Here is a 459,359-nt window from a genome sequence, read left to right as displayed (position 1 = left end):
CGGCCGGCCCCGTGCAGGCCGCGAACCCGCAGACGATGTCCGTCTCGGCCCAGAGCCAGTACCCGGAGCAGGCCGCGCAGTTCATCGACTACTTCATGTCCCCCGACAACCAGGCCGCGCTCGCCCAGGGCGACTGGCTGATCCCGACCTCGGCCCCGGCGCGCGACGTCGTCGCCCAGCAGACCAGCGACGTGCCGGTCTGGCAGCCGATCCTCAAGACCGGTGAAGACCTCACGGGTGCGCCGTTCCAGAAGGCGACCAACTACCCGCAGTGGAAGGACCAGTACGCCACGCCGGGCCTCCAGCAGTACTTCTCGAACTCCATCGGCATCGACGAGCTCAAGAAGCAGCTGACCGACGGGTGGAACTCGATCTCGTGACGATCATGAAGGAGACGCAGATGGATCTGCTCGAGGACAAGGCGACCGGCGCCCTGGCCGGCGCCGCCGTGGGCGACGCGCTGGGAGGAGCCGCCGAGGGCAACACGCCCGAGGCCATCCAGCAGCGCTACGGCGGGTTCATCGAGGGGATCGTGCCGCCGTTCCTCGCCGACTGGAAGAACGCCCGCCCGATCGCGCCGTACCACAAGGGCGACGGTCACATCACGGATGACACCCTGATGACGACGGCGCTGGTCTCGGTCTACGACACGGTGCGCGACCACCTCGACGCCTTCGACATCGCGAACCATCTCGTCCCCCTGCTGATCGGAGAGCGGCGGTGGATCCCGGAGCTGGAGACCGAGACGATCCTCCTGCACCGCATCTTCCTGGCCGAGAAGTGGCTGGTGGCCCGGCTGCACTACGGCCACATCGATCCGCGCGAGGCGGGGGTCGGCAACATCGTGAACTGCGGGGCGACCATGTACATGGCGCCCGTGGGCATCGCGAACGCCGGCTCCCCGCAGACCGCGTACGACGAGGCGATCTCGGTCGCCGGCGCGCACCAGTCGAGCTACGGCCGCGAGGCCGCGGGGGTCTACGCGGCCTGCGTCGCCGAGGCCATGCGGCCCGGCGCCACCGTCGACTCGGTGGTGGACGTCGCCCTCGCGTTCGCGAAGGACGGCACGAAGGATGCGATCGACGCGGTCGTGCAGGCCGCGTCGGGGCTGGACGGCTGGCGGTCGTCGCTCGGCGTGCTCCGCGCCGCGGTCGAGCCGTTCGACACCGTGGGGCCGGACTACCGGGCCCCGGCGCGCGACGCCCGCATCCCGTCGCGGACCAAGTCGATCGAGGAGCTGCCGATCGCCCTCGGGATGCTCGTCTCGACCCGCGGCGACTACTCGGAGACCGTGCTCGGCGCGGTGAACTACGGGCGCGACTCGGACTCGATCGCCGTCATGGGCGGCTCGATCGCCGGCGCGCTCGGCGGGAGCGCCGTGGTGCCGAGCGGCTGGGTCGACGAGATCAGCGAGGCCAGCCGGCTCGACATCACGGCCGCCGGCCCGGTCATGGCGGCCGTCTCGCGAGACGTCTGGGCCAAGGACCGCGCCCGCTTCGACCAGCGGGCGGCCCTGTTCGCCCCGGTCGGGCAGGACGCGGCGCAGCGTGTGGCGGAGGGATCGTTCTGACATGCTCCGCCTGAGCTGGACCCAGCCCGAAGACCTCGTACCGCACGGCCTGCGTGCCGCGCGGCTGGACGGGATCGACGTCGACGACCTCGAAGGGGAGTGGGTCGCCGCGGGCGGCTCGCTCCTCGGCCCGGTCAGCGGCGCCACCCCCGCCCCCGCGCCCGAGGAGCTGCGGGCGCTCGGCCGCACCGTGCTGCACCGGCTCGACGAGCGTGCCGTGCCGGACGCACTCCGGCTGGCCGAGCCGGACGACTTCGAGGAGATCCTCGCGGCCGCACCCGGGGTGCCTCCGCGCCCGGCGGACGGCGCATCGAGCGCACTGGCTGACCGCATCCACGGGGCCTGGCTCGGCCGTGCGGCGGGCTGCCTGCTCGGCAAGCCGGTCGAGAAGATCCCCCGGGAGGGCATCCGCGCGATCGCCCAGGACACCGGCAACTGGCCGATCGCCGGCTACTTCACCGAGATCGGTCTCGACCCCGCGATCGCGGCGCGCTACCCCTGGAACCGGCGCAGCCGCCCGACGAGCCTGGTCGAGAACATCGACGGGATGCCGGAGGACGACGACCTCAACTTCCCGCTGATCGCGCTCGACCTGCTCGAGCGGCTGGGCTCCGGCTTCGGCACCGACGACGTGGCGCAGTCGTGGCTGGCGAACCTGCCCGGCGGCCGGGTCTTCACCGCCGAGCGGATCGCCTACCGCAACCTCCTCGACGGCTACGAGCCCGAGGTGGCCGGCGCGGTGGGCAACCCGTTCCGCGACTGGATCGGCGCGATGATCCGCACCGACGTCTACGGCTGGGCGAACCCGGGAGATCCCGTCGAAGCCGCGCGGCTCGCGCACGTCGACGGCCGGCTCACCCACGGCCGCAACGGCCTCTACGGCGCTCTCTTCGCGGCGGCCGCGAGCTCGGCCGCCGTCACAGCCGCCGGCGTCGACGACGTGGTCGCCGCCGGTCTCTCCGTGGTGCCGACCGGATCGCGGTTCGCCGCCGCGATCGCGCTCGGGGCCGACCTGGGCGCGGGCTCCCTCTCGTCGGAGGACGCGCTCGACCGCATCTACCAGGAATACGGCCACCTGCACTGGGTGCACGTGCTGAACAACGCCGCGGTGCTGGCCTTCGCCCTGGTGCGGGGCGCGGGCGACTACCAGGCCACCATCACGACCGCGGTCGCGGGCGGCTGGGACACCGACTCGGTGGGCGCGACCGCGGGCTCGATCGCCGGGGGACTCCTCGGCGCCGCGAACCTGCCGGCCCGCTGGATCGACCCGCTGCACAACCGGCTCGCCTCCAGCGTGCCCGGCTTCGACGGGATCGGCTTCGACGAGCTCGCCCGGCGCACCGTGGCGGTGGTGCGGCCGGTGGCTGCGGACGGCCTGGCCGTCGGGGGGTCTCAGGCATGAACGACCGCCACCGCGATCCGGTCATCGACACCACCGCCGTCGCCGACACCACCGTCGACATCCACTCCACCGTCGACATCGACGAGGCGAACACCAACAACCTCGACCCGCTCGTGCCGCGGCCGATCGATCTGCCGACCGAGCTCCCGCTCGACGGCACGCTCGATCCCGCCGTCGGCGACATCGCGAAGGTCTTCGCCGCCCCGGCCGACCCGCGCGACTGGCCCGCCTGGCGGGCGGCGCTCGCCGCCTGGCGCGCCGACGCGCAGAGCCGGCTCGACTACCACGGCACGATCTACGACCGGGCCGACACGGCCTGGACCAGCGCGTGCTCCAGCGTGGCCCTGGTCTGGCTCTGGGACGAGCGGCTGTTCGACCGCGCGGCCGGGCGCTTCGACGTCGACGCGTTTCTCGCGCGCACGGCCGATCACGGCGGCTTCGACGGGATCGTGCTCTGGCACGCCTATCCGGTGATCGGCATCGACGACCGCAACCAGTTCGACTTCTACCGCGACGTGCCCGGCATCGCCGAGCTGGTCGCCGCCTTCCGCGATCGCGGCATCCGCGTCTTCATCGACTACAACCCGTGGGACACGGGGACCAGACGCGCCTCGCACGACGACGCCGGCGAACTGGCGCTGATCGTCGCCGAGCTGGGGGTCGACGGGGTCTTCCTCGACACGATGAAGGAGGGCGACTCCCGGCTCGTGCACACGCTGCTGGATGCCGAGCCGCCGCAGGTGCTGGAGGGCGAGTCCCGGGTGCCGAACCAGCGCATCCAGGATCACCAGCTGAGCTGGGCGCAGTGGTTCGCCGACTCCAAGGCACCGGGGGTGATGCGGGCGCACTGGTTCGAGCGTCGGCACATGATGCACTCGACGCGGCGCTGGAACCGCGACCACAGCGACGAACTGCAGTCGGCGTTCATGAACGGCACCGGGATGCTGGTCTGGGACACGGTCTTCGGCGTCTGGGTCGGCTGGAATGCGCACGATCGGGCGACGCTCCGACGGGTGCTGCGGGTGCAGCGCATCTTCAGCCGCCTGTTCTCGCATGGCGGCTGGACGCCGCTGGCCGATGCCTCGGCGGGGGCCGTCTCGGCCGGGGTGTACAGCTCGCGCTTCGAGGGGGTGGGGCCGGATGCCGGGCTCGCCCTGTGGACGATCGTGAACCGCGGCGACGCGGATCATCGGGGTGCGGTGCTCGAGCCGTTCCGGGACGCGGGGAGCGACACTGCGGCGTCGGTAGCAGGGATGGCAGCGGTGTCGGCGCCGGCCCCGTCGTCTTCCGCGGCGGTGGCGTGGACCTACGTCGATCTCGGCACCGGTCGCGTGCTGGGTGTGGAACCCGGATCGATCGAGGTGCCCGCGCGGAGCGTCACGGCGATCCTGGCGGTGGCCGACTCGCGGATGCGGGCCGAGGGTCGCGCCGGAGCGGGCACCGGAGCTGGAGCGGGTGCCGGAAATGGAGCCGGTGCCGGAGAAGGTGCCGGAGCCGATGCTCTCGCGGCAACGCTGTCCGAGGCCGTGCCCGGGCTCGCCGCCCTGCTCGAGGCCGCCGCAGCCGACACCGTGCCGGCGGACTCCGCCTTCCCCGAGCGGATCGCCGAGCGGGTGCCGGTCGTGCCGAGCGGCCCGGCCGCGGAGTCCGCGCCGGCGACCGTCCGGAACGCCCCGCGCGTCCGGGTCGAGGCGGGGGAGCGCACGATGCCGTTCCGCTACCGCCGTCGGGAGACCGGCAGCTATCAGGGCGCCCCCTACGTCGAGGAGTGGAAGCCGCTCGCGCCGCGCCTGCACGATCCCCGCGAGGAGTCGCTGCGCGTGACGCTCGGTCGGGTCGACGTCGCCGCGACCGAGGTCACGACCGCCGAGTTCCTGGCATTCGTCGAGGCCACCGGGTACGAGCCGGCCTGCGGCAACCGGTTCCTGGTCGGGGCGACCGACCCCGTGCATCCGGTGACCGGGGTCGATCTCGACGACGCCCGCGCCTACGCCCGGTGGGCCGGCGCCCGCCTGCCCTCCGAGTTCGAGTGGCAGGCCGCGGCCGCGCAGCCGGGGTTCCGGCGCGCACAGCCGCTGGTCTGGAACTGGACCGAGAGCGAGCACAGCGACGGCGTCACGCGCTTCGCGATGCTGAAGGGCGGCAGCGACCACGTGTCGCGCGGCTCGGAGTGGTACACCGACGGCGGGCCGCGGGAGCCGGAGTTCTCGCTGAAGTTCGTGCTGCCGGGCCTCGGGCTCGACCGCTCGCCGAGCATCGGGTTCCGGCTGGCGTGGGATGCGGCCGCCGAGCCGAGCGCGGGGACGGGCACAGACGCAGACACAGCCGCAAGCACCGGTACCGGCACCGGCACCGAGGAGGCGAACTGATGGAGCAGGATCACGCGACCGCGGGCCGCGCGCCGCTGGACGGCATCCGGGTGCTCGACGTGTCGACCCTGTTCGCCGGGCCCCTCGCGGCGACCTTCCTCGGCGACTTCGGCGCCGACGTGATCAAGGTCGAGCATCCCCGGAAGCCGGATGCCGCCCGCGGACACGGCCCCTCGAAGGACGGCGTGAACCTCTGGTGGAAGACGCTCGGCCGCAACAAGCGCACCGTGACCATCGACCTGGGCAGCCCCGAGGGCGCCGCCCTGCTGCTGCAGCTCGTGGCCACCGCCGACGTGCTGATCGAGAACTTCCGTCCCGGCACGCTCGAGCGCTGGGGCCTCGGGCCCGAGGCGCTGCACGCCGCGAATCCCGCGCTGGTGATCGCCCGGGTGACCGCCTTCGGCCAGATCGGGCCCTACTCCCACCGCCCGGGCTTCGGCAGCCTCGCCGAGGCGATGAGCGGCTTCGCGGCGCTCACCGGTCAGCCCGACGGGCCGCCGACGCTGCCGCCGTTCGGCCTCGCCGACGGGATCGCCGCGCTCGCGACCGCGTACGCCGTGATGGTGGGGCTCCGTGCGGTGACGACCGGCGGCGGCGGTCAGGTGGTCGACATGGCGATCATCGAGCCCATCCTGATGCTGCTCGGTGGTCAGATCACCGCCTACGACCAGCTCGGCACGGTGCAGGCGCGCAGCGGCAACCGCTCGGTGAACAACGCCCCGCGGAACGTCTATCGCACCGGCTCGGGCGACTGGGTCGCGGTCTCGACCAGCTCGCAGTCGATCGCCGAGCGCGTGATGCGCCTGGTCGGGCGGGAGGACGTCGTGAGCGAGCCGTGGTTCGCCTCGGGCCACCTGCGCGCCCAGCACGCCGACCTGCTCGACGACGCCGTCGGCGGGTGGATCGGCGCACGCTCGACCGGGGAGGTCGTCCAGGCCTTCGAGGCGGCGCAGGCGGCGATCTCGCCGGTCTACGACGTGCGGGGCGTGCTCGCTGATCCGCAGTACCAGGCGATCCACACCGTGACGACCGTCGACGACGAGGAGCTCGGGCCGGTCAGGATGCAGAACGTGCTGTTCCGGCTCTCGGACACCCCGGGGTCCATCCGCTGGGCCGGTCGACGGCACGGCGCGGACAGCGCCGAGGTGCTCGCCTCGATCGGCGTCACCCCCGAGCAGCTTGCCGCGCTCCGCGAGAGCGGGATCGTATGAACACGCTCGCGGCTCGCGCCGTCGTCACGGCCCTCTACGTGCCCGGCGACCGCCCCGACCGCTTCGCCAAGGCGGTCGCGACCGGCGCCCAGATGATCATCCTCGACCTCGAGGATGCGGTGGCTGCGGCGTCGAAACCGGCGGCCCGGGATGCGGTGGTGGCCTGGTTGAGCGCGGATGCTGCGGATGCCGCTGATGGTCCCGTCGTGCAGGTGCGCGTCAACGAGGGCGAGGAGGCCGACCTCCGGGCGCTCGCCGCCGTCCCGCCCGGGCGCTTCGAGCTGCGCCTGCCGAAGGTGGAGTCGGCCGCCGACGTCGATCGCGCCGTGCGCGCGCTGTCCGGGGTGCCGGTCACCGCCCTGATCGAGTCCGCGCTCGGCGTCGAGCGGGCGTTCGAGATCGCGAGCCACCCGGCGGTCACCCGGCTGGGGCTCGGAGAGTCGGACCTCGCCAGCGAACTCGGCACCCGGTCGGCGACCGTGGTCGACCACGTGCGCGTCCGCATCCTGCTCGCGTCGAAGGCGGCCGGGCTGCCGGCCCCGCTGCTCTCGGCCTACCCCGGCATCGGCGACGAGGAGGGGCTGCGCGCCGACACCGTGCGCGGCCGCGACCTCGGCTGGTTCGGGCGGGCCGCCATCCACCCCGCCCAGCTCGCGGTCATCGCCGAGGTCTTCGCGCCCCGGGACGACGAGATCGCCTGGGCGCGGGCGGTGCTCGCGGCGCTCGACGCCTCGGCCGGGGCGGTCACCCGCCTGCCCGGCGGCGAGATGGTCGACGAGGCCATGCGCGGCCGCGCCGAATCGATCCTCCGGCGGGCCTCCTCGGCCTGAGCCCTCTGCACCACGAGACACGAACCACGAACCACGAACCACGAACCTGGGCCCTCTGCACCACGAATCACGAACCTGGGCCCTCTGCACCACGAACCACGAAGGAGACCACGATGACGTGGACGACCAAGTCCCTCCTCGCCGCGCTCGGCGCCGCGGCGCTCGCGGCGGCGGCCCTGCTTCCGGCGGGAGCCGCCTCGGCCACGGCGGCGGGGCCAGCCACGGCGGGCTCCGGTCCCGCTGCGGCGACCGCGGCCGCTGCGACGACTACGGCCGCTCCCGCTGTCGCGACCGCGGGTGCCGCGCCCGCTGCGGCGGCCGTCGCGGCCGGCACCCTCGTGCCCGGCTCGGCGCCGAGCCCGGCCATCGGCGCGCCGATCGACTTCACGGCCTACCTCCCCGCCGGGTACGACCCCGCGGCCGCCACCCGCTACCCGAGCGTGTACCTGCTGCACGGTCGCGGTGACTCGCAGTCGGCCTGGCAGCAGGTCGCGCCGGCGCTGGACGAGATGATCGCCGACGGCACCATCCCGCCGGTCGTGGCGATCATGCCGGATGCGCCCTGGAGCGCCCGAGGCGGCTACTACGTCGATTCGCAGTACACCGGTGACGATCCCGGAACCACGCCCGGCGTGGCGGTGGAGACCGGGTTCACCACCGACCTGGTGCAGTACGTCGACCAGAACTACCGCACGGTCGACGACCGCTCCGCCCGGGTGGTCGGCGGCTACTCGATGGGCGGAGCCGGGGCCCTGCGCTTCGCGCTCGCGCACCAGGAGCTCTTCTCCTCCGCGCTGGTGCTGAGCCCCGCCGTCTACGTGCCGAGCACCCCGGTCGACTCCTCGACCCGTGAGTTCGGGGCCTACGGCGTAGGCGACGCTCTCTACGACGAGGCGCGCTACCAGGCGCTCAACTACCCGGCGGCGCTCGCGGCCTTCGACCCGGCGCTGCCCGTGCACCTGTTCATCGCGGTCGGTGACGACGAGTACGTGAACCCCGATCCGGCCGACACCGTCCACGATCTCGACTACGAGGCGGCCACCCTCTACAACAGGGCGAAGCGGGTGCCCGGCATCACGGCCGAGTTCCGCACCTACGACGGCGGCCACGACTGGGGTGTGTGGGAGCGCGGCTTCCGCGAGGGGATGGCCGACATCGCCGGCTACCTGGCCACCGAGCCGCCGGCGCCCTTCGACGGGGTGCAGACCGGATCGGCCGCCGACGACTTCGCGGGCGGCGTGCTGGGCCGGGCCGACGGCGGAGTGGTGCAGGCGATCGACGCGGGAGGGGCACTGCCGGGCCAGGTGGGCGCCGGCGGCTCCGACATCGTCGTGCAGAGCCGGGCCGCCGACGGCACCGTGTCGTGGACGACCCCGATCGCGACGCCGCTGAACGAGCGGGCCTACGGGGTCGTCGACGGCGGCGACGGAGCGGTCATCGTCGCGGGCTACCAGCGGCGCGATCACTCCGGCGCGCAGAACGACGACCTCCTCGCGGTGAAGCTCGCCGCCGACGGCTCCGTGCTCTGGACCGCGGCGGCGGGCGATCCGGCCGCGGCCGATCGGGCCTACGGCGTGGCCTCCGACGGTGCGGGCGGTGCCTATCTCGCCGGCTACAGCTCGGGCAGCGCGGCGGGCACCCCGTCGGCCGGCGACAAGGATGCGCTGGTCGCCCACGTGGGCTCCGACGGCGCGGTCGACTGGGTCACCCAGTTCGGCAGCCCAGGGGAGGACAAGGCCTTCAGCGTCTCGGTCGCCCCCGACGGCACGGTCTACGCGGGCGGGACCGCGGCGGGTGCGATGCCGCAGGCGACCTCGGTCGGTGGCTACGACGGCTGGGTCGCGGCGCTCGCACCCACCGGAGAGCTGCGCTGGCTGCAGCAGGTCGGCTCGACGTCCGGCGACCAGGTCTCGGCCGTGGCCGCGACCGACGACGGGGTCGTCGCGGCCGGGTACACGGGCGGCACCCTGGCCGGTGCCGGTGCCGGTGCCGGTGCCGGTGCCGCGACCTCGGCGGGCGGCGTCGACCTGCTCGTCGCCTCCTTCGCCGCCGACGGCGCACCGCGCTCGCTCGGGCAGGCCGGCAGTGCGGGCGACGACCGCGCATCCGCTCTCGTGCCCACCGGTGACGGGATGCTCGTGGCCGGGTTCACCGACGGCGCGCTCGGCACCCCGGCGGGCGGGGTCGACGTCGTCACGGCGCGGACCGGTGCGGACGGCGTGCTGGATCCCGCGAGCTACGCGCAGTTCGGCAGCCCGCAGCGCGACGGGGCGGACGAGTACGACGAGGGCAACCTCTTCGCCTCGGCGGGCGTGCCGGCGACGGCGGAGGCCGCGGGTTCGGTCTGGATCCAGGGTGCGACCTACGGAGCGGTCGACGGTGCGACGAACGCGGGCGGCTCGGACGTCTTCCTGCGGGCGGTGCCGGTGGCGGCGCTCGGGGGAGGCACCGAGCCGGTCGACGGGGGCGGTGACGGATCGGGCGCCGGCGCGGGGGCCGGTTCCGGAGGGGGTGCGGGCGCAGGTGCCGGCGCGAGCGACGGCGGGGCGACGGATTCGTCCCCGGCGGCGGGTGCCTCGGGCGCGCTGGGCCTCACCGGCCTGGACGCGACCCGCGCGGCCGCGCTCGCCCTGCTCGTGCTGCTCGGCGGCACGGCGGCCGCCCTCTGGTCGCGACGTCGCCGGGCCGGTCTGGCGCAGCCCTAGGTCGTGCCTGCACGAACGGGCTGAGGATCGCACTCACACGTGCACAGAGCGCTCATGGGCGCGATCGTCAGCCCGTTCGGACGGCGCCGCCCTAGAAGTGGCGGAAGCGGTCCGGCGCCAGGTCCCACGGATCCTTGCCGAGCAGCTCGGCCACGGCGCGGAAGACGCACGACTCGATCGCGAGGCGCCGATGCACCTCGTCGTCCTGGTGCAGTCGCGACATCCGCTCGATGGGGAGCCGGAACATGATGACCCGGTTCTTCGACACCGCCCAGCGGTCGACGTGGTCGGGCGAGCCGACGCCGGCCTGCGGCATGGTCGCGACCTCGAAGCTCACGGTCGCCAGCTCGTTCGGCCAGACGCTCCGCAGATACTCGGCGGTGGAGGCGACCGTCTGGTCGAACAGGTCGATCCGGGAGCGGAGGAACGGCAGATGCGGGCCCGCCACCGACGAGCGCAGGTCGCGACCGTGACGGTTGCGGGTGCGTGCCCGGATGGCCGCGGATCGCGGCGCCCGGCGGGATCGTGCCATGGCTCCAGTCTACGGCGGGTCGCCGGCGACACGGCCGCCCGCCATCGGCCCGGGGCCGCCGGCCGCGAGTACCGTAGAAGGAATGACGACCAGGGAATGCTCACGGCCCTCGTGCCGCGGTGAGGCCAGCGTGACGCTGACGTACGACTACGCCGATTCGCTGATCGTCGTCGGCCCGCTCAGCCCGGTCGCGGATCCGCACAGCTACGACCTGTGCGCGCGCCACATCGAGCGGCTCTCCGCCCCGCAGGGCTGGCAGGTCATGCGGCACGCCTACATCGAGCAGTAGGCCGAGCGGCCGACGCTCAGCGGCCGGCGGTCAGCGGCCGGCGGTCAGCGGTCCGCCAGTCAGGTCAGGTCAGGTCAGGTCAGGTCACGGCTCAGCGGTCCGGGAACCCGTTCGGCAGGCCCTTCAGGATGGGGTCGACCCGTGACAGGCGCTCCCGCTCCAGCACGAGCGCCCGGTACTCGCGGTCGCGCCGGACGGCGGCGACCGCCACCAGGAACGGGTACGGATGCACGTTCGGCAGCGGAGAGACGTACGGCGCCGTCTCGCGCGCCAGCTCCTCGGCCAGTCGCGCCGCGGTCGCCGGGTTCATCTTGGCGGCCTGGGTCAGGTACTGCGTCACCCGTCGTGAGAGCCGGTCGGGGAGCTTCGCCACGTCGGCGACCTCGGCCCATCCGGTGAGCTCGGGCGGAACGCCGATCGTGAACGGCACGGGCTGCGCGACGCGCTCGTGCTGGCTGTAGGTGCCCGCGAGGAGGTCGCCCAGCCGCTTCGAGCGCGAGTTCAGCAGCGCGACGATGAAGGCCAGGCCGCCCAAGGTGAGGTAGATCTCGACGACACCGGTGAGTCCGCGGATGACGGCGTGCCGAAGCGAGGCCGCCCCGCCGTCGTCGCGCACGATCCGCGACCCGATCGCGAGTTTTCCGAGCGACCGGCCGCGGAGCGCGACCTCGAGCGAGATCGGCACGACCACCAGCCAGAGCACCAGGAGGGCCGTGAACAGCGCTTGCGTGGCCGCGGGATCGATGGCCGAGTCCTGCACCACGGCGGAGAACGCGAGCACCGAGAGCAGGTAGCCGCCGATCGAGACGATGAAGTCGATCGCACCGCCGGCGGAGCGGAGCAGGACGCTCGCCGGCCTCACGTCGAGGGCGACCGCCTCGCCGCTGATCAGTTCGCCGTCGTCGACCACGGCGCCGGATCCTCCCGCGAACGGCTGCGTCATGAATATCATCTAAGCAGATGGATATCGACGCCTACTCCGCAGCCCACCGAGACGAGTGGGACAGACTCGACGAACTCGGCCGCCGCCGGTCGTTCACCGGGCGCGAGGCCGACGAGTTGATCGAGCGCTACCAATCCGGTTCGACGCAGCTCTCGGCCATGAAGACGGTGGCCGGTTCGACCGGTCAGGGCGACCGGTTGTCGGTCGCGCTGTCGCGAGCCCGCCTGCGGTTCACCGGCACCGGCACGAACGTGCTCAGGCAGCTCCCGGCGTTCTTCGCCCTGCAGCTGCCGGCGGCGCTCTACCGTCTCCGCTGGCTCACCCTCGCGGTGGCCGTCGCCACGGTGCTGATCTCGGCGCTCTACGCGATCTGGATCCTGCAGGATCCGGCGGTCATCGCCGCGATGGGGTCGGATGCCGACCTCAAGAAGTTCGCCGACGAGGACTTCGTGAACTACTACTCCGAGAACCCGGCCGCCTCCTTCGCCGGGCAGGTCTGGACCAACAACGCCTGGATCGCGGCCCAGTGCGTCGCCTTCGGCGTGCTCGGCATCTACGTGCCGGTCGTCATCCTGCAGAACGCGCAGAACCTCGGCGTCAGCACGGCGATCATGTTCCAGTACGGCCAGGGCGACAAGTTCTTCCTCTACATCCTGCCGCACGGCCTGCTCGAGCTCACCGCGATCTTCGTGGCCGCCGCCGCGGGTCTGCGCATCTTCTGGGCCTGGGTTGCCCCCGGCGCCCTGACCCGGGGCCGCTCGCTCGCCGAGAACGGTCGCTCGCTCTTCACGGTGGCCATCGGGCTGGTCTTCGTGCTCTTCGTCTCGGGCATCGTCGAGGGCTTCGTGACACCGAGCCCCCTGCCCGCCTGGGCGAAGATCGCGATCGGCGCGCTGGTACTCGCCGCGTTCCTGTTCTACATGCTCGTGATCGGGCGCCGGGCGGCTCGCGCCGGCGAGACCGGCGACCTGGCCGAGTTCGACGCGGGCGCCACGCAGCTCGTCGCGGGCTGATCCGGCAGATCGCGCGCGCCGAGCCTGACGTCTGACCGGGTCGGAGCCGGCAGGGTCAGAGCCGCCCGGCGGCCTTCAGTGCGATGTACCGGTCGGCGAGGGCGGGCGGCAGGTCGGCCGGAGGCCCGGTGACCACGTCGGCGCCGAACTGCTTGAGCACCGCGGTGACCCGCGCCACGTCCAGCAGGGCGCGCTCGGCCGCGGCGGCCCGGTAGACCTCCTCGCGGTCCGAGCGCTGGTGCACCCCCGCGAGAACGTCGGGATCGGTCACCGAGCTCACGACGACCATGTGGTTGCGCGCCAGCTGCGGCACCACGGCCATCAGCTCGCGCGAGATCCCGGGGGCGTCGATCGCGGTGGCGAGCACGACGAGCGAGCGCTGCGTGGTCACCTGGCGCACCAGGCCGGGCACTGCGGTCCAGTCCATCTCGATCAGCTCGGGTTCGACGGGCGCCATCACGTCGACCATCCGCGAGAGCAGTTCGGGCCCGGAGGCGCCGTGCACCCGTCCGCGCAGCCGCCGGTCGTAGAGCAGCAGGTCGACCCGGTCGCCCGCCCGCGTGGCGAGCGCGGCCAGCAGCAGGGCGCTCTCGAAGGCGGTGTCGATCCGGGGCTCGTCGTCGATGCGGGCCGCCTGGGTGCGTCCGGTGTCGACGACGATCACCACCCGTCGATCCCGCTCCGGGCGCCAGGTGCGCACCATCACGTCGGTGTGGCGAGCCGTCGCCCGCCAGTCGATCGACCGCACGTCGTCTCCGCGCACGTACTCGCGCAGGCTGTCGAACTCGGTGCCCTGACCGCGGATCATCACGCTTGCGCGGCCGTCGAGCTCGCGCAGCCGGGCCAGTCGTGAGGGCAGGTGCTTCCGCGCGTTGAACGGGGGCAGCACCCGGATGCGCCCCGGCGCGCGCAGGGTCGCCTGGCGGGCGGCCAGCCCGAGCGGGCCGAAGGACCGCACCGTCACCTGCTCGCTGCGTCGTTCGCCCCGCCGGAACGGGGTCAGGCCGATCGTGACCGCCCGGCGCTCGCCCGCCGGAACGGTCAGCGGCGACCGGGTCGTGCTCGCACCCGCCGAGGGCTGCCAGGCGTCGCGGACGACGGCGCGCAGGGTGCGCCGGCCCGTGTTCGTGACGAAGAGGGTGCTCGGGACGGTCTCGCCGAGCCGCACCCGCGAGGGGAGCGTGCGCGCCAGGGCGAGACGGCGCGGTGACCCGGCCGCGACGAGGTCGACCACCAGCAGCACCAGCACGAGCAGCAGCCACCCGCCGAGGGCGGGGAGCGCCCGGTCGTAGAGCTCGCCGATGAGCACCACCGGCACGATGCCGAGGGCGACCAGCGCGACGAACCGACCGGAGACCGTCATCAGATCGGCACCCGCACCTGGGTCAGGATCGACCGGAGGATCGAGTCGACCGACACTCCCTCGAGCTCGGCCTCGGGGCGCAGCTGGATGCGGTGGCGCAGCACCGGGAGCACCATCGCCTGGACGTGGTCGGGCGTGACCCCCGGGTAGCCGTTCAGCCAGGCCCAGGCCTTCGAAGCGGCGAGCAGCGCGGTGCTGCCTCGAGGGCTCACCCCGAGCTTGACCGAGGGGCTCTGCCGGGTGGCGCGGGCGAGGTCGACGATGTACGCGAGCACGTCGGGCGACGCCTGCACGCCGACGACCGCCTGCTGCGCCAGCCGCAGCTCCGCGGCGCCGAGCACGGGGGAGACGCCGGCGGTCACCAGGTCGCGCGGGTTAAAGCCGTCGGCGTGGCGCTGCAGCACCGCGACCTCGACGTCGCGCTCGGGCAGGTCGAGCACCAGCTTGACCAGGAAGCGGTCGAGCTGGGCCTCGGGGAGCGTGTAGGTGCCCTCGTACTCGACCGGGTTCTGGGTCGCGGCGACGAGGAAGGGATCGGGGAGCGGACGGGTGACGCCGTCGGCCGAGACCTGCCGCTCCTCCATCGCCTCCAGGAGCGAGGACTGCGTCTTGGGCGGCGTGCGGTTGATCTCGTCGGCCAGCAGGATGTTCGTGAACACCGGACCCTCACGGAACGAGAACTCGCCCTGCTTGGCGTCGTAGACCAGGGAGCCCGTGACGTCGCCCGGCATCAGGTCGGGGGTGAACTGCACGCGCTTGGTGTCCAGGCTCAGGGCCTGGCTGAGCGAGCGGACCAGGAGGGTCTTCGCCACCCCGGGGACACCCTCGAGCAGCACGTGCCCGCGGGCGAGCAGCGCGATGATCAGGCCGGTGACGGCGCCGTCCTGGCCGACGACCGCCTTGCCCACCTCGGCGCGCACCCGGCCGAGCGCGTGGCGCAGGTCGTCGGCGGTCGGCTGGTTCTGATCGGTCATGCGGGGTTCCTTACTCGTGCGGGCGTGGTGCGGGCTGGCGCCGGGCGGCGCGGTGGTCTCGGTCAGGGTCTCCGGCTGCGCTCCACCTGCTGCTCGAGCAGCAAGAGGCGATCGGAGAGGGCGAGGAGCTCGGCCTCGTTCTGCGGCACGGCGCCGACCAGGGTGTCGTGGACCTGGTCGACCGGGAGCCCGGTGAGCGAGGAGATCGTACGGCTCACCTCGAGGACGGTGGCGTGCCGGGGCAGGCCGAGCGCACCGGTCAGACGGGCGATCGTACCGATGCGGAGAGCATCCAGCGCCCGGCCGTAGGCGCTCTGGCGAGCGTAGAGCCGGGCCCGGCCCTCCATGGTCTCGCTCGCGCGCACGGTGACCGGCAGGTTCTCGACGACGACCGGGCCGAAGCGCCGGCCGCGCCAGACGCCGGCGGCCACGACCGTGACGAGCAGCAGCAGGATGACCGGGGTCACCCAACCGGGCGTCAGATCGCCGAGGGTCGGCACCGGTGACCCGTCGGCGGTCAGGTCGGCGCCGGTGGGCAGGTACCAGACCAGCGTGGGGTTCGCGCCCAGCACGCCGAGGGCGAGGGCGGCGTTGCCGCTCCGGGTGATCGCGTCGTTGGTCAGCGAGTCGCCCGCGCCGTAGGCGGTGACGGATCGGCCGGAGCCGGAGCCGGAGCCGGAGCCGGCGCCAGCGTCTGCGCCCGCGCTCGTGACGACGGCGAACGAGTCGCCGTAGGAGGGGAAGCACTCGGAGACCGTCGCGCCCGGGTCGGTCGAGACGACGCGGTAGGTCGACGTGGGCTGCGAGATGCTGCCGGCGCGGACGGCCGCGGGCAGGTCGCAGTCGGCCGCGACCGTGTCGACCGTCTCGGCGGCGCCCGCGGTGGCGATCTCGGGCGCGAAGGCGTCGAGTTCGGAGGTACCCGGCTCGAGCAGAACCACGTCGGTGTCGAGGGCGGCCAGGTCGGCCCGGCGCTCGTCGTCGAGGTAGCCGTAGGGGTCGCCGAACAGCAGGGTCGCCCGGCGACCGGACGAGTCCGCGGACTGCACCTTCTCCTGGGCCTGGTCGAGGGAGTCGGCGCGCACGACGTCGACGCCCTGCTGGCGGAGCACCTCGGCGAGAGCCCGGCTGCCCGAGGGGCCGGCGTTGTCGATCGAGTACCGCCCGGTGTCGGGCACCGAGGAGGCGGTGAGTCCGATGCTGACGACGGCGAACAGCGATGCCACCACGGCGATGACGATCCAGAACACCCAGCGCCGCGCGCTGGTGCGGAACCGCGGGGTGTCGACGGTCGCCTCCGGCTCGTCGCGGCTCGGAGCGTCGACGATCGGGGCGTTGAGGCCGGTCGCGCTCACGAGATCAGCTCGCCGGGCAGGTGGTCGAGCGCCACCGGTCGCGAGGCTTGGAGGTGGCGGTCGAGCGCCGCGATCCGGTCGTAGTCGCCTCGAGCAGCGCTCTGGCCGAGGTAGCGGACGCCGTCGAACAGGCGCGCGCAGCCCGAGAGCTCGGCCGATGCGTCCGGGAAGGCGACCCCGGCGCGGTGGGCGAAGTCGACCGCGGTCGTGCCCGGCGCGGTCAGCACGATCGTGCGCTCGGTCAGCTGACGGGCGAGGGCTCGGAACGCCTCCTCGACCGCGAGGTCGAAGTCGCCTTCCGCCGCCGCGCGCTGGGCGGAGGCCCGGAGCTCGGCGGCGCTGCGGGAGTCGTCGGCGCCGAACAGCGCGCCGGTGGCCACCCGGCTGCGTCGGTTCACCCGGGGGCGGCCGAAGACGATGAACGCCACCACGATCAGCGCCACGATCACGATCACCACGACCAGCGGAACGAGCCCGCTGAGGCCGGAACCGTCAGGCACCCGCAGGGAGTCGAGCCAGTCGCTGAAGCCCTGGGAGAGCCGGTCGAACCAGGTCGGTCTGGCCGCCTGATACGGCGGCTTGCCCAACTCGTCGACCAGCCAGTCGCGGGCCTGGTCGGCGCCGGGCTCGACCGGCACCTCGGCCACGAGCGCGCCGACGGCGGAGAACAGGGTCATCGGCCGACCTCAGCCCTGCGGGCCGTAGGCGGGCGGCGGCGGGTACCCGGCCGGCGCGTAGGCGGTCTGAGGCTGCGCCGCCGCCGCGGGGCGGGGCAGGTACGGGTCAGGCCACTCGTCCGAGCCGTCCTGACGCTGCTCGACGAACCGCGCGAGCTCGATGTCGAGACCTTCCTTGCGCATCCTCAGGTCGATGTAGACCACCGCGACCGTGGCGGCCTGGATCGCCGAGGTCAGCGCGCTGATCACCACGGAGAAGGCGAGGAAGAGCACGTAGAAGACGATCAGCGCCACGATGCCCGACCCGGTGCCGTTCGGGTCGACGAGCGTGATCAGGATCGGGGCGATGAAGGAGAACGGAGCGGTGATGATCTGGGTCGCGAAGTAGCAGATGACGGCGACGAGGACGATCACGCCGAAGGTGCGCCAGTAGTTGCCCTGCGTCAGCTGCCATGAGCGACGGATGGCCGCACCGACCCCGACCCGCTCGAGCACGATGACACTGGGCACCAGCGAGAGCTTGATGCCCAGCCAGAAGGCGAGCACCAGCAGACCGAGCCCGAGCAGGAACCCGAGGATGAGCCCGAGGGCGAGGAAGCCGGTGCCGAGCGACGCGAGCAGGACGATCACCAGCACGAGGAGGCCGATCCCCACCACGGCGGCGGCGAACAGGATTGCCAACCAGCCGGCCAGCGGCAGGATGCGGCGGAACGCCGCCTTCCACAGCTCGCCGAGCCGACGCTTCTCACCGAGGGTCGCCCGCGCCACCTCGAGCACGAGCACCCCCTGCAGCAGAGCGCTGCCGAAGAGCGAGAGCACGAGGGGGATGACGAGCGAGAGCACGAAGACGAGGACGTTGCCGGATCCGATCGTCTCCGAGTCGCTCGTGCCCTCGGCCGATGACGCGCGGCCGACGATCCAGACGACGGCCGCGCCGACGAAGAGCACGGTGATCAGCGTGACGGCCAGCTGCACGATCAGGCTGCTGCCGAAGGTCGGTCTCGGGTTGCGGCGCACGACCTGGAACGACGCGCCCAGCAGGGTGCCGAAGCCGAGGGGCCGCAGCGGGATCAGGCCGGGCTTGGGCGGGGGCGCCCACTGGCCCGGCGCCGCGGCCGGCCCGACCGCGTACTGCCACGACGGCTGCTGGCCGGGTGCCCCGTACTGCGGCGCCCCGTACTGCGGAACGCCGTATTGCGGCGCGCTGTACTGGGGTGCGGATGGGGGAGCGTACTGCGGGGCGGGCGGGGGTGCGTACTGGCCGTACTGAGGAGCGGGCGGCGGGGCGTACTGCCCGTACTGAGGAGCCGGCGGGGGCGCGTACTGCCCGTACTGCGGGGTCGGCGGCGGGGCGTACTGCCCGTACTGAGGAGTCTGGGCAGGAGCAGGAGCAGGAGCAGGAGCTGGTGCAGGAGCGGGTGCCGGCGCATCCTGCCACCGCGGCGGCTCGCCCGCATCCTGCCGCGGAGTCACCGCACCCGTGCTCGCCCCCGTGCCTTCCGACCCGGGCGCCGCCCAGTTGCCGTCATCGCTCATCGCCGCCACCGCTCATCGATCTCGCTCATCGGTCGTCCCGGCTACCGCGCCGGTGGGACCCACCCCGTCCCACGTCTCCATGCTTTCATACTCGCTCCGAGTTTTCTCGGCATGTGTAGTGAGCCGTCCCGGCGCTCGCCTGTGGAGGAGCGGGCCTCGACTACTGTGGTCGCCATGGACCCTCGCATTCTCGTTGTCGACGACGACACGGCCCTTGCGGAGATGATCGGCATCGTCCTGCGTGCCGAAGGATTCGACCCGACCTTCTGCGCCGACGGCGGCGAGGCCCTCGAGGCCTTCCGTGCGGCGAAGCCCGATCTCGTGCTGCTCGACCTGATGCTCCCGGGGCTCGACGGCATCGAGGTCTGCGGTCTCATCCGCGCCGAGTCGGGCACCCCGATCATCATGCTGACCGCGCGCACCGACACCTCCGACGTCGTGAAGGGATTGGAGTCCGGCGCCGACGACTACGTCGTGAAGCCGTTCAATCCCAAGGAGCTGGTGGCGCGCATCCGCACCCGCCTGCGCCCGGCGCCGGAGAGCACCCCCGACCTCCTGCAGATCGGCGACCTGCAGCTCGACGTCGCCGGCCACGAGGTCAAGCGCGGCGACGACCGCATCAACCTCACCCCGCTCGAGTTCGACCTCCTGCTCGCCCTCGCCACCAAGCCCCAGCAGGTCTTCACGCGCGAGATGCTGCTGGAGCAGGTCTGGGGCTACCACTACAAAGCCGACACCCGGCTGGTCAACGTGCACGTGCAGCGCCTCCGCGCCAAGGTCGAGGAGGATCCCGACAACCCGAAGATCGTCATGACGGTCCGCGGCGTGGGCTATCGCGCCGGCGCCCCGTCATGATGCCGGCCGGATGACGCGCCAGACCCGGCTGGGCCCGGCCGTCCTCCGCGGCTGGCGAAGCTGGCCGAGACAGATCGCGCGCCTGTGGCGGCGGTCGCTGCAGTTCCGCACCATCGTGGTCACGGTGACACTCTCGGCCATCGCCGTCGTCGTCACCGGAACCTACATGTCGATCAGCATCGGCAACGACCTGTTCCAGTCGCGCCTGCAGCAGGTGCTCGTCGAGTCCAAGAACGCCGCGACCGCGGCGCAGACGATCTTCGACTCCTCGGACGCCTCGGGCGAGGCCTCGACGATCTCGCTGCTGAACTCGGCCAAGTCGGCGATCATCGCCTCCTCCTCCAGCCGGTCGATCGCGCTCTACGCGACCCCGGGGCAGGCGGCCGGGTCGACCACCGTGCTCTCCTTCGCCAGCCCTGAGCTCGCGAACTCCGCCGTGATCACCCAGCAGTTGCAGGATGCGGTGGCCGCCAACCCCGACGGCGTGCAGCAGTACTGGCAGTCGGTGCAGCTGCCCGACGAGCAGGGCGGCATGGATCCCGGGATCGTCGTCGGCTCGCCGCTGACCATCCCCGGGGCCGGAGCCTTCGAGCTCTACATCGGCTACAACCTCGCCGAGGCCGAGCAGACGCTCGTCTTCGTGCAGCAGACGCTGTGGCTGGGCGGGCTCGCGCTGGTCATCCTGATCGGCCTGGTCGCCTGGCTGATCGTCAGGATCGTGGTGCAGCCGATCCGGATGGCGGCCGACACCAGCGAGAAGCTCGCCGCCGGCCAGCTCGAGGTGCGCATCCCGGAGCGCGGTGAGGACGTGATCTCCACCCTCGCCCGTTCCTTCAACGGGATGGCCGACAGCATGCAGTCCCAGATCACCCAGCTGGCCGAGCTCTCCCTCGTGCAGCAGCGCTTCGTCTCGGACGTCTCGCACGAGCTGCGCACCCCGCTCACCACCATCCGTCTCGCCGGCGACCTGCTCTACGACCAGCGCGAGAGCTTCCCGCCCGCCACCGGCCGCACCGCCGAGCTGCTGCACACCCAGACCCAGCGCTTCGAGTCGCTGCTGGCCGACCTGCTCGAGATCAGCCGCTTCGACGCCGGGTCGGCCGAGCTCAACACCGAGCCCACCAGCCTGGTGCGTCTGGCCGAGGATGCGATCGACCAGATGGAACCCCTCGCCGAGCAGGCGGGCTCGCCGCTGCGGCTGGTGGCGCCCGGCGGCTACTTCGAGGCCGAGGTCGACGCCCGCCGCATCCGCCGCATCGTGCGCAACCTGCTCGGCAACGCCATCGAGCACGGCGAGGGCAAGCCGATCGTGATCAGCGTCGACAGCGACCAGGAGGCGCTCGCCCTCTCGGTGCGCGACTACGGCAGCGGCATGACGGAGGCCGAGGCCGAGCGCGTCTTCGACCGGTTCTGGCGCGCCGATCCGTCACGGAAGCGCACCATCGGCGGCACGGGGCTGGGGCTCGCGATCTCGCTGGAGGACGCCACGCTGCACGGCGGTGCGCTCGAGGTCTGGTCCCGGCCCGGCGCGGGCAGCTGCTTCCGGCTCACCCTGCCGCGTGTGCGCGGCCTCGCCGCCACGGGGTCGCCCCTGCCGCTCGAACCGGCCGACGCCTTCGGCGAGGCGGCGGCGGTCGCCGAGCTCCGCCCGCCCACGCATCCGGTGCCCGCCCAGAAGGGCACGAACCCCCGGGAGGCCGATCGTGGCTGAATCGACATCCGCTACCCGGCGGCGGGGTCTCCGCGGCGCCGCGGTCGCGCTCGCGGCCGTGCTCCTGGTTGCGCTCGCCGCCTGCAGCGGCATCCCGCGCACCGGCTCGGTCGAGGCGGGCAACGCGATCGGCACCGACGACCAGATCGACGTCATCTTCCTGGCGGCCGACCCCGTGCCCGGCGCGACGCAGCAGGAGATCCTCAACGGGTTCATCCTGGCCGCGAAGAGCCCGCAGGACGACTACGCCATCGCCCGGCGCTACCTGACGCGCGACGCCGCGGCGACCTGGAAGCCGAACGAGTCGACCACCGTCGACACGGGCAGCCGCTCGATCTCGGCCGTCGGCGACACCCGGCTGCAGATGAGCGTCACCCCGGTGGCGAGCGTCGACTCCAACGGCTCGTACACCGAGAGCACCTCGAGCGCTCCGGCGCCGCTCACCTTCGACTTCACGCAGGACGACGGGGAGTGGCGGATCAACGCCCTGGCCAACGGCATCGTGATCGAGGACCTCTTCTTCGACCAGGTCTTCAGCTCCCACGCCCTCTACTTCTACGACCCCAGCTACACCTATCTCGTGCCCGACCTGCGCTGGTTCCCCACCTCCGCCTCGGTGGGCACCCGGATCGTGCGCGCCCTGCTCGCGGGCCCCTCGAGCTGGCTCGGCGGGGGAGCGGTGGTGACCGCCTTCCCCGAGGGCACGCAGACCTCCTCGGTCGTCACGACCGGCGGGCAGACGCAGGTCGAGCTCTCCAGCAACATCCTCCAGGCCGACGCCAACGACCTGCAGCGGATGAACTACCAGCTCAACGCGAGTCTCAGCGACCTCGCCTCCGCCTCCCGGGTGGCGATCTCGGTCGACCAGAACGTCGTCCCCATCCCGGGTTCCGACGTGCCCGAACCGATCGTGGCCCCACGGGTCGACGCCCAGCCGCTGGTGCTCCGCGACGGCGCGTTCGGCTACCTCTCGGGCGCCGGCGTCACCCCCATTCCCGGGGTGAGCGACCAGGTGCAGGATCTGGTGCCCCAGGCGGTCGGCTACTCCAAGACCTCCGGAACGGCGGCCGTCAAGGCCGCGAGCGGCGCCGTCTACGCCGTGCGCCTCGCGGGCGCGCAGGCCGTGCCGACCCTGCTCGACCAGCGCATCGACCTGATCGCGCCCGCCGTCGATCCGTTCGGCTACGTCTGGTCGGTGCCGGCCGACCAGCCCACCGCGCTCACGGCGACCGGAGCGAACGGCACGGCGATCTCCGTGCCGACCACCTGGGACGGCGCCTCGGCGATCACCTCGCTCGAGGTCTCCCGCGACGGCACCCGGGCGCTGGCCTACCTCACCAGCGGCGGGCTGCCGAAGCTCGTGGTCTCCGCGGTGATCCGCGACCCGAACGGCGTGCCCCGGGGGCTCGGCGAACCGATCGCGCTCTCCACCTCGGCCGGCACCCCGGTCGCGGCCACCTGGGTCGACCAGCTGACCGTGGCGTCGCTCGCCGTGCTGCCCTCGGGCGAGACGCGGGCGAGCGCGCAGAAGCTCGGCGGCCGGAGCACCACCCTCGGGGCGCCCCCCGCGGGCGTCGCGATGGCCGGGGGGAACGACCTCGAGGGCCTCCGGGTGCTGTCGGCCTCGGGCGACCTCCTCCAGCAGCGGGGGAGCGCGTGGCAGGCCGTGACCCCGGGGATCGGCGAGCTCGCCACCCAGAACTGACGGATCAGGACCCACTCTGCGGCGGTTCCTCCACAGCCGCGCCCGACGCGGCGGTCATCCACCGATCCCGGCGCTGCGGCCCGCCGGAGCCGGGCCGCCGCCAGCATTGCGGGCATGACCAGCACTCCTCTCTCTGATCCGCCGACCGCCATCCGCGCCGAGTCCGGCCTCCGCCCTCGGCCCGGCTTCTGCCCGTGGTCCGGCATCCGCCCCTGGTCTGGCCTCCGGCAGCCGTCCGACGTGCTGCGACATCCCTGGCTCGTCGACGCGGCCGCGCTCGTCTCCCCCGTGGGATGCGCCGGCTGCGGCCGACCCGACCGCGGGGTCTGCGACCGCTGCCGCGACGAGCTCCGCCCTCGGCTCGACCGGGTGACGGTTCCGGGTCTGGGGGTGCCGGTCCTCGTCGCGCTCGACTACGGCGGGGTGCCGGCGCGCCTCCTCCGTGCCCTGAAAGACGGCGGGCGAACGGATGCGGTGGGCCCGCTCGCCCCGGCCATGCGCGCGCTGCTGGCCGGTCTCCCGGCCGCGGTGCGGGTGGTGACCATGCCCTCCGTCCCGTCCGCCGTCCGCCGACGCGGGTACCGTCCGGTCGACCTCCTGGTCCGCGCGGCCGCCCAGCCCCTGTCGCGGCGGCCCGGTCTCGCGTTCACCCGCGAGGTGGCCGACCAGGCGGGGCTCGGCGTCGACGAGCGGCGGGCCAACCTGCGGGGCGCGATGCGCGCATCCCGAGCTGTCGCGGGCCGCCCTGTCGTGCTGGTCGACGACGTGCTCACGACCGGATCCACCCTGATCGAGGCCCAGCGCGCACTCGTCGCCGCGGGTTGTCCAGTGGTCGCCGCGGCGTGTCTGGCCTACACAGTGAAACGAAAGGTGTCCGGCAGGTAATTGGGTGGTGACTCGTGGGGGTGCCCGTACTACCGTGGGTGGGACAAGGCGCGAACGGTCCCGGCTTGTCGGTACCGCCGCCATCACAACGGCTAGGAGGTCTCCATGGAAATCAATGTCACTGGAAGAAACCTAGGGATCACGGATCGCTTTCGCGAGTACGCGAGCGAGAAGGCGGAGAAGGTCGCCCATCTGTCCGAGAAGGCACTCGCCCTCGAGGTCAAGGTCTACCGGCACAATTCCGCCAACGGCACGCAGAGCGGAGACGACCGGGTCGAACTGACCCTCATCGGGCCCGGCCCGATCGTACGGGCCGAGAGCGCTGCGTCGGACAAGTACGCCGCTTTCGATCTCGCCCTCGCCAAACTCCTGCAGCGCGTGCGCCGTGCGAAGGACCGCAAGAAGGTGCACCGGGGTCAGCACCGCCCGGTCTCGCTGCACGAGGCCGCCACCGGCGGCTTCAGCCTGGTCGACGTCGAGCCCGCGAGCCCTGACCTGGTCGAGCCGCGCCTCCGCAGCGCAACCAAGGCAGCCGGTTCGACCGGCACGACGGATGCCTCCGGCGAGGTCGACGCGAACGACGCCGACGAGGAGTACTGCCCCGTGGTCATCCGCAAGAAGGTCTTCGGCGCGGTGCCGATGACGGTCGACGACGCGCTGTACCACATGGAGCTCGTCGGCCACGACTTCTACCTCTTCATCGACTCGGAGTCGAACCGGCCGAGCGTGGTCTACCGCCGGAAGGGCTGGGACTACGGCGTCATCGGCCTCGACGAGAACGCGGCGGCCTTCGCCGAGCTGGAATCCGAGACCGTCGGTCAGGCGGCCGGGTAGCACCGGCGGGGGACAGCGGGGGCTCGGAGCTCTCCCACTGCGGTCGCAGTGCATCCGCCGCCGACGCCCAGGTGTGAGCAACTAGTATGGCTTACGCTTGCGCGGAGCGCGCAGCACCGAATGCAGTGGGAGAGACTCCGTGGCCTCAGTCCTTGAAAAGGTCCTTCGCGTCGGCGAGGGCCGAACCCTTCGCAAACTCCAGAACTACGCGAAGGCCATCAATGCGCTGGAAGAAGACTTCCAGGCGCTGTCCGACGAGGAGCTCAAAGACGAGACTCCGCGACTGAGGGAGCGCTTCGAGGCCGGCGAGAGCCTGGACCACCTGCTCCCCGAGGCCTTCGCCGCGGTGCGCGAGGCCGCGAGCCGCACCCTGGGCCTCCGGCACTTCGACGTGCAGCTGATGGGTGGAGCGGCGCTCCACCTCGGCAACATCGCCGAGATGAAGACCGGTGAGGGCAAGACCCTGGTCGCTACCACCGCCGCCTACCTCAACGCGATCACCGGCAAGGGCGTCCATGTCATCACGGTGAACGACTACCTCGCCGGGTACCAGAGCGAGCTGATGGGCCGCGTGTTCCGCGCCCTGGGCATGACCACGGGCGTCATCCTCGCCGGGCAGACGCCGGCCGAGCGCCGGGTGCAGTACGAGGCCGACATCACCTACGGCACGAACAACGAGTTCGGCTTCGACTACCTCCGCGACAACATGGCCTGGCAGGCGTCGGACATGGTGCAGCGCGGCCACCACTTCGCCATCGTCGACGAGGTCGACTCCATCCTGATCGACGAGGCGCGCACGCCGCTGATCATCTCCGGGCCCGCCTCGGGCGAGGCCAACCGCTGGTTCAACGAGTTCGCGCAGATCGCGACCAAGCTCGTGGCCGACGAGGACTACGAGGTCGACGAGAAGAAGCGCACCGTCGGCGTGCTCGAGCCCGGCATCGAGAAGGTCGAGGACTACCTCGGCATCGACAACCTCTACGAGTCGGCGAACACCCCGCTCATCTCGTTCCTGAACAACGCCATCAAGGCGAAGGCCCTGTTCAAGAAAGACAAGGACTACGTCGTGCTGAACGGCGAGGTGCTGATCGTCGACGAGCACACCGGGCGCATCCTGGCCGGCCGTCGCTACAACGAGGGCATCCACCAGGCGATCGAGGCCAAGGAGGGCGTAGCGGTCAAGGCCGAGAACCAGACCCTCGCGACCGTCACCCTGCAGAACTACTTCCGCCTCTACGACAAGCTCTCGGGCATGACCGGTACCGCCGAGACCGAGGCGGCCGAGTTCATGAGCACCTACAAGCTCGGCGTCGTCGCCATCCCGACGAACCGTCCGATGCAGCGCATCGATCAGTCCGACCTGGTCTACAAGAACGAGCAGTCCAAGTTCGACCAGGTGGTCGAGGACATCGTCGAGCGCCACGAGAAGGGCCAGCCCGTTCTGGTGGGCACCACGAGCGTCGAGAAGAGCGAGTACCTCTCGCGCCTCCTCGCCAAGCGCGGTGTGCGTCACGAGGTGCTGAACGCCAAGAACCACGCCCGTGAGGCCGCGATCGTCGCCCAGGCCGGCCGGTACGGCTCGGTCACGGTCGCGACGAACATGGCCGGTCGTGGAACGGACATCATGCTCGGCGGCAACGCGGAGTTCCTCGCCGTCGCCGAGATGAACGCCCGCGGCCTCAGCCCGGTCGAGACCCCGGACGAGTACGAGGCGGCCTGGGACGAGGTGTTCGCCTCGGTGAAGGCCGACGTCGACAAGGAGGCGGAGCGGGTCATCGAGGCCGGCGGACTCTACGTCCTCGGCACCGAGCGCCACGAGTCGCGCCGCATCGACAACCAGCTCCGCGGCCGGAGCGGTCGTCAGGGCGACCCGGGCGAGAGCCGGTTCTACCTCTCGCTCACCGACGACCTGATGCGCCTGTTCAACGCCGGCGCGGCCGAGAGCCTGATGGGCCGTTCGGGTGTGCCGGACGACCTGGCCATCGAGTCGAAGGTCGTCTCGCGGGCCATCCGCAGCGCCCAGTCGCAGGTCGAGAGCCGTAACGCCGAGATCCGCAAGAACGTGCTGAAGTACGACGACGTCCTCAACCGCCAGCGCGAGGCCATCTACAGCGACCGCCGCCACATCCTGGAGGGCGACAACCTGCAGGACCGCGCGCAGCGCTTCCTGGAGGACGTGGTCGAGGAGATCATCTCCGAGCACGCCGCCGCCGGCAACGGCGACGACTGGGACTTCGACGCCCTCTGGACCGAGTTGAAGACGCTCTACCCGATCTCGATCTCGGTCGACGAGGTCATCGCCGAGGCCGGCAGCAAGGGCCGCGTCAACCGCGAGTTCGTCACCCGCGAGGTGCTGTCCGACGCCAAGCTCGCCTACCAGCGACGCGAGGAGACCCTGGGCGAGGCCGCCATGCGCGAGCTCGAGCGCCGCGTGGTGCTCTCGGTGATCGACCGCCGCTGGCGCGACCACCTCTACGAGATGGACTACCTGAAGGACGGCATCGGCCTGCGCGCGATGGCGCAGCGCGACCCGCTGGTCGAGTACCAGCGCGAGGGTTTCGCCCTGTTCCAGTCGATGATGGGTCAGATCCGCGAGGAGACCGTCGGCTTCCTGTTCAACCTCGAGGTCGAGGTCAACGCCTCGCCGACCGAGGTGGGCGCTCCGAAGGTCGAGGCCAAGGGTCTCGGGCAGACGGCCGCTCCGGCCGAGAAGCTGAGCTTCTCCGCTCCGAGCGACTCGGGCGGAGTCGAGGTGCGCAACCAGCGCGGCCAGATCGAGCAGGCCGAGACGGCCCGCGCCCAGCAGGCCGAGGAGAAGTCGGTGCCCGTCGCCAGCGCGTTCTCGCGGGGCGGCGCCAGCGCCGGCAGCGCGTCGGGTTCGGGTGCGTCGTCGCAGGGCGGCCAGTCGTCGCAGGCGCGCTCCGGTGCGGCCTCGGGTGGCCAGAAGAGTGCGGGCGGCCAGAAGAGCTCCGGTGGCCAGGCCGGTGGTGGCCAGACCAGTGGTGGCCAGAACTCGGGTGGCCAGAAGTCCGGCGGCCAGAGCTCCGGTGGCCAGAACTCCGGTTCGAGCAACCGTGCCCAGCGACGCTCGCAGGGCAAGAAGAAGCGCTGACCCAGCAGGTCGCGACGATCGCCCCGATCCGGTTCAGAACCGGGTCGGGGCGATCTGCGTCACAGCACGTGGATCGCGCTGGCGCGCCAGCGCGCGCCTAAGAGCTCGAGTCGGATCGCCACGGCGCGTGACCGGGCACGGCCGTGCACGATGACGACGGCCTCGACCACACCCTCCCGCGGTTCGCAGAGCACCGTGCTGCCCATCGTGAAGGTGGGGCGCGACGGCGAGTCGCCCCGCACGTGCCGCGCACGGCGGGAGAGCACCACCCGCTTCGTGAGGTGCGCGTAGACGTCGGACGACAGCCACCGGGCGATCTGGTCGAGCTCGCGGGTGCCGGCCAGGATCTCGACCACGCAGCGCGCCAGGCTCTCCGCCAGCGGCCGCGGATCCGGCTTCTCCCGCGCCTCGGGCCGCGTCGGCTCAGGCCGCATCGGTTCCGGCCGCACCGGATCCGGCCGCATCGGTTCCGGCCGCATCGGTTCCGGCCGGACGGGCGCCGGCAGGGCGCCCTGGGTGGGTCGGACGGCGAACGTGGTCGAGGTCGCGGTCAACGGGGCTCCTTCGGTGCTGGGTGAGCCCGCGCCGCGGCGCCGCTCTCGTGCATTAAGTAAGCATTGCTCAGCAATGTGTCGAGGGCTGTTACTCAACCAGTGTCGGAAATCCTTGTCCAGGAGCGTTTGTGCCCTGTGGAATTCGCCCGAGGCGCCGAGCGCACTAGGTGGAAATTGCTCATAACACCCCGCGACCGGATGCTGGTCAACTGTTCTCACACAACAACACGAGTTTCCGACCGGGGTGCCCGTTCCCCCGACCTACCGCAACCCCGGTCGGAAGGTAACGGCCCCCGTGATCGGTTCGTAGGGAAACGCGATCACGGGGGCCAGTCATGTCCCCGACCATGACCTCGTCGTGTTCCGCCCCGGTCGCCCGATCCATGTCCCCTCACACCAGAACCGCAGATCGACTCCCCGTAGGCTAGAACCCGTGTCAACTCTCAGTGATCTCGTCACCGCACACGGCAGCTCGAACGAGGCCGACGTCGAGTGGCTGCACCTGCTGGTCAGCGACTGCCAGCTCCTCGCCGACCTCGCCTTCGCCGACATCGTGCTCTGGGTGCCCACCCTCGATGACACCTTCGTCGCCGTGGCGCACTCGCGGCCGTCGAGCTCGGCGACGCTGTTCTACCGCGACTTCGTGGGCCAGACCATCAAGCCCGAGTGGCGCAAGCAGGTCACCGACGCCTTCGAGAGCGCCAAGATCGTCGACACCGCCGCCCCCGACTGGTACGAGGAGACCCCGACCCGCGTGCGCGCGGTCCCGGTGCTCCGGCGCCTGTCGATCTCCGAGCAGACCACGACCGAGCGCCCGATCGCGGTGATCACCCGGCACACCAACCTGAGCGAGGCGCGCACTCCGAGCCGCCAGGAGCTGACGTTCAACGAGTGCGCCAACGACCTCTTCGCGATGATCGCGGCCGGCGACTTCCCCGACCTGGGGGCGCCGACGGGTCCGCGCCGGGGCGCACCCCGTGCATCCGACGGTCTGATCAGGCTCGACGTCGACGGCGTCGTCACCTTCGCGAGCCCGAACGGCCTCTCGGCCTTCAACCGCATGGGCTTCCTGGGCGAGCTCGAGGGCCAGTCGCTGGCCGAGGTCACCACCGGGCTCCTCGCGGGCCGGCTGGTCGTCGACGAGTCGCTCCCGCTCGTGGTCACCGGCCGTGCTCCGTGGCGCACCGACATCGAGGCCAAGGGCGTGACCGTGTCGCTCCGCGCGATCCCGCTGCGCACGCGCGGCCACCGCTTCGGCGCCATCGTGCTCAGTCGCGACGTGACCGAGCTGCGGCACCAGGAGCGCGAGCTGATCACGAAGGATGCGACGATCCGCGAGATCCACCATCGCGTCAAGAACAACCTGCAGACCGTCGCCTCGCTGCTGCGCATCCAGGCCCGCCGCACCCATTCCGACGAGGCGCGGGATGCGTTGACCCAGGCGATGCGCCGAGTGGCCGCGATCGCGGTGGTGCACGATACCCTGTCCGAGGGCTTGAACCAGCGCGTCGACTTCGACACCGTGTTCGATCGGGTGCTCCTACTGGTCGCCGAGGTCGCCTCGGCGCACAACACGACCGTGCACCCGAAATCGACCGGCAGCTTCGGCGTGCTCCCGAGCGAGTACGCGACGCCGCTCGCCCTGGCGCTCACCGAGCTCGTCACCAACGCGGTGGAGCACGGCCTGGCCGGTCAGGAGGGCGAGGTCGAGATCGCGGCGACGCGGTCGGAGGAGACCCTGACGGTCGAGGTGCGCGACAGCGGCACCGGGTTGCCCGAGGGCAAGGTCGGTTCGGGGCTGGGCACGCAGATCGTGCGCACCCTGATCCAGGGCGAGCTCGGCGGCACGATCGACTGGCACACCATGGTGGGCAGCGGAACGGTCGTGACGATCGAGATCCCGTTCCGCTGGCTCAAGAAGCCCTGAGCCGGCCCGTCACGGGCGGGGCCGCGGGCGCCGAGCCATCACGCGTGCGCTCCGGAAACACCACGAAGCCCCGACCGTCGGCCGAGGCCGGCGAATCGGGGCTTCCGTGGTGTGACGGGGTGCGGTGCGTCGAGGTCCGGTGCGTAGAACTTCGAGCGCTCCGGTCAGAGCTCCCGGGTCAGGAGGCGCGGCGCGCGCGGGCGGCGCGGCGCTTCAGGGCCCGACGCTCGTCTTCGCTGAGACCGCCCCAGACTCCCGAGTCCTGCCCGGTCTCGAGGGCGTACTGGAGGCAGACCTCCGTGACGGAGCATCGAGCGCAGACCGCCTTCGCTTTGTCGATCTGGTCGACAGCGGGTCCGGTGTTTCCTACGGGGAAGAAAAGTTCCGGGTCAGCGGTCAGGCAGGCGGCTTTGTCGCGCCAATCCATAGCGGGAGCTCCTTATGTAGCCAGGGTGCTTCGGTCGAATGACCTAAGGGATTCGGGTGAGATGGTCAATGGCACGGTGGACGCTGCAATCAGAGGAGATTGCACCCGCTCACGTCACTGTGAGCAACATTGACCTCAGATATGTTTGCATACTGGTAAATGCAAATCAAGGGTTTTCTACGGAGTACGGGCGTGATGGACGAGGCGAACGCAGGGCGAACATCCGGTGAATCCGACGCGAACGGCGGGCCCCGGCGGGGTCGTCGACCCGTGCTCCTCATCCTCCTCGCCCTGATCGTGGGCCTCGAGGCGGTCGTGATGATCGGCGTGACGATCTGGCTCCTGCTGGAGGTCGTGACCGGTCAGCAGACCTCGATCGAGACGGCCCTCGGCATCCTCGTGCTCTCCGCGGTCGCGGCGCTGTTCCTGTCGTTCGTCGCCATCCACACCCTGCGCGCCCGGCCCTGGACCAGGGCGGCGACCCTGGTCTGGCAGCTGCTGCAGATCGTCATCGCCTTCGCGTGCTTCCAGGGCCTGGTCGAGGATGCACGGGTCGGCTGGTACCTGCTGGTGCCCGCCGTGCTCGCCCTCGTCCTGCTCTTCTCGCCACCCGTCGTGGCCGCCACCCGCCGCGACTAGCGACGAGCGGCGACCGGCGACGAGCGGCCCGCGACGATCGGCGACGACCGACTACGCGTCGATCTTCAGCTTCTTGCGCAGCGAGGCGACGTGGCCGGTGGCCTTGACGTTGTAGAGCGCCAGGCTCACCACGCCCTCCTCGTCGATCACGAAGGTCGAGCGCAGCACGCCCGTGACGGTCTTGCCGTAGAGCGACTTCTCGCCCCAGGCGCCGTAGAGGTGGTGCACCGCCGCATCCGGGTCCGACAGCAGGGTGAAGTTGAGGCCCTGGTCGTCGATGAAGCCCTTGAGCTTGGCGGGCTGGTCGCGCGAGACGCCGAGCACGGTGTACCCGGCGCTCTTGAGGGAGTTCAAGTTGTCGCGGAAGTCGCAGGCCTCCTTGGTGCACCCGGGCGTGCCCGCCTCCGGGTAGAAGTAGAGGATGACCCGCCGGCCGCGGTAGTCCTCGAGCGAACGGGACACGCCGTCCTCGTCGAGGAGGGTGAACCCGGGCGCCGGCTGGCCGGCTTCGATGCGAACGCTGGTGTCGGTCATGACTCCAGTATTTCGCATCCGGAGCGGCATCCGCTCCGGTAGCCGCACCGGCATCAGCGCCGTCGGCCGGGAACGGAAAACGGCCCGGACACGAGTCCGGGCCGTTCTCATGGTGCACCCCCTGGGACTTGAACCCAGAACCCACTGATTAAGAGTCAGTTGCTCTGCCGATTGAGCTAGAGGTGCGTGGCTCTTGGCGAGCCAGTCGTCAACATTAGCATGCCTTTTCAGGGTGTGCGAACCGGGTCGATCACGTCCTCCGGATCGCCGTCCTTCGTGAGCCGAACGGTCGCCACGACCGTGATCACAGCACCCAGGGCGGTGAACAGGAAGGCGACCAGCGCACCCCATTCGACCAGGCTCGCGACCGGGCCGTGCTCGTCGAGCTCGCCGGTCTCGCTCAGCTGCACGGCCGCGAATATCCCGCCGACGAGCAGGTCGAGCGCGAACAGGGCCGCCCCGATCAGGTAGGCGAGACGGAGCAGCAGCACGAGGCGGGCCGTTCTAGCATTCACGGCTCCACGATACGGGTACGCACGCCTCGGGGGAGGCACTACGTATCGCTTCGTCGGCCACTACGTAACCCGGCCCGAACGCCCGACTGCGGGGCGAAAACGTGAGTAGAACCTACTCAGGGCACGGCATCCGGTGGCAGCGGATGCGGTGCCGAACCGCAGTCGCCGACGACCCACCCGCCTGTCGGCGCCGAGAGAAAGCACCCGTGCAATGACATCCCGCAGACAACCACCCGTCCTCCCCGGCGGCCAGAGGCTCCACGGCCGCGACCGGCAGTTCAAGCAGGTGCTCGCCTGTCTGTCCCGGCGCGACCCGGCACCCCTCGTCGTCGTCACCGGCCGCCCCGGCGTCGGTCGATCGGCCTTCGTGGAGGCCCTGGCCGCCGCTCTGGAGCCCGAACGCCGCCTCCTCGTCGTCCGGGGCCGTGCCGACCTCACCGGCGTGCCCCTGGGGGCGCTCGCGCCCGTGCTCGCCGTCCTGCCCGTACCGGAATCCGACGGCTCGCCGATCGTCGAGTTCCACCGCTCGGTCAACGACCCGGGTCTGGTGCTGATCGTCGACGATGCGCACCTGCTCGACTCGGCGAGTCTCTGTGTGCTCGAGCAGGTCGTCGACGCGAGGGTGGCCACCGTCGTGCTCTCCCGCAGCACCGGTTCCGAGACCGCGCCGCTCGGCGCCTCCGGGCGGGTGCCGAGCGTGGTCGTCGAGCTCGCCCCGCTGCCGGCACCGGATGCGCACACGCTGATCAAAGACCGGCTCGGTCCGAGCGTCGGTCCGGTCGCCGCGGAGGAGATGGTCCGGCTCTCAGCCGGCAGCACCCGCACCCTGTCCGAGCTCGTCGACGCGGCCGTCGGCGCGACCGACCTCTGCGACGACTCGGCCGGCTGGCGCGAGCGCTGGCCCTACCTGTCGAACGGGGTGATCGCCTCGCTCCCGGCCGACCCGCTCGACGCCGACCCGCTCGTCGTCGACCTGCTGGCCGTCCTCGCGGTGGCGGGAGACCTCCCGGTCGAGCAGGCGGGCACCTCGGGCGTCTCCGAGCGCGGCACGCAGCGCGCCGAGACCCTCGGGTTCGTGACCACCCGCGCGCACGACGGGCGCATCTGGGTGTCGCTCGCGCATCCGCTCTACGCCGCCGTCGTGCTCTCGACCGTCTCGGGGCTCTGGCGGGCGAGCTTCTGCGCCGCCGGCGCCGACATGCTCGACGGCTACCCGGAGCACCGGGTGCGGCGCGCGCTGCTCCAGCTGGCGGCCGGGCAGCCCGTGCCGCCCGCGCTCCTGGTCGAGCTCGCCCGCCGCGAGCTGAGCGAGCAGCGCTACACCACGGCGATCCGCCTGGGCGAGCACGCCGTGGCCGGGGGAGGGAAGGACGCGGTCCTCCGCTCGGCGGGCGAGTACGTGCAGGCGCAGGCGCTCTCGCAGATCGGGCGCATCCGCGAGGCCTCCGAGCACTTCGACGCGGCCTGGCGGGCCGCCGAGACGCTGCCCGACGACGACCTGGATGCGGCGTTCCTCGTCGCGCTCACCCAGGCCGAGGGCAACCACCTCGCGTTCCGCATGCTGCGGCCCGACCTCGCCGTGAGCCGCGTCGAACCGGTGCTCGAGCGGCTCCGGGAGGCGCAGCACCGGGCCCGGGTCGAGTCCGACCTCGCCCGGTGGCGGCTGATGGCGGGTCAGGGCCTCACGACCGACCTGGAGGCCTTCTCCGAGCTCGGCCCGGTGCAGACCCCGGGCGACTTGAACCTGCTCATCATGACCGCGACGCTGCACACGATGGGCGGCAATCTCGTGCTGGCCGGCGAGGCCGTCGAACGCGGGCTCGCCGAGTGCGACCGGTTCCGCGACGTGCTGCCGAACGCCCGCGACCTGCTGCAGCTCTCCGAGGTGCTGGTGCTCTCGTTCACGGGCCGGTTCACCCAGGCACGGGCCGCCGCTCGCGCGAACCTCGCCGAGGCCGAGGAGACCAACCCGAGCGCCCGGGGCGTCTGGCGGTTCGCGCTGGCGATGATCGAACTCCACACGGGATCGCCCTCCCGTGCCTGGACACTGATCTCCGAGGGCCGGCGCGACCTGGTCTGGCGCGACATCGCCGGGCTCCTCCCCACGGCCGACGCGCTCTCCGCCGCGATCGCCGCCCGCACGGGCCGGTTCGCGATCGCGCGCAGCTGGCTCGACCAGCTGACCCCGGCCGAGGTACGCGACCCCAAGGTCGAGCTGTACGCCTCGCTCGCCCGCGCCTGGGTCTCGGCCGCCACCGGCCGGCCCGGGTACGCCATCCGCAGCCTCGGTCCGGCACTGCACGCGGCAGTGGAGGGCGGCCAGCGCTACCTGGCCGCGCTGGTCGCCTACGAGGCGATCCGGATCGAGCCCGTGGTCGGAGCGACCGTCGTTCTGCCCCACCTGATCGCGGCGAAGAACGCCTTCCCGATCTGCGAGTCGCACGCCCGCACGATCATCGCCCGCGGCGACGTGCTGCCGGTCGCGAAACAGCTGGCCGAGGCCGGCCTGCTCGGGCCCGCCATCGACGCGGCGCGCTGGGCCGCCGAGACGGCGGGGACCGATCTCGCCCGCGCCTCCCTCGCGCACCGGCTCGCGGATTCGTGGACGGTGCGCACCGGGGTCGCGATGTCCCACCGGCGGCGGCAGTCGCATCCGCGGGTCACCCCGCTGACCGATCGCGAGTGGCAGCTCGCCTCCGGCGCCGCCTCGCACCGCACGAGCGCGGAGCTCGCCGCCGAGTTCGGCATCTCGGTGCGGACGGTCGACAACCACCTGGCGCGGATCTACAAGAAGCTCGGGATCGCCGGGCGGCGCGAGCTGAGCGCCGAGCTCAGCGAGCTGCGTCTCGACGGGCCGTTCGAGGGCTGGCCCTCGGAGCGGACCAGGTAGTCAGGAATAGGTAGAAATTACTCATCACGCTCGAGGTGCCGGAGGGCGGAGACTTGCGGTGGCGCACAGCCGGGTCATCCGGTTCGCGCCCTCGCGGGCACGGCGAGAGATCTCCGTGCACAGGGTCTGGTTCACTCGTCAGTCCAGACGACCCGAGGGCGTTCGGTGATCCACGACCAGAGGCGGCCTTCGGGTGGTCGCCTCTGGTCGTTCCGGCCTCGGTCGACGGGCGAGTCGGGTGCGGGGATCGGACGCGGCTGTGAGGGCACCGGCCGGGCGTGTGCGGTGCAGTTCGAGCGCACTACTGTGAAGGACATGACGCAACGGGTCGACACTCTTCTCATCTTCGGTGCGAGCGGAGACCTCACCGCCCGCCTCCTGCTCCCCGGGCTGGCCCAGCTCCTCACCAACCAGCCGGAGCGGCGCCTGACGCTGATCGGCGCGGGCGGCACGGAGTGGACCGATCAGGAATGGCGCGACGTCGTGACCACCTCGTTCGCCGAGGTGAAGGCCGAGGGCGCGGCGATCGACGACCTCCTCGCGAGCACCCGCTACGTGAAGTCCGACGTCACCGACCCCGCCGAGCTCACGAAGCTGCTCGGCATGGCCGAGGGCACCCCCGCGATCTACTTCGCGCTGCCGCCCGCCGTCGCCGCGAAGGTCGTCGTGGCCCTCCAGTCGGTCGACTTCCCTTCCGGCTTGACGCTCGCCCTCGAGAAGCCCTTCGGGATGGATGTCGCCAGTGCCGAAGCGCTGAACGCCGAGCTGGCGAAGCTCGTCCCCGAGAACCAGGTGCACCGCGTCGACCACTTCCTCGGCCGGTCGACCGTCTTCAACTTCCTCGGCCTCCGCTTCGCGAACAGCATCTTCGAGCCGCTCTGGAACGGCGAGCACATCTCCCGCGTCGACATCGTCTACGACGAGATGCTGGGGCTGGAGGGCCGGGCCGGCTACTACGACAAGGCCGGCGCGCTCGTCGACATGATCCAGAGCCACCTGCTGCAGGTCATGGCCGTGCTCGCGATGGAGCCGCCCGCGACGCTCGGCTCCGACGACCTGCGCGACGGCAAGGAGCTGGTGCTGCGGGCGACCCACCTCTGGGGCGACGACCCGACCACCTCGAGTCGTCGGGCGCGCTACACGGCCGGCGCCATCGACGGCCGTTCGATGCCCAGCTACAGCGACGAGGAGGGCGTCGACCCGGCGCGCGAGACCGAGACCCTCGCCGAGGTGACGCTGGAGATCGCCAACTGGCGCTGGAAGGGCGTGCCCTTCACCCTGCGGTCGGGCAAGGCGCTCGGTTCTCGTCGCCGTGAGAGCGTGGTGACCTTCACACCCGCCCGTCAGGTGCCCGTGGGGCTGACCGGTGCGAACACCCCGTCGGTGCTGCGCATCTACCTCGCGCCGGATGCGATGTCGCTCGAGATCGACATCAACGGCCCCGGCGACCCCTACGAGCTCGAGCGGGTGAGTCTGGACGCGACGTTCGGCGACGGCCAGCTGCTGGCCTACCGCGAGGTGCTGGCCGGCATCCTGGACGGCGATCCGACGCTCAGCGTGCGCGGCGACTCGGCCGTGGAGGGCTGGCGCATCCTCGCCCCGGTGATCGAGGCCTGGAAGGCCGGCGACGTGCCGCTGGACGAGTATCCCGCGGGCAGCGCGGGACCGGAGCACTGGGCTCCGATCGGCTGACTCAGTTCGCGACGGTCCAGTCGGCCTCGGCGGACTTCTTCGCGGCCGCCTCGGCCACCTCGCGGTGGTGGGCGACCAGCGAGCGGAGCGCGTCGTCCTCGAGCGGCTCCGAAGCGACCGCGGGGAGAGCGGCCGACGTGCCGGCGGCGGACGTGGCGGCCGCGACCGCTGAGGCGGCGATGGGCACGGCGGCCACAGCGGCGGCCGGGACCCGCGGCGCGAGCGGCGACGCGAAGCGCTCGACCGGCGCCAGCGTCGCGCGGGCGGCCGGAGCGAGCGAGGCGCGCTGCGGCAGCGGCGTGAGCGAGGATCGGCCGGTCTTCGCGGCCGGGGCGGCGATCGTCGCCGCGGCGCCGAGGTTCTCGCGCACCGTGATGCCGTGCTCGGCGAGGTTCGCGACGATGTCGCGGGCGACCGAACGGGCCAGAGCGGTGTGGAAGATGTCGTCCGTGTCCGAGACCTTCCGGCGCGTGATCGCGAACGAGCCCAGCGGCCCGAAGTTCTCCATCAGGGTCTGGTTGACGAGCTCGTAGAGACGTTCAGGGCTCACCGTGCTCTCCCGTTGAGCCTTCGCGCGTCGTCTCCAGCCGATCATCGCAACGTCCTTCCGGTCACCCTCGTGAGAACAGTGTGCGGGCTGGGATTCCCGGGGCCCAATCGACACGCCGCAGCGACATCCCCAATGGGCTGATTAGGCTGGAAATTCGTCAGCCGCGGCTCCGACCGTCCCCGCGACCACCCGGAAAGGCACCCGATGCTCATCGAACACAGCTGGATCGCCTTCGCGATCGCCGCCGCCTCGGCGCTCGTGATCGCCGTCGCCCTGACCGCGATCATCGCGCTCACGCTCCGCCTCGCCGCACGTCGCCAGGGCTGGGCCAAGTCGCTCATCCGGCGGGCGCGCATCCCGTTCCGATTGTTCCTGCTGGTGGTGCTGCTCTGGATCGCGACCGACCTCACCATCCCGATCGGCGACGGGCAGCCGGTGATCGACCAGCTGTTCCTGATCGCGACGATCGCCCTGGGTGCGTGGCTGGTCTGCGCCCTCGCCCTGGTGCTCGAGGACGGCGCGCTGAACCGCTACACGATCGACCGCCCCGACAACCGGATCGCGCGCCGGGTGCGCACCCAGGTGCTGATCCTCAGGCGGCTGGCGATGGCCGTGGTGATCGTGCTCGCGCTCGGCGCCATCCTGCTCACATTCCCCGGCGCCCAGGCGGTGGGCACCAGCGTGCTGGCCTCGGCCGGAGTGGTGTCGATCGTCGCGGGGCTCGCGGCGCAATCGACCCTCGCGAACGTCTTCGCCGGGATGCAGATCGCCTTCAGCGACGCCGTGCGGGTCGACGACGTGGTGATCGTCGAAGGGGAGTGGGGGCGGATCGAGGAGATCACGCTCACCTACGTCGTCGTGCACATCTGGGACGACCGGCGGATGGTGCTGCCGAGCACCTACTTCACCTCGAAGCCGTTCCAGAACTGGACCAGGCGCAACTCCGAGCTCCTCGGCTCGGTCGAGTTCGACCTCGACTGGCGGGTCACCCCCGCCGAGATGCGCACCGAGCTCGACCGCATCCTGGCCCGCACCGAGCTGTGGGACCAGCGGGTCGCCGTGCTCCAGGTGACGGATGCGACCGGCGGCTACGTGCGCATCCGCATCCTGGTCACCGCGATCGACGCCCCGACGCTGTTCGACCTGCGCTGCTACGTGCGCGAGGAGATGATCGCGTGGCTCTACCGCCAGAGCCCGCAGTCGATCCCGCGCACCCGCGTGAACGTGATCGAGCCCGAGGAGGACGTCTCGCACCGGGCGACGGCGGGCGACCCGGATGCGGGCGGCCTGTTCCACGGCGGACGCGGCGCGGAGGGTCGGGCCAGCCTGTTCACCGGGCCCATCCAGACCGCGGGGCTCACGGCCGAGGAGCGCGACGGGCGGCGCTGACCCGGGTCAGTCGCCGAGCTCCCGCGCATCCTCGTCCTGCTGCAGGACACTGCCGATCGCCAGGGCCACCGTGATGCCCCAGCTCACCCACATCAGGATCAGACGCCAGTCGCGCGGCCCCCTCCTGGTGGTCTGGATCACGCCGAAGGCGCCGATGACCGAGCTGATGATGCTGGTGTTGAGGATGTACTTGCGCACGTCTTTCCCGTCTCTTCACGTCGTTGGGTCCAAGCTACCCCGGGCGATGCGGAGGTGCCGCTGGTAGTTTGGGGGCAATGCCCTCCAACGACAGTTCTCCCGCACCCTTGGCCGGCGAGTTCGACTTCGTGGTCGTCTCGAACCGGCTCCCCGTCGACCGCATCACCGACGAGCACGGGGAGCCCTCCTTCCGCACCTCGCCCGGCGGTCTGGTCACCGCCCTCGAGCCGGTCATGCGCGAGGCCGACGGGGCCTGGATCGGCTGGACCGGGTCGGCCGACGACCACACCGAGCCCTTCGAGCACGACGGCATCCACCTGCTGCCGGTCACTCTCGACGACGGCGACATCGAGCTCTACTACGAGGGCTTCTCGAACGACACCCTCTGGCCGCTCTACCACGACGTGATCGCGCCCCCGGCGTACCACCGGGAGTGGTGGGAGCGGTACGTCATCGTCAACCAGCGCTTCGCGGACCGCGCGGCCGAGGTCACCGCCGAGGGCGGCACCGTCTGGGTGCAGGACTACCAGCTGCAGCTCGTGCCGAAGATGCTCCGCGAGAAGCGGCCGGACCTCACGATCGGCTTCTTCAACCACATTCCGTTCCCGGCATACGGCATCTACTCGCAGCTGCCGTGGCGCACCCAGATCATCCAGGGGCTGCTCGGGGCCGACGTTATCGGCTTCCAGCGCACCGCCGACGCGGGCAACTTCTCGCGCGCCGTGCGCCGCCTGCTCGGCTACCAGGCCAAGGGCACCGTGATCGACGTGCCGGTCGAGGACGAGGCGGGCGTGGCCAGCGCCAAGCACCGCATCTCCAGCGTCGGCCGGGCCGGCGGCGACACGCTCGTGCGAACCGTCGTGGCCAAGGCCTTCCCGATCTCGATCGACGCGGCCCGCTATGAAGAGCTGGCGCGCCGCCCCGACATCCAGGCCAGGGCGACGGAGATCCGAGAGGGTCTGGGCAACCCGAAGGTCGTCATGCTCGGAGTCGACCGGCTCGACTACACCAAGGGCATCGGTCACCGCCTCAAGGCCTTCGGCGAACTGCTCGCCGACCAGGCGATCGAGGTGGAGGACGTGACGCTGGTGCAGGTTGCGAGCCCCAGCCGCGAGCGGGTGCAGACCTACCAGACCCTGCGCGACGAGATCGAGCTGACCGTGGGCCGGATCAACGGCGACTACTCCACGATCAGCCACACGGCGATCAGCTACCTCCACCACGGCTACCCCCGCGAGGAGATGGTGGCGCTGTATCTCGCGGCCGACATCATGCTCGTCACCGCCCTCCGCGACGGGATGAACCTGGTCGCGAAGGAGTACGTCGCCTCGCGCTTCGACAACGACGGCGTGCTGGTGCTGAGCGAGTTCGCCGGCGCCTCGGACGAGCTGCGCACGGCCCTCCGGGTCAACCCCCACGACATCGAGGGCCTCAAGGAGGCCATGCTGCAGGCCACGACCATGACCAAGGCCGAGCGCTCGCGGCGGATGCGCGCGATGCGCAAGCGCGTGCAGGAGAACGACGTGGCGCGCTGGTCGTCCTCCTTCCTGACCGCCCTCGCCACACCCTCGCACGACCTGGCGCTGCCCAAGGCGAACCTCCGGCAGCAGACCCGGTCCGAGGCGCGGAGCGACGAGCGCACCGAGGAGCGCGAGATCGAGGAGACCCGATGACCGCCCTCCCGCCCGACCTCGACGCGGCTATTCGACGTCTGGCCGAGACGCCCGAGCTGCTGGTCGCCCTCGACTTCGACGGCACCCTGGCGCCCGAGGTCGACCGGCCAGACGACGCCCGGGCCCTGCCCGAGGCCCGGGATGCGGTGCTCCGTCTCCTGGACCTGCCCGCCACCCACGTCGCCTTCATCTCCGGCCGGGCGATGGACAGCCTCCGCCACGTGAGCCAGTTGCCCGAGACGGCGCTGCTCGTCGGGTCGCACGGGGTCGAGGTGCGGGTCGACGGCCGCACCGACACCCGGCTGGACGACGCCGAGCAGGCGCGCCGGGACGAACTGGGCCGCACCCTCGAGGAGATCACCGACGGCATCGAGGGCGCCTGGATCGAGGAGAAGCCCGCCGGCTTCGCTCTGCACACCCGGCTGGCCGACGACGCGGGCACCGCCTCCGCGACCGAGCGGGCCCTGACCGAGACCGATCCCGAGGGCAACGGCCTCACCGTCCGTCGCGGCAAGAACGTGATCGAGTTCTCGGTGCGCGACACCACCAAGGGCGAGGCCGTTTCCCGGTTGCGGGACGAGACCGGGGCGACCGCGGTGCTGTTCGCCGGCGACGACGTCACCGACGAGGACGGCTTCGCCGCCCTCGGCCCCGGCGACCTCGGCCTGAAGAGCGGATCCGGCACGACGAAGGCCTCCCACCGCGTCGGCGGACCGCACGAGGTCGCCGCCGTCCTCGCCGCGCTCGCCGAGGTGCGCGGGGCTCTAAACTCGTAACATGCCCGAAATTGACATCAAGCCGCGCAGCCGCACGGTCACCGACGGAATCGAAGCCCTCACCTCGCGCGGCATGCTCCGTGGCGTCGGAATGGGCGACGGCGACTGGGAGAAGCCCCAGATCGGCATCGCGAGCTCGTGGAACGAGATCACCCCCTGCAACCTCTCGCTCGAGCGCCTCGCCCGCGCCTCGAAGGAGGGCGTGCACGCCGGTGGCGGCTACCCGCTGCAGTTCGGCACCATCTCCGTCTCGGACGGCATCTCGATGGGCCACGAGGGCATGCACTTCTCCCTGGTCTCGCGCGAGGTCATCGCCGACTCGGTCGAGACCGTCATGATGGCCGAGCGCCTCGACGGCTCGGTGCTGCTGGCCGGCTGCGACAAGTCGCTGCCCGGGATGCTGATGGCCGCGGCCCGACTCGACCTCGCCTCGGTCTTCCTCTACGCCGGCTCCATCGCCCCGGGCTGGGTCAAGCTCTCCGACGGCACGGAGAAGGACATCACGATCATCGACTCCTTCGAGGCGGTCGGTGCCGTGCGCGCCGGGCGCATGTCGATGGAGGACGCGCACCGCATCGAGTGCGCCTTCGCCCCCGGCGAGGGCTCCTGCGGCGGCATGTACACGGCCAACACCATGGCCAGCGCCGCCGAGGCGATGGGCATGAGCCTGCCGGGCTCGGCCTCGCCCGCCGCGGCCGACCGCCGCCGCGACTACTTCGCGCACCGCTCCGGCGAGGCCGTGGTCGAGATGCTGCGCCTGGGTCTCACGGCCCGCGACATCATCACCAAGAAGTCGCTCGAGAACGCGATCGCCGTCGGCATGGCCTTCGGCGGTTCGACCAACCTCGTGCTGCACCTTCTGGCCATCGCGAACGAGGCCGAGGTCGAGCTGACCCTGGCCGACTTCAACAAGGTGGGCGACAAGGTGCCGCACATCGGCGACCTGAAGCCCTTCGGCCGCTTCGTCATGAACGACGTCGACCGCCACGGCGGCGTGCCCGCCGTGATGAAGGCGCTGCTCGACGAAGGTCTGCTGCACGGCGACGCGATGACCGTCACCGGCAAGACCGTCGAGGAGAACCTCGCCGAGATGGACATCGCGCCGCTGGACGGCGAGGTGCTGCGCCCGCTGTCCAACCCCATCCACAAGTCGGGCGGGCTCACGATCCTGCAGGGCTCGATGGCGCCGGAGGGGGCGGTCGTCAAGTCGGCCGGCTTCGACGCCGACGTGTTCGAGGGCCCGGCCAAGGTCTTCGAGCGCGAGCGCGAGGCGATGGATGCGCTGACCGAGGGTCGCATCGAGGCCGGCGACGTCGTCGTCATCCGCTACGAGGGCCCCAAGGGCGGCCCCGGCATGCGCGAGATGCTCGCCATCACCGCCGCCATCAAGGGCGCAGGCCTCGGCAAAGATGTACTACTCTTGACGGACGGACGATTCTCAGGCGGCACAACCGGCCTGTGCATCGGCCACATAGCACCCGAAGCGGTGGACGCTGGTCCCATCGCCTTCGTGCGCGATGGTGATCTAATACGGGTCGATATCGCAGCTCGCTCGCTCGACCTACTGGTGGAGCCCGAAGAGCTTGCAGCTCGCCGAGACGGCTGGGCTCCGCTTCCTCCGCGCTATACCCGTGGCGTTCTCGCGAAGTACTCCAAGCTCGTGCACTCCGCTGCGGAGGGCGCGATCACCGGGTAGCTCCGCGCATCCATCAACCGTGCTTTTCTGACTGAGGAATCACCATGACCACGGACGCTTTCCCCGTGCCGACCAAGAAGACTCCGACCTCATCGACCACCGCGGCCGCCCCGGCGGCTGACGGGCCCCTCATGCTCACCGGGTCCGGCGCGGTGCTCCGCACCCTGAAGCTCCTCGGCGTCAAAGACGTCTTCGGGCTGCCGGGCGGGGCGATCATCCCGTTCTACGACGAGCTGATGGTGCAGGACGACATCCGCCACATCCTCGTGCGCCACGAGCAGGGCGCCGGCCACGCGGCCGAGGGCTACGCGACCGCGGCCGGGACAGTGGGTGTCGCGATCGCGACCAGCGGCCCCGGTGCCACGAACCTGGTCACCGCGATCGCGGACGCCTACATGGACTCGGTGCCGCTCCTGGCGATCACCGGCCAGGTGTTCTCGCACCTGATGGGCACGGACGCCTTCCAGGAGGCCGACATCGTCGGCATCACGATGCCGATCACCAAGCACTCCTTCCTCGTCAAGCGCGCGGAGGACGTTCCGGCCACGCTCGCCGCGGCCTACCAGATCGCGTCCACGGGCCGCCCCGGCCCCGTGCTCGTCGACATCACGAAGGATGCGCAGCAGAACCTCGCCGAGTTCGTCTGGCCGCCGAAGATCGACCTGCCCGGCTACCGGCCCATCACCAAGGCGCACGGCAAGCAGATCCAGGCCGCCGCGCAGCTGCTCGTCGAGGCCAAGAAGCCGGTGCTCTACGTCGGTGGCGGCGTGATCCGTGCCGAGGCGACCGCCGAGCTGCTCGCCCTGGCCGAGGCCACGGGCGTGCCCGTCGTCACGACGCTGATGGCCCGCGGCGCGTTCCCGGACTCCCACCAGCAGAACCTCGGCATGCCCGGGATGCACGGCACGGTCCCCGCCGTGCTCGCCCTGCAGGAGAGCGACCTGCTCATCTCGCTGGGCGCCCGGTTCGACGACCGGGTCACCGGCAAGGCCAGCGACTTCGCGCCGCACGCCAAGGTCGTGCACGTCGACGTCGACCCGGCCGAGATCTCCAAGATCCGGATCGCGGACGTGCCGATCGTGGGCGACGCGAAAGACGTGATCGCCGACCTGATCACCGCGTTCGCCGACGTCTCCGGCGGCACGCCGCTCGACCTCGGCGACTGGTGGACCTACCTCGACGGGCTCCGCGAGGAGTTCCCGCTCGGCTACACCGAGCCGAGCGACGGCCTCCTCGCCCCGCAGTACGTGATCAAGCGGATCGGCGAGCTGACCGGGCCCGAGGGCGTCTATGCCGCCGGCGTGGGGCAGCACCAGATGTGGGCGGCCCAGTTCATCAAGTACGAGCGGCCCAACTCCTGGCTCAACTCCGGCGGCGCCGGCACGATGGGCTACGCGGTGCCCGCGGCCATGGGCGCGAAGGTCGCCCAGCCCGACCGTGTGGTGTGGGCGATCGACGGCGACGGCTGCTTCCAGATGACCAACCAGGAACTGGCCACCTGCACGATCAACGACATCCCGATCAAGGTCGCGATCATCAACAACTCCTCGCTCGGCATGGTGCGCCAGTGGCAGACGCTGTTCTACGACGGCCGCCACTCGTTCACCGACCTGAACACCGGGCACGAGACGCGGATGGTGCCCGACTTCGTGAAGATGGCCGACGCGTACGGCGCGCTGGGCATCCGGGTCACCAAGCCCGAAGAGGTCGACGCGGCCATCAAGCTCGCGCTCGAGACCAACGACCGCCCGGTCGTCATCGACTTCATCGTGTCGGCCGACGCGATGGTGTGGCCGATGGTCGCGCAGGGCACGTCGAACAGCGAGATCCAGTACGCCAAGAAGCTCGCACCCGAGTGGGAAGAGGAGTAGACCATGAGCACCCACGTTCTGAGCCTGCTCGTCGAGGACAAGCCGGGTCTGCTGACCCGCGTCGCCGGCCTGTTCGCCCGCCGCGGCTTCAACATCGAGTCGCTCGCGGTCGGCAAGTCCGAGATCGACGGCCTCTCCCGCATCACCGTCGTCGTCGACGTCGAGGATCTGCCGCTGGAGCAGGTGACCAAGCAGCTCAACAAGCTGATCAACGTCATCAAGATCGTCGAGCTCGACCCGGCGCAGGCCGTGCAGCGCGAACACCTGCTGATCAAGGTCAGGGTCGACAACACCACCCGCTCGCAGGTGCTCGAGGCCGTCACGCTCTTCCGTGCCCGCGTCGTCGACGTCTCGAGCGACGCGCTCGTCATCGAGGTCACCGGCGACTCCGGCAAGACCCAGGCGTTCCTCCGGGTGCTCGAGCCCTACGGCATCAAGGAGCTCGCCCAGTCGGGCCTGCTCGCGATCGGCCGCGGCGGCAAGAGCATCACCGAGCGCGTCTTCAAGAACTGACCAGTACGACTTCCCACGTTTCACACGTTCCAACCAAGGAGAGAAAACAAGTGACCGAGATCTTCTACGACCAGGACGCCGACCTGGCCCTCATCCAGTCCAAGAAGGTGGCCGTCATCGGCTACGGCTCGCAGGGCCACGCCCACGCGCTGAACCTCCGCGACTCCGGCGTCGAGGTCGTCGTCGCGCTCAAGGAGGGCTCGAAGTCGATCGCCAAGGCCGAGGAGGCGGGCTTCTCCGTGCTCTCCGTCGCCGAGGCCACCGCGTGGGCCGACGTCGTCGTCATCCTCGCGCCGGACCAGCACCAGCGGGGCATCTACGCCCAGGACATCCAGCCCAACCTCTCCGCGGGCAAGGCGCTGCTGTTCGGCCACGGCTTCAACATCCGCTTCGGCTACATCGAGGCGCCCGAGGGCGTCGACGTGATCATGGTCGCCCCCAAGGGCCCGGGTCACACCGTGCGCCGCGAGTACGAGGCCGGCCGTGGCGTGCCCGTGATCGTCGCTGTCGAGAAGGACGCGACCGGTTCGGCGTGGGACCTCGCCTGGAGCTACGCCAAGGGCATCGGCGGCCTCCGCGCCGGCGGCATCAAGACCACCTTCACCGAGGAGACCGAGACCGACCTGTTCGGTGAGCAGGCCGTTCTCTGCGGCGGTGTCTCGCAGCTGGTGCAGTACGGTTTCGAGACCCTGACCGAGGCCGGCTACCAGCCGCAGATCGCCTACTTCGAGGTGCTGCACGAGCTCAAGCTGATCGTCGACCTGATGTGGGAGGGCGGCATCGCCAAGCAGCGCTGGTCGGTCTCCGACACGGCCGAGTACGGCGACTACGTCTCGGGCCCGCGCGTGATCGACCCGCACGTGAAGGAGAACATGCAGGCCGTGCTCGCCGACATCCAGTCCGGCGCGTTCGCGAAGCGCTTCATCGACGACCAGGACGCCGGAGCCCCCGAGTTCCTCGCCCTGCGCGAGAAGGGTGCCGCGCACCCGATCGAGGCCACGGGCAAGGAGCTGCGGGCGCTGTTCGCCTGGAAGCAGCAGGACGCGGACTACACCGACGGCAGCGCTGCGCGCTGACCTCGGTCGCTGACCTCAGGCGCTGACCTCGGCGTGCGCGGTCACGAAGGGCCCCGGAACTTCAGTTCCGGGGCCCTTCGTCGTCGGGGCCGGGTCAGGCCGTACGGATGAAGTTGGTGAGGATGCCGGCGTTCGTGAGCGCTGTGCCGATCGCGGTGTCGAGCTCGAGGAAGGTGGCGCTCGACCGGCTGACCCCGATGGCGCCGCCCATCATCCCGGTGCCGGACTCGCGGAAGAAGCGGGCCACGAGCGAGCCGTCCTCGGCCGAGAAGAACTGCATCCGGTAGACCAGGCGCTGCCGGGAGCCGGCCAGCCCGCCGAAGAGCACGGTCATCGCCTGGCTGCCGCGGGCGACCTCCCAGTTGCCGGCGGCATCGGGGGTCACCTCGAAGCCCTGACCATTGAGAGCGGTGGTGATGACCGCTTTGGCGGCCGCGGGATCTCCGGAGAGGAAGTAGTCGACACTGGGCATGCGCCGAGCCTACTGCCGACCGCGCGGCGGGCTGTGCCGGCAGTAGGGTGAAAACATGAGTGACCGCCGCGACGACGACGATGCCCTGGGTTGGGCCGGCGACGACGACCCCACCCTGAGCCCCGAAGGGCTGCCGGGTCGGGAGGCGGAGGTCGCCCCCGCCCGCCCCACGGTGCTCGACGAGGCCGAGGATGCGGAGGACCGGGCGGTCGAGCGCGAGCTCGCCGACGCCGAGGCCGCCGGTGCCCAGCTCAGCTCCGCGGCACTGATCGCCCTCGGCGTGCTGGGAGGCATCTACCTGCTCTACACGATCGGCTGGATCGTCAGCTTCAGCCGCTACCAGACCCCGATCACGGTGGACTTCTCGGTGGTCACCTACCGCATCGCGCAGAGCCTCGCCGTCGCGGCCTCACCGCTCTGGTTCGTCAGCACGCTGCTGCTGACCCAGCGGCGGAACGCGCGGTACCGCTTCCTCTGGCTCGTCATCGGCGTGCTCGTGCTGGTGCCCTGGCCCTTCCTGATGGGATTCTGACGTGACCGACGTTTCGAGCGCGGGACGCGCATCCACCGGTCGGGACGGCACGCCCGCCAAGCGCGGCTTCTCGACCTTCGGCCGCTCGGGCTGGGCCGTCGCGGTGATCTTCGCGTTCCTGTACGCGTACCACCTGTGGGGCGGCATCGCGAACCTGGTCGGAGTCGTCTCGACCTTCCAGAGCTTTGGGGTCGAGATGGGCGGGAGCGTCTGGGCGCTCGTCATCGCCTACGCGGCCGTGCCGATCGTCGTCTACGCCGCCGCGCTGCTGGTCGGCCGCACCCTCCGCACCGGGGAGCGCGCCGTGGTGTTCGCGGTGGGGTTCGCCGTGGTCTCGGTCATCTCGCTCGGCATCCTCGCGATCGCCTGAGCGGCCGCGCTGGCGGTCGCGCTGGGCGCGGCGGCGCGGACGGCTCGCCGAGGTCCGGGTCCTGCGGGCCGAGGGGCGTCAGAGGAACGCGACGAGCAGCACCAGCGCCGCCAGCACGACCTGCCCGACGAGCCGCGGCCAGAACGGGATCGCCAGGGCCCCGAACTTCTCCCGGCGCCCCGCGGCGTAGGCGTTCGCTGGGAAGACGCAGGCCAGGAACACGACAAGCGCGACCCCGGCGGCGATCCGCGTCGGCGGGAACAGCAGCCCCAGCCCACCCGCGATCTCGCACACCCCGGTGATGTAGACCAGGGTCAGCGGGGTCACCCGGCCGTCCGGCCGCAGCCACGGCGGGATCATCGCCGCCATGGTGCGCGCCGAGCGGGGCACGAAGTGATTCACGCCCATCCCGATGAACGCGACGGCGATCAGGATGCGGAGGATCGTGATGACGACATCGAGCGTCACAGAGCCGGTAGCGGAGTCCATCCCCTCATTCTCGCTGCACTACAGTTGAGAAGTTCCCCCGCCGAAGAACCGAAGGACCCGTCTCGTGTCGAAGCCGGTCGTGCTGATCGCCGAAGAACTCTCTCCCGCCACCGTCGACGCCCTCGGGCCCGACTTCGACGTGCGCTCCGTCGACGGCACCGACCGGCCGGCGCTGCTGGCCGCGCTCGCCGACGCGAACGCGATCCTCGTCCGCTCCGCGACCAAGGTCGACGCCGAGGCGATCGCGGCGGCCCCCGCGCTGCAGGTCGTCGCCCGGGCCGGAGTCGGCCTCGACAACGTCGACATCAAGGCGGCCACCACTGCCGGGGTGATGGTGGTCAACGCGCCCACCTCGAACATCGTCTCGGCCGCCGAACTCACCGTCGGCCACATCCTGAGCCTCGCCCGCCACATCCCCGCCGCCCACGCCGCCCTGGCGCAGGGCCAGTGGAAGCGGTCGGCCTACACCGGCGTCGAGCTGTTCGAGAAGACGGTCGGCATCATCGGCCTCGGCCGCATCGGCGCCCTGATCACCGCGCGCCTGCAGGCCTTCGGCGTCAACGTGATCGCCTACGACCCCTACGTCACCGGCGCCCGCGCCCAGCAGCTCGGCGTCACCCTGGTGACCCTCGACGAGCTGCTCGAGCAGAGCGACTTCATCACCATCCACATGCCGAAGACGCCCGAGACCACGGGCATGATCTCGGACGAGCAGTTGGCGAAGATGAAGCCCACAGCGTTCATCGTCAACGTCGCCCGCGGCGGCCTGATCGACGAGGATGCGCTCTACCGCGCCCTGACCGCCGGCACCATCGCCGGTGCCGGGCTCGACGTCTTCGTCTCCGAGCCGCCGAAGGAGTCGCCGCTGCTGGCGCTCCCGAACGTGATCGTCACCCCGCACCTCGGCGCCTCGACCGACGAGGCGCAGGAGAAGGCCGGCGTCTCGGTCGCCAAGTCGGTGCGGCTCGCGCTGTCGGGCGAACTGGTTCCGGATGCGGTCAACGTCGCCGGCGGGGTCATCGACCCCTACGTGCGCCCCGGCATCCCGCTGATCGAGAAGCTGGGCCAGGTCTTCTCCGGCCTCGCCGAGAGCCCGCTCACCAGCATCGACGTTGTGGTCAAGGGTGAGCTCGCCGACTACGACGTGAGCGTGCTGAAGCTCGCCGCGCTCAAGGGCGTCTTCACGAACGTCGTCAGCGAGAGCGTCTCCTACGTCAACGCGCCCCTGCTCGCCGAGCAGCGCGGGGTCACCGTGCGACTGATCACCGACCCCGTGTCGGAGGAGTACCGCAACGTCATCACCCTGAGTGGCGCGCTGAGCGACGGCTCGCAGATCTCGGTCTCCGGCACGCTCACCGGCACCAAGCAGATCGAGAAGATCGTCGAGATCAACGGCTACGACGTCGAGGTGCCGATCGCCGAGCACCTCATCGTCATGCTCTACACCGACCGGCCCGGCATCGTCGCGGTCTACGGCAAGGAGTTCGGCGACGCCTCGGTCAACATCGCGGGCATGCAGATCGCCCGCCACGAGGCTGGCGGCAAGGCGCTCAGCGTGCTGATCGTGGACTCGCCGGTGCCCGACGGGCTGCTGGAGAAGGTGCGCACGACGATCGAGGCCGACGTGATGCGAGAGATCGACATCACGGCCTGAGGCTCGAGTCATCGAGCCGGTCTCCCAGGACAGTAATCTGGGGGCATGGCTCGAACGATTGAACTGGCACTCATTCCCGGGGACGGGATCGGACCCGAGGTCGTCGCCGAGGCGGTGAAGGTGCTGGATGCCGTCACCCCGGCCGACGTGGAGTTCGTGAAGACGACGTTCTCGCTCGGGGCGGGCCGGTACCTCGAGACCGGCGAGGTGCTCACCGACGAGGATCTGGCGGCGATCGCCGCGAACGACGTCATCCTGCTCGGCGCCGTCGGGGGAGTGCCGGGCGACCCGCGGCTGAAGGACGCCAACATCGAGCGCGGGCTGCTGCTCAAGCTGCGCTTCTCGCTCGACCACTACGTCAACCTCCGCCCGACCGTGATCTACCCGGGCGTCCCGTCGCCCTTGGCCGAGCACGGTGAGGTCGACTTCGTCGTCGTCCGCGAGGGCACCGAGGGGCCCTACGTCGGCAACGGCGGGGCCATCCGCGTCGGCACGCCGCACGAGGTCGCCAATGAGGTGTCGGTGAACACCGCCTACGGCGTCGAGCGGGTCGTGCGCGATGCCTTCGCCCGGGCCGCCGCCCGCCGGGGCAAGCTCACCCTCGTGCACAAGACCAACGTGCTCACCTTCGCCGGCGGACTCTGGAAGCGGATCGTCGACGAGGTGGGGGCCACCTTCCCAGAAGTGGCCGTCGATTACCTCCACGTCGACGCCGCGACCATCTTCCTGGTCACCGACCCTGCTAGATTCGATGTCATCGTCACGGACAACCTCTTCGGCGACATCCTCACCGACCTCGCCGGCGCGATCAGCGGCGGAATCGGATTGGCGGCCTCGGGCAACATCAACCCCGACGGCACGTATCCCTCGATGTTCGAACCGGTCCACGGATCCGCACCCGACATCGCAGGTCAGAACAAGGCCGATCCCACGGCGGCGATCCTCTCGGTCGCCCTGCTCCTGGACCACCTGGGGCTCGCCGACCCGGCCCGTTCCGTTCGCGACGCCGTCGTCGCCGACATCGCGACGCGTGCCGGCCGCAGCCGGACCACGAGCGAGATCGGCGACGCGATCGCCCAGGCCGTCGCCCGCGCGGCGGCCGGCCCCGCATCCCCTTCAGCACTCTGACGGAAGACAGATCATGACCATCGCAGACAGCACCACCTTCCCGCTCCAGTTCGAGCTCACCCCGACCCAGGATGCGCGTGCCGAGGCCGAGCGCGAGGTCATCCTCGCCGACCCCGGGTTCGGCAAGCACTTCACCGACCACATGGTCCGGATCGACTGGAGCGTCGAGGAGGGCTGGCACGATGCCACCGTCATCCCCTACGGCCCGCTGATGCTCGACCCCTCGGCCGCCGTGCTGCACTACGCCCAGGAGATCTTCGAGGGCCTGAAGGCCTACCGGCACGCCGACGGCGAGATCTACACCTTCCGCCCCGAGAAGAACGCGGAACGCCTGCAGCGGTCGGCCCGCCGCCTCGCGCTGCCCGAGCTCAGCACCGAGGACTTCGTGGAGTCGATCCGGCAGATCGTCGGCGTCGACGCCGGCTGGGTGCCGAGCGCCCCCGAGACGAGCCTGTACCTGCGCCCCTTCATGATCGCCAACGAGTCCTTCCTCGGTGTGCGGCCGGCGCAGAAGGTCAGCTACTACGTGATCGCGAGCCCGGCCGGGGCGTACTTCCCGGGCGGGGTGGCGCCGGTGTCGATCTGGCTCTCGACCGAGTACTCCCGGGCCGGCCGCGGCGGCACCGGTGCGGCCAAGTGCGGCGGCAACTACGCCGCCTCGCTGCTGCCCCAGCAGGAGGCCTACGAGAACGGCTGCGCGCAAGTGCTCTTCCTCGACGGCGAGACCGGCGAGCACATCGACGAGCTCGGGGGGATGAACGTGTTCTTCGTGCACCAGGGCGGCACCATCGTCACGCCCCGGCTCACCGGCACCATCCTCGAGGGCATCACCCGCGACAGCATCATCCAGCTGGCGAAGGACCGCGGGCTCCGCGTGGAGGAGCGGGACGTCTCCGTGGCGGAGTGGCGCGACGGCGTCGAGTCCGGTGAGATCACCGAGGTCTTCGCCTGCGGCACCGCCGCCGTGATCACCCCGATCTCGACGCTCAAGTCGCCGGACTTCACCATCGGCGACGAGAACGCGCCGGCCGGGGAGCTGACCATGTCGATCCGCCAGGAGCTCACCGACATCCAGTACGGTCGCATCCCGGACCGGCACGGGTGGCTCACCAAGCTGAGCTGAGTTTGTTTTTTGCCGCGCCGGTCCCTGCCCGGCGCGGGCGACATGTTCGCGTGCCGTCGCGGATTGCGGCCTTCGGTCGTGATCCGCGGCGACGCGCTCACCTTGGGTCGGGTGGGAGCGGCCTGTCGCCTTCGGTTGGGCCCGCTGTGCAGCGCTCAAGCGCCGCCGCCGTAGGGTGGGGGTATGAAGATCGCACGGTTCAGTCATCGGGGGGCCATCAATTTCGGGATCGTGGACGAGGACGCGCTCGTCGTGCTCAACGGCGACCCGATGTTCGCCGGGTTCGACACGACGGGGGAGCGCGTGCCGCTCGACGAGGCCACCCTGCTGGCCCCGGTCATCCCGCGCTCGAAGGTGGTCTGCGTCGGCAAGAACTACGCCGACCACGCCGCCGAGATGGGCGGCGAGGCCCCGGCCGAGCCGCTGCTGTTCCTGAAGCCCAACACCTCGGTCATCGGCCCCGGCGACCGGATCGTGCGACCGCCCCAGTCGAACCGTGTCGACTTCGAGGGAGAGCTCGCCGTCGTGATCGGATCCGTCGCCAAGAACGTGGCCGCGGCCGACGCCGCGGGCGTGGTCTTCGGCTACACGATCGCCAACGACGTGACCGCCCGCGACCTGCAGAAGACCGACGGCCAGTGGACCCGGGCCAAGGGCTTCGACACCTTCTGCCCGCTCGGTCCGGTGATCGAGACCGAGTTCGACCTCGGCGCCGGCACCGTGGAGACTCGGCTGAACGGCGTGCTCAAGCAGAGCGCTCCGCTGACCGACATGATCCACTCGGTGCCCGAGATCATCGCCAACGCCTCGGCCGTGTTCACCCTGCTGCCGGGAGACGTCATCCTCACCGGCACGCCGGCCGGGATCGAGCCGATGGAATCGGGCGACACCGTCGAGATCGAGATCGCCGGTATCGGCGTGCTCGCCAACCCCTTCGTCTGAGCTGAGCTGAGCTGACCTGACCTGACCTGACCTGACCTGAGCTGACCTGATCTTCAGTTCTTCGAGGTGACCTCGGCTGCGAACTCCAGGGCGTCGAGCGCGCCCGCGATCGAGTCGATCTGCTCGGGGCTCAGCTCGTCGAAGAGCGTGAGCACGCGCTCCGCGCGCTCGGCGCGGGCCCGCAGGATCGCCTCGGCCCCCGCCGGGGTCGCGGAGACGAAGAACGAGCGCCCGTCGTCCGGATCGGCCGAGCGCACGACGAGCCCCTTGGCCTCCAGATCGGCGAGCAGTCGCGTGATCGTCGGGGCGGCGACGCGCTCGGCCCTCGCCAGGTCGCCGGGCCGGATCGGGCCGTTGCGCACGATCGTCGACAGGGCCGAGACCTGACCCGGGGTCAGCTCGCTGGTAGCGCGGATGCTGCGGTTGAGGCGGCCGAGCGACAGCGCCAGTCGCGCGGCGATCTCGGCACGGTCGGTGCGAGGGTCTGAGGTCATCGGGACAGGCTTTCGGTACCGGGGGCGGCGGACACGGTCGAGTCTGGCACATCGGCTAACTTCTTGTAGAGAATGAACGATCTACGGCAGGATCGTCGGGTGACCTCCGGCGACCCGACGCGTGCGTGGCGCGGCTTCGAGCGGGGTGAGCGCGCCTACCGCCGCATCGTGGTCGCGCTCTTCGCCGCCGGCTTCGCCACCTTCGCGCAGATCTTCGACGCGCAGGCCGTGCTCCCGGCGCTCCGGAACGACCTCGGCATCCCGGCGGCGACCGCGGCGCTCACCGTCTCGGCCACCACCGTGGGTCTGGCCGTCTCGGTGCTGCCCTGGTCATCCCTCGCCGACCGGATCGGCCGCACCACCGCGATGAAGCTCTCGCTGCTCGCGGCCACGGCGCTCTCGCTCGCGGTGCCGCTGATGCCGAGCTTCGAGGCGGTGCTGGTGACCCGGGGGCTGGTGGGGCTCGCCCTCGGCGCCGTGCCCGCGGTCGCGGTCGCCTACCTCGCCGAGGAGCTCCACGGCGCCTGGGTCGGGGTGGCCGCCGGCACCTACGTCGCCGGCAACACGATCGGCGGCATCGCGGGCCGCCTGGTCGCCGGCCCGCTCTCCGAGGTCGTGGGCTGGCGGACCGGTCTGCTCGCGGTGTCGGTGCTCGGCGCCGTGGCCGCCACCGTGTTCTGGCTGCTGGTGCCCGAGCCGCGTGGCTTCGTGCGGGAGCGGGTCGCGACGCAGCCGCTGTCGTTCCGCATCCTGTTCTCGCTGCGCGATCCCGTGCTGGTGGCGCTGTACGGCCTGGGCTTCCTGCTCATGGGCGCCTTCTCGGTCGTCTACAACTACCTCGGATTCCACCTCACCGGGGCGCCGTTCGGGGTGCCCGAGACGCTGGTGAGCCTGCTGTTCCTGGCCTACCTCGCCGGCACCGTGGCGAGTCGGGTCTCCGGCGGTCTGGGCGGCCGGATCGGGTACCTGCGGGTGATCCTCGGCGGGATCGGGGTGATGCTGCTCGGCGTGCTGCTGATGTTCAGCGACTCGCTCGTCGTGGTGGTGATCGGGCTGGTGGTGTTCACGGTCGGCTGCTTCAGCGCGCATCCGGTCGCCAGCGGACTCAGCGGCCGCTGGGCGCAGCTGGGCCGAGCCCAGTCGACGGCGCTCTACCAGCTCTCCTGGCTCGGCGGCACCGCCTTCTTCGGCTGGGCCGTGGGCGTGGTCTACGACCGGCTCGGCTGGCCGGCGACGCTTGCGACCGTGATCGGGATGTGCGTGGTGGCGGCCGTGATCGCCGCCGTCGGGCTCGGGTTGCTCCGCACCCGTAGACCGGTTCCGCCCGGCTGACCAGAATGGAGACATGACCGTGCGTGAATTCGAGATCCTGATCGAGGCCCCCGCCGAGCGGGTCTGGCAGTCGCTGACCTCCCCGGAGTACACGCGCGAGTGGTGGTTCGCCAACACGGTCGAGTCGACCTGGGAGGTCGGCGCGCCCATCCGGTACCTGGGCGAGGACGGCCTGCCCGACATCGTGGGGGAGGTGCTGGTGCACCGGCCCCCGCACCACCTGGCGACGACCTTCCAGCCGGTGTGGTCGAAGGAGGTCGAGCAGCACGACGGCACCCGGGTCGACTGGCGGCTCGAGCGGGTCGACGACGTGGCCGACGACGAGAGCACCCTCGTGCGCCTGACCCACACCGGGGTGGTCGCCGGCAGCATTCTCGACCGGGAGACGGACCCGGGGTGGGAGTATCTGCTCGAGAGCCTGAAGAAGTCCGTGGAGCGCGAGAAGTCCGTCGAGCGAGAGAAGTCCGTGGAGCGCGAGAAGTCCGTGGAGCGCTGAGCCGGGTCTGGTCTTTCGCGGCTGCGATGTGTACGCTGTTCACATTGAACTCGGGGCCGAGGGGAATACAGTGGCCGGTTCCGCGTTCACTCTCTCCGTACCCGTGCACGTCCGATAACCCCGGCCGCCGATCGACGACAGGATTCCCCCCATGACCGACGCCACCACCGAGCGACGCAACAAGCTCGTCATCAATCTGCTCCTCGTCTCGGCGTTCGTCGTCATCCTGAACGAGACGATCATGGGTGTCGCGATCCCGCACCTGGTCACCGACCTCGGCATCACCGAGGTCGCCGCCCAGTGGCTGTCGACCGCGTTCATGCTGACCATGGCGGTCGTGATCCCGGTCACCGGCTTCTTGCTGCAGCGGTTCAACACCCGCCCGATCTTCATCGCGGCCATGTCGCTGTTCAGCCTCGGCACCCTGATCGCGGCCTCCGCACCCGGGTTCGAGATGCTGCTGATCGGCCGCGTCGTGCAGGCCAGCGGCACGGCGATCATGATGCCGCTGCTCATGACCACGGTGATGACGCTCGTGCCGCCGGCGGTCCGCGGCCGCACGATGGGCAACATCTCGATCGTGATCTCCGTCGCCCCGGCGATCGGCCCGACCATCTCCGGCGTGATCCTCAGCACCCTCTCGTGGCGCTGGATGTTCATCCTGGTGCTGCCGATCGCGCTCGGCGCCCTGCTGCTCGGCATCATGCGGGTGAAGAACGTGACCACCCCGCGCGAGGTGCCGATCGACGTCGTGTCGATCATCCTGTCGGCGTTCGGTTTCGGCGGGCTCGTCTTCGGGCTGTCGAACCTCGGTGCCGCGGCCACGTGGATGACCGCGGGTCTGCCGCTCGTCGTCGGCGTCGTCGCCCTGGCCGTGTTCGTGCTGCGCCAGATGCGGCTCCAGCGCCGCGACCGTGCCCTGCTCGATCTTCGGACCTTCACGTCCGGCACCTTCACGGTCACGATCCTGCTGATGGCGGTGAGCATGCTGTCGCTGTTCGGCACGATCATCGTGCTGCCGTTCTACCTGCAGGACGTGTTGCAGCTCGACTCCCTCTCGACCGGTCTGCTGCTGCTGCCGGGCGGGATCGTGATGGGCGTGCTCGCGCCCTTCGTCGGGCGGTTCTACGACAAGCACGGGCCGCGCGTGCTCGTGGTGCCCGGTTCGATCATCGTGAGCGGTGTGCTCTGGGGCCTGACGATGGTCACCGAGACCACGTCGGTCTGGTTCGTGCTGGGGGCGCACGTGGCGCTGAGCGTCGGCCTGGCGCTGCTGTTCACCCCGCTGTTCACGGCCGGCCTCGGGTCGCTGAAGCCCAAGCTCTACTCACACGGCTCGGCCGTCGTCGGCACCGTGCAGCAGCTGGCCGGCGCCTCGGGCACCGCGCTGTTCATCGCGGTCATGGCCGGGGTGTCGGCGACCCAGCAGCAGGCGGGCGTCGCCGAGGTGACGGCCACGGCCGCCGGCGTCCAGGCCGCGTTCCTGTGCGGCGCATTCATCTCGCTCGCCGGGGTGGTCGCGGCGTTCTTCGTCAAGCGGCCCAAGGAGGGCTCGGTCGACGAGGGCGAGCTGCAGGAGGCCGGCGGCGAGGGCGGCGCGGTCGAGGGCATCCCCGTCCACTAGAGCGGCAGTTGCGCGCCCCGCGGCCGGTTCAGCCGGCGTTCGCGGCGTCGATCTGGGCCATGTGGAGCTCGGCCCAGTCCCGCAGGGCGGCGATCGGCTCAGTGAGTGAAAAGCCCAGAGCCGTCAGTCGGTAGTGCACCCGCGGCGGGGTGGTCGTCTCGACCCGCCGGGCGACGAGCGTGTCGCGCTCGAGGCTGCGCAACGTCTGCGCGAGCATCTTCTGCGAGACGCCGGGCATCCGCCGCTTCAGCTCGGCGAATCTCACCTCGCCCGGATACTCGTCGCCGAGCACCTTCACGGCCATCGACACCCACTTGCCGCCGATCCGGTCGAGCAGCTTCCGGGTCGGGCAGTCGGGGCTGAAGAGATCCCCGCGGTGTTCGGCGGGCCCCGTGGGCACCGTCAGGTGACCAGGTGTGTCGAAAGTGCCGTCTTCCGCCGTCATCGCACGCTCCTTATCGTTGGCTGGTCACCAATGGTAACCACCGAGGAGCATCGTGGACGCACCGATCTTGAACGCACCGGACCTGAACGCACCGACCCTGAGCGCGCAGGCCCTGAACCCTCAGGCCCTGTACCTGAACACCGTCACCGCCAACGGCACGACGTTGAACGTCGCGAGCGGGGGCGAGGGCCCCGCCGTGCTCCTGATGCACGGCTTCCCCCATACCTGGCGGGTGTGGAGCCCGATCCTCGACGGGCTCTGCGCGGGGCACCGGGTGATCGCCCCCGACCTCCGCGGTCTGGGAGACAGCGCCCGTGCCGCGGACGGGTACGACGCCCTCAACCTCGCCCGCGACATGCAGGGTGTGCTCGAGGCGTTCGGTGAGACGTCGGCCGTCGTGATCGCTCTGGACGCGGGGGCGCCGCCGGGCTTCCTCCTCGGGCTGGAGCATCCGGAGCTCGTGGATGGTCTCGTATTGATCGAGTCGACCATCGGGCGCCTTCCCGGCGCGGAGGAGTTCTTCCGCGCCGGACCCCCGTGGTGGTTCGGATTCCACGCCGTGCCGGGCCTCGCGGAGTCGGTGCTCATGGGGAACGAAGGGGCGTACATCGACTTCTTCCTCCGCATCGGAACCGCGGACGGGACGGGCATCGACGCCGACATCCGGGACGCGTTCGTCGCGGCCTACCGGAGACCCGACTCCCTCCGCTGCGCCTTCGAGTACTACCGGGCGATGCCCACCAGCGCTCAGCAGATCGAGGAGGCGGTGCGGCGTCGTCGGCTCACGGTTCCCACCTTGGCGGTCGGCGGAGCCGTGGTCGGCGAGGCCACCGCCCGGCAGCTCGGCCCGATCGCCGACGATCTCACGAGCCGGGTCATCGCGGGCAGCGGGCACATCGTGCCTCTGGATGCGCCCGAGGAGCTGGCCGGCCTCCTGCATCGCTTCCTCGACGGGCTCGATGGAAAAGCGGGTCAGGCGGCTCGGGCTATCAGGCCTCGGGCGTAGTTCGCGCGGTTCTGCAGTTCGTAGAGCTGGGCGGCCGGGTTGTAGCCGACGGGTTCGGCCGACTGGTAGGTGAAGGCGCCGTTCACCACGGTGATCTGCATGAAGCCCGAGACCCGGTTCTCGCGGGCCAGCAGGAACAGCAGGCTGAACAGGAAGATCACGAAGAAGCCGACGATCGTGCAGACCACCGCCCAGGTGGGCGTGACCCGGTCGACCCGGGACTGGTCGGCGATGTAGACCTGGGTGCCGGCCAGGGGCACGGTGCCCTGCGGGGTGATCAGCCAGTGCTCGGTCATCGTGATGTCGCCGAAGCGGACGAGCGGCTGTTCGGTGGCCGGCGGGCCGGACTGTTCCAATGACATGACGGTCGATCTCCCCGGGTGACGCGCGGCACTGCGGTCGCAGCACCCACTCGACCCTATCGGGGAGCTCAGGTGACGGGCGAGAGCAGCACGGCCAGCCCGGCGACCGTGACGCCGCTGAGGTTCAGCACGATGCCGACCCGGATGCTGAACACCTTCTGCGCGTAGGCCTGGTCGAGCTCGAAGCCGAGCACCGGGCAGCCGGCCCAGACGAGCAGGGCGAGCCCGAAGCCCGCGACGACCGCGCCCACCCAGAAGGCGATCGCGAACGGGAAGGGCAGTTCGAACGGACGCCAGCCGGACGCGATCAGCGGTCCGAGGGCGAGGGCGGGGGCGATCATCGCCGACGCCGTCCAGATGGTGCCGGAACGCATGATCCGCTGCACCTCGACGGCGCGGGTGGTCACCTGATCGGCAGTAGTGGTCGCGAAGTCAGTCACGATTCCCAGTTCTACTCCCCGTGGTGGCCGGGAGCAATGCCGATCGTTGATTTAGATCAAGCAGTTTTCGCAGCCCCACCTCACTGGTACGAGATGAAGTCCGGCACCGGGCCCACCTGGGTCATCGTCTCCTGCGGAGTCAGCATCGGTGCGTCCTCGTCGTAGAAGTTCTTCCACCCCCACGCGATGCCGGCCGGGGCGCCCTCGTGCAGGGCGTTCCAGGTGGCCTGCTTGTCGGGCTGGGCGCCCTGCCCGTCGACGTGGATGAGGTACTCCAGCTCCGGTCGCGACAGATCCAGCGACGCCCGGTCGCCCACCATCGAGGTGCGGAACTGGTGCAGCACGAACATCTTCGGCGGCAGCGCCTTCTCCTGCACCAGGTCGGCGAGCCAGGTCGCCACGGACTCGACCTCGGCGCGGCCGACCGTGCCGATCTGCTCCAGCGGCACCTGATCGGGACCGAGCCGCCACTCGGGATCGAGGGCGAGCCCGACCCCTGGGTACTCGAGCAGCTTCTGGTACAGCTTCGCCTGGGTGAGGAAGTCGGTGCGCCCCGGCTGCAGGTCGAGCACGACCGCGACCCCCGCGGCCGCGGCGGCCTGCACGTAGGGCTCCAGCGCCGAGACGTCGCGCTCGTTGGAGTAGTCGCCGTCGTCACCGGCGTCTCCTGCTGCCACGGTCGCGATGATCTCGAGCGTCGGCACGACCGGTCGGTCGGAGTAGGGCTCGTACGAGCCCGCGAGCTGCTGGGCGCGCGCGATGGTCGCGTCGACGCCCTGCTCGCCGAGCACGCCGAGGACCGGCGCATCCGGCGTGCCGTAGATGGCGACGTAGCGGTGGTCTTCGAAGAGGCCGAGCCCACCGCCGGGCACCTCGGCACCCGAGCGGGCGACCTGCACGATCCAGTCGGCGGAGGCCGGGGAGGGCACCCCGGCGGCGAAGCCCTGGCCGAGGAGGAGGACGTGCGGGGCGTCGGAGGAGCGGAGCCCGTCGAGGAGTTCGGGGGAGTCGAGCAGGCGCGCCGGCACGGTGGGCATCGTGGTGACCTCGACGCCGGCGGCGCGCGCGGTCGCCACGGGAGCCGTGGCCGCGCCGTCCGGCGCTGCTCCGTCGGCCAGGGCGACCGTGTCGGTCAGCGCGGGCGCGGGCTCGGGCCGGTCGGCGTCGGTGAGCGAGGCCTCATCGGCGAGGGCCACGACCCGGATGCCGGGGTCGAGCGGGTCGAGGGTAGCCGTGCCGGCGAGGAGAACCGTACGCACACCGAGCCGGCCGAGTTCGTCGGTGACGGTCGACCAGGATGCCGAAGCCGCCTCCGGGGCGAGCAGGAGGGGCACGTGCAGGCGCTCGCTCGCCTGTGCGCCCGCGTCGCGGGCGGCGTCGTCGCCCTCCGGCGCGACGACCACGAGCGGGGAGGAACCGAACAGCGTCGCGCTCGCCTGGACGGCGGCGGAGACGGGGTCGGCGGCGGCGAGGACCGTGGTGGCGTCGGCCGGGGATGTGGTCACCACGCGCGCGTCACCGGCATCCGCCCCCGGGCTCGGAGACGCGCCGCCCATCGCGACGCACGAGCTGAGCAGCAGGCTCGCGGCGAGTGCGGTGGTCACGGTCAGGGCCCGGGTCGATCGCGTTCTCGTCATCACGTCGAGGCTACGCGAGCCCTCGGACATCGCAAGTGTCGGCGGGGCGGCCTAGTTTGGACGGAGAGCGGAACGACGGGTGCCGCGCCGAGCACTGGGGCACCGAGCACTGCGGCGAACGAGCACCACGACGAGCACGACGAGCCCGACGAACACGCGACCACGACGAGCACGACGACGAGAGAAGAGGATCTCCATGCAGCTCGACCTCAGCGGCAAGACGGCCCTGGTCACCGGATCGACCTCGGGGATCGGCCTCGCGATCGCCCACGGCCTCGCCGAGGCCGGCGCCACGGTGGTCGTCAACGGCCGCTCGGCCGACCGGGTGGCCGACGCGGTGTCGGGGCTGCGTGACGCGCATCCCTCGGTCTCGGTCGTCGGGATCGACGCCGACGTCACGACCGCGCCCGGGGTCGAGCGGCTGCTCGCCGAGCTCCCCGCGGTCGACGTGCTGGTGAACAACCTCGGCATCTTCGGCGCGGTGCCGGCCCTCGAGATCACCGACGAGGAGTGGCGCCGCTACTTCGACACCAACGTGCTCGCGGCGGCCCGCCTGATCCGCAGCTATCTGCCCGGGATGATCGAGGCCGGCTGGGGGCGCGTGATCGACATCGCGAGCGACTCGGCGGTCGTGATCCCGGCCGAGATGATCCACTACGGGATGTCGAAGACCGCGCTGCTGGCCGTCTCGCGCGGGTTCGCCAAGGCCGCGGCCGGCACAGGGGTGACCGTCAACTCGGTGATTGCCGGGCCGACCCACACCGGCGGGGTCGAGGACTTCGTCTACGAGCTCGTCGACCGCTCGCTGCCCTGGGACGAGGCGCAGCGGGAGTTCATGCGGCTGCACCGGCCGCAGTCGCTGCTTCAGCGGCTGATCGAACCCGAGGAGATCGCGAACATGGTGGTCTACCTCGCCTCGCCGTTGGCCTCGGCGACCACGGGCGGGGCGCTGCGGGTCGACGGCGGGTACGTCGACTCGATCCTGCCTTGAGGCGGGGGCCTGCCGGAGGGGAGCGCCGCAGGCCGCAGCTGCTGCCAGACTGAGGGCATGACGGATCCCGCGCCCCGGTCGGGCGGACGCGGCCCGGTGGTGATCGCGGCCGTCTCCCTGCTCGCGGCCACCCTGTTCTGGGCCGGCAACTACGTCGTCGGCGCCGCCGCCGTGGCGGCCCTCGACCCGATCAGCCTGGTCTTCCTGCGGTGGGCCTTCGCCGCGATCCCGCTGCTCGCCGTCGCCCAGCTGGTCGAGCGACCGCGCTGGCGGGAGGTGCTGCGGGCCTGGCCATGGCTGGTGGCCCTGGCCGTCACCGGACTGCTCGGCTACACGCTGCTGCTGTACACGGCGCTGCAGTTCACCGATCCGTTCAACGCCTCGCTGATCAACGCCTTCAACCCGGCGCTGATCACCATCGCGGCCGTGCTCTTCCTGCACGAACGGCTGCGGGCCTCGGCGGTCGTGGGGATCGTGCTGGCGCTCGTCGGCGTGCTCATCATCCTCAGTCGCGGGTCGGTCGAGACGCTGCTGGGCGGCGGCTTCGGGATCGGCGACGTCTTCATGGTCGGCGCCATCCTGGCCTGGACCGCCTACACGGTGCTCGGCCGGCGCGCGCCGCGCCTGCCGGCCATCACGTCGACCGCGGTGCAGGCCGTGATCGCGACCGTCGTGCTCGCCCCGGTGGCGCTGCTCGTCGGCGGGCCGGCGCTGCCCACCGCGCCCGGGACCTGGTGGGCGCTGGCGTTCATCGTCGTCTTCCCGTCGGTGCTGTCGTACCTGCTCTGGAACCGGGCTCTCGGCGTCATCCCGCCGGCCCGGGCCGGGGTGTTCCTCAACCTGATCACGGTCTTCACGGCGCTGCTCACGCTGCTGGCGGGCCAGCCGTTCACGCCCGCGCAGCTGATCGGCGGTGTCATCGTGCTCGGCGGGGTGGCGCTGGCGAACGCCCACGCCTTCCGCCGCCGGCGACCGGTCGTGCCGGATGCGGGGGTCGCGCCGGACCGGCCGGGCCAGCCGGGCTAGCCGGGCTAGCCGCACGAGCCTGGCCGGCCGGGCCAGCCGGGCCAGCCGAGGGCGGCGGGCCGGTCGGGCGCGCCGCCTGACCCGGATGGCCGTTAGGGTCGAGCCATGGGGGAACGGGACCGGATGACCGACGGCGAGCCGCATCCGGACGGACAGCGCCGCGAGCCCGCCTGGGAACTGCCGCTCGCCTGGCTGCGGGAGGAGAAGTTCTGGCGCGACATCCTGACCCGCGTGCTGGCCGGCGTGCTGACCGCGGCGATCATCTACCTCGGCGCGCTGCTGCTCGGGTACCTCCACACGCCGGAGCTCGGCGCGACGGTGATGCTGGCGCTCGGGATCGCGGGCGCGGTGCTGCTGCTGGCGATCGCCGGTGCGGTGCTGCGCTCGGTGCTGCGGAGACCGGCCGGCATGCCCGTGGCCGCGGGCCGGATCGTCGCGATCGTCGTGCTCGGCCTCGCCGCGGTCGCCCTGGTCGTGGGCGTCGTCTCGGACGTGCTGGGGCGCTGAGGAGGGGCGGCCCGCCGCGGAACGCCCGCCCCGCTCCGTGGGGAGTCGGGACGGGCGCTCGGTGCGGAACGACCGGAGGGTCAGCCCAGCGGACCGTACAGCGCGGGCGTGGTGCGCGCGTGCGTGGCCTGCTCGAAGGCGTAGCCGAGACCGATGATCGTGCTCTCCGCGTAGTCACGGCCCAGGAACTCGAGGTTGACCCCGCCCCCGGTGACCGTGTTGTCGGCGGCGATCGCCTGACCCATCGGCACGGTGATCGCGGGCATCCCGGTGTTCGGGCTCAGCCGCATGTTCGTGCTGTAGGTGCCGTAGGGCGTGCCCGACGGGTAGATCAGGGCATCCAGGTCCTGGGTGTCCATCATCTGCGTCACGTACGCCTTGCCGGCGGCGAGCTGCGTGGTGTGCGAGCCGGTCGGGCCCGCCCACGCCTGGTACGCATCCTCGGTCACCGCGTTGCGCTGGTTGTAGATCGAGGTGCGCGAGGTGACGAAGTTGCCCGAGGCGATGATGTCGCCGAGCGTGCGCGGCACGACGTTCGCCGAGAGGTGGTTCGCGATGTAGGTGTTCAGGTCGTGCTTGAACTCGTTCGTCGAACCGCTGCCCTCGCCGAGCACCTTGTTGAACGGGTCGGTCGAGGCGGTCGGCACCGTGATCGGCACGACGGTCGCGCCCTGCGCCTCGAGCGTCGCGACGGCCTGGTTGAACAGCCGCACGGTCGTGGCGTTCGTGCTGACCATCGACGTGACGTAGCCGATCCGCTTGCCCGCGAGGGCGTTCGGGTCGAGGGCCGCGGTGTAGGAGTCCGGCACCTTGCCGGTCTGCGCCGCGGTCGCCGGGTCGGCCGGGTCGACACCGGTCACGGCGTCGAGCGCGATCGCGGCGTCGGTGACGTCACGGGCGATCGGGCCGCCGGTGTCCTGCGACAGGGCGAGCGGGATGATCCCGTCGCGGCTGGTCAGGCCGACGGTGGGGCGGATGCCGACGAGCTGGTTGTAGGTCGACGGGACGCGGATCGAGCCGCCCGTGTCGGTTCCGAACCCGATGCCGGCGAGGTTCGCCGAGATGGCGGCGCCGGTTCCACCGCTGGAGCCACCCGCGGTCTTGGTCGTGTTGTACGGGCTCGCGACCAGGTTGGTCAGCTGCTTGCCGTTCGCGTCGAGCCCGAGGAACGAGGTGTACTCCGACGCGAAGCCGTAGGCGAACTCGTCGAGGCTGGCCTTGGCCAGGATGACGGCGCCCGCGTCGCGGAGCCCCGTGACCATCGCCGCATCCGTCGTCGGCTGGTTGGCGTTCCAGCACGCGCAGCCACCGGTGGTGGGCATGTCGGTGGTGTCGTAGTTGTCCTTCAACGCGATCGGTACGCCCAGCAGCAGGCTGGTCATGCCCGAGCTCGCGCGCTCCGCGTCGGCGGCCGCGGCCGCCTGGAGCGCGGCGGCGTTCGTCGAGATGATCGAGTTGAGCGGCCGGCCGCCCTGGCCGGTGTCGACCACGGTCTTGTCGTAGGCGGCGATGCGGTCCAGGTACTCCTGGGTCAGCTCGACCGAGGTGATCACGCCGGCGTTCATCGCGGCCTGCATGTCGATCGCCGAGGCCTCGACGAGCTGGAACGGGCCGTCGTCGTAGACCATGCGGCCGGAGACGGCGGCGAGGTCGGCGACCGTGATGACGCCGTCCGCATCCGCATCGGCCGCCGCGACCGTGCTCCAGTCGGCCACGGCCGAGGTGTCGCCGAGGTGCGCCGAGACGACGTCGAGGTCGGCGGTCGTCACCTGGCGGTCGCCGGTGACGTCGAGCTCGGTGTAGAACGGCGCCAGCAGCGGCGCGGAGGCGGCGGGAGCGGCCGCGGCCGGAGCCGTGGTCGTCTCGGCCGCACCGGCCGGCGCGGCGACGAGCGTGCCGATGGCGAGCGTGGAGATGAGGCAGGTGGCGGCGGCCGCCGCCGTACGAGCGCGTCGTGGGTTCACGGATCGGTTCCTCGGGCTGGAAGGGGTGGGGGAGAAGGGGTTCATCGCGGGCTCGCAGCCCGGCGCCGGAGCACCACGACCAGGCCGGCGGCGACGGCCGCCACGGCGAACAGCACGAGGCCGCCGATGCCGAAGCCCGTGAGGGCGAGGGCCCCGCTGTCCGACGACGACGCGACCGCGGCCGGCGTCGAGGTGGCCGTCGGGTCGCCGGCGGGCGCCGGGGATGCGGTGGGGGTCGCCGTGGGCTCGGTGGTCGGCGGAGTCGTCGGGGGCACCGTCGGCGCCGCGGCGATGTCGACCGCGACGGCCGGGGTCACGGGCAGCGCGGTGCCGGCACCGGAGGCGTCGACGAGGGTCACCCGCGCCGTGACGGTCGCGTCGCCGGCGGCGAGCGTGGTCAGCTTCACGGATGCGGCCAGGTCGCCCGAGAGGGCGGGCGAGGTGCCGAGTCGCGTCTGCAGCAGGGTCACCGAGCCGTCGCCGGGGGCGGCCGAGAGGTAGCCGCCGGCCGGGCCGGTCTCGGTGTCGGGCTCGTACGCCAGGAGGGCCGGGTCGAAGTCGAGCTCGATCTGGTAGGCGAACACGTCGGCGGTGCCGGGGAGATCGATCATCACGTCGACGGGCGAGCCGACGGTGACGGCCGGGGTCACCTCGAGGTCGACGGGCACCGGCGCCGGGGCGGCTGCGGCGGCCTGGGCGCCGAGGACGGAGAGGCCGAGGGCGATTCCGCCGGCCAGGGCGGCCGCTCGGATCCGCCTGAGGCGGGTCGGGGTTTCATGCATCAGGACGTCGTCCCACTTTCACTGGTCGGGAACGGGGCTCCGGCAGGTGCGCCGGCGCTCGGAACGCAGGAGAACGCGGCGCGACGGAACACCCCGCCGGAGCCGGGTGGAGAACGTCGGTGAAGGGAGCTCACCGCGGAGCGAACCAGGAGCGAACCGCTCGTGGATGGTGCAGGGAACCCCACGCTAACGACGTCGGGGCACCCGGCGGTTTCGCGGATATTTCGACCGTGTTAACGACACGCCGAAGCGCCATTGACAACGTTGACACATCAGTGTTTGCTTGGCCGCTGTCTGCTCAATGTCGATCGGAGAATCAGTGAAGAAACCGCGCAGCCGGCGTATCCGGCCCCTCAGGGAGATCCTCGCGGCGGCCACCGTCGCGTCGGTCACCGCCGCTCTCGCCGTCACCGGCGGAGCGGGCGTCGCCGTCGCGGCGGGCAACCCGCTCACGGACGATCCGGCTCGGTACGTCGACCCGTTCGTCGGCAGTTCGAACGCCGGCAACACCTATCCCGGGGCGGTCGCCCCGTTCGGGATGCTCGGCTGGAGCCCCGATCAGAGTGTCGTCTCGAACGACGGAACGCTCCGCAGCGCCTCGCCGAGCGGGTACGAGCACGACCGCGACGTCATCCGCGGATTCGGACTGACCCACGTCTCGGGCGCCGGCTGCGCCGGGCTCTCCGGCGACATCCCGTTCATGCCGGTCAGCGGGGCTGTCCAGACCTCGCCCTCGGCCGCCGACGCGGCGGCGAACCCGTACCAGAGCACCTTCTCGCACGACGACGAGGAGGCCTCGCCCGGGTCATACCACGTGGCGCTGGACTCCGGCGTCGACGTCGACCTCGCGGCGACCACCCGCACCGGCTCCGGCCGCTTCACCTACCCCGCAGGGGCCCCGGCGTCGATGCTCGTCCGCACCTCGGACTCGCTCGTCGGCTCGAGCGACGCCGACGTGCACGTCGACGCCGCCACCCGCACGATCTCCGGCTCGGTCACGAGCGGCAACTTCTGCGGCGGCTTCGTCGGCGACGGCATCCTGCAGCGGAGCTACTACACGGTCTACTTCACCGTGCAGTTCGACAAGGACTTCTCGACGGTCGGCACCTGGCAGGACGGCGAGCTGCGCCCGCAGACCACCGACGCCGAGGGCGGCACCACCTACCCCGGCGGCTACCCGCCGGCGGGCAAGGGGTCGGGCGCCTACGTCAGCTTCGACACCTCGACCGGCAGCGCCGTGAACGCGCGCGTCGGCATCTCCTACGTCAGCCTCGACAATGCCGAGCAGAACCTGGCGGCCGAGAACCCGGCCGGCACCACCCTCGAGCAGGTGAAGGCGGCCACGAAGGCCGACTGGAACACCGAGCTCAACCGCATCCAGACCGGCGGCGGAACGGATGCCGAGCGCACGACGTTCTACACCGCGCTCTACCACGCGCTGCTGCACCCGAACGTGACCAGTGACGTCAACGGCCAGTACACCGGCTTCGACCTGGCGACCCACACGGTGCCCGCCGGACAAGACGCGCAGTACGCGACCTTCTCGGGCTGGGACGTCTACCGTTCCCAGGTGCAGCTGGTCACCCTGCTGGATGCCAAGCGCGGCAGCGACATCGCCGCATCGCTGCTCAACCAGGCGAACCAGAACGGCGGCGAGTGGGATCGCTGGACGCACAACTCCGGCGGGACGCACGTGATGGTCGGCGACCCGTCGGCCGCGGCCCTCGCGGGGATCGTGGCCTTCGGCGGTGACGACTTCGACGTGGCGAGTGCCTACCAGTCGCTCAAGACCGCGGCCACCGTGCCGACCGAGAACGACCTGTCGCGCGACGGCTGGAACATCGCCGTCATCGGCCAGCGTCCGTCGCTGGACCAGTTCCTCGAGCACGGCTACTACCCCGAAGGCTGCAACGCCTGGGGCTGCCCGAACGAGACGCTCGAGATGGCGGCGGCCGACTACGGTCTCGCCAGCCTCGCCCAGCACCTCGGCAACAGCGCCGACTACGACCAGTTCGTGACGCGCTCGCAGTCGTGGCAGAACCAGTTCAACCTGAGCGCGACCCCCGGTGGCGGCTTCATCCAGGGCCGCAACGCCGACGGATCGTGGACGACCGGGTTCGACCCGGCATCCAGCAACGGCTTCGTGGAAGGCACCAGCGCCCAGTACACCTGGATGGTGCAGCATGACCCGGCCGGGCTGTTCCAGGCGATGGGCGGTGCGGATGCGGCGAGCGACCGCCTGGATGGGTTCTTCCACGAGATCGGTGACGAGAACGGCAACGGCGTCCCCGGCGAGTGGACGCTGGCGGGTGGGTCGTGGGACACGAACCTGCACTCCAACGTCGACAACGAGCCCTCGATCGGCGCTCCCTGGCTCTACAACTACGCCGGGAAGCCGTGGAAGACGCAGGAGACGGTGCGCGCCACCATCCAGCAGCTCTGGCTCGACACCAAGGACGGCGAGCCCAACGGGCCCGACGGCATCCCGGGCAACGACGACCTCGGCGAGATGTCGTCGTGGCTGGTGTTCTCGGCGATGGGGATGTACCCGGAGAACCCCTCGCGTTCGGAGCTCACGGTGGCGGCCCCGCTGTTCACCGACGTCGTGGTCCACCGCGCGAGCGGCGAGACCCTGACGATCTCGGCTCCGGAGGCGAGCATCGGAAACCAGTACATCCAGTCGATGTCGGTGAACGGCACGGCGCAGACGGCGACCTACCTCGACGCCGACGCCATCTCAGCTGACACCACGGTGGAGTACCGGCTCGGCAGCACCCCGAACCAGCAGTGGGGCACGGCGGCGGCGGATGCTCCGCCCTCGGTCCGCGACGGCGAGCAGCCGGTGCTGGCGAGCGTCGACCCCTCGGCCGACACGGTCCGGGGCGGCACCACCGACCCGGTGAGCCTCCGCGCGCAGCGCTTCGGCGACTCGGCGGCGGCCGCGAGCTACTCGATCGAGCCGACCCCGGGGCTCACCCCGGATGCGGCGACGGGCACGTTCTCGTTCGACGCGGACGGCACCGCGGTGCTGCCGGTGGTGTTCCGGGCCTCGGCCGACCTCGCTGCGGGCACGCAGCAGGTGCGCGTGCACTTCACCGCCGACGGGAAGGCCCTGCCGGACGGCACGCTCAACGTCGCGGTGCGGGAGCAGGGCACCCCGGTGATCGACACGAGCTTCGAGGACGGGCAGGCGCGCCCGACCCCGAACACGGTGATCGACAGCCAGGGCTTCAGCGAGTACTGCTGCGGCATCGGCGGCCCGGAGACCAAGCCGCACCAGGAGAAGGCGCACACGGGTGGCTACTCGATCGTCTACTCCGGTCGCGCCTCCGACGCCGACGCGAGCGCGACCACGCAGCTGCTGGACGTCGACGCGATCCGCGCCCAGGCGGGTTCGACCCTCAGCTACGCGGTCTACCCGCAGGCCGAGACGACGGCGATCGCCGGGCTGGTGCAGGATGCCAGCCAGTTCGTGGCCGTCGACCTGCTGTTCAGCGACGGCACGCGGTTGAGCGACAGCGGGGTGGTGACCTCGAACGGCAAGTCGCTCGACCCGATCCAGCAGGGCCAGGTGCTCACGACGGATGCCTGGAACGACGTCTCCGTCGTGCTGCCCGACTCGGTCGACGGCAAGACCATCGACCAGGTCGTGCTGCACTTCTCGACCGGGGCCGTGCACGATACGACCGGCGACAACGGCTACCTGCGCGGCTGGGTCGACGACCTGCGGCTCACGCAGCAGTTCGAGCCGCTCGCCGTGACCCCGGCCACCGGCGTCACGGCCACCGCCGGCGTCGCGTTCGACGCCGTGCTGGCCTCGTTCACGGGTGGGGCGGGGGCTTCGGCCTCGGACTACTCGGCGAGCGTGCAGTGGGGTGACGGGACGGCTGCGAGCGATGCCGTCGTCGGTGCGGGGGCTGCGGGTGCCGGTGCTGGGGCTCGGGCCGCGGTCGCCGGCTACTCGGTGAGCGCCGGGCACACCTACGCCCAGGCCGGCCGCTTCGACGCGGTCGTGACGGTGACGGATGCGGACGGCGTGCAGCAGAGCGCGACCGTCTCGATCCAGGTCGCCGCGGCGCCGGACGGAGGGAACCCGGGAGACGGCTCGGGGACCGGTCCCGGCACGGGAACGGGCCCGGGAACGGGCACCGGCTCCGGATCGGGTGACGGCACGGGCAGCGGAACGGGCGCAGGCTCGGGCGGCGGAACGGGCGCAGGTTCGGGCGGTGCGGGTTCGGGGTCGGGCTCCGGCTCGACCGGCGCGAGCAGCTCGAACGGGCCTCTCGCGCTGACCGGCAGCCAGGCGTTCCTCGGAGCGTCGGTCGCGGCCGTGCTCCTCATGGCGGGACTCGGCGCGCTCATCGTGGTGCGGCGTCGTCGCCGGGCGCACGGGGCGGACTGACCCGGAAACGACCGACGGCGGCCATCCTCACGGGTGGCCGCCGTCGGCGCGTTCAGGGGAGCGGGAGCTCAGCCGGCGAAGGTGTCGCAGGAGCCGGCGCCGGACTGCAGCCCGGTCTCGAACCACTGCTGGCGCTGCTCGCTCGACCCGTGGGTCCAGGTCTCCGGGTTCACCTGCTGGCCGCTCTGCTGCTGGATGCGGTCGTCGCCGATCACCGACGCCGCGTTCAGGGCATCCGCGATCTGCTCGCTCGTCAACGGTTCGAGGAAGGTGACGCCGTTCTCGTCCTTCACCGTCGAGGCGGCTCCCGCCCAGGCGCCGGCGTAGCAGTCGGCCTGCAGCTCGGTCCGCACCGAGTCGGAGTCGGCGCCGGTTCCGCTCCGATCGGTCGTCTCGTTCAACCCCGCGAGCTGCTGGATGTGGTGCCCCCACTCGTGGGCGACCACGTAGAGCTGGGAGAGGCTCCCGCCGCTCGCGCCGAAGCGGGTGCGCAGCTCGTCGAAGAAAGAGGTGTCGACGTAGACCGTCTCGTCGGGCGGGCAGTAGAAGGGGCCGGTCGCGCTCGAGGCCTGCCCGCATCCGGTGTTCGTCGACTGGTCGAACAGCACGAAGTCGCCGGGGCTGCGGTAGGACACCCCGAGGGCGGGGGCCTCGCCGGCCCAGTAGGCGTCGAGCGAGGTTGCGGCGCCGACCATCAGGCAGTCGGTCTCGGCGTTGGCGGCGGCGCCCGTCGAGCACCGGTCGAGCGACTCCTCCTCGGTGCTCTGACTCTGGCCCCCGCCGGTCTGACCCGCGAGCCCGGTGAGGTCGACGCCGAGCAGCTGCGACAGCACGAACAGGCCCACCACGACGAGCGCGCCGCCTCCGCCGCCGATCAGGGCCCCGCGCTTGCGCCGCGACACCTTCGAGGGGTCGAGCTTCGAACTGTCGTTGAAGGTCATGCTCCGACGGTACTGCGAACTGGGAACTTCACCACAGGTCGAGCCGAACGGGCCGGATGGGCGTGAGATGGACAGCGGTGGCCGCGAACGTCGGCCGCCTCGCAGTCAGAGAGAAGGTCGCCATGCCCAAGCCCACCACCGTCCTCACCGTCGCGGCCGTCGGCGTCACCGCCTACGTGCTCGGCTCGAAGGCCGGCCGCTCGCGCTACCGCGAGATCAGCGGGGTCGCGAAGAAGTTCTGGGACGACCCGGCGCTCGCCAAGGCCCGCAAGCGCGCCTACAAGGGCGCGGAGAAGAAGGCGAAGAAGCTCGCGAAGCAGTTCGGCTAGGCCGGCGGCGGCGGCCGTCCGGCCGCGCCGCCTGCTCAGTCGCCCGACTCGGCGGCGAAGCGGGAGGCGATCGCTTCCCTGCCGTGTCCTCCGGCCAGGAGCAGTCTGAGCAGGATGCGGGACTTCAGCCCGTCGAGCGATCCCGCCGGGATCAGGCCGGCCGCCAGAAGGTCCTGCTCCGAGCCCGGGAAGTCGCCCGTGGCGCGGTAGAGCTCGCCGGCGCCGGTGCGCGACGCGAAGACGACCGGTAGTCGATCGGCCAGGTCGCGGAGCACCGGCATCGAGGCCGCGGAGACATGACCGGCGCCGAACACCTCCACCACCAGGCCTGCGGTGCCCTCGGCGACGCGGGCGATCCCGTCCGGGTCGTCGTCGAGCGAGAGCCGCGCGATCGCGACCCGGGGAAGCGTCGGCGCGGAGCCGTCCGTTCGACTCGACGGCCGGAGTGCGGCCGGACGGCGGCGTCGTACCACCGGGATGCGGACCCTGTCCTCGACCAGCCAGCCCACCGGGCCGATCCCCTCGGAGGCGAACGCCGCGACCGAGGAGCTGTGCGCCTTCCGCGCGAACCGGGCCAGGTGGATCTCGTCGTTCATGACGACCAGCACGCCCTGCTCCCGGGCCTCGGGATGCGCGGCGACCCGCAGCGCGGCGAGCAGGTTCGCCGGGCCGTCGGCTCCGGGGAGACCGGCGTTCCTCATCGCCCCGGTGACCACCAGCGGAACGCCGTGCGGCCAGAGCAGGTCCAGGGCGAACGCCACCTCTTCGAGGGAGTCCGTCCCGAGGGTCACGACGACCCCCGTCGCGCCCGCGTCGACCGCCGCCCCCGCCGCCTGCACGAGTTCGATCACGTCGTCGAGACCGAGGCTCGCCGAGGCGACCTGACGGAAGGTGACCGCGTCGACCGCGAGGCCCGCGCGGGCACCGAGGTCGCCGACGACGTCCGCGGCATCCATCGTCATGCTCGCGTTGCGCCCGGCCGCATCGACCGGGGCGGCGATCGTGCCGCCCAGGGCGAAGAGGGCGAGCCGTGCCGGCAGGGCCCGGCCGGTCACCCGGTGAACTCCCGGTCGAAGGGGAACGCCTTGTCGGTCTCGAACGGGTACCGCGCGCGGAAGTCGCGGCTGAGGTTCTCGCAGGTGTCGAAGCTCACACCCTCGAACGAGGACATGTGCTCGATCAGGCGCTCGAGCATCAGCAGCACCTGCGGCCGGCCCGAGACGTCGGGATGCAGGCAGATGGGGAACGTGGCGTAGTCGTACTCCCGGTAGACCCAGTCGAACTGGTCGCGCCACAGCTCCTCGATCTGGCGCGGGTTGGCGAACCCGTAGCTGTTGGGGCTCGACTTGACGAACATCATCGGGGGCAGGTCGTCGAGGTACCAGTTGAAGGCGAGGCTGACGAGGGGGATCTCGGTTCCGCGCTCGAGCGGCTTCATCCACTCCGCGGCCGTCTTGGTGTAGTCGATCTTGGTCCAGCTGTCGCCCGTGCGGGCGTAGAAGGGCTGGAAGTCGTGCAGCACCTGCGTGCGGTCGTACTCGAAGCCGTTCTGGAGCAGCAGGTCGGCGGTGATCGTCGTCATCTCGCCCCAGGGCGCGATGTACCCGGTGGGCTTCCGCCCCCACACCCCCTCGATCAGCTCGATCGACTTCGCCAGCACGTCCTGCTCCTGCTGGGCCGACATGTCGCGGGGGTTCTCGTGCGAGTAGCCGTGGGCTCCGATCTCGTGGCCGGAGGCGACCGCCAGCTCGATGCTCTTCGGGAAGGTCTCGATCGAGTGGCCCGGGGCGAAGAAGGTCGACTTGATGCCGTAGCGGTCGAACAGCCGGATCAGGCGTGGCAGACCGACCTCGCCGGCGAACAGGCCGCGCTGGATGTCCTGCAGGCTGTCCTCACCGCCGTAGGAGCCGAGCCAGCCGGAGACCGCGTCGACGTCCACGCCGAAGCTCACTTTGATGTCTTTCACTTTCCTACCTCCAACGGGAATGGGTGGACCGGGTACGGCGGGGATGCCGGGACGTTCAGGGGCGGCGCTCGTCAGGGAAGGTCATGGCGTCCATGAGCGCCTCCTGGCTCGAACGCACGTGCTCGCGCATCACGCGCTCGGCCGTGTTGGCGTCCTTGGCCAGGATGATCTCGAGCACGCGATGGTGCTCGGCGTCGCTCTCGATCAGCCGCCCCGGCTTCGAGAGCGAGGTCTGCACCAGCCGCGTGTACGCCAGCTGGTTCATCATCATCCGGTAGTGCTGCGCGAGCTTGTCGTTGTCGGCGCCCCGGATGATCAGGTCGTGGAACTCGTGCACGAGAGCGGCGTAGCCGTCGACGTCTCCGCGCGCGACCGCTTCGTCGGCGAGGGTCACATTGCGCTTCAGGGCGTCGAGCTCGGGCACCGCGCCCCGCAGGGCGAGCAGCCGGGCGGCCGACCCCTCGAGGAGCTGCTTGAGGTGGAAGAGCTCGTTGATCTCCCGGCGCGACGGCGTGGTCACGAAGGTGCCCACGCGGGGACGGATGACGACGAGGCCCTCGGTCTGGAGCTGCTTCAAGGCCTCGCGCACCGGCGTGCGGCTGACCTTGAAGTCCTCGGCCAGCGCGACCTCCGAAAGGGCGGACCCGGATTCGAGGGCGCCCTCGATGATCAGCGCTCGGACCCGGTCGGCCACGCGGCTTTGGATGCTCGGGGTGCGCCCGACGGCTTCATGCATGGTACCGAACCTAGATATCGCGCCCCTACAGTGTCAAGACCATCGGTGATGCATGCAAGTAACGATCTGAAAACCGCGATATTTCGGGATTGTTTCCGCTCCCTGGGGGCGAAAAGACCGTCTTGACACGTCACACGGGCAACTTCATAATCGTCTGTACCATGCAACAGCTTTCCGATCCTGACTCCCTCTGGCCCCTCCGCCACAGTGTCTCGACGCCCTCAATCGCCTACCGGGTGCGCGAGGGCGGCGAGCAGATCGTGGTGCTCCTGCACGGCGTGGGCAGCTCGGCGTCGACCTGGAGCCGCCTCGCCCCGCTGCTGGACCCGGGCTTCACCCTGGTGATGCCGGACTACCGGGGGCACGGCTCCTCCGAGGCGCCGCGACCGCCCTACTCGGCCGACGACTTCGTCGACGATCTGTTCCGGCTCCTCGACGAGCTCGGCATCGCCGAGTTCCACCTGCTGGGCTTCTCGATCGGCGCGATCGTCGCGCAGGCCGCCGCCCTCGCCGACCCGGCGCGCGTGCTCTCCCTGGTGCTGCTCAATTCCATCGCGGGCCGCACCGAAGCCGAGCGCGTACGGGCGTTGCAGCGTCTGGAGCACATCCGCCGCACCGATCCGGCCGAGGTCGCAGCGGCCAGCGTCGACCGCTGGTTCACCTCCGGCTTCGCCGCGGAGAACCCGGAGGCCGTCGGCGCCGAGGTCGAGATCGTGGCGTCCAACCGGAGCGAGCCCTACGCCGCGGCGTACGAGGTGCTCGCCACCACAGACCTGATCGAGGAGGTGGGCGCGATCAGCCGGCCCGTCCTGCTCGTGACGGGGGAGAACGACCGTGGCTCGACGCCCCGGATGTCCGAGGCGATCCAGGCCCGCATCCCCGGCTCCGAGCTCGTCGTGGTCCCCGGACTCAAGCACTACCTGCACATCGAGGCCCCCGAGCTGATCGCGGACCTCGTCAACGGCTTCCTCAGGAGCCAGGCGGCTCCGAATCACCCCTGAGCCGCGCACCACCCGACACGCACCGACAACCCGACCAACACACACCAAGGAGATCCAGCACATGCGACGCAAAGCAATCCTCGCGGCGGCGGCCCTCGCCACCGCCTCCGTGCTCGGCCTGGCGGCCTGCAGCAGCGGCTCGTCCACGACCGGCGGCGACTCGACCGCTTCGGCATCCGACGTCACCATCGCGGCGCCCCTCAGCGGCCAGCTCGGCGACAAGAGCTTCATGGACTCCGCCAACGCGGGGCTGCAGAAGGCGGCCGACGAACTCGGCGTCAAGGTCAAGGTCATCGAGGCCGGCGCCGACGACGCCCCCGCCTGGGAGCGCAACCTCACCGAGGCCTCGGCCAGCGGCGACAACTCCCTGATCGTCACCGGAGGCACCGTCATCGCCTCGACGCTCGAGAAGGTCGCGGCCCAGTTCCCCGACCAGAAGTACCTGATCTTCGACTCGCCGAGCGTCGGCTCCAACGTCACGGGCATCAGCTACGCCCAGAACGAAGGGGCCTTCCTGGTCGGTGCGCTCGCCGCCCTGATCACGACGAACCCGGGCGAGTTCCCCCGCGCCACCGGCAGCGGGAAGATCGGCGTCGCCGGGGGAATGGACATCCCGGTCATCCAGGACTTCATCACCGGCTTCACCCAGGGCGCGAAGGCGGTCGACCCCGCGATCCAGGTGGACGTCCGCTTCATCAACGACTTCGCCAGCGCACAGAAGGGCTATGACATCGCCATGGCCCAGTACAACGACGGGGCCGATGTCGTCTACCAGGTGGCCGGAGCCGCCGGGTTGGGCGTCCTCCAGGCCGGCGCCGACAGCGGCCGCTACGCGATCGGCACCGACTCGGACCAGAACGACCTCCACCCGGACTCCACCCCGGCGAGCGCGATCAAGTCGGTCGACAACACCGTGTTCGACGCGATCAAGTCGTTCACCGCGGGCGATCTGCAGATGGGCACCACGATCGCGGGCAACATCAGCAACGACGGTGTCGGCATCGCCTTCAACGACGCGCTCGTGCCCGACAGCATCCAGAAGCAGGTCGACGACCTCCGCCAGCAGGTGATCGACGGCACGATCACCGTCGACTCCGCCCTCTAGCCGGCCCAGGCACCCGCTCCGTTCCCACCAGGAAGGCCCGATATCCATGGAAACGCCACTGCTCGCGATGAAGGGGATCGTCAAGACCTTCGGCCCGATGACGGCCGTGGACCACGTCGACCTCGAGATCCACGCCGGGCGCATCCATGCTCTTCTGGGTGAGAACGGAGCGGGGAAGTCCACGCTCATGAACTGCCTGTTCGGGCTGCTGCACCCGGACGCCGGCACGATCGAGATCGACGGGACTGCGGTCGACGTGTCGTCGCCCCGCCGCGCGCTCGAGCTCGGGATCGGCATGGTGCACCAGCACTTCAAGCTGGTGCCCTCGCTCACCGTCGCCCAGAACGTCGCACTGGGGCGCGAACCCCATCGCGGCCCGTTCGTCGACTCCGCCGCGGCGGTGCGCGAGGTCGAGCGGCTCTCCGCCGAGTACGGCCTGGACGTGCGGCCCAACGACCGGGTGCGCTCGCTCTCGGTGGGCGCGCAGCAGCGGGTCGAGATCCTCCGGGCGCTCGCGCAGGACGTGCGGATCCTCGTGCTCGACGAGCCCACCGCGGTTCTGACCCCGGCCGAGACCGACCGGTTCTTCGAGGTGGTCGAGGGCTTCGCCGCGCGGGGGCTCGCCGTCATCCTGATCAGCCACCACCTGTCCGAGGTCAGACGGGTGGCCGACGAGGTGACCGTCCTGCGGCAGGGCCGCCGGGTGGCGCACGAGAAGATCACCGACGTGACGAACGCCGACCTCGCGGCCCTGATCATCGGCAAGGAGCAGGACGTCGTCTCCGCCGTCGAACGGGGCACGCCGGGGGAGACCCGGTTGAGCGTCTCCGACCTCGAGGTGCGCGACGCGCGCGGCCTCGAGGTCGTCAAGGGCGTGTCGTTCGAGGTGCGGGCCGGCGAGATCGTCGGCATCCTCGGCATCGCCGGGAACGGGCAGACCGAACTGGTGGAGGCCGTCACCGGGCTCCGGCGCCCGGGTGCCGGCCGCATCGTCGTCAACGGGATCGACACCGCGGGCAAGCATCCCGGTGCGGTCCGAGCCGCGGGACTCGGTCACGTGCCGGAGGACCGGAACGGGCGCGGCCTCGCCGGCTACTGGTCGGTGCAGGACAACATCGCCATCGGCTACCTCGATACCGAGGAGGTCGGGGGCCGGCTGGTCAGCACCGCCCGGATGGCCTCGCTCGCGAAACGCCTGATGGCCGAGTACGACGTCCGGGCCAACTCGCCCCGCCAACTGGCCCGCCGGCTCTCCGGCGGCAACGCCCAGAAGATGGTGCTCGCGCGGGAGCTCTCCAAGAAGCCGAGCATCGTGGTGTGCGCCGAACCGACCCGGGGTCTGGACATCGCCGCGACCGCGGCCGTGCGCTCGCGTCTCGTCGCCCAACGTGATCTCGGGGCCGGGGTGCTGCTGGTCTCCAGCGAGATCGACGAGGTCACCCAGATCGCCGATCGCGTGCTCGTCATCTCCTCCGGCGCGATCGTCGCCGAGTTCTCCGACCACCGACCGACCGAGGCCGAAGTCGGCCGCGCCATGCTGGGAGGCCACGAATGACCGCCCCCGTCACCCAGGAGCCGTCGCGGGAGCCCGAGACGGCGCGCCGCCGCGCGCCCGGCATCCTCCTCGCCTCCGCCCGCCGCGTCGTCCCGCTGGGACTGCGCCAGTCGGTGATCGCCGTGGTCATCGGCATCGCGATCTGCTTCGTCATCATGCTCTTCGTCGCGAGCGAGCCGCTCGTCGCCTTCCAGGCGTTCGTGCTGGGCACCTTCCGGAACCCCTACTCCATCGGGAGCATGCTGGCCATCGCCACCATCCTCGCGACCGCCGCGTTCGCCTCGACCGTGGGCTTCCGGGCCGGAGCCTTCAACATCGGCACCGAGGGCCAGCTCGTGCTCGGCGGGTTGACGGCCGCGGTCGTCGCCCAGCACGTGCCCGGCGGCATCCTGGCCCAGATCGCGGCGCTCGCCGCCGCCTCGGTCGCCGGCGCGCTGTGGATCCTCATCCCCACGATCCTCCGGGTGCGCTGGAAGACCAACGAGATCCTCACCACCCTGATGGCCAACTACATCGCGGTCGACCTCGCGCTGTTCCTGGTGAACAACTACTTCCGCGACCCGACCTCCGGTGCCGTCGAGACGCCGCCGCTGGACAAGTCGGTGTGGCTGCTGCAGATCCTGCCGCCCTCCCAGGCCAACGTCGGGCTCGTGCTCGTCGTGCTGCTGGCGATCGGGTTGTGGATCTGGTTCGACCGCACCCGCTCGGGCAAGCGCGGGGAGGTCTCCGGGCTCCAGCCCGCCTTCGCGGAGTACCTCGGCATCCGCTCGGTGTCGTACCTGCGCAACTCGATGCTGCTCTCCGGCGCGCTCGCCGGTTTCGCGGGCGGTCTCGCGATCCTCGGGATCTCCCACGCCTACATCGACGGGTTCTCGCCGCAGTACGGGTTCCTCGGCATCACCGTCGCCTTGATCGGGCGACTGCGGCCCCTCGGGATCCTGGTCGCCGCCGCGCTCTACGCCTCGCTGATCACCGGCGCGACGGCGATGCAGTCGGTCTCGGACGTGCCGTTCTCGCTCGTCTTCGTGCTGCAGGGCATCCTCATCCTCCTGATCACCAGTCAGCGGATCGGCTCGAAGGGGGGCGCGGCGTGAACGTCATCAGCGACTTCCTCTCACTCGCCTTCAGCAGCACCATCCCGATCATCATCACGGCGATCGGCGGGATGTTCGCCGAGCGGGCCCGCGCCACGAACATCGCGCTCGACGGCACGATGCTCATCTCGTCGCTGGCCGCGATCGCGGTGGGCGCCTCGACCGGGACGCCGTGGCTGGGGCTGCTGGCCGGCATCGTGGCGGGGATGGCGTACGCCGGACTGCTCGCGTTCGCCGCCTTCGTGCTGCGCTGCGACATCCTGATCGCGGGCATCGCTGCGAACCTCCTCGCCACCGGTCTCACCCTGCTGATCGTGCAGAACGTGCTGCAGTCGACGGGCACCTACGCCCCGACCGGGGTGACGCTGCTGCCGCGGATCCCGCTCGGCCCCCTCGCCGACGTGCCGATCCTCGGCCGGGCGTTCGAGAACCAGAGCGTGCTGCTCTACATCGTGATCGCGGGCGTCGTCGCGGGAGCCGTGACGATGAACCGCACCCGTTGGGGCGTGCACGTCAAGGCCGTCGGGGAGTCGGACGAGGCCGCCGAGGCCGCGGGTCTCAAACCCACCCTCATCCGCACCTCGGCGCTGCTGGTCAGCGGTGCGGCCGCGGGGATCGGCGGCAGCTACCTGTCGCTCAGCTCGGTGGCGTCGTTCAACTCCGACCTGACCGGCGGGCTGGGCTTCATCGCCTTCGCCGCCGTCATCTTCGGCCGGGCCACCCCGAGCGGCACGATCATCGCCTCCTCGCTGTTCGGCATCGCGACGGCGCTGAGCATCCAGCTCCAGGGCGCCGGGATCATCGATCAGCAGCTGCTGCACTCGCTGCCCTACGTGGCGACGATCCTGGCGCTCGCCTTCCAGTCCATCCGCCAGTACCGGCTGAACAGGTTCAACGTCTCCGACACCTCGTTCCTGCCCGCGATCATCCCGAGAGGCTGACATGAGCGACCGCACCCCCGTCCTCGTCGACTGCGACACCGGCGTCGACGACGCCATGGCCCTGCTGTACCTGCTCGGCCGTGACGACATCGAGGTCGTCGGCATCACGACCGTGTTCGGCAACAACACCGCGGCGCAGTGCGCCGTGAACACGATCCGTGTGCTCGAACTGGCCGGCCGCGCCGACATCCCCGTCGCGGTGGGGGCCGAGAAGCCGTTGGTCGGGGAGGTGACCTACCTCGCGACGCACGTGCACGGCGCGGACGGGCTCGGCGACTCCGGGCTGCCCCGGGAGATCGGCACCGCCCCCGTCGACGAGTCGGCCGTCGCGCTGATCGACCGGCTGTCGGCCGCGTACGCCGGCGCGCTCCGGATCCTCGCCCTTGCGCCCCTGACGAATCTCGCGCACGCGCTCGACGAGATCCCCGACCTCGTCTCGCGGGTCGTCGACGTCGTCATCATGGGCGGGGCGGTCGACGTCGCCGGCAACCAGTCGCCCGCCGCCGAGGCGAACATCATCCACGACCCCGAGGCGGCGCAGGCCGTGTTGACGGCCGCCTGGCCGACCGTACTCGTGCCGCTCGACGTCACGATGACCGAGGTGGTCACCGAGCAGCACATCAGCCGGCTGCTCGCCGCCGACACCCCGGTCACCCGCTTCGTCGCCGCCACCACCGAGTTCTACTTCAACGACTACGGGATGAGCTCATACGGCCGGCGCTGTTCGCCGTGTCATGACGCGGTCGCCGCCGGGGTGCTCACCGGAGAGGTCGTCCCCTCGGTGTTCCCGCTCCTGGGCGTCGAGGTCGACTGCACGGACGGCCCGGGCCGCGGCGCCACGATCTGCGACACCCGAGGGCGCTGGAAGGGCTTCCCCGACCAGGCGGACGGCAACTGCCGCGTCGCGCTGGTGACCGCCGGCGACTTCCCCGACCTCCTGGTCGCGGCCCTCGAAGGCTTCGGACGGACGCACACCACAACGAGTGAGGAACAGGAATGAGCGAGTACCGCATCCGCAAGTGGGTCAGCCACGTCGAGGAGATCCGTCACGACGGGGGAGAGCCCTCCGGCCCGCCGCTGATCAAGGCGGCCGTCGGCGTCGTGATCGAGAACCCGTTCGCCGGTCAGCGTGTCGACGACCTGTCGGCGCTCACCCTGCCCAGCGCCGAGCTCGGCACAGCCCTCGGCGAGCGCGCCGCCGCGCTGCTCGGCGGCCGGCCGGTCGAGAGCTACGGCAAGGGCGGAATCGCCGGCCTCGACGGCGAGCAGGAGCACCTGGTCGCCTGTGTCACGACGGTCTTCGGCGACGCCTTCCGCGACGCGATCGGCGGGGGCGAGGCGTGGATCTCGTCGACGACGAAGTCGGCGTCGGCGGGGGCGGCGCTCGACGTGCCGCTGGCGCACAAGGATGCGCTCTACGTGCGCTCGCACTACGACTCGGTGACGATCAGCGTTCCGGATGCGCCGAGGCCCGGTGAGCTTTTCGTCGTCGTGGCGGTCGCGACCGGTCCCCGCGTCCACCACCGGGTGGGCGGTCTGGCGGCGGCCGAGATCAGCGGCGGCGGGCTCCGATGAGTGTCGGGTCGACTGCGTCGGGGAGCGCCGAGAGCTTCGCGGTGACCGGTTCGCGCCTCGCCGGCCGGGTCGCGGTCGTGACCGGAGGCGCCTCCGGGATCGGGCGGGCGACGGCGCTGCGGCTGGCCAGGGAGGGAGCCCACGTCGTCGTGAGCGATCTCCACCCCGAACCCCGGGAGGCGCTGCCGGGCCAGCTGCCGACCGCCGAGCTCATCGGCTCCGGTGGCGGCGCCGCGACTTTCCGGCGCGCCGACGTGACGCGATCGGCCGACGTCGAGGCCCTCGTCGACGAGGCGGCCCGGATCACGGGGCGCATCGACGTCGTGGTCAACAACGCCGGCGTCTTCGGCCTCGCTCCGCTCCTCGAGACCAGCGAGGAGCAGTGGGATGCCGACATGGCCCTCAACGTGCGCTCGCAGTTCCTGATGTGCAAAGCGGTGATCGGCCGGATGCGCGAGCAGGAGGCGATCGACGAGGTCCGCGGGCGGATCGTGAACGTCTCCTCGCAGCTCGGCTTCACGGCGCCGCCCGGCGCCGTCACCTATGCCGTGGCCAAGGCGGGGGTCGCCCATCTCACCCGACAGCTCGCCGTCGACTTCGCCGCCGACGGGGTGATCGTGAACGCGGTCGCGCCCGGGCGGATCATGACCGGGACGCATCCGGGGGAGCGGGAGTACCTGGCGACCGGCGAGGTCGACGAGGCGACGGCCTTCTCGCTGAAGCGCACGCCGTTCCCGAGGCTGGGCCGGCCGGAGGACGTGGCGGGGGCCATCCTGTTCCTCGCCTCGGACGACTGCACCTTCGTGAGCGGCCACGTGCTCATGGTCGACGGCGGCTGGACCGCCTATTGAATCTGCGTGCGCGCAGCGGGAAGGGAAGGACGGACATGTTCGGACTGGAAGGAAGGGTCGCGCTCGTCACGGGCGCGGCATCCGGGATCGGCGCGGCGACCGCACGTCGCTTCGCCGAGGCGGGGGCGGACCTCGTGCTCGCCGCCTACGACCCGGACGGCCACGACATCGAGGGCGTCCGCGCCGCGGTCGAGGAGGCGGGCGCGCGGGTCGTCGTGCGCCACGTCGACGTGCGCTCGACCCCCGACGTGGACGGCCTCGTCGCCACGGCGACCGAGGAGTTCGGGCGACTGGACATAGTGGTCGCGAACGCGGCGATCGCCCGCCGGGTGCCCTCGGCCGAGCTCGACGACGCGACCTGGAACGATCTGCTCGACGTCGATCTGGCCGGGGTGTGGCGCACCTTCCGCGCCGCACTCCCGGTGATGCGCGCGGCGGGTTACGGGCGGCTGCTGGCGACCAGCTCGACGGCGGGCTCGATGGAGGCCTGGAGCGAGCACATCCACTACTCGGCGGCGAAGGCCGGCATCCTCGGCATCGTGCACTCGCTCGCGGCCGAGGTCGGCGCGGACGGCATCACGGTCAACGCGATCGCCCCGGGCATCATCGAGACCCCGCAGACCCTCGACGGGGTCAACTCGCTCGGGGCGGCCGGGGTGGCTCAGACGGGCCGCACCCAGCCGGTGCGGCGGGTCGGGTCGCCGGCCGACATCGCGAACGCGTACCACTACCTCGCCAGTGAGGAGGCCGGGTTCGTCACCGGGCAGTGCCTCGTGGTCGACGGTGGGCGGTTGCTGGTCAGGGGCGGGTAGGGGGCGCTGGCTGGCTGGCCAGCTGGCTGGCCGGGCGGAGGCCGGGCGGTCCGGAGGTCTGTTCGCTCGTCGCTCGTCGTGTGCTGCACGGTGTGCGTTGGTCGCTGCACGGGTGGGTCTGCGAGGATGGCGGCTGTGATCAGATGGGCGGCGCTGGTGGGCGCGATCCTCACCGAGGTGGGGGCGACGTTGTCGCTTCGGGCGTCGCTCGAGCATCCGGCCTGGGTGGTCGGCGTGGCCGTCGGGTACCTGGCGGCGTTCGCCCTGCTCGTGGTCGTGCTGCGGCTCGGGATGCCGATCGGGGTCGCCTACGGCATCTGGGGCGCCGGTGGGGTGGTGCTGACGGCGGTCGCCGCGTTCCTCATCTTCGGTGAGCCGTTGACGTGGCTGATGGGGCTCGGGATCGTCGTCGTGGTGGCGGGCGTGCTGCTCGTCGAGATCGGATCGCAGCGGGCGCAGGCTGCGGCTGCCGGTGTGAGCTCCTCGGCAGAGACCGAGGGGGACCCCTCGTGAGCTACCTCTTCCTCGCGGGTGCCATCCTGCTCGAGGTCTCGGGCACGCTGGCGCTGCGGCAATCCGAGGGCTTCCGCAAGAAGGCCTGGATCCCGGTCGTCGCCGTGGCCTACGTCGTCGCCTTCCTCTGTCTGAGCGGCGCGCTCGCCGAGGGGATGCCGGTGGGTGTCGCCTACGGGATCTGGGCCGCGGCCGGGGTCGCGCTGACCGCGGTGGCCGCCCGCATCCTCTTCAAGGAGCCCCTCACCGCCCTCATGGGCCTCGGAGTCGTCCTCATCGCCGGCGGAGTCCTCCTCATAGAACTCGGAGCCCAGCCCGTCTGACCCCACCGGCCCCCGCCCGCTCCACCCACGGTCCGCGACCCGTCACGTGTTGTCGCTTCGTGGCCCGGATAGCGACAACAAGTGACGGGTCGCGGACAGTCGGTGCGGGCGCGGGGGCGGCTCGTTCTCGACGTCTGACGGAAGGCGGGGCGGGGCGCGGCCGTACGCTGGAGGGGTGGCTGACGAACCTCTGGCGCTCGACGGAGCCGGGCTCGACCCGATGAGCGAGCGGGTGTACCTCGACCTCCTGGCGCAAGGGCGCGGCACCGCCGCCCACGCGGCCGAGCGGTTCGGGCTCGGCGTTCCCGCCGCCTCGGCCATCCTCGAGAATCTGCGCGAGCAAGGGCTCGCCTCGCGCCTGGAGGGGCAGGAGCGGGAGTACGCGGCCGTCGACCCCGGCTACTCCCTGCGCGCCATCGCCGACCGGATGGGCGACCAGGTGCAGCGACTGCGCGAGGCCCTGCCCCGCCTGGTCGAGATCTTCGAGCGCGTGCCGCCGACCGGGATCGACCAGACCCAGACGAGCATCCTCACCGACGCGGACGCGGTCGCCGCCTGGTACACCCGCCTGCAGCACCAGGCGCGCACCGAGTTCCTCGCCTTCGACCGGCCGCCCTACGTCTCGGCCTCGCTCGACCCGGTCGAGGCCATCGCGCTCGACCGGGGCGTGCAGTGGCGGGCCATCTACACGATCGAGAGCTTCGACGACGGCACCACCTGGGAGGAGGTCGCCCAGCTGGCCGAGCAGGGCGAACAAGCCCGGATCGCCCCCGAACTGCCGGTCAAGCTGGCCATCGTCGACGGTCGCGACGCGCTCGTCTCGCTCACCCTCGAGCCCGGGCGGATCTCGGCGCTCGTGACCTCATCCGTTCCGCTGATCGATGCGTTGCGCCAGCTGTTCGAGTTCCACTGGGCGCGCTCGCTGCCGCTGGCCGAGGCGCGCAGTCAGGACCTCGCCCGCCCGGACGAGCCGGACCTCTCGGACGAGCCGGACCTCTCGGATGCGGGGGCCGGCTCGGCCAACTCGGCCCGGCGCGAGGCGACGACGCCCCACGCGGCGCGCTTCTCGCCGATCGTGCCCGAGGGGCCGATCGCGGGCGCCGGCCGAACCCGCCTCCCGACGCCCGAGGAGCGCGCCCTGCTCGCCCTGATGGCAGTCGGGATGAAAGACGACGCGATCGCCCGCCAGCTCCAGATCTCGCCCCGCACCCTGCGCCGACGCAGCCAGGAGCTGATGGCCGAGCTCGAGGCGACCACCCGCTTTCAGGCGGGGCTGGAAGCGGGCCGACGGGGCTGGTTGTAAGCCGCAGATTGCCCGCGTGTAACGATCACGTTTCCGACCCTGGCCGGTTGCGGCCGTTGGCCGATCTCGGCCAACACCCCCCGTTCGGGGATCCCCAGAATTGGACGACTGCACGCCGACCATCGACCAAGGGATCTCGTGAACACGCTTCCTCCGGCACCACACCCCTCCGCACGTCGCACTGCGACCGCGCGCCCCCGGCTCCGTCCGCTCCACTCCCGCCTGCTCGCCGCGGCCACCGTCGCCCTGCTCGCCTCCGCGGCCGCGGTCGCCGGGGCCGGAGGTGCCTCCGCCGCCCCGCTCGGCGCTTCGGCGGCGGCGTCGGCCGTCGCCGCATCCGCATCCGCCGGTGCACCCGCCGCGGCAGACGCATCCGCCGCCGCATCCGCCGCCGCGCCGGCATCCGCCACCCCGGACACCGACTACACCGACGGCCGCTACATCGTGACCCTCCGCGACGACGCCGTCGCCGGGTACCGCGGCGGCCTGGCGAAGCTGCCCGCGACCCAGCCCGCGCCTGGCGACGAGCTCGACCTGCAGTCGCGCCGGTCGGTCGACTACACCTCGTACCTCACGAACGAGCAGCAGTCGCTGGCCGACTCGGTCGGCGCCTCGATCACGACCTCGTACACGGTCACCACCAACGGCTTCTCCAGCGCGCTGACCGCCGACCAGGCGGCCACGCTCGCCCGTGATCCGCGCGTCTCGGCCGTCATCCCCGACGAGCTGCTTCATCTGCAGGCCACCTCGTCCACCGACTTCCTCGGCCTCTCCGGCCCGGACGGCGTCTGGCAGCAGACCGGCGGCGTCGACCACGCGGGCGACGGCATCGTCATCGGCGTGATCGACAGCGGGATCGCGCCCGAGAACGCCTCCTTCGCCGGCGACCCCCTCACAACCGCGGCGGGTGCGGCGCCCTACCTGGACGGCGACCGGATCGTCTTCGACAAGGCCGACGGCACAACCTTCCGCGGCGCCTGCGAGACCGGCGAGGGCTTCACGGCGGGCGACTGCTCGACCAAGCTCGTCACCGCGCGCTACTTCGTCGACAGCTACGGCGCGGATTCGATCGGCCGCGACCGCGGTGAGTACCTCTCTCCCCGCGACGGCAGCGGACACGGCTCGCACACCTCCAGCACCGCTGCCGGCGACGCCGGGGTGGATGCGACGGTGGCCGGTCGCGAGTTCGGCGCCATCTCCGGCGTCGTGCCCGGCGCCCGGATCGCGATGTACAAGGCCTGCTGGACCGGCCCGACCGAGGGCGACGACGGCTGCCAGACCGGCGACCTGCTCGCGGCGATCGACGCGGCCGTCGCCGACGGCGTCGACGTGATCAACTTCTCGATCGGCGGCGGAGCGGCCCAGACCACGATCTCCGCCACCGACCAGGCCTTCCTCAACGCCGCCGCGGTCGGCGTGTTCGTCGCCGCCTCGGCCGGCAACGACGGGGCCGACCCGTCCACCGCCGACAACGCCTCGCCCTGGATCACCACGGTCGCCGCCACCACCATCCCCTCCTACGAGGCCACGGTGCGCCTGGGCGACGGCCGGGTCGTGCTCGGCGGCTCGATCACGGTCCCGGCCGACGAGCCGGTCACCGGCCGGCTCGTCGAGGCCGCCGCGGTCGCCGCCGCCGGAGCCGAGGATCCGCAGCTCTGCGGGCCCGGCGCACTCGACCCCGCCAAGACGGCCGGGCTCGTCGTGCTCTGCGACCGCGGGGTCGTCGACCGCGTCGCCAAGTCGGCCGAGGTCGCCCGCGCCGGCGGTATCGGCGTGGTGCTGGTGAACGCCACCCCCAGCTCGATCGACCTCGACACCCACTCGGTGCCGACCGTGCACGTCGACGCCGAGTCGTTCGGTCTGCTCCACGACTACGCCGCGACCACCGGCGCCACGGTCACCCTCCAGGACGGCAACACGGCCGGCCTGCCCTCGCCCGCGACGCCCCAGGTGGCCGGATTCTCCTCGCGCGGTCCGATCCTCGCCGACGGCGGCGACCTGCTGAAGCCGGACATCGCCGCTCCCGGCGTCGCCATCCTCGCCGCCTACGCCAACGCCCCGGGTGAGGCCGGCCGGTACGCGCTGCTCTCCGGCACCTCGATGGCCTCGCCCCACGTGGCCGGACTCGCCGCTCTGTACCTGGGCGAGCATCCGAATGCCACCCCCGACGAGATCAAGTCGGCGATGATGACGACCGCCCACGACACGGTGGATGCTGCCGGCGACGGGGTCAGCGACCCCTTCGCGCAGGGTGCCGGTCAGATCGACCCCACGCGGTACTTCGACCCGGGCCTGCTCTACCTCAACGGTCCGGCCGACTGGTACGGCTACGCCGAATCGGTCACGGGCCTCGACCTGGGCGTCGACACGGTCGACCCCTCGGAGCTCAACCTCGCCTCGATCAGCGTCGGGGGCCTCGCGGGCAGCGAGACCGTCACGCGGACGGTCACCTCGACGCGCGCCGGCTCCTTCACGGCGGCGCCCGTCGACATCCCGGGCGTCGACGTGGTCGTCTCGCCCTCGACGCTGACCTTCGGCGCCGCCGGTGAGACGCAGGACTACACGGTCACCTTCACCCGCACGGATGCGCCGCTCGACGAGTTCGTGACGGGCACGCTCCGGTGGTCGGATGACGCGACCGGGCAGACGGTCACCACGCCGCTCGCGGTGCGCCCGATCTCCCTCTCGGTGCCGCACGAGGTCGCCGGGGAGGGCACCGACGGCTCCGTCGCCATCCCGGTCGCGGTCGGCAGCACCGGCGAGATCCCGCTGACCAAGGCGGGGCTCGCCGAGGGCAGCACGGTCCGCGGGAGCGGTCGCGCCGGTGCGGCGCACGACCGCCACCTCGTGACGGTGCCCGAGGGCACCACCCTGTCGCGCTTCGTGCTGACGAGCGACGATCCGACCGCGGATCTGGACCTGTACCTCTCGCGCTACGACTACCAGACGGGTCTCCCGCTGTCCTCCAGCGCCACCCCGAACGCCGGGGAGACCCTCGACGTGCCGGCGTTGGACCCAGGGGTCTACGTGCTCGACGTGGACTTCTACTCGGGCACCGGCGACCTCGGCTACTCGCTGACCAACTACCAGCTCGGGTCGTCGACGACGGCGGGCTCGCTCACGCTGAACCCCGAGACGCTCCAGACGACCCTCGGGCAGCCGGCCACCGAGGAGGTGTCCTGGTCCGGGCTCGAGCCGGGCGCGACCTACCTCGGCCGCGTCGGCTTCGGCCAGACCGGCCGCAGCACGAACGTCACGGTGACGACCCCGGGCGCTCCCGCGGCCCCGGTGCCGGGCGATCCGTCCCTCCTCATCGACCGCTCGACCACCCGGCCGGGCACCGATGTGGGCTTCCGGGCGAGCGGCATCGTGCCGGGCGATCCCTATCAGATCGCGCTCGACGGCCAGGTGGTGGCGAGCGGCCTCGGCTCGGCCGACGGCACCGCCGACCGCGCGTTCCGGCTGCCTGCCGACATCGCCCTGGGCGACCACCTGGTGACCCTGGTCACCCGGGGCCTCACCGCCCGCGCCACGCTGACCATCGCCTCGATGCTCGTCTTCCAGCAGATCGAGAACGCCCAGTACGACACCGATGGTGCCGCCAGCGTGGCGGTCGAGACCCTGGTCGCCGGAACCGGGACCCTGAAGGTCACGCTCCGCGGATCGACGGGCACGGTGCTCGACGAGATGGTGCCCGTCGACGTCGACCCGACGTTCTCGGCGGACTCCGTGCTCTCGTCGCGGGTCGCGGTCGCACCGGGCGTCTGGACGTCGGATGCGTGGGCGGTCGGCCCCGACGGCTCGCTGAGCCAGCACGTGCAGTACTCCTTCACGATCTTGGCGCACGCGCCGGGCGAGGCGTCGATCACGCAGAACCCGGACGACGCGGACCTCGCCGACCTCGTCTACCTCAATCCCTCCGGCGACTCCGTCGAGCTGACGCTGCGCTACAAGCTCTGCAGCGGCCCGGTCGTGTTCTCGACGGTGCGGACCAACGGCAAGGACGTCGACACGACCTTCGACATGACCGCGGCGACCTCGGTCGAGCTGGTCCGCCCCGACGGGAAGGTGATCGCGGGGTACCTCAACACCGGGCCGGCGCGATGCGCCGCGGAACCGCACATCTCCCAGGACTGGTGGGCGACCTTCCGCGACGTGCCGTCGGCGGCGGAGCCGGGGAAGCCGATCTCGATGACCTTCAGCAATCGGTACGAGGCGTGGAGCGGCGGCTTCACCTTCTCCGCGGGAATCGGGTCGAGCTTCCGCAGCGGTCTGTTCTACACCGAGTCGATCGCGCATCCGGTGGTCACGGAGGTCGGGCCGGTCGTCGAGCGCACGCTGCAGGTGCCGGAGGACGAGCCGATCTGGACCCGGGCCTTCTACGAGGTGCTGACGCCGGACATGCAGCGCACGTCGCACCGCCTGATCTACGCGCAGGCGCTCGAGCTGTCGATGCTGCAGCCGGTCGTCGACCCGGCCGACCCGGGGTCGCCGGCCGACCCCGGAGCGCCGGCGGATCCGGGGACCCCGGGCGCCCCGGGTGGCCCTGGGGCTCCGGGCGCCCCGGGCGGCCCTGGGGCCCCGGGCGGCCCGGGTGACGGCTCGGGCACGGGGGCGGATGCGGCCCACACCGGCGACCTCGCGTCGACCGGCGCGGCCGCCCTCCCCGGCATCGGGATCGCGGTGCTGCTGCTGTCCCTCGGCGGAGCGGTGATCCTGCTCCGACGCAACCGCGCTCGTCGCGCCTGACCCCTCCCTCCCTCCTCCTGTCCGCCATCCGTCACGTGTTGTCGCTTCGGAAGCCCGATAGCGACAACACGTGACGGATCGGCGACAGTCGGAGGCCGGGCGGACGGGGGAGGGACAGAAGGGGCGGGCCCGGGCGGTGCGAGCCGGGGGTGCGGGCGCGTTAGGGTTTTCTCATGTCCAAGGTTCTCAGCAGTCTCCCCGTCGGCGAGCGCGTCGGCATCGCCTTCTCCGGAGGGCTCGACACCTCCTGTGCGGTCGCCTGGATGCGCGAGAAGGGTGCGGTTCCCTGCACCTACACGGCCGACATCGGCCAGTACGACGAGCCCGAGATCGACAAGGTCCCGGCCCGAGCGCACGAGTACGGTGCCGAGGTCGCGCGACTGGTCGACGCGAAGAGCGCTCTGGTCGAGGAGGGGCTGGTGGCCCTGCAGTGCGGCGCCTTCCACATCCGTTCCGGTGGCAAGACCTACTTCAACACCACCCCGCTCGGCCGCGCCGTCACCGGCACCATGCTGGTGCGGGCGATGAAGGAGGACGACGTCGACATCTGGGGCGACGGCTCCACCTACAAGGGCAACGACATCGAGCGGTTCTACCGCTACGGCCTGCTCGCCAACCCGCGCCTGCGCATCTACAAGCCCTGGCTCGACTCCGCGTTCGTGGGCGAGCTGGGCGGCCGCACCGAGATGAGCGAGTGGCTCGTCGCGCGCGGCTTCCCCTACCGCGACTCCACCGAGAAGGCGTACAGCACCGACGCCAACATCTGGGGAGCCACCCACGAGGCCAAGAAGCTCGAGGAGCTCTCCGCCGGGCTCGACCTGATCGAGCCCATCATGGGCGTCGCCGCCTGGCGCGACGACGTCGAGGTGGCGACCGAGGTCGTCTCGGTGCGCTTCGAGGCCGGCCGGCCCGTCGCCCTCAACGGCGTCGAGTACCCGGATGCGGTCGCCCTCGTTCTCGAGGCCAACACGATCGGCGGCCGCCACGGCCTCGGCGTCTCGGACCAGATCGAGAACCGGATCATCGAGGCCAAGAGCCGCGGCATCTACGAGGCCCCCGGCATGGCCCTGCTGCACATCGCCTACGAGCGCCTGCTCAACGCCATCCACAACGAGGACACGGTCGCGAACTACCACACCGAGGGCCGTCGCCTCGGCCGGCTGATGTACGAGGGCCGTTGGCTGGACCCGCAGTCGCTGATGCTGCGCGAGTCCATCCAGCGCTGGGTCGGCTCCGCCGTGACCGGCGAGGTCACCCTGCGCCTGCGCCGCGGCGACGACTACACGATCCTCGACACCACCGGCCCCGCGCTCAGCTACCACCCCGACAAGCTCTCGATGGAGCGCGTCGGCGACGCCGCCTTCGGCCCCCAGGACCGCATCGGCCAGCTCACCATGCGCAACCTCGACATCGCCGACTCCCGCTCGCGGCTCGAGCAGTACGCCGCCGCGGGCATCATCGGCGGCGCGACCGCCGAGCTCGTCGGCGAGCTCGAGGTCGGCGAGGCCAGCGAGATCCTCGACCCCACGGTGTCGCCCACCGCGGCGGCGGATGCGCTGGACCGGGCGACCGACCTGGCCTCGGAGGGTGCGGCGTTCGACGCCGGGACTGACTAGCTGCCGGCAGGGGGTTCGCCATGACGCTGGGTCGGGAGGAGCTGCTCGAGGTGTGTGCGGGGCTGCCCGCCACGACGGATGAACGGCCGTTCGGGCCCGAGACCGCCGTCGCCAAGGTGGTGGGCAAGGTGTTCGCCATCACGCCGCTCGACGGGGACGTCGTGAGCATCACCCTCAAGGCGCAGCCCGCCTTCGGCGAGGCGCTGGTGCGCGACCATCGGTGGATCGCACCCGGCTACCACATGAACAAGCGGCACTGGATCACCGTGAGCCTCACGCCGGACGCCGATCCCGAGCTCGTCCGCGACCTCATCGTGAACTCCTACGATCAGGTCGTCGCCGGCCTGCCGCGCGCCAAGCGGCCCTGAGCAGGGTCGCCCACGCGAGGGGTCTGGGCACTTTTCCAGGCCGGTTCCCTAGGCTGTCGTGACCATGGACGATCCTCCGCATCACAGACCATCGCCCCCTCGTCCGAAGGGGGCTGCCCCGTGTACGAACTGATCATGATCGGTGTGGGCCTCGTGCTCACCGTCGGCACCGGCCTGTTCGTGGCCAGCGAGTTCGCCCTCGTCAACCTCGATCGCAGCGAGCTCGAAGCCCGCCAGGCCCGCGGCGAACGCCGCCTCGGCCCGACGATCGCCGCCCTCCGCATCACCTCCACCCACCTCTCGGGTGCGCAGCTGGGCATCACCCTGACGACCCTGCTCACCGGCTACACCTTCGAGCCCGCGATCTCCTCGCTGCTCGCCGGTCCCCTCACCGGGGTCGGGGTGCCCGCCGCCGTGGTGCCCGGTGTCGGCGCCGTGCTCGGCATCCTGATCGCCACCGTCTTCTCGATGGTGGTCGGCGAGCTCGTGCCGAAGAACTTCGCCCTGGCGCTGCCGCTCGCGACCGCGAAGGTGGTCGTGCCGTTCCAGCGCGCCTTCACCGCGGTGTTCAAGCCCGTGATCGTGCTGTTCAACTCCACCGCCAACGCCCTCATCCGCTCGATGGGCATCGAGCCCAAGGAGGAGCTCTCCGGCGCCCGTTCGCCCGAGGAGCTCAGCTCGCTGGTGCGCCGCTCGGCACTCGAGGGGGTGCTCGACCGGGATCACGCGACCCTGCTCGACCGCACCCTCCGCTTCGCCCGTCGCGACGCCGACGAGGTGATGACCCCGCGGGTCAGGATGACCTCGGTCGCGCCGGACGAGACGGTCGCCGACCTGCTCGCGGTGGCCGAGCGCACCGGGTTCTCGCGGTTCCCGGTGGCGGGCGCATCCGTCGACGACATCGTCGGTGTGGTGCACGTCAAGCAGGCCTTCGCCGTGCCGCTCGAGCGGCGCGAGACCATCGCGGTCGCCGAGCTGATGGTGCGGCCGCTGTTCGTGCCCGAGTCGATGGGCACCGACACGCTGCTCGGGCTGCTGCGTCGCGGCGGCTTCCAGTTCGCGGTCGTCACCGATGAGCACGGCGGCACGGCCGGCGTGGTCACGCTCGAGGATCTGGTGGAGGAGCTCGTCGGCGAGCTCGTCGACGAGCACGACCGCACGCCGACCGAGGTCGAGCGCTCCGGGTCGGCGATCACGTTCGACGCGGGCCTCCGCCCCGACGAGCTGCTGGAGCGCACGGGCCTGCGGGTTCCGCCGGAGGGCGATCACGAGACCGTGGCCGGCTACGTGATCGACGTGCTCGACCGGCTGCCCGTGCCGGGCGACGAGGTGCCGATCGAGGGCGGCACACTGCGCGTGGAGCGGCTCGACGGGCGACGCCTCGCCGTGCTGCGCTTCGTGCCCGCCCCGGCCGAGTCGGCATCCGTCGAGACCGACCCGACCTCCGAGAAGGGAGCCTCCCGATGAGCGACATCGTGCCCGGACTGGTCTGGCTCGTCGTGCTGCTGGTCGTCAACGCCTTCTTCGTCGGCGCCGAGTTCGCCGTGATCTCGGCCCGCCGTTCGCAGATCGAGCCGCGCGCCGAGGCCGGCAGCAAGGCGGCGAAGACCACGCTCTGGGCGATGGAGCACGCGACCCTGATGCTCGCCACCAGCCAGCTCGGCATCACCGTGTGCTCGCTGGTCATCCTGAACGTCTCCGAACCGGCGATCCACCATCTGCTGGAGTACCCGCTCGCCCTCACCCCGCTCAGCCCCGAGCTGATCGGCGGGGTCGCGTTCGTGATCGCGCTGGTGCTCGTCACCTTCCTCCACGTCGTGTTCGGCGAGATGGTGCCGAAGAACCTCAGCTTCTCGGTTCCCGACCGGGCGGCGCTGCTGCTGGCGCCCCCGCTGGTGCTGGTGTCGACGATCGTGCGCCCGGTGATCTGGGCGCTCAACGGCGTCGCCAACCTCGTGCTGCGGGCCTTCGGCGTGCAGCCGAAAGACGAGGCGACGAGCAGCTACACGCTCGAGGAGGTCGCCACGATCGTGGCGCAGTCGACCCGCGAGGGCTCGCTGACGGATGCGTCGGGCACGCTCGGCGCCGCGTTCGAGTTCACCGCGAAGAAGGTCGGCGACGTCGAGGTGCCGCTCGGCGAGCTGGTGCTGCTGCGCCCCGGGGTGACCCCTCGCGACCTGCAGCGCGCGGTGACCGAGCGGGGCTACTCCCGCTACGTGCTCACCGACGGCGCCGGTTCGCCGACCGGGTACCTCCACGTGAAGGACGTGCTCGACCTCACCGGATCGGCCTTCGATCAGGCGGTGCCGGCCGCGCGCATCCGGCAGCTGGACTCGGTGGGCCGCGACGACGACCTCGAGGACGCCCTGGCATCGATGCGCCGGAGCGGCGCCCACGTGGCGCGCACCCTCGACGCGGACGGCGGGGTCTCGGCCGTGCTGTTCCTGGAGGACATCATCGAGGAGCTCGTGGGCGAGGTGACCGACGCGACGAGCGCCCCGCGCGTCTGATCCGCGCGCGCGTGGCCGCCGCGCCTGGCCCGGTGTCGGGCGACGCACGCCTGACCTGGCGCCTGGCCTGGCGCCTGTCCTCGCCTGCCGGTCTGCCTGACCATCGGCTCTGACCTTCGCGCTGTCCCGATGCGGGATGCCCGCGGCCGCGCAAGGCTGAGAGCGACGAAGGAGGGCACGTGAAGATCGCCGTCATCGGGGCATCCGGGAACCTGGGCACCGCGCTGCTGCGCCGGCTCGCGAGGGAGGACGGGTACGAGGTGATCGGAGTGAGCCGCCGCGCCCCGAGGCCCGAGGGGCCCTACTCCGGCGTGGCCTGGCACGAGATCGACGTGGCGGAGACCGACGCGCGGGAGCGCCTCGTGCCCGTTCTCGCCGACGCCGACGCGGTCGTGCATCTCGCCTGGGCGCTGCAGCCGAACCACGACGAACGCGCTCTGTGGCGCACGAACGTGCACGGCACTGCAGCGGTGCTCGGGGCGTCGGCCGACGCCGGGGTGCCCCACGTGCTCGTTGCCTCCTCGGTCGGCGCCTACAGCCCCGGGCCCAAGTCGCGCCGGGTCGACGAGACCTGGCCCACCGGCGGGCTGCCCGCCTCGCACTACTCGCGGCACAAGGCGATCAACGAGCGTGCGCTCGACGACTTCGAGCGCAGGCATCCCGGCACCGTGCTGACCAGGATGCGGCCGGGCCTGGTCTTCCAGGCCGGTGCGGCCTTCGAGATCGCCCGCCTGTTCGCCGGGCCGCTCGTGCCCAAGCGGCTGCTCGGCCGACTCCGGGTGCCGATCGTGCCCCTGCCGACGACGCTGATCTCGCAGGTGGTGCACGCCGATGACGTCGCCGAGGCGTTCACGCTCGCGATCCGCGGGCGCAACGGCGGCTCGTTCAACCTCGCCACCGAACCGGTGGTCACGCCCGAGGTGCTGGCCGGTGCGGTCGGCGGTCGACCGGTGCCGTTCCGCAGGGCGGTCATGCGCGCGCTCATGTGGGCGACCTGGAAGGCGCGCGTGCAGCCCAGCGACCCCGGCTGGCTCGACATCGCGACCAGCGTGCCGGTGATGTCGACCGGGCGGGCGCGGGACGTGCTCGGCTGGGCGCCCTCGGTCTCGGCCGAGAGCGCACTGGCCGAACTGCTCGACGGGCTGGCCCGCGCGCGCACCGTCCCGGAGTCGCCGCCGCTGCACTGACCCGCCACCCGCCCCGTGCGGTGGCGGGCGGAGGGCGGCGGAATCCGGAATGATGGACACATGACGGACTCCGGAGCGTGGGGCGCCGACCGGTTCGCCACGGTCTTCCAGCCCGTGGTGCACCTCGACTCCGGCTCGGTCGTCGCGTACGAAGCCCTCACCCGCGCCTGGGCGGGCGACGAGCCGCTGCCGATCGCGGCGCTGTTCGCCCGGGCGCACCGCGACGGAACCGTCCGCGCGCTCGACGAGCTCTGCGCCCGCCTGGCCACGCGCACCGCCGCCGAGCAGGGGCTCGACGCCGCGCACGCGCTCTTCCTCAACCTCGAGCCGGCGACGCTCGCGACGTCGGACGATCCGGAGATCCTGCGCGGCCCCCGGGTGGTGGTCGAGGTGACCGAGCGGGCGCTGACCCGCGAGCCGGGCGCCCTCATCCGGTCGACCGAACGCCTGCGCGCCGCGGGCCACCGGATCGCGGTCGACGACCTCGGCGCCGAGCCCGCCTCGCTCGCCCTCCTGCCGCTGCTCGAACCCGACGTCATCAAGCTCGACATGGGCCTGATCCGGGGCCGGCCCGATCGCGACGCCGCCCGGATCATGACCGCCGTCGCGGGCTACGCCGAGTCGGGGCGCTCGGTCGTGCTGGCCGAGGGCGTCGAGACCGAACGCCAGCTGGTGACCGCGCGCGCCCTCGGCGCCACGCACGCGCAGGGCTGGCTGTTCGGCCGGCCGGAGGCCGAGCTCGGCGCGCCGGCCGCCGGGATCCCGTTCGCCCGCGAGGCGCCCGAGCCCGCCGGCACCGCGTCGCCGTTCGGCATCGTCGCGGAGCACGCGTCGCTGCGGTTCGCCGACCGCGCGATGCTGGTGCAGCTCAGCCGATTCCTCGAGGAGCGGGCCGCGGAGGGCGGCGACAGCGCCGTGCTGCTCGCGACCTTCCAGGCCGGCGACAACTTGATCCCCTCCACCCGCGCCCGGTACGAGCAGCTGGCCGCCGGCGGCGCCCTGGTGACCGTGTTCACCCAGGGCCCGGCCCCGGTGCTCGCGCCCACCGTCACGCACCGGGACATCCGGCCGGGCGACCCGCTGGCCGAGGAGTGGGACGTGGTGCTCCTCACCGCCGACTACGCGGCCGCGCTGGTCGCCCGCGAGCGCGACCCGGCCCACCACGCCACCGGCGACTACGAGTTCGCGCTCACCACCGACCGGGCGCTGGTCAAGGCCACCGCCGTCGCCCTGCTCACGCGGTAGCCAGGGGTGCTGCACGAACGGGCTGCTGAGACGCGCTATGCGTGCGTATTGCACGCATGAGCACTCTCAGCAGCCCGTTCGGACAGCTCGCGTCCGCCCGTCGTCAGCCGACGTCGGTTCGATTCAGTGCACCGGCACCGCGGCGGCGCCGTCGCCGGTCGGCAGCAGGGCCGACTTCGGACCGCGGATGAACACGGCCGCGACGACCGCGCCGGCCACCATGACGACCGCGGCGGCGAAGAACACGGCCCCGTAGCCCGTGGTGAACGCCGCGAGCTGCGACGGGCCGTCGGTGACCGGCACCCCGGCAACCGCGGAGGCGTAGATCGCGGTGAAGACCGACAGGCCGATCGAGCCGCCGATCTGCATCGCCGAGTTGGCGGTGGCCGAGGCGGCGCCGGCGTCGTGGGGAGCGACTCCCGACAGCGCGAGGTTCTGCAGCGGCACGAACACGAAGGCCATGCCGATGCCCATGAGCACCAGGCCCGGCAGCACCTGCACGAGGTAGTCGCCGTCGGCCGTGATGAAGCTGAGCCAGACCAGCCCGGCCGCGACGATCAGCGGGCCGACGATCATCAGCGGGCGCGGCCCGATCGCGGGCAGCAGCTTCGTGGCCACCGGCGCGACCACCATGATCACCAGGGTGAGCGGGAGGTTCGCGAGCCCGGCCTCGAGCGGCGGCATGCCGAGCACGATCTGCAGGTGGAAGGCGAGGTACAGCGTGGCCCCGATCATCACGCAGCCGGCGATGGCCTGGATGAGGAACGCGCCCCCGCGCACCCGGTCGAGCACCACGCGCAGCGGCAGGAGGGGCTGCGACACCCGGGTCTCGACGAAGACGAACAGCACCAGCAGCCCGGCGCCGAGCGCGAGGAACCCGATGGTGTCCGGCGAGCCCCAGCCGCCCTCGGCGAGGCTGAAGCCGTAGACCAGGGCGCCGAGCCCGAGCGTCACGGTGATCGCGCCGAGTACGTCGTAGCGGTTCTCGCCCTCGGCCTTCGACTCGGTGACCAGGAAGATGCCGCCGACGAAACCGACGATGACGAAGGCGACGTTGACGAGCAGGCACCAGCGCCAGTCGGCGTACTCGGTGAGCACCCCGCCGAGCACGAGACCGACCGCGGCGCCGGCCCCGGCGACCGTGCCGAAGACGGCGAAGGCCGTGTTGCGCTCATGGCCGTGGGTGAAGGTGACGGTGAGCAGCGCGAGGGCCGCCGGCGCGAGCAGGGCGGCGAACAGCCCCTGGAAGCCGCGGGCGATGATCAGCTCCATGCCGTTCTGGGCGAGACCGCCGAAGGCGGAGGCCACCCCGAAGCCGACCATGCCGACCAGGTAGGTGCGCTTCCGGCCCCAGTAGTCGGCGATCCGGCCGCCGAGCAGCAGCAGCGCGCCGAACGCCAGGGCGTAGGCGGTGACGACCCACTGACGCTGGCCGTCGGTCAGGCCGAGCTCCTGCTGTGCCTGGGGGAGGGCGATGTTGACGATGGTGCCGTCGAGCACCACGACGAGCTGCGTCAGGGCGAGCACGACGAGGGCGAGCCAGCGATTGGGCGTGCGGGCAGGGGACATGGGATTCCTCCGGGCTTCGATGCGGATGCGGGATGCCGGAGGTTTCCAGCCTCGGACCGACCGCACCACGACAGCTCGGCTGCCGGCACTCGTCGACCACACCGACCCGAAGGTCGGTCAGGTGTTCGAGTCTACCCGACCGCCCGGAGGTACGCCTCGCGGATGAACGGCTCGAGCTCCTCCTGCCGCCGACGCCAGGCGGGCAGGTGCTCGGCCAGGTACGCGGCCGCCTCGATCCGGAACTCCTCCAGCAGGGCCTTCTCGTCCAGGAGCGTCGATCGCCCGTCCTGCAGCACGAGCAGACCGTCGACCCAGACCTGGTGGATCGACGAGCCGTCCTCGGCCAGCACGAGCTGCCGGGCGGCGTCGTTCAAGGGGGTGAAGGCCGTCGTCCGGGTCAGGTCGAACACGAGCAGGTCGGCGGCGAGGCCCGGGGTCAGGGAGCCCGCTCGATCTGCCCACCCGGCGGCCCGGGCGCCGGCGACCGTGCCGGCGTAGAGCACCTCGTCCACCCGCGGCCAGGTGCGGTAGTCCGGGTCGGTGAGGGTGTGCAGCAGCGCGGTGGTCTTCAGCACCTCGAGCATCCGCAGCGAGTCGTTGCTCGACGCGCCGTCGGTGCCGAGGGCCACCCGCACCCCGGCGTCGTGCAGGGCGCGCCAGCCGAGCACCCCCGACCCCAGCCGCAGGTTCGACAGCGGGTTGTGCACGACGGTGGCGCCGGAGGCGGCCAGCAGCGCGAGGTCGCCCCCGGTCAGCCAGACCCCGTGGGCGGCGGTCAGGTTCTCGCCGAGCACCCCGAGTTCGGCGAGGTGCTCCACGACGGTGCGCCCGGCGTAGCGGGTGCGGGCGAGCGTCTGCTGCAGTCGCGTCTCGAGCAGGTGCGTGTGCAGCACCTCGCCGTGCTCGCGCGCGAGCTCGGCCGTGCGACCGAGGAACCCGTCGGTGACCCGCTGCGGCGCACTCGGCGAGAGGGCGAAGCGGATGCGCGGGAAGCCGGCGGCGAGCTCGCGCGCCCGAGCGGCGAACGCCCGGTACGCGGCTTCGATCTCCTCCGACGGCGGCATCGCCGCCCGGCTCTGCTCGAGCACCGCCGCGGGCAGCACCTCGTCGGCGAAGGCCAGCCGGTCGACCAGCGGCACGTCGACCACGGCCGCGGCGCAGGTCGCGCGGAGCCCGGCGTCGTCGTAGGCCCGCATCACCTCGCCGATCGTCTCGACGGTCGCGAACGGCAGCTCGCCGGTGTCGTCGAGCAGGGTCGTCGCCCCGCCGCGGAGCGACTCGATCGCGGCCACGATCGTCCGCAGCCGCACGAGGCGGGCCGGCAGCGGATCGACGCCGGCCGGGGGATAGCTGAGCAGGGTCCAGATCTCCAGGGGCAGCGGTGCGCTCGTGCCGCGGAGCAGGATCTCCCAGGAGTGCGTGTGGGCGTTCACCAGGCCGGGGGTGATCAGGTAGTCGGTCGCGTCGACGACGGTGACCCCGGCATCCGGGATCGCGGAGCTCGGCGCCACCGCGGGGTCATGCGCTTCGAGCGACACGATCGAGCTGCCGTCGATCAGCAGATCGCCGCGGAACGGGACGGCGCCGTGCGCCGCATCCATCGCGATCACCAGGGCGTTCGTCCAGAGCGTGGCCATCAGGACGCCGAGCCTAGCGGAGCCGCGCGATGCGGTCGGTCAGCTCGGCGTAGAACGGCTCGGCGTCGACGTCGCGGGCGTAGAGCACGTTCTCCGGCAGCCCGGTGATGCCCCACCAGTCGGCGACCAGCATCCCCATGGTCAGTTCGCTGCCGGTCTCGACCCGCGCGTTGATCGAGCGGCACTTGAAGAGCTCGGGGCGAAGCAGATACAGGGGCACGACGGGGCCGTGCAGCGGGGCGCCGTCCCAGCCGTACTTGGCGAGGTCGAAGGCCTCGGAGAAGGTCAGCAGCGCATCCACCACCCGGCCGACCTCGGTGCCCGTCGCCGAGAAGGCGTCCAGGCGCGCCCGGGTGTTGCGCAGGCGGTGGGTCACGTCCAGCGGCAGCATCACGATCGGGATGCCCGAGCCGAGCACGATGGCCGCGGCGTGCGGGTCGACGTAGATGTTGAACTCGGCGGCGGGCGTGATGTTGCCGACCTCGAAGTAGGCGCCGGCCATCATGACGATCTCGGCGATGTGGCCGGCGATGTCGGGGGCCTCGCTGAGGGCGACGGCGATCGTCGTCATGCTCGAGAACTGGGCGACGGTGATCGAGTGCGGGGGAGCGGCGCGGCAGAGCCGGATGATCGCGGCCACCCCGGACTCCTCCTCGGCGGTACCCCGCACCGGCGGGAAGTCGTAGCCGTCGAGCCCGGTCTCGCCGTGCACGTGCGCGGCCGTGACGAGCAGGCGCAGCAGCGGTCGCGGCACGCCCCGGTACACCGGCACGTCGCCCACGCCGGCGAGCTCGAGCACCTTGAAGACGTTCTGCACCGTGTTGTCGAGGCTGGTGTTGCCGGCGCTCGCGACGATCCCGCGCACCCGGAAGTCCTCGGGCGAGGCGAAGATCGCCCAGAGGGCCACCGCCTGCTCCTGGCCGGGGTCGGTGATGCAGATGAGGTCGCGCATGGGGGTGCCTTTCGGGGTGGCCGCGAGGCGGGAGCGCTTGGAGGCCGCTCCCGCCCCGCGGGGTTCGAGGGGGCGCCGGTGGTTCACCGGCGCCCGGGGTGGATCGACTACGGAGCCGAGGGCGTCTCGATCGGGATGTCGCCGGCGATGATCCCGGCCTCGATCGTGTCGAGCTCGCCCGGGAGGGCCGGGTCGACCTTCGATTCGAAGTCGTGGAACGGGCTCATCAGCACGCCGCCGTTGTCGAGGGTGCCGATGTACTCCTCGTTCGTGAAGTCGCCGGCCGCCGCATCCTGGATGACCTGGGAGATCGACTTCGGCATGTCACGGGCGATCGAGGTGAACCAGATGTCGTCGTACTCCGGGTCGCTGACGTACATGTCGGTGTCGACGCCGACCAGCGCGATCGGCTTGGACGACTCGCGGATCGCCTGAGCGGCCCCCTGGTAGATCGGGCCGCCGACCGGCACGATCACGTCGACGCCCTGGTCGAGGATCGACTGCGAGAGCACCTTCGCGGCGTTGATGTCGCTGAAGTTGCCGGTGAACTGACCCTGCTGGGTGTCGGGGTTCCAGCCGATCACCTGCACCGACTTGCCCTTCTGGGCGTTGTAGTACTCGACACCGCGGGCGAAGCCGTCCATGTACAGGGTCACCGGCGGGATCTGCGCCCCGCCGTAGGTGCCGACCTTGCCGCTGGTGCTGTACGAGGCCGAGGCGTAGCCGACCAGGAAGCCGGCCTGACCGGTGTCCCACACCACGCCCTTCACGTTGGGCGCCGAGATGGTGTTGTCGTCGACCATGATGAAGTGCACGTCGGGGTTGGCGGCCGCGGCCTCCTTCGTCGCCGCCGCGAGCAGGTAGCCCATCGTGACGATCGTGGTGCAGCCCTGGTCGACGAGGCTGGCGATGTTCGGGGCGTAGTCGCTCTCGGTCTCGGACTGGACGTCGATGTGCTCGACACCCAGCGTCTCGGCGGCGTCGGTCACGCCCTCGAGTCCGAGCTGGTTGAACGACTGGTCGTCGAAGCCGCCCTGGTCGCTGACGATGCAGGGCAGGAAGTCGCCGGCGGCCGCGGCCGAGCCCGCCGATCCAGATGCGGGGGCGTCGCTGGGCGCGGAGGCGCAGCTGGCGAGGGCGAGCCCGCCGGCGAGGGCGAGCGCGGTGGCGGCGACCAGCCGCCGGGTGCGGGGGAGGGAGGTGTTCATGGTTCTCCTGTCGTAGAAGGAAGTGGTGCGGGTTCGGATGGTGCAGGGATGGTTGTCGGTCGCAGCTTCAGCGCACCCAGGCGTAGATCTCCCAGACGTAGCCGTCCGGGTCGACGAAGTAGGTCGAGCGGGCGCCCCACTCGAAGACCTCCGGTGGTCCGGATGCCGCGAGGCCCCGGGACACCAGCTCGTCGTACAGCGCGTCGACCTGGTCGCCGGTCTCGAGTTCGACGGCGAGCATCAGGTGCCCGCCGCCTCGCCCGAAGCCGTCCTCGGCCGTGATCGGATCGGCGCGGTCGACGAGCGTGATGCCCGCCTCGCCGCCGTCGAAGACGAGCCCGTGCCGGGTGAAGCCGAGCTGCTCCAGGAAGGCGGCCGTGCGCTCGGGATCCGAGACGACGAGCTCGACACCGGTGATCCGCGAGCGACCGCTCCCGGTCGGGGCGAGCACGGTGGCGAACCCGTCGGGGTCCGTCACCACGACCCGTCCGTCCGGACGCGTCCGGGCCGCAGGGACGCGGGCGGCCGCCTCCCGTGCCGCCGGCTCCGGGAGCTCGATGGTCAGCCGGAACGGCAGACCGGGGGCCTCGGGGTAGGCGTCGCCGACGGTCTCGGCGATGCTCGGGCGCAGCCACATCGCCAGTCGGGGCCCGCTGTCGAAGACGAAGTCGGCGAAGCGCACGTTGCGCATCCGTCGTTCGAAGCCGAGCAGCAGACGATAGAAGTCGTCGCTGGCCGCCACGTCGGAATCGACGAGGCAGACGTCATCCAATCTCATGGGTCTCCAAAGGTCGTGACCGGTGCCGGGGGCGCGCCGACGAGACCCTCGCCGAGCGTGCTTGGGCGCGCTCGGGAGCGGTCTGCGCCGGGCGCAGCGTGCGAGCCGCTTCTCAGACGGGGGAGCGGTCGCCCGGTGGGCGCACTCCTCCCCGGAAGCGGGGCGGGGTCACGAGTTGAAGGAGAAGACAGAGGTGTTGTGGTGGCCGCTCTGGCGGCGCAGGCAGAACCACTGGCAGAAGCCCTGTGATTCGTGCGACATCCTCATGACGTCGACACTAGGGCCGGTGTGTGACGGCCGTGTTTCGTGGCCGGAACATCTGGGTTTCGCCGGGCGGAGCATCCCGGGTCAGCGGAACGTGCTCAGTCGTACCAGACCTTGACCTTGCCCACCGTGGCGTAGAGCGCCGACAGGAGGGCGAGGAGCGGCACGAACATGCGCAGGAAGAAGCTGATCGCGGTGAGTTCGAGGAAGTCGCCGAGCGCGAACAGCGCGATCGCGACGATGCCGGCGATCAGCACGTTGCGGAACGGCGTGAGGAAGCCGAGCTGGGCGGTGGCGAAGCCGACCGAGGCGAAGACGATGCCGCTGTCGATCAGGAACGCGCCCCAGAGCGGGTTCGTCATGAACGGCGCGATCACCCAGAGTGCGATGGCGACGAGCCAGAAGAGAACGAAGACGCCGCCCTTCAGCGGCTTCGCCAGCTCTTTGCCGGGCTTCTCGTCAAAGACCACAACCGTCACGTCGCCAGCTCCTTCAGAACGGTGCGTGACGTCGTGCCGGTCACGCGCTTCCACCTAACTCTACCGGTCGGAGCGGGCGCGGCTCGCGTCGATCTCGCCGTGCCGAACGCGGCGGCTCGATCTCGCCGTGCCCGATCCCGCCTAGCCGGCGACCGGTGCCAGCGAGCGGCCCTCCGCCGCCAGGCGGTTCACCCGGGCCATCGCCGCGGCCTCGGTGGAGGAGGCGTCGCCCATGAACGAGCGCACGACCGCCAGCACCCGCCCGGTCGCCCAGATCACGGGGAGGGGGGATCGGCGAAGGCCCAGCATTCGTCGGTACTCCTTCGGCAGCGACGCGACGGCCCCGGCGAACATCACCCGGTAGGCCGGCATCATGCCCTTCGCGAGCGGTGGGCGGCGGATGAAGCGCACGGCCTCCGCGACCCGCTCGTCGCTCTTCAGCACCCCGGCCAGCCGGAACCGGTCCAGCTGCTCCTGGAGCCCGGCGGCGCTCCGCGGCGGATCGGGCACCCCGATCAGGTCGCCCGCGGTCGCCCACTCGTCGACGTAGCGGTCGGCGCCGCCCTCCGGCAACGGGATGCCCCAGCGCAGATGGCTGGCGAGGAAGGCGTCGGTGAAGACCAGGTGCACCCAGCTCAGCAGCTCGGGGTCGCCGGCGCGGTAGGGCACGGTGTCGCCCCGTGCATCCACGTACTCGCCGCGCACCCGGTCGTGGAAGTGCGCCACTCGCCCGGACTCGCGGCGGGCGAGCGTGGTGTCGGCGAAGGTCACCGTGACCAGCCAGCGGATGGTGCCGGTCAGGCGGCCGAGCGGGTCCTCCTTGTAGCGCGACCAGTCGTGCACCCCGGCCATGGCGCCCGGGTGCAGGGTCTGCATCAGCAGTGCCCGGATGCCGGCGACCATGGTCGCCATGTCGCCGTGCACCGCCCAGGAGGCCGAGCCCGGGCCGAAGAAGCCGACGTCGTCGCCGAGCTCGACCGCATCCACCCAGTCCGGTCGCCCGTCGGAGCGGCCGGAGAGCGTCGAGAGCAGGTGCGAGCGCCAGCGGTCGGCGATCGTTCCGGAGGGGCGGGCCATCCCTTCACCGTACGTCCGGCCGAGTTTGCCGCCACACCGCGGCACCGGTTGTCGAGCAGGCTCACAGCCGACAGAGTGGGAGTGCCACTCGTGAAGGGGAACACGCATGACAGATCCAGCTCCCGCGCCCGCCACCGGGACGGGCATCGCCGGCACGGCCGCGATGCAGCTCACCGGCCTGACCAAGCGCTTCGGTCAGAAGGTCGCCGTAGACGCCCTCAGCCTCACGGTGCCGGAGGGCTCGTTCTACGGGCTGGTCGGCCCGAACGGGGCCGGCAAGACGACCACCCTCTCGATGGCCACCGGCCTCCTGCGACCGGATGCGGGCCAGGCCCTCATCCACGGCGTGGACATGTGGCGCGACCCGGTGAAGGCGAAGTCGCTGATCGGCAACCTGGCCGACGGCGTCAAGCTCTTCGACCGCCTGAGCGGGGAGCAGCTCGTCACCTACAACGGCCTGCTCTTCGGCCTCGACCGCGCCGAGGTCGCCGACCGCGTCGCCGACCTTTTGCGACTGCTCGACCTCGAGTCGGCGGCCGGGTCGCTCGTCGTGGACTACTCGGCCGGCATGACCAAGAAGATCGCCCTGGCCTGCGCGCTCGTGCACGCCCCGCGCGTGCTGGTGCTGGATGAACCGTTCGAGTCGGTCGACCCGGTGTCGGCCGCGAACATCCGCGACATCCTCACCGGCTACGTGCAGAACGGCGGCACCGTCATCGTCTCCAGCCACGTGATGGACCTGGTGCAGCGGATGTGCGACCACGTCGCCGTCGTCGCGAACGGCACGGTGCTCGTCGCCGGCACCGTCGACGAGGTGCGCGGCGGATCCACGCTCGAAGACCGCTTCGTCGAACTCGTCGGCGGTCGCACCCACGCAGAGGGGCCGGAATGGTTGCGACGCTCCTGAAGCTGCGGTTCCTGCTGCTGCGCAACTCGCTGAAGCGCAGCACCTGGCAGCTGGTCGCCGTGATCATCGGGGCCCTCTATGGCCTCGGCGCCCTCGGCCTCGCCGTGGCGGCGCTCGTCGCGCTGCGGTTCGCGCCGCCGGAGATCGCGAGCACCGCCGTGATCCTGGCCGGCTCCGCCGTCGTGCTCGGCTGGATCGTCGTGCCGCTCGTCGCGTTCGGCATCGAGCAGTCGGTCGACCCCGCGCGCCTGCGCGTCTTCCCGCTCACGATGACCCAGCTGCTGGTCGGTCTGACGCTGGTGGGCGTGCTGGGCGTCCCCGGCATCGTCACCTCGATCGCCGCGCTCACCACGGTCGTGACCTTCTCGGTCTCGCTTCCTTCCGCCGTCGCGGCGTTCGTCGGCGCGATCCTCGGGGTGCTCACCGCCGTGATCGCCTCGCGGACCGTGTCGGCGCTCAGCACGAGCCTGCAGTCGCGCCGCCGGTTCCGTGAGCTGGGCGGGGTGCTGGTGTTCATCCCGATCCTCCTGATCGGGCCGATCCTGGCCTTCCTGACCCGGGGCGTGGCCGACTCGGCGGATGCACTGCCCGGCCTCGCCCGCGCGCTCAGCTGGTCGCCGCTCGGCGCCGCGTTCTCGCTCGCGCCCGACGTCGCGGCCGGCGACTACGGCCCGGCGGCCCTGAAGCTGCTGATCGCCCTCGCCACGCTGGTGCTGCTCGTGCTGGTCTGGCGGCACTCGCTCGCCGTCAGCCAGGTGAACCCGCCGTCGGCCGCGCGCAAGCAGGCCGCCCGGGGCAAGACCGGACTGTTCGGCGTGCTGCCGGCGACCCCGGCGGGCGCGGTCGCTGCCCGGTCGCTCACCTACTGGCGCCGCGACCCTCGGTACGCCCGTCAGCTGATCATCGTGCCGCTGGTGCCGGTGCTGCTCTGGTTCTACTCGGTGAACAACGACAACCCGGTGCTGCTCAACCTCACCGGCCCGGTGATCGCGTTCTTCCTGGCCGTGTCGATCTACACCGACATCTCCTTCGACGGCACCGCCTTCGCGACCCACCTCGCCGACGGCGTGCGCGGCCGCGACGACCGGCTCGGCCGGGTCGGCGCGCTCGCGATCATCGCGGTGCCGCTGGTGCTCCTCGGCACGGTCGTGCCGATGTTCTGGACCGGGTCGTGGAACCTGCTGCCGCTCTTCCTCGGACTGTCCGCGGCCGCGCTCCTCGGCGGCTTCGCGGTCTCGAGCGTCGCCTCGTCGCGGATCGTGATCCCGGTGCCGCAGGCGGGCGACAACCCGTTCCGCTCGGCGCCGGGGGCGAACTTCACGACCGCGCTCTCGGGCTTCGCCGTCTGGGGGGTGGCGCTGCTGCTCGCGCTTCCCGCGACGATCCTCGCGGTGCTGAGCCTGGTCTTCGCATCCGCTCTGCTCGCCTGGCTGACCCTGGTGGTCGGCGTGGCTCTCGGGGCCGTCTTCCTGATGGTGGGCGTGCGCGTCGGCGGGGCGGAGCTGGATCGGCGCGGGCCCGACCTGCTGATGCGTCTCAAGACGCTGCGCGGGGCCTGAGGCGCGGGGCCTGAGCCGCGGCCAGCGCGGGCCCGCGACCCGAGCAGCGGGGCCTGAGGTCAGAGTCGGGCGAGACGGGCGCGCACGACCAGGAACACGCCGTAGGCGATCAGGCCGATGCCCACGGCGACGAGCACCACCACGCCGAACGGCAGACCGACGAGCGCCTTCAATGCCCCGTCGAGACCCGAGGCCTTCTCCGGGTCGAAGGTGAAGGCGGCGACGACGAAGAGCACGCCCACCACGAACAGCGCGATGCCCTTCGCCACGTACCCCACGGTGCCGAGGATCACGACGGCGCGACCGGCCTGCCCGGCGGGCACCCGGATCTTCTTGCGGAACGAGCGGCGCACGCCGATCACGGCGAAGCCGACCCCGCCGCCGGCGACCGCGAGCCCGAGCACGACGAGGAGGACGACCCCGCCGGGGGTCTCGAGCAGCCGCGCACTGAGCGTCTGGCTGGAGTCGGCGGAGTTCGACGACCCGCCGAGCGCGAAGGTCAGCGCCGTGACGCCCAGGGCGATGTACACGACGGCCTTGCCCGCCTCGGACGCGCGACGGCCCCACTTCTTCTTCGCATCCGAGTCGCTCACCAGCGGCACCTGCACGACCTGCCAGAGGCCGAGCGCGAACAGCCCGATCACCGCGATCCAGAGCACGAAGAGCCCGCCGGGGGTCGAGGACACCTGGCGCAGCGCGCCCGACTGGTCGGCCTCGCCACCCCCGCCGCCGCCGGCCCCCGAGACGGCGACGCCGATGGCGATCCCGCCGATCAGGATGTGCAGGAGGCCGTTGACCGCGTAGCCGCTGCGGGCCAGCACCCGGAACGCCCGGTTGTCGCTGACGTCACGGGCGGCGGACTTGGTGTGGTTCGTCATGCTCCCAGCGTGGCACCCCCGACGCCGAACGGCCCCCTCCGTCAGACGGAGAGGGCCGTTCAGGCGGCCGGCCCGAGGGCCGGCCGCGCGTGGTGCGCCAGGGTGGGGACTAGCGCACCGGCTTCTTGCGGATCGCGAAGGCCACGACGCCGCCCAGCATCATCAGCGCGACGGCGCCGACGGCGAGCGGGGCCGCCTCGGAGCCGGTCTCGGCGAGAGCTCCCGAGTTCGAGACCGGGGCCGAGGCCGGGGTGCTCGGAACCGAGGGCACCACGGCGGCGGGGGTCGCCGGGGTGGTCGTCGTCGGCGGGGTGGGGGTCGGCGTCGGGGTCTCCTCGACGGCCTTCAGGCACTTCTGCACCGAGACGGTGTCCGAGCTGGTCTGCTCGGTCACCAGGTCGGTGACGGTCGCGGTGTACTCGGTGCCCGAGGGGATGTTCTCGAACGTGACGGTGCCCGGAGCGTCCAGGCTCCGGGACTGCACCGCGGAGCCGGTGGCGTCGGCGATGGTCACGTCGAAGCCGTGGTCCTCGTCACCGCCGGCGACCACCGAGATGGTGCCGTTGCCGACACCGGTGACGGGGTCGCAGCTCGTGACCGCGCTCGAGACGGTGACGACCGGCGGCACCGGGGGAGTGGTGGGCGGCGTGGTCGGCGGGGTCGTCGGAGGGGTGGTCGGCGGCACGCACGGGGTCGAGCTGCCCTTCTCGGTCACCGAGTAGCCCTTCGAGCCGTTCGGGTCGTCGGAGGTCTTGATGGTCACGACGTAGTCGTTCGCGACCGTGCGGTCGGCGAAGTCGTAGGTCTTCGAGAACTGGGTGTCGAACGACGTCTTGGGCTGCACCTCCTTGCCGTCGATCGAGACCGTGATCGTGTTGTCCGCGTTCGCGCTGTAGTTCGCGGTCTTCACGGTCAGGGTGTCGCAGGTCGACGACACGGTCGGGGTGTGGGCGGATGCGGGGCTCGCGACGGCGAGACCGAGTCCGGTCGCCGCGAGGGCGGCGACGGCCAGGCCGGTGGCCATCGTGAGTGCTCTTCGGGAGAGCGAGGGTCGGGTGAAACGGTTTTCGGGCATGCCGAAGTTGTCCTCTCGATCAGAGATCGACGCCGCGGGTGACGGCAGTCGGGAGGGCTGCGGGGAATGGCAGCGCTCCGTTCCACATTCGCAGGCCCCGACGTGAACGGATGGGGTCACCCGGGGTTAGATCGAGGGTGACCCGCGGGTGATCCCGAGGCGATGCCCGACCTGGATCGCCTCATCCCGTGATCCGACCCCCAGCTTGCGGTAGATGTGCCGGAGGTGGGTCTTCATCGTATTCGGTGAGATGAAGAGCTCCTGTGAGAGCTCGCGGGTGGTGCGCCCGTCGCCGAGCGCGACCAGGATCTGGTACTCCCGCTCGCTCAACCGCAGCACCGGCTGCACCTGGGACTCGAAGGTGTCCTCGAGCTCCTGCAGCAGGGCGAGCACCGCCGGCGGCTGAGGGCGGCGGGCGGCCGACTCGAGCAGGGGCAGCAGCTGGGCGAGCGGCAGATGCTGGAACGCGCGCCGGATCCCGCTCTCGGCGGCGAGGGCCAGGGCGTAGTCGAAACTGGTCGTGCTGCGCACCGCGTCGCCGAGGGCCGCGCGGGCCAGGGTGTCGATCATCAGCACGTCGATCAGGGTGCCGCGAGCGTGCCCGTCGCCGAGATGGATGCACTCCTGGATCGCGTCGACGGCCTCCTGGTAGTGGCCCTCGCTGATCTCGAGCCAGCCCTGGTAGCGGCCGGCGCAGAACAGGTGCCGCGCATCCGTCGTGCGGCTCTCGACCGGCTCGACGGCGTGCGGGCGGCGCAGCCCGATCTCGATGCCGAGCCGTACACCGTAGGAGAGGGCGTCCAGGAGGTAGGCGTCCTCCCACTTGCGCGAGAGCTGTCTGGCGAGCCTCAGGGGTTCGAGCGCGTCGGTGTAGCGGCGCAGCAACAGCTGCCGCGTCGCGGTGAACACCGCCGTGTAGGCCCGCCACTCGCTGCCGGCCGAGAGCCGTTCCAGCAGCGGGGCCACCTCGCCCGCGGCGTCCAGCCGGCCGCGGTCCAGCAGGGTGAGGGCGTGGGCGTACAGGGCGGGCGCCATCGCGGGAGACTCGGCCAGCGGGATCTCGCTCGGGTCGCTCCCGAGTTCGGTCGCCTCCGCCGCGGCGAGGGCGCGGTCGAACCACAGGTCGGCGCGCTCGGAGTTCTCCGCCATCACCGCCTGAAGACCGGCGAGACCGTAGGCGGCGACCTGCTCGTCGGGGTGCAGCGCGTGCTCGGCCAGCGCGAGGGCGGGGCCGATGGAGGAGTCGGCGGCGTCGAAGCCGGCGCGGTGCCAGGCGACCAGCGACAGCTCGAGCTGGAGGCGCGCATCCATCGCCAGCCGCCACTCGAAGGAGACCTCGTCGGTGAGGGCGACGGCGGTCGCGAGCTCCTCGAGCTCGGCGGCGGCACGGTCGAAGCGGCCGATGCTCCGGTGGTGCTTCGCGAACCCGAAGCGGGTCATCAGCTCGATCTCGGCCGAGTCGCCGGGCGAACGGCCGAGGGCGACGAGGCGCTGCGACTCCTTGAGGAACAGGGCGGCGCCGGCCCGTTCGAGCGCGTCGGCGGAGCCGGACAACGACGTCGCCAGCCCGAGCAGGAGCCAGGCGTCGGCCTGCCAGAGCGCCGGCGGGAGCGCCTGGATGGTGTCGCGGACGCAGCTCGGATCCGACGTGACGAGGGCGGCCCAGTCGTCCCTGACCAGGGTGACCGCGGTCTCGGCGTCGCCCTCGTCGAGCGACTCCCGGACCGTGCGGGCCCAGGCGCGCGCGGGTCGTTCAAGCACGTGAGCCCCCGAATCCCCTACGCCGCATCGATGCGCGTTCTGTTGAATATAGCCCGGCGCGCCCCGCCCCGTAGAATCAGGGGGTCATGAGCGCTGCTTCCTCCTCCCAGACCCATCTCTTCTCCGACGCCTCCGGAGCCGCCGTGCGCGTGCGGTTCTGCCCCTCGCCGACCGGGACCCCGCACGTCGGCCTGGTGCGCACGGCGCTGTTCAACTGGGCCTATGCGCGGCACACCGGCGGCAAACTGGTGTTCCGGATCGAGGACACGGATGCCGCGCGCGACTCCGAGGAGAGCTTCGAGCAGATCGTCGAGGCGCTGACCTGGCTGGGCCTGAACTGGGATGAAGGTGTCGGCGTCGGCGGGCCGCACGCGCCCTACCGGCAGTCCGAGCGCTACGACATCTACCGCGGGGTCATCGACGCGCTGCTGGCCTCGGGTCACGTCTACGAGAGCTTTTCGAACGCCGAGGAGATCGACGCGCGCAACGAGGCCGCGGGGCGGGCGAAGCAGCTCGGCTACGACAACTTCGACCGCACGCTGACCGAGGAGCAGAAGGCGGCGTTCCGCGCCGAGGGCCGGTCGCCCGCCCTCCGGCTCCGGGTGCCGGACACGGATCTCTCCTTCGACGACCTGGTGCGCGGCGAGATCACCTTCCCGGCCGGGTCGTTCACAGACTTCGTGATCGTGCGGCCCAACGGGCATCCGCTCTACACGCTCGTGAACCCGGTCGACGACGCCCTGATGGGCATCACCCACGTGCTGCGCGGCGAAGACCTGCTCTCCTCCACCCCGCGGCAGATCGCGCTCTACCACGCGCTGATCGACATCGGCGTGACCAGCTTCGTGCCGCGCTTCGGGCACCTGCCCTACGTGATGGGCGAGGGCAACAAGAAGCTCTCCAAGCGCGACCCCGAGTCGAACCTCTTCCACCACCGCGACCGCGGCTTCATCCCCGAGGGGCTGGTCAACTACCTGGCGCTGCTCGGCTGGTCGCTCGCCCCCGACCGCGACGTGTTCTCGCTCGAGGAGATGGTGGCGGCCTTCGACGTCGTCGACGTGCTGCCCAACCCGGCGCGCTTCGACCTGAAGAAGGCGGAGTCGATCAACGGCGACCACATCCGCCTGCTCGACGTCTCGGACTTCGCGGGGCGGCTCGTGCCGTACCTCGAGACCGCCGGGGTGGTCACCTCGCCGCTGACGCCAGACCAGGAGGGCGTGCTCGCCGCCGTGGCCCCGCTCGTGCAGACGCGCATGGCCCTGCTCGGTGAGGCGCCCGAGCTGCTCGCGCCCTTCTTCGTCGACGCCGCGGCGATCGCCTACGCTCCGGATGCGCTCGCCTCGCTCCCCGAGAACGCCGGCCTCGTGCTGGCGGCCGCGATCAACGGGCTCGAAGAGGTGCCGCTGTCGGAGTGGAACGCCGAGACCATCCAGGCGGCGCTCGTCTCGGCGCTGATCGAGGGTCTCGCGCTCAAGCCGCGGGTCGCCTACGGGCCGCTGCGCGTGGCCGTCTCCGGCCGCCGGGTCTCGCCGCCGCTGTTCGAGTCGATGGAGATCCTCGGGAAAGAGGAGACGATCGCCCGCCTCGACCGGCTCGTGAACGCGCGATGAGCGGCGGGGCTGCTGCGTCGTCGGGCGATTCGTCCGCCGCCCGCGCGTCCGTTGCTGCCGGAGCTGCCGGCGCATCCGACGCGGACAGCTTCGGCGACGTGGCCGGGGACCGGTACGACGTCGTCATCATCGGCGGCGGACCGGCCGGCCTCTCGACCGGGCTCAACCTCGTGCGTGCGCGGCGGCGCGTGCTCATCCTCGACAGCAACCGCCCGCGGCACTCGGCGACGCTCGTGTCGCACGGGTTCCTCACCCGCGACGGGGTGTCGCCGCTCGAACTGCGCGCGCTCGGGCGGGAGGAGTTCGCGAGGTACCCGACCGCGGAGTTCCACCAGGGGCTCGTCGACTCGGTGACCCGCAACCTGTCGTCGACGGCATCCGGTCCGGAGGGCGCCGACCACTTCACCATCACCTCACGCGGGGTGCGCGGTTCGGCCGACCGGGTGGTGACCGCACCCGTCGTCGTGCTCGCGAACGGACTGGCCGAGACACTGCCGGCGCTGCCGAGCATCCGGGCCTACTACGGCACGAGCCTGCACAGCTGCATCGAGTGCGACGCCTTCGAGAAGAGCGGGCAGCCCCTCGCGCTGATCGGCACCACCGCCGACCTGGCCGAGCGCGCCGTGCTCGTCTCGCAGGTGACCGACGACCTGGTCGTCTTCACGAACGGGTCGGCGGATGCGGTGACCCCCGCCGAGGAGGCGGCGCTCGCCGGCCGCGGCATCGGGGTCGAGCGCCGGCCGATCGCTGACGTGGTGGGCGACCGCTCGGGGCTCACCGGCGTGGTGCTGGAGGACGGCACGACCATCCCGCGCACCGGCGGGTTCGTGCGACCGCTCTGGAGCGTGCCGCTCGGTTTCGCCGAGGGCCTCGGGCTCGAGACCGACGACGAGGGGCACGTCGTGGTCGACGCCCGCGGCGCCAGCTCGGTGCCGGGCGTCTACGCCGTGGGAGACATCACCCCTCCCGGATCGCAGCAGCTGATCGTGGCGGCCGGGGCCGGGGCCCGCACCGCGGCCGCGGTGAACCGTCACCTGCTCGGGCCGCTGCTGTAGGGCGGGTTTCTTGCGTCTGGGTCCCGGTCTCGGTCCCAGGCTTCCGGGCTTAGGGTCGAGTCATGGCGCACGCTGACCTCTTCAACCTCCAAGAGACGATCCAGGGGGCCGGCGGCTGGGGGCTGCTGGTCGTGTGCGCGATCATCTTCGCCGAGACGGGCCTGTTGATCGGGTTCTTCCTGCCCGGCGACACCCTGCTGTTCTTCACCGGTCTGCTCACCTTCACCGGTGCCATCCCGCTGCCGCTGCCGGTGGTCATCCTGGCCGTCTTCGCGGCGGCCTTCCTCGGCGACCAGGTGGGGTTCCTGATCGGCCGTCGGGCCGGGCCCGGCATCTTCGAAAGGCGCGACTCGGGCTTCTTCAGCCGTAAGAACGTCGAACGCACCCAGGGCTTCTTCGAGCGCTTCGGTGGCTGGGCCGTGACGATCGCGCGCTTCGTCGCCGTCGTGCGCACCTTCGCGCCGGTCGCGGCGGGTGTGGGCAAGATGCGGTACTCGCACTTCATCGGGTTCAACGCACTCGGAGCCGCGATCTGGGCGACGCTCATCATCGGGGTCGGCTACGCGCTCGGCAACATCCCCGAGGTGGCGGCCGTGGTAGAGCGTTACATGGAGTGGGTGCTGATCGGGCTCGTGGTCGTCACGGTCGGGTCGGGCGTGATCGCGTACCTGCGGCAGCGGTCGCGGGCGCGCAAGGAGAAGGCGGCGGGCGCCTCGGGGGCATCGGGGTCTTCGGGGCCTTCGGGGGACTGAGTTGGCCGGCTCCCGTCGCACCGCGAGTCAGAGCAGCTTCAGCTTCTTCACGATCGAGTCGACCGCCTCGCGCGGGCCGACGATGCTGATCGCGCACACCCCGAGCTCTTCGGGGGGCGTGTGGGCGAGCTCGGTGAGGTAGTCGTCGTAGACCCGGTTGGTCTGCGCCGAGAGCGGCATGTCGGCGACCCAGACGCCCTCGGCTTCGGCCGCGACCGCTTTGGCGCGCGTGTTCGCGAGGCGCTCGGTCGTGGCGCCCAGCACCGTGCATCCGGCCCAGGCGAGGCCCGGATGCGGGTAGCCGCTGGCGTCGGGACCACCCGGCCCCTGCATCCCCTCGATCGCCTGGCCCGTCGCGGCCGCGATGCAGGCGACGGCGTTGACCATGCGGCCGGGAGGCAGGGCGGTGTCGACGACGATCGCCCACTTGAGGCGGGCCGACCGGGTGGGTTCGCTGGTGACGATCTCGTCGGGTGCGTAGGAGGGGAGGTCGGGCACGGTGCGCTTCTTTCGGTCTTCGAACGGCTGGCGAACTGAATACTACGTACGCATCCGCCTGTTGTACCGTGATTCCGTACTTAATCCTGAGGAGAGTGCCGGATGGCGAAGCTCGACGAACTTGATACGGCGATCCTGCGCGAACTGCAGGCGGATGCACGGCGCACCAACCGCGACATCGCCGCGACCGTCGGGGTCTCGCCGACGACGGCGCTCGACCGCACGCGGTCGCTGCGGGAGCGCGGGGTGATCCGCGGGGCCCTGCTCGAGGTCGACCTGCCCGCGATCGGCCGGCCGGTGCAGGCGATGATCGCCGTGCGCATCCGGCCGCCGTCGCGGCGCAACATCGAGGGCTTCCGCAACTGGGTCAGCGCCCTGCCGGACACCCTCGGCGTCTTCGTCACCTCGGGCAACGAGGACTTCCTGGTGCACGTGGCGGTGCCCGACAACGACAGCCTCTACGCCTTCGTGATCGATCGGCTCACCGAGCGGCCCGAGGTGGCCGACGTGCGCACCTCCGTCGTCTACGAGCACCTGCAGAACCGGGCCATCCGGCCGCTCTGAGCCGCTGTCGGCGCGCCTGCGATCTTGCGCTGCTGCGCTGCTGCGCTGCTGCGCTGCTGCGCTGCTGCGCTGCTGCGCCGGATTTCTCGGGGGTCAGACGGGGTTCTGGATGAGGGTGAGCTGGGTGCCGTCGAGGTCGATCAGGTAGCCGGCGCGCTGGCCCCAGGGCTGAAGGCGCACGGGGTGCAGGCGCGGGTGACCGGTCGTCCGCTCCGGGATGCCGGTGGCGCGGATGGCGGCATAGAGCCCGTCGAGGTCGTCGACCCGGATCGTGGACATGAAGTCGCTCTGCTCAGGGACGAGCTCGGGGTCGAGGAAGAACTCCAGCTGCAGGTCGCCGCGGCGGAGGATCAGCCATCCCTCGTCCCGATGCGCCGGCTCGAAGCCGAACGCGCCGTAGAAGTCGGTCGTGGCGCCGAAGTCCCGCGACGGGAGGTTGGGCACCGCGCGATCGGCCATGCCCCCACGCTACCCACGCAGGCCCCGCCCGTCGACCGGGCGCATCCCCCGCCGGCCCCGGGAAGCAGCGAGGTGACGGGGCAGGTCAGATCGGGGACTGGGGGTCGTACTGGATGCCGCGGCGCACCTCGCGGGCCCGGTCGCGGCCGGCCAGGCGGTCGACGAGGTGGAGAGCCATGTCGATGCCGGCGGAGACGCCGGAGGAGGTGATGAGGTCGCCGTCGTCGACGAAGCGGTCGTCGCCGCGCACTTCGACGGTCGGATCCAGCTCGGCGAGCAGCTCGAGCGACGCCCAGTGCGTGGTCGCGGGGCGGCCCCGCAGCAGACCCGCGGCGGCGTACACCAGGGACCCGGTGCAGACGCTCGCCATCAGCGGCACCGTCTCGCGCTGGGCCCGCACCCAGTCGAGCTCGACCGGGTCGGCCAGGCGCGGGCGTGTGCCCTGGCCGCCCGGGTAGATCAGCACCTCGAGCGGCGGAGCGTCGGCGAGCACCGTGTCGGGCAGCAGTCGCAGCCCCTTCGCGCAGGTGACGGGCGCGGGGTCGGCGGCGAGCATCATGACCTCGTAGCCGTCTTCGGGGTGATTCCTCGTCCAGTAGGCGAGCACCTCCCAGGGGCCCACGGCATCGAGCTCTTCGACGTTCTCGAACAGCAGGATGCCGATCGTCTTCACGCTGGTCATGGGCACCACGGTAGCGGGGGCCACCGACGGCACGCCCGGGGTCGACCGATTTGGGAGAGCGCGCTCGGATGGGCTACAGTGAACAGTCGGTTCGGGCTGAGGCTCGGAGCGGTGGGGTATGGTGTAATTGGCAACACGGCTGATTCTGGTTCAGTTGTTCTTGGTTCGAGTCCAGGTACCCCAGCAAGATCTGGTCCACTTCGGTGGGCCTTTTTTGTTGCGTCTGTGCTTGTTTGTTGCCTCTGTGCCTGCGTTCTTCTGTTTGGCTTTGTGTCTGGGTCGGCCTCTGTGGTGGGGTGCCTGGGGGCGGGTTCGTGGGGAGGTCGGCGGCCGCGGAGCGGGTATTCCGGGCGAGCCGCAGTCCCACGTCCGCTGCGCGGACGTCCGCCAGACCCGATGCCTGCGGCTCGCCCGGAACACCCGCTCCGCGGCCGCCGGCGCTTTGCGCGGCGCGCTGCCGATAGCCGAGGGTGGTGCCGGCGCTGCGCGCGGCACGGTGCCGATAACCGATTGGGTGGTGCCGGCGCTGCGCGCGGCGGGCTTCGGAAGGTCAGGGGTGCGTTAGCGCTTTGGGAGGGGTGGAGGGGGGTGTATCACCGGTGATACAGTGGGGGTATGTCTACGGTCAGCGTGCGGGAGCTTCGGAATCACGGGGGTGAGGTGCTGTCGCGGGTGGCTCGGGGGGAGGAGCTGGTCGTGACGAGCGACGGGACCGCGGTGGCCGTGTTGCGGCCGGTGCGCCGGGCTTCTCCGTCGACCCGGCAGTTGATCGAACGACGGCGGCTGCTGCCGTTCGTGGATGCGGATGTGCTGCGAGCCGACATCGACGAGCTGATCGACCCGTCGCTGTGAGCGGCGTCTCGCGAGGGCTTCTCGACACCTCGACCGTCATCCTGTTGGGGCGGCTCGAGGTCGCCGATGCCCTGCCCGAGGAATTGCTGATCAGCACGGTGACCATCGCCGAGCTCAGTGTGGGCCCGCTCGTCACCGACGACGCGAGTGTGCGGGCGGCGCGACAGGCGCACCTGCAGCAGGCGGAGGCCGACTTCGAGCCGCTGCCGTTCGACGCGGCGTCCGGGCGCGCATTCGGGCAGGTCGCCGCGGCCCTCCGCGGCTCCGGTCGCAAGCCCGCGGCCCGGGCCTACGACGCCCTGATCGCGGCCATCGCGATCGCGAACGGACTCCCGGTCGTGACGGCGAACCCCCGCGACTTCCAGGGCATCCCGGGGCTGTCGGTGATACCGGTCGACGTCCCCGCCTGACCGGAACCGTCTGGGTCGCTGCGGCACGAGACGCCCGTCGACCAGGGCGGCCGAGCACCCTGCTCGGGTCAGGGCGGGGTGAGGCGGAAGGGGGCCTCCTCGGCCGCGGACCGGAGGGCGGTGGTGTCGGTGGCGACGGCTCCGTCGGCACCGAGGGCGATGCGGTGGCCGTCGGGCCAGGTGCAGACGACCCCCGCCAGGCCGCCGTTCTCGACGGAGAGGACAGGGTTGCAGTGGGCGTCGGCGAAGGCGAGCCAGGAGCCGTCGGCCGCCGAGATGCCGTCGCCGAGCTTCTCGGGCTCGGCACGGCCGTCGGGGTCGGCGAGGCCGGCGGGGGCATTCGGGCTGGTCGAGCCGGTGGTGTCGGATGCGGCGGATGCCGGGCCGCCGGCGGAGACGGACGAGGCAGCGGAGTCGGGGTCGGCGGAGGACCCTGCGGCGAACCCCACCGCAGCCGACCCGGCGGCGACCCCCGCCAGGATCAGCGCGCCGACGACGGCCGAGACGGCGGTTCGTCGCGGGCTCGGGGTGCGCCTGGCGAGCCGGGCATCGGGCTGCTCCTGGGGGAGGCTCTGGATGGGTTCGTCGGGGTCGACCGCCGGGAAGGCGGGCAGCACGGATTCGGTGCGTTCGAGCCACCGGGCGGGCGCGGGTTCTCGACCGGTCGGTTCGGCGAACGCGGCGCGGTGGCCGAGCAGCTCGGCAGGCTCGAGTTCTGGGCCGGTCGGTTCGGCGAACGCGGGTCGGCGGTCGAGCAGCTCGGCGCGCTCGCGTTCTCGACCGGCCGGTTCGGTGAACGCGGGGCGGCGGAGCAGCTCGGCGGACTCGGGTTCTCGATCGGCCGGTTCGGCGAACGCGGGGCGGCGGCGGAGCAGCTCGGTGTGCTCGGCGTCCGTCAGGGGTGGCTGACCGGGTCCGTAGGCGCGAGTCCAGAGGTCGTCGTTGTCGCTCTTCGACATGGGATGACGCTACCGCCGGCGCGGGCGCGGTGACGCGATCCGCATCCTGTTTCCAGCATCTTGCTTCTCATAGCCTGCGCGCCTGCTGCTCATCCAGGTCCCGCAGGTCCCGCAGGTCCCGCTGCTCCCGTGAGCGCGGTCCGTCGCCTCCGCGACCAGCACACCATGGCAGAGTGTCGGGGTGGATGACGCGACGGTTCAGGATGGCCCGGCGGTCGCTGTGCGCGCCTACCGTCCGGCCGACGCGGCCGGCACGTTGGCACTGTTCCTGGCTGCGGTGACCGAGACGGCCTCCGCCGACTACACGGCCGAGCAGATCGACGCCTGGGCCGACCGCGAGGGGCGCGACCTCGGTCGGTGGGATGCGGCGATGCGAGCGCGAGGCACCTTCGTCGCCGAGATCGACGGCGAGCTGGCCGGGTTTTCCGACGTCAGCCCGGACGGCTACGTCGACATGATGTTCGTGGCGCCGCGCTTCCTCCGGCGCGGGATCGCGCGGACACTCCTCGCGCACGGCGAGGCACTCGCCCGAGGATACGGAGCGCGTGAACTCTCGGCCGACGTGAGCATCACGGCCCATCCCTTCTTCGAGAGCCAGGGCTTCGTGGTGGTGGCACAGCAGTCGCCGATCCGCCGTGGTGTCGCGCTCACGAACTTCCGAATGCGCAAGCCCCTCACCTGACCGCCGGGTGACGCAGCACGGCGGGAGTCTGCGCTGCTCGTACGCTGGAGGCATGACCGCGCGCATCCGCCCCGTTCGGGCCGACGATCTCGCGGCGCTCGAGCCGCTCGAGAACGACGCCGATCGCCTCCTCGTCGACCTCTTGCATCCTGAGAGCTGGGGTGCTGCGCCGACGGGTGCGGAGCGTGCGGCCCAGCCGGGGTTCCTGCTGGTGGCCGAGGTGGATGAAGCGGGCGGGCCCGGCGGGGTCGTCGTCGGCTTCGTGCACGTTCTCGAGGTCGACGGCTTCGCGCATCTCGAGCAGCTCTCGGTCGCCCCGGCGCACGCGCGGCGGGGGATCGGGCGGGCGCTCGTCGCAGCGGCCATGGGTGAGGCGGCCGGCCGCGGCCATCGCCGCCTGTCGTTGCGCACCTACGCCGAGGTCCCGTGGAACGCGCCGTTCTATCGCACGATGGGCTTCCTCGATGAGGAGCCCGCATCCCCGTTCCATCGCGCGCTCGTCGCCACCGAAGCCGAAGCGGGTCTGGACCGCTACGGGACACGCATCCAGCTCGCCGTCGACCTCGCCGAGCTGCAGGATCGGTCAGGTGACGCGCCGCGAGAGATGCCGGTGCCCGCCCCGACCGAACGCCTCAGTTTCCGCGAGATGGGGGAGGGGGACCTGGATGCGATGGCCGCCTTGCTGGGTGACCCCGTCGTCATGCGCTACTACCCGGCTCCGAAGACGCGCGAGGGGGCGGCAGCATGGATCGCCTGGAACCGCGCCAACTACGACACTCATGGCTACGGCCTCTGGATCGTCGAGACCCACGCGGGCGAGTTCGTCGGCGACTGCGGTCTCACCTGGCAGGAGGTGGGCGGGGCGCCGGCGCTCGAGGTGGGGTATCACGTCAGGGCCGAGCTCCACGGGCGGGGCTACGCCACCGAAGCCGCGATCGCGTGCCGGGAATTCGCCGCCGAGCGCGGTCTCGCCGATTCCCTCGTGGCGATCATCCATCCGCAGAACGGGCCATCGCAGCGGGTGGCGGAAAAGGTGGGGATGACGCGGCTGGCGGATGACGAAGGCGATCCCGCGCGCCGGGTCTACGGTCTGACGCTCAGCGGCTCGGCGGCCGGCGATGGGCTGAGCGGGTCGACGGCGGGCTGATGAGCCGGTCGGCGTCGGGATGAGCCGTCCACGGCGGGCTGACCCAGCCGACGGCGGACTGCGTCGTCGGTGGTGGGTGAGCGGGTCGGCGGACGGCTGAGCCGACAGGCGGTGGGCCGGCCCGGCCTGCTCCCGACTCCGCTCAGCGGAACCGGCGCCGGTAGACCGCGATCGCCAGGGCGTACGCGACGACGAGGATGCCCCCGAGCCACCCCAGCGCCACCCAGATCTCGCCCCCGACCGGCTGCTGGGCGAAGAGGGCGCGCATCGTGTCGACGATCGACGTCACCGGCTGGTGCTCGGCGAACCAGGCGACGGGCGCCGGCATCGAGTCGGTCGGCACGAACGCCGAGCTGACGAACGGCAGGAAGATCAGCGGGTAGCTGAACGCGCTGGCCCCGTCGACGCTCTTCGCCGAGAGTCCGGCGATGACCGCCACCCAGGTCAGGGCGAGGATGAACAGGACGAGGATGCCGGCGACCGCGAGCCACGCCCCCACCGAGGCGCCGCTCCGGAACCCCAGCAGCACCGCCACCCCGGTCACGAGCGCGACCGAGACCAGGTTCGCGGCGAGCGAGGTCAGCACGTGCGCCCACAGCACGCTCGACCGGGCGACCGGCATCGACTGGAAGCGCTCGAAGATGCCGCCCTGCAGGTCGAGGAAGAGCCGGTACGAGGTGTACGCGATCCCCGAGGCGATCGTGACGAGCAGGATGCCGGGGAGCAGGTAGTCGACGTACGACGTGCTCGGCGCGGATCCGGATCCCGTGCCGCCGCCGGTGTCGATCGCGCCGCCCAGCACGAACACGAACAGCAGCATCAGGGCGACCGGGGTGACGGCCGTGGTGAGGATCGTGTCGGGGCTGCGGAGGATGTGACGCAGCGACCGCCCGGTGAGGACACCGGTGTCGCCCAAGGCGTGGGTGGTCATGGCCGGGTTCCTTCCTGGAGGCGGGGCTCGGGTTCGGGGTGGGTCTGGCCGTCGGCCTTCGGCCTGCCGACGAGGGCGAGGAACACGTCCTCGAGCGAGGGCTGCTTCTCGACGTACTCGACCCGGGCGGGCGGCAGCAGCCGCTTGAGCTCGGCCAGCGTGCCGTTCTGGATGATCGTGCCCTCGTGCAGGATCGCGATGCGGTCGGCGAGGTGCTCGGCCTCGTCGAGGTACTGGGTGGTGAGCAGCACGGTCGTGCCGGCGTCGGCCAGGGCGCGCACGGTCTGCCAGACCTCGAGGCGGGCCTCGGGGTCGAGCCCCGTGGTCGGCTCGTCGAGGAAGATCACCGGTGGGTCGCCGATCAGGCTCATCGCGATGTCGAGGCGGCGGCGCATCCCGCCCGAGTAGGTGCCGGCCCGGCGGCGGCCGGCCTCGGTGAGCGCGAACCGCTCGAGCAGCCGGTCGGCCATCGCGGCCGGATGCGGGAGGTGGCGGAGCCGGGCCACGAGCGCCAGGTTCTCCCGCCCGCTGAGCACGTCGTCGACGGCCGCGAACTGACCGGTGAGACTGATCGACTCGCGCACCTCGGCGGGTGACGCGGCGACGTCGAAGCCGTGCACGGCGGCCCGGCCCGCATCCGCTTTCAGGAGGGTCGAGAGGATGCGGATGAGGGTGGTCTTGCCGGCCCCGTTCGAGCCGAGCAGCGCCATGACTGTGCCGGGCTCGACGGTGAGGTCGACGCCCTGCAGCACGTGCACGTCGCCGAAGGACTTGGTGAGGCCCTCGACGCGGACGGCGGGAGCGGTGAGCGTCACGAGTCCTTCTCCTGCGGCTCGGGGTTCGCGGAGTCAGGGTTCGGGTTTGCGGACCCGGGTTTTCCGTTCTCGGGCTTACCGGTCTCGGGCCTCCCGGTCTCGGGCCCCTCGGCCGCGTCGATGGCGTCGACCAGGCGGGCGCGCTCCTTGTCGATCCAGTGCTCGCCGGCGTACGCGGCCGCGAACGACTCGGCGAACTCCACCGGGTCGTCGCCGACGATGTCGCGCACCGAGCGGCCGTCGATCGCCGCCTGCTCCCAGAGGTCGGCGTTGTCGACGATCATCGTCACCATCGTCTCGCCGTCGGTGATGCCGCTGGAGTAGAGGAAGTAGCGGTTGACCGCCTTGGCGGCCTCGCGGTAGGGGGAGTCGAGGGCGTTCGTGCGGGCGATCGCCTGCCGGTACCGCTTCTTCTGCTCGAGCGAGCCGGTGAGGGCTTCGATCCATTTGGTGGCCATGTCAGTTGTCTCTTCCGTGAATCGGGGTGGTGGGGGCAGTGGTGGTTGTGGGATCTGTGGTGGTGGTGGTGGTGAGGTCTGCGGTCGGCGCATCCGTGGTGGTGCCGTTCGTGGTCGGGCGGGTGCGGATTGCGTCGATCCGGTCGGAGAGGAACTCCCAGCTCGACCAGAACTCGGCCAGCTGGTCGCGGCCGGCGGCGTTGAGGGAGTAGACCTTGCGGGGCGGCCCCTTCTCGGACGGCTCTTTCGCGACATCCACGAGACCGCGCTGCTCGATCCGCACCAGCAGGGCGTAGACGGTGCCCTCGACGATGTCGACGAAGCCCTGGTCGCGCAGGCTCGACGTGATCTCGTAGCCGTAGGCGGGGCGCTCATCGAGGCGGGCCAGCACGATGCCTTCGAGCGTGCCCTTCAGCATCTCGGTCATCTGTTTGGCCATGTCGGCTCCTCGCTACTCGGTGTTGCTGACTACTGGTACATGGTAACGCTGAGTAGCGGTACATAGCAAGACCGAATACCGCAGCGTTTCGCGCGGGGCGCGTCGGGTTCGGGATGCGCGGTCTAGGGTCGATTCATGGCCGTCACCGACGAAGAAGTGCCCCGATTCTTCGGCGGCATCCCGTACGGCGTGCGGCCTGAGGGGCTTCTGCGCCTCGACGTGCTGTCCGTGCCGACTCCCGAGAGTGCTCGCGAGGCAGGTCCCGGCCCACGAGGACGGCCGGTCGCGATCTTTCTGCACGGAGGCGGATGGCATGAGGGAGACCGTGGCGCGGCTATGCACCCCTGGCTGGCTCCGCACCTGGCCGCGAGGGGGTTCGTGACGGTCGCGCCCACCTACCGGTTGAGCGGAACGGCGACCTGGCCCGCGCCGCTCGACGACGTCCTGCTCGCGGTGGAATGGGTGCACTCCCACATCGCCGAGTACGGCGGCGACCCCGAGCGGATCGGCCTCTGGGGTTTCTCCGCAGGCGGCCACCTCGCTGCTCTCGCCGCCATGCACCCGGGCTCGCCGGTGCGGGCGGTCGCGATCGCGGCCGCCCCGAGCGACCTCCGCGGCGCACCGGACGATCCTGACAACGAGGTGAACCGGCTGCTCGGGCACCGCGGCACCCCGCGGGAGCTGAGTGGGATCAGCTCGGTCTGCCAAGTGCGGACGACCCCGCCGCCGATGCTCATCGTGCATGGCACGGCGGACGAGATCGTGCCGTTCGCGCAGAGCGAGGCGTTCAGGAACGCGCTGCTCGCTGCGGGCGGCGACGTCGACTGGCACCCCATCGAGGACGGGACGCACGGTTGGGCCGACACCCCTGCTGCTGGCCTGGACGAATCGGTCCCGACATTCGGGTCTCTTGCGGCATCGTTCTTCGAGAGGACGCTGACGGCATGACGGGCGGCACGGTCGCCCGCACGTCCTGGAGGACGGCGCCAGGGGTGGCGTCGGCACGGCGAGAGGAGTTGCGGACATGGTGTCTCCGCAGGCGCTGAGCGAGCACGATCGGCGACTCGTCGCCGCGTGGGCCGCCGACTGCGCCGAGCGGGTGCTGCCCCTGTTCGAGGCGGAGGCTCCGGACGACGACCGCCCGCGCGACGCGATCGCCCGGGCCCGGGCGTTCTCCCGCGGCGAGCTGGATGCGGCGGGCGAGATCCGGCGCCGGTTCGTCGCGAACCGTGCCACCCAGGTGGTGAGCTCGCCCGCGGCCAAGGCCGCCGCGTGGGCCGCCGGTCAGGCCGCCGGCGTCGCGCACATGGGGGCGCACGCGCTCGGCGCGGCCGCCTACGCGGCCAAGGCCGCCGCCCTCGCGTCGCCCGACGGGGCGGAGGCCGCCGGCGTCGCCTCGCCGGACGGGGCGGAGGCAGCCGCCCTTGCGTCGCCACACGGGGCGGAGGCAGCCGCCCTTGCGTCGCCGGAGGGCGGGGGCGGGGGTTCGCCGGGCGAGGTCGAGCTCGCCTGGCAGCTCGCCCACCTCACCGACCCCGTTCGGGCGGCTCTGCGGCAGCTGCCGCTGCTCGGCACGGATCCGTCGGGCCCGCTCGGCTCAGGGCTCCTGGCCTCGGGTGTTCTCGGGGCGAACATCCGCGCCCTGCAGGCGGGCCTCTGAGCCGAAGTCCCGGCCTGTGGCCGGGCACTGCGAAACAACAGTGCCATCCTCGCGTTCTGGGGCCGCGCTCACCCTCGGGCCGGGTGTGGATCCTCAGGCCGGGCGCCTTCGCGCCGACCGCGCACCCTCAGGTCGGGCGCATACTCAGGCCGAGCTAGCACCCTCGGGCCGGGCGCGCATCCTCAGGCCCGGCGCGATGGGGGCCGGTGGCGGGCGATCGTTTCGGCGTCGAGGTCGACCCGGAGGGGAGTGCTCGTCGTGATGTCGAGGTCGACCAGCAGGGCGCGGAGGTAGTAGGGCCCGGGCTCGAGATCCTTCCAGGCGCCGCGGTCGATCTGTACCGGCACGCGCGCGTAGTCGCCGGGGTCGAGCGGCACCGCGCGGCCCTGTCCGAGACTGGCCCAGCCGAACGCGGCCGCCGGCGAGCCCGGGGGAGTGAACACCCCGACGACCAGGAAGCCGTCGCCGTTCGGCCGCCACCGGGTGTCACCGGTGTTGACGATGTCGATGGCGAACTCGCCCGCTGCAGCCGAGGCGGCGCCGGGCTCGGTCAGCAGGGCGGGCCAACGCAGCTCGAGGCCGCGCCCGCGCTCCCGCCGCCCGGGCCGGAGCGGGAGCGGATCGGGATGCACGCGGAACGTCGGTCGCGCCCCGGTCGAGCTCGCTGCGCTGGTCGTGCCTGCCGTGCCGGTCGTGCCGGTGGTGCCCGCTGTGTCGGTCGTGCCGGTGGTGCCCGCTGCGGCGGTCGTGCCCGCGACCTCGGTCGTGCCCGCCGTGCCGCGCGCCTCGGGCAGCTCGAGGTGGGCCACGCGCCAGATGAGCCCGTCATCCGTGGCAGGCGTCCCGATCAACACGCTGCGTTCGCGCTCGTGGAGCACCCGCCAGCCGTCGGCCGGCGGTTCTTCGACCGGGGCCCCGGATTGCGTCCATCCGGGCGTCGGCGCCGCATCCGGCTCGAAGCCGTAGTCGGCCGCCAGCTCGACGAGGAGCCGGCCCGGCCCGCTTACCGCCCCGGCGGCCACCTCGACGTAGCCGATCTGGAAGGTCTTCTCGGGCTGGTCGGAATCCATACTCGACGATCTCACAGTGGTTCCCGCACCGCCTGGTCGACAGGCGAAACCACGACGGGCCTCTTTCGGGAGGTGTGACCACGCTGCCTGCCAGGATCGCAATGCCCTGAGCTGCCCAGAGCAGCCGAGACCCGCCAAGGGCTGCCGAGGCGCGGCCGGATGACTAGGCTGGCGCTCGAACGGCGGGATCGGCGGTGCCGGAACAGGCGCGCTCCCCGCCCGGACGAGAAGGGCGCACCGTGCCGGACGAGCAGAAGCAGAGCCGATTCGAGACCGGGCGCGGGTTCCTCGCCGCCCTCGACCAGAGCGGCGGCAGCTCGCCCAAGGCGCTCGCGCAGTACGGCATCGACGACTCGCAGTACTCGACCGACGCCGAGATGTTCGACCTCATCCATGCCGAGCGGGTGCGCATCATCACCGATCCGGCCTTCACCTCCGAGCGCATCCTCGCCGCGATCCTCTTCGAGGACACCCTCGACCGCGAGATCGAGGGCCGCCCGTCGGCCGGGTATCTCTGGGACGTGAAGGGGATCATCCCCTTCCTCAAGATCGACAAGGGCCTGCTCGACGAGGAGGACGGCGTGCAGCTCATGCGCGACATCCCGGGCCTGGACGACCTGCTGCCGCGCGCGAAGGCCGGCGGCGTGCTCGGCACGAAGGCGCGGTCGGTCATCAAGTCGGCCCATCCCGACGGCATCCGCCGGGTCGTGCGGCAGCAGTTCGACCTGGGGCGGACGGTGCTGGGGCACGGCCTCATCCCGATCCTCGAGCCCGAGATCGACATCCACGCCCCCGACAAGGCCGAGGCCGAGGTGCTGCTGAAGGCGGCCATCCTCGAGCAGCTCGAGACGCTGGCCGAGGGGCAGAAGGTGGGGATCAAGATCTCGCTGCCGTCGGTCGACGACTTCTATCTCGATCTGATCCGGCATCCGAGGGTCACGCGGGTGGTGGCGCTCTCGGGCGGCTACGACCGCGACGAGGCGGATGCGCTGCTCGCGCGGAACCACGGCCTGATCGCGAGCTTCAGCCGGGCTCTGCTCGAGGGCCTGACGGCGCAGCAGAGCGACGCCGACTTCACGGCGTCCCTCGACACCTCGATCGAGTCGATCTACCGGGCGTCGATCGCGCCCTGACCCGCCCGCCCCCGGCTTCAGGATGCGGGTGCGAGCCCCTCGGCGCGGAGCGCGTCGACCAGACGGCGGGCCAGCACCTGGTGCCCGAGCTCGGTGGGGTGGATCCCGTCGGGAGCGATCAGCGTCGGCGTGCCGTCGAGCCACGGGTCGGCCACGGCGCTGATGTAGGGCAGGTCGGCCGTGCGGGCCGCGTCGCCGACCTCGGAGTCGAGGGTCCAGACGTCGGCGGGCACGGAACGCGAGGTCCAGATCGGCCCCACCACGACGATCTCCGCCTCCGGGAGACCGGCGCGGAGTCGGGAGAAGACGTCGGAGGCAGCTGATCCGACCGCCGCGGGATCGGCCCCGAGGTCGTTGCGGGTGCCAGCGATCACGACGACGTCCGGGTGGGCGGCGACGACCGCATCCACTCTCGACCCGTAGGTCAGGTCGGGGGAGGGCTGCACGTAGCCGGTGCCGCCGATCGCGAACGGCTCGTAGACCCAACCGAGCTCGCGGGCGGCGAGGGCGGTGAAGGCATCGCCCGGGCCGTCCGCGCCCTCGCCGGCGGTGTAGGAGTCGCCGAGGAAGGCGGCGACCTTCGCCGAGCCGTCGGGCGCCCTGCCCGGGGCGGGGGTCGTGGTGCCGGACGACGAGCCATCCAGCCCCCCGCTCGGCCCACCGCCCAGCGCGGTCGACGGGCCGACGCTGTACGACGCGGCGGCGAGGGCGATCAGCGCGACGAGCGCGACGCCGACCCCGGCGAGGATGCCCCACGGCGGACCGAGTCGGCGCGACCAGCGTGTTCTCGTCCCGGGCATACGCACGAGCATAGAGGCCCGGTCGTCGCCGAACCTCGGAGGACGTCAGGAGCGGGCCGGGCGCCGGTCAGGAGCCGGCCGGGCGCTGGTCAACAGCCGGTCAGGAGCCGATGAGGTCGGTGGATGCCGGGGCGGCCGGCGGGTTGCGGCGATAGCGGGTTCGACGCGCGCCGGGGAGTGAGCCGCCGAGCGGACCGATGCGGGCCTGCCGGACGGCCGTCCGGCGACCGGACGGGCGGGTGTCGACGGGTGCGGCCGGGCCGGCCGGAACCCGGCTCAGGGTCGCGCCGACCGAAGTGCTGCCTGACCTGTCGGCGGAAGCGGATCCGGCGCCGGCATCGGCGGCACTGCCGGTATCCCCGGCACCACGGGCACCACCGGCACCGCGGGCGCCGCCCGCCGCCCGCCGGATCCCGCCGCCAGCCGTACCCTTCTTCCGTCCCCACCCGAGCACCATGTTGCGGCCCGGGATCTCGACGAATCGCCACAGCATCCAGGCCAGCCCGAGCGCGACGGCGAACGCGAGGAGCATCAGTGAGGCCCCGAGGAGCAGCGGGGCCTGCGGTGCACCGCCCGGCCAGGCCGAGGCGACCACCCCGACGACGAGCAGGTGGATGAGGTAGAAGGCGAACGAGATCTCGCCCAGACGCACGAGGGGTCGCGACGAGAGCACCGTGAAGCGTCCGGAGAGGTCGGCGCGCGCGAGGGCCGCGATCAGCAGGGCGTAGCCGACCACCGTGATGGCGGCGAAACCGTAGGGGTTCATCGGGTAGAACTGCGAGAACGCGTACCCGGCGAGGGCGACGATCGCCGCGGGCAGGAGGCGCGGGCCTCGCCAGGCGCCGCGGCGCATCAGGGCGCCGAGGGTGACGCCGAGCACGAACTCGGGCAGCCGGGCGAGGGGCGAGGCGCTGGAGGCGACGAGGGAAGGCAGCTGCCACCAGAAGGTCGGCAGCGCGAGCACCAGGCCGAGGGCGACGGCGGCGAGCAGCCACAGACCGGCGTTGTTCAGCACCCGCACGTAACGGATGACGAAGGGGAACAGCAGGTAGAAGAAGGCCTCGACGGCCAGCGACCAGCTCACCGGGTTGCCGGCCTGATACCACTCGGCGCTCCAGACGTTGGTGAGCGTCAGGTTGGCCAGGGCGGCGAGCGGATGCGGCGACACGATGCCGGGCAGGATCGTCGCCGCCAGCGCGAGCGCCACCGCGAGGCACACCAGGTGCAGGGGGTAGATGCGGGCCACGCGCCGCTTCCAGAAGCCGGCGATCGAGACGCCCGGGCGGTCGGCCCACGCGAGCACGAAGCCGGAGAGCAGGAAGAACAGCGACACCCCGGTGTAGCCGCCGCCGAAGAGGTAGCTCATCGCTGTGTAGCCGCCGCCGTTGAAGTAGTTGAGGTTGCGCACGTGGTACGCGAACACCACGAAGGCGGCGATCCAGCGCAGGCCGGTGAGCGAGTGGAGGGCGGGCACGCGGGCGGCGTGGTCGATCGACGGCACGAATGAGCCCCCGGCCGAAGCCTGGTCGAGGACGCGCGTCACAGTGACGCGAGCCCCTGATACTCGTCGGCGCACTCGTCGGAGCAGAAGCGGGACGAGCGGGGCGTCTGCGCTCCGCACGCGTTCTCGCATCCATGGCTCCGCAGGCGTGCGACGGTCGGGCGAAGGGATGCCGGAAGGGTGCGGGTGACGATCATCTCGGCGAGAACGGAGATCAGCGGTCGACCGGTGTCCGTCCAGGATTCGCGACTGTCCAGCCTGTCCCCGCGCATCGTCATGCCTGGATCATATCCTAGGTTCGACAAGTGTTGACACGTGTCCAAGCGAGACCGTCAGGCTTGCTAAGCTCCTCCGCGACCGAGGAGAGACGATTCGTGACAGTTGATGCCAGTGCGACGCCGGACGCCGGCTCCGCGACCGAATCGGTGGCCGCGAGTGGTGCCGGACAAGGATATCGCGGTGGACGTCGGCTGACGGCCACCCGGGCGCGCTGGGTGCTGCCGGTCTCGGCCGTCGTCATCGGGCTGGTCGTCATGGCGTTCGCCGCGCAGTCTGACTTCTTCGCCGAGGACTTCCTGTTCGCGAAGTACTTCCAGCAGACGACGTTCGGTCCGGAGACGCTGACGCGTTCCTGGTTCGGCCACCTGCTCCCGGGGTATGTCTTCTCCGACGCCGTCTTCATCAAGATCTTCGGGTTGTCGTGGGCCGCCGCGACCGTCGTGATCGGAGTCATCCACGCGGGAGCGATGGTCGCGGTCGTCCGCTGCCTCGACGCGGTGCTGGGCCGCAACCTGCTCAACATCGTGGCCGGCCTCGCGTTCTCGCTGTCGGTCGGTGTGCTCGCGACGGGCCTGTGGTGGGCGGCGACGCTCAACAACGTCGCGGCGCTCGGGTTCTCGATCGCGGCACTGGGCAGCCTGTCGCGCTGGATCGTCACGCGCCGGCGCCGGTACTTCGTCGGGTTGCTGATCGCCTTCGCCGTGTCGCTCACGTTCACCGAGAAGTCGCTGCTGTTCTCCCTCTACGCGGTTCTGTGGTGCGTGCTGGTCGTCTGGCGGGGTCTTCCGGTCCGCGATCGGCTCTCCCGCCTGATCCGCGCCTGGCCCGCGTGGGCGGGGATCGCCGTCCTGTGCACGATCGAGGTCGGCCTCTTCGTCACCGGCCCGTTCCTGGCCGAGTCCGGTGCGGCACCGAGTGCGGCGACCTCTGTCGTCTTCGTCCTCTCGGCGATCGGGTCGGGGTTCGTCCCGTCGCTGTTCGGTGTCGACCTGTTCATGGTGAAGCCCGAGTGGGGCACGCTGGCCGTCGCCGGCTCGCTCGTCGTCGTCGCCGTGACCGTCGTGGTGACGATCGTACTGCGGCGACGGGTCGCCGGGGTCTGGCTCTTCATCGCGGTCGGGCTGGTGATGAACACCGCGGTGCTGTCTCGGCGGGCCGATCTCATGGGGATGGAGAACGGCCGACTGCTCCGGTACCACCTCGAGGGGACCGCGCTCTTCTGGCTCGGTTTCGGCGTCATCCTCTACTGCGTCCTCACCCGGCCGAGGTCGGGTGAGCCGAGTGCGGGCAGGGGCGGCCGGCTGCTCCGGGGGGCCGCCGGCGGGGTCGTCATCGTCGTCGGGCTCGTCTCCGCGGTGATCTGGGCGCAGTCGGTCGTCGTGAACGTCCAGTCGAGCGCCGGCCCGGTCTCGAGGGCGTATCTGGACCGCTTCGAGGCCACTCTTCCGGATGCCGACGGGGCCTCGCTGATCCCGACGCCCGTTCCTGGCATGATCGTCCAGCCCGAGCTGTATCCCTTCAACATGACCGACTCGGTGCTCCCGTTCGTCTCCCCGGAAGTCACCTTCACCAACGAGCTCGACGGCGCCGCGGTCGTGGAAGCGGACGGCTCGGTCGCACCCGCGCAGTTCCGCCCGACCGAACCGGTGAGCGACGTCGGCACCTGCTCGTCGTCGACCATCGCTGTGCGTGACCTGCCGGCCACCCCGGGCGAATACGCTCGCGTGAACTATCACGGCGCGACGCCGGGTGTTCTGAACGTGGATGCGGGCCGGGCCACCCAGGTCTCCTTCGGTGCCGCCGACGGCAGCCTCGTCATCTACCTGCAGGCGCCGCTCACGGACGGCACGCTGGCCTTCACTCCCGCCGCCGGGTCGATCTGCATCGACTCGGTCGCCGTCGGGCAGGTCGTGCCGGAGGGGGAGTGATTCCGGCCGGGCGCAGAGTCAGGCCGCAGGGAGCGCGGCGGGGTTGTTCGCGAGCAGCCAGATCGTCATCCGCTCGCGCACGAGGCAGCGCAACCGGTACAGCGATTCCGGATCGCCGGCGCTCACGAGCACCCGCACGTGCAGGAAGCCCTTCTCGACACTCGTGACCAGCAGTTCGGCCGAACGGTGGTCCCACAACGGGGTCGCCGCCACGATCTCCGCGAGCTGACCCCGCATCGCCTCGGGATCGCCCTTCCAGGTGAGGTCGAAGTCGATGGAACCCGTCATCGCGGTCGACCGGCGGGTCAGGTTGTCGAAGGAGTGGGTATTGAAGAAGATCTAGGGCAGGATGAGCCGCCGCCCGTCCCAGACCCGCACGACGACGTAGGTGAGGGTGATCTCCTCGACCTGGCCCCAGACGTCGTCGATCACGACGGCGTCATCGACCCGCAGCGCGCCGTTGAAGGCGAGTTGGAGGCCTGCGAACAGGTTGCCGAGGGTCGACTGCGCCGCGAGACCGGCGATGACCGAGACGACCCAGGCCGAGGCCAGCACGCTCGCACCCACGGTCTGCACGGCGGGGAAGGCGAGCATCGCCGAGGCCAGACCGACGATCACGATCACGACCGACAGCAGCCGGCGGAGCACGATCAGTTCGGTGCGGATCCGGAGGTGGAAGTCGTCGGTCTTGTCGAGGTGGCCGAAGCGGTCCGACGCCATCCGCAGCGAGAACGAGACGACGGCCACGGCGAGCCAGGTCGATGCGGCGATCGTCAGGATGCGGAAACCGTGATCGACGGAGGAGATCGCGCCCGCCACCGGGTCGGTGACGTCGGCGGCGACCCAGAGCGCCACGACCGCGAGGAGGCAGCGGTAGGGATACTTCACCCGGCTGCGGAGGATGCCGCCCCAGGCGCGATGACGGGAGGTGGACTCGATCAGGGCGGTGGTGACGACGACCACCAGGGTGGCGGCCGCCAGCCCGATCGCCGGACGCCGAACGACACCCAGGGATTCATCGCCTCACCTCCGAGAGCCGAGACTACGAGGGCCTCGAGGAGTTCGCGCTCGACAGCCGTCTGAAGTCCACTGCGGACAGAGTCGAGCCAGATCCGATGAGCGCTCCCGCCGTAGCCGGCCCACGGGAGATCCCGAAGCTCTGCCTGCGCGAGCGGCTGGCAGGGCGATAGCGTAGCGGCAGCACGATCGGGGGACGGCGGCGATGGCGGGTGCAGGCGGGATGACGAGGGATCCGGGGCGGAGGCGACGGCCGGCGGGCCCGGGGGAGCGGGCGCAACTGGTGCGGCCGGCGATGGTGGAGGGTCGGCAGCGACTGCTGCTCTTCGTGATCGCGGGCGGCCGGCAGGTGCCGTGGCAACGGCTGACGCCGGAGAGCCGGTTCGCCTTCACCCACAGCGGGCACGTCAGCGTGCGTGCGCTCGTCGCGAGTGCCGTCGCACGGGGGTGGCGGGGGTTTCTGATCGCCTTCGTGCCCCTCGTCGTGCTGGCCGCGACCGCCCTGCTCTGGGGGCCGCCGGGGTGGATGACGTGGCTCTGGTGCAGCGCCCTGTGCGCCATCAACGCGGTCTTCCTGGTCGGCGGCCCCATCCTCTGGAACGGCCTCATCACCGCCGGGATCGCGATCGACACGCTCGGATTGGCGCCGGGGGAGAATCGGGCCGTCGCCGACTGGCTGCGCAAGAGCTACGGCAGCCGGGGCTGGCAGGGCTTCTGGATGCTCGTCGGGGCCGCGATCGGCGTCGTCCTGCTCTTCTGCATCAACGCGGCGTCGGAGTTCGCCTTCACCCTCGGCATCGGCGAGTACCTGACGATGGCGGTCACGGCCGGCCTCGCGGTCAACGGACTGTGGATCCTGTGGTGGATCGCCGATCTGATCCCGACCCTCGGCGAACAGCCGAGCCTGCGGCTCGACTGGCACAACCCGGCCCGCACCCCGGCCATTGTCTTCCTCAACCGAGCGCTCTGGAAGGCGAGCACGGCCATCTCGATCGGGATGCTCCTCCTCGCGTTGGCCGTGCAGGGGCAGCCGTCGCCGTTCACCCTCGTCGACGGCATCCCCGCGCAGTGGTACGCGGCCGTGACCGTGCAGTTCATCGCGTTCCTCATCGTCGGCGCGGTCTTCGTGCGCGACGGCTTCTGGGCGCAGTGGAAGGTGTTCCGGCTCGTGCGGGTGCACATCGACAACGGTCGCAGGCCGATCGACGAGAAGTTGGTCGCCTTGACCTCGACGTTCTCGGCCCACGGGCGCCGGAGTCAGAAGGTGCTCTACTACGCCGAGCTCGACCGGCACTTCGACTCGCTCCGCTCCGTCGACCTCAAGCTCGGTTGGGCGCTGACCTGGGCGACGAGTATCGTGGGCGCGCTCATCAGTATGCTCGCCTCAGCCATCAAGCTCACACCGGGCTGAGCGGGCTCGGCGAGAGGGTCTTGCGGTACCAGCGGTCGGAGTGGGGGTCGACCGTGAATGGCTCGACCCGGGTGAAGCCGAGGCGTTCGTAGAGCGCGCAGGCCTCGGCGAGCTCGGCGCGGGTGTCGAGCTGCAGGGTGCGGATGCGGCGGTCGGTGCAGAGCTGCTCGACGGCCCGGATCAAGCGGGAGCCGACTCCCGTGCCGCGGTGGGTGGGGGAGGTGAAGACCTTCGTGAGCTCGGCGGTGGCCGAGGGGGTGGTGAGGAAGCGGGCGCCCGCGCAGCCGACCGGCTCACCGGCGTCGACGGCGACGAGGAGGACGCCGGTCTCGCCGTCGAGATCGTCGTAAGCCTCGTCTTCTAGCGCCTGGTCGACCTCGGCGGGGGTGGCGGGCCGGCCGAACCAGCGGGAGGCGACCTCGGTGAGGTACTCGCGCACGATCCGGTCGGCGTCGGGGGAGCCCGGGCGCACGGCCTCGATCCTGATCACGGGCGGGGCGTCGGGGGAGGTCACGGGGCCGCGGGGGTCGGGCCCGGGTGGGGTGCCGGGGCGACGGCCGAGGGCCCGACGGGCGGTGGCGCGGCGGACGACCGCGGGCCAGGCACGGGCACGGCGTACTTGAAGCCGACGTGCGAGTCGACGAAGCCGAGGCGGCGGTAGAAGCGGTGGGCGTCGGTGCGGGCCGCATCCGAGGTCAGTTGTACGAGCGAGGCGCCGAGCGTGGGGGCGGCGACATCCGTGGTCCAGCGCATCAGGGCGCTGCCGATTCCCGACGAGCGCTCGCTGCTCGAGACGCGGACCGCCTCGACCAGCAGCCGCGTGCTCCCGCGGCGGGCCATGCCCGGGATGAGGGTGAGCTGGAAGGTGCCGACGACCGCTCCACCGTCGAGCGTCGCCACGAGCAGTTCGTTGCCGTCATCGCTCAGGATGCGCGCGAGGGCGGCCGCGTAGGCGGGCTCGTCGTCGCGGCTGGCCACGTCGCCGCGGCCCGCGCTCACGGGGTCGTCGGAGAGCAGCCGCATGATGGCGCCGAGGTCGTCGGAGGTCGCGCGCCGCAGCCCGACGGGCACCCTCGCGTCGAGGGTGACGGGCAGAGCGAGCAGATCGAGCATCCCCTGATCCTCCCACCCCGGCCCACGGGCCCGGAATCGGCGCGGCCGACGCGGGGGTCAGGTGAGGAGGTGGGGTCAGGTGAGGAGGTGGGGGGCCGCCGTGACCGCGCGGAGGGCGCCGTCGCGGTCTTTCACGGCGAGCTTGCGGTAGATCGACCGCACCTGCGTCTTGACGGTGTTCGGCGACACGTGCTCGGCCTGCGCGATCGCCGCGAGGCTCTGGCCCTGCACCAGGTGACGTAGCACGACCCGCTCGCGCTCGCTGAGCTGCACGGCGGTCGCAGCCGTCGCCGCTCCCGGCCCGTTCTCCCCGCTCGCGAGCAGCCCGAGCAGCCGCTCGCCGAGGGCCGCACGGTGCGGCGCGAGGAGCTCCTCGCGCTCGGCCGGAGCGAGCCGCAGCAGGATCACGGCCAACTTCTCCGAGACGATCAGGTCGATCGCATCCGCGAAGTGCGCTCGCGCCTGCTCGGCCTGCCCCAGCATCAGACTCGCCACCGCCACGATCGTGAGCAGCTCGGCGGTGATCCGCGGGCTCCTCAGCGGCTCCGACAGCCCGGGGGTCGCGAGCACGAGCGCCGCCCGCGCGTCGCCGCGCCGCAGCGCGGTCCAGGCGCGCAGCACGCTCGGCGGGTCGGAGATCACGAGCACGCCCGTGTCGTCCAGCTGCCCCAGCGTGCGGTTCGCCGAGACCACGTCGCCGAGCGCCAGCTGCAGCTCGGTGGTCGTCATCGCCGTCAGCCAGCCGTTCAGGCCCGTGGTGCGGTGCCGCTCGGGCTGGGTCGTGAGGGTCGCCCCGACCCGCGCGAGCTGCTGGCGCGCGTGGCCCGAGGCGCGGGCCAGCACCGACTCGACGAAGAGCCGAAGCGCCCAGGTCTCGCGGTCGACCTCGACCGAGGGCGCCGCATCCAGGGCCGCCTGCGCCTCGTCGAAGCAGAGGTCGTTCGTCGCGAGCAGGGCTCGGGCGAGACCGCCGGTGGTCAGCACCGTGTCGGCCTTCACCGTCTCCGGATCCACGGTGTACCCCGCGCGGTCCTGCCGGCTCAGCCACTGCTCCGCGGCCTGACGGTTGCCGCCCAGGGCGTAGTTGAGGGCGAGGCTCCCGGCCGCCTTCGCGGCGATGCGGTGGTTGTCGAAGGTGACGGCCTCGTCGAAGGTGCGCTCGTAGGCCCGGTTCGCGTCGACCAGCTCGCCCGCGAGCTCGAGCGTGAGCGCCCACTGCAGCCGGATGTCCGGCAGCACCGGCCGGATCGCCGCGATCGCGTCGTCGGACACCTCGCCGATGGTCTCGTGGGCCTCGCGCACGAACGCCACCGCATCCGCGTGGTTGCCCTGGAACCGGGCGGTCACGCTGCGGCTGGTCAGATCGGCGAGCACGTCGAGCAGCCCGCCGCGTTCGGCGGTGACGGCGTGCTGGAAGCGGATGGGCCGCGCATCCCCGTTGACCGGGAGGTAGTTGACGTAGGTCTTCGCCGCGGTCAGCCGCGGGTTCTCGGCCAGGACGCCGGCCGGAAGGGCGTTGATCGACTCGACCAGCAGAGCGTGATTGGTTTGGGTGAGCACGCCCCAGTTGCCCTCGATGACCTCGATGACGGTGTCCCACTCCTCAGAGCCGACCGCTCTCCTGAGCCTCACATCCACCGACGATGCCGTCATGACTACCTAGTGTAGAGCAGGGCTCGCACGAAGGAAGGTGCGCCCCGGGGTCTCCGTGGGCGCACCTTCCGGCGCAGCGACACCGGCCGCACGATGGTGCGGCCGGCGATGCGGACTACTTCTGGATGAACGCCAGCAGGTCGGGGTTGATCACGTCGGCGTGCGTGGTGAGCATGCCGTGCGGGTAGCCCTCGTAGATCTTCAGCTCGGAGTTCTGGAGCAGTTCGTGCTGCTTCAGCGACGCATCCTTGTAGGGCACGACCTGGTCGTCGTCGCCCTGCGTGACCAGGACCGGGACGGTGATCGCCTTGAGGTCCTCGGTCTGGTCGGTCTCGGAGAAGGCCGCGATACCGGTGTAGTGGGCGAGCGCGCCGCCCATCATGCCCTGGCGCCACCAGTTGGCGACGACGGGCTCGGAGAGCGTGTTCTCGGGCCGGTTGAAGCCGTAGAAGGGGCCGGACGCGACGGCCTGGTAGAACTCGGCGCGGTTCGCGGCGAGAGCGCTGCGGAAGCCGTCGAAGACCGAGATCGGCGTGCCCTCGGGGTTGGCGTCGGTCTGCACCATGAGCGGCGGCACCGACGAGACCAGGACGGCCTTGGCGACGCGCCCCTGCGGCTGACCGAACTTGGCGACGTAGCGGGCGACCTGGCCGCCACCGGTCGAGTGACCGATGTGGATCGCGTTCTGCAGGTCGAGGTGCTCGACGACGGCCGAGGCGTCGCTGGCGTAGTGGTCCATGTCGTGGCCGTAGCCGACCTGCGACGAGCGGCCGTGGCCGCGGCGGTCGCTGGCGATCACGCGGTAGCCGTGCTCGAGGAAGAAGAGCATCTGGGCGTCCCAGTCGTCCGCCGAGAGGGGCCAGCCGTGGTGGAACATGATGGGCTGGGCGTCCTTGGGGCCCCAGTCCTTGTAGTAGATCTCTACTCCGTCATCCGTTGTCACAAATGCCATGATCAACCTCCGTGTTCATGTCGGACCGAGCGGGACTCGGGCGACTCAAGGGGAATCCCCGCTCCTCGGTGAGGTGCCGGGCTGCTCCCACGGTATCCCCGCGACCCGGGCACTCGGGGGGCATCCCGGGATGTTCCGACAGTTGTTCAGCGCATGTTCGGCAGACGTCCGGTCAGCGCGCCCCACCGGCATCCAGCACGACGTCGGTCTCGGCCAGATCGGCGATGCGATGGATGCGGGCGAGAGGCGACAACACGACCCAGACGACCGTCACCAGGCAGAGCGCCGCGCCGAGTGCCAGGGCGCCGCGGGTGCCCAACCACTCGCCGGCCAGGCCACCGGCGAGAGCTCCGAGCGAGACCGTGCCGTAGGTGACGGTGCGCATCGACGCGTTCACCCGGCCGAGCAGACGCGACGGCGTGCGGAGCTGGCGGATCGTGACAAGGAGCACGCTGGAGACCCCGACCCCGGCGCCGTTCAGCGCCCAGACGCCCGCGAGCGCCGCGATGACCGCGGGTGCTCCCCAGGCGGTGTCGACGAACGGGATCACCAGGAGCGCGCCGCACTCGACGACCGCGCAGGCGACGAGCAGGTGGCCGGCGCGGAATCGGCGGGTGAGGGCCGGGGTCAGTGCGGCGGCGGTGAGGGCCCCGGCGGCGCCGAGTGAGAAGACGAGGCCGATCCGGCCGGCATCGAGGCCGAGTTCACGGATGCCGTGGAGCGTGAACAGCACGACGATCCACTGCGCGAAGGGGTTGTACAGGGCGGAGAATCCCACGTTCGCGAGCAGGTAGCGGTCGTGGAGCACGTGGAGGACTCCCTCGCTCAGGTCGCCGAGGAAGGCGCCGCGAGGGCTGCGGGCGCTGCGGGAGTTGCGGGCGTTGCGTGTGGTGCTCGCGTCGCCTGCCCCACCCGTGCGACCCGCCTCGGGTTCGGGTGCGCGGATGCTCGCCGCCGCGACCCCGGACACCGCGTACCCGACGGCGGTCGCCAGCAGTGCGATCGGGGCGCCGAAGCCCTGCGCCAGCAGGCCAGCGAGGCCGGGGCCGCCGATCTCGGCTCCGGAGGCGGTGGCCTGTAACCGCGAGTTCGCGCTCTCGAGTGCCTTCTGTGGCACCAGGGACGGCACGACGGACTGATAGCAGACCTCGTAGAGCACGGCGAAGGCGCCGAGGCCGGCGACGAGGGCGAGCAGCAGTGGGAGGCTGAGGCCCCCGAGCAGTGCAGCGACGACGACGGCGAGCATCAGCGCCGCCCGCGACCACTGGCTCAGCACGATCAGGCGACGTCGGCGGCGCCGGTCGGCGAGCACGCCCAGCGGCAGCGCGAGGACGAGGAACGGCAGCCACTGCGCCAGCCCGATGAGCCCGAGCTCGGCCGCCGAGGAGCCGAGCACCGTGATCGCGACGAGGGGCACGGCGAGTTCGCGGATCTGCTCTCCCGTCAGCGACGTCGCCTCGGCCAGCCAGAACCGCCGGAAGTCGCTCTGCCAGGAGTCATTAATGTGTGATCGGCGTCTCATGCATTACACAGTGACATGAATCTCTAATGTGCGAAACGCTGAACACCCGTTAAAGTGGAGGGATGAGCGATCGAGACGGTGCCGGTCGGGCACCTGGGCCGGCCTACTCGGCGATCGCCGGGCATCCGGTGCTCGACCTCGTCAACACCGTGGCCTGGCGACTGAGCCCGGCGCGGTGGGACGACCGGCTCGTTGAGTACCGCGATCTGGTCGCCTGGGCGCTGCAGTTCGGTTTCCTGGATGGTGCCGAGGCGGACGTGCTCCGGACTCTGGCCCGTGACCACCCCATCGTGGCGGCGCGGGAGCTGGCGCGGGTGTCCGGCCTCCGCGAGTCCGTCTACGCCGCCGCCTACCCCGCGCGTCCCGGCGGTGAGGGGGAGAGAGTGGCACCGCCGGCGGCCGAGGACTCTTCCGCACCGGACCGGGCCGCTGAGGGTTGGGCCGCCGAGGGGTGGGCCGCCGAGGGTTGGGCCGCCGAGCAGGTGGCAGCCGAGTACGCCGAGGCGATCGGCGCAGGTCGACTGAAGACCGCCGTTCCCTGGTCGTGGCGCTTCGACGTCGACCTGGGCCTGCCCCGCCGTCGTCTCGCGCTCGCGGCCGTCGATTTGCTCGCAAAGATCGACCCGGAGGCGCTGGGCCAGTGCGCCGACGACGAGTGCGGATGGGTCTTCCTCGACACGTCCCCCCGGCACAACCGTCTCTGGTGCGTCTCCTCCGACTGCGGCAACCGCAACCGGGTCCGCCGTTACAACGCCCGCAGCCGCCGGTCCGCCTGAGCCGGCCGATCCGGCCGATCCGGCCGATCGGGCTGACGCCTGGCCCTAGAGCCAGCCGTTCTCCTCCGCCACCCGCGCCGCATCCGCCCGGTTCCGTGCCCCGGTCTTGCCGATCACCGCCGAGAGGTGGTTCCGCACCGTCCCCTCCGACAGGTGCAGGATGCGCGCCAGGTCGGCGATCGACCCGCCGGTGCGAGCGGCCGACAGCACGTCGGTCTCGCGCTCGGTGAGCGGGGAGTCGCCCTGCGCGAGCGACTCCGCGGCGAGTCCCGGGTCGACGACGCGGAACCCGTTCGAGACCCGGCGCACGGCATCCGCGAGCTGGGCCGAGGGGGTGTCCTTGACGACGAACCCCGAGGCCCCCGCCTGCATCGCCCGCACGAGGTAGCCGGGGCGCCCGAAGGTGGTGACGATGAGCACCCGGCACGACGGCAGTGCGGCCCGCAGCTCGGCGGCGGCCGCGATGCCGTCCATCCCGGGCATCTCGATGTCGAGCAGGGCGACCTCGGCGCCGGATTCGCGGGCGGCCGCGACGACCTCGTCACCGCGCCCGACCTCGGCGACGACCTCGATGTCGGCCTCGAGCGACAGCAGTGCAGCGAGGGCGCCGCGTACCAGGGCCTGGTCGTCGGCGATCAGCAGCCGGATCACGGGAGCCTCCTCGCCGGGCCGGGCAACGACACGGTCAGCGCGAACCCGCCGAGCGCGCCCGGCCCCACGCGCATCCGCCCGCCGGCCGACTCGACCCGCTCGCGGAGCCCCCGCAGCCCGGTCGAGGAGATCGAGGCGGCGTCCGGCGGATGCACGGGGCCGACCCCGTCGTCGTCGATCGTCACCGAGGTGGCCGTCAACCGGATGCGGCACCGGCTCGCCCGCGCGTGCCGCACGACGTTCGTGACCCCCTCGCGGATCACCCAGCCCACGAGCTCACGGTGCTCCGCGGGCACGGCGTCGGTGGAGGAGGGCAGCTCGGCGTCGACCCCGGCGGCCTCCAGCGCGCCCCGGGCGGCGACGAGCTCGCCGCTCGCGGTCGTGCCGCGGAACCCCGACACGGTCGCCCGCACGTCGGCGAGGGCGCCGCGGGCGAGGGCTTCGACGTCGCCGATCTCCGAGCGGGCGCGCGCGGGGTCGACGTCCATCAGCCGCGAGGCGAGCTCGCTCTTGACAGCGATCACGGTGAGCGAGTGGCCGAGGATGTCGTGGATGTCCCGGGCGACCCGCCCGCGCTCCCGCTCGGTGGTCACGGCCTCCAGCTCGTCCTGGGTGGCGCGCAGCTCGTTGACGACCGCGATGGTGCGGGCGAAGGCCGCCATCATCAGGGAGATCGACGCGATGATGACCGGGACGATCACGAGGGAGTCCGACCACGGCTCGCTCAGGATGCGCCAGATCAGGGCGACGACCGTCAGGCCGCCGACGATGGCCAGGGTTCGGGCCCACGGGAAGACGCACATGCCGACGATCACCCCGACGTAGGTCCAGAGACCGACGACGTCGGGGCCGAGCCAGGGGAGGAAGGCGAGGGAGAGCAGGAGGACCGCGGCGCAGACGAGCAGGCGGCCCCGCATCCCGAGGGTCCAGGCGAGCGGGGCGGCGGCGAGGAAACAGACGCTGAATACGACCACCAGCGCCAGCCCCGCCACCGCGGCCGCCGGTGACGGAGAGGCGCGGAGGAGGTCCGGGATCATCGTGAAGACCCAGAACAGCGAGATGGCCGCTCCCAGGTACCAGCTGAGCGCCCGGCGGGAGGTCAGGGCCCGGGGGAGCACCGCGGTCGGGTCGGGGCCGGTGCGGGCCGGACGGATCGGCCAGCCCGGGCCGTACCGTCGCGGTTCGTGGATCTTCGTCACGCGCCCACCCTAGATCCCGTCGGCCCGCTGTGGATCCCGCCGGCCTGCTGAGTGCGCGCCCGGCCCCCGCGCATCCGTCGCATCCTCACATCCGCTTGGTGTCGCGGCGGAAGAAGACGACCGTGCCCACCAGGAAGATCGCGAACCAGACCAGAGCGTTGACCAGTGCGACGAGGTCGAAGCCCTCGCCGGTCAGCGGCGCCCGGGCGAGCTCGCTGATGCCGTAGACGGGGGTGAAGGAGGCGATGGTCTGCATGAAGTCGGGCATCCCGCTGACCGGGTAGAACAGGCCGCCGATGAAGGCGAGCAGCACGATGGCGAGGCTGGTGACCTGCGCGGCGTTCTCGCCCGGCACCAGGTAGCCGACCATGAGCCCCAGCGTGGTGAACACGGCGCTCGCGAGCAGCCAGCCGACCAGCCCGGTCGAGATCCACTGCGCGGCCGAGAGCTCGACGCCGCTGAGGGCGCCCGCGATGTAGGTCGCGACGACGGCGACCAGCCCGAGCAGCATCCCGGCGATCATCTTGATGATCACGTTGACCAGCGGGTTCAGCGGCGTGAGGCGCAGCTGGCGGCTCCAGCCCTGCGCCCGTTCGACGGCGACGGATGCGCCGGTCTGGGTCGCCGACATCATCGCGCCGTACATCGCCATCGACACCATGATGAACGCCGCCACCGAGGGGCCGCCGGCGGCGATCGGGGTGTCGGTGAGCGGGGTGTCGCGCAGCGGGTAGCCGATGATCAGGAACATCGTCACCGGGAAGATCAGCGTGAAGATGAGGGTGCGCCGGTTGCGGAGCTTGCGGGCCAGTTCGATCCGCAGATAGGTGAGGGTGAAGCCGCCGAGCGGCGGCACCCGGCGGTCGAGACGGACGGCGTCGACGGTCATGCGGAGACTCCTTCTGAGGTGAGGGCGAGGAAGACGCTCTCGAGGTTCTGGGGGGTGATCTCGACGTCGCGCGCCGCGGTGCGGGTGAGCAGGTGGCGGGCGAGGGCGTCGGAGTCGCTGGTGTGCACGGTCATCCGGTCGCCCTGCACGGAGATCTCCTCGGCGGCGGGGAGGGCCGCGAGGAAGGCGGGGTCGGCGACCGCCTCGGCGGGGAGGGTCGCCTGCACGATGCGGCCGGAGACCAGGTTCTTGATCTCGGAGGTCGCCCCGTCGGCGACGATCGTGCCGCGGCTCATCAGCACGATGCGGTCGGCGTACTCGTCGGCCTCGTCGAGGTAGTGCGTGGCGAACAGCACCGTGCGGCCCCGGTCGGCGTCGGCGCGGATGGCGTTCCAGAACGCGCGGCGCCCCTCGACGTCCATGCCGGTGGTCGGCTCGTCGAGGATGAGGAGGCCGGGGTCCGAGAGCAGGGCCATCGCGAATCGGAGCCGCTGCTGCTGGCCGCCCGAGCAGAGGCCGACCCTGCGGGAGGCGATCTCGGTGATCCCGGCGCGCTCGAGCACCTCGGCGACCGGCCGGGTGTCGGCGAACAGGCTCGCGGTGAGGTCGAGCGTCTCGCGCACGGTCAGGTCTTTCAGCAGGCCGCCGCTCTGCAGCACGGCGGAGACGAGGCCGTGGGCGATGGCCGCCCGCGGGGCCATGCCGAAGACACGCACCTCGCCGGAGTCGGGGGCGGTGAGGCCGAGCAGCATGTCGATCGTCGTCGTCTTGCCGGCACCGTTGGGGCCGAGGAAGGCGACGATCTCGCCGGGGCGGACGGTGAGGTCGACGCCGGTCACGGCGTGCACGTGGCCGAAGCTCTTGACGAGCGCGGTCGCCTCGATGGCTGGGGCGGGAACGAGGGAGGAGGTCATGGCCTCAGCCTGGCAGCGGCCCTCCGGGGGTGCGTCCGAGGAGTGTCACGTTCCGCCCATGACATCCATCATGGGCGTCGGGCCGGCGTCGGGCCGGCCTCGTCGGATGCGCGGGTCGGTCGGCAGGACGGGGTCGTCGGATGCGGGGATCAGTCGGCGGGGCGGATGAGGCAGAACGGGTGGCCGGCCGGGTCGAGGTACACCCGGAAGGTCTCGGGCTCGCCCGAGGTGCCCGCATCCTGCCCGCCCACGCGGGTGGCGCCGATCGCGAGCACGGCCGCCTCGCCCGCGTCGAGGTCGTCGACCTTCACGTCGAGGTGCAACTGCTGCGGAACGGTCTGCCCCGGCCACTCTGGGGCCCGGTAGGCCTCGACGCGCTGGAAGGCCAGCAGCGGCCGGCTGCCGGCGATCGGCGGCACGACCTCGGCCCAGTCGGTGTCGAACTGCACGATCTCGCCGCCGATCAGCTCGGCGTAGAAGCGGGCGAGTGCCCGCGTGTCCGGGCAGTCGAGGACGATGACGTCGAGGGAGCCGATCATGCGCTCACGCTAGCCCGGAGACCCCGGCGAGTCGACCCCTCGACCCGATCGACCCCGCACTCCTGCTCGGGCGGGATGTAGCGGGGGCGGCCGGTCGCGGTCACGGCGCCTCATTCGTGCTCGGGGAGGAGGGGCGTCGACCAGCCGGGGTCGCGGTCGAGGTGCACGGCGCGGGCGACCGAGGCGGCCCCGAAGCGGTCGCGCACGGCGTCGAGCACGGTGTCGAGCCGGGCGCCGTCGTTCCAGTCGATCGGCAGCTCGGGGGTGAGGGTGTCGACGCGCCCCAGCTGCGAGAGCGAGATGCCGATCAGCGTGATCCCGCGCTCGGCGATCTCGGGCTGTGAGGCGGCGAGCAGGTCGCGGGCGACTCCGAGCAGCACCGCGGTGCGATCGGACGGCGACCCCACCGTGCGCGATCGCGTCGCCTTCGCGAAGTCGCCGTACCGCAGCCGCAGCACCACCGTGCGGCAGACCCGGTCGCCGTCGCGCAGGCGCCGGGCCAGCCGGTCGACGATCTGGGTGAGGATGAGGTCGAGCTCGTCGGGCGTACGCGGCCGGCTGCCGAGCGCCCGCTGCGAGCCGATCGACGAGCGTCGCCGTGCGGTGTCGACGGGGCGCGGGTCGCGCAGCCGCGCCAGCGCATGCAGGTGGGCGCCGGTCGCCTTGCCGAGCAGCCGCTCGGCCGTCGCCGACTCGAGCTCGGCGAGCTGCCCCACCGTGGTGATGCCGAGACCGTGCAACTTCTCGGCGGTCACCCGCCCCACTCCCCAGAGCCGCTCGACCGGCAGGGGCAGCAGGAACTCCTGCTCGCGGTCGGGCTCGACCACCAGCAGCCCGTCCGGCTTGCTGACGGCGCTCGCGACCTTGGCCAGGAACTTGGTGCGCGCCACCCCGACCGAGATCGCCAGCCCCACCTCGACCTTGACCCGTTCGCGCAGTCGCACCGCGACCTGCTCCGGGCTCCCGGCGATCCGGCGCAACCCGCCGACCTCGAGGAAGGCCTCGTCGATCGAGAGCCCCTCCACCAGCGGTGTCGTGTCGCGGAAGATGGCGAACACATCCCGGCTGGCGGCCGAGTACGCCTCCATCCGCGGCGGCACCACGACCGCCTCCGGGCAGAGGTCGCGCGCCTGCCGGCCGCCCATCGCCGTGCGGACTCCGCGGGCCTTCGCCTCGTAGCTCGCGGCCAGCACGACGCCGCCGCCGACGATCACCGGGCGGCCGCGCAGGGCGGGCGCATCCCGTTGCTCGACCGAGGCGTAGAACGCGTCGAGGTCGGCGTGCAGCACCGTCGCCTCGCCGCGCATCCGCCCTCCTCCGCCGTGTCATGGATCGTGTCGTCGATCGTGCCGTCGAGCCGGCGCTTCGGTCGTCCTCGGAGCGATCGTCGCACCAGCCGACGACATCCGGCCTGCGACCCCAGGCCCGCGACCCCCGGACGGCGAGCCCTGACCGGCCGGCTCGCGGTCTAGCCGGCGACGGTGGCGACGGCGCCGGCGGGGGCGCCACCGGTGCGGATGCGCACCTCGCGCTCCATCCGCTTCTCGTGCCGTTCGCGGCCCTTGACCGCCTCGAGGTCGCGGTTCTTCGGGGGCGCGTTCGTCACGAGGTCGTCGAGGAGGTGACGCGTCGCCGCCGCGATCTCGTCGATGGCCCGGTCGAAGGCCTCGGCGTTCGCCCGCGACGGATGCGTGGACCCGCTGACCTTGCGCACGAACTGCAGCGCGGCCTCGCGCACCTCGTCGTCGGTCGTGGTGGGTTCGAAGTTGTGGAGCACACGGATGTTCCTGCACATGCCCGCGAGGATACTCCGCGGCCGGTGCGGCCTCCAGCCCCGGATCCCCGCCGATCAGGCGTCGCTGAGCGCCGCCTCGGCCGGCACCGGAGTCGCCGCCGTGTCCGTGTGCAGGTACTTGCCGCCCGCGAGGTACGAGGCGACCGCCCCGATCAACGACATCGCCGCCGCCGCGATGAACACGATCACCAGCCCGGAGTGGAACGGCCCCGAGATCAGCTCGGGGAAGAACGACTGGCCCGTCAGCGCGGCGGAGTCGGCAGCGGGCAGGGCGTCGAGCGCCCCGGTCGGCCCGAGGATCGATTCGATCGGGTTGTAGCCGAGGAAGGCCGCGAACAGGCTCCCCACCGGAGGCGTCGCCGCCACCGGCCCCGCCACGGCGCTCGAGACGCCGTGCGAGGTGAGCCCCGAGAACAGCGCGTTCGGCAGGGTCGTGGCGAGCCCCGCGATCATCAGCGAGAAGAAGATACCGATCGACAGCGAGTTGCCCGCGTTCTGGAAGGTGCCGGTCATGCCCGAGGCCGCACCGCGCTGGGTCGCCGGAACCGAGTTCATGATCGCGGTGCGGTTCGGGGCGGCGAACATGCCCGAGCCGATGCCGTTCAGCAGCGTGATGACCGCGAAGATCCAGTAGTCGAAGTTCACCGGGATCAGCAGCAGCGCGATGAAGCTCGCCGCGACGAGCACGAGCCCGCCGGTCGAGAGCGCTCGGGCGCCGAAGCGATCCGAGAGCGTGCCGGAGATCGGGCCGGAGACCAGGAACCCGACGGTCAGCGGCAGCAGGTAGATGCCGGCCCAGAACGGCGTGCTCTCGTAGGAGTAGCCGTGCAGCGGGAGCCAGATGCCCTGCAGCCAGATGATCAGCATGAACTGCAGGCCGCCGCGCCCGACCGAGGCGAGCAGCCCCGCCACGTTGCCCCAGGCGAAGGTGCGGATGGCGAACAGCCGCACGTTGAACAGCGGGTCCGGGATGCGCAGCTCGAGCAGCACGAACACCACCAGCACCACGACGCCGCCGATGATGGCGCCCAGTACCCACGGGTTCAGCCACCCCGTCGAGCTGTCGCCGTAGGGCTGGATGCCGTAGGTGATGCCCGCGAGCACGGCCACCAGACCGACGGCGAACAGGATGTTGCCCCACCAGTCGATCCGGCCGGCGCTCTTGGCCCCCACCTCGTGCAGCGACTTGTACGACCAGATCGTGCCCAGGATGCCGAAGGGCACGCTGACCAGGAAGATCGCGCGCCAGTCGAGCGCGGCGAGCAGCCCGCCGATGATCAGGCCGAGGAAGGTTCCCGCGATGGCGGCGATCTGGTTGATCCCGATCGCCATGCCCCGATTGTTCGCGGGGAAGGCGTCGGTGAGGATCGCGGTCGAGTTGGCGAAGATCATCGAGCCGCCGACCGCCTGCACCACCCGCCACGCGATCAGCCAGAGGGCGCCCGCGCCGGAGGTGAAGGGGTCGAACACGAGAGCGATGGCGGCGATCGTGAAGATCACGAAGCCGAGGTTGTAGATCTTGACCCGGCCCACCATGTCGCCGAGCCGGCCGAAGGTCATCACCAGCACGGCGGTGACGAGGATGTACCCCATCAGCATCCAGAGCAGGTAGCTGACGTTCCCGGGCTCGAGCGGGTCGAGCTGGATGCCGGTGAAGATCGCGGGGAGCGAGATCAGCACGATCGACCCGTTGATGGTGGCCATCAGCATGCCGAGCGTGGTGTTGCTGAGGGCGATCCACTTGTACCGGGGGTGGTCGCGGTTGAACACGCCCGCCCGCTCCCGCTGCGTCTTCTCCGCCATGATCTCTCCGAGCCCGGATGCGGCCGCGACGGACCGACCGACGACGGTCGCGCGCATCCATCAAGTTAGTTGTAGTTAGCTAACTATAATCCTCGGAGGCGGCCGCGGCACGCATCGCGAGGGCGGCGAAGGCGGAGCGGAGTTCGACCGGCTGCACGTCGGCCAGCGGCGCCGGGAAGCCGCAGAACTCCGCCGCCAGGGCGTCCCACGACCACGACCCGAGACGGATGCGGCAGCGGTCGCCCGCGAGCTCCTCGCCGATGCCGTCACCGAGGTAGGGCGCCAGCGTCGCCAGGGGGAGTCCGACCACCGCCTCGCCCAGGACCGGCCAGGCGGGGGCGTCGTTGCCAGCGCCGCCGCCTGCGCCTGCGCCGGTCGTCCCGGCGTCCGTCGTGCCGGTGTCGTTCGCGCCTCCGGGCGTCATGCCGCGGAACCGCCCGATCAGGTAGCGCGACGGATCGCCGCCCGGCACCTCGCGAGGCTCGAAGCGGCGGCCGGTGTGGCTGCGCGGCGTGATCCGGTCGACCCGGTAGATGCGCCAGTCCTGTCGCTCGGGCGAGTACCCGAGCAGGTACCAGCGGCCGGAGCGGAGCAGCAGATGGTGCGGCTCGACGACCCGCACCGGCGCGGCGGCGCGGCCACGGTCCGCATCTCCGCCGCCGTCGCCGTCGCCCTCACCCGCGGTCGCAGTCGCGGGCGAGGCGTAGTCGAAGCGCAGCTCCTCCCGCGCGCGGACGGCCTCGCCGATCCGCGCGAGCACCGCGGGGTCGGCGTCGCCCGAGGGCCCGCGGACGGCCGTCGCCGCAGCGAGTCCTGCCACCCGGTGGGCCAGTCGCGACGGCAACAGCCGAGTCACCGTCCCGAGCGCCCGCTCCGCCGCCTCCTCCAGGCCCAGCCCCAGGGCGCCCGCCGAGCGCAGGGCGACGGTCAGCGCGATCACCTGCTCGTCGTCGAACAGCAGCGGAGGCAGGGCCGAGCCCGTGCCGAGCCGGTACCCGCCGTCGGGGCCGCGGGTCGCGTCGATCGTGTAGTCGAGCTCCCGCAACCGGTCGATGTCCCGTCTCACCGTGCGCTCACTGACCTCGAGCCGCTCGGCGAGCACCGGTGCGGGCCAGTCGCGGCGCGACTGCAGCAGCGAGAGCAGCGCGAGCAGTCGTCGCGACGTCGAGGGGGAGGAGGCGACGGGCATGCTCCGATCCTCGCAGATGATCCGGACGTTCCCTGTCCGCATCCCCTGGGAGAGTCGGAATTACCACCGCGGCGAAGGTCGCCCGGTGACACGAAGGAGAAGCCATGTCCGCCACCCCCGTCCCCCACCTCAACTTCCACGGCGAGGCCCGCGAGGCCCTCTCGTTCTACGCGGCGGCCTTCGGCGGCGACGCCGTCGTGCGCACCTACGGCGACTTCGGGATGCCCGAGGGGCTCCCCGACACCGCCTCGGTCGTGTTCGGCCAGGTCACCGCACCCGACGGCTTCACGCTGATGGCCTACGACGTGCCGGGCGGCGCCGGTACCCCCGGCAGCCGGGCCGCCGGCTCGACGCGCCGCGAGAACGGCATGACGATCACCGACCAGCCGTTCTTCCTCGCGCTCGGCGCCGCCGACCTCGCCGAGGCCGAGCGCTGGTGGGCCGCCCTCGCCGACGGCGCGAGCGTCGTCGAGCCGCTGGCCGCCTCGGCCTGGTCGGCCGGCTTCGGGATGCTCACCGACCGCTTCGGGGTGACCTGGACGATCTCGGTCACCGAGGCGGCCTGACCGCCCGGGTGGGGCGGCCGAAACCACGGCCGTCCCACCCTCCACCGCATCCGGCCCGCCCGCGCATCCGACCCCGCGGCCGCGCCCGCCCTCCCGCACCCTGACCGCCACCCGGCAACCCGTTGCGCGCCGGCGGCACACCGGGCAGGGTCGAGAGTCCACGGTGAAAGGAACCCCATGGCATCCATCCACACTCCTCCGCTCTCGCGGGCCGGCCGCACGAGCGGGTCCCGCCGATGAGCGCCTCGAGGGGAGTGGCGGTCGTCACCGGCGGTACCGCAGGCCTCGGCCGGGCCATCGCGCGCGCCCTGGCGGGCCGGGGCTGGGACGTCGCGGTGCTCGCCCGCGGGGAGGACGGCCTCGACGCCGTCGTCTCCGAGATCGAGGACTACCAGCGCCGCGGTCTCGGCATCTCGACCGACGTCTCGGACCGCGAGGCCGTCGAGGCGGCGGCGACCCGCATCGAGGCCGAGCTCGGGCCGATCGACCTCTGGGTCAACGACGCCATGGTCGGGGCCTTCGCCGAGTTCCTCGAGACCGATCCGGACGACTTCGAGCGGGCGACCGCCGTCAACTACTTCGGCTTCGTCAACGGCACCCGCGCGGCCCTCAGCCGCATGGTGCCGCGGGAACGCGGGCACGTCATCCAGATCGGCTCCGCACTGGCCCACCGCGGCATCCCGCTCCAGGCCGCCTACTGCGGCGCGAAGCACGCCGTGCAGGGCTTCACCGAGTCGGTGACCACCGAGCTGATCCACCGGAAGAGCCCCGTGCGCATCTCGACGGTCGACATGCCCGCCATGAACACCGTGCAGTTCAATTGGGTCAAGTCCGCCCTGCCCGACCACCCGCGGCCGATGGACGTCATCTTCGAGCCCGAGGTCGCGGCGCGGGTCGTCGCCTACGTGGCGGAGCATCCTCGTCGCCGCACCTGGGTCGGCCTGCCGACGGCCAAGACCGTCATCGGCAACCGCTTCGTCGCCGGGTTCCTCGACTGGTACCTGGCCCGCACCGGGTACGACGGCCAGCAGGCCCCCGACAAGAGCGAGCCGATGCTGCCCGACAACCTCTACGAGCCCGTGCCGGGCGACCAGGGCGCGCGCGGCATCTTCAGCGACTCGGCCAAGACGCGCTCGCTGCAGACCTGGTACCTGCGGCACCGCCGCCCGCTCAACGCCGCGGCGGCCGCCGGCGGGGCCGCGGCCCTCGGAGCGGCGGCCCTGGTGGTCCGCGGCAAGAAGGGCTGATCGGGTGACCGGGCAGGCGGTCGACGTCGCGGTCGTCGGCGCGGGCCCGAACGGGCTCGCCGCGGCGGTCACGATGGCGCGCGCCGGGCTCTCGGTGCGCGTGTACGAGCGCAACCCCACGATCGGCGGCGGCGCCCGCACCGCCGAACTGACGCTGCCCGGGTTCCACCACGACATCTGCTCGGCCGTGCACCCGATGGCCCTGGCCTCCGGCTTCTTCCGCCGGTTCGGGCTGGCCGAGCGGATCGACCTGGTGGTGCCGGAGATCTCCTACGGGCATCCGCTCGACGGCGGCCGCGCCGGGATCGCCTTCCGCGACCTCGAGCGCACGGCCGACCACCTGGGCATCGACGGCCAGGCGTGGCGCGACCTGATGGGTCCGCTCGCCGAGCGGGCCGACCGGGTGGCCCAGTTCGCCGGCTCGCCGCTCCTGCGCATCCCCGCGCATCCGGTCACCGCGGCGCTGTTCGGGCTCCGATCGCTCGAACAGGGGTCGCCGCTGTGGAACCTGCGGTTCCGCGACGAGGTCGCCCCGGCGATGCTGACCGGGGTCGCCGCCCACAGCATCCGCACCATGCCGAGCCTCTCGACGGCCGGTGCCGCCCTCTCGCTCGGCGCCTACGCCCACGGCCGAGGCTGGCCGGTGCCGATCGGCGGCAGCCAGGCGATCGTCGACGCGCTCGCCGCCGACCTCGTCGCCCACGGGGGCGAGATCCAGACGGATGCCGAGATCAGCGACCTCGACCAGGTGCGACCGGCGAAGGCGGTGCTGATGGATGTCGCGCCGAAGAACCTCGTGCGCATCGCCGGCGACCGGCTGCCCGCCCGCTACCGCGCCGCCCTCGGCCGGTTCCGGTACGGCAACGCCGCCTCGAAGGTCGACTTCGCCCTGAGCGGGCCGGTGCCGTGGCAGAACGAGCTGCTGCGGAGCGCCGGCACGGTGCACGTCGGCGGCACGCGCGCCGAGATCGCCGCCGCCGAACGGTCGGTCGCCGCCGGTCGCCACTCCGACGACCCCTACGTGCTCGTCGCTCAGCCCTCGATCGTGGACGGCAGCCGGGCGCCCGAGGGATCGCAGGTGCTCTGGGCCTACACGCACGTGCCGCGCGACTCGGACATCGATCAGACCGAGGCGATCACGCGCCAGCTCGAGCGCTTCGCCCCCGGCTTCCGCGACCTCGTGCTCGCCTCGAGCTCGCGCACCGCGAAAGACCTCGAGAACTACGATCCGAACTACATCGGCGGCGACATCGCCGCGGGGGCCGCGAGCCTCTGGCAGCTCGCCGCGCGCCCGACGCTCTCGCTGAACCCCTGGGCGACGCCGGTCGAGGGCGTCTACCTCTGCTCCTCCTCGACGCCGCCCGGCCCGGGCGTGCACGGCCTGGCCGGCTGGTACGCGGCCCGTCGTGCGCTCGCCGCCGTCTTCGGCATCGACGACCCGCCCGACCTGTCCCCGTCCCTCTCCTAGATCGGAGTCGCCATGTCGACCAACGTCCGCCTGTTCTCCTGCCCGCCGGAGAAGGTCTTCGAAGTCCTCGCCGACGGGTGGCTGTTCCCGGCCTGGGTGGTCGGGGCGTCACGGATGCGCGCGGTCGACGACGCGTGGCCGGCCGTCGGCAGCGAGCTCCACCACTCCTTCGGCGTGTGGCCCGCGGTGATCGACGACAGCACGACGGTGCTCGTCTGGGACCCGCCGCACCGGATGCTGATGCGGCCCGCGGGGTGGCCGCTCGGCGAGGCCGACGTCGACATCCGGGTGAAGCCGCGGGGTGCCGGCTGCGTGGTGCGGATCGACGAGTACGCCGTGAAGGGCCCCGGCACGCTCATCCCCGGTCCGGTGATGGACCTGCCGCTGCACATCCGCAACGTCGAGACGCTCCGGAGGCTGGCCTACCTCGCCGAGGGTCGCTGAGGTGCGCTGAGGTGCGCTGAGGTGCGCTGACAGCAGACTCTAGGCGGGGAGCGCGGTTCAGGGTACCTTCAGAGAGTCGCAGCTGTCTCAGCTGGAGGGAAACGACGCAACGGGGCTCACCATCCGGTCGGATCGATCGGTCGCGCGCCCTCCTGCATTCCCTAGGAGACAGACACGCAATGAGAAAACTGCTCACCCGCTCACTCTCGATTCTGGCGGTCGCGGCACTCGCATCCGCCGGCATCGCCGTCACCGCCGGGGCCGCACAGGCGCTGCCCGCGACGGTGACGTTCGGAACCCAGAACTGCGACATCCCGACCGGGGGCACGTTGATCCCCACCGTCGACGGCGCGGATCTGACCATCAGCAATGCCGCCGACGAGGCCGGCACGGTGCTGAACTACCGGATCGTGCTGAACTTCAGCGACACCTACGAGAACGGCACGGTCCAGTCGGGGCAGAGCGTTCGCCGCACGATCCCGCTGCCGGAGGACTCCGACACCACCATCCAGGTCTTCGACACGTCCGAGGGCGGCGGCCTGATCGGCGGCTCGCTGCAGAGCGTGAACTGCGTGCCGAACTACAGCCCCGCCGCGGTCGCCACGATCGCCGACGCGAGCTGCGTCTTCCCGACCGGCGGCATCATCCCGCCGAGCCCCGGCTTCTCGTTCACCCTGGACAACTCCAAGGGCGTGGGACCGGCCGACTACGAGTTCATCGCCGGCGACACGTCGGTCGAGAGCGGCGTGGTGGCTGCGGGGGAGACCCGGACCAGGGCCTGGTCGTTGAGCGAGGACACCCCGTTGGTGGCCACCATCCGCTCGGTCGACGCCTCGGGGGCACCCGTCACGCTCGCCACCGCCACCGAGGGCGTCAACTGCGTCGCCGACACCCCCGTCATCACCATGCCGATGGAGGGTGCGACGGTGCTGAGCCCCGTGACCATCTCCGGCACCGCGACCGCGGGTGACACCGTGACCATCGCGGTCGGCGACGCCGACGCGCTCGCCGCCGGCGACGCCACCGGTGACGCGGCCCGTCTGCAGGCCGAGGCCGTTCCGACGACCCCCGTGGTCATCGCCGACGGCATCGTCGCGTACAGCGTGGTCGCCGGCGCCGACGGCACCTTCTCGGTGCTGGCCGCGCTCGACCCGGGCCTCCACGGCGCGATCGCCGTCGCCTCGCGCGACGCGAGCGAGGGCGGAGCGGTCCCGGCGAGCGTCTCGGACCCGAGCACGCTGGTGACCTTCACGGTCGCGACCCCCGCCGTGGTGCCGCCGACCACCCCTCCGGCGACCACCCCTCCGGTGACGACTCCGGCCGGCGGCAACCCGGCCGCGATCGTCCCGACCGGCAACCGCGGAGCGCTCGCCCAGACCGGTGCGGCCCCGCTCATCGCGGGCGTCTCGGGTCTGGCGCTGCTCCTGGCCGGTGGCCTCGCGCTGCTGGTGATCCGCCGTCGCCGACTGAGCTGATCGACGGTCGGTCGGTTCGGCAGCCCTGCTGAACCGGCCGGCCGTGTCGGCCGTGTCGGCCGCGACCAATCCGGATGCGCCGTCCCCTCCGAATACCGGGGGTACGGCGCATCCGGTCGCGGCGACGCGATCGTCATGTGACGTGCGGGGGAGCAGGGGCGCCGTGGTCGACATCCCTCACCGTGGTGCACCTGCTCGTCCCCTCGACACAGGGACCGGCCGGACCGGAAGGCGTGGGGCCTTCCGGTCTGGCTGGCGTCCGTCGGGTCGCTGCGCTGCCCGACCGGACCGTTGACTCAGCCCTTGGCGCGCTTCGCGATGTCCTCGCGGATGGCCTCCTCGTCGACGTCGATCTCGCCCACGTCGTCCGGGCCGCCCTCGCCGGGCAGCGTCGTCACCTTCGAGGCGTCGATCTCGGGGTCGTCGAAGTGCGCGGAACCGCCCGGATCCTCCTGCGCCTCCTCCGTCTCGCGCCCGCTTCCGGGGCTGTAGGAGACATCCTTCTCCACCGTGTTCTCGTCGTTACCGCTCTGTATGGCCATGGGCCCGACGCTACGACCTCGCTGCGATCGCGCAACCCCTGGCGGCCCGCTCCCCGGCGAAGCCTCAGCCGAGAATCGCGCGGAGCGTGTCGGCGTTCCGCACCGCGTGCCCTTCGCCGTCGTTGTTGAAGTAGACGTAGACCTCGCGGTCCTGCCCCTCCCACTCGCGGATGCGGTCGCCCCACCAGCGGAGATCGTCGTCGGAGTACGATCCCGCGTACAGGTGCTCGTGGTCGGGCCCGTGCATCCGGAGATAGACGAAGTCGGTGGTGGCGCGGAGCACGCAGGGCAGGCCCGCCCCGCTCATCACGCAGTAGGCGGCGCGGTGGCGTTCGAGGATGTCGAAGACGCGGTCGTCGAGCCAGCTGTCGTGCCGGAACTCGACGGTCACCCGGATGTCGCGGGGGATCCGGGCGAGGAAATGCTCGAGGCGCGCGTCGTCCTCCTCGTCGCGCCGCTCGTCGTCCGGGCGGAGCTGCACCAGCAGCACGGCCCGGTTGCGGCCGAGCGCCTCCCAGGCCTCGGCGATCCGCTCGATCCAGACATCCGGATCGCGCAGGCGCCGCGCGTGGGTGAGCCCCCGCGGCGCCTTCACGGCCATCCGGAAGCCGGCGGGCAGCCGCTCGTGCCACGAGGCGAAGGCGGCCTCACGCGGCCAGTGGTAGAAGCTGCCGTTCAGCTCGACGGTGTCGAAGTGCGCCGTGTAGACGTCCAGGCGCTTCGCCGAGCTCGTGCCGGGCGGGTAGAGCACACCGTTCCAGTGATCGTAGCTCCAGCCCGAGGTCCCGATCCACGCCATGCTCCGATCGTGTCCCGGGTGAACCGGACCCGCAAGCGCTCAGGCGCGGCGGCGACGGCGGGCGAGGACGAGGAGCGCGGCTCCGGCGAACAGGCCGAGGGCGGCCAGCGGCGCGGCCGGGCCGGTGGGCGTGGCTCCGGTGGCCGCCAGCGTCTCGCGGCTCGATCCGGTGGTGCCGCCGGCGTCGGCCGGCACGACCGCGGCCGCGAAGAAGGCGAGGTTCACCCCGGGGGTGGGCGCGGCGTCCGCCGGAGCGATCCCGGCGGCCACCCCTCCCGCGGTGAGCAGCAGCACGGCGGCAGCCGAGATCAGACGGCGACGGTTCATTGTTCTTCCCCAGGACGGGCTATTCGTCCAGTGTAGGGGAGAGGATCAGTCCCGATCGCGGTAGCTGCGCGGGCCGCGCTCCTCCCGCTTGGCAGAGCTGCCGCCGCGGTCGGGACGCAGTTCGATCAGCTTGCCGCTGATCCGCGTGTCCTTCAGCTTGTTCAGGGTCGCGCCCGGGAGGTTCGCGGGCAGCTCGACCAGCGAGAAGTCGGGGCGGATCTGGATCGCCCCGAAGTCCTCGCGGCTGAGCCCGCCCTCGTTCGCGAGCGCGCCGACGATCTGCCGGGGCTCGACGCGCTGGCGTTTGCCGACCGCGATGCGGTAGGTCGTCATCGGGCCGCTGGACGGTCGCGAGCGGCGCTCGGGCCGGTCGCCGCGATCGCCCCGGTCCCCACGGTCGCGGTCAGGCCGGTCGCCGCGGTCGGCGCGGTCGGCGCGGTCGCGCTCGAAGCGGGCCGCGCGCTGCTCACTCTCCGCCGAGAGCAGCAGCGGGGTCTCGCCCTGCGCCACGACGGCGAGGGCTGCGGCCACGTCGGCCTCGGGCACGTCGTGGTGCTCGACGAAGTGCCCGATGATGTCGCGGAACTGCTGGATCTGCTCCGGCTGGGCCAGGGCCGCCGTGATCGCGTCGTCGAAGCGGGTGAGGCGGGTGGCGTTGACGTCGTCGACGCTCGGCAGGCGCATCTCGGTGAGCGGCTGGCGGGTGGCGCGCTCGATGGCGCTGAGCATCCGTCGTTCACGCGGGGTCACGAAGCTGATCGCGTCGCCGGTGCGACCGGCTCGGCCGGTGCGGCCGATGCGGTGCACGTACGACTCGGTGTCGATCGGCAGGTCGAAGTTGACGACGTGGCTGATCCGCTCGACGTCGAGCCCGCGGGCGGCGACATCGGTGGCGACGAGGATGTCGAGCTTGCCCGACTTCAGCTGGTTGACCGTGCGCTCGCGCTGCACCTGCGCGACGTCGCCGTTGATGGCGGCGGCGGCGTAGCCGCGGGCGCGGAGCTTCTCGGCGAGCGTCTCGGTCTCGTTCTTGGTGCGGGTGAACACGATCATGCCCTCGAAGTTCTCGACCTCGAGGATGCGCGTGAGGGCGTCGACCTTCTGCGGGTACGACACCACGAGGTAGCGCTGGGTGATCGTCGCCGAGGTCGTGGTCTTGGTCTTGACCGTGATCTCCTCGGGGTCGTGCAGGTACTTCTGCGAGATGCGGCGGATCTGCGCCGGCATCGTCGCCGAGAACAGCGCGACCTGTTTGTCCTCCGGGGTGTCGGCGAGGATCGTCTCCACGTCCTCCGCGAAGCCCATCTTGAGCATCTCGTCGGCCTCGTCGAGCACGAGGTACTTGAGCTCGGAGAGGTCGAGGGTGCCCTTGTCGAGGTGGTCCATGATGCGGCCGGGCGTGCCGACGACGATGTGCACGCCGCGACGCAGGGCCGACAGCTGCACCCCGTAGCCCTGTCCGCCGTAGACGGGCAGCACGTGCACGCCCTTCAGGTGCGAGGCGTACTTCTCGAAGGCCTCGCAGACCTGCAGCGCGAGCTCGCGGGTCGGCGCGAGCACGAGGGCCTGCGGGGTCTTCTGGGCGAGGTCGAGGCGATCCAGGATCGGCAGTGCGAAGGCGGCGGTCTTGCCGGTGCCGGTCTGGGCGGTGCCGAGCACGTCGCGCCCCTCCAGCAGCGGGGGGATGGTGGCGGCCTGGATGGCGGACGGGGTCTCGTACCCGACGTCCTTCAGGGCCTTGAGGACGCGGTCGTTCAGACCGAGGTCGGCGAAGGTGAGGGTCGGTGCGGACTCCGGCTCGCTCGTGGCGGCGTCGTCGGTGGTGGTTTCGGGGGTGGAGGCCATGCGTCAACGGTAGCGCCCCCGGCGCGCTGCCGTCTCCTACGAGCAGGCGTAGAGGGTGCGGAGGTTGGACGAGAGAGACGCCTCACCGCCCAAGAGGACGACTTTCGTGGCGTGCAGCGAAAGGATGTCGGCGAGGACGTCCTGGGGGACGCAGTAGGTGTTCACGAGGTAGAGCGGGGCGTGGTCCGCGCCCGCATGCACCCCGCCGGTGAGTCCATCGGGGAAGTTCGCTCCCGTAGCCAGGTACACCGTGTCAGATGCCGCGAACGTCGCTCGGTTCAGGACGACCGTGCCGGTGTAGCGGTCCGGCCCCGCGAGCCGGTTCACGGAGACACCGGCACCGAGAGTGGATGCCACCCCCTGTGAAACCGAGGCGGGTCCGCCCACCACCGTCACCGTGGTCGTCCCTTCGGTCGTCAACAGTGCCCGAGTGGCATCGTCGGCGGCGGCTGCCGAGCCGTCCGTGAGCAGCACCGGGGCGCCGTTCGAAGCCGCCGCCGCGCCGGCCGACAGCGCATCCGCGTAGGTCTGGCCGGTCACGAGATACACCGACGGCGTACCCGACGGGAACGCTCGCGTGATGAGGTTGCGCGAGACCTCGTAGCGGTCCGCTCCGCCGACCCGCTGAGTCGGCGCCAGCGTGTTCAGGTCGGCGAGCACCGATTCCGCGATCGTCGCCGGTCCGCCTGCCACGACGATCGAGGACGGGTGGAGCCGGACGATCTCTGCTCGCACCGAATCCGGCAGGTGGTCGGCAAAGGTGAGCAGCAGCGCACCGTGCTCCTTCGCGGCGGCCGGCCCGGCCGCGAGGGCGTCAGGGAAGGTCATGCCGGAGGCGACGTAGACCACGGGCGCACCCGCCGCCGAGTCGGGGAACTGCTTCTGCGAGTTGGCGACCGCCATCTCGTAGCGGTCGGCTCCACCGATCCGGGTCGTCTTGACCCCGGGCATGGTCACCATGCCTGCTGAACCCGCGGTCCACCCGTCCAGGTGGCCCGGAGCCGAGGCTGTCTCCATGAACTGGAGCAGCCGCCCCACGTCCGCGACCGTCGGGGAGTAGGTCCGCGTGCCGTTCGGAGTGAGCTGTATGCCGTCTCGGTACCACGCGGCCGTCAGTGAGGAGGGCTCGGGGTTCCAGGTGATCTGCGAGGCGGTGAGCATCCCCCCGACGACGTCGTCACCGGTGACCTGGATCTGGCCGACGGGCTGGACGGTGGTGACCGCGACGTCCGCACAGCCCAGCACGGCCGGGCCCGCGCCGCTGTTCTGCCCCCAGGGTGACAGCACGGCGCAGACGCGATACGACCCCCACTGGGAGATCGGGATCAGTTCGTCGAAGCCGGCCACGCCGGTCAGCCCGGGGTGCGCGGCTCGGATGTCGGGGCGATCGACGTCGCTCTGCCCGGTGACCGAGGAGCCGATGCCGGTGGTCGGCCCGTTGCCGACATAAAGGATGTTGTAGGTCACGGTCGACGGCTGCGCGCCCTCCGGCAGCCACGAGTCGGAGGTCCACCCCTTCACCCGCAGCGCGAGCCGGCCACCGGACGAGTCGGTCGAGAGTGACTCCAGTTGGCCGGTGAGGTTTTCCGTCGGCACCGTCGCGAAGCTGCAGCCGACGGATCCGGAACCGACGTAGGCGCAGACCGAGTAAAGACCGGACGGTCCGGAGCCGAGGTTCACGCGAAAGCCATGCTTCGGGCCCGCGCCGGGGACGGCGGCGGCGACGTCGGGGCGGTCGTAGGTGGCGTATCCCCATCCGAGGTCGCCCGAGTGCCCGTCCGGATACCGCCCCTTTATCGACATGTACGCGGCCTCGGTCGGGAAGCGGGTGTCGATGGCCCAGCCGACCGCGACCAACCCCTCGCCCCGAATGAAGGTCACGGAGTCGAGTGCCCCGACCACCGTCGGTTCGGCGTGGGCGGCATCCGTCGGGCCCGCGAGCGGGGCCGCGAGGGCCAGGGCCGTCGTGAGTGCGAGCGTGGTGACGGCAGCGAGCAGCCTGCGCATGAATCCCCCGAGATCCGGTCGCGGCTGAGCTACATCGTCAACTGTCGACTCTGCACATTATGCACGAACCAGGAGTCGCGCTGGGATACCCCTCTACGAGCAGGCGTAGAGGTTCTGCACGTCCTGGTTCAGCGAGGCGGGGCCGCCGAGGAGGACGACCTTCGAGGCGTGCAGCGACACGATGTCGGCGAGCACGTCCTGCGGCACGCAGGTGCCGTTCACGAGGTAGAGGGACGCGTGGTCGGCGCCCGCGTGCACTCCACCGGTCAGGCCGTCCGGGAAGTTCAGGCCGGTCGCGAGGTAGACCGTGCCCGCCGACGAGAAGCTCGCGCGGTTCAGCACGACCGTGCCGGTGTAGCGGTCGGGCCCGGAGAGGCGGTTCACGGCGATGCCGGTCCCGAGCGATCCGGCGACACCGGGGGAGACGGATGCGGTGCCGCCGACGACGGTGACCGCGGTCGTGCCGGCCGCGGTGAGCGCGGCCCGGGTGGCGTCGTCGGCGGCGCCCGCCCCACCGTCGGTCAGCAGCACGGGGGCGCCGACCGAGGCGGCCGCGGCACCGGCCGAGAGGGCGTCGGCGTAGTTCGCGCCGGTGACCAGGTAGACGCTCGGGGCACCCTGCGGGAAGGCGTGGGCGATCAGGTTGCGCGAGACGGCGTAGCGGTCGGCGCCGTCGATCCTCGAGGCCGGGGCGAGGGTGGCCAGGTCGGCGAGCACCGCGTCGGAGACGGTCGCCGGGCCGCCGGCGACGACGATGGATGCCGGATGCAGCCGCGTGATCTCGGCGCGCACGGAGTCCGGCAGGTGGTCGGCGAAGGTCAGCAGCAGCGCGCCGTGCTCCTTCGCGGCGGCCGGGCCGGCGGCCAGGGCGTCGGGGAACTTCTCGCCCGAGGCGACGTACACGACGGGCGCGCCCGCCGTCGCGTCCGGGAACTGCGCTTGTGAGTTGGCGACGGCCATCTCGTACCGATCCGCCCCGCCGATCCGCGAGGTGGTGACCCCGGGGATGGTCACGGGCCCGGCATCGATCCTGATGTTCGTCGGGAAGACGCCCTGCTTGGACACGTTCTCGGTGAAGGTGAGGTAGTGACCGACGTCGGCCAGGCCGGGGGAGTAGGTGCGACTGGACGTCACGGCGACGAATCCCGCATCCGGGTCGTACCGGTTCCAGGCGAACTGGTCGGATTCCGGTGTCGGGCTCCAGGTGGGTGCGGTCGCGGTGACCGTACCGCCGACGGTCGCTTGCCCGCTGACGGTCGGCGGACCACCCAGGAAGGCCGGGACGGTGACGTCGAGGCACCCCAGGATGGCCGACGGGTTTCCGCGGAGGTCGGCTGCCGTGGCGCAGACCCGGTGGTCGCCGGGTCCACTGATGTCGAAGGGCTCCTGGAATCCCGCCACGCCGGTGAGGGAAGGATGCGCCGCTCTGACATCGGGACGGTCGGACCGACTGGATCCGGAGCCCGCCACGGCTCCGTTCGACGTACCGACGACGTAGGAGATGTTCGTGCGAGCCTCCCCGTTCGCCTGATAGGAATCCGACGTCCAGCCGCGAAGGATCAGCGCCGTGCCACCGGAGTAGCCCGTGCCGAGCGTCACGGACTCCAACTGCCCGGTCACGGTCTCCGCGGGCATCGTGACGAAGGAGCAGCCGACCGCCTCTGACCACGCGTAGGCGCAGATCGAGTAGAGACCGGCCGGTGGGTAGCCGCCGAGGCTGATGCGGAAACCGTGGGCAGCGCCGGCTCCGGGGACGGCGGCCGCGACGTCGGGGCGGTCGAAGGCGGCGTTGCCCTGACCGAGGTCGCCCGAGTGCCCGTCCGGGTACTGACCCTTGATCGACATGTAGACGGGTGTGGCGGGTGAGAGGGTGTTGACCGCCCAGCCGACCGCGATGAGGCCTTCGCCGGGCACGAAGTTCACGTAGTCGAGCGAGCCGATCATCTGGTGCGTCATGATCGGGTCGGCGTGTGCCGTATCGGCGCTCGCGGCGAGCGGGGCCGCGAGGGCAAGGGCCGTCGTGAGTGCGAGCGTGGTGACGGCAGCGAGCAGCTTGCGCATGAATCCCCCGAGATCCGGTCGCGGTTGAGCTACATCGTCAACTGTCGACTCTGCACATTATGCACGAACCGCCGGGTCAGATGAGGACGTTCTGGCTGCCGTTCGCGAGCGACTCGGAGCGGATGACGGACGACCAGTGGTCGCCGGCCCGCATCCAGTCCTCGACCGGCGCGGCCCCGAGCATCCGCGAGGCCAGCACGTGCTCAACCAGTCGGTGCACGGCCCGGAAGTCGCCCTGCACGTGCAGGGGCATCGTCATCAGCGTCTCGCCGGTGAAACGATGGATGCGGAGGAACCAGCCGCGCTTCTCGCGCGACACCACCGCGACCTCGGCGAGGCGCGGGTCGAAGGTGCTCGACGACGTGCGATCCACCCTGGTACCCCCTCCTCGACCGAGTGCGACATTCCGGTAGTCCGTCGTGTCGGTAGAACGTCAACTAGTTAGAGACACTAGCGACGAGTCACACTACAGAGAAGGGGTAGGGGCGGACCAATCCGCGCATCCGATCAGAAATCGTCGATGTGCAGGTGGTTGCAGGTGTCCTCGAAGTCGACGAAGTTGATGAAGTCGGGCTCGTTGCCGGCCGCGCGACGGCACTGCGACTGGCCGACCCGCGATCCGTTCGGCATCATCGGGTCGAGCACCGAGATCAGGTCGAGCGAGGCCCCGTTGGCGCCGGTGGTGCGCACGCCACCGACCGAGGTGAAGTCGACCGCGTGGCCGCCGCCCTGCCGGTAGTGGGCCGAGGCCGTGCCCGCACCCTCGATCTGGCCGGTGCAGCGGCGGCTGATGTCGCTCACGCCGGCGCTGCCGAAGGCGCGCACGGCGGCCACCATCGCCTGCAGGATGACCGTGTCGATGCCGCAGTTCGCGACCTCCTTGCCCTGGGCGATCCAGGCGATCTCGAAGATGTGGTCGGGGGTCGAGCCGTGGAACTGGCCCGAGGCGACGTAGCCCATGAGCTCCTGGGCCAGGGCCTGCTTGTCCGAGGAGACGGGGCCGACGACCTGGCCGCCCCCGCCGGCAGCGGCGGCAGCCTCGGCGGCTGCAGCAGCGGCGGCGGCTGCGGCCGCCGCGGCTGCAGCAGCGGCGGCGGCGACTCCGGCCTGGTACTGCTCCTCGGTGGTCGCGAGGTTCTGCTGCAGGCTCGTCAGCTGCGCCTGCAGTTCGGCCTGGTGGGCGCTCTGCTCCTGCAGCGCGGCGATCATCGCCTGCTGCGCGGCCGCAGCCTGCTCGAGGGCGGCTTGGGCGGCGTCGGCGAGGCCGGAGAGCTGCTGCTTCGCCACGTCCGCCTGCTCGGCGAGGGATTTGGCTGCATTGCTGTCCTGGTCGGCCTTGGCGTAGACGCCGTTGACCGCCTGGGTCAGCTGACCGGCCGAGCTGAGCTGGGCGAGCAGGTCGTCGGCCTGCTGGGACGAGCTGGTGAGCAGCAGCGAGGTGAGGTCCTGCCCGCCGCTCCGCGCGAACTGCGCGGCGACGAGGGCCGCGCGCTTCTTCGAGGTCTCGGCCTCGGTCGCGGCGCTCGCCGCCTGGGCTGCGAGGGTGTCGGCCTTCTGCTGCCCGGCCGCGAGGGCGGCCTCGGCCGCGTCGTTCTCGTCCGAGCGCTGCGCCACCAGGGCCTGGGCCTCGTCGGCCTTCACCTGCAGGTCGGAGATCAGGTTCTGGATCTTCGCGACCTCGTCCTGCTTCGCCGACTCGCTCGAGCGGGCGGCGAGCACGTCGTCCCAGCTCGGGTAGTCGGCGGCGTGGGCGGCGGGCGCACCGAGCACCGTGGCGCCGACCGTGAGTGAGACGACGAGCAGCGTGCTGGCGGCGGCGTGGAGTCGCGCCGGCAGGTTGCGGGCGGCGCGGCGGGCGGCGCTGCGGCTGGCGCTGGGGGCGGTGCTGCGGGCGGTGCTGCGGGCGACGCTGGGGGCGGCGCTGCGCACGTGTCGGCGGGCCTTCGGGAGCGCGGTGGCGGCGGGGGCGCGGAACGGACGGTTCATGGATCCTCGTGCTTCGGATCACGCCGGGGCGGCGCGAGTCCCGCACCGAATCTAACCGCGCCCCGCGCCCTGTCCCGGAGGACGCGGCGGTGATTCGCGATTGGCTCGCCCGGTCCCTGTCGCTGCTCTGGACGGTGTCGCGGTCGTGGTCGCTGTCGCTGTCGCTCTCCGGGTCGCCGCGGAGGACTCGGCGGTCATCCGCGACTGGCCCGCCCCTGTTAGGGTCGGGCGCATGACGACGCGGGCCGAGCAGCCGAGCCCCGGGCGATTCGGTCCGGCGGCCACGACCGAGGTCGATCCGGCGCGGGTCGGGCCCGTGCGCATCCGCTACAACCCGGTCACCGACGGCAGTGCCGACCCGGGCGAGATCGTCTGGACCTGGGTGCCCTACCAGGAGGCCGACGGTCGGGGCAAGGACAGGCCGGTGCTCGTCGTGGCCCGCGAGGCCGACGGGGGGTCGAACGGCCGGGCGAATCGCCGGGCGTCGGGCGGGCGCGGCACTTCGGGCGGCACGGTGCTCGCCGTGGCGCTCACCTCGAAGCCCCACGACGACAGCTACGACGTGGGTATCGGCAGCGGGCGATGGGATGCGGCCGGCCGCCCCAGCTGGGTGCGGCTCGAGCGGGTCTTCCGCGTGCATCCCGAGGGCATGCGGCGCGAGGCGGTCGCGCTCGACGCCCGCCGGTTCCGGGTGGTCGCCGATCGGCTCGTCGAACGCTTCGGCTGGACCGCGGATGCGCCGGGTCGCGTCCCCGCGGCGGCGGGGCGAGCGGAGGCGGCGCGCACGGGCTCGATGCTCGGCCGGGCGATCCGCCGCCTGTTCGGCCGAGGCTAGAGCGCCTCGAGGGGATTGGCCGCCATGCGCCCCGCGATGCCGCTCGCGACCGCGGCCGCGGCGCTGCTCGACGGCTTCCGCTCCGCTTGCGCGGTCAGGCAGCCGATGAACTCCTCGGCCAGGTCGCCGCGGGGGTAGCGCGCGATGACCTCGCGGCGCAGCTCCTCGGGCCACCACCCGGCGTTGCGACCCGAGATGTCCAGGCCCGTCGCGACGCAGAGCAGGTACCCCTCGGCGTCGGCGGCCGGGTCGACGTCGTCCTCCATGTGCCGCACGATGATCTCGCCGGCGCGGTCGCCGCGCTCGGCGGTCCAGCCCGCGCCGGCGGCGAAGACCCGGGCGACGTGGCCGCCGGCGTGCTCGAAGGCGAGCGTCACGTTGTCGAACTCCGGGGTCAGCCCGATGTCGTGCAGCAGGGCGGCGACGAAGAGCAGCTCGTCGTCGACCGCATAGCCGCGGAGCCGACCCAGCTCGGCCGCCCAGCGGTACGACCGGATGCAGTGGTCGAGCATCGCCCGCGAGTGGTACCGGGTGGCCACCGCGAGGGCGGCGCGGGCGGCCGCCGTGGTGGGGAGCGAGGGATCGAGGTCCATCGCACCATCATCCCCGTCGGCCGGCTCGGCCGGATCCCGAAGAGCTGATGCGTCGGTTTCTCGAGGCGGAATGGCCGGAACCCGACGCTGCGCGCCCGACTCCGAGCGCCAGACTCCGCCCGCCCACCGCCGCCCGCCCACCACCGCGACGACCCGACCCGCCGCCTCGGCGGCTAGCGGCCGGGGTACTGCGGCGTCGGGTTGTTCGCCCGCAGCACCTCGAGGCGGGCGCGGTACTCCACCTCGTCGATGTCGCCCTGGGCGAAGCGCTCGGCCAGCGTGGCCTCGGCACGGCGACCGGCCTGGTCCGCTCCCATCCGGTTCGCCCAGGCGGCACGGCGCCAGCGTCGCCCGACGGTGGCGAACAGCACGGCGATCAGGGCGACCCAGAACAGCGGGATCAGGAGGAACAGCCAGCCCGGACCGCCACCCCAGCCCCAGCCTCCGGGGTGGGCGAGGACGGCCGGCGAGGCGGCGGTGCTGATGGCGGTGACGGCGGTTGCGAACACGATCTGTCCTTACTCTCTCGGGCTCCGGCGGAACCACTGACACCAGCTTCGTCAGCGCCCGCCGCCGGCGAATCCGCCAGTGGGCGGCATCCGTCGTACACCCGGGGGAGCAGCCTCAGGCCGGATCGCGCCCCGGCACGATCAGGCCGGTGCGGTAGGCCGTGATCACGAGCTGCACCCGGTCGCGGGCGCCGAGCTTGGTCATGATCCGCGACACGTGTGTCTTCGAGGTGAGCGGGCTGAGGAACAGGCGCGAGGCGATCTCCTCGTTGGTGAGCCCGGCGCCGACCAGTGCCAGCACCTCGCGCTCGCGCACGGTGAGCACCTCGAGCGCACCCGTGTCCGGCGCGTCGGTCAGGTCGTGCGAGACGCGTTCGAGCAGCCGCCGCGTGACGCCGGGGCTCAGCAGGGCATCGCCGCCGGCGACGACCCGCACCGCGCGGATCAGCTCGACCGGCTCGGTGTCCTTGACCAGGAACCCCGACGCCCCGGCCCGGATCGCGCGGCCCACGTACTCGTCGAGTTCGAAGGTCGTGACGACGACGATGCGGGTGGCCGCGAGCCCGGGGTCGGCGGTGATCCGCTCGGTGGCCCAGAGTCCGTCGCCGTCGGGCATCCGGATGTCCATCAGGATGACGTCGGGATGCTCTGCCCGCACGAGGTCGACGGCCTCGGTGCCGGTCCCGGCCTCGCCGATCACCTCGATGTCGGGTTCGGAGGCGAGCAGTGCCCGGAACCCGCCTCGGATGAGCTGCTGGTCGTCGGCGATCGCGACGCGGATCACGGGTTCTCCTCCCGGTCGGTGCCCGGAGCGTCCCGTGCGGTGCGCGGCTCGACTGGTGCGGTGCCCGGCTCGTCCCGTGCGGAGTCCGGCCCGTCCGGCGACCCCGGCGGCGCGTCCCGCGCGGCACCCGGCGCGTACTGCGCCGCCCGCGGCTCGTTCCGCGCGGTGACCCGGTCATCGCGGTCGGTGCCCGGAGCGTCGCGTGCGGTGCGCGAGGGCAGGGGGATGACGGCACGCACGCGGAACCCGCCGCCGGCGACCGGCCCCGCCTCGAGTCGGCCGCCGAGCAGCTCGGCGCGCTCTCGCATCCCGAGCAGGCCACGCCCGCCGCGCTCCTCGCGATCGTCATGCTCATCCCGCGCCGCAGGAGCGGTGCGCCCGTCGCGGGGGGACGTGCCGTCGCGGCCGGGCGACGACGCGGCGGCACCGTCGTCCACGATCATCGCGGTGACCGCATCCGGCTCGTCGCGGAGCGACACCTCGACGCTGTGCGCGCGGGCGTGCCGCAGCACGTTGGTCAGCGATTCCTGCACGATGCGGTAGAGCGCGAGCTGCACCGGCCGGGGCGTGCGCGCGGCGTCGATCGTATCGGTGAGCGCGACCTGCAGGCCCTGCGCCCGTACCGTGTCGACGAGCGCCGGGAGCCGCGAGAGGTCGGGCTCGGGAACCAGCGGCGCGCCGTCGTCCCCACCCCGACCGGTCTCGGATCCGGGCCCCGACCGCAGGATGCCGAGCACCGAGCGCACCTCGTCGAGCGCCTGCTTCGAGCTGGACTTGATGTTCGCCAGAGCCGTCGCGGCCGCCGCGGGGTCGCTGTCGATCAGGTGCAGCCCGACGCCCGCCTGCACGTTGATCTGACTGAGCGAGTGGGCGAGCACGTCGTGCAGCTCGCGGGCGATCCGCACCCGTTCGGCCTGCGCTTCGCCGGCCCGGCGCAGGGCGATCCGTCGCCGCAGTTCGTCGTACCGGCGGCGACGGGTCCGGATGCTCTCGCCCAGGGCGAGCATCAGCACGAGCGCGAGGGTCACCGCGACGACGAGGGCGGCCGGCCAGTCGACGCCGAGCACGAGGCCGGCGGTGATCGTGGCGACCCAGGCGGCGGCGAGGGAGATCCAGGCCCACACGCGTGCCCCGCGCACGACCGCGCCGACGACGGCGAAGGCCAAGGCGATGTAGGGCGGAGCCGAGTCGCCGGAGACGACGATCACATAGGCGCCCGCGGCGGCCGAGGTCGCCGCAACGACCGGGCCGGGGAACCGGCGGGCGCCGATCAGCAGCAGGGGTCCGGCCAGGGCAAGGGCGACGCGGGCGACGTCGTCGGCGGGCAGGCCGCTGATCCAGCCCGCGAGGTGGCGGGCGCGCCAGACGAACAGCGACGCGGGCACCTGCACCACGAAGGAGATGACGACCGGCAGCCACAGCGCGACCGCTCCCGACACCCGGAACCGCGGCCCCACCCACCCCTCGTCGCTCCCCGCGGTGAGAGGCTCCCCGCGCCCGAACCCGTCCGGCCCGTACCCGTCGGGCTCGCGTTCCGGGCCGCGGCGGTCGCGCGGCGCGCGCCCCCACCCGGCGCTGCCCCCGTCGTGGGCCTGCCCGCCGCCGCTGCCGTCGTATCGATGCCGGTCGCGCCCGGTGGGCCGGTCGTCGCGTCGTTCCCGGTCCAGCCCAGCGCGGTCGTCGGATCCGTCCCGGTCCTGGGCGTCGGTGCGGGGTCGGCGTTCGTCCCGGTCGTGCTCACGGCCGCGGTGGTCGCGTGGCGCACGGCCCCACCCGTCGGCGCGGTCTTCGCGGTTGCTCGCGTTCCACCCGGTCGAGCGCTCGTCGCCGTCGGCCGGGTCGCCGTCGGCCGCGGCCGAGGGAGCATCGCGGTTGCGGGACGACATGGGTCGATGCTAACCGCCACTGCCGCGCGGGCGCGTGCCTCCGTCGGGGCGAACCCGCGTACTCCCGGGGGAGTACACCGCCCGGCTCGCAGTCGTCCATGACGCTGAACGGGTCACGACGACCACGAGCCGGCGCCCGCGGAGATGAGCGCCGCGGAAGTCTCGCTCGCGTAGGCCTGAGCGCGCGGATACAGGCGCCCGCGTGGGTCAGCCCATGCGGACGGTGGCGCCGGGGGTCAGCGCTGCGCGGCGCCCAGGCGGGCACCGAGCTCGGCGGCCTCGGTGAGCGCCGCGGTGAGCTCGGCCTGACCCCGGGGGATCTGGTCGGCGAGGGCCGGCACGTCTTCGGCCAGGGTGAGGCTGGTCTGCAGCACCGCCACGTCCATCCCGAGCGCGCTGCCCAGGATGAGCTTCAGCGGCGGCACCCCGTGGTCCCATCCCTCCGTCGGCGAGCCCTCGTCGTACGACGCACCCCGGCTCGAGACGATCACGGCGGGTCGCCCCGCCATCGGCTGCGTGTCGACGTCGAAGGGCGCGGTGACGGCCGGCACGTGAATGTAGTCGATCCACGCCTTCAGGCTCGACGGCATCGAGTAGTTGTAGAGCGGCGCCCCTACCAGCACCACGTCGGCGGCGAGCAGCTCGGCGATGAGCGATGCCTGCAGCGCCTCGGCGTCGGCCGGGGGATTCGCGTCGGCCGGGCGCAGGCGCGGCGGCCAGTGCAGGGCGGCGTCGGGGAGATGGGGGATCGGATCGCGGTGCAGGTCGCGATGCGTCACCGAGTTGCCCGGGTGAGCGGCGAGCCACGCCTCACTGAAGCGGCGCCCGATCGCCCGTGATCGGGACCGCACGGGATCGGCGGAGGAGTCGAGATGGAGCAAGTTGGCCATGCCGACACGCTACCCCCGACCCCCGACACGGGTCACGCGCGACACCGCCCCGCCGCGCGGCACTCGCCGCACCGGGCCGCCGCGGCCGGCGCACCGCCGCTCGCGCTCAGGGAGCCAGCGCCCGCGCCGCGTCCAGCCCCTGGCGCGTGGCCCGCACGGCGTCGACGCCCGAAGCGTCGAGCGCACCCCCGACCAGCTTGAACCGGATGCCCGCCGCCGTCAGCGCCTCGCTCAGCGGATCGTGCGAGACCTGCCCCGCGCACACCACGACGACGTCGGCCGGGATCAGCTCACGCCGCTCCACCGGCCCCGACTCGCCCTCCTCGAGGATCCGCACCTCGACCCCCTCGGGGGTGATCCGCTCGTAGGCCAGCCCGGAGAGCATCCGCACCCCCGCATCCTTCAGCTCGCCGAGCGCGACCCAGCGCGAGGTCAGGCCCATGCCGGCACCGAACTTGCCGCTGCGACGGAGGATCGTGACGTCGCTGCCCGGTCGAGGCGCGAACGACACGGGATGCCCGGCCCCGGCCGCCGCCTGCGACGCCCTGACCCGCGTGCGCTGGGGCAGCGCATCCGATTCGAGGAAGGTGCTCGGGCCGTCGAGGTCGAAGCGCCGCTCGAACTCGCGGGCGCGCACCGCCGGATCGTGCGAGAGCACCAGGAACTTCGCCAGGTCGACCCCGATCCCGCCGCCGCCGATGATCGCCACCCGACCGGCCGGAACCCCCTCGAGCACCGCCCGCTCGTAGTCGAGCACGTGCGGCAGCTCGGCCCCTGGCAGCTCGGCGGCGCGCGGGCGAACCCCGGTCGCCAGCACGACCCCGTCGAAGGCGGCGAGCTCGGCCGCCTCGGGGGCGTGGCCGAGCTCGATCCGGGCGCCCAGCGCCTCGAGCCGAGACGCGTAGTGGGCGACGGTCAGCGCGTAGTCCTCCTTGGTCGGGATGCGCGCGGCCAGCGTGAACTGGCCGCCGAGTGCCGGGCCCGCCTCGAAGAGGGTGACCGCGTGCCCGCGCTCGGCGAGGTCGGTGGCCGCGACGAGTCCGGCGGGTCCGGCGCCGACGACCGCGTAGCGCGCCGGGGCCGTGGTGAGCGTCAGCGGATAGCGCGTCTCGTTGCCGGCCCGCGGGTTCACCAGGCACGAGACCGGCTGCTTGACGAACGACCGGTCCAGGCACGCCTGGTTGCAGGCGATGCAGGTGTTGACCGCATCCAGACGACCCTCGCGGGAGCGGTCGACGATCGCGGCGTCGGCGAGGAAGGGCCTCGCCAGCGCGACGGCGGTGATCAGCCCGCCGGCGAGCACGTCCTCGACGTCACGGAGGTCGGTGAGGCGGTTGCTCGCGATCACGGGGACCGCCGTCGCCGGATGCGACCGCGGGTCGGCGCCGGCGTCGGCCCCAGACGCAGCACCGGCCCCCGCCGCGGCAGAGGCCCCGCCCGAAGCCCCGGCCGAGCCCCCGCCCTCACCGTGCCCCTCGGGCAGCATAACGGCCTCCGCCACCGCCTCCGCATACCGCAGCCACACCCCGTGCGGCACCGCGGCCTGCACGGTCGGCACGACCGACTCGTGCCACCCGATGCCGACGTTCAGCGCGTCGGCCCCGGCGAGCACCAGCGCGCGCGCCAGCTCGGCGGTCTCGGCGGGCGTCGTCGATCCGGGCACCAGATCGGCGCCCGACATCCGCACGATCACCGGCACGTCCCAGCCGGCGCCCGACCGCACCGCGCGCACCACCTCGACCGCGAAGCGCCGACGGCGGGCGGCGTCGCCACCCCAGCCGTCGTCACGCCGATTGGTGACCGGCGAGCAGAACTGGTTGATCAGATAGCCCTCGCTGGCCATCACCTCGACCGCGTCGAAACCGAGCTCGACGGCGCGCGCGGCGGCGGCGCCGAACTCGCCGATCACCCGGCGGATGCCCTCCTCGTCGAGCTCCACCGGTGTCTGCGCGCCCTTGCTGCGCCAGGGGAGCGGCGAGGGGGCGACCGGATGCAGTTGCCGGCCCGCCGCATCCGTCACCCCGTCGAGGAGGGCGTAGCGACCGGCGTGGAACAGCTGGGCGGCGATGGCCCCGCCCTCGGCGTGCACGGCGGCGACCGCGGCGGCGAACCGCGCGTCGCTCGCCGGGTCGCCGAGCACGCTGAAGTCGTCGGCGCCCGATCCCTCCGGGCTCACGGCGAGCCCGCCCGTGATCACGAGTGCGGCGCCGCCGCGGATCCGCTCGGCGTAGTACGCGCCGAGGGCCGCACCGCCGTCGTCGAGGGTCTCGAGCCCGGTGTGCATGCTGCCCGTGACGACGCGGTGCGGCAGGTCGAGCCCGCCGAGCCGCCAGGGCGTGAAGGTGCGCGCGAGCAGCGGGTCGACCGTGCCCGGCACGCCGATCAGCTCTCCCCGAGCACGGCGGCCCGGAGGTCGCCGGTCGTGTCGGACCAGTAGGGCGGGGCGACGACGGTCAGCCCGCCGTCGACGGTGAGCACCTGGCCTGTGATGTAGCCGGCGCGGTCGGAGAGCAGGAAGTCGGCGGCGTCGGCCATGTCGTCGGCGGTGCCCGGGCGCTGCAGCGGGATCTTGGACAGCACGCTCTCGATCGGAGCCATGCCGGGCACGCGGTTGTAGAAGTAGTCGAGTGAGTCGGTGTCGATCAGGCCGCCGTTCACGGCGTTGACGGTGATCCCGCGCGGACCGTACTCGTTCGCCATGTACTTCACGTAGCTCTCGTTGGCGGCCTTCGCCGACCCCAGAGCGGCGTAGGTCGCGAAGGCGCGCTGTGATCCGTAGCTCGTGACGGCGAGGATGCGGCCGCCACGGCCCATCAGCTCAGCCGCCCGGATCGCGCCGAGCACGAAGGAGCGGGTGTTGGTGGCGTAGCTGCGGTCGAGGTGGTGCACCTTCAGCTGAGACACCGGCTTGAAGGCGCTCGCGGCGGCGTTGGCCACGAAGGCGTCGAGGCGCCCGTACTCGTCGCGCACCCGGTCGAAGAGGCGGTCGATGTCCTCGGGCAGCTCGATGTCGGCCTGTACGGTGATGCCCGAGCCGCCGGCCGCGACGACGTCGGCGAGCGACTCCTCGGCCAGGTCGGCGTTGACCTTGTAGTTGACGACCACCGCGGCGCCCTGGGCGCCCAGCTTCCGGGCCAGCAGCCGGCCGATGCCGCGCGAGGCCCCGGTGATGACGACGACGCGGGGTGCGGTCTCGGCGCTCATGCCTCGGCTCCGTTCAGGGCGGCGGCCGCCTGCTGCAGGATCGCCCGGGCGACCACGGTCTTCTGGATCTCGTTCGTGCCCTCCTCGAAGCGCTGCGCCCGGGCATCCCGGTACACCCGCTCGATCGGGTTGCGGTGCCAGTAGCCCTGACCGCCGTGGATCTGCAGGGCCTTGTCGGTGACCCGCGCGAGCATGTCGACGGCGATCATCTTGGAGGCGCTCGACAACGGCCCCGCATCCGGAGCGCCGTTCTCGAACGCCCGGGCGGCCTCGAGCACGAGGGCCCGCGCGGCGGCGATGTCGGCGTAGTTCTCGGCCAGGTAGCCCTGGATGACGGGTCGCTCGGCGAGCTTCTTGCCGAAGGTCTCGCGCTTCAGCGCGTACTGCACCGCGAGCTCCTGCGCCCGCTCGGCCAGGCCCACGCAGCTCATGGCCACCGAGACCCGACTGGGCAGCAGGAATCCGCCGAGGGCGACCTTGAGGCCGTCTCCCTCCTCGCCCAGGCGGGCCGAGACGGGCACGGGGGTGTCGGTGAAGTGCAGGATCGCGTGGTCGGTGCCGCGCACGCCCATCGTGTCGGAGTCGTCGATGACCTCGGCACCCGGGAGGCCGGTGTTCGGCACGAGGAGGGCGACCGTGCCCTCCTGCCCCGAGGTGCCCTCGAGCCGGGCGAAGAGCAGCCAGTAGTCGCACTTCACCCCGAAGGTGATCAGGTGCTTCTCGCCGGTGAGGTAATACGTGTCGCCCTCGCGGCGCACGGTGGTGCGGAGGTCGGCCCCGGTGCCCGCGGTCGCCTCGGTCAGGGTGAAGGCGACGAGCACCTCACCGGCCACCGACCGCTTGATGATCTCGCGCTGCTCGTCGTTCGCGAACGGCAGCATGGCACGCCAGGTGCCGTTGTTGACGTGGGCGAGCATCCGGATGGAGGCGTGCGAGCGCGAGAACAGCTCGATCAGCTCGAGATAGCGCGAGAAGGGGATGCCGCGGCCGCCGAGCTCGACCGGGGCGGCCAGGCTCATGTAGCCGCAGTCGCGGAGCTCTTCGTAGAGCGCGCGGGGCACGTCGCCCTCGGCCTCGATCCGTTCGGCCCAGACTTCGCCGGGGCCGCGCACCCAGGCCTCGATGTCGGCCTTGACCGCCTGGAAGGCGGCCTCGTCGAAGGCCTGCTCGTTCTGCGTCGTCGCCGTCTCCGTGGTGCTCATGCGGGTGCACTCGCTTTCTCGTCGTCGTCCTGCAGGGTGGCGATGATCCGCTCCCTGAGGACATTCTTCTGGATCTTGCCGACCGGGTTGCGCGGCAGGGCGTCGATCAGCTCGAGCCGCTCCGGCCAGTAGTACTTCGACACGCCGGCCCGACGCAGATGATCCTGCATCGCCGCGAAGCCGAGCGGCGACTCGCCGTCGGCGGTCACCACGTAGGCGCAGGCGCGCTCGCCGAGGCGGGGGTCGGGCATCGCGACCACCGCGACGTCCTTGACCGCCGGATGCGCGAACAGCAGGTTCTCGATCTCGACCACGGGGATCTTCTCCCCGCCGCGGTTGATCACGTCCTTGACGCGACCGGTCACGTGCAGGAAGCCGTCGGCGTCCACGATGCCGAGGTCGCCGGTGCGGTACCAGCCGTCGGGCGTGAACACCTCCGCCGTGAGATCCGGCCGGTCGAGGTAGCCGAGGAAGAGGGTGGGGCTCAGCAGCTCGTAGTGTCCCTCGCGCCCGGCCGGCAGCTCCCGGCCCTCGTCGTCGACGATCCGGATGCGGATGCCGGCGAGCGGGCGCCCGTCGGTTCCCCAGGCGGCGCTCGGCGGGTCGGTCGGCGTCGAGAGCGTGCCGAGGCAGGTCTCGGTGGTGCCGAAGGCCCCGCAGACCGCGGTGTCGAGCACGCGGGTGGCGCGCTCGGCGAGCTCGCGGGGCACAGCGGCTCCGGTGGCGACGAAGATGCGCAGGCTCGCCGGGCGGGGCATCCCCGCCTCGACCGCGTCGACCAGATCCATCAGGAACGGCGTCGCCGCCTGCACGAAGGCCGCGTGCGCCTGACCGAACGCTTGCTCGAGGGCGACGGTCGCGCTCCAGACGGGCTGCACGACGGCGGCGACCCCGAGCCGCCAGCTGAGCAGGAGGCCGTAGAGGAACCCGGTCTGGTGCGCCAGCGGAGACGGGATGTACACGCGGTCGCCGGGCCCGAGGCCCAGGTGCGCCGCCTCGAGCTCGGTGGCCAGCGCGAGCGATCGGTGTGCGTGCTGCACGCCCTTGGGCTCCCCGGTGGTGCCGGAGGTGAAGAGCAGCTGGGCCACGTCGTCGACGTCGGGGCGGCGACGGCGCAGCTCGGCCGCGCGGGCGTCGTCGAGCGTGACGGCCGCGACGGCGGCGTCGTAGTCGAGGGTGGGCCAGGGCGACGGATGCGCCGGTTTCGACTCGGCCTGCGCGCTCGGGGACGCGACCCCGTCGCCCGTGCCCGCCCGCGGCCGCCCGTCGGCATCCGTCGCCCCGACGACCAGCACGTGCTCGACCGCCAGCGGAAGCCCCCGGGCCGCCGCCTCGCGGTCGACACCGGCCAGCTCGTCGGCGTGCCGGCGCCGGCGGAACAGCTCGGGCACGACGAGCACCCGGGCCTTCGACCGGGAGAGCACCATGGCGACCTCGCGCTCGCCGAAGACCGGCATGATCGGGGCGACGACCGCGCCGATCTGCAGCACGCCGAGCGTGACGCTGACGCACTCGGCCCAGTTGGGCAGCTGGAAGGCGACCGACTCGCCGGGGCGCACGCCGAGGTCGAGCAGCACGGCCGAGACGCGGTCGGCCTCGGCCCGCAGCGCCGACCAGCTCAGGGTGCGCGGCCGGTCGCCGACCTCGACCACCGCCGCGTCGTGCGGGTGGTCGCGGGCGAGGTCGTCGACCTCGGCGGTCAGCGCCCTCACGACACCAGGGCCTCGGCGCGGGAGCCCCCGGCGGCGCGGGGACTGTTCGCGGCGCGGGGACTCCCGGCGGCGCGGGCCGAGCCGGCGGGGATGCTCATGTCGAGCCCGATCCTCGTCATCTCCTCCAGGAAGGTGGGGTACGAGATCCGGTACGCCCGCGGATAGGTCAGCTGCGACTCGCCGCGCGCCCGGGTCGCGGCGATCGCGAGCGACATCAGCACTCGGTGGTCGTTGAAGGACGACATCGGGGCGCCTTCAAGCGTCTGCACCCCGGTGATCTCGAGCTCGGGCCCGCGGTCGACGAGTCGGCCGCCGAGCTTGTTGAGCTGCAGCATCGCGCGCACCCGGTCCGACTCCTTGAGGCGGATGTGCGACACCTCGCACAGCGTCGACACCCCGTCGGCGAAGGTCGCCATCGCCGAGAGCACCGGCAGCAGGTCGGGGATGTGCTGGCAGTCCACGTGGTCGAGGGGCGTCAGCCGGATGCCGTCGTGCCGCACCCGCACGAAGCCGGTCTCCGGGTCGTGGCTCATCGGCAGGCCCATCGCCCCCGCCAGGTCGAGGAAGTCGGACTCGGGGTGGTCGGTCTCGGCCGAGGTCGTCGCCCGGAGCCCGCGGAACAGCACGTCGGAGGGGTGGATCGCGGTCGCCGCCAGCCCGAACGCGGCCGAGCCGATGTCGGGCGGGATCGTGTAGTCGGCGGGGGTGGCGGTCTGGCCCGGGCGCACGGTGAAGGTGCGCCAGTCGTCCGAGTGCTCGACGTCGAGGCCGAACAGCGCCATCATCCGCACCGTCAGCTCGACGTAGGGCTGCTCGTTCAGCTCGCCGACGACCTCGATCGTGGTCTCCCGACGGGCGAACGGGGCGAGCAGCAGCAGCCCGGAGAGCCACTGCGACAGCGTGCCGGGGATCGTGACGTGGCCGCCCTCGGGTCGGCCCGGATGCACGGTGATCGGCGGGCGGTCCTCGGTCGCCTCGTAGCGCACGCCCAGCTGACCGAGCGCCTCGAGCAGCGCCTTGATCGGCCGGCGACGGAAGTACTTCATGCCCGTCAGCGTGATCGGGCGGTCGGCGAGCGAGGCGAGCCCGGTCATGAAGTACAGCGTCGTGCCGGAGGAGCCGACGTTCAGCAGGCCCTCGGTCGAGATCGAGCCGTGGTCGACGACGCGTTCGCGGGTGGAGTAGGGGCCGCCGTGCACGACGTAGGTGTCGCCGTCGATCTCGATCCGGGTGCCGAGCGCGCGGAGCACCCCGACGGTCCAGACCACCTGGCGGGTCTCGGACAGTCCGCGGATGACGCTGCGGCCGGGCGCGAGCGAGGCGAGCACGAGAGCGCGGTGGGCGTGGTACTTCGAGACCGGCACGTTCAGTTCACCGGTCAGAGGCTCGGAGGAGCCGTTGACGAACAGTTGCACTACCAGACCTCCAGGAACTCGTCCGGGGCTCCGGACGAGCGGAGTCGCACAGGCATCGAAAGGTTTCCGGGACCATATTGCCACCTGCGCGGGGCGGGATCGGACCCGGAGAGTGGTCTTGGGAGTACCACCGTGGGGCGGGCGGCGCGGATCACCCGGCCTGTGCGTTCCGGGGTCAGAGCACGGTGCGCACGATGGCCTGATCGCTCCCGGCGACCCGGATGTCGACCGCGCGGATCTGGGCCGTCGGGATGCTCGTCGACGCCGACAGGTCGCCGGCCGCGTCGCCGCGGGCCGTCCAGGTCGCCACGGTGGTCTCGCCGCCGCCCTGATCCGTCACGACCAGGTCGTAGGTGACCGGGTCGGCCGAGGGATCCCAACTCTCGCGGTAGCTGCAGTTCCAGTCGAAGCGCGTGCCCCAGCTCGCCTCGGTGACGGTGAGGTCGGCGTCGATCCACCCGGGCTGCACCTGCGTCATGGCGACGGCCTCGGCCTCGATGACGGTCGCGACCGGGGGCGTCGCCGCGGTGCCGATCGTCACCACCGTGATCACGCCGGCGGCCACCAGGAGCGCGCCCGTACCGATCAGGGCGCCGGTGAGCAGCCGTCGGCGGCTCCGGCGACGTGCGGTGCGGGCGAGCTGCTGCACCCGGTCCGGGATGCGGGAGGTCCGTGCGGGGGCGACCGGTACCGCGCCGGGTTCGAGCAGGGTGGCGGCCTCGTCGGCGGTGAGGCGGCCGAGCACCGCGGGGATCCCCGCGAGCTCGGCGACCTCGGCCGTGCAGCGCGGGCACTCGGCGAGGTGGCGTTCGAAGGCGCGGCGCTCGTCGGCGCCGAGCATGCCCATCACGTACGCGGCATCCCAGTCCTGGAAGGCGTCGGTCCGGTCGTTCGACGACCGATCGCTCGGAGAATTCTCGTTCACTGGGTGACCCCCCGTTCCTGCAGGGCGAGGCGGAGCGCCCGGAGTGCGTAGTGCATCCGGGATCGGACCGTGCCGACCGGGACGCCTTCCCGCTCGGCGATCTCGCCGGCGGTGTTGCCGAGATAGTAGGAGCTGACGATCGCAGTGCGGTGCTCCAGTGAGAGCGAGAGAAGCGCGTCCGAGAGCAGCCAGCGATCCAGCACCGCGTCGGTCTGGTCGGAACTCGCACGCTCGGGCACCTCGTCGGTCGCGAACTCGTGGGTGTGGCGGGCGCTGCGGCGGTCGTCGATCACGAGGTTGCGGGTGACGGTGAAGAGCCAGGCGCGCACCTCCTCGTCGTCCTGCTCCAGGATGGCGGGCTTCTTCCAGGCACGGAGGAGCGCCTCCTGCACCACGTCCTGCGACAGGTTCGGATCGCGGGTCAGCCGCAGGGCGTAGCGGAACAGCGCCGGCCCGTGGGCGTCGTGAATCGCCCGCAGCAGCTGGGCCTGATCGTCTGACATCGCACCTCCGTCTAGGACAACGGTAGCGGGGGGCGGAACGTTCAACCGCGGGTGCGGGGTTCTGGTGCGAGTGCGGGGTTCGGGCGCGGCTGGCGGGTGCGGGTGCGGGTGCGGGGCGAGCGCCGCCTCAGCTCACGGCGTGAAGAACACCCCCGCCGCCGCGTCGGCCGAGGACTGCTGCTTCATCAGGTAGTGCTGCTTCTTGCCGGTGGCCGTGTACGGCAGCTCGTCGACGAAGGCGTACCGGCGAGGGCGCTTGAAACGGGCCAGCGCGACGCTGTCCTGGCAGAAGCGGTCGAGCTCGGCGGCGGCGGCCGCCTCGTCCTCCAGCGCGCCTTTCCGGCGGAGCACGTAGGCGACCACGAGCTCGCCCCACTCCGGATCGGGCAGGCTGGTCACGATGCTGTCGGCGACGCCCGGGTGGCCGGCCAGCACCTCCTCGACCTGCACCGGATGCACGTTCTCGCCCCCGGTGATGATCATGTCGTCCTTGCGGCCGACGATCGTCACGATCTCGTCCTCGTCCCAGGTCGCGAGGTCGCCCGGGTACATCCAGCCGTCGCGGAACTTCTTGGCCTGCTCCTCGGGGTTCCCCGCGTAGGCGTAGCCGCTCTTGACGGTGCGCATGATCACCTCGCCCACCTCGCTGCCGTCTTTCGCGACGGTGTCGGTGGGATCGGCGAAGCGGTCGTCGTAGACCTTCACGACGGCCACGTCGTCGTCGAGACAGGCGCGCCCGGCCGCACCCGCCGCATCCGGCAGGTCTTCGGGCCGGAGATAGGTGTTCCAGAACGCCTCGGTCGTTCCGTAGCCGTTCGCGATGCGCTTGGTCAGCGTGGCCTGGTAGCGCAGCGCTGCGGCCCGCTCGAGCGGCGCACCCATGGTGACGATGCCGGAGAGGGAGGAGAGGTCGCGGGGCGAGGCCTCCTGCGTCTCGGCGAGTCGCTCGAGGTTCGTGGGTGCCCCGATCACGTAGGTGAGGCGGTGCTTCTGGATCAGATCGAGCACGAGCCCCGGCTCGAACTGGGGCAGCGTCACGGCCTCGCCGCCGACGTAGAACATCGTGTTGGGCCCGGCACAGTAGTTGCCCCCGCGGTGGAACCACGGAGACATGTTCATCGTGCGGTCGGTCGGGCCGAGCGGGAAGTGCATGATCGCGTCGTGGGCTGAGAGCGTCTCGTTCAGGCTCGTCAGCGGCACCGCCTTCGGCATCCCCGTGGTGCCCGAGGTGTAGAGCCGCGACGTCTCGTCCCACACCGTGCCGTCGGTGGGGGCGCGGAAGCTCGGGGCGCCGTCCACGAGGAGGTCGTCGAAGCGCAGCGCCCCCTCGACCACCGGGTCGGCGCCGTCGGGAGTGCCCACCTCGACGAGCACCGGCGGTCGGAAGTCGCTGAGCTCCAGTGCGGTGGTGACCTCGCCGGCGAGGCTCGCCTCGTAGAAGAAGATCACCGGCCGCGAGGTGCGGAGGATGTGCGCGGTCTCGGCGGGGGCGAGCCGGAAGTTCATCGGCGACGACACCGCCCGGAGGCCCTGGGAGGCGACGTAGAGGAAGGCGAACTCGGGCCGGTTGATCAGCTGGTACCCGACGAGGTCGCCCACTCCGACACCGTGCGCCGCGAGCCCGGCGACGAGCGCTCCGGTGACCTCGCCGAGGTCGCGATAGGTCCAGGAGCGGCCCGTCACCGAGTCGGTCAGGGCCGTGCGGTGGGCGTACCGGTGGATGTTCCGTTCCACCGCCGAGGCCCAGGTGAAGTTGTGCTCGAAGACCTGGCGGAACGCGCTCGGGTCGTAGTCGGTGTTGCCGGCCGTGCCGACCGGGACGTCGTCGGTGATGCTCATGGATATCAGGTATACAACTCCGGCGGCCCCGGACACCACACGCCCACAGCGCGCCGCCTACAGATCGATCGAGTCGCCCGGCGCGAGCGGCACGAACTCGCCGCCGCCCTGTTCGGTGGCCCAGGTGAGCCGGTCGTTGATCATGCCCTTGCCGATCACCGACAGCACCATCTCGTGCGTGGGGAACGCGCGGTGGGGCGCGACCTCGAGCACGAAGTCCATGGCCTCGGCCACCTTCATCCACGGCCCCGACGCCGGCACGGCGAGCGTGTCGACCTCGACGCCCTCGGGCACGGCGAAGGAGTCGCCCGGGTAGTACAGCGTGTCGTTGACCAGCACCCCGACGTTGTCGATCACCGGGATCGAGGAGTGGATGACGGCGTGCCGGCCGCCGAAGAACCGCAGGGTGAACGGGCCGGCCTCGACGGTGTCGCCGGGCGCGACCGTCGTGATCTCGAACTCCGACGCCGCGGCGGCGACACCCTCCGGGCCGAAGATCGGGATGCCGGGGGAGGCCTCGAGGATGCGGTTCAGCTGCTCAGGGGTCCAGTGATCGGGATGCTCGTGGGTGAGCACGATCGCAGCCGCGTTCGCCGCGTCGGTGATCGGCGTCGTGAACGCCCCCGGGTCGACGAAGAGCTTCTTGCCGGAGAGTTCGAGGAGGAGGGCTGCGTGCTCGAATTTGGTGAGTCTCATGGTTCCCGACTCAACACCCGACCGGCGGGTGTGCGCAACGCGGACGCCCAGCCTGTGGAGAGCTGCCGCCGACGCATGCGCTGTGCAGGATGCGACGTGGGGAATAATCGGTCCCGTGACCCCACCCGCCAAACGGATCGTCGTGGCGATCAACCCGAACGCCTCCTTCGGCAAGTCCCGACCGGTCGGTCCGACCGTCGTCGCGGCCCTCAGGTCGTTCGGCCATGACGTCGTGCCGCTCAGCGCCCCGGACTTCGACGGGCTCGTGCGCGTCGCCCGGCAGTCGCTCGACCTGCCCACCGACGCCTTCGTGGTGGTCGGCGGGGACGGCATGGTGAACCTCGGTGTCGATCTGGTCGCCGGCACCGGCGTGCCCCTCGGCATCATCCCGGCCGGCACCGGCAACGACTTCGCGACCGGCATCGGCATCCCGACCGGCGATCCCGAGGCCGCGACGGCGCTGCTCCTCGCCGCGCTCGAACGCGAGCCGCGCCGAATCGACGCCGCCCGGGTCACCGGCGCGGGGCTGGTCGTGCCCGGCGCCGCCGCGGGTGGGGGATCCGAGGGCGATGACGACCCGCAACCGCACCGCTGGTTCGCCGGGGTGCTCTCGGCCGGATTCGACGCCGCCGTCAACGAACGGGCGAACCTGATGCGCCGCCCGCGCGGAGCATCCCGCTACGTCATCGCGCTCGTCGCCGAGCTGCTCACCCTGCGCTCGCGTCGCTACCGCCTCACGATCGACGGGGAGTCCTTCGAGGTCGACTCCTGCCTGCTCTCGGTCGCGAACAACACGACCATCGGGGGCGGGATGAAGATCGCGCCCGACGCCCTGCTCGACGACGGCCTGCTGGACGTGTTCATTGTGAAGCCGGTGTCGCGACTGCGATTCATCCGGCTGTTCCCGAAGGTGTTCTCGGGCACACACGCGGGGCTGGACGTCGTGGAATTCCGGCGCGGGAGGCGGGTCACGGTCTCGTCCGAGGACGTCGTGGGCTACGCCGACGGCGAGCGTTTCGGCTCTCTCCCGCTCACCGTGGAGGTCGTTCCGGGGGCGCTCTCGGTGCTGATTTGAGAAGCCTCCCGGGGTGTGGCATACTCGTTGAGTTGTCAAAACGGCCCCATCGTTTAGCGGCCTAGGACGTCGCCCTCTCACGGCGGTAACGCGGGTTCAAATCCCGCTGGGGTCACAACAGCGAAAGCCTCCGGTCATCCGGAGGCTTTCTGCGTTTCCGGGCGCCTGCTCGGGGTCTCGACGGAGAGTGCTACCCGCTGTCGGGGGTCGGTGCTTGACTTGCGGTATGACAGACAACGACAAGCCCGACCTCAGCGACATCGAGTACCCGGACTACTCCGGGTACCCCGACGGCGAGGGGGTCGTCGGCAACGGCCCCACGACCGACGCGGTGCCCTCCGGGGTCGACCCGACGATCGCCGACGAGCCGGAGGATGCCGGCGAGGCGATCGAGACCGACGAGGAGACCATCGTCGAGAACGACGGCTGAGCCCGTTCTCCTCCGTCGCTCGGTGACCGGCTGAGTCGGCCCTCCTCCGTCGGCACGTGGTCGGCTGAGTCGCCCCTCCTCCGTCGGCCCGTGGTCGGCTGAGCATGCCCCTCTCCGGCGGCCCCAGGTCGGCTCAGGGCATCCGCAGGGCGATTCCACGGGCCCTTCCCAGCGGATCGTTGCCGTGCGTTAACCGGATCGTTGCTCACGCGCCGTACACCCGTCCTTCACCTCGGAGCGGCGCGCGCTTCACACGCGCGCCCGATCGTGGGCCCGATGCGGCTCGCCCGGGCCCGCGTCGAGCGATGCGGGGGAGTGGATGGCCGATACGGCGCGCGTGGTCTTCCTCGCCTTCCGCTCTCCGGCTGACCCGATGAGCCAGGCGTGGACCAGGTTCCGCGAGAGCGTGGCCGCCGCCTCCGATCTGCCCGGGGTGCGCTCGTCCGCCGGGGCCGTCCCGACCGCCGCCTCCGGTGGCTACTCCGAGCAGGCCGCGTCCTCCGTGTCGCTCGGCTCGGGGATGCCGGCGGGAGGGCGCGCGACCGAGAGCGCGCGGGCCACGCGACCGACGGGCCGCTCGACCCCGCCGGGGAGCACGGGCGTCTGGCGCATCCTCGCGACCAACAACCGCGAACTCTGCCGGGCGGCCCACGTCTACCCGAGCTTCGGCCGGGCCCGCGGTCACGTGCTGCGGCTGCGCGAGCAGCTCGACGAGCTCGTCGTGGTGCCGGTGGTCGGGCCGCGACCCGGCAGCCGCGGGTGGTACCTGACGCACAACGGGGTCGTCGTCGTGACCTGCGGGCGCTGGTACGGTTCGACCGCATCCAGCGCCGAGGCGGCGGAGGCCAGTCTCGAGGCGATCCGGAGCGCCGTCATCGCCGACGCGGCCCGCGAGCCGTCGTCGGCGCCCCGATCGGCGCGGGTGCCCGCCGGAGCGGAGCCGGCCGCCTGGTGACGAGCCGGTGGCGCGGGATCGCGGCCATCCGACCGCTGCATGCTCGTGCGGTCAGCTCGCGCGCAGCACTCCGTCGGTGAAGGAGTTGAGCCGTGAGCTCAGCCCCTGGGCGCGCGAGGCGATCACGGCGTTCGGGTCGGGCTGCAGCTCGGAGCGCGGAGGCACGATCCGGATCAGCAGCGAGCACGACAGGTCGGAGCAGATGTAGGTGCCGACGGTGCTGCCGTCCAAGCCCGCCTGACCGGCCTTCGGAGCCGTGAACAGGGTCACCTGCCCGCCCGGCAACGGCGTGCGGCACAGCGTGCACATGGCGGCGATGCCCGGCTTCGTGCGCGAGCCGGCGGCCTTCAGCATGATGCCGACGGGGCGGCCCTCGCGCCAGTAGACGATGTAGCCGCGGTGGATGGCGTGGGCGTCGCGCCAGCCGAGGAACTCGCGATCCTCCCACACGATCTCGTGCAGGCCCGGCAGGGTCATCCGCTCGAGGTCGTGGTCGCTGATGTTCGTGAAGGACCCGAGGATCTCGGACTCGCTGAGTGGCTGCATCCGCTTCAGTTTACCGCGCGGCCGGCCCGCCGGGCCCTCAGGAGTGGAACTGGGGGACGATCAGATAGATGCCGTAGAGCACCGCGGCGGCGCCGATCGCGATGCAGATCCACCCGCCGACCGTGGCCGGCACCGGGCGCTCGGCCGGGGTCGAGCCGAGCGAGAGCAGCCGGAGCCCCAGGGAGTAGAACCCCACCACCGCCACGGCGGCGACGAAGGCCACCACGAACACCACCACGAACGAACCCCAGTCCACGCCGAGGAACGCACCCTCGGCCGACGTCGCCCTGATCATCTCGACTCCTTCTTCGCGGCCGCTGCCGCCTTCTCGGTCCTGTCATCGGAGGCGGCGCCGGCACCGGTCTCGTCGCTGCCGGCCTTGCTGCCGTCGGCGTCGCCGCCGCCCGCCTCGCTGCCGTCGTCCCCGTCGTCGTTCACGTTCTCGTGGGTGACCGGGTGCCGGCGGGCCAGCAGGAACAGCCCGACGCCGGCCGCCAGGGCGAGCACGATCACGATCACGAGGCCCGCCACGCTGGAGGATGCGGCCCAGGCAGCCAGCCCGCCGACCAGTGCGGCGGCGGGGAGGGTGACCAGCCAGCCGGTCGCGATCCTGCCGACGATGCCCCAGTGCACGGTGGCGAGTTTCTTGCCGAGCCCGGCCCCGACCACGGCGCCCGAGGTGACCTGCGTGGTCGACAGCGCGAAGCCCAGGTGCGACGAGATGAGGATGGTCGCGGCTGAGCTGGTCTCGGCGGCGAAGCCCTGCGGGGCGTGGATGTCGGTGATCCGCTTGCCGACCGTGCGCATGATCCGCCAGCCGCCGAGGTAGGTGCCGAGCGCGATCGAGAAGCCGCAGGCCAGGATGACCCAGAACTGCGGGCCGGAACCCGAGTCCTGGTAGCCCGCCGAGATCAGGGTGAGCGTGATCACGCCCATCGTCTTCTGCGCGTCGTTCGTGCCGTGCGCGAGGGAGACGAGCGAGGCCGACACCGTCTGACCGTGCCGGAAGCCCGCATCCGAGCCGCGCGCCTTCGCCTGTCGCGTGATGCGGTAGGCGGCATAGGTCGCGACCAGCGCCACGGCCCCGGCGACGAGGGGGGAGAGGATCGCGGGGATCAGTACGTTGGTCAGCACCACGCCGAAGTTCACGGCGTTGAACCCGGCGCCGATGATGGCGGCGCCGATCAGTCCGCCGAACAGGGCGTGCGTGGAGCTGGAGGGGAGCCCCAGGTACCACGTGGTCAGGTTCCACAGCACGGCGCCGACCAGCCCGGCGAAGATCATGATCGGCGTGATGTCGACGCCGTTCTCGCCCTCGTTGATGATGCCGCCCGAGATGGTCTTGGCGACCTCGGTCGACAGGAACGCCCCGGCCAGGTTGAGCACGGCCGAGATGGTGACGGCGACCCGCGGCTTGAGCGCGCCCGTGGCCACCGAGGTGGCCATGGCGTTCGCGGTGTCGTGGAAGCCGTTGGTGAAGTCGAAGACCAGCGCGACGACGATCACGAGCAGTACGGTGACGATCACATCCATGCCCCCTGCCTACGACCCTCCCGTCCCGCCCGCGCGCCCCCCAACATGAACACCCCCTGAACACCGCCCCAACCCGCCGCCCGCACCACCCGCTTCGCCGGTCGCCCACCCTCCCTCGCCCGTCCGAGCCCAGCACCCACCCCCACCTCGCCGAGAAGTCACTTTTACGTCCAAGACCGGGCATTTGGACGTAAAAATGACTTCTCGGCGGGGGCGGGGCGCCACCCGGCGGCGCGGAGCGCGGCCTCGACCCGTGCCACGCCCGAAGCCGGGCCCGCCCCCGGACCCATGCCGAAGCGGCGCACGCGCACGTGCCGCCAGCCCGACAGGGTGAAGGCCTCGTGACGGGTGAAGTCCTTGTCGTATTGGCGCGCATCCGTTCGATGGTGATCGCCGTCGTACTCCACGATCACGCCCCAGTCCGGGTAGACCATGTCCCCTCGGCCCAGGAACCGCCCCCGCGCGTCGGTGACGTCGACGTTCAGCACGGGCTCGGGGAGTCCTGCATCGACGAGGGCGAGCCGGAGGCGGGTCTCCTGCGCGGACTCCGCCCCATCGCGCACCCGATCGAGCGCCATCCGCAGCACCCGCACGTGGCGCCCGGGATATCGGCGTAGTGCATCCGCCAGCTCGGGGAGTGGCACGAAAGGGCGCTGCTCGATCTCTCCCTCCACCCGCGGCGTCAGGACGAGATGGTCGGCAGCCACGACGAGCTCGACAGGATGGAGGGCGGCAGCCAGCGCCATCCACGTCGAGACGGGGTCGGTGACCGAGTACCCGCGCCGGTCGACGAGCACGGCGTCGGGTGGAGACGTGTGCCCGACAGTCCCCGCGAGCCGGATGCGCGTCCCCGGTCGGCGGGTCGTGACATGCAGCGGATGCTCGCCCTCGAGCCGCCGGGGGAGAGGCACGCCCCACAGGCGCGCGGCCGTGACGTGACTGAACGCATCCTCCGGCCCGAGAAGCAGATTGAGGGCCCTCACCCGCTCCCGGAACGCGAGCTCGTCGTCATCCTGGGCCGAACTGCCCACCCGCACACCCCGGAAGGGCGCCGCCAGGTCTCGGCCACGCAGCCGCTCCCGGCCGACCCCCGCGTCCATCGCCTCGGAGGCGAGGAACGGCGCACCCTCGAACCGGGACGGGAGACTGACGACGCGGGGCATGCCCCAATCCTCACGATCCGTCTGCGCTCGACTCCTCCGTTGCCCGAATCTGTGGATGAATCCCCTCTCCACACCCATCGAGAAGTCACCTTTACGTCCAAGATCGCGGTTTTGGACGTAAAGGTGACTTCTCGGCGAAGTGGGGGTGTGGGTCCCAAGGTGGGTTGGGCGCGAGGGGGGGCCAGGGCGCCCCCGCGCTAGGGGCGGGGGGCGCGCGCCAGCGCGTCGGCCGCCCGCACGAGCGCCAGGTGCGAGAACGCCTGCGGCGTGTTGCCCGCCTGGCGCCCGCCGGCCACGTCGTACTCCTCCGACAGCAGCCCCACGTCGTTCGCGAGCCCCACGAGCCGGTCCATCAGCGTCGTCGCATCCGCCACCCGCCCCGACTTCGCGTACTGCTGCACCAGCCAGAACGAGCACGCCAGGAACGGATGCTCGGTGCCCGCGAGCCCATCGACGCCCGACGAGGTGCGGTAGCGCAGCAGCAGGCCCTCGTGCAGGAGGTCCTGCTCGATGGCTGAGACCGTACCGAGCATCCGCGGGTCGTCGGCCTCGACGAAGCCGATCTGCGACAGCAGCAGCAACGAGGCGTCGACCTCGGAGGTGCCGTAGTACTGCACGAAGGTGTTGCGCGAGGCATCGAAGCCCTGGGTCTCGATCTCCTCGCGGATGCGGTCCCGCAGTTCCGCCCACCGGTCGGCCGGCCCCTCGAGCCCGTACTCGCGCACCGCCTCGACCCCGCAAGCGAAGGCGGCCCAGATCATGGCGCGGGAGTGGGTGAAGTGCTGCTGGGGGCCACGGATCTCCCAGATCCCGTTGTCCGGCCGGTCCCAGTTCTCCTCGAGGAACCCGAGCAGCGCGCGCTGCAGAGGCCAGGAGTAGGCGTCCTCCTCGACCCCGATCCGGCGCGCCTCGCGCAGCGCGATCATCATCTCGCCGAAGATGTCGCCCTGGTACTGCGTCGCCGCACCGTTGCCGACCCGCACGGGCGAGGCGCCGTTGTATCCGGGCAGGCTCGGCACCTCGTACTCGGGCAGGTAGCGCTCGCCCGAGAGCCCGTACATGATCTGGATGTCGGCGGGGTCGCCCGCGATCGCCCGCAGCAGCCAGCGCCGCCAGTGCCCCGCCTCGTCCTCGTAGCCGTAGATCATCAGCGCCGCGAGCGTGAGCGAGGCGTCGCGGATCCAGGTGTAGCGGTAGTCCCAGTTGCGTGAACCCCCGAACTGCTCGGGCAGGCTCGTGGTCGCGGCCGCGACGATGCCGCCCGTGTCCTCGTGCGTCAGCGCGCGCAGCACCAGCAGCGAGCGCTTCACCGCATCGTGGTACGGCCCGGGCGCGGAGCTCTCGCCGGCCCACTCCCGCCACCACGCGGCGGTCGACTCCAGCTGGCGATCCACGTCCAGGGGCTCGGGCGGCCGGTGGTGCGAGGGGAACCAGGTCAGCACGATGTCGACCGTGTCGTTCTCGGCGACCGTGAAGAGCGACTCGTGGTGGTGGTTCGTGGCGCGCAGGGCGGGTCCGCGCACGATCACCGCGTCCGGCCCGGCCACGCCGACGACCGCGTTGCCGCCGTGCTCGGGTGCCTGGCGCATCCACGGCAGGGCGTCGGCGTAGCCGAAGCGCACCGCCAGCTCCTGACGCAGCTCCACCGAGCCGCTGACTCCCCGGATGCGCCGGATCACCTGGGCCCGCCGGTCTCCGTGCGGCATCACGTCGAGCACCTCGACGACGCCGGTCGAGGTCTCCCAGCGGGTGACGAGGATGAACGTGTCGTCGAGGTAGGCCCGCGTCGGCCGTGCATCCTGGTCGGTCGGCGCCACGCGCCACCGCCCGTGCTCCTCGGTGCCGAGGAGCGCGCCGAACATCGAGGCCGAGTCGAACCGCGGCATGCAGAGCCAGTCGATGCTCCCGGTGCGGCCGACCAGCGCCGCGCTGTGACAGTCGCCGATGATCGCGTAGTCCTCGATGGGAAGTGCCATGACCCGATTCTGCCCTGCCGTGCTGAGGATGCGGTGCCGCACCGCGGTCGCGGTGCCGCGTGCGCCGCGCCTGTCGTGCCACCGCGTGAGCCGCCGCCGGCCCCGCGTCGGTTGTGCTGTGATCGCAACGACAGGACAATGGATCGGATGAGGTATCAAGGCACTGTGCTCGGCGTCGTCGCCATGACGTTCGTGTTCGGTGTCTTCGTGGCCACCTCGGTGCCCGCCGCCTCCCTCACCACTCCCGACAACTTCGACGCCGACGTGCAGATCATCGCCGGCGGCTCCCAGTCGTTCGACGCGATCGAGGGCACCGGCCCGACGGTCTCGCGCGACGGCTACACGGTCAACACCCCGACGCCCACTCCGACTCCGACGCCCACCCCGAAGGCGGTCACCGCCGCGAGCCAGGGCGGCTACGGCGGTGCGCAGTGCCAGGCGGGGTCGGATGCGGCGCCCGAGGCGACCGCCTTCTCCTGGCCCTACCCCGACGGCTTCCGGATGAGCGACGGCTTCGGCCCCCGCGCCGAGGGCTTCCACAAGGGCGTCGACATGCTGAACGCCCCCGGGGTGCCCGTGCACGCGATCGCCGACGGAGTGGTCATCGCCGCCTCCGGCGACGGCGGGACCGGAGGCGTCTACCTCTCGATCGCCCACAAGGTCGCGGGCGAGGCCGTCTGCAGCATGTACATGCACTTCCAGACCGACTCGCTCACGGTCGGCGTGGGCGACGGGGTCACGGCCGGGCAGGTCATCGGTCTCACCGGGCGCACCGGCAACGCGACGACCGAGCACACGCACTTCGAGCTCTACGGCGCCGACGGGGTGCGGTACGACCCGATGCCCTTCATGACCGCGCACGCGGGCTGAGCCAGCTGACCCTCGCACGCTAGCCGCATGCACGTGCGCGTGCGGGCCGAGCCGGCTCGCGCATCCGCTCTTTCTGCTACGCGCCTTGACGGCCCCGAAAACGAGATATACCGTGTCTCTCATCGCAGACGCGATATAACGCGTTTCAGGCAGGAGAGCATCGTGGTTATGGAGAAATGGATCGTCGACGGTCCGAAGGTGATCGACCTCGAGCTCGTGCGCTCGGTCAAGATCGGCCTGATCGCCGGCCAGATCGACGTGATCGGTCACGACGAGCCGGGCGCCCGCATCGAGGTGCATTCGGTGACCGGGAAGGATCTGAAGATCTCGATCGACGGCGACCGTCTCGAGATCGACCACCCCCAGCTGCGGTGGGACAACTTCATCGAGGTCTTCAAGTCGTGGCGCGGCAACGCGCGGGTCGACATCAGCATCATGGTGCCGCGCGACGCGGCGCTGAAGTTCGGCGTGATCTCGGCCTCGGCGCTCATCTCGGGCCTGACGACGGATGCACGCATCAGCACCGTCACCGGCGACGTCGTCATCGACTCCGTGGTCGGCGACCTCGACGTCAACAGCGTCAGCGGCGAGATCTCGATCCGCGACCACACCGGGCTCGTCAGCGCGCACACCGTGTCCGGCGACATCGCAGCCTCCGGCGCCATCCGCCGGTTCTCGGCCGACGGCGTCTCGGCCGAGGTCTTCGTCGACAGCACCGGTGTGCCGAGCGACATCGAGAACAACACGGTCTCGGGCGACTTCACCGTGCGCCTCGAGTCGGAGGTGGCGGCCCGCTACAACGTCAACTCGGTCTCGGGCGTGCTGCAGCTCGGCCCGTCGACGATCAAGGGCCTGCGCGGCGGCGGCTACAACGGAACCACCGGACAGCTCGACGGCCAGTGGACCGAGTTCCGGGCCAACTCGGTCTCGGGCGACATCACCGTCGTGTTCCGCGAGCCGGCCGACGTGTCGGCGGGTGCGTCCGACACCGGCGATGGGGCCTCGGCGGGTGCGCCCGACGCCGGCGAGGGGGCACCGGCATGACCCCGGTCTTCGGCCACGGCCACCTGAGGCTGTACCTGCTGAGCCTGCTCGACGAGTCGCCCAAGCACGGCTACGAGCTGATCCAGGCGCTCTCGGAGCGCTTCGGCGGCACCTACAGCCCGAGCGCCGGCACGATCTACCCCCGGCTGGCGAAGCTCGAGGAGGAGGGGCTCGTCACCAAGACCGCCGACGGCCGCAAGACCGTCTACGCGATCACGGATGCGGGGCGCGCCGAGCTCGAGTCGCGCCGCGGCGAGCTCGACGACATCGAGGAGGAGCTGTCGGACTCGGTCCGCCGACTCGCGAACGAGGTGCGTTCGGGCGTCGACCAGGCGATGAAGAGCCTCAAGGCCGATCTGGCGTCGGCGGCTCGGGATGCACGGGGGACGGCGAAATCGTCGGCGAAAGCCGCGAAGGCGGCTGCGGCCGCCGCCGCGTCCGGGGCTTCGGGGGCGGGTGCTGCAGGGTCGGGTGCCTCAGGGCCCGGTGCCGCGGGGGCCGGGGCGGGCGCTGCGGGAGCCGGCCACGCGGACGGCGCGGGCGCATCCGGAACCGGGCCCCGTGCATCCGGAACCGGCTGGAGCCCCACCGACCGGGCGGGCTCCGCCTCGGCGCTGCGGGATGCGGATGCGGCGCTGTCGGAGTTCCGCCAGCAGCTGCGGGTCGACCTGCGGAAGGCCTCGACGGGGGCGGCGGGGCTCGACCCGGCACTCGTCGCGCGGCTGAAGCAGCAGCTGAACGAGCTGCGCGCCGACCTCCGCGAGGAGCTCGGGCGTCACTGACGTGCGCGGGTGGGTGCTTCCACGGCTGTAGCATTGCGGTTGAAGGGGAGTATCCCACCTCGCTGTCATCGTCATCACGGAGTCCGTCTGTCGGGCTCCCGGGGGCGGCGGCGATCATCCGTGCCGATCGGCGCGGTCGGTCGCGGGAGAGACTTTCAGGGCTTCGTGCTGCACGCACGCCATTTCCTGAAGGGTCTCCGTGAACGTCGAACTGCCTCTGGCCTTCGAGATCATCTCGCTCGTCGTGCTCGTGCTCGTGCTGGCCGGGGATCTGATCCTCGCCTTCAAGCGGCCGCATGTGCCCTCGATCAAGGAGGCGACCCTCTGGGTCGTGTTCTACGTGGGCCTCGCGCTGGTGTTCGCGCTGGTGATGCTGCTCGTGGCCGACGGCGAGCACGCGGGCCAGTTCCTGGCCGGCTGGCTGACGGAGTACAGCCTGTCGATCGACAACCTGTTCGTCTTCGTCATCATCATGGCGCGGTTCAACGTGCCCCGGAAATACCAGCAGGAAGCCCTGATGGTGGGCATCATCATCGCGCTGGTGCTGCGCGGCATCTTCATCGTGATCGGCGCCCAGCTGATCGAGTCGCTGAGCTTCATCTTCTACATCTTCGGGGCGTTCCTGCTGTTCACGGCCTGGCGGCAGGCCTTCGGCAACGAGGAGGAGAGCTCCGAGGACAACCGGCTGGTGAAGTTCCTGCGAAAGCGGGTCGCCATCTCGGACGACTACGACGGGGCGAAGGTCCGCACGGTGGTCGCGGGCAAGAAGATCTGGACGCCGATGATCATCGTGTTCATCGCGCTCGGCTCGACCGACCTGCTCTTCGCGCTGGACAGCATCCCGGCCATCTTCGGCATCACGCAGTCGCCGTTCATCGTGTTCACGGCGAACGTCTTCGCCCTGATGGGGCTGCGGCAGCTCTACTTCCTGCTCGGCGGGCTGCTCGACCGGCTGATCTACCTGCACTACGGGATCGCGTTCATCCTCGCGTTCATCGGGGTGAAGCTGGTGCTGCACGCGATGCACGCCAACGAGCTGCCGTTCATCAACGGCGGGCACCCGATCGAGTGGGCGCCGGAGATCGACACCTGGACCAGTCTCGCGGTCATCATCGGCTCGATGGCGGTGGCGACGATCGCCTCGCTCGTGGTGATGCGCCGCCGCGCCGTGCGTGCCGAGGTGCCCGAGCCGAGGCCCTAGCGCGCGCCCCGCTCCCGTCCCTCGCCCCCCGCCCCGCCCGCTTCGCCGAGAAGTCACATTCACGTCCACAACTCGGATCTTGGACGTAAAAGTGACTTCTCGGCGAGGTGGGGTGGGGCTCCCGGGGCGCCGGGAGGGGCGGTGGTACGATCGGGATGTGCTGTTCGGTCGGCTTCTTCTTCGGTGCCGCGACGAGTCCTAGTTCCAGGCCTCCCTCGTCGCGGAGTTTGTCGTTGGCTGACCCCCTACTCTCCGAAGGACACACGTATCCATGAGCGACACCCGCGACACCTCAGCGCCGACCGCCACCCAGGCCGACGGCATCCGCACCGACACGGGGCGCCCCCGCACCCTCGCCGAGAAGGTCTGGGACGACCATCTCGTCGTGAAGGGTGAGAACGGCAGCCCCGACCTCATCTACATCGACCTGCACCTGGTGCACGAGGTCACGAGCCCCCAGGCCTTCGACGGCCTGCGCGCCGAGGGCCGCCCGGTGCGCCGGCTCGACCTGACGATCGCCACCGAAGACCACAACACCCCCACGCTCGCGATCGACAAGCCGATCGCCGACCTGACCAGCCGCACCCAGATCGACACCCTGCGCACCAACGCCAAGGAGTTTGGCGTACGCCTGCACTCCCTGGGCGACGTCGAGCAGGGAATCGTGCACGTCGTCGGCCCGCAGCTGGGCCTGACCATGCCCGGCATCACGGTCGTCTGCGGCGATTCGCACACCTCCACCCACGGCGCGTTCGGCGCGATGGCCTTCGGTATCGGCACGAGCGAGGTCGAGCACGTGCTCGCCACGCAGACCCTGCCGCTCAAGCCCTTCAAGACCATGGCGATCACGGTCGAGGGCACGCTGCGCCCGGGCGTCACGGCGAAGGACATCATCCTCGCCGTCATCGCCAAGATCGGCACCGGCGGCGGCCAGGGCTACGTGCTGGAGTACCGCGGCAGCGCCATCCGCTCGCTCTCCATGGAGGGCCGGATGACGATCTGCAACATGTCGATCGAGGCCGGCGCCCGCGCGGGCATGGTCGCGCCCGACCAGATCACCTTCGACTACCTCGAGGGCCGTCCGCACGCTCCCGTCGGCGACGACTGGGATGCGGCGGTGCAGTACTGGAAGACCCTGCAGACCGACGACGACGCGGTCTTCGACGCCGAGGTCTTCCTCGACGCCGACACCCTCGAACCCTTCGTCACCTGGGGCACCAACCCCGGCCAGGGCGCCTCGCTCAGCGACACCGTGCCCGACCCCTCGACGATCGTCGACCCGAACGAGCGGGCCTCCGCCGAGCGGGCGCTGGAGTACATGGACCTGAAGGCCGGCACCCCGCTGAAGGAGATCCCGGTCGACGCGGTGTTCATGGGCTCCTGCACCAACAGCCGCATCGAAGACCTCCGCGCCTTCGCGAGCGTGATCAAGGGCCAGAAGAAGGCCGACAACGTGCGCGTCATGGTCGTCCCAGGCAGCGCGCGCGTGCGCATCGAGGCCGAGGCCGAGGGCATCGACAAGATCGTCGAGGAGTTCGGCGCCGAGTGGCGCTTCGCGGGCTGCTCGATGTGTCTGGGCATGAACCCCGACCAGCTCGCACCGGGCGAGCGCTGCGCCAGCACCTCCAACCGCAACTTCGAGGGCCGGCAGGGCAAGGGTGGTCGTACGCACCTCGTGTCGCCCTTGGTGGCCGCCGCCACCGCCATCCGGGGCACGCTGAGCAGCGTCTCCGACCTGACGACGGTCGCGGCGCCCCACGCGACCACGACCGAGACCGTGGAGGTCTGAGAACCATGGACAAGATCGACATCATCTCCGGCGTCGCGGTTCCGCTGAAGCGCGCCAACGTCGACACTGACCAGATCATCCCGGCCGTCTACCTCAAGCGCGTCACCAAGACCGGCTTCGAGGACGCGTTGTTCGCCGGCTGGCGCAACGACCCCGATTTCGTGCTCAACCAGCCCGCCTTCCAGAACCCCCGGGTGCTGGTCGCGGGCCCCGACTTCGGCACCGGCTCCAGCCGCGAGCACGCCGTCTGGGCGCTCCGCGACTTCGGCTTCCAGGCGGTCCTCGCGCCGCGGTTCGGCGACATCTTCCGCGGCAACTCCGGCAAGCAGGGCCTGCTCACCGGGCAGGTCTCCGAGCACGAGGTCGAGCAGCTCTGGGCAGCCATCGAGGCGCAGCCCGGGGTGTCGATCACGGTCGACCTGGTCGAGCGAACCGCCGTACTCGGCGACCTCACGGTTCCGTTCCAGATCGACGATTACACTCGGTGGAGGCTGCTCGAAGGTCTCGACGACATCGGGCTGACGCTCCGCGACGAAGCGGCGATCACGGAATTCGAGAGCCGCCGGGAGAGTTGGAGACCTCGAACTCTTCCCGTCAGATAGCGGGGGCCGCCACCACAACCGGCGGTCACGCAAGAGAAATCGTCAAACAGACAGTGCAGGTGAATCAGTGAACAGTCTCGTACAGGATGCGCGGAAGGCAGCCGAGCGGGTCGGGCTCAAGTCCGACACGATCGTCATCAACGGCGGCCGGCCGCTCCGGGGCACGATCGACGTGCGCGGGGCCAAGAACCTCGTCACCAAGGCGATGGTCGCCTCCCTCCTCGGAGACACCACCAGCACCCTGCGGGACGTGCCGGACATCAGCGACGTGCACGTCGTGGCCAGCCTGCTCGAGATCCACGGGGTCAAGATCACCGGCTCCGCCGCGACCGGTGTTCTCCAGCTCGACCCGGCCGACGTGGCCAGCGCGAAGAGCGCCGAGATCGACGCGCTCTCCGGCTCCAGCCGCATCCCGATCCTGTTCTGCGGCCCGCTGCTGCACCGTCTGGGTCACGCCTTCATCCCGGACCTCGGCGGCTGCCGCATCGGCGACCGGCCGATCGACTTCCACCTGGATGCGCTGCGCGCGTTCGGCGCCGTCGTCGACAAGCTGCCCAGCGGCATCAACATCACGGCCCCCAACGGTCTCCGCGGCGCGAACATCGAGCTGCCCTACCCGAGCGTCGGCGCGACCGAGCAGGTGCTGCTCACCGGCGTGCGCGCCCTCGGCACCACCGAGCTGAAGAACGCGGCGATCGAGCCCGAGATCATGGATCTCATCGCCGTGCTGCAGAAGATGGGCGCGATCATCTCGGTCGAGCCGAACCGCACCATCTTCATCGAGGGCGTCGAGAGCCTCAAGGGCTACGACCACCGCGCGCTGTTCGACCGCAACGAGGCCGCCTCCTGGGCCTCGGCCGCGCTCGCGACCGGCGGATCCATCTTCACCACGGGCGCCAAGCAGTCCGAGATGATGACCTTCCTCAACGTCTTCCGCAAGATCGGCGGCGCGTTCGACATCGAGGAGGAGGGCATCCGCTTCTACCACCCCGGTGGCGACCTCAAGCCCGTCGTCATCGAGACCGACGTGCACCCCGGCTTCATGACCGACTGGCAGCAGCCGCTGATCGTCGCGCTGACCCAGGCGCAGGGCACCTCGATCGTGCACGAGACCGTCTACGAGAACCGCTTCGGTTTCACGGATGCGCTGATCAAGATGGGCGCGAACATCGAGGTGCACAAAGACGGCCTGGCCGACCCGAACCGCCGCGTGCCCCGCCGCGCCCTCGAGCAGGCCGCGGTCATCACCGGCCCCACCACCCTGCACGGCGCCGAGCTCGAGGTCCCCGACCTCCGTGGCGGCTTCAGCCACCTGATCGCGGCTTTGGTCGCCAACGGTCGCTCCTCGGTGAGCAACGTCGGGCTGATCGCCCGTGGCTACGGCGACTTCGTCGGCAAGCTGGAGAAGCTGGGCGCCGACTTCTACTTCGCGGAGTAGGAGCGGGCGGGTAGATGGCGGCAGAGACGGTGCCGCGGCCGGTCGCGCCGCGCTCGGAGCGGATCCTCGCGTTCCGCGTGATGGCGTTCATCGCGATCCCGTGGCTCACGCTCGCCGTGAAGCTCCGGATGCACGACACCGGAAACCTGCCGAAGACCGGTCCGTTCGTCCTCAGCCCCAACCACTACAGCAACATCGATCCGTTGATCATGGGCTGGGCGGTGTGGAAGCTGGGGCGGGCGCCCCGGTTCTTGGCCAAGGCCTCGCTGTTCCGCGTGCCGGTGGTGGGCTTCGCCCTGCGCCGGAGCGGCCAGATCCCCGTCGATCGCGCGGGGGCCGGCCGCGGCAACCAGCCGTTCTCGGCGGCCAACGACCTCGTCGAGCACCAGCGCGGCGTGATCGTCTACCCCGAGGGCACGCTCACCCGCGACCCCGACCTGTGGCCGATGCGCGGCAAGACGGGCGCGGTGCGGCTCGCGCTCGAGCACGGGATCCCGCTGATCCCGGCCGCGCACTGGGGCACCCAGGCGCTGCTGCCGCGGTACTCGAACCGGATCAGCGTCTTCCCGCGCAAGACGATCGACATCCGCTTCGGCGAGCCGGTCGATCTCGACGACCTCCGTGGGCTCCCGCTCGATCAGAAGGTGCTCACCGAGGCCACCGCCCGGTTGATGGCCGCCATCACGGCCCTGCTCGAGTCGCTCCGCGGCGAGACGGCACCCGCGGAGCGCTGGAACCCCGCCCAGCACAACCAGACCGAGTTCGGGCGTCTCGAACCGGGCAGCGAGCTGCTGTGAGCAGACCGAACCCGCGCGCCTCAACGCGCGCCGCATCCGTTCGCCCGCGCCCGCGGGTCGCCGTGCTGGGCGCCGGCAGCTGGGGCACGACCTTCTCGAAGGTGCTCGCCGACGGCGGCTCCGACGTCACGATGTGGGCCCGCCGGCCCGAGCTCGCGCGCGAGATCAGCGAGGCCAAGCGCAACAGCGACTACCTGCCGGGCGTCAACCTCCCGCGCACCGTGACGGCGACGCCCGATGTCGGGGCGGCGCTGGCCGACGCACAGTTCGTCTTCGTCTCCGTCCCGAGCCAGTCGCTGCGCGGCAACCTCGAGCAGATCGCCACCCTCATCCCGGACGGCGTGCCCGTGGTGAGCCTGATGAAGGGCGTCGAGAAGAGCACCGGGCTCCGGATGAGCCAGGTGCTCGAGTCGGTGCTCGGCATCGACCCGGCGCGGATCGCGGTGGCCTCGGGCCCGAACCTGGCGCTGGAGATCGCGAAGGAGCAGCCGACGGCGGCCGTCGTCTCCTCGATCGACCTGGAGACCGCCGAGCGGGTCGCGATGATCGCGCGCAACCGGTACTTCCGCTCGTTCGTCAACACCGACGTCATCGGTACCGAGTTCGGCGGAGTGCTGAAGAACCTCATCGCGGTGGCCATCGGCATCGTGGACGGGGTGGGCTACGGCGAGAACACGAAGGCCTCGATCATCACGCGCGGACTCGCCGAGATGACCGATTTCGCGGTGGCCTACGGCGGGCATCCGGAGACCCTCTCGGGGCTCGCCGGACTCGGCGACCTGATCGCCACGAGCGGCTCGCCGCTCTCGCGCAACAACACGGCCGGGCGCCTGCTCGGCCAGGGCTACAGCTTCGCCGACGTGGTGAAGTCGATGCAGCAGACCGCAGAGGGGCTGGCTTCGGTGGCCCCCGTGCTCGAGCTCGCGGCGGCGAAGGGCGTGGACATGCCCATCTGCCGTCAGGTCGCCGAAGTGCTGGCCGGTACGCTCGATCCGAAAGACATAGCACCCCACCTGACCACCGACGACGAGTCGGGACCTCAGGGCGAAAGGACTCTCGATGCCAGGCAAGATCACGGTGGTGGTGCTTTTCGGAGGTCGCTCCAGCGAGCATTCGATCAGCTGCGCCACGGCCGGCGGGGTGCTTGAGGCGATCGACCGGTCGCGCTTCGACGTGATCCCCGTCGGGATCACGCGCGAGGGTGCGTTCGTGCTCGTGGAGGACGACCCCTCCGCGTTCCGTCTCGACCCCACGGCGCTGCCCGAGGTGCGCGACAACGGCACCCGCGTGCTCTGGCCCTCGTCGACGGCGTCGCGCGAACTCCGCGTCGTGCCGGCCGACGGCGGGGCCGCCCGGTCGCTCGGCGAGGTCGACGTGGTGTTCCCGATCCTGCACGGCCCGTTCGGGGAGGACGGCACGGTGCAAGGGCTGCTCGAGCTCGTCGGCCTGCCGTACGTCGGCTCGGGCGTGCTCGCGTCGGCGCTCGGGATGGACAAGCACTTCACCAAGACCGTGCTCGCGGCCGCCGGTATCGCGGTCGCTCCGTGGGTGACCGTGACGGCGCGCGAGTGGTCCTCGAACCCCGAGGCCGTCGAGAAGGCCGCCGCCGCGCTGCCGCTCCCGCTCTTCGTGAAGCCGGCGCGGGCCGGGTCGTCGGTGGGGGTGAGCAAGGTCTCGACCCTCTCCGAGCTCGGTGCGGCGGTCGAGGTGGCCCTTCGCGAAGATTCGCGCGTGCTGATCGAGCAGGGCATCCCGGGCCGCGAGGTCGAGTGCGGTGTGCTCGGCGGGCACGACGGCGGAGCCCCTCGGGTCTCGGTCGCGGGCGAGATCGTGATGACCGGCCGCGAGTTCTACGACTTCGACGCCAAGTACCTCGACGCGCCGGGCGTCGACCTGGTCTGCCCGGCCGCGCTCACCGACGAGGAGCTGGCCGAGATGCAGGCGATCGCCGCCCGGGCCTTCACCGCCATCGACGGGGCGGGGCTCGCGCGGGTCGACTTCTTCCTCACCGCGGACGGGTTCGTGGTCAACGAGATCAACACGATGCCCGGATTCACGCCGATCTCGATGTTCCCCAAGTGCTGGATCGCGACCGGCGTGAGCTACCCCGAGATCATCGACGAGCTCATCGCCCTCGCGCTGGAGGGGTGATGGGGGTCGGTCAGGGGGTGACGGGGGTGCGTGGCCTAGGGCGCGGTGGAGGTCTTGGGCACGATCGTGGTCGTGGTCCTGGTGTCGAGCGTGGTCGCGGTCTTGAGCGTGGTCTCGGTCGCGGCAGCAGCCGCCTCAGCGGCCGGCGTCTCGTGGCGCTGACGCTGGCGGCGTCGGCGACCCTCGCCCTGCTGAGCGGATGCGCCGGCGCGGTCACCCTCGACCCGGCTCCGGCGGCGACCGACCCGACGTGCGCCGACGTCATCGTGCGGCTCCCCGACAGCGTCGCCGACGTCGACCGGCGCGAGACGGATGCGCAGGGCACCGGTGCGTGGGGCGATCCCGCGGCGGTCCTGCTGCGCTGCGGGGTCGAGCCCTACGGCCCGACGACCCTCCCGTGCGACAACGTCAATGGTGTCGACTGGATCCGGGACGACTCGGCCGCCCCGACCTATACCTTCACGACCTTCGGGCGCGTGCCCGCGGTGCAGGTGGTCGTCGACTCCGACGCGGTCTCGGGCACCTCGGCGCTCGTGGATCTCGGCAACGCCGTCGCCGCCATCCCGCAGACCACGGCGTGCCTCGACGCCGACGACGTGCTCGGCACCCCGACGCCGACGCCCGTCGCGGGGGGCTGATGTCCGAGCGCCCGGACGGCCCGGACACGCAGGGCACGCCGACGCCGATCAGCGTCGGAACCGCGGCGGCTGATGGCACTGCTGCGGGGAGCGCACCGCCGGTCCCGACGCTCGGGGGGATCGGCGAGGGCGCCACCCTGCGGCAGATCTTCCCGCGGCTTCCGCACGCCGACGCCGAACTGCTGGGGCCGGGCGACGACGCCGCGGTCGTGCGGGCGCCGGACGGCCGGTTCGTCGTGACGACGGACATGATGATCCACGGGCCCGACTTCCGCTCGGCGTGGTCGACGCCCCACGACCTCGGCTGGAAGGCGGCGATGTCGAACCTCGCCGACGTCGCCGCGATGGGCGCCCGGCCGACCGCGCTCGTCGTCGCGATCGCGGCCCCCCTCGACACACCGGTCGACACCCTGCTCGGCATCGCCGACGGCTTCCGTGACGCCTGCGCCCTGGCGGCTCCCGGATGCGGAGTCGTCGGCGGCGACCTCTCAGTCTCACCGGCCCTCACCCTCGCGGTCACCGCTTTCGGCGATCTGGAGGGGCGCGAGCCCGTGACGCGATCCGGCGCCCGTCCGGGAGACGTGCTGGCGGTCTCCGGGGACCTGGGTCGGGCGGGTGCGGGGCTCTGGCTCCTCTTCCGCGACGGAGTGACGCCGGCCGACCCGGTCGAGCGTCACGACCCGGGGGAGCCGGCAGATCCCGGCGACTCGGCGGAGTCGAGCGACCATTCCGGGGCGGCTGACCGGCGCGACCGTGATGTGGCGGTCGACCGGGGAGCTCCGGGAATGCCGCACGAGCCGGGGGAGCCGGACCGCGCGCGTGCTGCGGCCACGCGGGGCGCGCATCCGGAGCTCGTCGACGCCCAGCTCGCACCGGTGTCGCCGATCGCCTCGGGGATCGTCGCCGCGCTGCGCGGCGCGACCGCCATGCTCGACGTGTCGGACGGGCTCGTGCTCGACGCCCGGCGCATCGCCGAGGCCAGCGGACAGGTGCTGCGTCTGGATCCCGGGGCGATCGATGGTGAGGCCGAGGCGCTTCGCGCGGTGGATCCCGTGGTCGGCGACCGAGCGGCCCGGTTCGTGCTGGCCGGGGGAGAGGACCACGCGCTGCTGGCGACCTTCCCCGCCGGTAGGGCGCTGCCGGCCGGGTTCCGCCCGCTCGGCACCGTGCTCCCGCTCGCCGCGGCGCCGGACGGCCACCCGGACGCCCTCGTCGGCGACCACACCTTCGACTCGCGTGGAGGCTGGGACCCCTACGCCGACTGGGACGGCCACGCCGGCTGACAGTCGGGCGGGCGTGCCGGCGTTAGGAGCGGGTCGACCAGTGCAGGACGGTCTCGCCGTAGGCCTTCGTGCGATCGGCCACGAGCGCGGCCGGATAGTGCGGGGCGGGCGAGCGCGAACTGCGCTCGACCAGCACCGTCGCGTCGGCGGCGAGGTGCGGCACGAGCGCGGCCAGGGTCTCGGCGAGCTCGTCGTCGGGCAGGTCGTACGGCGGATCGAGGAAGACGACGTCGAACCCGGTGGCCGCGTGCACCGGCGCCGAGCGCAGGTAGGCCTGCACCGCCTGCACCACGACCTCGACCCGGGGCCGGGCGGCGCCGCGCGGAACAGCCGCCGTCACGATCGTGGCGTTCTGTCGGGCGATCTTCGCCGCCGCCGCGTTCTTCTCGACCAGCACCGCGGAGGCCGCGCCCCGGCTGATCGCCTCGAGGGCCAGCGCTCCGGAGCCCGCGTAGAGGTCGAGCACGTGCGTCTCCTCGAGACCTCCGCGCGACTCGAGCGCCGAGAAGATCGCCTCGCGCACGCGATCGCTCGTCGGCCTGGTTCCGGCCCGGGGCACGGCGAGGGTGAGCGATCCGGCGAAGCCGGCGATGATGCGGGTCACGCCCGAAACCCTACCGCGCGAGGTCCGGTCCGCCCGGCGGGGGCGGCGTCGGGGGTGCTGCCGTGCCCGGCCGGGGCGGCGTCGGGGGCGCTGCCGCGCGCGATCGGAGCGGCGCCGGGGGTGCTGCCGCGCCCGGCCGGAGCGGCGTCGGTGGCGCCGCCTAGGATGGTCGCATGAGCGGAACCGCGGCCACAGCGCGCCCCGCCGACGCCCTCGACGCGAAGCTCGACGGCATCCTCGGCGGGCGCACGGCCGGTGCGTTCCAGAAGGCCTTCGGCATCCGCACGGTCGCCGACCTGCTGAGCCACTACCCGCGCCGGTACGCCCGACGCGGCGAGCTGACCGCGATCGACATGCTGCCGCTGAACGAGACCGTCACGATCGTGGCCGAGGTCCGCGATGTGCGCGAGCGGCAGATGCGGGCCCGGCGCGGCACCATCCTCGAGGTCTCGATCTCCGACGGCAAGGGCTTCATCTCGCTCACCTTCTTCAACCAGGCCTGGCGGGCCCGCGATCTCCGGCCGGGCGTGCGCGGCATGTTCACCGGCAAGGTCTCCGACTACCGAGGGGCCCTGCAGCTCGCCCACCCCGACTACCAGCTCTTCGACGCCGCAGGCGCCGGGGCCCCGGGTGAGGCCGACGCCGCCGCCGACGGCCTCTCCGCCCTCGACGACTCCGAGGCCCGGCGCTGGGCCGAGATGCCGATCCCGATCTACCCGGCGACCTCCACCCTCGCCAGCTGGCAGATCGCCAACTCGGTCGAGCTCGTCCTCGACGGCCTCCACGACGCCATCCCCGACCCCGTCCCCGACGAGGTGCGCGAGGAGCGCCGGCTGCTCACCGCCCAGCGCGCCTACGAGCTGATCCATCGTCCGCAGAAGGACGCGGACTTCATGCGAGCCCGCGAGACCCTCCGATTCCACGAGGCGCTGATCCTGCAGACCGCGCTGGTCGCCCAGCGGAGCGCCGCGCACGCCGTCAAGACGACCCCGCGCATCTCGAAGCCCGGCGGCTACCTGGAGCGCTTCGACGCCGCGCTGCCGTTCCGGCTCACGGCCGACCAGAGTGTGGTCGGCGGCGAGATCGCCCGCGACCTGGCCGCCGAGGTGCCGATGATGCGGCTGCTGCAGGGCGAGGTCGGTTCGGGCAAGACCCTCGTCGCGGTGCGGGCCATGCTCGCGGTCGCCGACTCCGGCGGCCAGTCGGCCCTGCTCGCCCCGACCGAGGTGCTGGCGGTGCAGCACCTCCGCTCGATCGTGAAGGTGCTCGGCCCCGACCTCGCGGCCGAGCTGATGCCGACGCTGCACACCGGGCAGCTCTCCACCGCCGAGCGCAAGAAGGCGCTGCTGCGGATGGTGTCGGGCCAGGCGAAACTCGTCATCGGCACGCACGCGCTCCTGACCGACACGGTGCAGTTCTACGATCTCGGCCTCGTGGTGGTCGACGAGCAGCACCGCTTCGGCGTCGAGCAGCGCGACACCCTGCGGCAGAAAGGCGCGACCCCGCCGCACCTGCTCGTGATGACGGCGACCCCCATCCCGCGCACCGTCGCGATGACCGTGTTCGGCGACCTCGACGTCTCGACGATCACCCAGCTGCCCGAGGGCCGGCAGGGCATCCAGAGCTTCAGCGTGCCGCTCGCCGAGAAGCCCGGCTGGGCCGGCCGCATCTGGCAGCGCACCGCCGAAGAGCTCGCGCAGGGCCGTCAGGCCTTCGTGGTGTGCCCCGCCATCGATCCCGCCGACGACTCCGGCGACGGGCTCGACGATCCGGACGCGGAGGAGACTCCCGCCGCGAAGGGCGGGGCGAAGAAGTCGGCATCCGCCACGTCGGCACGGTCTGCCCAGGCCGGCCCTTCTGCCCAGTCCGGCCCTTCTGCCCAGTCCGGCCCTTCTGCCCAGTCCGGCCCTTCTGCCCAGCCCGGCCCATCCGCCCAGTCCGGCCCGTCTGCCCAGTCCGGCCCGCCGGCCCCGGCGAAGGCCAACGTCGTCGACACCCTGCGCCACCTGCGTGCCGAGCCGATGCTCGCCGGTCGCCGCATCGAGGCCCTGCACGGGCGCATGCCCAGCGAGGAGAAAGACGCGGTGATGCGCGCCTTCGCCGCCCGCGAGATCGACGTGCTCGTCGCCACCACGGTGATCGAGGTCGGGGTCGACGTGCCCAACGCCTCGACCATGGTCATCCTCGACGCCGACCGCTTCGGGGTCAGCCAGCTGCACCAGCTGCGCGGGCGGGTCGGCCGTGGCGGAGTGCCCGGCATCTGCCTGCTCGTCACCAACGCCGAGGCCGACTCTCTGGCCCGGCAGCGCGTCGACGCCGTCGCCGAGACGCTCGACGGCTTCGCGCTCGCCGAGATCGACCTCGAACTGCGCCGGGAGGGCGACGTGCTCGGCAGCGTGCAATCCGGCGGCCGGTCGTCGCTGAGGCTGCTGCGGGTGGTGAAAGACGCCGACGTGATCCAGGATGCGCGGGGTGTCGCCGTCGAGATCGTGCGCGACGATCCCGGCCTCACCGCGCATCCGGCTCTCGCCGAGGCGCTCGAACGGCGGCTCCGCGAATCCGAGCGGGAGTTCCTCGCCAAGAACTGAGCGCTGGCCCCCGGCCGCGAACCGTACGCGGGCTCGGGCCCTCGGCCGCGAACCGAACGCGGGCTCGGGCCCGAAAACCGACCCCGGCCTTCGCCGTTGCGCAACCCCGCTCCGGAATCCGCTCGGGCCATTGAAATTCCGGCCCCGCAGGCGCACAGTGGAATCCAGCGGAGACGAGGTGGCCATGTTCACGAGATCCAGACTCAGCAGTGCCGAGGGTGCCGAAGCGGGCGCACGGTTGTTCCGACACGACGCGATGCCCGTGCTCTCGGCCGGGCGGCATCGCTCCCCACGCTCGGGCGCCTGCTTCATGGAGTTCGCCTCCTACCTCGCCGGTGAGAAGTGGAGCGACCATCCCGCGTGCACCCACCCCGGCGTCGCCCAGCTCGCGCGGGCGGTCAACGACATGACGACCGACCATGGCCGCGGCCGGCTGGCACCGCTCATCCCCTCGGTCATCGGGCTGAACACCGACGACGAGCGGCTCGAGTTGGTCGTGGCGATCACCGCCGTCTCGGCGGCCCTGCCAGCAGCCCCGCTCGACCGGCAGCACGCACTCGCCGTGGGAGCGCTGGTGTGCCGCGAGGCCCTGCGCGAATCCGGCGGCACGGCCGACCTCGGCATCGATGTCGAGGCCCCGCTCGAGCAAGCTCTCGCGGATGCGCCCGAGGCGGCGCGCTGGGCGACCGCGTTCCTGGAGAAGAACGCCCGCTGGCAGCGGGGCACGATCACCAGCCGGCAGACGCACGCGACGATCGCGCTCGCGGTCGACGGGGTGCGCTCGGCCTGCGCCCCGCATCCGGACGACCGTCTGCACGCCCTGCTCGTCGAGACGATCGCGCTCGCCGAGCGGTTCGTGGCGGCCTCGGACGCGGCCACAGCAGCGACAGCAGCAGCGGCAGCGGCCGAGCCGGCGCAGCGGGAATCGGCGGTCTCGGAAGCCGCACAAGACCCTGCCCCCACCCCTCGTGACATGGTGCGACTTCTGTAACGTGCCCTTAATGCGGCGTTGATAGCCTGGACGGCATGAGCAGTGTCGCCGTGGTTCCCGGTTCCTTCGATCCCATCACCCTGGGTCACATCGACGTCATCGAACGGGCGGCGACGATCTTCGACGAGGTGCACGTGGTCGTGGTGCACAACCCCGACAAGCACGCCCTCATCCCGATCGCCCACCGTGTCGCTCTGATCGAGAGGTCGCTCGAGGAGCGCGGCATCCCGGACGCCCGCATCGTGATCAACTCCTGGAGCGTGGGCCTCCTGGTCGACTACTGCACCGACGTCGGGGCGACGGCGATCGTCAAGGGAATCCGCTCGCAGGTCGACGTGGCCTACGAGACACCGATGGCGATCGTGAACCGCAACCTGGCCGGCGTCGAGACGATCTTCCTGCTGCCGGATCCCGCCCACGCCCACGTCTCGAGCTCGCTCGTGCGCCAGGTGTCGGCGCTCGGCGGAGACGTGGCGCCGTACGTACCGGCGGTGGTGGCAGACTTCTTGAAGCACACCACCGACTGAGCCCCTCGGAGGCACCACCGCATGACGCAGATTCCGATCGGCTACGCGGCGATGCTCGAGCAGTTCGCGCCCCGCGAGGCGGTCGACCTCGCGGTGCACGCCGAGAGCCGGGGGTTCACGGGGGTGATGGCCTCGGACCACTTCCAGCCCTGGGTGCCGCGCCAGGGGCAGTCCTCCTTCGTCTGGAACGTGCTCACCGCCCTCGGCGAACGCACGACCGGCGACTTCGGCCCGGGCGTCACCACGCCGAGCTACCGCTGGCACCCGGCCATGGTCGCCCAGGCCTCGGCGACGACCGCCGCGATGTACCCCGGCCGGCACTGGCTGGGCCTCGGCTCGGGCGAGGCGCTCAACGAGCACGTCATCGGCGGCTACTGGCCCGAGGCGCCCGAGCGCATCAACCGGATGTTCGAGGCCGTCGACATCATCACCAAGCTGTTCAGCGCCTCTCTCGCGGGCAAGGATCTGAAGCACTCCGGCCCGTTCTTCAAGGTCGAGTCGACCCGGCTCTGGACCATGCCCGAGGAGCCGCCGCTCGTTTTCGTCGCGACCGCGGGCCCGGTCACGGCCAAGCGCGCCGGCCGCACCGTCGACGGGCTGATCACCGTGGGCGCGCCGCTGGACAAGATCGCCGGGCTCTTCGCCCGCTTCGCCGACGGAGCCCGCGAGGTGGGCAAGGATCCGAGCCGGATGCCGAAGGTGCTGCAGCTGCACCTGTCCTGGGCGCCGACCGAGGAGGAGGCGATGGCGAACGCGATCACCGAGTGGCCGAACGGCGGCATGCGCTTCCCGAAGGCCGACATCCGGAGCCCGTTCGAGTTCGAACAGATCGCCAAGATGGTGCGCCCCGCCGACTTCGACGGGCGGCTGATGATCTCCAGCGATCCGGATGCGCACCGCGCCTACATCCAGCGCTACGCCGATCTCGGCTTCGACAAGATCTACCTGCACAACGTCGGTCGCAACCAGCGCGAGTGGATCGACGTCTTCGGGCGCGACGTGCTGCCGAAGCTGCACCGGTGACCGGGGTGGATCAGGCGGGCGGAATGGAGCGGGCGAGCGGAGTGGATGCGGTGAGCGGAGTTGACCCGGTGAGCGGGGGCGATCCGGGCGCCGGGCCGGCCGAGCCCGGTCGCGGGATCAGTGAGGTGCGGGTGGTCGCGTTCGGCGGACTGCCCGAGATCGCGCCTGGCGACGACCTCGTCTCCGCCATCGGCGACGCGCTCGAGGGGGCGGGGCTCGTGCCGCTCGACGGCGACGTGCTGGTCGTGACCAGCAAGATCATCTCGAAGGCGGAGGGACGGATCGTCGCCGCGACCGACCGGGAGGACGCCATCACCGCCGAGACCGTCCGGGTCGTGGCCTCGCGAGTGCACCCCGGGGGAGTCACGCGGATCGTCGAGAACCGCCAGGGGATCGTGCAGGCGGCCGCGGGTGTCGACGCCAGCAACACGCCTGACGGGACCGTGCTGCTGCTGCCCGAGGATCCGGACGCCTCGGCCCGGGCGCTTGCATCCGGCCTCCGCGCGCGGTTCGGGGCGCTGCTCGGCGTCATCGTCTCGGACACGCTCGGCCGGCCCTGGCGCGAGGGTCAGATCGATCAGGCGATCGGAGCGGCCGGCGTGCTCGTGCTCGACGACCTGCGGGGCAGCCGCGACAGCTTCGGCCATGAGCTGGTCGTGACCCAGGCGGCGGTCGGCGACGAGCTGGCCTCGGCGGGCGACCTGGTCAAGGGCAAGGCGAGCGGGATGCCGGTCGCGCTCGTGCGCGGCTTCGCGCACGCGGTGGTCGAGTCGCTCGACACCCCCGCGCGGGCGCTGACGCGCACCGGGCCGACGGACATGTTCCGGCTCGGGACGGACGAGGCGCTGGCCGAGGGCCGGGCCGCCGGGTACGCCGAGGGGTACGACGCCGGGTTCGCGGCCGGGTACGCGGCCGGGCTCGCGGCAGCGGCCGCTACCGCTGCCGGGCGGGCGGAGGGCGGTCTCGGGGTGGGCTCACCGTCGGAATGAGAATCGGGGGGTGCGAGTCGAATACGTCGATTGACCCCCCGATTCTCCTTCCGTTCGGACGGCTCTCGGCGGGGAGGCGTGCCGAACGGGCTGCTGAGAGCGCCTATGTGTGCGTATTGCACGCCTGAGCGTTCTCAGCAGCCCGTTCGTGCAGGTCAGACGACGGTTCGGGTCGTACGGCCGTGCTGCTCAGACGACGGTGCGGGTCAGACGACGGTGCGGGTCAGACGACGGTGCGGGTCAGACGAAGGTGCAGGCCAGACGACGGTGCGGCTCAGACGACGGTGCGGCGGAGGATCTCGCGTTCGACGAGGGTCCAGGCGGTCGTCACCAGGAGGTAGATACTCGCCGCGAGCGGCACGAAGGCCGCGAACACCACGGTCAGCAACGGCAGCCAGCTCAGCACCCGGGCGGCGGAGCCGCCGGGCGCGAGTGCGGCGGCCATCGCGGCCGAGGGGTCGGAAGCTGAACCCGCAGCGGGCCGGGAACCGGAGCCCGAGCGGGCGCCGGAACCGGAGCCGGAGCTACCGCGGACGCCGCCCGCGCCCGGCACGGGCGCTGACAGCTGCGCCACCAGCAGGCTCTGCCGACGGGAGACGAGCGCGATGGCCGCGATCAGCACGAGGATGATGCCGCTGACCACGAGCCCCTGCGGATCCGTGCCCGAACCGAGGGCGGTCGTGAAGCTCGTGCCGAGCGGGGCACCGAAGACCGTGCTCGACAGCAGCGCGTTCGGGTGCCCGTTGATCGTGGGCTGGATGAACAGCCCGTAGATCAGGGACAGGATCGGCGCCTGGATGAGCAGCGGCAGGCACCCTGCGAAGGGGGAGGCGTTCTCCTCGGCGTACAGCGCCATCGTCTCCCGCTGCAGCCGCTCGGGGTTCTTGGCGTGCCGGGTTCGCAGCTCGGCCAGACGCGGCGCGAGCTTCCGCCGCATCCGCTGGGCCCGGGCCTGCGAGAGCCCCACGGGGATGAGGACGGTGCGCACGAGCAGGGTGATCAGCACGATCGCCGCGGCGGTCGCGCCCGCTCCGGCGAGGGGCGCCAGAGCGCCGGCGAGAAATTGGACGACGGAATACGCTCCGTCGAGCGCGGCCGCGATCGGGCCGAAGGCATAGATGTTCATGGGACTCCTGACGAGAACGGATGGGGAACCGTTTCGGTCGAACAGGAGTGGGGTGGGCGCGCTCCTAGACGACCGTCAGGAGACGGCCCGGAGCCCTGGGCTGCGGGCGTCCGGGAGCGTCGGGCTTGCTCTGCACGATGGCGGCGGGCAGGTCGACGCGCTCGGCGGGATGCCGCGGTTCGGCGACGCGGAGCAGCCACGCGATGGCCGCCAGCACACCGCGGGCGGCGACGATCGCGACCACGGCGCCGGCGGTCAGCACGGCGGCGGCGAGGACCAGCCCCGGAGCCGCGGCACCCGAGACCGACGGCCAGACGAACCAGACCAGCCCGAGACCCATTACGACCAGCAGGAGCCTCACGACGGCGCTCACCGTCGAGGCGGCACCGGATCGTCGGGTCATACGCCCGACTCTAGCGACCCCGGCCCGGGCGCGCAGGCGCGCTCGCTCTCAGCGAAGGAAAGCTGAGCGTGCCGCCGAGCGGCGCCGGCGTCGGCGAGCCGCGCCGGCGGGAGACGGTCCAGCTGCCCGACCGTGCAGCTGTCCGCCTGGGCGGGTGCGGGGCCTAGGCCGCCTTGGCGTAGTCGCCGCCGGCCGAGCGGCGGACGATCTCGCCGGGGGCGACGGTGGCGTCGTTGTCGACGTGGGCCCCGTCGATCACGACGGCCTTGGCGCCGATGCGGGAGTGGCTCCCGATCTTCGAACCGCGGCCGATGATGGCGGAGGCGCCGATGTGCACGTGCGCTCCGACGACCACGCCGGCGCCCACGGCGGCCGACTCCTCGACCCAGCTGCCCGAGCCGATGCGCACGTTCGGTCCGACCCGCGCGCCCTCTTCGACGTAGCTGGTCGGGTCGATGAACGCACTCGCGTCGACTTCGGCGCCGACAGCCACGTATCCCTTGCCGTTGGGGTGACGGCGGTACTTCACAACCCCTCGTTCGCCTTCGATCTCATGGAATGTTCTGCTCACGAGGGGGACAACAACGGATGCGTCTGCATCATTCCAGAAAAACAGACCGATCGTTCTTTCTGCGATAATCGGGCGCGGTGACTGACTCCCCGCGCTCCTGGACCGTCGTCGTTCCCGTCAAGGGCACGACCGAGGGCAAGTCGCGCCTGCGCCCGGACATCGGCGACGACGACCGTCGGCGGCTGGCCGAGGCCTTCGCTCGGGATGCGGTCACCGCTCTCCGGGGCGCGCGCCGGGTGGCCAGCGTCGTCGTCGTCACCGACCCGGCGTCCGCCATCGCCGGGGTGCTCGCCGGCGACGGCGCCCGGATCGTCGCCGACCCCGGACACGGCCTGAACGCCGCGATCACGGAGGGTCTCCGCGTCGCCGCCGAGACGGCAACCCCCGCCGAGACGGCCGCCCCCGCCGAGACAGCAACCCCCGCCGAGACCTCAACCCCCGCCTACGCCGTCCTCCTCGGCGACCTCCCTTGCCTCACCCCCGACGAGATCGACGCCGCCCTCGAGGCCGCAGCCGAGCATCCGCTCGCCCTCGTGCCCGACTCCGCCGGCACCGGCACGACCCTCCTCACGGCGACCATCCCGGCCCCGCCGGTGCCGCACTTCGGCGCCGGCTCGGCCGCCGCGCACCTGGCCGCGGGCCACCGCATCCTGTCGTTCCCGCCCACCTCGGGCATCCGTCGCGACGTCGACACGGCCGCCGACCTCGACGCGGCCGTCGCCCTCGGCGTCGGCCCGTTCACCCGCGCCGCGCTGGACGCGCTCAGCCCTCGACGAGCGAGTGGGCCGTCGCCTCGTCGATGACGAGGTCGGTCATCACGCCGGCGGCCAGTGCGCCACGGAGCGCGGGCAGCTTGGTGCGCCCCGAGACGACGCAGACCCGGCGCGACACCTTCGACAGCAGTGACAGCGACGGCCCGGAGGACCGCGCGTTCATCGGGATGTCCTCGCTCGAGCCGTCGGCGCGGTAGAACACGGTCGCCACGTCGCCGACGACCCCGGAGCGGCTGAGCTGCTGGAAGTCATCGTCGTCGAGGTAGCCGCCGACGTAGACGTGGGAGGGCACGTCGGCGTAGGCCGAGCCGAGCCCGAACAGAGCGATGTCCATGTGCTTCTGGATCTCGAGCACGCGACGGATGCTGCGCTCGCGCCACAGCACCTCCTTCGTGCGCGGGTCGTCGAAGAACGCCGGCACCGGGAACTGCTGCACGTACGCGCCGAAGGCCGTGCCGAACCGGCTCATGATCTCGCTGGCGTACCCGATGCCCGTCGTGCGGGCGTTGGAGGCGCCGTTCAGCTGCACGATCTGGGAGTTGTGCGTGACTTTCTCCTGAAGATGCCGGGACACCGCGGAGAGGGTCGATCCCCAGGCGATCCCCATCGTCATGTTGGAGTCGAAGAAGGGCCCGAGAATCCGTGCAGCGCTCATCGCGACCCGTTCGAGGCGGTCGACCTCGGCCGTCGAGTCGGGCACGGGGACGACGTGCGCCGTGATGCCGAAACGCTCCCGGATCTGGTCCTGGATCGAGAAGACCCGGCCGGCCGGCGACTTCACCTGGATCTCCACGAGCCCGGTGTCCCGCGCGAATCCGAGCAGTCGTGACACCGAGGAGCGGGAGGTGTGGAGCTCGCTCGCGATGGCCTCCATCGTGAGGTCCTGAAGGTAGTACAGATGGGCGGCCCGGAGCGCGTCGCGCACCTTGTCTCCGCCGGGGGTCTCGGCCATGCTGCGTCGCATCCTCTCGGGCTCGTCGTCGTCGACGTGATCCTACGCCGTGCACATATGTGCATCGAGCTTGATCATATGTGACGAAGGTCGTAGAACTGTAAGTCGTCGAGCGGATCTTCTCAAGGGCGATCCCCGCTCGACCGGATTGCCGCAACGCAACCCTCACGAGAGCACGAAGGCGAGTACACAGTGAGTTCCACCACCAACGACAGCGGTACCAGCAGCATCTCCGCCGAGGTCCGCCCCGACGTCGACTCGATCCGCCAGAACCCCCGAGCGCAGGTGCTCATCGTGGGCGGCGGCATCAACGGTATCGGCACCTTCCGCGACCTCGCCCTGCAGGGCGTCGAGGTCATCCTGGTCGAGCGCAACGACTACGCGAGCGGGGCATCCGCCGCGTCGAGCCACATGATCCACGGTGGCGTGCGCTACCTCGAGAACGGCGAGTTCCGGCTCGTCCGCGAGAGCGTGCAGGAGCGCAACCGCCTCCTCCGCCTCGCGCCCCACTACGTCAAGCCGCTGCCCACCACGATCCCGATCTTCTCGACGTTCTCGGGCATCCTGTCGGCGCCGCTGCGCTTCCTCACCCACAAGCAGGGCAAGGCGAAGGAGCGCGGCGCGCTCCTGATCAAGGTCGGCCTGATGGGCTACGACTCGTTCTCGCGCGACGGCGGCAACGTGCCGCGCCACAAGTTCGTGGGCCGCAAGAAGTCGCTGCAGAAGCTGCCGAAGCTGCGCCCCGACGTGAAGTACACCGCGACGTACTACGACGCGGCCGTCGAGAACCCCGAGCGTCTCGCGCTCGACCTGGTTCAGGATGCGCTGGCCACCGGCCCGCACGCCCGCACCGCCAACTACGTCGAGGCCATCGGCGCGAACGGCGACGCCGTCGTGCTGCGCGACACGCTGAGCGGCGAGACCTTCGAGGTCACCGCCGACGTCGTCGTGAACACCTCCGGCCCCTGGACCGACCTCACCAACGCCGCGCTCGGCGAGCAGACCCACTACATGGGCGGCACCAAGGGCTCGCACATCGTGCTCGACAACAAGGAGCTGTACGACGCCTGCGCCGGTGGAGAGGTGTTCTTCGAGAACAACGACGGCCGCATCGTGCTGATCTACCCGCTGAACGGCCGCGTGCTCGTCGGCACGACCGACCTCGAGGCCGACCCCGCCGAGCCTGCCGTCTGCACCGAGGCCGAGGTCGACTACTTCTTCGAGCTCGTCGACCACGTCTTCCCGACCATCAAGGTCGACCGGCCGCAGATCGTCTACCGCTACTCGGGCATCCGCCCGCTGCCCGGCCACGGCGACACCGCCCCCGGCTTCGTCTCGCGCGACTACCGCATCGAGCAGACCCCGTTCGCGAAGTCGGGCCGCGTCAAGCAGCTCAGCCTCGTCGGCGGCAAGTGGACGACCTTCCGTGCGCTCTCCGAGCACCTCGCCAACGACACCCTCGCGCTCCTCGGCCTCAGCCGCAAGGTGAGCACGGTCGACCTGGCGATCGGCGGCGGCGTCGACTTCCCGCAGGGCGCGACGGCGACCACCACCTGGGTCAAGGCGCACGCCGCCGACCTCGGTGAGGCCCGCACCCGCGTGCTCCTCGGCCGCTACGGCACCAACGCGGCGAAGGTCATCGCCCACATCGTGGCCGCCGAAGACGCGGACAAGCCGCTGGAGACCCTGCCCGGGTACAGCACCGCCGAGATCGACTACCTGATGGGCGAGCACACCGTGCACCTCAGCGACCTCGTGCTGCGCCGCAGCATCATCGCCTTCGTCGGCGGCCTCACCCAGGAGGTCTTCGACGAGCTGAGCACCCTGGCGGCCACGGCCCAGGGGTGGTCGGATGCGCGCCTCGCCACCGAGCGCGCGGATGCGGTTTCGAACCTCCGCTTCTTCCACGGCATCGTGCTGGAAGCGGCGAACACGACGGTGGCTGGCGCCGTCAACTGAGAAGGGCGGCACAGCTGCCGCCCCTGAAGAAAGGTCAACGTGGACAATCTCGGAATCGACTTCGTATCGGAGCTGGTGGGCACCGCCCTCCTCGTGCTCCTGGGTTGCGGTGTGGTGGCTAACGTCGCCCTGATCCGCACCAAGGGCTTCAACGGCGGCACGCTCATGGTCAACATCGGCTGGGGCCTCGCGGTCTTCGCCGGTGTGATCGTGTCGTACGCCTCGGGTGCCCACCTGAACCCGGCCGTCACCCTCGGGCTCGTCGCCAACGGAGCCAAGACCTTCGGGTCGGAGGCGACCGCGGTCGACGTGAACTTCTTGTCGGTGATCGCGTACATCGGGGCTCAGTTGATCGGTGCGATCATCGGTGCGGTGTTCGTGTGGCTGGCGTACAAGCAGCACTTCGACGAGGAGCCGGAGCCGGCGAACAAGCTCGGCGTGTTCTCCACCGGCCCCGCGATCCGGTCCTATGGCTGGAACCTGGTCACCGAGATCATCGGCACCTTCGTGCTGGTGTTCGTCGTGATCGGTTTCGGTGGCGGACGTCAAGGCGACGGCGGACTCGCAGCTCTCGGTGCTCTGCCGGTGGCGCTGCTGGTGATCGGGATCGGCGCCTCGCTCGGTGGCCCGACCGGGTACGCGATCAACCCGGCCCGTGACCTCGGGCCTCGGATCGCTCACGCGATCCTGCCGATCAAGGGCAAGGGCACGTCGGACTGGTCCTACTCCTGGGTTCCGGTCGTCGGCCCGATCATCGGCGGCATCCTCGCCGGGTTCCTCGCGATCCCGCTGCTGCCGATCCTCACGTAGTCAGCTGCCGGGATGCGCGTGCTCCGCGCGCGTATCCCGGGCTGCGCCGGTCCCTGCCCGGCGCAGCGCGACATGTTCGAGTGCGGTCGCTTCGCGGCCGCGCACTCGCCCTGGGTCGTCGAGTACGGCCCGCAGCATTGAATCTCGTTTCACCGTTGAAGCAAGAGCCGCGTCGCGGCTAGACAAAGGAGTTTGAAATGGCTGAACAGAAGTACGTCCTGGCGATCGATCAGGGCACGACCTCGTCGCGCGCGATCATCTTCGACCACGCCGGCACCATCGTGTCGACCGGTCAGAAGGAGCACGAGCAGATCTTCCCCAAGGCGGGCTGGGTCGAGCACAACCCGGTCGAGATCTGGGACAACGTGCGCGAGGTCATCGGACAGGCCCTCTCCAAGGCCGACCTGACCCGTCACGACATCGCCGCGGTCGGCATCACCAACCAGCGCGAGACCGCGGTGGTCTGGAACAAGAACACCGGCAAGCCCGTCTACAACGCCATCGTCTGGCAGGACACTCGCACCCAGCCGATCGTCGACCGCCTCGCGGCCGACAGCGACCTCGGCGTCGAGCGGTTCAAGCAGATCGTGGGCCTCCCGCTCGCGACCTACTTCTCGGGCACCAAGATCGTCTGGATCCTCGAGAACGTCGAGGGCGCCCGCGAGGCCGCCGAGGCCGGTGACCTGCTCTTCGGCACGACCGACTCCTGGGTTCTCTGGAACCTGACCGGCGGCACCGAGGGCGGCGTGCACGCCACCGACGTGACCAACGCCTCCCGCACCCTCTTCATGGACCTCGAGACGCTGGAATGGCGCGACGACATCCTCGAGGCCTTCGGGGTGCCGAAGTCGATGCTCCCCGAGATCAAGTCCTCCTCCGAGGTCTACGGAAACGTCGAGTCGTCCAACCTGCTCCGCGAGGTCCCGGTCGCGGGCATCCTGGGCGACCAGCAGGCGGCGACCTTCGGCCAGGCGGCGTTCGACGCCGGCGAGTCGAAGAACACCTACGGCACCGGAAACTTCCTGATCTTCAACACCGACACCGAGATCGTGCACTCCAAGAACGGGCTGCTCACCACCCTCGGCTACAAGCTGGGCGACCAGCCGGCCCACTACGCGCTCGAGGGCTCGATCGCGGTGACCGGTTCGCTGATCCAGTGGCTGCGTGACAACCTCGGCATCATCTCCTCGGCCCCCGAGGTCGAAGAGCTGGCGAAGACGGTCGACGACAACGGCGGCGCCTACTTCGTGCCGGCGTTCTCGGGCCTGTTCGCGCCGTACTGGCGGTCGGATGCACGTGGTGCGCTGGTGGGACTCACCCGCTACGTCAACAAGGGCCACATCGCCCGCGCCGCCCTCGAGGCGACTGCCTTCCAGACCCGTGAGGTGCTGGATGCGGTCAACGCCGACTCCGGCGTCGACCTCACCGAGCTCAAGGTCGACGGCGGCATGATCGCCAACAACACCCTGATGCAGTTCCAGGCCGACATCCTGGGCGTGCCGGTCGTGCGTCCCGTCGTCGCGGAGACCACCGCGCTCGGTGCGGCCTACGCCGCCGGCCTCGCGGTCGGCTTCTGGGGATCGCTCGACGAGCTCCGTGCCAACTGGCAGGAGGACTCGCGCTGGACGCCCAACATGGACGACGCCGAGCGCGAGCGCCAGCTCCGCAACTGGAAGAAGGCCGTGACGAAGACGCTGGACTGGGTGGACAGCGACACGCAGGAGTAACTCCAGCGCCGGCAGGTGAGGGCTGCTGAACTGGTGTCCCGTTCCGGCAGGTGTGGGCTGCGAGAAGTCCCGCTGTGCTAGCTGCCGGGAGGCGCGTGCTTCGCGCGCGTCTCCCGGGCTGCGCCGGTCCCCGCCCGGCGCAGCGCGACATGTTCGGGTGAGGTCGCTTACGCGGCCTCGCCCTCACCCTGGGTCAACGACAAAGGCCCGCAGCATTCCATCCCGTCCGAAGTCTTGGGACGGAGATGAAAGCTGCGGGCCTTTGTCGATGACCCAGGGTGAGCGCGTCGCCGCGAAGCTCGACCGCAGGCCGCGCTTCGCGACGGCACGCGAACATGTCGCCCGCGCCGGGCAGGGACCGGCGCGGAAAAAAACACAGCCGGAAGTTAAGGCGAAACAGAAGCCGTCAAGCTAAGGCAACACAGTCAAGAGTTTTTTCCCCGTCGCCGCGAAGCCCCGCGACGCGAACTCCCGCGCCACGGCCGCACGCTCGGCCGTGGGACGACCGTAGGTGGTGGTCCGCTGCACGGGGGTGCGGCCGATCTCGCGGATCATCGATTCGAGCTCGTCGACCGTCTTCTCCGAGCCGTTGTCGGCCCCGGCCATCCGGCTGATCGTCTCCTCCATGAGGGTGCCGCCGAGGTCGTCGGCGCCACCCTGCAGCATCTGCTGCGTGCCGCGGTTGCCGAGCTTGACCCACGAGGTCTGCACGTGGTCGATCCGGCCGTGCAGCATCAGCCGTGCGACGGCGTGGATGGCCCGGTTCTCCTGCAGCGTCGGCCCCGGCCGGGCCACCCCGGCGAGGTAGACGGGCGCGTTCATGTGGATGAACGGCAGCAGCACGAATTCGGTGAAGCCGCCGGTCCGATCCTGGATCTGCGCCAGCGTACGCAGGTGCCCCACCCAGTGCGAGGGGTTGTCGACGTGGCCGTACATCATGGTCGACGACGAGCGCAGCCCCACCTCGTGCGCCGTCGTGACGATCTCGATCCAGGCCGCCGCGGGCAGCTTGCCCTTGGTCAGCACCCACCGCACGTCGTCGTCGAGGATCTCCGCCGCCGTCCCCGGGATCGTGTCGAGCCCGGCCTCCTTCGCCGCGAGCAGGAACTCGCGGTACGACAGTCCGGTGCGCGACGCCCCGTTCACGATCTCCATCGGCGAGAACGCGTGCAGGTGGATGTCGGGCTGCCGCGCCTTGACGGTGCGCGCGAGGTCGAAGTAGGCGGTGCCCGGCAGGTCGGGATGGATGCCGCCCTGCATGCAGATCTCGGTCGCGCCGATCGACCAGGCCTCGTCGACGCGGTCGCCGACCTGGTCCATCGACAGCGTGTAGGCATCCGCATCGGTTCGTCGCTGCGCGAAGGCGCAGAACCGGCAGCCGGTGTAACAGACGTTGGTGAAGTTGACGTTGCGGTTGACCACGTAGCCCACCTCGTCGCCGATGGTCGCGCGGCGCACGTCGTCGGCCACCGCGGCCAGGGCCTCGAGGTCGGCTCCGTCGGCGCCGAGCAGGGTGAGGTACTCGCCGTCGCTGAGCCCCGCGGGGTTCTCGGCGGCCTTCGAGAGCGCGGCCCGCACGGCGGGGTCGCCCGCGGCCCGGGTCGCCCGCTGCCGGTCGGACGAGGCGGCGTTCGCCCCGACCTGCTCGCGCAGCTCGGACCAGTCGCCGTAGACGTCCTCGAAGTCGCTGCGGCGGTCGCCGGTGCGGCCGACCGTGTCGATCTCGGTGTGCAGCTCGGTGCGACCCGAGCCCGACGCGGTCCAGTCCGGCTCCTGCCAGGTGATCCCGGCCGGGATGCGCCCCTCGACGGCCAGGCCGTCGGGCCCCGCGAGGGCGCGCACGTGGGGCAGCACCCGCGGGTCGATCCACGGCTCCTCGGCGCGCACGTAGTGTGGATGCGCGGTGAGGCGCTCGCGCAGCGTGAACCCGGCCTCGGCCGTGAGACGCGCCAGGTCGTCGATGTGCGGCCAGGGGCGCTCGGGGTTCACGTGGTCCGGCGTGAGCGGAGAGACGCCGCCCCAGTCGTCGATGCCGGCGCGGACCAGCAGGGCGAGCTGGCGGGCGTCGGTGAGGTTCGGCGGGGCCTGCAGGCGCGTCTTGGGCCCGAGCACCAGGCGCGCGGCCGCGACCGCGGCCACGTACTCCTGGGTCTCGAGGTCGTCGGCGGCCATCATCGCGGTGGCGGGCTTCGCCCGGAAGTTCTGGATGATCACCTCCTGCACGTGACCGTGCCGGCGCGCGGCCGAGCGCAGGGAGAACATCCCGTCGACCCGCTCCTCGTAGTTCTCGCCGATGCCGAGCAGCAGGCCCGTGGTGAAGGGCACGTTCGACCGCCCCGCATCCTCGATCACCCGCAGTCGCAGCACCGGATCCTTGTCCGGCGACCCGAAGTGGGCGTTGCCCTTCTCGGTCCACAGCCGCGAGGAGGTCGTCTCCAGCATCATCCCCATCGAGGGGGCCACGGGCTTCAGGCGCTGGATCTCCTCCCAGGTCATGACGCCGGGGTTGAGGTGGGGGAGCAGCCCCGTCTCCTCCAGCACCCGGATGGCCATCGCGCGGAGGTAGGCGATCGTGGAGTCGTAGCCGTGCGCATCCAGCCACTCCCGCGCGACCGGCCACCGGTCCTCGGGCCGGTCGCCGAGGGTGAACAGCGCCTCCTTGCAGCCGAGCGCCGCACCCTGCCGGGCGATCTCGAGCACCTCGTCCGGCGAGAGGAAGGGCGCCTTGCCGGCCGCGGCGAGCTTGCCGGGGGTCTGCACGAAGGTGCAGTAGTGGCAGCGGTCTCGGCACAGGTGCGTCAGCGGGATGAAGACCTTGCGCGAGTAGGTGATCACGCCGGGTCTGCCGGCGATCTCGAGGCCGGCGTCGCGCACGCGCGAGGCCGCATCCAGCAGCCGTTCGAGGTCGTCGCCCCGGGCGTGAAGCAGGGTCTCGGCCTCGGTGGTGTCGAGGGCGACCCCGGTCTCGGCGCGCTTCAGGGCACGGCGGATGGCGGAGGAGTTCGGCACGAACGACTGCACGACCGGCTGCGGCTCGGTGCGTCGACGGGTCGGGATGGGGAGATCTTCGGGCATGGCTGTCCTCTGACGTGACGGAGACGAAAAAGAAGAACAGGGCCCAAAGCCAGACCCGGAAGCAGAATGGGTCGAGTCTAACCTCCCGCCGCTGTGCCCCCAACGGGAGTGCGCGCGGTGTCGGCGGTCTGTGTCACGATGACCACACCGATACGAATGGGGATTCTCTTGGCACTCACTGCTGTCCGCGGCACCTTCCTGGACTTCATCGACGATCCGTGGAAGCACGTCGGCGACGAGGCCGCCGCCACCCGGTTCCACGTCGACGGGCTGCTCGTCATCGACGGCGGGATCATCGTCGATTTCGGTCCCTACGCCGAGATCGCACCGAAGCATCCGGATGCGGAGATCACCGAGATCGCCGACCGCATCATCCTCCCCGGCTTCATCGACGGCCACATCCACCTCCCGCAGACCCGGGTCCTCGGCGCCTACGGCGAGCAGCTGCTGCCGTGGCTGCAGAAGTGGGTCTTCCCGGAGGAGAGCCGGTACGCGGAGCGCTCCTACGCGGAGGAGGGCACGAAGCACTTCTTCGACAACCTGCTGGCGTCGGGCACGACGACCGCCCAGACCTTCACCACCGGCAACCTCACCTGCAACGAGGTCTTCTTCGAAGAGGCCAGCCGGCGCAACATGCGGATGATCGGCGGCCTCACCGGCATCGACCGCCACGTTCCCGACTACTTCGCCAACACGCCCGAGCAGTTCTACGACGACAGCACGACGCTGATCGAGAAGTGGCACGGCACCGGCCGCAACCTCTACGCGATCACCCCCCGCTTCGCCTTCGGCGCCTCTGACGAGCTGCTGACGGCCTGCCGGCGGCTGAAGGAGGAGCACCCCGACCTGTGGATCAACACCCACATCTCCGAGAACCCCGCCGAGATCCACGGGGTGCTCGCCCTGCACGACGACTGCCACGACTACCTCGGCGTCTACGAGAAGTACGGCCTGGTCGGCCCGAAGTTCACCGGCGGGCACGGCGTGTGGCTCACGAACGACGAGCTGCGCCGCTTCAGCTCGTCGGGGGCCGCGGTCGCATTCTGCCCCTCGTCGAACCTGTACCTGGGCTCGGGGCTGTTCCGCCTGGGCCGGGCGCTCGATCCGGAGCACCGCGTGCTGCTCTCGGTCGGCACCGACATGGGCGGCGGCAACCGGTTCAGCCTGCTCAACTCGCTCGAAGACGGCTACAAGGTCGGGATGCTCAACAACACCATCCTCGACGGCTCGATCGTGCCCAGCGAGCAAGACCTGGCGGAGTCGGAGCGCAACAAGCTCTCGGCCTTCCGCGCCTTCTACCTGCTCACCCGCGGCGGCGCCGAGTCGCTCTACATCGACGACTTCGTCGGCACCTTCGACATCGGCAAGGAGGCCGACTTCGTCGCCCTCGACTACACCGCGGGGCCGCCGGCCGCGCCGTGGCACGCCTCGCTGCTGCTCGAGAAGTCCGGCGGCGAGCTCAACCTCGAGACGGTCTCCGACCTGCTGTTCGGCATCATGATGGTGGCCGACGAGCGGGCCGTCGACCAGACCTGGGTGATGGGCGAGCTCGCCTACCAGAAGGCGTGACCGCGGTGGCCGGCGCATCCGAGTCGGCTCTGGCCGGCGCCTCGTCGACCGGAGACGGGCCCGGCGCGCCCGTCGCGCTCGTCGTGCACCGCCGGCTCGCCGAGGAGAGCTACGACCGCTACGAGCAGTGGCAGCAGAAGGTGGGGGAGCGGATCGCGAACTGGCCCGGGTTCCTCGACCGCCAGGTGATCCGCCCCGACCCGCCGCTGCAGGTCGACTGGGTGGTCGTGCAGCGCTTCCGCGACGTGGATGCGGCGCGCGGCTGGCTGCAGAGCGCCGAGCGGCTGACCCTGATGAGCGAGATCAGGGACGAGTTCATCGGCAACGACGACGTGCACCTGTTCACCGAGGAGACCAAGCACAGCTCGGAGGCGGCGTCGGCGCTGATCTCCAGCCGGGTCGCGCCGGAGGACGAGGCGGCGTTCCTGGACTGGCAGCGCCAGATCTCGGCGGTGGAGTCGCGGTTCGACGGGTTCCTCGGCCACAAGATCGAGCGGCCCGTGCCCGGGGTGCAGGACGACTGGGTCGTGGTGCTGAGCTTCGACACGGACTCGAACCTGACGAAGTGGATCGAGTCGCCCGAGCGCCGCGAGCTGCTGGAGGCCGGGGCCGCCTACAACGACCAGCTCACCATCACGAAGGCGAGCTACGGCTTCGGCTTCTGGACGGGCAACCCGACCACGCAGCCGGACCCGGTGTTCAAGAGCAACCTGATCGTGCTGATGATGTTGTACCCCGTCGTGTTCCTCTGGGGCTACTTCATCGGCGACACGCTGTTGAAGGGGCTGCCGTTCTGGTTGGCGCTGTTCATCGGCAACGTGGTCTCGACGCAGCTGCTCGGCTGGTTCCTGGTGCCGTGGGCGTTCCGCCGCCTGGGCTGGTGGGTCAGGCGCGACCAGCCGATGCGGGTGCACCTCGCGGGCTACGCGATCGTGGTGGCGGTGTACGCGGTGTCCATGGCGCTCTACGCCTGGCTGCTGGCGCTGCGGTGAGTTAGAGCCGCGCGGCGACCAGGGCGTCGGCCGCCAGTTGGGCGCTCGTGTCGGGGTCGTTCATCCAGAGGGGCACCACAGAGGTGCGGATGCCGGCGGCGGCGAGCACCGGGGCGGCGGCCGCATCCGACTCGTCGACGAGCCAGGCGTCGAGCAGGCCACCGCGGCTGCGCGCGCCGTAGTGCTTCGCCACGGCGGCGGCCGTCGTCTCGACGCCGATCGCCGTGAGGCAGGCGTCGGCCATGCCGCGCACGGCGGCCCCGGCGATGATCGGCGAGACGCCGACGATCGGGGCGCGGGCGCCGGCGAGGGCCTGGCGCATCCCGGGCACGCCGAGGATCGTGCCGATCGAGACCACGGGGTTCGAAGGGGCGACGAGGATGACGTCGGCCTGCTCGATCGCGCGCAGCACCGAGGGCGTGGGCTTGGCGGCGTCGACGCCGACCTGGATGAAGCGCTGCGCCGGCACGGTGGCGCGGTACTTGACCCACCACTCCTCGAAGTGCACGATTCGGCGCTTGCCGTCGACCAGGATGTCGACGTGGGTCTCGACCGGCTGGTCGCTCATCGGCAGGAGGCGCACGCCCGGGTTCCACCGTTCGGCGAGCCGCGCGGTCGCCTCGGTCAGTGTGAGGCCGTCGCGCAAGAAGCTCGAGCGCGCGATGTGGGTGCCGAGGTCGAGGTCGCCCAGGGTGAACCAGGGCCAGCCGATGCCATAGGCGGTGAGCTCGGCGCTCACGCGCTCGCTCTCGTCCTTCCGGCCCCAGCCGCGCTCGTCGTCGTTCGCTCCGCCGAGGGTGTACATGATCGAGTCGAGGTCGGGGCAGACCCGCAGCCCGGTGAGCCACATGTCGTCACCGGTGTTGACGACCGCGGTGATCTCGGCGCTCGACCCGCCGTCGCCGTTCGGGTACGCCTTCCGCAGCTGGGTGCGCAGTCCCCGGAGGAACCGTGCACCTCCGACCCCGCCCGCCAGCACCGTAACCTTCACGCCCCCATTCAATCCCATCGGATGCTCACCCGCCGACCGCGGGGACGGGCCCGACGTTCGCCAGGACCAGTTCGGTGATCGCCGGAAGCGCTTCGCCGGGTGCCTCGACCTGCACCCATCCGTCTTCGACGAGCACACTGAGCGTCGTGCCGTCGGCTGAGAGGTAGGCCTGGCCGGGGTAGCCGGTGACGGGTGCGTAGCCGATCTCCGGGTTCTCGGCGTTCGACTGCTCGAAGTACGACGCGCCGCCCGGGAGCACGCTCACCTTGACGCTCGTCGTTCCGCCGTCGAGGTCGGAGGTCCACGCGCAGCCGAAGGCGCTCACCTGCCGCGATGCGCCGAAGGACGACAGGGCGAATTCGCCCCAGTGCGAGTACGACCGGAAGACCCGCATCGGCTCGCCGACGATCTCCGACAGGCTCGGGTCGTCGATCATCTCCTCGCAGCTGTTAGCGCCTCGGAGGGTGGGGCCGGTCGGTTGCCAGAGCGGTCCCGAGGCAGGGAAGGCGGCGACCGCAGCGCGGATGGCGATGAACGGGTCGCGCACGGCGTCGCTTCCGGGTGCCCCGTCCGCCGGCTTCAGGGCCGACAGCTGGATGCTGTAGCCGCCGACCTGGCCGATGTAGCTGCACCAGTTCCCAGGCGTCGGGCAGTACGAGTACACGTCGTCGCCGATGTCGACCTGGGGGGAGTCGATGTAGATGCCCTCGCGGTTGGCCTCGTTGAGGAGATCCTCGGCATCGGTGCTCGGGACGATCAGCAGATCGACGAACGGGCCGCTCGGGCTGTTCTCGGGCGCCGGGCCGACCGACCACCCGCAAGCGAGAGAACCGACGCGGAGGTTCGAGTACGCGACCGGGAACGCAGGATGTCCGCCGGCGGACGGTTGGAGCGCCGTACCCACCATCTGCTCGGCCGTCGACTGGGGCAGCAGCTGGTCGCAGGTGGCCGGCACGCGCACGACCGGGGCCGGCGGGTTCGGCGGCGTCGTGGGCGTCGGTGTGGGTGTCGGGGTGGGGGTGCGGGTCGGCGTGGGCGTCGGGGTGGGCGCCACGGTCGTGACGGCGGGCTCGGGCGGGCCGAACAGCGATCCGCCGGTGAGGGCGATCGCCGCGGTGCCCGAGGCGATGCCGCCGGCCAGCACGGCCAGGGCGACGATCACGGCGGTGCGCCGACGACGGTGCGGCGACGGGGCGGCGGCAGCGGCGGCCCCCCGTCCCTCCGCCTCGACGGTCTCGATCAGGAGCGAGCGGATGGCAGCGCTGCGGGCGGGGTCGAATCGCGGGCGGCCCGCGCCGGCCTGTTCGGGCGACATGGGTTCGGTCATCGTGCACCTCCCGTGGTGGTCGAGGATTCGGTGAGGGGATCGTCGCTCCCGGTGAGAGCGGCCAAGCGCGCCTTGGCGCGGGAGAGGCGGGACTTCACGGTGCCCGCCGGCACGCCGAGGGCAGTGGCGGCCTGGGCCGTGCTGAGTTCTTCGAGCACGCAGAGCGTGATCACGTCCTGATCGTTCTTCGACAGCTGCGCGAACGCGCTCCGCACCCGCTCGTGGCGGCTGCGGCTGTCGAGGCGGTCGCCGACCGCATCCGAGTGATCGCTCTGGTGCTCGGGCGGCGGGATCTTGGCGAGCGCCTCGCGGTGCCGCCGCATCGTGCGCACCAGGTTGCGCACGACGTAGTTCGTCGCCACCAGGAGCCAGCCGATGATCGATCCGTCGACGACGCGCACGTCGGCACGGCGTCTCCAGGCCTCGAGGAACACCAGCGCCGTCACGTCCTCCGCGTCGTGCGGCGTGCGGATCAGCCGCAGCGCCTGCCCGAACACCCGGTCACGATGCGCGTCGAACACGCGCGCGAACGCCTGCGCGTCGCCCCCGATCGCCGAGGCCCAGACCGCGGCCTCGTCGAATTCCCCTGTCTCCATACCCCCTACTGTCCGCTCGCCCCGAATCGGTTCCATCCCTCCATCACGGTCGGGCGGTGGTCCGTTGGAGGGCATCCACGAGCGGGGCGAGTTCGGGGGAGGAGGCGGCCTCGGCGAGTGCCGATTCGAGCACCTCGTCGTGCACCGGCCGGGCCCTGACGAGCAACCGGTGACCCGCCGGGGTGAGCTCGGTGTAGATCCCGCGCCGGTCGTCGTCGCAGAGCACCCGTGTCAGCAGGGCGCGCTCCTCCAGCCGATTCACCAGACGGGTCGTGGCACTGCTGGAGAGGGCAGTGGCACGGGCGAGCTGCTGCATCCTCATGTGCCAGCCGTCCTGCCGGTCGAGTGCGTCGAGAACCGTGTACTCGACGACCGAGAGGCTCGCCGAGCCCGAGAGGGCCTGCTCGAGCCGGCTCTCGATCAGGCCGTGCAGTGCCGCGAGCGTGCGCCAGCCCTGGGCCCTGATCTCGACGGCGTCGTCGGCGATTCCCATGATCGTGACCGGTCCTTCCCTCATTCGAGCCGGTTCGGTACCGACGTCCGACGAATGACGCTTGCGCCGATAGGCGGCGTATGCAACTATCGTGTCCGGCGCGAAATACCCGCGTCCGCAACTACTTTATCCCGCGCACGTCACGAAGAAGGAGCGCCATGCCCATCGGACTCATCGCCCTCGCCATCGGCGGGTTCGGAATCGGGCTGACCGAGTTCGTGATCGCGGGCCTCCTCCCCGAGGTGGCCCGTGACCTCGGCGTCGACGAGGCCGCTGCCGGCTGGCTCATCTCGGGGTACGCGCTCAGCGTCGCGTTCGGCGCGATCGTGCTGACCCTGGCGGTCACCCGCCTGCCGCGCAAGCAGGTCTTGATGGGTCTGCTCGGCCTTTTCATCGTCGGCAACCTGGTCTCGGCCCTCGCACCCGACTACGGGGTGATGCTCCTCGGCCGGATCATCGCGGCGCTCTGCCACGGTGCCTTCTTCGGGATCGGAGCGGTGGTCGCGGCGGGGATGGTGCCGCCGGCGAAGCGCGCCGGTGCGATCGCCGTCATGTTCACCGGTCTCACGCTCGCCAACGTCCTCGGTGTTCCCTTCGGCACGTTCGTCGGCCAGGCCTACGGGTGGCGCGCCACGTTCTGGGCCATCACGGCGATCGGCGTCATCGCCCTGATCGGCATCGCGACGCTGGTGCCCGCTCCCGCGCGAGGGGCCACGGATGCGCCGGCCCCGAGCATCCGCACCGAGCTCAGCGCGTTCCGTTCCGGACAGGTCTGGCTCTCGATCGTGGTGACCGTGCTGGGTTTCGGCGGCATGTTCGGTGCCTTCACCTACATCGCGTACACGCTCACAGGCGTCACGGGCTTCGACAGTGCGCTGGTGCCGTGGCTCCTGGTCGTCTTCGGGGTCGGCACCTTCGTCGGCAACCTCCTCGGCGGCCGACTCGCGGCGATCTCGGTCGACACGACCCTGCTCTGGCTGCTGCTCGGGCTCGCCCTCGTGCTCGCCGGCTTCGCCCTGACCGCCGCGAACCCGATCGCGACCGTGATCGCCCTGGTGCTGATGGGGGCGTTCGGTTTCGGCACGGTGCCGGCGTTGCAGACCCGCGTGATGAGCTTCGCCGAGCACGCGCCGACGCTCGCGTCGAGCGCGAACATCGCGTCGTTCAACGTGGGCAACGCCCTGGGCGCGTGGATCGCGGGGCTCGCCATCTCGGCCGGCCTCGGCTACACCTCACCGCTCTGGGTGGGAGCGGCGATCACCGCGGCTGCGGTGCTCGTGATGCTGGTCGCCGCCCGGGGCGCGCCTCGCGCCGGATCCTGCGTCAACGCCGCATCATCGGAGTCCGCGGAGTCCGCGAAGTCCGCGGAGCCCGCATAGGGCGCGCAGCCTGCTCAGCCCGCCTCCGCCGCCGCCGCGAACGACCCCGCCACCGACCCGAAGTCGCCGGTCACCCGCCCGGCGGTCACCCGCAAGAACCGACCCGAGCCCGGCCGCGCCGCGAACGACGACCCGGCGGCCGCCCGGATGCCGCTGGCCGCGAGCGTGAGCACGGCCGCCTTCTCGTCGGCCACGGGGATCCAGGTGTTGATCCCGTCCGAGGGGGAGTGGGCGAGGCCGTGCGAGGCGAGCGCCTCCGAGAACAGCCGCTGCCGCGCCTGGTAGATCCGCCGGGCGTCGTGCACCGCGTTCACCGAGGGGCTCGCGGTGAGCAGTTCGTAGAGGATCGTCTGCAGCATCCGCGAGGTCCAGCCCGGCCCCAGCAGTCGCCGGGCCACGATCCGGTCGATCAGCGGCTCCGGGCCCCCGAGGGCCGCGATCCGGAGGTCGGGCCCGTGCGACTTGGCGTAGCTGCGGATGTGCAGCACCCGCTGCGGGATCCAGCTGCCGAGGCTGTGGGCGGCCGCGCTGGAGATCTCGCCCGAGTGGTCGTCCTCGATCACGACCGGGTCGCCGATGTGCTCGTGGGCCCGCAGCACCCGCGCGAGTTCACGCATCCGCTCGCTCGTCATCGAGACGCCGGTGGGGTTGTGGGCCCGCGGCTGCAGGATGATCGCGACCGGGTTCGCGCGCAGCGCCGACGCGAGCTGATCGGGTCGCATCCCCTCCGCATCCACGTCGACCGGCACGCGTTCGGCGCCGAGGTGATCGAGCAGGTCGAGGAACGGCGGGAAGGTCGGGTTCTCGACCACGACCCGGTCGCCGAACCGCACCAGGGTCTCCAGCGACCGGGAGATCGCATCCAGAGCCCCGTCGACGATCGTGAGCGACCCGACCGGGTAGGGCCAGCTCGCGCGCAGGTGCAGTTCGAGCTCGGGCAGCACGGGTGAGGAGAGGTAGCTGGCGGTGTCGGCGCGGGTGGGCACCCGGGTGAGCGCGGCCGCGAGGTCGGGCAGCAGATCGGGGTCCGGCGTGCCGGTCGACAGGTCGAGCCGGGCGAGCACGTGCGAGCCGGCCAGCTCGCCGAAGTGCGGCGGCATCCACCTCGTCGAGGCCTGCAGCACGTAGCTGCCCGCGCGGCCACGGGAGACGATCAGCCCCACGCCGGAGAGCGCCTGCCAGGCGTTGCTCACGGTGGCCGGGCTCACGCCCAGGCCTGCCGCCACGTCGCGCACCGTGGGGAGACGGTCGCCGGCGCCGAGGGCGCCCGCCCGGATGAGCCGGGAGACCGCCGCAGCGATGCCTTCCGGAGTGCGGTGTTCGACCGCGTCGACGATCTGTTCGAGCATTCTCGATCCGGTTCCTTGTGGGTTCGGTCAGAGGGCGGTGGTGCTCGGAGCTCTTGACATATTTACTCTCGCGTCACACGCTGAAACACACGAGAAATGTTCAAGCCGAATAATAACAAAACCGGCAGAACACAGTGCAGTCCGTTCGAGAGGAACCACCAATGACGACGATCCGCGCGGCGATCTCCCAGACCACCTGGACGGGGGACAAGGAGTCGATGCTCGACAAGCACGAGCAGTTCATGCGCGATGCGGCGGCCGAGGGCGCCCAGGTCATCTGCTTCCAGGAGCTGTTCTACGGCCCCTACTTCGGCATCACGCAGGACAAGAAGTACTACCGCTACGCCGAGCCGGCCGACGGCCCGATCGTGCAGCGCTTCGCCGCGCTCGCGAAAGAGCTCAACATGGTCACGATCCTCCCGATCTACGAGGAGGAGCAGACCGGCGTCTACTACAACACCGCCGTCGTCGTCGATGCCGACGGCACGATCGTGGGCAAGTACCGCAAGCACCACATCCCGCACCTGGAGAGCTTCTACGAGAAGTTCTACTTCCGCCCCGGCAACCTCGGCTACCCGGTGTTCGACACCGCGGTCGGCAAGGTCGGCGTGCACATCTGCTACGACCGCCACTTCCCCGAGGGCTGGCGCGAGCTGGGCCTGAACGGCGCCCAGATCGTCTTCAACCCCAACGCCTCCAAGCCCGGCCTCTCGAACCGGCTCTGGGAGCTCGAGGGCCCCGCGGCCGCCGGAGCCAACCAGTACTTCGTGCTGGTGCCCAACCGGGTCGGCAAGGAGGACAACGAGTACGGCGACCTGGCCGTGAACTTCTACGGCACCTCCTACGTCGTCGACCCGCGCGGCAACTACGTCGGCGACCTCGGATCCTCCGAGCACGAGGAACTCCTCATCCGCGACCTCGACCTCGACGCCATCCGCGACACCCGCGACGACTGGCAGTTCTACCGCGATCGCCGACCGGACGCCTACGGCGAGATCGTGGCGCCGTAGGGCCGGGGGAGACGCTGATGAAGACGCTCATCACCGGGGGAACGGTCGTCAACGCGACCGGCACCGCGCAGGCCGACGTGCTGATCGACGGCGACACCATCGCGGCGGTGCTCGCCCCGGGGTCGACGTTGCTCGGCTTCGACATCGCCCGCAACGTCGACGAGGTCGTGGATGCGACGGGCAAGTACGTCATCCCCGGCGGCATCGACGCCCACACGCACATGCAGATGCCGTTCGGCGGCACCGAGGCCAGCGACACCTTCGAGACCGGCACCCGCGCCGCCGCCTGGGGAGGCACGACCTCGATCATCGACTTCGTGGTGCAGTACGCCGGGGAGAACATCCTCGACCAGTACGCGCTCTGGCAGGAGAAGGCGGCGGGTCAGTGCGCCGTCGACTACGGCTTCCACCAGATCCTCTCGGACGTGCAGGACTCGAGCCTCACCGCGATGGACGAGCTGATCAACGAGGGCGTCACGAGCTTCAAGCTGTTCATGGCCTACAAGGGCGTGTTCCTCAGCGACGACGGCCAGATCGTCAAGGCGATGCAGAAGGGCTCGCAGAACGGCGCGCTGATGATGATGCACGCCGAGAACGGCTCGGTCATCGACCTGCTGGTGCAGCAGCACCTCGAGCGCGGCGAGACGACGCCGTTCTACCACGGCGTCTCGCGGCCGTGGCAGGCCGAGGAGGAGGCGACCCACCGGGCGATCATGCTCGCGAACCTCACTGGGGCGCCTTTGTACATCGTGCACGTCTCGGCCAAGGAGGCGCTCGCGCAGATCACCCAGGCGCGCGACACCGGCCAGAACGTGTTCGCCGAGACCTGCCCGCAGTACCTCTACCTCTCGCTCGAGGATCAGCTCGGCGCAGTCAGCGAGGAGTGGGGCGACTTCGAGGGGGCCAAGTGGGTCTGCTCGACGCCGCTGCGCTCGAAGCACGAGGGCCACCAGAACCACATGTGGCAGGGCCTGCGCACGAACGACCTGCAGGTCATCTCGACCGACCACTGCCCCTTCTGCATGAAGGGCCAGAAAGACATGGGCATCGGCAACTTCTCGAAGATCCCGAACGGCATCGGCTCGGTCGAGCACCGGATGGACCTGATCTACCAGGGCGTGGTGATGGGCGAGATCTCGCTGCCCCGCTGGGTGGAGCTGACCAGCACGACCCCGGCGAGGATGTTCGGCGTCTACGGCAAGAAGGGCGTCATCCAGCCCGGGGCCGACGGCGACGTGGTGATCTACGACCCGAACGGCCACACCTCCATCGGCGTGGGCAAGACCCACCACATGAACATGGACTACTCGGCCTGGGAGGGATTCGAGGTCGACGGTCACGTCGACACCGTGTTCTCCCGCGGTCGCAAGATCGTCGATTCCGACGAATACCTCGGCAAAAAGGGCGACGGCGCGTACTTCAAGCGCGGCCTCAGCCAGTACCTGATCTGAAGGACAGCACATGGAATTCGGCGCGGTCGTCCAGACCAATCCCCCCGCAGCCCGCACCGTCGGCCTCGCGAAACTGAGCGAGCAGTACGGCTTCGACTACTTCTGGACCTTCGACTCCCACCTACTGTGGCAGGAGCCCTACGTCATCTACAGCCAGATCCTCGCCGAGACCCACAAGATCAAGGTCGGCCCGATGGTCACCAACCCGGCGACCCGCGACTGGACGGTCACGGCCAGCCTGTACGCGACCCTCAACGAGATGTACGGCAACCGCACGGTCTGCGGGATCGGCCGCGGCGACTCCGCGGTGCGCGTCACCAACGGTGCGCCCACCACGTTGAAGGCGCTGCGCGAGTCGATCCACGTCATCCGCGAGCTCGCGAACTCCCGCTCGGTCGAGTACAACGGCGCGACCCTGCAGTTCCCGTGGAGCCACGGTTCCGAGCTCGAGATGTGGGTGGCGGCCTACGGTCCGCTCGCCCTGAAGCTCACCGGTGAGGTCGGCGACGGCTTCATCCTCCAGTGCGGCGACGTCGACATCGCCAAGTGGATGATCGCGACCGTCCGTGCCGCCGCCGAGAACGTGGGCCGCGACCCCGACTCGATCCAGTTCTGCGTCGCCGCGCCGATGTACATCGGCGACGACTGGGAGCACATGCGCGACCAGTGCCGCTGGTTCGGTGGGATGGTCGGCAACCACGTCGCCGACATCGTCGCGAAGTACGGCACCGACGGAGCCGTGCCCCAGGCCCTCACCGACTACATCAAGGACCGCGAGGGCTACGACTACAACGAGCACGGCCGGGCCGGCAACTCGCACACCAGCTTCGTGCCCGACGAGATCGTCGACCGGTTCTGCGTGCTCGGCACCGCCGAGCAGCACATCGAGAAGCTCGAGCAGTTCAAGGCCATCGGCGTCACCCAGTTCGCCGGGTACCTCCAGCACGACAACAAGGAGGAGACCCTCCGGGTGTACGGCGAGACGGTGATGCCGCGGCTGCGCGACCACATCACGGCGAAGGCCTGAGCACGTGAGCGGTATCACCCCGGGTGCACGGGCCTCGGCGCCCAGGCGGCGCGGCAACCCGGTTCTCGGCCGGGTGCTGCTCGGCGCGGCGGGCGTCGTGCTGCTCGTGGTGGTCTGGGAGCTCTACAAGGCCCTCGGTCCCGCATCCGGAGTCGTCATCGGCGACCTGACCGTGCTGCCGCGCACCACCGACATCGCCATGCCCCACGTCTGGGACATGATCGCGACCCTGTTCCAGCTGGCCTCCGGCGGGCGGAAGGGCGACCCGGTCTGGCTCGTCGTGGCCCAGGCCGCGGGCTTCACCCTCGGTGTCGCCGCGGTCGGCTGGATCGTCGGCGTGGTGGTCGGGATGCTGCTGGCCGTGCTGATGCAGCGGTTCCGCACCGCGGAGTCGGCCGTGCTGCCCTGGATCATCCTGAGCCAGACCGTGCCGCTGATCGCGATCGCGCCGCTGGTGCGTCGCTGGGGGTCGCAGATCTCCGTCGGCGACTTCAGCTGGGAGAACTGGATGTCGGTGGCGGTGATCGCCTCCTACCTCGCGTTCTTCCCGGTCTCCATCGGCGCCCTCCGGGGCCTGAACTCGCCCGACGCCAACCACGTCGAGCTGTTCCGCAGCTACGGCGTCGGCTGGTGGCGCACCCTGGTGACCCTGAGGCTCCCGGCCAGCGTGCCGTACCTCCTGCCGGCCCTGCGGCTCGCGGCGGCCAACGCCGTCATCGGCACGGTCGTCGCCGAGGTCTCGATCGGTCTGAAGGGCGGCATCGGCCGGATGATCCTCGAGTACGCCCAGCAGGCGTCGTCAGACCCCGCCCGAACCTGGGCCCCGATCTTCGGGGCCATCGCCGTCGGACTCGTCGCCGCCGGCGCGATCGCCGTGCTCGGAGTGCTGCTCCGCCGTTACCGCAGAGGAGAGGTGCCCGCATGAGCGACACCACCACCGCATCACCCGCCACCCCCTCCACCGTCGTTCCCGCGGTGCTCGTCGAGGGCGTCGACAAGGTCTTCGACACGAAGAAGGGCACGGTCACGGCGCTGGAGCAGATCGACCTGACGGTCGCTCCGGGGGAGTTCGTCTCGCTCATCGGTCCCTCGGGCTGCGGCAAGTCGACGCTCCTGCGCCTGATCGCCGACCTCGACACCCCCACGACGGGCTCGCTCACGGTCTTCGGCAAGACCGCCCGGCAGGCGCGGATCGACCAGGAGTACGGCATCGCGTTCCAGCAGGCCGGCCTCCTGCCCTGGCGAGACGTCAGCGCCAACATCGAACTGCCGCTCGAACTGCACGGCGTCGGCAAGGCCGCTCGTGCGGCGCGCTCGGCCGAACTGCTGGCCCTGGTCGGCCTCTCCGACTTCGCCGACAGCTACCCGGACCAGCTCTCCGGCGGCATGCAGCAGCGGGTCGCGATCGCGCGTTCGCTCGCCGAGAGCCCCCGCCTGCTGCTGATGGACGAGCCCTTCGGGGCCCTGGACGAGATGACCCGCGAGCGGATGCAGACCGAGCTGGTGCGGATCACCGCGGAGACCGGTGCGGCGGTCGTCTTCGTCACCCACTCCATCCCCGAGGCCGTCTACCTCTCCAACCGCGTGGTCGTCATGTCGCCGCGTCCGGGGCGCATCCGGGACATCACCACGGTGTCGCTCGGCAGCGCCGCGGAGCGCACCGAGCAGCTGCGCGAGGACGAGGCCTTCTTCGAGAACGTCAGCATCGTGCGCGAACTGCTGCACGGGGAGGCTCCGGTCGGCATCCGGGGGGTCGAGAACCGATGAGGAGCCAGGCGGGGCGGGCCCGCACCATCCTCGCCCCGGTGCTGCTGGGGCTGGCGGCGCTCGCGCTCTGGCAGGTGCTGGTCGTCGCCCTGGACATCAAGCCCTTCATCGTGCCCGGCCCGCTCGCGATCGGCTCCGAGTTCGGGTCGAACCTCTCCACGGTGCTGCAGGGTGCCGTCGTGACCGGCGGGAACGCCCTCGTCGGGCTCGTCATCGGCGGCATCGGGGGCATCCTCTTCGCGGTCGTCGCGGCACTCGTGCGGGCCGTCGACGGGCTGTCTGCCGGGGTCGTGTCGGCGGTCGCGGTCGTGCCGATCGTGGCCCTCGCCCCGGTGCTCTACGCGATGTACGGGGCGAACGCCGAGACCGCCCGGCAGCTGGTCGCGGCGATCGCCGTGTTCATCCCGGTCTACGTCAACACGCTGCGGGGCCTTCGCCAGGTGCGGCCCGTGCACCGCGACCTGATGCACGCCTACGCGGCCTCGGCCTGGCAGACGACGCGCACGGTCACCATCCCGGGCGCGCTGCCGTTCATCTTCACCGGGCTCCGGATCGCGTCGAGCCTCGCCGTGATCTCGGCGCTGATCGCCGAGTACTTCGGCGGCCCGATCGGCGGGCTCGGCAAGTCGATCACCTCGGCGGCCTCGTCGTCGAACTACAACCTCGCCTGGGCCTACGTGCTCGGCGCCATCCTCGTCGGTCTCGTGTTCTACTGCGTGACCCTCGCCATCGAGACGTTCGTGACCCGGCACCACCGGCCCACGAGCTGACCGACCCGCCCCCGCACCCACGGGCGGACGCATCACCGTCCCAGCACCACCCCGCACGCACCAGAGGAGGAAGCAATGAAACACAGCACTCGCATCATCACGGGCGTCGGCGCCCTCGCCGTCACGGCGCTCGCGCTGGCAGGCTGCTCGAGCGGAGGCACCAGCTCGTCGACCGACAGCGGGTCCGACGGCGACCTGACGCCGGTCAGCCTGCAGCTGCAGTGGTACTCGCAGGCGCAGTTCGCCGGCTACTACGCCGCCGTCTCGCAGGGCTACTACAAAGACGAGGGCCTCGACGTCACCATCCTCGAGGGTGCGGCCGACATCGTCCCGATCGACGTGCTCACCTCCGGCGACGCCGACTTCGCGATCTCCTGGGTGCCGAAGGTGCTCGGCTCGATCGAGCAGGGCGCCGCCGTCACCGACATCGCCCAGATCTTCGAGCGCTCCGGCACCACGCAGATCTCGATGAAGGACGCCGGCATCACCAAGCCCGCCGACCTCAAGGGCAAGACCGTCGGCAGCTGGGGCTACGGCAACGAGTGGGAGCTGTTCGCCGGCATGAACAAGGCCGACGTGCCGCTCGGCGACATCTCGCTGGTGCAGCAGGCGTTCGACATGAACGGGTTCCTGGCCGGTGACATCCAGGCCGCCCAGGCGATGACCTACAACGAGTACGCCCAGGTGCTGGAGACGGTGAACCCCGCGACGGGCGAGCTGTACACGCCGGAGGACCTCAACGTCATCGACTGGAACGACCAGGGCACCGCCATGCTGCAGGATGCGATCTGGGCCGACAGCGACCGGCTCGCGAGCGACTCCGCCTACGCCGACACCGCGGTGAAGTTCATCAAGGCCTCGATCAAGGGCTGGGCCTACGCCCGCGACAACGCCGAGGACGCCGCGAAGATCGTGACGGCCGCGGGCTCGCAGCTCGGTGAGAGCCACCAGCTCTGGATGACCAACGAGGTCAACAAGCTGATCTGGCCCAGCACCTCCGGCGTCGGCATGATCAACCAGGACCAGTGGGACCAGACGGTCTCGATCGCCAAGGGCACGCCCAACGAGACCGGTGCGACCATCATCACCACCGACCCGCCGGAGACCGCGTTCTCGAACGAGTACGTCGAGAAGGCGCTGGCCGAGCTGAAGGACGAAGGGGTCGACGTCATGGGCGCCGACTACAAGCCCATCACGGTCACCCTCAAGGAGAACGGCCAGTAGGTCTCTCCACAACCCGCCGATCCGGGGATGGTTTCCCCTTCCGTCGCCTCTGAGCTCCGCTCAGCCGAAGACGGAAGGGGAAACCATCCCCGGATCGGCCCCCACCAGATCCACCGCAACAAAGGAAGCACCATGAACCTCGACCCCGCCGACCAGCAGCTCGCCCTCGAGCTCGACGCCCACGTCTTCCACTCCTGGTCGGCGCAGGGAGCGCTGAAGCCGATGGTCATCGCCGGCGGGCTCGGCTCCACCGTCTGGGACTTCGAGGGCCACGAGTACCTCGACTTCTCCTCCCAGCTGGTGAACACGAACATCGGCCACCAGCATCCGGCCGTCGTCACGGCGATCAAGGAGCAGGCCGACCTGCTCACCACGGTCGCGCCGGCCCACGCCAACCTCACCCGCGGCCGGGCCGCGGAGCGCATCCTCGACCGCGCCGGCTCGTCGTACAGCAAGGTCTTCTTCACCAACGGCGGTGCGGATGCGAACGAGAACGCGATCCGGATGGCGCGCCTGTACACCGGCCGCGACAAGGTGCTCTCGACCTACCGCTCGTACCACGGCAACACCGGGGCGGCCGTGGTCGCCACGGGCGACTGGCGCCGGATCCCGAATGAGTACTCCCGCGGCCACGCGCACTTCTTCGGGCCGTTCGCCTACCGCTCCGAGTTCTGGTCGACCTCCGTGGAGGAGGAGTGCGAGCGCGCCCTGCACCACCTGCGGCGCGTCATCGTCTCGGAGGGACCGCAGTCGATCGCCGCCATCCTGATCGAGACGGTGCCCGGTACCGCCGGCGTGCTCGTGCCGCCGCCCGGCTACCTCACCGGGGTGAGGGCGCTCGCCGACGAGTTCGGCATCGTGCTGATCTTCGACGAGGTGATGGCCGGCTTCGGCCGCACCGGCGGCTGGTTCGCCTTCCAGTCGCTTACGGAGCAGGAGGGCGGGCTCGTCGAGCCCGACCTGATCACCTTCGCCAAGGGCGTCAACTCCGGCTACGTGCCGGCCGGCGGCGTGATCATCTCGCCGTCGATCGCGGAGACCTTCGACGACGCCGTCTTCCCGGGCGGCCTGACCTACTCCGGGCATCCGCTCGCGATGGCGGCCATCGTCGGCACGCTGGACGCGATGGAGTCCGAGGGCATCGTCGCGAACGCCGAGCGGATCGGCCGCGAGCTGCTGGCGCCGGGGCTCGCCGCCCTGGCCGAGAAGTACGACGTGATCGGCGACGTGCGCGGCCTCGGGGTGTTCTGGGCCCTGGACCTCGTGTCCGATCGGGAGGACCGCACGCCGGTCCCCGCCTCCGTGATCGGCGCGCTGAAGGGCGCCCTGCTCGCGCGAGGGCTGCTGCCGTTCACCGCCGACAACCGGCTGCACGTGGTGCCGCCCTGCATCGTGACGGACGACGAGGTGGAGAAGGCACTCGGGATCTACGACGAGGCGTTCGCGTCGCTGTAGAGCGGTCGCGTCGCTCGCGGCGGGCGATCGCGTCGCTGTAGCGCAGTGGAGGGGTCGCCTGCCGGAGAAGTAGTGTTGCTTCATGGACGTCAGGCGGCTCGAACTGCTGCGCGAGCTCGCCGAACGCGGCAGCATCACCGAGGTGGCGCGCGCGACGCACCGCACGCCCTCCGCGGTCTCGCAGCAGCTGCGCATCCTGGAGCGCGAAGCCGGGCTGCCGCTCACCGAGAAGGCCGGGCGCGGGATCGTGCTGACGGATGCGGGTCGGGCGCTCGCGAGGAGCGCCACCGACGTCGCCGTGGCGATCGAGCACGCCAACGCCCTCTGGGACGAGTTCCGCAACGACCCGACCGGCGAGGTGTCGCTCGCGACCTTCCCGACCGGCGGGCAGATGCTGCTGCCCGGGGTGGTGCGCCGGCTCGAGGAGAACAGCGGGCTGTTCCTGCACTGCTCCGACCGTGACCCGGAGTCGGACGACTTCCCGGCGCTGACCGCCGACTTCGACATCGTGCTGGCCCACTCGGCCTCCTCGGCCGCCACGAACTGGCAGACCTCGGAGATGACGGCCGTGAAGCTGATGACCGAGCCGCTGGACATCGCGCTGCCGCCCGGTCATCCGCTCGTCGGGAAGGAACTGCTCGACCCCGAGGACCTGATCGGCGAGCGGTGGATCGGGGTGCCGTGGGGCTACCCGTTCGAGCGCACGATCGAGGACATCTCGCGCGCCGCCGGCAGCACCATGAACGTCGTGCAGCGCTTCGGCGACACCCGGGTCACGGAGGCCTTCGTCGCCGCGGGACTCGGCATCGCCATCCTGCCCTGCTACACCGCGGGCGGACCGTACCGCAGCGAGATCGTGCTGAAGAACCTGCGCGGGGTCGTCGCCGAGCGGCACATCTTCGCCCTGATGCGCCCCGACCGGGCCGAGCGGCTCGCGGTGCGCACCGTGATCGACGCCCTGCGGGCCGAGGCGGCCGCCGTGGTGGCGGCCAACGAGCACCGCAATCCGCCGACAGCGGACGCGGGCGCCGCACTGACCGGGGCGGCCTGAACCGCGGGTAGAATCTCGCGGTGAGCACATTCAAGAAGACCCCTTTCACGGTCAACGTGCGCGATCTCCTCCACAAGCCCGGCGAGATGCGCGAGCACGAGTTCGACATCCCCTCGCCCGACAAGCTCGGCGAGGGTCTGGTCGCCGTCCCGGCCGGTGAGCCGCTGCACGTCGACGTGCGCCTGGAGTCGGTCCACGAGGGCATCCTGGTCTCCGCCGACATCACCGCGCAGGCCGCCGGAGAGTGCAGCCGATGCCTCCGCGACATCGTCCAGCCTGTCGAAGTCGAATTCCAGGAGCTTTTCGCGTATTCTTCTGGGGAAGCTTTCGATTACGAGGTTCACGACGACCATGTCGATCTCGAACCTCTGATCAGGGATGCGGTGGTGCTGTCACTACCGTTCCAGCCGGTGTGCACGCCGGATTGCCCAGGCCTCGACCCGGTGACGGGCGAGCGACTGGCCGATCACCCGGCAACGCCTGCGCCAGTTGCGATCGACCCGAGATGGTCGGCGCTCGCCGGTCTGGCAGCTTCCGAAGACACGGACACCGACGGCAAGTAAGCCCCGGATGTTCTGGCCGCCGGCCCCTGTGCCTGCACGCACGAGGCCGAACCGAGAGTAGAAGAGAGAAGACAATGGCTGTTCCGAAGCGGAAGATGTCACGTTCCAACACCCACGCGCGTCGTTCGCAGTGGAAGGCCGAGATCCCCACGCTGGTCAAGACCATCGAGAACGGCAAGACCACGTACAGCCTTCCCCACCGCGCCAAGGTGGTCGAGGACTCGGCCGGCACTCCGCTGTTCATGGAGTACAAGGGCCGCAAGGTCGCCGACGTATAACGACTTTACGAAAGGTGCGGCCGGTGTCTTCTGAATTCGAGGAGGACCGGTCGCACCTTTTGGCGACCCTCGAGATCGAACTCGCCCCCGAGCTGGTCGATCTGGCCCTGACGCACCGCTCGTACTCCTACGAGCACGGGGGCGTGCCCACGAACGAGCGCCTCGAGTTCCTCGGCGACTCGATCCTGGGCCAGGCCGTCACGGTCATGCTGTACACGACCTTCACCGACCTCGACGAGGGGGAGCTGGCCAAGCGCCGGGCCTCGCTGGTCTCCACGGTCGCGCTGGCCGAGATCGCCCGCTCCATCGGGCTGGGGGCGTACATCAAGCTCGGGCGGGGTGAAGAGCTGACGGGCGGGCGCGACAAGGCGTCCATCCTCGCCGACACCATGGAGGCCGTGATCGGGGCGACCTACCTCGATCAGGGTCCGGATGTGGCGACGGCCCTGGTGCTGCGCCTGGTCGACCCGCTCGCGAACGACCCGACCCGGTTCGGCGTCTCGATGGACCCGAAGACCTCCCTGCAGGAGCGGGCGGCGGAGCGCGGCTTCGACGCGCCCGTGTACCGGATCGAGGAGAGCGGGCCGGACCACCGGAAGACGTTCGTGGCGACGGTGACGCTGACGCCGGTGTCGGCTTCGGCTTCGGGTTCGTCGTCTGTGGCACCGGTCGCCGCGACCGGCAGCGGGTCGAGCAAGAAGCAGGCCGAGTCGGCTGCGGCGGCGGCGGCCTTCACGCTGCTCGGCGCCTGACGTGCCCGAGCTACCCGAGGTCGAGGTCGTCCGCGCCGGCCTGGCCCCCGCCGTCAGCGGCTCGCTCATCACGGCCGTCGAGGTCTTCGAGCCGCGCTCGCTCAAGCGGCACAGCCCGCTGGAGGGGCCGTTCGAGTCCCTGCTCGAGGGGCGACGCATCCTGGCCGCGGGGCGCCGGGGCAAGTTCCTCTGGTTCCCGCTGTCGTCGGGGGACGGTTCCGGGCCCGGTTCCGGCTCCACTGATGGGGTCGCGCCCGCTCAGGCACTCGTCGCGCACCTGGGGATGAGCGGGCAGGTGCTGCTGCGCACGCCAGGGATCCAGGAGCAGGGGCTGCTCCGCATCCGGCTGCACATCGAGCATCCCTCGCAGGGCGAGTTCTGGGTCAACTTCGTCGACCAGCGCATCTTCGGGTCGATGGCGGTCGACCGGCTGGTGGCGGCGGGGGAGACGGCCGCGGGTGAGGCCGCGGGGACCGCGCCGGATGCCGGGTTCTTCGGCGACACCACGGCCTCGGGCACCGACGCGGAATGGCGCGCACTGGTGCCGAGCCAGGTCGCGCACATCGCGAGGGATCCGCTGGACCCGGCCTTCGACGACGAGGCCTTCCTCGACGCGCTCGCGCGGAAGCGCACGGGCATCAAGCGCGCGATCCTCGACCAGACGCTCATCTCGGGCATCGGCAACATCTACGCCGATGAGTCGCTCTGGGCCGCGCAGCTGCACTACGAGCACCCGAGCCACGAGCTGCCGCGGGCGCGGGCGCAGGAGCTCTTGACCGAGCTGCGGCTGGTGCTGCAGAAGGCGCTGGCCGAGGGCGGAACCAGCTTCGACGCCCAGTACGTGAACGTCAACGGCGCCTCGGGCTACTTCTCGCACAGCCTCAACGTCTACGGCCAGCAGGGCAAACCCTGCCGCCGCTGTGGCACGACCCTCGTGCGCGAGAAGTGGATGAACCGCTCCTCGCACCTCTGCCCTACCTGTCAGATCTAGGCGGCGGCTTCGGCGGGGGTTGGGGCGGTGTGCTTCGTGTGGGCGGCTACGTGGCCCAGGAGGGCCGCCAGGAGGGTCACGGCTGCTGCGAGGGTGACGCCCCAGCCGATGTGGAGGGGGAGCAGCAGGGCTCCGACGCCGGCACCGGCCGCGATCAGGACGATGGCGGCGGCGCGTCGGAACCAGGGCTGACCCTTGCCGCCGGCCAGACGGGAGTCGGCCGCGAAACCGGTGATGGTCGAGGTGACGACGACGGTCGTCACATCCTTCACCGCGATGTGACGCGCGGTCGCGGCCTGCAGCCCCATCGACGCGGCGAGCAGCACGGTGATCACGAGCTCCCACGGCTGCGGCGGCTTACCGCCCAGGATGAACATCGTGATCGCGAGCCCCGCCAGCACGATCCCGACCACCGTGAACAGGCTGGTGGTGCGGGTCGTCCAGCCCGCCTTGACCGGGCGCAGCACCCGGCCGCCCACGACCGCGCCGGCCATGAACGCGAACAGCGCCAGCAGCGGCCCGAGCCACGGCAGGTCGTCGGCGCCCGCCAGCGCCATGCCGAGGATCACGACGTTGCCGGTCATGTTGCCGGCGAAGACCTTGTCCAGGCCCAGGTAACCCACCGCATCCACGACGCCGGTCGAGAAGGTCAGGGCGAGCATGAGCGCGAGGTGGAGGTTGTCGCGCTTCGCGCGGAGTCTGGTGAGCACGGCGGGTCCTGTCGTGGGTCGGGAGGCGCGATCGCACGTTACGCGGGTGTGAAATCCGGTTTCGGTCGTGCAAACACTGCCTTGAACGCTAGCCCGTGCGCGAGCGGGCGTGCAAACGGGCGCTAGCCTCGAAGGACTCCGCGGGAGCCGGACGGAAGGATCGAGGCCGCTCATGTCGATGCTCAGCGCACTTCAACCGGGGGCCGGTGAGATCCGCGCCACGGACTACCTGGCATCCACTCTCGACAACGTGCTCTGGGGGCGGCTGCCGTGCGGGGCCGACCGCGCCGTGCTCGAGATCGACCCGGGCACCGACGTGACGATCGACACGCTCAGCCACGAGGGGCTGCTCGAGGACCAGGGCCGCGACCCGGTCGCGTTCTTCGCCGCCCAGGGCATCGACCGCGACCTGGTGCTGCAGGATGCGATCGCCCTCGCCGCCTCGGACCACCCGCGCACCTCCGCCGACGGGCCGCACGTCGTCACCGGCCCGATCGGCATCCGCGGGGCGATGCCGGGCGACCTGCTCAAGATGACGGTGCTCGAGACCACGCCGCGCGTGCCCTACGGCGTCATCTCGAACCGGCACGGGCGCGGGGCGCTGCCCGGCGAGATGCCCGAGCAGCAGGATGCGGTGAGCGTCTTCGCCGAGCTGCAGCACACCCTCGACGGCGGGCAGGTCGGCACTCTGCCGCTGGTGCCCGGCGGCGAGCGGTCGGTGCGGTTCCCGCTGGCGCCGTTCCTCGGGATCATGGGGGTCGCGGCGGCGGGCGACGAGCGGCCGCACTCCGTTCCGCCAGGCGCGTTCGGCGGCAACATCGACATCAAGCTGCTGACCGTGGGCTCGTCGCTCTACCTGCCGGTGCAGGTTCCGGGAGCGCTCGCCTATGTCGGCGACCCGCACTTCGCGCAGGGAGACGGCGAGGTCGCGCTGACGGCGATGGAGGCGTCGCTGAGAGTGACGGTGCGCTTCGACCTGCTCGCCCAGGAGGAGGCCGAGGCCGAGTTCGGCCGTCTCGCCGGGCCGCTCGCCGAGACCTCCGAGTTCCTGGTGCCGACGGGGCTGGACGAGTCGCTCGACGTCGCCGTGCAGAACTGCGTGCGGGCGGCCCTCGGGCTGCTGCAGGCGCGGTACGGGATGGATCGCGCGCTCGCCTACGCCTACCTGAGCGCCGCGACCGACTTCGACATCTCGCAGGTGGTCGACATCGTGAAGGGCGTGCACGCGAAGGTGCGGGTCGCCGACTTCGCGGGTGTGCCCGCGGGCCGGGCGCGGCACCGCGTGGCGCGGGAGGGTCGGGATGTCTGAGCACGGCGGAGGACTTGAGGACGCGGAGCCGGCGGACGGTACGCAGCACGGCGGCCTGCACGGGGGCCCGCACGGGAGTTCGCACGGCGGCCTGCACGGGAGTTCGCACGGCAGGCACGCTGCGGGGGGTTCCCCGGCGGCCAGCGGGGTCGCGGGGCTCACGACGCTCGAGGGCGTGATGGCCGACGCCGAGCTGACCCGGCTGCTCGAGGCGTTCGAGGCCTACGAGGCCGCCCTCATGGCGAACGACCTCGAGGCGCTTGATGCCGCCTTCGCGGCGGGTCCGGGCACGATGCGGGGCGACGCCGCGGGTCTGCTCGTGGGCCACGATCGGATCAGCGCCTTCCGCGGCCTCCGCGGCGGGCTCCCGCCCCGGCGCATCGTCGAGGTGCACGTGCGGGTGATCGAACCCGGCAGCGCCTTGATCATGTCGGTCAGCGCTCCCGCCAAGGGCGGCCGGGGGCTGCAGACGCAGCTCTGGCAGCAGCGGGAGGGCGTCTGGGTCATCTCCGCGGCGCACGTCGCGGCTCCGGCCCCGGCGATCGATGCCAGGATCTGGCGGGTCGTGGGGGCGCCGCTGGTGCCCGCGCTGGTGCGGGAGCCGGAGCTGGTTCCGGTTCCGGAGCCGGAGCTGGAGCCGATGACGGTGCCCGGCGGGCCGGCGGCACCGGTGTCGGCGGTCGGTGGGCCGGCCACGCCGGTGCCGACGCCTGGCGGGTCGGTGACGCCGGTCCCGGCCACGCTGGAGCCGGCGGCGCTGGAGGGCATGAGCGTGGCCGTCAAAGACCTGTTCGAGGTGGGCGGGTTCGCCGTCGGCGCCGGGATCCCGGCGTTCCTCGCCGAGGCGCCCGTCGCCGCCGCCGACTCGGATGCGGTGCAGGCGTTGCGCGCGGCCGGCGCCGCGGTGCAGGGCATCGCTCAGACCGACGAGTTCGCCTACAGCATCGCCGGCCGCAACGTGCACTACGGCACCCCGCCGAACCCGGCGGTGCCGGGCGCGATCCCGGGCGGTTCGTCGAGCGGGCCGGCCAGCGCCGTCGCCCTGGGACAGGCCACGATCGGATTGGCCACCGACACGGCGGGGTCGATCCGGGTGCCGGCCTCGTACCAGGGACTGTGGGGGATCAGGACGACGCACGGGGCGGTGAGTACGCGGGGCGTGCATCCGCTCGCCGTCTCGTTCGACACCGTGGGGTGGATCACGCGCTCGGCCGCGGTGCTGCGCGCGGCCGCCGTGGCGTCGTTCGCAGGGGCGCCGGGCGAGGGCTGGGAGCCCGTGCCGGATGCGCCGGCCGAGACGGATGCAGCGGCCGAGACGGGTGCGCCTGCTGAGACGGATGCGGCGGCCGAGACGGATGCGCCTGCCGAGACCGATGCGGCGACCGAGACGGATGCGGTCGCGGAGAGCGGTGCGGACGCGGGCGCGGCGGGTGGGGACTCGAGCGCCACGCGTGCGGGCGGGACGGGGTTCGTGGTCGCACCCGAGCTGCTGGCGGGGTGCGACGACGCCGTCAGGGAGGCGTTCGGGGCGCTGATCGACGCGGTGACCGCATCCGGAACCCACGGAACCGTCGACGAGGTCGAGCTCGGCGGGATCGACGAGGTCTTTGCCGCCTTCCGCACGGTGCAGGGCGCCGAGGCGTGGCGGGCCGACGGCGAGTGGGTCGCGGCGCACCCGGGCGTGCTCGCGCCCGACGTCGCCGAGCGGTTCGCGATCGCCTCGGCCGTGACCGCCGACGAGGAGACCGCCGCGCGCGCGGTGCTGGCCGAGGCGCGGGCGCGGTTCGACGCGGTGCTGGCGGGGCGCATCCTGCTGCTGCCCTCCGCATCCTCGGCCGCTCCCCGGCTGGACGCCTCGCCGGAGGCCATCGGCGCCGTGCGGGCGGCGACGCTCCGGATGACCTCGGTCGCCGGGGCGGGCGGGTACCCGGCGGTCTCGGCCCCGCTGCTGACCGTGCCGTCGGACGGCGGGACCGCGCCCGTGGGCCTCTGCCTCGTGGGGGCGCGCGGGACGGATCTGGCGCTGATCGACGTGGCCGCCGAGCTTGCGGAGCGCCTCGGGGCGTGACGCCGGGCGGGCCCCATGGCCGACGATCCGGCGCGACGGCCCGACGGCCTGACGGCCCGACGGCCTGAGAGCCTGACGGCCTGAGAGCCTGACGGCCTGACGGCCTGAGAGCCTGAGAGCCTGACGGCCTGACGGCCTGACGGCTTGACGGCTTGACGGCCCAACGGCCCGACGGCGCGAGCCGCCCCGGAAACACTCCTGAAACGTTCGTTTCGTAGGATGGGGCGCGAGAAACGTCCGTTCCGAGGAGGTCCGTCATTTCCATCCTGCCGATCAACCCGCCACCCCGTCTCCTGATGGGGCCCGGCCCGATCAATGCCGACCCTCGGGTGCTCCGCGCGATGTCGGCGCAACTGGTCGGCCAGTACGACCCGGCGATGACGGCCGCCATGAACGAGACGATGGAGCTCTACCGCACCGTCTTCCGAACCGCGAACGAGCAGACGCTGCTGATCGACGGCACCTCGCGGGCCGGCATCGAGGCCGCGATCGTCTCGATGGTCGCCCCCGGCGACCGGGTGCTCGTGCCGATCTTCGGTCGCTTCGGTCACCTGCTCCGTGAGATCGCCGAGCGCGCCGGCGCGGAGGTGCACGTGATCGAGCGCGAGTGGGGCACGGTCTTCACGGTGGCCGAGATCGCCGCCGCCCTCGACGAGGTGAAGCCCCACCTGCTCGCGGTCGTGCACGGCGACACCAGCACGACCGTCGCACAGCCGCTCGAGGGTCTCGGCGAGCTCTGCGAGAAGCACGGCGTGCTGTTCTACACCGACGTCACCGCCAGCCTCGCGGGCAACGACTTCGACACGGATGCGCTGGGCCTGGACGCGGTGACCGCCGGCCTCCAGAAGTGCCTCGGCGGCCCCTCGGGCTCGGCCCCGGCCACGTTCTCGCCGCGCGCGGTCGAGGTGATCCGCAGCCGCAGCAGCATCGAGGCCGGGATCGCCACGAGCGCCGACGAGATCCGGCCCACGCGCATCCGGTCGAACTACTTCGACCTCGGCATGATCTTCGACTACTGGGGCGAGAAGCGACTGAACCATCACACCGAGGCGACCACGATGCTCTACGGGGCGCGCGAGTGCGCCCGCATCCTGGTCGAGGAGGGGCTCGACGCCGCGGTCGAACGCCACCGCCTGCACGGGGCGGCCATGCTGGCCGGCGTCGAAGGGCTGGGGCTCGAGGTGTTCGGCGACCCGTCGGTGAAGATGAACAACGTCGTGGCCGTGCGCATCCCGGACGGCGTGACCGGCGATGCCGTGCGCGGCGAGCTGCTCGAGGACTTCGGGATCGAGATCGGCACCTCGTTCGGCCCGCTGCACGGCAAGGTCTGGCGGATCGGCACCATGGGCTACAACGCCCGGAAGGACGCGGTGCTCACGACGCTCGCCTCGCTCGAGCAGGTGCTGCGCCGGCACGGCGCCCCCGTCACCGCGGGCGGCGGCGTCGGCGCCGCCTACGACCTCTACCAGGACCAGGGGGCGGGCGCTCTGTGACGGACTCCACGCGCATCCTTCCGCCGGACACCACGGCCGCCGCAGTGCTCGACCGGTGCGACCTGCTCGCCACCTTCTCCTCGCGCGGCGACGGCCTGATCGAACGCGTCAACCTCTCGCCCGAGCACGCCGCGGTCAACGCGCTCGCCGCCGAATGGATGCAGCAGGCGGGCCTCGCGACCTGGCAGGACGCGGCGGGCAACCAGTGCGGCCGACTCGAGGGGGCGACGCCCGGGCTCCCGGCCCTGCTGCTCGGCTCGCACCTGGACACGGTGCCGGCCGCCGGGAAGTACGACGGCATCCTCGGCGTGCTCACCGCGATCGCGGTGGTCGAGCGCATCCGCGACTCGGGTCGCGTGCTGCCGTTCGCGATCGAGGTCGTAGCCTGGGCCGACGAGGAGGGCACCCGCTTCGGGCGCGCCCTGCTCGGCAGCCGCGCCTTCGCGGGCACCTGGGATCCGGCTTGGTGGGGGCTCGAAGATGAGGACGGCGTGAGCCTGCACCAGGCCTTCCTCGACTTCGGGCTCGACCCCGCGAAGATCGCCGACGCCGCCCGGCCCGGCTCGGACTTCGTCGGCTACCTCGAGGCGCACATCGAGCAGGGCCCCTACCTCGAGGACGAGGACAAGGCGCTCGGCATCGTCTCCTCGATCGCCGGCGCCCGGCGCTTCCTGATCACGATCACCGGCAAGGCCGGGCACTCCGGCACCCCCTACGAGCGTCGGCGCGATGCGCTCGCCGGCGCGGCCGAGGCCATCGTGGCGATCGAACGGATCGCGCGGGAGGCCCAGCTGATCGCGACCGTGGGGCACCTCGAGGTGCGGCCGGATGCGGTCAACGTCATCCCGGGCGAGGTCGAGTTCAGTCTCGACCTGCGCGGCGAGTACGACAGCGAGCGCGACCGCGTCTGGGGGGTCGTGCAGGAGATGCTGACCGACGTCTGCCGTCAGCGGCGGCTGAAGTGGACGAGCGTGCAGACGCACTCGGCCCCGGCCGCCGTCTGCAGCGAGCGGATGCGGAAGGTGATCGGCGAGGGCATCCGCTCGACGGGTGACCGGCGGCCGATGTCGTTGTTCTCCAAGGCGGGGCACGACGCGATGGCGGTGGCCGAGATCACCGAGATCGGGATGCTGTTCGTGCGCTGCGCGGGCGGGGTGAGCCACAACCCCGAGGAGCGGGTGACCGAGGCCGACGTGGCGGCGACGATCGACGCGTTCGAGCGGGCGGTGCTGGCGCTGGCGGAGACGTCCCCGTGACGACGGTGCGCGACGGGCAGCGGATCGATCGGCGGATCGACCGCACCTACGGCGAGCTCTCGCCGCAGGAGCAACGGGCCGCCGACTTCATCCTCGACCACCTGAGCGATCTGGCCGTCTACTCGGGCACGGAGCTGGCCCACCGCAGCGGGGTGTCGAAGGCGACGGTGTCGCGGCTGTTCCGGCGGCTCGGGTTCGAGAACGCCCAGGAGGTGCGGGAGCACGCGCGGTCGCTGCGCTCGTCGGGGGTGCCGGTCGGGGGAGCGACGCCCGGCTCGTCGGCCGATCTCGGGGCGCATCTCGTGCGGGAGGTCGAGAATCTACGGCGCTGCTTCGACGCGCTCGGCCCCGAGCGGCTCGAGCAGACCACCGAGCTGCTGCTGCGCAGCCGCAGTGTGACGGTCGTCGGGCTGCGGAACGGCTACCCGCTCGCGGTGCACCTGCGCGAGCAGCTCTCGCAGGCACGCGGCGCCGTGCACCTCGCGCCGCAGCCCGGCCAGACGATCTCCGAGGAGTTCGCCGACCGGGATGCGCGCGATGCGGCCGTGGTGTTCGGCTTCCGCCGGCGCACGGCCGGGTTCGGGGCGATGGTCCAGGCGATCGCCGCCACCGGAACCGCGGTCGTGCTGATCGGTGACGCCTCGGCCCGGCGCTACGCGGAGTTCGCGAGCGTCTGGATCGAATGCCCGATCGACTCGGTCAGCGCCCTCGACAGCTACGCCAGCGCGATGAGCCTGGTGAACCTGCTGGCGAGCAACGTGCTGAGCGCCAGGCCCCGGGAGAGCCGCACGCGGGTGGCCGCGATCAACTCCCTGTACGAGGAGTTGGGGGAGCTGGAGTAGGAAGCGGGCTAGGGGCGGGTGGCGGCGGCCAGCTTGGCGGGGAGGTCGGCCGCGGTCATGCGCACGACGTAGGCCGGCTGGTCGCGCTCGAAGCGCCAGCTCTCGGCGAGCGAGCCGGTGTCGTAGGCCTCGAAGCCGAACTCGTCGAGCAGGGTGCTGACGACGGCCTTCGCCTCGACCTCGTCACCCGCGATCGGCAGCGCCCGGCGGTCGGCGTCGTCGGCGGGCTTGCCGTCGGTGGTGAGGTCGGCGGCCATGATGTTGTTGAAGGCCTTCACGACGCGCGAGGTCGGCAGGTGCTCCTGCAGCATCTCCGAGACGGTGGTCTCGGCGTTCTCGAGGGCCGGGATGCGGCCGTCGCGCTCCCAGTAGTAGTTGTTCGTGTCGATCACGATCTTGCCGGCCAGGGGCTCGACCGGCACCTGCTCGTAGTTCTTCAGCGGAACCGTCACGACGACCAGGTCACCGGCCGCAGCGGCTTCGGCGGCGGTGCCGGCGCTGGCCTGCGGTCCGAGCTCGGCGACGAGGTCGGAGAGCGTCTCCGGCCCGCGCGAGTTGCTCATCACGACCGTGTAGCCGTGCGCGACGGCGAGGCGGGCGAGCTGGCCGCCGATGTTGCCGGAGCCGATGAAACCGATGGTGGTGAGTCCTGTTGCAGTCATGACGAGGTGAACGCGCGGTTCGGCGGGTCTGTTCCCGGGCATCCGCGATTCGTCGGGAAGGCACAGGTTGGGGGGGCGGGTGGGCGCCGGTCGGACGGTCGGGCTCAGCGGAGCGGCAGCGGGCCGTCGACGTCGTCGCCGCCGCCGAGGTCGCTGCAGTCGACCGGCTCGACGCCGCGGGAGGCAAGGTAGGGCCGGGCGCCGACGTCGCCCTCGAGGGTGGCGACGAGCCCGGCCAGGTGGTCGGCGCCGACGAGCACCGGATGCCCGGGGCGGCCCCCATAGAACGCCTGGCGGAGCGACCGCGCGGTCGCCGCACCCCCGTGCTCGAGCACCCGGCGGGCGGCGTCGACCCGGAGGTGCGGCAGATCGACGAGTGTGATCAGCACGGCGGTCGGCACGGCGGACGGCGGCTCGTCGAGGAGCGCGGTGAGGCCGGCGCGGAGCGAGGCGCCGAGGCCGGCGGACCAGTCCTCGGCGGTGACGGTGCGGATCGGCGCCGTCTCGGCCGGCATGGACCGGCGCAGGAGAGCCTCGGCGGCGGAGGCCTCGGCACCGAGCACGACGAGCACCTCGTCGCAGCCGGCCGCGAGGAGCAGGCGGGCGCCCCGGGCGATCCACGGGTCCTCGCCGGCGGGGGCGACGAGCGCCTTGGGTCCGCCCCTGCGACGGCCGGCGCCCGCGGCGAGCAGGAGTCCCGTGAGGCGGGGTGCCGGGGCGGGGGAGTCCATGCCCCTCATCGTAAGCTGGGGGCATGGCCGCACCCCGCGCATCCGGTACCCCGCCCGAGGCCGACCCGGGCGCTGCTCGCGGCGCCGACGGGATCGTCGACGGGCCCGAGCTGCGTGAGGCGCTGCACTCGTGCCTCGGGGTCGACCGCTTCGTCGAGGAGGTCGCCGCGGCGGCTCCGTTCGCGTCGGCTGCCGAGCTGCTCGCGGTCGCCGAGCGGGTGGCGTCGTCGCTGACCCGCGCCGAGGTGGATGCGGCTCTCGCCCACCACCCGAGGATCGGCGAGCGCGCCCAGGGCGACGGCCGCGCCCAGCGCTTCAGCGCGTCGGAGCAGTCGGCCGCCGAGGCGAGCGACGAGGCCCTGGCCGCCGCGATCGCGGAGGGCAACCAGGCCTACGAGGCCCGGTTCGACCGAGTGTTCCTCATCCGGGCCGCCGGGCGCGGGCGACCCGAGATCCTCGCCGAGCTCGAGCGACGGCTCGTCCTCGACGACGAGACCGAGGCTGCCACGGTCGCGAGCGAGCTGCGCGACATCACGATGCTGCGGGTGCGCACGCTGTACCCGGTCTGACCTGCCCCTCTGCCCCGCCGTTTCCTCGCACCGACAGGAGTTCGCATGACCGACCGGAGTCACGTCACCACCCACGTCCTCGACTCGACGATCGGGCGTCCGGCCGCGGGGGTGCCCGTCGTGCTCGAGCGCGACGAGGTCGGCTCCTGGGTCGTGATCGCCTCAGCCGAGACGGATGCCGACGGGCGGGTCAACGAGCTCGGCCCGCGTCAGCTGCACCCCGGCCGGTACCGCGTGAGCTTCGACACCGGGGTCTACTTCGCCGAGCAGGAGGTCAAGGCCTTCTACCCCGAGGTGCAGATCACCTTCGACCTTGCCGACGCGAACGCGCACTATCACGTGCCGCTCCTCCTCAGCCCCTTCGCGTACTCCACCTACCGGGGCAGCTGACCCCTCCCCCCGCTCCACCCCCCTCGCCTGCTCGCCGAGAAGTCACTTTTACGTCCAACTCAAGGGTTTTGGACGTAAAGATGACTTCTCGACGAGCAGGGGTGGGTGGGGGTTGTGAGAAGCGCGGGGGATCAGGCGAAGCCGGCCGCGGGGGTCCAGGCGGGGCCGGCGGCGGGGGCGTCGTCGCGGAGGACCGAGGCCTGGATCAGGCCGTAGGGGCGGTCGTCGGCGTTGAAGACCTCGTTGTCGTTGGTGACGCCGAACGGTGAGAGGTCGTAAAGGAAGTGGTGCTTGTTCGGCGCCGACATCCGGATCTCGGCGAGGAACGGGAAGCGTTCGAGCACCGCCTTGCCCATCTCGTACAGGGTCTGCTGCAGCGCGAGCGAGTGCAGCGAGGCGAAGACCTCGACCATGGTCTGCTTGATGCCGAGGTACACGCCCTCCCAGTCGAACTCCTGCGGGTCGCCGAGCTCCTCGCTGATGAACCGCCACTTCGCCACCAGGGACGTGGCCATGATGCGGTCGCTGGTCGGTTCGAGCACGGTGTACGAGTCGGACAGGAAGTGGTGGAACTCCGACCCCGTCGTCTTCAGCAGCACGAGGTCTTTGAAGCCGCCGATGATCCAGAACTCCTGAGCGTCGCCGGTGCCCTCGACCGTGATGGCGGCGGTGCGTGTCTCCTGGCCCTTGCGCACGAAGGTGAAGTCGTGCTCGGCGCCGTCGACGACCGCGCGCTCCCAGGCGTACTCCTCGATCTCGATCCGGGCGCCCGAGACCGGCTCGACGTCGTCGACGAAGTGGGTGGCGAGCGTCAGCCCGTACGACTCGATCGAGGTCAGGCCCTTCTCCTTCGCGTAGGAGTAGGCGGTCTGCTTCTGCGTGTCGGTGGGCAGCACGGCGCTCTGGTCGCCGACTAGGTGGGCGGCGTCGAAGTCTCCGCGCAGAGCGGTCGAGACGTTCACATCGTGGATCTCGTGCCGAGGGCTCTCACGGTAGACGCGCACGATGCGGTTCTCCGCCTTGCCGTACTGATGCGGTCCGAGGACGATGGCCATGTTTCCCTACTCCCTGCGCGACCGACGGCGGTGAGCCGGATCAGGCACGGTCCGCGCCCCTCCAGTCTGTCGTCTGCTCCGAGGGGCGGTGAACGGATGCACGCCCGCGGCCGCGGAATTTACGCCCAATTTACGTGGGGGGTCATTCCCTGGAACGCGCGAGCAGCCGACCATCCGGGACCCGCTCCGGCGAGGCCCGGAGATCGCCCGCCCGGTGCACGACCGCGCCGCCGAGCCAGGTGGTCTGCACGACCCCGAACAGGGTGCGCTCGTCGTAGGCCGTGACCGGGTTCTTGTGCTCGAGGGCCGCGGCCTGCACCGCGAACGACTCCTCGGGTGCGAAGGCGACCAGATCGGCATCCGCCCCCACCTCGATCGCACCCTTCCGGCCGGTGAGACCGACCAGGGAGGCGGTGCCGGTCGCCATCCAGCCGAGCACCCGCTCGAGCGGGATGCCACGCTGGCGCGCCGCCGTCCACACCGCCGGGAACGACAGCTGCAGCCCGGAGATGCCGCCCCAGGCCTCCTGGAAGTCGCCGTCGCCGGCGAACTTCAGCTCGGGCGTGGAGGGCGAGTGGTCGGAGGCGATCAGGTCGATCGTGCCGTCGAGCAGCGCCTCCCACAGCAGCTCGCGGTTCGCCTCGTCGCGGATCGGCGGGCAGCACTTGTACTGGGTCGCGCCGTCGGGGATGTGCTCGGCAGCGAAGCTGAGGTAGTGAGGGCAGGTCTCGACCGTGATCGGCAGGCCTTCGGCCTTCGCCTCGCGGATCAGCCGCAAGGCGCGACCGCTCGAGAGGTGCAGGATGTGGGCGCGGGCCCCCGTGGACCTGACCCCGGCGATCACGGCGGCGATCGCATCCTCCTCGGCCAGCTCGGGGCGCGAGGCGACGAAGGCCCCGTAGTCGGTGCCGCCCCGGTTGACCGAGCGATCGAGCACCTCGGGGTCTTCGGCGTGCACGATGAGCAGACCGTCGAACGACGCGATCTCCTCGAGCGCCTGCTGCAGCTGCGCGCGCGACAGGTGCGGGAACTCGTCGACCCCGGAGGGGGAGAGGAACGCCTTGAACCCGAAGACCCCCTCGTTCCATAACGGTTCGAGGGCGCCGAGGCTCGACGGGATCGCCCCGCCCCAGAACCCCACGTCGACGAAGGCCTGCGGTGCGGCGGCCTCGCGTTTGACGGCGAGCCCCTCGACGGTCGTGGTGGGCGGGATGCTGTTGAGCGGCATGTCGACGATGGTCGTCACCCCACCGGCGGCGGCCGCCCGGGTGCCGGTGGTGAAGCCCTCCCACTCGGTGCGGCCGGGCTCGTTGACGTGCACGTGCGTGTCGACGATGCCGGGGACGAGTACGTGGCCGGCCGGCAGCGAGACGACCTCATGGCCGGGCACGTCTTCGTCGAGCTCGGCGATGGCGGCGATCACGCCGTCGCGCACGGCGACGACCGCGGGCCGCCACTCGCCCCCGGTGAAGACGGAATCGGCGCGGATGACGAGGTCGTACGGGCTGCTCATGCGTCGATCCTAGGTGGAGCGGCCGACCCTGGAACGGCAGCGGGGCGGGCGGACGAAACACGGGCGTCACAGGCCGCGGCTAGCATGAGCGCGTGACCGCCAGCGCGCCCACCGACACCGCCGCAGAACGTCGTGCGGCCTGCCCGAAGCACATGGAGTATGGCCCCTGCGGAGGCGTCGGATTCGACGGTGCGTGCGAGGTCGCCGAGTTCCGCTGCGTGTTCCTCGACACCCCCACCGTCCGGTGGCACGGCATCCCGAACGCCGCGACCCCCGATCACGCCGCGACCCCCGATCCGACCCGCGCAGCCGCCCAGACTCCAACACCCACTCCCGGCAGCGCCGCGATGCGCCAGCTGCTCCGCACCCGCCAGATCGTCGTCGCCGACTTCCCCGGCCGGGCCCTCGACCGCCGGTCGCTCGTCGACTGCGCCCAGGCGCTCGCCGGCCACGTGGATGCGACGCTCGCGGGCGACTCCGGAGCCGCCCGGGTGCAGTTCCCGCCCGCCTACCGCGCCCACCTCATCCAGGAGACCGGCCTGATGGTCTGGACCGGCATCAACGCCCGCGACCGCAACCGGGTCGCGATCGAGGGCGAGCTCGCCGGGCTCGCCGAGGTCGGGGTGGCGGGCGTGCACTGCGTCACCGGCGACCACACCCTGATCGGAGACCGGCCCGACGCCCTGCCCGTCTTCGACCTCGACTCGACCCAGGTGGCGGCGCTCGCCCGCCGCGCCGGACACCTGGTGTCGGTGGGGGAATCGCCCGCCACGCCGCCGGTCGACCGACGGCCGTCGCGCCTGCACGAGAAGGTGCTCGCCGGCGCCGACCTCTGCTTCGTCAATCACTCCGGCGGGGCCGAGCCGGTGCGGCGGTTCATCGCGGCGGTGCACGAGACCGGAGTCGCCCCGGGATTCATCCCCTGCGTGCCGATGGTGATCGACCGCGGCAGCGCCGCCCTGCTCAAGTCGTTCACCACCCTGGTGCTGCCCGAGGGCTACCTCGACGGCATCCTCGACGCCGCCGATCCTCGGCGAGCCGGGCTGGATGCGGCGACCCGCCTCAGCGAGCAGCTGCTCGCGCTCGAGGGGGTCGCCGGCGTCGACCTCTCCGGCGGCGCCGCACCGGGCGAGGAGCTCGCCTTCGCGGAGGCGATGTCCCTGGTCGCCGACCGGCTGGGCCTGTCCGGCTGAGCGACCCGGCCAGGCCCGGCCGATGCGGCCAGACCGGTCAGGGCCAGGCCCGGCCCGGCCCGGCCGCGCCTCACCCCTCGTCCAGCACCGCCCCGTTCGTCCGGATCAGTCGCTGGAACCAGAAGAAGCTGTCCTTCCGCAGACGATCGCCAGTGCCGCGACCGGCGTCGTCGAGATCCACGTAGATCACCCCGTAGCGCTTGGTCATCTGCGAGGTCGAGGCGCTGACGATGTCGAGCCCGCCCCAGGCCGTGTAGCCGAGGAGCTCGACCCCGTCGGCGATCGACTCCCGCACCTGCCGCAGGTGCTCGCGGAAGTAGTCGATCCGGTACTCGTCGTGGATCGCGTCGCCCTCCCGCGCATCCGTCGCGCCCAGCCCGTTCTCGACGATGAACAGCGGTATCTGGTAGCGGTCCCAGAGGTCGTCGAGCACGTAGCGCAGGCCCACGGGGTCGAAGTGCCAGCCCCACTCGGTGGTGGGCAGGTGCGGATTCTTGATCGTGCTGAACAGGTTGCCGCCGGTGGCTCCGTACTTCTCGGGCCAGACCGACGACACCAGGCTCATGTAGTAGCTGAACGACAGGAAGTCGACGGTGTGCGCCGCGAGCAGCTCCTCGTCGCCGGGCTCCATGACCACGTGGATGCCCTCGTCACGCCAGAACCGCCGCACCGTGCCGGGGTAGCGACCCCGCACCTGCACGTCGGTGTGGAACAGGTTCATGTCGTTGTCCCACTGGGCCTTGACGACGTCGGCCGGGTCGCTCGAGGCGGGATAGTGCGCCATCCGCGCGAGCATGCAGCCCACGAGCGCCTCCGGATCGATCTCGTGCGCCAGCTCCGTCGCCCGAGCGCTCGCCACGAACTGGTGGTGCAGCGCCTGGAACGCGGCCTGCCGGGGATCGACGCCGGGGGCGGGCTCCCGCTCGATCACACCGCCGCCCGTGTACGGCTCGATCAGCGTGGTGTTGATCTCGTTGAAGGTCAGCCAATACCGCACGAGCCCCCGGTAGCGCGTCAGCACGGTGCAGGCGTAAGTCTCGAAGAAGCCGATGACGGCGCGGTTCGTCCAGCCGCCGTACTCGGTCACGAGGTGCAGCGGCATCTCGTAGTGCGAGAGCGTGACGACCGGTTCGATGCCCTTCTCGCGGAGCCGGGTGAACAGGCGCTCGTAGAAGAGCAGCCCCTCCTCGTTCGGCTCCGCGTCGTCGCCGTTCGGGAAGATCCGCGACCACGCGATCGACATCCGCAGCGCCTTCAGGCCGAGCTCGGCGAAGAGCTCGACGTCCTCCTCCCAGCGGTGGTAGAAGTCGCTCGCCGAGCGCTTGGGGTACCCGGCGGCGCCCGGGGTGGCCACCGCCTCGGCGATCGTCGCATCCGTCGCCTTCATCAGCGCGCTGATGTCGACGTAGTCGCGCGCGGTGCGGAACGGGATGACGTCGGCCTGCGACAGACCCTTGCCGCCCTCGTCGAACCCGCCCTCGACCTGGTTGGCGGCGAAGGCGACGCCCCAGAGGAAGCCCTCGGGGAAGGGACCCGTCGCGCCGTGGGGGGCGGGGTCGGTGCCGACGCCGGCGGTGGGCCCGGTGCTGGTGTCGATGCCGCTCACGCGTTCGCTCCTTCCCGGGCGGGCTCGGCCGCGGTCGCCGGGGTGACGCGGATGAGGGCGTCTCCCGCGCGCACCGGCCCGGTCGTGCCCGGATCGATGGTGTAGCCGGCGGCGTTGGTGACGACCACGACGCTCACCGGGTCGTTCGTGGCGCTGATCGCCGCGAGGTCGAAGTCGAGCAGACGGTCGCCGACCGCGACCCTGTCGCCGGCGGCGACGCGCGCCTGGAAGCCGCGACCCTTGAGGGCCACGGTGTCGAGTCCGATGTGGATCAGGATCTCGACGCCCGAGTCACCGCGCACCGCGACCGCGTGCCCGGTGGGGAAGACGGTCACCACCTCGCCGTCGACGGGGGAGGTCACCTCGCCGCTGGTCGGGCGGATGGCGGCGCCGTCACCGACGAGACGCTGCGAGAAGGTGGTGTCCGGGACCGCATCCAGGGGCACGAGCTCGCCGGTCAGCGGGGAGGACAGGATCTCGCCCACGAGGGCCGACCCGCCGGCGACGGCGGACGCGGCAGGCGCACCGGATGCCACAGACACATCGGATGCCACAGCCGCGGCGGAGCCGGCAGGCGCGGGCGAGCCGGCAGCCACAGCGGATGCGGCAGGCCCGGCGGATGCGGATGCGGAGGCCGAGGCGGATGCCGCCCCGCCCCGCCCGGCAGCCCCCTCGGCCGTCCGCGCGAGGATGCCCTCGTCGACCCCGAGCACCGCCGACACCACGGTCGACACCACGAAGGCGATGACGATCCCGACCAGAGCCCAGACGAAGGTCTCGCCCACGAGACCGGGGAGTCCGGGCAGACCGCCGTTGCCGGCGAGCACGTAGGCCTTGACCCCGAAGCCGAGCGAGACGGCGCCCCCGACGCCGGCGCCGGCCATCGTGGCGATCAGGGGGCGGCGCAGCGGCAGTGCGAGACCGTACAGCGCGGGTTCCGTCACACCCATCAATGCGGTGAAGGTCGTCGAGAGCGAGAGCGCCTTGACCTGCTTGTTCTTCGCGCGGAGGAAGACGCCGAACACGGCACCCGCGGTCGCGAAGGTCTGCACGTAGGTGAGGGGCAGGAACTTGTCGAAGCCGAGGGTCGCGAGGTTCTGCAGGATGAACGGCACGAGCGTGTAGTGCATGCCCGTCATGATGATCAGCGGAAGCAGGGCCCCGATCACGAAGCCGGCGGGTGCGCCGCCGTTGTCCAGCGCCCAGTTGATGCCGCCGGCGACGCCGTTGCCGACGAAGGTGCCGAGCGGGCCGAGGACGACGAGCATGATCGGCGCCACGATGACCAGGGTCAGCATGGGCACGAAGGTGAGCTTGAGGAAGGAGGGGATGATCGCGCTGAACCCGCGCTCCACCCACGACATCAGGTACACGCCGAGGAGCACCGGGATGACCGAGTACGAGTACGACACGGCGGTGACGGGCACGCCGAGGAGGGACACCGGGTCGCCCGCGGCCAGCAGCGTCGTGAGCGCCGGGTAGACCAGCACGGCGCCGAGGGAGCCCGCGACGTAGGGGTTCGCACCGAGCTTCCGCGCGGCCGAGATCGCGACGACCACGGGGAGGAAGAAGAAGACCGCGTCGGCGATCGCCGAGAAGATCAGGTAGGTCTGCGACAGCGGATCGACCCAGCCGAAGGCGTTGGCGAGGGCGAGGACGCCCTTCAGCAGTCCCGCGCCGGCGATCGCGGGCAGGATCGGCGCGAAGGTGCCGGAGATGAAGTCGAGGAAGCGGTTGAAGACCCGCTTGACGGGATTGCCCTGTGCCCCCTGATCGGCGGCGGCGTCCTCCTCGGGCGTCTCGCCGGACGCCAGCCGCGGCAGCGCTGCGACGACGGCCTGGTAGACCAGGGGGACGTCGTTGCCGATGACGACCTGGTACTGGGTCCCGGCGTCGTTCACGCCCATCACGGGCGCGAGGGCGGTGAGGGCGGCGGGGTCGGCCTTGGCGTTGTCCTTCAGGCCGAAGCGCAGGCGGGTCACGCAGTGGTAGAGCGACGCGATGTTCTCGTCGCCGCCGACTGCGGCGATGATCGCCGCGGCATCCTGGTCGTATTTCATGGAACTCTCCGATGAGTAGAGAATCCCGGGCTTCACGCGGTTTCCCTGACGCGGCTTCGGATTCGATTCGTGATGGTGATGGGTGGTGGGGTGATGGGTGGTGGGGTGATGGGTCGTGGGGTGGCGGATCGGGTCGGGGGTCAGAGGAAGTTGGCGATGTGGAGCCCGAGGTAGACCTTCTCGGACGCGGTCATCGCGTGGCCGTGGCTGCGCATCACGAAGGCGTCGACCTTGTCGACCGAGGCGAACGCGGCGGGCTTCTGCTCGCGCAGGATGCGCAGCAGCTCGGCGTCGTCGCGCTGCAAGGTCTCGCCGAGCAGCACGCGCTGGGCGAAGAAGCGCACGTGGGTGACGAAGCGGAGGTACGCCGGGTTCTCCTCGTCGTATGCCAGGCCAAAGTGCAGCCGCACGATGTCGAGGATGGAGTGGGTCAATTCCATCAACCGGGTCGCACTGTCGGCGGCGCCGCCGACCTGCGCGTTGATGACGTGCAGGGCGATGCTCGTCGCCTCCTCGGGCGGGAGCTCCACGTCGAGCCGGGCGTTCAGCTCGGCCACGGCGCTCTTGGCGAAGGCGTACTCGGTGGGGTAGAACCGCCGCACCTCGACCGCCAGCGGCACCGTGGACTCGGCGTGGTCGCGGGCGCGCTGCACGGCGAAGGCGAGGTGGTCGGCCAGTGCGGCGTAGAGGCTGTCGCTGATCCGGGCGCTCAGCTCGTCGCGGGCCCGGGTGACCAGGTCGGCGGTGGCCGAGAGGATGTCGGCCGGGATCGAGGCGACGATGCTCGCGAAGTGCCGGCTGGCCGCGTCGTCGTCGAGCCGGAAGACCTTCTCGACCAGGGACTCGTCGATCGTCTCGCCGGGCTTGGAGTGGAACCCCAGCCCCTTGCCGAAGACGATGACCTCCTGCAGCGAGTCGTCGAGGGCGTCGACCACGCTGTTGTTCAGAACCCGCCGAACGATCACTTGCACTCCTAGAAAACACTCCTGCTGTCGTCGTCGTCGAGAACAGCGCCGGTGTTGCCTGCAATTGCAGTGACAAGCCACGAGGATGCTAACCCGAGCGGCTGCGGGACGCAAGGCGGCGCGGTCGGTCGCCCCGGGCGGCTCGTGTAGCCTGTCCGGGGATTGTTACCACGTTCGGGCAAAACCCTCCTCACCGTCGAACCAAGGAGATCACCGTGCCCGAGCGCCGGACCACCATCACCGCCCCTTCCGGACTTCACGCCCGCCCCGTCGGCCTCCTGGTCAAGAAGGTCACCGACAGCGGCCTGAAGGTCACCATCGGCCGCCCCGACCAGCAGGCGGTCGATGCCCGCAGCATCCTCGCCGTGCTCAGCCTTGGGATCACGTCCGGCGACGAGATCGTGCTGGCGAGCGACGACGCGGGGGCGGACGCCTTCCTCGACGAGCTCGCAGGCGAACTCGCCACCGCCGAGTAGGCACCGAGTAGGCGCCGGGCCCGGCGGCTCGGCGGGCTAGGGTGACGGTATGACCACGCAGGACACGGACGCCGCCGCCCTCGACGCCCGCGACCCGCTCCGGGCCTTCCGCGCCGAGTTCGTCGGCACCGCCGACCCGGCCGTGCCCGCCTACCTTGACGGCAACTCGCTCGGCCGCCCGGTCGCGGCGCTCGCGGAGCGCTACCGCCGGTTCGTCGAGGAGGAGTGGGGTGGCCGCCTCATCCGCGGCTGGGACGAGTCGTGGTTCGAGCTGCCGCTGACCCTCGGCGACCGGATCGGGGCGGCCGTGCTCGGCGCGGGGCCCGGGCAGACGCTCGTCGGCGACTCCACCACGGTCTCGCTCTACAAGCTCGTGCGGGCGGCACTGACCGCCCGTCCGGGTCGCCGCGAGATCGTCATCGACCGCGCCAACTTCCCGACCGACCGCTACGTCGTCGAGGGCATCGCGCAGGAGACCGGCACGAGCATCCGCTGGATCGACCCGGATGCCGCGACGGGGGCGACGGCGGCCGACGTGCAGGCGGTGATCGGCCCGCAGACCGCCCTGGTCGTGCTGAGCCAGATCGCGTACCGCTCCGGCTACCTCGCCGACGTGCCGGCCATCACGGCCCTCGCCCACGAGCACGGCGCGCTCGTGCTCTGGGATCTCTGCCACTCGGCCGGGTCGGTGCCGATCGAGCTCGACGCCTGGGATGTGGACCTCGCCACCGGCTGCACCTACAAGTACCTGAACGGCGGGCCGGGGTCGCCCGCCTTCGTCTACGTGCGCCGCGGACTGATCGACGAGCTGGTGCAGCCGGTCCAGGGCTGGATGGGGGAGCGGGCGCCGTTCGAGATGGGCCAGGGCTACCGCCCCGCCGAGGGCATCCGCCGCTTCCTCAGCGGCACCCCGCCGATCACCGGGATGATCGCGATCGAAGCCATGCTCGAGCTGATCGAGCGCGCCGGGATCGACGCCATCCGGCAGAAGTCCGTCGCCCTGACCGCGTTCGCCGTCGAGCAGATCGACCGGCAGCTGGTGCCGCTCGGGGTCACGCTCTCCTCGCCGCGCGATCCCGCCGCCCGCGGCAGCCACGTGACGATCGACCATCCCGCGTTCCCGGCGATGGTGCCCCAGCCGTGGCAGGACGGGGTGATCCCGGATTTCCGGCGGCCCGCCGGCATCCGCCTCGGCTTCTCCCCGCTGTCGACCTCGTTCGCCGAGGTCGCCCTCGGCATCGACACGATCCGCGAACGGCTGGTCACGACCCCGGCCTGAGCACCCCGGATGAGATGCTGTGCGCATGAGCGACCAGACACAATCCGGAAACCCTGCCCCCGCTGCCCCCCGCGTGACCACCGTCACCGTCGGCCAGTACCTCGCCACCCGCCTCGTGCAACTCGGTGCCGACCACGTCTTCGGGCTTCCCGGCGACTTCAATCTCAGCCTGCTCGACCAGATGGTGACCGTGCCCGGTCTCCACTGGGTGGGCTCGACCAACGAGCTGAACGCCGCCTACGCGGCCGACGGCTACGCCCGCATCCGTCGCGGGCTCGGCGCCCTCGTCACCACCTTCGGAGTGGGGGAGCTCTCGGCCATCAACGGCGTCGCAGGCAGCTTCTCCGAAGACGTCCCCGTGGTGCAGATCACCGGGATGCCCTCGACCACCGCCCGCGCCGCCGGGCTCCACCTCCACCACACCCTGATCGACGGGGACTACGAGCACTTCTACCGCGCCTACCGCGAGGTCACCGCCTCGGCCACGATCGTGCGCACCGCCACCGCCACCCGCGACATCGACGCCGCGCTGATGACCGCGCTCCGCGAGTCGAAGCCGGTGTACCTCGGCATCCCGGCCGACGTGGCGATCGCGCCCGTGCACGCCGCCAACCTCCGCACGCCGCTCCTGGCCGCCTCGAGCGACGCCTCCGAGCTCGCCCGGTTCACCACCGCGCTCGCCGAGGCCGTGGCCGGTCATCCGCAGGTCACCCTGCTGGTCGGCCCCCAGGTGCACCGGCGGAGCCTGGAGTCGCTCGTGCGGCGGATCGCCGACCACGACGGGGTCTACGTCGCCTCGCAGAACATGTCGAAGGCCGTGCTCGACGAGTCGCACCCGGCCTCGCTCGGCACCTACATGGGCGCCTTCACCCGGGTCGCCGAGGCGCGCGAGGCGGTCGACCGAGCACCGCTCCTCGTGCTCGCGGGCACCGTGATGAGCGACTTCCTGACCGGGTTCTTCACCCAGGAGTTCGACGAGGACCTCGCGGTCGAGCTCGGGCTCACCGCGGCGCGGATCGCCGACACGACCTTCTACGGCGTGCGGTTGGAGGACTCGCTGCGCGCACTGCACCAGGTGCTCGGCGACTCCTCGCGCGAACCGGTCGAGCCGGTCGGGCACCCGGCGGTCCCGGATGCCGCGGCGCCCGCCGCGGGCCGCCCGCTCAGCCAGGAGCACTTCTGGGGCTCGGTGCAGAACTGGCTGCAGCCCGGCACGACCGTGATCGCGGATGCGGGCACAAGCTTCTACGGAGCCCTGGACCTCGTGCTCCCTGACGAGTCCGATCTGCTCGGCCAGCCGGTCTGGTCGGCGATCGGCTACACCGTGCCGGCGACGCTGGGCGCGTGCGTCGCGGCTCCTGGGCGGAGGTCGGTGCTGTTCGTGGGCGACGGAGCGGCGCAGCTGACCGTGCAGGAGTTCGCCACCATCTTCCACGGCGGCCACACGCCGATCGTCTTCCTGCTGAACAACGACGGGTACACCGTCGAGCGCAAGATCCAGAGCCCGGCCGCGGTGTATCAGGACATCACGCCGTGGAACTGGACCCTCGTGCCCGCCGCGTTCGGCGCCGCGGACCGGGTCGTCACCGCCACCGCGCGCACCGAGGACGAGCTGGCCGACGCGCTCGCCGTGGCGCGCGCGACCACCGACAAGGCCGTGCTGATCGAGGTCGTGCTGCCGGCGCTGGACTCGCCGCGGCTGCTCACGGTGCTGACCGAGGCGATCGCGGCCGCGGCCGCGAAGCACTGACCCTCTCGTGGGTGGGTCCGGCCGCGGGGTGGGTCTTCCCTCCGAGTCATCTCCCACGTCCGCTGCGCGGACGTCCGCCAGGCCCGGCCAATGACTCGGAGGGAAGACCCACCCCGAGGCCTCACCGCGCGGGTGGCGATCAGCCTGGGAGGAGGTGGCGCTCCCAGGCCGAGCCGTCCGGCGGCAGGCGGAACTCGGTGCGGCGGCTGGCGGTGTCGGTGCGGCCCTCCCAGAAGGTGAGGCGCACGGGACGGACGACGAAGCCGTCCCAGGTGTCCGGCGGGGTGAGCTGCGGATGCGCGGCGTCGAACGCGGCCCACTCCGCCAGTCGCTCCTCCAGCGAGAGGTGAGCAAAATCGGGGGTGTTCAGCCAGGCAAGCTGCTGCAGGTAGCGGCTGCGGTGCTCGTAGGCCCAGCCCCGTTCATCCGTCGACGCCCGTCTGGCGTCGCCCTGCACGGTGAGCTGGCGGCCGGGCCAGACGAGGGTGAGCGCGACCCGGGGGTCGTGCGTGAGATCGGCGACCTTGCGCGAGCGCGAGTCGGTGTGGAAGTACAGGCCGTCGTCGTCGAACTCGGAAAGCAGGACGGTGCGGGCATCGGGGTACCCGCTCGCCGAGCGCGTGCTGAGGGTCATCAGGGGGCGCACCGGGTCGTCGTTGGCGGGCAGCCACTCGGCCAGGAGGTCGCCCGGAGTCGGGCCCTCGATCACGCCGAGGCCCCGCCCGTGCCCGTGCCCGAGCCCGCGCCCGATTCCGTGCCCGAGCCCGCGCCTCCGACCGCGTCCGCCCCGCCGGCCGGGTCGAAGCGCGCGATCTCCGCGAAGGCGGCCACCGCATCCGCGACCGAGCGGTCGAACAGCTCGGCGCCGTACGCGGCCGTCGCCCCCGTCGGGTCGCCGAGCGTGCCGTTGGTGCCGAAGTCGTTCGAGAGCCAGCCGAAGGTGACGCGCTTGCGGAAGCCGATGTGCTCGAAGTCGGCGAGGTGCTCGGGCACGCTCCGCTCGGCGACCGAGAGGTCGACCAGCTCGGGCCGCAGGTGCAGCACCAGCGAGGTCTCGGCGTGACCGGCGTGGATGCCGAGACCGAGTTCCTCGGGCCCGTCGTGGTCGCCCGGCGGCACGGTCGCGCCCATCAGGAAGGTCTGCAGCCCGAACCGGCGCCGGAGCTCGCGGCTCGCCACCTGGAGCAGCGCCAGGTTGCCGCCGTGCCCGTTGAAGAAGACCAGCTTCGTCGCCGGGGTCGCGGCGATCGAGTTGCCAAGCTCCGTGACGGTCTGCATCAGCGTGTCCCAGCTGATCCACATCGTGCCGGGTGCCCAGTGGTGCTCGTCGGACTTGGTGTAGGCGAGGGTGGGGAGGATCCAGACGTCCTGACCGGCGGCGGCCGCCGCCGACACCGCGGCGTTCGCGACGCTGTCGGCGATCAGGTAGTCCGTCATCAGCGGCAGGTGCGGCCCGTGGTACTCGATCGCGCCCGTGGGGAGGACGACGACCGAGTCGGCGGACAGGGCGCGGGCCAGGCCGTCGCCGGAGAGCTCGACCAGCTTGCGGGTCTCGGGGGCGGTCATGCGCGCACCGGCTGGTCGGCCTGGGAAGCGGACGGGCGGGCGCCGGCCCACTTGGTGCCGGTCGGCACCGTCTCGCCGGTGGGCAGCTTGCCCGGGTTGAGGAGTCCGGACGGATCGGTCTCGGCGGCCAGCGCCTTGGTGCGGTCGACCTGGTGGTCGACGAACCACTGGTGCGGGCTGTGGAAGCCGACGCCCAGGGCGGTCAGCCGGTCGTAGCCCGCGTAGACCGCCTCGGGGCTGATGTAGGGCGCCGCGAGCATGCCGATCGGGTGGTCGCGCTGGGCCTCGATGTGCAGCATCGCGCCGGGGTAGACCTGGTGCACCTCCTCGAGGCGGTCGACCAGCGCCGACCCCGAGACCTCCACGTGGAAGTAGGTCTCGTCGGAGGACTTCTGCAGCCATTCGATCGGGTGGTTGTAGCTCAGCATCGAGATCTTGACGGTCGCCTGCGGCCCCTCGCGGACCTCCTCGACCCGCCCGCCCGCGCCCTCGATCAGCGCGGTGGCGCCCTCGACCGTGGCGACGTCGAGGATGGCGCGGAGCGAGGCCCGCCCCTTGGGGATGGCCGGGTCGTCCGGCAGGGCGTCGGCGATGGTCGGCAGGTCGGCCGAGACCAGTCGCGGGGTCGGCTCGAGCCAGCCGATCTGCTGGAGCACGGAGGTCGCCTCCGCGAACGTCGGGAAGCTGGCGTACAGCCCCACCCACTCCTGCATCGGCTCGAGCGCGATGGTGGCGCGGGCGATGATCCCGGCGGTGCCGTAGGTGTGCACGTAGGGCTGCGCGGCCTCGCCCTCGACGTGCACCAGCGCGGCTTCGGGCCCGGCGTAGACCACGTCGAGCGCGAGCACGTACTCCCCGCTCATGTTCGAGCCGTGCTTGATCGAGCCCGTGCCGCCGGAGCCGCCGGAGAGGAACCCGCCGATCGAGGACTGCGCGGTCGAGGGGTACATCAGGATCTGCTGCCCGGTCTCGCGGGCCGCCTGCTCGATCGCGACCATGGTCGCACCCGCCTCGGCGGTCAGCCGGCCCTCGCCCACCTCCACGACGGCGCGCGCCTTGGAGAGGTCGAGCACCAGCCCGCCCTCGAGCGGGATGGCCTGGCCGTAGTTGCCCGTGCCCTTGCCGCGCGGGGTCACCGAGACGCCGTGCCGCACGGCGGCGGCCACGACCTCGGCGATCTGCTCGGCGTTCGTGGGGAACGCGACGAGGTCGGCGAGCCCGAGCGGCAGCTGCTCGGCCAGGATGGGCGACATCTTCGCCCCGTCCACGGAGGCCTTCTCCCGCCCCCGGAGGTCGGTGGTGACACCCCGTTCGCCCAGCAGGGCGGTGAGCTCCGCGGCGAGGGCGGCGATCTGGTCGGCTGACGCTGTCATGGTGGTTCCTCTGGTGCGTGGGTGATCGGGTGGGACGGGAGGGGCCGGCCGGAGGGTCAGTGCATGACCATTCCGCCGGTGACGTTGATGGCCTGGCCGGTGAGGTACGAGGCGTCCGCCGAGGCGAGGAAGGCCGCGACCCCCGCCACGTCGGCGGGGTCGGCCAGCCGGCCGAGCGGCGAGTAGCTCGACCACTCCGCGACGTCGGCCTCGGTGCGGGTGGCGGCGCCCATCTCGGTGAGCACGTAGCCGGGGCAGATGCAGTTGGCGGTGATCCCGGATGCGCCGAGTTCCAGCGCGGTCACCCGGGTCAGAGCGATGACGGCCGCCTTCGAGGCGGCGTAGTGCCCCTGCCCGGCGCCGCCGGTCTTGCCGGCCATGCTCGCGAGGTTGATGATCGTGCCGCCGGTCTCGGCGGTGATCATCGAGCGCGCCGCGACCTGCGTGGTGACCAGCATGGCGGTGGTGTTGATGGCGAACATCCGGTCCCACTCGGCGACCGAGATGTCCAGCAGCGGGGAGAAGCGGAGGATGCCGGCGTTGTTCACGAGCACGTCGATGCCGTCGAGGGCCTCGATGGCCCGGCCCAGCGCATCCGTGGTGCTCTGGCTGTCGCTGAGGTCGACGGGCACGAAGTGGCAGCCGAGCTCGCGGGCCAGTGCGGAGCCCTGCTCGGCGAGGAGGTCGAGCACGCTGATCTCGGCCCCCTCGGCGGCGCAGCGACGGGCGATCTCGGCGCCGATGCCACGGGCTCCCCCCGTGACCACGACGCGCTTGCCGTCCAGCCGTCCGGAGCCGGCTGCGGAGGTGGGCGACGACGCGGTCACAGAGGGGAGCGTCATGGCTACTTCAGACCGATCGAGGTGTCGATGTACTCGTTGGTGTAGAGGTCGTCGACCGTGAGGCCGTCGGCCGGGGTCGAACCGATCTTCTCCAGGATCGGCACCGCCTTGTCGAAGAACGACGACATGCGGTCGGGGTCGAGGTCGCCGATGGCGTCGTCCGAGCCGTTGGACACCAGACCGAGGTCGATCATCTGCTTGACCGAGAAGTCGGCGACGCCCTGGGAGTACACCCAGCCGGTGTCGAACTGCTTCACCAGGTCGAGGATGAGCGTGTTCACCGGAGCCGGGTCGGCGAAGTAGTCGACCTCGGCCTGCTGCAGCACGGGCACCAGCGCCTTGAGGCAGCCGGCGTTCGCGTCGAGGTCGCCGGTGCGGGTGGCCATGACCGACTGGTAGTAGTCCCAGCCGGTGTCGTTGATCAGCTGGAAGTCGACCGGCTTCATCCAGTCGGCGACCTCGTTCTCGTAAATGTACGGCTCGGCCGAGGCGAAGCCCTGCTGAGCGGCCTTGCCCTGGTCGGCCACGAAGTTGGCGGGGGTGCCGTCGTAGCTGCCGTCGGCCTGGGCCTCGGGAACCTGGCCCGACTCCTTCAGGTACTCCATGTAGGTCGAGTCGGCGAAGTAGCGCACCACGGCGTCCTTGCTGGTGACGTCTTTGATGGTCTTGGCGTCGGGGTAGGTCGCCGGGTCCCACATGATCATCAGCGGGCTCTTCTCCAGCGGCGCGAAGACGGCCGTGGTGGGGAAGTCGGCCGAGTTGGCGATCTGCTCGTCGCTCGAGACGTAGCCGAGCATGATGTCGGGGTCCTGATACATGATCGAGGTCACGCTCTGGAAGCCGATCGCGGGTCCGCCGGAGCGCACCTCCACGTTCACGCCGGTGTACTCGCCCTTGCTGTAGAGCGGCCCGCTCACGCTCTTCTTGCCCGCGTCGATCACGGGGTCGGGGCCGAGCAGCTGGTACAGGTGGCCGTGCTCGGCCTCGGGGTTCCAGTCGGTCTGCAGCACGACGGTGGCCGGGCACCCGGCGGCGGCGAGGTCGACCGAGCCGATCTCGGTGTCGGATGCGGCGTTCGTCTCGGTGCTGGATGCTCCGCTCGAGCAGGCGGCCAGGGCGACGGCGGTCGCCGCGGCCAGACCGGTCGTGAGCACGAGCCGGGTTCGGGATCTGCGCATTTCATCTCCTTGTGGGGTGGTGCGGAATGAGAGGTGGTGCAGGTGCGATGGTGCGGGACGTGCGGTGGTGCGGGGTGGAGAGCTAGTTGGCCGAGAAGTCGTACCAGCGGCCCACGGCGCGCTTGCCGACCCAGCCGAAGATCGCGAAGATCGCGACTCCCAGGAGCGCGGCGACGAAGATCGTCGCGAACAGCTCGGCCGAACGGAGGCGCGCGGTGTAGGTGCTGAGCAGCGAGCCCAGACCGGGGTCGCCGCGGCGGAAGAAGAAGTCGCCCACGATCGCGCCGACGACGGCGAGACCCGCGGAGATGCGCATCCCGGCGAAGATCGCGGGGAGGGCGGCGGGGAATTCGAGCTTGGTCAGCACGGTCCAGCGGTTGGCCCGCTGCAGCTGGAACAGCTCGCGCTGGCCCGGGTCGACCGACTGCAGACCGAACAGGGTGTTCGACACCATCGGGAAGAGCGCGATCATCACGCAGACGATGATGCGGGCCGGGTACTCGAAGCCGAACCAGAACCCGATCAGCGGCACGAGCGCCAGGATCGGGATGCACTGCAGCACCACCGCGTAGGGGTAGAGCGAGCGCTCGACCCACTTCGCCTGGCTCATCGCGATGGCCCAGAGCACGCCGATCACCATGGCGATCGCGAGGCCGATCAAGGCCACGATCGTGGTGCGGCCGAGCGCCACCATGATCTCCCCGAAGGTCTCCGGGTCGAAGAACGCGGCCACCACCTCGTGCGGCGGAGGCATCAGGAATCGGCGCTTCTCGTCGAGCACCAGGTAGGTGATGGCGTACCAGATGGCCAGCAGGCCCAGGAAGACCAGCACCGGCGGCAGCCAGGTCATGGTGACCGACTTCGACTTCTTCACCGTGGCGGGCCGCATCAGGGTGCGGTTCTTCGGCGGGGCCGGAGGGGTGGTGGTCATCAGTGGTGGCCCTCTCGGAGTGCGTGCGACACCTTGCCGCAGAGCTCGGCGAACTCGGCGGTGAAGCGGATCTCGGGGTCGCGGGGGAAGGGGAACTCGACCTCGAAGGTGTCGACGATCGTGCCGGGACGCCCCGACATCACGACGACCTTGGTCGAGAGGTAGACCGCCTCCGACACGGAGTGGGTGATGAACAGGCCGGCGAACTGCTGCTCGGTGAAGAGCTTGATCAGCTCGTCGTTGAGGCGCTCGCGGGTGATCTCGTCCAGCGCACCGAAGGGCTCGTCGAACAGGAACAGCTCGGGGTCGAGGGTGAGGCTGCGGGCGAGGCTCGTGCGCATCTTCATGCCGCCCGAGAGGGTCTTCGGCAGCGCCTTCTCGAAGCCCTTCAGCCCGACGAGCTCGATCGCCTCGGCGGCGGTGCGCTGCCGTTCCTTCTTGGGCTTGCCGTTGAGTTCGGCGAGCAGCTCGACGTTGGCCTGCACGTCGCGCCAGGGGAGCAGGGTCGCATCCTGGAAGACGTAGCCGATCCGGCTGGTGTCGACCTCGGTGACGCCCTGGGTCGCGGGGGTGAGGCCCGAGGCGATCCTAAGGAGCGTCGACTTGCCGCAGCCCGAGGGGCCGACGACGGTCACGAACTCGCCGCGGTTGACGGTCAGGTTGACTCCGGAGAGCGCGGTGGTCCCGTTGGGGAAGGTCATCGCGACGTCTTCGAAGTGGAGGAGCTGAGCGGTCGTGGTCGCCGAAGCGACGAGGGGTGGGGCGATGGACATGGGGCTTCTCACCTCGTTTCGAGAATGGGCTGGGTGGCTTCGGGGCTGCGCAGGGACGGCGCGGCGATCCGGCTGAACACCTCGCTCTGGGCGACGAGACGGCCGGCATGGATGACGTAGCGGTCGGCCGGGGCGTTCGCCACGACGTCCGAGAGACTGACGCCCCGCACCGCGAGGAACTCGGCGCGAGCGCCGACGGCGATGCCGGCGGCCGGCAGGCCCATCACGTCGCGCGCGCCGTCGCTGACCGCTCGGTACGCCTCGTCGAGGGTGAGGTGGCCGGCGGTGACCAGGAGGGAGGCGGTCTCGAGCGCGTCGCTCCGGCCGACCGGGTTGAAGGGGTCGCGCACGTTGTCGGCGCCCGCGGCCAGTCGGGCGCCCGCATCCAGCAGGGCGCGCACGGCCGTCAGCCCCCGGGGGGTGGCGACCGGATGCTCCCAGCCCTGCAGGTAGAGGTTGGTGATCGGGAGGGCGACGATCCCGATGCGGCCGGCGACCACCGCATCCACCAGACCGTCTAGCTCGCCCGGCTCCAGGGTGCCCAGGCGCACGCAGTGCCCGGCCGTCACGGGCCGGTCGGCGGGCCAGTCGCGCACCTCGGCCGCGAGGGTGCCGAGGGTGATCGCGCCGGCCAGGCTCTCGTCGGTGTGCAGGTCGGCTCCGGTGCCGCGCTCGGTGGCGATCGCGAGCAGGCGGCGCAGATCGGCGTCCGGGTCGTCGGCCAGGTGCGGGGCGCCGCCGACGAGGTCGATGCCGAGCTCGATCGCCTCGCGCACGTGCTCGTCGGGCACGCTGGGGCCGGCGAGGGCGACCAGCTGGAGGTCGATCAGGTCGCGGAGCTCCTCGCGGACCCGGACGAGGGCGCGCACCCCGCGCATCGGGTCGTCGCCCTGCAGCACGTCGACGTGGCACCGGATGGCGGTCGTGCCGTTCTGCAGCATCAGCAGGGCCTGTCGCCTCGCCCGGTCGGCGATGCTCTCGACGGTCTGGGTGGCCGAGAAGCGCTTCCACGACTCGATGGCGAGCACGAGGTCGCCCATCGGCGGGTCGATCAGATCCCAGGAGAGGGCCTTGTCCAGGTGCGCGTGCGGCTCGGCGGGAGCGGTGAGGAGGAGGAAGCCGTCGAGGTCGAGGGCGGTCTCGGGGTCGGACGAGGCCGACGCCGAGCCGGCCGGCACCACGGCGGTGACGGTGTCTCCCGTGAGCTCCAGATCGACCCGCTCGCCGCTCGCGAGAGTCGCTCTGGTGAGTCTCGTCAGAGGCTGGGGGAGCGTGTGCACCGAGTGGTTCTCCCGCTCTGTCCTGTGTCGTGGATCCCGCCCGGGATGCGGGCGCTGATGTTGATGGCTTCAACATGGGCCACGCTACGGACGGCGCGTTTCGGCGACGTAACGCGGGCATTTCCGAATGTAAATTGCCGCCGTGGGCGATTTCGCCGGGAGCGGGGTACGTGGTTACTGTCTCCTTGACCCGGTTCGAAAGGGGCTCCTCATCACCTCCGGAAGCGTCGCCCTCGACGAGCAGACCGTGCGCCTGGGCGCGCGCATCCGCTCGGTGCGTCAGGCCCGCGGACTGACCCTCGTGGAGCTGGCGCGACTGGCCGAGCTCTCGCATCCCTTCCTCAGCCAGCTCGAGCGCGGGCAGGCCCGGCCGAGCATGGCCTCGCTCGAGCGGATCGCCCGGGCGCTCGGCTCGAGCCAGATCGAGCTGATCGCGGCGGCGACCGACGACCTGGTGCCCAGCGGCACGGGCGACCGGGTCTCGCTCGTGCGGCGGAGTGAGGGGCCGCAGGGGCCGTTCGGCGGTGGCGAGGCGCGCATCCTGGTGCACGGCGACGTCGGCTTCATCCCGATGGAGTTCCGCGGCTCCAACCGCAGCCCGGGCGAGTTCTACCGCCACGACGAGGACGAGTTCCTGCACGTCGTCGACGGCAGCGTGCTCGTCGATCTCGCCGACGAGGGCAGCTACACGCTGGAGCCGGGCGACTCGATCCACTACGCCGGCGGCACGCTGCACCGGTGGCACACCCCGGGTGGCGGCGAGTACCACCTGTTCATCGTCAAGGAACGGAGGGCGGGATCGTGAGCGGAGCTCTTCCCGAGTTCGAGCTGGTCGTCACCGAGGCGCGATCGGTCGCGGTCGACGTGCTGATGCTGACGCTCCGGGCCGCCGACCCCGAGGCCGGTCCGCTGCCCGAATGGACCCCCGGTGCGCACCTGGACGTGCGGGTGCAGCCCGGAGTCGAACGGCAGTACTCGCTCTGCGGCGACCCGGCCGACCGGGAGCACTACCGCATCGCGGTGCTGCGCGAGCCGGACGGCCGGGGCGGCTCGGAGCACCTGCACACGCACGCCGCCGCCGGCACGGTGCTGGTCGCCCGGGGGCCGTTGAACCACTTCGCCCTCGTGCCACCGGTCGCCGGGTCGCGCTACGAGTTCGTGGCCGGGGGGATCGGGATCACCCCGCTCGTGCCGATGCTCGACGCGGTCTCCCGCGCCGGCGCCGAGTTCGTGCTGCACTACGCGGGGCGCTCGCTGGAGCGGATGCCCTTCGTCGACGAGCTGGTCGAGCGCTACGGCGACGCGGTCTCGGTGTACGCCGCCGATGCGGGGCGGCGGCTGGACCTCGGCACGATCGGGGCGGAGCTGGCCGGAAGCGCCGGCGACCCGGCCCCCGGTTTCGTCTACTGCTGCGGGCCGGCCCGGATGCTGCTCGAGCTCGAGGCGGTCGCCGGCGCGGCGGGCTGGCCGGCCTCGGCTCTGCACCTGGAGCGGTTCGAGGCCCGGGAGGCGACCGAACCGGTGCGTCACGAGTCGTTCGAGGTCGAGCTGGAGCTCTCGGGCATCACGGTCGAGGTGCCGCCGGAAAAGACGATCCTCGACGTGGTCGAGGAGGCGGGCGTGCTCGTGCTGTCGTCGTGCCGCGAGGGCACCTGCGGAACCTGCGAGACGCCGGTGGTCTCGGGCGAGGTCGACCACCGCGACTCGGTGCTGACCCCGGCGGAGCAGGACTCGAACGAGGTCATGATGATCTGCGTGTCGCGGGCGGCGTGCCCGCGGCTGGTGCTGGAGCTCTGAGCGTCCCCCCACGGCTCGCGCCGAGCGCTCGAGCCGACGGCTCGCCCCTGAGGGCTCGCGCCGATGGCTCGGCCCCCGACTGTCCGCGACCCGTCACTTGTTGTCGCCAAATGCCCGGGATAGCGACGACAAGTGACGGGTCGCGGACCTTGGGGGTGTGCCTCGGGGCGGCGGGGCGCGGCGGGGTGCGGCGGGCGCGGCGAGGGGTGTCAGGATGCGCGGCGGGCCGCGAGCAGGGTCGTGAGGTCGGCGGCCAGGGTGCGCTGGTCGTGCTCGACGAGCCGGTAGTCGCGCACCACGACCCGGCCCGCCACGACGACGTGCTTCGGGCGCCGGCCGGGCGAGGCCCAGAGGAGTCCGGCGACCGGGTCGGCGACCCCCGCATCCGCGACGCCCGAGACGTCCCAGACGCAGAGGTCGGCCGCGGAGCCGGGGCGCAGGGTGCCGAGCTCGGGCCGCCCGAGGCCCCGGGCCGACCCCTCGGTCGCCATCGACAGGATGCGGCGGGCCTCGATCGGCGGGCCGACGAGCGGGGCGACCTGCATCGCGAGCCGCGCATCCGCCAGCAGGTGGCCGGCGTCGTTGCTGCCGCCGCCGCTCGTGCCCAGCCCCACGGCGAGTCCGGCGTCGAGGAGGGCGGCGACCGGGGCGATGCCCCAGCCCATCGGCAGGTCGCAGCCCGGCGCGTGGGTCGCGGACACCCCGCGAGCGGCGAGCAGGGCGATCTCGGCCTCGGTGACCGCACAGAGGTGGGCGAGCGTGACGTCGTCGGCGAGCCAGCCCCACTCGTCGAGCAGCTCGATCGGGCGCCGGCCGTACTTCTCGAGCGCGATCGCCACGTCGACCTGCTCGTTCGCCTGGGTGCGGCGACGCAGGCCGCGACGGGCCGCGACCTCGCCGAGCAACCGGAAGGTCTCGGCCGAGTCGCTGTGCACGCCGGCGGGGCCGACCGCGAGCTGGAACAGGCCGTCCGCGGTGATGCCGTGGCGTGCATCCGGAACCATGGCCTCGGCGATCTCGTCGGCCGAGGCGGCCGCCTGCTCGGGATCGTCGCGCGCCGAACCCCGCACGAAGGCGAGCCGTGCGCCGAGTTCGCGGGCCGCGGCCGCGGTCGCCCGGGCGATGCCGACCCCGTCGCTGCCGGCGGGCCAGGTCAGGTGGTGGTCGGCGACCGTGGTGACCCCGTCGAGCAGCCCCTCGGCGACGCCGACGAGCGCGGAGGCGCGGGCGAGCTCGGGGTCGATACCGATCGCGGCGTACTCGGCTGCCATCCGGGGCAGCCACTCGTGCATCGCGACGCCGCGGGTGCCGGGGAGGGTGCGGAACGCGCTCTGCAGCAGGTGGTGGTGGGCGTTGACCAGGCCGGGGGTCACGACGCAGCCGGAGGCGTCGAGGGTTTCGGGGGCTTCGGGGGTTTCGGGGGTGGCGGGTGCTTGGGCTGTGCTTGCTGCTCGTGCGGCTGCTGTGTGTGCTGCTGCGTCGGGGGTGCTGCGGGTGGCGTCGTGGCTGACGCGGTGCTCGGCGCCGTCGGTGGCGCTGCCGGTCTCGTCGGCGGCGTCGGGCAGCACGACGTGGGTCAGGCGGAGGTCGCGCGGGCCGGTGGGGGTGCCCTCGCCCCACTCGGTGGCGGCGTCGATCACGGTGCGGAGGGCGTCGCGGATGATCAGCATGGTGAAGTTCTAACACGATCATGTGTCAGGCTGATTGCACGAAAGGGAGGAGCCGTCCGATGCTCGAACTCGCGGATGCACTGCTGACCTCCCTGGCGTCCGGGCGCCGGCTGGCCGTCGCGACGGTCGTGGCCGTCGACGGCAGCGCTCCCCGTGCGCTCGGCACCTCGATGGCGCTGGACGATCAGGGTCGCGTGATCGGGAGCATCTCGGGGGGCTGCGTCGAGGGTGCCGTCTACGACGCCTGTGCGCGGGTACTCGAGACCGGGGTCGGGGAGGTCTGCGAGTTCGGTTTCAGCGACGACGACGCGTTCGCCGTCGGGCTCGCCTGCGGGGGCCGGCTGCGGGTCTTCGTGCACGAGCTGGGGTTGCCGGGGGCCCGGTCGGCGGTGGCTCCGGGGGTGCTCGACGAGCTGGGACGTGCTCGCGATGGGCGGCCGGCCGGCATCGCGATGGTGCTGGGGGCGGACCCCTTGGACGCAGCAGCGCTGCGGCTGGTCACGGCGCATCCGGCGGGTTCGGGTTCGGATGCGGTGGGGCGGCGGGTCGCGGACGAGCTGCGGGCGGGGATCCACAGCGGGCGCTCGGTGCACCGCCGGATCGACTGCGACGGCCGGATCGTCGAGGCCGTGCTGCTGGTGTCGGCTCCGCCGCCACGGCTGATCGTCTTCGGCGCGGTCGACTTCTCGGCCGCCCTCTCCCGCGCCGGGGCCCTGCTCGGCTACCGCGTCACGGTCTGCGACGCGCGGCCGGTGTTCGCCACGGCCGACCGCTTTCCCGACGCCGAGGTCGTCAACCGCTGGCCGAGCGACTACCTCGCCGAGACCGAGGTCGACGAGCGCACGGTGGTGTGCATCCTCACCCACGACGACAAGTTCGACCTGCCGCTGCTGACGACGGCGCTCGCCCTGCCGGTGGCCTATGTGGGTGCGATGGGGTCGCGGGTGACGCACGAGCGCCGGCTCCGGGCGCTGCGCGAGCAGGGCGTCGGGGAGGACGCGCTCGCCGCGTTGCACTCGCCGATCGGCCTCGATCTGGGTGCGTCGACGCCGGAGGAGACCGCCGTGTCGATCCTCGCCGAGGTGCTCATGGTGCGGAACGCCGCCACCGCCGCACCCCTCCGCTCGACGACGGGGGCGATCCACCCCCGGGCGGCCGCCGCCGACGCCACTGCTGATGCGGTCGCGGACGACACTGCGCCCGTTGGTGCCGCCGCCACCGCAGGTACCGCCGCCACCGCAGGCACCGCCGCCGCCGTCGGTACCGCCGCCGCGGATACGGCGGTCGAGCACGCCCCCGCCCACCCTCGCGCCGCTGAGGCGGCCGCGCCCATGCCGGCCCGACCGGAGAAGGTCGCGCGGTGACGCTGCCGCACCTCGAGCCGTCGCCCGCAGACGGCGTCCGGATGCGGACGGTGATCGAGAACGCGTACGTCGCCACGATCGATCGCGACGACACCGAGCACGAGCGCGGGTACGTCGTGGTCGACGGCGACACCATCGTCGCGGTCGGAAACGGCCCGGCGCCGCGCTGGGCCCTCGACGGCGACCCGGTGCCCGAGGGCCCCGGGGCCGCGGGGGCACTCGGCGCGACGCTCGCTCGCGACGCACCCCGTGCATCCGTTGATGCCGGCGCGGTCGACGCACCCGATGGATCCAGTGGGACTGGCGCGGTCGACGCACCCCGTGCATCCGTTGGGACGGGCGCGACCGGCGCCGCCCGGGCAGCCGTTCGCCGGGTCGACGGCAGGGGGCACCTGCTGACGCCGGGGCTCGTGAACACGCACCACCACCTGTACCAGTGGCTGACGCGGGGGATCGCGCAGGATGCGATCCTGTTCGACTGGCTGACGGCGCTGTACCCGACGTGGTCGCGCATCACCGCCGACACCGTCGGGTCGGGGGCGCTCGGCGGGCTCGCGGTGGGGGCGCTGTCGGGGTGCAGCACGATGGGCGACCACCACTACGTGTTCCCGCGCGGGGGCGGCGACATCCTCGGGTCGATCGTCGACGCCGCGGCGACCCTCGGAGTGAGGTTGCACGGCACCCGCGGGTCGATGGATCTGGGTGCCTCGCACGGCGGCCTGCCGCCGGACTTCGCCGTCGAGACCACAGACGCAGCCCTGCAGGCCAGTGCGGATGCGGTGGCGCGGTTCCACGATCCGTCGCGTTCGTCGATGACCCGGATCGCGATCGCGCCGTGCTCGCCGTTCTCGGTGACGGCCGATCTGCTGCGCGAGGCGGCGGTCCTGGCGCGGTCGCTGCCGGGTTCGGTGCGGCTGCACACCCACGGCTCGGAGACGGTCGAGGAGGACGCGTTCTGCCTCGAGCGCTTCGGTCGCACGCCCACGGAGTACCTCGACGACCTCGGCTGGCTCGGCGACGACGTCTGGATGGCGCACTGCGTGCACCTCGACGAGAAGGCGATCAGGCGGTTCGCGGCGACGGGCACCGGGGTGGCGCATTGTCCGAGCTCGAACGCGCGCCTGGCCGCGGGCATCGCGCCGGTGCCGCAGCTGCTCGCGGCGGGGGTGCCGGTCGGGCTCGGGGTCGACGGGTCGGCGTCGAACGAGTCCGGTGAGCTGGGCACGGAGATCCGGATGTCGGTGCTCGTGAACCGGCTGCGCGGGGGCGCGACCGCGATGACCGGGCGGGATGCGCTGCGGGTCGCCACGATGGGCGGTGCGCGGGTGCTCGGGCGGGCGTCCGAGATCGGCTCGATCGAGGTGGGCAAGCTGGCCGACCTGGCGCTCTGGCGGATCGACGGGGTCGCGCACGCCGGGATCGTCGACCCGGTGGCCGCGCTGACGCTCGGGTCGCAGCCGCCGCTGGCGCTGCTGCTGGTGAACGGAGCGGAGGTCGTTCGCGACGGACGCCTCGTGCGCGCCGACGAGCGGGCCGTGGCGGCGGGGGTCGAGCGGGCGGTGGGGGAGCTGCTCGGGCGCTGAGGCCCGGGGGTGCTGCCAGGCCGCGGGAGCCCGTGCGCGCTGCAGGCGTCCCTTGTCCCCTCCGACTGTCCTCGACCCGTCACTTCTTGTCGCCATCGCGGCTCCATAGCGGCAACAAGTGACGGGTCGCGGACAGTCGGGGGCGGCCGGAAGGGCGGGGCGCGGGTCAGAGGCCGAGGAGGAGGGAGGCGGCGATCGCCACCATGACCACCGCGATGACGGCGTCGAGGATGCGCCACGCCACCGGCCGCGCGAAGACCGGCTGCAGAAGGCGCGCGCCGAAACCGAGGGCGGTGAACCAGATGATGCTCCCGGCCGCGGCCCCGGCCCCGAAGAGCCAGCGCGAGTCGCCGTGCGTGTTGGCCACCGAGCCGAGCAGCACGACCGTGTCGAGGTAGACGTGCGGGTTCAGCCAGGTCAGCGCGAGGCAGGTGGTGACCGTGGCGGCGAGCCCCGGGAGCGAGCGCGGCTCGGCCGCGGCGAGCGTCGCCGGGCGGAGAGCGCGCCGGGCGGCGAGGAACCCGTAGACCAGCAGGAAGGCCGCGCCGCCGATGCGGGTGACGACCATGAGCCAGGGCAGCTGCTGGAACACCAGTCCCACCCCGCTGATGCCGAGCCCGATCAGCACCGCGTCCGAGATCGCGCAGATCGCGACCACGACGAGCACGTGGCTGCGGAGGAGGCCTTGGCGTAGCACGAAGGCGTTCTGGGCGCCGATCGCCACGATCAGCGAGAGGCCGAAGCCGAGACCGGCGAGGGCGGCGAGGAAGTCGATGGGCACGATCCGACGCTAGGTGTCTCCGCCCCGATAGCCAAGCTACTTTTTCTTACGGATCATTAGACTCACTAACCATGGACTTCGATCTGCTCCAGCTCGACGCCCTCCGGAGCGCCGTCGACGGGGGTACCTTCGAGGCGGCCGCGCGGGAACTGCGGGTGACTCCGTCGGCGATCAGCCAGCGGATCAAGGCGCTCGAGACCTCCGTGGGCCGGGTGCTGCTCACCCGCACGAAGCCGATCCGGCCGACCGAGTCGGGGGTCTCACTGCTGCGGCTCGCCCGCCAGATCGGCGCCCTCGCCGAGGATGTGTCGCGCGGGTTGGGGGAGTCGAGCGGCTCCGTCGAGGGGGCGCCGGTACGGATGCCGATCGCCGTCAACGCGGATTCCCTCGCCACCTGGCTGCTGCCCGGTCTCGCGGGGCTCGCGGGGGAGGTGGCGTTCGAGTTCTTCCGCGAGGACGAGAGCCACACGACCACCCTGCTCCGCGAGGGCACCGTGATGGCCGCCGTCACCGCGACCGCGCATCCGGTGCAGGGCTGTTCGTCGACGCCGCTCGGCGCGATGAGGTACGAGCCGATGGCGAGTCCGGAGTTCGTGGCACGATGGTTTTCCGAGGGCGCGACCGTCGAGGCGCTCGACCGTGCTCCCGTCGTCGTCTTCGATCGGCGCGACCGGCTCCAGGACCTGTACCTGCGCTCCCGCGGGGCGAAGGCCGAGGTGGTGCTCGACCCGCCGCGGCACCACGTGCCGGCATCGCACGACTTCGTGGCGGCCATCCGCTACGGCTACGGCTGGGGGATGGTGCCGGAGCATCAGCAGCGGCGGCAGCGGCAGCGCGCGGAGGGTGCGTCGGCTCGAACCGCTGCTCAGGCCTTGGCCCCGAGTTCGGCCACCAGGATGAAATCTCGCAGATCGGCGACGACCTCACCCGACGGGGCGGCTTCGCTGGTGCCGATCGACCCGGGATTCGTGGTCGAGGTGCCGCTGTACTGGCAGCAGTGGCAGTTGCACACGCCGACGCTGGAACGGGTCGCCGAGCAGGTTCGCCGTGCCGCCGAGGCGAGCCTCCGCCCGGCGTCCCGCCGCTGAGTGCCGGCAGGATCCACACGCACCGGCCGCCGTCGGACGAGCCGCTCGCACGGAAGGCGGGCTCCGGCGGCGCCGGCGGCGTCCGCGGCGCCCGGTGCGGTGCGGGTCACGTGGGGTTGAGGAGCCTCCAGACACGATCGCGCGAGAGGGGGAGCTCGTAGGGGCGCACCCCGGTCGCATCCGTCACGGCCGCCGCCAGGGCCGCCGCGATCGGGTTGTAGGGCGCCTCGCTCATCGACTTGGCGCCGAACGGCCCGACCGAATCGTCGGTCTCGGCGAAGAGCACCTCGGTCATCGGGACGTCGGCCAGCTGAGGGAGGTGATAGCTGCGGAAGACCTGCGTGGTCACCTTGCCCTCATCCAGGATCATCTCCTCGTACAGCGCCGAGCCGATCGCCTGCGCGACCCCGCCCTCGATCTGACCGCGGAGCTGCTGCGGGTTGAGGATGAAACCGGGGTCGGCCGCGTGCACCGACTGCAGGATGCGCACCTCGCCGGTCGTCGAATCCACCGCCACCCGGAACGCCTGCACGTTGAACGCCAGCGACCGCAGCGCGCCGTCCTCACTGCCCTCGAGCGTGATCGATCCACCGGCCGAGGCCGCGATCTCGGTCAGCGGAACGAAGACCTCGCCGATCCGCACGCCGTCGGGCTCGAGCACCCCCTCGCTCCAGGCTCCGGCCAGCTGCGACGCCTGGCGCAGGATCGCTCCGCGCAGCGAGAGCGCGGCCGAGTAGAGGGCCTTCCCGGCCACCACGCTGCCCGCCGAGCCGAAGGCACCCGTGTCGTAGGGGGCGGCATCCGTGTCGGACTGCCGGATGACGATCCGATCGGCCGTCGTCTCGAGCACCGTCGACGCGATCTGCTGGTGCACCGTCGTGGTGCCGTTGCCGAACTCGGAGGTGCCGACCCCGGCGAGGTAGCGACCCTCGGCGTCGAGGGTCATCGTGACCGTCGAGAAGTGCCCGCGCGGCGGCATCGTGGCGATCATGGCGGGCGCCATGCCGATGCCGACCGACCACTGGGGCCCCTCGGGGGCGTCGACGCCGTTACCGCGCTCGAGCGCGGCCTGCACCAGGTCGAGGCACTGGTCGAGCCCGTAGCTGCCGAAGACGAGGTCGTCGCCCTCGACGTGCGAGGCGACGAGCGGATCGCCGGGCTGCACCGCATTCCGGCGCCGCAGCTCGAAGGGATCGATGCCGAGGTCGATCGCCAACTGGTCCATCGCCGACTCGATCGCGAACACCACCTGGCCGAGCCCGTAGCCGCGGAACGCCCCGGAGGGCAGGTTGTTCGTGTAGACGACCTCGGCGTCGACCTTCTTGGCCGCGGCCCGGTAGAGGGCGACGCTCTCGCCCACGCTGTGGAACATCGTGCCCGGACCGTGGTTGCCGTAGGCGCCCGTGTCGCTCAGCACGTCGACCGCCAGCCCGCGCAGGGTGCCGTCGCTCTCGGCCGCCAGTTCGACCGAGACCCGCATCGGGTGCCGGCAGGGCGCGATCGTGAACTCGTCGGCGCGCGTGAACTCGAACTGCACCGGCAGCCCGGTCTTGAGCACGGCGGCCATCACGACGTCTTCGGTCAGGATCTCCTGCTTGCCGCCGAATCCGCCGCCCACCCGCGCCGTGAACACCCGCACCTGCTCGGGCGGGAGGTCGAAGATGTGGGCGAGCTCGTCGCGCACCAGGAACGGCACCTGGGTGCTCGTCCGCAAGGCGATCCGGCCGTCCTCCTCGCGCCAGCCGACCGTGCCGTGGGTCTCGAGCGCCGCGTGCGAGACGCGGTGCGTCTGCCAGGTGCCTGAGACGTGCGCCGCCGCACCGGCCACGGCGTCGGCCATCGAACCGATCTCGGTGTGCAGCGCGGCGATGACGTTGCGGTCGGGCTCGCTGATGCGGGACGCCACCGGATCCTTGTCGCCGTGGAGGCGCGGTGCGCCCGGGCTCCGGGACTCCTCCGGGTCGAAGACCGCCGGCAGCAGCTCGTACTCGACCTCGATCAGCCGGCAGGCGGCCTCCGCGATCCGGATCGAGTCGGCGACGACGGCCGCGATCCGCTGCCCGCGGTAGCGCACGACGGTGTCGAAGAGCGTGGTGTCGTCGGGATCGTCGGTGCGGAACTGGTGGCGCGCCGTCGAGTAGAGGCGCGCGGGGGAGTCGGCCGCGGTGAGCACGGCGCGGACGCCGGGCATCGCCTCGGCGGCCGACGTGTCCATCGACAGGATGCGCGCGTGCGCGTGCGGGCTCTGCAGCAGCTTGAGGTGGGTGACGCCCGGGACGGCCACGTCGAGGGTGTACGGCTCGCGACCCGACACGATCCGCGGACCCGCGGGCGCCTTCACCGACGTACCGATCGTGCGCGGTGCCCGGCCCTCGCGGGGGCCGGTGGCCCGGACGGGGGTGGAGAAGGGCTCACGCACCGGATCGGCGACCGGAGCGCCCGCAGCGGCAGTCGTGCCCGCCTCGACCGTCGCGCCAGCATCGACGGCCTCAGCGGTCGCGCCGGCCGCCTGCTCGCCGTAGCCGTGCCCGTGCTGCTCCCCGTGGTCATGCCCGTGCAGGTCGCAGACCCCTTGGCGGATCGCCGCGTCCACCGAGCTGTACCCCGTGCAGCGGCAGAGGTTGCCCTTGAGGAGCCGGGGCAGGTCGTCGAGCTGCTCGGGCTTCAGCGTGGTCGCGGTCACGACCATGCCGGCCGTGCAGTAGCCGCACTGGAAGCCGGCGTTGTCGACGAAGCTCTGCTGCACCGGGCTCAGATCGCCCGGTTCGCCCAGCCCGGCGACCGTCGTCACGACCCTGTCTGCGACCCGATAGGCGGGATAGACGCAGGAGTGCACCGGGGTGCCGTCGACGATCACGGAGCACGCCCCGCAGTCGCCCGAGTCGCAGCCCTTCTTGACCTCGAAGTGACCCTGGTCGCGGATGAAGGTGCGGAGGCACTGCCCCATCGTGGGCTCGGCCTCGATCTGTTCGCCGTTCATCACGAATCTCATCGCCCTGCCGTCCCTTCGTTGTCGAGCCCGTCGTGCCTGTCGTCGCTGCCGCCGTCATCAGCGCCACCGAGCTCCGCCCTGACCTCCTCGGCCAGCAACGCCGACACCGCCCTCCGCCAGTCCGCCGCCCCGTGCGGGTCGGTGAACCAGGTCGTCAGGGCCAGCACCTCCTCGCGGAGCGTCTCGGCGGCCGGGATGGCGGGGTACCGCAGTTGCTCGGGGTGAACGGTCGCGCCCGAGACGGTCAGCACGAAGCTCCCGTCGGGGTCGACGCGGCCCACGATGACGGCACCGGACCGCCCGATCGGCGATAGCGCGATCTTGCGATATGCGGTGCGGGCGAGCAGGGAGGACCTCGGCACGACCAGCGCTCGGAGGACATCGCCCGGGCGGAGTGCGTTCTTTCCGTTGCCGGTCACCAACCGGGCCACGGGCATCCGTTCGTCGCTGCCGTCGGCGCGCCAGACGACCGCTTCGGCGTCGAGGGAGGAGAACAACGAGGTCATCGGGCCCGCCGGGAGGGAGGCGCAGATGTTGCCGCCCACAGTCGCGACGTTCCAGACCTTGAACGAGCCGAGGAGTGCCGTGCAGCACTGGAAGAACAGCGGATGCGCGGGCCAGCCCCGGTCATCCGGCAGCGCGGCGAGCTCGGCGAGCGTGCAGGTCGCCGCCACCTCGAGCCCCTCGTCGGTGACGGTGATGCTGGGCCAGCCCAGCGTCATCAGGTCGATCAGGCCGGTGAGGTGGTTCTGCGTCTCGGAGAAGAGCCAGGACCCGCCGGCGAGCGGGACGACCCGCTCGTCGAGTGCCCTCAGATCGTCGCGATGGCGGGCCGGGACGAGGGTGGTGAGGGTGTTGAGGTCCACGAGGTGCTCCGATCGGTGCTGTGCACTCAGTAGACCGTAACAATGTGTCCGCCGTGTAACGACGGCCCCGTTCAGGGCACAACCACCGCCCGGACCCCGCCTGTGGAGGAGCCGATGCGGCCGCGGCTCAGCCCAGGGCGGCGACCCACTCGGTGGAGCCGTCGTCGAAACGCTGTTCTTTCCAGATCGGCACGGTCGCCTTCACGTCGTCGACCAGCTCGGAGCACGCCGCGAACGCATCCCCTCGGTGCGCCGACGACACGGCGCAGGCCAGCGCGAGGTCACCGACGACCAGGTCGCCGGTGCGGTGCACGATCGCGACCAGCACGTCCGGGTGCGCGGCGACGATCCGCTCGGCGCTGGCGCGGATGGCCTCCTCGGCGGCCGGATGCGCGGAGTACGACAGCGCCTGGACGCCCCGCCCCTCGTCGTGGTCGCGGACGACGCCGGCGAAGGTCACGACCGCGCCGGCCGCCGGGTCGTCGACCGCCCCGGAACACTCGTCGAGCGTGATCGCGGTGTCGGCGATGCGTGCGATCCGGACCGACGGACGCGCAGATGAGGCATCCTCGGTTCCGATGTCAGATGGGTCTGGCATGGTCTCCTCCATGAAGTTGATCCATCAGGTGCCCGAGCAGCGGGCCCAGCACCGAGAGTCCGTCCTGCACGCCACCACGCGACCCCGGCAGGTTGACCACCAGTGTCTGCCCGGCGACGCCCGCGAGACCGCGCGAGACCAGCGCGAACGGGGTCGAGTCGCCGCCCACCCGCCGCATCTCCTCGGTGATGCCGGGGAGCTCGAGGTCCAGGAGCGGACGGGTCTGTTCCGGGGTGCGGTCGGTCGGCGAGATCCCGGTGCCCCCGGTCGTGATGACGGCGTCGGCGCCGCCGTCGATGGCCTTACGGAGCGCCGCCCCGACCGGGTCGCCGTCGGGCACGACGACGACGGTGGCCGCCCACCCCCGGGCGGTGAGCCAGTCGCGGATGTCCGGGCCCGTCTCGTCCTCGTAGACCCCGGCGGCGGCGCGGTTCGACGCCACCACGACGACGGCCGAGCGCGCCACCGATCCCGCGGAGTCGCCGGCCTTGTCGTGGTGCGCGTGCGCGTGCAGCTCGCCCCAGGCCTTCATTCCCGGCTCCAGTCGCCGCTCGCGCCGCCCGACTTCGCGAGCACCTCGATGTCGGTCACCCGCGCCGCGCGGTCGACGGCCTTGATCATGTCGTACACCGTCAGGGCGGCGACCGAGGCGGCGGTGAGTGCCTCCATCTCGACCCCGGTCACGCCCGTCGTCTTCACGGTGGCCACGATCCGCACGGTCGTCTCGCCGACCGTGAACTCGATCGTGACGCCGGAGATCGGCAGCGGGTGGCACAGCGGGATGAGTGAGGAGGTCTGCTTGGCCGCCATGATGCCGGCTACCCGCGCGACCGCGAGGGCCTCGCCCTTCGGGAGCTGTCCCGCGGCCAGCAGCGCGATGACGTCGGCCCGGGTGCGCAGCACCGCCTGGGCCGAGGCGATCCGTTTGGTCACCGCCTTGTCCGAGACGTCCACCATGTGGGCGGAGCCGTCGGGGGTGACATGGGTGAGCGAGTCGCTCTCAGCCATCGATCCTCCAGTAGTCGAGTGGGTCGCCCGCCGCGACGGCCGATACGCCGACCGGCACGTGGACCAGAACGGTCGATCGGGCGTAGGAGTGGAGCAGGTGGCTCGAGGGGCCGCCGACCAGGGTCAGCACGCCCTCCGCGTCGACCGTCCCACGCCGCAGCTGGTGGTGGGTCGGCGGGGAGTCGAACGCCGCGCCCGCGACGCCGCGGTGCAGCTCGCGGTCGGGTTCGGTCTCGCCCTGGGCCGCCCTCAGCGCCGGCCTCAGGAAGGCCTCGAACGACACCAGGGCGCTGACCGGGTTGCCCGGCAGGCAGACGACGGGCCGACGGAGGCCGTCGAGGTCGGCGAGCCCGTGGCCCTGCGGCCCACCCGGCTGCATCGCGACCTTCCCGAACCGCACGCCGCGGCTCTCCAGCGCATCCCGCACGACCTCCCGGGCGCCCGCGCTGACCCCGCCGACCGTCACGATCAGGTCGGCCCCGCGCGCGTGCTCGATCAGGAGGGCCAGCAGCTCGTCCGCGTCGTCGGAGCGGCAGGGGCGGGGGTCGACGACGCAGCCCGCCTGCTGCAACGCGACCGTGAGGCCCACGCTGTTGGAGTCGAAGATCTGGCCCGGTTCCAGGCGCGAGCCCGGCTCCCTGATCTCGTGCCCCGTCGAGACGAGGAGCACGCGGGGCTGCCGGCGCACCTCGACGGAGGTCGCGCCGGTGCCGGCGACGACCCCGAGCTGCGCGGCGCCGAGCACCGTTCCGGCGCTCAGCAGCACGTCTCCGGCGGCCACGTCGCTCCCGGCTGCCCGCACGAAGGTGCCGACCGGCACGGGTGCGGTGAAGGCGACGACGCGGGAGTCCGCCGACCCGGGACGGGCCGAGGCTTCGGCTTCGTCTGCGTCTGCGAGGTCACCGTCGTCGAAGAAGGCGGGCGGGTCGGCGCGCTCGATCTGCACCACCGCATCGGCGCCGGCCGGCACCGGCGCCCCGGTCATGATCGGGGTCGCGGTGCCCGCGAGGTGGGTCGAGAAGGGGTCTCCGGCCGCGACCCGCCGGGCGACGGGCAGGGTCACCGGATGCGCGGGGTCGGCTCCCGCGAGATCGGCCGCCTTCACGGCGTAGCCGTCCATCTGCGAGTTGTCGAAGGAGGGCAGGCTCGACGGAGCGAGGAGATCGGAGGCGATGATCCGTCGGCGGTAGCGCCCGGGGTCCGCCGCGATGACGTCGGCGGCGATCTCCAAGGTCTCCGGCTCGCGCTGCGAGGGCAGATCGGCGAGCAGCGCCACCAGGTCACGGCGGTGATCCTCGATCGTTCGCATGCACCCAGTCTGCCGCATGGCCCGCGTCGATGACCCTCGTCGCGGCCGGGTGCACCCGGTGGGGTCTGCCGGGGCGGTCTCCGGCGCGCGTAGGCTGAAGGCATGAGCGTCGCTCTCGGCATGCCCGACATCCCGCCGGCCCCTCCTGGTGGTCGCGTGATCGCGACGCGCCCGCGCGCGATCGTCGATCGGGATGCGGCGGAGTCGAACGCGGCCGGCCCCGAGACCATCGGCGACCTCGTGCCCCGCCCGCCCGTCGTCCTACCGTCGGAGCGGCCCGAGGCCGCAGGGCTCCTCGACCGCTTCGGCCGCCAGGCGACCGACCTGCGCATCTCGCTCACCGATCGCTGCAACCTCCGCTGCACCTACTGCATGCCCGCCGAGGGGCTGCCCTTCCTCCCGCCGCCGGCACTGATGTCGCGCGAGGAGATCACCCGGCTCGCCCGCATCGCCGTGACCGAGTTCGGGGTGAGGCAGATCCGCTTCACCGGAGGGGAGCCGCTGCTCCGCAAGGATCTGGTCGAGATCATCCGCGACGTCGCCAGCCTCGAGCCCCGGCCCGAGATCTCGCTCACCACGAACGCGATCGGCCTGTCGAGCCGGGCCACGGCGCTCGCCGAGGCGGGGCTGGACCGCATCAACGTCTCACTTGACTCGATCGAACCCGAGACCTTCGCGAAGATCACCCGGCGCCCGTTCCTCGCGCGGGTGCTCGCGGGCATCGACGCGGTCGGCGCGGCCGGGCTCGTCTCGACCAAGATCAACGCCGTGCTCATGCCGGGGATCAACGACGACCAGGCGGTCGAGCTCCTCGAGTGGGCTCTGGCCGGTGGGCATCAGCTGCGCTTCATCGAGCAGATGGCGCTCGACGCCGACCACACCTGGAACCGTGACGAGATGATCACAGCCGACGGCATCCGGGCCCGTCTCGCCGAACGGTACCTGCTCACTCCCGACGAGGCGCCGCGCGACGGTGCTCCGGCCGAGCTCTACCAGGTGCGCGAGCGCTCGGCGGGCCCGGGCGGGCCGCTGCTCGGGCTGGTCGGCGTGATCGCCTCGGTCACCGAGCCGTTCTGCTCCGACTGCCGCCGCACCCGGCTGACGGCTGAGGGCGGGGTGCGCAGCTGCCTGTTCTCGCACACCGAGACCGACCTGCTCGGCCCGCTCCGCGACGGCGCCGACGACCAGGAGCTCGCGGACCTCTGGCGCGCCGCGATGTGGGCCAAGCCCGCCGGTCACCAGATGAACGAGCGCGGATTCGCCCAGCCCGACCGCACGATGAGCGCGATCGGCGGCTGAGGTGGGCTTACGCATCCGGTACTTCGCCGCGGCGAAGGCCGCCCTCGGAGTGGGCGAAGAGTCCGTCGACGCGGCGGGTTCGACGATCGCCGCGGTGCTCGACGACCGCGCCAGACGAACGACGGATGCCGCGGACGGCGGCACCGCCGGCGACGTGGCGGCGGTCATGGCGCGCTGCTCGTTCATCCTGAACCGTCAGGCGACGACCGACCGCTCCATCGTGCTGGCCGACGGTGACGAGCTCGACGTGCTCCCACCCTTCGCGGGCGGCTGAGCGGGCCACCGCCCGACGGCCGGGCCGGTTACCGAACGACGGTCGAGCCGATCACGGGCCGACGATCGAGCCGGCTGCCGAGCGACCGCCGCACCGACCACCCAGCGACAGCCGCGGCCACAGGCCTCAGTACCGGGGCTTCTCCGGCTCGATCTCCTGCACCCACGCGTCGATCCCGCCGCGCACGAAGACGACGTCCTCCCAGCCGGCCTGCTTGAGCGTCGCGGCGGCACGCTGCGAACGGCCGTCGTGGTGGCAGTGCACGATGACCTTCTCCTGCGGCGGGAGGATCTCGCGGGCCGCATCCGTGCGGATCTGACCGAGCGGCACCAGCTCTGCCCCGTCGATCGACACCAGGGCGTGCTCGTGCGGCTCGCGCACGTCGACCAGCACGAAGTCGGCCTCTCCGGCCTCCCGCGCGGCGAGCAGCTGCTGCAGCTCGGTCACCGAGATCGAGTCGGTCGGGCCGCCGGCGGCGGAAGTCGAGTCGTTCATGGTCTCCCTTTCGAACATCTTGGTCGCGGGCCCGGAGGATCCGGAGCCCTGCTGGGCGAAGCTGTAGGGCTCGCCCACGTTCTTGGCGCCCTTGCCCGAGCGCTGCACGGTCGAGCCGCGGGACGGTCCGGGCCCGAACGGCACCTCGCGCCAGGTCGCGTCGAGGGCGTCGAGCACGAGCATCCGGCCCAGGAGCGGCTCGCCGTAGCCGCCGATCAGCTTGAGCGTCTCGGCCGCCATGACCGAGCCGATCGCGGCGCAGACCGGGCCGAGCACCCCGGCGACCGAGCAGGTCGCGGCCGGATCCGCCTCGGGCTGCTCGGGGTAGAGGTCGTCGAGCGTGCGGTCCAGGCCGTCGGGCGCGGTCGCCCAGAACACGGTCACCTGGCCGTCGAAGCGCAGCACCGAGCCCCAGACGAGCGGTTTGCCGACCAGGGTGCAGGCGGCGTCGATCACGTACTGCACCGCGAAGTCGTCGGTGCCGTCGATGACGACGTCGTACTCCGAGACCAGCTCGAGCACGTTCGAGGGATCGACCGGGGCGTCGTGCTCGATCACCTGGACCAGCGGGTTCTGGGCCCGTACCGCCGCCGCGGCCGACGCCGTCTTGCGCAGGCCCACCGCCGCATCCGGATGGATCGTCTGACGCTGCAGGTTCGAGGTCTCGACCGTGTCGTGGTCGGCGATGCCGATCACACCCACGCCCGCCGCCGCCAGGTACTGCAGCACCGGTGAACCCAGCCCGCCGGCGCCGATCACGAGCACCCGCGCATCCTTCAGCCGGCGCTGGCCCTCGAGGCCGATCTGCGGCAGCGCGATCTGGCGGGAGTAGCGCAGCAGTTCGGCCCGGGTGAGTTCCGGGCCGGGGGAGACGAGGGCCTGCAGGGTCATGCGTTCAAGCGTACGGTCTGCCAGCGGCGCCAGGGCCCTTCAGCCCCGCCCCCGCGGGGAGTACGCTCACGCGCATGAGTCTCCGCTTCGAACAGATCGTCATCGACAGCATCGACCCCCGCGGCCTCGCCGCCTGGTGGCGCGAGGCGCTCGACTGGCAGACCACCTACGAGTCCGCAGCGGATGCGCCGACCGAGGAGATCGAGGTCGAGATCGCGCCCGACGGCGAGACCCACCCGAGCCTGCTCTTCGTGCCGGTACCCGAGGCGAAGACCGTGAAGAACCGGTTGCACTTCGACTTCGTGCCGGACGACCAGGCCGCCGAGGTCGAGCGACTGGTCGAGCACGGCGCGGTGCGCGTCGACGTCGGCCAGAAAGACGTCAGCTGGGTCGTGCTGGCCGACCCCGAGGGCAACGAGTTCTGCGTGCTCAGCGCGCGCTGACGACCCCGCCTGACGCGGATCCGGCCGCCGATTCGGTACCGTAGGGTCACCCGACCCCACGAAAGGCGCCCGTGTACCTGAAGAGCTTGACCCTCAAGGGATTCAAGTCCTTCGCCAACCCCACCACCTTCGCCTTCGAGACCGGGGTCACCTGTGTCGTCGGGCCGAACGGTTCCGGCAAGTCGAACGTGGTCGACGCCCTGGCCTGGGTGATGGGGGAGCAGGGCGCCAAGACCCTCCGCGGCGGCAAGATGGAGGACGTCATCTTCGCGGGCACCTCCACCAAGGGCCCGCTCGGCCGTGCCGAGGTCACGCTCACGATCGACAACGCCGACGGCGCCCTGCCGATCGACTACTCCGAGGTGACGATCAGTCGCACCCTGTTCCGCAACGGCGGCAGCGAGTACGCGATCAACGGGGAGGGCTGCCGGCTCCTCGACGTGCAGGAGCTGCTGAGCGACTCCGGACTCGGGCGCGAGATGCACGTCATCGTCGGCCAGGGGCAATTGGATGCGGTGCTGCACGCGACCCCCGAAGGCCGTCGCGGCTTCATCGAAGAGGCCGCCGGTATCCTGAAGCACCGTCGCCGCAAAGAGAAGACGCAGCGCAAGCTCGAGGCGATGCAGGCGAACCTGACGCGGCTCTCCGACCTCGCGGGTGAGATCCGGCGCCAGCTCAAGCCGCTCGGGCGTCAGGCCGAGATCGCCAAGGAGGCGCAGACGATCGCCGCCATCGTGCGCGATGCCAAGGCCCGTCTGCTCGCCGACGAGGTCGTCGGGCTCCGCAGCGCCCTCGACACCGCCGCCCGCAGCGAGAGCGAGCGCCACACCGAGCGCATCGTGCTGCAGGAGCGCCTGGAGCAGAACCAGCTGCGCATCAACCGCCTCGAGCAGGCCCAGGTCGGCGACGCGGTCGACCAGGCCCGCCGCACCTCTTTCGGGCTCGAATCCGTGCAGGAGCGCCTGCGCAACCTCTCCAACCTCGCGCACCAGCGGCTCGCGCTGCTGGGGGGCGAAGAGGGGGTCCCGGATGCGGCGCCGAGCGTGAGCCCCACCATGGTGGCCGACTCGCGCGACGAGGTGGTGCGCCTGCAGGGCGAGGTCGCCGGTGCCCAGCAGGCCTGGGAGGCCGCGCAGATCGCGACCGGCCGGGCCCGGGCGTCGCTGGACGCGCTCGACGAGCAGATCGCGTACCAGAGCTCGCTCGTCTCCAAGCACGACCTCGAGCTGTCCAAGCTCACCGGGCAGCTCGAATCCGCGAACTCCCGGCTCGCGGCCGTGCGCGGCGAGGTGCTGCGTCAGCAGAACGCGCTCGACGCCGCCGACGCCCGGCGGTCGCGAGCCGAGGCCGAGCTGGCCGCCGCCGAGTCGGAGGCCGCCGACAGCGTCGTCGACGAGACCGACCTCGACGAGGCCTACGAGTTCGCGCAGTCGGCGGTCTTCGAGGCCGAGGGCGAGATCGAGCGGCTCCGCGAGCAGCTCCACACCCACGAACGCGAACGGGATGCGCTCGCCGCCCGCACGAGCGCGCTCAGCCTGGCGCTCGACCAGAAGGACGGATCGGCCGAGCTCGTCGCGGCCCGACTCGCCGGCATCCGCGGTTTGGTCGCCGAGCACGTGAAGGTGCACCCGGGCTACGAGGCGGCGATCGCCGCCGCACTCGGCACCCTGGCCGACGCCGTGCTCGCCGACGACGTCGAGTCGGCCGTCGCCGCCTCGAACGCCGCGGCCGACGCCGACATGGGCCGCGTCGAACTCGTGATCGCGAACCCGGTCGGCGGGTCCGGATCGGAGGGTCTCGAGGCGCTGCTGAAGGAGTGGTCGGGGATCGTCGCGGCGGCCTCCGTGCTCTCGGGACCGGACGGTGTACGAGGGGTTCTCTCGTCGATCGCGGTCGCGGACGACCTCGAGTCGGCGCGCGCGTTCTGGTCGGCCATCACCGACGGCAGGGTGGGTGGAGGGGCGGCAGACGGCGGAGCGGCCGACACCGTGCCCGGCCTCACGATCGTGACCAAGGCCGGCGAGGTGCTCACCCGCTACGTGCTCCGCGGAGGGTCGGGGGCGACGCGTTCGCGCATCGAGCTCGTGGCCGAGCGGGATTCCGCCGCGAGCGAGCTCGACGAACGCGCATCCCTGATCGAGCGGGCGCGGTTCGCCCTCGCCGAGCAGCGCGGCATCGTGCAGGTCGCGAAGGAGCAGTCGCAGGCGGCCCTGACGGCGCTGCGCGAGCACGACTCGGTGCTCGCCGCGCGCACCGAGAAGCTCAGCCGGCTGCGGGCCCAGGTGGAGGCGAGCGCCGGCGAGCTCGAACGGCTCACCCGTGCCCTCGCCCTCGCCCAGGAGAGCGTCGGCCAGGCCGAGCAGGCCGCCGACCGCGCTCGCGGCGAGCTCGAGACCGTGCGGGAGCGGCCGCGGCCGATCCTGGACGTGAGTTCGCGCGACGGCCTGCTCGCCGAGCTCGAGGCCGCACGCGAGCGGGAGATCGAGACCCGGCTCGGCGTCGAGACGGCGCGCGAGCGGGTGAGGGCCGAGCAGGCGCGCACGGTCGCCCTGGAGCGACAGCTCGAGGCGGACCGCGCCGCGGCCGAGGCGGCCGCCCGTCGCGCGGTGATCCGCCGGCGGCAGATCGCCTCCGCCACCGCCGTCGCCGAGGCGCTGCCGCCGGTGCTCGCCTCCGCCGACCGCTCCGTCGCCGAGGCGCGGCTGCAGCTCGCCGCCCGGGAGGCCGAGCGGGCCGAGCAGAACGAGGAGCTGCTGGCGCTCCGCCGCGACGAGGCGGCGCTGCGTGAGCGGCTGCAGTCGATCACCGAGAACATGCACGGGCTCGAACTGCAGATCTACGAGAAGAAGCTCCACCTCTCCGGGCTGCTGGAGCGCGCGGGCAGCGAGCTCGGCCTCGTCGAGGACGTGCTGGTCGCCGAGTACGGGCCGGAGCAGCTGATTCCCGACGACGACGCGATCGCCCTGATCGACACGAGTGCCGCGGCGGTCGCCGAGGCGGCGGCCCGGGCCGAGCAGGACGCCAAGGGCGACGACGGTGAGGCCGAGGACGGCGGCGAGGCGGAGGACGGCGACGAGGCCGGCGCAGCCGGCGAGAACGCCGAGGGCGACCGAGGCGAGGGAGACGCACGGGCTGACCGTGCGCCTGCAACCGCATCCGTCTTGGGCGCGGCGACCGGCCGGCCCTTCGTGCGCCCCGAGCAGCAGCAGCGCCTGGCCAAGGCCGAGCGCAAGCTCGCCGAGCTCGGCCGGGTGAACCCGCTCGCGCTGGAGGAGTTCGACGCGCTCGAGCAGCGGCACCGGTTCCTCAGCGAGCAGCTCACCGACCTCACGAACACCCGCAAAGACCTCATCACGATCATCGACGAGATCGACGAGCGGATGCAGACCATCTTCGAGAGCGCCTTCGACGACACCCGCGAGGCCTTCGCGAAGGTGTTCCCGGTGCTGTTCCCGGGCGGCACCGGGTCGATCTCGCTGACCGATCCGGAGAACCTGCTCACGACCGGCATCGAGGTCAGCGTGAAGCCGGCCGGCAAGAAGATCGAGCGGCTCTCGCTGCTCTCCGGCGGGGAGCGGTCGCTCGCGGCGGTGGCGCTGCTGATCGCGATCTTCAAGGCGCGCCCCAGCCCGTTCTACATCATGGACGAGGTCGAGGCGGCCCTCGACGACGCGAACCTCGGCCGGCTGCTGACGATCTTCGAAGACCTCCGCGAGACCAGCCAGCTCATCGTCATCACCCACCAGAAGCGCACGATGGAGATCGCCGACGCCCTCTACGGCGTCTCCATGCGCCAGGACGGCGTCAGCGCCGTAGTAGGCCAGCGCGTAGGAAAAAGCTAGCCCACCAGCCGCCAGCCCCCAGCCGCCAGCTGCGGGCCGCCAGTCGCAAGCCGCAAGCCGCCAGCCGCCAGCCGCCAGTCGCGGGCAGTAAGCCGCCGGCCGTCGGTCGCCGGCCGCGGGCCAGAAGCCGCCGGCCGTCAGTCGCAAGCCGCGGGCCCTTCTCGACGACCCAGGGTGAGCGCGTCGCCGCGAAGCACGACCGAAGGCCGCGCTTCGCGACGGCACGCGAACATGTAGCCCGCGCCGCAGAGGCGGCGGCGCGGCAACTAATGCGTACTCGGCTCGCTCTCGATCTCCGTGCGGTCGCCCGACCACAGCGTGTGGAAGGTGCCGTCGCGGTCGACGCGCTTGTAGGTGTGGGCGCCGAAGAAGTCGCGCTGGCCCTGCACGAGCGCGGCCGGCAGGCGCTTCACCGCGAGGGAGTCGTAGTACGACAGCGCCGAGCCGAAGCCGGGCACCGGCACCCCGGAGAGCGCTGCGGTCGAAACCACGCGACGCCAGGCGGCCTCGCCCTCGGCGACGGCCTTCGCGAAGTACGGGTCCTCCAGCAGGGTGGCCAGCGACGGGTTGTTCTCGTAGGCCTCGACGATCCGGTTGAGGAACTGGGCGCGGATGATGCAGCCCGCCCGCCAGATCTTCGCGACCGCCCCCTTGTCGATGTCCCAGCCGTACTGCGCCGCGCCGGCGATGATCTCGTCGAAGCCCTGCGCGTACGCGACGACCTTCGAGGCGTACAGGGCGGCGCGGATGTCGTCGGCGAACGCATCCACGTCGACCTCGACGACGTCGGGTCGCGAGGTGATGGTGGCCTGCACGGCCGCGCGCTGGGCGGGCTTGGAGGAGACCGAGCGGGCGAAGACGGCCTCGGCGATGCCGCCGACGGGCACACCCAGGTCGAGGGCGTTCTGCACGGTCCAGGCACCGGTGCCCTTCGCGCCGGCCTGGTCGAGCACGATGTCGATGAGCGGCTTGCCGGTCTCGGCGTCGACCTGCTTCAGCACCTCGGCGGTGATCTCGATCAGGTACGACTCGAGGTCGCCGGAGTTCCAGGTCTCGAACACCTCGGCCAGCTCGGCCGGCTCGCGCTTGGTGATCGTGCGGAGCAGATCGTAGGCCTCGGCGATCAGCTGCATGTCGGCGTACTCGATGCCGTTGTGCACCATCTTGACGAAGTGACCGGCGCCGTCGGTGCCGATGTGGGTGACGCAGGGCTCGCCCTCCGCGACCGCGGCGATCGACGCGAGGATCGGGCCGAGGGTCTTGTACGCCTCGGCGGTGCCGCCCGGCATGATCGACGGGCCGTTCAGCGCGCCCTCCTCGCCGCCGGAGATGCCGGTGCCGACGAAGTGGATGCCGGTGGACGAGATGTCCTTCTCCCGGCGGATGGTGTCGTGGAAGTTCGCGTTGCCCCCGTCGACGATGATGTCGCCGGGCTCGAAACGCTGGGCGAGCTCGGAGATCACCGCATCCGTGCCGGCGCCGGCCTGCACCATGATGATCGCCGTGCGCGGCTTCTGCAGCGTCGCGACGAAGTCGTCGATCGACTCCGAGGCGACGAACCCCGCCTCGGGATGCTCGGCGACGAGCTTGCGGGTGCGCTCGGGGGAGCGGTTGTAGACGGCCACCGTGTTGCCCTCGCGGCTGGCGAGGTTGCGGGCCAGGTTGGAGCCCATCACCGCCATCCCGACGACTCCGATGTTGGCGGTTCCCGACTCTTCTGACATGCGCGATGCTCCTTAGACGTGGAACTCCAGCGTAGTAGAGCGGATGCGGTAGAGTGGCTGACTGAACTTCGGCGAGGGATGCGAACGCAACCGCGAGCATCCGTTATCGACGCGGTGGACTGGGCCTTAAACCGTCTTTCCTCTCGCTTCACGCGGTCGAGTTGAATCACTACACACGAGGCGGGCCCAGAGGCTCGCGAACGAAGGAGCACACGCATGGCTGACGACACCAAGGTCACCGCCGAGACCCGCACCCAGTTCGGCAAGGGCTTCGCCCGCCGCACCCGCGCCGCAGGCCGCATCCCCGCGGTCATCTACGGCCACGGCACCGACCCGCAGCACATCACCCTGCCCGGCCACCAGACCGCGCTGATCCTGCGCAAGTCGAACCAGGTGCTCGAGCTCACCATCGACGGCGTCGAGTCGCTCGCCCTGGTGAAGGATGTGCAGAAGGACCCGGTGCTCCAGATCATCGAGCACATCGACCTCATCGTCATCCGCAAGGGTGAGAAGGTCCATGTCGAGGTCAACGTGCACCTCGAGGGCGAGTCGGCCCCCGGCACCATGGCCACGCAGGATGCGCAGACCGTGCTCCTCGAGGTCGAGGCGACCAACATCCCCGAGAGCGTCGTCGTCTCGATCGAGGGCCTCGAGGACGGCGCGCTCGTGCACGCCTCCGACATCGAGCTGCCTGCCGGCGCCACGCTCATCACCGAGCCCGACACCACGATCGTCGGCGTCACCATCCCCGTCGAGGAGCCCGACGACCTGCCCGCCGAGGGCGAGGGCGAGGCCGAGTCGGTCACCCCGGCGCCGGAAGCCGAGTAGTCACCTACACGACGAGAGCGGTCTGATCGCGTGGATTCCGATCTGTGGCTCGTGGTCGGGCTCGGCAACCCCGGGCCCGGCTACGCAGCCAACCGCCACAACGTCGGCCAGATGGTCGTCGCCGAACTGGCGAACCGGATGCGGTCGACGTTCAAATCCCACAAAGCGAACGCGGTCGTCGCCGAGGGGCGCATCGTCCCCGGCGGGCCGCGGTTCGTGCTCGCGAAGCCGAACACGTACATGAACGTCTCGGGCGGCCCGGTCAACGGGCTGCTGAAGTTCTTTGGGCTCGCGCCGGACCACCTGATCGTGGTCCACGACGAGCTCGACATCCCGTTCGACACCCTCAAGCTCAAGCAGGGCGGCGGGCACGGCGGGCACAACGGGCTGCGCGACATCATCGCGGCCACCGGCAGCGCCGACTTCGTCCGCGTGCGTGTCGGCATCGGCCGCCCGCCCGGCCGGCAGCAGGCCGCCGACTTCGTGCTGCAGAACTTCGCCGCAGCCGAGCGCGAGGTGCTCCCGATCCTGGTCGGCGAGGCCGCCGACGCGGTCGAGCTGATCGCGGGCTCAGGCCTGACGGCGGCGCAGCTGAAGGTGCACAGCGCATAATTGCCGCGCCGGTCCCTGCCCGGCGCGGGCGACATGTTCGCGTGCCGTCGTGCGGCCCGGCCTTCGGTCGTGCCGCACGGCGACGCGCTCACCCTGGGTCGTCGGGTACGGCCCGCGGCCTCGTCTCCCGACCCACGTCACTCGCAGCCACCGCTGGGCAGGCTGCCTCACCCGGACGCGCAGGGGGGATGCGAAGCCGCAGGCCGTACCCGACGACCCGGAGTGAGTGCGCGGCCGCGTCAGCGACCGCACACGAACATGTCGCCTCGCGCCGCAGAGGCGGCGGCGCGAGCGCCGGTACCCGCCGCCGCAGGCTGCGGGCACCGGCGTAAACTAACAGGGTGACCCTCCAGGCCTTTATCGACGAACTCTCGCGCGCCTCCTCCGTCGAAAAGGCCCTCGCGAACGCGGGTCGCGACAGCGACTTCTCGCTCCCTGAAGGCATCCGGGCACCGTTCATCGCGGCCATGATGCGCCGTCGCGTCGAACGCGATCTCCCGGCGGCCATGCTCGTGGTCACGGCCACGGGCCGCGAGTCCGAGAAGCTGCGCGAGAGCCTCGCCTGCTTCCTCCCCGAAGCCCAGATCATCGAGTTCCCGGCCTGGGAGACCCTGCCGCACGAGCGTCTCAGCCCGAGCGCCGAGATCGTGGGCAAGCGCATCGACGCCCTCCGCCGCCTGGTCGAATGGGAACGGGGGAAAGAAGCCCCCCGACCCCCCGTGGTCGTCGTCGCCTCCGTCCGCGCCGCGCTGCAGCCGATCGCCTCCAACCTCACCGAGCTCGAACCCGTCACCCTCACCCGCGGCGCCCGCGGCTTCGACCTCTCCGCCCTCTCCCTCCAGCTGGTCGAGCTCGCGTACTCCCGCGTCGACATGGTCACCCGCCGCGGCGAGTACGCGGTGCGCGGCGGCATCCTCGATGTCTTCCCGCCGATCGCCGAGCATCCGTACCGGGTCGACTTCTTCGGCGACGAGGTCGAGGAGATCCGCGCCTTCTCGGTCGCCGACCAGCGCTCCCTCGAGACCACGGTCGACACCGTGAGCCTCCCGCCGAGCCGCGAACTGCTGCTCTCCGAGGCCGTTCGCCAGCGCGCCCGCGAGATGCAGCACGAGTTCCCGAGCCTGTCCGGCATGCTCGAGAAGATCTCGGCCGGCATCCCGGTCGAGGGCATGGAGTCCCTCGCGCCGGCCCTGCTCGACGAGCTCGTCACCGTCGCCCACTACCTGCCCGAAGGCGCGGCCGTCGCCGTCGTCAGCCCCGAGCGGGTCGCGACCCGCGCCGTGAACCTCTCCGAGACGAACCGCGAGTTCCTCTCCGCCGCCTGGACAGCCGCGACCGCCGGCGCCGAGGCCCCGATCGACCTGGCCTCGGGCGAGTTCATCAGCCTCACCCAGCTCCGGCACGCCGCCGGCACGAACCGGCCGTGGTGGACCCTCAGCGAGTTCCAGCAGGGCCCCGCCGACGACGAGATCCTGCCCGAGCACCGCGAGATCGAAGAGCACCTCACCCTCCGCATCCAGGCCGACGCCGTGCCGAGCTTCCAGGGCAACGCCGAGGGCGCGATCGAGCACGTCGGCCGCCGGCTCGCCGACGGCTGGGTGGTCGCCGTCGCGGCCAAGGGCCAGGGCCTCGTCGAGCGCGCGAACGACGTGCTCTCCGAGCGCGAGATCCCGGCCCGCATGGTCGAGGCTTTCCCCGAGACTCCGGATGCAGGGGTCGCCTACCTGGTGAAGGCCCCGGTCGAGCACGGCTTCGAGATACCCGAGCTCAAGCTCGCGCTGATCGGCGAGACCGAGTTCTACGGCCGCACGATCGGCTACGACACCCGCCAGGTCAAGAAGCTCGCGAGCCGCCGCAAGAACGTCGTCGACCCGCTGCAGCTGAAGGCCGGCGACTTCGTGGTGCACTCCACGCACGGCATCGGCAAGTTCCTCGAGCTCACCCAGCGCGAGGTCTCCAGCGGTGGCCGCAACGCGATCAAGACCACCCGCGAGTACCTGGTGATCGAGTACGCGCCGAGCAAGCGCGGCTACCCGGGCGACAAGCTCTACGTGCCGACCGACCAGCTCGACCTGCTGAGCCGTTACGTCGGCGGCGAGGCCCCGAGCCTCAGCAAGATGGGCGGGAGCGACTGGTCGGCCGCGAAGGGCAAGGCGCGGAAGGCCGTGCGCGACATCGCGGTCGAGCTGGTCAAGCTCTACTCGGCGCGCATGGCCTCGAAGGGCCACGCCTTCGGCCCCGACACGCCCTGGCAGCACGAGCTGGAGGAGTCGTTCCCGTTCCAGGAGACCCCTGACCAGCTCACGGTGATCGACGAGGTCAAGGCCGACATGGAGCGGCCCATCCCGATGGACCGCCTGCTCTCGGGCGACGTCGGCTTCGGCAAGACCGAGATCGCGATCCGGGCGGCGTTCAAGGCGGTGCAGGACGGCAAGCAGGTCGCGATGCTCGTGCCGACGACCCTGCTGGTGCGTCAGCACCTCGAGACCTTCCAGGAGCGGTTCGCCGGGTTCCCGGTGCACCTCAAGGCCCTCAGCCGGTTCCAGACCGACAAAGAGGTGAAGGAGACGATCGCGGGGCTCGCCGACGGCACGGTCGACGTCGTGATCGCGACCCACCGCATCCTGAGCGACAACATCGTCTTCAAAGACCTGGGGCTGCTGATCATCGACGAGGAGCAGCGCTTCGGCGTCGAGCACAAGGATCAGCTGAAGAAGCTCAAGACCAACGTCGACATCCTCGCGATGAGCGCCACGCCCATCCCGCGCACGCTGGAGATGGCGGTCACCGGCATCCGCGAGATGTCGACGCTCGCGACACCGCCGGAGGACCGGCACCCGATCCTCACCTTCGTGGGGCCGTACTCGGACAAGCAGGTGGCGGCCGCCATCCGCCGCGAACTGCTGCGCGAGGGTCAGGTGTTCTTCGTGCACAACCGGGTCTCCTCGATCAACCGGGTCGCCGCGCAGATCGCCGAGCTGGTTCCCGAGGCACGGGTCGCCGTGGCGCACGGGCAGATGAACGAGCACGTGCTCGAACAGGTGATCGTCGACTTCTGGGAGCGCAAGTTCGACGTGCTCGTCTCGACCACGATCATCGAGACCGGAATCGACATCGCCAACGCGAACACGCTGATCGTCGACCGGGCCGACAAGTACGGGCTCTCGCAGCTGCACCAGCTGCGCGGGCGGGTCGGCCGTGGGCGCGAGCGCGCCTACGCGTATCTGCTGTTCGACGAGCACAAGCCGCTGTCCGAGACGGCGAACGACCGGCTGAGCACCCTGGCGGCCAACAACGAGCTCGGCTCGGGCATGCAGGTCGCGCTGAAGGACCTCGAGATCCGCGGAGCGGGAAACCTCCTGGGCGGTGAGCAGGCCGGGCACATCGCCGGCGTCGGCTTCGACCTCTACCTGCGGATGATCGGCGAGGCGGTCTCGACCTTCCGCGGCGACGTGGCCGAGGGCCAGACCGAGCTGCGGCTCGAACTGCCGGTGGATGCGCACATCCCCGACGACTACGTCGACAGCGAGCGGCTGCGACTCGAGGCCTACCAGAAGCTCTCGACGGCGTCGGCCCCGACCGCGTCCGAGGATGCGATCGACCGGGTCCTCGAGGAGCTCACCGACCGCTACGGCGCGCCGCCCGCCCCGGTGCAGAGCCTGATCGCGGTGTCGCGCCTGCGCCGGCTGGCCCAGAAGGCCTCGCTCGGCGAGGTGGTGACGATGGGCTCGAACCTGCGGGTGGCTCCGGCCGACCTGCCGGACTCGCTCCAGGTGCGGCTGCAGCGCATGTACTCCGGCTCGAAGTACTTCGCCCAGACCAACGCGGTCTCGGTGCCCATGCCGGTCGTCGACGGCAAGCCGCTCGCCGACGCGGAGCTGATCGCCTGGGTCACCCAGCTCCTGGACACCATCTTCGCCCCCGCCAAAACCCCCGCCCCCCAGACCTGATCCCCTCCCGCCGAGAAGTCACTTTCACGTCCAAATCCCTGGTTTTAGACGGAGAGATGACTTCTCGGCGGGGAGGTGGGGGAGACTTCTTTCATGGCAATCACCATTCCGGATGCACCTACCGAGCTCGAGAAGCTGGTCGCCGTCACCGCGGTGCTGCGGGCACCGGGCGGGTGCCCGTGGGATGCGGAGCAGACCCACGCCTCGCTCGTGCAGTACCTCGTCGAGGAGTCGCACGAGCTGATCGACGCGATCGAGTCCGGCGACCGGGACGCGATGCTCGAGGAGCTCGGCGACGTGCTGTACCAGGTGGTCTTCCACGCCGACATCGCCTCGCAGACCGCGGGGGAGGACTTCGACATCCAGGATGTCGCGGCGCACATGACCGCCAAGATGGTCGGGCGTCATCCGCACGTCTTCGGCGACCTCGACCTCTCGACGGCGGGCGACGTCGAGAACGCCTGGGACACCTTCAAGGCGGCCGAGAAGCCGGCCCGCACGAGCGTGCTCGACGGCATCCCGCTCGGCATGCCCTCCCTCGCCCTGGCCGACAAACTCCTCGGCAAGGCCGCAAAGGTCGGCGTCGAGCCGACCCCGGCCGCGCCCGCCGCCGCCACCGAGGAGGAGCTCGGAGCTCGTCTCCTCGCCCTCGTGGCGGCCGCGAAGTCCCAGGGCCTCGATGCCGAGCGCGCCCTCCGCACCACCCTCCGCGCCCTCCGCGAAGACATCAAGGCGGCCGAGTAGCCGACGGCCGCCTGCCGGGTCAGGCGATGCGGCTGCCCCGGGCCAGGCGGCGGGCGGGGGTGCGGGTGGCCCGCCAGGCGCCGAAGAGCGCCAGGGCCGCCAACGCCGATTGCAGCGCCAGGCCGATGAACCAGCTGGGCACGCCGGTGCGCAGCAGCTCCTCGGCCGTCGGGCCGTCGTCGCGGAAGCCGTCGCCGAAGCCGTTGCTGTCGGTGCAGTAGTCGACGTAGCGGTCGGTCTCGGGTGCCTGCTGCGCCGAGCGGACCCCGGAGGCGATGTAGCCGAACACGTTCGTCGGGTTGCCGGAGGAGTCGAAGTCGCCGGCCGACGCATCCGCCACGATCACGTAGGGGTTCAGCACCAGCAGGCCCCAGTAGTAGTCGAAACGGGGCGCCGTGTAGGTCGAGGTCGTGACGTCGGAGCAGGTGTAGGTGCCGTCGGCGTTGTAGACCGAGGTCACGGTGGTCTGCGTGTACGGCGTCTGGGTGACCGCTCCGCCCAGCCCGAAGGCGATCAGAGTGCCGAGTGAGAGCGCCGCGACCGTGAGGTAGCTGACCACCACCGAGAACAGCGGCTTGCGGATGAGGCCGGAGAGCCCGACCCCCAGCGCCGCGAGGACCCCCAGCTCGGCGAGCAGGATGCCGAGCGAGGAGAGCACGGTCGCCGCCGACACGTCGCCGATCCCGATGGCGACGAGCAGGAAGGGTACGGTCACGACCAGCAGCGCCAGCGACGCGATCCACGCGGCGAGCCACTTGCCGATCACGATCTGCCCGGTCGTGACGCTGGTCACCTGGATCGTCGCGAGCGTGCCGCCCTCGCGTTCGCCGTTGATCGCATTGCCCGAGAGCGCGGGCGAGATCAGGCTCGCGAGCAGCAGCACGAAGAAGACGATCGACGAGAACAGGGTGCCGCCGCTGGAGCCGAGGCCGCCGGCGAGCACCGTCACCGCGATCGTGACGAGCGCGATCAGGGCGAAGAAGACGCCGAGGATGACGTACCAGGCCACCCCGCGCACCCGCTGCCGCAGTTCGAGGCCGAGGATGAGGCCGACGCCCCGCCAGAAGCCACTGAAGCCCGCGAAACCGCCGTTCATGCCATCCCCCCGCCCTGCAGCGCCTGCATCGTGCGTTCGAGCTCTCCGCTCGCGGGCGCGAACCAGGTCACGCGCACGCCGGCCGCGACGACGGCGGCGAGCACGGCCGCCGCATCCGCGTCGTCGGTCATCGAGACGGTGAACCCCTGGGTGTCGGCGCCGATCCGCGCGCGGTCGACCCCGATCGACTCCAGGGCCGGGCCCAGGGCGAACCCGTCGAGGGCCTTGATGCGCCAGAGCCGGGCCGCGGCGCGCACCGCGGCCACCGCATCCTGCGACGCGGTCACGCCGTGGTCGAGGTACACCGCATCCGTCGCGACCTCGTCGAGCTCGGAGAGCACGTGGCTGGAGATCAGCACCGTGCGCCCCTCGCCGGCCAGGCGCTGCAGCAGTTCGCGCAGCTCGATGCGGGCGACGGGGTCGAGCCCCGAGGCCGGCTCGTCGAGCAGCAGGAGCCCGGGCTCGTTCGCGAGGGCCCGGGCGAGACTCAGCTTCTGCTTCTGGCCGCGCGAGAGCACGCGGGTCGGGCGGCCGGCGAGCGACTCGAGCCCGACCAGGCCGACCAGCGCCTGCGCGCGCTGGGCGGCGACGGCTCGCGGATGCCCGTACATCCGCACCGTCGACTCGAGCGCCTGGCGCACGGTGAGGTTGGCCCAGGATCCGAGACTGTCCGGCATCCAGCCGATCAGCGGCCGCACGCGCTGCGGCTCGGCGACCGGGTCGAGCTCGGTGTCGCCGACCCGCAGCCGGATGCGTCCTGCATCCGGTCGCAACAGGGTCGCGAGCATGAGCATGAGGGTCGTCTTGCCCGATCCGTTCGGCCCGATCAGGGCCGTGATCGACCCGGGCTCGGTGTGGAAGCTCACCGATCGCACCGCGTGCACCTCGCCGAACGACCGCCGCAGGTCGTCGACGACCAGCCCGACCAGCCCGACCGGCCCGCCGAGCGGCTGACCTGCAGGCGCCTGACCCAGCGCCTGACCGCCCAGCGACTGCCCAGCCGGCGGCGGCCCGCCCCACGGCTGCCCCGGCGCCTGCCCTGGCGGCGTCGGCGGGGGATACGAGGAGAAATCAGGCTGCGGGTCGCTCATGGAGCCTTCCGGTTCGATCGCGGCGGTCCCTCCCGACCCTACCGGTGCCGCCCCGACGGAACCGGGTGCGCGGCTTCGGTACCCTGGAACCATGGCTGCTCCCGTCTCCCCGCCGCGCGGCATGCGCGACTTCCTCCCCGGCGACAAGGCGAAGCGGGAGCGGGTGCTGGCGCGCATCCGCTCGACCTACGCCGCGCACGGGTTCGACGAGATCGAGACCCCGGTCGTCGAAGACTTCGCCCGCCTGCACTCCGGCCTCGGCGGCGACAACGAGAAGCTGGCCTTCAACGTCATGAAGCGCGGGCTCGACGCCGAGGCGCTCGCCCGCGCGGCCGAGGCCGACGACCCCGACGCGCTCGCCGACCTCGGGCTTCGCTTCGACCTGACCGTGCCGCTCGCCCGGTTCTATGCCTCGCACCGCGCCGACCTGCCGCAGGTGTTCCGCGCCGTGCAGATCGCCCCCGTCTGGCGTGCCGAGCGACCGCAGAAGGGTCGCTACCGCCAGTTCGTGCAGTGCGACATCGACGTCATCGGCGAGCCAGGCATCCTGGCCGAGATCGAGCTGCTCACCGCGACCCTCGCGACGCTGGATACGCTGGGCCTCGCCGGCTGCCGCATCCGCATCAACGACCGCCGCATCCTGATCGGGATGCTGGAGGCCTTCGGTTTCGCCCCCGAGGAGCACTCCGCGGTGCTGATCACGGTCGACAAGCTCGACAAGGTCGGAACGACGGGCGTGATCGACGAACTGCGGGCGAAGGAGGCGACGGCATCGGCCGTCGACGCGCTCGCGGCGTACTTCGAGCGCACCCCGCCGGCCGTCGCCGGCAGCGGCACCGCCGAGGGCGACGTGCTCCCGGTCGAGTCGACGCTGCTCAGCGCCGAGGCCGTGACGGCCGTGCTGCCCGCGGGGGTGGCTCCGGATGCGGTGGCCGGCCTGGCCGCGATCGGCGACGCCCTCCGCGAGGCCGACGTCGACGGCGTGCTGGTCTTCGATCCGTTCCTCGTGCGGGGGATGGGCTACTACACCGGCACGATCTTCGAGATCGAGCACCCGGAGTTCAGCTTCTCGCTCGGCGGCGGCGGCCGTTACGACGGCATGATCGGCCGTTTCCTCGGTGAGGAGGTGCCCGCCTGCGGGTTCTCGATCGGCTTCGAGCGCATCATCGACCTGATCGCCGACCCGGCCGAGCAGGCGGGGGAGTCGATCGTGCTCGTGCACGACAAGGCCGCCGGCCCGACGCGGCTGCTCACCCTCAAGGCGCAGCTGGTCGCCCGCGGGGCCCGCGTGCGGCTCGAGCGCCGCACCAAGAACCTCGCCCCGCTGCTGGATCGTGCCGCGGCCGCCGGGTTCACGAGCTTCGCGATCGTGGGGCGCGAGACGACGGATGCGGACGAGCTCGAGGTGCGCCCGCTCGGAAGCTGAGGCGGCTCGGCGTGGCTGGGCGCGGCTGAGAGCGGCTTCCGGAGACGAATTCCTTCCGGAGTGACCGATACATAGCTGAGCTATGTAAGATAGTTAACCGTGAATAACGAATCCGCTCCGACTCAGGAGCTCTCCGACCTCCTGTCCGACCTCGTGTCGGTCACCCACCGCCTCACCCGGATCGCGGCCCGCGCCACCGGCGACACCACTTCGCCGGCGACCTGGCGCACGCTGAGCGTGCTCAGCACCTTCGGTCCCATGCGACTCGGCGAACTCGCCAAGCAGAGCCGTGTGACCCAGCCGACGATGACCAAGATCGTCGCCAACCTCAACGAACTCGAGTGGATCCGCCGGATCGCCGACGTCGACGACGCCCGCGCCTGGCAGATCGCGCTCGCCCCGAAGGGCATCAAGGCCCTCGGCGAATGGCGCGCCCGCCTCGGCCAGGCCCTGGCCCCGCTGTTCGACGACCTCGACCGCGACCAGATCGAGACCATCACCCGCGCCGTCGATCTGCTCCACGAGTGCACCGACGTCCGCGCCTCCGACGTCGTGCGGGCCGCCTGATGACGGCCACGGCAGAACGGACCGGGACCGCGGGGAAGAACTCGATCCTGCACCAGCCCAAAGCCGTCTGGGCCGTGGCCTTCGCCTGCGTCATCGCGTTCATGGGGATCGGCCTGGTCGACCCCATCCTGCCGGCCATCGCCGACAGCCTCGATGCGACGCAGACCCAGACCTCGCTCCTGTTCACGAGCTACCTGCTGATCACGGGCTTCGCGATGCTCTTCACGAGCTGGATCTCGACCCGGATCGGCGCGCGCCGCACCCTCCTGATCGGGCTCGCCCTGATCGTGGTGTTCGCGCTCCTGGCCGGTCTCTCCGGCAACGTCGAGTCGGTCATCGGCTTCCGGGCCGGCTGGGGCCTCGGCAACGCGCTGTTCATCTCGACGGCCCTCGCCACCATCGTGGGCGCCGCCTCGGGTGGTGCGAGCTCGGCGATCATCCTGTACGAGGCCGCCCTCGGCCTCGGCATCGCGATCGGCCCGCTGCTCGGCGGCCTGCTGGGCTCGATCAGCTGGCGCGGACCGTTCTTCGGCACCAGCGTGCTGATGGCGATCGGCTTCATCTCGATCTTCACCCTGATGAAGAAGCCGACCGAGAAGCCCGTCCCGACGCCGCTCTCTGCGCCGTTCAAGGCCCTCGCCCGCCCGGCCCTGGCCGTGCTCGCGATCGCGGCGCTGTTCTACAACATCGGGTTCTTCATCCTGCTGGCGTACACCCCGTTCCCGCTCGGGCTGAACGAGATCGGCCTCGGCCTGACCTTCTTCGGCTGGGGACTGGCCGTGGCGATCACCTCGGTCTGGGTGGCGCCCCTGCTGACCCGCCGCATCCCGCGCACCCGCGTGCTCTGGATCGTGCTCATCCTGCTCGGCGTCGACCTGGTCGGCGCAGGGCTCCTGGTCGCGAACACCGCCGGCCTCATCACCTGCGTGGTCATCGGCGGAGCCCTGCTGGGGGTCATGAACACGGTGCTCACTGAGTCCGTGATGGCCGCCACCGACCTGCCGCGCCCCGTGGCCTCCTCGGCGTACTCCGCGGTGCGGTTCCTCGGCGGAGCGGTCGCCCCGCCGGTGGCCTCGCTGATCGCCGCCGCCTTCACGGCCGCCACGCCCTTCTATGTCGCCGCCGGATCGGTCGTCGTCGCCTCGCTGATCGTCATCTTCGGTCACCGCGCGATCGCCCACATCGACCACGAGATCGCCGGTCACGGCGAGTCCGAGGTCGTCGAGGCCGAGGCGATCACGGCGGGGGAGTCGCTCTAAGACGTGCAGAGGGGGAAAGTTTGCACTTTCTGCAGTAATTAGTTGATCTGCGTCAACAACAGAGGTATTGTTGACGCAGATCAACTTTTTACTTTTGGAGTGACGTGTCCCTGAAAACCTCTGAAGCGCCGGCGCCCACCGCCGACGCGACCTCCCGGCGCGGGGTCCTCGTCCCGCTCTCGGGGCTCCTGCTCGGCCTGTTCGTGGCGATGCTCGCCAGCACGGTCGTCTCGAGCTCGCTGCCGAAGATCATCGGCGACCTGGGCGGAACGCAGTCCGGGTACACCTGGGTCGTCACCGCGACCCTGCTGGCCACCACGGTCTCGACGCCCATCTGGGGCAAGCTCGCCGATCTGACCAACCGCAAGCTGCTCATCCAGATCTCGCTCGTCGTCTTCGTCGTGGGCTCGGGACTGGCCGGCCTCAGCCAGTCCACCGAGATGCTCATCTTCTTCCGCGTGCTGCAGGGCCTCGGCGCCGGCGGCCTGACCGCCCTGGTGCAGGTCGCCATGGCCGACATCATCCCGCCCCGTGAGCGCGGCCGGTACATGGGGCTCCTCGGCGCCGTCATGGCCGTGGCCACGGTGGGCGGCCCGCTCCTGGGCGGTGTGATCACCGACTCGATCGGCTGGCGCTGGAACTTCTACATCGCGGTGCCGTTCGCCGTCGCGGCGATCATCGTGCTGCAGCGCACCCTGCGCATCCCGACCATCCGCCGTGCCGTGAAGATCGACTACCTGGGCGCGGCCCTGATCGCCGGTGGCGTGTCGCTGCTGCTGATCTGGGTGACCCTCGCGGGCAACCAGTTCGAGTGGGGCTCGGTCGCGAGCATCCTGATGGTCGCCGGCGCCGTCGTGCTGCTGGGCCTGGCCGTGCTGACCGAGTTCAAGGTCAAGGAGCCGATCATCCCGATGACGCTGTTCACGAACCGCACCTTCTGGCTCGCGGTCGTCGCCTCGATCTCGGTGGGCGTCGCGATGTTCGGCACCAGCGTGTTCCTCAGCCAGTACATGCAGCTGGCCCGCGGCAAGACCCCGACCGAGTCGGGCCTCTACACGATCCCGATGATCGCCGGGGTGCTGGTCTCCTCCATCGTGATCGGCCAGGTCATCAGCCGCACCGGCAAGTGGAAGCGGTACATGGTGACCGGTTCGATCCTGCTCACGATCGGCCTCGCGCTGATGAGCACGATCCGGTACGACACCGACTTCGGCCTGGTCTTCCTCTACATGTTCGTGATGGGCGCCGGCGTCGGCATGGTGATGCAGAACCTGGTGCTGATCGTGCAGAACGCGGTCGACCCGCGGCAGATCGGCGTCGCCAGCGCCTCGGTGGCCTTCTTCCGCAGCCTCGGCGGCACGATCGGCGTGAGCGTGATGGGCGCCGTGCTCGGCAGCCGCATCACGTCGCTGGTCACCGACGGCCTGGTGAAGCTGGGCGTCGACCCGTCGCAGGCCGGCGGCCTCGGCGACGGGGGCATCCCGAACCTGTCGACGCTGCCCGACCCGATCCGCACCCTGGTCGAGTCGGCCTACGGCGAGGCCGTCGCCGACGTCTTCCTGATCGCGGTGCCGCTGGCCGTCATCTCGATCATCGCGATCGCCCTGCTGCCCAACCGCTCGCTCGGCACGAAGACCTCGGTCGAGCAGCTGGCCGAGAAGGAGGCATCGACCGTGATCGCCGTCTCCGGGGCCGAGGTCGCCGCCGACACCGAGGGCATCGCGCTCGAGTTCGCCGACGACGCTCCGGGGCAGCGCGCCGAGGGCGAGCTCGACCGGCGTTGAGAACAGTGGATACCCTGGAGGCTGTGAGCCCTCTCGACCGATCCGACGCGTTGGCCTCGGTCGAGACCGAGATGACTCGGGTGCTCAGGGGAGTGCGCGCGGTGATTCACGAGAACGCGCAGCGCTTCTCGCCCGAGCTCCAGCCTTCGGGGTATCTCATCCTCGGCTACGTCGCGAAGCACCATCCCGTGCCCCCGGGCGAGATCATCGCCGGGATGGGGATGGACAAGAGTGCAGTCAGCCGCCAGCTCCGCATCCTGAAAGACCTCGGGTTCGTCACCAGCGTCCCCGACCCGGACGACCGCCGCGCCGCCCTCTTCGGCCCGACCGCGGAGACGGTGGCGCGGCTGGCCGCGATCCGCGACCAGACCCAGGCCGTGTACGCCGAGGTGTTCGACGACTGGAGCGACGACGACCTCGCCCAGTTCGCGGGCCTCCTCTCCGCCTTCAACGACAGGATCGAGCGACGATGACGACGCTGACCGGCACCAAACCCGGCCTCCGGGAACGCAAGAAGGATCAGACCCGCACCGCGATCCACGAGGCCGCCCTGCGACTGGTCGCCGAGAACGGCGCCGCCGCCGCGTCGGTCGACGCGATCTGCTCCGAGGCCGGCGTCTCGACGCGCACCTTCTTCAACTACTTCCCCTCGAAGGTCTCGGCGATCCTCGGGCTGTCGTCGTTCCAGGTGACGGATGCGCAGCGCGCGACCTTCCTGGCCGGCGACGGCGAGCGGGCCCTGGTCCGCGACCTGTGCATCCTGGTCGGCGGCATCATGGACGACACGGCCCGCGAGGGCGTGGACCGCGCCGCCATCCGCGACCTCCTCGCCAGGCGCCCCGAAGTGGCGCCGGACATCATCAAGTTCGCGACCGACCTCCGCGCCGACGTCGTCGAGCTGGCCGAGGAGCGCACCTCGCCGCTGCGCGCCCAGCTCGCGGTGACCCTCGTGATGTCCGCCGTCGACTGCGCCCTGCACCGCCCGCTCGAGACCGACACCGCCGAGGAATTCACCGACTGGTTGCTCCGGACCGTGGCCGTCATGCAGGCCATCGGGCGCGACTCGGTAGACTGACCCCCGGCGGGCGCGCGGGAATCGCGGCCCGACTTTTGCCTGATATCTGAGGAGAAACCACCCGTGGCACTCATCGAAGCCGTTGGCGCTCGCGAAATTCTGGACTCCCGAGGGAACCCGACCGTCGAGGTCGAGGTTCTGCTCGACGACGGAGTGGTCTCGCGGGCCGCCGTCCCCTCCGGCGCCTCCACCGGCGCCTTCGAGGCGTACGAACTGCGCGACGGCGACAAGGGCCGGTACCTCGGCAAGGGTGTCGAGAAGGCGGTCGACGCCGTCATCGACGAGATCGGCCCGGCGATCGAGGGCTTCGACGCCACCGATCAGCGCCTGGTCGACGGCGCGATGATCGCGCTCGACGGCACCGACAACAAGAAGCGCCTCGGCGCGAACGCCATCCTCGGCGTCTCGCTCGCCGTGGCCCGCGCGGCGGCCGACTCGTCAGACCTGCCCCTGTTCCGCTACGTCGGCGGCCCGAACGCCCACGTCCTCCCGGTGCCGCTGATGAACATCGTCAACGGTGGCGCGCACGCCGACACCGGCGTCGACATCCAGGAGTTCATGGCGGTGCCGCTGGGCGCCGAGACCTTCTCCGAGGCCCTCCGCTGGGGCGTCGAGACCTACCACTCGCTCAAGTCGCTGCTGAAGTCGAAGGGCCTGTCCACCGGCCTCGGCGACGAGGGCGGCTTCGCCCCCGAGCTGCCGAACAACCGCGAGGCGCTCGACCTCATCCTGCAGGCCATCACCCAGGCCGGCTTCACGCCCGGCAAAGACGTCGCGCTCGCGCTCGACTGCGCGGCGTCGGAGTTCTTCGACGGCGGCGTCTACAACTTCGAGGGTCAGAAGCGTTCGGCCGAAGAGATGTCGGCCTACTACGCCGACCTCGTCGCGAACTACCCGCTGGTCTCGATCGAAGACCCGCTGAACGAGGACGACTGGGACGGCTGGGCCCACCTGACCTCCGAGATCGGCTCGAAGGTGCAGCTGGTCGGCGACGACCTGTTCGTCACCAACCCCTCGCGCCTGGCCACCGGCATCGCCCGCGGCACCGGCAACTCGATCCTCGTGAAGGTCAACCAGATCGGCACGCTGACCGAGACGCTCGACGCCGTGGCGCTCGCGCAGCGTTCCGGCATGACCGCGATCCTCTCCCACCGCTCCGGTGAGACCGAGGACACGACGATCGCCGACCTCGCGGTGGCGACCGACGCCGGCCAGATCAAGACCGGTGCGCCTGCCCGCAGCGAGCGCGTGGCTAAGTACAATCAGTTGCTGAGGATCGAAGAGGAGCTCGCCGAGGCGGCGGTCTACGCCGGTCGCGGCGCGTTCCCCCGGTTCACCGCGTAACAGCCGCTCCATCCCGGAGCGCCAGAGCCAGAGGTTTCCGATGCGGCAGCGCCCCCCGACATCCCGCAGCACAGCGCGGGTGCCGGTCGCGCTGCCGCATTCGGCGTCTCCGGCCACCCCCGCGAACTGGTTGCGCAGCATCCGCTTCTCGGGGTTCACCGTGCTGATGTTCGTGGTGATCGTGATGTTCGTCGTCATCATCGCGCCGGGCCTGAGGGTCTACATCGAGCAGCGCCAGCAGCTCGCCGCGCTCCACGCGGCCGTCGACGACCGTACACAGGCGAACAACGACCTGACGGACGAGATCGCCCGCTGGAGCGACCCGGCCTACATCAAGGCCGAGGCCCGCGACCGGCTCTATTACGTGATGCCCGGCGAGACCAGCTTCCTGATCGTCGACGACCTGCCGCCGGCGGCCGATGATGCGCCCAGCGGCGTGAGCGACACGATCAGCACCACCGACGTCGACTGGCTGTCGTCGCTGTTCTCCTCCGGGATGACGGCGGGCCTGTCGACCCAGACTCCCGCGGAGCTGCAGGGCGACGGTCAGTTGCCCGCCGATCATCAGCCCGCCGGCCAGCAGCCCACCGATCCGCAGCCGACCGACCAGCAGCCGACCGACCAGCAGCCCGCCGCGCCCACCGGCTGACCCCCAGGAGTTCCATGACCACCCCGCCCTTCGAACCCGCGAGCGAGCGCGACCTCGCGGTCGCGTCGGCGCAGCTGGGCCGGCCCGTGCGCAACGTGCTCGGCATCGCGGCGCGCTGCGTCTGCGGCAACCCGACCGTCGTCGCCACCGCCCCGCGGCTGGCCGACGGCACGCCGTTCCCCACCCTCTACTACCTGTCGCACCCGGCAGCGACCGCGGCGATGAGCGACCTCGAGGCCGAGCACGTGATGGTCGAGTTCCAGGATGCGCTGGCCGACGACGAGCTCGCCGCCGCCTACCACTCAGCCCACCAGGCCTATCTCGCCGACCGTTCGACGTTCGGCGACGTCCCCGAGATCGCCGGCATCTCGGCCGGGGGCATGCCCAGCCGGGTGAAGTGCCTGCACGCCCTGGCCGCGCACGCCCTCGCGGCGGGCCCCGGCGTCAACCCGATCGGTGACCTCGCCCTCGAGCGCGGCGACTGGTCGCCGCTCGTGTGCGAGTGCGTCGACTACGCGATCGAGCTCTGATGACCACCCGTGCCGTCCAGCGCGCCGCCCTCGTGGTGGCCGTGGTCGGCGCGGTCGTCGTGCTGCCCCTCGGGGCCTCCGCCACGGTCGCGCCGACCGCTTCGGCGCACGCCGACGAGGTGCGGTCGGCCGAGTACTGGCTCTCCGGGTACGGCTTCACGGATGCGTGGGACACCACCCGCGGCAAGGGCGCGACGGTGGCGGTCATCGACACCGGCGTCGACGGGAGCGTGCGCGAGCTGCGCGGCGCGGTCGTCGACGGCACCGACATGTCCGGCGTCGGCTCGCCCGACGGGCAGAAGCCGGTGGGGGACAGCTCGGAGCACGGCACCATGGTCGCCTCGCTGATCGCGGGCCGCGGCACCGGTTCGGGCAACGGCGTTCTCGGGGTGGCCCCCGAGGCGTCGCTGCTCTCCATCTCCGTGGCCCTCGGCGAGGGATCCGTCGATTCCGACGCCCAGATCGCCAAGGCCGTGCGCTGGGCGGTCGACCACGGGGCCGACGTCATCAACATGTCCCTGACCCGCAACAGCCTCGACTGGCCGGAGAGCTGGGACGAGGCGTTCTCCTACGCCTTCGACCACGGGGTCGTCGTCGTGGCGGCCGCCGGCAACCGGGGGAGCGGCACCAACGAGGTCGGGGCTCCCGCGACCATCCCGGGGGTCGTCGCGGTGGCCGGCGTCGACAAGGCCGGCGACGCCAGCTTCGACGCGTCCTCGCAGGGCATCACGATCGCGGTGGCCGCGCCCAGCGAACAGCTGGTCGGCGTGGTGCCGGGTGGCGGCTACGTCATCTGGGACGGCACCTCGGGAGCCGCGCCGCTGGTGAGCGGGCTGGCGGCGCTCGTGAAGGCCGCGCATCCGGAGCTCGACGCGAACAACGTGATCAACCGCATCGTCGCCACGGCGACCGCGAAGGGCTCGCCGGTGCCCGGGCCGATCTACGGCTACGGGCTGATCGACGCCGTGGGGGCGGTCGACGCGAAGGTGCCGACCGTCACGGCCAACCCGATCGGCGACCTGAAGGCGTGGATCGCGACCTACCGGCCGTCCTCGAGCACCGACTCGATCGACACCCTCGTCATCCCGCCGCCCACCGACCCCGCGGACGGGCAGCCGGCCGCGGGCGGGCAGGGGCCCACGCCGGTGGCCGTGGAGCCGAGCCCGGGGGTGTACAGTCTGATTCATTGGGCGGTGCCGCTGGGGCTCCTGCTCGGGTTCCTCATCCTCGTTGCGACATTCGCTCTCGGAGCCGTCGCGCATTTCAAGGGGCTGCTGCGGAGGTAGTAGCCTGTATCCAGGCCCCTGTACTGAGGAGATCGTTTCACTGTGCCCAAGATCCTGATTGTCGGCGGCGGCTACGCCGGTTTCTACACCGCTTGGAAGCTGGAGAAGTGGCTCCGCGCGGGTGAGGCCGAGGTCACCGTCGTCGACCCGCTGCCCTACATGACGTACCAGCCCTTCCTCCCCGAGGTCGCCGCCGGGTCGATCGAGCCGCGTCACGCGGTCGTCGGCATCCGCCGCCACCTCAAGAAGACGCGGGTCATCGCGGCGAGGGTCACGCACATCAGTCACGCCACCAAGACCGCGACGATCACGCCGGTCGAGGGTGCGGGCGAGCCGTGGGAGGAGACGTACGACCAGATCGTCGTCACCGCGGGCGCCGTCTCGCGCACCTTCCCGATCCCGGGTGTCGCGGATGAGGCGATCGGCCTGAAGACGATCGAGGAGGCGACCGCGATCCGCGACCGCATCCTCACCAACTTCGACAAGGCGGCGCTGCTGCCGGCCGGCCCCGAGCGCGACCGTCTGCTGACCGTCGTCGTCGTCGGCGGCGGCTTCGCGGGCATCGAGGTCTTCGCCGAGCTGCGCTCGTTCGTCTCGGCGCTGCTGGACAGCTACCCCGAGATCGGGTTCGAGGACACGCACTTCCACCTGATCGAGGCGATGGGCCGGATCATGCCCGAGGTCAGCCTGCCGACCTCGCTCTGGGTGATCAAGAACCTGGCCGAGCGCGGCGCGCAGATCCACCTCGACACCCAGCTGAAGTCGGCGGTCGGCGGTGTGATCGAGCTCTCGACCGGTGAGTCGTTCGAGTCGGACACGATCATCTGGACCGCGGGTGTCATGGCCACGCCGGACATCAAGAACTCCGACCTCCCGATCGAGGAGCGCGGTCGTCTCCGCGTGCGCGCCGACCTGCGGGTCGAGGGCGACGACGGCATCGTCGAGGGCGCCTGGGGCGCCGGTGACGTGTCGGCCGTGCCCGACCTCACGGGCGGCGGCGTCGGCGGCTACTGCGTGCCGAACGCCCAGCACGCCGTGCGTCAGGGCAAGCTGCTCGCGAAGAACATCGTGGCCGACCTGCGCGGCGAGGGCGTCAAGGACTACTACCACAAGAACATGGGCGCGGTCGCGGGTCTCGGCCTCGGTGTCGGCGTCTTCCAGTCGGGCAAGCTCGCGATCAAGGGCCTCCCGGCCTGGTTCGCGCACCGCGGTTACCACGGTCTCGCGATGCCGTCGTGGGAGCGCAAGTTCCGCGTCATCTGGGGCTGGGTGAACAACTTCTTCCTCGGCCGCGACAACGTCTCGCTCGAGGCGCGCGTTCACCCGCGTGCGGCCTTCGAGGAGTTCGCGGCGCGTCCGCGTGCGGCGGCTCCGGCCGTGGCGCCGGCGGCTGCGGCTGCGCCGGCTACCTCCGGTGAGGCCGCTCCGGCGACGCCGAACCCGCAGCTGCCCGGTTCGCACAGCTCGGAGCCCGCGGCCACCGCCGAGGTCAACGGCGTCGCGGCGACCGACTCGGCTCCCGAGGCGCCCAAGACGGCGCCGAAGACCAAGGCCAAGGCCAAGTAGCGGCCCACCGCTGCTGGCCGCGCGCCACCACCGCGCATCCGCGTCACGGAGAACGCCCCGGAGCCACCGGCTCGGGGCGTTCTCTGCGTCGCGTGCCCTACGGTGGGATGGCACGCCCCCATAGCCCAATCGGCAGAGGCAGACGACTTAAAATCGTTTCAGTGAGGGTTCGAGTCCCTCTGGGGGTACCCCCTTCCTACAGGTACGGCTCCCAGGCGTCGAACTGATCGCCCAACGCGTCCACCTGTCGCGTGAACTCGGCGGCCAGAGCAGGGCAGTCACCTCGCGGTTCGGCGCAGCTGGCGCTTCTCCAGTCTTCGCCGGCGCTCGTCAGTGCCGCGGCCGCGCGGAGGGTCGTGTCGTACAGATCGGCGATCTCGGCCGGCGGCCGGCCCAGGTAGGTGGTGCTCGTCTCGGTCGATGGTCCGGTGACCAGATCGTCGACGGCGTCGGCGACGAAGCCCCCCGCTGTGAGGGCTGCGTTGCAGGCGAAGGTGTCGATGGCCGCGACGCTGCATCCCGCGTCGTCCCAGCCCGCCGCGCAGGAGTCGAGTGACACTCGAGCTCCCGCCATCGCGCTGGCCCATTGCGCGATCGAGCCACCTACGGCCGCGGGGGAGGGATCCACTTCCGGGGTCTGCGTAGGCGCCAGGGTCTGCGTGGGCACCGGGGTCTGCGTGGGCACCGGGGTCTGCGTGGCGGGCAGAACCTCGGCGGCGGGCGGCACGGATGCGCTGGTGCACCCGCTGAGAAGGAACGCGGCGGACAGCGCCGCGGCCAGAACGAATCGATTTCGCATGACGACCCCCGATGCGGTGGAATCATCAGTCTCGCACAACACCTGTCGAATTTGGGCGGCAAGGCCGAGAATCGGGCGAGGTGTGGTGCAACGCAGAACCGCGCCGGCCCGGGGCCGACGCGGTTCTGGGGGTGCGGGCTAGCGGGCCCGCTGGAGCGCGACGATCCCCGTGGGGTAGCGGTCGCGCGCCGAGACGTAGACCTTGCCGAGCTTCGGATCCACCGCGATGCCGTACACCTTGTTGCCGTAGGCGTGAGCGGTGTAGTTCGCCACCTCGCTCAGGTCGGCGGTCTTCAGGATGCGGACACCACTGCCGTCGAAGGTGCTCGACGCGTGCCCGAGATACAGTCGGCCCGCCTCGGGATCGACGGCCACGGACCGGTAGTCGGGGGCCGACACGGAGAGCGTCTGCAGCATCGCGAAGCTCGCGAGGTCGTAGACCCGCACGCCCTCGGTCGCGGTCGGGCTGTCGTTGTTCGTGAGGTAGAGACGACCGGCCTTGGAGTCGACGGCGATGCCGTGCGAGCTCCAGGTCGTGCCCTCGGCCGTCACGACCGTGATCGGCGCACCCGTGTTCGCGTCCATGACCGTGAACCCGGTGCCGCGCAGGGCTCCGAACACGCGGCCCGTGGCGAGATCCACGTCCATGCCCCTCACGTTCGCACCGAAGGCGAACGGCCCGCGCTTGACGGCGTCCGTGGCGAGGTCGACGACCGTCCACGAGGCGCCGTAGGCGACGTACAGCTCGTTCTTCGCGGCGTCGATCGCGACATCTCGCACGCCCTCGGTCTCGGCGCCCGCGATCGCGTGGGTCTTGACCACGGTGTCGGTGGCCGGATCGATCTCGACGACGCGGGCCGGACGCTGCTCGTTGCCCACGAACAGGTGACCGGTGCGGGAGTCGACGACCGAGCCGACCGGCTTGGTGTCGAGATCCGCGTTGTCGGTCGCCGACGGGATCGCCTTCAGCGCCGTGGCCGTGTACTCCGAACCCACCGGAGGCCCAGGATCGGTGGGGTCGGTGGGGTCGGTCGGGTCGGTCGGGTCGGTCGGGTCGACCGGCGCCTCGATGCCGCGCCGCTGACTGATCGTCACCGCCACCGAGGCCGACTCCGAGCCGGGCGGGTTGAGACGGAAGTCGCGGTTGGACACGAACACCCGCTGGCGATCCTCATCCACCGAGATGCCGTAGCCGTCCTTCCCGTACGCCGGGTCGGCGTAGTCGGCGAGCTGCGCTCCGGTGGCCGAGTCCAGCACGGTGTACCCGCCCGAACCCGCCGCGGTGCCGGTGTAGCCGACGTAGAGCAGCCCGTTCTTGGAGTCGTAGTCGATCTGGCGCGCCTTGACGCGGGTGACCTTCTCCCAGTCGAGGCCGAATCCGTCGTTCGCGTCGAAGGTGGCGACCTGCACCGCATCCGGAACCTCGGCGAAGTAGGCCGCAGCCACTGTGCCGTGCGCCGGATCGGCGGCCACGTAGTAGGCGCCGGCCGTGCCGCCGATCACGCCGAGCGAGGCGCCCGTGTTCATGTCGAGCACCTCGATGCCGCGCGACGGCACCGCCCCGTAGACGTACCCCTTCACGGGGTCGACGTCGATCGAGCGGTTCGACTCGATGAACGAGTACGGGCCCCGCACGACCTGGCCGAACGACGCATCCGCAATCGACACGACGACCCAGTTGCGGTTCTGCTGACCGACGTAGAGCAGCTGGTTCGCGTCGTCGATACCGAGGTCGCGGATGTTCTCCGGCAGCGTGATCGTGCGGGCGATCTCGTTCGTGTCGGGGTTCAGCTCGAAGATGTTCCGCCCGTTCTGGTCGCCCAGGTAGAGCCTCTTCTTCGCCTGAGAGTAGGCGGAGCCGGCGGGGAGGGACGCGTTCGTCTTGTTCACGACGTCGATCGATCCGGTGACGTCGTAGTCGTAGCCCGCCCCCAGGATGCGCTTCGAGACGGTGACCGCAACGGCGTCGAGCTCCGAGCCGGGGGGGTTGAGGCGGAAGTCGCGGTTGGAGACGAACACCCGCTGGTGCTCCTCGTCGACCGAGATGCCGTAGCCGTCCTTGCCGTACGCCGGGTCGGCGAAGTCGCCGCGCTGGTCGCCGGTGGCGAGGTCGAGCACGGTGAAGCCGCCCGATCCCATCGCGGTGCCCGTGTAACCGACGTAGACGAGACCGTTGGTGGAGTCGACGTCGACCTGACGGGCGTTCACCCGGGTCGCCTTCTCCCACACCTGATCGAAGCCCTTGGTGGCGTCGAAGGTCGCGACCTGCACCGCATCCGGAACCTCCTCGAAGTACGCCGCGGTGACGTAGCCCTTCGCGGTGTCGGCCGCCACGTAGTAGGCGCCGGCCGTGCCGTCGACCACGCCGAGCGAGGCGCCGGTGTTCATGTCGAGCACCTCGATCCCGCGGGAGGGGACGGCGCCGTAGACGTAGCCGTGCACGGGGTCGACGTCGATCGAGCGGTTCGACTCGATGAACGAGTACGGTCCGCGCACGACCTGGCCGAAGGTCGCATCCGCAGTCGAGACCACGACCCAGTTGCGGTTCTGCTGGCCGACGTAGAGCAGCTGGTTCGCGTCGTCGATGCCGAGGTCGCGGATGTTCTCCGGCAGCGTGATCGTGCGCTTCACCTCGTCGGTGTCCGGATCCACCTCGAAGATGTTCCGGCCGTTCTGGTCGCCCAGGTACAGCAGGTCCCTCGACTCCGAGTAGGCGGAGCCCGCGGGGAGGGAGGCGTTCGACGTGTTCACCGAGTCGAGCGAGGAGACGACCTCGTAGTCGACGTCGGCCGGGGTGCCGGGGTCGGTCGGGTCGGTGGGATCGGTGGGCCCGCCCGGGTCGGGGTTCGGGTTGCAGCCGAGGCAGGGGCCGCCGGGGTTCGACGGGTTGATGACCTGGGGCTTCTCGTCGTCGGTCACGGCCTTGCCGGCGGTGTTCTTCACGATCGTGAGACCGTCGAAGTACTGGCCGTCGGCCGTGCGCGACTCGTAGCGGAGGGTGTCGCCCGCGACGTCGATGAGCTGGTACAGCTCCACCCCGCCCTCGAGCTTCTTCAGATGCGCACCGTTCTCGGTCCAGAGACGGGGGCCCGCGCCGCTGTACATCTTCGAGCCCACGACCGACACGGCGTAGACCGGGCCGTCGTAGTTGAGCTCGGAGTTCCAGGTCGTGGGGTTGCCCTGCTCGGCCGCGTTCGTGTTGCCGCGCCCGTAGTTGTGGTCGTGGCCCTGCAGCACGAGGTCGACGTTGTTCGCCTCGAACAGCGGCAGCCAGGCCTCACGGATGGCGCGGTTGTTGCGCCCCTCGTCGAGCGAGAACACGGGGTGGTGGAAGAACACCACCGTCCACTTGTTCGGGTTCGACTCGAGGGTCGCCTTCAGCCACGCGGTCTGCACGGCGAGGGCCGACGCATCCGTGATGTTGCTGTTCAGCGAGATGAAGCGCACGCCCTGGTAGTCGTTGTAGTAGACCGTGCCCTTCAGCAGCGCCTGCACCGTGGGGTCGGTGGGGCCGTTCTGCGGGTAGGCGAACTGGGCCTGCCACTGGGTGGAGAGCTGCTCGCCCTCGTACTCGTGGTTGCCCGCCGCGGCCAGGAAGTTCTGGGTGCCGAACTGGTAGCCGGCGGCGTCGAACACCTCACCCCACTGGCTGTCGTCGTTGGCGTCGTCGATCAGGTCGCCGGCCTGCAGCACGATCGAGGCGTCCGGACGGTCGCGGAAGGCGTTGCGGATGACGCGGCTCGCGTCGGACTTGATGCCGTTCTGCACGTCGCCGAGGTAGATGAACGAGAACGGATCCGCCGTGGCCGACGCCGTGGTGAAGTGCTGCCACTCGCTGAAGTTGGTGCCGTCGCCCACGCGGTACTGGTACTGCGTGTCCGGGGTGAGGCCGGTGAACTTCACGGTGTGGAAGGACTCGTCGTAGTTCGCCGTGGTGAGGTCTTTGTTCACCGCGGCGTTGACCGTCTTGATGCCGGTCGGATACGGCGTGGCCGTGGCTTCACGGTACTCGGCCTTGGCGGTGGTGACCCCCTTCGAGGTGCGCCAGGTGACGGCCTGCGAGGTGGCGAGATCGCCGTTCGGCGTCAGGACGATGCGGTCGGGCACCACGGACGGCCCGTGCTGCACGAGCGGCGTCACGGTGGCCGCTTCGGCCGCCGGGGCCGCGCCCAGCGCCGGGGTGAGCAGCGCGGCGGCGACGGCGGCGGTGGCGATGCCCGCCAGCAGCCGCCGGCCGCGGCCTCGCGGGGACAGTTTCGTCATGGAATGACGGCCTTTCGGTTCGGGTCGTGCGTGCGGGGTGCGCGGGCCGTTCGGTCGGCGCGCGTCGTCCGGTTCGTGAGCGGATGCGGTGAGCGGCCGGATCATGCGACGTCACCCTGGCGGCGGCGGTACACGACGAACAGCGCCAGGAGGCCGGCCAGCATGGCGGCTCCCGCGAGGGCGATCAGGAGACCGCCGGCGTTGAAGCCGGTGCTCGCCAAATCCTTGACCCCGGTCGATGCCGAACCCGGGGCGAGGATCGTGATGGCCACCGACTGGGATGCACCCGACTCGAGGCCGCGCACGACGATGGTGTGCTGGCCGGGTGCGACCCCGGCCGGGATGTGGGCGGTGAAGAAGTACGCGCCGTTCGCGTCGGCGCTCGGGAAGCCGAGCTCGATCGGGTCGGAGTGCAACGTGATCTCGAGGTCTTCGTTCGGCCAGAAGCCGCCGCCCTTGAGGTCGAGCGACCCGCCGGCGGCGATCCCGGTGGCCGAGAGCTCGATTGCCGTGGGCTTGGCCTCGGGCTTCGGCTGGGTCGGGTTCTCGGTCGGCTGGGGGTCGGGGGTCGAGGTGGCGGTGGGCTCGGGGGTCGTGCTCGGCTCGGGGCTCGTCGTGGGCTCGGGGCTCGTGGTCGGCTCGGGTGTCGCGGTGGGCTCGGGCGTCGGAGAGGGCTCGGGGCTTGTCGTCGGCTCGGGTGTCGCGGTGGGCTCGGGCGTCGGGGTAGCGGTCGGCTCAGGAGTCGGGGTCGGCGTCGGCGTCTCGGTCGGTTCAGGCGTCGGCGTCGGCGTCGGGGTCGGCGTCCCGGTGTCGCCACCCGGAACCACGGCGACCGGCCGCTCGGGGGCGCCGATGTCGGCGCGGCTCGATCCCGGCCCCGAGGTCCAGGCCTCGGTCTCGTCGACGACCAGCTTCTGGCCGTCGCCGCCCTTCGTGATGGTGAAGGCGTCGAACAGGTCGCCGGTGACCGTGTGGCTCTCGAGGTGGAGCTTGTCGCCCACGACGTCGACCGTCTGGTACATCTGCGTGTCGCGGTTCATGCTTTTGAGGTCGGCGCCGTTCTTGATCCAGTTGTTGTCGTTCAGCGGATCCGGGACGTACATCTTCGGCCCCGCGACGGTGACCAGGTAGACCGGGCCGGTCTGGCTGGTCTTCGGGTCGGCGCCCGCCGGCAGGTTCTGCTCGTTCGAGAAGAGGTTGCCGCGACCGTAGGCGTGGTCGTGGCCCTGCAGCACGAGGTCGACGTTGTACTTCTCGAACAGCGGCAGCCAGGCCTCGCGGATGGAGGCGTTGTCGCGGCCCGAGGTCACCGAGAAGACGGGCTGGTGGAAGGCCACGACGGTCCACTTGTTCGGGTTCGTCGCGAGCACCTGGTCGAGCCACTCGGTCTGCTGCGCGAGCATGTCGCCGTAGGCGTAGTTGGCGTTCAGGGTGATGAAGCGCACGCCCTGGATGTCGGCGTAGTAGACGTTCTCGTCGAACATCTGCTTCACGGTCGCGGTCTGCGCCGGGCCGTTCCGCGGGTACTCGAACTGCGCGCCCCAGTAGCGGGTGAGCTCCGGTCCGGGGTAGTACTCGTGGTTGCCGGGGGCCGCGATGATGTTCATGTAGGCGTTCGAGAAGCCGGCCGCGCCGAACCACTCGCCCCACTCGGCGTCGGCGACATCCGTGTCGATCAGGTCGCCGAGGTGCACGACGGCCTTGGCGTAGGGGCGCGCCTCGGTGGCCGCGCGGAAGGCGCGCGAGGCGTACGACTTGACGTCGTTCTGGGCGTCGCCCTGCACGATGAACGAGAACGGCTCGGCGGTGGTGGCGGCGGTCTCGAACTCGAGCCACTCGCTCCAGGTCTCGCCGTCTCCCACGCGGTAGAGGTAGGCCGTCTTCTCCGTCAGGCCCGTCAGCGTGGCGGTGTGGTACTTGATGCGGTAGCCGAGGTCCGTGGCGAACTCGGTGGTCGACACGGCCGAGATCGTCGTCGATGCCGTCACCGGGCCCGCGGTCATGGCGGCGACCTGCACCTGCGGAGCGGTGACGTCGGTCGAGGTGCGCCACGAGACGTTCTGCGTCAGCGCGGGCGTCTCGGTCGGCGTGAGGATGACGCGGTCGGGGACGGCGGATGCCACATGCACGACCGCGGGGTTCACGGGCGGCGGGTTCAGTCCGCCGGCGGCGTAGGCGATCCCCCCGCCGAGTGTGCCGAGGGCGACGACGGCCGCGAGGCCGCCCGCCACCAGTGCGGTGCGCGGTTTCAGGCGCGTGAAAGCGCCGAGGAGCTGATCGCTCTTCATACGAGGGGGGTCCTTCGGGAATGACGGCAGGAGCCGAGGATGGGGCCGTCTGCGCGGGGTCTGCAGACGACGCCGCTCACGCTATCGACGCGCCGGATCCCGCCGGGTCACGTCCTGTGAGAATTCATATCGCGTTTACAGCCCCCTCGGAGAATCATCCGATCGCGCCCGATCCCGTCATCCGCTGTTCACCCGCCCACCCGCGCCCGCCCCTGGAACCCCACCCCCGGATGCGCTATGCCCTCGCCCCCGCACAGGCACAGGCACAGGCACAGGCCAGCATGGCCTCGGCCTGCTTCGGACCGCGTGTTTACCGCTGGGCGCGCCGTCGCGAGATTGTCCTCGCGACGATGAGGGCGATCGGCATCGCGACGCCCAGGAGGGCCACGACCAGACCGACGATCATCAAGGCGTCTCCGGGGGCTCCATCTGCTGCATCGCCGCGTTGGGCGACCGAGGCCAGGGTGCTTCCGATCAGGAGGACGGCGAGACCGATCACCACGACCAGCACCGAGCCACCGAGTACCGCGACCCGCGCACCCTGGTGCTCCAGCCATTTCGACAACACGGCCACCCCCTCCACGACCACCCTAACGAGGCGGCACCTCGACCGCGCGCGGCTAGAGTTCCCGCATGACGCAAGAACGATGGCGCCGCCTCACCGAATGGCCGCTCGCTGCGGTCGCCCTTCTCTTCCTGGCCGCGTATGCATGGGAGATCATCGGCGATCTCACCGGGCCCGCCGAGCAACTGACGGACACCCTCATCACCGCGACCTGGGTGGTGTTCCTGGTGGACTACGTCGTGACCCTGATCCTCGCCCGCGACCGGTGGCGCTGGTTCTTCCGCCACATCTTCGACCTCCTCATCGTGGTGCTCCCGATGTTCCGTCCCCTTCGACTGCTGCGTCTGCTCACACTCCTGACGATCCTGAACAGGACGGCGGGCAACGCGTTCCGAGGCCGCGTCGTCGTCTACGTCGCCGGGGCGTCCACCCTGCTCGTGTTCGTCGCGTCGCTCGCGGTCCTCGAATCCGAGCGAGGTGCCCCCGACTCGACCATCAATTCGTTCGGCGACGCCATCTGGTGGGCCTTCGTGACGATCACCACCGTGGGCTACGGCGACTACTCACCGGTGACCTTCGAAGGCCGCCTGATCGCGGTCGGGTTGATGCTCGGAGGAATCGCCCTCCTCGGTGTGGTGACCGCCACGATCGCCTCGTGGATCGTCGAACGGGTCGCGCTGCGGGACGAAGAGGATGCTGCGGTGACTCGCCGGGACATGCGAATCCTCGCCAGCGAGATCGCCGAGTTGAGGGCCCTGCTCGAATCCGATCGACCTCGTCCGGGCGAGGTCGGAACGCCCTGAGCAGCTTCGGGCTGGGCTCCCGGCGGGGTCAGGGGGCCGGTGGGCGGGACTCGAGGGCGGCCAGGCGGCGCTCGAGGTACTCGATGTAGTCGACGAGGTAGGCGGTCTTCGCGTCGAGGCGGTCGAGACGAGGGCCGGTGACGCTCTGGTCGTAGTGCCAGGGCGTGCGGAGCGGGTGAGCCGCGTCGATGGCGTCGATCTACGCCCGGAAGACGGAGGGGTCCGGCGTCATGGCAGGTGTGGTCATGCGTTCAGCGTAGGTCGCCGCCCCGATTCACGCTCGACGCGGGGCAGCCGCTGCACGAACGCGGACGGCACCCCCGACTGGATGCGGGCCGCGGGCCGCGGGTCAGCGGACGAGGCCGGCGATCGCGCCCGTCGCGCTGATGGGCGCGAACTGGTCCACCGCATCCTCGAGCGTCGCGAACGGACCCTGCCAGGCGTGCCGGTCGTGACGGTTGGCGTGCTTGAGGTGCCAGCCGTCTTCGGAATGGAAGGCCGTCGCCAGGAGCGTGCCGGACTCGTCGAGCAGTTCGTGCACCCGTGCGGTGCGGGCGTTCACCATGATCCCCATCATGTGGTGAGCATAGGGCGCTCGGGGCGCGATGCCAATGGGCAGACGCGCCGGGTTTCAGACTGCTACGAGCCGGACGCCGCCGTCGACGCGGCCGCCTGGGGCTCGGCGGTGAGGCGCAGGTCGCCGCGGCTCGCGCCCGCCGTGAGCTCGTCGATCCACCCGCGGTTGATCGGGCCGATGCTGTCGCGGTCGGCGAACGAGAACCGGAGCGCCACGTGCGGCGCCACCCAGACGGTCTCGCGACCGGTTCCGCTCTCGGCGTTCCAGGTGACCGCACAGCTCTCGTGGCGACGCAGACGGTTGACCAGGACGATCTGCAGGTGGGCCAGCGCCCGGTCGTCCATCCCGACCTCGGTGGTGCCGGCGTAGGTGAAGGTTCCCATCCGAAGATCGTCTCATCAGCCACCGACATCGGGCTGGACGCCCGCGCGGGGTTCAGCGACGGGTCACGTTGAGCGCCGCCGGCACGGCGGCCGCGACCGCGAGCTTGTGGCAGGCCAGGGCGGCATCGGCCAGCTCTTCGTAGTACCCGTCGCCGAGCAGGCGGCGCGGCTCGTCGTAGGTGACCGTGCGCCACCGCGACACCGGCGCACCCTCCAGACGCACGTCGACCCAGCGGATGATCGCGAAGGGCTCGGGTGTGCCGGGCCGGGGATAGTAGAACTCGATCGGCATGACGGCCTGGACGGGATGCCATTCGGGCACTCGGGGCTCCTCTTCTCGTAGGGAGCGCGCCGGCCCGCGCATGCCGAGCGTAGGTCGTGCCGCCGACATCCGCCCGGTTCCGACCCCGGGGGGCCAGGCTGGGACCATGGATGAACGAGACCACGACCAGAAGCGTCACGACCAGCTGACCGCGGCCCCGAAATCGACGGAGGAGGATGCGGCGCCGCGCATCGACGTCACCACGACCTCGGACGGGACCACGCGGATCGACGTGCGCGACGACGCGGCGGTACGCCCCGGGATGGACCCCGAGCTCGACGAGGATTGAGCCGGGAGTCACCGGAGGCTGGACTGCCTGGAGCTAGACCGCCTGGCGCTGGCTCGGCCTGAGCCGGCCCCGGCCTGAGCCGGGGCCGTGCCGTCAGCCCTGGCGGCGGGCCGTGAGGCGGCCGCGGATGTCGCCGCGGCGACGGCGGGCGATCACCAGCACCGCGCCGAGGAGCATCGCGGCGAAGGGGCCCGCGATGAGCAGGGGCGAGGGGGATTCCGCGCCCGTCGCGGCGAGCAGGCCTGAGCCCTGACCCGAGTTCGCGGTGCCCGAAGTGGTTCCGCCGGTCCCCGAGCCCGTCCCGGTGCCCCCGGCAGAGCCGGAGCCGCCCGAGCCGGCAGAGCCGGAGCCGCCAGCGCCGGTGCCACCCGTGCCGCCGGTGCCGCCAGAACCGGTGCCCCCGTTCCCGGTACCACCGGTCCCGCCCCCACCACCACCGGTGTCACCGCCGCCCGTCGGCGGGGTGACCACGGCCGGCTGCACGTCGATCGTGTACTCGCGCACCGCATTCGGACCCGTGCCGTTCGCCGCGGTGATCGTGAAGGTCGCGCTGCCGGTCTGGGTCGGGGTTCCCGTGATCTTGCCGGTGTCGGAGTCGAGGACGAGGCCGGCGGGGAGGGCCCCGGAGGCCACGGTGTACGTCGGCGAGGGCGAGCCGGTCGCGGTGACGTCGTATTCGTACGAGGTTCCGACGCTTGCTCCGGTCGGGTTCGAGCCGGTGAAGACCGGGCTGATGACCGACGGCGGGCAGTCCTCGGGGGCCGTGATGCGGTCGTTGATGAGCGTCACTTCCGCCGTCAGCGCCATGAGGCGCCCCTGCACCGTGGCGCCGTTGCCCACGGTCACCGCGTCCGAGGCCATGACCGTTCCGACCAGGGTCGAGGATCCGCCGAGTGTCGCGGCCGAGCCGACCTGCCAGTAGACGTTGCAGATCGAGGCATCGCCGGTGAGGACGACGCTGCTGCCGACGCCCGTCTTGAAGGTGCTCGCGGCCTGGAAGACCCAGACCGAGTCGGCCGTGCCGGCCAGCGTGAGGGTCCCGTTGAGCGAGAGCTCGCCGCCCGAGTAGACACCGGGCGTGAGCGTGAGGCCGGCCAGGTCGCCGAGCCCGCCGACGGTGGGGGTGAGGCCGGCGGCGACGCCGTAGGCCGAGGTGAGATGATCCTTCGCCAGTGCGGCGGCGTCGTTCGCCACGTTCACGTCGCCCAGTACGATCCCCGGCGGGAAGCCGGTGACAGAGGTCTGCGGGCTCAGACCCAGCCAGCCGTCGAGCACGCTCGGGCCGGTGTTGGTGACGCTGCTCGCGGCGAGCACGCTGTAGTCACCCGCGGTGAGCAGGTCGATCTGCGTGGGCGCGTCGGCCGCGCTCACCGGCGCCGACGTCGTCGATCCGGCGGCGACCAGCCCTGCGCATCCGGCCAGCCCACCGGCCACGATCAAGAAAGTTCTACGTACACGTGTTCCGGGCATAGACCCGACCTCGTCCCCATCGAAGAGGGCGTCCCAGTTCGAGACCTTTTCGGATCGTGCACCGCTCTGTCCGCACCTTCGCAGGTCCTGGGCGCCACGTCCATTATTCGGCGACACTGGGGGCTGGCGTCCAGCTTCGCTGCCGATTCTTAGCAGGCCGGCGCGATGGCGGCCAGCCCCAGGTTCGGTAGTGCGCCCTGCCCTCAGGCGACGTACGGTGGGAGTTCAGCGGGGACGAGACCGCTGGACAGGGAGTTCCCGACCTCCGGGACACCGCTTGGGAGACGCCGATGTCCGACCCGAGACCCGGGAGCACGACCACCCGTCCGGTGACGGTGGGTGTCTTCGACGCGGATGCCGCGATGCTCGATATGAAAGCGGCCCGCCTGCGCGGACTCCCGGACGTCGACGTGCGCATCACCGCGGGATCGCTCGGGCAGCTGCTCACCGATCCGGCCTTCCCGACCGATGTCGTGATCGTGCAGCAGCGCCCCGGCGAGCGGGTGTCGATCAACTACAAGATCCGGGTCTGCCGCCTGGCCAACGCGCGGGTGATCGTGGTCGAGAACGACGACGACGAGCTCGCGGCCGACGTGGGGCTGCTGATGACCCCGGTCGGCAGCTTCGACGACGCACTCGACCTGCTGGGGCCTGCGGCTCCCTAGAGCCCGATCGTCAGAGCTCGATCTTCGAGTGCGCCCCGAGGCGGTGCCAGGTGCGGTTGTGGTACACCAGCGGCTCGGCCTCGGCGGCGTCGGCCGAGGGATCCCCGGCGGGCGGGGCCTTGGTCTCCAGGGCCTGCACGGCGACGACGGTCGAGCGGCCCGCCTCCATCTTGTTCACCACGCGCCCCCGGATCCAGGCGTGCGCGGCCGGGAAGTAGGGCTCGCCCGTGGGGAGCCGGGTCCAGATCGACGTGTCGGCGAAGCGGTCGATGCCGCTGGTGGCGCCGAGCTTGGCGATGTCGAGCTGACCGGCGCCCAGCAGGTGCACCACGACGGTGTCGGCCTTGCGGATGGTCGGGGTGCTCGAGGAGAGGTCCGAGACCGAGAAGACCAGCAGCGGTGGCTCGGCGCTTACCGAGAACACCGAGGTCGCGGTGAGGGCCACGGGGCCGTCGCCGGCGTCGGCCGTGATCACGGCGACCCCGGCCGGGTGGTTGCGGAACGCGGCCTTGAACTCGTCGGGGGTCACCACGTTCTCCGAGCTGGGGTGAGGCACCAGGTTGCTGTCGCGTCGCGAGGACGACGCGGATTCGCCCGCACGGCCGCGATCGAACGATCGGTCGGCACCGAAGCCGTGCTCGGTGCCCTCGGGCCGCGGGTCGGAGGGCCGCGGGTCGGAGGTCTGTGCGTCAGTCACGTTTCGATCCTAAGACGGATGCGGATGACCCGGTCACGACGACGTAACACCGCGAAATCCGCTACCGGCCGCCGGCCTCGTCGGCATCCTCGTCGCCGTCGTCGACCGCGACGAATCTGACCCAGACCCACACCGACAGGCTCACGGCGGCGAAGCCCGCCGCCAGCACCAGGGGCAGCAGGGCGCCGAGCGCGGTGAAGCCCGACACCGAGAGCAGGGCGACCCCGGCGAACGCGCACAGGGCGAGCAGCGCCCACGAGACGGGCGACCAGTCGAACAGGCGTCGTCCGCTCGAGCGCGCGACCGGGAACAGCAGCACCGACGCCGACCCGAACGAGGCGAGCACGATCACGTTGCTGAACTCGGAGCCTGCGGCCAGCCACACCTCGGGCGACCCCGCACCGAGCGACCCGCCGACGCCGCCGAGCGCGGTCGAGACGAGCCAGGCCACCACCCCCAGGGCGAGCAGGCACAGCACCTGCACCGCGGCGAGAGCACCCCGGTCGGCCGTCAGCGCGGCGCGGGAGGCGCGCGTCGGGGCCTCCCGGCCCGAGGGCACGGCGACCACTCCGGCGACCAGCCCGAACACGAGCGCGGGCTCGAGGTCGGCGAGCCGCGACACCAGGGCCAGAGCGACCGAGACGAGGAGAAGGGCAGGCCGGATGCGCACGCGCGACGAGACGGCGAAGACCCGGCGGGCGACGAGCGCGGGCAGCACGGTCGCCGCGAGGTTCACCGTCACCACCGCCGCGACGACCGCGACGAACAGGCGCAGGTAGGCCGGTTGGCCGAGCACGGGGCCGGAGAGCGTGATGACGGCGGCGCTGGCGAGCACGGCGGCGCCGCCCCGCACGGCCGGGGCGACTGTGACGTCGGGCCCGGACTCGTACTCGTGCCGCGCGCGGTTGCGCCCGAACCACCGGTCGGACCAGCGCGTGACCGCCGCGGCGGCGGCCGTGATCATGACGGGGCCGGTCGCGGGGTCGCCGGCGTGCGTTGCGCCGGCATGCGTAGTGCCGGCGTGTGCGGTGCCGATGTGCGCGCTACCGGCGTTCATCGTGCCGGCGGCCGTCCTGCCTGAGTGCATTGCCGCGGTGTCCGCCGTACTGGCGTGCGGAGAGCCAGCCTGCGTCCCGCCGCCGATTCCGGACGCGGAGCGAGAGGCTCCCGTGGAGGACATGGCGCCCCCCGAGCCGCTCTGCACGCCGCCCCGGCCGAGCGCATCGAGCGAGGCCACCGCGCGGCCGAGCAGCCGTGCCGGCAGCGCGACGAGGAGCAGCACGAGCACGGCGACGACGAGGGCCAGCCAGAGCAGCCCCTGGGTGCCGGCGCCGAGCATCGGCAGCACCGAAGAGGTGAAGCGGGTGGCGTCGGTCCAGGTGCCAGGGGTCGGGGCGGACGGCGGGACCACCGCATCCTGACCGGGAGCCGGAGAGGTGGTGCCCGGGGCGCCGCCGTCGGTCCCGGGAACGGAACCCGTGCCGCCGTCCGCAGGGGCGCCGCCGGAGGATCCGGGTGCGGGCGACGACGGGGCCGCGGTCGAGGGCGCCGCCGGGGATCCGGGCGAGGACGGGGTCGTGCTCGGGGAGGCCCCCGAGCCGGCCGCCTGGAAGACCACGGTGAGCGGCCCGCTCTGCACGCTGACGTTGCCCGCCGCATCCTGCTGCAGCACGGCCAGCGAGTAGCTGCCGGGCGGCACGGCCGTCGAGGCGCACGACCAGGCCCCGCCGGAGACGGGGGAGTCGCAGAGCACGTAGGCGCCGGCGAAGACCGAGACCGTCGCGCCGTCCTCCCCGGTGCCCGAGAAGAGGGCGCCGGATGCGTCGACCGCGGTTCCCGAGGCGGGCGAGAGCAGAACGGGGGCGGGCGGCACCGTCACGTCGACCACGATCGCGAGCGGGCTGCTCGCGGGGGAGGCCGCGCCGCCGCTCCAGGTCGTGGACTGGGAGGCGGTCACCTGGTACGGACCGTCGGTGATGCCGCCTGCCAGCCCGCACGACCAGGCGCCCGAGGGGTCGGCCGTGCCCGAGCACGAGAAGCCCGCCGCGGTGGCGGTCACGGTGGCGCCCGGGTAGGCGCTGCCCTGGACCACGGCGTTGGTGAGGGTGCCCCGAGGTCCGCCGGTGATAACCGGGGCGGTGAGGATGCGCAGGGTCACCGAGGTGCTGACCGGGTCGGCGCCCGGCACCAGCTGCACGGCGCGCACGACGGTGGAGGGGGAGGACGTCAGACCGGTGACCTGGCACGACCAGGCGCCGTCGGTATCCGGCGTCACGATGCAGGCGGGCTCGGACGAGGAGCCGACGAGGATCTGCACCTCGGCACCGGGCGCCGCCGTGCCGCTGACCGCGACGGAGTCGGCGACGAGGGCGCCCGTGGCGGGGGTGTCGATGACGGGGGCGGGTGCCGGATCGGCGGGCGGGGTGGTCGAGGGCGGTGACGACTCCGGGGAATTGGCGGGTGCCGAGGAGGGCTCGGGAGCGGGGGCGGCGTCGGCGGATGCGGAAGCGTCAGCAGCGGCGGGTGCGTCGGCGGCGGCGGGTGCCGTATTGGCCGATGCGGAGGCGGGTGCGCCGGCGGAGGTAGCTGCGTCCGCGGGTGCTGAGGCGGACGCGTCGGCGCTTGCCGTCACGCCGGCCGAAGCAGGCGTCTCGGTCGCCGCCGCATCCGTGACCCCCGCGGCACGCGCGCCCACGGCATCCGAACCCACCCAGCCCGCGACCGCGAGGCCCGCGACGAGCGCGGTGGCGGCCAGCAGCGAGGCCGACCGGCGAGCGGTGCCGGGCCGCCGCGTCGGCACCCGGCGGAGTCGCCGCGCAGCACCGTCGCCGGCTCGCGACGGCGCTCGATCCCTCACGTCCTGCGATGCCGACACCTCGACCATTGACGCAGAAGCCCCGTCGAGCCCTCAACCCGGGCCCCGGCTTTCGGATGAGATTCGGAGAGAAGCATGTACACCGGCCCTGCCGTTGGGCCATACTGGCGCGACTGGGACGCCCGACCCACTCGGGCCGAGAGGAGCCGCATGGCGCACATGCCGGTCACCGAGCGCCGCGAGCGCCTGCTCGCCGCCGCCTTCACCGTGATCGCCCGGTCCGGCGTGGCCGGTGCCACCACCCGGGCGGTCGTCGACGAGGCGGGCATGAAGCTCGCGAGCTTCCACTACGCCTTCCGCTCCCGCGAGGAGCTGCTGGCCCGTCTGGTCGACGTCGTGGTCGAGAACCAGGAGGTCGTGCTCGAGGTGCCGGCCGCGGCCCCGGGAGCCGACCTCGCGGGCCTGCTCGAACTGGGGCTGCTGCGCTTCTTCGACCAGGTGCGCGCCGACCCGCAGCGCGAACGCGCGATGTTCGAACTGACCCAGTACGCGATGCGCACGCCCGGCATGGCCGGGGTCGCGGCCCGTCAGTACGCGCGGTACCGGGCGCTCGCCGAGGCCTCGCTGCGCGCGGCGTCGACGGTGACCGGATGCACGTGGGGCCGCCCCGAGAGTCAGCTCGCCGCCGACCTGGTCGCCCTCACCGACGGGATCGTGCTGGCCTGGCTGGCCGATGCCGACGACGACCGCGCCCGGGCGACCATCGCCTTCGCGGCCCGAGCCCTGGCCGCCGAGTCCCGCCCCGCCGAACTCCCGGCCGAGCCCCCCGCCGAAGGTCCTCGACCCGTCACTTCTGGTCGCTATCCGGCCCGAATAGCGACCACGACTGACGGGTCGCGGACCTTGGGGGGCCGCGCATGAGCGGCCCGGAGCGTCCGCAGCGCCCCGACGCGACGGCGCACGAGACCGCCACCCCCGAGACCACCACCCCCGACACCACCGCACCCGCCGCGCTCGCCGAGCCCCGCCGGCGCGTCGGCGGGGGCTGGATCGCCCTCTTCGGCGCCGCCTGGCTCGGCATCTGGATGGCGCAGCTCACCCCCATCCAGCTGCTCCTGCCCCTGCAGGTCGAGGAGCACCTCGAAGCCGCCTCCTGGACCGAGAACGTCGTCGCGTTCGGCGTCATCTCGGCGATCGCGGGCGTCTTCGCCCTGATCGCCTTCCCGGTGACCGGCGCCCTCTCCGACCGCACGACCTCCCGTTTCGGCCGCCGCCGCCCGTGGATCGCCGGGGGAGCCGCCCTGTTCGGCCTGTCCCTGTTCCTCCTCGGCCTCCAGGACGGCCTCGTCGGCGTCGGGATCTGGTGGACCCTGGCGATCGTGGGCTTCTGCATCCTCTCCGCCGCCCTGACCGCCACCATCTCCGACCAGGTGCCGGTCGGCCAGCGCGGCTTCGTCTCGAGCTGGATCTCGGCGCCCCAGGCGATCGGCCTGATCCTCGGTGTGCTGCTGGCGACCACCCTCTTCACCGGCCAGTTCCTCGGCTACACGGCCGTCGCCGTGCTGCTGATCGTGCTGGTCGTGCCGTTCTGCCTCGTCATGCCGGACGCCCGGCTGCACAAGGTGGATCGGCCGCCCCTGACGCTGAAGGCGCTGGTCGAGGGGATGTGGGTCAGCCCGGTCGCGCATCCGGATTTCGGCTGGACCCTGCTCAGCCGCATCCTCGTCAACATCGGCAACGCGCTCGGCACGACCCTGCTGCTCTACTTCCTGATGTTCGGCCTCCGCGACCCGAACGCCGAGGACGACCTGCTCGTGCTGATCGTCGTGTACACGATCTTCGTGGTGCTGGCCTCGATCGTCGCGGGCGCCCTCTCGGACAAGCTGGCGCGCCGACGGATGTTCGTGCTCGTCGCCTCGGTGCTGCAGGCGCTCGCGGCGCTCCTGCTCGCCTTCGTGCCCGATCTCACCGTCACCATGGTCGCCGCGGGGCTGCTCGGGCTCGGCTACGGCTGCTTCCTCTCGGTCGACCAGGCGCTCGCCACCCAGGTGCTGCCGGATCCGGCCTCCCGCGGCAAGGATCTGGGGATCATGAACATCGCCACCGCTGTGCCGCAGGCCATGGCGCCGCTGCTCGGTGCCGCGATCGTCAGCCTGATGGGCGGCTTCCCCGCCCTCTTCCTCGTGTCGGCGGTCTTCGGGCTCGCCGGTGCGGCAGCCGTCTCACGCGTGAGGAGCGTCCGATGACCGACAGCACCCCTGCCGCCCTGCGGCTCGACCTCGACGCGCCCGCCGGCCCCGCGATCTGGCGCGACGAGCAGCGCTACTGGCGTGGGATGACCGCGGCCACCGCCGACCGTGAAGCCCCGGTGGCCGTGATCGGGCTCGAGGCGCTCCTGCACAACGCCCGGTCGATGCTCCGGCGGGCCGGCGGCATGCCGATCCGGGTCGCGAGCAAGTCCATCCGGGTGCGGGCGGTGCAGGATGCGGTGCTCGCGCTGCCCGGGTACGCCGGCATCCTCGCCTACACCCTCCCCGAAGCCCTCTGGCTGGCCGACGACCGGGGAGACGGCTCCGGCGTCGAGGACGTGGTGGTCGGCTACCCCACGGCCGACCGCTCCGCGATCCGCGCGCTGGCCGCCGACGAGACCCTCGCCCGCCGGGTGACGCTCATGGTCGACTCCGTCGAGCACCTCGACCTGATCGACAGCGCCGTGTCGCCGGGTTCCCGCCCGCCTCTGAGGGTCGCGATCGAGCTCGACTCCTCCTTCACCGCGCCGGGTCTCGGCCGGCTGGGGGTCTGGCGGTCGCCGGTGGCAACGGTCGAGCAGGCCACCGCCCTCGCCCGCGCGATCCTGGCCCGGCCCGGGTTCGCACTGGTCGGGATGATGGCCTACGAGTCGCAGATCGCCGGGGTCGGCAACCGGCCCGGCGGCAACCCGGTCAAGGCCCTCGCGGTCGGGCGGGTGATCGACTGGATGCAGTCGCAGTCGGTCGCCGAGCTCGCCGAACGGCGGGGAGCCGTCGTGCGGGCCGTGCGCGAGCTGACCGAGCTCGAGTTCGTGAACGGCGGCGGTACCGGATCACTGGAATCCACCAGCGCCGACGCCTCGGTCACCGAGGTCGCCGCCGGCAGCGGACTGTTCGGCGGCCACCTGTTCGACACCTACTCCCGTTTCACCCCCGCCCCCGCCGCCGCCTTCGCGCTGCCCGTGGTGCGGAAGCCCCGACCCGACATGGCGACGCTGCTCGGCGGCGGCTGGGTCGCATCCGGCCCACCGGCCCCGGACAGACTGCCCCGCGTCGTCTGGCCGCTGGGCACCCGGATGCAGGCCCGCGAGATGGCGGGCGAGGTGCAGACCCCGCTCTCCGGGCGCGGCGCCGCGGGCCTCCGCATCGGCGACCGGGTCTGGCTCCGGCACACCAAGTCCGGCGAGCTCGCCGAGCACGTCGACGAGTTCTGCGTGGTCGAGGACGGCCGGGTCACCGCCGTCGTGCCGAGCTACCGCGGCGAGGGGAAGGCGTTCCTGTGACCGCGATCAACGGCACCTGGCGCAACTGGGCCCGCACCGAGAGCGTCACCCCGGTACGGGTCGAGCGCCCCACCACCATCGCGGCCGTGCAGCGCGCGGTTGCGGGGGCCGCACGGGCGGGGCTCCGGATCAAGGCGGTCGGCGCCGGCCACAGCTTCACCGCCATCGCCGTGGCCACCGGGGTGCTCCTCGAGCTCGACGACCTCACCGGGCTTGTCTCGGTCGACCGCGACCGCGGGCGGGTGACCCTGCTGGGCGGCACCCGCCTGTTCCAGCTTCCACGACTGCTGCGGCCGCACGGGCTGGCCCTGGCCAACATGGGCGACATCGACCGCCAGTCGATCAGCGGGGCCATCTCCACCGGCACGCACGGCACGGGAGCGGCCTTCGGTGGCATCTCGACCCAGGTGGTCGGGCTCACGCTGGTGACCGCGGAGGGCGACCTGCTGCGGATCGACGAGGAGCAGAACGCCGAGCTGCTGCCTGCGGCGGCGCTCGGACTGGGCGCCCTCGGGATCATCGTCGAGGTCACCCTGCAGTGCGTCCCGGCGTTCGTGCTCGAGGCGGTCGAGCGCCCGATCCCGATGAACGAGGTGCTGGAGGCGATCGACGACCACGTCGAAGGCAACGACCACTTCGAGTTCTACTGGTTCCCGGGAACCGGGACCGCCGTCACCAAGACCAACACCCGGGCCGACGGCTCCGTCGCCCGCCGGCCGCTTCGCCGCACCCAGGCCTTCGTCGACGACACCCTGATGGCCAATGGCATCTACCGGGTCACCTGCGCGGTCGGCAGCGTGGTCCCGGCCGTCGTCCCCACCGTCAACCGGCTCGCCGAGCGATTGTGGTCCAACCGCGACTTCTCCGACCACTCCCACGAGGTCTTCGTCACCCGGCGCACCGTGCGGTTCCGCGAGATGGAGTACGCGATCCCGGCCGCCGACGTGCCCGACGTGCTCCGCGAGATCGACGATCTCATCCGGGAGCGGGGCTGGCGGATCTCGTTTCCGGTGGAAGTGAGGTTCGCGGCCGCCGACGACCTCTGGCTCTCGACCGCCAGTGAGCGTGCGACCGGGTACATCGCCGTGCACCGCTACTTCAGGGAGAATCACACGGAGTACTTCGAAGCGGTCGAGGAGATCATGAAGCAGCACGACGGACGCCCCCACTGGGGGAAGCTCCACACCCAGGACGCGGAATCCCTTGCCCGCCTGTACCCCCGGCACGGCGACTTCGCGGCCCTCCGCGACCGGCTCGACCCGGAGCGCCGGTTCACCAACGCCTACCTCGACCGCGTGCTCGGGGCCTGAGGGTGGCCCGGATCACGACCACCGGAGCGGGCTCGCCCGAGGAGCGGCGCGAGTTCGCGCGCGACCTCGGCGGCCGGCTCCCCGAAGGCTTCGAGCTCGGCGTCACCACGAGCGCCTTCCAGATCGAAGGGGCCACGCACGAGGGCGGTCGCGGCGAATCGGTCTGGGATGCGTTCAGCCAGGAGCCCGGCCGCATTCTCGACGGCTCCACGGCCGACCGCGCCGCCGACCACTTCCACCGGATGCCCGAGGACGTCGCCCTGATGCGCGACCTGGGGATCGACGGCTACCGGTTCTCGTTCTCCTGGCCCCGGCTGCAGGCCGAGGGCAGAGGCGCCCTCCGTTCATCCGGAACCGACTTCTACGAGCGCCTGCTCGACCAGCTCGACGCCGCCGGCATCCGCCCGTTCGCGACGCTGTTCCACTGGGACACCCCGGCGGCACTGCGCGGAGGCTGGTTCTCCCGCGACACCGCGCTGCGCTTCGGCGACTACGCCTTCGCCCTGGGGGAGCGGTTCGGCGACCGGATCGACCGCTGGGCGACCCTCGAGGAGCCCGCGACCGTGACCTTCTCCGGACACGCGGTCGGGGTGCACGCGCCCGGCGCGACCCGGCTGTTCAACGCCCTCCCGGTCGCCCACCACCAGCTGCTCGGCCACGGGCTCGCGGTGCAGGCGCTCCGCGGGGCCGGGGTGACCGGCGGCATCGGGATCGTCGGCAGCCACTCGCCCGTCGTCGCCTCGACCGGGTCGGAAGCGGACACCGCCTTCGCCGAGCTCTACGACATGCTGCAGAACCGGGTCTACGCCGACGCCGTCCTCCTCGGCCGGTACCCACAGCCCCCCGAGGGCTTCGAGGCGCTGTTCACGGCGCTCGCCGAGGCCGAGCCGGCCGATCTCGCGCTGATCGGGCAGCCGCTGGACTTCTACGGCCTGAACTACCGCGCGCCCACGAAGATCGGAGCCGGATCCGGCGAGGGGACGGGGTGGACGCCGGACGGCACGTCGGCGGCGATGGCCTCCCTGCCGTTCCGGTTCGGCGACTGGCCCGAGTACCCGGCGAGCGGGAGCGGCGAGCCGATCGCGCCCGAGTTCCTCGGCATCGCGATCCGCGAGCTCGCCGAGCGCTACGGCGAAGCCCTGCCGGCCGTGGTCGTCACCGCGAGCGGGGTGAGCTTCCCGGATGCCGTCGAGCTGGAGGAGGGCACCGGTACGCGGCGGGTGCACGACGGTCTGCGGATCGACTACCTCGCGCGGCACCTGGACGAAGCCGTGGGGGCGGCCGCCTCGGCCGGCGTCGACCTGCGCGGCTTCTTCGTGCGGTCGCTGCTGGACGACTTCGGCTGGCAGGCGGGGCTCACCCGGCGCACCGGGATCGTGCACGTCGACTTCGACGAGTTCCACCGCACGCCGAAGGACTCCTTCGCCTGGCTCGCGCTGCTGGCCGAGTCGCGCTGAGGCGGCGGCGGGCGGAGCGCCGCGTTCGGCCCCGCTTGCCGCGTCGATGCCGCGCCGCCGGCCGTCGCGGTTGCTGTGAGGACGCCTCAACGACTCTGGGAGCGGGCGGTCATCTCGCTATACTGCTGGCATGTGGGCATGGCTGATCCCGGTAATCATCGTCGTCGTTCTGGTCCTGATCGTCGGCATCTATCTGTGGGCGACGTACAACGCGCTCGTGACGCTGAAGATCCGCGTCGACGAGGCGTGGAGTGACATCACCGTCCAACTCAAGCGGCGAGCGGATCTGCTGCCGAACCTGATCGAGACGGTCAAGGGCTACGCGGCGCACGAGAAGGCGGTCTTCGAGAACGTCACCAAGGCGCGCGCCGAGACGCTGTCGGCCCAGGGTCCGGCCGAGGCCTCCGTGGCCGAGAACCACATGCAGAACGCCCTGAAGAGCATCTTCGCGGTCGCCGAGGCGTACCCGCAGCTCCAGGCCAGCCAGAACTTCCTGCAGCTGCAGGCCGAGATCGTCGACACCGAAGACAAGGTGCAGGCCTCGCGCCGCTTCTACAACGGTGGTGTGCGCGAGCTCAACACGAAGATCCAGCAGTTCCCGAACAACGTGTTCGCGCGTCGTCTCGGGTTCACCGAGCGCGAGTTCTTCGAGGTGTCCGACGTGGCCGCCATCGCGGAGCCGCCGCGCGTGCAGTTCTGAGCACCGCATCCCTCACCGACACCCCCGACCCGAGCGGTAGTACCGGTCCATGTATCGCGCGATAGCGAAGAACAAGCGCAACACCGTCATCATCATCGCCCTGTTCCTGCTGATCATCGGCGGGCTCGGCTGGCTGGCGAGCTACATCTACGGCAACATCTCGATCGTCGTCATCACGGTCGTGGTGGCGCTCGGCTACGCCCTGATCCAGTACTTCGCGGCCAGCGGCCAGGCGCTCGCGATGAGCGGTGCCCGCGAGATCCAGAAGCGTGACAACCCGCGGCTGTGGCGCGTGGTCGAGAACCTGTCGATCACGACCGGCACGCCGATGCCGAAGGTCTACGTGATCGACGACCCGGCCCCCAACGCCTTCGCCACCGGGCGGGACCCGCAGCACGCGATCGTCGCGGCGACCACGGGGCTGCTCGACCTGATGGACGACGCGGAGCTCGAAGGCGTGATGGCCCATGAGCTCGGCCACGTGCGCAACTACGACATCCGCGTCTCGATGATCGTCTTCGGGCTGGTGGTCGCGGTTGGCTTCATCGCCGACATGTTCCTGCGGCTGGCGTTCTTCGGCCGCAACAACAACAGCAACGGCAACCCGATCGTGATGGTCTTCGGTCTCGTCGCCATTCTGGTGGCCCCGCTCGTCGCGACCGTCGTGCAGCTCGCGGTCTCCCGCCAGCGCGAGTACCTGGCGGATGCGACCGGTGCGATCACGACCCGCCACCCGGATGCGCTCGCCAGCGCCCTCGAGAAGCTCGCCGCCTACGGCCGGCCGATGCAGCGGCAGTCGTCATCGATGTCGCACATGTGGATCGCCGACCCCATGAAGCCCGGCCTCATGGACCGCCTCTTCTCGACCCACCCCCCGATCCCGGACAGGGTGAAGCGCCTGCACGACATGGGTGGAAGTTTCTAGCTGTGCTGTTTGCCTCGGGCGCCGTGCTGCGCGCGGCGTCCTCGGGCCGCGCCGGTCCCTGCCCGGCGCGGGCGACATGTTCGCGTGCGGTCGCTGGCGCGGCCGCGCGCGGCGTCCTCGGGCCGCGCCGCCGCCTCTGCGGCGCGGGCGACATGTTCGCGTGCGGTCGTTGGCGCGGCCGCGCGCTCACCTTGGGTCGGCGAGTAGGGCCCGTTGCGATTGTGACCCGGGGCGGGTCAGCGGGCTAGTTCTGTGGCCAGAGCGGTTGCGAGGGTGCCTCGAGGAGCCACTTCTATGGGGTGGGGGAGGGATTGCCAGGCGGCGGCTCGGCGGAGGAGGGACGCGATGCGGGGGATGTCGTCGGGGACGAGGGAGGGCTCGGCCCAGGCGGCCTGCACACGGAGCACCCCGGCCTGACGGTCGCTCTTCAGGTCGATGCGGGCCGGGATGCGGTCGTCGATCAGCACCGGAAGCACGTAGTAGCCGTAGACGCGCTTCGGCTGCGGGGTGTAGATCTCGATCCGGTAGTGGAAGTCGAACATCCGGAGCGCCCGGTCGCGCTCCCAAACCACGGGGTCGAAGGGCGACAGCAGGGCCTCCGCCTCGATGCGGCGGGGCAGCCGCGCGTCGCGGTGGAGGTAGACGCCCCGGTTGAGCCCGGTCGTCGGCCAGCCGGGCACGGTCACCGGCACGAGCTCGCCGGCCTCGACCAGCTGCTCGACCGCTGGCTTCGCATCCACCGTCTTCAACCGGAAGTAGTCGGCGAGATCACCCAGTGTGCCGATGCCGAGCGCCTCGGCCGACTGCGAGACCAGGCGCCGGACCGCCTCCTCGCGCGGCACCTCCTGGTCGAGGATCGCCGGGGGCAGCACCTGCTCGGGCAGCGCGTAGACCCGCTCGAACCGCACCCGGCCCGCCGAGACCACGTCGCCCTGCCGGAACATCGTCTCGAGCCCGCGCTTGACGTCCGACCACCCCCACCACGGCCCCTGCCGGCGGTTCGACTCGTGCTCGATCTCGCTCGCCCGCATCGGCCCCTTCGCCGCGAGCTCGGCCCGCAGCCAGTCCATGGTGCCCTGGTTCGACGCGCCCCAGGAGTCCGGATGCGTGCGGTACCACTCGCGGTAGTCGTCCTTCCGCCAGCCCATCAGGGGGAGCGTCTCGAGCGGGAGGAACGACGCCTCGTGCGCCCAGTACTCGGTGACGGTGCGGCCGTAGGTGAGGCGATCCAGGAGCGCCTTGTCGAACGACCCGAGCCGGGCGAACACCGGCTGGTAGTGACTGCGCTCGTAGACGTTCACCGAGTCGATCTGCAGCAGGGCCAGCCGGCGCAGCAGCAGGTTGAACTGCCGGGTGCCGGGGGCCGCCCCGGCCGAGCGCGCACCGAAGCCCTGGGCCGCCAGCGCGATGCGCCGCGCCAGTGCGGGAGAAACCGTATCGACCATCGAGAACGACCCTAGCGACCCCCACCGACATCGCCGAGCCCGAGCCAGAACCGAGCCAGAACCGAGCCATAACCGAGCCCGAACCGAGCGGCCCACCCGCCCCGGCGCGACCCACCCGACCCCGCCCGCCGCATCCGTCACCGCCCGTTCATCGCCGATTCACGGCGGCGACCGCAGACCGCCGCACCCGAGTCCTACCGTGCAGGAGTCGGCCCACCCGGCGAAGCAACGGCCCGCGGCTCGACGCGGGCGGCCGGGCTCCGACATCAGGAGGATCAGTGTTCACCACGCGCATCGCGATCGCCGGCACCGCCGTCGTCGCCGCTCTCGCCCTCGGCCTGGCGGGCTGCTCGGCCGACGCCTCGGCGTCGTCCGGCTCCGGCAGCGGCTCGGGAGTCGACGCCGCGACCGCCACCAGCCTCGACGCCTTCGGCGGCCTCTCGGGCCTCGAGGACGCGGCGAAGGCCGAAGGCGCCCTCAACGTGATCGCGCTGCCCCGCGACTGGGCCAACTACGGCGCCGTGCTCGACGCCTTCACCGCCAAGTACCCCGAGATCACGGTCAACGAGGCCACCCCCGACGCCTCGAGCGCCGAGGAGATCCAGGCCGCCAAGAACCTCTCCGGTCAGGACACCGCCCCCGACGTCTTCGACGTCGGCGCCGCGGTGGCCCTGGCGAACACCGACCAGTTCGCGCCCTACCAGGTCGCCACTTGGTCCGACATCCCGGATGCGCTCAAGGAGTCGAACGGACTCTGGGTCGGCGACTACGGCGGGTACATGGCCGTCGGCTACGACCCCGACGCCGTCGCCGAGCCGACCAGCCTCAAAGACCTGCTCGGCCCGGACTACAAGGGCAAGGTGGCCATCAACGGCGACCCGACCCAGGCCGGCGCCGCCTTCGCCGCGGTGGGCCTCGCCTCGGTGCAGAACGGCGGATCGGTCGACGACTTCCAGCCCGGCATCGACTTCTTCTCCGAGCTGAACAAGGCCGGCAACTTCGTCAAGATCGACCCGACCCCCGCGACCATCGCAAGCGGCGAGACCCCCGTCGTCTTCGACTGGGACTACCTCAACGTCGGCTACGCGAAGGATCTCCAGGGTCAGCGCAACTGGAAGGTCACCATCCTCCCCGGCACCGGCTACGCGGGCTACTACAACCAGGCCGTGAACGTCGACGCGCCGCACCCCGCCGCGGCCCGCCTCTGGCAGGAGTTCCTCTACAGCGACGAGGCCCAGAACCTCTGGCTCGCCGGCGGTGCCCGCCCCGTGCGCGCCGAGGCGATGGATGCGGCCGGCACGATCGACAAGGACCTCTTCGCCGCGCTCCCGGCGGTGCCGGGAGAGACCGTGGTGCCCGACGCCGACCAGGCCGCGGCCGCCTCGGCCCTCCTCGGCCAGAAGTGGGCTGCGGCGGTCCAGTGACCTCGCTCGCCCGGCCGCGGGGCACGAGCCCGATGCGCGCCCTCCTCTCGGGGAGCGTGCTCGGGCTCGTGCCCTTCACGGCCTACATCATCCTCTTCCTGGCCCTGCCGACGATCATCGCAGTGGCCACGGGACTCGTGGACGGCTCGGGCCGGTTCACTCTGTCGAACCTCGCCGCCCTCGGCAACCCGGTCGTGCTCTCGACCTTCGGCAACTCGCTCTGGCTCTCCGCGCTCACGGCGGTGATCGGAGCGCTGGTCGGCGCCCTGTTCTGCTACGCCCTGCTCGGCGCGAAGCCGACCGGGGCCCTCCGCTTCGTCGTCGACGCGGCCAGCGGGGTGCTCGCGCAGTTCGGCGGCGTGATGCTGGCCTTCGCCTTCGTGGCGACCATCGGCATCCAGGGCATGGTCACGGTGTTCCTCAAGAACAGCCTCGGCATCGACATCTTCGCCGACGGCGTCTGGCTCTACGACACCCCGGGCCTGATCCTGCCGTACATCTACTTCCAGGTGCCGCTGATGATCATCACCTTCTCGCCGGCGCTCGAGAGCCTGAAGCCCCAGTGGGCCGAGGCCAACGCGATGCTCGGCGGGGGAGTCGCCGGGTACTGGCGGCACATCGGCATCCCGGTGCTGCTGCCCTCCTTCCTCGGCAGCCTGCTGCTGCTGTTCGCCAACGCCTTCTCCTCCTTCGCCACGGCCGCCGCGCTGACCAGCCAGGGGCAGTCGATCGTGCCGCTGCAGATCCGCGGCGCGCTCACCAGCGAGACCGTGCTCGGCCAGCAGAACCTCGCCGGGGCGCTCGCGCTCGGCATGATCGTGGTCATGGTCGTCGTGATGACCCTCTACTCGCTGCTGATGCGGCGCACGGCCCGGTGGGTGCGATGAGCCGCGGCGTGCATCCGGGGCCCTCGCGCACGACCCGGATCGTGATCGTGGCCGTGATCGGCATCCTCTTCCTAGTGCCGATCGCCTCGATGGTCGAGTTCACGCTCCGCAAGGGCTTGGGCGGCGGCTACGACTTCAGCCGCTGGGCCGCCGTGTTCACCACGGGAGCGACGGGGGAGTACAAGACCGTGTTCACGGGGGCGGGCAACTCGCTGCTGCTCGCGGTCGTCACCGTCGTGGTCATGCTGGTGCTGCTCGTGCCCACCATGGTGCTCGTGCGCATCCGGTTCCCCGGCCTCCAGCGCGCCCTCGAGTTCATCTGCCTGCTGCCGATCACCATCCCGGCGATCGTGCTGGTGGTGGGGCTCGCCCCGGTCTACTCGGTGGTCGCGCGGATGTTCGGCAGCGGCGTCTGGACCCTCGCCTTCGCCTACGGCGTCATCGTGCTGCCGTACACCTACCGTGCCGTGCAGGCGAACCTCGCCGCGGTCGACGTCGTCACCCTCAGCGAGGCGGCCCGGTCGCTCGGGGCGGGCTGGTTCACGATCCTCGTGCGGGTCGTCGTGCCGAACATCCGCCGCGGTCTGCTCGCCGCCTCCTTCATCTCGGTCGCCGTCGTGCTGGGCGAGTACACGATCGCCGCGCTGCTCAACCGGGTGAACCTGCAGACCGCGCTCGTCGTGGTCAGCAAGGCCGACCCGTTCAGCGCGGTGATCTTCGCCCTGCTGGCGCTGCTGTTCGCCTTCCTCCTGCTCCTCGCGATCGGGCGGATCGGCTCGGCCCCGAAGTCGTCCCTGCCCCTGCCACCCCGACAGAAAGCACGCTGATGTCCCTCTCCCTCACCCGCCGGCCCGCCGCCGCTCCCGCCCGTGCCGCGACCGAGCCGCGGCAGCCCGGCTCGCGCGTCGAGCTCCGCGGCATCGTCAAGGAGTTCGCCGGCGGCCACCGCGCCCTCGACGGCGTCGACCTGATGATCGAGCCCGGCGAGTTCGTGGCGCTGCTCGGCCCGTCCGGCTGCGGAAAGACCACCGCCCTCCGGGTGCTCGCGGGTCTCGAGCTCGCCACGAGCGGTTCGGTGATGATCGACGGCGCCGACGTCTCGGGTGTTCCGGCCCGCCGCCGCGACATCGGCATGGTCTTCCAGTCGTACTCCCTCTTCCCGCACCTCACGGCGCTCGCGAACGTCGCGTTCGGTCTGCGGATGCGCCGGGTGGCGCAGGACGAGCGGCGGCTCCGAGCGGGCGAGGCCCTCGAGATGGTCGGCCTGGGCTCGCTCGGCGGGCGGTATGCGCACGAGCTCTCCGGCGGCCAGCAGCAGCGGGTGGCGCTCGCCCGCGCGCTGGTGACCGAGCCGCGGGTGCTGCTCCTGGACGAGCCGCTGTCGGCTCTGGACGCGCGGGTGCGGGTGCAGCTGCGCGACGAGATCCGTCGGATCCAGCAGGACTTCGGGATCACGACCGTCTTCGTCACGCACGACCAGGAGGAGGCCCTCGCCTCGGCCGACCGGGTCGCGGTGATGCGGGCCGGCAACATCGAGCAGATCGGCGCGCCCGAGGTGCTGTACTCGCGGGCCGCGACGCCGTTCGTGGCCGAGTTCGTCGGCTCGAGCAACCGGTTGCGCGGGCGGGTCTCCGGCGGGGCCGCCGAGGTCTGCGAGGTGCGGCTGCCGCTCATCGACGAGTCGACCGCGGACGGCGAGGTGATCGTCTTCGTGCGGCCGGAGGATCTTCGTTTCGCCGACGACGGCATCCTGGTCGAGGTGGTCTCGACGAGCTTCCTCGGCTCCTACCGCCGCACGACCGTGGCGCTGGAGGACGGCACCGTCCTGGTGGTCCAGCACGCCCCCGGCTTCGTGCCCGAGGTGGATGCACGGCTCGGCCTGCGCTTCGACGGCGCCCCGGTCGCGGTGAAGGCCTGGGAGTAGCGCACCAGTCCCCGGTGCATGCGAGCGGACGCATACGTCCGCTCCTAGACTGAGCGCATGTCGCAGACCGAGCGTGATGACACGGTGCCCCCGGGCATGCGGATCGCGGGCGCCTGGGCCTGGCGGATCCTGGCCGTGCTGGCCGTCCTCGCGGTCCTGGTCTTCCTCATCATCCAGCTGCGGCTGCTGATCATCCCGGTCCTCGTCGCCGTCGTGCTCTCGGCGCTGCTGGTGCCGTTCAAGAACTTCCTGGTGCGACACCGGTGGCCCAAGGGAATCGCGGTGGCCGTCGCCGAGCTCGGCACGATCGTGGTCGTCGCCGCCCTGGTCTTCCTGGTCGCCACGCAGGTCTCCTCGGGCTTCGGCGACCTCCGCGACCGCACCCTCACCTCGTACAACGACCTCAAGGCCCTCCTCGCGCAGTCGCCGCTGCAGATCTCCGAGAGCGACTTCAACTCCTACGTCTCCCAGATCTGGGATGCGGTGCAGCAGGACAGCCAGGCCCTGATCTCCGGCGCCGCGGCGGTCGGCTCCAGCATCGGTCATGTGCTCGCGGGCGTGCTGCTGACGCTGTTCTCGACCCTGTTCATCCTGATCGACGGGGAGCGGATCTGGCGCTGGATCGTTCGCCTGTTCCCGCGCCGGGCGCGTGCCGCCACCGACGGCGCCGGCCGCGTGGGCTGGAAGACGCTGCAGAACTTCGTGAAGGTGCAGATCCTCGTGGCGTCGATCGACGCGCTCGGCATCGCGATCGGCGCCGCCATCCTCGGGGTGCCGCTCGCCATCCCGATCGGCGTGCTGGTGTTCCTGGGCTCGTTCATCCCGATCATCGGAGCGGTGCTGACCGGTGCCGTGGCGGTGTTCATCGCGCTGGTCTACAACGGCTGGGTGATCGCGTTGATCATGCTCGGCGTGGTGCTGCTGGTGCAGCAGGTCGAGGGGCACGTGCTGCAACCGCTGGTGATGGGGTCGGCCGTCCGCATCCACCCGCTCGCCGTCGTGCTCGCCGTCGCCGGCGGCTCGATGGTCGCCGGGATCCCGGGCGCCTTCTTCGCGGTGCCCGTGGTCGCGACGCTGAACGTGATGGTCAATTACATCGCCGGAGGCACGTGGCGGGCCGACACTCCGGTGCCGGCGTTGGCAGCGCATGCTCACGCGCCCAAGCCTCCGCCGGACGATGCCTCGCCGGCTATGGCCCCCCAATCCTCCTCTCCCGCCGGCTCACCCGAACCCCCGGCCACGACCCCCTCGCCCGCGAAGGACACCCCGACCGATGACTGATCCCACCCCCGCCACCGGCGGCACCGCCCCCGCCGCCACCGTCTTCCCCGGCCCGTCGCTCGCCGAGATCGAGAGCGCGCGCATCCGGGTCTCGACGGTCGCGCAGGTCACGCCGATGGAGACCTCCCGGTTCCTCGCCGACTTCGTCGGTTCGCCGGTGCTGATGAAGCTGGAGAATCTGCAGCGCACGGGGTCGTACAAGATCCGGGGTGCGTACAACCGCATGTCGAGCCTCAGCGACGACGAGAAGGTCGCCGGCGTCGTCGCCGCCTCGGCGGGCAACCACGCCCAGGGCGTGGCGTTCGCGGCGCGTGAGCTCGGCATCCCGGCGACGATCTTCATGCCGATCGGCGTGCCGCTGCCCAAGCTCCAGGCCACGCGCGGCTACGGGGCCGACGTGATCCTCCGCGGTCACTCGGTCGAGGAGGCGCTCAAGGCCGCCGCCGAGTTCGCCCAGTCGACCGGTGCCGTGTTCATCCCGCCGTTCGACCACCACGACGTGGTGATGGGGCAGGCGACGCTCGGCCTCGAGATCCTCGACCAGACTCCGGATGTGGACACCATCGTCGTGCCCATCGGCGGCGGTGGGCTCATCTCGGGGATCGCCAGCGCCGTCAAGCAGCGCGCCGCCCTCGACGGTCGTTCGATCAAGGTGATCGGGGTGCAGGCCGCCAACGCGGCCGCCTACCCGCCCTCGCTCGCGGCGGGGGAGCCGACGACGATCGTCACCTCGCCGACCATCGCCGACGGCATCCTGGTCGCGCGTCCGGGCGCCCTCAACTTCGAGATCATCTCGCGCCTGGTCGACGAGGTCGTCACGGTGAGCGAGGCCGACACGGCCCGCGCCATCCTGATGCTGCTCGAGCGGGCCAAGCAGGTCGTCGAGCCCGCAGGAGCGGTGGGAGTGGCGGCGATGCTCGCGGGCCAGATCCGCGACTCCGGCACGACCGTCGTCGTGCTCTCGGGCGGCAACATCGATCCGCTGCTGATGCAGCGGGTGATCAGCCACGGTCTGGCCGCGTCGGACCGGTACCTCAAGCTGCGCATCATGCTCCCGGACCGCCCCGGTCAGCTGGCCCGCACGGCCGAGCTCGTCGCCGAGGCGAACGCGAACGTGGTCGAGGTACAGCACACCCGGCACGGCAAGGGGCTGCAGATCAGCGAGGTGGAGCTCGAGCTGCACATCGAGACGCGAGGCCCCGAGCACCGCGAGCAGGTCATCGCGAAGCTCCGCGACGCCGGCTACACGGTGCGCGTGGAGCAGTAGCCCCCGGCCGGGTCAGCCCTGGAAGGTCTCGACGTTCGTGACCTCGACGGTGATGTCGCGGCCGTTGGGAGCGGCGTACGTGGTCTTCTCGCCGATCTTGAGACCGATGATCGCGGCGCCCAGCGGGCTCTGCTCGCTGTAGACGTCGAGGTCGGCGTTGCCGGCGATCTCGCGGCTGCCGAGCAGGAAGCGCTCCTCGCCACCGGCGACCAGCGCGGTCACGACGACTCCGGGCTCCACGACGCCGTGGCTCTCCGGGGTCTCGCCGACCTGCGCGGTGCGCAGCAGTTGCGTGAGCTGACGGATGCGGGCCTCGATCTTGCCCTGCTCGTCCTTCGCGGCGTGGTAGCCGCCGTTCTCCTTGAGGTCACCCTCTTCGCGAGCTGCCTCGATGCGCTTGGCGATCTCGGTGCGGGCCGGCCCGCTCAGCTCCTCGAGCTCGTTCGACAGCCGGTCGTACGCCTCCTGGGTGAGCCAGGTGATCTGAGTCTCTTCAGCCATCGGAGAAGTCTATGTGAGCCAACAGTTGTACACCAAACCCGTCGAGGCCAGCTCGCTGGTGCGCACGGTCTCGCTGAACGACCGGGTCGCCTGATCCGACGGCGGCACCTCGATGACCTTCCAGCCGACCACCGCGAACTTCTCGCTGAGGGCCTGCACAATGCAGCTCGACGCGGTTCCGCGCGGCACGGTGAGGTCGAACTCCACCTCGACGGAGCGGTCGTCGACGACGGTGTGCGCGGTGTCCTGCGCCTTCACCGTGGCCGAAGTGCCGTCCAGCCCTGCCCAGACCACCCAGGCCGTGATCACGACGGCCACGGCGGCGCCGGCGATGATCGCGATCAGCCGCCCGCGGGTGCGACGGCCCCTGGTGCGACCGTAGCGCTCGGCGAGTGTTCCGCTGGTGCTCACGCGGCATCCTCCCGGGCTCGAACGATTAGTCTTGTCGTGGTTCTCTTACCAGGCTAATTGCAATCTCGAGGAGTTGAGACCGCTGACCCTGCGCCTCATGGCCGTGCACGCCCATCCCGACGACGAGTCCAGCAAGGGCGCGGCGACCTACGCCTACTATCTCGACCGCGGTGTCGAGGTGATGGTGGTCAGCTGCACCGGCGGTGAGCGCGGATCGGTGCTCAACGAGGCCCTGGAGCCCCGCATCTGGGCCGAGCGCGACATGGCGGGCCTCCGCCGGGTCGAGATGGCCGCCGCGCAGGCGGCGGTCGGCTTCGAGCACCGCTGGCTGGGCTACGCCGACTCCGGCTGGATCGAGCCCGGCTCCGGCGACCCGCTGCCCGTCAACTCCTTCGGCGCCATCCCGGTCGAGACCTCCGCGGCGCCGCTGGTGAAGCTCATCCGCGAGTTCAAGCCGCAGGTGCTGGTGACCTACGACGAGCAGGGCGGCTACCCGCATCCCGACCACATCCGCTGCCACGAGATCTCGGCGCTGGCCTACGAGGCCGCTGCCGATCCCGAGGCCTACCCCGGCACCGGCCCGGCCTGGTCGGTCTCCAAGCTGTACTACGACCGCATCATGAACCCCGCGAAGTTCGAGGCGGTGTTCGAGCTGCTCACCGCCGAGGAGCCCGACAGTCCGGTGCTGAAGCAGCTGGGCGAGATCCGGGAGCGGATGAACGAGCGCGCGGCGGCGGAGGCCGAGGCCGCTTCGGCTGCTGCCGCTTCGGCTGCTCAGGATGAGGCGGATGGCGCCGTCCCGGTCGAGCCCGCACCTGCGCCCGCGCTGGTGAGCATCCCGGCCGTCGACTTCTTCGATGTGCGGGATGCGGCCCTCCGCGCCCACGCCAGCCAGGTCGCGCCGGATCACCCGTTCTTCTTCTGGCCGAACGACCTGCAGAAGCGGGCCTGGCCCTACGAGGACTTCGAGCTCGCTCGTACCCGCATCCCGGTGCCCTCGCCCGAGACCGACCTGTTCGACGGCGTGGTCGACGGCGCCGCCCACGGTTCCGTCGATGGTGTTGCCGACGGGGTCGAGGTCGGGCGATGACCGCTCTGCCCGCGGCCGTCGTGGCGGTGCTCGCCGACGTGACCACGCCGGATCCGGACACCGTCACCCCCGGCATCGTCGGCTTCGTGGCGACCTTCGGCATCGCGCTGATCACGCTGTTCCTGATCATCGACATGGTTCGCCGGGTGCGTCGGGTGAACTACCGGGCCCAGGTGCGCGACGAGCTCGAGGCCGAGCTCGCGGCGCGGGATGCGGCCGGCTCGGTCGCCGGTGAGGATGCGGCCGCGGGGCCCGACGGGGTCACCAAGAAGCCCGAGTAGCGGTCGCCCGGCTGTTTTCCGCGGTCAGCAGCCCGCCGGCTGCTATCAGCCGTCAGCCGTCAGCCGTCAGCCGTCGGCCACCAGCCGTCAGCCGTTGAACGGCGGATCGATCGCCAGCAGCAGGATCGCCGTCCAGTGGCAGACGAACGCCACGACCGTCAGGGTGTGGAAGATCTCGTGGAACCCGAACTTCCCGGGGAAGGGGTTCGGCCGCTTGAGGCCGTACGCGACCGCACCGAGCGTGTAGGCGAGCCCGCCGACGATCACGAGCACCATCGACGCCGGGTTGGCGGCGAAGATGTCGACCAGGTACATCACGGCCGCCCAGCCGAGCGCCAGATAGAGCAGCACGTACAGCCAGCGCGGGGCGCCGATCCAGAACACCCGGAACCCGATGCCGAGCACCGCACCGGCCCAGACCAGCGAGAGCAGCAGCACGCCCTTCTCGGGCGGCAGCGCCAGCACGCCGATCGGGGTGTAGGTGCCCGCGATCAGCAGGAAGATGTTGGCGTGGTCGATCCGCTTCAGCAGCAGCTTGGCCTTCGGCTTCCAGTTGAAGCGGTGGTAGAGCGCCGAGTTGCCGAACAGCAGCATCGAGGTGAGCATGAACACCGCGCTCGCCCACTTCGCCGGGGCGCCCTGCGCCAGGCAGATCAGCACGATTCCGGCGGCGATCGTGAACGGGAAGGTGCCCGCGTGGATCCAGCCGCGCCAGGTCGGCTTGACCTCGACCGGGTGCTCGAGCGCGTCGTCCAGGAGCGGGAGGCGGGGGAGCGCTGGGCCGCCGTCCTCCGCCGTGTCCTGGCGTGCATCCGGAGCCGTGCGGGGCTCACCCGCGAGCTGGCTGGCCCGGGTCTCGGGGCCGGGGCGGGAGGTCGGGTGTTCGGGTTCGGCCATGGCCCAAGACTACGCCCGGGGGTGCCCGGCGTGGCTGGGAGCGGGCACCGGCGGCGGCCGGTCCGACCCGGTAACGTATGCGTGTGCCCACACGCCAGCCCCAGGTCGGGAAAGGCCTCCTCTACCGGCTCTATCAGCGCCGGATCCGCAATCACCTCGACGAGGCGGTGCTGCCCAAGCACGTGGCGATGATCCTCGACGGCAACCGGCGCTGGGCCAAGCAGCGGTCGCTCGGCACCGCCGCCCACGGTCACCGGGCCGGCGCGGCGAAGATCCTCGAGTTCCTGACCTGGTGCGACGACCTCGGCATCGAGGTGGTGACGCTGTACCTGCTGTCGACCGACAACCTCTCGAACCGCTCCGGCGCCGAGCTCACCGAGCTGATCGAGATCATCGCGGAGCTCGCCGACGACATCTCCCGCTTCCGCGACTGGCGGGTCAAGCACGTCGGCACGAACGCCGGCCTCCCGGAGCCGCTCGTCGCCGCGCTGGAGAGCGCCGAGGAGCACACCCGCGGCCACAAGGGGCTGCACGTGAACCTCGCCGTCGGCTACGGCGGCCGATCCGAGATCGCGGATGCGGTGCGCAGCATCATCCAGAAGCACCGCGGGCTCGGCCACGGCCTCGACGAACTCGAGGCCGCCATCGACCAGGACCTGATCGCCGAGCACCTCTACACCGGCGGCCAGCCCGACCCCGACCTGGTCATCCGCACCTCGGGCGAGCAGCGCCTGTCGGACTTCATGCTCTGGCAGAGCGCGCACAGCGAGTTCTACTTCATGGAGGCGCTGGGCCCGGACGTGCGCGAGGTCGACTTCCTGCGTGCGCTGCGCGACTACTCCCGCCGCCAAAGACGTTTCGGCAGCTGAAGTAGGACACCCACCGCATCCCAAAAGTGCAGCGGCCAATGAAAGCTGCGGGCCGTACTCAATGACCCAGGGTGAGTGCGCGGCCGCGACAGCGACCGCACACGAACATGTCGCGCTGCGCCGGGCAGGGACCGGCGCAGCCCGGGATACGCGCGCGAAGCACGCGCATCCCGGTGACAAGCACAGAACTACACCGGTGTAACACAGCGTTAATCAACTGTGACGCGTGTCGTAACCCACGCTCGTCCCAATGGTCGTAGCTTGATCTCATCAGGCATGGCGCCTGATCGAGACGGCCACATAAGTACGTTTCGTCACGCTGCTCCGTGGCCCGATCGCCTACTGATCCGAGCGCCTCGCGCTCGGGGTTGGAGTGGATGTGGCCGAGCCCATGACCCAGAAGCCCAGTGGCACACGCAGCACCGGAGAGGATGCACGAAGCACCACCCGCACGAACGATTCGAGCTCGACGGCCGAGGTGACCTACGTACTGGACACCTCGGTTCTTCTGTCCGACCCGAAGGCGATCTTCCGATTCGCCGAGCACGCGGTCGTGCTGCCGGTGATCGTGATCACCGAGCTGGAATCCAAGCGCAACGATCCGGAGATCGGCTACTTCGCCCGCCAGGCGCTCCGCAACCTCGACGAGTTGCGGATCAAGCACGAACGGCTCGACTTCCCGATCTCGGTGGGCACGGAGGGGGGAAGCCTCCGTGTCGAACTGAACCACTCGAACACCTCGGTGCTGCCGTCGGGCCTGCAGCTCGGCGACAACGACACGCGCATCCTGGCCGTGGCGCAGAACCTCGCGAACGACGGACTGAACGTCACCGTCGTGTCGAAGGATCTGCCGCTCCGCGTCAAGGCCGCCTCGATCGGCCTCGCCGCCGAGGAGTACCGCGCCGAGCTCGCCGTCGACTCCGGCTGGACCGGGCTCGACGAGATCACGCTCGGGTCGGATGCGATGTCCCGGCTCTACGACGACGAACGGCTCACGACGCCGCTGGTGCGCGACATGCCGATCAACACCGGCCTCGTCATCCACTCCGATCGCGGATCGGCGCTCGGCCGCGTGACCGGGCGGGACTCGTTCCAGCTCGTGCGCGGCGACCGCGACGTGTTCGGACTCCACGGCCGCTCGGCCGAGCAGCGGGTCGCGATCGACATGCTGCTCGACCCGGAGGTCGGGATCGTGTCGCTGGGGGGTCGAGCCGGTACGGGGAAGTCCGCTCTGGCCCTGTGCGCCGGACTCGAGGCGGTGCTGGAGAAGCAGCAGCACAAGAAGATCATGGTGTTCCGGCCGCTCTACGCGGTCGGCGGCCAGGAGCTCGGCTTCCTGCCGGGTGACGCCGGCGAGAAGATGAACCCCTGGGCGCAGGCGGTCTTCGACACGCTCGGTTCGCTCGTCTCGCAGAACGTGCTCGACGAGGTGCTCGACCGGGGGATCCTCGAGGTACTCCCGCTGACGCACATCCGTGGTCGTTCGCTGCACGACGCCTTCGTGATCGTCGACGAGGCGCAGTCGCTCGAGCGCAACGTGCTGCTCACGGTTCTCTCGCGGATCGGCCAGAACTCGCGGGTGGTGCTGACCCACGACGTGGCCCAGCGCGACAACTTGCGGGTGGGCCGGCACGACGGCGTCGCCTCGGTGATCGAGACGCTCAAGGGGCACTCGCTGTTCGGCCACATCACGCTGACCCGGTCGGAGCGGTCGGCGATCGCAGCGCTCGTGACCGAGATGCTGGAGTCGAACGAACTGGCGTAGCGCTTTCTCCTGCACAGGGCCCCGGCGGGCCGTGGCCGTCCACAGACGTGGCGGCTGCGGCCCGCCGTCGCGTGGGGCCGCCTAGCGTCGGAGCATGTCGATCGCCGCCGAGCCCTGGGTCGCGGGGTCGGGGGTCGGTCCCGTCCTGGTGCTGTTGGCGTATCTCGCTGTGGTCACCGTTCCGCTGGGTCTGACGGATGAGCGCGAGCTGCGACTCCCGAACGCGTACGTGGTGCCGGGCTTGCTGCTGCTCGTGTGCGTGGGTATCGGGTCGATCGGCTCGTGGGCGACCGGGTCGTGGTCTACCGGGTCGTGGGCTTTCGTCATCATCGCGTGCGCGCTGGCGGCGCTGGTCGCGGGTACCGGATGGGTGGCCGGGATGCTTGGGATGGGTGACGTGAAACTCGCGGTGCTGTTGGCCGGTGCGGCGGCGCTCGTGGATGCGCGTGCGCCGATCGTGTGGTGCGCCGCGACGGGCGTCCTCACCCTGTCGTCGGTCGCCGGCGTGCTGGCGGCCTCCCGCCGCCCGGGCCTGCGCGCCGTCGCCGCCACCCGCATCCCTCTCGGCCCGTCCCTGCTCGCCGCCTTCTGGTTCGCGATCGCGGCTACCCTGCCGCCCTGACCCCGCCGCATGGCGCACCGCAGTTCGCCAGCGGTTACGACGGAGGTTTGCCGGTTAACTGGCGAACGACGGAGCCCCACGCCGTGGGGGCGTGGAGACTCCGTCGTTGCCGTGGTACCGCCGAGCCGGCGCAGCGCTCGTGCTGCACAGGCCGGATGGGCGGAAGGGACTACCTGGCCGCCGGGGGGCGGGTCATCGAGAGCACGTCGAGCGCCGAGTCGAGCTGCTCGAGCGTGACCTCGCCGCGGTCTACGAAGCCGAGGTCGATGACGGCCTCGCGCACCGTGATGCCCTTGGCGACCGAGTGCTTCGCGATCTTCGCCGCGGCCTCGTAGCCGATGATGCGGTTCAGCGGGGTGACGATCGAGGGGGAGGACTCGGCCAGGGCGCGTGCCCGGTCGAGGTTCGCCTCGAGGCCCGCGACCGTCTTGTCGGCCAGCAGCACCGAGGAGTTCGACAGCAGCCGGATCGACTCCAGCAGCGCCGTGCCCATCACCGGGATGGCGACGTTCAGCTCGAACGCTCCCGAGGCGCCCGACCAGGCGATCGAGGCGTCGTTGCCGATGACCCGCGAGCACACCTGCAACACGGCCTCCGGGATGACCGGGTTCACCTTGCCGGGCATGATCGACGAGCCGGGCTGGAGGTCGGGGATGTGGAGCTCGCCGATGCCCGTGTTCGGGCCCGATCCCATCCAGCGCAGGTCGTTGCAGATCTTGGTCAGGCTGACCGCCAGCACGCGGAGCGCCCCGGAGGCCTCGACCAGCGAGTCGCGCGCGCCCTGGGCCTCGAAGTGGTCGCGGGCCTCGGTGATCGGCAGCCCGGTCTCGTCGGCGAGGATCGAGATGACCAGCTGCGGGAAGCCGGCCGGGGTGTTGATCCCCGTACCGACCGCCGTGCCGCCGAGCGGCACCTCGGCCACGCGGGGGAGCGCCGACTGCACGCGCTCGATGCCGAGACGGATCTGCATCGCATAGCCGCCGAACTCCTGGCCGAGGGTGACCGGCGTCGCATCCATCAGGTGCGTGCGACCGGACTTGACCGCCGTGGCCCAGAGCACGGCCTTCTCCTCGAGGGCCTCGGCGAGGTGCTCGAGCGAGGGGATGAGGTCGTGGATCAGCGCGTTCGTCACGGCCACGTGCACCGAGGTCGGGAAGACGTCGTTGGAGGACTGCGAGGCGTTGACGTGGTCGTTCGGATGCACGTGCGAGCCGAGCGAGGTCGACGCCAGGCTCGAGAGCACCTCGTTCATGTTCATGTTCGACGAGGTCCCGCTGCCGGTCTGGTAGACGTCGATCGGGAAGTCGTCGTCGTACTCGCCGGTGATCACCCGGTCGGCCGCGGCCGCGATCGCGTCGGCGATCGCCTGGTCGAGCACGCCGAGGCGGGCGTTCGCGATGGCGGCCGCCTTCTTGATGCGGGCGAGGGCCGCGATCTGCGCCGACTCGAGCACCGCACCCGAGACGGGGAAGTTCTCGACCGCACGCTGGGTCTGAGCGCCGTAGAGCGCCGACGCGGGCACCCGCACCTCGCCCATCGTGTCGTGCTCGATGCGGTACTCGGTGTCCTGGGAGTTCTCCACCACTGTGTGGTCGTCCTTTCGTTGAGCCGGCCGTGAGACGGTCGGCGTGGTTCTGTGGTCGGTGTGGCTCTGGGGGCGGTGCGCTACTGGGGCGTTTAGGTTCGGGGCGGTGCGGTTCTGGGTTCCGCGTATCCGGCCGGGTCAGCGCCCGTCGGCCGCCTGGGTCTCGGCGGGAGTCGCGATCTCGACCTCGATCTCGCCGACCTCGTCGAGCTCCGCGACGTCGCCGATCTCGCCGATCGCGACGTCGGCCACGGCCCGGCCCTCGGCGAGACGGTAGTTGGCTCCGACGACCGCCAACCGCCCGTCGGCCACGGCCTGGGTGATGATCTCGGACTCCATCAGCAGCTCGCCGACCGTGTCGCGGAGGTGAGCCCGGCCGACGTCGCCGGCATCCGGTGCCGACAGCAACGAGCCGTCCTCGGCACGCTCGGCCGGCACCTTGGCGATGGCGGGCACGATCTGGTCGACGAGGCTTTGAATGTGCCGGGGGAGCGGTGCCGCATCCGGCAGCTGCGAGTCGATCGCCGCCCGGACCGCGCCGCATTCGTCGTGCCCGAGCACCACGATCAGCGAGACGCCGAGCACCTCGACCGCGTACTCGAGGCTGCCGAGTACCGATTCGGAGATGACCTGCCCCGCGTTCCGCACCACGAAGAGGTCGCCGAGCCCGAGGTCGAAGATGATCTCGGCCGCCAGCCGGGAGTCGCTGCAGCCGAAGAGGGCGGCCCGTGGCTTCTGCAGGTGCGCGAGCTCGGTGCGAGTCTCCACGTCTTGACGCGGGTGCTTCGGTTCTCCGGAGACGAAACGCTGGTTGCCGCGCTGCATGGTGGCCCAGACCCGGGCCGGGGTCGTGGCCTCCGGCGGAACGGCGGAGCCGCCCGCGTCGGTCTGGTCGGCGGAGAGATCGGTCATGGTGCTGCAGCCTCCGGCTGGTCGAGGACGTTCTGGGCGATGGCGGCGGCGACCGTGTCGACGTCGTCAGGGCCCGAGCTCCCGAAGACGATGTAGGTGGTCGCGCCGGATTCGGCGGTCAAAGCGTAGCGGGCGTTCCCGACGGCGTCGGAAGCCCGGTCTCGGTTGTCATAGATCGTCCACTCCACCCCACCGATGGTGGTCACGCCCGAGGCGAGACCCCGCGCCACCTGGTCGGACAGCCAGGTCGGGTTCGCGTCGATCGCCTGGGTGACGCCGACGAACTGCTTCGAGGGCGAGATGAGCCCGATGTACCAGGAGACGACCTGGTCGGTCGTGGCGGTGCGCAGTTCGGCCGCGTTCGAGGTCCACCCCTCAGGCAGGTCGGGAACGGCCAGGGGCACCGGCATCGAGGTCTGCGCGGAGGCCGCGACCTGCCGGTAGTCGATGTCGGGCAGCAGCGACTCCTGGCTGCGCGGCACCAGGAAGATGATCGCGGCGACCAGCGCCACCGAGACCAGCAGGGCGTAGAGCAGATTGCGGAGGGTCTTGCGGTCGCGGTACAGCCGCGATTGCTCGGCCTTCCGCGCCGCGGTCTCCTCGGGGGTCTCGGGGCGACCGAGCTCTGCGACGACCCGGGGCTCTGCTGACTTCGCCATCCGGATGCCTACTCGCCCGCCGTGCTGCGAGCCGCGTCGAGCCGGGCCCGCGCGCCGATCAGCCACTCCTCGCAGCGGGAGGCGAGGGCTTCGCCGCGCTCCCAGAGCGCCAGCGACTGCTCGAGGGTGGGCGCGCCCTGTTCGAGCTCGCCGACGACGCGGATCAGCTCGTCCCGAGCCTCTTCGTAGCTGAGTGACTGGAGGTCGGAGGAGGGGGTGGAGGGCGTTGCGGCCATGGGTCAATCCTAGCGATCGCGGGGCGCGGCGGAGGCGCCTGTGGAGACGGTGCCGCCTGTGGAGAGGGCGCCGATGCTGCCCTCGGCCAGGGTCACGGTGAGGGAGGTGCCCTCGGGCGCCTCGGAGTCGGAGCGCACGATCCCGCGCCCGACCGCATCCTGCACGATCGCGTACCCGCGGTCGAGGGTGCGCTGCGGCGAGAGGGCGCGGAGGTGGCCCGAGAGTTCGCGGAGCGTGTTCGTCTCCCGTTCGAGCGCGCGGGTGACGAGCTCCTCGCCGCGGGCGACGAACCGGGTCAGCTCCTCAGAGCGGCTGTCGATGATCCACGACGGCGTCGACAGGGCCGGGCGGCTGCGGATCTGACCGAGACGGTCGACCTCGACCGAGACCAGCCCCGAGACACGGCTCCGGATGCGCGTGCGGGCCTGGTCGACCCGGTTCAGCTCCTCCGTGACGTCCGGCACCACGCGCTTGGCCGCATCCGTCGGCGTGGAGGCGCGCAGATCGGCGACGAGGTCGAGCAGCGGACTGTCGGCCTCGTGACCGATCGCACTGACGATCGGGGTGCGGGCGGCGGCGGCGGCGCGCACGACGGCCTCGTCGCTGAAGCCGAGCAGGTTCTGGAAGTCGCCGCCGCCCCGGGCGACGATGATCACGTCGACCTCGGGATCCTCATCCAGCCGCCGGATGGCCGCCACGACCTCACGAGCCGTGCGATCCCCCTGCACGGCGGCGTGCACCACCGTGAACCGCACCGAGGGCCAGCGCAGCTGGGCGTTGCGGAGCACATCCTTCTCGGCGTCGCTGTCCTTCCCGGTGATCAAGCCCACGCCGCCCGGCAGGAAGGGGAGCGGCTTCTTGCGCCCGGCGTCGAACAGGCCCTCGGCCGCGAGCTGGGCCCGGAGGCGTTCGAGTCGTTCGAGCAGGTCGCCGAGCCCGACGTGGCGCATCTCGAACACCTGCATGGTGAGGCTGCCGCCGCGCACCCAGTAGTCGGGCTTGATCAGCGCGATCACCCGATCGCCCTGCTTCAGGTCGGCCGGCAGCTTCGCCTTGACCGACGACCAGATCGTGAAGCTGATGGTCGCGTCGCCGGTGAGGTCTTTGAGCTTGCCGTAGACGTTGCCGCCCGACACGCCCCACTGCGTGATCTCGCCCTCGACCCACGCGGTGCCCAGACGGGCGATGTAGGCGCGCACCTTCTGGGCCAGCTCGCCGACGGGCCAGGGGTTCTCGACCGTGGGCGGGCCGGAGACGAAGGCCGGGGCATCGGTCACGGTTCACCCTCCTTCAGGCCTTCGCCCAGTTCAGTCGACATAGAATCGTAAGAGTGAGCACTGCGACGACCATCAGCCTGCCGATGCCGAGGATTCCCGGCGTCCGCAACAGGCTAAAGGATAACCCGGTGGCGGGGCACAAGCGTGTGCTGCTGGCCGCCCCCCGCGGCTACTGTGCAGGAGTCGACCGCGCGGTCGTCGCGGTGGAGAAGGCGCTGGAGAACTTCGGCGCCCCCGTCTACGTGCGCAAGCAGATCGTGCACAACGTTCACGTCGTCACCACGCTGGAGAAGCGCGGCGCCATCTTCGTCGACGAGGTCGACGAGGTGCCCGAGGGCTCGCACGTGGTCTTCTCAGCCCACGGCGTCTCGCCGGCCGTCGTCCAGGGTGCCGCCGACCGCGGCCTCCAGGCGATCGACGCGACCTGCCCGCTGGTCACCAAGGTGCACCGCGAGGCCGTCCGGTTCGCCCGGGACGACTTCGAGATCCTGCTGATCGGCCACGAAGGTCACGAAGAGGTCGAGGGCACGGCGGGTGAGGCGCCCGAGCACATCACGCTCGTGGGCAGCCCCGAGGCCGTCGCCGACATCGAGGTGAAGGATCCGGACAAGGTGGTCTGGCTCTCGCAGACGACGCTCTCGGTCGACGAGACCATGGAGACGGTGCGCCGCCTCCGTGAGCGCTTCCCCAACCTGCAGGACCCGCCGTCGGACGACATCTGCTATGCCACCCAGAACCGTCAGGTGGCGATCAAGAAGGTCGCGCAGGGCGCCGACCTGGTGATCGTGGTGGGCTCGGCCAACTCGTCGAACTCGGTCCGCCTCGTCGAGGTGGCCCTGGAGTACGGGGCGAAGGCGGCGTACCGCGTCGACTACGCGCACGAGGTCAAGCAGGAGTGGCTCGACGGCGTCGAGACCGTCGGAGTGACCTCGGGCGCCTCGGTGCCGGAGGTGCTCGTGCAGGAGCTGCTCGACGACCTCGCGGGCGCCGGCTACGGCGACATCGAGACCGTGCAGACCGCGGAGGAGGACCTCGTGTTCTCGCTGCCCAAAGAACTGCGTCGCGACACCCAGGGCAAGAAGGACACCCGGGCCCTCGGCGGCCGCCACCGCGCCTGACCCGCTCCCCGCTCCCACCCCCTGACGCCGAGAAGTCACCTCTACGTCCAAAACGGGCGTCTTGGACGTGAAAGTGACTTCTCGACGAGGGTGTGGCCAGGCCCCGGGCTAGCTCGAGAGGGTGGAGAAGCCCTGCACCAGCGCCGGATCGGCGAAGAACGCGATCGCGATGCAGGTGGTCGACACCGCGAAGCTCAGCACCGCGCCGATCAACGGCACGAAGAAGGTGAGCTTGTTGGCGCGCAGCCTCCTCACCGAGACGTACAGCGTGAGGGCGAAGATCAGCACCAGCAGCGCCGCCCCGACCGACCCGGCCGTCTGCGCGGTCGACGTGCCGGCGTAGGCGCCGTCGATCTTGTAGATGTCCATCACCTGCTGCATCACGGCGGGCAGCTGCAGCATGCTGACCACCGTATTGGTGGTCGCGATGACCCCCGCGGCAAGCAGCAGGAACGTGGCGATCATGTCACCGCGCTTGCGTTCCGGCATCGCCGCGGCGGCCGGGTTGTACGGCGGCGGGGTGGGCTGGCGCGAGGCCGGAGCCGACGCCGCGCGGCCCGGAGCCGCGGCCCCGAGGCCGGCCCTGGTCGCACCAGCACCAGCACCAGCACCAGCACCAGCGGCCGAGCCGGCGCCCGAGCCCGAACCGGTGCCCGCCTCGGGCTCCTCCGCAGAGGGGTCCTTCGGCGGCGTCCAGCTCCAGCCTTCGGGCGCCAGCTCGCCGTACTTCGGCTTCGGTCGTTCGTCGCTCACGACAGGCTCCGGATGCTCGCGGCCGCGGACGGGGTGGCGTTCAGGATGAGCGTCACTTCCCCGAGTGGCCGGTCGAGCCGAGCTGCTGGGTGGCCTCGATGACGCGGGCGGCCATCGCGGTCTCGGCGCTCTTGCCCCAGGCACGGGGGTCGTAGACCTTCTTGTTGCCGACCTCGCCGTCGACCTTCATCACGCCGTCGTAGTTCGAGAACATCCACCCGGCGATGTCGCGGGTGAAGGCGTACTGGGTGTCGGTGTCGATGTTCATCTTCACGACGCCGTTCGCGACGGCCTCGGAGATCTCGGCGTCGGTCGAACCCGACCCGCCGTGGAAGACCAGGTCGAGGGGCTTGGGGCCGTGGCCGAACTTCTCGGTCAGGCCCGCCTGGATCTCGCCCAGCAGCTCCGGACGCAGCTTGACGTTGCCCGGCTTGTACACGCCGTGCACGTTGCCGAAGGTCAGCGCGGCCATGTAGCGGCCGTTCTCGCCGAGACCGAGGGCCTCGACCGTCTTCGTGGCGTCATCCAGAGTCGTGTAGAGGTGCTCGTTGATCTCGTGGGCGACACCGTCCTCCTCGCCGCCGACGACGCCGATCTCGACCTCGAGGATCGAGTTGATCGCCTTCATGCGCTTGAGGATGTCGACGGCGATGTCGAGGTTCTCGTCCAGCGGCACGGCCGAGCCGTCCCACATGTGCGACTGGAAGATCGGCTCGCGACCGGCCTTGACCTCCTCCTCGGAGGCGGCGATCAGCGGCAGCACGAAGTCGTCGAGCGCGTTCTTCGGGCAGTGGTCCGTGTGGAGCGCCACCGTGATCGGGTAGCTCTTGGCGACCTCGTGCGCGAAGGCGGCGAAGGCGAGCGCGCCGGTGGCGCGGGCCTTGACGGTCTGGCCGGCGAAGTAGTCGGCACCACCGGTGGTGACCTGGATGATGCCGTCCGAACCGGCCTCGGTCAGGCCCTGCAGGACGGCGTTGAGCGTCTGCGACGACGACACGTTGACCGCGGGGTAGGCGAATCCGCCGGCCTTGGCCTTGTCGAGCATCTCTGCATACTGGTCCGGTGTTGCAATGGGCATGTCATCTCCTTTGGTGGGCGCTCCCGCGGTGCGCCGGCCTGTGCCGTTCAGAACCGAGTCTAGCCAGCGCGCATGAACCGCCGCTGACCGTTCGGGTGGCCCCCCGATAGGCTGGGAGACGGCCCCTAGACCGTCTCGGAAGGACGAACGTCATGAATGCGGAACGCGCCCACCTTTACGAGAACCCCGACCGCAACCTGGCGATGGAGCTCGTGCGGGCGACCGAGGCCGCCGCGATCCGGGCGCAGCCCTTCATCGGCAAGGGCGACAAGAACGCCGCCGACGGCGCCGCCGTGGATGCGATGCGCGCCTTCCTCGGCACGGTCGACTTCGACGGCGTGATCGTCATCGGCGAGGGCGAGAAGGACGAGGCGCCGATGCTCTACAACGGCGAGCACGTCGGCACCGGCCGTGGGCCCTCCTGCGACATCGCGGTCGACCCGATCGACGGCACCTCGCTGACCGCGGCGGGTCGTCAGAACGCGATCTCGATGCTGGCCGCCTCCGACCGCGGCACCATGCTCGACGCGTCGAGCGTGTTCTACATGAACAAGATCGTGACGGATGCGGATGGCATCGGCGTGATCGACATCGACCGGCCGATCGGCGACAACATCCGCGCGCTGGCCGCCGCCAAGGGCAAGGACGTCGGCGACATCCGCGTGGCCGTGCTCGACCGGCCGCGTCACCGCCAGCTGATCGAGGACATCCGGGCCGCCGGCGCCGGCACCCGGCTGATGCTCGACGGCGACGTCGCCGGTGGCATCAACGCCGCGCGGTACGGCACCCGCATCGACATGTGCGTCGGGATCGGCGGCAGCCCTGAGGGAGTGGCCACCGCGTGCGCTATCAAGGCGCTCGGCGGCTTCATCCAGACCCGGCTCGCGCCCAAGGACGACGAGGAGCGCCAGAAGGGCATCGACGCCGGGCTCGACCTCGACAAGATCTACGGCGCCGACGACCTGGTGCGCGGCGACAACACCTTCTTCGTCGCGACCGGCGTGACCGACGGCGGGCTCGTGGCCGGCGTGAAGCGCCTGGGGCCGATCATCCGCACCGAGTCGATCGTGCTGCGGTCGCATTCGGGCACGATCCGCCGCATCGAGGCCGATCACCTCATGGAGAAGTGGCTCTAGCCTCGCGTGCCTGAGCGCGCGCCCTAGCGGGTGCCCGAGGCGGAGTCGTCGCCCTCGAGGTCGATGTCGAGCTCGATCACGCGGGCCTTCTCGTGGTCGAGGAACGCCGCGTCGCGGAGTTCGGTGGAGTGGCCCAGGGCGTCGAGCTCGGCGATCGTGCGCTCCACCTCGGCGGCTCGCTCGTCGTCCGGAACGTCGTCGACCTCGACTGCATCACCCATCGCATCAGCCGATGAGGCTCCTTCGTCGGCCAAGTCGTCGCCCGAGCCGTCCTCCAGCTCGGCCAGCAGCTCGCGGCTCGTGATCTCGCGCGGGGTCTCGTCGATCGCGGCGAGTTCGGGGAACAGTGACTCGCTCGAGAGCGCGCCGAGCTTGCGGGCGGTGGGGAACACCTGGCGCTCGAACGAGCCGATGAAGGAGTTGTAGTCCTTCACCGTGCGATCGATCGTGCGGCCGAGCTTCTCGATGTGCGAGGCGGTCTTGCCCAGGCGGGTGTACAGCTGCTGGCTCAGGTCGAAGAGCTGGCGGGCCTCCTGGGTCAACACGTCCTGCTGCCAGCTGAACGCGACCGTCTTGAGCACCGACCACAGGGTCACCGGCGATGCCAGGGCCACGCGCTTTCCGAAGGCGAACTCCATGATCGACGGGTCGGCCTCGAGCGCGCTCGAGACCAGCGACTCGCTCGGGATGAACGCGATCACGAGCTCGGGGGAGGCCTCGAGCCCGTTCCAGTACCCCTTCGTGCCGAGCGCGGTGATGTGGGCGCGGAGGGCCGAGACGTGCTTCTTCATCAGCTGGGTGCGCCGGTCGCCGTCGAGGCCGGTGGCCGAGGCGGGGATCGAGGAGGCTTCGAGGTAGGCGTCGAACGGCACCTTCGCGTCGACGGCGATGTTCTTGCCGCCCGGGAGGTGCACCACCATGTCGGGTCGGCCCGCGCCGGAGTCGGTCACGATGCTCGTCTGCACGTCGAAGTCGACCCGCTCGATCAGGCCGGCCGCCTCGACCACGCTGCGGAGCTGGGTCTCGCCCCAGACGCCGCGGGTGCTGTTGGACCGCAGGGCCGAGGCGAGCGACTCGGCCGTGCTCCGCAGGCGCTCCTCGGACTCGGTCGCCGACTTCAGCTGCTGGCTCAGCTCGCCGTACTGCTGCTGGCGCTGGGTCTCGAGCTCGACGACCTTGGCCTGCACCGCCTTGAGGCTCTCCTGCACCGGGCTGAGCGCGACCAGCACCTTGCTGTCCTCCTCCACGCGAGCCGCCTCGGCCTCCTGGATCTCCGCGAGCCGACGCTGGAAGTCGGTCAGCCGCTCCTCGAGGGCCGCGATCTGCGCCTTGTACTGCGCATCCTGCTGCACCAGCCGCTCACGGGCCTGCTCCTGCGCGAAGCCGAGCTGCTCGCGATGCGCCGCCGCCTGCGCCTCGGCCTGCTCGCGGGCCAGGGCGAGCTGGTCGCGGTGACCCTCCACGGTCGCCACCGACTGCTCACGCAGGGCGGTCGCCGTCGCATCCAGGGCCGCGATCCGGCTCTGCAGGGCCGCGCGCTCCTCGATCAGCTCCTCGACCCGGTGCCGCACCTCGCCGAGGTCGGCGCTGCGCTCTTCCAGCGCGGTCTGGAGGGCCGGGTCGGCAGGAGCCGCCGCATCCGCCCGCCGACTGCGGGCGAGCAGCCAACCGCCCGCCACGCCGAGCGCGAGACCGATCAGCAGGCCGATGAGGAGGGGGAGGAGTGCATCCATGCAGACAGTGTGGCATCGGCCTCCGACACCGGCGGGAGCGGGGGCGGCGCGCCCGCCTCGGCGGACGTCGGTGGGAGCATCTAGGCTGAGCGGAAGAACAGTCCTAAACAACGAGGTCAGGAACCATGTCAGAGGCACTTCCGGTAGTGAACCACTGGGTCGACGGGGCAGAGCTCGTCTCGACGAGCGGGCGCACGTCGCCCGTCTTCGACCCTGCCCTCGGGCGTCAGAGCAAGAACGTCGCGCTGGCGAACCAGGCCGAGATCGACGCCGCCGTCGCCGCCGCCAAGGCCGCGTTCCCGACCTGGCGCGACACGAGCATCACCAAGCGCCAGCAGGTGCTGTTCTCGTTCCGCGAGCTGCTGAACGCCAAGAAGGGCGAGCTGGCCGAGATCCTCACCTCCGAACACGGCAAGGTGCTCTCCGACGCGGCGGGCGAGATCACCCGCGGCCTCGAGGTCGTCGAGCTGGCCACCGGGTTCCCGCACCTGCTCAAGGGCGAGTACTCCGAGAACGTCTCGACCGGGGTCGACGTCTACTCGACCAAGCAGCCGCTCGGCGTGGTGGGCATCATCAGCCCGTTCAACTTCCCGGCCATGGTGCCGATGTGGTTCTTCCCGATCGCGATCGCGGCGGGCAACACGGTCGTGCTGAAACCGAGCGAGAAGGATCCCTCGGCCGCGAACTGGCTGGCCGCGCTCTTCAAGGAGGCCGGGCTGCCCGACGGCGTGTTCAACGTGCTGCACGGCGACAAGGAGGCCGTCGACGGTCTGCTGAACCACAGCGACGTCAAGAGCATCTCCTTCGTCGGTTCGACCCCGATCGCCCACTACATCTACGAGACCGCCGCGAAGAACGGCAAGCGGGTGCAGGCCCTCGGCGGTGCGAAGAACCACATGCTGGTGCTGCCGGATGCCGACCTCGACCTCGCCGCCGACGCCGCCATCAACGCGGGCTTCGGCTCGGCGGGCGAGCGCTGCATGGCGATCTCGGTGCTGGTCGCGGTCGACACGATCGCCGACGAGCTGGTGGCGAAGATCCAGCAGCGGATGGCGACGCTGAAGATCGGCGACGGCCGTCGCTCCTGCGACATGGGCCCGCTGGTCACCGAGCAGCACCGCGACAAGGTCGCCTCCTATATCGACGTCGCGAGGGAGGACGGCGCGACCGTGGTCGTCGACGGCCGCGGCATCGAGGTCGACGGCGAGGCCGACGGTTTCTGGCTCGGCCCGACGCTGATCGACCAGGTGCCGATCACGAGCAAGGTCTACCTCGACGAGATCTTCGGCCCGGTGCTGTCGGTCGTGCGCGTGCACTCCTACGAGGAGGGCGTCGACCTGATCAACAACGGCGCCTACGGCAACGGCACGGCGATCTTCACCAACGACGGAGGGGCGGCGCGCCGGTTCCAGAACGAGGTCGAGGTCGGCATGATCGGCATCAACGTGCCGATCCCGGTGCCGGTGGCGTACCACTCCTTCGGCGGCGTCAAAGACTCGATCTTCGGCGACTCGAAGGCGTATGGGCTCGCGGGCTTCCGCTTCTTCACGCAGGAGAAGGCGATCACCTCGCGCTGGCTCGATCCCTCGCACGGCGGCATCAACCTCGGGTTCCCGCAGAACTAGGGGGCAGATCAGCCCGGGTAGGATGGTCGATCGTGGCTCTCACTATCGCGATCGTCGGACTCCCCAATGTGGGCAAGTCCACCCTGTTCAACGCCCTCACCAAGAACCAGGTCCTGGCGGCGAACTACCCGTTCGCCACCATCGAGCCGAACGTGGGCGTGGTGAACCTGCCGGATGCGCGGCTGAACGCCCTGGCCGAGATCTTCGGCAGTGAGAAGATCCTGCCTGCGCCGGTGTCGTTCGTCGACATCGCCGGGATCGTGCGCGGTGCGAGCGAGGGCGAGGGCCTGGGCAACAAGTTCCTCGCGAACATCCGTGAGGCCGATGCGATCGCCCAGGTGATCCGTGGCTTCACCGATTCGGATGTCGTGCACGTCGACGGCAAGGTCGACGCCGCGAGCGACATGGAGACGATCAACACCGAGCTGATCCTCGCCGACCTGCAGACCCTGGAGAAGGCCGAGGCGCGGTACGAGAAAGAGGTGCGCGGCAAGAAGCTCGAGCCGATCGTGCTCTCGACCGCCCAGGAGGCGCGGGCCTACCTCGACACCGGGAAGCCGCTGTCGACCTCGTCGATCGACCTCGAGCCGATCCGTGAGCTGGGGCTCCTCACCGCCAAGCCCTTCATCTACGTCTTCAACGTCGACGAGGAGATCCTTAACGACGCTGGCCGCAAGGATGCGCTGGCCGCGTTGGTCGCGCCCGCGAAGGCGATCTTCCTCGACGCCAAGCTCGAGTCCGAGCTGATCGACCTCGACCCGGAGGATGCGGCGGAGCTGCTGGCGTCGACCGGCCAGGAGGAGAGCGGGCTCGACCAGCTCGCCCGGATCGGTTTCGACACGCTGGGCCTGCAGACCTACCTCACGGCGGGCCCGAAGGAGTCGCGTGCCTGGACGATCGGCAAGGGCTGGACCGCGCCGCAGGCGGCCGGGGTCATCCACACCGACTTCCAGAAGGGCTTCATCAAGGCCGAGATCATCTCGTTCGACGACCTGGTCGAGACCGGTTCGATCGCCGAGGCCCGTGCGAAGGGCAAGGCGCGCATCGAGGGCAAGGACTACGTGATGCAGGACGGCGACGTCGTCGAGTTCCGCTTCCAAAACTAGGGAGCGGCTGCGCTGATCGGGCGGTCAGCGCCCGGAGCGCGGCGACGGGACGGCGGTCACCAGCCCAGGGAGCCGGGCGTGCCCTTGAAGGGGCCGACGACGGCACGGGTGATCCAGCCGCCGTAGAAACCTCCGGGCTGCGGCGTGACGACCTCGCCGTCGACGGTGCACTCGTCCATCTGCTGGGCGTAGACGGCGACGCGGTCTCGCAACAGCTCGAACCCGGGCGAGGGATGCGGGTAGTTCCATGCGGCCGCCGAGCGCACCTCGTCGCCGCCCCGCACATCCAGATACCGTGCCGAACCCTTGAACTCGCAGAACGACGACCCGTCGGCGTCGGCCAGCGCCCCGGCCGCGAAGTCGGCGATCGGCAGGTAGTAGACCGGCGGATGACTGGTCTCGAGCACCCGGACCGCGTTGCGGGTCTCCACGATGAGCTGCCCGCCCAGACGGATCGTGACCGGCGCGGCGACCCGCTCGACGCGGGGCGGCCTCGGGTAGTCCCAGACGGACTCCTGTCCTGGTCCTGGGATCTCCGGTCGGGGTCGGCGCACCTGTCCAGCCTATGTCAGCGGTGCTTGACTGGAGTATGGCCGCTACACCGATGTTCCCGCTCGGATCCGTGCTGTTCCCCGGCGCGCTCGTGCCGCTCCGGGTGTTCGAGCCGCGGTACCTCACCCTGGTCGGCCGGTTGCTTGACGAGGTCGAACCGGGCTTCGAGTTCGGCGTCGTGCTCATCGAGCGCGGACGCGACGCCGGGGGAAGCGACCAGCGCGCCTCGGTCGGGACGATGGCGCGCCTGGTCAGCGCCGCCGCGGGCGCCGACGACCTGATCATCGTCGGCCTGGGAACCGAGCGGTTCACGGTCGAGGCTTGGCTCGACGACGACCCTTATCCCCGGGCCGAGCTCGCGATGCTGCCGGAGCTGGAGTGGTCCGAGGCGCTCACACCGCTGCTGACCGAGGCCGAAGCGATCGTCCGCCGCGTGATCGCCCGCGTCGCGGAGCCCGAGCCGGGACAAGAGCCGGATTCCGACCTCGAGCTGTCGGACGATCCCGTCGAGGCCGCGTGGCAACTGGCGTCGGTCGCCCCGCTGGGCGAGTACGACCGCTACACCCTTCTGAGGTCGACCACCGTCGGGGGTCTCCTCCGTCAGATCATCGACCTCGTCCTCGAGGCCGAAGAACTCTGGTCGGCCGAATGACGAAGTGGACGGACCGCGGAAGGGGCGCCCACGCGTGAGGGGGGTCGGGCGGGGGATGCGGGAGCTGGCGGAGCTGCACCCTGGGGCGGTGGTGGTCGCGGTGACGCGCACGCCGGAACTGCGGGCGGCGGTGGCGCCGTCGATGGCCGAGTGGCGACGGGTGCCCGCGCATTTGGTTCTCGTCGCCGAGCGGGGGAGCGGGATCGCATTCTGGCGGGGCGGACGGACACCCAGGCGGATCTTCGTCGTGCCGTGGGAGCGGATCACCGGCATCGAGGTGGGCGAGCGGCGTGTGGCCTACGGGGTCCAGGTGCCGGTCGTGGAGGTGCACCTCACCGCCGCGCCCGGCGTGGTCGACACGGTCGTCGGACCCGAAATCGCTACCGACGCCGGTGCTGCCGAAGCGGCGGATGCGCAGGGCGCACCAGGGGCGGTGGTGCCGTTCGCGCCCGCCGCCCGCGGGCTCTCCTCGCCGACGCACGAGCAGGTCGCGGGACTGGCCGCCGCGTTGCGCGACCTCCGTCCGCTGCCCGGCAGCGAGCATCCGACGCGGGATGCGGACGGGGATGACGGCGCGCGATAACGTGAGCAGATGACGAGCCCGAACGCGTTTCCGCCCAGTGTCCGCACCAACACCCTGGCCCTGGTCGGATTCATCGCGGCGTTCGTGGTGCCGGTGGTCGGCGTCATCCTCGGAGCGCTGGCGACGCGCCAGCTGTCGACGGCCGGCAACCAGGAGGGCGGTCGCGGGCTCGCCCGGTGGGCCCTGATCGTCGGAGTCGTGGGCACGGTGGCCCAGGTCGCGTTCTTCATCATCTGGTTGTCGCTGTTCGTCGGCCTCGTCAGCGGGCACGCGAGTTCCGGGTCGTAGTCGACCGCCTGCCATCCCTTGACCCTCCGCACTCAGCTCCGCGAACCGGCGCGAACCCCGGGAACCTCCGTGAACCGGCGCGAACCTCTACGAGCCGGCGCGACGCGCGGCGGGCGATAGGGTCGGAGCGAGCGCGTGCGCGTCCGTCGGGACGCGCGGATCGGGGGAGTCCGGATGAACATGATCACCGTCGTCAAGGACGGCCGGCTGAATCCCGACGTGCGACTGTGGACGGGCATCGCCGCCATCGCGGTCGCGGTGCTGACCGCATCCGAATTCCTGGTGCAGGTGCTGCTGGTCGGCGCGCGCCCCGCCCTCGACGACCAGGCGGCGCTCGAAGCGTTCATGGCCCGCACGGCGAATCAGACGCTCTTCACCATCCTGATCGACACCTTCCTGATGTCGGCGCTGATCGTCTTCCTCAGTGGATTCCGTCAGCTGATCACGCACACGCGGCCCGACCTGCAATGGGTCGCCAACATCGCCTTCGGGTCAGGTCTGGTCTTCATCGCGGTCACGCTCGTCGGCGACGGGATGGAGGGGGGCACAGCGCTGGACACCATGAACCTGACTCCGGATGCCTCCTCGCTGCGGGCGCTGACCGCGGGGCACACTCTCATGTTCGGGTCCATCGGCTGCACCCTCACCGCCCTCGTCGCCGCGGCCTCGGGCTACGTCACGCTCGCCTCGGGCGCGCTGCCTAAGTGGACGGGCTGGGTCGCCTATCTGACCGCCGGGCTCAACATGCTCGCGATCCCGACGATGTTCGGCGGCACCAGTCCCGACTCGTTCTTCGCCGCCGGGGGAGCCGCCAACGCGATGCTCGCGACCTTCCCGTGGTTGGTGTGGGTCGTCTGCGTCGGCTTCGTCGCGATCCGCGACCGCCGCCGGCTGGAGGACCTCCCGCAGCACGTGCGCACGGCCGCCACCCGCCTCGCCGGCTGACCCGGCCAGCTGACCTCGCCGGCTGACCTGATCAGCTGCCCTCGCCGGCTGACCGGCCCCGAACGATCGGGCCCAGCCGCCGCCTACTTGCGCGGGGCGGCGAGCTCCTCGTCGGTCCACCGGTCGGAAGCCGAGCCCGAGCCCGCAGCGGAATCCGCGCCGTCGACACCCTCGACCCCGTCGACCTCGTCGGTCTCCGGATCGGTCGTCGTCGCGCCGCCCTTGTTCTTGGTGCGGGGCTCGATGACCCGGGGGCCGCGGCCGGGCCGGTAGACCGAGGTCTCCAGGCCCGGGTGGCGGCGGCTCTGCACCACGAACAGCACGATGCCGAGCGCGATCGCGAGGAACGACGCCCAGATGTTGGCCGGGATGCCGAGGAAGCCGTCGCTGGTCGGGTCGATGCGGATCGCCTCGAGCCAGGAGCGGCCGAGGCCGTACCAGACGAGGTAGAGGGCGAACAGCTTGCCCCAGCGCAGCCGGAACCGCCGTTCGAGCAGCAGGAGGAGGGCGACGCCGACCAGGTTCCAGATGATCTCGTAGAGGAACAGCGGGTGGAACAGCGTGCCCTCGGCCAGCCCGGCCGGGAACTTCGGGTTCGACGACTCGATCTCCAGGCCCCAGGGCAGCGTCGTCGGCAGCCCGAACAGCTCGTGGTTGAAGTAGTTGCCCACGCGGCCGATGGCCTGCGCGACCAGCATCGCCGGCGCGAGCGCGTCGGCGAACGACCAGAGGCGGATGCCCGCGATGCGGCAGCCGATCCACGCGCCGACCGCGCCGCCGATCAGCGAGCCGTACAGGGCGTTCCCGCCGTCCCAGATCGCAAAGATGTTGAAGAAGTTCGAGCCAGGGTAGAAGTAGTCGCCCACGTGGGTGAACACGTGGTAGAACCGGGCGCCCACGATTCCGAGGGGCACCGCGAAGAGCACGATGTCGATCACGATGCCCGGTTCGCCGCCGCGCCGGGTCAGTCGCTGGTTGACCATGATCATCGCGATGACGATGCCGACCAGGATGATCAGGGCGTAGATGTGGATCTGGAACGGACCGATCCCGAAGAACGGACCGATCGTGAAGAACTGGAAGACCGGGTCGGGGCTCGGAATGCTGAGCGGACTGATGATCGACGACCTTTCAGGCGGGCGGGCAGGATCGCCCGGAGGAGGGCAGCATGATGAATTCTAAAGCTTCGCCGCAGTTCTTGTAGCCGAACCGGCCCGGCACGGCTAAGCTGGTCGTAGTTGTTGTGTTACCCATGAATCTTGAATAGGGTCTTCTGCTCTCGTCCAGGCGAGAACAGAGGCTTGTTTTTTCTGATGAGCGGAACAAAGAACACCGCGACGGTAGGTCCCGACAAGCGGGGCCGCTTACCTCGAAAAGAGAAAACAATGCCTCAAGGCACCGTGAAATGGTTCAACTCCGAAAAGGGCTTCGGCTTCATCTCCCCCGATGACGGTGGAGAAGACGTGTTCGCCCACCACTCCGGCATCACCGGTTCGGGCTACAAGAACCTCGAAGAGAACCAGCGCGTCGAGTTCGACGTCACCCAGGGCCGCAAGGGCCTGCAGGCGGAGAACATCACGCCCATCAGCTGATAACGCTGTTTCGAAGAACCCGCGACACCGCTTCGGTGCCGCGGGTTCTTTTTTGTGCGCCGCACCGTTCATCCCATACGAATTCATCGACTCGCGGCGTGTTGCGAGGCGCTCCGGGGGCAACGCGCAGGTTGAGCCCATAGGTTCAAGACATCTGAACGGGCGATCGCCCGGCACAACGGGCACTCGCCCGGCACCGCGGCTGGGAAGTCGAATACGACACCAGTGAGCAGGCCCGTGAGCATCACCCACTCCACCTCCCCTGAGAACACCTCCGTCAGGGCGACCTCGCCCCGCAAGACCGGCGCCGCCCACCCCACGGCTGCCTACTCCGAGCTGCTCAGCACCGCGAAAGACCTCGGTCTCATGCGCAAGCGCCGCGGCTTCTACATCGGCATGTTCTCGGTGCTGGTCCTCGCCCTCGGCGGGGCGGCCACCGGCTTCGTGCTCCTCGGCGACACCTGGTACCAGCTGCTGATCGCCGGTGCCCTCGGCATCATCTTCACCCAGTTCGCCTTCCTCGCCCACGAGGCCTCGCACCGCCAGGTCTTCGAGTCGGGCAAGGCCAACGACCGCGCGGGGCGCACCCTCGCGACCGCCTTCGTCGGCATGAGCTACAGCTGGTGGATGACGAAGCACACCCGCCACCACGGCAACCCGAACACCGTCGGCAAAGACCCCGACCTCGCCCCCGACACCGTCGTCTTCCTCGAAGAGGATGCGGCCAAGACGCGCGGGCCGGTCGCCTGGCTCGTCCGTCGCCAGGGCTGGGCGCTCTACCCGCTGCTGCTGCTCGAGGGCATCAACCTGCACTTCCTCTCGTTCAAGACGCTCTTCGGCCGCGGCAAGGTCGAGGGCCGTCAGCTGGAGCTGTGGTTCATCGGTGTGCGACTGGTCGCCTACCTCGCCGTGATCTTCTACTTCCTGCCGCTCGGGATGGCGTTCGCCTTCGTCGGCGTGCAGCTAGCCGTCTTCGGTCTGTACATGGGGGCGTCGTTCGCTCCGAACCACGTGGGCATGACGGTCTTCCCGGCCGGCTCGCGACTGGACTTCCTCTCGAAGCAGGTGCTCTCCTCGCGCAACATCAAGGGCGGCTGGGGCATGACGATCTTCATGGGCGGCCTCGACCTGCAGGTCGAGCACCACCTCTTCCCGAGCATGCCCCGCCCCAACCTGGTGAAGGTGCGCCCGGTGGTCGAGGAGTACTGCGCCACGCACAAGATCCCCTACACGCAGACCTCGCTGCTCCAGGCGCACAAGCAGGTCATCGCGTACATGAACAAGGTCGGCCTCGCGGCTCCTGATCCCTTCGACTGCCCGATGGTCAACCAGTTCCGCGTGAAGCGGGCCTGACCACTCGACGTCCGAGCGCGGTGTTCGCGTTCGAGAACGGCCCCGTTCCCCGCCTACCGGCAGGAGCGGGGCCGTCCTCGTCGACGGGCGGGGCGGTTATCGTTGACGGGTGAGACTCCACGCCCCGATCGCCCTGGCCGCCGCCGCTCTGCTGGCGGTGCTCGCCCCGGCGACCGCCGCGTCGGCGCACGACTCGCTCTCCGGATCCACCCCGTCGGCCGACCAGTCGATCACCACCGACCCGGGGGCGGTGGGCCTCCAGTTCAGCGACGACCTGCTCACCATCGGCTCGAGCACTGACGGCTTCGCCGTCGAGGTCGTCGACAGCGAGGGGCTGCACTACGAGTCGGGCTGTGTGACGGTCGACGGCACCGCGGTCTCCGCGCCGATCGCTCTGGGCGACGCCGGGAGCTACGTCGTGACCTGGAGGGTTGTGTCCTCCGACGGGCATCCCACCTCGGGCCAGTACGAGTTCGACTACGAACCGACCGACCTGGCCTCCGCGGGAGCGGGCCTCACCTCCTCGCCGGTCTGCGGCGACGCCTGGGCCGGGGCCCCGGACGGAGCGGGCGCTCCGAGCACGGCGCCGACGGGCACCGCGCCCGAGGCGACGGCGCAGGCCGGGGCGTCGACAGCGGTTCCGGATGCCGGCGCCACCGAGGACACGACTCTCTCGACCGAGACGGCCGGCCCCGTCACCGGCGACCTCCAGACCCCGGCCGCCGGCCTGCCCTGGCCCGTCGTCGTGCTGATCGTTCTCGCCGGAGCCGGCGTGCTCGCCGCGATCGTGGTGCTGGTCGTGCGCCGCGGTCGGAACGGCGGCGGGTACGGGGCATCCTGACCCGCTATGCTCGGAACCGCAGCATCCAACTGAATACCGCCGGCCATCAGGTCGACGCGGGAGAGCCGGGCTCGGGCGTTTCGCCCCCGGCACCGAAGGAGCAATCCTCCCCGATAATCTCTCAGGTCCTCGTACCGCGTCGAACTGGCCACTCTGGAAAGCAGTCGCGGCATTGACAGCGACTCGCCCACGGTGAAAGCCTCCTCCGGGTCGTCCCGGCGGCGGTGAATCTCTCAGGCACGATGACAGAGGGGGAGTTCTCCCGAGCGCGACCGCGCTTGGTCCTGTTCGCGGGCTACGGCTCCGCGACGAATCCGGAGAACTCCATGAACCCCGTCGATCCCCCCGCCACACCCCGCTACTCGCCGCTGCACGCCGTGCACGAAGCCGCCGGAGCGTCGTTCACCGACTTCGCCGGCTGGCAGATGCCGGTGCGCTATTCCAGTGACCTCGCCGAGCACCACGCGGTGCGCACGGCCGCGGGGCTGTTCGACCTCTCGCACATGGCCGAGTTCGAGGTCACCGGCCCGCACGCCGCGGCCTTCCTCGATGCCGCCCTCGCCGGGCGGCTGTCGGCGACCGCGATCGGTCAGGCCAAGTACTCCTTGCTGCTCGCCGAGACGGGCGGCATCGTCGACGACCTCGTCGTCTACCGCACCGGCGAGGAGACCTATCTCGTCGTCGCCAACGCCTCCAACCGTGCGGTGGTCGCGGAGGCCCTCGCCGAACGGGCCCAGGGATTCGACGCGTCACTCCGGGACGTCAGCGACGAGACCGCGCTCATCGCCATCCAGGGCCCTGCGTCCCGTGCCGTCCTCGAGGCGACGATCGGGCTCGAGGTGAGCGGTCTCGATGACCTGCGGTACTACAGGTCGATCGCCGCGCACTTCCAGGGTGTCCCGGTGCTCGTGGCCCGGACGGGATACACGGGGGAGGACGGCTTCGAGCTCTATCTGCCGCCGAGCCTCGCGAGCGCGCTCTGGGCTGCGCTGGCGGAGGCAGGAAAGCCCGTCGGTCTCATTCCCGCCGGTCTTGCAAGCCGTGACACGCTCCGGCTGGAGGCGGGGATGCCGCTCTACGGACACGAGCTGTCGCTCGAGATCCACCCGGTCCAGGCCGGACTCGGTCGGGTGCCCGTCCTCGACAAGCCCGACTTCGTGGGCAGGCGAGCTCTGGTCGCGGGTCCGCCCGAGAACGCTCCCGTTCTGGTCGGCCTGATCGCCGACGGACGGCGAGCCGCCCGCGCCGGCTACGAGGTCTTCGCCGATGCCGATGCCGACGCCGACGCCGCCGGCCCGATCGGTCTCGTCACCAGCGGCGCCCTCTCACCGACCCTCGGGCATCCGATCGCGATGGCCTTCGTCGATCCCGCCTTCGCCGAGCCCGGCACCGAGCTCGCCGTCGACATCCGGGGCACCCGCCTCGTCTACCGCACCACCGCCCTCCCGTTCTACCGCCGGAAGAAGGACTGACCATGCCAGAACAGAACGAACTGCGTTACACGGCCGAGCACGAGTGGGTGCTCGTCGAGGGCACGGTCGCCACGATCGGCATCACCGCCTACGCCGCGGCCCAGCTCGGCGACATCGTCTACCTCGACCTGCCGGATGCCGGCACCGAGATAGCGGGCGGTGCGGTCGTCGGCGAGATCGAGTCGACCAAGTCGGTCGGCGAGCTCTTCGCGCCGGTCGACGGCACCGTGCTGGAGAAGAACAGCGCGGTCGAGGATGCGCCCGAGCTCGTCAACTCCGACCCGCTCGGTGCGGGCTGGCTGCTCAAGGTGGAGTTCACCGAGCTCCCCGAACTGCTTTCGCTCGCCGAGTACGACGCCCTGATCGGAGGCTGACCCGCTGATGACCGACCTCACCGAGCGCTCCGACCGGATCACCGCCCGCGCCGCGGGCTCGGCCGGCGACCTCTTCGCCGCCCGCCACATCGGCACCGACTCCGCCGCCCAGGCGCGGATGCTCGAGACCGTCGGCTACGCCAGCGTCGCCGAGCTGATGGCCGCCGCCGTGCCGACCGCCATCCAGTTCGACCGCTCGCTGTCGGACTCGCTCGTGCCGCCCGCGGCGACCGAGCGCGAGGCCGTGGACGAGCTCCGCGCCCTGGCCGGCCGCAACCGGGTCTCGACCTCGTATCTCGGGCTCGGCTACTACGACACCGTGACCCCGGCCGTCATCAAGCGGAACGTGCTTGAGAACCCGAGCTGGTACACGGCCTACACGCCGTACCAGCCCGAGATCTCGCAGGGCCGGCTCGAGGCGCTGATCAACTTCCAGACCATGGTCGCCGACCTCACCGGGCTGGCGACCGCGAACGCGTCGATGCTCGACGAGTCGACCGCGGCCGTGGAGGGCATGCTCCTGGCCCGCCGCGCCTCGAAGTCGCGCTCGTCGCGCTTCCTGGTGGATGCGGATGCGTTCCCGCAGACCAAGTCGCTGCTCCGCTCGCGCGCCGAGGCGGTCGGCATCGAGGTCGTGGAGCTCGCGCTCGACTCGGTCGACCACCCGGCTGCGCACGCGCATCCGCTCGACGACGCCTTCGGCGTGTTCATCCAGTACCCCGGCGCCTCGGGCCGAGTCTGGAACCCGGGCGAGGTCATCGACATCGTGCATCGCGCGGGCGGCATCGCGGTCGTCGCGGCCGACCTGCTGGCGATGACCCTCCTCACCTCGCCGGGTGAGCTCGGCGCCGACGTCGCGGTCGGCACCTCGCAGCGCTTCGGGGTGCCGATGGGCTTCGGCGGCCCGCACGCCGGCTACCTCGCCGTGCGCGCCGGCCTCGAGCGCCAGCTGCCCGGCCGCCTGGTCGGCGTGAGCGTCGACGCCGCCGGACACCCGGCCTACCGGCTGAGCCTGCAGGCGCGCGAGCAGCACATCCGTCGCGAGAAGGCGACCTCGAACATCTGCACCGCGCAGGTGCTGCTCGCCGTGATGGCGGGCATGTACGCGGTCTACCACGGCCCGGATGGGCTCCGCGAGATCGCGACGCGGGTCAACACGGCGGCGCGCGCCCTCGCCGCGAGCCTCTCGTCGGCCGGGTACCAGGTCGTGCACCCGGACTTCTTCGACACGATCGAGGTGCGGGTGCCGGCCCGGGCGGCCTCGCTCGTCGAGCACGCCCACCAGAACGGCGTCCTGCTGCGCCGGGTCGACGACGACACGGTCGCCGTGTCGGTCGACGAGACGACGACGGATGCGGCCCTGCTGGCCCTCGCCGTGGTCTTCGACGCCGTCGACGCAACCGCTGACGCCGCCGATGCCGCCGACACGCTCGACGGCGAGCCGGCCCCGAGCATCCCGGACTCGCTGCGTCGCACCAGCGAGTACCTGACGCACCCCGTGTTCAACACCCACCGCTCCGAGACCAGCATGATGCGGTACCTCAAGCGCCTGGCCGACTTCGACTACGCGCTGGACCGCGGGATGATCCCGCTCGGCTCGTGCACGATGAAGCTCAATGCGGCCAGCGAGATGGAGGCGGTGACCTGGCGCGAGTTCGGCGGCATCCACCCCTTCGCGCCGAAGGACGACGTCGAGGGCTACCTGGGCCTGATCCGGCAGCTCGAGCGGTGGCTCGCGGACGTCACCGGCTACGACTCGGTGTCGCTGCAGCCGAACGCGGGCAGCCAGGGCGAACTGGCGGGCCTGCTGGCGATCCGCGGCTACCACCGTTCGCGTCAGGACCTCGCGCGCACGGTCTGCCTCATCCCCTCCAGCGCCCACGGCACCAACGCCGCCTCGGCCGTGCTGGCCGGGATGCGCGTGGTCGTCGTCGCCTGCGACGATCTCGGCAACGTCGACCTCGACGACCTGCGCGCGAAGATCGAGCAGCACGCCGACCAGCTCGCGGCCCTGATGATCACCTACCCCTCGACGCACGGCGTCTACGAGCACGAGGTCGCCGAGATCTGCCGCCTGGTGCACGAGGCCGGGGGACAGGTCTACGTCGACGGCGCGAACCTCAACGCCCTCCTCGGCTTCGCCCGCTTCGGCGACTTCGGCGGCGACGTCTCGCACCTGAACCTCCACAAGACCTTCTGCATCCCGCACGGCGGCGGCGGCCCGGGTGTCGGACCAGTCGCGGCGAAGTCGCACCTGGCTCCATTCCTTCCGGGGCATATGTTCGCTCAGGAGGCCGAGCACCTGCAGGTGGACGGCTCGACCGTCGTGCACGGCGGCGGCGCCGTCTCGGCTGCCCCGTACGGCAGCCCGAGCATCCTGCCGATCAGCTGGGCCTACGTGCGCATGATGGGGCTCGAGGGCCTGGCCGACGCCACGGCCGCCGCGGTGCTGGCGGCGAACTACCTCGCCCGCCGTCTGGCGGAGCACTACCCGGTGCTCTACACCGGCGAGAACGGGCTGGTCGCCCACGAGTGCATCCTCGACCTGCGGGCGATCACCGTCGCCTCCGGGGTCAGCGTGGACGACGTCGCGAAGCGGCTGGTCGACTACGGCTTCCACGCCCCGACGATGAGCTTCCCGGTTGCCGGCACGCTCATGGTGGAGCCCACCGAGAGCGAGGATCTCGCCGAGCTCGATCGCTTCATCGATGCGATGATCGGGATCAAGCACGAGATCGACGCCGTCGCGGCGGGGGAGTGGCCCGTCGAGGACAACCCGCTGCGGAACGCGCCCCACACGGCGCAGTCGGTGATCGAGGGCGAGTGGGAGCATCCCTACGACCGGGAGCGCGCGGTGTACCCCGTGCACTCGCTGATCCGGGGCAAGTACTGGCCGCCGGTGCGCCGCATCGACCAGGCCTACGGCGACCGCAACCTGGTCTGCGCCTGCCCGCCGCCGGAGGCCTTCGAGTGAGACCGGGCGGCCGCGGGGCCCCCGGGTCATCCGCGGCCGCCTTTGGTAAGGTTCACGCCATGCCCCGACGCCTGCGCTCCGTCCGCATCCGCCTCGCGATCGGAGCCCTCGCCGGCCTCGCCCTGACCGCCGTTGTGGCGGCCCCGGCGATGGCCGACCCGGTCTTCACCGAGGGCGACTGCGTCGTCTACCGCCTCACCGAGGGCGGGCCCGGCGGAGCCCAGTGCGCCGGAGTGGATCTCAGTGGCACCCGGTTCGGCGAGGGCGACTTCCGGAACGCGAACCTGACCGGCGCCTCCTTCGCGGGCGGCGACGTGCAGGGCGCGGTGTTCCTGGGGGCGAACCTCGACGGCGCCGATTTCTCCGGCACCCGGGTCGTCGGGGCGGACTTCAGCGGCTCGAGCATCCTGCCCGGCACGGTCGAGCTCACCGCCGACGCGAGCGGCACGGCCGCGGTGCCGATCGACGCCCGGCTCCCGACCGGCCTCACGCTCGACGGCTGCTCGATCGCCGGGGCCCCGATCGAGTCGGGTCAGGCCTTCCCGATCGGCACCTCGAACATCCTCTGCACCCTGTCGACCTCGTTCAGCGGGGCGGGTGGCTCGACCGCGACGGCGGTGATGACCGCGGTGGTCACGGCCTCTGCCACCGCCACCCCGACGGCGACGCCGCTGTTCACCCCCGTCGCCCCGTCTGATCCGGCGACCGCCGCCGCGGCCGGGGGCTCGGAGGGCGAGCCCAACTGGCTGATGATCGGCGGCTTCATCGGCGGCGGGATCGTCGTGGTGCTGGGGATCGGGGCGCTCGTGCTGTCGAACCGGCGCACCCGGTCCTAGCGCACAGCTACCCGGTTGTCGCCCAGTGGCATCCGGTCGTAGCCCACCGGCGCCGCGCCTACCCGAACAGCGCTGGGAAGCTCGCCACGGCCCAGGCGTAGCCGACGAAGGAGGCGATGTCGATGATCCAGTGCGCGATCACCAGGGGCATCGTGCGCCCCCAGCGCCAGTAGCACCAGCCGAAGACGAGGCCCATCACGACGTTGCCGAAGAACGGGCCGATGCCCTGGTAGAGGTGGTAACTGCCGCGGAGGACGGCGGCCGAGCCGATGATGGTCCACTTCGACCAGCCCAGTTGGCGCAGGCGGGTGAACAGGTAGCCCACCACGATCAGCTCCTCCTGGAGGGCTGCGCGCAGCGCCGCCAGGATGAGGATCGGCGTGGTCCACCAGTAGGTGTCCAGGGGAGCGGGCACGACGTCGACCGTGATGCCGACGGCCCGGCCGACGAAGTACAGCGCGATGCCGGGCACGCCGATCACCAGCACCAGGAGCAGGCCCCGGCCGAGGTCCCGGCCGGGCCGGCGGAGGTCGAAGCCGATGCGCCGGAACGGATTGCCGCCCGAGATCGCGAGCAGGTAGAACACCAGCGCCACCGGCACGAGGTCGAAGAAGATCGCCAGCAGCTGATAGGTCAGGTCGAGCCACTCCCGGTCGCTCAGCGAGCCGTTCAGGGTGGCGGTCTGGTCGGCCAGGGCCGTGCCGGCGGTGAGCCGGGCGACGATGCTGACGACGGAGTAGACGGCGGATGCACCGAGCGAGACACCGAGGACGATCCCGATCTCGGTGAACAGTCGCCGGCGTCGCAGCCGGGGCCAGGCGAGGGCTCGAATCACGACTTCACTTTCTTGCGTACCACGCTGCTTTTCGACATCTTCTGTCGGATTAACACAATGATTCTTCGGAGATAGTTTCGTGTATGTAACTTTTTCTGGTCGAGTTTGCTCTGGCCCGGACCCCCACTTAGGGTACTTCCTTAGGTCTCGCCCCTCATGAGGGGGAGTGCGCCTGCCCCCATTCTGCACAGGAGGAAAATTGAACAAGAGACGGTATGGCGTCGGCGCGATCGCGCTGATCGCCGCGAGTGCCCTCGCACTCGCCGGCTGCGCCAGCGGCAGCTCGACCACCACGTCCGACGCCAGCGGCGCCGTGATCACGGTGAACGGTTCCGAGCCCCAGAACCCGCTGGTCCCCACCAACACCAACGAGACCGGTGGTGGAAAGATCCTCGACTCGCTCTTCGCGGGCCTCGTCTACTACGACGCCACCGGTGCCGTGCAGAACGATGTCGCGGACAGCATCACGACGGATGACGCCCAGACCTACACGATCAAGATCAAGAGCGGCCAGAAGTTCTCCGACGGAGAAGACCTCACCGCCAAGAACTTCGTCGACACCTGGAACTACGGCGCCAACGCGGCCAACGCGCAGCTCAACCAGTCCTGGTTCAACATCATCGAGGGCTTCGACGAGACCAACCCCGTCGAGTCGCTCAGCGGTCTGAAGGTCGTCGACGACACCACCTTCACGGTCACCCTGACCGAGCCCCTCTCCGACTTCCCGATCCGTCTGGGCTACTCGGCGTACTACCCGCTGCCCGAGAAGGCGTTCGAGGACATGGACACCTACGGCCAGAACCCGATCGGCAACGGCCCGTACAAGTTCGCCTCCGACTCGGCCTGGGCTCACAACGAGAAGCTCGACCTGGTCGTCAACGACAGCTACACCGGCGGTCGTAAGGCGCAGAACGGCGGCGTGACCTACAAGTTCTACTCCAGCGAGGACGCGGCGTACGCCGACCTCCTGGGTGGCAACCTCGACGTGCTGGACTCCGTGCCGGCCTCGGCCTACGCCAACTTCCAGTCCGACCTGGGCGACCGCGCTGTGAACCAGCCCGCCGCCATCTTCCAGTCGTTCACCATCCCGACGAACCTCGCGCACTTCAGCGGCGACGAGGGCAAGCTCCGCCGTGCGGCGCTGTCGATGGCGATCAACCGCGACGAGATCACCGACGTGATCTTCGAGGGCACCCGTACCCCCGCCTCTGACTTCACCTCCCCGGTGATCGACGGCTGGAGCGACTCGCTCGAGGGCGCCGACGTGCTGAAGTACAACCCCGACGAGGCGAAGAAGCTGTGGGCCCAGGCCGACGCCATCTCGCCCTGGTCCGGTACCTTCCAGATCGGCTACAACTCCGACAGCTCGCACCAGGTCTGGGTCGACGCCGTGTCGAACAGCATCAAGAACGTGCTCGGCATCGACGCGTCCGGCGCGCCGTACCCGACCTTCGCCGAGTTCCGCAGCGCGGTGACCGACAAGACGATCACCACCGCGTTCCGCACCGGATGGCAGGCCGACTACCCGGGTCTGTACAACTTCCTCCAGCCGCTCTACCAGACCGGCGCCTCCTCGAACGACGGCGACTACTCCAGCGCCGACTTCGACGCCGAGCTCCAGAAGGGCGCCCTGGCGACCGACACCGGCGCTGCGAACGAGGAGTTCAGCAAGGCTCAGGACATCCTCCTGAAGGACCTGCCCGCGATCCCGCTGTGGTACTCGAACGTGACCGGTGGTTACGGCGAGTCGGTCAGCAACGTGCAGTTCGGCTGGAACTCGCAGCCGCTGTACTACGCGATCACCAAGAGCTAGTTCTCGCTCGAACGGGGGCGGCAGCGACGAGCTGCCGCCCCCGCTTCATGTCTTTGATCCGAGTGGCCCTTCTCGCCCCCTAGTTCCGATTGGTACGGTCTGTTCCGTGGCCGGATACATCCTCAGGCGTCTTCTGCAAGCGATTCCCGTCTTGCTGGGAACGACGTTCCTCATCTACTTCATGGTCTTCGCAATGCCCGGAGACCCTCTTCTCGCCCTCTTCGGCGACAAGGCGCCGGACCCGGCGCTCCTCGAGCGGCTGCGCGAGCAGTACCACCTCGACCAGCCGTTCATCGTGCAGTACTTCCTGTACCTCGGCGGCATCTTCCAGGGCGACTTCGGCACCTCGTTCTCGGGTGAGCCCGTGTCGGCCATCCTCGTGCGCACCTTCCCGGTCACCATCCGACTGGCGATCATGGCGCTCATCATCGAGTTCGTCGGCGGCGTGCTGATCGGTCTCGTCTCGGGTCTGCGGAAGGGGAAGCTCTTCGATGCATCGGCGCTCGTTGTCAGCCTCATCTTCATCTCGCTGCCCATCTTCGTGATCGCCTTCGTCGCGCAGTTCGTCTTCGGCATCCAACTCGGCTGGGTGAAGACGACCGTCTCGACGGGTGCGCCCATCCAGGATCTGATCCTCCCGGCGTTCGTGCTGGCCTCGATCACCTTCGCCCAATTGATCAGGCTCACCCGCGCCTCGGTGATCGAGACGGAGCAGCTCGACTTCGTGCGCACCGCGTACAGCAAGGGCCTCAGCCGGCGGCGGATCATCCCCGTGCACATCCTGCGCAACTCGCTGATCCCGGTGGTCACCTACGCGGCGACCGACTTCGGCGTCCTGCTGGTGGGCGCGACGGTCACGGAGGGCATCTTCAACGTGCCCGGTGTCGGCCGCACGCTCTACCAGGCGATCGTGCAGGGCCAGGGCCCGACCGTCGTCTCCTTCGTCACCGTGATGGTGCTCATCTACCTGGTGGTCAACCTCGTCGTCGACCTCCTGTACGGCCTTCTCGACCCGAGGATCCGCTATGTCAAATAACTCCAACACCTCAACGCACTACGTCGCACCTCTGGAGGAGACCCCTCTCGTCGCGATCGACGCGGTCAACGTGGGGGAGCGCAAGAGCAACCTCTGGATCGACGCCTGGCGCGACATGCGCCGCCGGCCGATGTTCTGGATCTCGGCGGCGATCATCCTCCTGGTGCTCGTGGTCGCGTTCTTCCCGACGCTGTTCACGCAGGTTCCGCCGAACGACGACTGCCAGCTCTCCAACAGCAACGGCGGCCCGACCGGCGAGCACATCCTCGGCTTCACCAAGCAGGGCTGCGACGTCTTCTCCCGGTTGATCCACGGCACCTCGACCTCGCTGTCGGTGGGCCTGATCGTGACCGTGCTGACCACCGTGCTCGGCATCCTGTTCGGTGCTTTCGCCGGGTTCTACGGCGGCTGGCTCGACTCGGTGCTCTCCCGCGCCGGCGACATCTTCTTCTCGATCCCCTACATCCTGGCCGCCGTGGTCATCATGTCGGTCTTCTCGGCCTACCGGAACGTGTTCGTCATCTCGCTCGCGATCGGCATCTTCGCCTGGCCCGCCACCGCGCGTGTGCTGAGGGCGGAGATCCTGCGGGTCAAGCAGTCGGACTACGTGATGGCCGCGCGCGCCCTCGGGGTCTCGAACTTCAAGATCCTGCTGCGTCACGTGCTGCCGAACTCGATCGCACCCGTCATCGTGGTCACCACGATCTCGCTCGGTGCGGCGATCGTCGCCGAGGCGACGCTGTCGTTCCTCGGCGTCGGGCTGCCGAACTCCACCATGTCCTGGGGCAACGACATCAGTGCCGCGCAGATCGACCTGCGCACCGCTCCCCAGACCCTGATCTATCCGTCACTCGCGCTCTCGATCACCGTCCTCGCCTTCATCATGATGGGTGAGGTCATCCGAGACGCACTCGACCCGAAGGCGAGGGCCCAGCGATGAGCGACCCCACCCGATCGAACCTCTCCCAGGGCGCCGGCGCCCAGGAGCCGCTGCTGGAGATCAAGGACCTGCAGGTCGGCTTCCAGACCACCAATGGGGTCGTCCCCGCCGTCCGCGGCGTCGACATCACGCTCATGCCGGGGCAGACCCTGGCGATCGTGGGCGAGTCGGGCTCCGGCAAGTCGACGACGGCCGCGGCCATCATCAACCTGCTGCCGGGCTCGGGCCGAATCACGGGCGGCTCCATCCGCTTCGACGGCAAAGAGCTGACGACCTACTCCTCGCGTCAGATGGAGGAGATCCGCGGCCGCCAGATCGGCTTCGTGCCGCAGGACCCGATGTCGAACCTCAACCCCGTGTGGAGCGTCGGCTTCCAGGTCGAGGAGACGATCCGGGCCAACGGCATCGCGAGCGGTCGCAAGGCCGTCCGCGAGCACGCCATCCAGGTGCTCCGCGAGGCGGGGCTGCAGGATGCGGACAAGCGGCTGAAGCAGTTCCCGCACCAGTTCTCCGGCGGCATGCGTCAGCGCGTGCTGATCGGCATCGGGCTCTCCTCGCGCCCGAAGCTGCTGATCGCGGACGAGCCGACCTCGGCGCTGGACGTGACCGTGCAGCGGCGCATCCTCGACCACCTCGAGACCCTCACGCGGGACATCGGCACCGCGGTGCTGTTCATCACCCACGACCTGGGCCTGGCCGCCGAGCGCGCCGAGCAGCTGGTCGTGATGTACAAGGGCCGCATCGTCGAGTCCGGCCCCTCCAAGGAGATCCTCGAGAACCCGCAGCACCCGTACACGCAGCGCCTGGTCGCCGCGGCTCCCAGCCTCGCGTCGCGCCGCATCCAGTCGGCCACGGCCGAGACCGCGCACCACGCGCTGGGTGACCTCGAGTACGCCCCCACGAAGGTGACCGAAGGCCTGGACCTGATCGCCGCGGCCGAGGAGCGCCTCGAGCACGTCCAGGCACCGGCCGGAGTCGGTGCGCGTCGTCCGGACGCGATCGTGGTGAAGGACCTGACGAAGATCTACAAGCTCCGCGGCCAGAAGAAGGGTGCGGCGAACACCATCACCGCCGCCGACAAGGTCTCGTTCGCGGTCGAGAAGGGCACCACGACGGCGCTGGTGGGCGAGTCCGGTTCGGGCAAGTCGACGGTCGCCAAGATGATCCTCCGGCTGGAGGACCCGACGTCGGGTGCGATCATGATCGACGGCGTCGACGTGGCTCCGCTGAAGGGCAAGGGCCTGCTCGACCTGCGTCGGCGCATGCAGCCCGTCTTCCAGGACCCGTACGGCTCGCTCAACCCGCTGCGCAACATCGGCAACACGATCGGCGAGCCGCTGCAGATCCACAACGTGGGCGACCGCACGGCCCGCCGCGACCGGGTGCTGGAGCTCCTGGACCAGGTCGCCCTGCCGCAGTCGCTGATCACCCGCTACCCGAGCGAGCTCTCCGGCGGTCAGCGTCAGCGCGTCGCGATCGCGCGGGCGCTCGCGCTCAAGCCCGACATCGTCGTGCTCGACGAGGCGGTCTCGGCGTTGGACGTGCTGGTGCAGGCCCAGATCCTGAAGCTCCTGGCCGATCTGCAGTCCGAACTCGAGCTGACCTACCTGTTCATCACGCACGACCTGGCGGTCGTCCGCGTGATCGCCGACAACGTCTGCGTGATGCAGCAGGGACGCATCGTGGAGGCCGCTACGACCGATCAGGTGTTCGACAGCCCGCAGGAGCAATATACTAAGGAGTTGCTTAACGCCATTCCGGGCGCTGGAATCACCCTGGGCGTTTAGCGATTCCGGGCCACGTCGCCCATCATTCGCTCTCACGAGCCCGCAGGGGTGGCTGTGCCACCGGGTCCGGGTTCACGAACCCTGAGGATTCACCCATGGCACAAGCCACCCGCGATGACCTGCGCAATGTCGCGATCGTCGCCCACGTCGACCACGGCAAGACGACCCTCGTCGACGCCATGCTCACGCAGACCAACTCCTTCGACGCGCACTTCGACGCCGACGACCGGATGATGGACTCCAACGACCTGGAGCGTGAGAAGGGCATCACGATCCTCGCCAAGAACACGGCGATCTCGTACAACGGCGTCCACGCGAACGGCAAGCCGATCACGATCAACGTGATCGACACCCCGGGGCACGCCGACTTCGGCGGCGAGGTCGAGCGCGGCCTCTCCATGGTCGACGGCGTGGTGCTGCTCGTCGACGCCTCCGAGGGCCCGCTGCCGCAGACCCGCTTCGTTCTCCGCAAGGCGCTCGAGGCGAAGCTGCCCGTCATCCTGCTGGTCAACAAGACCGACCGGCCGGATGCGCGGATCGACGAGGTCGTGGGCGAGTCGCAGGACCTGCTGCTCGGCCTCGCCTCGGACATGGCCGACGACGTGCCGGACCTCGACCTCGACGCGATCCTGGACGTGCCGGTGGTCTACGCCTCCGGTCGTAACGGCGCTGCAAGCCTCAACAAGCCCGAGAACGGCACCCTGCCCGACAACGACGACCTCGAGCCCTTGTTCGGCGCGATCCTGGAGCACATCCCGGCGCCGACCTACGACGACGAGGCGCCGCTGCAGGCGCACGTCACCAACCTCGACTCCTCGCCGTTCCTCGGCCGTCTCGCCCTCCTCCGTGTCTTCAACGGCACGATCAAGAAGGGCCAGCAGGTCGCCTGGGTCAAGCACGACGGCACCGTCACCAACCAGCGGATCAGCGAGCTGCTGAAGACCGTCGCGCTCACCCGCGTGCCGGCCGAGTCGGCGGGCCCCGGTGACATCGTGGCGATCGCCGGCATCGAGGAGATCACGATCGGCGAGACCATCGCCGACCCGGAGGACGTGCGGCCGCTCCCGGCGATCGTCGTCGACGACCCCGCGATCTCGATGACCATCGGCACCAACACCTCGCCGCTGGTCGGCAAGGTCAAGGGCCACAAGCTGACCGCCCGCATGGTCAAGGACCGCCTCGACCGCGAGCTGATCGGTAACGTCTCGCTGCGCGTCGTCGACATCGGACGCCCGGACTCCTGGGAGGTGCAGGGCCGTGGCGAGCTTGCCCTGGCGATCCTGGTGGAGAACATGCGCCGCGAGGGCTACGAGCTCACCGTGGGCAAGCCCCAGGTGGTCACCAAGCAGGTCGACGGCAAGACGCACGAGCCCTACGAGCACCTGACGATCGACGCGCCCGAGGAGTACCTCGGTTCGATCACTCAGCTGCTGGCCGCCCGCAAGGGCCGCATGGAGGGCATGTCGAACCACGGCACCGGCTGGGTGCGCATGGAGTTCATCGTCCCCTCGCGCGGCCTGATCGGCTTCCGCACCGAGTTCCTCACCGCCACCCGCGGCACCGGCATCGCCAACGCGATCTCGCACGGCTACGGCGAGTGGGCCGGCGCCATCGTGACCCGCAACAACGGCTCGATCGTCGCCGACCGCTCCGGTGTGGTCACGCCCTTCGCGATCATCGCCCTGCAGGAGCGCATGACCTTCTTCGTCAACCCGACCGAAGAGGTCTACGAGGGCATGGTCATCGGCGAGAACTCGCGCGCCGACGACATGGACGTGAACATCACCAAGGAGAAGAAGCTGACGAACATGCGTCAGTCGACGGCCGACAACTTCGAGTCGATGACCCCGTCGCGCCAGCTCTCCCTGGAGGAGTGCCTCGAGTTCGCCCGCGAGGACGAGTGCGTCGAGGTCACGCCCGAGATCGTGCGCATCCGCAAGGTCGAGCTCGACCAGAACGCGCGTGCCCGCCGCACCGCGAACCTCAAGCGCGCCAACCAGTAAGCAGCGGTCAGCACAGCGGTTCGGAAACGGCCGGTCGTCCTTCGGGATGGCCGGCCGTTCTGCGTCAGCGGGGCAGACGGGTGCTGATCAGCAGAGCGGATGCGGCGAGCACCGCGCCCAGCAGGAAGACGGCACCGAATGCGGTCGGCGGCCCCGCGGCTCCCAGTGTCTGGAACAGGACACCGGCGATCGCGAGGGCCATGGCCGGCCCGCCGGCATCCGCGATGTTGAGGGCGGCACTGTTGAAGCCCTGGTTCTCGGGGGTCGAGCCGCCGAGCACGAGCACGGAGAGGCGCGGGTAGGCCAGGCCCATGCCGGTGCCCGAGATCGCCCAGCCGGCGATCGCCACCCAGGCGGGAAGGGACGCGAGTGCGGTGAGGAGGACGACAGCCACGGCGAGCACGACGCCCACGATGCCGAGCCGCACGCTCAGGCGGCTGCTCAGTCGTTCTCCGAGCCGGCCCTGCACGATGGAGGCGGCGCCCCAGAAGACGCCGCTCACCGTGAGCGCGAGTCCCGCGACCGCCGGGGTCAGCCCGTACTCGGAGGTGAAGAGGTAGGGCAGGTAGATCTCGGCCGAGAAGTAGCCGCCGGCGAGCAGCAGCTTGGTCAGGATGACGCTCGGCAACCCGGCGGCCGCGCGCAGCGTGCCCTTCGGCGTGAGCGGGCGGAGGGCCAGGATCGCGACGGCGAAGGCGATGACGGCCAGCACGTAGACGAGTGCCCCGTCGAGCTCGGTCGAGATGCTCAGCGCCAGGACGGCCACGGCGAGCAGCAGAGCCCAGAGGATCCGGCCGACCCGCCACGGCGAACGGTCGGTGGCCTCGGTCGCGGTGGCGCGCAGGTGCTTCATCGCGGGGGCGACCATTGCGGCGGCGGGCAGGATGAGGATCGCGACGCCGAGGAAGACCCAGCGCCAGCCCACGGTCTCGCCGACGACTCCGGCGATGAACGGACCGACGAGCGCCGGGATCACCCAGGCGGCCGAGAACAGACCGAACACGCGGGGCTGCATCACCGCCGGGTAGACCCGGGCCACGATCACGTACAGGGCGACCGTGGTGCCGCCGCTGCCGAGACCCTGGATCAGGCGCCCCGCGACCACCGCCTCCATCGAGGGGGCGAAGCCGGCCACGACGAGCCCGGCGAGGAAGAAGGCGATCGCGATCACGAGCGGCGTCCGCGGCCCGGTGGCGTCGCACCAGAGGCCCGCGATCACCATGCCGAGCACCGAGGCGGCCAGCGGCGCCGCGAAGGCGACCGCGTAGAGGGCCGCGCCATCCAGTTCGGCGCTGATCACCGGCATCACGGTGGTGACGGCCAGGTTCTCGAAGGCGGCGACGAAGACCAGCACCACCGAGCCGAGGGTGATCAGCCGGTAGCGGGCCGCGAACAGGCTCGCACTGGCGCCGCGGTCAGGCACCGACCGGTCAGGCGCCGACTTTTCAGGCACCGAGCCGTCGGGCGCCGAACCGTCAGGCACCGAGGAGGGTCTCGCCGACGTAGCCGCCCTGCCGGGCTCCGGGGGGAACCGCGAAGATCCCCGAGCCGACGTGGCGGAGGTACTCGTTCATCGCGTCGTTCTTCGCCAGGTTCATCTGGATCGGGATGAACTGCGTGCGCGGGTCGCGCTGGTACGCGATGAAGAACAGCCCGGCGTTCAGGCGGCCCAGGTCGTCGTTGCCGTCGACGAAGTTGTAGCCGCGGCGCAGCAGCTGCGCGCCGGCGTTCTGGTCGGGGTGCGCGAGCCGCAGATGCGAGTCCTTCGCGATCAGCGGCGCACCCCCCTGACCGGTCGCGGCGAAGTCGGGGGCCGAGAACTCGGTGCCGCCGGAGTACGGCGCGCCCTCGCCCTTGGTGCGGCCGACGATGGCCTCCTGGTCGTGCAGCGAGGTGCGGTCCCAGGTCTCGATCGTCATCCGGATCTTGCGCGCGACCAGGTAGGAGCCGCCGGTCATCCAGTCGGCACCGTCCGAGCCCGAGGCCCAGACTTGGTCGGCCACCACGTCGCCCTGCTCGGCCTTGATGTTCGCCGTGCCGTCCTTGAAACCGAAGAGGTTGCGCGGGGTCGCCTGCGCCGTGGTGGTCGAGCTGGTGCGGCCGAAGCCGAGCTGCGACCAGCGGATCGAGGCGCGGCCGAAGGCGATCCGGGAGAGGTTGCGGATCGCGTGCACGGCGACCTGCGGGTCGTCGCTGCAGGCCTGGATGCACAGGTCGCCGCCGGTCAGCCCGTCGCTGAGCATGTCGGCCGGGAAGTGCGGGAGGTCCACCAGCGCGGGCGGCCGCGTGCCGGCGAGACCGAAGCGGTCGGTGCCGTCGGCCGCCGTGAACAGCGTCGGCCCGAAGCCGATCGTGATCGTGAGACCGGACGCCGGCAGGCCGAGCGCCTCCCCGGTGTCCTGCGGGGGCGCGGTGTACGGGCCGTTGACCGCCCCGAACTCGCCCACGGGGGAGCCGGCGGTCATCAGGGCGGCGGCGGCGCTCCAGTCCTGCAGGAGGCCGACCAGCTCGTCGCGGGTGATGTCGGCCAGGTCGTAGCTGGCGAAGTGCAGTCGGTCCTGGGCCGGTGTGATGATGCCGGACTGGTGGTCGCCGAAGAAGGGGTAGACGGCGCCGTTCTCCTGGGCCGACGCCGACGGCGGCAGCACGAACCGGTCGAGACCGATGCCGCCGGCCAGTCCCGCCCCGGCGCCGACGACACCGGCCCCGGCGAGCCCGAGCAGTCCCCGTCGGGAGATGCCCTTGGCCGGCCGGGCCGGTTCGTCGTTCGCCATGCTTCCCACTGTACGGGCGTGCTCCCCGTCAGCCGACGAGAGTGGCCGTGAGCTGGCTGAGAGGCTCGCTCAGGGCGCTCACGCCGTCGGCGAGCTGCTTGACCTGCTCGGTGCTGAGCTCGTTGTAGTAGGTGAAACCGTCCTCGAGCGAGCCGTACTGGGCGAGGGTCTTCTCGAGCGAGTCGAAGCGCTCGTCGATCGTCTTCACGAGCTCGGGATCCTTCGTCTCGACGATGTCGCGGACGCCCTCGTAGGCGACGCGGGCGCCCTCGAGGTTGGCCTGGAAGTCCCAGAGATCGGTGTGCGACCAGATCTCCTCCTCGCCGGTGATCTTGCCGCTGGCGACCTCTTCGAGCAGGCCGATGGCGCCGTTGGAGATCGCGTCGATCGTGACGGTGTAGTCGCTGGCGTTGACCGCCTCGTAGAGCGACTGCGTGTCGGCGACGAGCTTGTCGCCGTAGTAGCTGCGCTCCTCGGCGGTCAGCGGCACGTACTCGGCTCCGCCGTTGTCGGCGGCGGTCGGCGGGAACAAGTCCTTCTCGATGCGGTGCCAGCCGGTCCACTCGTCCTCGGCAGGGACGTCCGCCTCGCGGAAGTCGATGGCCGGGTCGAGGTCGCCGAACGACTCGGCGACGGGCTCGATCCGCTCGTAGTTGGCGCGGGTGGTGGCGTACAGCTCGGCGGCGGTCTTGCCGTCGGGCGAGGGGGTGTCGGACTCGAAGGCGTCGACGAAGGTCTTGGTGCCGGTGACGAGCTGACCCACCTGGTCCTTCACGTAGGCCACGTAGTTCACCGCCGCCTGGTCGACCTGCTCCTGCTGGTCGCCCGCGAGCTGCACCTTGTCGCCGCTCACCGTGAAGGCGGCGCGGCCGATGCCGTCACCGACCATGCCGGGCTTGCAGACCGTGAAGTAGTCGCCCGGCTGCGCCTGCACGACGAGATCACGGGAGATGCCGGGGCCGACGTTCTCGACCTCGCCGACGATCCGGAGACCGTCGTCGGCGAGCAGGTAGAACTCGGTGACCTGGTCGCCCGAGTTCGTGACCGAGAAGGTGAGCGTGCCGCTGGAGGCGCTGGTCGAGCTGACCGAGCAGTCGGTGGACGAGCTGTCGACCGTGATCGCGCCGGCCGCATCCGTCGACGCGGGGTTGTTCGGCACGCACCCGGCGAGGGTGAGCAGTGCGATCGCCGCGGTGGCGGTGACCAGGACCGGCTTCTTCAGGGTGAGGTTCATCTGTCTCCTAGCTGTGGGCGGTGCGGGCGGCGGCCGGTGCGGGGGAGACCGTCGCCGTCTTCGTGCGGCCCGCGGATCCCCGGCGCACCGCGCGGAGGAAGAGGGCCATGGTGGGGATGAAGTAGAGGAGCCAAACGGTCAGCTCGAGCCAGGTGGTGGCCGGCGAGAAGTTGACCGTGCCCTTCAGGAGCGTGCCGTACCAGCTGTCCGGCGGCACGATCGCGCTCACGTCGAAGGCGAGGTCGTTCAGGCCCGGCAGGATGCCGGCCTCCTGCAGGTCGTGCACGCCGTAGGAGAGCACCCCGGCGGCGACGAGGATGAGGAAGCCGCCCGACCAGGCGAAGAACTTCGCGAGGTTGATGCGCACGAGCCCGCGGTAGATCAGGTAGCCGAGCACGACGGCGGTGAGGATGCCGAGAGCGGCACCCAGCAGCGGGTACGTCGTCTCCCCGGTCGCCTGCACGGCGGCCCAGATGAACAGGGCGGTCTCGATGCCCTCCCGGCCGACGGCGAGGAACGCCACGAGGACCAGGCCCCAGCCGGCGCCGATCAGGGCCTTGTCGACGTCGGACTGCAGGGTGCCTTTCAGGTTCTGCGAGGTGCGCAGCATCCAGAACACCATCCAGGTCACGAAGCCGGTCGCGACGATCGAGAGGGAGCCGCCGATCGCCTCCTGCGCCTCGAAGCTCAGCCCGTAGGTGCCGAAGGTGAGCACGGCACCCAGCGACAGGGCGACCAGCACGGCGAGGCCGACGCCGATCCAGAGCCGGGTCAGCACGTCTTTGCGGTCGAGCTTGCGCACGTAGGCGACCAGGATGCCGACGACGAGCGCGGCCTCGAGGCCCTCGCGCAGACCGATCAGATAGTTGGCGAACACGGACACCTGTTCTTCGGGATGGGGGATGCAGTGCGCCGAGAGGTGTGGACTGCCTAACTTGGGTAAGCCTAGCCTTACCACTTCGGGAGCGTAGACAAATCTGTCCGGGCCGTCAACTCGACCTGGTCCCGTCACGGCCTCGCTCGTAGGCTGACAGCATGACTGACCCTGTGCCCGCTGCCGTGCCCGAGGCCGTGCCTGCTGCCGGACCGCTCACCGAGGAGCAGGTCGGGACGATCCGCGCCGGCTACACCTTCCAGGAGCCGACGCTGGAGATCGGCGCGCTGGTGAACGGCGAGCCGTTGACGGACGTGCAGGTCCGCATCCCGCTGGCGATGACGAACCGGCACGGGCTGGTGGCCGGCGCGACCGGGACCGGGAAGACCAGGACCTTGCAGATGCTCGCCGAGCAGCTCTCGGCGGCGGGTGTGCCGGTGTTCGCCGCCGACATGAAGGGCGACCTCTCGGGCGTCGCGACCCCCGGTGAGGCGAGCGAGAAGCTCCTGGCCCGCACGGCGGCGATCGGGCAGGACTGGTCGCCGCGCGCCTCGACCGTGGAGTACTTCAGTCTCGGCGGGCTGGACAAGGGCGTCCCGATCCGGGCGACCCTCTCGGGATTCGGCCCGCTGCTGCTCAGCAAGGTGCTGGGGCTCAACGCCACGCAGGAGTCGAGCCTCGGGCTCGTCTTCCACTACGCCGAACAGGCGGGGCTGCCGCTGCTCGACCTCGCCGACCTGCGCGCCGTGCTCACCTACCTCACGAGCGACGAGGGGAAGGTGGAGCTCAAGCAGTTCGGCGGGCTCTCCTCGCAGACCGTCGGCGTCATCCTGCGCGAGCTGATCGGCTTCGCCGCGGAGGGGGCCGAGGCCTTCTTCGGCGAGCCCGAGATCGACACCTCGGTCTTCCTCCGCACGGCCGCGGACGGCAGCGGCGTGATCAGCCTGCTCGAGCTGCCGCAGGTCGCCGACCGGCCGGCCCTGTTCTCGACCTTCCTGATGTGGCTGCTCGCGGATCTGTACAACGACCTCCCCGAGGTCGGCGACCTCGACAAGCCGAGGCTGGTGTTCTTCTTCGACGAGGCGCACCTGCTGTTCCGTGACGCGTCGAAGGAGTTCGTGCAGTCGATCGTGCAGACCGTGCGGCTGATCCGGTCGAAGGGCGTCGGGATCTTCTTCGTGACCCAGAGCCCGAAGGACGTGCCCGCCGACGTGCTCGGTCAGCTCGGCTCCCGTGTGCAGCACGCCCTGCGTGCCTTCACACCCGACGACGCCAAAGCGCTCAAGGCGACCGTCTCGACCTACCCGCGGTCGGCCTACGACCTCGACGAGGTCTTGCAGAACCTCGGCATCGGCGAGGCAGTCGTCACCGTGATGAACGAGAAGGGCGCGCCGACCCCGGTGGCCTGGACCCGGGTCAGGGCGCCCCAGGGCTCGATGGCGCCGACGCCCGACGCCGCGATCGACGCCGCGGTCGCGGCCTCACCCCTGCTGGCGCAGTACGGCACCCCGATCGATCGGGAGTCGGCCCGCGAGATCCTGGTCGCCAAGCTCAATGCCGCGACCGCTGCGGCGACGGCCGCGGACGAGGCCGCAGCGACGGCCGAGGCGGCCCGGGAGGCGGAGGCCGAGTACGCGAAGCAGGAGGCCGCGATGCGCGCCCAGGCCGAGAAGGAGGCCGCGCGCAGGTCGTCGCCCGATCGGCGGCAGACCCCGCGCCGCGCCCCGGAGAAGGCTCCTCCGTCGGCGCCGGACATCCTGGCCGACGTGCTGGGCTCCCGCACCACCCAGACGATCCTGCGCGGGGTCATCCAGGGGATGTTCGGAACCCGCCGACGCCGCTGACGGGCAGTCCGGGCGCACGGGTGCCGCTGGGGCGACACCCAGCGTTCTCGCCGTAGGCTGACGGGGTGACCGACGTTTCCCCTGCCGCCGCCGTGCCGGCCTCGCGGCTCACCCTCGTGGTGGGCCACGTCGTCGCGCTGCTGCTCGGCGTGCTGTTCGGCATCCTGGGCACGGTCGTGCACCAGGTGTCCTTCAGCGTGTTCGGCCTGTTCGATCTGCCGATCGGGCTCGTCATCGCCCTCCCCGCCCTCGCGGTGCTCCTGACCGGGCTGCGCCTGATCCACCCGACCCGGCTGCCGGCGTTCCTCGCCGCGGTCGGCGCCGTCGGCATGGTCACGGTCTTCGCACTGCCGAGCCCCGGCGGTTCGGTGCTCATCCCCGCGGGCGTGGCCGGGATGGTGTGGCTGGTGGGCTCGAGCCTCGTCGCCGTCGTCGTGATCGCGTGGCCGGGATCATCCCGGCCCAAGCCATAGACTTGTCCTCTGGGACATCGAAGGGACCTGAACCACTGTGACCTATGTCATCGCCCTCCCGTGCGTCGACGTCAAAGACCGCGCCTGCATCGACGAGTGCCCGGTCGACTGCATCTACGAGGGTGAGCGCTCGCTCTACATCCACCCCGACGAATGCGTCGACTGCGGCGCCTGCGAGCCGGTGTGCCCGGTCGAGGCGATCTACTACGAAGACGACCTGCCCGAGGAATGGGCCGACTACTACAAGGCCAACGTCGAGTTCTTCGACGAGATCGGCTCGCCCGGCGGCGCCGCCAAGGTCGGCGTGATCAAGTCCGACCACCCGCTGGTGGCCGCGCTGCCCCCGCAGGGCGACCACTGATCGGCGCCGCGGCGTGGCGCTAGGAGCCCTTCCCGACTACCCGTGGGATCAGATGGTGCCGTTCGCGCGACGCGCGGCCGAGCATCCCGATGGTCTGGTCGACCTCTCGATCGGGTCGCCCGTCGACCCGACGCCGCCCGTCATCCGCGAGGCGCTGGTCGCGGCGACGGATGCGCACGCGTACCCGCAGACGGCCGGTACGCCGGCCCTGCGCCGCGCCATCGTCGACTGGTTCGGCCGCCGACGCGGCGTGACGGGGCTGGACGAGGCCTCGGTGCTGCCTACGATCGGCTCGAAGGAGTTCGTGGCCTGGCTGCCCTTCATGCTGGGGCTCGGCGAGGGCGACGTGGTCGTGCATCCGGTCGCCGCCTACCCGACCTACGAGCTGGGCGCCCGGCTCGCCGGCGCCACGGCCTTCGCCTCCGACGACCCGGCCGAATGGCCCGCGGCGACCCGGCTGGTCTGGCTCAACAGCCCCGGCAACCCGGATGGCCGCGTTCTCGACGTGCCCGCCCTGCAGACGGCCGTCGCGCGAGCGCGCGAGCTGGGTGCCGTGATCGCCGGCGACGAATGCTACGCCGAGCTGGGCTGGGACGGCCGCTGGGCCGATGAGCCGGTGCCGAGCATCCTCGACGCCCGGGTGACCGGGGGTGACCTCACGGGAGTGCTCGCTGCCTACTCGCTGAGCAAGCAGTCGAACCTGGCCGGCTACCGCGCGGCCTTCACCGCCGGAGACCCCGCTCTGATCACGCGGCTGCTCACGGTGCGGAAGCACGCGGGCATGATGCCGCCGGCCCCGGTGCAGGCGGCCATGGTCGCGGCGCTGGGCCACGACGAGCACGTGGCCGCGCAGAAGGAGCTCTACCGCGCCCGCCGCGAGCTGCTGCGCCCGGCCCTGGAGGCCGCGGGGCTGCGGATCGACCGGAGCGAGGCGGGTCTGTATCTCTGGGCGACCGAGGGACGGGACGCCTGGGAGACCATCGCCGAGCTCGCCGACCTCGGCATCCTGGCCGGTCCCGGGCCGTTCTACGGCGAGGGCCACCCCCAGCACGTGCGGTTCTCGCTGACCGCCACCGACGAGCGCATCCGAGCCGCCTCGTCACGACTGCGCTCGCGCGGACATTAGGCTGTATCCGGGTCAACGCGGTCACGGTCTACAGATGCAGCCTGCGTCCCGCCACAGAAACCACTAGGCAGGAACACTCAAGGAGGCGCCGTGACGGACGTCGAACAGAAGGCCACACTGACCTACCCGGGAGGGACGGCGGAGTTCCCGATCCTGCGGAGCGTCGACGGAGCCTCGTCGGTCGACATCTCGACCTTCACGAAGCAGACCGGGTTCACGACCCTCGACTACGGCTTCGTCAACACCTCGGCGACCAAGTCGTCGATCACCTACATCGACGGCGACCAGGGCATCCTGCGCTACCGGGGCTACCCGATCGAGCAGGTCGCGACCCAGCTGACCTACCTCGAGGTCGCCTGGCTGCTGATCTACGGCGAGCTGCCGACTCCGTCCGAGCTCTCGGAGTTCGACGACAAGATCCGGCACCACACGCTGCTGCACGAAGACCTGAAGCGCTTCTTCGACGCGCTGCCGCACAACGCGCATCCGATGTCGGTGCTGTCGTCGGGCGTCTCGGCCCTGTCGACCTACTACCAGGACTCGATGAACCCCCACAACCCGGAGGACGTCGAGATCTCGACCATCCGGCTGCTGGCGAAGCTGCCGGTCATGGCGGCCTACGCGCACAAGAAGAGCCTCGGTCAGGCCTTCCTGTACCCGGACAACTCGCTCTCGTTCGTCGACAACTTCCTGCGGCTGAACTTCGGCAACCTGGCCGAGCCGTACGAGATCAACCCGGTGCTCTCCAAGGCGCTCGAGCGCCTGCTGATCCTGCACGAGGATCACGAGCAGAACGCCTCGACCTCGACCGTACGGCTCGTGGGGTCGACCGAGGCCAACATGTTCGCCTCGATCTCGGCCGGCATCAACGCGCTGTTCGGGCCGCTGCACGGTGGCGCGAACGAGGCCGTGCTCACGATGCTCGCGCAGATCCGCGACTCGGGCGAGGGTGTGGCGAAGTTCGTCGAGCGGGTGAAGAACAAGGAGGCGGGCATCCGTCTCATGGGCTTCGGCCACCGCGTCTATAAGAACTACGACCCGCGCGCGAAGCTGGTCAAGGAGAGCGCCGACGAGGTGCTCGAGGCCCTCGGTGTGCAGGACCCGCTGCTGGACATCGCGAAGGAGCTCGAGCAGGTCGCCCTCTCGGACGACTACTTCATCTCGCGCCGGCTCTACCCGAACGTCGACTTCTACACCGGCGTGATCTACAAGGCGATGGGCTTCCCGACGCGGATGTTCACCGTGCTGTTCGCGATCGGCCGGCTGCCCGGCTGGATCGCCCACTGGCGCGAGATGGCGACCGACCCGCAGACGAAGATCGGCCGCCCGCAGCAGCTGTACTTGGGTGCGCCCGCCCGCGACCTGCCCCAGCGCTAGGGTCGCGGCCCGGCACGCTCAGGCGCTCCAGACTGCCCCCGACCCGTCAGTTGTCGTCGCTTCGCCCTGCGAATGGCGACGACAACTGACGGGTCGCGGACAGTCGGTCAGGCGTGCAGGGCCGCGTTCAGGGTGATGCCGGAGCCCGAGCGGGCGACCGCCTCGACGGCGCCCGTCAGCGAGTTGCGGCGGAAGAGCAGGTTCGGCACACCGGAGAGCTCGACCGCCTTGACGATCCGGTTCTCGTCGTCGGCGCCGCTGCCGTCGATCAGAACGACCTTCGTACCGGCCGTGACGTAGAGGCCCGCCTCGACGACGGTGTCGTCGCCGATCGAGATGCCGATGCCGGCGTTGGCGCCGAGCAGGGCCCGGCGGCCGATCGACACCCGCTGCGTGCCGCCGCCCGAGAGCGTGCCCATGATCGAGGCGCCGCCGCCGATGTCCGAGCCGTCGCCGACGACCACGCCCTGCGAGATGCGGCCCTCGACCATCGAGGTGCCGATCGTGCCGGCGTTGAAGTTGACGAAGCCCTCGTGCATCACGGTGGTGCCCGGCGCCAGGTGCGCACCGAGGCGCACCCGGGAGGAGTCGGCGATCCGCACCTTCGGCGGGGTGACGTAGTCGAGCAGGCGCGGGAACTTGTCGATGCCGTAGGCCTGGATGCCCTCGCGCTGGAGCGTGGGCCGCAGCCGGTCGAAGTCGTCCGGATGCACGGGGCCCGCGTTCGTCCAGACCACGATCGGCAGGTGGCCGAAGATGCCCTCGAGGGAGATCGTGTTGGGCGCGACGAGGAGGTGCGACAGCAGGTGCAGCCGGAGATACGCGTCCGACGTGGACTGCGGGGGAGTAGCCAGCTCGATCTCGACCGTCGTGACCTCGACGGTGACCGCGCGGCGTGCATCCGGGATCGCGTGCGCGCGGAGGCCCTCGGTCGCCGCGCCCGACTCGGGCAGCCGCCCCAGGGCGGGCGACGGGAACCAGGTGTCGAGCACCGTGCCGTCGGAGGAGATCGTCGCGAGCCCGGCGCCCCAGGCGTGCGTGGGCGTGTTCAGTACTTCTTCAGCCATGACACAAGCGTATTGTGCGCCGAACCCTAAACTTGGGGAATGCCTCGTTTCGACCCCGCGCATCCGGTTCTCGATCTCAGCGTCTCGTCGACGGAGCTCACCCAGCAGCTCTGCGACATCGAGTCCGTGTCCGGGGACGAGACGCTGATCGCCGACGCGATCGTCGCCGCCCTCGCCGGGAGCTCGCACCTGGAGATCATCCGCGACGGCGACACGATCGTGGCGCGCACGCACCTCGGCCGGGCCGAGCGGGTCGTGATCGCGGGGCACATCGACACCGTGCCGCTGAACGACAACCTGCCGACCCGGTACGAGCAGATCGACGGGGCCGAGTACCTCTGGGGCCGCGGCACGGTCGACATGAAGGCCGGCGTGGCCGTGCAGCTGAAGCTCGCCGCCGAGCTGGTCGAGCCCGCGGTCGACATCACCTGGATGTGGTACGACCACGAAGAGGTCTCGAACGAGCTCAACGGGCTGACCCGGCTCGCCCGCAACCGCCCCGACCTGTTCGCGGGCGACTTCGCGATCCTGGGCGAGCCGAGCAACAGCCGGATCGAGGGCGGCTGCAACGGCAACCTGCGCGCCGAGATCCGCGCCTACGGGCTGCGCTCGCACTCGGCACGCAGCTGGGTCGGCGACAACGCCATCCACAAGGCCGCCCCCATCCTCGACACGCTCGCGGCCTACCAGGCCCGAGAGGTCGAGGTCGACGGGCTCGTCTACCGCGAGGGCCTGAACGCCGTGGGCGTGACCGGCGGCATCGCGGGCAACGTGATCCCGGACGAGGTCATGGTGCACGTCAACTACCGCTTTGCGCCCAGCCGGTCGGGCGAGGAGGCGGTCGCGCACATCCACGAGCTGTTCCCGGACTACGACGTCACGATCGTCGACCTGGCCGAGGGCGCCCGCCCCGGGCTCGACGCCCCGCTGGCCCAGCGCTTCCAGGCCGCGGTCGGCGGCGTCGCGCTACCGAAGTACGGCTGGACCGACGTCGCCCGGTTCTCGGCGATGGGGGTGCCGGCCGTCAACTACGGGCCCGGCGACCCACTGAAGGCGCACGCCGACGACGAGCGGGTGCTGGTCAGCCAGATCGGCGAGTGCGAGGCGGGCCTGCGGGCGTGGCTGACCGGCGCAGAGCTCCCGGCCGGCGGCGCACTCCCTGACGGCGCACTCCCTGACGGCGCACTCCCCGACGGCGTCTGAGGGGTGACGCGCGAGGCGGAGGCGCTGCCGGTGGCCCCGGCCGCGCCGACGACCCGACTGGGGATGCTGCCGTGGTGGCTCAGCGTCATCGTGGTCTTCGCGCTCTCCCGGGTCGTCACGACCGTGATCGTGCTGCTGTTCTCGCGCGCGCAGGGGCCGAACCCGTGGACGGGCGCGAATCCGCCGTACCTCAGCTACGCCGCGATCTGGGACGGCAACTGGTACAAGATCATCTCGTTCTACGGCTATCCCTCGACGCTGCCGCTGACCGCCGACGGGCACGTCGGCGAGAGCGCCTGGGCGTTCATGCCGGGCTTCCCCTTCCTCGTGGGGGCGTTGCGGTGGGCGACGGGGCTGCGCTGGGAACTGGTCGCCGTGGTCGTCTCGCTGGCTTGCGCCCTCGGCGCGGCCCTGGTGTTCTACAAGCTGATGGACCATGTGCTGAAGAACCGCGGCACGGCCCTGTTCAGCGTCGTGCTGTTCTGTGTGGCTCCGCTCTCGCCCCTGTTCCAGTTCGCCTACGCGGAGTCGATGGGGCTGCTCCTGCTCGTCGCCGCCCTCTACCTGGTGGTGACCCGGCGCTACCTCTGGGCCTTCCCGGTGGTGGCCGTGATGGCGCTGACCCGTCCGTCCGGGCTCGCCTTCGCGCTGTTCCTGGCCTTCCACGTCGTGTACCGGTACCTGACCCGCGCCCGCGACCCCTATCCCGTCCGCGAGCGGATCGAATCCGTGCTCCTGGGCCTGTTCACCGCCGCCATGGGTTTCGCCTGGCCGGTGATCGCCTGGATCGCGACCGGGTCGCCGACCGCCTACACCGACACCGAGCTCGCCTGGCGCTCCTCGTACATCGGCTGGGGCGAGCTGGTGCCGTTCACCGCCTGGTTCCAGGGCGGCACCTGGTGGCTCGGCCAGCCGTGGGGCGTGATCGCCGTGGTGCTCCTCATCGTCGGATTCGCGGCGTTCCTGTTCATCCGCCCGGTCAAGCGTCTCGGGCCCGACCTGCGGTTCTGGCTCGCGAGCTACGCGATCTATCTGCTCGCCGTGTTCTTCCCGCAGTCCAGCACGTTCCGTCTGCTGATGCCCCTGTTCCCCGCCCTCGGCGCCCTGGCGGTGCCGCGTTCACGGATCTACCGGGTCGGGCTCGTCGTCGTCGGCATCGCCGGGCAGGTCGGCTGGATGGCGATCGCCTGGGGAGTGGACGGACGCGACTGGACGCCCCCGTGATCGGGGCCCCGGTTTCACCGGGCCATCCGCATCGGGGATAATGGAGATCACACCACGAAAGGGGAGCCGAATGGCCGCCATGAAACCCAGGACCGGAGACGGACCGATGGAGGCAGTGAAAGAAGGACGCCTCATCATCGTGCGAGTACCGCTGGAGGGCGGGGGGCGCCTCGTCGTCTCCGTCAATGACGCGGAGGCGAAAGAGCTTCACGACGCCCTCGCCGGAGTGGTCAGCCCCGCCTAGTCTGCGGAGCGACCTGTCCGGTACGGACGGAGCAGCGGCCCCCACGGAGTCATCCGGTGGGGGCCGCTGGTCTGTCGTGTCGGCGGTCTCGGCGAGCCGGCTTTCTCGGCATGACGGCTGTGCCGGCGGACGCTCAGAGCGCGAGCTTGGTGACCTGGAGCAGTCCGTCGCCGGCGGGGGAGAGCGCGACGAGCACCGCGTCCGACGCCGAGAACTCGTTCGCGAGGGTGCGGAAGTCGCCGATCGTGTCTCCGCGCTGGGCGGGGTCGGCGACCTTGTCCTTCCAGAGCGCGTGCGGCACCAGCACGGTTCCGCCGCGGCGCACGAGCCGGAGGGCGTGTTCGACGTACTCGATCACGGACTCCGGGTCGGCGTCGACGAGCACGAGGTCGTAGGAGTTCTCGTTCAGCCGCGGCAGCACCTCGGCGGCGCGGCCGGTGATCAGACGGATGCGGTTGGCCGGCACCTTCGCGTCCAGCAGCGCCGCGCGGGCGATCTGCTGGTGCTCGAGCTCGGTGTCGATGGAGGTGATCGTCGCCTCGGGTGCGCCCTTCAGCATCCAGAGCGCGGAGATGCCGAGCCCGGTGCCGATCTCGACGATCGACCGGGCGTTCGTGGCGGCGGCGATCACCGCGAGCTGGCTGCCGAGCGCCGGCGAGATCGATTCGACGCCGACCTCGGCCGCGTGGGCGCGGGCCGCGACGATCTGCGGCGACTCGACGACGATGTCGTCGGCGTACTTCCAACTGGACTCTTTGCTTGACACGTGGGCCTCCTCTGACAGCTTAGGGAGGGCCGACGCCCAGGCTCGTCTGCCACGCGGCGGTATGATTTCAGGATGTTCGGGTTGACCTTCGAGAAGCTGCTGCTGATCGGGGTGATCGCGGTCTTCGTGCTCGGACCGGAGCGTCTGCCCGGCTACGCGGCGAAGCTCGCCCAGCTCGTGCGGACCGTGCGGGACATGGCCAACGGCGCCAAAGACCGGATGCGCGACGAGATGGGCCCGGAGTTCGACGAGGTCGACTGGAAGAAGCTCGACCCGCGGCAGTACGACCCACGACGGATCATCCGCGAGGCGCTGCTGGACGACGGGGACACCTCGGACGCCGGTGCCGGCTCCGGGAGCGCGGCGGTGCGGCCTGTGAGCCGCACGCGACCGGCGGCCGGTGTGGCGGCAGCGGGTGTCGGTGCGGCAGGCGTCGGCACGGCGGGTACCGGCGCCGCGACGGTCAAGCCGCAATCGGCGGGAGGACCGGAGGTAAGCGTCCCCGCGGGTGCGGTTGTCGGCGTGGTGCCCGAAGAAACCCCGGTACCCTCTCCCGCGACGGTGTACGACTCCGAAGCGACCTAGGAGAGCGACTCAGTGCGGGGGCGTCGTCCCGTACCCGCAGGTGTCGGCGATGAAGTCGTAGAGCGCGAGTCTGAGGGTGTCGCTCGAGGCCACCGAGATGGTGCCCGACGTGCCGTCGCCGAGCTCCACCTCGACCGGCAGGAAGGTGCCGCGCTTGTCCTCCGCGACCGCGTGCGGGTCGCAGCGCGCGGGGACCGCCTCGATCGTGACGACCTGCGGGGCGCCACCGCTCTCGACCCGGGTGTCCAGCGCCCAGACCCCGCCGGCCGCGGGCTGGAGCAGGATGGTCGGGCGGGCCTGCACGAGACGCACCGAGCCCGATCCGGCGGAGGGGTCGACGACGAGTCGCAGGCGGGCCACCGCCCCGGGCCCCGAGCCGGAGATCTCCAGCTGGTCGTCGAGCCGCACCGCCGCGACCGCCGCGACCGCCTCGTCGAGGCAGTCCTCCCGCGCGATCCGCGGCAGGACCGCGAAGGGGTCGGCCGGCACGGCGCTGACCTCGCGGGCGTTTCCGGATGCGGCGGTGACGGTGACCACGAGCGTCGCCTGCGCGCCGGGGGACTCCGGCGCCGGGCACACCGCCTCCGGCAGCGCCACCGGGAGCTGGCGCGTGAGGCCGGCCGGCACCTCGGTGGGCCGCGACCAGGAGACCTCGCTCGCGAACTGCGGTGATGAGAAGCGGGCCGAGGTCACGGTCAGTGGCTCCGCCCCCTCGTTGGTGACGGAGAGCTGGAGGACGCGCTTGCCGTAGTCCGGCCGGTTCTGCAGGATCGCCAGGCCGAGACCGTCGACCACGACCACCGGCGCGGCGGTGGGGGGAGGGGACGCGGATGCGGTGCCGGCTCCTGTGCCGGATGCGATGCCGGGGGAGGCGGTCGGCGAGGTGTCCGCGCTGCCCGGCCCCGTGCATCCGGAGACCGCGGCCAGGAGCACGGCCGACGCGAGCGACGCAGCCAGGAGCGTCGGAACCCGACGGCCCGCGACCCCGGCGCGGCGGCTCATACCGGAGCCAGGCCCAGCTTCAGGCCCGCCAGCCCCCGACCGCGGGTGGCCAGACGTTCGGCGACCGACTCGATCGCGATCGCCGCGGGGTCGGCGGGGTCGGCGAGCACCACCGGCATCCCGACGTCGCCGCCGGAGCGCAGGGCGGGGCTGAGGGGCACGGAGGCGAGGAGCGGGACGTCGCCGCGGCCGGCCTCCTGCTGGCGCGCCGAGAGGCGACGGGCGACCTCGTCGCCGCCGCCGGAGCCGAAGAGCTCGATGACCGATCCGTCGGGTGCGGTGAAGCCGGCCATGTTCTCGATCACCCCGTAGACGTGCTGGCCGGTCTGCATCGCGACCAGGCCCGACCGCTCGGCGACGTCGGCGGCGGCGGCCTGGGGCGTGGTGAGCACGACGACCTCGGCGTTCGGCAGCAGCTGGCCGATCGAGATGGCGACGTCTCCGGTGCCGGGCGGCAGATCCAGCAGCAGCACGTCGAGGTCGCCGAACCAGACGTCGGTGAGGAACTGGGTGATCGTGCGGTGCAGCATCGGCCCCCGCCAGGCCACCGCACCGCCGGTGGAGGAGGCCTGCTCGGGGTCGATGAACATGCCGATCGAGATGACCTTCACGCCGTACGCGACCGGCGGGAGGATCATGTCGTCGACCCGCGTCGGCCGTGCGGCCACGCCGTCGGCGTCGACCAGACCCAGGATGCCCGGGATCGAGAAGCCGTGCACGTCGGCGTCGACGAGCCCCACCGAGAGCCCCCGGCGGGCGAGGGCCACCGCGAGGTTGGCGGTGAGGGTCGACTTGCCGACCCCGCCCTTGCCGCTCGTGATGGCGTAGACGCGGGTGAGGGTGCCGGGCCCGAAGGGCATCGTGCGCGCGCCCGGCCCGCGGAGCCGCTCGGTGAGCGCCGCCCGCTCGGACTTGGACATCACCGAGACGTCGACCTCGACCGCGGTGACGCCCGCGACGGAGGAGGCGGCCTCCCGCACGTCGCGCTCGATGGTCGCGGCCGCCGGGCAGCCGACGATCGTGAGCTTGAGCGCGATCGCGGCGGTGCCGGCCGCCGAGACGTCGACGCCGCCGATCATGTCGAGTTCGGTGACGGGTCGGCGGATCTCGGGGTCGATCACACGGCCGAGGGCCGCCCGCACGGCCTCGGCCAGCGGCGGGGCGGCGGCGGGGGAACCCTCCGTCACCGCTCGGCCTTCTCCCCGGCGTCGGGCTTCTCGCGGTCGAGTTCGTCGAGCAGCGCGCGCAGCTCGGCGCGGATGAACTCCTTGCTCGCCATGTCCTGCAGCGCCAGCCGCAACGCCACGACCTCGCGGGCCAGGTACTCGGTGTCGTTCAGGTTGCGCTCGCTGCGCTGCCGGTCCTGCTCGAACTGCACGCGGTCGCGGTCGTCCTGCCGGTTCTGGGCCAGGAGGATCAGCGGGGCGGCGTACGAGGCCTGCAGCGACAGGATGAGGGTTAGCGCCGTGAACCCGATCGCGGCCGAGTCGAAGCGCCACTCCTGCGGCGCGACCGTGTTGAAGCCGATCCACATCAGGCAGAACAGCGTGAGGCCGAACAGGAACCACGGGGTGCCCATCGCGCGAGCGATCGCCTCCGTGAAGCGGCCGAAGCGGTCGCGGCTGGCGACCGGGGCGCGGCGTGAGAGCACGCCGGAGCGGCCCTTCGGAGCAGCGAGGCTCTCGGTGCTCGGGTTACGACGTGCCATGTCCTGTCCTCCTTCCGCGGGTGTTCAGTCGGGTGCTGAGCGCGGGTGTTCGCACACCCGCGCGGTTCGGCACGCGTTCTCGTACCTCGTCGGAACTGTCGTTGCTGCGCCAGTCGTCGGGCAGCAGATAGTCGAGGACGTCGTCAATGGTCACCACCCCGACCAGTCGATGGTTGTCGTCGACGACCGGGACGGAGACGAGGTTGTAGCTGGCGAGGATGCGGGAGACCTCCGCCGCGGAGGTGTCGGCGGTCACCGGCTCGAGACCCTGGTCTAGCAGGGTGCCGAGGCGCTCGTTCGGCGGGTAGCGGAGCATCCGCTGGAAGTGCACCATGCCGAGGAAGCGGCCGGTCGGCGGCTCGTACGGGGGCAGGGTGACGCAGATCGCCGCGCCGAGCGCCGGGGCCAGCTCGTGCCGGCGGATGAGCGCGAGGCCCTCCGCGACCGTCGCGTCGGCGCTGACGATGATGGGCTCGGTCGTCATGAGCCCGCCCGCCGTGTCAGGCGCATAGGCCAGGAGCATGCGGACGTCGTCGGCCTCCTCCGGCTGCATCAGCTCGAGGAGGTGCTCGCCGCGCTCCTCGGAGAGCTGCGCGATCAGGTCGGCGGCGTCGTCGGGCTGCATCTGGTCGAGCACGTCGGCGGCGCGGTCGTCGTCGAGCTGGGCGAGGATCTCGACCTGCTCGCTCTCCGGCATCTCTTCCAGCACGTCGGCGAGGCGGTCGTCGGGGAGCTCCTCGGCCACCTCGAGCATGCGCGCCTGCGGCAGGTCGAGCAGGGTGCTGGCGAGGTCGGCGGGCTTCAGGTCGCTGTAGGTGGCGATGAGCTGCTCGGCCGACTGGGCCTGGCCCGCGGCGGCCTTCTCGCGGACGTCGCCCCAGTCGGCGAAGACGGTGGCGCCCTTGGCGAAGGGGGAGGGGCTGCTGCGGGGGCGGCGCACGAACAGCTGCGACACGGCCCACTCGCCGGGACCGTGCTCCTCGATCGACACGTCCTCGATCGTGGCCTGGCCCGAGCCGTCGGCGAAGACGACCGTGCGGCCGAGCAGTTCGGCGATGACGCGGACCTCGCCGCCGCGCTGCTCGAAACGGCGCACGTTGATCAGCCCGGTCGTGATGATCTGACCACTGGAGATGCTGGTGACCCGCCCGATCGAGACGAAGACACGACGGCGACCCGGGATCTCGACGATCAGGCCGACCACGCGGGGCGGATCGTCCTTCCGGTACACCACGAGCACGTCCCTGACCTTGCCGAGCCGGTCGCCGGCGGGGTCGAAGACGGTGCACCCCGCCAATCGGGCGACGAAGACTCTGGTGGCACTCACGACTACTAACTTAGACCTTCGACCTGGGGGGTCCGGGGCGCCACGGGCCGCCTCCCGGTGGGATGCCGTGGAAGGATGGGGGAGTGAGCGACCGGCCCTCTTCCCCCTCCCGCGCGCCCCGGCAGGTGCCGGTCATCCCGCACGGCGAGACCGTGGCCGGGTTCGAGACCTACGCGGAGGCGCAGGCCGCCGTCGACCGGCTCGGCCACGCCGGGTTCCCGGTCAAGCAGGTCTCCATCGTCGGCAGCGACCTGAAGAGCGTCGAGCAGGTCACCGGCACGCTGAGCTATGGTCGGGCCGCGCTGGCGGGAGCCCTCTCCGGGGTGTGGATCGGGATCTTCTTCGGGTTGCTGTTCCTGCTGATCTCGCCGACCACCACGACCCCGCTGTTCTTGGGCGCCGCCGCGCTGATCGGCGCCGGGTTCGGCATGTTCTTCAACATCGTGGTCTACAGCCTCAATCGGCGACGCCGCGACTACACCTCGGTGATGCAGGTGGTCGCGAGCTCCTACGCCCTCATCGTGACGCCGGAGCTTGCGAACCGGGCCCGCAACCTGCTCGACGGCGGCGCCGAGCGCTGAGGTCCGGGCTGGGCGCCCGGCTCAGGCGTTCAGCCGCGCGTACCATTCCTCGACCTCGTCGGCGGTGCGGGGGATGCCCGCCGAGAGGTTCTCGGCCCCGTCGGCGGTGACGACGATGTCGTCCTCGATCCGCACCCCGATGCCGCGCATCTCGGCGGGGACGGTCAGGTCGTCGGGCTGGAAGTAGAGTCCCGGCTCGATCGTGAAGACCATGCCCTCCTCGAGCACGCCGTCCAGGTACAGCTCCCGGCGGGCCTTCGCGCAGTCGTGCACGTCGATGCCGAGGTGGTGGCTGGTTCCATGCACCATGTACCGGCGGTGCTGCTGGTTGTCGGGCTCCATCGCCTCCTCGGCAGTGACCGGGAGCAGCCCCCACTCGGCGGTGCGCCGAGCGATGACCGCCATCGCGGTCTGGTGGATCTCGCGGAACCGGATGCCCGGACGCACGATCGCGAACGCCGCATCCGCCGCCTCGCGCACGGCCTCGTAGACCCGGCGCTGCACCTCGGTGAAGCGTCCGTCGACCGGGATCGTGCGGGTGATGTCGGCCGTGTAGTAGCTGTCGAGCTCGACGCCGGCGTCGATCAAGATCAGGTCGCCGGGGACGACGGGGCCGTCGTTCCTGGTCCAGTGCAGGATGCACGCGTGCGGTCCCGAGGCCGCGATCGTGTCGTAGCCGACCGTGTTGCCGTCCAGCCGCGCCCGGGTGTTGAACACGCCCTCGACCAGCCGCTCGCCGCGGGGGGCGGCGGAGCTGCGGGGGAAGTCGGCGATCACGTCGTCGAAGCCGCGGGCGGTCGCGGCGACGGCCCGGCGCATCTGCTCGAGCTCGTAGGCATCCTTCACCAGGCGCTGCTCGGAGAGGAAGCGCTCGAAGTCGGCGTCGGCCGGCTCGTGGGCCCCGGCGGGCAGCTCGGGCGCCGCCTCGCGCACGACGAGGGTGTCGTCGTCGAAGACGACCGACTCGAAGTCGGAGATGCCGCGGGTCGCGATGCCGAGGTCGGCGGCGACCTGGGCCAGCGACGGGCGCGCCCCGATCCAGAACTCGCCGATCTCGGGGTTGGCGTAGAACTCGTCCGAGTCGCGGCCGGCGCGCTCCCGGAAGTAGAGGGTGACGTCGTGGCCGGTCGGGCCGGCGGGCTCGAAGACGAGGAAGGCGCCCGGCTCGGAGTCGGACCCCCAACCGGTGAGGTAGGAGAAGGCGGAGTGCGCGCGGTAGGGGTAGTCGGTGTCGTTGGAGCGCTGCTTCGGGGCGCCCGAGGGCACGATCAGGCGCTTGCCGGAGTGCGCCTCGGAGACGCGTGCCCGACGGCGGGCGGCGAAGGCGGCCTGCTCGCGGGGTTCGGGCAGCACGTCGTCGCGCTCGGCCCAGCCGCTGGCGATGTAGTCGCGGAAGGCGTCGGAGCCGGGGGTGGTGGAGCGGTTGCTCGTGGCCCGGGGTTCGGGTGCCTCGGTGACCGAGGGGTCGGCGGTGGTCGATGCGGATGTCTCTGCCATGCCTCCATTCTCCACCCCGGATCGGGTGCGCCTCTGTGAGTGCGGCCCGAGGGGAAGCGGGGGCGCGCCGACTGGGTACGATTGGGGGATGTCTTCCGATCGGCTATTCCGGGAGCCGATCGATCTGCACACGCACAGCAGGGTCTCCGACGGCACGGAGACGCCGGGCGACCTCGTGCGGGCGGCCGCTGCCGCCGGGCTCGGCACCCTGGCGATCACCGACCACGACTCGACCGGAGGCTGGGCCGAGGCCTCCGAGGCCGCCGTCGAGAACGGCATCACGCTCATTCCGGGCATGGAGCTGTCGACTCGGCTTGGCTGGGCGAGCGTGCACCTCCTCGCCTACCTGATCGACCCGGCCGACCCGGCCCTGCTCGCGGAGACGACCCGCATCCGCCAGGCCCGGCTGCAGCGCGCCGAGGACATGGTCGCGCGCATCTCGAAGGACTACGCGCTGCACTGGGACGACGTGCTCGCCCAGACCGAGCCCGGCGCGACCGTGGGCCGCCCCCACATCGCCGACGCCCTGGTGGCCAACGGGCTGGCGCACGACCGCGGCGAGGCCTTCGCCGGCATCCTGCACTGGCAGGCCGGGTACTACCAGCCGCACTACGCCCCGGATCCGCTGGACGCCATCCGTCTCGTGGTCGCGGCGGGCGGGGTGCCCGTCATCGCGCATCCTGCGACCCGCAGCCGCACCGACGTGGCCCTGGAGTCGCGGCTCGCGGAGTACGCCCAGGCCGGGCTCTTCGGCCTGGAGGTCGACCACCGGGAGAACACGCCGGAGGGCAAACTGCGGCTCCGGCGGCTCGCGGCCGAGCACGGGCTGCGGCTCACCGGCTCGAGCGACTACCACGGCGAGGGCAAGCCGAACCGGCTGGGGGAGAACACGACCGCCCCCGAGGTGCTGGAGGCGCTGATCACGCGCGGCACGGGCTGGAGCCCGGTCTACGGCGGCTGAGCCGGCCGGACCGGCTGGACCGGCCCGAGACCGCGAGACCGACGCGGGTCGGAGGTCGCCGAATGCGACGAGGACCGGCACCCGGATGGGCGTCGGTCCTCGTCATGGTCCGCTTCGGCCGCGGCTACTCGGTCGGGCGCGGGCCCCGGCGGCGCGAACGGCTGCGGCGGCGCGGGGCGCTGTTGCCGTCGTGGTGCTCGGAGCCGCCCCCGGTCGAGGTCGACTCGGTGGCCACGGCGGTGTCGCCGGTGACGGCCGACTCGCCCGAGGCGGCGGGGGTCGACGCCGAACCGGCTGCCGAGGAGCCGTCGGTGCGCGTGCGGCTGCGGTTGCGGCTGCGCGGCGGACGCGACTCGCTCGAACCGCTGCCCGAAGCCCCACCGCGGCCGCCGGAGCGGTCACCACGGTCACCGCGGTCGCCCCGGTCGGAGCGCTCGCCGCGCGAGCCGGCCCCGGAGTCGGCGGCCTTCGGGCTCGCGGGCTTCAGACGACCGCGCGTGCCCTCGGGGATGTCGAGATCGGTGTAGAGGTGCGGCGACGAGGAGTAGGTCTCGGTCGGCTCGGGCTGGCCGAACTCGAGGGCGCGGTTGATCAGGGCCCACTTGTGCAGGTCGTCCCAGTCGACGAAGGTGACCGCGATCCCGGTCTTGCCGGCGCGACCCGTGCGGCCGGCGCGGTGCAGGTACGTCTTGTCGTCATCCGGGATCGTGTGGTTGATCACGTGGGTGACGTCGTCGACGTCGATGCCACGGGCTGCCACGTCGGTGGCGATCAGGATGTCCTTCTTGCCGGCTTTGAAGGCCGCCATCGCGCGCTCGCGCTGCTCCTGGTTCAGGTCGCCGTGCACGGCGGCGGCGTTGAAGCCGCGGTCGTTCAGCTCTTCGACCAGCTTCGCGGCGGCGCGCTTGGTGCGGGTGAAGATCACGGTCTTGCCGCGGCCGTCGGCCTGCAGGATGCGCGAGATCACCTCGTCCTTGTCCATGTTGTGCGCGCGGTAGACGAGGTGCTTGATGTTCGCCTGGGTGAGGCCCTCGTCGGGGTCGGTCGCCCGGATGTGGATCGGGCGGTTCATGAACCGGCGGGCCAGCGCGACGATCGGGCCGGGCATCGTGGCCGAGAAGAGCATGGTGTGGCGGGTCGCGGGCGTCTGCGCGAACAGCTTCTCGATGTCGGCCAGGAAGCCGAGGTCGAGCATCTTGTCGGCCTCGTCGAGCACCATCTCCTGCACCGCGCCGAGGTTCAGCAGGCGCTGACCGGCGAGGTCGAGCAGACGGCCCGGGGTGCCGACCACGATCTGCGCGCCGGCCTTGATCTGCTCGATCTGGCCCTCGTAGGCCTTCCCGCCGTAGATCGAGACGATCTTGGTGGGGCGGTTGCCCGCGGCGATCTCGAGGTCTTCGGTGACCTGCACGCAGAGTTCGCGGGTCGGCACGACGACGAGCGCCTTGACGCCCGGCGCCGGGTCGAGGCCGAGGCGCTGGATCAGGGGGAGGCCGAAGCCGAAGGTCTTGCCGGTGCCGGTCTTGGCCTGGCCGATGATGTCCTGCCCGTCGAGCGCGAGCGGGATCGTCTGCTCCTGGATCGGGAAGGGTTCGAGGATGCCCTTGGCTGCGAGGGCGTCGACCATGTCCTGGTCGATGTTGAGTTCACTGAAAGTCACTATGGATACCTGTCGTAAAGGACGTGGCCGCCGGAGAGGAACGGTGCTCGGACGAGTGCGAGCGACATCCGACGATGGCGTCGGGCGGCGGCGATTGCCCCGAGTTTCGTCAGGGCCCGTCCCGAGTTTAGTCGACGGAGCGTCATGCGGTGTCGGAGGCGGCCCCCGACGCGCGGATAGGATTGGCGTCGTGTTCGGATTCCTCCGCCGCCCGAAGGTGCGCATCGACATCCCGCGGCTGAAGCCCCGGGAGAACACCGCCGACTATCCGAAGGTCAATCTCGCCGAGCTCACGCCGGAGGTGCTGCCCTATCTGGGGCAGGTCGCCTACGTGCAGCTCGCGATCTTCGAGGAGCTCTCGGACGCGATCGGTTCCGCCCCCACGGTCGCCGCGAAGCAGGCCCTCGCCCCCGCGGCGACGCAGGCGCTGGACAAGCACGAGCGGCTGGTCGCCGAGATCCGCCGCCGGGTCGAGACGCCGGCCGAGGTGATCGAGCCCTTCACCGCGGGCATCGACCGCTACCGCGCCCTGGTCAAGGGAGCCGACTGGTACGAGCAGCTCGCGAGCGTGTACCTCACCGCCGGGATCCTCGACGACTTCTTCACGCTGCTCGCGGCGGGGCTGCCCGGCGACATCGGGCCGCGGTGCGCGAAGATCCTGGATGCGGAGACCGGTCGCACGGCGATCATCGGCATCCTGAGCGAGGCGATCGACGCGGATGCGGTGCTCGGCTCACGGCTGGCGATGTGGGGCCGACGCGTGGTCGGCGACACCCTCCTGGTGGCCCGGTCGGCCATCCATCTCACCGGCAACCCGGAGTCGGACGAGCAGCGGATCGAGCCGGTGTTCACCGAGATGATCGCGTCGCACACGCGACGGATGGACCGGCTCGGGCTGACCGCCTGAGGCGGGGCCGGTCAGGCGGTCAGGCAGAGCGGGTCAGGCAGATCCGGTCGGGCGGTGCGGCTCAGGCCGCGCGGCCCGAGAGCAGCAGCTGCAGGCGCTCGGCGTCGTGGGTCTTGCGCGCGCGGCCGATCAGGATGTCGGCGACGACGACCGCGATGCCGGTGACGACCAGGGTGACCACCCAGATCCACCCACCGTCCCACGCCCAGCCGAGCCAGGTGAGCCCGACCCAGACGACCGCCGACACGGCGGCCCCGATCGCAGGGATCAGGACCACGCCGTGACGGTCGCGGTTCGGCAGCAGGTACCGGGCGAGAAGGCCCAGGATGACGCCGCCGAGGGTGATGAACAGGAGTTCCATGGCTGCGAGGCTAGCCGACGAAGCCGACGCGACGCGACTCCTCGGAGCCGATCTCGACGTAGGCGAGCGAGGCCAGGGGCACGACGTAGAGCTTGCCCTTGTTGTCCTTCAGGGAGAGGTGGCTGCCCGAACCCGAGAGGGCCTCGGAGACGAGCTGCTCGATGTCGGCGGGGGACTGGCTCGACTCGAAGTTGAGCTCACGGGGCGAGTTGGCGATGCCGATACGAATGTCCATCAGTGTGCCTTTCACGTCACGTGATCGATGTCACGATCACAGCTTCAGGTTACGGCACCCGGGGCTCCTGACCCGTCGTTCCGGGCCGTGCGGGTAGCTGCCCAGAGCGAACAGGGCGGGGCGGCGGGGGTGGGCGGGCAGCGGATGCGGCGGCGGGAGCGGGCGGGGCGAGGATGTCGGCCGGTGCGGCTAGCGTGGTGGCCGTGATGGAACACGCGCCGGACGGACTCGTCGTCGACGAGACCCAGCAGGAGGTGCTCGCGCGGCCGCTCGGCGCATCCTTCTCGGTGATCGGCGCGCCGGGGACGGGCAAGACGACCACGCTGCTCGAGCTGGTGGCCGATCGGGTGCTGCGGCAGGGTCTCGCACCGGAGAGCGTGCTGGTGCTGGCGCCGACGCGGCAGAGCGCGACCCGGTTGCGTGACCGCGTGGCGCTCCGGCTCGGGTTGCCGAGCAACGGGCCGCTCGCGCGCACGGCCACCTCGGTGGCGTTCGACCTGGTGCGGCGGGGCTCGGGGCGGGCCGTGGCGCTGCTGACCGGGGCGGAGCAGGACAGGATCGTGGCCGAGCTGCTCGAGGGTGGGATCGACGATGCGGCGGAGGCGGAGCGTTCGGCGGTGGCGGCGGCCATGGCTGCGGGCGGTGCGGAGGGTTGGGCGGGGACGGCCGCTGAGGGGACGGCTCCTGCGGCGACGGCTGTCGCCGGGCCGCCGGCTGCCGGCTCGGGCGGCGTCGGCTGGCCCGAGAACCTGCCGCCGGAGGTGCGGCGGCTGCGGGCCTTCCGCACCGAGCTCCGCGAGCTCGCGATGCGGGCGACCGAGAACGGCGTCTCGCCCGACGACCTCGCCCGGCTGGGCGCCCGCGAGGGTGTGGCCGAGTGGGGAGCGGCGGCGGGGTTCCTCCGTGAGTATCACGCGGTGCTCGAGGCCTTCGAGGTCGCGCACCTCGACTCGGCCGAGCTGCTGGCCGAGGCCCGGCGCGTGGTGCGCGACGGCGGAGGGCCGGAGGGGCTGCGCCTGATCGTCGTCGACGACCTGCAGGAGTTCTCGATCGGGGCGCTCAACCTGGTGCGGGAGTTCGCCCGGCGGGGCGTCGCCGTGGTCGCCCTCGGTGATCCGGATGCGGCGACCGCGGGCTTCCGGGGGTCGGACGTGCGGGCGCTCGGCCAGCTCGGCCGGGTTCTCGGCGTGCCGGTGCTGCCGCCGGTGGTGCTGGGCGAATCGCACCGGCAGGGCCGGGTGCTGCGGGCGCTGACCCAGCGGGCGACGGAGCGGATCGGTGCGGCTGCGGCCGGGCGCCAGCGGGTGACCCGGAGTCCCGGCGAGGAGTCTGCGGGGGGCGCCCCGCAGCGGGCGAGGCGACCGGAGGGGCGGGTGCTGCGCATCCAGGGCGACTCGCGGGCGAGCGAGATCGCGACGATCGCGCGGTTGCTGCGCGAGCGGCATCTGCTGCACGGCACCGAATGGGCCGAGATGGCGGTGGTCGTGCGCTCGGGTGCACTGGTGCCCTCCATCGCGCGCGGGCTGTCGCTCGCCGAGGTGCCGACCCGCACCCTCTCGGCGGTGCAGGCGCTCCGCGACGACTACGCCGCCCGCCACCTGGCCGAGGCGGTCGCCCTGGCGATCGGCACCCTGGAGTTCACGCCCGAGGCGGTCGAGGAGGTCATCCTCGGTCCGCTGTGCGGGGTCGACTCGGTGGGGCTGCGCCGGCTCCGACTCGCGCTGCGGCACGAGGAGCTCGCCGCCGGCGGCTCTCGGCACTCGGACGAGCTGGTGCGAGAGGCCCTCCTGATGCCCGGGGTGCTCGTGACGATCGACTCGGCCCCCGCCCGGCGCGTCGCCGCCCTCGGGGCCACGCTCGGTGCGCTCCGGGCCAGCCACGCGGCGGGGGCGACGATCGAGGAGCTGCTCTGGGAGCTGTGGCAGCGTTCCCACCTCGCGGCGCGCTGGGGCGAGCTCGCCGCCGGCTCGGGCATCGTGGCCGAGGAGGCCAACCGCAACCTCGACGGCGCGGTGGCGCTGTTCACGGCGGCGAAGCGGTCGGTCGAGCGTGAGCCGGAGCGGCCGGCCGAGCTCTTCCTCGACGAGTTCCTGACGGCGGAGGTGCCGGAGGACACGCTGTCACCCCGATCGCGCAGCGGCTCGGTGCTGGTGACCACGCCCACCGGGGCGGTCGGTCTCGAGGTCGCGGTGGTGGTCGTGGCGGGGCTGCAGGAGTCGGTCTGGCCGAACCTCCGCCTCCGCGGCTCGCTGCTGCATCCGCAGCGCCTCACCGAACTCGCGGCCGAGGGCCGACTCTTCACCCCGCCGGTCGCCGGTTCGGACGTGGGGGCTGTCGAACCCGGTCCAGTCCCGGCGGCCGCAGGTGAGGGATCGACCGGAGGTGCGGGATCCAGCGGGGGCGCGGAGAGCCGGGCCGAGGTGCTGGCCGACGAGTTGCGGATGTTCGCGCTCGCCGTGTCGCGGTCGCGCGAGATCACGGTGCTCAGCTGCGTCTCCAACGACGACGAGCAGCCCTCCGCGTTCTTCGGCCTCGCACCGGACGCCGAGCCGATCGCGGCCCCGCGTCATCCGTACACCCTGCGCGGCCTCACCGGGCACCTGCGTCGTCGGCTCGTCGAGGAGGGCGACCCGCGGGCCGCCGCGGCCCTCGCCCGGCTCGCCGAGGCCGGGGTCCCCGGAGCCGACCCGGTCGACTGGTACGGGCTCCTCCCCGCCTCGACCGAGGATCCGCTGGTCGACCCCGCCGACCCCGAGGCGGTCGTGCGGGTGTCGCCGTCGCGGATCGAGGCCTTCGAGCAGTCGCCGTTGATGTGGTACGTCGACCAGGTCGCCGGAGGCGCGTCGAGCCTCGCCGCCGGGATCGGCACCATCGTGCACTCCGTGATGGAGACGGCGGCCGGAGACCCGGAGTCCGACCTCTCGGTCGACGAGCTCATGACGCGCTCCGCCGAGCGCTGGAAGGAGCTGCGGTTCGAGGCGCCCTGGATCGAACAGCGGGAGCAGCGCGCCCTCCGCACGAAGATCGAGGGGCTCTCGGAGTACCTCACGCGGCTCCGGGCGGGCGGCGTCGAGCTCGTGGGGGCCGAGGCGCCGTTCTCGTTCCGCCAGGGGCGGGCGCAGGTGAACGGCTCGATCGACCGGATCGAACGGCATGCCGACGGCGGCCTGGTCGTGGTCGACCTCAAGACGGGCAAGTATCCGATCCGCGCGGCCGATGTGCCGGGGCACGCCCAGCTCGCGAGCTACCAGCTCGCGGTGCACCACGGCGCCGTGGACGGCCTCGACGCCCCCGGTGGCCCGGACCACCTCGACGACCCGGGGAATGGAGCGGGGAACGGAGCGGGGAGCGGGGAGGCGGACGGCGCGATCGCGTCGGGCGGGGCCGCGCTGCTCTACGTCGCCAAGGGCGAGAAGGGGTCGCGATTCACCCTGCGGTCGCAGGAGCCGCTGGACGAGACGGCCCTCACCGAGATCGCAGGCAGGATCGAGACGGTCGCGGAGGGGATGGCCGCGGCGGTGTTCCCCGGCATGGCCGAGCCCGAGGAGCGCGACTACCAGAACCGGTACGAGTACCGGATCCAGTTGATCAAGGCGGTGACCGAATGAGCGATCCGCTGTTCGACCTCGCCGATCTCGACGACCCGGATGCCTTCGGCGGCCCCGCGCGCGACCCCCGGCCCGGCTCCGCTCAGGCGGGGGCCGAGGCGGATGCGGCTGATCCCGAGGCGACCGTCCGGCCGGCCGAGTCGACGGCTCGACCGGATGTGTCGGCGGGCCCGCAACCGGTGCGGCCACCGGGCACCGGACTCACGGCCGTCGAGATCGCGGATCGGCTGGGCCTGCCGCGGCCGACCGCTCAGCAGCAGGCCGTGATCGAGGCGCCCCTCGACCCACGGATCGTGGTCGCGGGCGCCGGCAGCGGCAAGACCGAGACCATGGCCAACCGCGTGGTGTGGCTGGTGGCCAACGGGCTGGTGCAGGTGCCGGAGGTGCTCGGCCTCACCTTCACCCGCAAGGCCGCCGGCGAACTCGCCGAGCGCATCCGGAAGCGGCTGCACGAGCTGGCCGCCGCCGGCCTCACCCCGCCGGGGTTCGACTCCTTCGAGACCCCCGCGATCGCCACCTACAACGCCTTCGCGAACAGCATCTTCCGCGAGAGCGCGGTCGTGATCGGCCGGGAGGGCGAGGCCGCGGTGCTGAGCGAGGCCTCGGCCTGGCAGCTCGCCCGCAAGGTCGTGGTCGCCAGCGACGACCCGCGCCTGCTCGCGGTCGACCGTTCGGTCGACGTGGTCACCTCGGCGGTGCTCTCGATCAGCCGGGCGCTCTCCGAGAACGTGGTCGACTCGGCTCCGGTCGCCGCCTACGCGCGCTCGTTCGAGGCGCTGGCCGAGCTGCCCACCGGGTCGGCCCGGGTGAAGAACGTCTACGGCGAGCTCGCCCGGGCGATCGCCCCGGTGGCCGAGCTGCCGCTGCTGCTCGACCTCGCCGACCGGTACGCCGCCGAGAAGCTGCTGCGGGGCTATGTCGAGTTCTCCGACCAGATCGCGTTGGCCCTCCGCATCGTCGAGAGCACGCCGCGGGTGGTCGAGGAGTACCGCGCGCGCTACCGGGTGGTGCTGCTGGACGAGTACCAGGACACGAGTGTCGTGCAGACCCGCCTCCTGGCCGCCCTGTTCCGGGGCCAGGCCGTGATGGCCGTGGGAGATCCGCACCAGTCGATCTACGGCTGGCGCGGGGCGAGCGCCGCCAACCTCGCCCGCTTCCGCAGCGACTTCGCCGCTCGGACCGGCGGTGGGGCGGACGCCGGCGAGACCGATCGAGACGCCGCCACCGAGGCTGGCACGGACGCCACCGCCGCCGCCGACTCGCGGCGCACGCCGGCGCCCCGGCCCGAGCCCTTCGCGCTGTCGACGAGCTGGCGCAACCCGCAGCGGGTGCTCGACGCCGCCAACGCCCTCGTCGCCCCGCTCACGGCCACCGCCGGCATCGCGGTCGAACAGCTGCAGCCGCGCCCGGGTGTGCAGCAGGGCACCCTCGAGCTGCGGTTCGCCGAGACCGTCAAGGAGGAGGCCCGGGCGCTGGCCGACTGGTTGCACGCGCGCCTCGCCGTCCGCGACTCCGAGGGCCGTCGCCGCTCGGCGGCGCTCCTGTGCCGCTCGGTCAAGCGGATCGAACCGTTCACGGCGGCGCTCGAGGCCCGCGGCATCCCGTATCACGTGCTCGGCATCGGCGGCCTGCTCGGCCAACCCGCCGTCGCCGACCTTGTCTCGACCCTGCGCGTGCTCTACCACCCGACCGCCGGCGCCGACCTGCTGCGCGTGCTCGCCGGGGCGCGCTGGCGGATCGGGACGAAGGATCTCGCCGCCCTCCGCACACTCGCCTCGTGGATCGCGCAGCGCGACCACCGGTTCCAGAAGCTCGAGCTCGAGGTGGCCGACCGGCTCCGCGGCTCCGTCGTCGCCGACGAGGATCGCTCGATCATCGACGCCCTCGACTTCATCGCCACCTCGCCCGAGGAGCACTCGGCGCTCGGCGGCTTCAGCACCGAGGGACTCGCGCGTCTCCGCCGCGCCTCGGCGCAGTTCGCGGCCCTCCGCACCCGCGCGGGCCTCGGCCTCGTCGACTTCGTCGACCTCGTGGTGCAGGAGCTGCTGCTCGACGTCGAGGCCCTCGCGAGCCCGCGCTCCGCCACGGCCCGGGCGAGTCTGGACGCGTTCACCGAGCAGCTCGGCTCCTTCCTCTCGCTCGACCCCTCGGCCGGCCTCGGCGAGTTCCTCGCCTGGCTCGAGGAGGCCGAGAAGCGCGACCGGCTCGAGCCGCGCACCGAGGAACCCGAACCGGGCACCGTGCAGATCCTCACGATCCACGGGTCGAAGGGCCTGGAGTGGGACGTCGTCGCGATTCCGCGGATGGTCGAGAGCGAACTCCCGGGCGAACCGCGCTCGAACCAGGGCTGGCTCGCGTTCGGCGAGCTGCCCTACGACTTCCGCGGCGACTCCGCGGAACTGCCCTCGCTCGCCTGGCGGGGGATCGAGGTGCAGACCGACTTCAAGAGCGTCGCCGAGACCTTCCGCCGGCAGAACGCCGACCACTACGCGGCCGAGCAGCGCCGGCTGATCTACGTCGCCGTGACCCGGGCCAAGGCCGACCTCTTGCTCACGGGTTCGTTCTGGACCCCGGGGGTGAAGAACGTGCGCGGCCCCGGTCTCTACCTCCGCGAGCTCGAGGCGGCGGGGCTGCTCGACCCCGCGGCCTTCCCCGAGGCGAGCTCGTTCGAGGAGAACCCGCTGGCCGAGGAGGAGAGCTGGATCCCGTGGCCCCGCGACCCGCTGGGCAGCCGGCGGTCGCGGATGGAGCGGGCGGCCGAGGCGGTCCGCTCCGCCGATCCCGGTGCCCCCACGACCTGGGACCAGGAGATCGACCTCCTGCTCGCCGAACGGGCCGCCGAGCGGGGGGAGCGGATGCTCGAGGTGCCCGCCCGCATCCCGGCCTCCCGCTTCAAGGACTACGTCGCCGACCCTCAGGCGGTCGTGCGGGCCCTCCAGCGACCGATGCCCGAGCGGCCGTTCCGGCAGACCCGCCTCGGCACCCGGTTCCACAGCTGGGTCGAGGAGCGCTACCGCGCCGGGCGGAGCGAGGAGCTGATCGAGGCGGCCGTGCCGGGGAGCGGGATCCTGGACCCGGACGCCTTCCAGAGCGACCTCGACCTCGATCTGGATGCCGACTGGCTGTCGGACCCGGACTCTGACCTGGATCCGGACCAGGCGGCCGGCGACCCCTCAGGTCGAGATGTCGCACCCTCAGCTGCACCACGCGACCCCGCCGCCGAGGAGACGGCACGACTGCAGGAGCTGATCGCGATCTTCGAGGCCTCACCCTTCGCCGGCCGCCAGCCGGTCGAGGTCGAGGTGGAGATCCACCTGGTGCTCGCGGGCCGCGTGATCGTCTGCAAGATCGACGCGATCTTCGCCGAGGGCGACCGCTTCGAGGTGGTCGACTGGAAGACGGGGAAGGCGCCCGTCGATGCGGCCGACCTCGAGCTGAAGCAGCTCCAGCTCGCCCTCTACCGGCTCGCCTACGCCCGCTGGAAGGGCATCGCCGTCGACTCGGTCGACGCCTCGTTCTACTTCGTGGCCGACGACGCGATCATCCGGCCAGAGCGGCTCTACTCCGAGGCCGAGCTGGTCGCCCTCATCCGCGACTCGGGGCTCTGACCGGCACCGAGCTGCGGCGCCGTCAGTCCTCCGAGATGCGGTTCGCGTGCTCGCCGGCGGGTGCGGTGCCCGGCATCGGGGTGCGGTCCAGCAGCGCCTCGACGTCTTCGAGCCCCATGATCTGACCGGTGTCGGTCGACAGCGGGTTGAGGAGGTCGCTCTCGACGGTCGCGTGCAGGCTCTCCAGCATCCCGACCGCGTCGGCGACGACCCCGTCGTCACGGGTGTCGACGCCGTGCAGCAGCCAGCGCGCGATCTCGAGCTCGGCGTAGAGCCGCGCGCGCTTGCGCAGCTGCCGGTCGGCCGGCCGGGTGAGGGCCTTTTCGTAGCCGGCGAAGACGCGATCGGCGCTCGAGGCCTGCTGCGCGGAGTTCAGCCAGAACAGGTCGAGTGCCGGGTCGCCGACCCGGAGGTTCTGCCAGCCGAGCACACCGGCGACGCGGTCGCCGAGCAGCAGGAACGACTCCGGCGCCAGCGCACCGTGCACCACCGAGGGGGCGAACTGCCAGAGCGCGCTGTCCTCCAACGCCAGCGACCAGCGGGTGAGCAGCTCCTTCGGCACCTTGCCGGTCGCCGCGGCGCGGTCGGCCAGCTTGCGCGAGGTGGCGGCGATCTGGGAGGCCGAGTTCGTCGCGAGCCCCGCATCCGAGACCACCGAGGTCGGCAGCGAGTGGATGGCGGCGATCGCGCGACCGATCGCATCCGAGGCGCTGTCCTCCCCACCGATGTCGGCGAGCGAGCCGGGGTGGCCGTCGATGTACTCGTAGACGATCGCGCGGGTGTCGCCGACCGGCGCCTGACCGAGGTAGGCCGGCACGTGGAAGGGCAGCCGCGAGCGCACCCCCGGGGTGAGCGCGTTCAGCGCCACCAGGTCACGGGACTGCTCGGACTCGGCTGCGGAGTCGACCGGGACGCGCACCACGTACTCCTCGCCGGAGCGCAGCGTGACGACGGCCGAGTCGTAGCGGCCGCCGCTGCGTGAACTGAGCGGACGGGCCACGACGATGTCGGCTCCGGCGACGGCCGAGGTCGCGAGCGCGGCTAGAGTGAGGTGGGATCTCGCCATGCCTCTAGGGTAGGGCGGTCGGTCCCGGCCACGGCTTCCGCCACGCACGATTGGTCAACCATGTCACGCGCTTTCCAGTCCTCGCTCCCGCTCGCCCGCCACCGGATCGATCGCGACCACGCCACCCGTTCCGACGCCGCGGCGCTGGATTCTCTCTGGTCCTCTCCCGAGGCGCGGGTGCTGGTCCTCCACCGCGGGCGCGCCCTGGCCGACCAGGGCGAGAACCCGCAGGGCTACGACGGCTTCGGGGCGAAGCCGGCGGTCGCGACGACGCCGGTGCTGGCGTTCCTCGTGCCCTCCGACCTGCCCGCGAGCCTGCTCGAGCGCCTCGCGGCCGCGGCCTCGGAGCCCGGCGGTGGTGCGGAGTCGGTGCGGCTCTACCTCGGCCGGTCGCTCGACGACAGCGGCGACGCGGTCGCCGGCAGCCCGCTGTTCGCCCTGGCTGTGGGCGACGACGACGCGGCCGAGCTCGAGCGCCGCGCCGACGTCCCGGAAGACACCGCCGCCCAGGCCCCCTCGGCCGCACCCCGGCACTGGCTCGACCTCCGGATGGTCGCAGCCGACCTCGACGACACCGGCGCCGGCGTCTTCACCGAGGCCCTCGCCATGGTCAACTGGCACGCGACCCACACCCACTGCCCGCGCTGCGGCGCGGCGACCCTGGTCGAGAGCGGCGGCTGGGTGCGCCGCTGCCCGGTGCAGGACATCGAGCTCTTCCCGCGCACCGACGCCGCGGTCATCGTCGGCATCGTCGATCGCGACGACCGCCTGCTGCTCGGCTCGAACGCCCTCTGGGAGAACAACCGCTACTCGCTGCTGGCCGGCTTCGTCGAGCCGGGGGAGTCGCTCGAGGCGGCCGCCGTGCGCGAGATCGCCGAGGAGTCCGGGGTGGTCATCGACGACCCGCAGTACGTGGGCTCGCAGCCCTGGCCCTTCCCCGCATCCCTCATGGTCGGCTTCATCGCCCGCGTCTCGGCCGACGACACCGCCGACCTCCGGCCGGACGGCGACGAGATCCTCGACCTCCGCTGGTTCACCCGCGAGCAGATCGCCGACCCGGACAACGGCATCCTGCTCCCCGGAAGCTCGTCGATCGCGCGCGCGATCATCGAGACCTGGTTCGGCGGCCCGCTGCCGATGGCGGAGCACGCGTGACGGCTGGTTCGGCCGACGACCTGCTGGATGCGCTCGACCCGCAGCAGCGCGTCGCGGCCCGCTCGCTGCTCGGCCCGGTCTGCATCCTCGCCGGTGCGGGCACCGGCAAGACCCGGGCGATCACGCACCGGATCGCCTACGGCGTCGCGACCGGCGTCTACTCGCCCGGTCGCGTGATGGCACTCACCTTCACCTCCCGCGCCGCGGCCGAGCTGCGCACGAGGCTCCGGCCCCTGGGCGCCGGCGGGGTCTCGGCGCGCACCTTCCACTCGGCCGCGCTGGCGCAGCTGAACTACTTCTGGCCACAGGTGATCGGCGGCGAGGCGCCGAAGATCATCGACAACAAGGCCAAGGCCATCGCGCACGCCGCCGAGACGCTGCGACTGCGCGTCGACACGGCGACCCTCCGCGACGTCGCGGCCGAGATCGAGTGGCGGAAGGTCTCGAACCTGGGGCTCGCCGAGTACGAGGTGCGGGCGCGATCCAGCCGCACGATGCCGCCGACCGTGTCGGTCGAGCAGATGCTCGAACTGCACGCCCGGTACGAGCAGTTGAAGGACGAGCGGCGCCAGCTCGACTTCGAGGACGTGCTGCTGGTCACGGCCGGCATGATCGAGACCGAGCCCTCGGTCGCGATCCAGGTCAGGGAGCAGTACCGCTTCTTCGTGGTGGACGAGTACCAGGACGTCTCGCCGCTCCAGCACCACCTCCTCCAGCAGTGGCTGGGGGATCGGCGCGACCTCTGCGTGGTCGGCGACGCGAGTCAGACGATCTACTCCTTCGCGGGAGCGAGCGCCGAGTACCTGCTCGAGTTCCCGCGCCGCAACCAGAGCGCCACCGTGGTGACGCTCGAGCAGAACTACCGCTCCACCGAACCGATCGTCGCGCTGGCGAACCGGCTGATGCGCGGTCGGCCCGGTGCGCTCACCCTGCGCGCGGTCGACGCCGACCCGGCGGGCGAGAGCGCCGACCCGGCGCGGGAGGGCGCCGCGCCCGCGCGTGAGGGTGCCGCGCCTGCGCGGGACGAAGGCGGGGCGCCCACCCCGACGGTCACCGCCTACCGCTCCGACTTCGCCGAGGCCGAGGGCATCGCCCAGGAGATCGCCGGACTGATCGCGAGCGGTACCGAGCCCCACGACATCGCGGTGCTGTACCGGGTCAACGCGCAGTCGGCCGCCCTCGAGCAGGCGCTGACGGCCGCCGGGGTCAGCTACCAGCTGCGGGGAGGGGCGCGGTTCTTCGACCAGCCCGAGGTCAAGCGGGCCGTGATGGAGCTGCGCGCCGCCTCGGTCTCGATCGTCGACGAACCCCTGTTCAAGTCGGTCAGCGACGTGCTGCGCACCCGGGGGTGGACGCAGGAGGCCCCCGAGGGCGTCGGCGCGCTCCGCGACCGCTGGGAGGCCCTCAACGCGCTGATGGGGCTCGCCGAGGGCATGCCGCCCGGCACGGCCTTCCGCCAGTTCACCGACGAGCTCCTGGAACGCCAGGCCTCCCAGCACGAGCCCACCGTGCGGGCGGTCAACCTCGCGACCCTCCACTCGGCCAAGGGGCTGGAATGGCCCATCGTGTTCATCGCGGGGGTCGCCGAGGGGCTCGTGCCGATCAGCTACGCCCAGGGGTTCGAGGGCATCGACGAGGAGCGCCGACTGCTCTACGTCGGCATCACCCGGGCCCGGCGACGTCTGCGGCTGTCGTGGGCGGCGGCCGGGATGCGGCGGGGCGCGGACCGCCAGCCGTCCCGCTTCCTGCAGGAGAGCGGCATCCGCAGTTCGGATGAGCGCTGAGCCACTCGATGGCGGGCCACGACGACGGCCGCGATGACGACGCGAGCGAGGCCGAGGGCGCTGCCGATGCCGATGCCGAGGGCATTGCTGGTGCCGAGGGTGCCGACGCCTCCCGCCCGGTGCCGGGCCGGGGGATGCGGACGGCCCGGCCGGTCGTGATCGTCGAGCCCGCGGCACCCAGGTGCCGCACGAGCAGCCGCGCCGCGAGCACCCCCGCGGTCGCGACACCGAGTCGGTCGGCCGCGGGCGCGGTGCGCACCGCGAGCTGAGCGGCCATCGCCGGCCACGCGGGGTCGGCGTCCAGGCGCGCCAGTTCGAGGCACTCGGCGCACGGCCCCTCGCCGGGCACGACGAACGGACCCACCCGGGTCGACCGGTCGCCGAACTCGATCAGCAGGTGGGGCACGTCGTCGCCGATCCAGCGGGCCGCCCGGCGCGGGGCGGTCGCGAAGTGCGAGACCAGCACCGCGGCAGCCACGGGCGCACGCGCATGTCCCGGCGCACGCGCATCCTCCGGCCCGCGCGCATCCGTCCACACGACGAACCCGCACCCGGCGAGCAGCGGTTCGAGGATCTCGGCCTCGCGCGGCCGCGCGTCGAGCGCGACCACCACCTGGGCTCGTCGCCCGGCACTCGGGAGGGGCCCTCCGGGCGATTGCTTCGGCTCATCCCGCCACTCCCGCACCAAGGGCCCCAGCGCGAGCAGCACCTCGTCGAGCGCGCGGGGCGACACCCCGTTCTCCGCGGCGGCCGCGACGAGCCCGGCCCGCGTCACGCCCCGGGCGAGCAGTGCCAGCACCAGGTCGAGCCCCGGCCCGACGGCGTCGAGCCGGACCACGGGGCACTCGACCCCGAACTGCACCGAGTCCGGGGTGCGCCAGACCAGCGGATGATCTGGGTCGAGTCGCAGGGTCATCCCGGCATCCTGCCCCAGCCGTCACCGCCTCACGCGGTTATCCACAGCCCTGCCCGGTACCCACAGATGCAGGCCCAGTATCTCTGGGCCGGACTCAGGGAACGGGCGGCTGGTCGTCCTCGCCCTTGGTGGCCTCCTCGTTCAGGAGGTCCTCCAGCGCCTGATCCATCTCGTCCGGCTCCGGAGCGCCACCGGTCAGGCGCGCGATCAGGGCCGAGGGGTCATCCAGGTCGGCCGAGGTCGGCACCACGTCGGGGTGCGACCAGAGGGCGTCCCGCTCCTCCTGGCCGACGGCGGCCGAGACGGCCTGCCAGAGCGCCGCCGCGTCGCGGAGCCGGCGCGGGCGCAGCTCCAGGCCGATCAGGGCGCCGAAGGCCGACTCGGCCGGGCCGCCGGTGGCGCGACGACGGCGCACCGTCTCGGCGATCGCGTTCCAGCGCGGCAGGCGGCTCGAGGCCTCTGCGGTGACCACGTCGACCCAGCCCTCGATCAGGGCGAGGGTGGTCTCCAGGCGGGCGAGGGCGTGCAACTGCTGCTCGCTCTTCGGCGGGATCAGGGCGCCGCTGGCCATCGCCTCGCGCAGCTCCTCCGGGTTGGACGGATCGAAGCTGCCCGCCAGCTCCTCGAGGCGGTCGGTGTCGATCGTGATGCCCTTGGCGAACTCGGTGATCGACGAGATCACGTGCAGCCGCAGCCAGCGCGCGTGCCGGAACAGGCGGGCGTGGGCGAGCTCGCGGATCGCGAGGTAGAGCTGCACCTCCTCGATCGGGATGTCCAGGCCCTCGCCGAACTCGGCGACGTTCTGGGGCAGCAGGGCCGCCTGGCCCTCCTCGAGCAGCGGGATGCCGACGTCGCCGCCCGAGACGACCTCCTGCGAGAGCCGCCCGACGATCTGGCCGAGCTGCATGGCGAAGAGGGTGCCGCCGAGGTTGCGCATCAGCTGGCTCGCACCCGCGATCATGCCGGCCATCTCCTCCGGCGCCTGGTCGCGAAGCACCGTGGTCAGCGCATCCGAGATGCTGAGGGCGACGGGCTCGGCCAACTGGGTCCAGACCGGGATGGTCGTCGTGGCCCACTCCGCGCGGGTGAGCAGACGGGGAGCGACCGCCGAGTCGGAGAGCGAGGTCACCTCGTCCAGCCACAGGGAGGCCACGTGCAGAGCCTGGTCGAACTGGGCGCGGGCCTGGTCGGTGACGCTGAGGCTCGCCGAACCGGCGATCTCCTGGGCCTGCGTGCGCGCCGTGTCCCAGTTGATGCCGTCGGTCGAGGACTGCATGGCGTTCTGCAGCTGCTGCATGAGCTGGGAGACCGCCGCCGGGTCGGACGGCAGACCCGCCGCGCTCGCGAGCTTGGAGGGGTCGATGTCGGAGTTGCCCGACAGGAAGGAGTTCAGCATCTCGCGGAACTCGTCCTCGGGCTTCTCCGGCTGCTCGCGGGGCTCGTCGCTCACGGTTCGTCCTTCGTTCGGGGTCAGCCGTCGGGCGCGGTCCCGTTCTCCGGGATCTCCATGCGGGCTGTCAGACAGTGCTCCTACGCTAACTCGTGGCCCGCCGCCCAGGCTGGGTTTTCCCATAAGCTTGAACGCCTGGCCGTGCGCCCGTGGCGAACATCCCGCCCCCGGCCCAGCGAGAGGATCCCGTGACTCTGTTCGAACCCGAGGACGCGCGCGCCCGCCCGTCCCGGCGGGCCCGGACGGGCTGGACCCTGCTGGTCCTCGCCCTCGTGCTGGGCCTCGTGATGAGCTTCATCCCTGCGCCCTACGCCATCGAGCAGCCCGGGCCGGTCTTCGACACCCTCGGGTCGCAGGATCGCGACGGCACCGAGGTGCCCCTGATCTCGATCGACGGCGCCCAGACCTACCCGACCGCCGGCACGCTCGACATGCTCACCGTCTCGGTCCGCGGCACCCGGGAGCAGCGCCCCTCCTGGGCCGAGGTCGCGACCTCGTGGTTCGACTCCAGCAAGGCCGTCGTGCCGATCGACGCGATCTACCCGCCGAGCGTCACCACCGAGCAGCGCAACCAGCAGAACGCGGCCGACATGGTCGACAGCCAGCAGGAGGCCGTCGCCGCCGCCCTCACCGAGCAGGGCATCCCGTTCACCACCCAGGTCAAGGTGGCGGCGGTCGACCCGCAGGGCCCGGCGGTGGATGCGCTCGCCGAGGGCGACATCATCCTCTCGGTCGGCGGCAGCCCGGCGACCGACCTCGACACGCTCCGCGCCCTGATCGCGGCAAACGGCACCTCGTCGCCCGCCTCGCTGCAGGTGCGTCACGCCGACGGCACGGAGTCGACCGTGCAGGTCACCCCGACGATCTCGGCCCAGACCGGGGCCCCGGCGGTCGGGATCGCGGTCGCGCTGGCGTTCCAGTTCCCGTTCCAGGTCGACATCCAGCTCGACAACGTCGGCGGCCCGAGCGCGGGGATGATGTTCGCGCTGGGCATCATCGACAAGCTCACCCCCGGTGAGCTGAACGGCGGCAAGAACGTCGCCGGCACCGGAACCATCGACGCCGCCGGCACCGTCGGGCCGATCGGCGGGATCCGCCAGAAGATGTTCGGCGCGCGCGACGCGGGGGCCACCTTCTTCCTCGCCCCGGCCTCGAACTGCGACGAGGTCACCGGGCACGTGCCGGACGGCATCACGGTGTTCGCGGTCTCGACCCTGACGGACTCGGTGAACGCGCTGGAGACGATCGCGTCCGGCGGCGACACCTCGGCCCTGCCGACCTGCGACCCGGCCTCCTGACCCCGCCGGGCGGGGCCTTCCCACGGCTCCCGGCCAGCGTGCTCCCAGTCGCCGTTGCCTAGGATTGCGGTGTCTAAGATTGACGGACACCGCAGCATCGAGCACAGAGGCCCCCGTGACTTCCCAAACAGCAGAGAAGCCCGCACGACGTTCGAGAGTCACTCTCGCGATCGCGATCGCGATCGTGGTCGTCCTGGCCATACTCTTCTTCGTCTTCTCCACCCTGTACACCGAGATCCTCTGGTACGACCAGCTCGGCTTCCTGAGCGTCCTGACCACGCAGTGGCTCGCCGGGGGAGTGATGTTCGTCATCGGCTTCCTCGCCATGGCCATCCCGGTCTGGGCCTCGATCGAGATCGCCTTCCGCTGGCGACCGGTCTACGCCAAGCTCAACTCGCAGCTCGACCGCTACCAGCAGGTCATCGAGCCCCTCCGCCGCCTCGCCACCTTCGGTGTGCCCGCGGTGCTCGGCCTCTTCGCCGGTGTGGCGACCGCCTCGCGCTGGCAGCTCACGCTGCAGTACCTCAACCGCACCGCGTTCGGTCAGACCGATCCGCAGTTCGGGATGGACATCTCGTTCTACATCTACGACCTGCCGTTCTGGCGGGGCGTGGTGGGCTTCGCCTCGGCCGTCGTGATCATCGCCGGTCTCGCGGGCATCGCCACCAGCTACCTGTACGGAGCGATCCGGTTCAGCCAGCGCGAGGTGCGCATCTCGAAGATCGCGCGCATCCAGATGGCCGTCACCGCCGCCGTCTACTTGCTGCTGCAGGCCGTCAGCATCTGGCTCGACCAGTTCGCCACCCTCGCCAACAGTTCCGGGTTGATCACGGGTGCGTCCTACTCCGACGTGAACGCCACGATCCCCGGCCTCCAGATCCTCGCCGGGATCGCGGGGCTGGTCGCGATCCTGTTCATCGTGGCCGCCGTCATCGGCCGGTGGCGCCTGCCGATCATCGGCACGGCGCTCTTGATCGTGAGCGCGCTGATCCTCGGCTCCCTCGCGCCCTGGGTGGTGCAGCGCTTCCAGGTCGACCCGAGCGAGCGCACGCTGGAGAGCACGTACATCCAGCGCAACATCGACATGACCCGTGACGCCTACGACGTCGCCGACGTGGAGGAGACGCCGTACGCGGCGACCACCACGGCCGAACAGGGCGCGCTGCGCAACGACGCGGCCACCACCGCGAACATCCGCATCCTCGACCCGGCGCTCGTGACCAAGTCGTTCCAGCAGCTGCAGCAGTTCCGGCAGTACTACCAGTTCCCGACCCACCTCGACGTCGACCGGTACGACATCGACGGCCAGGTGCAGGATGCGGTGGTCACCGTCCGCGACATCAACATCGACGCCCTGGGCTCGTCGGCCACCTGGTACAACCAGACCGTCGTCTACACCCACGGCTACGGCGTGGTCGCCGCCTACGGCAACCAGCGCTCGGCCGACGGCCAGCCCGTGTTCCTCGAGTCGGGCATCCCGTCGACCGGTGAGCTCGGTGACTTCGAGCCCCGCGTCTACTTCGGCGAGGACTCGCCGCCCTACTCGATCGTCGGCGGGCCCGAGGGCTCCTCGCAGATCGAGCTCGACTACCCGTCGGGCACCGACGGCGCCTCGCAGACCTACACGACCTTCCAGGGCGACGGCGGGCCGAAGCTCGACAACATCTTCAAGCGGCTGGTCTACGCGCTGAAGTTCCAGTCCGAGCAGATCTTCCTGTCGGATGCGGTGAACGACGACTCGCAGATCCTCTACGACCGCGACCCCGCCCAGCGCGTCTCCAAGGTCGCCCCGTACCTCACGATCGACTCCGACCCGTACCCCTCCGTCGTCGACGGCAAGGTGGTCTGGATCGTCGACGGGTACACGACCTCGTCGAACTACCCGTACTCGAAGGTGCAGTCGCTCAGCCAGACGATCGCCGACACGTACACGCCCTCGCCGGCCTACCCGGTCGACGACATCAACTACATCCGCAACTCGGTCAAGGCCACGGTCGACGCCTACGACGGCAAGGTCACGCTCTACGCGTGGGACGACAAGGACCCGCTGCTCCAGACCTGGGAGAAGATCTACCCGGCCACGGTCAAGCCGATCAGCGAGATGTCCGGTGCGCTGATGAGCCACGTGCGGTACCCGGCCGACCTGTTCAAGGTGCAGCGGTCGATCCTCGGCACCTACCACGTCACCGACGCGGGCTCCTTCTACTCGCAGGAAGACGCCTGGGCCACCCCGAACGACCCGACCTCGCCCTCGACGAACCCGACGCTGCAGCCGCCGTACTACCTGACGCTGCAGATGCCGACGCAGGATCAGCCGTCGTACTCGCTCTACTCCACGTTCATCCCGCAGACGCAGCAGGATGCGACCTCGTCGCGGAGCGTGCTCACCGGCTATCTCGCGGTCGACGCGAACGCGGGGGAGACGGCCGGCTCGAAGTCGGGCGACTACGGCAAGCTCCGGCTGCTGACCCTGCCGAAGGACGACACGATCCCGGGCCCCGGCCAGGTTCAGAACAGCTTCTCCTCCGATCCGGGGGTGAGTTCTGCCCTGAACCTGCTGCGGCAGGGCGAGAGCCAGGTGATCAGCGGAAACCTGCTGACGCTGCCGGTAGGCGGCGGTCTGCTCTACGTGCAGCCCGTGTACGTGCAGTCGCGTGGTGAGACGAGCTTCCCGCTGCTCCAGAAGGTGCTGGTCTCCTTCGGCAACAAGATCGCGTTCGAGTCGACCCTCGACGGCGCGCTGGACTCGTTGTTCGGCGGCGACTCGGGTGCCTCGGCCGGTGACGGCGGGGTGACCCCGACCGGTCCGGACACCGGGGGCACGGGCGGCACCGACACGGGCTCGGGCACCGGGACGGATGCGGCGACCGCCGACGCCCAGATCACCCAGGCCCTCGCTACGGCCCGTCAGGCCCTGGCCGACCGGGCGACCGCCCTCGCCGCCGGTGACTTCGCCGCCTACGGCGAAGCCGACCAGCGACTGCAGGATGCGATCAACGCGATCGACCAGGCGCTGCAAGCCCAGACCGGCGGAACCTCGACCACGGACGGGTCCGGCACCGACAGCGGGTCCACCCCGGCTCCCACCCCCACGCCGACTCCGGCAAGCTAGGGCGTCATAACGTGCAGTATCGTGCACTTAGGCTTGCTGAAAGCGCTTAAAGTGCACGATACTGCACTTATGGACTTGTACGATTCGAGTGCACTACCGGCGACCGCGGCGACGACGCAGGACCTGGAGGAGCGCCTCGGCGCACGGATCCGCGCGGTCCGGCTCTCCCGCAACCTGGAGCAGGCGGCGGTCGCCGAGCGAGCGGGCGTCAGCGTGCGCACGATCAAGAACCTCGAGGCCGGGCACGGGTCGAGCACGGCGACCCTGGTGAGGGTCGTCCGCGCCCTGGGGCGACTCGACTGGATCGACTCGCTCGCCCCCGCCGTGGCGGTCAGCCCGCTGCGGCTGCTGGCCCAGGAGCGCAAGCAGAGCGCGCCGAGACGGGCGTCGGGTCGACGCGCCGCCCGTGACGCATCCGACGGGGGCCGCTGATGGCCTACGCACCCGTCTCGGTCATCGAGGTGCGGGCCTGGGACCGGTTGGTGGGCGCGATCGCGCCGGATCCGGTCAGCGGCAGCTTCGCCTTCGAGTACGACCCGGCCTGGGTGGCCTCGGGGATCGAGCTCTCGCCGCTCAGCGCGCCGCTCGCCGACGGTGCGCGGGTCTTCTCCTCGCTGCCCGAGCCGACCTTCCACCGGCTCCCGCCGTTCATCGCCGACGCACTGCCGGACGACTTCGGCAACGCCCTGGTCACCGCCTACCTCGCGTCGCAGGGTGTCGAGCGCGGGTCGATCACCCCGCTCGACCGGCTCGCCTACCTCGGGCGCCGGGGGATGGGGGCACTGGAGTTCCGGCCGACCCGGGGACCGCAGCGGCGGAAGCCGACGGCCCTCGAGCTCTCCGACCTCGTCGTCGGCGCTCGGAGCGCCCTGTCGGGGCGGATCGAGGGTGACCGCGAGGCCGCGGCGGCCCTGGCCACGCTCATCCAGGTCGGCACCTCGGCCGGCGGCGCCCGAGCCAAGGCGATCATCGCCTGGAACCCGGAGACCGACGAGGTGCGCTCGGGTCAGCTGCCGGCGGAGGACGGCTTCGAGCACTGGATGATCAAGCTCGACGGGGTGGGCCGGGACAGCGAGCTCGGCAGCTCGTCGGGCTACGGCCGGATCGAGTACGCCTACTACCTGATGGCGACCGCGGCGGGGATCGAGATGTCGCCGTCGCGACTGCTCGAGGAGAACGGTCGCGCCCACTTCATGACCAAGCGCTTCGACCGCGGGCCCGACGACTCGAAGGTGCACCTGCAGACGCTGTGCGCGATGGCCGAGCTCGACTACAAGCAGCGGGGCACGCACGACTATTCCCAGTACTTCCAGGTCATCGCCCGGCTCGGCCTGCCGGGGGAGGCGCGCACCGAGGCCTTCCGACGGATGGTGTTCAACGTGCTCGCCCGCAACTGCGACGACCACACGAAGAACTTCTCGTTCCTCCTGGACCCGCCCGCGTCGGGGTCGGGTTCGGGATCGGCGGCGGGCATCGCGCCGGGCTGGCGGCTCGCCCCGGCCTACGACGTCACCTACGCCTTCAACCCCGCCGGCCAGTGGACCTACCAGCATCTGATGTCGGTCAACGGCGGGTTCGGCGAGATCTCCCGGGACGACGCGCTGGTGCTGGCCGACCGGTTCGAGGTGCCCGGGCGCACCGAGGCGATCGCCGCGGTGACGGCGGCGATCGCGCGCTGGCCCGAGTTCGCCGAGCGGGCCGGCCTCGCGCGGGAGGACGCCGAGCGGATCGCGACGACATTCCCACGGTGGTGACTGTGGTAGTGTCTTCTCTTGTGCCGCGGGGTGGAGCAGTTCGGTAGCTCGCTGGGCTCATAACCCAGAGGTCGCAGGTTCAAATCCTGTCCCCGCAACAAGAACGAGATCCGGTGCAGTGGAAACTGCACCGGATCTCGTCGTTTAACACCCCGTTCTAATTCACACCGCTTCGAGCGGATTGACTCAATCGCTGCTGAGGCAATCGTGGTAGGCAGGACATGAGGACCGGAGGACAGCATGGATCAGTCGCGTGACGATCTCTGACATCGACCCCGCAGGCTCGGCCGCCACGGGGGAGCTCCTCGACGGCCGCTACCTCCTCGAGTCCCGGATCGGCGCGGGCGGGATGGGTATCGTCTACCTCGCGCGCGACGAGGCCCTCGGCCGCACCGTCGCCGTGAAGGTGTTCCGGGAGGCGACCGCCGACTCGGTGCGGAGCGGTACCGAGACGCGGCTGCTGGCCTCGCTCAACCACCCGTCGCTGGTCACCCTCTTCGACGCCCAGACCGCCGCCGACCGCACGAACTACCTGGTGATGGAGTACGTCGAGGGCGCCACTCTGTCGGAGCGGGTCGCGTCCGGCCCGATCGGCCGCCACGACGCGGCCATGATGGCCCGCGACCTCGCCGAGGCGCTGCACGTCGTGCACCAGGCCGGGATCGTGCATCGCGACATCAAGCCGTCCAACGTGCTGCTCCGGCGTTCGCACGTGCCCGGCGAGGAGTTCCGGGCCAAGCTCGCCGACTTCGGGATCGCCTACCTGGTCGATTCGACCCGGCTCACCACACCCGGCACCCTGCTCGGCACCGCGGCCTACCTCAGCCCGGAGCAGGTGCGGGGCGAGGCCCCCGCGCCCGCATCGGACGTCTACGCGCTCGGGCTCGTGCTCCTCGAGGCGCTCACGGGTGAGCGCGCCTTCCCGCAGGCCGGTGCCCCCGCTGCCGCTCTGGCCCGGTTGAGCCGCGACCCGGTGGTGCCCGGCGAACTGGGCTACCCGTGGAAGTCGCTGCTGACCGGCATGACCTCGCGCGACCCGGCCGACCGGCCCTCCGCCCTCGACATCGTCGTGCGCGCCAACGCCCTCCTCCGCGACGACACGGTGCTCTCGGAACCGGTGGGCGCGCCGACCCAGGCGCTCGACCTCGCGACCGAGGTGCTGGATGCTGCTCCGACGGCCACCCGGGTGCGGGGTGCGGCTCCGACCGCCACCCCGGCGCGGGATGCGGACCCGACGGCGACCCGCGTGCTGGAGCCGGTCGCGCCGAGCGATCGTCGTCGGCGCCGTCCCCTCGTCGTCGTGCTGACCGGGGTGGCCGCGGGCGCCGTTCTGGTGGGGCTGGCTGTGTGGGGCCTGGCCGCATCCGTCGTCCCGTCCGGAACGGATTCGCCGGCCCAGGACGTCGGGTCGAGCACCGCACCGCTGCCGACCTCGGAGCCCGCCCAGACCGGAGAGGTCACCTCGGTGACCGACCCGGCGGTGACGAACGAGGATTCGGTGACCCCGGAGGACACCGCCCCCGCCGAGCCGGCCACCCCCGCGACCGACCCTCAGCCGGCCCCCGACGACAAAGGCAACAGCGGCCCCGGGGACAACAACGGGAACGGGAACGGGAACGGCAACGGCTCCGGCGGCGGGAACGGCCCCGGGAGCGGGAACGGCAAGAACAAGTAGCGCGGATCGCGCTCCTGTGCCTCGGGTGCTCAGACGTGCGATAGACTGAACAGGTAGCGCGGGGTGGAGCAGTTCGGTAGCTCGCTGGGCTCATAACCCAGAGGTCGCAGGTTCAAATCCTGTCCCCGCAACGGAGGCGAAGGCCCGGTCGGCAGACCGGGCCTTCGCGCTTTCCGCCAATTCACGAGGGATGGGTACGCGCACACCGTGACGATCGAGACGAACACCAGCACCGGCCTCGACCTCGACGCGGTGCGCCGCATCCGCTCGGACTTCCCGATCCTCGGGCGCTCGGTCAACGGGCATCCGCTGGTCTACCTCGACTCGGGTGCCACCTCGCAGAAACCGCGCCAGGTGATCGACCTCGAGCGGGCCTACTACGAGGAGACGAACTCGGCCGTGCACCGAGGTGCGCACACCCTCGCCGGCGAGGCGACCGAACTGTTCGAGGCCGCGCGCGCGACCGTGGCGCGCTTCGTGGGCGCCCGGGACGACGAGATCGTCTGGACCTCGAACGCGACCGAGGGCATCAACCTCATCGCCTATGGGATGTCGAACGCCTCGGTCGGCCGCGGGGGAGCCGCCGCGGAGCGCTTCCGGCTCGGCGCGGGCGACGAGATCGTGGTCACCGAGCTCGAGCACCACGCGAACCTCGTGCCCTGGCAGGAGCTGGCGTTCCGCACCGGGGCGACGCTGCGCGTGATCGGGTTGCACGACGACGGCGCCATCCGCCTCGACGAGGCCGAGCAGGTCATCGGCCCGAAGACGAAGGTGGTCGCGTTCTCGCACGTCTCGAACGTGCTGGGCGCGGTCAACCCGGTCGCCGAGCTGACCGCGCTGGCCCACGCGGCAGGCGCGCTCGTCGTGCTCGACGCCTGCCAGTCGGCCCCGCACCTGCCGCTGGACCTCCGCGCGCTCGACGTCGACTTCGCCGTCTTCTCCGGGCACAAGATGCTTGCGCCCACCGGGATCGGCGTGCTCTACGGGCGGTCGGAGCTGCTGAACGCGCTGCCCCCGTTCCTCACCGGCGGGTCGATGATCACCACGGTGGGTCTGACCGAGTCCGAGTTCCTGCCCGCCCCGCTGCGCTTCGAGGCGGGCACCCAGCGGGTCTCGCAGGCGATCGCGCTGGCGGCGGCCGTCGACTACCTCAGCGCGGTCGGGATGGACCGGATCGAGCTCTGGGAGGCCGACCTCGGCCGTCGTCTGGTCGAGGGTCTGAGCGCCGTCCCCGGAGTCCGGGTGCTCGGGCCGGGCCTCGGCGCGGAGCGGGTGGGGCTCGCGAGCTTCGTCGTCGACGGGGTGCACGCGCACGATGTCGGGCAGTTCCTCGACGACCGCGGCATCGCCGTGCGGGTCGGCCACCACTGCGCCCAACCCGTGCACCGCCGCTTCGGGGTGACCGCCACCACCCGGGCCAGCGGCTACCTCTACACGACCCCCGACGAGATCGACTCGGCGGTCGAGGCCGTCGCGGATTCGCGTCGCTTCTTCGGGGCCGTCTGATGGCGTCGCGCGAGCTGGAGAGCATGTACCAGCAGGTCATCCTCGACCACGCCAAGCAGAAGCACGGCTACGGCCTCCGCGACGGCGCCTCGGGGTCGTCGCACCAGGTCAACCCCACCTGCGGCGACGAGGTGACCCTCAGGGTGCACCGCGGCGCCGACGGCTCGATCGAGTCGCTCAGCTGGGAGGGGCAGGGCTGCTCGATCTCGACGGCCTCGGCCTCGGTGCTGAACGACCTCGTGCACGATCTCGGCGAGGACGACCTGACCCGGCGCATCCAGGCCTTCCGTGAGCTCATGCAGTCCAAGGGCACGATCGAGGGCGACGAGGAGCTGCTCGGCGACGCGGTCGCCCTGGGCGGGGTCTCGCGGTACGTCACCCGGATCAAGTGCGCGATGCTGCCCTGGGTGGCGCTCGAGGCGGCCCTCGCCTCCTGACGGCACCGGCCTCCCGCCGCGGAGGCACGCCCTAGGATCGCAGCATGAGCGAACCGGGGGCCGAACGTCGACGGCTGGCTGAGGCGGATGCGGGGGCGGCGGGCTGGCGCGACTGGGGTCCCTACCTCGCCGAGCGCGCCTGGGGCACGGTGCGGGAGGACTACAGCGCCGACGGCGACGCCTGGCGCTTCTTCCCGCACGATCACGCCCGTTCGCGCACCTACCGCTGGAACGAGGACGGGATGGCGGGCTTCTGCGACACCGGCCAGAGCTGGTGCCTCGGGCTCGCGCTGTGGAACGGCGTCGACCCGATCCTGAAGGAGCGGATGTACGGCCTCTCCGGCCCCGAGGGCAATCACGGCGAGGACGCCAAGGAGTACTGGTGGCATCTCGACGGCACCCCGACCCACTCCTGGCAGCGGTGGCGGTACCACTACCCGCAGCGCGAGTTCCCGTACGACGACCTGCTGGCCACGAACGCGGCGCGGTCGAAGGACCAACCGGAATACGAGCTCGCCGACACCGGGATCTTCGACGACGGGCGCTTCTGGATGGTCACGGTCGACCACGCGAAGGCCGACGCGCACGACCTGCTGATGCGGGTGACGATCGAGAACGCGGGGCCCGAGACCGCCACGATCCACGTGCTGCCCACGTTCTGGTTCCGGAACGTGTGGGACTGGGACCTGCCCGCCCCGGTCAAGCCGGGCATCCGTCGCTCGGGGCCGGGCGAGCTGACCGCCGACCGGCCCGACGGCGACGACCTGGTGCTCCGGATCGACGACCCCGACGTCGAGGCGCTGTTCTGCGAGAACGAGTCGAACCGCGAGCGGCTCTGGGGCGAGCCCTCGACGACGCCCTACCCGAAAGACGGGATCAACGATCACGTCGTCTCCGGGGCCGCCACCGTGAACCCGGCCGGCACCGGCACCAAGGCGGCCTTCCACGAGGTGCTCACCCTGGCGCCGGGCGAGACGCGGGTGCTGCGGCTGCGTCTGACGCGGGCTCAGGATGCGGGGGTTCAGGATGCGCGGGCTCGGGATGCGGGGGTTCAGGATGCGGGCGCCGACTCCGCCGCGTTCACCGACACCGCCGCGTTCGCCGACTTCGACGGGGTGATGGAGGCCCGGCTCGCCGAGGCCGACGAGTTCCACGCCTCGGTGCTGCCGGCCGGTGCCGACGCCGAGGAGGCCCGGATCGCGCGCCAGGCGTTCGCCGGGCTGCTCGCGTCGAAGCAGTTCTACCACCTCGACGTGCGCCGCTGGCTGGCCGGGGACCCGACCTCGCCGCCCCCGCCGCCCGCGCGCCGGGACCGCCGGAACGCCGACTGGCGGCACCTCTCCGGACACGACGTCATCCTGATGCCCGACGCGTGGGAGTACCCCTGGTTCGCCGCCTGGGACCTGGCGTTCCACTGCGTGACACTCGCCCACATCGACCCCGAGTTCGCCAAGGCCCAGCTCGTGCTCATGGTGCGCGAGTGGTACATGCACCCGAACGGCCAGCTGCCGGCCTACGAGTGGGACTTCGGCGACGTGAACCCGCCCATCGAGGCCTGGGCGGCGCTCCGGGTGTTCGAGATCGACGGGAGCCGGGACTACCGGTTCCTCGGCCGGGTGTTCCACAAGCTGCTGATGAACTTCACCTGGTGGACCAACAACAAGGATCACGGCGACAACAACCTGTTCGAGGGCGGGTTCATGGGGCTGGACAACATCGCCCCGCTCGATCGCTCGACCCTGCCGCCCGCCGTCGGGGTGCTCGAGCAGGCCGACGCGACGGCGTGGATGGCGACCTACGCGCTGAACCTGCTCGACATGGCGCTGCTGCTGACCTCGCACGATCCCGCCTACGAAGACGTGGCCACGAAGTTCTTCGAGCACTTCCTGGTGATCGCCGACTCGGCGAACGAGGCCGGGCTCTGGGACGAGGCGGACGCCTTCTACTACGACCTCCTGCACCTCGCCGACGGCCGGGACGTGCCGCTCAAGGTGCGGTCGCTCGTCGGGCTCGTCCCCGTGACGGCCGCGCTGGTCTTCGACCGGTCGAAGATGGGCCGGCTCGAGGAGTTCGTCGCCCGGGGGCGCTCGTTCCTGGAGCGGAACCCCTCGTTCCGGCAGTCGGTGCACGTGCGGTCGCACTCCGACGGGGTGACGAGCCTGCTCGCACTGGTCTCGCCCGAGCGGCTCGAGCGCATCCTCGCGGGTGTCGTCGACCCGGCGGGGATGCTCTCGCCCTACGGCGTCCGGAGCATCTCGGCGTGGCACCGCGACCATCCGTTCCGGGTCGAGGTCGGCGGTGCCGAGGCGGTCGTCGACTACGAGCCGGGGGAGTCGACCTCGGGGCTGTTCGGCGGCAACTCGAACTGGCGCGGGCCGGTCTGGTTCCCGCTCAACACGCTGATCATCGAGTCGCTCCGCGGCTACGACGAGAGCCTCGGCGAACCGCACCTCGTCGAGTACCCCGCGGGATCGGGCGAGCGGCGCACCTTCGGCCAGATCGCCGACGACCTCGCCCAGCGGCTGGTCTCGCTGTTCCGGTCGGTCGACGGCGTGCCGCGTCCGGCGGATGCGCGGTACCCGCTGCTGTCGTCGGATCCGCGCTGGCGGGAGAACATCGCGTTCTACGAGTACTTCCACGGCGACACCGGGCAGGGGCTCGGCGCCTCGCACCAGACGGGGTGGACTGCGCTGGTGGCGCACCTGATCATCACGCGGAGGCGTTAGGGCGCCGGGCGCTGCCGACGGGGCGGAACAGCGACCGCGGAACGGCGAGGAGGGCGAGCCCGAGCGCGAGCACGACCAGCCCGACGACGGCCGTCGGTTTGAGCGCCTCGCCGAGCACGAGGGTGCCGAGGAGCGTGGCGGTGAGTGGTTCGGCGAGGGTCAGGGTCGACACCGTCGCGGCGGGGAGCCGGCCCAGACCCCAGCCGAAGAGCAGATACGCCAGGGCCGTGGTGACGACGCCGAGCCAGAGCGCCAGGGCGAGGCCCTCGCCGGTGAGGAGCCAGCGGGTGTCGCCGGCGATCAGCAGCGGGATGCTCAGCACGGCGGCTCCGCCGAAGACCGCGCCCATGGTGACGGTCGGGCTCCAGCCGCGCTCGAGCAGCCCCTTGCTCGCCAGGGTGTAGACCGCGTAGGAGGCGCCCGCGCCGACCGACGCCAGGAGGCCGGGCAGGCTGACCGACGGGGTGCCGGAGGCGTCGATCCCGCCGCCGTTCCCCGGGTCGACCAGGCCGAGCGCGCCGCTGATCAAGGCGACGCCGACGGTCGCCACCAGGGTCGCGACGAGCCAGACCGCGCCCGGGAAGCGCCGGCGCAGGGCCCAGTCGAGGAGCCCCGTGATGATCGGTGCGGAACCCAGCGCCACGACCGTGCCGACCGCCACGCCGTTGCTCGCGGTGCCGGCGAAGAACGCGGGCTGGTAGGCGACGACCCCGAGCGCGGCGACCACTACGAGGATCCCGGATCGCACGCGGGACCTCGGCCGTCCGTCGTGGCGGGGCCCACGGGCCGCCCTGCCCGCGGAGACGAGACCGACGAGACCCAGGATGCCGCCGCCGATCAGGATCCGGGCGGCGCCGATCGAGCCGGCTGACGCATCCATCGGGCCGAAGGCCTGCGCGGTGCCCGTGGTGCCGAAGCACACGGCGGCCAGCAGGACGGCGAGGACGGGGAGCATGCCCGATTGTTACACAAAACTTCGATGCACGGACAGATCGCGGTCAGGCGCTCAGGGTGCGACGGTCGAGTACCCGATGACCACCACGGAGGCCAGTGCCACGACGGCCACGGCGCCGAACGTCACCGCCAGGAGGATGAGGCGCAGCCGCAGCGAACGCACCAGCAGTCGCACCTCGACCATCGCCAGATAGAGCAGCACGATCACCGCGATCGCCCAGAGCGCGATGCCGCTGGAGTTCACCTGCTGCAGCGCCCAGAGCAGCACGACCGAGATCGCCGCCATCAGCCCGCCGACGACGAGCCAGATCGTGCCGGTCGACGACGTGAGGGACGCCTGGTTGGTGACCTTCGTCGGGTCGTCGTCCATCCGGATCTCCTCGCTCAGCACGGGTTCGGCGAGCTGTGTTTCCAACAGATTACTCCTCGTGAAATGTCCCCCGTAATGGGGGACAAGACACCCGCGAAGAGGATAGGGTTCCACAAACGTTCACGCGACGAAGGGGATCACACGTGAAGCGACGTCATCGACGACTGACCGCATTCGGACTGGGCACGGGGGTGATGATCGCGGCGGTCGCCGGTGGCACGCAGGCCGCCTTCGCCGTGGATCCGGACGACCTCGAGTCCCGGGTGACCGTCGAGGGGGTGATGACCCACCTCGCGGCGCTGCAGTCGATCGCCGACGCCAACGACGGCAACCGCGCGATCGGCACCGCGGGCTACGAGGCCAGCGGCGCCTACGTGGAGAGCGTGCTCACGGCCGCCGGCTACACCCCGGTGCGTCAGGACTTCCAGGCCACGACGCAGTCCATCGACGCGTTCTCGATCACCCTGATGGGCACCACGACCGATCTGACCACGCCGGATCCCCAGCGCATCCCGATGGAGGGCACGCCCGCGACGCAGACGGCCGGAATCGTGGCGGTTCCGCTGGTCGCTCCGGCGACCGCGACCGGGTGCGACGCGGATGCCTGGGGCGGGGTCTCCGCCGTGGGCGCCGTCGCGGTGATCAGCCGCGGGATCTGCTCGTTCGCCGAGAAGTCGGCCGCTGCGGCGGCTGCGGGCGCCTCCGCAGCCCTGATCTACAACAACGAGGCCGGGCCCCTGAACGGAACCCTCGGCGAGCAGGTGCCCGGTCTGGTGCCGACCGTCGGCCTCACGCAGGACGAGGGGGTGGCCGTGGTCGCCGCCCTGGGCTCCGCCACGCCGCCGACCGTCGACCTGCAGCTGCAGGAGACCACGACGACCGTCGACACCTTCAACATCATCGCCGAGACGCCGACGGGCGACCCGACGAACACGGTCATGCTCGGGGCGCACCTGGACTCGGTGCCGGAAGGCCCGGGCATCAACGACAACGGCAGCGGCTCGGCCGCCATCCTCGAGACCGCGGTGCAGCTGGCCGCCTCGGGTCCGCTGAACAACCAGGTGCGCTTCGCCTGGTGGGGCGCCGAGGAGGTCGGGCTGGTCGGTTCGGCGCACTACGTCGACGACCTCGCGGAGAACGACCCGCAGGAGCTCGAGGAGATCGCGACGTACCTCAACTTCGACATGGTCGCCTCGCCGAACTACGTGATCAGCGTCTACGACGCCGACCAGTCGACCTTCGAGGCGCCCGTCGAGGTGCCGGAGGGTTCCATCGCCACGGAGAAGGCCTTCACCGACTACTTCGACGCCTCGGGCCAGGCGTGGATCGACACGGCCTTCGACTCGCGGAGCGACTACGACGCGTTCATCTCCTACGGCGTGCCGGCCTCGGGGCTGTTCACCGGCGCCGACGAGGTGAAGACGCCGGAGCAGGTCGCCCTGTTCGGCGGCACCGCGGGCATCACGCAGGATCCGAACTACCATTCGGCCGGCGACAACCTCGCCAACGTCAACCAGGAGGCCCTCGGCATCATGCTCGGGGCGATCTCCTCGGTCACGGGTTCGCTCGCGAACGACACCTCGGCGATCAACGGGCGGGTGACCGCTCCGGTCGTCGTCCCGCCGGTGGCCACGCCGACGCCGACCGTGGTGCCTGCGGCAGCGGCACCCGCCGATCCGCAGCTCGCGGCGACCGGCGCCGGCGACGGGGTGGCCTCGGGCGTCCTCGCCGGGTCGGTGCTGGTGCTCGGGCTGGGGCTCGTGCTGGCGGTCCGCCGTCGGCGCGTGCGCGAGGTGTCCGCCGAGTAGCGCGACGCATCCCATCGAGCGGCCGGCTCGTCTGAGGGCCGGCCGGCCGCTAGGTGGAAAGTACTCACAGAGGGCGATGGCCGCCCGAACCTACCGTGGGGGGATGGCACTTCGAACCACCTCCCGCATCGGGCTCGCAACCGCGGCCGTCGCCCTTCTCGCATCCGGAATCTCGGCCGCCCCGCTCGCGGCCTCGCCCGGCCATGCCGCATCCTCGGGCGCGGCCCAGACCGTCAACGTGATGGCTCCGCTCTGGATCGACGACTGGGCCTCCTCGGGCCCGGAATGGTTGGCGTTCACCGACTCGCTCGCGGTCGCCCAGGGCCAGGGCGTCGACGCGGTCGCGGTCGACGTCTGGTGGGGCAAGGCGGAACCCGCCCGGGGCTCGTTCGACTGGAGCTACTACGACAAGCTGTTCGCGGCCGTCACGTCGGCCGGGCTCGAGCTCGTGCCGATGATGTCGTTCCATCAGTGCGGTGGCAATGTCGGCGACACCTGCGACATCCCGGTCCCCGGGTGGGTGTTCGAGCCGGTGCAGATCTGCGGTGTGGCCGGGTGGTGCAGCGCTCTGCCGGCCGACAACGCGTGGGTGAGCGAGTACGGGAACGTCGATCGGGAATCGACGTCACCCTGGGGGCTCGGTGCCTCGCGCACGGTGGACGACATGGGCGACTTCATGGAGGCGTTCGAGCAGCACTACAGCTCGGGATCGACCGACTACCGGGGGAGCATCCAGGAGATCACGGTGAGCACCGGCCCGGCCGGCGAGCTGCGGTACCCCTCGTACGCGACCCACGACGCCAAGGTGCCGGGAGACCCGGCGGGGTACCCCAACCGCGGCACCTTCCAGAGCTACTCGCCGTCGGCGATCACCGCCTTCGCCGATTGGGCGGTCGCGCGCTACGGGTCGGTCGCCGGGGTGGCGACGGCCTGGGGCATCCCGGGGCTGACCTACGGGGCCATCACCCCGCCCACCGACCACGACCGCTTCATCACCTCGGGCGCGTACCGCTCGCTGCGGTACGGCAAGGACTTCACGCGCTGGTACAGCGAGAGCCTGCTCCGGCACGGGCGCGAGGTGATGCTCGAGGCGATCGGCGCCTTCGACGACGAGTTCGCGAACGTGCCGCTCGGTCTCAAGGTGCCGGGAGTGCACTGGCAGACCATGGCGACCAGCCCCATCCGCCGCGCGCCCGAGGTGGCGGCCGGGCTCATCCACACCGATCAGGCCTACGACGACGCCTCGACGGGGCACGGGTACGACGGCATCCTCGCGCTCGTGCACGATCTCGACACCCGCGGTGACGGGGTCTCGCCGAGGCACCACGTCATCCTGCACTTCACCGCGCTCGAGATGCCGGACGGGCGGGAGTGGGACACCGGCTCACACGCCTACTCGGATGCGGCCTCCCTGGTGAACTGGGTCGGGGAGGCGGCCCGGCGTGCGCACGTGACGCTCAAGGGCGAGAACGCCCTGAGCGGCAACCTCGGCTCGGTCGGCACCTCGTCGACGGTGGGCTGGTCGCACATCCGCGACGCGTTCTCGGGGTCGCCGGCGGCGTACTCGGGCCTGACGATCCTGAGGATCGGCGACGTCACGGCGTCGGGGACGGCCCGCGGGGAGTTCGAGCGCTTCATCCGCGACTTCCACTGAGCGGTGGTCGCGCTTGGGCTCGGGCCTCTGCCCCGGGCGTGCGCGATGCGGGGTGGTCGCGTCGTCAGAGGTGGGTGATGCCGCTGCCGACGACGACCACCCCGAGCACGAGCAGCACGATGGTGGTGACGGTCGCGCTGTTGCCCTCGATCCAGACGCGGGTGCGTTCGAGAGGAGTCCTCATCCGCTCCGGGTCGACCAGGGTGAAGATGATCGGCGCAGCCAGGGTCGAGATGCCGAGGAGGGTGAAGATGGCGATCGCCACCGCATCCAGGCCCACAGTCACATTGCCGGCACCGATCGCCACCCCGGCGGCGAGCGTGAGCAGCAGGTTCTTCGGTCGCAGCATGAGGATGACGCCGACGCCGAAGGACGGGATCGGTCCCAGGCTGGTCACCTTCGTCAGCCAGGCGACCATGCCCGAGGCCGTGGCCGGGGCGGCATCCGGATCGAGGTCGGTCGCGGCGGGCAGGTTCGAGCCCGGCCGACCCGCCTGGCGGGCTCGGGCGGTGTCGGTGTGGTGGGCGGCCTGCGCCTCGTGAGCGGCGCGGGCGGCGGCACGCCCGCGGCTCCAGCGCACCGCGGCGAGCACCAGCAGCGCGAGGCCGAGCACGATCTCGATCGTCGCGAAGAGCACGCTCTGGCTGGAGGGCGGCGGGGGCGGCAGCAGCGAGGCCACGGCGCTGAACAACGTGGTGAGACCGGCGAGGCCGACCGCGGCGCCGATCAGATAGGTCAGGCTCGACCACCGGCCGCGCGGCGAGAGCAGGATCAGGACCATCACGACGATCGGCACCGAACTCAGGGCGACGCCGACGGCGATCGGCAGGATGTGTCCGATGATTCCCGCCATGGCGTCATTCTAGGAGGCGTCGGCACCCGGCTGCGGGCCGACGCGTAGGCTGTCCCCGTGAGCCGGCCGACGACGCACCCGCCCCTCACGCCGCCCCTGCCGCGGAGCACCGAAGCGCCGACTCGCGCACGGGCCCCGCTGACGGGCGCACCACCGGCACAGGGGCTGGTGGCCCGGGTGCGGCAGGCGCGGGCGCAGCTGGCGCAGGCGGGGCTCAGTGCACAGCTGGTGCGGCGCTTCGTGACGGCACGGTGGGCCGGCCGGTTCCGCTCGCGGGCCGCGTTCGACGCCTGGCAGGAGCGCCGCGTGCGGGCCTACCGCCGGCGGCTCACCGAGGCGCCCTACTACCGGGCGCTTCGCGACGCGGCCGGCCCCGGCACGCGGGTGCGGCTGCCGGTTGTCGACAAGACGGTGCACCTCGAGCACTTCGACGGGCTCAACACCCGCGGCATCCGGCTGGCCGACGCCCTCGCCGTCGGGCTCGAGGCGGAGCACAGCCGCGACTTCAGCCCCACGATCGACGGCGACCTCACGGTCGGGCTGTCCAGCGGTACCTCGGGCCGGCGCGGCGTCTTCCTGGTCAGCCCCCGCGAGCGGGCGCTGTGGGCCGGCACGGTGCTCGGCCGGCTGCTGGACGCCGCGACGGTGCGCCAAATCCTCCTCCTGTGGCGGCCTCCGCTCAGGATCGCGTTCTTCCTCCGCGCCGGCGGAGGGCTCTACGAATCGGTCGCGAGCTCGCGGGTGCGCTTCACCTTCCACGACCTGACCGATTCGTTCGACGCCCACGTGGCCGAGCTCGAGGCCGCGGTCGACTCGGGTCGGGGGCCGGACCTGCTCGTGGCGCCCGCCTCGGTGCTGGATGCGCTGGCCCGACGCGCGGGATCGGGAACCCTGCGCATCCGGCCGCGGCTCGTCGTCTCGGTCGCCGAGGTGCTCGAGCCCGACACGGCACTCCGGGTGCAGCGGGCGTGGGGTCGGCCACCCCGCCAGGTCTACCAGGCGACGGAGGGGCTGCTCGCGCTCAGCTGCGAGCACGGCGCCCTGCACCTCAACGAGGAGACCGTGCGGTTCGAGCGCGAGTGGCAGGGCGAGGATCGGACCCGGTTCGTGCCGATCGTCACCGATTTCGAGCGGCGGACGCAGCTGATCGCGCGGTACCGACTCGATGACGTGCTGCGGATCGACCCCTCGGCACCCGAGCGGTGCGCCTGCGGGCGCGTGACCACCGTGCTCGCGGGTGTCGACGGCCGGGAGGACTCGGTGCTCCACCTGCCGAGCACCGACGGCCGGTCGGTGGTCGAGGTGTTCCCGGATGCGGTGCGCCGCGCCCTGGCGGTCGGCTCGGCCTCGTACGCCGACTGGCGCATCCGGCAGCGAGGCCTCGACCTGCACGTGCGGCTCGAGGATCCGGAGGAGGGCGCCCCGGCGGCGGTGACGGCGGCGCTGGACGTGCTGCTGCGCTCGTACGGCTGCCACGCGACGATCGTCGTGGACGACTGGGAGGCCGAGGATCCGGGCGTGAAGCGCCGCCGCATCGTGCGGGAGCACGCGCCGTGACGGCTGCCGGGCCGGGGGAGACCCGGCCAGAGGGTCACCTCGGCGGTCGTGCCGAAGGTCGCCCGGAGGATCGTGCCGAAGCGCGTGCAGAGGATCCTGCTGCGGGGCCTGACGAAGTGCGCGCACCTGGCCAGGCCGCCCGCCCACTGCGGGTTCTGGTCACGGGTGCCTCGGGGTTCGTCGGCGGAGCGTTACTCGACCGGCTGGCGACGGATCCGGGGTATCGCGCCCTCGGGATCGGGCGCTCGAGCTCGGAACGCGCCGACTACCGTTCGCTCGATCTCGCCGCGCCCACCGCCGTGGCCGACCTGCTCGCCCTGGACGGGTTCGCCGAGGAGGGGCCCGCAGCGAGCGGGTCCGGTCCGGACGTGATCGTGCACACGGCGGCGCGGAGCTCGCCGTGGGGCAGCCGGCGGGAGTTCGAGCGGGACAACGTGCAGCTCACCAGGACCGTGCTCGAGTACGCCGAGCGGGTCGCCGACCGCGTCGGCCGGCTGCCGCGCGTGGTGTTCGTGTCGACCGCCTCCGTCGTCACGCGCGCCCGCGATCAGCGGGGGATCCCGGGAGACGCCCCCGCACGGCCGCCGTACGTCAGTCGCTACGCCGCCACCAAGGCCGCCGCCGAGGAGCTCGTGCGCGCCTATCCGGGCGAGTGGACCGTGCTGCGGCCCCGCGCGGTCTTCGGCCCGGGCGACACCACCCTGGTGCCGCGACTCGTGGCCGCGGCGCGGAGCGGGCGGCTCCCGCGCATCCGCACCCCGGCGGGGCGGCCGGTGCTCGGCGACCTGCTCTACATCGACACCCTCGTCGACCAGCTCGTGGGCGCTCTGAGCGCACCCGAGGTGGTCGGGCGCACCCTCACGCTGACCAACGGCGAGCCCGTCGACCTCCAGGCGACGGTGCTCGACCTCGTCGCCCGACTCGGGCTCCCGGCTCCTCGGCGGGAGGTTCCCCGCCGGGTCGCCCTCGCCGCGGCGAGCGCGGTCGAACTGCTCTGGCGGGCGACCCGGCGTGCGGGGGAGCCGCCGATCACGAGATACTCGGTCATCGTGTACGCCTTCTCCACCACCTTCGACGATCCCCGCGCCCGCGCCGTCTTCGGGCCGCCGCGCGTTACCGTGGCCGAGGGGATCGACCGCCTGCTGGGCGGGATGACGGCGTCGACCCGGGACGGCCGGCGGTGAGCCCGACGAGCACCCGGCCGGTCGCCCCGCCGCACGCGCGGCTCGCCGCGGTCGCCACGTTCCTGCCGGAGGAGACGCGGTCCAGCGCCGAGACCGAGCAGCAGCTCCGCGAGACGAACCCCGGGTTGCCGCTCGCGACGGGGCTGGTCCGGCGGATCACGGGCGTGGAGCGGGTGCACCTGCGGCCCGAGGGCTGGCAGACCTCCGACCTCGCGGTGGCCGCCGCCCGGCGGGCGCTCGAGCGCTCGCCCGGCCCGATCGACCTGCTGCTGTTCGCCTCCGCGAGCCAGGACCTGATCGAACCCGCGACCAGCCACATCGTCTCGGCCAAGCTCGGTCTGGACTGCCCGGTCATGGACATCAAGAACGCCTGCAACAGCGTGCTCAACGCCCTCGAGGTCGCCGAGGCGCTGATCGCCACCGGCCGGCACCGGCGCGTGCTGGTCGCGAGCGGCGAGCAGCCCTCGCACGCGGTGCGCTGGAGGCTCGACGGGCCCGAGCAGTTCCTCCGCTCCTTCGCCGGCTACACGATGAGCGACGCCGGGGCCGCCGTGATCGTCGAGGCGACCGTGCCGGCCGAGCATCCCGAACCCCGCGGCATCCTCGGCAGCCGCTTCGCCGCCCGCTCGGAGCACTGGATGGTGGGCACGCTGCCCACCGGCGGCTCGATGAACCCGCACGCCGAGGGCGGCAGCTACTTCGACATGGACGGCGCCGCTCTGCAGCGGGCGTTCCTGGAGGTCGGCGTCGGTCTGGTAGGCGAGACCCTCGCCGAGCTCGCCCTCGAGCCCGGTGATCTCGACTTCGTCGCCATCCACCAGGTCGCCGCGCCCTACCACGCGAGCATCGTCGAGGCGATCGGCGTCGATCCGGCGCGCACGGTGCTGACCGTCGCCGAGCACGGCAACCTCGCCTCGGCCTCGCTGCCACTGCAGCTGGAGCTTGCTCGGGAGCGCGGCCTGGTGCGCGACGGCAGCCTCGTGGCCCTGGTAGGGCTGGCCGGCGGGATCTCGCTCGGCGTGATGGTGGTGCGCCTGTGACCACGGATGCCCGGGCCGCCGCGCCGGCTCTGAGGCCGGGGGGCGAACGACGCTGGGAGGAGCGCGTGCAGCGCACCGCGCATCCGCTCGCCTACCCCGCTCTGAGCGCGATCCGGCGTGACGTCCTCCGCGTGCCCGGGGTGGGGGTGGTCGTGACCGAGCCGGCGCTGCTCCGGCGCATCCTGCTCGACACCGAGCACTTCACCAAGACCGGGCCCGGTTCGCCGGCCGACCTCTGGACGCCGGTGCTCGGCCCCTCGGTGCTGTTGAACATGGAGGGTGCCGACCATCACGCCCTGCGCCGCCGGCTCGCCCCGCTTTTCGCGCCCGCGTTCGTCGAGACGCTCACCGAGCAGACGATCGGGGGCCGGGCCGAAGCCCTGACCCGCCGTTTGACGGAGGGTGAGGCGGTCGACCTCGTCGGCGAGGTGCGCGAGTACGCCGGTCAGGTGATCAGCCGCCTGGTGGGGCTGGACCGGGACGTGGTGGGCGAGGAGCTCTTCGCCCGGATCTCGTCGGTGACCGGTTTCGTCTCGCTGGCCCGCCCCCGGTTCACGCCCGCGCAGGTGCGGCGGGCGCGCGCGGTGCTCGCCGAGTTGACCGACCACGCCCGCTCGGCCTACGCCGCCGGGCCGGACCAGCCCGGCGAATCCGGCGGCGCCCCTATCGCCGCCGCCCCCGAGACCGGTGACGCCCTGACTGTCGATCCCGCCGAGGCCGAGACCGTCCCCGCCCGCATGCGCCGCCTCGGCCTCAGCGAGGAGGAGGCCCTGGGCGCGGTCGGCGCCTTCGTGCTCACCGGCACCGAGACGCTCGTCTCCTACCTGCCACGGCTGATCGCCGTGCTGGCCGACACCGGCTGGCTCGAGGTGCTCGCCCACGACCGCTCGCTGCTGGACCAGGCGATCGCCGAGGGCCTCCGCGTGACGACGCCCTCCCCGGTGATGCTGCGGAGCGTGGCCGCCCCCGCCGAGGTGGGTGGCACCGCGGTGCGGCCGGGCGACCGCCTCGTGCTCGCGACCTTCCTCGCCGACCGGCGGGCGGGCGGCTTCGACCCGGTCGGCAACCCCGCCGCCTCGCTGCGCCAGCTCTGGTTCGGGGCCGGCGCGCATTTCTGCCTCGGCGCCCCGCTCGCCATGGCTCAGATCCGGCTGACCGTCGGGGCGGTCCTGGATGCGGCCGCCTCCGCGCCGCTCGCCGTCGTGCGCCGACGCGCCCAGCGGGGCACCCTCATCCCCGGCTACGCCGAGCTCGTCCTCGAACGGCGGGCGCCCCGGCGATCCCGGTAGAGTCGGAAAATGCGTGCACTCGTGTTCAACGACGCCTACTCCGTGGCCGTCGAAGAGGTTCCGGATCCCGAGATCGTCGCCGCCACGGACGCGATCGTCCGCGTGGTCGCGACCTGCGTCTGCGGCAGCGACCTCTGGTACTACCGCGGCGAGACGCCCCGCGCGGCGGGGTCGCGGATCGGCCACGAGTTCATCGGCGTCGTCGAGGCCATCGGCACCGACGTCGGCCGACTGCACGTGGGCGACTTCGTGATCGCGCCCTTCAAGTACAGCGACGGCACCTGCGTGCACTGCGTCGCCGGCATCACCACCTCCTGCGTGCACGGCGGCTACTGGGGCTCCAAGGGCGTCGACGGCGGCCAGGGCGAGTTCGTCCGCGTGCCGCTGGCCGACGGAACCCTCGTCGTCGTGCCCGGCGGCCGGCCGGAGGACGCGCTCCTGGCGCACCTGCTCGCCCTGACCGACGTCTACGGCACGGGCTTCCACGCCGCCCGCAGTGCGGCCGTCGTGCCCGGCTCGGTCGTCGCGGTCGTCGGCGACGGGGCCGTAGGGCTCAGCGGGGTGCTCGCGGCGAAGCGCCTGGGTGCCGAACGCATCATCGCCCTCAGCCGCAACCCCGAGCGGCAGGCGCTGGCGACCGGCTTCGGCGCCACCGACCTGGTCGCCGTGCGCGGCGCCGACGCGGTCGAGGCCGTGCTCGAGCTCACCGACGGCATCGGCACGGATGCGACGCTCGAGTGCGTCGGCACCGCCGAGTCCTTCGCCACCGCGTTCGCGATCGCACGCCCGGGCTCCCGGGTCGGCTCGGTCGGGATGCCGCACGGCGTGGAGTTCCCGCTGAACATCGCGTTCGGCAACAACGTCGGCCTCGGTGGCGGGATCGCCCCGGTGCGCGCGGCGATGCCCGAGCTCCTCGCCGAGGTGCTCGAGGGCGCGATCGAGCCGGGCCTGGTCTTCGACCTCGAGGTCGCGTTCGACGATCTCCCGGAGGGCTACGCCGCGATGGATGAACGCCGGGCGGTCAAGGCGATGGCGAGGCTGTCGTGAGCGGCCCCCGGGTGCCCCGCGGCACCGACGCCGCCGCGCCCCGTGACTACGACGTCGCCGCTCCCGGCGGTCTCGGCTTCGGCGTCGCCGTCGCCCAGTTCGCCCCCGGAGCCGACAAGGCGGCCAACCTCGAGACCATCGCCCGGCTCGCCCGCTTCGCCGTGGCGCGAGGCGCCAAGCTGGTGGTCTTCCCCGAGTACTCCTCGTACTTCGTCGACCCGCTCGGCGAGCTGCTGGTGCAGAACGCGGAGCCCCTCGACGGCCCGTTCGTCTCGGTGCTCGCCGCCCTGGCGACCGAGCTCGACGCGCACCTGATCGCCGGCCTGGTCGCCGAGGCCTCCACGCCCGACCGCTTCGCCAACCTGCTCGTCGCGGTCTCGCCCGGCGAGGGCGTGGTCGCGCGCTACAGCAAGCAGCACCTCTACGACGCGTTCGGCGGTCGCGAGAGCGACTGGGTCGAAGCCGGAGCGCTGACCGACCCGGAGACCTTCTCGATCGACGGCATCACGATCGGGATGCAGACCTGCTACGACATCCGCTTCCCCGAGGTCTCCCGACGGCTGGTGGATGCCGGCGCCGACCTGGTCGCCGTACCGGCCGAGTGGGTGCGCGGCCCCCTGAAGGAGCATCACTGGCGCAGCCTCGTCACCGCGCGGGCGCTGGAGAACACGATCTACGTGGCCGCGGCCGACCAGACCCCGCCGATCGGCGTCGGGGCGAGTCTCATCGTCGACCCGATGGGCGTGACGATCGCCTCCCTCGGCGAGCGCGAAGACGTCGCGGTCGCCTGGGTCGACCCCCACCGCATCGACGAGGTGCGCCGGGTGAACCCGGCCCTCGCGCTGCGCCGGTACACCACGGCCCTGCGGCCGGGGGAATCGGGCACGGAGGATCAGGGCACGGACGGTGCCTGAACGGGCCCGGTCGAGCACCGGCTGCGGTCAGCGTCTGCGGTCAGCGCCTGCGGTCACCTACCGAGACGTCCGCGGTCAACGCCCGAGACGTGACAACTGCGCCGAGGCGCGTTCGAGCACCTCGGTCTTCTTGCAGAACGCGAACCGCACCAGGCTCGCGTACTCGGCCCCGAGCTCCTTGTGGCAGAAGGCGCTGATCGGCACCCCGACCACGCCGGCGAGGGCCGGCAGCTCCCGGCACAGGGTCGCCGCATCCCGATAGCCGAGCGGCGCCGCATCCGCCACCACGAAGTAGGTCGCCTGGGGCGAGCTCACCTCGAAGCCGGCCGCGACCAGGCCCCGGGTGAGCAGGTCGCGCTTGGCCTGGAGGGTGCGCGCGATGTCGTGGAAGAAGGATTCGGGCAGCTCGAGCCCAACGGCCACCGCGGGCTGGAAGGGGGCGCCGTTGACGAAGGTGAGGAACTGCTTGACCGCGAGGATGGCGGTCACCAGCTCCGGGGTCGAGGTGAGCCAGCCGATCTTCCATCCCGTGGTGCTGAAGGTCTTGCCGGCCGAGGAGATCGAGACCGTGCGCTCCCGTGCGCCCGGCAGGGTCGCGATCGGCACGTGCGGAACCCCGAAGGTCAGGTGCTCGTAGACCTCGTCGGTCACGATGATCGCGTCGTGACGGTGGGCGAGCTCCACGATCACCTCGAGGGTCTCCCGCGACAGCACCGACCCCGTGGGGTTGTGCGGGTCGTTCACCAGGATGACCCGGGTGCGGTCGGTCACCGTGGCACGGAGCTCGTCGAGGTCGGGCTGGAAGTCGGGCCGGCGCAGTGGGACGGTGCGGTGGATGCCGCGGGCCAGCGAGATCAGCCCGCCGTACGCGTCGTAGAACGGTTCGAAGGTGACCACCTCGTCGCCGTCGTCCACGAGGGCCAGGATGGTCGCGGCGAGAGCCTCGGTCGCGCCCGCGGTGACGAGCACCTCCCGGTCGGGGTCGACGGTCAGCCCGTAGAAGCGCCGCTGGTGCGATGCGATGGCGGCGCGGAGCACCGGCATCCCGGTTCCCGGCGGGTACTGGTTGACGCCGTCGGCGATGGCGCGCCGCGCCGCGTCGAGCACCTCGGCCGGGCCGTCCTCGTCCGGGAAGCCCTGGCCCAGGTTGATGGCGCCGGTGGCCTGGGCGAGACCGCTCATCTCGGCGAAGATCGTCGACGCGATCCGCCCGTCGGGGGAGAGCAGACCGGCTCCCCGTGCCGCGCGCTGCCAGGATCCGTCGATCGTCATTGCCACTCCGTCTTCCGCCGTCGTTCCAACCTAGCGCGCCCGCGAGGCCGCGCCGATCCGTGCGCACTTGGTGGAGTCTTATCCAGACGGCAGACGCCGCACAGCCCGTCCATAGAGAACCCTCAGCTTGGGTGAGGAAGCTAGCGAGTGCTTGGAAGGAGCACCCCATGTCAGACAGCACCGAGAACCACGACGGCATCCCGGCCGGCTCGACGGGCCCGCAGCACGACGCCCCGTCCTCGGAGTCGACCCCGGCCGAGACCGCCAGCCCGGCCGAGACCGTCACCCCCGCGCCCGCCGCGGAGACCCCCGCCTACCCCCACCAGGGCGCGACGACCTCGGCCGTGCCGCCGGTCGTCCCCACGTCGGCGCCGTCGCCGGCCACGCAGCCCACCACCCCGCTTCCCCAGGGCGGCTTCACCGCGCCCGGGCAGGCCGCTCCGGCGCCGCAGGCCCCGGTGCAGCAGACCCCGGCGCAGCCGGTCCACACCACGCCGGTCCAGCCCGCGCACACCGCGCCGACCCAGCCCTACGCCCAGCCGTACACCGCGCAGTCGTCGTACCCCCAGACCTACGGCCAGCAGCCGCAGCAGCCGGTCGCCGGCCAGCAGCACGCGGGCCAGCAGCACGCCGGCCAGCAGCACGCCGGCCAGCAGGCGCCCACCGCGAACTACGGCAACGGCTCCTTCGGCACGCCCCCCGCCGGCAACCCGCCCTACGGCGCCGTGCCCGACCCCGCGTTCAACTCGGCCATGTACGCCGCCTCCGGGGCCTACGCCGACCAGAACCGCGCCCCGAAGCAGCCGCGCAAGCGCCGCGGGGGAGTCGCGCTGATCGCGGCCCTCGCCATCGGCGCCCTGATCGGTGGAGCCTCCGGCGCCGGCGTCACCGCCTGGGCCGTCAATCAGAACGGCGGCAACTCCTCCACCAGCGCGTCGAGCCCGACGAGCATCACGGTGAACAACCCCGACAACGCGAACCTGATCACCGCCGTCGCCGCGAAGGCCTCGCCCTCCGTGGTGACGATCTCGGTCTCGAGCAACCAGGCCGCCGGAACCGGATCGGGCGTCGTCCTGACCTCCGACGGCTACATCGTCACCAACACGCACGTGGTGACGCTGGACGGCGCGACCGCGACCCCGGACATCCAGGTGCAGACCAACGACGGCAAGATCTACAAGGCCACCGTCGTGGGCACCGACCCGGTCGCCGACCTCGCCGTGATCAAGCTGACCGACGCCTCGGGCCTCACGCCCATCGACTTCGGCGACTCGTCGAACCTCAACGTCGGCGACGTCGCGATCGCCATCGGCGCCCCGCTCGGCCTCTCCGGCACCGTGACCAACGGCATCGTCAGCGCGCTCAACCGCAGCATCACGGTTGCCTCCTCCGCGGCTCCGGACGACACCGAGACCAACCCGGCTCCGGATGACGGCAACGGCAACCAGGGCCCGTACGACTTCTGGAACTTCGACATCCCGGGTCAGGGCGGCGAGGGCCAGCAGCAACAGCAGCAGCCCACGCAGCAGTCCTCGATCTCGCTCTCGGTCATCCAGACCGATGCGGCGATCAACCCCGGCAACTCCGGTGGTGCGCTCCTGGACTCCGAGGGCAAGCTGATCGGCATCAACGTCGCGATCGCGAGCGCCGGCTCCTCGTCGAGCGGGTCGCAGTCGGGCAACATCGGTGTGGGCTTCTCCATCCCGGCGAACCTGGTCAAGCGCGTCACCGACGAGATCATCAAGAACGGTTCGGCCACCCACGGTCTGCTCGGAGCCACGGTCGGCGACGCCGCCTCGGCCCAGGGCAGCACGACGGCCGGCGCCGTGATCCAGTCGGTCTCCTCCGGTGGAGCGGCCGAGAAGGCCGGGCTCCAGGCCGGCGACGTCGTGACGGAGTTCAACGGCCTGCCGGTGACCGACTCGATCGACCTCACCGCCCTGGTCCGCACTCAGCCCGCAGGCGGCGACGCGAAGCTCACCTTCACCCGTGGCGGCAGCTCGAAGACCGTCGACGTGACGCTGGGCCAGCTCGCCGGCTGACCCGCTCCCGACCGGCGCCACGCGCCACGAAGGCCGGTGACCCTCCTCGGAGGTCACCGGCCTTCGCCGTGTCCGGGCCGGAGCCGGTCGCGCGCCAAGGTCACGATTGCCTAAAGAACTCCTCCCCGGGGCACGATCGGCGAAGGGTGCCCGATCCGCGAAGTTAGCCTTGGTCGGTGGGTGTGCTGAGCGGGTCGTGGGGTGCGCTTCGGACGCACCTGGCCGACCGGGCGACCCGCCTCCGACTCGACCAGGCCCTCGAAGCCCGGGCGCCGCTTCCCGCGGGCCGCTTCCCGATCGGCGTGCACGTGCCCGACGGGCCCCTGAGCCTGTTCCGCCTGCGTCGCTGGTACGGTCCGCTCGCCGAGCTCGCGAAGACCCACCCGGTCCTGCTCGTCGTCCGCGACCCGGCCGCCGCCCTCGAGCTGCTCGAGGAGTCGCCCGTCCCGGTGGCCTTCGCCCCGGCCGACGCCGACGTCGAGCAGCTCCTCCGCGTGCAGCCGCTGCGGATCGTGCTGCACGTCGACCACCACCCGGCGACCTTCGAGGCCCTGGGGCACGGGCACCGGTGGCACGTGTTCCTCGACCACGGCGAGAGCGACCACACCCCGAACCAGCTCGGGGCCTACGACCACGCGCTCATCGCCGGCGACGCCGCCGTCGACCGTCTGGGCCGTGCCCTCTGGGGCTACGACGCCGCCCAGCGCGCCATCCGCATCGGGCGGCCCCAGGCCGACCACCCGGCGGGCCGCGCGCCGTTCGAGCCCGACGGCCGCACCGTCGTGCTCTACGCCCCGACCTGGGAAGGCGAGGATGCGGCCGCGACCTTCGGGTCGGTCGCGACCCACGGCCGGGCCCTGGTGCGCGACCTGCTCGTCTCCGCCGACCACCGCGTGATCTACCGACCGCATCCGCGCACCGGCAGCCGCGACGGGGCCTACGCGGCCGCCGATCGCGAGATCGCCGAGGCGATCGCCCAGGCCAACCGGCTCGACCCGGCAGCCCGGCACGTGCACGACACCGCGCCCGAGCTCGGCTGGCAGCTGGTCGCCGCCGACGTCGCGATCGTCGACGTCTCGGCCATGGTCTTCGACCGACTGGCCACGGGCGGGCCGCTGCTGGTCACGCGACCTGTGGCCGAGGATGCGCGGATCGACACCGCGGGCTACCTCTCGGACTGCGAGTGGCTCACGGTAGACGAGGCCGGCGACCTCCGGGGCCGGCTGTCCGGGCTGTCGGCGGATTCGGCGGCCGCGGTGCGCCTGGGCCGCTGGGTCACCTACTACTTCGGCGACACCCGGCCCGGCGCGGCGACCCGGCGCTTCCACGCGGCGATCGAGCAGCTGCTCGCCGACGGGGAGCGGAGAGCCGCCCGCGAGGAGCACGACGAGCGGGTCGATCTGGTCTGAGGCGTCAGGGGCAGCTCAGGCGCATAGTTGCCCGGGCACTCAGGCCGACGACCTCGACGAGGGTGCGCGACTAGCTGTGCGAGGAGCGCGCGAGCGCGTACTTCGCCAGGATCACGGTGACCCCCGCGATCACGAGCACCACGGCCGCGGTCACGAGCATCGGCGTGAAGTCGTACCCGGTCTGGGCCAGCGTGGGCTGCGCATCCGACTCGGCGGCGGAGGCGGCGGAGACGCCGAGACCGAGCACGGCGAAGAAGGCGCCGAGGAGGACGGCGGAGGCGCTGGCGACGCGTCGTCTCATGGCTGCCCCCTCCAGGAACGGGCCGGGGTGTCCGGCCGACACCGTCGAGGAAACGCCTCGCGGTGCTCCCAGGCTACCACTCCGCTGTGAATCCGCGGGATTCAGATGCGGATGTCAGGAACCTCTGGTGACCCGCCGCCGCGCGGCCCGGGCGCCTCGACGACACCACCGGGCGAGGGCGCGGGTGACGACGGGGTCGCGGGCGCGGGCCCGATGGAGCGCGCCCGCCGGGGGAGCCTCAGCACCCGACTCGAGCCCGATGCCTCCTTCCGGGCCTTCTTCTCGCCCGAGGTCAGCTTCTGTTTCGGGGCGGCCGGGGACTTCACGGTGATCGCCAGGTCGTCGGGATAGCCGAACGGCGGCGGCCCGAACGCGGTGCGGGCGCTCTGGATGACCGTGCGGCCGAGCACCAGGTTGCCGACCCCGCCGATCGCGGCGCCGATGCCGAACGGGATGGCGCGGCCGACCGCGCTCGCCCCCTGCCCGACCGCGAAGTGCCGGAGGAACGACTTCTTCAGCTGATCGGCGATCGGCCCGACGACGAAGCCGGGCAGGCTCGAGGTCACGACCTGGCCCCAGTAGGCGTTGCGGTTCGCGCCCCCGGTGGCCTGGCCGGCGATCTGACGCAGCAGGTCGCTGCCCGCCTTGCCCATCAGCATGGTCATCACCAGGGCTCTGGCGCGGTCGGGGTCGGTCACGGCGATGCCGTGCACCTCGGTGACCGACTGCGCGAACAGGGCGGTCGTCTCGAGGAACCCCGCGGTCTCGACCGCGCTGAGCCCGAGCGAGATGCCGGTCCCGACGAAGGGCAGCATGGCGCTGGCCCCGACGGCCGCGCCGCCCGTGGTCACCGCGGCGACGTAGCGGCGCTCGAGGATGACGAGCAGCTGCTCGGGCGAGGCGTTCGGATGCAGCCGGCGGATTCCCCGCAGGTGGGCGAGGACGACCGGGCGCTGAACGCTCAGCACGCGGTCGATGTTGCGGTCGAGTCGGGAGGCCATCCTTCTACTCTGGTGCGTTCTGCTGAAGGATGCGCGAGAATGCCCCCCATGCGACGTCGAATCCAGTCCGAGAAGGCGATCGAGCAGTTCTCGCTGGTCGATGCCCTGCTGGCGGGGCTGTTCGACGGCGTGTTCCCCGTCTCCGACATCCGGCGCCGCGGCACCCTCGGGCTCGGCTGCGGCGACCACATGGACGGCGAGCTCGTCGTGCTGGGCGAGGAGTTCCGGCTGTTCCACGGCGACGGCAGCGTGACCCTGCTGCCCCCGGAGGCGAAGCTCGCCTTCGCCGAGGTCGTCGACTTCGAGCCCGAGACCTCGGCGCTGCTGGAGTCCGTGCCCGATCTGGAGACCTTCGTCGCCGAGGTGCGGGAGCGGGTGGCGAGCGCGAACCTGTTCCACGCGGTGCGGTTCGACGGCCATCTCGCGCGCGTGTCGCTGCGCGAGGCGAGGCGGCAGGTCAAGCCCTATCTCCCGCTCGCGGAGGCCGTGCACGACCAGCGGGAGGTGGTGATCCCGGACATCGCCGGGACGCTGCTGGGCTTCGTCGCCCCGACCGTCTTCCAGGGCGTCACGGTGGCCGGTGCGCACTTCCACTTCGTCGACGTCACCGGGCGGATCGGCGGCCACGTGCTCGGTCTGACGGACGCCAACGGCGAGCTGCAGCTGGAGACCTACTCGGCCGTGACCGTGCGCCTGCCGCACTCGCGGGACTACCTCCAGGCCGATCTCGACCTGGAGGCCGAGGAGGCCGACCGGGCCATCCGCCACGCCGAGTCCGACCACCAGGGCTGACGTCGATCCCGGCCGAGCACGAGGCCGGCCGATCACGAGCCTCTTCCGACCACGAGCCCGGCCGGGGTGGGGGTCGGCTAGCGTGGAGGGATGGAGCGGGAGTACGCGGTCGGGATCGAGCACCTCGTCGTGTCGTCCCGCCACCGTTACGAGGGCCGCCCGGCCGACGGCCCGCTGCCCGCCCTCCCCGGTGAGGACGAGTCGCGGCAGAGCATCGCCGTCCGCGCAGGGCGCGGGATCGTCGGCGACCGGTTCTACGGGCATCTCGCGCACCGCAGCGCGGCGGTGACCGTGATGGCGGCCGAGTCGCTGGAGGACGTCGCCACGCTGCTGGGCGTCGCGCATCCGTTCGACCCCGTCGCGGCCCGCCGCAACATCGTGCTGCGCGGCGTCGACGTCGACGCCCTCGCCGGGCAGCGGTTCAGTCTCGACTCCGGCGACGGGCCGGTGCTGTTCCAGGGGCACCGCCCCGCGAACCCGTGCGCGTGGATGAACGTGGTGCTCGCCCCGGGCGCCCACAAGGCCCTGCGCGGTCGGGGCGGAGTCCGGTGCGAGCCGCTCGGCGACGGGGTGCTGCGTCTGGGCGCGGCCACGCTCAGGACCGAGGTCGACCTGCTGCGGGAGCCGACCCTGGTCTGACGACCCGGTGCGGCTTCGCCCCGGGAGTGCCACGGTCGAGAGGGACGCGGTCGCGAGGGCGGCCGCCCTGACGACGGGAGATGCGGATGACCCGCTTCGGCTACACCCTGATGACCGAGCAGAGCGGCCCGAAAGACCTGGTGCGCTACGCGGTCGCGGCCGAGGAGGCCGGTTTCGACTTCGAGGTCTCCAGCGACCACTACTCGCCCTGGCTCACCGAGCAGGGCCACGCCTCCTACGCCTGGACCGTGCTCGGCGCGG

Annotated in this window: 410 protein-coding genes, 6 tRNA genes, 3 pseudogenes and 2 riboswitches (2 of these 421 only partly in view); of the genes and pseudogenes, 240 read left to right on the top strand and 179 right to left on the bottom strand. The window is 71.3% G+C overall.

What is annotated here, in order from left to right:
* The 7 genes from AC59HU_RS10595 to AC59HU_RS10565 form a co-directional block, all read left to right on the top strand.
* Positions 1-380 carry the 3' portion of an ABC transporter substrate-binding protein gene (locus AC59HU_RS10595; protein WP_497223346.1) on the top strand. Its footprint begins 916 nt before the window's first position, so only the last 380 of its 1,296 coding nucleotides appear in the window; its start codon lies beyond the left edge, outside the window; it ends in the stop codon at positions 378-380.
* Positions 362-1,570, top strand: a complete 1,209-nt coding sequence (locus tag AC59HU_RS10590) for an ADP-ribosylglycohydrolase family protein (protein ID WP_497223345.1) — start codon at positions 362-364, stop codon at positions 1,568-1,570. The genes AC59HU_RS10595 and AC59HU_RS10590 overlap by 19 nt, the downstream gene beginning before the upstream one ends.
* A 1-nt stretch (position 1,571) precedes the next feature.
* Positions 1,572-2,972, top strand: a complete 1,401-nt coding sequence (locus AC59HU_RS10585) for an ADP-ribosylglycohydrolase family protein (protein WP_497223344.1) — start codon at positions 1,572-1,574, stop codon at positions 2,970-2,972.
* Positions 2,969-5,341 (top strand): SUMF1/EgtB/PvdO family nonheme iron enzyme, encoded by a 2,373-nt coding sequence (locus tag AC59HU_RS10580; protein ID WP_497223343.1) that lies wholly within the window; start codon positions 2,969-2,971, stop codon positions 5,339-5,341. The genes AC59HU_RS10585 and AC59HU_RS10580 overlap by 4 nt, the downstream gene beginning before the upstream one ends.
* Positions 5,341-6,552 carry a CaiB/BaiF CoA transferase family protein gene (locus AC59HU_RS10575; RefSeq protein WP_497223342.1) on the top strand — a complete coding sequence of 404 codons (1,212 nt, stop codon included), beginning with the start codon at positions 5,341-5,343 and terminating at the stop codon, positions 6,550-6,552. Before AC59HU_RS10580 ends, AC59HU_RS10575 begins: the two co-directional genes overlap by 1 nt.
* On the top strand, positions 6,549-7,382 hold the full coding sequence (locus AC59HU_RS10570; protein WP_497223341.1) for an HpcH/HpaI aldolase/citrate lyase family protein: 834 nt from the start codon (positions 6,549-6,551) through the stop codon (positions 7,380-7,382). Before AC59HU_RS10575 ends, AC59HU_RS10570 begins: the two co-directional genes overlap by 4 nt.
* 113 nt (positions 7,383-7,495) lie before the next feature.
* Positions 7,496-10,087, top strand: coding sequence for an alpha/beta hydrolase (locus AC59HU_RS10565; RefSeq protein WP_497223340.1), 2,592 nt, complete (start codon positions 7,496-7,498; stop codon positions 10,085-10,087).
* A 91-nt stretch (positions 10,088-10,178) separates the two neighbouring features.
* On the opposite strand, the gene AC59HU_RS10560 is transcribed toward AC59HU_RS10565, so the two are convergent.
* Positions 10,179-10,619, bottom strand: coding sequence for a metallopeptidase family protein (locus AC59HU_RS10560; protein WP_497223339.1), 441 nt, complete (start codon positions 10,617-10,619; stop codon positions 10,179-10,181).
* Between AC59HU_RS10560 and AC59HU_RS10555 the strand changes: the two genes are divergently transcribed.
* On the top strand, positions 10,582-10,908 hold the full coding sequence (locus tag AC59HU_RS10555; RefSeq protein WP_497223338.1) for a DUF3499 family protein: 327 nt from the start codon (positions 10,582-10,584) through the stop codon (positions 10,906-10,908). The genes AC59HU_RS10560 and AC59HU_RS10555 overlap by 38 nt on opposite strands.
* A gap of 91 nt (positions 10,909-10,999) precedes the next feature.
* Here AC59HU_RS10555 and AC59HU_RS10550 read toward each other — a convergent pair whose 3' ends face one another.
* Entirely contained in the window at positions 11,000-11,851 is an 852-nt protein-coding gene (locus AC59HU_RS10550; protein WP_497223337.1) for an RDD family protein, read from the bottom strand.
* 17 nt (positions 11,852-11,868) lie between these two features.
* Between AC59HU_RS10550 and AC59HU_RS10545 the strand changes: the two genes are divergently transcribed.
* Positions 11,869-12,864, top strand: coding sequence for a stage II sporulation protein M (locus tag AC59HU_RS10545; protein WP_497223336.1), 996 nt, complete (start codon positions 11,869-11,871; stop codon positions 12,862-12,864).
* A gap of 55 nt (positions 12,865-12,919) precedes the next feature.
* Here AC59HU_RS10545 and AC59HU_RS10540 read toward each other — a convergent pair whose 3' ends face one another.
* The 5 genes from AC59HU_RS10540 to AC59HU_RS10520 all read right to left on the bottom strand — a co-directional run bounded on the left by AC59HU_RS10540 (position 12,920) and on the right by AC59HU_RS10520 (position 18,769).
* Positions 12,920-14,227, bottom strand: a complete 1,308-nt coding sequence (locus AC59HU_RS10540; RefSeq protein ID WP_497223335.1) for a DUF58 domain-containing protein — start codon at positions 14,225-14,227, stop codon at positions 12,920-12,922.
* Positions 14,227-15,201, bottom strand: coding sequence for an AAA family ATPase (locus tag AC59HU_RS10535; RefSeq protein ID WP_497223334.1), 975 nt, complete (start codon positions 15,199-15,201; stop codon positions 14,227-14,229). The genes AC59HU_RS10540 and AC59HU_RS10535 overlap by 1 nt, the downstream gene beginning before the upstream one ends.
* Before the next feature lie 62 nt (positions 15,202-15,263).
* The gene (locus tag AC59HU_RS10530; RefSeq protein ID WP_497223333.1) at positions 15,264-16,556 is read right to left on the bottom strand and encodes a DUF4350 domain-containing protein; all 1,293 of its coding nucleotides are present in this window, start codon (positions 16,554-16,556) and stop codon (positions 15,264-15,266) included.
* Positions 16,553-17,233 carry a DUF4129 domain-containing protein gene (locus AC59HU_RS10525; RefSeq protein ID WP_497223332.1) on the bottom strand — a complete coding sequence of 227 codons (681 nt, stop codon included), beginning with the start codon at positions 17,231-17,233 and terminating at the stop codon, positions 16,553-16,555. Before AC59HU_RS10525 ends, AC59HU_RS10530 begins: the two co-directional genes overlap by 4 nt.
* A 9-nt stretch (positions 17,234-17,242) precedes the next feature.
* Positions 17,243-18,769: a DUF7847 domain-containing protein gene (locus AC59HU_RS10520; RefSeq protein ID WP_497223331.1), complete on the bottom strand. Its 1,527-nt coding sequence runs from the start codon at positions 18,767-18,769 to the stop codon at positions 17,243-17,245.
* 174 nt (positions 18,770-18,943) lie between these two features.
* Between AC59HU_RS10520 and mtrA the strand changes: the two genes are divergently transcribed.
* From mtrA to secA, 6 genes are all read left to right on the top strand, one after another.
* On the top strand, positions 18,944-19,624 hold the full coding sequence (gene mtrA, locus AC59HU_RS10515) for an MtrAB system response regulator MtrA (protein ID WP_497223330.1): 681 nt from the start codon (positions 18,944-18,946) through the stop codon (positions 19,622-19,624).
* A 10-nt stretch (positions 19,625-19,634) separates the two neighbouring features.
* Positions 19,635-21,335 (top strand): MtrAB system histidine kinase MtrB, encoded by a 1,701-nt coding sequence (gene mtrB, locus AC59HU_RS10510; protein ID WP_497223329.1) that lies wholly within the window; start codon positions 19,635-19,637, stop codon positions 21,333-21,335.
* Positions 21,328-23,040, top strand: coding sequence for an LpqB family beta-propeller domain-containing protein (locus tag AC59HU_RS10505; RefSeq protein WP_497223328.1), 1,713 nt, complete (start codon positions 21,328-21,330; stop codon positions 23,038-23,040). Before mtrB ends, AC59HU_RS10505 begins: the two co-directional genes overlap by 8 nt.
* Positions 23,041-23,154: 114 nt before the next feature.
* On the top strand, positions 23,155-23,925 hold the full coding sequence (locus tag AC59HU_RS10500) for a ComF family protein (RefSeq protein WP_497223327.1): 771 nt from the start codon (positions 23,155-23,157) through the stop codon (positions 23,923-23,925).
* A gap of 105 nt (positions 23,926-24,030) precedes the next feature.
* Entirely contained in the window at positions 24,031-24,759 is a 729-nt protein-coding gene (hpf, locus tag AC59HU_RS10495; protein ID WP_497223326.1) for a ribosome hibernation-promoting factor, HPF/YfiA family, read from the top strand.
* 139 nt (positions 24,760-24,898) lie between these two features.
* Positions 24,899-27,871, top strand: a complete 2,973-nt coding sequence (gene secA / locus AC59HU_RS10490; RefSeq protein ID WP_497223325.1) for a preprotein translocase subunit SecA — start codon at positions 24,899-24,901, stop codon at positions 27,869-27,871.
* 59 nt (positions 27,872-27,930) lie between these two features.
* On the opposite strand, the gene AC59HU_RS10485 is transcribed toward secA, so the two are convergent.
* Entirely contained in the window at positions 27,931-28,425 is a 495-nt protein-coding gene (locus AC59HU_RS10485) for an Rv3235 family protein (RefSeq protein ID WP_497223324.1), read from the bottom strand.
* Positions 28,426-28,858: 433 nt separating this feature from the next.
* Between AC59HU_RS10485 and AC59HU_RS10480 the strand changes: the two genes are divergently transcribed.
* On the top strand, positions 28,859-30,352 hold the full coding sequence (locus AC59HU_RS10480) for a sensor histidine kinase (RefSeq protein ID WP_497223323.1): 1,494 nt from the start codon (positions 28,859-28,861) through the stop codon (positions 30,350-30,352).
* Positions 30,353-30,530: 178 nt separating this feature from the next.
* On the opposite strand, the gene AC59HU_RS10475 is transcribed toward AC59HU_RS10480, so the two are convergent.
* Positions 30,531-30,779: a WhiB family transcriptional regulator gene (locus tag AC59HU_RS10475; RefSeq protein WP_077055322.1), complete on the bottom strand. Its 249-nt coding sequence runs from the start codon at positions 30,777-30,779 to the stop codon at positions 30,531-30,533.
* 270 nt (positions 30,780-31,049) lie between these two features.
* Between AC59HU_RS10475 and AC59HU_RS10470 the strand changes: the two genes are divergently transcribed.
* Complete coding sequence (locus tag AC59HU_RS10470; protein ID WP_497223322.1) at positions 31,050-31,418, top strand: hypothetical protein; 369 nt, start codon at positions 31,050-31,052, stop codon at positions 31,416-31,418.
* Between the two features lie 51 nt (positions 31,419-31,469).
* On the opposite strand, the gene bcp is transcribed toward AC59HU_RS10470, so the two are convergent.
* The 3 genes from bcp to AC59HU_RS10455 all read right to left on the bottom strand — a co-directional run bounded on the left by bcp (position 31,470) and on the right by AC59HU_RS10455 (position 32,467).
* Complete coding sequence (gene bcp / locus AC59HU_RS10465; RefSeq protein WP_497223321.1) at positions 31,470-31,952, bottom strand: thioredoxin-dependent thiol peroxidase; 483 nt, start codon at positions 31,950-31,952, stop codon at positions 31,470-31,472.
* 110 nt (positions 31,953-32,062) lie between these two features.
* Positions 32,063-32,138 (bottom strand) — tRNA-Lys (locus AC59HU_RS10460).
* A gap of 41 nt (positions 32,139-32,179) precedes the next feature.
* Complete coding sequence (locus AC59HU_RS10455; protein ID WP_497223320.1) at positions 32,180-32,467, bottom strand: hypothetical protein; 288 nt, start codon at positions 32,465-32,467, stop codon at positions 32,180-32,182.
* A gap of 211 nt (positions 32,468-32,678) precedes the next feature.
* On the opposite strand from AC59HU_RS10455, the gene AC59HU_RS10450 reads away from it, so the two are divergent.
* Entirely contained in the window at positions 32,679-35,357 is a 2,679-nt protein-coding gene (locus tag AC59HU_RS10450) for a helix-turn-helix transcriptional regulator (protein ID WP_497223319.1), read from the top strand.
* 315 nt (positions 35,358-35,672) lie between these two features.
* On the top strand, positions 35,673-37,049 hold the full coding sequence (locus AC59HU_RS10445) for a glucose-6-phosphate dehydrogenase (RefSeq protein ID WP_497223318.1): 1,377 nt from the start codon (positions 35,673-35,675) through the stop codon (positions 37,047-37,049).
* Between the two features lies 1 nt (position 37,050).
* Here the strand turns inward: AC59HU_RS10445 and AC59HU_RS10440 are convergent, their stop codons facing one another.
* On the bottom strand, positions 37,051-37,599 hold the full coding sequence (locus AC59HU_RS10440; RefSeq protein ID WP_497223317.1) for a hypothetical protein: 549 nt from the start codon (positions 37,597-37,599) through the stop codon (positions 37,051-37,053).
* Positions 37,600-37,803: 204 nt separating this feature from the next.
* Here AC59HU_RS10440 and AC59HU_RS10435 point away from each other — a divergent pair, with 204 nt between their 5' ends.
* A complete protein-coding gene (locus AC59HU_RS10435) occupies positions 37,804-38,988 on the top strand; it encodes a mechanosensitive ion channel family protein (protein WP_497223316.1) in 1,185 nt (394 codons plus the stop codon).
* A 6-nt stretch (positions 38,989-38,994) separates the two neighbouring features.
* On the opposite strand, the gene AC59HU_RS10430 is transcribed toward AC59HU_RS10435, so the two are convergent.
* On the bottom strand, positions 38,995-39,186 hold the full coding sequence (locus tag AC59HU_RS10430) for a hypothetical protein (protein WP_497223315.1): 192 nt from the start codon (positions 39,184-39,186) through the stop codon (positions 38,995-38,997).
* Positions 39,187-39,263: 77 nt separating this feature from the next.
* Here AC59HU_RS10430 and AC59HU_RS10425 point away from each other — a divergent pair, with 77 nt between their 5' ends.
* From AC59HU_RS10425 to ilvC, 6 genes are all read left to right on the top strand, one after another.
* On the top strand, positions 39,264-40,859 hold the full coding sequence (locus AC59HU_RS10425; protein WP_497223314.1) for an alpha,alpha-trehalose-phosphate synthase (UDP-forming): 1,596 nt from the start codon (positions 39,264-39,266) through the stop codon (positions 40,857-40,859).
* Entirely contained in the window at positions 40,856-41,635 is a 780-nt protein-coding gene (gene otsB, locus AC59HU_RS10420) for a trehalose-phosphatase (protein WP_497223313.1), read from the top strand. Before AC59HU_RS10425 ends, otsB begins: the two co-directional genes overlap by 4 nt.
* Before the next feature lies 1 nt (position 41,636).
* Positions 41,637-43,331 carry a dihydroxy-acid dehydratase gene (ilvD, locus tag AC59HU_RS10415; protein ID WP_497223312.1) on the top strand — a complete coding sequence of 565 codons (1,695 nt, stop codon included), beginning with the start codon at positions 41,637-41,639 and terminating at the stop codon, positions 43,329-43,331.
* A 131-nt stretch (positions 43,332-43,462) separates the two neighbouring features.
* Positions 43,463-45,202 carry an acetolactate synthase large subunit gene (locus AC59HU_RS10410; protein WP_497223503.1) on the top strand — a complete coding sequence of 580 codons (1,740 nt, stop codon included), beginning with the start codon at positions 43,463-43,465 and terminating at the stop codon, positions 45,200-45,202.
* 3 nt (positions 45,203-45,205) lie between these two features.
* Positions 45,206-45,715 (top strand): acetolactate synthase small subunit, encoded by a 510-nt coding sequence (gene ilvN, locus AC59HU_RS10405; RefSeq protein WP_497223311.1) that lies wholly within the window; start codon positions 45,206-45,208, stop codon positions 45,713-45,715.
* A complete protein-coding gene (gene ilvC, locus AC59HU_RS10400; protein WP_497223502.1) occupies positions 45,712-46,791 on the top strand; it encodes a ketol-acid reductoisomerase in 1,080 nt (359 codons plus the stop codon). The genes ilvN and ilvC overlap by 4 nt, the downstream gene beginning before the upstream one ends.
* Positions 46,792-46,885: 94 nt before the next feature.
* On the opposite strand, the gene AC59HU_RS10395 is transcribed toward ilvC, so the two are convergent.
* Entirely contained in the window at positions 46,886-47,263 is a 378-nt protein-coding gene (locus tag AC59HU_RS10395) for a hypothetical protein (protein WP_497223310.1), read from the bottom strand.
* 55 nt (positions 47,264-47,318) lie between these two features.
* Here AC59HU_RS10395 and AC59HU_RS10390 point away from each other — a divergent pair, with 55 nt between their 5' ends.
* Together AC59HU_RS10390 and AC59HU_RS10385 are read left to right on the top strand one after the other, a co-directional pair.
* Positions 47,319-47,795 (top strand): DNA polymerase III subunit gamma/tau, encoded by a 477-nt coding sequence (locus AC59HU_RS10390; protein WP_497223309.1) that lies wholly within the window; start codon positions 47,319-47,321, stop codon positions 47,793-47,795.
* Position 47,796: 1 nt separating this feature from the next.
* Complete coding sequence (locus tag AC59HU_RS10385) at positions 47,797-48,165, top strand: hypothetical protein (RefSeq protein ID WP_497223308.1); 369 nt, start codon at positions 47,797-47,799, stop codon at positions 48,163-48,165.
* 78 nt (positions 48,166-48,243) lie between these two features.
* On the opposite strand, the gene AC59HU_RS10380 is transcribed toward AC59HU_RS10385, so the two are convergent.
* Entirely contained in the window at positions 48,244-48,654 is a 411-nt protein-coding gene (locus tag AC59HU_RS10380) for a DoxX family protein (RefSeq protein ID WP_497223307.1), read from the bottom strand.
* A gap of 64 nt (positions 48,655-48,718) precedes the next feature.
* On the opposite strand from AC59HU_RS10380, the gene serA reads away from it, so the two are divergent.
* From serA to AC59HU_RS10360, 4 genes are all read left to right on the top strand, one after another.
* Positions 48,719-50,308 carry a phosphoglycerate dehydrogenase gene (gene serA / locus AC59HU_RS10375; RefSeq protein WP_497223306.1) on the top strand — a complete coding sequence of 530 codons (1,590 nt, stop codon included), beginning with the start codon at positions 48,719-48,721 and terminating at the stop codon, positions 50,306-50,308.
* 45 nt (positions 50,309-50,353) lie between these two features.
* Entirely contained in the window at positions 50,354-51,436 is a 1,083-nt protein-coding gene (locus tag AC59HU_RS10370; RefSeq protein WP_497223305.1) for a 3-isopropylmalate dehydrogenase, read from the top strand.
* Positions 51,437-51,449: 13 nt separating this feature from the next.
* Positions 51,450-52,559: a branched-chain amino acid aminotransferase gene (locus tag AC59HU_RS10365; protein ID WP_497223304.1), complete on the top strand. Its 1,110-nt coding sequence runs from the start codon at positions 51,450-51,452 to the stop codon at positions 52,557-52,559.
* A 183-nt stretch (positions 52,560-52,742) separates the two neighbouring features.
* Positions 52,743-53,501 (top strand): fumarylacetoacetate hydrolase family protein, encoded by a 759-nt coding sequence (locus AC59HU_RS10360; RefSeq protein ID WP_497223303.1) that lies wholly within the window; start codon positions 52,743-52,745, stop codon positions 53,499-53,501.
* A gap of 53 nt (positions 53,502-53,554) precedes the next feature.
* Here AC59HU_RS10360 and AC59HU_RS10355 read toward each other — a convergent pair whose 3' ends face one another.
* Complete coding sequence (locus AC59HU_RS10355; RefSeq protein WP_497223302.1) at positions 53,555-53,995, bottom strand: MarR family winged helix-turn-helix transcriptional regulator; 441 nt, start codon at positions 53,993-53,995, stop codon at positions 53,555-53,557.
* Positions 53,996-54,094: 99 nt separating this feature from the next.
* Between AC59HU_RS10355 and AC59HU_RS10350 the strand changes: the two genes are divergently transcribed.
* From AC59HU_RS10350 to AC59HU_RS10340, 3 genes are all read left to right on the top strand, one after another.
* A complete protein-coding gene (locus AC59HU_RS10350) occupies positions 54,095-55,327 on the top strand; it encodes an MFS transporter (RefSeq protein ID WP_497223301.1) in 1,233 nt (410 codons plus the stop codon).
* A gap of 13 nt (positions 55,328-55,340) precedes the next feature.
* Complete coding sequence (locus AC59HU_RS10345; RefSeq protein WP_497223300.1) at positions 55,341-55,823, top strand: SRPBCC domain-containing protein; 483 nt, start codon at positions 55,341-55,343, stop codon at positions 55,821-55,823.
* 151 nt (positions 55,824-55,974) lie between these two features.
* Positions 55,975-57,447: an MDR family MFS transporter gene (locus AC59HU_RS10340; RefSeq protein WP_497223299.1), complete on the top strand. Its 1,473-nt coding sequence runs from the start codon at positions 55,975-55,977 to the stop codon at positions 57,445-57,447.
* 28 nt (positions 57,448-57,475) lie between these two features.
* Here AC59HU_RS10340 and AC59HU_RS10335 read toward each other — a convergent pair whose 3' ends face one another.
* Positions 57,476-57,892, bottom strand: coding sequence for a winged helix-turn-helix transcriptional regulator (locus AC59HU_RS10335; protein WP_497223298.1), 417 nt, complete (start codon positions 57,890-57,892; stop codon positions 57,476-57,478).
* Between the two features lie 52 nt (positions 57,893-57,944).
* Here AC59HU_RS10335 and AC59HU_RS10330 point away from each other — a divergent pair, with 52 nt between their 5' ends.
* On the top strand, positions 57,945-58,898 hold the full coding sequence (locus AC59HU_RS10330; RefSeq protein WP_497223297.1) for an alpha/beta fold hydrolase: 954 nt from the start codon (positions 57,945-57,947) through the stop codon (positions 58,896-58,898).
* Here AC59HU_RS10330 and AC59HU_RS10325 read toward each other — a convergent pair.
* The 3 genes from AC59HU_RS10325 to AC59HU_RS10315 all read right to left on the bottom strand — a co-directional run bounded on the left by AC59HU_RS10325 (position 58,865) and on the right by AC59HU_RS10315 (position 61,337).
* Positions 58,865-59,260, bottom strand: coding sequence for a hypothetical protein (locus AC59HU_RS10325; protein ID WP_497223296.1), 396 nt, complete (start codon positions 59,258-59,260; stop codon positions 58,865-58,867). The genes AC59HU_RS10330 and AC59HU_RS10325 overlap by 34 nt on opposite strands.
* Before the next feature lie 68 nt (positions 59,261-59,328).
* Entirely contained in the window at positions 59,329-59,700 is a 372-nt protein-coding gene (locus AC59HU_RS10320) for a hypothetical protein (protein ID WP_497223295.1), read from the bottom strand.
* Between the two features lie 80 nt (positions 59,701-59,780).
* Positions 59,781-61,337, bottom strand: coding sequence for a hypothetical protein (locus tag AC59HU_RS10315; protein WP_497223294.1), 1,557 nt, complete (start codon positions 61,335-61,337; stop codon positions 59,781-59,783).
* A 196-nt stretch (positions 61,338-61,533) separates the two neighbouring features.
* Here AC59HU_RS10315 and AC59HU_RS10310 point away from each other — a divergent pair, with 196 nt between their 5' ends.
* The 3 genes from AC59HU_RS10310 (at position 61,534) to AC59HU_RS10300 (ending at position 63,861) form a co-directional block, all read left to right on the top strand.
* Positions 61,534-62,328 (top strand): SDR family NAD(P)-dependent oxidoreductase, encoded by a 795-nt coding sequence (locus AC59HU_RS10310; protein ID WP_497223293.1) that lies wholly within the window; start codon positions 61,534-61,536, stop codon positions 62,326-62,328.
* A 57-nt stretch (positions 62,329-62,385) separates the two neighbouring features.
* Complete coding sequence (locus tag AC59HU_RS10305; protein WP_497223292.1) at positions 62,386-63,354, top strand: DMT family transporter; 969 nt, start codon at positions 62,386-62,388, stop codon at positions 63,352-63,354.
* Positions 63,355-63,459: 105 nt separating this feature from the next.
* Positions 63,460-63,861: a hypothetical protein gene (locus AC59HU_RS10300; protein ID WP_497223291.1), complete on the top strand. Its 402-nt coding sequence runs from the start codon at positions 63,460-63,462 to the stop codon at positions 63,859-63,861.
* Positions 63,862-63,941: 80 nt separating this feature from the next.
* Here AC59HU_RS10300 and AC59HU_RS10295 read toward each other — a convergent pair whose 3' ends face one another.
* Both AC59HU_RS10295 and AC59HU_RS10290 read right to left on the bottom strand, forming a co-directional pair.
* Positions 63,942-65,825: an amidase family protein gene (locus AC59HU_RS10295; protein ID WP_497223290.1), complete on the bottom strand. Its 1,884-nt coding sequence runs from the start codon at positions 65,823-65,825 to the stop codon at positions 63,942-63,944.
* A gap of 41 nt (positions 65,826-65,866) precedes the next feature.
* A complete protein-coding gene (locus AC59HU_RS10290; RefSeq protein WP_497223289.1) occupies positions 65,867-66,607 on the bottom strand; it encodes a cohesin domain-containing protein in 741 nt (246 codons plus the stop codon).
* A 319-nt stretch (positions 66,608-66,926) separates the two neighbouring features.
* On the opposite strand from AC59HU_RS10290, the gene AC59HU_RS10285 reads away from it, so the two are divergent.
* Positions 66,927-71,009 (top strand): GH92 family glycosyl hydrolase, encoded by a 4,083-nt coding sequence (locus AC59HU_RS10285; protein WP_497223288.1) that lies wholly within the window; start codon positions 66,927-66,929, stop codon positions 71,007-71,009.
* Between the two features lie 68 nt (positions 71,010-71,077).
* On the opposite strand, the gene ypfJ is transcribed toward AC59HU_RS10285, so the two are convergent.
* Positions 71,078-71,950, bottom strand: a complete 873-nt coding sequence (ypfJ, locus tag AC59HU_RS10280; RefSeq protein ID WP_497223287.1) for a KPN_02809 family neutral zinc metallopeptidase — start codon at positions 71,948-71,950, stop codon at positions 71,078-71,080.
* Positions 71,951-72,072: 122 nt separating this feature from the next.
* Here ypfJ and AC59HU_RS10275 point away from each other — a divergent pair, with 122 nt between their 5' ends.
* Positions 72,073-72,279 carry a hypothetical protein gene (locus AC59HU_RS10275; protein ID WP_497223286.1) on the top strand — a complete coding sequence of 69 codons (207 nt, stop codon included), beginning with the start codon at positions 72,073-72,075 and terminating at the stop codon, positions 72,277-72,279.
* 35 nt (positions 72,280-72,314) lie between these two features.
* Here the strand turns inward: AC59HU_RS10275 and AC59HU_RS10270 are convergent, their stop codons facing one another.
* From AC59HU_RS10270 to AC59HU_RS10260, 3 genes are read right to left on the bottom strand one after another with little or no spacing between them, the layout of a single operon-like run.
* Entirely contained in the window at positions 72,315-73,334 is a 1,020-nt protein-coding gene (locus tag AC59HU_RS10270) for an asparaginase (protein ID WP_497223285.1), read from the bottom strand.
* On the bottom strand, positions 73,331-74,245 hold the full coding sequence (locus AC59HU_RS10265) for a polysaccharide deacetylase family protein (RefSeq protein ID WP_497223284.1): 915 nt from the start codon (positions 74,243-74,245) through the stop codon (positions 73,331-73,333). The genes AC59HU_RS10270 and AC59HU_RS10265 overlap by 4 nt, the downstream gene beginning before the upstream one ends.
* A 55-nt stretch (positions 74,246-74,300) precedes the next feature.
* Entirely contained in the window at positions 74,301-74,981 is a 681-nt protein-coding gene (locus AC59HU_RS10260; RefSeq protein WP_497223283.1) for a GntR family transcriptional regulator, read from the bottom strand.
* A gap of 161 nt (positions 74,982-75,142) precedes the next feature.
* On the opposite strand from AC59HU_RS10260, the gene AC59HU_RS10255 reads away from it, so the two are divergent.
* The 19 genes from AC59HU_RS10255 to AC59HU_RS10165 all read left to right on the top strand — a co-directional run bounded on the left by AC59HU_RS10255 (position 75,143) and on the right by AC59HU_RS10165 (position 97,729).
* Positions 75,143-75,982 (top strand): alpha/beta fold hydrolase, encoded by an 840-nt coding sequence (locus tag AC59HU_RS10255; protein WP_497223282.1) that lies wholly within the window; start codon positions 75,143-75,145, stop codon positions 75,980-75,982.
* A 61-nt stretch (positions 75,983-76,043) separates the two neighbouring features.
* Positions 76,044-77,087 (top strand): BMP family lipoprotein, encoded by a 1,044-nt coding sequence (locus AC59HU_RS10250; protein ID WP_497223281.1) that lies wholly within the window; start codon positions 76,044-76,046, stop codon positions 77,085-77,087.
* Between the two features lie 46 nt (positions 77,088-77,133).
* Positions 77,134-78,642, top strand: a complete 1,509-nt coding sequence (locus AC59HU_RS10245) for an ABC transporter ATP-binding protein (RefSeq protein ID WP_497223280.1) — start codon at positions 77,134-77,136, stop codon at positions 78,640-78,642.
* The gene (locus AC59HU_RS10240) at positions 78,639-79,736 is read left to right on the top strand and encodes an ABC transporter permease (RefSeq protein WP_497223279.1); all 1,098 of its coding nucleotides are present in this window, start codon (positions 78,639-78,641) and stop codon (positions 79,734-79,736) included. Before AC59HU_RS10245 ends, AC59HU_RS10240 begins: the two co-directional genes overlap by 4 nt.
* Complete coding sequence (locus AC59HU_RS10235; RefSeq protein WP_497223278.1) at positions 79,733-80,677, top strand: ABC transporter permease; 945 nt, start codon at positions 79,733-79,735, stop codon at positions 80,675-80,677. The genes AC59HU_RS10240 and AC59HU_RS10235 overlap by 4 nt, the downstream gene beginning before the upstream one ends.
* A gap of 1 nt (position 80,678) precedes the next feature.
* Positions 80,679-81,677: a nucleoside hydrolase gene (locus AC59HU_RS10230; protein WP_497223277.1), complete on the top strand. Its 999-nt coding sequence runs from the start codon at positions 80,679-80,681 to the stop codon at positions 81,675-81,677.
* Positions 81,674-82,252 (top strand): amino acid synthesis family protein, encoded by a 579-nt coding sequence (locus tag AC59HU_RS10225; protein WP_497223276.1) that lies wholly within the window; start codon positions 81,674-81,676, stop codon positions 82,250-82,252. The genes AC59HU_RS10230 and AC59HU_RS10225 overlap by 4 nt, the downstream gene beginning before the upstream one ends.
* A 41-nt stretch (positions 82,253-82,293) precedes the next feature.
* The gene (locus tag AC59HU_RS10220) at positions 82,294-83,103 is read left to right on the top strand and encodes an SDR family NAD(P)-dependent oxidoreductase (protein WP_497223275.1); all 810 of its coding nucleotides are present in this window, start codon (positions 82,294-82,296) and stop codon (positions 83,101-83,103) included.
* A 35-nt stretch (positions 83,104-83,138) separates the two neighbouring features.
* The gene (locus tag AC59HU_RS10215) at positions 83,139-83,915 is read left to right on the top strand and encodes an SDR family NAD(P)-dependent oxidoreductase (protein WP_497223274.1); all 777 of its coding nucleotides are present in this window, start codon (positions 83,139-83,141) and stop codon (positions 83,913-83,915) included.
* Positions 83,916-84,050: 135 nt separating this feature from the next.
* Positions 84,051-84,428: a DMT family transporter gene (locus AC59HU_RS10210; protein ID WP_497223273.1), complete on the top strand. Its 378-nt coding sequence runs from the start codon at positions 84,051-84,053 to the stop codon at positions 84,426-84,428.
* Positions 84,425-84,751 carry a DMT family transporter gene (locus AC59HU_RS10205; RefSeq protein ID WP_497223272.1) on the top strand — a complete coding sequence of 109 codons (327 nt, stop codon included), beginning with the start codon at positions 84,425-84,427 and terminating at the stop codon, positions 84,749-84,751. Before AC59HU_RS10210 ends, AC59HU_RS10205 begins: the two co-directional genes overlap by 4 nt.
* 175 nt (positions 84,752-84,926) lie before the next feature.
* Positions 84,927-86,054 (top strand): helix-turn-helix transcriptional regulator, encoded by a 1,128-nt coding sequence (locus AC59HU_RS10200; protein WP_497223271.1) that lies wholly within the window; start codon positions 84,927-84,929, stop codon positions 86,052-86,054.
* Between the two features lie 138 nt (positions 86,055-86,192).
* Positions 86,193-90,803, top strand: coding sequence for a S8 family serine peptidase (locus AC59HU_RS10195; RefSeq protein WP_497223270.1), 4,611 nt, complete (start codon positions 86,193-86,195; stop codon positions 90,801-90,803).
* Between the two features lie 173 nt (positions 90,804-90,976).
* Positions 90,977-92,419, top strand: a complete 1,443-nt coding sequence (gene argG, locus AC59HU_RS10190; protein ID WP_497223269.1) for an argininosuccinate synthase — start codon at positions 90,977-90,979, stop codon at positions 92,417-92,419.
* 20 nt (positions 92,420-92,439) lie between these two features.
* Entirely contained in the window at positions 92,440-92,787 is a 348-nt protein-coding gene (locus AC59HU_RS10185) for an MmcQ/YjbR family DNA-binding protein (protein ID WP_497223268.1), read from the top strand.
* A gap of 120 nt (positions 92,788-92,907) precedes the next feature.
* Positions 92,908-94,254, top strand: coding sequence for a hemolysin family protein (locus tag AC59HU_RS10180; protein ID WP_497223267.1), 1,347 nt, complete (start codon positions 92,908-92,910; stop codon positions 94,252-94,254).
* Complete coding sequence (locus tag AC59HU_RS10175) at positions 94,251-95,297, top strand: CNNM domain-containing protein (RefSeq protein WP_497223266.1); 1,047 nt, start codon at positions 94,251-94,253, stop codon at positions 95,295-95,297. Before AC59HU_RS10180 ends, AC59HU_RS10175 begins: the two co-directional genes overlap by 4 nt.
* Positions 95,298-95,476: 179 nt before the next feature.
* Positions 95,477-96,484, top strand: coding sequence for an NAD-dependent epimerase/dehydratase family protein (locus AC59HU_RS10170; RefSeq protein ID WP_497223265.1), 1,008 nt, complete (start codon positions 95,477-95,479; stop codon positions 96,482-96,484).
* Between the two features lie 60 nt (positions 96,485-96,544).
* Positions 96,545-97,729 (top strand): EAL domain-containing protein, encoded by a 1,185-nt coding sequence (locus AC59HU_RS10165; protein ID WP_497223264.1) that lies wholly within the window; start codon positions 96,545-96,547, stop codon positions 97,727-97,729.
* 123 nt (positions 97,730-97,852) lie between these two features.
* Here AC59HU_RS10165 and AC59HU_RS10160 read toward each other — a convergent pair whose 3' ends face one another.
* The 7 genes from AC59HU_RS10160 to AC59HU_RS10130 form a co-directional block, all read right to left on the bottom strand.
* A complete protein-coding gene (locus AC59HU_RS10160; protein WP_497223263.1) occupies positions 97,853-99,298 on the bottom strand; it encodes an MFS transporter in 1,446 nt (481 codons plus the stop codon).
* A 131-nt stretch (positions 99,299-99,429) separates the two neighbouring features.
* Complete coding sequence (locus tag AC59HU_RS10155; protein WP_497223262.1) at positions 99,430-100,935, bottom strand: amidohydrolase family protein; 1,506 nt, start codon at positions 100,933-100,935, stop codon at positions 99,430-99,432.
* Between the two features lie 13 nt (positions 100,936-100,948).
* Positions 100,949-101,887: a nucleoside hydrolase gene (locus AC59HU_RS10150; RefSeq protein WP_497223261.1), complete on the bottom strand. Its 939-nt coding sequence runs from the start codon at positions 101,885-101,887 to the stop codon at positions 100,949-100,951.
* Positions 101,888-101,994: 107 nt separating this feature from the next.
* Positions 101,995-103,095 carry a BMP family lipoprotein gene (locus AC59HU_RS10145; protein ID WP_497223260.1) on the bottom strand — a complete coding sequence of 367 codons (1,101 nt, stop codon included), beginning with the start codon at positions 103,093-103,095 and terminating at the stop codon, positions 101,995-101,997.
* Between the two features lie 67 nt (positions 103,096-103,162).
* The gene (locus AC59HU_RS10140) at positions 103,163-103,873 is read right to left on the bottom strand and encodes a VOC family protein (RefSeq protein ID WP_497223259.1); all 711 of its coding nucleotides are present in this window, start codon (positions 103,871-103,873) and stop codon (positions 103,163-103,165) included.
* A 362-nt stretch (positions 103,874-104,235) separates the two neighbouring features.
* On the bottom strand, positions 104,236-104,616 hold the full coding sequence (locus AC59HU_RS10135) for a hypothetical protein (RefSeq protein ID WP_497223258.1): 381 nt from the start codon (positions 104,614-104,616) through the stop codon (positions 104,236-104,238).
* 141 nt (positions 104,617-104,757) lie between these two features.
* Entirely contained in the window at positions 104,758-105,693 is a 936-nt protein-coding gene (locus AC59HU_RS10130) for an oxygenase MpaB family protein (RefSeq protein ID WP_497223257.1), read from the bottom strand.
* 106 nt (positions 105,694-105,799) lie between these two features.
* Between AC59HU_RS10130 and AC59HU_RS10125 the strand changes: the two genes are divergently transcribed.
* Positions 105,800-106,600 (top strand): ABC transporter ATP-binding protein, encoded by an 801-nt coding sequence (locus AC59HU_RS10125; RefSeq protein WP_497223256.1) that lies wholly within the window; start codon positions 105,800-105,802, stop codon positions 106,598-106,600.
* The gene (locus AC59HU_RS10120; RefSeq protein WP_497223255.1) at positions 106,582-108,159 is read left to right on the top strand and encodes a transporter; all 1,578 of its coding nucleotides are present in this window, start codon (positions 106,582-106,584) and stop codon (positions 108,157-108,159) included. Before AC59HU_RS10125 ends, AC59HU_RS10120 begins: the two co-directional genes overlap by 19 nt.
* A 59-nt stretch (positions 108,160-108,218) precedes the next feature.
* On the opposite strand, the gene AC59HU_RS10115 is transcribed toward AC59HU_RS10120, so the two are convergent.
* From AC59HU_RS10115 to AC59HU_RS10105, 3 genes are all read right to left on the bottom strand, one after another.
* Positions 108,219-109,037, bottom strand: coding sequence for a DUF1206 domain-containing protein (locus AC59HU_RS10115; protein WP_497223254.1), 819 nt, complete (start codon positions 109,035-109,037; stop codon positions 108,219-108,221).
* A gap of 109 nt (positions 109,038-109,146) precedes the next feature.
* Positions 109,147-110,112, bottom strand: a complete 966-nt coding sequence (locus tag AC59HU_RS10110) for a hypothetical protein (protein WP_497223253.1) — start codon at positions 110,110-110,112, stop codon at positions 109,147-109,149.
* Positions 110,113-110,238: 126 nt separating this feature from the next.
* The gene (locus tag AC59HU_RS10105) at positions 110,239-111,873 is read right to left on the bottom strand and encodes a helix-turn-helix transcriptional regulator (RefSeq protein ID WP_497223252.1); all 1,635 of its coding nucleotides are present in this window, start codon (positions 111,871-111,873) and stop codon (positions 110,239-110,241) included.
* A gap of 86 nt (positions 111,874-111,959) precedes the next feature.
* Between AC59HU_RS10105 and gltX the strand changes: the two genes are divergently transcribed.
* The 3 genes from gltX to AC59HU_RS10090 all read left to right on the top strand — a co-directional run bounded on the left by gltX (position 111,960) and on the right by AC59HU_RS10090 (position 115,290).
* Positions 111,960-113,483, top strand: a complete 1,524-nt coding sequence (gltX, locus tag AC59HU_RS10100; RefSeq protein ID WP_497223251.1) for a glutamate--tRNA ligase — start codon at positions 111,960-111,962, stop codon at positions 113,481-113,483.
* Positions 113,480-114,538: an NAD(P)/FAD-dependent oxidoreductase gene (locus AC59HU_RS10095; RefSeq protein ID WP_497223250.1), complete on the top strand. Its 1,059-nt coding sequence runs from the start codon at positions 113,480-113,482 to the stop codon at positions 114,536-114,538. Before gltX ends, AC59HU_RS10095 begins: the two co-directional genes overlap by 4 nt.
* Before the next feature lie 62 nt (positions 114,539-114,600).
* Positions 114,601-115,290, top strand: a complete 690-nt coding sequence (locus AC59HU_RS10090) for a DedA family protein (RefSeq protein WP_497223249.1) — start codon at positions 114,601-114,603, stop codon at positions 115,288-115,290.
* 27 nt (positions 115,291-115,317) lie between these two features.
* Here the strand turns inward: AC59HU_RS10090 and AC59HU_RS10085 are convergent, their stop codons facing one another.
* On the bottom strand, positions 115,318-115,788 hold the full coding sequence (locus AC59HU_RS10085) for a DUF2000 domain-containing protein (protein WP_497223248.1): 471 nt from the start codon (positions 115,786-115,788) through the stop codon (positions 115,318-115,320).
* Between the two features lie 102 nt (positions 115,789-115,890).
* On the opposite strand from AC59HU_RS10085, the gene AC59HU_RS10080 reads away from it, so the two are divergent.
* Positions 115,891-116,352, top strand: a complete 462-nt coding sequence (locus tag AC59HU_RS10080; RefSeq protein ID WP_497223247.1) for an Lrp/AsnC family transcriptional regulator — start codon at positions 115,891-115,893, stop codon at positions 116,350-116,352.
* A gap of 93 nt (positions 116,353-116,445) precedes the next feature.
* Here AC59HU_RS10080 and AC59HU_RS10075 read toward each other — a convergent pair whose 3' ends face one another.
* Both AC59HU_RS10075 and AC59HU_RS10070 read right to left on the bottom strand, forming a co-directional pair.
* On the bottom strand, positions 116,446-116,811 hold the full coding sequence (locus AC59HU_RS10075; RefSeq protein WP_497223246.1) for a bleomycin resistance protein: 366 nt from the start codon (positions 116,809-116,811) through the stop codon (positions 116,446-116,448).
* A gap of 85 nt (positions 116,812-116,896) precedes the next feature.
* Positions 116,897-117,493 carry a DJ-1/PfpI family protein gene (locus tag AC59HU_RS10070; RefSeq protein ID WP_497223245.1) on the bottom strand — a complete coding sequence of 199 codons (597 nt, stop codon included), beginning with the start codon at positions 117,491-117,493 and terminating at the stop codon, positions 116,897-116,899.
* 112 nt (positions 117,494-117,605) lie between these two features.
* Here AC59HU_RS10070 and AC59HU_RS10065 point away from each other — a divergent pair.
* From AC59HU_RS10065 to AC59HU_RS10055, 3 genes are all read left to right on the top strand, one after another.
* Positions 117,606-117,677, top strand: a tRNA-Gln gene (locus AC59HU_RS10065).
* A gap of 431 nt (positions 117,678-118,108) precedes the next feature.
* On the top strand, positions 118,109-118,345 hold the full coding sequence (locus AC59HU_RS10060; RefSeq protein WP_497223244.1) for a type II toxin-antitoxin system Phd/YefM family antitoxin: 237 nt from the start codon (positions 118,109-118,111) through the stop codon (positions 118,343-118,345).
* A complete protein-coding gene (locus AC59HU_RS10055) occupies positions 118,342-118,755 on the top strand; it encodes a type II toxin-antitoxin system VapC family toxin (RefSeq protein WP_497223243.1) in 414 nt (137 codons plus the stop codon). The genes AC59HU_RS10060 and AC59HU_RS10055 overlap by 4 nt, the downstream gene beginning before the upstream one ends.
* A 68-nt stretch (positions 118,756-118,823) precedes the next feature.
* On the opposite strand, the gene AC59HU_RS10050 is transcribed toward AC59HU_RS10055, so the two are convergent.
* The gene (locus tag AC59HU_RS10050; protein ID WP_497223242.1) at positions 118,824-119,714 is read right to left on the bottom strand and encodes a hypothetical protein; all 891 of its coding nucleotides are present in this window, start codon (positions 119,712-119,714) and stop codon (positions 118,824-118,826) included.
* 181 nt (positions 119,715-119,895) lie between these two features.
* Between AC59HU_RS10050 and AC59HU_RS10045 the strand changes: the two genes are divergently transcribed.
* Entirely contained in the window at positions 119,896-120,396 is a 501-nt protein-coding gene (locus AC59HU_RS10045; protein WP_497223241.1) for a GNAT family N-acetyltransferase, read from the top strand.
* Here AC59HU_RS10045 and AC59HU_RS10040 read toward each other — a convergent pair.
* Positions 120,389-120,691 (bottom strand): hypothetical protein, encoded by a 303-nt coding sequence (locus AC59HU_RS10040; protein ID WP_497223507.1) that lies wholly within the window; start codon positions 120,689-120,691, stop codon positions 120,389-120,391. The genes AC59HU_RS10045 and AC59HU_RS10040 overlap by 8 nt on opposite strands.
* Here AC59HU_RS10040 and AC59HU_RS10035 point away from each other — a divergent pair.
* Positions 120,602-121,543 (top strand): GNAT family N-acetyltransferase, encoded by a 942-nt coding sequence (locus AC59HU_RS10035; RefSeq protein WP_497223501.1) that lies wholly within the window; start codon positions 120,602-120,604, stop codon positions 121,541-121,543. The two genes, AC59HU_RS10040 and AC59HU_RS10035, sit on opposite strands and share 90 nt — an antisense overlap.
* A gap of 142 nt (positions 121,544-121,685) precedes the next feature.
* Here the strand turns inward: AC59HU_RS10035 and AC59HU_RS10030 are convergent, their stop codons facing one another.
* The 4 genes and pseudogenes from AC59HU_RS10030 to AC59HU_RS10015 form a co-directional block, all read right to left on the bottom strand.
* Entirely contained in the window at positions 121,686-122,474 is a 789-nt protein-coding gene (locus tag AC59HU_RS10030; RefSeq protein ID WP_497223240.1) for an ABC transporter permease, read from the bottom strand.
* Entirely contained in the window at positions 122,471-123,289 is an 819-nt protein-coding gene (locus AC59HU_RS10025; RefSeq protein WP_497223239.1) for an ABC transporter ATP-binding protein, read from the bottom strand. Before AC59HU_RS10025 ends, AC59HU_RS10030 begins: the two co-directional genes overlap by 4 nt.
* A gap of 98 nt (positions 123,290-123,387) precedes the next feature.
* Positions 123,388-123,747 (bottom strand): annotated as a pseudogene (locus AC59HU_RS10020) (DUF1048 domain-containing protein); the annotation flags it as partial.
* Position 123,748: 1 nt separating this feature from the next.
* Complete coding sequence (locus AC59HU_RS10015; protein ID WP_497223238.1) at positions 123,749-124,186, bottom strand: PadR family transcriptional regulator; 438 nt, start codon at positions 124,184-124,186, stop codon at positions 123,749-123,751.
* Between the two features lie 135 nt (positions 124,187-124,321).
* On the opposite strand from AC59HU_RS10015, the gene AC59HU_RS10010 reads away from it, so the two are divergent.
* Positions 124,322-125,134, top strand: coding sequence for an alpha/beta hydrolase fold domain-containing protein (locus AC59HU_RS10010; RefSeq protein WP_497223237.1), 813 nt, complete (start codon positions 124,322-124,324; stop codon positions 125,132-125,134).
* Positions 125,135-125,210: 76 nt separating this feature from the next.
* Positions 125,211-125,846, top strand: a complete 636-nt coding sequence (locus AC59HU_RS10005; protein WP_497223236.1) for a putative immunity protein — start codon at positions 125,211-125,213, stop codon at positions 125,844-125,846.
* 182 nt (positions 125,847-126,028) lie between these two features.
* Here the strand turns inward: AC59HU_RS10005 and AC59HU_RS10000 are convergent, their stop codons facing one another.
* A complete protein-coding gene (locus tag AC59HU_RS10000; protein WP_497223235.1) occupies positions 126,029-126,916 on the bottom strand; it encodes a hypothetical protein in 888 nt (295 codons plus the stop codon).
* 239 nt (positions 126,917-127,155) lie between these two features.
* Here AC59HU_RS10000 and AC59HU_RS09995 point away from each other — a divergent pair, with 239 nt between their 5' ends.
* On the top strand, positions 127,156-128,049 hold the full coding sequence (locus AC59HU_RS09995) for a fructose bisphosphate aldolase (RefSeq protein WP_497223234.1): 894 nt from the start codon (positions 127,156-127,158) through the stop codon (positions 128,047-128,049).
* A gap of 17 nt (positions 128,050-128,066) precedes the next feature.
* Here AC59HU_RS09995 and AC59HU_RS09990 read toward each other — a convergent pair whose 3' ends face one another.
* The 3 genes from AC59HU_RS09990 to AC59HU_RS09980 form a co-directional block, all read right to left on the bottom strand.
* Positions 128,067-128,849, bottom strand: coding sequence for an SGNH/GDSL hydrolase family protein (locus AC59HU_RS09990; protein WP_497223233.1), 783 nt, complete (start codon positions 128,847-128,849; stop codon positions 128,067-128,069).
* 100 nt (positions 128,850-128,949) lie between these two features.
* Complete coding sequence (locus AC59HU_RS09985) at positions 128,950-130,392, bottom strand: acyltransferase family protein (RefSeq protein WP_497223232.1); 1,443 nt, start codon at positions 130,390-130,392, stop codon at positions 128,950-128,952.
* Complete coding sequence (locus AC59HU_RS09980) at positions 130,389-130,628, bottom strand: hypothetical protein (RefSeq protein ID WP_497223231.1); 240 nt, start codon at positions 130,626-130,628, stop codon at positions 130,389-130,391. Before AC59HU_RS09980 ends, AC59HU_RS09985 begins: the two co-directional genes overlap by 4 nt.
* A gap of 96 nt (positions 130,629-130,724) precedes the next feature.
* Between AC59HU_RS09980 and AC59HU_RS09975 the strand changes: the two genes are divergently transcribed.
* Positions 130,725-132,557 (top strand): hypothetical protein, encoded by a 1,833-nt coding sequence (locus AC59HU_RS09975; protein ID WP_497223230.1) that lies wholly within the window; start codon positions 130,725-130,727, stop codon positions 132,555-132,557.
* A gap of 18 nt (positions 132,558-132,575) precedes the next feature.
* On the opposite strand, the gene AC59HU_RS09970 is transcribed toward AC59HU_RS09975, so the two are convergent.
* Positions 132,576-132,845 (bottom strand): hypothetical protein, encoded by a 270-nt coding sequence (locus AC59HU_RS09970; protein ID WP_497223229.1) that lies wholly within the window; start codon positions 132,843-132,845, stop codon positions 132,576-132,578.
* 51 nt (positions 132,846-132,896) lie between these two features.
* Entirely contained in the window at positions 132,897-133,520 is a 624-nt protein-coding gene (locus AC59HU_RS09965) for a mechanosensitive ion channel family protein (protein ID WP_497223228.1), read from the bottom strand.
* A 277-nt stretch (positions 133,521-133,797) separates the two neighbouring features.
* Here AC59HU_RS09965 and AC59HU_RS09960 point away from each other — a divergent pair, with 277 nt between their 5' ends.
* Positions 133,798-134,985 (top strand): hypothetical protein, encoded by a 1,188-nt coding sequence (locus AC59HU_RS09960; protein WP_497223227.1) that lies wholly within the window; start codon positions 133,798-133,800, stop codon positions 134,983-134,985.
* On the opposite strand, the gene AC59HU_RS09955 is transcribed toward AC59HU_RS09960, so the two are convergent.
* From AC59HU_RS09955 to AC59HU_RS09935, 5 genes are all read right to left on the bottom strand, one after another.
* On the bottom strand, positions 134,972-135,499 hold the full coding sequence (locus tag AC59HU_RS09955; protein WP_497223226.1) for a GNAT family N-acetyltransferase: 528 nt from the start codon (positions 135,497-135,499) through the stop codon (positions 134,972-134,974). The genes AC59HU_RS09960 and AC59HU_RS09955 overlap by 14 nt on opposite strands.
* Positions 135,496-136,098, bottom strand: a complete 603-nt coding sequence (locus tag AC59HU_RS09950) for a GNAT family N-acetyltransferase (protein WP_497223225.1) — start codon at positions 136,096-136,098, stop codon at positions 135,496-135,498. Before AC59HU_RS09950 ends, AC59HU_RS09955 begins: the two co-directional genes overlap by 4 nt.
* 75 nt (positions 136,099-136,173) lie before the next feature.
* Positions 136,174-137,751: a helix-turn-helix transcriptional regulator gene (locus AC59HU_RS09945; protein WP_497223224.1), complete on the bottom strand. Its 1,578-nt coding sequence runs from the start codon at positions 137,749-137,751 to the stop codon at positions 136,174-136,176.
* A gap of 115 nt (positions 137,752-137,866) precedes the next feature.
* A complete protein-coding gene (locus AC59HU_RS09940; protein WP_497223223.1) occupies positions 137,867-138,703 on the bottom strand; it encodes an alpha/beta fold hydrolase in 837 nt (278 codons plus the stop codon).
* Between the two features lie 172 nt (positions 138,704-138,875).
* Positions 138,876-140,225 carry an MFS transporter gene (locus tag AC59HU_RS09935; RefSeq protein ID WP_497223222.1) on the bottom strand — a complete coding sequence of 450 codons (1,350 nt, stop codon included), beginning with the start codon at positions 140,223-140,225 and terminating at the stop codon, positions 138,876-138,878.
* Between the two features lie 62 nt (positions 140,226-140,287).
* Here AC59HU_RS09935 and AC59HU_RS09930 point away from each other — a divergent pair, with 62 nt between their 5' ends.
* A complete protein-coding gene (locus AC59HU_RS09930; RefSeq protein WP_497223221.1) occupies positions 140,288-141,001 on the top strand; it encodes a CGNR zinc finger domain-containing protein in 714 nt (237 codons plus the stop codon).
* Positions 141,002-141,046: 45 nt separating this feature from the next.
* Here AC59HU_RS09930 and AC59HU_RS09925 read toward each other — a convergent pair whose 3' ends face one another.
* The 9 genes from AC59HU_RS09925 to AC59HU_RS09885 form a co-directional block, all read right to left on the bottom strand.
* Positions 141,047-141,652 carry a response regulator transcription factor gene (locus tag AC59HU_RS09925; RefSeq protein WP_497223220.1) on the bottom strand — a complete coding sequence of 202 codons (606 nt, stop codon included), beginning with the start codon at positions 141,650-141,652 and terminating at the stop codon, positions 141,047-141,049.
* A complete protein-coding gene (locus AC59HU_RS09920; RefSeq protein WP_497223219.1) occupies positions 141,649-142,851 on the bottom strand; it encodes a sensor histidine kinase in 1,203 nt (400 codons plus the stop codon). Before AC59HU_RS09920 ends, AC59HU_RS09925 begins: the two co-directional genes overlap by 4 nt.
* Positions 142,852-142,936: 85 nt before the next feature.
* A complete protein-coding gene (locus tag AC59HU_RS09915; protein WP_497223218.1) occupies positions 142,937-143,740 on the bottom strand; it encodes an ABC transporter permease in 804 nt (267 codons plus the stop codon).
* The gene (locus AC59HU_RS09910; protein WP_497223217.1) at positions 143,737-144,654 is read right to left on the bottom strand and encodes an ABC transporter ATP-binding protein; all 918 of its coding nucleotides are present in this window, start codon (positions 144,652-144,654) and stop codon (positions 143,737-143,739) included. The genes AC59HU_RS09915 and AC59HU_RS09910 overlap by 4 nt, the downstream gene beginning before the upstream one ends.
* A 149-nt stretch (positions 144,655-144,803) precedes the next feature.
* Positions 144,804-145,193 carry a VOC family protein gene (locus tag AC59HU_RS09905; RefSeq protein WP_497223216.1) on the bottom strand — a complete coding sequence of 130 codons (390 nt, stop codon included), beginning with the start codon at positions 145,191-145,193 and terminating at the stop codon, positions 144,804-144,806.
* Positions 145,194-145,303: 110 nt separating this feature from the next.
* On the bottom strand, positions 145,304-146,500 hold the full coding sequence (gene dinB / locus AC59HU_RS09900; RefSeq protein ID WP_497223215.1) for a DNA polymerase IV: 1,197 nt from the start codon (positions 146,498-146,500) through the stop codon (positions 145,304-145,306).
* 161 nt (positions 146,501-146,661) lie between these two features.
* Complete coding sequence (locus tag AC59HU_RS09895; RefSeq protein WP_497223214.1) at positions 146,662-146,988, bottom strand: DUF2277 domain-containing protein; 327 nt, start codon at positions 146,986-146,988, stop codon at positions 146,662-146,664.
* A gap of 54 nt (positions 146,989-147,042) precedes the next feature.
* Positions 147,043-148,848, bottom strand: coding sequence for an MFS transporter (locus AC59HU_RS09890; RefSeq protein WP_497223213.1), 1,806 nt, complete (start codon positions 148,846-148,848; stop codon positions 147,043-147,045).
* A 22-nt stretch (positions 148,849-148,870) separates the two neighbouring features.
* Positions 148,871-149,980, bottom strand: coding sequence for a helix-turn-helix transcriptional regulator (locus AC59HU_RS09885; RefSeq protein WP_497223212.1), 1,110 nt, complete (start codon positions 149,978-149,980; stop codon positions 148,871-148,873).
* Between the two features lie 104 nt (positions 149,981-150,084).
* On the opposite strand from AC59HU_RS09885, the gene AC59HU_RS09880 reads away from it, so the two are divergent.
* The 5 genes from AC59HU_RS09880 to AC59HU_RS09860 all read left to right on the top strand — a co-directional run bounded on the left by AC59HU_RS09880 (position 150,085) and on the right by AC59HU_RS09860 (position 155,180).
* The gene (locus tag AC59HU_RS09880) at positions 150,085-150,546 is read left to right on the top strand and encodes a VOC family protein (protein WP_497223211.1); all 462 of its coding nucleotides are present in this window, start codon (positions 150,085-150,087) and stop codon (positions 150,544-150,546) included.
* A 236-nt stretch (positions 150,547-150,782) separates the two neighbouring features.
* Positions 150,783-151,793 carry an SDR family oxidoreductase gene (locus AC59HU_RS09875; RefSeq protein WP_497223210.1) on the top strand — a complete coding sequence of 337 codons (1,011 nt, stop codon included), beginning with the start codon at positions 150,783-150,785 and terminating at the stop codon, positions 151,791-151,793.
* 4 nt (positions 151,794-151,797) lie between these two features.
* Positions 151,798-153,261, top strand: coding sequence for a phytoene desaturase family protein (locus AC59HU_RS09870; protein WP_497223209.1), 1,464 nt, complete (start codon positions 151,798-151,800; stop codon positions 153,259-153,261).
* Positions 153,262-153,273: 12 nt separating this feature from the next.
* Positions 153,274-153,705 (top strand): SRPBCC family protein, encoded by a 432-nt coding sequence (locus tag AC59HU_RS09865; protein ID WP_497223208.1) that lies wholly within the window; start codon positions 153,274-153,276, stop codon positions 153,703-153,705.
* 179 nt (positions 153,706-153,884) lie between these two features.
* On the top strand, positions 153,885-155,180 hold the full coding sequence (locus tag AC59HU_RS09860) for a hypothetical protein (RefSeq protein ID WP_497223207.1): 1,296 nt from the start codon (positions 153,885-153,887) through the stop codon (positions 155,178-155,180).
* Between the two features lie 296 nt (positions 155,181-155,476).
* On the opposite strand, the gene AC59HU_RS09855 is transcribed toward AC59HU_RS09860, so the two are convergent.
* From AC59HU_RS09855 to AC59HU_RS09820, 8 genes are all read right to left on the bottom strand, one after another.
* Positions 155,477-155,722, bottom strand: a complete 246-nt coding sequence (locus AC59HU_RS09855; RefSeq protein WP_497223206.1) for a hypothetical protein — start codon at positions 155,720-155,722, stop codon at positions 155,477-155,479.
* Positions 155,723-155,786: 64 nt separating this feature from the next.
* A complete protein-coding gene (locus AC59HU_RS09850) occupies positions 155,787-156,521 on the bottom strand; it encodes a DUF72 domain-containing protein (RefSeq protein ID WP_497223205.1) in 735 nt (244 codons plus the stop codon).
* A gap of 39 nt (positions 156,522-156,560) precedes the next feature.
* Positions 156,561-156,848: a hypothetical protein gene (locus tag AC59HU_RS09845; protein WP_497223204.1), complete on the bottom strand. Its 288-nt coding sequence runs from the start codon at positions 156,846-156,848 to the stop codon at positions 156,561-156,563.
* Positions 156,849-156,893: 45 nt separating this feature from the next.
* Entirely contained in the window at positions 156,894-158,693 is a 1,800-nt protein-coding gene (locus AC59HU_RS09840) for a DEAD/DEAH box helicase (RefSeq protein ID WP_497223203.1), read from the bottom strand.
* A gap of 36 nt (positions 158,694-158,729) precedes the next feature.
* Positions 158,730-160,700 carry a cell wall-binding repeat-containing protein gene (locus tag AC59HU_RS09835; protein ID WP_497223202.1) on the bottom strand — a complete coding sequence of 657 codons (1,971 nt, stop codon included), beginning with the start codon at positions 160,698-160,700 and terminating at the stop codon, positions 158,730-158,732.
* A gap of 93 nt (positions 160,701-160,793) precedes the next feature.
* Positions 160,794-162,761 carry a cell wall-binding repeat-containing protein gene (locus AC59HU_RS09830; RefSeq protein WP_497223201.1) on the bottom strand — a complete coding sequence of 656 codons (1,968 nt, stop codon included), beginning with the start codon at positions 162,759-162,761 and terminating at the stop codon, positions 160,794-160,796.
* A 76-nt stretch (positions 162,762-162,837) separates the two neighbouring features.
* Positions 162,838-163,134, bottom strand: a complete 297-nt coding sequence (locus AC59HU_RS09825; RefSeq protein WP_497223200.1) for a hypothetical protein — start codon at positions 163,132-163,134, stop codon at positions 162,838-162,840.
* A 134-nt stretch (positions 163,135-163,268) separates the two neighbouring features.
* Positions 163,269-164,747, bottom strand: coding sequence for a hypothetical protein (locus AC59HU_RS09820; protein WP_497223199.1), 1,479 nt, complete (start codon positions 164,745-164,747; stop codon positions 163,269-163,271).
* Between the two features lie 232 nt (positions 164,748-164,979).
* On the opposite strand from AC59HU_RS09820, the gene AC59HU_RS09815 reads away from it, so the two are divergent.
* Complete coding sequence (locus AC59HU_RS09815; RefSeq protein ID WP_497223198.1) at positions 164,980-165,582, top strand: type II toxin-antitoxin system PemK/MazF family toxin; 603 nt, start codon at positions 164,980-164,982, stop codon at positions 165,580-165,582.
* Here the strand turns inward: AC59HU_RS09815 and AC59HU_RS09810 are convergent.
* The 14 genes from AC59HU_RS09810 to AC59HU_RS09745 all read right to left on the bottom strand — a co-directional run bounded on the left by AC59HU_RS09810 (position 165,579) and on the right by AC59HU_RS09745 (position 181,740).
* Entirely contained in the window at positions 165,579-166,175 is a 597-nt protein-coding gene (locus AC59HU_RS09810; protein WP_497223197.1) for an HD domain-containing protein, read from the bottom strand. The two genes, AC59HU_RS09815 and AC59HU_RS09810, sit on opposite strands and share 4 nt — an antisense overlap.
* Positions 166,176-166,348: 173 nt before the next feature.
* Positions 166,349-166,684, bottom strand: coding sequence for an SHOCT domain-containing protein (locus tag AC59HU_RS09805; protein WP_497223196.1), 336 nt, complete (start codon positions 166,682-166,684; stop codon positions 166,349-166,351).
* A gap of 115 nt (positions 166,685-166,799) precedes the next feature.
* On the bottom strand, positions 166,800-167,468 hold the full coding sequence (locus AC59HU_RS09800; protein ID WP_497223195.1) for a response regulator: 669 nt from the start codon (positions 167,466-167,468) through the stop codon (positions 166,800-166,802).
* Positions 167,465-169,354, bottom strand: a complete 1,890-nt coding sequence (locus AC59HU_RS09795) for a sensor histidine kinase (protein ID WP_497223194.1) — start codon at positions 169,352-169,354, stop codon at positions 167,465-167,467. The genes AC59HU_RS09800 and AC59HU_RS09795 overlap by 4 nt, the downstream gene beginning before the upstream one ends.
* Positions 169,355-169,590: 236 nt before the next feature.
* Positions 169,591-170,244, bottom strand: a complete 654-nt coding sequence (locus AC59HU_RS09790; RefSeq protein ID WP_497223193.1) for an FMN-dependent NADH-azoreductase — start codon at positions 170,242-170,244, stop codon at positions 169,591-169,593.
* A gap of 106 nt (positions 170,245-170,350) precedes the next feature.
* Positions 170,351-172,621 (bottom strand): oxidoreductase, encoded by a 2,271-nt coding sequence (locus tag AC59HU_RS09785; protein ID WP_497223192.1) that lies wholly within the window; start codon positions 172,619-172,621, stop codon positions 170,351-170,353.
* Positions 172,622-172,626: 5 nt separating this feature from the next.
* Positions 172,627-173,448, bottom strand: coding sequence for an SDR family oxidoreductase (locus AC59HU_RS09780; protein ID WP_497223191.1), 822 nt, complete (start codon positions 173,446-173,448; stop codon positions 172,627-172,629).
* Complete coding sequence (locus AC59HU_RS09775) at positions 173,445-174,650, bottom strand: acyl-CoA dehydrogenase family protein (protein ID WP_497223190.1); 1,206 nt, start codon at positions 174,648-174,650, stop codon at positions 173,445-173,447. Before AC59HU_RS09775 ends, AC59HU_RS09780 begins: the two co-directional genes overlap by 4 nt.
* Positions 174,647-176,362: an AMP-binding protein gene (locus AC59HU_RS09770; RefSeq protein WP_497223189.1), complete on the bottom strand. Its 1,716-nt coding sequence runs from the start codon at positions 176,360-176,362 to the stop codon at positions 174,647-174,649. Before AC59HU_RS09770 ends, AC59HU_RS09775 begins: the two co-directional genes overlap by 4 nt.
* Positions 176,359-177,777, bottom strand: a complete 1,419-nt coding sequence (gene aroA, locus AC59HU_RS09765) for a 3-phosphoshikimate 1-carboxyvinyltransferase (RefSeq protein ID WP_497223188.1) — start codon at positions 177,775-177,777, stop codon at positions 176,359-176,361. Before aroA ends, AC59HU_RS09770 begins: the two co-directional genes overlap by 4 nt.
* 175 nt (positions 177,778-177,952) lie before the next feature.
* Positions 177,953-178,702 (bottom strand): anti-sigma factor family protein, encoded by a 750-nt coding sequence (locus AC59HU_RS09760; protein ID WP_497223187.1) that lies wholly within the window; start codon positions 178,700-178,702, stop codon positions 177,953-177,955.
* A complete protein-coding gene (locus AC59HU_RS09755; RefSeq protein WP_497223186.1) occupies positions 178,699-179,205 on the bottom strand; it encodes a sigma-70 family RNA polymerase sigma factor in 507 nt (168 codons plus the stop codon). The genes AC59HU_RS09760 and AC59HU_RS09755 overlap by 4 nt, the downstream gene beginning before the upstream one ends.
* 132 nt (positions 179,206-179,337) lie before the next feature.
* The gene (locus tag AC59HU_RS09750; protein ID WP_497223185.1) at positions 179,338-181,044 is read right to left on the bottom strand and encodes a class I adenylate-forming enzyme family protein; all 1,707 of its coding nucleotides are present in this window, start codon (positions 181,042-181,044) and stop codon (positions 179,338-179,340) included.
* 57 nt (positions 181,045-181,101) lie between these two features.
* Positions 181,102-181,740 (bottom strand): MBL fold metallo-hydrolase, encoded by a 639-nt coding sequence (locus AC59HU_RS09745; RefSeq protein ID WP_497223184.1) that lies wholly within the window; start codon positions 181,738-181,740, stop codon positions 181,102-181,104.
* 115 nt (positions 181,741-181,855) lie between these two features.
* Between AC59HU_RS09745 and AC59HU_RS09740 the strand changes: the two genes are divergently transcribed.
* The 4 genes from AC59HU_RS09740 (at position 181,856) to AC59HU_RS09725 (ending at position 184,200) form a co-directional block, all read left to right on the top strand.
* Positions 181,856-182,815 (top strand): diacylglycerol/lipid kinase family protein, encoded by a 960-nt coding sequence (locus AC59HU_RS09740; RefSeq protein ID WP_497223183.1) that lies wholly within the window; start codon positions 181,856-181,858, stop codon positions 182,813-182,815.
* Between the two features lie 42 nt (positions 182,816-182,857).
* Positions 182,858-182,930, top strand: a tRNA-Glu gene (locus AC59HU_RS09735).
* A 111-nt stretch (positions 182,931-183,041) separates the two neighbouring features.
* Positions 183,042-183,245 (top strand): hypothetical protein, encoded by a 204-nt coding sequence (locus tag AC59HU_RS09730; RefSeq protein WP_497223182.1) that lies wholly within the window; start codon positions 183,042-183,044, stop codon positions 183,243-183,245.
* Between the two features lie 319 nt (positions 183,246-183,564).
* Positions 183,565-184,200 (top strand): hypothetical protein, encoded by a 636-nt coding sequence (locus AC59HU_RS09725; protein WP_497223181.1) that lies wholly within the window; start codon positions 183,565-183,567, stop codon positions 184,198-184,200.
* Positions 184,201-184,251: 51 nt separating this feature from the next.
* Here AC59HU_RS09725 and AC59HU_RS09720 read toward each other — a convergent pair whose 3' ends face one another.
* The 5 genes from AC59HU_RS09720 to AC59HU_RS09700 form a co-directional block, all read right to left on the bottom strand.
* Positions 184,252-184,746, bottom strand: a complete 495-nt coding sequence (locus AC59HU_RS09720) for an FBP domain-containing protein (RefSeq protein ID WP_497223180.1) — start codon at positions 184,744-184,746, stop codon at positions 184,252-184,254.
* Positions 184,747-184,783: 37 nt separating this feature from the next.
* Positions 184,784-185,041, bottom strand: a complete 258-nt coding sequence (locus tag AC59HU_RS09715) for a hypothetical protein (protein WP_497223179.1) — start codon at positions 185,039-185,041, stop codon at positions 184,784-184,786.
* Positions 185,038-186,279 (bottom strand): inorganic phosphate transporter, encoded by a 1,242-nt coding sequence (locus AC59HU_RS09710; RefSeq protein WP_497223178.1) that lies wholly within the window; start codon positions 186,277-186,279, stop codon positions 185,038-185,040. Before AC59HU_RS09710 ends, AC59HU_RS09715 begins: the two co-directional genes overlap by 4 nt.
* 164 nt (positions 186,280-186,443) lie before the next feature.
* Positions 186,444-187,442, bottom strand: coding sequence for a putative endonuclease domain-containing protein (locus AC59HU_RS09705; RefSeq protein WP_497223177.1), 999 nt, complete (start codon positions 187,440-187,442; stop codon positions 186,444-186,446).
* Positions 187,443-187,639: 197 nt separating this feature from the next.
* Positions 187,640-189,418 (bottom strand): glycoside hydrolase family 15 protein, encoded by a 1,779-nt coding sequence (locus AC59HU_RS09700; RefSeq protein WP_497223176.1) that lies wholly within the window; start codon positions 189,416-189,418, stop codon positions 187,640-187,642.
* A gap of 147 nt (positions 189,419-189,565) precedes the next feature.
* On the opposite strand from AC59HU_RS09700, the gene AC59HU_RS09695 reads away from it, so the two are divergent.
* From AC59HU_RS09695 to AC59HU_RS09640, 12 genes and pseudogenes are all read left to right on the top strand, one after another.
* The gene (locus AC59HU_RS09695) at positions 189,566-190,288 is read left to right on the top strand and encodes a M23 family metallopeptidase (RefSeq protein WP_497223175.1); all 723 of its coding nucleotides are present in this window, start codon (positions 189,566-189,568) and stop codon (positions 190,286-190,288) included.
* A gap of 168 nt (positions 190,289-190,456) precedes the next feature.
* Positions 190,457-191,332, top strand: coding sequence for a DUF4097 family beta strand repeat-containing protein (locus AC59HU_RS09690; protein ID WP_497223174.1), 876 nt, complete (start codon positions 190,457-190,459; stop codon positions 191,330-191,332).
* A pseudogene (locus AC59HU_RS09685) lies at positions 191,329-191,763 on the top strand (PadR family transcriptional regulator); the annotation flags it as partial. The gene AC59HU_RS09690 and the pseudogene AC59HU_RS09685, both read left to right, overlap by 4 nt.
* A 550-nt stretch (positions 191,764-192,313) precedes the next feature.
* Positions 192,314-193,315, top strand: a complete 1,002-nt coding sequence (locus AC59HU_RS09680; protein WP_497223173.1) for a TerC family protein — start codon at positions 192,314-192,316, stop codon at positions 193,313-193,315.
* Between the two features lie 271 nt (positions 193,316-193,586).
* Positions 193,587-195,104 (top strand): 3-isopropylmalate dehydratase large subunit, encoded by a 1,518-nt coding sequence (gene leuC / locus AC59HU_RS09675; RefSeq protein ID WP_497223172.1) that lies wholly within the window; start codon positions 193,587-193,589, stop codon positions 195,102-195,104.
* 5 nt (positions 195,105-195,109) lie between these two features.
* On the top strand, positions 195,110-195,706 hold the full coding sequence (leuD, locus tag AC59HU_RS09670) for a 3-isopropylmalate dehydratase small subunit (RefSeq protein ID WP_497223171.1): 597 nt from the start codon (positions 195,110-195,112) through the stop codon (positions 195,704-195,706).
* A 67-nt stretch (positions 195,707-195,773) separates the two neighbouring features.
* Complete coding sequence (gene murA, locus AC59HU_RS09665; protein WP_497223170.1) at positions 195,774-197,144, top strand: UDP-N-acetylglucosamine 1-carboxyvinyltransferase; 1,371 nt, start codon at positions 195,774-195,776, stop codon at positions 197,142-197,144.
* A 14-nt stretch (positions 197,145-197,158) separates the two neighbouring features.
* The gene (locus tag AC59HU_RS09660) at positions 197,159-197,941 is read left to right on the top strand and encodes a lysophospholipid acyltransferase family protein (protein ID WP_497223169.1); all 783 of its coding nucleotides are present in this window, start codon (positions 197,159-197,161) and stop codon (positions 197,939-197,941) included.
* Between the two features lie 62 nt (positions 197,942-198,003).
* Positions 198,004-199,089, top strand: coding sequence for an NAD(P)H-dependent glycerol-3-phosphate dehydrogenase (locus tag AC59HU_RS09655; RefSeq protein WP_497223500.1), 1,086 nt, complete (start codon positions 198,004-198,006; stop codon positions 199,087-199,089).
* Positions 199,001-200,092 carry a D-alanine--D-alanine ligase family protein gene (locus AC59HU_RS09650; protein WP_497223168.1) on the top strand — a complete coding sequence of 364 codons (1,092 nt, stop codon included), beginning with the start codon at positions 199,001-199,003 and terminating at the stop codon, positions 200,090-200,092. The genes AC59HU_RS09655 and AC59HU_RS09650 overlap by 89 nt, the downstream gene beginning before the upstream one ends.
* Positions 200,093-200,244: 152 nt before the next feature.
* Entirely contained in the window at positions 200,245-200,730 is a 486-nt protein-coding gene (locus AC59HU_RS09645) for a DUF3515 family protein (protein WP_497223167.1), read from the top strand.
* Positions 200,730-202,013, top strand: a complete 1,284-nt coding sequence (locus AC59HU_RS09640) for a thiamine-phosphate kinase (protein WP_497223166.1) — start codon at positions 200,730-200,732, stop codon at positions 202,011-202,013. The genes AC59HU_RS09645 and AC59HU_RS09640 overlap by 1 nt, the downstream gene beginning before the upstream one ends.
* Before the next feature lie 22 nt (positions 202,014-202,035).
* On the opposite strand, the gene AC59HU_RS09635 is transcribed toward AC59HU_RS09640, so the two are convergent.
* Positions 202,036-202,617, bottom strand: a complete 582-nt coding sequence (locus AC59HU_RS09635; protein WP_497223165.1) for an RsmD family RNA methyltransferase — start codon at positions 202,615-202,617, stop codon at positions 202,036-202,038.
* A gap of 173 nt (positions 202,618-202,790) precedes the next feature.
* Between AC59HU_RS09635 and AC59HU_RS09630 the strand changes: the two genes are divergently transcribed.
* From AC59HU_RS09630 to AC59HU_RS09610, 5 genes are all read left to right on the top strand, one after another.
* Positions 202,791-205,205: an ATP-dependent DNA helicase RecG gene (locus AC59HU_RS09630; protein ID WP_497223164.1), complete on the top strand. Its 2,415-nt coding sequence runs from the start codon at positions 202,791-202,793 to the stop codon at positions 205,203-205,205.
* 184 nt (positions 205,206-205,389) lie between these two features.
* Positions 205,390-206,196, top strand: a complete 807-nt coding sequence (locus AC59HU_RS09625; RefSeq protein WP_497223163.1) for a hypothetical protein — start codon at positions 205,390-205,392, stop codon at positions 206,194-206,196.
* Between the two features lie 35 nt (positions 206,197-206,231).
* The gene (gene coaD / locus AC59HU_RS09620) at positions 206,232-206,723 is read left to right on the top strand and encodes a pantetheine-phosphate adenylyltransferase (RefSeq protein WP_497223162.1); all 492 of its coding nucleotides are present in this window, start codon (positions 206,232-206,234) and stop codon (positions 206,721-206,723) included.
* A 21-nt stretch (positions 206,724-206,744) separates the two neighbouring features.
* The gene (locus tag AC59HU_RS09615) at positions 206,745-207,746 is read left to right on the top strand and encodes a TIGR03557 family F420-dependent LLM class oxidoreductase (RefSeq protein ID WP_497223161.1); all 1,002 of its coding nucleotides are present in this window, start codon (positions 206,745-206,747) and stop codon (positions 207,744-207,746) included.
* Positions 207,743-208,735: a coenzyme F420-0:L-glutamate ligase gene (locus AC59HU_RS09610; protein WP_497223160.1), complete on the top strand. Its 993-nt coding sequence runs from the start codon at positions 207,743-207,745 to the stop codon at positions 208,733-208,735. The genes AC59HU_RS09615 and AC59HU_RS09610 overlap by 4 nt, the downstream gene beginning before the upstream one ends.
* A gap of 274 nt (positions 208,736-209,009) precedes the next feature.
* Here AC59HU_RS09610 and AC59HU_RS09605 read toward each other — a convergent pair whose 3' ends face one another.
* From AC59HU_RS09605 to AC59HU_RS09595, 3 genes are all read right to left on the bottom strand, one after another.
* Entirely contained in the window at positions 209,010-209,861 is an 852-nt protein-coding gene (locus AC59HU_RS09605; protein WP_497223159.1) for a YidC/Oxa1 family membrane protein insertase, read from the bottom strand.
* A gap of 64 nt (positions 209,862-209,925) precedes the next feature.
* A complete protein-coding gene (locus AC59HU_RS09600) occupies positions 209,926-210,264 on the bottom strand; it encodes a DUF6412 domain-containing protein (RefSeq protein ID WP_497223158.1) in 339 nt (112 codons plus the stop codon).
* Positions 210,265-210,427: 163 nt separating this feature from the next.
* Positions 210,428-210,793 (bottom strand): DapH/DapD/GlmU-related protein, encoded by a 366-nt coding sequence (locus AC59HU_RS09595; protein ID WP_497223157.1) that lies wholly within the window; start codon positions 210,791-210,793, stop codon positions 210,428-210,430.
* Between the two features lie 119 nt (positions 210,794-210,912).
* Between AC59HU_RS09595 and cofC the strand changes: the two genes are divergently transcribed.
* Complete coding sequence (gene cofC / locus AC59HU_RS09590; RefSeq protein ID WP_497223156.1) at positions 210,913-211,638, top strand: 2-phospho-L-lactate guanylyltransferase; 726 nt, start codon at positions 210,913-210,915, stop codon at positions 211,636-211,638.
* Here cofC and AC59HU_RS09585 read toward each other — a convergent pair.
* Positions 211,598-212,560, bottom strand: coding sequence for a sugar-binding transcriptional regulator (locus AC59HU_RS09585; protein ID WP_497223155.1), 963 nt, complete (start codon positions 212,558-212,560; stop codon positions 211,598-211,600). The two genes, cofC and AC59HU_RS09585, sit on opposite strands and share 41 nt — an antisense overlap.
* Before the next feature lie 192 nt (positions 212,561-212,752).
* On the opposite strand from AC59HU_RS09585, the gene AC59HU_RS09580 reads away from it, so the two are divergent.
* The 3 genes from AC59HU_RS09580 (at position 212,753) to glpK (ending at position 217,056) form a co-directional block, all read left to right on the top strand.
* Positions 212,753-214,519, top strand: coding sequence for a glycerol-3-phosphate dehydrogenase/oxidase (locus AC59HU_RS09580; RefSeq protein WP_497223154.1), 1,767 nt, complete (start codon positions 212,753-212,755; stop codon positions 214,517-214,519).
* A gap of 39 nt (positions 214,520-214,558) precedes the next feature.
* Positions 214,559-215,329, top strand: a complete 771-nt coding sequence (locus AC59HU_RS09575; RefSeq protein ID WP_497223153.1) for an MIP/aquaporin family protein — start codon at positions 214,559-214,561, stop codon at positions 215,327-215,329.
* Between the two features lie 197 nt (positions 215,330-215,526).
* On the top strand, positions 215,527-217,056 hold the full coding sequence (gene glpK / locus AC59HU_RS09570) for a glycerol kinase GlpK (RefSeq protein ID WP_497223152.1): 1,530 nt from the start codon (positions 215,527-215,529) through the stop codon (positions 217,054-217,056).
* Positions 217,057-217,467: 411 nt separating this feature from the next.
* On the opposite strand, the gene AC59HU_RS09565 is transcribed toward glpK, so the two are convergent.
* Complete coding sequence (locus tag AC59HU_RS09565) at positions 217,468-220,131, bottom strand: bifunctional FO biosynthesis protein CofGH (protein ID WP_497223151.1); 2,664 nt, start codon at positions 220,129-220,131, stop codon at positions 217,468-217,470.
* A gap of 168 nt (positions 220,132-220,299) precedes the next feature.
* Here AC59HU_RS09565 and guaD point away from each other — a divergent pair, with 168 nt between their 5' ends.
* Positions 220,300-221,700 (top strand): guanine deaminase, encoded by a 1,401-nt coding sequence (guaD, locus tag AC59HU_RS09560; protein WP_497223150.1) that lies wholly within the window; start codon positions 220,300-220,302, stop codon positions 221,698-221,700.
* Between the two features lie 5 nt (positions 221,701-221,705).
* On the top strand, positions 221,706-222,692 hold the full coding sequence (locus AC59HU_RS09555) for a hypothetical protein (protein WP_497223149.1): 987 nt from the start codon (positions 221,706-221,708) through the stop codon (positions 222,690-222,692).
* Between the two features lies 1 nt (position 222,693).
* Here the strand turns inward: AC59HU_RS09555 and cofD are convergent, their stop codons facing one another.
* Genes cofD through AC59HU_RS09535 form a run of 4 tightly spaced genes read right to left on the bottom strand, consistent with a single transcriptional unit; the run spans position 222,694 to position 226,099 of the window.
* Positions 222,694-223,683 carry a 2-phospho-L-lactate transferase gene (gene cofD, locus AC59HU_RS09550; RefSeq protein WP_497223148.1) on the bottom strand — a complete coding sequence of 330 codons (990 nt, stop codon included), beginning with the start codon at positions 223,681-223,683 and terminating at the stop codon, positions 222,694-222,696.
* A gap of 25 nt (positions 223,684-223,708) precedes the next feature.
* Complete coding sequence (locus AC59HU_RS09545; protein ID WP_497223147.1) at positions 223,709-225,010, bottom strand: hypothetical protein; 1,302 nt, start codon at positions 225,008-225,010, stop codon at positions 223,709-223,711.
* Entirely contained in the window at positions 225,007-225,606 is a 600-nt protein-coding gene (locus AC59HU_RS09540; protein WP_497223146.1) for an RNA polymerase sigma factor, read from the bottom strand. The genes AC59HU_RS09545 and AC59HU_RS09540 overlap by 4 nt, the downstream gene beginning before the upstream one ends.
* A gap of 43 nt (positions 225,607-225,649) precedes the next feature.
* Complete coding sequence (locus AC59HU_RS09535; RefSeq protein ID WP_497223145.1) at positions 225,650-226,099, bottom strand: MarR family winged helix-turn-helix transcriptional regulator; 450 nt, start codon at positions 226,097-226,099, stop codon at positions 225,650-225,652.
* 158 nt (positions 226,100-226,257) lie between these two features.
* Here AC59HU_RS09535 and AC59HU_RS09530 point away from each other — a divergent pair, with 158 nt between their 5' ends.
* Complete coding sequence (locus AC59HU_RS09530; protein ID WP_497223144.1) at positions 226,258-227,478, top strand: MFS transporter; 1,221 nt, start codon at positions 226,258-226,260, stop codon at positions 227,476-227,478.
* Between the two features lie 14 nt (positions 227,479-227,492).
* Here the strand turns inward: AC59HU_RS09530 and AC59HU_RS09525 are convergent, their stop codons facing one another.
* Positions 227,493-228,827: an aminotransferase class I/II-fold pyridoxal phosphate-dependent enzyme gene (locus AC59HU_RS09525; RefSeq protein ID WP_497223143.1), complete on the bottom strand. Its 1,335-nt coding sequence runs from the start codon at positions 228,825-228,827 to the stop codon at positions 227,493-227,495.
* A gap of 161 nt (positions 228,828-228,988) precedes the next feature.
* Here AC59HU_RS09525 and AC59HU_RS09520 point away from each other — a divergent pair, with 161 nt between their 5' ends.
* The 13 genes from AC59HU_RS09520 (at position 228,989) to mutM (ending at position 241,166) form a co-directional block, all read left to right on the top strand.
* Entirely contained in the window at positions 228,989-229,837 is an 849-nt protein-coding gene (locus AC59HU_RS09520) for a nitrilase-related carbon-nitrogen hydrolase (RefSeq protein ID WP_497223142.1), read from the top strand.
* A 14-nt stretch (positions 229,838-229,851) separates the two neighbouring features.
* Entirely contained in the window at positions 229,852-231,288 is a 1,437-nt protein-coding gene (gene hydA / locus AC59HU_RS09515; RefSeq protein WP_497223499.1) for a dihydropyrimidinase, read from the top strand.
* 10 nt (positions 231,289-231,298) lie between these two features.
* The gene (locus tag AC59HU_RS09510; RefSeq protein ID WP_497223141.1) at positions 231,299-232,315 is read left to right on the top strand and encodes a TIGR03842 family LLM class F420-dependent oxidoreductase; all 1,017 of its coding nucleotides are present in this window, start codon (positions 231,299-231,301) and stop codon (positions 232,313-232,315) included.
* Between the two features lie 4 nt (positions 232,316-232,319).
* Positions 232,320-233,240 (top strand): ABC transporter permease, encoded by a 921-nt coding sequence (locus AC59HU_RS09505; RefSeq protein ID WP_497223140.1) that lies wholly within the window; start codon positions 232,320-232,322, stop codon positions 233,238-233,240.
* Positions 233,237-234,082 carry an ABC transporter ATP-binding protein gene (locus tag AC59HU_RS09500; RefSeq protein ID WP_497223139.1) on the top strand — a complete coding sequence of 282 codons (846 nt, stop codon included), beginning with the start codon at positions 233,237-233,239 and terminating at the stop codon, positions 234,080-234,082. Before AC59HU_RS09505 ends, AC59HU_RS09500 begins: the two co-directional genes overlap by 4 nt.
* Complete coding sequence (locus tag AC59HU_RS09495; RefSeq protein ID WP_497223138.1) at positions 234,079-234,852, top strand: ABC transporter permease; 774 nt, start codon at positions 234,079-234,081, stop codon at positions 234,850-234,852. The genes AC59HU_RS09500 and AC59HU_RS09495 overlap by 4 nt, the downstream gene beginning before the upstream one ends.
* Before the next feature lie 75 nt (positions 234,853-234,927).
* Entirely contained in the window at positions 234,928-236,076 is a 1,149-nt protein-coding gene (locus AC59HU_RS09490) for an ABC transporter substrate-binding protein (RefSeq protein WP_497223137.1), read from the top strand.
* Between the two features lie 132 nt (positions 236,077-236,208).
* Complete coding sequence (locus AC59HU_RS09485) at positions 236,209-237,531, top strand: aspartate aminotransferase family protein (protein ID WP_497223136.1); 1,323 nt, start codon at positions 236,209-236,211, stop codon at positions 237,529-237,531.
* Positions 237,532-237,613: 82 nt separating this feature from the next.
* Positions 237,614-238,582 (top strand): LysR family transcriptional regulator, encoded by a 969-nt coding sequence (locus AC59HU_RS09480; RefSeq protein WP_497223135.1) that lies wholly within the window; start codon positions 237,614-237,616, stop codon positions 238,580-238,582.
* Positions 238,583-238,668: 86 nt separating this feature from the next.
* Positions 238,669-239,145, top strand: a complete 477-nt coding sequence (locus tag AC59HU_RS09475; RefSeq protein WP_497223498.1) for a YceD family protein — start codon at positions 238,669-238,671, stop codon at positions 239,143-239,145.
* 74 nt (positions 239,146-239,219) lie between these two features.
* Positions 239,220-239,423, top strand: coding sequence for a 50S ribosomal protein L32 (rpmF, locus tag AC59HU_RS09470; RefSeq protein WP_497223134.1), 204 nt, complete (start codon positions 239,220-239,222; stop codon positions 239,421-239,423).
* Positions 239,424-239,446: 23 nt separating this feature from the next.
* A complete protein-coding gene (rnc, locus tag AC59HU_RS09465; RefSeq protein ID WP_497223133.1) occupies positions 239,447-240,175 on the top strand; it encodes a ribonuclease III in 729 nt (242 codons plus the stop codon).
* Between the two features lies 1 nt (position 240,176).
* Complete coding sequence (gene mutM, locus AC59HU_RS09460; protein ID WP_497223132.1) at positions 240,177-241,166, top strand: bifunctional DNA-formamidopyrimidine glycosylase/DNA-(apurinic or apyrimidinic site) lyase; 990 nt, start codon at positions 240,177-240,179, stop codon at positions 241,164-241,166.
* Here mutM and AC59HU_RS09455 read toward each other — a convergent pair.
* On the bottom strand, positions 241,163-241,876 hold the full coding sequence (locus tag AC59HU_RS09455) for a YoaK family protein (RefSeq protein WP_497223131.1): 714 nt from the start codon (positions 241,874-241,876) through the stop codon (positions 241,163-241,165). The genes mutM and AC59HU_RS09455 overlap by 4 nt on opposite strands.
* A 172-nt stretch (positions 241,877-242,048) precedes the next feature.
* On the opposite strand from AC59HU_RS09455, the gene AC59HU_RS09450 reads away from it, so the two are divergent.
* The 5 genes from AC59HU_RS09450 (at position 242,049) to AC59HU_RS09430 (ending at position 248,844) form a co-directional block, all read left to right on the top strand.
* On the top strand, positions 242,049-243,185 hold the full coding sequence (locus tag AC59HU_RS09450; protein WP_497223130.1) for an acetamidase/formamidase family protein: 1,137 nt from the start codon (positions 242,049-242,051) through the stop codon (positions 243,183-243,185).
* Positions 243,178-245,253 (top strand): AtzH-like domain-containing protein, encoded by a 2,076-nt coding sequence (locus AC59HU_RS09445; protein ID WP_497223129.1) that lies wholly within the window; start codon positions 243,178-243,180, stop codon positions 245,251-245,253. Before AC59HU_RS09450 ends, AC59HU_RS09445 begins: the two co-directional genes overlap by 8 nt.
* 296 nt (positions 245,254-245,549) lie before the next feature.
* A complete protein-coding gene (locus AC59HU_RS09440) occupies positions 245,550-246,746 on the top strand; it encodes a pyridoxal-phosphate-dependent aminotransferase family protein (RefSeq protein WP_497223128.1) in 1,197 nt (398 codons plus the stop codon).
* On the top strand, positions 246,743-248,002 hold the full coding sequence (locus AC59HU_RS09435) for an allantoate amidohydrolase (protein WP_497223127.1): 1,260 nt from the start codon (positions 246,743-246,745) through the stop codon (positions 248,000-248,002). The genes AC59HU_RS09440 and AC59HU_RS09435 overlap by 4 nt, the downstream gene beginning before the upstream one ends.
* A complete protein-coding gene (locus AC59HU_RS09430) occupies positions 247,999-248,844 on the top strand; it encodes a MurR/RpiR family transcriptional regulator (protein ID WP_497223126.1) in 846 nt (281 codons plus the stop codon). The genes AC59HU_RS09435 and AC59HU_RS09430 overlap by 4 nt, the downstream gene beginning before the upstream one ends.
* A gap of 8 nt (positions 248,845-248,852) precedes the next feature.
* On the opposite strand, the gene AC59HU_RS09425 is transcribed toward AC59HU_RS09430, so the two are convergent.
* Both AC59HU_RS09425 and AC59HU_RS09420 read right to left on the bottom strand, forming a co-directional pair.
* Entirely contained in the window at positions 248,853-249,506 is a 654-nt protein-coding gene (locus tag AC59HU_RS09425; RefSeq protein ID WP_497223125.1) for an NADPH-dependent F420 reductase, read from the bottom strand.
* A gap of 104 nt (positions 249,507-249,610) precedes the next feature.
* Positions 249,611-250,237: a nucleotidyltransferase family protein gene (locus AC59HU_RS09420; RefSeq protein WP_497223124.1), complete on the bottom strand. Its 627-nt coding sequence runs from the start codon at positions 250,235-250,237 to the stop codon at positions 249,611-249,613.
* Positions 250,238-250,260: 23 nt separating this feature from the next.
* Between AC59HU_RS09420 and uraD the strand changes: the two genes are divergently transcribed.
* Together uraD and uraH are read left to right on the top strand one after the other, a co-directional pair.
* The gene (gene uraD, locus AC59HU_RS09415) at positions 250,261-250,806 is read left to right on the top strand and encodes a 2-oxo-4-hydroxy-4-carboxy-5-ureidoimidazoline decarboxylase (protein ID WP_497223123.1); all 546 of its coding nucleotides are present in this window, start codon (positions 250,261-250,263) and stop codon (positions 250,804-250,806) included.
* Between the two features lie 45 nt (positions 250,807-250,851).
* Positions 250,852-251,196, top strand: coding sequence for a hydroxyisourate hydrolase (gene uraH / locus AC59HU_RS09410; RefSeq protein WP_497223122.1), 345 nt, complete (start codon positions 250,852-250,854; stop codon positions 251,194-251,196).
* 131 nt (positions 251,197-251,327) lie between these two features.
* On the opposite strand, the gene pucL is transcribed toward uraH, so the two are convergent.
* Positions 251,328-252,251, bottom strand: coding sequence for a factor-independent urate hydroxylase (gene pucL / locus AC59HU_RS09405; protein ID WP_497223121.1), 924 nt, complete (start codon positions 252,249-252,251; stop codon positions 251,328-251,330).
* A gap of 142 nt (positions 252,252-252,393) precedes the next feature.
* Positions 252,394-253,764, bottom strand: coding sequence for an allantoinase AllB (gene allB / locus AC59HU_RS09400; protein ID WP_497223120.1), 1,371 nt, complete (start codon positions 253,762-253,764; stop codon positions 252,394-252,396).
* 92 nt (positions 253,765-253,856) lie between these two features.
* On the opposite strand from allB, the gene AC59HU_RS09395 reads away from it, so the two are divergent.
* Positions 253,857-254,957 carry a methylenetetrahydrofolate reductase gene (locus tag AC59HU_RS09395; protein WP_497223119.1) on the top strand — a complete coding sequence of 367 codons (1,101 nt, stop codon included), beginning with the start codon at positions 253,857-253,859 and terminating at the stop codon, positions 254,955-254,957.
* 70 nt (positions 254,958-255,027) lie between these two features.
* Here AC59HU_RS09395 and AC59HU_RS09390 read toward each other — a convergent pair whose 3' ends face one another.
* From AC59HU_RS09390 to AC59HU_RS09380, 3 genes are all read right to left on the bottom strand, one after another.
* Positions 255,028-256,563: a glycoside hydrolase family 1 protein gene (locus AC59HU_RS09390; protein ID WP_497223118.1), complete on the bottom strand. Its 1,536-nt coding sequence runs from the start codon at positions 256,561-256,563 to the stop codon at positions 255,028-255,030.
* On the bottom strand, positions 256,560-258,623 hold the full coding sequence (locus AC59HU_RS09385; RefSeq protein ID WP_497223117.1) for a beta-glucoside-specific PTS transporter subunit IIABC: 2,064 nt from the start codon (positions 258,621-258,623) through the stop codon (positions 256,560-256,562). The genes AC59HU_RS09390 and AC59HU_RS09385 overlap by 4 nt, the downstream gene beginning before the upstream one ends.
* Positions 258,624-258,763: 140 nt before the next feature.
* Positions 258,764-259,588 (bottom strand): PRD domain-containing protein, encoded by an 825-nt coding sequence (locus tag AC59HU_RS09380; RefSeq protein WP_497223116.1) that lies wholly within the window; start codon positions 259,586-259,588, stop codon positions 258,764-258,766.
* Positions 259,589-259,803: 215 nt separating this feature from the next.
* Here AC59HU_RS09380 and AC59HU_RS09375 point away from each other — a divergent pair, with 215 nt between their 5' ends.
* The 3 genes from AC59HU_RS09375 to AC59HU_RS09365 are packed head-to-tail and all read left to right on the top strand — an operon-like array spanning position 259,804 to position 263,093.
* On the top strand, positions 259,804-260,064 hold the full coding sequence (locus AC59HU_RS09375; RefSeq protein WP_497223115.1) for an HPr family phosphocarrier protein: 261 nt from the start codon (positions 259,804-259,806) through the stop codon (positions 260,062-260,064).
* Positions 260,065-260,113: 49 nt separating this feature from the next.
* The gene (locus tag AC59HU_RS09370; protein WP_497223114.1) at positions 260,114-261,343 is read left to right on the top strand and encodes a kynureninase; all 1,230 of its coding nucleotides are present in this window, start codon (positions 260,114-260,116) and stop codon (positions 261,341-261,343) included.
* Positions 261,344-261,368: 25 nt separating this feature from the next.
* Complete coding sequence (locus AC59HU_RS09365; protein WP_497223113.1) at positions 261,369-263,093, top strand: alpha-keto acid decarboxylase family protein; 1,725 nt, start codon at positions 261,369-261,371, stop codon at positions 263,091-263,093.
* Between the two features lie 139 nt (positions 263,094-263,232).
* Here AC59HU_RS09365 and AC59HU_RS09360 read toward each other — a convergent pair whose 3' ends face one another.
* From AC59HU_RS09360 to AC59HU_RS09325, 8 genes are all read right to left on the bottom strand, one after another.
* Positions 263,233-263,802, bottom strand: coding sequence for a pyridoxine/pyridoxamine 5'-phosphate oxidase (locus AC59HU_RS09360; protein WP_497223112.1), 570 nt, complete (start codon positions 263,800-263,802; stop codon positions 263,233-263,235).
* Entirely contained in the window at positions 263,799-264,659 is an 861-nt protein-coding gene (locus AC59HU_RS09355) for a creatininase family protein (protein WP_497223111.1), read from the bottom strand. The genes AC59HU_RS09360 and AC59HU_RS09355 overlap by 4 nt, the downstream gene beginning before the upstream one ends.
* Positions 264,656-266,032, bottom strand: coding sequence for an FAD-binding oxidoreductase (locus tag AC59HU_RS09350; RefSeq protein ID WP_497223110.1), 1,377 nt, complete (start codon positions 266,030-266,032; stop codon positions 264,656-264,658). Before AC59HU_RS09350 ends, AC59HU_RS09355 begins: the two co-directional genes overlap by 4 nt.
* Positions 266,033-266,088: 56 nt before the next feature.
* Positions 266,089-266,874: an SDR family NAD(P)-dependent oxidoreductase gene (locus AC59HU_RS09345; protein ID WP_497223109.1), complete on the bottom strand. Its 786-nt coding sequence runs from the start codon at positions 266,872-266,874 to the stop codon at positions 266,089-266,091.
* Between the two features lie 2 nt (positions 266,875-266,876).
* On the bottom strand, positions 266,877-268,052 hold the full coding sequence (locus AC59HU_RS09340) for an ABC transporter substrate-binding protein (RefSeq protein ID WP_497223108.1): 1,176 nt from the start codon (positions 268,050-268,052) through the stop codon (positions 266,877-266,879).
* An 82-nt stretch (positions 268,053-268,134) separates the two neighbouring features.
* On the bottom strand, positions 268,135-268,983 hold the full coding sequence (locus AC59HU_RS09335) for an ABC transporter permease (RefSeq protein ID WP_497223107.1): 849 nt from the start codon (positions 268,981-268,983) through the stop codon (positions 268,135-268,137).
* Positions 268,983-269,756: an ABC transporter ATP-binding protein gene (locus tag AC59HU_RS09330; RefSeq protein ID WP_497223106.1), complete on the bottom strand. Its 774-nt coding sequence runs from the start codon at positions 269,754-269,756 to the stop codon at positions 268,983-268,985. The genes AC59HU_RS09335 and AC59HU_RS09330 overlap by 1 nt, the downstream gene beginning before the upstream one ends.
* Positions 269,757-269,764: 8 nt before the next feature.
* Positions 269,765-271,036 carry an amidohydrolase family protein gene (locus tag AC59HU_RS09325; protein ID WP_497223105.1) on the bottom strand — a complete coding sequence of 424 codons (1,272 nt, stop codon included), beginning with the start codon at positions 271,034-271,036 and terminating at the stop codon, positions 269,765-269,767.
* Between the two features lie 142 nt (positions 271,037-271,178).
* Between AC59HU_RS09325 and AC59HU_RS09320 the strand changes: the two genes are divergently transcribed.
* Positions 271,179-271,841: a helix-turn-helix domain-containing protein gene (locus AC59HU_RS09320; protein WP_497223104.1), complete on the top strand. Its 663-nt coding sequence runs from the start codon at positions 271,179-271,181 to the stop codon at positions 271,839-271,841.
* The gene (locus AC59HU_RS09315; protein WP_497223103.1) at positions 271,838-272,833 is read left to right on the top strand and encodes a PDR/VanB family oxidoreductase; all 996 of its coding nucleotides are present in this window, start codon (positions 271,838-271,840) and stop codon (positions 272,831-272,833) included. The genes AC59HU_RS09320 and AC59HU_RS09315 overlap by 4 nt, the downstream gene beginning before the upstream one ends.
* Before the next feature lie 209 nt (positions 272,834-273,042).
* On the opposite strand, the gene AC59HU_RS09310 is transcribed toward AC59HU_RS09315, so the two are convergent.
* The gene (locus AC59HU_RS09310; protein WP_497223102.1) at positions 273,043-274,503 is read right to left on the bottom strand and encodes an amidohydrolase family protein; all 1,461 of its coding nucleotides are present in this window, start codon (positions 274,501-274,503) and stop codon (positions 273,043-273,045) included.
* A 59-nt stretch (positions 274,504-274,562) separates the two neighbouring features.
* Here AC59HU_RS09310 and AC59HU_RS09305 point away from each other — a divergent pair, with 59 nt between their 5' ends.
* Together AC59HU_RS09305 and AC59HU_RS09300 are read left to right on the top strand one after the other, a co-directional pair.
* Positions 274,563-275,867, top strand: a complete 1,305-nt coding sequence (locus tag AC59HU_RS09305) for an XdhC family protein (protein ID WP_497223101.1) — start codon at positions 274,563-274,565, stop codon at positions 275,865-275,867.
* Positions 275,864-277,450, top strand: coding sequence for an 8-oxoguanine deaminase (locus AC59HU_RS09300; RefSeq protein WP_497223100.1), 1,587 nt, complete (start codon positions 275,864-275,866; stop codon positions 277,448-277,450). Before AC59HU_RS09305 ends, AC59HU_RS09300 begins: the two co-directional genes overlap by 4 nt.
* 166 nt (positions 277,451-277,616) lie before the next feature.
* Here AC59HU_RS09300 and AC59HU_RS09295 read toward each other — a convergent pair whose 3' ends face one another.
* Positions 277,617-278,231 carry a LysE/ArgO family amino acid transporter gene (locus AC59HU_RS09295; RefSeq protein ID WP_497223099.1) on the bottom strand — a complete coding sequence of 205 codons (615 nt, stop codon included), beginning with the start codon at positions 278,229-278,231 and terminating at the stop codon, positions 277,617-277,619.
* A gap of 71 nt (positions 278,232-278,302) precedes the next feature.
* Here AC59HU_RS09295 and AC59HU_RS09290 point away from each other — a divergent pair, with 71 nt between their 5' ends.
* Positions 278,303-279,319 carry a LysR family transcriptional regulator ArgP gene (locus AC59HU_RS09290; RefSeq protein WP_497223098.1) on the top strand — a complete coding sequence of 339 codons (1,017 nt, stop codon included), beginning with the start codon at positions 278,303-278,305 and terminating at the stop codon, positions 279,317-279,319.
* A gap of 106 nt (positions 279,320-279,425) precedes the next feature.
* Here AC59HU_RS09290 and AC59HU_RS09285 read toward each other — a convergent pair whose 3' ends face one another.
* The 6 genes from AC59HU_RS09285 to AC59HU_RS09260 all read right to left on the bottom strand — a co-directional run bounded on the left by AC59HU_RS09285 (position 279,426) and on the right by AC59HU_RS09260 (position 286,092).
* Complete coding sequence (locus AC59HU_RS09285) at positions 279,426-282,311, bottom strand: molybdopterin-dependent oxidoreductase (protein ID WP_497223097.1); 2,886 nt, start codon at positions 282,309-282,311, stop codon at positions 279,426-279,428.
* Positions 282,308-283,177 carry an FAD binding domain-containing protein gene (locus AC59HU_RS09280; RefSeq protein ID WP_497223096.1) on the bottom strand — a complete coding sequence of 290 codons (870 nt, stop codon included), beginning with the start codon at positions 283,175-283,177 and terminating at the stop codon, positions 282,308-282,310. The genes AC59HU_RS09285 and AC59HU_RS09280 overlap by 4 nt, the downstream gene beginning before the upstream one ends.
* A gap of 127 nt (positions 283,178-283,304) precedes the next feature.
* Complete coding sequence (locus AC59HU_RS09275) at positions 283,305-283,775, bottom strand: molybdenum cofactor biosynthesis protein MoaE (protein ID WP_497223095.1); 471 nt, start codon at positions 283,773-283,775, stop codon at positions 283,305-283,307.
* Complete coding sequence (locus AC59HU_RS09270; RefSeq protein ID WP_497223094.1) at positions 283,759-284,307, bottom strand: MogA/MoaB family molybdenum cofactor biosynthesis protein; 549 nt, start codon at positions 284,305-284,307, stop codon at positions 283,759-283,761. Before AC59HU_RS09270 ends, AC59HU_RS09275 begins: the two co-directional genes overlap by 17 nt.
* The gene (gene moaC / locus AC59HU_RS09265) at positions 284,304-284,783 is read right to left on the bottom strand and encodes a cyclic pyranopterin monophosphate synthase MoaC (RefSeq protein ID WP_497223093.1); all 480 of its coding nucleotides are present in this window, start codon (positions 284,781-284,783) and stop codon (positions 284,304-284,306) included. Before moaC ends, AC59HU_RS09270 begins: the two co-directional genes overlap by 4 nt.
* Positions 284,776-286,092, bottom strand: coding sequence for a molybdopterin molybdotransferase MoeA (locus AC59HU_RS09260; protein WP_497223092.1), 1,317 nt, complete (start codon positions 286,090-286,092; stop codon positions 284,776-284,778). Before AC59HU_RS09260 ends, moaC begins: the two co-directional genes overlap by 8 nt.
* Before the next feature lie 102 nt (positions 286,093-286,194).
* Here AC59HU_RS09260 and moaA point away from each other — a divergent pair, with 102 nt between their 5' ends.
* On the top strand, positions 286,195-287,391 hold the full coding sequence (gene moaA / locus AC59HU_RS09255; protein ID WP_497223091.1) for a GTP 3',8-cyclase MoaA: 1,197 nt from the start codon (positions 286,195-286,197) through the stop codon (positions 287,389-287,391).
* 1 nt (position 287,392) lies between these two features.
* The gene (locus AC59HU_RS09250) at positions 287,393-287,665 is read left to right on the top strand and encodes a MoaD/ThiS family protein (RefSeq protein ID WP_497223090.1); all 273 of its coding nucleotides are present in this window, start codon (positions 287,393-287,395) and stop codon (positions 287,663-287,665) included.
* A gap of 126 nt (positions 287,666-287,791) precedes the next feature.
* On the opposite strand, the gene moeB is transcribed toward AC59HU_RS09250, so the two are convergent.
* On the bottom strand, positions 287,792-289,051 hold the full coding sequence (moeB, locus tag AC59HU_RS09245) for a molybdopterin-synthase adenylyltransferase MoeB (RefSeq protein WP_497223089.1): 1,260 nt from the start codon (positions 289,049-289,051) through the stop codon (positions 287,792-287,794).
* Positions 289,052-289,125: 74 nt separating this feature from the next.
* Here moeB and AC59HU_RS09240 point away from each other — a divergent pair, with 74 nt between their 5' ends.
* Complete coding sequence (locus AC59HU_RS09240) at positions 289,126-289,494, top strand: VOC family protein (RefSeq protein ID WP_497223088.1); 369 nt, start codon at positions 289,126-289,128, stop codon at positions 289,492-289,494.
* Between the two features lie 71 nt (positions 289,495-289,565).
* Positions 289,566-293,336 (top strand): chromosome segregation protein SMC, encoded by a 3,771-nt coding sequence (gene smc / locus AC59HU_RS09235; RefSeq protein ID WP_497223087.1) that lies wholly within the window; start codon positions 289,566-289,568, stop codon positions 293,334-293,336.
* A 266-nt stretch (positions 293,337-293,602) separates the two neighbouring features.
* On the opposite strand, the gene gnd is transcribed toward smc, so the two are convergent.
* Complete coding sequence (gene gnd / locus AC59HU_RS09230; RefSeq protein WP_497223086.1) at positions 293,603-295,060, bottom strand: NADP-dependent phosphogluconate dehydrogenase; 1,458 nt, start codon at positions 295,058-295,060, stop codon at positions 293,603-293,605.
* A 216-nt stretch (positions 295,061-295,276) separates the two neighbouring features.
* On the opposite strand from gnd, the gene AC59HU_RS09225 reads away from it, so the two are divergent.
* The 4 genes from AC59HU_RS09225 (at position 295,277) to AC59HU_RS09210 (ending at position 301,194) form a co-directional block, all read left to right on the top strand.
* The gene (locus AC59HU_RS09225) at positions 295,277-295,888 is read left to right on the top strand and encodes a 50S ribosomal protein L25/general stress protein Ctc (RefSeq protein WP_497223085.1); all 612 of its coding nucleotides are present in this window, start codon (positions 295,277-295,279) and stop codon (positions 295,886-295,888) included.
* Between the two features lie 30 nt (positions 295,889-295,918).
* Complete coding sequence (gene pth, locus AC59HU_RS09220) at positions 295,919-296,500, top strand: aminoacyl-tRNA hydrolase (protein WP_497223084.1); 582 nt, start codon at positions 295,919-295,921, stop codon at positions 296,498-296,500.
* A 341-nt stretch (positions 296,501-296,841) separates the two neighbouring features.
* Positions 296,842-300,450, top strand: a complete 3,609-nt coding sequence (gene mfd / locus AC59HU_RS09215; protein WP_497223083.1) for a transcription-repair coupling factor — start codon at positions 296,842-296,844, stop codon at positions 300,448-300,450.
* A 93-nt stretch (positions 300,451-300,543) separates the two neighbouring features.
* Entirely contained in the window at positions 300,544-301,194 is a 651-nt protein-coding gene (locus tag AC59HU_RS09210) for a nucleoside triphosphate pyrophosphohydrolase (RefSeq protein WP_497223082.1), read from the top strand.
* Positions 301,195-301,213: 19 nt separating this feature from the next.
* On the opposite strand, the gene AC59HU_RS09205 is transcribed toward AC59HU_RS09210, so the two are convergent.
* Positions 301,214-302,290 carry an ABC transporter permease gene (locus AC59HU_RS09205; protein WP_497223081.1) on the bottom strand — a complete coding sequence of 359 codons (1,077 nt, stop codon included), beginning with the start codon at positions 302,288-302,290 and terminating at the stop codon, positions 301,214-301,216.
* Positions 302,287-303,381 carry an ABC transporter ATP-binding protein gene (locus AC59HU_RS09200; RefSeq protein ID WP_497223080.1) on the bottom strand — a complete coding sequence of 365 codons (1,095 nt, stop codon included), beginning with the start codon at positions 303,379-303,381 and terminating at the stop codon, positions 302,287-302,289. Before AC59HU_RS09200 ends, AC59HU_RS09205 begins: the two co-directional genes overlap by 4 nt.
* Positions 303,382-303,472: 91 nt before the next feature.
* Between AC59HU_RS09200 and hisS the strand changes: the two genes are divergently transcribed.
* From hisS to AC59HU_RS09140, 12 genes are all read left to right on the top strand, one after another.
* Complete coding sequence (hisS, locus tag AC59HU_RS09195; RefSeq protein WP_497223079.1) at positions 303,473-304,807, top strand: histidine--tRNA ligase; 1,335 nt, start codon at positions 303,473-303,475, stop codon at positions 304,805-304,807.
* Between the two features lie 99 nt (positions 304,808-304,906).
* Complete coding sequence (locus AC59HU_RS09190) at positions 304,907-305,374, top strand: MarR family winged helix-turn-helix transcriptional regulator (protein ID WP_497223078.1); 468 nt, start codon at positions 304,907-304,909, stop codon at positions 305,372-305,374.
* Positions 305,374-306,633, top strand: coding sequence for an MFS transporter (locus AC59HU_RS09185; RefSeq protein ID WP_497223077.1), 1,260 nt, complete (start codon positions 305,374-305,376; stop codon positions 306,631-306,633). Before AC59HU_RS09190 ends, AC59HU_RS09185 begins: the two co-directional genes overlap by 1 nt.
* 104 nt (positions 306,634-306,737) lie before the next feature.
* Positions 306,738-308,417, top strand: coding sequence for an MDR family MFS transporter (locus AC59HU_RS09180; RefSeq protein ID WP_497223076.1), 1,680 nt, complete (start codon positions 306,738-306,740; stop codon positions 308,415-308,417).
* Positions 308,418-308,440: 23 nt separating this feature from the next.
* On the top strand, positions 308,441-308,890 hold the full coding sequence (locus AC59HU_RS09175; RefSeq protein WP_497223075.1) for a MarR family winged helix-turn-helix transcriptional regulator: 450 nt from the start codon (positions 308,441-308,443) through the stop codon (positions 308,888-308,890).
* On the top strand, positions 308,887-309,492 hold the full coding sequence (locus AC59HU_RS09170) for a TetR/AcrR family transcriptional regulator (RefSeq protein WP_497223074.1): 606 nt from the start codon (positions 308,887-308,889) through the stop codon (positions 309,490-309,492). Before AC59HU_RS09175 ends, AC59HU_RS09170 begins: the two co-directional genes overlap by 4 nt.
* A 63-nt stretch (positions 309,493-309,555) precedes the next feature.
* Positions 309,556-310,836, top strand: coding sequence for a phosphopyruvate hydratase (gene eno / locus AC59HU_RS09165; protein WP_497223073.1), 1,281 nt, complete (start codon positions 309,556-309,558; stop codon positions 310,834-310,836).
* Between the two features lie 40 nt (positions 310,837-310,876).
* Entirely contained in the window at positions 310,877-311,485 is a 609-nt protein-coding gene (locus AC59HU_RS09160) for an FtsB family cell division protein (protein WP_497223072.1), read from the top strand.
* A 14-nt stretch (positions 311,486-311,499) separates the two neighbouring features.
* Positions 311,500-312,015, top strand: coding sequence for a DUF501 domain-containing protein (locus AC59HU_RS09155; RefSeq protein ID WP_497223071.1), 516 nt, complete (start codon positions 311,500-311,502; stop codon positions 312,013-312,015).
* Positions 312,015-313,301 (top strand): S8 family serine peptidase, encoded by a 1,287-nt coding sequence (locus tag AC59HU_RS09150; RefSeq protein ID WP_497223070.1) that lies wholly within the window; start codon positions 312,015-312,017, stop codon positions 313,299-313,301. Before AC59HU_RS09155 ends, AC59HU_RS09150 begins: the two co-directional genes overlap by 1 nt.
* A gap of 42 nt (positions 313,302-313,343) precedes the next feature.
* On the top strand, positions 313,344-314,867 hold the full coding sequence (locus tag AC59HU_RS09145) for an NAD(P)/FAD-dependent oxidoreductase (RefSeq protein WP_497223069.1): 1,524 nt from the start codon (positions 313,344-313,346) through the stop codon (positions 314,865-314,867).
* Positions 314,868-314,981: 114 nt separating this feature from the next.
* Positions 314,982-315,055, top strand: a tRNA-Leu gene (locus AC59HU_RS09140).
* Positions 315,056-315,063: 8 nt separating this feature from the next.
* Here AC59HU_RS09140 and AC59HU_RS09135 read toward each other — a convergent pair.
* The 4 genes from AC59HU_RS09135 to AC59HU_RS09120 all read right to left on the bottom strand — a co-directional run bounded on the left by AC59HU_RS09135 (position 315,064) and on the right by AC59HU_RS09120 (position 322,785).
* Positions 315,064-315,666, bottom strand: a complete 603-nt coding sequence (locus tag AC59HU_RS09135) for a hypothetical protein (RefSeq protein ID WP_497223068.1) — start codon at positions 315,664-315,666, stop codon at positions 315,064-315,066.
* A gap of 138 nt (positions 315,667-315,804) precedes the next feature.
* The gene (locus AC59HU_RS09130) at positions 315,805-319,929 is read right to left on the bottom strand and encodes a fibronectin type III domain-containing protein (protein ID WP_497223067.1); all 4,125 of its coding nucleotides are present in this window, start codon (positions 319,927-319,929) and stop codon (positions 315,805-315,807) included.
* Positions 319,930-320,030: 101 nt separating this feature from the next.
* Positions 320,031-322,217 carry a fibronectin type III domain-containing protein gene (locus AC59HU_RS09125; RefSeq protein WP_497223066.1) on the bottom strand — a complete coding sequence of 729 codons (2,187 nt, stop codon included), beginning with the start codon at positions 322,215-322,217 and terminating at the stop codon, positions 320,031-320,033.
* Positions 322,218-322,527: 310 nt separating this feature from the next.
* A complete protein-coding gene (locus AC59HU_RS09120) occupies positions 322,528-322,785 on the bottom strand; it encodes a hypothetical protein (RefSeq protein WP_497223065.1) in 258 nt (85 codons plus the stop codon).
* 65 nt (positions 322,786-322,850) lie between these two features.
* Here AC59HU_RS09120 and AC59HU_RS09115 point away from each other — a divergent pair, with 65 nt between their 5' ends.
* Positions 322,851-323,585 (top strand): potassium channel family protein, encoded by a 735-nt coding sequence (locus AC59HU_RS09115; RefSeq protein ID WP_497223064.1) that lies wholly within the window; start codon positions 322,851-322,853, stop codon positions 323,583-323,585.
* A gap of 349 nt (positions 323,586-323,934) precedes the next feature.
* Here AC59HU_RS09115 and AC59HU_RS09110 read toward each other — a convergent pair whose 3' ends face one another.
* The 3 genes from AC59HU_RS09110 to AC59HU_RS09100 all read right to left on the bottom strand — a co-directional run bounded on the left by AC59HU_RS09110 (position 323,935) and on the right by AC59HU_RS09100 (position 324,867).
* The gene (locus AC59HU_RS09110) at positions 323,935-324,162 is read right to left on the bottom strand and encodes a hypothetical protein (protein ID WP_497223063.1); all 228 of its coding nucleotides are present in this window, start codon (positions 324,160-324,162) and stop codon (positions 323,935-323,937) included.
* 62 nt (positions 324,163-324,224) lie between these two features.
* Positions 324,225-324,545, bottom strand: a complete 321-nt coding sequence (locus tag AC59HU_RS09105) for a DUF7882 family protein (RefSeq protein ID WP_497223061.1) — start codon at positions 324,543-324,545, stop codon at positions 324,225-324,227.
* Positions 324,546-324,597: 52 nt separating this feature from the next.
* Entirely contained in the window at positions 324,598-324,867 is a 270-nt protein-coding gene (locus tag AC59HU_RS09100) for a hypothetical protein (RefSeq protein WP_497223060.1), read from the bottom strand.
* 106 nt (positions 324,868-324,973) lie between these two features.
* Here AC59HU_RS09100 and AC59HU_RS09095 point away from each other — a divergent pair, with 106 nt between their 5' ends.
* Positions 324,974-325,156 (top strand): multidrug transporter, encoded by a 183-nt coding sequence (locus AC59HU_RS09095; protein ID WP_497223058.1) that lies wholly within the window; start codon positions 324,974-324,976, stop codon positions 325,154-325,156.
* A 93-nt stretch (positions 325,157-325,249) separates the two neighbouring features.
* On the opposite strand, the gene AC59HU_RS09090 is transcribed toward AC59HU_RS09095, so the two are convergent.
* The gene (locus AC59HU_RS09090) at positions 325,250-326,626 is read right to left on the bottom strand and encodes an ice-binding family protein (RefSeq protein ID WP_497223057.1); all 1,377 of its coding nucleotides are present in this window, start codon (positions 326,624-326,626) and stop codon (positions 325,250-325,252) included.
* Between the two features lie 290 nt (positions 326,627-326,916).
* Here AC59HU_RS09090 and AC59HU_RS09085 point away from each other — a divergent pair, with 290 nt between their 5' ends.
* A complete protein-coding gene (locus tag AC59HU_RS09085; protein ID WP_497223056.1) occupies positions 326,917-327,291 on the top strand; it encodes a hypothetical protein in 375 nt (124 codons plus the stop codon).
* Positions 327,292-327,301: 10 nt separating this feature from the next.
* Here the strand turns inward: AC59HU_RS09085 and AC59HU_RS09080 are convergent, their stop codons facing one another.
* Together AC59HU_RS09080 and AC59HU_RS09075 are read right to left on the bottom strand one after the other, a co-directional pair.
* A complete protein-coding gene (locus AC59HU_RS09080) occupies positions 327,302-327,850 on the bottom strand; it encodes a flavin reductase family protein (RefSeq protein WP_497223497.1) in 549 nt (182 codons plus the stop codon).
* Positions 327,851-328,049: 199 nt separating this feature from the next.
* The gene (locus AC59HU_RS09075) at positions 328,050-330,788 is read right to left on the bottom strand and encodes a hypothetical protein (RefSeq protein WP_497223055.1); all 2,739 of its coding nucleotides are present in this window, start codon (positions 330,786-330,788) and stop codon (positions 328,050-328,052) included.
* A gap of 225 nt (positions 330,789-331,013) precedes the next feature.
* Here AC59HU_RS09075 and AC59HU_RS09070 point away from each other — a divergent pair, with 225 nt between their 5' ends.
* From AC59HU_RS09070 to AC59HU_RS09040, 7 genes are all read left to right on the top strand, one after another.
* Positions 331,014-331,724: a TetR/AcrR family transcriptional regulator gene (locus tag AC59HU_RS09070; RefSeq protein WP_497223054.1), complete on the top strand. Its 711-nt coding sequence runs from the start codon at positions 331,014-331,016 to the stop codon at positions 331,722-331,724.
* Positions 331,721-333,049 (top strand): MFS transporter, encoded by a 1,329-nt coding sequence (locus tag AC59HU_RS09065; RefSeq protein ID WP_497223053.1) that lies wholly within the window; start codon positions 331,721-331,723, stop codon positions 333,047-333,049. Before AC59HU_RS09070 ends, AC59HU_RS09065 begins: the two co-directional genes overlap by 4 nt.
* Entirely contained in the window at positions 333,046-334,335 is a 1,290-nt protein-coding gene (locus tag AC59HU_RS09060; RefSeq protein WP_497223052.1) for an alanine racemase, read from the top strand. The genes AC59HU_RS09065 and AC59HU_RS09060 overlap by 4 nt, the downstream gene beginning before the upstream one ends.
* On the top strand, positions 334,332-335,645 hold the full coding sequence (locus tag AC59HU_RS09055; RefSeq protein WP_497223051.1) for a D-arabinono-1,4-lactone oxidase: 1,314 nt from the start codon (positions 334,332-334,334) through the stop codon (positions 335,643-335,645). Before AC59HU_RS09060 ends, AC59HU_RS09055 begins: the two co-directional genes overlap by 4 nt.
* Positions 335,646-335,647: 2 nt before the next feature.
* Positions 335,648-337,102, top strand: coding sequence for a family 1 glycosylhydrolase (locus AC59HU_RS09050; RefSeq protein WP_497223050.1), 1,455 nt, complete (start codon positions 335,648-335,650; stop codon positions 337,100-337,102).
* 130 nt (positions 337,103-337,232) lie between these two features.
* Entirely contained in the window at positions 337,233-337,802 is a 570-nt protein-coding gene (locus tag AC59HU_RS09045) for a LemA family protein (RefSeq protein WP_497223049.1), read from the top strand.
* Between the two features lie 49 nt (positions 337,803-337,851).
* Positions 337,852-338,727: a M48 family metallopeptidase gene (locus AC59HU_RS09040; RefSeq protein WP_497223048.1), complete on the top strand. Its 876-nt coding sequence runs from the start codon at positions 337,852-337,854 to the stop codon at positions 338,725-338,727.
* Between the two features lie 236 nt (positions 338,728-338,963).
* Here the strand turns inward: AC59HU_RS09040 and AC59HU_RS09035 are convergent, their stop codons facing one another.
* On the bottom strand, positions 338,964-340,172 hold the full coding sequence (locus AC59HU_RS09035) for a winged helix-turn-helix domain-containing protein (RefSeq protein WP_497223047.1): 1,209 nt from the start codon (positions 340,170-340,172) through the stop codon (positions 338,964-338,966).
* A gap of 278 nt (positions 340,173-340,450) precedes the next feature.
* Here AC59HU_RS09035 and AC59HU_RS09030 point away from each other — a divergent pair, with 278 nt between their 5' ends.
* The 6 genes from AC59HU_RS09030 to ilvA are packed head-to-tail and all read left to right on the top strand — an operon-like array spanning position 340,451 to position 346,955.
* On the top strand, positions 340,451-341,596 hold the full coding sequence (locus AC59HU_RS09030; RefSeq protein ID WP_497223046.1) for an ABC transporter substrate-binding protein: 1,146 nt from the start codon (positions 340,451-340,453) through the stop codon (positions 341,594-341,596).
* Positions 341,597-341,628: 32 nt separating this feature from the next.
* Complete coding sequence (locus AC59HU_RS09025) at positions 341,629-342,483, top strand: ABC transporter permease (protein WP_497223045.1); 855 nt, start codon at positions 341,629-341,631, stop codon at positions 342,481-342,483.
* On the top strand, positions 342,480-343,310 hold the full coding sequence (locus AC59HU_RS09020; protein WP_497223044.1) for an ABC transporter permease: 831 nt from the start codon (positions 342,480-342,482) through the stop codon (positions 343,308-343,310). The genes AC59HU_RS09025 and AC59HU_RS09020 overlap by 4 nt, the downstream gene beginning before the upstream one ends.
* A complete protein-coding gene (locus AC59HU_RS09015) occupies positions 343,310-344,407 on the top strand; it encodes an ABC transporter ATP-binding protein (protein WP_497223043.1) in 1,098 nt (365 codons plus the stop codon). The genes AC59HU_RS09020 and AC59HU_RS09015 overlap by 1 nt, the downstream gene beginning before the upstream one ends.
* Positions 344,408-344,464: 57 nt before the next feature.
* On the top strand, positions 344,465-345,688 hold the full coding sequence (locus AC59HU_RS09010) for an AI-2E family transporter (protein WP_497223042.1): 1,224 nt from the start codon (positions 344,465-344,467) through the stop codon (positions 345,686-345,688).
* Positions 345,681-346,955 (top strand): threonine ammonia-lyase, encoded by a 1,275-nt coding sequence (ilvA, locus tag AC59HU_RS09005; protein ID WP_497223041.1) that lies wholly within the window; start codon positions 345,681-345,683, stop codon positions 346,953-346,955. The genes AC59HU_RS09010 and ilvA overlap by 8 nt, the downstream gene beginning before the upstream one ends.
* Positions 346,956-346,967: 12 nt before the next feature.
* Here the strand turns inward: ilvA and greA are convergent, their stop codons facing one another.
* Positions 346,968-347,456, bottom strand: coding sequence for a transcription elongation factor GreA (gene greA, locus AC59HU_RS09000; protein WP_497223040.1), 489 nt, complete (start codon positions 347,454-347,456; stop codon positions 346,968-346,970).
* A gap of 9 nt (positions 347,457-347,465) precedes the next feature.
* The gene (locus tag AC59HU_RS08995) at positions 347,466-347,867 is read right to left on the bottom strand and encodes a DUF4307 domain-containing protein (RefSeq protein WP_497223039.1); all 402 of its coding nucleotides are present in this window, start codon (positions 347,865-347,867) and stop codon (positions 347,466-347,468) included.
* Positions 347,868-347,964: 97 nt separating this feature from the next.
* Between AC59HU_RS08995 and AC59HU_RS08990 the strand changes: the two genes are divergently transcribed.
* Together AC59HU_RS08990 and AC59HU_RS08985 are read left to right on the top strand one after the other, a co-directional pair.
* Entirely contained in the window at positions 347,965-348,957 is a 993-nt protein-coding gene (locus AC59HU_RS08990; protein WP_497223496.1) for a PIG-L family deacetylase, read from the top strand.
* Positions 348,954-349,238, top strand: a complete 285-nt coding sequence (locus tag AC59HU_RS08985; protein ID WP_497223038.1) for a hypothetical protein — start codon at positions 348,954-348,956, stop codon at positions 349,236-349,238. Before AC59HU_RS08990 ends, AC59HU_RS08985 begins: the two co-directional genes overlap by 4 nt.
* 87 nt (positions 349,239-349,325) lie before the next feature.
* Here AC59HU_RS08985 and trhA read toward each other — a convergent pair whose 3' ends face one another.
* On the bottom strand, positions 349,326-350,135 hold the full coding sequence (gene trhA / locus AC59HU_RS08980; protein ID WP_497223037.1) for a PAQR family membrane homeostasis protein TrhA: 810 nt from the start codon (positions 350,133-350,135) through the stop codon (positions 349,326-349,328).
* A gap of 83 nt (positions 350,136-350,218) precedes the next feature.
* Here trhA and AC59HU_RS08975 point away from each other — a divergent pair, with 83 nt between their 5' ends.
* From AC59HU_RS08975 to AC59HU_RS08965, 3 genes are all read left to right on the top strand, one after another.
* The gene (locus tag AC59HU_RS08975; RefSeq protein WP_497223036.1) at positions 350,219-351,004 is read left to right on the top strand and encodes an isoprenyl transferase; all 786 of its coding nucleotides are present in this window, start codon (positions 350,219-350,221) and stop codon (positions 351,002-351,004) included.
* Between the two features lie 391 nt (positions 351,005-351,395).
* Complete coding sequence (gene phoH2, locus AC59HU_RS08970; protein WP_497223035.1) at positions 351,396-352,769, top strand: RNA 5'-3' helicase PhoH2; 1,374 nt, start codon at positions 351,396-351,398, stop codon at positions 352,767-352,769.
* A 94-nt stretch (positions 352,770-352,863) separates the two neighbouring features.
* Entirely contained in the window at positions 352,864-353,391 is a 528-nt protein-coding gene (locus AC59HU_RS08965; protein WP_497223034.1) for an A24 family peptidase, read from the top strand.
* 169 nt (positions 353,392-353,560) lie between these two features.
* On the opposite strand, the gene AC59HU_RS08960 is transcribed toward AC59HU_RS08965, so the two are convergent.
* From AC59HU_RS08960 to xseA, 5 genes are all read right to left on the bottom strand, one after another.
* Entirely contained in the window at positions 353,561-354,973 is a 1,413-nt protein-coding gene (locus AC59HU_RS08960; protein ID WP_497223495.1) for a class II fumarate hydratase, read from the bottom strand.
* A 141-nt stretch (positions 354,974-355,114) separates the two neighbouring features.
* On the bottom strand, positions 355,115-355,888 hold the full coding sequence (locus AC59HU_RS08955; RefSeq protein ID WP_497223033.1) for a carbonic anhydrase: 774 nt from the start codon (positions 355,886-355,888) through the stop codon (positions 355,115-355,117).
* Positions 355,885-356,547 (bottom strand): DUF4245 domain-containing protein, encoded by a 663-nt coding sequence (locus AC59HU_RS08950; protein ID WP_497223032.1) that lies wholly within the window; start codon positions 356,545-356,547, stop codon positions 355,885-355,887. The genes AC59HU_RS08955 and AC59HU_RS08950 overlap by 4 nt, the downstream gene beginning before the upstream one ends.
* An 8-nt stretch (positions 356,548-356,555) precedes the next feature.
* Positions 356,556-356,783, bottom strand: coding sequence for an exodeoxyribonuclease VII small subunit (locus tag AC59HU_RS08945; protein WP_066040432.1), 228 nt, complete (start codon positions 356,781-356,783; stop codon positions 356,556-356,558).
* Positions 356,784-356,792: 9 nt separating this feature from the next.
* Complete coding sequence (gene xseA / locus AC59HU_RS08940) at positions 356,793-358,061, bottom strand: exodeoxyribonuclease VII large subunit (RefSeq protein WP_497223031.1); 1,269 nt, start codon at positions 358,059-358,061, stop codon at positions 356,793-356,795.
* A gap of 83 nt (positions 358,062-358,144) precedes the next feature.
* Between xseA and AC59HU_RS08935 the strand changes: the two genes are divergently transcribed.
* Positions 358,145-359,179 (top strand): 4-hydroxy-3-methylbut-2-enyl diphosphate reductase, encoded by a 1,035-nt coding sequence (locus AC59HU_RS08935; RefSeq protein ID WP_497223494.1) that lies wholly within the window; start codon positions 358,145-358,147, stop codon positions 359,177-359,179.
* Positions 359,180-359,287: 108 nt separating this feature from the next.
* On the opposite strand, the gene AC59HU_RS08930 is transcribed toward AC59HU_RS08935, so the two are convergent.
* Both AC59HU_RS08930 and fbaA read right to left on the bottom strand, forming a co-directional pair.
* A complete protein-coding gene (locus AC59HU_RS08930; protein ID WP_497223030.1) occupies positions 359,288-359,932 on the bottom strand; it encodes a DUF6264 family protein in 645 nt (214 codons plus the stop codon).
* Positions 359,933-359,984: 52 nt separating this feature from the next.
* On the bottom strand, positions 359,985-361,010 hold the full coding sequence (gene fbaA / locus AC59HU_RS08925; protein ID WP_497223029.1) for a class II fructose-bisphosphate aldolase: 1,026 nt from the start codon (positions 361,008-361,010) through the stop codon (positions 359,985-359,987).
* Positions 361,011-361,162: 152 nt separating this feature from the next.
* Here fbaA and glpX point away from each other — a divergent pair, with 152 nt between their 5' ends.
* Positions 361,163-362,146, top strand: a complete 984-nt coding sequence (gene glpX, locus AC59HU_RS08920; protein ID WP_497223028.1) for a class II fructose-bisphosphatase — start codon at positions 361,163-361,165, stop codon at positions 362,144-362,146.
* 23 nt (positions 362,147-362,169) lie between these two features.
* Here glpX and AC59HU_RS08915 read toward each other — a convergent pair whose 3' ends face one another.
* Positions 362,170-363,879: a DNA recombination protein RmuC gene (locus tag AC59HU_RS08915; RefSeq protein ID WP_497223027.1), complete on the bottom strand. Its 1,710-nt coding sequence runs from the start codon at positions 363,877-363,879 to the stop codon at positions 362,170-362,172.
* Positions 363,880-364,004: 125 nt separating this feature from the next.
* Between AC59HU_RS08915 and AC59HU_RS08910 the strand changes: the two genes are divergently transcribed.
* Both AC59HU_RS08910 and ychF read left to right on the top strand, forming a co-directional pair.
* A complete protein-coding gene (locus AC59HU_RS08910; RefSeq protein WP_497223026.1) occupies positions 364,005-365,504 on the top strand; it encodes a CoA-acylating methylmalonate-semialdehyde dehydrogenase in 1,500 nt (499 codons plus the stop codon).
* Positions 365,505-365,536: 32 nt separating this feature from the next.
* A complete protein-coding gene (gene ychF, locus AC59HU_RS08905) occupies positions 365,537-366,610 on the top strand; it encodes a redox-regulated ATPase YchF (protein ID WP_497223025.1) in 1,074 nt (357 codons plus the stop codon).
* 56 nt (positions 366,611-366,666) lie between these two features.
* On the opposite strand, the gene AC59HU_RS08900 is transcribed toward ychF, so the two are convergent.
* Positions 366,667-367,164, bottom strand: a complete 498-nt coding sequence (locus AC59HU_RS08900; protein ID WP_497223024.1) for a DUF427 domain-containing protein — start codon at positions 367,162-367,164, stop codon at positions 366,667-366,669.
* 35 nt (positions 367,165-367,199) lie between these two features.
* Between AC59HU_RS08900 and AC59HU_RS08895 the strand changes: the two genes are divergently transcribed.
* From AC59HU_RS08895 to AC59HU_RS08880, 4 genes are all read left to right on the top strand, one after another.
* Positions 367,200-367,814, top strand: a complete 615-nt coding sequence (locus AC59HU_RS08895; RefSeq protein WP_497223023.1) for an LON peptidase substrate-binding domain-containing protein — start codon at positions 367,200-367,202, stop codon at positions 367,812-367,814.
* An 88-nt stretch (positions 367,815-367,902) separates the two neighbouring features.
* Positions 367,903-368,397 carry a hypothetical protein gene (locus AC59HU_RS08890; protein ID WP_497223022.1) on the top strand — a complete coding sequence of 165 codons (495 nt, stop codon included), beginning with the start codon at positions 367,903-367,905 and terminating at the stop codon, positions 368,395-368,397.
* A gap of 9 nt (positions 368,398-368,406) precedes the next feature.
* Complete coding sequence (locus AC59HU_RS08885; protein ID WP_497223021.1) at positions 368,407-368,685, top strand: DUF4190 domain-containing protein; 279 nt, start codon at positions 368,407-368,409, stop codon at positions 368,683-368,685.
* Positions 368,686-368,859: 174 nt separating this feature from the next.
* Positions 368,860-369,630 carry a hypothetical protein gene (locus AC59HU_RS08880; RefSeq protein WP_497223020.1) on the top strand — a complete coding sequence of 257 codons (771 nt, stop codon included), beginning with the start codon at positions 368,860-368,862 and terminating at the stop codon, positions 369,628-369,630.
* Between the two features lie 83 nt (positions 369,631-369,713).
* Here AC59HU_RS08880 and lgt read toward each other — a convergent pair whose 3' ends face one another.
* On the bottom strand, positions 369,714-370,751 hold the full coding sequence (gene lgt / locus AC59HU_RS08875) for a prolipoprotein diacylglyceryl transferase (protein WP_497223493.1): 1,038 nt from the start codon (positions 370,749-370,751) through the stop codon (positions 369,714-369,716).
* 264 nt (positions 370,752-371,015) lie between these two features.
* Between lgt and AC59HU_RS08870 the strand changes: the two genes are divergently transcribed.
* The 7 genes from AC59HU_RS08870 to AC59HU_RS08840 all read left to right on the top strand — a co-directional run bounded on the left by AC59HU_RS08870 (position 371,016) and on the right by AC59HU_RS08840 (position 379,072).
* On the top strand, positions 371,016-371,222 hold the full coding sequence (locus AC59HU_RS08870) for a cold-shock protein (protein ID WP_066040411.1): 207 nt from the start codon (positions 371,016-371,018) through the stop codon (positions 371,220-371,222).
* Positions 371,223-371,465: 243 nt separating this feature from the next.
* Positions 371,466-372,575: a fatty acid desaturase family protein gene (locus tag AC59HU_RS08865; protein ID WP_497223492.1), complete on the top strand. Its 1,110-nt coding sequence runs from the start codon at positions 371,466-371,468 to the stop codon at positions 372,573-372,575.
* 109 nt (positions 372,576-372,684) lie between these two features.
* Positions 372,685-373,416, top strand: coding sequence for a copper resistance CopC family protein (locus AC59HU_RS08860; protein ID WP_497223019.1), 732 nt, complete (start codon positions 372,685-372,687; stop codon positions 373,414-373,416).
* Positions 373,417-373,463: 47 nt separating this feature from the next.
* Positions 373,464-373,563, top strand: a riboswitch (glycine riboswitch).
* Between the two features lies 1 nt (position 373,564).
* Positions 373,565-373,672, top strand: a riboswitch (glycine riboswitch).
* 70 nt (positions 373,673-373,742) lie between these two features.
* Positions 373,743-374,888 (top strand): glycine cleavage system aminomethyltransferase GcvT, encoded by a 1,146-nt coding sequence (gcvT, locus tag AC59HU_RS08855; protein ID WP_497223018.1) that lies wholly within the window; start codon positions 373,743-373,745, stop codon positions 374,886-374,888.
* A 2-nt stretch (positions 374,889-374,890) separates the two neighbouring features.
* Complete coding sequence (gene gcvH, locus AC59HU_RS08850; protein ID WP_497223017.1) at positions 374,891-375,262, top strand: glycine cleavage system protein GcvH; 372 nt, start codon at positions 374,891-374,893, stop codon at positions 375,260-375,262.
* Positions 375,263-375,380: 118 nt separating this feature from the next.
* Positions 375,381-378,236, top strand: a complete 2,856-nt coding sequence (gcvP, locus tag AC59HU_RS08845; RefSeq protein ID WP_497223491.1) for an aminomethyl-transferring glycine dehydrogenase — start codon at positions 375,381-375,383, stop codon at positions 378,234-378,236.
* A 59-nt stretch (positions 378,237-378,295) separates the two neighbouring features.
* The gene (locus tag AC59HU_RS08840) at positions 378,296-379,072 is read left to right on the top strand and encodes a pentapeptide repeat-containing protein (RefSeq protein ID WP_497223016.1); all 777 of its coding nucleotides are present in this window, start codon (positions 378,296-378,298) and stop codon (positions 379,070-379,072) included.
* Positions 379,073-379,130: 58 nt separating this feature from the next.
* Here AC59HU_RS08840 and AC59HU_RS08835 read toward each other — a convergent pair whose 3' ends face one another.
* The gene (locus AC59HU_RS08835; RefSeq protein ID WP_497223015.1) at positions 379,131-379,907 is read right to left on the bottom strand and encodes a CPBP family intramembrane glutamic endopeptidase; all 777 of its coding nucleotides are present in this window, start codon (positions 379,905-379,907) and stop codon (positions 379,131-379,133) included.
* A gap of 199 nt (positions 379,908-380,106) precedes the next feature.
* Between AC59HU_RS08835 and AC59HU_RS08830 the strand changes: the two genes are divergently transcribed.
* The 5 genes from AC59HU_RS08830 (at position 380,107) to typA (ending at position 387,486) form a co-directional block, all read left to right on the top strand.
* Positions 380,107-381,720, top strand: a complete 1,614-nt coding sequence (locus tag AC59HU_RS08830; RefSeq protein ID WP_497223014.1) for a peptide ABC transporter substrate-binding protein — start codon at positions 380,107-380,109, stop codon at positions 381,718-381,720.
* A gap of 106 nt (positions 381,721-381,826) precedes the next feature.
* Complete coding sequence (locus AC59HU_RS08825; RefSeq protein ID WP_497223013.1) at positions 381,827-382,756, top strand: ABC transporter permease; 930 nt, start codon at positions 381,827-381,829, stop codon at positions 382,754-382,756.
* On the top strand, positions 382,746-383,696 hold the full coding sequence (locus AC59HU_RS08820) for an ABC transporter permease (RefSeq protein WP_497223012.1): 951 nt from the start codon (positions 382,746-382,748) through the stop codon (positions 383,694-383,696). Before AC59HU_RS08825 ends, AC59HU_RS08820 begins: the two co-directional genes overlap by 11 nt.
* Positions 383,693-385,483: a dipeptide ABC transporter ATP-binding protein gene (locus tag AC59HU_RS08815; RefSeq protein WP_497223011.1), complete on the top strand. Its 1,791-nt coding sequence runs from the start codon at positions 383,693-383,695 to the stop codon at positions 385,481-385,483. The genes AC59HU_RS08820 and AC59HU_RS08815 overlap by 4 nt, the downstream gene beginning before the upstream one ends.
* Before the next feature lie 95 nt (positions 385,484-385,578).
* Positions 385,579-387,486, top strand: coding sequence for a translational GTPase TypA (gene typA, locus AC59HU_RS08810; protein ID WP_497223010.1), 1,908 nt, complete (start codon positions 385,579-385,581; stop codon positions 387,484-387,486).
* Between the two features lie 64 nt (positions 387,487-387,550).
* Here the strand turns inward: typA and AC59HU_RS08805 are convergent, their stop codons facing one another.
* The 4 genes from AC59HU_RS08805 to efeU are packed head-to-tail and all read right to left on the bottom strand — an operon-like array spanning position 387,551 to position 392,371.
* The gene (locus AC59HU_RS08805) at positions 387,551-388,909 is read right to left on the bottom strand and encodes an MFS transporter (protein ID WP_497223009.1); all 1,359 of its coding nucleotides are present in this window, start codon (positions 388,907-388,909) and stop codon (positions 387,551-387,553) included.
* A 52-nt stretch (positions 388,910-388,961) separates the two neighbouring features.
* Positions 388,962-390,260: an iron uptake transporter deferrochelatase/peroxidase subunit gene (gene efeB / locus AC59HU_RS08800; RefSeq protein ID WP_497223007.1), complete on the bottom strand. Its 1,299-nt coding sequence runs from the start codon at positions 390,258-390,260 to the stop codon at positions 388,962-388,964.
* Positions 390,261-390,288: 28 nt separating this feature from the next.
* Complete coding sequence (gene efeO / locus AC59HU_RS08795; RefSeq protein WP_497223006.1) at positions 390,289-391,494, bottom strand: iron uptake system protein EfeO; 1,206 nt, start codon at positions 391,492-391,494, stop codon at positions 390,289-390,291.
* A 7-nt stretch (positions 391,495-391,501) separates the two neighbouring features.
* A complete protein-coding gene (efeU, locus tag AC59HU_RS08790; protein ID WP_497223005.1) occupies positions 391,502-392,371 on the bottom strand; it encodes an iron uptake transporter permease EfeU in 870 nt (289 codons plus the stop codon).
* A gap of 158 nt (positions 392,372-392,529) precedes the next feature.
* Here efeU and AC59HU_RS08785 point away from each other — a divergent pair, with 158 nt between their 5' ends.
* The 5 genes from AC59HU_RS08785 to AC59HU_RS08765 all read left to right on the top strand — a co-directional run bounded on the left by AC59HU_RS08785 (position 392,530) and on the right by AC59HU_RS08765 (position 397,549).
* Entirely contained in the window at positions 392,530-394,212 is a 1,683-nt protein-coding gene (locus AC59HU_RS08785; RefSeq protein ID WP_497223004.1) for a helicase HerA-like domain-containing protein, read from the top strand.
* Positions 394,213-394,277: 65 nt separating this feature from the next.
* Positions 394,278-394,685: a hypothetical protein gene (locus tag AC59HU_RS08780; protein ID WP_497223003.1), complete on the top strand. Its 408-nt coding sequence runs from the start codon at positions 394,278-394,280 to the stop codon at positions 394,683-394,685.
* A gap of 37 nt (positions 394,686-394,722) precedes the next feature.
* Entirely contained in the window at positions 394,723-395,046 is a 324-nt protein-coding gene (fdxA, locus tag AC59HU_RS08775; RefSeq protein WP_066040378.1) for a ferredoxin, read from the top strand.
* A 13-nt stretch (positions 395,047-395,059) separates the two neighbouring features.
* Positions 395,060-396,172, top strand: a complete 1,113-nt coding sequence (dapC, locus tag AC59HU_RS08770) for a succinyldiaminopimelate transaminase (RefSeq protein WP_497223002.1) — start codon at positions 395,060-395,062, stop codon at positions 396,170-396,172.
* A 90-nt stretch (positions 396,173-396,262) separates the two neighbouring features.
* Complete coding sequence (locus AC59HU_RS08765; protein ID WP_497223001.1) at positions 396,263-397,549, top strand: citrate synthase; 1,287 nt, start codon at positions 396,263-396,265, stop codon at positions 397,547-397,549.
* A 107-nt stretch (positions 397,550-397,656) separates the two neighbouring features.
* On the opposite strand, the gene dapD is transcribed toward AC59HU_RS08765, so the two are convergent.
* Positions 397,657-398,616, bottom strand: coding sequence for a 2,3,4,5-tetrahydropyridine-2,6-dicarboxylate N-succinyltransferase (gene dapD / locus AC59HU_RS08760; protein ID WP_497223000.1), 960 nt, complete (start codon positions 398,614-398,616; stop codon positions 397,657-397,659).
* A gap of 39 nt (positions 398,617-398,655) precedes the next feature.
* Here dapD and dapE point away from each other — a divergent pair, with 39 nt between their 5' ends.
* The 3 genes from dapE to AC59HU_RS08745 all read left to right on the top strand — a co-directional run bounded on the left by dapE (position 398,656) and on the right by AC59HU_RS08745 (position 401,287).
* Positions 398,656-399,819: a succinyl-diaminopimelate desuccinylase gene (gene dapE / locus AC59HU_RS08755; RefSeq protein WP_497222999.1), complete on the top strand. Its 1,164-nt coding sequence runs from the start codon at positions 398,656-398,658 to the stop codon at positions 399,817-399,819.
* A 3-nt stretch (positions 399,820-399,822) separates the two neighbouring features.
* Positions 399,823-401,043 (top strand): mannosyltransferase family protein, encoded by a 1,221-nt coding sequence (locus AC59HU_RS08750; RefSeq protein WP_497222998.1) that lies wholly within the window; start codon positions 399,823-399,825, stop codon positions 401,041-401,043.
* Between the two features lie 70 nt (positions 401,044-401,113).
* Positions 401,114-401,287 (top strand): DUF3117 domain-containing protein, encoded by a 174-nt coding sequence (locus AC59HU_RS08745; RefSeq protein ID WP_084361480.1) that lies wholly within the window; start codon positions 401,114-401,116, stop codon positions 401,285-401,287.
* A 133-nt stretch (positions 401,288-401,420) separates the two neighbouring features.
* Here the strand turns inward: AC59HU_RS08745 and AC59HU_RS08740 are convergent, their stop codons facing one another.
* Positions 401,421-402,053, bottom strand: coding sequence for an O-methyltransferase (locus AC59HU_RS08740; protein WP_497222997.1), 633 nt, complete (start codon positions 402,051-402,053; stop codon positions 401,421-401,423).
* Between the two features lie 72 nt (positions 402,054-402,125).
* Between AC59HU_RS08740 and AC59HU_RS08735 the strand changes: the two are divergent.
* Positions 402,126-402,377, top strand: a pseudogene (locus tag AC59HU_RS08735) (twin-arginine translocase TatA/TatE family subunit); the annotation flags it as partial.
* 270 nt (positions 402,378-402,647) lie between these two features.
* Here the strand turns inward: AC59HU_RS08735 and AC59HU_RS08730 are convergent.
* Genes AC59HU_RS08730 through AC59HU_RS08715 form a run of 4 tightly spaced genes read right to left on the bottom strand, consistent with a single transcriptional unit; the run spans position 402,648 to position 406,675 of the window.
* Positions 402,648-403,640: a hypothetical protein gene (locus tag AC59HU_RS08730; protein ID WP_497222996.1), complete on the bottom strand. Its 993-nt coding sequence runs from the start codon at positions 403,638-403,640 to the stop codon at positions 402,648-402,650.
* Entirely contained in the window at positions 403,637-404,827 is a 1,191-nt protein-coding gene (locus tag AC59HU_RS08725) for a P-loop NTPase (protein WP_497222995.1), read from the bottom strand. The genes AC59HU_RS08730 and AC59HU_RS08725 overlap by 4 nt, the downstream gene beginning before the upstream one ends.
* Positions 404,824-405,348, bottom strand: coding sequence for a DUF1003 domain-containing protein (locus AC59HU_RS08720; protein ID WP_497222994.1), 525 nt, complete (start codon positions 405,346-405,348; stop codon positions 404,824-404,826). Before AC59HU_RS08720 ends, AC59HU_RS08725 begins: the two co-directional genes overlap by 4 nt.
* Complete coding sequence (locus AC59HU_RS08715) at positions 405,335-406,675, bottom strand: magnesium transporter MgtE N-terminal domain-containing protein (RefSeq protein WP_497222993.1); 1,341 nt, start codon at positions 406,673-406,675, stop codon at positions 405,335-405,337. The genes AC59HU_RS08720 and AC59HU_RS08715 overlap by 14 nt, the downstream gene beginning before the upstream one ends.
* Positions 406,676-406,758: 83 nt before the next feature.
* On the opposite strand from AC59HU_RS08715, the gene AC59HU_RS08710 reads away from it, so the two are divergent.
* Positions 406,759-407,256, top strand: a complete 498-nt coding sequence (locus tag AC59HU_RS08710; protein ID WP_497222992.1) for a YflT domain-containing protein — start codon at positions 406,759-406,761, stop codon at positions 407,254-407,256.
* A gap of 21 nt (positions 407,257-407,277) precedes the next feature.
* Here the strand turns inward: AC59HU_RS08710 and AC59HU_RS08705 are convergent, their stop codons facing one another.
* Positions 407,278-408,753, bottom strand: a complete 1,476-nt coding sequence (locus AC59HU_RS08705; RefSeq protein WP_497222991.1) for an aminopeptidase P family protein — start codon at positions 408,751-408,753, stop codon at positions 407,278-407,280.
* A gap of 88 nt (positions 408,754-408,841) precedes the next feature.
* Between AC59HU_RS08705 and AC59HU_RS08700 the strand changes: the two genes are divergently transcribed.
* The gene (locus AC59HU_RS08700) at positions 408,842-409,714 is read left to right on the top strand and encodes a PHP domain-containing protein (protein ID WP_497222990.1); all 873 of its coding nucleotides are present in this window, start codon (positions 408,842-408,844) and stop codon (positions 409,712-409,714) included.
* Between the two features lie 124 nt (positions 409,715-409,838).
* On the opposite strand, the gene AC59HU_RS08695 is transcribed toward AC59HU_RS08700, so the two are convergent.
* Entirely contained in the window at positions 409,839-411,374 is a 1,536-nt protein-coding gene (locus tag AC59HU_RS08695; protein ID WP_497222989.1) for a DEAD/DEAH box helicase, read from the bottom strand.
* A gap of 190 nt (positions 411,375-411,564) precedes the next feature.
* Between AC59HU_RS08695 and AC59HU_RS08690 the strand changes: the two genes are divergently transcribed.
* Positions 411,565-412,281, top strand: a complete 717-nt coding sequence (locus AC59HU_RS08690; protein WP_497222988.1) for a ferritin-like fold-containing protein — start codon at positions 411,565-411,567, stop codon at positions 412,279-412,281.
* A gap of 61 nt (positions 412,282-412,342) precedes the next feature.
* Here the strand turns inward: AC59HU_RS08690 and AC59HU_RS08685 are convergent, their stop codons facing one another.
* Both AC59HU_RS08685 and AC59HU_RS08680 read right to left on the bottom strand, forming a co-directional pair.
* Complete coding sequence (locus tag AC59HU_RS08685; RefSeq protein WP_497222987.1) at positions 412,343-412,642, bottom strand: hypothetical protein; 300 nt, start codon at positions 412,640-412,642, stop codon at positions 412,343-412,345.
* 10 nt (positions 412,643-412,652) lie between these two features.
* Positions 412,653-412,877: a DUF3107 domain-containing protein gene (locus AC59HU_RS08680; RefSeq protein ID WP_066040349.1), complete on the bottom strand. Its 225-nt coding sequence runs from the start codon at positions 412,875-412,877 to the stop codon at positions 412,653-412,655.
* Positions 412,878-413,083: 206 nt separating this feature from the next.
* On the opposite strand from AC59HU_RS08680, the gene AC59HU_RS08675 reads away from it, so the two are divergent.
* Positions 413,084-416,485, top strand: a complete 3,402-nt coding sequence (locus AC59HU_RS08675) for a PD-(D/E)XK nuclease family protein (protein ID WP_497223490.1) — start codon at positions 413,084-413,086, stop codon at positions 416,483-416,485.
* Positions 416,482-420,093 carry an ATP-dependent helicase gene (locus AC59HU_RS08670; RefSeq protein WP_497222986.1) on the top strand — a complete coding sequence of 1,204 codons (3,612 nt, stop codon included), beginning with the start codon at positions 416,482-416,484 and terminating at the stop codon, positions 420,091-420,093. The genes AC59HU_RS08675 and AC59HU_RS08670 overlap by 4 nt, the downstream gene beginning before the upstream one ends.
* Before the next feature lie 22 nt (positions 420,094-420,115).
* Here AC59HU_RS08670 and AC59HU_RS08665 read toward each other — a convergent pair whose 3' ends face one another.
* A complete protein-coding gene (locus AC59HU_RS08665) occupies positions 420,116-421,159 on the bottom strand; it encodes a phosphotransferase (protein ID WP_497222985.1) in 1,044 nt (347 codons plus the stop codon).
* Positions 421,160-421,219: 60 nt separating this feature from the next.
* Between AC59HU_RS08665 and nudC the strand changes: the two genes are divergently transcribed.
* Together nudC and AC59HU_RS08655 are read left to right on the top strand one after the other, a co-directional pair.
* Positions 421,220-422,314 (top strand): NAD(+) diphosphatase, encoded by a 1,095-nt coding sequence (gene nudC, locus AC59HU_RS08660; RefSeq protein WP_497222984.1) that lies wholly within the window; start codon positions 421,220-421,222, stop codon positions 422,312-422,314.
* Positions 422,311-424,098, top strand: coding sequence for an ATP-dependent helicase (locus AC59HU_RS08655; RefSeq protein ID WP_497222983.1), 1,788 nt, complete (start codon positions 422,311-422,313; stop codon positions 424,096-424,098). The genes nudC and AC59HU_RS08655 overlap by 4 nt, the downstream gene beginning before the upstream one ends.
* A gap of 1,010 nt (positions 424,099-425,108) precedes the next feature.
* Here AC59HU_RS08655 and AC59HU_RS08650 read toward each other — a convergent pair.
* Positions 425,109-426,464: a zinc-dependent metalloprotease gene (locus AC59HU_RS08650; RefSeq protein WP_497222982.1), complete on the bottom strand. Its 1,356-nt coding sequence runs from the start codon at positions 426,462-426,464 to the stop codon at positions 425,109-425,111.
* A gap of 188 nt (positions 426,465-426,652) precedes the next feature.
* On the opposite strand from AC59HU_RS08650, the gene AC59HU_RS08645 reads away from it, so the two are divergent.
* The 10 genes from AC59HU_RS08645 (at position 426,653) to AC59HU_RS08600 (ending at position 438,972) form a co-directional block, all read left to right on the top strand.
* The gene (locus AC59HU_RS08645; RefSeq protein ID WP_497222981.1) at positions 426,653-427,762 is read left to right on the top strand and encodes a YlbL family protein; all 1,110 of its coding nucleotides are present in this window, start codon (positions 426,653-426,655) and stop codon (positions 427,760-427,762) included.
* Between the two features lie 115 nt (positions 427,763-427,877).
* The gene (locus tag AC59HU_RS08640) at positions 427,878-430,874 is read left to right on the top strand and encodes a UPF0182 family membrane protein (RefSeq protein ID WP_497222980.1); all 2,997 of its coding nucleotides are present in this window, start codon (positions 427,878-427,880) and stop codon (positions 430,872-430,874) included.
* Positions 430,875-430,943: 69 nt separating this feature from the next.
* Positions 430,944-431,306, top strand: coding sequence for a helix-turn-helix domain-containing protein (locus AC59HU_RS08635; RefSeq protein ID WP_497222979.1), 363 nt, complete (start codon positions 430,944-430,946; stop codon positions 431,304-431,306).
* Positions 431,306-432,628 carry a type II toxin-antitoxin system HipA family toxin gene (locus AC59HU_RS08630; protein WP_497222978.1) on the top strand — a complete coding sequence of 441 codons (1,323 nt, stop codon included), beginning with the start codon at positions 431,306-431,308 and terminating at the stop codon, positions 432,626-432,628. Before AC59HU_RS08635 ends, AC59HU_RS08630 begins: the two co-directional genes overlap by 1 nt.
* A gap of 24 nt (positions 432,629-432,652) precedes the next feature.
* A tRNA-Met gene (locus AC59HU_RS08625) sits at positions 432,653-432,726 on the top strand.
* 155 nt (positions 432,727-432,881) lie between these two features.
* The gene (locus AC59HU_RS08620; RefSeq protein ID WP_497222977.1) at positions 432,882-434,303 is read left to right on the top strand and encodes a serine/threonine-protein kinase; all 1,422 of its coding nucleotides are present in this window, start codon (positions 432,882-432,884) and stop codon (positions 434,301-434,303) included.
* Between the two features lie 57 nt (positions 434,304-434,360).
* Positions 434,361-434,434: transfer RNA gene (locus tag AC59HU_RS08615), tRNA-Met, on the top strand.
* A 76-nt stretch (positions 434,435-434,510) separates the two neighbouring features.
* Positions 434,511-435,809 carry a cysteine desulfurase gene (locus AC59HU_RS08610; RefSeq protein ID WP_497222976.1) on the top strand — a complete coding sequence of 433 codons (1,299 nt, stop codon included), beginning with the start codon at positions 434,511-434,513 and terminating at the stop codon, positions 435,807-435,809.
* Complete coding sequence (gene sufU / locus AC59HU_RS08605) at positions 435,809-436,246, top strand: Fe-S cluster assembly sulfur transfer protein SufU (RefSeq protein ID WP_497222975.1); 438 nt, start codon at positions 435,809-435,811, stop codon at positions 436,244-436,246. The genes AC59HU_RS08610 and sufU overlap by 1 nt, the downstream gene beginning before the upstream one ends.
* Positions 436,247-436,290: 44 nt before the next feature.
* The gene (locus AC59HU_RS08600) at positions 436,291-438,972 is read left to right on the top strand and encodes an MGH1-like glycoside hydrolase domain-containing protein (protein ID WP_497222974.1); all 2,682 of its coding nucleotides are present in this window, start codon (positions 436,291-436,293) and stop codon (positions 438,970-438,972) included.
* On the opposite strand, the gene AC59HU_RS08595 is transcribed toward AC59HU_RS08600, so the two are convergent.
* Both AC59HU_RS08595 and AC59HU_RS08590 read right to left on the bottom strand, forming a co-directional pair.
* The gene (locus AC59HU_RS08595) at positions 438,956-439,927 is read right to left on the bottom strand and encodes a DMT family transporter (protein WP_497222973.1); all 972 of its coding nucleotides are present in this window, start codon (positions 439,925-439,927) and stop codon (positions 438,956-438,958) included. The genes AC59HU_RS08600 and AC59HU_RS08595 overlap by 17 nt on opposite strands.
* 51 nt (positions 439,928-439,978) lie before the next feature.
* Entirely contained in the window at positions 439,979-440,341 is a 363-nt protein-coding gene (locus AC59HU_RS08590) for a hypothetical protein (RefSeq protein ID WP_497222972.1), read from the bottom strand.
* Between the two features lie 98 nt (positions 440,342-440,439).
* Between AC59HU_RS08590 and AC59HU_RS08585 the strand changes: the two genes are divergently transcribed.
* Complete coding sequence (locus tag AC59HU_RS08585; RefSeq protein ID WP_497222971.1) at positions 440,440-442,104, top strand: M20/M25/M40 family metallo-hydrolase; 1,665 nt, start codon at positions 440,440-440,442, stop codon at positions 442,102-442,104.
* A gap of 103 nt (positions 442,105-442,207) precedes the next feature.
* Positions 442,208-443,758 (top strand): family 14 glycosylhydrolase, encoded by a 1,551-nt coding sequence (locus tag AC59HU_RS08580; RefSeq protein ID WP_497222970.1) that lies wholly within the window; start codon positions 442,208-442,210, stop codon positions 443,756-443,758.
* Positions 443,759-443,822: 64 nt separating this feature from the next.
* Here the strand turns inward: AC59HU_RS08580 and AC59HU_RS08575 are convergent, their stop codons facing one another.
* Positions 443,823-444,611, bottom strand: a complete 789-nt coding sequence (locus AC59HU_RS08575; protein ID WP_497222969.1) for a GAP family protein — start codon at positions 444,609-444,611, stop codon at positions 443,823-443,825.
* A 57-nt stretch (positions 444,612-444,668) separates the two neighbouring features.
* Between AC59HU_RS08575 and AC59HU_RS08570 the strand changes: the two genes are divergently transcribed.
* The 6 genes from AC59HU_RS08570 (at position 444,669) to AC59HU_RS08545 (ending at position 451,642) form a co-directional block, all read left to right on the top strand.
* Positions 444,669-446,168: a F390 synthetase-related protein gene (locus tag AC59HU_RS08570; RefSeq protein WP_497222968.1), complete on the top strand. Its 1,500-nt coding sequence runs from the start codon at positions 444,669-444,671 to the stop codon at positions 446,166-446,168.
* A gap of 116 nt (positions 446,169-446,284) precedes the next feature.
* Positions 446,285-447,352 carry an NAD-dependent epimerase/dehydratase family protein gene (locus AC59HU_RS08565; protein ID WP_497222967.1) on the top strand — a complete coding sequence of 356 codons (1,068 nt, stop codon included), beginning with the start codon at positions 446,285-446,287 and terminating at the stop codon, positions 447,350-447,352.
* Positions 447,349-448,392: a 3-oxoacyl-ACP synthase III family protein gene (locus AC59HU_RS08560; RefSeq protein ID WP_497222966.1), complete on the top strand. Its 1,044-nt coding sequence runs from the start codon at positions 447,349-447,351 to the stop codon at positions 448,390-448,392. The genes AC59HU_RS08565 and AC59HU_RS08560 overlap by 4 nt, the downstream gene beginning before the upstream one ends.
* Positions 448,389-449,681 (top strand): cytochrome P450, encoded by a 1,293-nt coding sequence (locus AC59HU_RS08555; RefSeq protein ID WP_497222965.1) that lies wholly within the window; start codon positions 448,389-448,391, stop codon positions 449,679-449,681. The genes AC59HU_RS08560 and AC59HU_RS08555 overlap by 4 nt, the downstream gene beginning before the upstream one ends.
* Before the next feature lie 9 nt (positions 449,682-449,690).
* A complete protein-coding gene (locus tag AC59HU_RS08550) occupies positions 449,691-450,728 on the top strand; it encodes a zinc-binding dehydrogenase (RefSeq protein WP_497222964.1) in 1,038 nt (345 codons plus the stop codon).
* On the top strand, positions 450,725-451,642 hold the full coding sequence (locus AC59HU_RS08545; RefSeq protein WP_497222963.1) for a carbon-nitrogen hydrolase family protein: 918 nt from the start codon (positions 450,725-450,727) through the stop codon (positions 451,640-451,642). Before AC59HU_RS08550 ends, AC59HU_RS08545 begins: the two co-directional genes overlap by 4 nt.
* A gap of 75 nt (positions 451,643-451,717) precedes the next feature.
* Here the strand turns inward: AC59HU_RS08545 and AC59HU_RS08540 are convergent, their stop codons facing one another.
* On the bottom strand, positions 451,718-452,914 hold the full coding sequence (locus tag AC59HU_RS08540) for an aminotransferase class I/II-fold pyridoxal phosphate-dependent enzyme (RefSeq protein ID WP_497222962.1): 1,197 nt from the start codon (positions 452,912-452,914) through the stop codon (positions 451,718-451,720).
* A gap of 167 nt (positions 452,915-453,081) precedes the next feature.
* Between AC59HU_RS08540 and AC59HU_RS08535 the strand changes: the two genes are divergently transcribed.
* Together AC59HU_RS08535 and AC59HU_RS08530 are read left to right on the top strand one after the other, a co-directional pair.
* Complete coding sequence (locus AC59HU_RS08535; protein ID WP_497222961.1) at positions 453,082-454,956, top strand: S1C family serine protease; 1,875 nt, start codon at positions 453,082-453,084, stop codon at positions 454,954-454,956.
* A 176-nt stretch (positions 454,957-455,132) separates the two neighbouring features.
* Positions 455,133-456,365 carry a CDP-glycerol glycerophosphotransferase family protein gene (locus AC59HU_RS08530; RefSeq protein ID WP_497222960.1) on the top strand — a complete coding sequence of 411 codons (1,233 nt, stop codon included), beginning with the start codon at positions 455,133-455,135 and terminating at the stop codon, positions 456,363-456,365.
* Between the two features lie 70 nt (positions 456,366-456,435).
* On the opposite strand, the gene AC59HU_RS08525 is transcribed toward AC59HU_RS08530, so the two are convergent.
* Positions 456,436-456,666 (bottom strand): hypothetical protein, encoded by a 231-nt coding sequence (locus AC59HU_RS08525; RefSeq protein ID WP_497222959.1) that lies wholly within the window; start codon positions 456,664-456,666, stop codon positions 456,436-456,438.
* Between the two features lie 101 nt (positions 456,667-456,767).
* Positions 456,768-457,667, bottom strand: a complete 900-nt coding sequence (locus tag AC59HU_RS08520; RefSeq protein WP_497222958.1) for a hypothetical protein — start codon at positions 457,665-457,667, stop codon at positions 456,768-456,770.
* Between the two features lie 48 nt (positions 457,668-457,715).
* On the opposite strand from AC59HU_RS08520, the gene AC59HU_RS08515 reads away from it, so the two are divergent.
* The 3 genes from AC59HU_RS08515 to AC59HU_RS08505 all read left to right on the top strand — a co-directional run.
* On the top strand, positions 457,716-458,459 hold the full coding sequence (locus AC59HU_RS08515) for an acetolactate decarboxylase (RefSeq protein WP_497222957.1): 744 nt from the start codon (positions 457,716-457,718) through the stop codon (positions 458,457-458,459).
* Positions 458,460-458,549: 90 nt separating this feature from the next.
* Positions 458,550-459,098, top strand: a complete 549-nt coding sequence (locus tag AC59HU_RS08510; protein ID WP_497222956.1) for an MOSC domain-containing protein — start codon at positions 458,550-458,552, stop codon at positions 459,096-459,098.
* An 86-nt stretch (positions 459,099-459,184) separates the two neighbouring features.
* Positions 459,185-459,359 carry the 5' portion of an LLM class F420-dependent oxidoreductase gene (locus tag AC59HU_RS08505; RefSeq protein WP_497222955.1) on the top strand. The gene runs 803 nt beyond the window's last position, so the window shows 175 of its 978 coding nt (coding positions 1-175); it begins with the start codon at positions 459,185-459,187; the stop codon falls past the right edge of the window.

Source organism: Herbiconiux sp. 320_LB (genome assembly GCF_059691755.1).
This window is presented reverse-complemented; position numbering and strand designations above follow the sequence as displayed.

Bases quoted from the DNA above. Each gene is read 5' to 3' on its own strand.
- AC59HU_RS10585 (WP_497223344.1), top strand. From the start codon at position 1,572: ATGCTCCGCCTGAGCTGGACCCAGCCCGAAGACCTCGTACCGCACGGC.
- AC59HU_RS10580 (WP_497223343.1), top strand. From the start codon at position 2,969: ATGAACGACCGCCACCGCGATCCGGTCATCGACACCACCGCCGTCGCC.
- AC59HU_RS10575 (WP_497223342.1), top strand. From the start codon at position 5,341: ATGGAGCAGGATCACGCGACCGCGGGCCGCGCGCCGCTGGACGGCATC.
- AC59HU_RS10570 (WP_497223341.1), top strand. From the start codon at position 6,549: ATGAACACGCTCGCGGCTCGCGCCGTCGTCACGGCCCTCTACGTGCCC.
- AC59HU_RS10565 (WP_497223340.1), top strand. From the start codon at position 7,496: ATGACGTGGACGACCAAGTCCCTCCTCGCCGCGCTCGGCGCCGCGGCG.
- AC59HU_RS10555 (WP_497223338.1), top strand. From the start codon at position 10,582: ATGGCCGCGGATCGCGGCGCCCGGCGGGATCGTGCCATGGCTCCAGTC.
- AC59HU_RS10560 (WP_497223339.1), bottom strand. From the start codon at position 10,619: ATGGCACGATCCCGCCGGGCGCCGCGATCCGCGGCCATCCGGGCACGC.
- AC59HU_RS10550 (WP_497223337.1), bottom strand. From the start codon at position 11,851: ATGACGCAGCCGTTCGCGGGAGGATCCGGCGCCGTGGTCGACGACGGC.
- AC59HU_RS10545 (WP_497223336.1), top strand. From the start codon at position 11,869: ATGGATATCGACGCCTACTCCGCAGCCCACCGAGACGAGTGGGACAGA.
- AC59HU_RS10540 (WP_497223335.1), bottom strand. From the start codon at position 14,227: ATGACGGTCTCCGGTCGGTTCGTCGCGCTGGTCGCCCTCGGCATCGTG.
- AC59HU_RS10535 (WP_497223334.1), bottom strand. From the start codon at position 15,201: ATGACCGATCAGAACCAGCCGACCGCCGACGACCTGCGCCACGCGCTC.
- AC59HU_RS10525 (WP_497223332.1), bottom strand. From the start codon at position 17,233: ATGACCCTGTTCTCCGCCGTCGGCGCGCTCGTGGCCGAGGTGCCGGTC.
- AC59HU_RS10520 (WP_497223331.1), bottom strand. From the start codon at position 18,769: ATGAGCGATGACGGCAACTGGGCGGCGCCCGGGTCGGAAGGCACGGGG.
- mtrA (WP_497223330.1), top strand. From the start codon at position 18,944: ATGGACCCTCGCATTCTCGTTGTCGACGACGACACGGCCCTTGCGGAG.
- mtrB (WP_497223329.1), top strand. From the start codon at position 19,635: ATGACGCGCCAGACCCGGCTGGGCCCGGCCGTCCTCCGCGGCTGGCGA.
- AC59HU_RS10500 (WP_497223327.1), top strand. From the start codon at position 23,155: ATGACCAGCACTCCTCTCTCTGATCCGCCGACCGCCATCCGCGCCGAG.
- hpf (WP_497223326.1), top strand. From the start codon at position 24,031: ATGGAAATCAATGTCACTGGAAGAAACCTAGGGATCACGGATCGCTTT.
- AC59HU_RS10475 (WP_077055322.1), bottom strand. From the start codon at position 30,779: ATGGATTGGCGCGACAAAGCCGCCTGCCTGACCGCTGACCCGGAACTT.
- bcp (WP_497223321.1), bottom strand. From the start codon at position 31,952: ATGACCGACACCAGCGTTCGCATCGAAGCCGGCCAGCCGGCGCCCGGG.
- AC59HU_RS10450 (WP_497223319.1), top strand. From the start codon at position 32,679: ATGACATCCCGCAGACAACCACCCGTCCTCCCCGGCGGCCAGAGGCTC.
- AC59HU_RS10445 (WP_497223318.1), top strand. From the start codon at position 35,673: ATGACGCAACGGGTCGACACTCTTCTCATCTTCGGTGCGAGCGGAGAC.
- AC59HU_RS10435 (WP_497223316.1), top strand. From the start codon at position 37,804: ATGCTCATCGAACACAGCTGGATCGCCTTCGCGATCGCCGCCGCCTCG.
- AC59HU_RS10425 (WP_497223314.1), top strand. From the start codon at position 39,264: ATGCCCTCCAACGACAGTTCTCCCGCACCCTTGGCCGGCGAGTTCGAC.
- otsB (WP_497223313.1), top strand. From the start codon at position 40,856: ATGACCGCCCTCCCGCCCGACCTCGACGCGGCTATTCGACGTCTGGCC.
- ilvD (WP_497223312.1), top strand. From the start codon at position 41,637: ATGCCCGAAATTGACATCAAGCCGCGCAGCCGCACGGTCACCGACGGA.
- AC59HU_RS10410 (WP_497223503.1), top strand. From the start codon at position 43,463: ATGCTCACCGGGTCCGGCGCGGTGCTCCGCACCCTGAAGCTCCTCGGC.
- ilvN (WP_497223311.1), top strand. From the start codon at position 45,206: ATGAGCACCCACGTTCTGAGCCTGCTCGTCGAGGACAAGCCGGGTCTG.
- AC59HU_RS10395 (WP_497223310.1), bottom strand. From the start codon at position 47,263: ATGCCCAGTGTCGACTACTTCCTCTCCGGAGATCCCGCGGCCGCCAAA.
- AC59HU_RS10390 (WP_497223309.1), top strand. From the start codon at position 47,319: ATGAGTGACCGCCGCGACGACGACGATGCCCTGGGTTGGGCCGGCGAC.
- AC59HU_RS10380 (WP_497223307.1), bottom strand. From the start codon at position 48,654: ATGGACTCCGCTACCGGCTCTGTGACGCTCGATGTCGTCATCACGATC.
- AC59HU_RS10370 (WP_497223305.1), top strand. From the start codon at position 50,354: ATGGCTCGAACGATTGAACTGGCACTCATTCCCGGGGACGGGATCGGA.
- AC59HU_RS10365 (WP_497223304.1), top strand. From the start codon at position 51,450: ATGACCATCGCAGACAGCACCACCTTCCCGCTCCAGTTCGAGCTCACC.
- AC59HU_RS10360 (WP_497223303.1), top strand. From the start codon at position 52,743: ATGAAGATCGCACGGTTCAGTCATCGGGGGGCCATCAATTTCGGGATC.
- AC59HU_RS10355 (WP_497223302.1), bottom strand. From the start codon at position 53,995: ATGACCTCAGACCCTCGCACCGACCGTGCCGAGATCGCCGCGCGACTG.
- AC59HU_RS10345 (WP_497223300.1), top strand. From the start codon at position 55,341: ATGACCGTGCGTGAATTCGAGATCCTGATCGAGGCCCCCGCCGAGCGG.
- AC59HU_RS10340 (WP_497223299.1), top strand. From the start codon at position 55,975: ATGACCGACGCCACCACCGAGCGACGCAACAAGCTCGTCATCAATCTG.
- AC59HU_RS10335 (WP_497223298.1), bottom strand. From the start codon at position 57,892: ATGACGGCGGAAGACGGCACTTTCGACACACCTGGTCACCTGACGGTG.
- AC59HU_RS10325 (WP_497223296.1), bottom strand. From the start codon at position 59,260: ATGTCATTGGAACAGTCCGGCCCGCCGGCCACCGAACAGCCGCTCGTC.
- AC59HU_RS10315 (WP_497223294.1), bottom strand. From the start codon at position 61,337: ATGACGAGAACGCGATCGACCCGGGCCCTGACCGTGACCACCGCACTC.
- AC59HU_RS10310 (WP_497223293.1), top strand. From the start codon at position 61,534: ATGCAGCTCGACCTCAGCGGCAAGACGGCCCTGGTCACCGGATCGACC.
- AC59HU_RS10305 (WP_497223292.1), top strand. From the start codon at position 62,386: ATGACGGATCCCGCGCCCCGGTCGGGCGGACGCGGCCCGGTGGTGATC.
- AC59HU_RS10300 (WP_497223291.1), top strand. From the start codon at position 63,460: ATGGGGGAACGGGACCGGATGACCGACGGCGAGCCGCATCCGGACGGA.
- AC59HU_RS10290 (WP_497223289.1), bottom strand. From the start codon at position 66,607: ATGCATGAAACCCCGACCCGCCTCAGGCGGATCCGAGCGGCCGCCCTG.
- ypfJ (WP_497223287.1), bottom strand. From the start codon at position 71,950: ATGACCTTCAACGACAGTTCGAAGCTCGACCCCTCGAAGGTGTCGCGG.
- AC59HU_RS10275 (WP_497223286.1), top strand. From the start codon at position 72,073: ATGCCCAAGCCCACCACCGTCCTCACCGTCGCGGCCGTCGGCGTCACC.
- AC59HU_RS10260 (WP_497223283.1), bottom strand. From the start codon at position 74,981: ATGCATGAAGCCGTCGGGCGCACCCCGAGCATCCAAAGCCGCGTGGCC.
- AC59HU_RS10255 (WP_497223282.1), top strand. From the start codon at position 75,143: ATGCAACAGCTTTCCGATCCTGACTCCCTCTGGCCCCTCCGCCACAGT.
- AC59HU_RS10250 (WP_497223281.1), top strand. From the start codon at position 76,044: ATGCGACGCAAAGCAATCCTCGCGGCGGCGGCCCTCGCCACCGCCTCC.
- AC59HU_RS10245 (WP_497223280.1), top strand. From the start codon at position 77,134: ATGGAAACGCCACTGCTCGCGATGAAGGGGATCGTCAAGACCTTCGGC.
- AC59HU_RS10240 (WP_497223279.1), top strand. From the start codon at position 78,639: ATGACCGCCCCCGTCACCCAGGAGCCGTCGCGGGAGCCCGAGACGGCG.
- AC59HU_RS10230 (WP_497223277.1), top strand. From the start codon at position 80,679: ATGAGCGACCGCACCCCCGTCCTCGTCGACTGCGACACCGGCGTCGAC.
- AC59HU_RS10225 (WP_497223276.1), top strand. From the start codon at position 81,674: ATGAGCGAGTACCGCATCCGCAAGTGGGTCAGCCACGTCGAGGAGATC.
- AC59HU_RS10215 (WP_497223274.1), top strand. From the start codon at position 83,139: ATGTTCGGACTGGAAGGAAGGGTCGCGCTCGTCACGGGCGCGGCATCC.
- argG (WP_497223269.1), top strand. From the start codon at position 90,977: ATGTCCAAGGTTCTCAGCAGTCTCCCCGTCGGCGAGCGCGTCGGCATC.
- AC59HU_RS10185 (WP_497223268.1), top strand. From the start codon at position 92,440: ATGACGCTGGGTCGGGAGGAGCTGCTCGAGGTGTGTGCGGGGCTGCCC.
- AC59HU_RS10175 (WP_497223266.1), top strand. From the start codon at position 94,251: ATGAGCGACATCGTGCCCGGACTGGTCTGGCTCGTCGTGCTGCTGGTC.
- AC59HU_RS10165 (WP_497223264.1), top strand. From the start codon at position 96,545: ATGACGGACTCCGGAGCGTGGGGCGCCGACCGGTTCGCCACGGTCTTC.
- AC59HU_RS10160 (WP_497223263.1), bottom strand. From the start codon at position 99,298: ATGTCCCCTGCCCGCACGCCCAATCGCTGGCTCGCCCTCGTCGTGCTC.
- AC59HU_RS10155 (WP_497223262.1), bottom strand. From the start codon at position 100,935: ATGGCCACGCTCTGGACGAACGCCCTGGTGATCGCGATGGATGCGGCG.
- AC59HU_RS10150 (WP_497223261.1), bottom strand. From the start codon at position 101,887: ATGCGCGACCTCATCTGCATCACCGACCCCGGCCAGGAGCAGGCGGTG.
- AC59HU_RS10145 (WP_497223260.1), bottom strand. From the start codon at position 103,095: ATGAACACCTCCCTCCCCCGCACCCGGCGGCTGGTCGCCGCCACCGCG.
- AC59HU_RS10140 (WP_497223259.1), bottom strand. From the start codon at position 103,873: ATGAGATTGGATGACGTCTGCCTCGTCGATTCCGACGTGGCGGCCAGC.
- AC59HU_RS10130 (WP_497223257.1), bottom strand. From the start codon at position 105,693: ATGGCCCGCCCCTCCGGAACGATCGCCGACCGCTGGCGCTCGCACCTG.
- AC59HU_RS10125 (WP_497223256.1), top strand. From the start codon at position 105,800: ATGACAGATCCAGCTCCCGCGCCCGCCACCGGGACGGGCATCGCCGGC.
- AC59HU_RS10120 (WP_497223255.1), top strand. From the start codon at position 106,582: ATGGTTGCGACGCTCCTGAAGCTGCGGTTCCTGCTGCTGCGCAACTCG.
- AC59HU_RS10115 (WP_497223254.1), bottom strand. From the start codon at position 109,037: ATGACGAACCACACCAAGTCCGCCGCCCGTGACGTCAGCGACAACCGG.
- AC59HU_RS10110 (WP_497223253.1), bottom strand. From the start codon at position 110,112: ATGCCCGAAAACCGTTTCACCCGACCCTCGCTCTCCCGAAGAGCACTC.
- gltX (WP_497223251.1), top strand. From the start codon at position 111,960: ATGAGCGCTGCTTCCTCCTCCCAGACCCATCTCTTCTCCGACGCCTCC.
- AC59HU_RS10095 (WP_497223250.1), top strand. From the start codon at position 113,480: ATGAGCGGCGGGGCTGCTGCGTCGTCGGGCGATTCGTCCGCCGCCCGC.
- AC59HU_RS10090 (WP_497223249.1), top strand. From the start codon at position 114,601: ATGGCGCACGCTGACCTCTTCAACCTCCAAGAGACGATCCAGGGGGCC.
- AC59HU_RS10080 (WP_497223247.1), top strand. From the start codon at position 115,891: ATGGCGAAGCTCGACGAACTTGATACGGCGATCCTGCGCGAACTGCAG.
- AC59HU_RS10075 (WP_497223246.1), bottom strand. From the start codon at position 116,811: ATGGCCGATCGCGCGGTGCCCAACCTCCCGTCGCGGGACTTCGGCGCC.
- AC59HU_RS10070 (WP_497223245.1), bottom strand. From the start codon at position 117,493: ATGACCAGCGTGAAGACGATCGGCATCCTGCTGTTCGAGAACGTCGAA.
- AC59HU_RS10060 (WP_497223244.1), top strand. From the start codon at position 118,109: ATGTCTACGGTCAGCGTGCGGGAGCTTCGGAATCACGGGGGTGAGGTG.
- AC59HU_RS10050 (WP_497223242.1), bottom strand. From the start codon at position 119,714: ATGTCGAAGAGCGACAACGACGACCTCTGGACTCGCGCCTACGGACCC.
- AC59HU_RS10040 (WP_497223507.1), bottom strand. From the start codon at position 120,691: ATGCGCGAAGCCGTCGACCTCGAGAACGTGCACGAAGCCGACGACGAC.
- AC59HU_RS10030 (WP_497223240.1), bottom strand. From the start codon at position 122,474: ATGACCACCCACGCCTTGGGCGACACCGGTGTCCTCACCGGGCGGTCG.
- AC59HU_RS10015 (WP_497223238.1), bottom strand. From the start codon at position 124,186: ATGGCCAAACAGATGACCGAGATGCTGAAGGGCACGCTCGAAGGCATC.
- AC59HU_RS10010 (WP_497223237.1), top strand. From the start codon at position 124,322: ATGGCCGTCACCGACGAAGAAGTGCCCCGATTCTTCGGCGGCATCCCG.
- AC59HU_RS10005 (WP_497223236.1), top strand. From the start codon at position 125,211: ATGGTGTCTCCGCAGGCGCTGAGCGAGCACGATCGGCGACTCGTCGCC.
- AC59HU_RS10000 (WP_497223235.1), bottom strand. From the start codon at position 126,916: ATGGATTCCGACCAGCCCGAGAAGACCTTCCAGATCGGCTACGTCGAG.
- AC59HU_RS09990 (WP_497223233.1), bottom strand. From the start codon at position 128,849: ATGCCCGGGACGAGAACACGCTGGTCGCGCCGACTCGGTCCGCCGTGG.
- AC59HU_RS09980 (WP_497223231.1), bottom strand. From the start codon at position 130,628: ATGACGATGCGCGGGGACAGGCTGGACAGTCGCGAATCCTGGACGGAC.
- AC59HU_RS09970 (WP_497223229.1), bottom strand. From the start codon at position 132,845: ATGACGGGTTCCATCGACTTCGACCTCACCTGGAAGGGCGATCCCGAG.
- AC59HU_RS09960 (WP_497223227.1), top strand. From the start codon at position 133,798: ATGACGAGGGATCCGGGGCGGAGGCGACGGCCGGCGGGCCCGGGGGAG.
- AC59HU_RS09950 (WP_497223225.1), bottom strand. From the start codon at position 136,098: ATGCTCGATCTGCTCGCTCTGCCCGTCACCCTCGACGCGAGGGTGCCC.
- AC59HU_RS09945 (WP_497223224.1), bottom strand. From the start codon at position 137,751: ATGACGGCATCGTCGGTGGATGTGAGGCTCAGGAGAGCGGTCGGCTCT.
- AC59HU_RS09940 (WP_497223223.1), bottom strand. From the start codon at position 138,703: ATGGCATTTGTGACAACGGATGACGGAGTAGAGATCTACTACAAGGAC.
- AC59HU_RS09935 (WP_497223222.1), bottom strand. From the start codon at position 140,225: ATGAGACGCCGATCACACATTAATGACTCCTGGCAGAGCGACTTCCGG.
- AC59HU_RS09930 (WP_497223221.1), top strand. From the start codon at position 140,288: ATGAGCGATCGAGACGGTGCCGGTCGGGCACCTGGGCCGGCCTACTCG.
- AC59HU_RS09915 (WP_497223218.1), bottom strand. From the start codon at position 143,740: ATGACCGTCGACGCCGTCCGTCTCGACCGCCGGGTGCCGCCGCTCGGC.
- AC59HU_RS09910 (WP_497223217.1), bottom strand. From the start codon at position 144,654: ATGACCTCCTCCCTCGTTCCCGCCCCAGCCATCGAGGCGACCGCGCTC.
- AC59HU_RS09905 (WP_497223216.1), bottom strand. From the start codon at position 145,193: ATGATCGGCTCCCTCGACGTCATCGTCCTCGACTGCCCGGACACGCGG.
- dinB (WP_497223215.1), bottom strand. From the start codon at position 146,500: ATGCGCGGCGAGGCGACGGTGCTGCACGCCGACCTCGACGCGTTCTAC.
- AC59HU_RS09895 (WP_497223214.1), bottom strand. From the start codon at position 146,988: ATGTGCAGGAACATCCGTGTGCTCCACAACTTCGAACCCACCACGACC.
- AC59HU_RS09890 (WP_497223213.1), bottom strand. From the start codon at position 148,848: ATGCGCGCGACCGTCGTCGGTCGGTCCGTCGCGGCCGCATCCGGGCTC.
- AC59HU_RS09885 (WP_497223212.1), bottom strand. From the start codon at position 149,980: ATGCCCGTCGCCTCCTCCCCCTCGACGTCGCGACGACTGCTCGCGCTG.
- AC59HU_RS09880 (WP_497223211.1), top strand. From the start codon at position 150,085: ATGTCCGCCACCCCCGTCCCCCACCTCAACTTCCACGGCGAGGCCCGC.
- AC59HU_RS09875 (WP_497223210.1), top strand. From the start codon at position 150,783: ATGAGCGCCTCGAGGGGAGTGGCGGTCGTCACCGGCGGTACCGCAGGC.
- AC59HU_RS09865 (WP_497223208.1), top strand. From the start codon at position 153,274: ATGTCGACCAACGTCCGCCTGTTCTCCTGCCCGCCGGAGAAGGTCTTC.
- AC59HU_RS09860 (WP_497223207.1), top strand. From the start codon at position 153,885: ATGAGAAAACTGCTCACCCGCTCACTCTCGATTCTGGCGGTCGCGGCA.
- AC59HU_RS09855 (WP_497223206.1), bottom strand. From the start codon at position 155,722: ATGGCCATACAGAGCGGTAACGACGAGAACACGGTGGAGAAGGATGTC.
- AC59HU_RS09850 (WP_497223205.1), bottom strand. From the start codon at position 156,521: ATGGCGTGGATCGGGACCTCGGGCTGGAGCTACGATCACTGGAACGGT.
- AC59HU_RS09845 (WP_497223204.1), bottom strand. From the start codon at position 156,848: ATGAACCGTCGCCGTCTGATCTCGGCTGCCGCCGTGCTGCTGCTCACC.
- AC59HU_RS09840 (WP_497223203.1), bottom strand. From the start codon at position 158,693: ATGGCCTCCACCCCCGAAACCACCACCGACGACGCCGCCACGAGCGAG.
- AC59HU_RS09835 (WP_497223202.1), bottom strand. From the start codon at position 160,700: ATGCGCAGGCTGCTCGCTGCCGTCACCACGCTCGCACTCACGACGGCC.
- AC59HU_RS09830 (WP_497223201.1), bottom strand. From the start codon at position 162,761: ATGCGCAAGCTGCTCGCTGCCGTCACCACGCTCGCACTCACGACGGCC.
- AC59HU_RS09820 (WP_497223199.1), bottom strand. From the start codon at position 164,747: ATGAACCGTCCGTTCCGCGCCCCCGCCGCCACCGCGCTCCCGAAGGCC.
- AC59HU_RS09815 (WP_497223198.1), top strand. From the start codon at position 164,980: ATGACGACGCGGGCCGAGCAGCCGAGCCCCGGGCGATTCGGTCCGGCG.
- AC59HU_RS09810 (WP_497223197.1), bottom strand. From the start codon at position 166,175: ATGGACCTCGATCCCTCGCTCCCCACCACGGCGGCCGCCCGCGCCGCC.
- AC59HU_RS09795 (WP_497223194.1), bottom strand. From the start codon at position 169,354: ATGTCGTCCCGCAACCGCGATGCTCCCTCGGCCGCGGCCGACGGCGAC.
- AC59HU_RS09790 (WP_497223193.1), bottom strand. From the start codon at position 170,244: ATGGCCAACTTGCTCCATCTCGACTCCTCCGCCGATCCCGTGCGGTCC.
- AC59HU_RS09780 (WP_497223191.1), bottom strand. From the start codon at position 173,448: ATGAGCGCCGAGACCGCACCCCGCGTCGTCGTCATCACCGGGGCCTCG.
- AC59HU_RS09775 (WP_497223190.1), bottom strand. From the start codon at position 174,650: ATGAGCACCACGGAGACGGCGACGACGCAGAACGAGCAGGCCTTCGAC.
- AC59HU_RS09755 (WP_497223186.1), bottom strand. From the start codon at position 179,205: ATGTCAGACGATCAGGCCCAGCTGCTGCGGGCGATTCACGACGCCCAC.
- AC59HU_RS09750 (WP_497223185.1), bottom strand. From the start codon at position 181,044: ATGAGCATCACCGACGACGTCCCGGTCGGCACGGCCGGCAACACCGAC.
- AC59HU_RS09745 (WP_497223184.1), bottom strand. From the start codon at position 181,740: ATGAGACTCACCAAATTCGAGCACGCAGCCCTCCTCCTCGAACTCTCC.
- AC59HU_RS09730 (WP_497223182.1), top strand. From the start codon at position 183,042: ATGACAGACAACGACAAGCCCGACCTCAGCGACATCGAGTACCCGGAC.
- AC59HU_RS09725 (WP_497223181.1), top strand. From the start codon at position 183,565: ATGGCCGATACGGCGCGCGTGGTCTTCCTCGCCTTCCGCTCTCCGGCT.
- AC59HU_RS09720 (WP_497223180.1), bottom strand. From the start codon at position 184,746: ATGCAGCCACTCAGCGAGTCCGAGATCCTCGGGTCCTTCACGAACATC.
- AC59HU_RS09715 (WP_497223179.1), bottom strand. From the start codon at position 185,041: ATGATCAGGGCGACGTCGGCCGAGGGTGCGTTCCTCGGCGTGGACTGG.
- AC59HU_RS09710 (WP_497223178.1), bottom strand. From the start codon at position 186,279: ATGGATGTGATCGTCACCGTACTGCTCGTGATCGTCGTCGCGCTGGTC.
- AC59HU_RS09705 (WP_497223177.1), bottom strand. From the start codon at position 187,442: ATGCCCCGCGTCGTCAGTCTCCCGTCCCGGTTCGAGGGTGCGCCGTTC.
- AC59HU_RS09700 (WP_497223176.1), bottom strand. From the start codon at position 189,418: ATGGCACTTCCCATCGAGGACTACGCGATCATCGGCGACTGTCACAGC.
- AC59HU_RS09695 (WP_497223175.1), top strand. From the start codon at position 189,566: ATGAGGTATCAAGGCACTGTGCTCGGCGTCGTCGCCATGACGTTCGTG.
- AC59HU_RS09690 (WP_497223174.1), top strand. From the start codon at position 190,457: ATGGAGAAATGGATCGTCGACGGTCCGAAGGTGATCGACCTCGAGCTC.
- leuC (WP_497223172.1), top strand. From the start codon at position 193,587: ATGAGCGACACCCGCGACACCTCAGCGCCGACCGCCACCCAGGCCGAC.
- leuD (WP_497223171.1), top strand. From the start codon at position 195,110: ATGGACAAGATCGACATCATCTCCGGCGTCGCGGTTCCGCTGAAGCGC.
- AC59HU_RS09660 (WP_497223169.1), top strand. From the start codon at position 197,159: ATGGCGGCAGAGACGGTGCCGCGGCCGGTCGCGCCGCGCTCGGAGCGG.
- AC59HU_RS09650 (WP_497223168.1), top strand. From the start codon at position 199,001: ATGCCAGGCAAGATCACGGTGGTGGTGCTTTTCGGAGGTCGCTCCAGC.
- AC59HU_RS09640 (WP_497223166.1), top strand. From the start codon at position 200,730: ATGTCCGAGCGCCCGGACGGCCCGGACACGCAGGGCACGCCGACGCCG.
- AC59HU_RS09630 (WP_497223164.1), top strand. From the start codon at position 202,791: ATGAGCGGAACCGCGGCCACAGCGCGCCCCGCCGACGCCCTCGACGCG.
- AC59HU_RS09625 (WP_497223163.1), top strand. From the start codon at position 205,390: ATGTTCACGAGATCCAGACTCAGCAGTGCCGAGGGTGCCGAAGCGGGC.
- coaD (WP_497223162.1), top strand. From the start codon at position 206,232: ATGAGCAGTGTCGCCGTGGTTCCCGGTTCCTTCGATCCCATCACCCTG.
- AC59HU_RS09615 (WP_497223161.1), top strand. From the start codon at position 206,745: ATGACGCAGATTCCGATCGGCTACGCGGCGATGCTCGAGCAGTTCGCG.
- AC59HU_RS09605 (WP_497223159.1), bottom strand. From the start codon at position 209,861: ATGAACATCTATGCCTTCGGCCCGATCGCGGCCGCGCTCGACGGAGCG.
- AC59HU_RS09600 (WP_497223158.1), bottom strand. From the start codon at position 210,264: ATGACCCGACGATCCGGTGCCGCCTCGACGGTGAGCGCCGTCGTGAGG.
- AC59HU_RS09585 (WP_497223155.1), bottom strand. From the start codon at position 212,560: ATGGCCGAGACCCCCGGCGGAGACAAGGTGCGCGACGCGCTCCGGGCC.
- glpK (WP_497223152.1), top strand. From the start codon at position 215,527: ATGGCTGAACAGAAGTACGTCCTGGCGATCGATCAGGGCACGACCTCG.
- AC59HU_RS09565 (WP_497223151.1), bottom strand. From the start codon at position 220,131: ATGCCCGAAGATCTCCCCATCCCGACCCGTCGACGCACCGAGCCGCAG.
- AC59HU_RS09545 (WP_497223147.1), bottom strand. From the start codon at position 225,010: ATGACCGAACCCATGTCGCCCGAACAGGCCGGCGCGGGCCGCCCGCGA.
- AC59HU_RS09540 (WP_497223146.1), bottom strand. From the start codon at position 225,606: ATGGAGACAGGGGAATTCGACGAGGCCGCGGTCTGGGCCTCGGCGATC.
- AC59HU_RS09535 (WP_497223145.1), bottom strand. From the start codon at position 226,099: ATGGGAATCGCCGACGACGCCGTCGAGATCAGGGCCCAGGGCTGGCGC.
- AC59HU_RS09530 (WP_497223144.1), top strand. From the start codon at position 226,258: ATGCCCATCGGACTCATCGCCCTCGCCATCGGCGGGTTCGGAATCGGG.
- AC59HU_RS09525 (WP_497223143.1), bottom strand. From the start codon at position 228,827: ATGCTCGAACAGATCGTCGACGCGGTCGAACACCGCACTCCGGAAGGC.
- AC59HU_RS09520 (WP_497223142.1), top strand. From the start codon at position 228,989: ATGACGACGATCCGCGCGGCGATCTCCCAGACCACCTGGACGGGGGAC.
- AC59HU_RS09510 (WP_497223141.1), top strand. From the start codon at position 231,299: ATGGAATTCGGCGCGGTCGTCCAGACCAATCCCCCCGCAGCCCGCACC.
- AC59HU_RS09500 (WP_497223139.1), top strand. From the start codon at position 233,237: ATGAGCGACACCACCACCGCATCACCCGCCACCCCCTCCACCGTCGTT.
- AC59HU_RS09495 (WP_497223138.1), top strand. From the start codon at position 234,079: ATGAGGAGCCAGGCGGGGCGGGCCCGCACCATCCTCGCCCCGGTGCTG.
- AC59HU_RS09490 (WP_497223137.1), top strand. From the start codon at position 234,928: ATGAAACACAGCACTCGCATCATCACGGGCGTCGGCGCCCTCGCCGTC.
- AC59HU_RS09485 (WP_497223136.1), top strand. From the start codon at position 236,209: ATGAACCTCGACCCCGCCGACCAGCAGCTCGCCCTCGAGCTCGACGCC.
- AC59HU_RS09480 (WP_497223135.1), top strand. From the start codon at position 237,614: ATGGACGTCAGGCGGCTCGAACTGCTGCGCGAGCTCGCCGAACGCGGC.
- AC59HU_RS09475 (WP_497223498.1), top strand. From the start codon at position 238,669: ATGCGCGAGCACGAGTTCGACATCCCCTCGCCCGACAAGCTCGGCGAG.
- rpmF (WP_497223134.1), top strand. From the start codon at position 239,220: ATGGCTGTTCCGAAGCGGAAGATGTCACGTTCCAACACCCACGCGCGT.
- AC59HU_RS09450 (WP_497223130.1), top strand. From the start codon at position 242,049: ATGTCGATGCTCAGCGCACTTCAACCGGGGGCCGGTGAGATCCGCGCC.
- AC59HU_RS09445 (WP_497223129.1), top strand. From the start codon at position 243,178: ATGTCTGAGCACGGCGGAGGACTTGAGGACGCGGAGCCGGCGGACGGT.
- AC59HU_RS09440 (WP_497223128.1), top strand. From the start codon at position 245,550: ATGGGGCCCGGCCCGATCAATGCCGACCCTCGGGTGCTCCGCGCGATG.
- AC59HU_RS09425 (WP_497223125.1), bottom strand. From the start codon at position 249,506: ATGACTGCAACAGGACTCACCACCATCGGTTTCATCGGCTCCGGCAAC.
- AC59HU_RS09420 (WP_497223124.1), bottom strand. From the start codon at position 250,237: ATGGACTCCCCCGCCCCGGCACCCCGCCTCACGGGACTCCTGCTCGCC.
- uraD (WP_497223123.1), top strand. From the start codon at position 250,261: ATGGCCGCACCCCGCGCATCCGGTACCCCGCCCGAGGCCGACCCGGGC.
- uraH (WP_497223122.1), top strand. From the start codon at position 250,852: ATGACCGACCGGAGTCACGTCACCACCCACGTCCTCGACTCGACGATC.
- pucL (WP_497223121.1), bottom strand. From the start codon at position 252,251: ATGGCCATCGTCCTCGGACCGCATCAGTACGGCAAGGCGGAGAACCGC.
- allB (WP_497223120.1), bottom strand. From the start codon at position 253,764: ATGAGCAGCCCGTACGACCTCGTCATCCGCGCCGATTCCGTCTTCACC.
- AC59HU_RS09385 (WP_497223117.1), bottom strand. From the start codon at position 258,623: ATGAAATACGACCAGGATGCCGCGGCGATCATCGCCGCAGTCGGCGGC.
- AC59HU_RS09370 (WP_497223114.1), top strand. From the start codon at position 260,114: ATGACCACGCAGGACACGGACGCCGCCGCCCTCGACGCCCGCGACCCG.
- AC59HU_RS09365 (WP_497223113.1), top strand. From the start codon at position 261,369: ATGAGCGACCAGACACAATCCGGAAACCCTGCCCCCGCTGCCCCCCGC.
- AC59HU_RS09355 (WP_497223111.1), bottom strand. From the start codon at position 264,659: ATGACCGCCCCCGAGACCCGCAAGCTGGTCGAGCTCTCCGGCGACGGC.
- AC59HU_RS09350 (WP_497223110.1), bottom strand. From the start codon at position 266,032: ATGACAGCGTCAGCCGACCAGATCGCCGCCCTCGCCGCGGAGCTCACC.
- AC59HU_RS09345 (WP_497223109.1), bottom strand. From the start codon at position 266,874: ATGACGCTCCCCTCTGTGACCGCGTCGTCGCCCACCTCCGCAGCCGGC.
- AC59HU_RS09340 (WP_497223108.1), bottom strand. From the start codon at position 268,052: ATGCGCAGATCCCGAACCCGGCTCGTGCTCACGACCGGTCTGGCCGCG.
- AC59HU_RS09335 (WP_497223107.1), bottom strand. From the start codon at position 268,983: ATGACCACCACCCCTCCGGCCCCGCCGAAGAACCGCACCCTGATGCGG.
- AC59HU_RS09330 (WP_497223106.1), bottom strand. From the start codon at position 269,756: ATGTCCATCGCCCCACCCCTCGTCGCTTCGGCGACCACGACCGCTCAG.
- AC59HU_RS09310 (WP_497223102.1), bottom strand. From the start codon at position 274,503: ATGCTGATCATCCGCGACGCCCTCCGCACCGTGATCGACGCCGCCACC.
- AC59HU_RS09305 (WP_497223101.1), top strand. From the start codon at position 274,563: ATGCTCGAACTCGCGGATGCACTGCTGACCTCCCTGGCGTCCGGGCGC.
- AC59HU_RS09290 (WP_497223098.1), top strand. From the start codon at position 278,303: ATGGACTTCGATCTGCTCCAGCTCGACGCCCTCCGGAGCGCCGTCGAC.
- AC59HU_RS09285 (WP_497223097.1), bottom strand. From the start codon at position 282,311: ATGAGATTCGTGATGAACGGCGAACAGATCGAGGCCGAGCCCACGATG.
- AC59HU_RS09275 (WP_497223095.1), bottom strand. From the start codon at position 283,775: ATGCCAGACCCATCTGACATCGGAACCGAGGATGCCTCATCTGCGCGT.
- AC59HU_RS09270 (WP_497223094.1), bottom strand. From the start codon at position 284,307: ATGAAGGCCTGGGGCGAGCTGCACGCGCACGCGCACCACGACAAGGCC.
- moaC (WP_497223093.1), bottom strand. From the start codon at position 284,783: ATGGCTGAGAGCGACTCGCTCACCCATGTCACCCCCGACGGCTCCGCC.
- AC59HU_RS09260 (WP_497223092.1), bottom strand. From the start codon at position 286,092: ATGCGAACGATCGAGGATCACCGCCGTGACCTGGTGGCGCTGCTCGCC.
- moaA (WP_497223091.1), top strand. From the start codon at position 286,195: ATGAGCGTCGCTCTCGGCATGCCCGACATCCCGCCGGCCCCTCCTGGT.
- moeB (WP_497223089.1), bottom strand. From the start codon at position 289,051: ATGACCCTGCAGGCCCTCGTCTCCCCCGGCCCGGAACTCACCCGGGCC.
- AC59HU_RS09240 (WP_497223088.1), top strand. From the start codon at position 289,126: ATGAGTCTCCGCTTCGAACAGATCGTCATCGACAGCATCGACCCCCGC.
- gnd (WP_497223086.1), bottom strand. From the start codon at position 295,060: ATGTCAGAAGAGTCGGGAACCGCCAACATCGGAGTCGTCGGGATGGCG.
- AC59HU_RS09225 (WP_497223085.1), top strand. From the start codon at position 295,277: ATGGCTGACGACACCAAGGTCACCGCCGAGACCCGCACCCAGTTCGGC.
- AC59HU_RS09210 (WP_497223082.1), top strand. From the start codon at position 300,544: ATGGCAATCACCATTCCGGATGCACCTACCGAGCTCGAGAAGCTGGTC.
- AC59HU_RS09205 (WP_497223081.1), bottom strand. From the start codon at position 302,290: ATGAACGGCGGTTTCGCGGGCTTCAGTGGCTTCTGGCGGGGCGTCGGC.
- AC59HU_RS09200 (WP_497223080.1), bottom strand. From the start codon at position 303,381: ATGAGCGACCCGCAGCCTGATTTCTCCTCGTATCCCCCGCCGACGCCG.
- hisS (WP_497223079.1), top strand. From the start codon at position 303,473: ATGGCTGCTCCCGTCTCCCCGCCGCGCGGCATGCGCGACTTCCTCCCC.
- AC59HU_RS09185 (WP_497223077.1), top strand. From the start codon at position 305,374: ATGACGGCCACGGCAGAACGGACCGGGACCGCGGGGAAGAACTCGATC.
- AC59HU_RS09170 (WP_497223074.1), top strand. From the start codon at position 308,887: ATGACGACGCTGACCGGCACCAAACCCGGCCTCCGGGAACGCAAGAAG.
- AC59HU_RS09160 (WP_497223072.1), top strand. From the start codon at position 310,877: ATGCGGCAGCGCCCCCCGACATCCCGCAGCACAGCGCGGGTGCCGGTC.
- AC59HU_RS09155 (WP_497223071.1), top strand. From the start codon at position 311,500: ATGACCACCCCGCCCTTCGAACCCGCGAGCGAGCGCGACCTCGCGGTC.
- AC59HU_RS09150 (WP_497223070.1), top strand. From the start codon at position 312,015: ATGACCACCCGTGCCGTCCAGCGCGCCGCCCTCGTGGTGGCCGTGGTC.
- AC59HU_RS09135 (WP_497223068.1), bottom strand. From the start codon at position 315,666: ATGCGAAATCGATTCGTTCTGGCCGCGGCGCTGTCCGCCGCGTTCCTT.
- AC59HU_RS09130 (WP_497223067.1), bottom strand. From the start codon at position 319,929: ATGACGAAACTGTCCCCGCGAGGCCGCGGCCGGCGGCTGCTGGCGGGC.
- AC59HU_RS09125 (WP_497223066.1), bottom strand. From the start codon at position 322,217: ATGAAGAGCGATCAGCTCCTCGGCGCTTTCACGCGCCTGAAACCGCGC.
- AC59HU_RS09115 (WP_497223064.1), top strand. From the start codon at position 322,851: ATGACGCAAGAACGATGGCGCCGCCTCACCGAATGGCCGCTCGCTGCG.
- AC59HU_RS09110 (WP_497223063.1), bottom strand. From the start codon at position 324,162: ATGATGGGGATCATGGTGAACGCCCGCACCGCACGGGTGCACGAACTG.
- AC59HU_RS09105 (WP_497223061.1), bottom strand. From the start codon at position 324,545: ATGGGAACCTTCACCTACGCCGGCACCACCGAGGTCGGGATGGACGAC.
- AC59HU_RS09095 (WP_497223058.1), top strand. From the start codon at position 324,974: ATGGATGAACGAGACCACGACCAGAAGCGTCACGACCAGCTGACCGCG.
- AC59HU_RS09090 (WP_497223057.1), bottom strand. From the start codon at position 326,626: ATGCCCGGAACACGTGTACGTAGAACTTTCTTGATCGTGGCCGGTGGG.
- AC59HU_RS09085 (WP_497223056.1), top strand. From the start codon at position 326,917: ATGTCCGACCCGAGACCCGGGAGCACGACCACCCGTCCGGTGACGGTG.
- AC59HU_RS09070 (WP_497223054.1), top strand. From the start codon at position 331,014: ATGGCGCACATGCCGGTCACCGAGCGCCGCGAGCGCCTGCTCGCCGCC.
- AC59HU_RS09065 (WP_497223053.1), top strand. From the start codon at position 331,721: ATGAGCGGCCCGGAGCGTCCGCAGCGCCCCGACGCGACGGCGCACGAG.
- AC59HU_RS09060 (WP_497223052.1), top strand. From the start codon at position 333,046: ATGACCGACAGCACCCCTGCCGCCCTGCGGCTCGACCTCGACGCGCCC.
- AC59HU_RS09045 (WP_497223049.1), top strand. From the start codon at position 337,233: ATGTGGGCATGGCTGATCCCGGTAATCATCGTCGTCGTTCTGGTCCTG.
- AC59HU_RS09040 (WP_497223048.1), top strand. From the start codon at position 337,852: ATGTATCGCGCGATAGCGAAGAACAAGCGCAACACCGTCATCATCATC.
- AC59HU_RS09035 (WP_497223047.1), bottom strand. From the start codon at position 340,172: ATGGTCGATACGGTTTCTCCCGCACTGGCGCGGCGCATCGCGCTGGCG.
- AC59HU_RS09025 (WP_497223045.1), top strand. From the start codon at position 341,629: ATGCGCGCCCTCCTCTCGGGGAGCGTGCTCGGGCTCGTGCCCTTCACG.
- AC59HU_RS09020 (WP_497223044.1), top strand. From the start codon at position 342,480: ATGAGCCGCGGCGTGCATCCGGGGCCCTCGCGCACGACCCGGATCGTG.
- AC59HU_RS09015 (WP_497223043.1), top strand. From the start codon at position 343,310: ATGTCCCTCTCCCTCACCCGCCGGCCCGCCGCCGCTCCCGCCCGTGCC.
- AC59HU_RS09010 (WP_497223042.1), top strand. From the start codon at position 344,465: ATGTCGCAGACCGAGCGTGATGACACGGTGCCCCCGGGCATGCGGATC.
- ilvA (WP_497223041.1), top strand. From the start codon at position 345,681: ATGACTGATCCCACCCCCGCCACCGGCGGCACCGCCCCCGCCGCCACC.
- greA (WP_497223040.1), bottom strand. From the start codon at position 347,456: ATGGCTGAAGAGACTCAGATCACCTGGCTCACCCAGGAGGCGTACGAC.
- AC59HU_RS08990 (WP_497223496.1), top strand. From the start codon at position 347,965: ATGGCCGTGCACGCCCATCCCGACGACGAGTCCAGCAAGGGCGCGGCG.
- AC59HU_RS08985 (WP_497223038.1), top strand. From the start codon at position 348,954: ATGACCGCTCTGCCCGCGGCCGTCGTGGCGGTGCTCGCCGACGTGACC.
- trhA (WP_497223037.1), bottom strand. From the start codon at position 350,135: ATGGCCGAACCCGAACACCCGACCTCCCGCCCCGGCCCCGAGACCCGG.
- phoH2 (WP_497223035.1), top strand. From the start codon at position 351,396: ATGACCCAGAAGCCCAGTGGCACACGCAGCACCGGAGAGGATGCACGA.
- AC59HU_RS08965 (WP_497223034.1), top strand. From the start codon at position 352,864: ATGTCGATCGCCGCCGAGCCCTGGGTCGCGGGGTCGGGGGTCGGTCCC.
- AC59HU_RS08955 (WP_497223033.1), bottom strand. From the start codon at position 355,888: ATGACCGATCTCTCCGCCGACCAGACCGACGCGGGCGGCTCCGCCGTT.
- AC59HU_RS08950 (WP_497223032.1), bottom strand. From the start codon at position 356,547: ATGGCGAAGTCAGCAGAGCCCCGGGTCGTCGCAGAGCTCGGTCGCCCC.
- AC59HU_RS08945 (WP_066040432.1), bottom strand. From the start codon at position 356,783: ATGGCCGCAACGCCCTCCACCCCCTCCTCCGACCTCCAGTCACTCAGC.
- AC59HU_RS08935 (WP_497223494.1), top strand. From the start codon at position 358,145: ATGCCGAGGATTCCCGGCGTCCGCAACAGGCTAAAGGATAACCCGGTG.
- fbaA (WP_497223029.1), bottom strand. From the start codon at position 361,010: ATGCCCATTGCAACACCGGACCAGTATGCAGAGATGCTCGACAAGGCC.
- glpX (WP_497223028.1), top strand. From the start codon at position 361,163: ATGAATGCGGAACGCGCCCACCTTTACGAGAACCCCGACCGCAACCTG.
- AC59HU_RS08915 (WP_497223027.1), bottom strand. From the start codon at position 363,879: ATGGATGCACTCCTCCCCCTCCTCATCGGCCTGCTGATCGGTCTCGCG.
- AC59HU_RS08910 (WP_497223026.1), top strand. From the start codon at position 364,005: ATGTCAGAGGCACTTCCGGTAGTGAACCACTGGGTCGACGGGGCAGAG.
- AC59HU_RS08895 (WP_497223023.1), top strand. From the start codon at position 367,200: ATGGCCGCTACACCGATGTTCCCGCTCGGATCCGTGCTGTTCCCCGGC.
- AC59HU_RS08885 (WP_497223021.1), top strand. From the start codon at position 368,407: ATGACGAGCCCGAACGCGTTTCCGCCCAGTGTCCGCACCAACACCCTG.
- AC59HU_RS08880 (WP_497223020.1), top strand. From the start codon at position 368,860: ATGAACATGATCACCGTCGTCAAGGACGGCCGGCTGAATCCCGACGTG.
- AC59HU_RS08870 (WP_066040411.1), top strand. From the start codon at position 371,016: ATGCCTCAAGGCACCGTGAAATGGTTCAACTCCGAAAAGGGCTTCGGC.
- gcvT (WP_497223018.1), top strand. From the start codon at position 373,743: ATGAACCCCGTCGATCCCCCCGCCACACCCCGCTACTCGCCGCTGCAC.
- gcvH (WP_497223017.1), top strand. From the start codon at position 374,891: ATGCCAGAACAGAACGAACTGCGTTACACGGCCGAGCACGAGTGGGTG.
- gcvP (WP_497223491.1), top strand. From the start codon at position 375,381: ATGCTCGAGACCGTCGGCTACGCCAGCGTCGCCGAGCTGATGGCCGCC.
- AC59HU_RS08840 (WP_497223016.1), top strand. From the start codon at position 378,296: ATGCCCCGACGCCTGCGCTCCGTCCGCATCCGCCTCGCGATCGGAGCC.
- AC59HU_RS08820 (WP_497223012.1), top strand. From the start codon at position 382,746: ATGTCAAATAACTCCAACACCTCAACGCACTACGTCGCACCTCTGGAG.
- AC59HU_RS08815 (WP_497223011.1), top strand. From the start codon at position 383,693: ATGAGCGACCCCACCCGATCGAACCTCTCCCAGGGCGCCGGCGCCCAG.
- typA (WP_497223010.1), top strand. From the start codon at position 385,579: ATGGCACAAGCCACCCGCGATGACCTGCGCAATGTCGCGATCGTCGCC.
- efeB (WP_497223007.1), bottom strand. From the start codon at position 390,260: ATGGCGAACGACGAACCGGCCCGGCCGGCCAAGGGCATCTCCCGACGG.
- efeO (WP_497223006.1), bottom strand. From the start codon at position 391,494: ATGAACCTCACCCTGAAGAAGCCGGTCCTGGTCACCGCCACCGCGGCG.
- AC59HU_RS08785 (WP_497223004.1), top strand. From the start codon at position 392,530: ATGACTGACCCTGTGCCCGCTGCCGTGCCCGAGGCCGTGCCTGCTGCC.
- dapD (WP_497223000.1), bottom strand. From the start codon at position 398,616: ATGGCTGAAGAAGTACTGAACACGCCCACGCACGCCTGGGGCGCCGGG.
- dapE (WP_497222999.1), top strand. From the start codon at position 398,656: ATGCCTCGTTTCGACCCCGCGCATCCGGTTCTCGATCTCAGCGTCTCG.
- AC59HU_RS08745 (WP_084361480.1), top strand. From the start codon at position 401,114: ATGGCCGCCATGAAACCCAGGACCGGAGACGGACCGATGGAGGCAGTG.
- AC59HU_RS08730 (WP_497222996.1), bottom strand. From the start codon at position 403,640: ATGAGCCGCCGCGCCGGGGTCGCGGGCCGTCGGGTTCCGACGCTCCTG.
- AC59HU_RS08720 (WP_497222994.1), bottom strand. From the start codon at position 405,348: ATGGCACGTCGTAACCCGAGCACCGAGAGCCTCGCTGCTCCGAAGGGC.
- AC59HU_RS08705 (WP_497222991.1), bottom strand. From the start codon at position 408,753: ATGGCAGAGACATCCGCATCGACCACCGCCGACCCCTCGGTCACCGAG.
- AC59HU_RS08700 (WP_497222990.1), top strand. From the start codon at position 408,842: ATGTCTTCCGATCGGCTATTCCGGGAGCCGATCGATCTGCACACGCAC.
- AC59HU_RS08685 (WP_497222987.1), bottom strand. From the start codon at position 412,642: ATGGAACTCCTGTTCATCACCCTCGGCGGCGTCATCCTGGGCCTTCTC.
- AC59HU_RS08680 (WP_066040349.1), bottom strand. From the start codon at position 412,877: ATGGACATTCGTATCGGCATCGCCAACTCGCCCCGTGAGCTCAACTTC.
- AC59HU_RS08675 (WP_497223490.1), top strand. From the start codon at position 413,084: ATGGAACACGCGCCGGACGGACTCGTCGTCGACGAGACCCAGCAGGAG.
- AC59HU_RS08670 (WP_497222986.1), top strand. From the start codon at position 416,482: ATGAGCGATCCGCTGTTCGACCTCGCCGATCTCGACGACCCGGATGCC.
- AC59HU_RS08665 (WP_497222985.1), bottom strand. From the start codon at position 421,159: ATGGCGAGATCCCACCTCACTCTAGCCGCGCTCGCGACCTCGGCCGTC.
- nudC (WP_497222984.1), top strand. From the start codon at position 421,220: ATGTCACGCGCTTTCCAGTCCTCGCTCCCGCTCGCCCGCCACCGGATC.
- AC59HU_RS08635 (WP_497222979.1), top strand. From the start codon at position 430,944: ATGGACTTGTACGATTCGAGTGCACTACCGGCGACCGCGGCGACGACG.
- AC59HU_RS08630 (WP_497222978.1), top strand. From the start codon at position 431,306: ATGGCCTACGCACCCGTCTCGGTCATCGAGGTGCGGGCCTGGGACCGG.
- sufU (WP_497222975.1), top strand. From the start codon at position 435,809: ATGGCGTCGCGCGAGCTGGAGAGCATGTACCAGCAGGTCATCCTCGAC.
- AC59HU_RS08600 (WP_497222974.1), top strand. From the start codon at position 436,291: ATGAGCGAACCGGGGGCCGAACGTCGACGGCTGGCTGAGGCGGATGCG.
- AC59HU_RS08595 (WP_497222973.1), bottom strand. From the start codon at position 439,927: ATGCTCCCCGTCCTCGCCGTCCTGCTGGCCGCCGTGTGCTTCGGCACC.
- AC59HU_RS08580 (WP_497222970.1), top strand. From the start codon at position 442,208: ATGGCACTTCGAACCACCTCCCGCATCGGGCTCGCAACCGCGGCCGTC.
- AC59HU_RS08575 (WP_497222969.1), bottom strand. From the start codon at position 444,611: ATGGCGGGAATCATCGGACACATCCTGCCGATCGCCGTCGGCGTCGCC.
- AC59HU_RS08550 (WP_497222964.1), top strand. From the start codon at position 449,691: ATGCGTGCACTCGTGTTCAACGACGCCTACTCCGTGGCCGTCGAAGAG.
- AC59HU_RS08540 (WP_497222962.1), bottom strand. From the start codon at position 452,914: ATGACGATCGACGGATCCTGGCAGCGCGCGGCACGGGGAGCCGGTCTG.
- AC59HU_RS08535 (WP_497222961.1), top strand. From the start codon at position 453,082: ATGTCAGACAGCACCGAGAACCACGACGGCATCCCGGCCGGCTCGACG.
- AC59HU_RS08525 (WP_497222959.1), bottom strand. From the start codon at position 456,666: ATGAGACGACGCGTCGCCAGCGCCTCCGCCGTCCTCCTCGGCGCCTTC.
- AC59HU_RS08520 (WP_497222958.1), bottom strand. From the start codon at position 457,667: ATGGCCTCCCGACTCGACCGCAACATCGACCGCGTGCTGAGCGTTCAG.
- AC59HU_RS08515 (WP_497222957.1), top strand. From the start codon at position 457,716: ATGCGACGTCGAATCCAGTCCGAGAAGGCGATCGAGCAGTTCTCGCTG.
- AC59HU_RS08510 (WP_497222956.1), top strand. From the start codon at position 458,550: ATGGAGCGGGAGTACGCGGTCGGGATCGAGCACCTCGTCGTGTCGTCC.